The sequence below is a fragment of the Mesorhizobium sp. AA22 genome, from assembly GCF_001672375.2.
Taxonomy (GTDB): domain Bacteria; phylum Pseudomonadota; class Alphaproteobacteria; order Rhizobiales; family Rhizobiaceae; genus Mesorhizobium; species Mesorhizobium wenxiniae.
On sequence record NZ_CP048406.1, the window covers coordinates 4611939 to 5073311 of the forward strand.

Below are 461373 nucleotides of genomic sequence, written 5' to 3' on the forward strand. Positions count from 1 at the left end.
GCGCTGGCGATACGCTTTCCCGACATCCTACTCGATGCCGACAAGCTGGTCATCGACGATGGCGACATCATCACCGCCGGCGGCTATATGGCCTGGACCGATCTCGGCCTGAAACTCGTCGACCGGGTGCTTGGGCCGACCGTCATGATAGAGACGGCGCGTTTCATGCTGGTGGACCCGCCGGGACGCGAGCAGCGCTTCTACAGCCCGTTTGCTCCCAGGCTGAACCATGGCGACGAGGCCATCCTCAAGGTGCAGCATTGGCTCCAGGCGAGAGGCGCGCGCGATGTGACGCTTGCCACCATGGCGGAGCATGCGGCCTTGGAGGAGCGGACTTTTTTGCGCCGCTTTCGCAACGCCACCGGCCTCAAGCCGACCGAGTATTGCCAGCACCTGCGCGTCGGCAAGGCGCGTGAGATGCTGGAAACGACGACCCGATCCATCGACCAGATCGCCTGGGATGTCGGCTATGACGATCCCGGCTCCTTCCGCAAAGTGTTCGCCAGGATAACCGGCCTGGTGCCGGGCGATTACCGCAGGCGTTTTGGCGTGTAACGAGCGGCCCTGCCCGGCGAAAGCTGAGCGGTGGCGGTTGCGGTGTAGAGCGCTTTCGATATCGGTCCTTGAAAAATCGTCGCCAACATAAAGCAGGCGGCAGGCATGTTCCTTGGCCACCTCATAGGCGAAGCAGTCACGTTGCCAGTGCCGTATACGCGCGACTGGCGACCCCTCTTTGAAGGCAAGCTCGCCGGGAAGAGAACCCCAACCGCCTCATCTCCCGGCGAGCCTACAACCTGATTTGATACGCATCAGGACCGGGGTTAGCCGGCAAGGCTGACCTTGCAAAATGGATGCCAGCACTGATTTCCCGAAATGGGACACCGCCTGAGCCTGTCGTATCAGATCTCGAACTCGCCCTGCCCCTCATCCATGGCGCTGACGGTTTCGGCGGCCAGCGCCCTAGTGATCGGCGTCTTGCGCTCCAGTGCCGTGCGATCCAGCCGCTCGACCACCCGCATCGCGGTTGCCAGCGAGCGTTCGATTCGGCGCACCAGATATTGCACGACATGCGGCTCGACCTCGACCTGGCGGTCGGCGAACAGTTTGGTGATGACGCCGGCCAGCAAGTGATCGTCGGGCTCGTGGATCTCGACCGTCGCCGCCGCCTTCAGCCGCGAAGCGAGGTCCGGAAGTCTGACGCCCCAGGCGGACGGAAAGCGCCGCGCGGTCAAGAGCAAGGTAGAGCCGGCCCCGCGCACCGCGTTGATCAGATGGAACAGCCCCTCTTCATCGACCGGACCGGCATCGACATCGTCGATCAGGGCCGGCCGCGCGCCGAGGCTCGCTATGCAGTCGCCGATCCGTCCGGCGTCGATCTTCACTGCGCCGGCGCGGGCGCGCCAGATCGAGGCCAAGTGGGTTTTTCCAGAGCCCGCCGGACCGGCGAGCACGACCACCGGCGACGGCCAGTCCGGCCAGCGATCGACCAGCGCCACCGCCTGGCTGTTGGTGCCGGAGACGAAGAGCTCATCGCGCGAGTAGCCGGTGCCGTGGCCGAGATCGAGTGGCAACTGGCGCGGCGGGTCGATCTTGTTGTGGTCCGGCATCTGGCTCAACTGCGCGGCCCACCGCTCCCGCGGCGACGCGCCGGCAGCGGCGGGACAGGTTCGGTATTGTGGCCCTTGTAGAGCGGCGAATCGAGATAGCGGGAAATGGCAAAGCGCACCAGAACGGCAACGGCGGCCGAGGCCGGCACGGCGATCAGCAAGCCGACGAAGCCGAACAGCGCGCCGAAGGCAAACAGCGAAAACATCAGCCACACCGGATGCAGGCCGACGCTTTTGCCGACCAGCCTCGGCTGCAGGATGTTGCCCTCGATAAACTGGCCGACGAAGAACACGCCGGCCACCGCCGCGACCATGGGCCAGTCCGGCCAGAACTGGACGAAGGCGACGCCGACGGCCAGCACCAGCCCGGTCAGCGAGCCGACATAGGGAATAAAAGAGATCAGCCCGGCGAACAGGCCGATGAGGATGCCGAAATTCAGGCCGGTCAAGGTCAGCCCGGTGGCGTACATGGCGCCCAGTACCAGGCACAGCGTGCCCTGGCCGCGCACAAAGCCGGCGGTGGCGGTATTGATGTCGTTGGCGATTGCCCTGACGGTCTGGACATAGTCGCGCGGCACCCAGCTGTCGACAATCGCCACCATGCGGTCCCAGTCGAGCAGCATGTAGAAGGCGACGACGGGCGTGACGACGAACAGGCTGACCACCGATACCAGCGCCACGCCGGAGCTCCAGATCGAGGTGAACACCGTGGTCAGGAGGCCGAAGCCGGAGGTCAGCAGCGAATTCAACCCTTCGCGCAGGCCATTGGCGTCGACGCCGAATTTCTCTTCCAGCCATCTCGGATCGAAGCTGGTGATCAGGGTCTGCAGGCGGGTCAGGTATTCCGGCAGCTTGCTGGCGAAATCGGCCATCTGCGAAGCCAGCACCGGAATCAGGATGACGAAGGCCAGAACCAGAACGACGATGAAGGCAAACAGGATGACAATCGTCGCCATCAGCCTGGACAGGCCGAGCCGCTGCAGCCGGTCTGCGACCGGGTCGAGGAAGTAGGCGAGCACCATGCCGGCGACGAACGGCAGCAGGATGCCGCTGAAGACATAGAGGAAGATCGCGAGGATGACGGCGCTGATCAGCCAGAAGCGGATTTGGCGGCGAAACACGCCAGACGCGGCAGCATCGGCAGCGGCAGCCTCGGCTGCCGCGTCGATGTCCTGGTCAGGTGCCCGGTTTGGAGCCTTCGCCATAGCCGCTCATATGTCTCAGCCAAGCCACGAGATAGGCCGCGGCCGAAGCCACGGTCAAGACCCCGGACAGCAATATGAGCACCGGCCTGAGCGGGTCGAGGTCGATGGCGAGGGCCAGCTCGCCCAGCACCACCGCCGCCAGCCCGATCTGGATGGCGGTGTTGGCTTTCGACACGAACAGCGGCTTCATCTCGACCGGGTGGGCCATGACGGTGGACAAAACGACGGCGCAGACGATCAGCGCATCGCGCGACACCATGGTGATGACCAGCCACAGCGGCAATTCACCGATGAAGCCCAGCACCACGAACACCGAGACCAGCAGCAATTTGTCGGCCATCGGATCGAGATAGGCGCCAAGCTGCGAAAACTGGTTGAAGTGGCGGGCGATGAAGCCGTCGACGCCGTCGGAAATGCCGGCGATCAGGAAGCCGGCGAAAGCCCAGTCCCATCGCGCCTGCAGCATGGCCAGCACCACGCCCGGCACCAGCACGAAACGCATGATCGTGATCATGTTGGGGATGGTCAAACGCATATCCCGTCGCTTCTGTTTTGATGATACATGATGGAGATGAGAGGCTACGGCAAGTGGCGACGCTCTCTCCTCGCTCACCTGCTCCACCCCAAACCGAAAAAACGAAGCTAGCGAATGACGATGGCACAGAGAATTACAATCGCCCTGCGTGTCACACTTTGCTATTTGGCCGGAGTGACAGAAAGCGTCTTAGCCTTCTCATCTTTCACAACTCCACACCGCGACTCGGCGATGCATGACCTTTTGACCACTTTCGTTCTTGCCTTGGTCGTCGGCCTTCTGGCGTCTTGGCCTCTCTGGTTAGTGGCTGCCGCCGTGGCGTTCGTTTTCGGGCGGTCAGTCGCCGTAAACTCAGGTGTCTGGAGTGTGGCGGCAAGTTTGATCGCCGCCGGTTTCTCCTACGGAGTCCTCCCGAGCGACGAGGTCAGGTCTTTAGCGACCGTCGGCGCCCTCGCCGCTGCGCTGGCGGGCATTTCTTTCTACTGCTGGAGCGTATGGAGCCCGGTTCGGCCGGTCTAATTGAACACCGCCATCGCCCGCTTGCCTTGCGGGGCAAAACCGTTCATGCGAAGAGCCCTCAAGCAAACGAAACAGCGATGAGCAGGCGCCGGAAAATGAGCAAGCGCAAGAACGGGCTCACCTATGCCGAGGCGGGTGTCGACATCGATGCCGGCAATCTCATGGTCGAGAAGATCAAGCCGCTGGTGCGCGCGACGCGCCGGCCGGGCGCCGATGGCGAGATCGGCGGCTTTGGCGGCCTGTTCGACCTCAAGGCCGCCGGCTTCACCGACCCGGTGCTGGTCGCCGCCAATGACGGCGTCGGCACCAAGCTGAAGATCGCCATCGATGCGGGCAAGCACGACACGATCGGCATCGACCTCGTCGCCATGTGCGTCAACGATATCGTCGTGCAGGGCGCCGAGCCATTGTTCTTCCTCGACTATTTCGCCACCGGCAAGCTCGATCCAGACCAGGGTGCTTCGATCGTCGGCGGCATCGCCGAGGGCTGCCGGCAGGCCGGGTGCGCGCTGATCGGCGGCGAGACGGCGGAAATGCCCGGCATGTATCACGGCAACGACTACGACCTCGCCGGCTTTGCCGTGGGCGCGGCCGAACGCGGCCAATTGCTGCCGACCGACGACCTCGTCGAGGGTGATGTGCTGTTGGGGCTGGCCTCGTCGGGCATGCATTCAAATGGCTTTTCGCTGGTCCGCCGCATCGTCGCCACCAGCGGCCTTGCGTGGACCGATCCAGCGCCCTTCAACGATGAAGCCTCGCTGGCCGAGGCGCTGCTCGAGCCGACCCGCATCTACGTCAAGTCGATCCTCAAGGCGATCCGTAACACGCATGGCATCAAGGCGCTGGCCCACATCACCGGGGGCGGCTTTCCCGAAAACATCCCGCGCGTCCTGCCGAAAGATTTTTCCGCTGAGCTCGATCTCGATGCCATCGAGGTGCCGGCGGTATTCTCGTGGCTGGCGAAGACCGGCGGCGTGGCGCCCGCAGAGATGATGCGCACTTTCAACTGCGGTGTCGGCATGATCCTCGCCGTCGCCTCCGGCCAGGCGGCACAGGTCGCGGCCGTCCTGCAGGAGGCCGGTGAGAGCGTGACGCCGATCGGCCGCATCGTGCCGCGCCGCGACGCCGGCGTGATCTATCGGGGCTCGATCGGCCTATGAGCGCGCGCAAACGCACCGTGGTTCTGATTTCGGGACGCGGCTCCAACATGACGGCGCTGATCGCCGCGGCCAGCAACCTGGACTATCCGGCCGAGATCGTCGGCGTCATTTCCGACCGGGCCAATGCCGCCGGTCTCGGTATCGCCGCGGCGCGCGGCATCGCCACCAAGGTGATTTCGCGAGCCGACTATACCAGCAAGGAAGCGCATGACGGGGCGATCGACGCCGCACTTGTCTCGTTCGGCGCCGAGATCGTGGCGCTGGCCGGTTACATGCGCATCCTCGGCGCGCGCTTCGTCGAGAAGTGGCTGGGACGGATGATCAACATCCACCCTGCCCTGTTGCCGGCCTTCAAGGGGCTGGATACGCATGCGCGAGCCATCCGCGCGGGCATCCGCATCCATGGGTGCACGGTGCATTTCGTCACCCTGGACATGGATGACGGCCCGATCATCGCCCAGGCCGCCGTGCCGGTGATGGTCGGCGACAATGAGGACATGCTCGCCGCGCGCGTGCTGAAGGCCGAGCACCGGCTTTATCCGCTGGCGCTCGGGCTGGTCGCCGAAGGCAAGGCGCGGATGGAGGGCGGCCGTACCGTGCTTGCCCACTTCGCCGACGATGCCGACAACAGCTCCTCCGTGGTCATGGCGCCCGATCCGCTGCGCGAGGAGACCGACCTCGAGCATCTGGCGCGCATCACGCCCTGAGCAGGAGAAGGCTGGCATGGCGACAACGAAGCAACTCCTTCTTCTGCGTCATGCCAAATCGAGCTGGGACGATCCTGACCTTATCGACTTCGACCGGCCGCTTTCCGGGCGCGGGGTGAAGGCCGCCCCGCTGGCCGGGCGCGAACTGGCCAGGCATGGCTGGCTGCCGGACCTGGCGCTGGTGTCGCCGGCGCTGCGCAGCCGCGACACATGGCGGCTGGTCTCGGCGGAACTGCCGGCGAAAACGCCGGCCAAATTTGTTCAGGCGCTCTACGAGGCCAGCGCGGCAGACGTTCTCGCCAAGGTGCGGCAGGCAAATGCGGCAACGAGCAGCCTCTTGGTGCTCGGTCATAATCCCGGCCTGGAGGAATTCGCGCGCCGGCTGGCCGGCGCCGGATCGGATGCCGCGGCACTCAAAAAGCTTGAAGAAAAATTCCCGACCGCAGCCATGGCCCGCTTCGTTTTCGACGGTGACTGGGCACGGCTGGCCCTCGGCGATGCCCGGCTGACGCACTGCGTTTGGCCGAAGGATCTGCGCTAGCATGGGATCATGCGCAAAATTAAGTGCTCCAGCGTCCTACGCGGGCGGCTCTTAGGCTGAGACTTCTTGATAGGCAAAAACAAGGAGCGGCGGGCCAAGCCCGCCGCTCCTTTGAGCCCGGAGATTGAGGACTTAGCGGCCCCAGTTGCCCCGGCCGGACTGGGGCACGACCGGTTCGGTCGTGCCGGGCTGGGTCGTCACGTCGGTATTGTGCTCAGCCGTAAACGGGTTACGGATCGAACCCGTGAACGTGTTGTCGACATTTCCAACAGGCGCATCTCCAACAGACGCGGCCGGCTGGTTGACGCCGTCCGAACCATAGTGGTCACTGCCGGCAAAGGCGCTGCCTGTGGCAATGAGGATGGCGGCAGCGGTGAGAGCAATCTTGGTCATTTCAGGTACTCCAGTATTTTCATTTTTCAGTGTTGTTGTCCGTCGTATGGCGTGCCTTGGGAGGATTTCGCGTTGCTCGGACTACCCCGAGGTGGGCTCGCATTGGGGCGGTTTCCAATCACAAAGATGTTCCGGCCATGCCGTGAATCGGGTGCTTGAAATCCGCCAAAAGGCTTCCTTCGCCACAATCTTTGACATCCTTTTCAATGTGTTATGCGAATTTTCCTGCCGCAGGTGCACGGCTTTTGCTGAGCCGGCGTTCACACCGTCCTGCACGACGCGTCAACAGAAGCGAACCGATCGGTTCGATTTCTGCTGATGCACAAATGTAATTCGCAGATCTACCGGCTTTGCGTTGCTGCTCTAGACGTGCACGTCACCAAAGGAGAGTTCGCCATCGTCGCGAGCAGCCAGGAATGCGATGACCAGCAGGCAGGCATAGAGTGCGGCGACCAGCACGGCGATGACCACGCCAGGAATAGGCCCCAGGGCGGCGCTGGTGACGGCCTCGCGCACCGAACCGACGAAGCCGATGCGGACACCTTCGGTTAGAAGACCGGGAGTCGACAGTTTCAGGATCCAGGCCATCAGCAGGATCAGGAGCATGTGGATGTAGTTTCGACGAAGACGGCGCGCCAACGCCGCTCGTTGCGAAATGAGGAATTTTGGAGCGCGCAGGCTTTCGCCGACGACCAACAGCCAATCGGACGCGAAGTCCGGCTGCGGCGAGAAAATCTGCGCGAAATAGTGCCGTTCGAACTGGCGCACGCGGGCCCGGTAAACGTCGAAGAAGCGATACCGCCGCGCTTCTATCCACAGCAGCAACAAGACAAGCAGCATGGCAAAAAGCAGCACGCCGTGATGCGCGGTGGCCGTCGAAAGGGAGACGGACAACATCGCCGCGACAACCGTTATCGCCCAATTGCTCGTCCGGTCCAGGCGGTCGCGCCACCCCGTCATGCGCAGAATCTCGGCGCGATGAAAGTGCGACATCGTGGTTACGAGTTCACCGGACGAAAGTGTCCTTCCGATGGGGTCCGGCGCCGCCAACGCTTCTGCCATCACCATACCTCCACCCGCCCACGCAAAAACGGCCGGATGGATATATCGTTCCGACGCTTCACTTCGCCGCGCGCAGCCAGACCTTATTGTCGTGGAACGCAGCACCGCCATAGGGCGCCGGCGCGTCGGCGCCGGTCAGGACGTTGATGCCCTCGCCGCGCTCGTGGGCGCTGTTCGGCCAGATACCTTCGGCGATTACGACGCCGCGCCTGATGCCCTCGAACAATCTTGCGTGCAGCACGACTTCGCCCCGCGCATTGCCGATCTCGACGCGGTCGCCATTGGCCAGCCGATAGGCTGCCGCATCGTCCGGATGCAAAAGCAGTTCCGGTCGGCCCTCCTTGGCCTTCGACACCGGCGTCTCCGAAAAAGTCGAGTTGAGGAAATTGCGCGCCGGCGAGGTGGTCAGCCGGAACGGATGCGCCGCATCCGCCACCTCGATCAGGTCGACGTGGTCAGGGAATTCCGGCAGGCTTGCCACCGGCCCGAAAAGGCCCATGCTTTTCGGCGGCCGGTTGGGCGCCGCCTGCCCGGTCCAGTCGGCGCGGAAGCGGAATTTTCCGTCCGCGTGGCCGAAGCCGTCAATAAAATGCGCCGCCTCGAAATCCGGCTGCAAATCGAGCCACTTTTCTTCCTTGAGGCTCGAAAAACTGCCGAGCCCGCGCTTGCCCAAAATGATGTCGATATGCTGCTGCTCGGTCATGCCAAAGCCAGGCCTGTCGCCAACACCGAGCCGCTTGCCGAGTTCCTCGATGACGAAATGGTTGGTGCGCGGCCCTTCCGGCGGGTCGATCAGCTTCGGACCGAGCGTGATGTGCTGGTTGCCGCCGCCCTTGTAGACATCGTCATGCTCGAGGAACATCGTCGCCGGCAGCACGACATCGGCGAGTTTTGCGGTGTCGGTCATGAACTGCTCGTGCACGCAGGAAAACAGGTCGTCGCGTAAAAAGCCCTGCTTCACCAGCCGCTGCTCCGGAGCGACATTGACCGGATTGGTGTTCTGGATCAGCAGCGCCGTCACCGGCGGGCCGCCATAAAGAGCATCCTCCGCCCCGGTCAGCACCGGGCCGATGCGCGAATGGTCGAGATGGCGGATCGCGGGGTCGCGCATCCGCGTGCCTTCCAGCAGTTCCTGGTTCAGCTTGAAGATACCCGAATTGGAATGGAAGGCGCCGCCGCCCTCATATTGCCAGCAGCCGGTGACCGCGGCGATCGAGGCTGCGGCATGCATGTTGACCGAGCCGTTGCGCTGGCGGGAGAAGCCGTAGCCGAGGCGGAAATAAGTCTTCTTCGTCGTGCCGACGAGACGGGCGAAGGCCTCGATCTCGTCGAGGGAAAGCCCGGTAATATCAGCCGCCCATTGCGGCGTCCTCGTCCGAAGATGCGCTTCCAGACCGTGCGGGTCGTCGGTGTATTTTTCCAAATAGGCGCGGTCGGCCATGCCGTCACGGAACAGCACATGCATCACCGCGCAGGCCAGCGCGCCGTCGGTGCCGGGCTTCAGCACCAGGCCGAGATCGGCCTGGTTCATCGTCGCATTCTCGTAGACGTCGATGACGACGATTTTGGCGCCGCGTTCCTTGCGCGCCTTGATCGCGTGGGTCATGACGTTGACCTGGGTGACCACGGCATTGGTGCCCCAGATCACCACGCAGTCGGACTTGGCCATCTCGCGCGGGTCGGGACCGCGCAACGCGCCGGCGCCCATCATCCAGCCGGTCCAAGCCAGATTGGTGCAGATAGAACCGAAGAAGCCGGAGTACTTTTTCGCGTGGCGCAGCCGCTCGATGCCGTCGCGCTGCACCAGCCCCATCGTGCCGGCATAGTAATATGGCCAGACCGTCTCCGAGCCGTATTTTGCCTCGGCCGCAATGAATTTTTCGGCGACGAGGTCGAGCGCGGCCTCCCAGCTCGCTTCCTTCCAGACGCCCTCGCCTTTGGCGCCGGCGCGGATCAGTGGCTTCAACAAGCGGTCGGGGTGATGGACACGGTCGGCATAGCGGGCGACCTTGGCGCAGATGACGCCTGATGTATACGTGTTGGCCTTGGCGCCATGGACGCGGCCGATGCGCTTGCTGTCGAGCAGCTCGACCTCGAGCGCGCAGGTCGAAGGGCAATCATGCGGACAGGCCGAATGGCCGATCCTGAGCTTGGCGTTCTGATTCATAGGGCCAAACTAGCCGCTTATTGCGGCGGCGTGTAGGGCCAGATGGCGCTACTCCGCCGTCCCTTCCTCGTATTCCGCCGACATCGACAGCCATTTTTCCTCATGGGCGGCCAGCGTGTGGGCCAGTTGCGAGCGCTCCTTGGCCAGCCGTGTCGCCGTCGACGGGTCCTTTTCATAGACCGCCGGGTTGGCGAGTTCGTCCTCGATCAAGTCGATGCGCTTACGGATGCGGTCCATCAGCGCTTCGGTGGCGCGGATTTCCTTGGCCAGTGGCTCGAAGGTGGCACGGCGTGCGGCCGCGTCGCGGCGGCGGTCGGCCTTCGATGCTTTTTCGGCTTCGCGCTTGCCGCGGCGGTCGCCGGAGACACCGGTGACCAGCGTCTTGTAGTCATCGAGGTCGCCGTCAAAAGGATTGACCGTCCCATCCTTGACCAGCCATAGCCGGTCGGCCGTTGCCTCGAGCAGATGGCGGTCGTGCGAGATCAGGATGACGGCGCCGGGAAACTCGTTCAGCGCATGGATCAGCGATTCACGGCTGTCGATGTCGAGATGGTTGGTCGGTTCGTCGAGGATGAACAGGTTTGGGCCCTCGAAAGCCGACAGGCCCATCAGCAGTCGCGCCTTCTCGCCGCCCGACAGGTCCTTGGCGGCGGTGTTCATCTTTTCGGTGGTCAGGCCGAACTGGGCGACGCGGCCGCGCACTTTCGATTCCGGCGCTTCCGGCATCAGCCGGCGGACATGCTCATAGGCGTTTTCGTTCGGCCGGAGATCGTCGAGCTGATGCTGGGCAAAGATCGCCACCTTCAGCCCGGGCGCCACCGTCATGGTGCCGGTCTCCTGCTTCAGCCGGCCCGACAGAAGCTTGGCGAACGTCGACTTGCCGTTGCCATTGGCGCCAAGCAGCGCGATGCGGTCATCGGCGTCGATGCGCAGCGTCATCTTCTTAAGGATCGGCTGACCCTCGGTGTAGCCGACATTGGCATTGTTCAGCGCGATAATCGGCGAGGCGACCGTCTTCACCGGCTCGGGAAAGGAGAACGGTCGCACGTTGTCGTTCACAATTGCGGCGATCGGCTTCATCTTCTCCAGCGCCTTGATGCGCGACTGCGCCTGTCTCGCCTTGGAAGCCTTGGCCCGAAAGCGCTCGACGAAGGATTCCATGTGCCTGCGCGCGGCTTCCTGCTTGACCCTGCCCTTCTCCTGCAATTCGCGCTGCTCGGTGTATTGGCGTTCGAACTGGTCGTAGCCGCCGCGCCAGAAAGTCAGCTTCTTCTGGTCGAGGTGGACGATCGAGTTGACGGCGCGGTTGAGCAGGTCGCGGTCGTGCGAGATCAGAAGTACGGTGTGCGGATATTTCGACACGTAGTTTTCCAGCCACAGCGTGCCTTCGAGGTCGAGGTAGTTGGTCGGCTCGTCGAGCAGCAGCAGATCGGGCTCGGCAAACAGCACTGCGGCGAGTGCGACGCGCATGCGCCAGCCGCCGGAGAACGACGAGGCTGGCCGCCGCTGGGCGTCGTCGTCGAAGCCGAGGCCGGCGAGGATGGTGGCCGCACGCGACTCGGCCGAATGGGCGTCGATATCGGCCAGCCGCATGTGGATGTCGGCGATGCGGTGCGGATCGGTCGCTGACTTTTCCTCCTCGATCAATGCGGAGCGTTCAAGGTCGGCCTTGAGCACGATCTCGATCAGCGGCTCCTGGGTGCCGGGCGCTTCCTGCGCCACCTGGCCTATGCGCGTGTTCTTCGGCAGGCTGATCGAGCCGGTCTCGGAGGCGAGGTCGCCGGTAATCGCCTTGAACAAAGTGGTCTTGCCGGTGCCGTTGCGACCGACGAGGCCTGCCTTGCTGCCGGCCGGCAAGGTCAGCGAGGCATGGTCGAGAAGCAGACGTCCGGCCATGCGGAGCGAAAGGTCGTTAATGATCAGCATGGCCGCGCTTTTGCACGGGACGTCAGCGCTTCGCAAGACCTTGAGCGCCGCTTGGCCGGATAAGGCATGAAAATGGCCGGCAGCGGCAGATTGCCTGATGCTGCGGGAGGAAAGTTCCGATCGCCGTCCTCACCGGATCAGAGGCCAGCCCCGGGTTGGGCCGGAACCTGCTGCGACGACGCGGCGCCTGGCGAGCATCGGCTTCTCGCATCGGAAATTGCAGTTTTGTCACATTTGTCAGTAGATTGACTGTCCAACGCGGTCGTCTTCCGCGATCACCCCATGACGCAACGGCAAGACTCAGCTATCTCTATGTACGCGGCGGACCTGATACCCGCCTGGCCGGCGTCATCGCTCCCCTCCCAAGCGGCGCCGGCCACTTTTTCTGCGTTCCATCACTGCGCCGGCGGCGTGCCGGGTTGCTCATCGCCTGACGTCGACTTGGGTGCAGGGTCGACCTGCGGGTTTTGATCGGCGCCGGGGGCCTTTGTCGGTGGGATGTTGTTATCGCAAGCCGCGACAGCCAGCGCTGCCGCCAAAACGAGCCAGGTTGGGGCCAGCAAAATTGAAAGCTTGTTCATCGCAACCTCCTGTCATCGGGCAAACGAGACGGTGCTGATTTGGTTGCACGCTCAGGCAGAGCTCGGGGCATTCGGAAAGCGGGGAACAAAACGAGAGAGCGAGGAACAAAACGCGGGCTCTTCGGTTGGTCCACACCAATGGAGAAGATCATGATCCGTCTGCTCATAGCCGGTGCCGCAGTCTACGTGGCCTACCGTATAGTCAGGGAAATCATTGACGAGGTGCCCGACGACTTCGATCCGCCGTTGCTGCCGCCTCCCGATGACGACGAGTCGTTGCGGCGGCAGTCGGCGGCAATGGGCGTAGAGCCCGAGCGCTAGGTCCAGTTCATCGGCGGGTGCGCCAGTAGAAACGGACGCATCGATCGCAACTTTCACGCCGAAAGCGTTGCGAACAAAGCGGAAACGATGCTTGATGGGCAATGAACCTCGCTGCCCGTGATTCGACCTTCCGGCCTGCCTATCTCGCGAAGCTGAATGCCGAGCAGTGCCTTGCCGTCGAGCATGGCGACGGCAAGGTCGCCGGGCCGCTACTGGTGATCGCCGGAGCCGGCTCCGGCAAGACCAGCACGCTGGCGCATCGCGTCGCGCATCTGATCGTCAGGGGCGCCGACCCCAGGCGCATCCTTTTGATGACGTTTTCGCGTCGTGCCGCATCGGAAATGGCCAAGCGGGTCGAACGCATCACCGGCGAGGTGCTCGGCCGAGACGCTTCCATCATCACCGATGCGCTGAGCTGGGCCGGCACGTTTCACGGCATCGGCGCCAGGCTGCTGCGCGATTATGCGCCGGAGATCGGCCTCGATCCGGCCTTCACCATCCATGACCGCGAGGATTCGGCCGACTTGATGAACCTCGCCCGGCACGAACTCGGCTTCTCCAAAACCGAAGGCCGTTTTCCGACCAAGGGCACGTGCCTGGCGATCTATTCGCGTGCCGTCAACGCGCAGGCGCCGCTCGGCGAGATTCTCGGTTCGGTGTTTCCCTGGTGCGCGGGTTGGGCAGAACAGCTTAAGACGCTGTTCGCCCGATATGTCGAGACCAAGCAGGCGCAGAACGTGCTCGATTACGACGACCTGCTGCTCTACTGGGCGCAGATGGCCGGCGAGCCGGAGATATCAGCGCATCTGGGCGGGCGCTTCGACCATGTGCTGGTCGACGAATACCAGGACACCAACCGGCTGCAGGCCTCGATCCTCACGGCGCTCAAGCCGGACGGCTCCGGGCTGACGGTGGTCGGTGACGATGCGCAGTCGATCTATTCGTTTCGAGCGGCGGAAGTGCGCAACATCCTCGACTTCCCCAAACAGTTCGCGCAGCCGGCCGAGATCGTCATGCTTGAGCGCAACTACCGCTCGACCGAGACCATCCTGGCCGCCGCCAATGCGGTGATCGGCGAGGCCTCGGAGCGCTTTACCAAGAACCTCTGGTCGGAGCGCAAATCGGCGGAAAAGCCGAGGCTGGTCAGTGTTCGCGACGAAGCCGAGCAGGCGAGTTACGTCTGCCAGGCTATTCTGACCGAGCGTGAGGCCGGCACGGCGCTGAAAGCGCAGGCCGTGCTGTTTCGCGCCTCGCACCACAGCGGGCCGCTGGAGATCGAGCTGACGCGCCGCAACATCCCGTTCGTCAAGTTCGGCGGGCTGAAATTCCTCGACGCCGCCCATGTCAAGGACGTGCTGGCGGTGCTGCGCTTCGCCGAAAACCCGCGTGACCGCGTCGCCGGTTTTCGCGTGCTGCAGCTTTTGCCCGGTATCGGCCCTTCGGCGGCTTCGCAGATCGTCGACACCATGGCGACTTCGCTCGACCAAACGATGGGGCTGGCGCGCTACCGGCCGCCGCAACGCGCCGCCGACGACTGGCCGGGTTTCGTCGCGCTGTTCTCGCAGCTTCGCACCGGGTCGGGAAAATGGCCTGTTGATCTCGAACAGGTCAGGCTCTGGTATGAGCCGCATCTCGACCGCATCCACGAGGACGCAACGACGCGCCGGGCCGATATTCTGCAGCTCGAACAAATCGCCTCGGGCTATGCCTCGCGCGAGCGTTTCCTGACCGAACTGACGCTCGATCCGCCGGATGCAACCAGCGACGAGGCCGGGCCGCCGCATCGCGACGAGGACTATCTGATCCTGTCGACCATCCATTCGGCCAAGGGCCAGGAATGGAAGAACGTCTTCGTGCTCAACACCGTCGACGGCTGCATCCCGATCGATCTCGCCGTCGGCTCGAAGGAGGATATCGACGAGGAGCGCCGCCTGCTCTACGTGGCGATGACGCGGGCCAAGGACGGCCTGCACCTGGTCATGCCGCAGCGCTTTTTCGTCCACGGCCAGGCGGCGCGCGGCGATCGCCACGTTTACGCCTCGCGCACCCGCTTCATCCCGGCCTCGATCCTCGGCGCCTTCGAACAGACATCATGGGCGAGCGTCCAGGCCAAGGACGATCCGCGCCGCCAGCCGCAAGTGCGCGTCGACCTTGGCGCCCGCATGCGCGACATGTGGAAATAGGCTGCCTTTCGACACGGCGCTGATGCCACGGAGCTTGGTGGCGAAAATCTAATCTCGGCAACATGGAACCTGATGCCGCAATCCGCGTTTCTGGGCGTCCGATTCAGATCGGAGAGCGGCGTCCGCCGTCACCTCCGCCCAATTCGAGAGGCAAGAATGCACGACACGATGCTCTTCACCCCCGTCGCCGTTACCGTCGGCGCCGGCCACAAGCGCATAATCGCTTCGCTCTTCGACATGCATGAGTTCCTGACCGAGTTCCCACCATCGCGGCGACGCCTGAGTTATGGCGCGGCGGTGAAGGCATGCGAGGCGGCACGTGCCGGCGAGATCTCGCCCGAAGCGGCGCGCGATGCCATGATCACCTTCGCGGCGGCGGCAGGCATTCTCTGGCCTTCGGCCCAACCGGCAGTCTCGGTCAAGCCGGTCGCGCGGGGCCAGGGCGGATACGCCGCATGACTGGCTAGGCCTCTTTTGCGACTATGGCCCGCCGAAGATGCTGTTCGTCTTCGACGGGTTTCCGACATGGATATCAGGCGCGGCCCTCAATGGACCGTCATCAGGTCGCCGTTCGGAAAACCGCTCAATGTCGCCGCTTCAAAGCTGACTTGGTCGCGGCCGTTTGATTTAGCCCTGTATAGGTGTTTATCCGCCACAACGAACATCTCGGCATAGGTGGTCGGTCCGCTGAAGGCGACGCCGCCGATGCTTACGGAGAGGGGACAGGGTTGCCCGCCCGGGGAAAAATCCGCCTCGCGGATACGGCGCCGTATCCCCTCCGCGACCAGCCAGGAATGCGACGGGTCGGCGCCGGGAAGGAAGACTGCGAATTCCTCACCGCCAATTCGCCCGACGATGTCGGCGCCGCGCAGCTGGTCTTGAATGGTCTTGGCGATCAGCTTGAGGGCCTGATCGCCACAGTCGTGGCCGAGGCGATCGTTGACGGACTTGAAATGGTCGGCGTCGACAATCAGCAAGGCGCCGGAGCTGGCGACAGAATGGCTGCGAGCTTGCTCGAGATAGGCTTCGACAAGCATTGAAAACGCGCCGCGGTTGAACACCGCTGTCAGGCTGTCGGTCGCCGCGACAATTGTCAGTTCCTTTTGCGCGATTGCCAGCTGACGCATTTTCCACATCAGGAAAGAAAGAAACGAACCGGCCAGCACCAGCGGCAGCAGCAGATCGGTCAGTTTCGCCCGCCACAGCGCTTCAGGCGACAGATACGGGAAATTGAAGGAATCGACGAAGAAGGCGGCGGCGATGCAGACCGCGGTGCCGACAACGGTGACGGCCACCACCCTGCCCCAACTCGTGGGGGAAAATCGATCCGCATGCCATTGCTCCCGCTATGGCAGGCTATTTTGAAGCGGGAACACGAATGAAGTCCTAAGACTTTGCTTCAATTCGATCGTGATCGATCCGGATAATCCAAATCAGGCGAAGGCGCGGCCCTCTTCGCTGCGCTGGAACAGCGTCAGGTCAAGTGGCACCGAAGGCCGGCCGAGAACGGTCAGGATCGCGTGCGCCTGGCCGCGGTGATGGGTCTGGTGGTTGAAAAAATGATCAAGCGCCGGCGCCAATCGCTGCGAGACGGTGCGCATGTCGGAGACGGTCATGTAGGAGAAGCGGCCGGACAAAGCCTTGTCGCTTAACGCCCCGACCCAGTCGATGATCCTTTTGTCTTCGGCCTCGCGCGCCAGCTGCAAGCCCGGCAAGGCGCGGTGCAGGATCGTATCGAGCCTGGCCGGCGCGTCGCCCTCGCCGGTAAAGCGCCTCATCCAGATGCGGTCGGCAGTCAGAACATGGTTGAGCGTGCCCATCATCGAGCCGAAGAAAACCCCGACATTGCGGTGAAATTCTTCCTCGTCGAGATCGGCGGCGGCATCGTAGATGCGGCTATTGGCCCATTGATTGTAGGCCGCAAACATCATGAAGTGCTGTTTCATCTTTTTCTCCCGACCCGCGAGACCCCGTTTCGGGTGCCTACCGCATCGGCCCGAAACGTCGCTCTAGTAGACCGCAAGGAAGCTGCCGCCAATGACCATTCTGCTCTATGACCTCGTCGGACGCGACGCCGCCCGTCCGTTCAGCCCACATTGTTGGAAGGCGACGATGGCGCTTGCCCACAAGGGGGTCGACATCTCAACCGTGCCGACGCGTTTTCTCGAAGTGCCCACTGTCGAAGGCGGCGCTTCGAAACTCGTTCCGGTGATCCGCGACGGCGAGAAGGTGGTCGCCGATTCCTTCGCCATCGCGCTTTATCTCGATGAGGCCTATCCTGAGCGGCCGACATTGTTTTCCGGCGACGGCGGCAAGGCGATGGCGCGCTTCATCGAACGCTGGTCGCAACTGACCATCCACCCCTATGTCACCACCGCGGCGATCATGGACCTCCACGCCATGCAGGATGAGCCGAACGCCGCCTATTTCCGCCAGAGCCGCGAGCAGCGCTTCGGCAAGAGACTGGAAGAGGTGATGGCGGCGCGAGACCTCGGCCTTGGCGCCTTCCGCGCCTCGCTGGAGCCGTTGCGCTCGATGCTCACCTATCAGCCGTTCATCGGCGGCCAATCACCGCTGTTTGCCGACTACATCGTCTTCGGCGCGCTGCAATGGGCGCGCATCGCCTCACCCTACCGGTTGCTCGACGACAGCGATGTGGTGGCGCAGTGGTTCGAGCGCTGCCTCGATTTGCATGGCGGCCTCGGCCGCAAGGTGGCGGCGGCTGCCGCATAGGGCAGTAAGGCAGTAGGTATGCGCACCGCCATGACTTACTGCCCTACTCCCCTACTCCCCTAACAAAGGCAGCACGACCCCATGACGTCAGGCCCGGAATTCCCGGACGATTTTCGCGCCGAGTTGAGCAACCTCTTCCTGTGGCGGCGGGACGTCAGGCGATTCAAGCCGACGCCGCTTCCGGAAGGCGCTCTGGAGCGGCTGCTTGACCTCGCCAGCATTGCGCCCTCGGTCGGGCTGAGCCAGCCCTGGCGTTTCGTCATGGTCGAGAGTGCGGAATGCCGCGCCGCGGTCAGGACATGCTTCGAGCGCTGCAATGCAGAGGCGCTCGCATCGTTCGACGGCGAACGCGCCGCGCTCTATGCACGCCTGAAGCTCGCCGGCTTGAACGAGGCGCCCTGTCAATTCGCGGTTTTCGCCGACCGCGCGACAGAACAGGGACATGGGCTGGGCCGCCTGACCATGCCCGCGACCATCGAATATTCGGCGGTGATGGCGATCCACACCTTTTGGCTGGCGGCGCGCGCGGAAGGAATAGGCATGGGCTGGGTCTCGATTCTCGATCCGGCCGAAATGGCAACGATCCTGGACGCGCCGCCGGAGTGGACGCTGATCGGTTACTTCTGCGTCGGCTACCCGAGCGAGAACCACAGCGTGCCGGAACTGGAACGGGAAGGCTGGGAAATTCGGCGCGCTTCGACCGTGATAAGGCGGTAGTGCAACGGCAACGCTGTCAATCTCCTCTTGACGGCCTCGACCTGAGGAAGAGCCAAAATGTTTCGCTACGACGTGCAGGCTGAGATCTGGGTCTATCCAGGCAAGGGCGGCTGGCATTTCGTGACGCTGCCGCCGGAGCTTGGGGCACGGACAAGACGGCGACGGCGGGGATGGCGCGGCCCTGGGGCTCGCTTGGCGTGGAAGCCATCATCGGCCAGACCAGATGGCGGACATCGCTGTTTCCTGACAAGAAGTCCGGCAGCCTGCTCTTGCCGATCAAGACCGCGGTCCGGGTCCGCGAAGGCCTTCGGGCTGGCGACACGGCCAACCTGACGATCGAGATGCAGTTATGACAACATGGGTTCTGGCTGACGGCGACACGCTATGCGGCGGCTAGGGCCAGCCTCCCCTTGGCAAGCCGGCGGGCGGCTTGTATAGAGCCCGCCACCCTGAATTCCACTCTCCATCACAAGGACGATCCCATGGCGCTCGAACGCACGTTTTCCATGATCAAGCCGGACGCGACCCGACGCAATCTCACCGGCGCCATTACCCGGATGCTCGAAGAAGCCGGCCTGCGCGTCATCGCTTCGCGCCGGGTGTGGATGAGCCGCCGCGAGGCGGAAGGCTTTTATGCCGTCCACAAGGATCGTCCGTTCTTCGGCGAGCTGGTGGAGTCCATGTCGTCGGGCCCAACCGTCGTGCAGGTGCTGGAAGGCGAGAACGCAATTACCAAAAACCGCGACGTGATGGGCGCCACCAACCCGGCTAACGCCGCCGAAGGCACCATCCGCAAGGTGCACGCGCTGTCGATCGGCGAGAATTCCGTGCACGGCTCCGACGCGCCGGAGACCGCCGCGCAGGAGATCAAATACTGGTTCTCGGACACAGAGATCGTCGGCTGAGCCGATAAGTCCATCACCACGTCACATGCAAAAAAAGGCCGGCGCAATGCTGGCCTTTTTTCTTGCGGCGATCCTGCACCGGACGCCGACGCCCTCCGACCGCGCATGATGCTCAAAACCGAAACCGGTTTGAACGATCAGCTCGCGGCGTTGAAGCGCAGAATGACGCGGCCGTCCTTGTCGGCGATAACAAGCTTGCCGGCGTCGACATGATACGACGCCGCCTTGGCCAGCGCCTCGAACAGCGCCTTTTCCTCGGCCATGATCTCGGGCGCGCAGGCTTTGAAGGTCGAACCGATGTCATTGATGGCGATCGTCGAACCCTCGACTTTGGCGATGGCGAAGTAGACGTTGCAAGGACCGCTGCCGCCGGCCTTGCCGGCCTCGCTGATCCTGAACGTCGCCTGCGGCTCGGCGATCACACCAATGCCGTCGATATACTCGATCAGCCAGCTCTGCCCGAACACCGACGCCAACGCCAGCTGCTCGCTCGGCGTCACCATCTTCAGCATGATGGTCTGCGGCGCGTCGCTCAGCGGATCGACGTGGTGGCGCATATCGGAGATGAACAACAGCCTGTCGTCGACGGTGATGCGCGCCTGCAGCACATAGGTCATATCAGGCCGGATCACCTGGGGATCGAAACTGATCTCGAACTTGATCGGCACCTGGCCGGCCGGCGCCATCTTGCGCTCGCCGATGACAGCGGCCGGCGCACTGGCCTGCGAGACATTGGCAAGCTGCACGAAAAGCACGGCGTTGGGCGGCAGCGCGATGCGCTCGCGATACGTCACCTCGCCCTTCAGGGTCTTCTCGGCAGCGACGGACAACTCAGCCACCAGTATACCAACGACCAGCGGCATGACACCGAAGAGGAAGAACTTGGCGATTTTGCCCAGCATGATCCTGCTCCCCCAGCGCACCAAACTGGTCGCAACGTCTCGCAGGATTGCGGTGGTTCCGTGGCGCCCCACACACGCACTGTTCGCACGGCGGTGCCATCCGGCTTGTGGTCCTTGTTCGTCGGCCTCCTTGGCATGACCGGCAAAGTTATGCTCAAGCCAGGTCCCAGGCGATCACGAAGTCGTGTTCCCCAAAAGATGTAACACAGCGGCCTCCGGACCGAACTTACCAATGCGCGCTTGAGGAACGGGCGCGCAACAACCCAATCGGAGGTGAAATCATGACAACGAGATCAACCGTGAGCGCAGCCTTTCTGGCCGGCGCCGTTGCCACGGCTCTTGCTTCTTTTGCGACGGCCGCGCCGCTATCCGAGGCAGAGGCCAAGGCGGCGATGGATGCCGGCAAGGAGAAGTGCTTTGGCGTCGCCCTGAAGGGGCAGAACGACTGCGCGGCAGGACCTGGCACTACCTGCCAAGGCACCTCGACTGTCGATTACCAAGGCAACGCCTGGAAGTTTGTCGACGGCGGCACCTGCACGACGATGGACCTACCCGGCGACCGCAAGGGCTCGCCCACGGAACTGGCCCGCGACATCCCGTCGTAAGCAATGCAACTGCCCGGAAAGCGGAGGCGAAGATGAACGGACTTGCCCCAGCATCCCGCATGTCGAAAACCTCGCGCTTTCCGGCACACCCGGTCGCCGGCCTTGCCGGCACCAGTTTCAAGCATGAACATTCGCACGCGATCATTGCCGGCGGCAGCAAGGACGGTTTCTTCGAGGTCCACGCCGAAAACTATATGGCAGCCGGCGGCCCGCCTCACGATGCGTTGACTAAGATCCGCCGCGACTATCCCGTTTCGCTGCACGGGGTGTGCATGTCGATCGGCGGACCGCGGCCGCTCGACAAAGCGCATCTCGGCCGTTTCAAGGCGCTCGTCGACCGCTATGAGCCGGCGCTCGTTTCCGAGCATCTCGCCTGGTCGACCCACGACACCATCTATTACAACGACCTGCTTCCGCTGCCCTACACGCCGGCAACGGTTTCGCGGGTCGCGGATCACATCGACGAAATGCAGCGGGCGATCGGCCGCCCGATCCTGCTCGAGAACCCCTCGACCTACGTCCTTTTCCCGGAATCGACGATGAGCGAGACAGATTTCATTCGCGAGTTGGTGCGGCGTACCGGTTGCGGCCTGCTGCTCGACGTCAACAACGTGTTCGTTTCGGCCACCAATCACGGCTATTCAGCGCTTTCCTACCTCGCGGATTTCCCGCTCGAACATATCGGCGAAATCCATCTGGCCGGGCACGCCGAGCAGGAGGATGACGAGGGCGATGTGCTGCTCATCGACAGCCATGACGGCCCGGTCGCCGACGCGGTCTGGAAGCTCTTCGATGTCGTCATCGGCCGATGCGGGCCGCGTCCGACGCTGATCGAATGGGACAGCGACATTCCCGACTGGCCGGTCCTCAAGGCGGAGGCGGCCGCCGCCCAAGCGATCCTCGACCGTCACGCCGACAGCGATTACATATTCGGAAAAGCCCATGCCGCAGGATGAGCTCCAGTCAGGCGATCTCGGCCACCGGTTTGACTATGCCGCGGCATTCACCGCCGGTTTGCTCGATCCTGACCGCGCCCCGCCTGACGCTGTCTCGGGGCCGAACGGGAAGGCTGCGGTCAAGCGATATGCCGTCTACCGCAACAACGTCACGGTCAGCCTGATCGATGCGCTAGCCGCAAGCTTTCCAGCGACGCTGCGCATCACCGGCCCGGACTTCTTTCGCGCAATGGCGCGCTTTCACGTCCGCGAAACACCGCCCACCTCGCCGCTTCTATTCGAATACGGGCGCGACTTTCCCGATTTCATCGAGCGCTACGAATACGCGCAGTCGATGCCGTGGCTGGCCGACGTGGCGCGCATGGAGCGGGCTTGGCTCGACGCCTATCATGCCGCCGACGCGGAACCGTTGGCTTCCGGAGCACTGGCGTCGATCCCGCCCGAACGACTGGCCGATACCGTGTTCGTGCCGCACCCGGCAACGCGCGCCATACGTTCGCGCTATCCGGTCGTGACGATCTTCGCAGCAAACCGGAGTGACGGTCCTGTCGGGCGGATCGACGCAAACGGCCGTGAAGATGCGCTGATCACGCGGCCCGGCCTCGAAGTCTATGTCCTCCATATGCCGCCCGGCAGCGCGGTTTTTCTGGATCGCCTCATGGCGGGTGAGCCGCTCGGCGCGGCGGCCGCGGCAGCGTTTGCGGAGCGTGCCGAATTCGACCTTTCCGCCAACATTGCCGACCTGCTGCAAGCAGGCGCCTTCACAGCGGCACACCAGGGAGAATGAGCATAACGAACCATAGGCAGAACGCCAGCATCGAGCCGCGAGGGATCGCTGCCCTCGTCGAGAGGGTGAATGCCGCCCTTCGCACGAGTGCAACACCGTCGCTGACGCAGCTCGTCCTGCGATGCGCACTCGCCGTCCCGTTCTGGCGTTCCGGCGTCAACAAATGGGACGGTTTTTTACAGTTGAACGATGTCGCATTGCTGCTTTTCAGCTCGGAGCTCAAGCTGCATCTGCCCGGCGGCCCTTACAACTTCCCCGCACCTGGGCTGGTTGCGTTCGCCTCAGGGTCGGCGGAAATCCTGCTGCCAATTCTCCTTGTTCTTGGGCTGGCGACACGACTGGCGGCATTCGGGCTGCTGCTGATGACGTTGATCATACAGCTCACCGTGCCGGAAGGCTGGCCGCTGCACATCACCTGGGCGGCGATGGCGCTCGGCATCATGGCGTGGGGACCCGGCCGGATTGCGCTCGATCACTGGATCGGCACCGACAAGGGCTGATCGAGGGCTGATGGGTTTCCACGCGTCAATTTCGCTTCCAGCGGCTTGCGGCCTCGTCGTCGGCCTCCTTGGCATCGACCCAGCCGCCATGCGAGCCGTCGGTGTGGTGTTCCTTCTTCCAGAACGGCGCGCGCGATTTCAGGTAATCCATCAGGAAGTTCGCCGCATCGAATGCCGCCTGCCGGTGCGTGGAGGCAGCGACCACCAGCACGATGTTCCCACCGGGCGCGATCCTGCCATGGCGATGGATGGCGGTGAGGCCCTGCAGCGGCCAGCGGTGAACCGCCTCGGCGGCGATGCGGCCGATCTCGGCCTCGGCCATGCCGGGATAATGTTCGAGTTCGAGTGCCGCGAGCCTGCCCGCTTCATCGCGGCAGAGACCCGAGAAAGTCACCACGGCGCCGATGTCGGCGCGGCCTTGCGTCATCTTGGCGATCTCTGCGGCGACATCGAAATCCTCCGCCTGGATGCGCACCGTCGGCACCACCGCGCCGGGCATTTCAGCCACCCGTCATCGGCGGGAACAGCGCGATCTCGCGCGCGCCGGCGATCTTCTCGCGGTGCTCGACATGTTCCTGGTTGATGGCGACGCGGATCACATCAGGATATTGCAGCGCGTGCTCGTACTCCTCGCCGCGCGATTTCAGCCAGCGCAGCAGGTCGGCCACCGTCTCAATGCCGGCGGGCAATTCGACATCCTCTTGCGGCTTGCCGATCCGCTCGCGCACCCAGGCAAAATAAATGAGCCTCGTCGACATCCTACTCGTCCATGATGTGCTTGAGGCCGGCGCGGAAATAGTCGTAGCCGGTGTAGAGCGTGACCAAGGCGGCGATCCACAACAGCACGAGCCCGGTCTGGGTGGTCAGCGGGAAGATCTTGTCGCCGGCAGGTCCGGCGAGCAGGAAGGCGATGGCGACCATCTGGATGGTTGTCTTCCACTTTGCCAGCTGCGTCACCGGTACCGAGACCTTCAGCGCCGCCAGATATTCGCGCAGGCCCGAGACCAGGATCTCGCGGCACAGGATGATGATCGCCGCCCACAGCGACCAGCCTGCGATGCCGGCATGGCGATCGGTGTCGGCCGCCAGCAGCAGCAGACAAGTGGCGACCAGCAACTTGTCGGCGATCGGATCGAGCATCTTGCCGATATTCGAGGTCTGCTGCCAGGCGCGCGCCAAATAGCCGTCGAAATAATCGGTGATCGAGGCCAGCAGAAAAATGATCAACGCCGACCAGCGGGCGAAGTCGCTCGACTTCAGATGCCCTTCGAGAAAAAAACACAGCACAACCAGCGGCACCGCGAGAATGCGGACGTAGGTGAGCATGTTGGGCAGGTTGAATGCGCGCTGGGCCATTTTTTTGGGAACTCTTTCTGCCTGCCTACTCAAATCAGAAGCGAATGTGGGGGGTCAACAGGCGATAGTCGATGGACCAACCGAAAATAGCCGAATCCATCAGCTCTCGTGAAAATGGTTGTAGACGAGCTTCGCCACCTGCTCGGAAATGCCGTCGACCTTGACCAAATCCTCGATCGCGGCGCGGCTGACCGCCTTGGCGGTGCCGAAATGCATGAGCAGCGCGCGCTTGCGGCCCGGGCCGATGCCGCTGATCTCGTCGAGCGGGCTCTTGACCATCTCCTTCTTGCGGCGGGCGCGGTGCGAGCCGATGGCGAAGCGGTGGACCTCGTCGCGCAGCCGCTGGACGAAGTAGAGCACCGGATCGCGCACGGGGAGCGAAAACGGTGGCTTGCCCATGACGAAAAAGCGTTCGCGGCCGGCGTCCCGGTCCTGGCCCTTGGCGATGCCGATGGCCTGGACACGGTCCTCGATGCCGAGATCGGCGAGGATCTTGCGCACCGCTGTCATCTGGCCCTGACCGCCGTCGATGAGGATGACGTCTGGCCATGCCGGGAAGCCGCCCGCATCCTCGATATCGTCGCCCTGTTCGGACAGGATGTCATCCGCCGGCTGTTCGCTCGGCGGCACGTCGCCATGTTCCTTGAGCAGTCGGGAAAAACGCCGCTCCATCACCTCGCGCATCATGCCGAAATCGTCTCCCGGCGTGATCTCGGTCGAGCGGATGTTGAATTTCCGGTACTGGTTCTTCACGAAGCCTTCAGGGCCGGCGACAACCATGGCACCGACGGCGTTGGTGCCCATGATGTGGGAGTTGTCGTAGACCTCGATGCGGACCGGTGTTTTCTTCAGGCCGAAGGTCTCGGCGAAGCCGGTGAGCAGCCGCCCTTGCGTCGAGGTCTCGGCCAGCCGGCGGCCGAGCGCCTCACGGGCATTCTGCAGTGCGTTGTCGGTTAAATCCTTCTTCTCGCCGCGCTGCGGCACCGAAATAGCCACCTTGCGGCCCGCGCGGGTGGAGAGCGCCTCGGCCAGCAACTCCTGGTCCTCGACGCCATGCGACAACAGGATGGTACGCGGCGTCGGCTTGTCGTCATAGAATTGCGCCAGGAACGAGCCCAGGACCTCGGCCGCGTCCAGCGCCGGATCGGCCTTGGGGAAATAGGCGCGGTTGCCCCAGTTCTGCCCGGTGCGGAAGAAGAACACCTGGATGCAAACCTGGCCGCCTTCCTGGTGGATGGCGAAGACATCGGCCTCGTCGACGGTCTGCGGGTTGATGCCCTGATGGCTCTGCACATGCGACAGCGCCGCCAGCCGGTCGCGATAGATGGCGGCGCGCTCGAAATCGAGATTTTCCGAAGCCTGCTGCATGGCAGCGGAGATATCGGTCTTCACCTTCTGACTGCGGCCGGACAAGAAGTCCTTCGCCTCGGCGACCAGCTTGGCATAGTCGCCATGCGAGATTTCACCGGTGCACGGGCCGGCGCAGCGCTTGATCTGGAACAGCAGGCACGGCCGGGTGCGGTTCTCGTAGAAGGAGTTGGTGCAGCTCCTGAGCAGGAAGGCGCGCTGCAGCGAATTGATGGTACGGCCGACGGCGCCGGCCGATGCGAAGGGGCCGAAATAGTCGCCCTTGCGCGAACGCGCGCCGCGATGCTTGTAGATGCCGGGCGAGACGTGATCGCCGGTCAGCAGGATGTAGGGGAACGACTTGTCGTCCCGCATCAGCACATTGAATCGCGGCCGCAAGCGCTTGATGAGGTTGGCTTCCAGCAGCAGCGCTTCGATCTCGGTGCGGGTGACGACGAATTCCATCGTCGCGGTCTCGCGCACCATGCGGCCGATGCGGCTGGTGTGGAAACGGCCTTGCGCGTAATTGGTCACCCGCTTCTTCAGGCTGCGCGCCTTGCCGACATAGAGCACGTCGCCTGCGGCATTCATCATGCGGTAGACGCCGGGCGCGTTGGGCAGCCGTTTGACCAGCGTCTGGATGACTTCGGCGCCGACCATGCCGTCGGCATCGCCGGCATGCGGCGTCCAATCGATGACCGTGAAGGCAACGTCAGGACCGCCGGAACCGGGAGCTGACGTTTCGACGATCTCCTCCGCCGCCTCGTCCTCGAGGTCGACATCGGGGGGCAGGTCGTCGGCGGCGCCGCCCCGTTTAGGTTTCTGGTCCATGGGACTCATTCGATAATGCCTGTCACATCCGGCGTCTGCCATGCAAGGTGCTGGCCGCCGTCGAGCGCGATCATCTGGCCGGTGACCGAGCGCGCGCCCCAGAGATAGCGTATGGTGGCGCCGAATTCAGGCAATTCCGGGCCGCGCTTCAGGATCAGGCCGTCGACCTGCGCGGCAAAATCGCTGTCTTCCTGGCGCGCGCTCTTCAGCGTCGGGCCGGGGCCGATGGCGTTGACGCGAATGCGAGGCGCCAGCGCCTGCGCCATCATTTGCGTCTCTGTCCACAAGGTCGATTTCGACAGCGCATAGGAGAAATAGCGTGGCGTCGGGCGCCAGACGCGCTGGTCGATCATATTGACGATCAGCGCTTCCTGGCCTTCTGGCAGCGCGCGGGCGAATTCTTGCGCCAAAAGTGCCGGCGCTTTCACATGGACGGCGAAGTGACGGTCCCAGGCAAGCCAGTCGAAGTCCTGAACTGTGTCCTCCACGAACAGTGAGGCATTGTTGACCAGCAGTGTAACAGGCCCGAGCGCGGCTTCGGCGCGGCCGATCAGGTCGCCGACCGCGGCCATGTCGGTCAGGTCGGCGGCGACCACAGCGGCACGGCCATCCTGGCCAAAATGGCCGCCGTTGATCCGCGCGGCCAATGCTTCCGCCTCGGCCCGCGAGCGGTTGCAATGGATGGCGACGGCAAAACCGTTCGCGGCAAGATCCTCGACGATCGCCCTGCCGATCCGCTTGCCCCCGCCCGTTACCAGCGCCGTTCCAGCGGCCTTGCTCATCCTGTCAATCCTCAATGGGCTTCGATTTCAGCCAGCCGGCGAACTATGGCCGGCGAAGCGTTAAATGCCGTTCGGACCTTGGGCAGCATTGTGGCAAAGCGGCCGGCTCGGTCTTTCGACTGTGGCCGGGACTCGGCCGTCAGACCGCAATATAGGGCTCCGGACCCCTTGCTCCAAGCGGTGTTCAGCGCGGCACGGCAAAGCCTCCTGACACCATCTGTTGCGCTGATGCAACGTCAAAATTCAGCCTCATTCGTGCCGGGTAATGACCCAAGTTCAGGTTCGCTTCAGCCGCATTTCGACACGACATTCGGACCCGTTGAGCGCCAGACCCGTTTTTCCCCCCGGCGGGTTGAGGGCGCTTGTGAAAAGCAAGCCAGTGCCTGTGGCTTAAGGAGTAAAGAACAATGCAAGCCAATCTTAAATTTGCGCGACCGCTGGCGGTGGCGTTCGGGCTCTTCGCCTTCGGCGGAACCGCCTATGCTGCTGACGTCATCGCGGAAGAGCCGCCGGCCCCCGCTCCGATCGCCGAACTTCCGGTCGCTTCCTGGGCCGGTCCCTATGCCGGTGTGAGCGTCGGCTACGGCTTCAGCGGTCACGCCGATGCAGAGGGTATCGGCACTGACGTCGACACCGATGGTTTTGTCGGCGGCGTCTTCGGCGGCTATCAGTGGCAGGCGGAAAACTTCGTCTACGGTGCTGAAGCCGATATCGGCTATAGCGGCATCGAGGGCGACGATGGCGGCGTCGAGGCCAAGGGCGGCTTCGAAGGCTCGCTGCGTGCCCGCCTCGGCTACGCCGTTACCCCGGAAATCCTGCTCTACGGCACCGCCGGTGGCGCGCTCAAGAACCAGGAGATCGAAGCGGCCGGCGTCAGCGACGAACAAACCATGCTCGGCTGGACGGCCGGCGTCGGTACCGACATCAAGATCACCGACAATGTGTTCGGCCGTGTCGAGTATCGCTACACCGACTTCGGCGACAAGGACTTTGACGGTATCGGCAAGGTCAAGTCGACCGACAACCGCGTCACCTTCGGCGTCGGTATGAAGTTCTAAAATCGTCCAAGCCACGACACGAAAAAGCCGGGCCTCGTGCCCGGCTTTTTTTATAACCCCTTCTCTGGCTGCGCTCACGCCGGGACGCAGGGTTTCAGCTCCGAAAACTTCTCGTCAAATCGCGCCGCCCAGCGGATCAGCCGATTGCGACCCTTTTCCCATTTTCCGGCAAAGCGCAGTGAGAGATAGCCAAGGCAGGCGCGCAGCGCCAGCTGGCCGGCGGTGATCTTCTTTGGCAGCTTTGGCGGATTGGCGTTGAGCAGATCGAGCGCGCTGGTGATCTTCGCCCACTGGCGGTCGAGCCACGGTTGGTAGACCATGTCTTCGGGGCGCGTGCGCCGCTCATAGACCATCGACAGCGCGCAGTCGCAGATGCCGTCGGCCAGTGCCTCAAGCACTTCCGCCTCGAGGCGCTTGTCGGGATTGCGCGGAAACAGCGCGTTCTTCGACATGCGGTTGAGATGCTGGGTAATGGCGCGGCTGTCGTGGATCGAGCGGCCGTCGTCGAGCACCAGCACCGGGATCTTGCCGAGCGGATTGGCGTCGATCAGCTCGGCCGGCTTGTCTTCGGTTTTTATCGGCACGAGATCGACTGCGATGCCGGCATAACGCGCGGCCATGCGCACCTTGGAACTGTAGGGTGATGTGGAGGCGTAGAGCAGTCTGGGCATGATCGGGTTCCTGGTTGCCGGCTACAGCGCCGCGTATCCTATTGGACGCGCAAAGGACGCCGTAGCGCTTTGATTTTTGTGCACTGTTGACTGGACATGCCGGCATGATCAACAGCCACAGGCGGAAAAACCGGGCGCCACGGAGAACGACGTCCTCCTCCGCGATCTTAGGCAATGAGCGGTACGGCAGTTGCAGCCCAAGAGGATCTGAACAGGCCAAACAGATCCGAACCTAGCCAACCCGGTCTTGCACCGAGAATTTCTCTCCGGGCACAGAGAAATGCCCCACCGGACTTCGCCGTACAGCGAAGTCCTGGGAGTTGCGAAAAGCTGTCTTCCCTCCGCCTCTATTCTTGCCCGAGCACTGACCCTGCGAGCGAGGCGCCTGTCCGGCACCCGCCCTCAACGGTCTTCAGCACTGTCCTCCGCGAGCTAAGAAACGCGATTACTTCTTGGCTTTCGCCTTCGCGGGCGCTGCCTTCGCCTTCGGCTTGGCCGCCGGCGCTGCTTTCTTCACTGCCACCGAAGACTTCGCTGCAGCCGCTTTCTTTGCCGGCGCAGCCTTCTTGGCCGGCGCAGCCTTGGCAGGTGCTGCTTTCTTCGCTGCCGGCTTCGCCGCGGCCTTTGCAGCCGGCTTCTTGGCTGGTGCTGCTTTGGCCTTGGCTGGTGCTGCTTTCTTCACTGCCGGCTTTGCCGCGGCTTTCGCGGCCGGCTTCTTGGCCGGCGCTGCTTTTGCCTTGGCCTCGGCGGCCTTCGGCTTGGCAGCAGGTGCTGCTTTCTTCACAGCTGCTGCGGCCTTTTCCGCCACAGCTTTTACTGGTGCTTTCTTTGCCGGTGCCTTCTTTGCCGGAGACTTGGATGCCGGCGCTTTGGATGACTGTTTAGCCATATCATGCCCCTTCGTTGTGCCGACGGCCGTTAATGACCCGGCGCGTAATGCATATCTGACTCGCGCTTGTCTAGCCAGCGAAGCATTAGCATGATTTTTTCAGTTTAAATTTTGATTACCGGCGACACACGCTCGTCCTGATTTCGCAAAATGTCGCTGCTGCTCTTCGAGCTTGCCGAGGGTTTGCGACAGACATTCTGCGCGCTTAACCGGAACCAATCGCACTACAAAGTGCTGAAGGTTAGCAAGCGTTTTGCTCGTCGATCATCGACCGGCAACATCATGATGGGCTGCTTCATCGATCTCATCGTCTTGTCCAACGAGACGATCTACACAAGCTACAAAAGCAGAGCCCGGCTCGTTCTGCGCCATGACCTTGTCTGGGGCTTGAGAAGGCAACCTTTTTGCCAGTTGACAGATTACTCGATCCGACAGAGTATTCTGGTCTGCGGGGGAAGCGTAATGTCATTCGCGAAAGATCTAGCGGCGCTGTCCCAGATCAGTGAGACTGAACGCTGACCACCATAGCAGGCCCAATGATGGCTGCCGACGAAATCATCCACCAGAGCGTGCGGCTCATGATCATGGCGGCGCTGAATTCTCTGGAAAGGCGCGAAGCGCTGGAATTCACCCGATTGAAGGCCATCGTCAATGCCACCGACGGCAATCTCGGCGCGCATATCGATACGCTTGCCAAGGCGGGATATGTCGATGTCGAAAAGCTGTTTGTCGGACGCCGGCCGCAAACGCGGGTCAAGGCGACATCAATCGGACGGCGCGCCTTTCGCGGTCACGCCGCCTTCCTTCGCGCCATCCTCGATGAGGCGGAGCAGCCAGGTAAACGCGTTCAGCGCAGGACGCGGCAGCGGCCGTTGTAGACCATCCAGCGGTCGAAGCCCGCGACGCAGAATTCGACATTATCGCCGATCGAGGCAAAGCCCTGCCCTTCCTCGATCAGATACCAGATGGTGCGGGCGTGGCCGTCGGACAGGCTGACGGTGGCGCCGCAATAGCGACGGCCGATCGGCCAGGTTTCATTGGCTGGCAGATAGCGGTGCTGGTGGATCCCCTGGAAATCGGTGATCTCGACATCGGGCAGATTCGGCACGTGGCGCACCTGGTAGGAGAAGCGGCTGATGATCTTGTTCAGCACCCAGGCCTCACCGCAAACGCCGCTGTCTTCTTCGGTATAGACGGCAAGGTCGGCCGCCATTGCTGCCTGGGTGACGGCGAGGGACGCGCCGAGCGGCGTGCAAAGGGCGATCAGTGCGGCAAGTGCGGATTGGGCGAAGCGAGTCATGGCAGCCTCTTATGGTCGACTGCGCGCACTGTGCGGATTCGCTTGCGCGCGGTCAAGCGGTTGTAGAGACGATGGTTTCTTAGTTTGAAATCGCCTTCAGCCAATGCAGGCGCGCGGATACCTCTGCCGCCTTACGCCGCCAGCCATTCCAGCGTCCAGTGCGCCGGTTTTCCGACGACAAGCAATTTGTGCAAGGCCGGCAGCAGCGTGCGCAGCTCGCGCTCCAGCGTGAACGGCGGGTTGACCACCACCATGCCGCTGCCGTCGAGGCTGGGCTCGGCCGATGGCGGCCTGATCTCGAAGCCGATGTCGAGCAGCTTCGGGACGCCTGACTGCACCAGCGCATTCCGGAAGGCGATGACCGCCTTGCGGTCCTTGACCGGATACCACAGCGCATAGATGCCGCCCGGCCAGCGCTTGTGGGCTTTCCGCAGCCCATCGACGAGGCGGTCGAACTCGCACTCCTCCTCAAACGGCGGATCGACCAGCACGAGACCGCGCTTTTCCTTCGGCGGCAGATGCGCGCCGAGCGCCAGCCAGCCATCGAGCTCGATCACCCGGGTCTGGAAATCGCCGGCGAATAGCGCTCTCAGCTTCGCGGCATCCTGGCGATGCAACTCGATCGCTGACAGCCGGTCCTGCTTGCGCATAAGATGACGCGCGATCAGCGGCGAGCCCGGATATTTTTTCAGGCCGCCTTCAGAATTGAGCGAACGGACGGCTTCCAGATAAGGCGCCAGAAGTGCTGCCGCCGGCGCGTCGAGCGCGGCATCGAAAAGCCGGCTGATGCCGCCTTGCCATTCGCCGGTCTTTTGCGCTTCAGTCGATGACAGGTCGTAGCGGCCGATGCCGGCATGGGTGTCGATGACGCGAAACGCCTTGTCCTTCTGCTTCAGATATTCGACGAGTCGGCTCAGCACGACATGCTTGACGACATCGGCGAAGTTTCCGGCGTGATAGGCGTGGCGGTAGTTCATACGATACTCAATTCGACGACCCGCCCCTGCCCCAGCGCGGCGGTGGCGGCTGCGAATTGGGATTTTGCGGCCGGCCGCCGCCACCGAAACGAAACGCCAGCACCAGCCCGATCAGGCCGACTGCCATCAACGAGAAGCCGACCGGCTGCGCCCGTTGATCGACCTCGCCAACGCCGGAGCGCAGCACTAGGTCCACCGCCCGCATCTCGATGCCCTCGGCGTCGCCTCGGCCGACGGTGAAGATGTAGAGGCCGGGGCTGACCGTCGGGATCAGGCCTGCCTCGTCGCGAAAGATCTTGTCCGGCAGTTGCGGGCTGGCCTGGCGCGGATTTTCCGAATGGTTGAATTGCAGCGTCGAGGCGAGCACCGTCCTGCCGCCGGTGGCGGCGGTCAGCGTCAGCACGGTGCGCTGTTGCGAGACGACGATGCGTTCGGCCCTCGCGGTGAGGTCGACCAGCACCCGCACCGGGGCGTCGCGAGCGGCGAGCGGTACCGTCACCGGCTTGAACCGGCCCTGCTCGTAGACCCGCCAGGTGCCGATCTCATGGCCGGAGAAATTGCTCATCGCCCAGGGATAGACGACGCCGATGCCGATGCCGGCGAGCAGGATCAGAAAAAACAGAAAGCGCATGCGCTCGACTACCTTGCCCGGATATTAGTTGGCGCCGCCGCGGGCGCGTTCCATTTCGTCCAGGAGCATGTCGAGGCCGAGCTCGGACGTTGTATCGAATTCGGCGGTGCCAAGATAGACAATAACATGGGACCGAAAAGTGGAAACCGGTTTTGGGAGAATCCGAATGATCTGAGCGATCGTAAGGAGGATCAGCCCTTCCCCTTCTGGAGGCTCGATTCCAATGCGCGCTTTCCCGTCTCATCGAACAAATGCAGATGCTGCGGCGGGAACGCCACCGTCACCGTCGGGCCGGCCGTCAGCGCCGCCCGGTCGAGCGTGAAGACGTTGAATGGCAGGCCGTGTAGGCCGAGATGCAGGATGATGCCGAAGCCGGTCGGCTCGATCAGGTCGACCGTCGCCCTCAGGCTGCTCTCCGAGGCCGGCGACATCTCGACGTGCTCCGGCCGGATGCCGAGCGTCACCGCCGCGCCTTCCTCCAGTTGATAACCAGACGAAAGCCCAATCAGCGTTCCGTCAGGCAATCGTGCGCCGGCCGTGCCTGCGCCGACCTCATAGCGTGCCGACAGAAAATTCATGGCCGGCGATCCGATGAAGCCGGCCACGAACAGGTTGGCAGGGCGGTCGTAAAGCTCCAGCGGGCTGCCGACCTGCTGCACCACGCCCTCATGCATGGCGACGATCCGGTCGGCCAGTGTCATCGCCTCGATCTGGTCGTGGGTGACATAGATCGAGGTCGCGCCGAGATCGCGGTGCAGCTTCTTGATCTCTGCCCGCATCTGCTCACGCAGGCGCGCGTCGAGATTGGACAGCGGCTCGTCGAACAGGAATGCTTTGGGTTGGCGCACGATCGCGCGGCCCATCGCGACGCGCTGGCGCTGACCGCCCGACAGTGCCTTCGGCCGCCGCGCAAGCAGCGGCTGCAGCTCAAGCTTCCGGGCGGCATTGCTGACAGCGGCTGTGATCTTCTCGTGGGCGGCCTTCCGGATCCGCAAGCCATAGCTCATGTTCTCGGCGACGTTCATGTGTGGGTAGAGCGCGTAGGATTGGAACACCATGGCAATGTCGCGGTCCTTGGGCGCCCGCTCATTGACGCGCATGCCGTCGATCCGGATCTCACCTTCGGTCACCTCCTCGAGCCCGGCGATCATCCGCAGCAGCGTGCTCTTGCCGCAGCCCGACGGGCCCACCAGCACCACGAACTCGCCGTTCTTTATCGCCAGATCGACGCCGTGCAGCACGGAGACGATGCCGAAATTCTTGCGGACGTTGCGGATGTCGATCGATGCCATGAAACCTCACTCAGCCCTTGACCGCGCCGGCCGTCAGGCCCTGTACCAGATAGCGCTGGATGAACAGGAAGAAGAGGCAGGCCGGGATCAGTGCCAGCACGCCGGCCGCCATCATCTGCCCGAAATCGACCGAAAACTTCGACACGAAGGTGAGCAGACCGACCGGAAACGTGGCGGCGCTGTTGCCCGAAATCAGCATCAGCGCGAACAGCAGTTCGCTCCATGCGGCGGTGAACACAAAACCCAGCGTCGCCGCAATGCCCGGCAGCGTCAGCGGCAGGACGATCTGGCGAAATGCCATGAACTGCGTAGCGCCATCGATCTTGGCCGCCTCCTCCAGCTCCTTGGGAATGCCGTCGAAAAACGACTGCATCAGGAACGTCGCGAAAGGGATGTTGAAGGCGGTGTAGACGACGACCAGCCCGGTCAGGCTGTTGGTCTGCCCGAGCGGCGAGAGCATCTTGAAGATCGGCGCGACCAGCATCACCAATGGAAACATCTGGGTGAGCAGCATCAGCGCGACCAGCCAGTATTTGCCGCGGAAGGTGAAGCGCGACAACGCATAGCCAGAGAGAGACGCGAGCAGCGTCACGATCACGGCCGTTGCGCCGGCAACGATCATGCTGTTCCTGAAGAAGACCGGGAATGCGCTGTGGGCGAGCACGAAGCGGAAATGTTCAAAGCTCATCCGCGACGGCCACATCCGCACGCCCTCCGAATAGAGCAGGTCGTTCGGCGTCACCGATACTTTCAACAGCCAGAACAGCGGGAACAGCGCAAAGACCACGTAGCAGAGGATCGCCAGGCGATGCAGCGCGGTGCCGAAAATCGAATACCTGTTCATCTGGTCATCGCCCGATCCATCAAGCCCGATCCATCAGGACTTGCCGAAGCATGACGATCAGCATCGAATAGGCGAGCAGCAGAATGAGCAGCACCAGCGCAATGGCCGAGGCATAGCCGAAATCAAGGGCCCTGAAGGCCTGCGTGAAGATGTAGCTCGCGACAATTTGCGTGCGGTCGGCTGGGCCGCCGCTGGTCATGACGATGATCAGGTCGGCGAAGTTCGCGATCCAGACGGTGCGCAACAGCACGGTGATCGCAATGGTCGGCGCAAGGAATGGCAACGTTATCGACGTGAACCGCCTGACCGCACCGGCGCCGTCGATCGCCGCCGCCTCGTAGAGGTCGCGCGGGATGGCCTGGAGCGCCGCCAGCAGCGTGATGGCGAAGAAGGGAATGCCCCACCAGACGTTGGCGATGATCGGTCCCCACATGGCGAGCTGCGGATTGGAAAGGATGTTGGCCGGCTCACTCATCAGGCCGAGCGCATAAAGCCAATGCGGCAGCGGTCCGATGACGGGGTTGAACAGCCACGCCCAGTTGAGCCCGGTGAGGAAGGTCGGCACCGCCCAGGGCAGGAACACCAGCGCCTGCGCGATGGCGCGGCCGGCAAACGGCCGGTCGAGCAACAGCGCCAGGACCAGGCCGAACACGAATTGCAGGAAGACGGATGCGCCGGTCCACCACAGCGTGTTGCGCAGCGCCCGATAGAAATTTTCGTCGTCATAGAGGGTGCGAAAATGATCGAGCCCGACATAGCCGCCAGAGAACGGGTTGAGCAAGTGCACGTCGCGGAAGGCGTAGGACAGGCCTAGCACCAGCGGCGCCAGCATGATGGTGACGATCAGAATCAGCGCCGGGGCGGTGTAAAGATACGGCTCGGCATGGCGCGTGATTCGGTCGACCAGCGACCGGCGGCGCGATTCCGTGAACCCGGCGGTGGCGTCAAAAACCATCAGCTAACGCTTTCGTTCCAATTGGCCATCCTTCCAATCGACCATGGACGAGATGTATCGGAGCCGCCCACGATGGGCGGCTCCGATGCTCTCGGTCCGCCGTTTATTTCTTGGCCAGGTGTTTCTGCTGCGCCTTGGTCAGATAGTCGGCCCACTGGTTGGCCATTTCCTCGGGTGTGATATCGCCGAGCAGGGCCTGTTGACTGGTCTTGATGACCATCGAGTCCTTGAAGAAGGCGAACTCCTCGAGATAGGTCGGCATGACCGTCGGCACTGCATCCTTGTCCTCGAGTTCGGCGAACCAGCCCTTGAACTGCTCGCTTGAGTAAAAGGGATCCTTTTCGGCCGACTTGTGGACCGGCAGCGCTCCAGTGCGCTTGTTCCACTCGACGTTGCCCTCGGGCCCTTCGAGCGTTTCGATCAGCTTCCAGGACAGGTCCTTGTTCTGGCTGGCCGCCATCATCGACCAACCGGCATAGCCGATGGTCGGGAACGTCTTGCCGCCAGGCCCCTTCGGCATGGTCGTGACACCGTAGTCTTCCGGCTTCATCCGCTCGGCTATCGCGATCAGTGCGTCCGGATCCTGATCAAGCATTGCGCAAGTGCCGGTGTAGAATCCGGCGACGATTTCGTTAAAACCCCAGTTGACGCTGTCCTTCGGTGCCAATCCCTTCTTGTAGAGATCGACGACCCAGGTCAGTCCCTTGATCCAGCCCTCGCTGTTCATCGTCGAGGTGCCGTCGTCGTTGAAGAATTTGTTGGACCCGGCCATCGTTGCGCCGAACATAATCCAGCCGTTGAGGCCGCCCGGCCCGCCGCGCAGGCAGTAGCCATATTTGCCCGGAAGCTTGGAAACTTTCTCCGACGCCGCCACGAACTCGTCCATCGTCTTGGGCGGCTCGGCGACACCAGCCTCCTGGAACAGCTTCTTGTTGTAGAACATCGCCCGGAGATAGAAGCCGTAGGGCAGCATGTAGGCAGTGTTGTTCACGTCGCGGCCGAGTTCAAGCGCGCGATCGGTGAGGCCCGAGGTGTGCTCCCATTTGGCAAGATAGGGTTCGAGGCTTTCGAGAAGGCCGTTGTTGGCATAGAGCGAGAGCCAGGTGTCCGGCATCTCCATGACGTCGGGGATTTCGCCGGCGGACACCATGGTCGCGAATTTCTGGAACGCCTCGCCCCAGGGCAGTGAGATGATTTCGACCTTCGTGCCCGGGTTGGCAGCCTCGAATTTGGAGACGATCGATTTCAGGGTTTCGGTGCGCTCGGGGCTGGTGATCACCTCCACGAGCTTCAGCGTCGTGTCGGCGAGTGCAGCACCCGACATCAGTACGGTGGCGAATGCGGCGATAAGAAGCTTCTTCATTTCCGTTCCCTTCTTGTCTGGTTGCTTCAGGTCTTTTCTTCGGACGCGGCGTCGATCGCCGTTTCCAGGTCACTCCACAGCGCCTCGGTTCCCTCAAGGCCGACATGGAGACGCACGGACCGCGGATGGACGCCGAACGCCATCGCGGAATTAGGTTGGGCCTTCTGCTGCAGCACGACCTCGCCGGGCACAATGAGGCTTTCGTGGCCGCCCCAGGAAACGCCCAGCTTGAACAGCTTGAGGCGGTCGGCAAACGTGCGGATATCGATGCCGTCGCGGAAGACAAATGAGAACAGGCCCGACGTGCCGGTGAGCCCCGCAGGAAGCTGGTTGGCCAACCCCGGATGACAGACCTTCTCCACGATCGGATGATCCTGCAGGCGCCGTGCGATTTCGAGGCCGGAGGCCTGATGCGCGCGCATCCGGATCGGCAGCGTGCGCAAGCCGCGGATCAAGAGCCAGGCGTCGAATGGCGACAGCTTGCCGCCGAGATATGGATAGGCTTCGCCGCGGATGCGGCCGATCAAGTCCTTCGAGCCCGCCACCACCCCGGCCACGACATCGCTGTGGCCACCCAGATACTTGGATGCGGAGTGGACCACAACGTCCACACCGAGCGACAGCGGGCGCTGGAAGACCGGGCTGGCCCAGCTGTTGTCGATGATGGTCGGGATGTCGCGGGACTTTGCCAGCGCAGCGAGCGCACCGATGTCATGCGTTTCCATGACCCAGCTGGTGGGGCTTTCCATATAGAACAGCTTGGCGCCAGGCAGGGCGCTCGCGACAGCCGCCTCGTCGCGCCCGTCGACATAGGTCACCTCGACGCGCATGCGCGCGAGCAGCGTCCCGAACAGCCGGAACGCGTCCGGGTAGATATGCCTGACCGCGACAATGCGGTCGCCCGGTTCGACGAAGCTCAGCACTGCCGATGAGATGGCGGACATGCCGCTCGCAAAACCGATGGCGTCCTCAGCGCGCTCCAGTTTTGCCAACATTTCCTCGAACATGCGCACGGTCGGGTTCAGCCCGCGCGTGTAGGTCGGCCGCACTTTTTCGCCGCGGTATGTCTCGAGCATCTCGTCATAGTTCGGGAAGGTGAAGAGCGAGGTCTGCACGATCGGCGGAACGACGGCATCGAAGGCGTTGCCCTCGTCATGGGCGGCGATCAGCGACGCCTGGTCGAAAAAATCGGCACCGTTCATTTCGACATTTCCTCGATATCCTCTTCCACGATCTCGAGGATCTTCAGCGTTTTTCCGCGCGCCAGCTCCGCGTTCCTGGCGATGATGGCATCGAACAGCTCGCGGTGATACGGGAACGATCGCCGCGCGAAATCCTGCCGGTCGAAAGGATGGTCCCAGAAGCGCTCGAACGCTTCGCGCATCTGCCCCAGGAGTTGGCGGAAAAGCGGGTTGTGCGTGGCGTCGTAGACGGCCAGGTGAAAGGCCAAGTCTTCCGGACCCGACGTGCCGGTGGCGAGATGGACGCGCTCCATCTCGATGAGTTTTTCCTCGATCGTCCGCAGATCGTCGACTGTCCGCCGCCGCGCCGCGACCATGCTTGCCTCGGCCTCGATGCCGCGGCGTACCTCGAGGGTGTGCAAGAGGCCATCGCGCAGTTCTGCCGTATCGAGCGACAGCGGCAAATGGATCGTGCCGGCGGATATCGGCTTCAGCAGATACGTGCCGCTGCCTTTGCGGGTCTCGGTGACGCCGAGCGCCTCGAAACGCCCCATCGCCTCGCGTATCGTCGAGCGCCCGACGGAAAGCGCGGCCATCAATTCGCGTTCGGTCGGAAGCCGGTCACCGCTCTTCAGCGCAGCGCGCTCGACATAGTCGGCTAGCGCTTCCATAACCTGCTTGCCGCGGTCCAACGGCGGGAGCGTGGCGATTGCCACACGCGTGGCGGGTGCCCCGGGCAGTTCGCCGCGCGCTCGCATGGTGCCTACGCCCAAAATTGGTCTGACATCTTAGCAGAATTGCGCGCGGCCGACCTTTCGTCAAGTGCCCGGGCAGTGTCTCAGCTTGCATTTCGGCTCACGACCCACCGTGGAACCATAAACCTTGACGCAAAGGCTTCTTCTGCGACGTCGCAAAAAAATCAGGTGCAAAACTGTCGCTCTAATCGGGATTTTGCGACAGTCGCTTTGAGTCCAAAGCTACCGTTCAGCCTCATCTTGGAGAGAGGCCATCGAGCAGAAAGCCGAGGCCTTTCCGGAAAGCGCCGTCCCAATCGTTGTCCAACAGCAGACGAGAGCGTTCGACTGTCGGGTAGCGTTCGCTGAGACTTGTAAGGCGCTGCTGCGCGGCGACCCTGTCGTCGTCCGAGAGGTCGAAGCTCGCCCGGGTGAGGGTGGCGCCCATCACATAGTTCCAGAGTGACCATATCGCGACGTTCAGATCTGCGTCCGCTACACCGGCTCCGGACAAGGTCTTGCTTAGCAGTTCTAGGCGGCTGAGCATGTTCGGCCCGAGCGCCCGGCGCGGCAACAGCGACGCCGACCAAGGATGGCGCAGCATGCTGGCGCGCCAGTCTTCAAGCATATAAACGACTTCTCCGCGCCAGTCTTGAGACTCACCCATTTGTGGCGGTCCGCGATATTCGAGCACCGAGTCGAGCGCCAGATCAAAGACATCCTCTTTGTTGTCGACGTGCCAATATAGGCTCATCACGCCCGAGCTGAGGCGATCGGCCAGCCGACGCATGGTCAATCCGTCGACTCCCTGGGCGTCCAGCAGTTCTACCGCGGTCGCCACGATGCGTTCCCGAGAAAGCGGCGGTTCACTGCGCGCCTGCATTGGCTGGAGCCACTCACTTGTCGGTTGAGACCGTTTGCTCCGGGCGCCGGTACGTTTGGCTGCCATCCGCTCTTCCTCGCTGTTGAGAACGTCGATTTTGACCGGCAACGCAAAGAATGTCGATCTTGGACGATTGACTCGTACGTTGTACCATACGATGACTCGTACGTCGCACGAGTCATCGTATGAGCGATACGGTTAAGTTCAATCATATCGGCCGCAAGGGTGCGTTGCTCGCAGTCCGAAGCCAAAGAAAATCATGTCACACGAAATCAAGCATCTGCTTACCGGAGGGCTAATCATCATGACCATGGGAGTTCCCACTGCGACGACAGCGAATGAGAACGATCTCAAGCTGACCATCGTCAATCCACAAAACCTCTACGACCCGTCGCCGAACGGCTACAGCACGGCGGTGATCACGCCCCGCGAAGCCCGGGTGGCCTATATCTCCGGACAGGGCGGCGAAGACAGTACGGGAGCCTTGTCGCCCGACTTCGCTGTCCAGGTCGAGCAGGCCTACGCAAACTTGCGTACCGCCCTGGATGCGCTCGGTGCCAGACCGGATCAGGTCGCAAAGCTCACGGTCTTCGTGGTCGATCACGATATGTCCAAGCTTGAGGTGTTGACCAAAAACATCAAGAAAATGTTCGGCGAAGCGCTGCCGGCGCAGACCCTGATTCCCGTGCCCAAGCTTGCAATTGACCCCATGCTCTTCGAGGTGGAAGCCGTCGTCATTCTGGAGTAGTGGTCCGATCGCCTTTCGCAAGCTTCGCGACAGTTCACCCTGTCCATCCAGTCAATGGTTTGCCTGTCGCAAATGTCCTCGCGAAAGTGGTGTTTCGCGACCGATTTTTGTGACAGCCGCAAGGGGTGCTCGCCACCCGAATGCGACGGTCATGCAGTTGTGCGGATCGAGGAGCCGAATGTGATGGTCTTGGATGGTGTACGTGCCTTGGTGTTCGACGTATTCGGCACTGTCGTCGATTGGCGCAGCGGCGTGGGGCGCGAAGCTGAACCGTTCCTGAAGCGGTATGGAGCCGGAACGGCCGTTCCTACCGCTTTCGCGGATGCGTGGCGCCGCCGTTACTCGCCAGCGATGGAGGAGGTGCGCAGCGGCCGGCGGCCCTTTACACGTCTCGACGTGCTGCATCGGGAGAATCTGGAAGCTGTTTTGCCGGAATTTGGGATCGACCCGGCTTCGGTGCCAGCCTCCGAACTGGACGAACTGAACCTGGCATGGCACCGATTGGAGCCATGGCCGGACGCGGTGGCCGGCCTCACGCGGCTGAAGGCCCGCTATATCATCGCGCCGCTCTCGAACGGTAACATCGTCCTCATGCTCAACATGGCGAAGCGTAGTCGTATCCCCTGGGATGCGATCCTCGGCGCCGAACTCGTGCAAGCGTACAAGCCGATGCCGGAAGCTTATCTTCGCACCGCTGACGTGCTGGCAATGAAGCCGGATGAGATCTGTCTTGTGGCCGCCCACAATGGCGACCTTGCAGCGGCTCGGGCATGCGGACTACGAACAGCCTTTGTCCCGCGTCCGACCGAGCACGGGTTAGCGCAGACCACGGACTTGCACCCAGATCAGGCCTGGGACCTGGTGGCCAGCGACTTCATTGACTTGGCTGAACGGCTTCAGTTGTAGCGCCTCTCAACGATCAGCAAACCACCCCCTTCAGGGTTCTTCCACATTTCGGTCCGATGCTCTCTCGGAGTCATGACCCAATTGCGCAGCGATCTGATCTCCAGGTCGAGGATAGCCAAGACGGCAGCTTTACGCCTTGCGTTCCCAGCGCCGGTCTGAAGTCTGCTGCCAGTAGGTGACCACGTGGCCGGCTTCCTTCATCGTTTTCCAGTGCGTGCGCGCCGCCTCGACCTGGGCCGCATCGTGGCCGTCGAACAGGAACACGGCGCGCTCATAACCGGTAAGCTCCGGCGGCACGGCGCCGTCGACCAGGAAGCGGATCTGCGCTTCGTTCGGATTGTCCTGGCCGGTTGTCAAAAGGATCGGCTGCTCGGCCAGGTGGGATTCGCGGTCGGTCGCATGCGCCAGGAACGAATCGTCCCGGAAAATCCAAAGATGCTGGTCCAGCGCGTCGCGCCGCTCCTCGGTGCCGGTCTGCACCACGGCGCGCCAACCGCGATCGACGCTGCGCTCGAGCAGGCCGGGCAGCGCATCCTCCAGCGTCGATTCGGTCAGGTGATAGAACAGGACGTCGGCCATGATCGCGCCTTGAAAGGCCTCACCCCTCGTAGTTGTCGCGCACCAGCCGGTCGAGCAGCCTAACGCCGAAGCCGGAGGCCCATGACTGGTTGATCTCGCTGGACGGCGCGCCGATTGCGGTGCCGGCGATGTCGAGATGCGCCCAGGGCGTATCCTTCACGAAGCGCTGCAGGAACTGCGCCGCGATGATGGCGCCGCCATAGCGGCCGCCGATATTCTTCATGTCCGCATTTTTCGAGTCGATCAGCTTGTCATATTCGGTGCCGAGCGGCATCCGCCACACTCGTTCCTGCGTCGACTGCCCGGCGCTCGTCAGCCTGTTCGCCAGTTCATCATTGTTGGAGAACAGGCCGGCATAGTGCTGGCCCAGCGCGACCATGATGGCGCCGGTCAGCGTCGCCAGGTTGACCATGAATTTCGGCTGGAAGCGATCGTTGCAGTACCACAGCGCATCGGCCAGAACGAGGCGGCCTTCGGCGTCGGTATTGAGCACCTCGATGGTCAGGCCCGACATCGAGGTGACGATATCGCCGGGGCGCTGCGCATGGCCGTCTACGGCATTTTCCACCAGCCCGACGATGCCGACGACATTGGCCTTCGCCTTGCGGGCGGCCAGCGCGTGCATCAGCCCGGTGACCGCGGCAGCGCCGCCCATATCGCCCTTCATGTCCTCCATTCCGGAGGCCGTCTTTATCGAATTGCCGCCGGTGTCGAAGGTGACGCCTTTGCCGACGAAAGCAATCGGGCTGTCCTTGGCCTTGCCGCCGTTCCATCGCATGATGGCCAGGCGGGCTCCACGCGGCGAGCCTTGCGCGACGCCGAGCAGCGCGCCCATGCCGAGCTTCTTCATCTCCTTCTCGACCAGGATCTCGACCGTGACGCCGAGCGCTTCCAGTTCGTTGACGCGGGCGGCGAATTCCACCGGCCCGAGTACATTGGCCGGTTCGTTGACCAGATCGCGCGCCAGGAGCACCCCGTCGATCACCGCCACCTCGTCGGCGAAGGCCTTTTTCGCCGCCGCCGGATCGGTGGTGTGGATGGTCACCTTGACCGGCTTTTTAGGCTCGGTCGTCTTGCCGTCGCGCTGGCCGTCGCCATTTTCCTTTTTCGTCTTGTACTTGTCGAAAGCATAGCTGCGCAGAAGAATGCCCGCGGCAAGCTGTGCCGCTTGCCTGCCGCCGACGTCAGCACCGGGCAGGTCGAGCACGACGGCCACCTCCGTCGCCTTGCGAAAGGATGTAGTGATCGTACCGCCAAGCTTGAGCCAGGCATGATCGTCGAGCCCCGAGACCTTGCCGGCGCCGACCGCCACCAGCCGGTCGAGCGATGTGCCCTCGGGTGCCAGCACTTCGACCAGGCCGGCGAATTTGCCGGAAAAGTCGGCCACCGGGAACGCGCGCTCCAGCGTCTTTGCCGGATCGCAAGCCTTTGCCGCGTCGCCGAGACCGGCATCGTTGGCCGCCAGCACGAAGACACTGCCCTTTTTAGGCGCTGCGAATTTGGCGAAGGCAATCGAAGGTCTCGAAGTCATCATGTCCTGCTTTCGGGAACGGCGTTGGGTTTTTGGGAGAGTGCCTTGATGAAACTAGCTATTTGGCTGTTTCCGACCGGAAGCACCACCCCAAATTTGAATCATCGCCCCTGCCTGACGATCTGCTGCGTGATTGCGTTGGGCTGAATTCGGGCATTGGCGAAGCAACCGCGAATGCTTGGCCGCATGCCGGTAAACCACAGGCCGGGCAATTTTGGATCGGCCTCGCCCGGCACTGGTCTCAACAGTCCAGTAATCGCCGTTGAACGCGATCTCCTCGACGGCGACGCCAAGCCAGACCGGCAGACCATGCGCCGGCTGAACTCGTTCAGATGGCGGACGACCGCGTTTTTGTGGGGAAAAGCGGGTGTGCCAGCGGGATAGTCGACGCCAGGCAGTGTCGAGAGATCGCGATGCGAGTTGAGATGCAACCGTTCGTGCCGCCGATACCAGAGTTCGGCAAGCCGGCTTTCCTTTTCCAGGACAAGTGTCGGTACGCCAGCCTTTAATCAGCGCACGGGCGGCGGCCAGCCCCGCTGCGCCGGCGCCGATCACGACGCACCGTGAAAAATCTGGCCGGTTTGGCTGCGCAATTCTGTTACTTCTGCTTCCATGCCTCTACCTGTCGGAGCCACGGCGGCCATAACCGGTGATCGGCGCGACATTTGGTCGTTTTCCGGCATTTGGCAAGACTTTGCCAGAATCCGATCCCATATGGCGGATGGAATCGATGACGATTCGTCGCGGCACGGCCCCGCTTTCCTGCCGCAACGTGTTGTTAACCATCGATGTTTGCCCTTTCTTATCCATTGCCGCCGACACTCCGGCCCACCGGAAATATCGATGTGGGACGGAAACCAGATCGAATCGCCAACGGACCGGTTGTACAGGCGTCGCCGGGCGACTACCTTGTCCGGAGGCATGATGCCGTTCGGCAAATCGAGAAAAGCCTTCATGAAGGTCGTTGAACGCTACATCATGCGTCGTGCGTTGGCGGTCTTCCTGGCAGCGCTCATCTGGACGCTGGCGATCGTGTGGACGACGCAGGTGCTCGCCCGCATCGACCTCGTCACCGACAGCGGGCAGTCGGTGCTGACCTTCTTCGAGGTCGCTGCGCTGATCATTCCGTCGATCGTCCCGATCGTCGTGCCTTTCGCCCTGGCGGTCGCGGTCGCTCAGACACTGAGCGCGATGAATTCCGATTCTGAGCTTGCCGTCTTGAACGCAGCGGGCGCTTCGCGCTGGACCATCGTCAGGCCGATCATGTTCCTGGCGCTGGCGGCCAGCGTCTTTTCGTTCGCCGTCGACAACGGCGTCGATCCCTATGCACGACAGAAAAACCGCGAGCTGGTGGCGTCGTCGCGCGCCGATCTGTTGTCGCTGATCATCCAGGAAGGCACCTTCCGCAAGATCGACGACGGCCTGTTCCTGCAGGTTGGCGAGCGGCTTCCGGACAACCGCCTCGGCGGCATCTTCGTCGCCGATTCGCGCGAAGAAGGCGCCAACCTCATCTACTATGCCAAGACCGGCGCCATCATCGAAAACGGCGACGAGAAAGTGCTGATGATGAATGACGGCGTTATCCATCGCGAAACGCTGGCCGGCGATCTTTCGGTCATCCGGTTCACCTCCTATGCCTTCGACCTGTCCGCCTTCATGTCGGCCTCATCGGACGTATTGCTTTTGCCGAAGGACCGGACGACCCAGTACCTGCTCAATCCCAGTCCGAACGACAAGGTGTTCCAGAAAAAGCCGAACAAGTACCTGGCCGAACTCAACCAGCGTTTTTCCGAATGGTCCTATTCACTCGTCTTCGCGCTGATCGCGCTTGCGGTCGCGGGCGACGCGCGCTCCCATCGCGAGGCGCGCATTCATCCGCTGATCACGTCGATCGCGATTGCGCTTTTCGTGCGTTGGCTCGGTTTCTTTGCCGCCGGCAAGGCCGACAACGTTCCGCAATACGCCTATATGGTCTACGGCGTTCCTATCGTGGCGTCCGCGGTCGCGACATGGTTCATCGTCTCCAACCGGACCATGGAACTGCCGGTCGCCTGGGCCGACTGGATGACGAATTTCGCCGGCCGCTTCAGTGACGGCTGGAGCGCCCTGAAGCTCCGCTTCGCCAGGCGCGGCGCTTCTGGCCAAGGGGCCGGCTAATGGGCTGGATACGCTAATGGGCTGGACTCTGGGTAGATACTTCTTCTTCCGCTACGTGACGATCACCATCTGGTTCTTCATCGGCCTGCTGGCGCTTGTGTTCCTGATCGACTTCACCGAACTTTCCGGCCGCACGACCGGCTTGCCGGGTTTCACCTACGGCACGGCGTTCGCCATTTCAGGGTTGCGGATGCCGATGATCATGCTGCAGACGGTGCCGTTCGTCGGCCTGTTCTCGGCGATGGCGACACTGGTCTCGCTCAATCGCAGGTATGAACTGGTCATCGCGCGTTCCGCCGGCGTGTCCGCCTGGCAGTTCCTGCTGCCGTGCTGCATCGGGGCGCTGCTGTTCGGGGTGTTGTCGGTCGGCGTCATCAATCCGATCGCCGCGCATGCGTTTTCCTGGTCCGAAAAAATCGAAACCCAGCTCCGCTCCGGCAAGTCGAACACCGTCTCGGCCGACGCCGAGCCCTGGATCCGGCAGAAGACCAGTTCCGGCGATACCATCATCGGCGCGCGCGCCATTCTCAATCAGGGCCTGGAGATGGCCGATGCCGTCTTCTTCGTCCTCAACCCGCAAGGCGACATCGTCGAACGCAAGGACGCGGCGCACGCCTTTTTGCGGGATGGCTACTGGGAACTGCAGGACGTCAAGGTTTTCCGGGACGGCAATATCCAATCGGCGGCAAGCGACCGGGTGCCGACCAATCTCAAGCCCGAATTCGTGCAAGAGCGGCTGGCGCGCCCCGAAACCATCCCTTTTTACGATCTGCCCGGCAAGATCGAGGTTGCCCGCTCCTTCGGCCTCAAGGCAAATGCCTTTGCCATGCAGTTCGATTCGCTGGTGGCGCTGCCGTTCCTTCTCGTCGCCATGACGCTGATCGCCGCAACGGTGTCGATGCGATTTGCGAGGATGGGACAATCCGGGACGATGATTCTGGGTGGCGTCCTGGCCGGGTTTCTGCTTTATGTCGTGACGGTGCTGGTCAAGGCATTCGGCGTGGCGGGATTCGTACCCACAGTCGTGGCTGCATGGGTTCCGGTTGTCGTGGCTATGTTCTTCGGGGTGACTTTCTTGCTGTACAAGGAAGACGGCTAGTGAGGGGGGCGGCTTTGCGCATCCATAGGCAGGCCGGTTCGGCGCGCCTCTATGGGGCGAGCGCCTTGGCATGCCTGCTCGCTTGTGTCGTCCCGAGCATCCCGGCTTTTGCCCAGGATATCAGCGACATGGCAGCCGACGTGCCCGCCGGCTCGCAAATGCTGCTGGCGGCAGATACGCTGGTCTATGACAACGACAACCAGACAGTGACGGCCGTCGGCGGCGTGCAGATCGACTATGGCGGCAACCGCCTCGTCGCCCAGCGGGTCGAATACAATCGCAACACCAAGCGGCTCGTCGCCAGCGGCAATGTCGAGGTCGTCAACAGCGACGGCACCAAGATCTATTCGCAGCACGTCGACATCACCGACGATTTCGCCGACGGCTTCGTCAACGCGCTGCGTGTCGAAACCGTCGACAAGGCCTATTTCGCCGCCGAAAGCGCGGAACGCATGGGCGGCGTGCTGACGACGTTCCACAACGGCGTCTACACGGCCTGTGAGCCGTGCGAGGACAAACCCGACAAAGCGCCGACCTGGCGCATCAAGGCCAGAAAAATCATCTGGAACGGCGAGAAGAAGACGGTTCGCTTCGAGAATTCGAATTTCGAGTTCTTCGGCTTTCCGCTCGCCTATCTGCCGGCTTTCGAGATTGCCGATCCGACCGTCAAGCGCAAGAGCGGCTTCCTGATCCCTGGCATCTCCTACAAGAGCGATCTCGGCGTCGGCGTCAAAGTCCCCTATTATTTCGCTCTCTCACCAACCTACGATCTCACCGTCACCGGCAGCGGCTACACCAAGCAGGGCTTTCTCGGCGAAGCCGAGTGGCGTCAGCGCTTCAACAACGGCCAGTACAGCCTGAAGATCGCCGGCATCCGGCAAGTGGATCCCGACGAGTTCATCGACAGCGACGGGCACAATGTCGATTCGGGAGCGGCCGGCGACCCGAACAAATTCCGCGGCATGATGGGCACCAAGGGCCAGTTCGCCATCAATCCGCGCTGGGACTTCGGCTGGGATGTCCTGCTGCAGACCGACAAGAACTTCTCGCGCACCTACGCCATCGAAGACTTCAACGACAGCGTGCATCGCTCCTCGATCTACCTGACCGGCCTCAACGGTCGCAACTATTTCGACGTGCGCGCCATGCGCTTCGAGGTCCAGGAAGAGACGCTCTCTGACGATCCGACCGCGCGCGCCGGCAAGCAGCCCTGGGTGCTGCCCTCGCTCGACTACGCCTACATCCCAGACATGGCGGTGGGCGGCGGGCAGTTGTCGTTCAATGTCAACGCGCAGGCCATCAGCCGCGACAGGCTGGACAGGGTCCTTGCCGATCCGAACAACGCTGCGTCCGTGACCAGTGTACGCGGCATCGAGGGCCAGTCGGGCCGTCTCACCGCCGAAGCGGAATGGAAACGCACCTTCACCACCGATGGCGGGCTGCTGCTGACGCCGCTGCTGGCGCTGCGCGGCGACGCCGGCTATGTCAAAGCCTCTTCGGGATCGCTCAATGCCCTCAATCAGATGGCGTCTAATCTCGGCGTCGACGACGATATGCGATCGTCGCTCGCCCGCTTCATGGCGACCGCCGGGCTGGAAATGCGTTGGCCGGTGCTGTTCTCGTCGACCAGTTCCAGCCACATCTTCGAGCCGATGGCGCAGGTGTTCGTGCGTCCGAACGAGCAATATGTCGGCGGCCTCGCTGTTCCCAACGAGGACGCGCAGAGCTTCGTCTTTGACGCCACAACATTGTTCGAGCGCGACAAGTTCTCCGGTTACGACCGCTTGGAAGGCGGCACGCGCGCCAATGTCGGGCTGCGCTATTCCGGCGCCTATGACAATGGCTGGAGCACCAACGCGCTGTTCGGCCAATCCTACCAGCTTGACGGCCAGAACTCCTTCGCCGCGCCGGACCTGGTCAACGTCGGCGCCGATTCGGGCCTTGAGACCGCGACCTCCGATTATGTCGGTCTCGTCGGCTTCAACAGCCCCAGCGGGCTTTCCGGCTCGATCAGCGGCCGTTTCGACGAGCAGAGCTTCGAGGTTCGCCGCGCCGAGGTCAAGGCAGCCTATTCCGGCCTGCCGATTTCGTTCAGCGCCAAATACGCCTTCATCCAGGCGCAGCCGCTCTATGGCTTCACGACCGATCGTCACGAGGTCACGCTTGGCGCCTCGACGCAACTTGCAGAGAACTGGCGTGTCTTCGGTACCGGCACCTACGATCTGGAGCAAAGTGTCCTGGTCAAGGACGGGGTCGGCTTTGCCTATAGCGATTCGTGTTTCACCTACTTGATGACATTCTCGGAATCCCGCGATCTGAGCACCAAGGAAGTGTCGCAGAACATCGGTTTCAACCTGTCGTTCCGCACGCTCGGCGATTTCGGCTCGACACAAAGCTCCTTCAACGCTGTCCAGTAGCAGGCGACCGGCCAACAACGGACGGGCGGAACGGCGGCCGGCGAACGCATCGGCCCGAAAATCGGAATTGCTTTTCGGAAAGCACGATGCGTGATTCAAAGTGTTAGAGGGTATCTTGTGTGTCCAAGTGAACCCACATCGCGTCTAACGACATCGTTTCGCCGCATAGGGCAGGCACGGATTCCAGCTCCCTCAAAATGGGATAGAATTGGGCCGGAACCGAGATAAAATTGGGATGCTTTCGATGAGGAAATACCTCTTTTCGGCAGGGTTCGCGCTGCTGGTGGCGGCAACCTCGGCCTCGATCACAGTGATTACGCCGCCGGCCTTCGCCAGCCAGATCAAATACGTCGTCAACAACGTACCGATCACGACCGGCGACATCCAGCATCGGGCTGCCTTCCTGCGCCTGCAGCGCAAGAAAGGCGACGCTGCCGAGGAAATGATCGAGCAGACGCTGCGCGTCGCCGAAGCCAGGCGTCTCGGCATCCGCATCAGCGACGCCCAGGTCGACGCTGCCTATCAGCGCTTTGCCACGACCAACAAGATGCAGCTCAAACAACTCGATGGCGTCATGGCGCAGTCCGGCGTCGGCAAGGAACATTTCAAGGAGTTCATCCGCTCCCAGATGGCCTGGAACCAGGCGCTGACCGCGCGCCATCGCTCCAAGAGCGGCGGCGCGTTGAGCGAGCAGGACGTGGTCAGGCGCATGCTCGACAATGGCGGCACCAAGCCGACCGCCATGGAGTACATGCTGCAACAGGTCATTTTCGTCGTGCCGGCGGCCGAGCGCAGCGCTACGCTGTCCAAGCGCAAGCGCGAAGCCGATGCCATGCGCGCCCGCTTCAACAGCTGCAACACCTCGCGCGAATTTGCCAAGGGCCTGATCGACGTCACCGTTCGCGATCTCGGCCGGATACTGGCGCCGCAATTGCCGCCGGACTGGGCCGACCAGATCAAGGCCACCAAGGTCGGCGGCGCCACCCCCACGCGCGAGACCGACCGCGGCGTCGAGTTCATCGGCATCTGCTCGTCGCGCGAAGTGTCCGACGACAAGGCCGCCCAGATGGTGTTCCAGAGCGAAGGCTCGAGCGGCAAGGACGCCGACGAGCTCTCCAACAAGTATGTCGAGGAGTTGCGGAAGAAAGCCCGCATCGTCGAGCGCTGAAGTCGCCAGAGGCAGAGCTTCCGCTGGCGCTGAGCGTCGGCGATCCATCCGGCGTCGGGCCGGAAATCGCCATTGCCGCCTGGCGAGCGCGCGACAGCGCCGGTGTGCCGCCCTTCTATCTTATCGCCGATCCGGCGTTGATTGCCGCACGGGCGCGCTTGCTCGGCGCCGATGTGCCAATCACGGAGACGATACCAGCCAAAGCGGCGCGCGTCTTTGCACGCGCCCTGCCCGTCGTGCCCCTAGTCGCCCGCTTCGTCGACAGCACTGGCCGGCCGGACCCAGCCAACGCCGCCGGCATCATCGAGGCCATTGACCGCGCTGTTGACGACTGCCTTGGCGGCCGCGCGGCGGCAGTCGTCACCTGCCCGATCGCCAAGAAGCCGCTCTACGATGCCGGCTTCCGTTTCCCCGGCCATACCGAATATCTGGCGCATCTGGCGACACTCCACACCGGCGCAGAAGCGATGCCGGTGATGATGCTTGCCGGCCCCGAGTTGCGCACGGTTCCGGTCACCATCCACATTGCGCTGCGCGAGGTGCCGAAAGCGCTGACCACGGAGTTGGTCGTCGCGGCCGCCCGCATCACCGCCGCCGACCTCGAACATCGCTTCGGCATTGCCAAGCCGCGGCTTGCCGTTGCCGGCCTCAATCCGCATGCCGGCGAAGGCGGCGCGATGGGCGCCGAGGACGAGCGCATCATCCGCCCGGCGATCGACAGGCTGAGGGCGGAGGGCATCGACGCTTTCGGGCCGCTGCCGGCCGACACGCTGTTCCATGCCCGCGCCCGAGCCGGCTACGATGTGGCGCTGTGCATGTATCATGACCAGGCGCTGATCCCGGCCAAGGCGCTGGCGTTCGACGAGGCGGTCAACGTTACGCTCGGCCTACCCTTCATCCGCACCTCACCGGATCACGGCACCGCCTTCGATATCGCCGGCAAGGGCATAGCCCGTGCCGACAGTCTGATCGCGGCGCTCAGGCTCGCCGGCAGGCTTGCCGACATCGGGACGAAGGCTGCCGCCGCATGAGGCTTTGCATGAGAGCGGCCGCATGAGCATCGACGGGCTGCCGCCGTTGCGCGCGGTGATCGAACGCCATGGGTTGCAGGCGAAAAAGGCGCTCGGTCAGAATTTTCTGCTCGACCTCAATCTGACCGGCAAGATCGCGCGCGCCGCCGGCGACCTGACGGGCGCCACGGTGATCGAGGTCGGTCCGGGTCCCGGTGGGCTGACCCGGGCGCTGCTGTCCCACGGCGCTGCTCGGGTCATCGCCATCGAGCGCGACGAGCGTTGCCTGGCAGCGCTTGCGGAGGTGTCGGACCACTATCCGGGCGGGCTCGAGGTCATTGCCGGCGATGCGCTGAAGACGGATTTTGCGGCGCTTGCCAAAGGGCCACATGGGGGCAACGGATCTGTGAGGATCGTCGCCAACCTGCCCTACAATATCGGCACCGAGCTCTTGATACGCTGGCTGACCGTCGCCGAGTGGCCGCCCTTCTACGCATCGATGACGCTGATGTTCCAGCGCGAGGTGGCTGAGCGCATCGTCGCCCGCCCCGGCAGCGACGCCTATGGCCGGCTGGGCGTGCTGGCAGGCTGGCGGACGGAGGCAAAAATCGCTTTCGACGTGCCGCCGCAAGCGTTCACGCCGCCGCCCAAGGTGGTGTCGTCGGTGGTGCATCTGGTGCCGCGGGCAAGTCCCCTGCCCACCGAGGTCAAGAAGCTCGGCCGCGTCACCGAAGCGGCCTTCGGCCAGCGCCGCAAAATGCTGCGGCAGAGCGTCAAGAGCCTCGGCGGCGAAGCCCTGCTCACTCGCGCCGGCATCGATCCGACCCGGCGCGCCGAAACGCTTGACGTCGAGGAGTTCGTACGACTGGCCAACGCAGTGTAACTGCGCGGGCGCGCCCCTAATCCGTCTTCTCGTCGAGCAGCCCCGAGACGAAATCGAATAGACCGGGCCGGCGGTCGCGTCTGAGCCGTTCGGCGATGACGATGCCGCGCACTTCGGCGAAGGCGCGGTCGAGATCGTCATTGATGATGACGAAATCATATTCCTTCCAGTGCTCGATCTCGTTGCGGGCGTTTTTCAGACGCGTCTCGATCACCGATTCCTGGTCCTCGGCGCGGCGCTTCAGCCGCGCCTTCAATTCTTTCATCGAGGGCGGCAGGATGAAGATCGAGACGATGTCGGCGCGCATCTTCTCCTTGAGCTGCTGGGCGCCCTGCCAGTCGATGTCGAACAGCATGTCGCGGCCCTGTGCCAGCGCCAGTTCGGCCGGTTCACGCGGCGTCGCATAGCAATTGCCATGCACTTCGGCCCATTCGAGCAGTTCGTCTGAATCGCGCAGCCGCTCGAACTCGCGCATGGTCCGGAAATGATAGTGGACGCCTTCGATCTCGCTGCCGCGGCGCGGCCGCGTGGTGACGGAGACCGACAGTTCGAGACTGGAATCGCTTTCCAGAAGATTGCGCGCGATCGTCGACTTGCCGGCGCCGGACGGCGACGACAGCACGAGCATAAGACCCCGGCGGCGAATGCGGGAACCCAAATCCCTGGCAACCATAGGCTCCTTGGCGACCATCAGGGTTACTCCAGATTCTGGACCTGTTCGCGAAACTGGTCGACGACCGCCTTCAGCTCCAGCCCTATGGCAGTGACCGCAGCGGCGTTCGACTTCGAACACAGCGTATTCGATTCGCGGTTGAATTCCTGCGCCAGAAAATCGAGCTTGCGGCCGATGGCGCCGCCGCCTGCCAGCAGCACCCGACCGGACGCCACATGCGTCTTCAGCCGGTCGATCTCCTCGCGGATGTCGGCCTTGGTGGCTAGGAACGCCGCCTCCATATGCAACCGGCTGGCGTCGAGATTGGCGGAGGCATCCATCAGCAGCCGAACCTGCTCGGCAATCCGGTCCCGAATCACCGTCGGATCGCGCGACGGATCGGCCTCGGCGCGCACCGTCAGCGCCTCGATAGCGTCGATATGGCCGGACAGCAGCGAGCGTAGGGCGGCGCCCTCGCCCTGGCGTGCCTGCTCCAGCCCGCCCATCGCCACTTCGAGCGCCGAGAGAATCGCGCTGTCGAGCGCCGCCCGCGCCTCTTCGGTTTCGGTGGTTTCGGGGATGTCGAGCACGCCGCGTAGCGAAAGCAGCCCATCGGCTGTCGCAGGCGCTGCGCCGAACTGCTCCTGCAGCCGCTTCGCCAACCCGGCCAGATCCCTTAGGAAGGCCTCGTTGACCACGGGCTGCGCCTGCTGGCCGGCGGCACGGCTGACGGTCAGCGTTGCCTGGAAATTGCCGCGCGCAAAGCGCTTTTGCACTGTCTGCCTGACGGCCGGCTCGAGCCGCTCGAGGCCCTGCGGCAGCCGCAGCCTGACCTCGACACTTTTGCCGTTGACCGACTTGACCTCCCAGGCGATCGACGTGCCGTCATGTTCGGCGACGGCCCGTGCAAAACCGGTCATGCTCTGCAAATTCATGATGCCCTTGCTTCCCCCTGGCGCATGATCCCGGAAGCGGTTCCGGCCAGACATGCGCGGCTTCACAATGCCGGAGCGCCTTCGCGCCGAATCGGACGCAAGGCGCTCATGATCACAAAATCAAGCACGTCCCTGCCGTCAAACGAATCGGAGGGACGACCCCAGAACCGTCCGGCGCTACTGCGCCGCTCCCGCGTCGCCATCGTCGCCGCCGTCCACCGGCGCCTCGGTCTGACCTTCCACCTTGGCGGCGTCGGCCTCGGCAGTTCCGGCCTTGGCAGCATCATCGGCCAGCTTCTTCTGCAGCGCCCGGTAGCGGGCGACGTTCTCGTTGTGCTCGGCGAGCGTCGCGGCAAAGACATGACCGCCGGTGCCGTCGGCAACGAAATACAGGTCGTCGGTCTTCGACGGATTGGCCACGGCTTCCAGTGCCGCACGGCCGGGATTGGCGATCGGCGTCGGCGGCAAGCCGTTGATCAGATAAGTGTTGTAGGGCGTCGGCTTCTTGATGTCCGACTGATAGATTGGGCGGTCGGCGGGTTTGCCTTTGCCGCCGAACAGGCCGTAGATAATGGTCGGATCGGACTGCAGCCGCATGCCCTTGGCCAACCGGTTGAGGAAGACGGCGGCGACGCGTGAGCGTTCGTCGCCCTTGCCCGTCTCCTTCTCGACGATCGAAGCCAGGGTGACGAAGTCATCCACACTGGCCAGAGGCAGATCGGGGGCGCGCCGCTGCCAGACTTCCTCGACCAGCTTCTTCTGATCCGCCAAAAGCTTGTCGACCATCTGCTGGCGTGTCGCGCCGCGGGTGAAACGCAGCGTGTCGGTAGCAAGACTGCCCTCGGGTGGAATGGTCGCCGGCATATCGCCGTCGAGCGCTGCCTGCTCTGCGATGCGCTGCAGCGCCTGCTCGACCGTCAGTCCCTCGGGGACGGTCAGCGAATACATCACCGACTTGCCGCTCTTCAGCAACTCCATGATGTCGCGCATGGAGGCCTGCGGCTTGATCTCGTATTCGCCGGCCTTCAGGGCAGAATCATTGCCAAAGGCACGCACGCCAAGGCGGAAGATGCGCGCGTCGCTGATCAGTCCGCGCCGCTCGAGCTGCTCTGCAATTTCCTGGACGCCGGTGTTCGGCTTGACCAGGAAGGTGTCGGCATTGGCAGACGGGCCGGGCTCGTTGAATTCCTGCTTGCCGAAATACAATGCGAAACCGGCCGCCAGAATCAACAGCATCACCAAGGAGATGACGAAGTTCATGAACACAACGAACTGGCTGCGCGAGGCGCGGGAGCGCTTGGGCGGCGGCGTGCCGGCTTCGGGCCGCAATGCCTCGCTGGCCGTCTTCGGCACAATCGGACTCGACGGTGTGGACCGTTGCCCGAATTCCCCGTTGTCCGCCGCATTCGTGTTCATGGCGCCCTACCGTTTGGTCTTGCAACGAATCCCCTTGGGCAGAGTAGGGGCGAATATGGCAAAATTGACGGCACGCATACGCCGTGCCGGCCAGCGGACCGGTCAGCCATTGTAGCGCTGGAAGACCAGCGAGGCGTTGGTGCCGCCGAAGCCGAAGGAATTGGACAGCGCCACGTCGATCTGGCGGGAGCGCGGCTTGTGCGGCACCAGGTCGATCGCCGTCTCTCGATCCGGGTTGTCGAGATTGATGGTGGCCGGCGCGATGTTGTCGCGAATGGCGAGGATCGAAAAGATCGCCTCGGCGGCGCCCGCTGCACCCAGAAGATGGCCTATCGACGACTTGGTCGACGACATCGATATTTTCGACGCAGCGTTGCCGACCAGCCGCTCGACCGCGCCGAGCTCGATCGTGTCGGCCATGGTCGAGGTGCCGTGCGCATTGATGTAGTCGACGTCTGCGGGCGTCAGCTTGGCCCGGTTCAGCGCCGCAACCATGCAGCGGAAGGCGCCGTCGCCATCTTCGGCCGGCGCGGTGATGTGATAGGCATCGCCGGTCAAGCCGTAACCGGTGACCTCGGCATAGATCTTGGCGCCGCGCGCCTTGGCGTGTTCCAGCTCCTCCAGAATGACGACGCCGGCGCCCTCGCCCATGACGAAGCCGTCGCGGTCACGGTCATAGGGACGCGAGGCCGTTTCCGGAGCTTCGTTGCGGTCGGTCGACAGCGCCCGGCAAGCGGCGAAACCGGCGATCGACAGCCGGGTCACCGGCGCTTCCGCGCCGCCTGCGACCATCACGTCAGCATCGCCCCACATGATCAGCCGAGCTGCATCGCCGATGGCATGCGCGCCGGTGGAGCAAGCGGTGACGACGGCGTGGTTGGGGCCTTTCAGCCCATGCCGGATCGAAACCTGACCGGAGACGAGATTGATGATCTGGCCGGGGATAAAGAACGGGCTGATGCGGCGCGGACCGCGCTCCTTCAGGATCATCGCGTTCTCGGCGATGCCTTCGATGCCGCCGATGCCGGAGCCGATCAGCACGCCGGTGGCGCACTGCTCCTCATGGGACTTCGGCGCCCACCCCGAATCCTTCAGCGCCTCGTCGGCGGCCGCGATCCCGTAGAGGATGAAGTCACCGATCTTGCGCAGTTCCTTCGGCTCGAGAACGGCCTCGGGATTGAAGGTGGCGTTCTCACCATTGCCGCGGGGAACGACGTGGGCGACCTTGCAGGCAAGATCCTCCACCTCGAACTCGGTGATGCGCTTGGCTGCGCTGCGGCCGGTCAGGAGCTCCTTCCAGCCATGCTCGAAACCCACGCCGAACGGCGAAAGCAGCCCAAGGCCCGTGACGACGACACGCCTCATCGCAGGTCCTCCTCGCTGGTGACTGCAAATAGCGTCAGGCCGAAGCCTTATCGATGTACTTCACCGCATCGCCAACAGTCAGGATGGTTTCGGCCGCATCGTCCGGGATCTCGACGCCGAATTCTTCTTCGAACGCCATGACGAGTTCGACCGTGTCGAGACTGTCCGCGCCCAGATCATCGATGAAGCTCGCCTGCTCCGTCACCTTGTCGGCATCGACGCCAAGGTGCTCGATAACGATCTTCTTGACGCGCTCTGCGGTGTCACTCATTTGGGCATCCTCGTCTTTTGTTTGTCTGTCTTCGTTAGCGGGCGGAATGCCGCTAATCAAGCTGAAAGATGGTCCTGTCGGAAACGCAACGGCACCGGACCGGTTTTTGCCCGAACCGCCGGGTTGCGGGCCGCATTACACGAAAATCGGCCTGGGTCCAAGGCGAAAAGGGGTGTTTTCCCGCAACTGTCAAATCATCGCCATGCCGCCATTCACGTGAATGGTCTGGCCGGTGACATAGGCAGCTTCGTTGGAAGCGAGATAGGCGACGGCCGAAGCGACTTCGGCGCTGGTGCCCATGCGCCGTGTCGGGATCGCCGCCATGATCGCATCTTTCTGCTTGTCGTTGAGCTTGTCGGTCATCGCCGATTCGATGAAGCCGGGGGCGACGCAGTTGACCGTGATTTTGCGGGTGGCGATCTCCTGCGCCAGCGACTTGGAAAAGCCGATCATGCCGGCCTTGGAGGCGCAGTAATTGGTCTGGCCGGGATTGCCGGTGACGCCAACCACGGAGGTGATGTTGATGATGCGGCCATGCCGGCGCCGCATCATCGGATGGGTGAGTTCGCGGGTCAGGCGGAACACGGCGGTCAGATTGACCTCGAGCACCGTATCCCAGTCGGCGTCCGCCATGCGTACGAACAGACCGTCCTTGGTGATGCCGGCATTGTTGACGAGAATGTCGACGCCTTCGAGATCGGCCTCGACCTTCTGGCCGAGCGCCTTGACCTCGTCGCGATTGGAAAGGTTCGCCGGGAACAGCTTGACCCGGTCGCCGAGTTCGGTCGCCAGCGTCTCCAGCTTTTCGACGCGGGTGCCGTGCAGGCCGACGACGGCGCCCTGCGCATGCAGCACCCTGGCGATCGCCTCGCCGATGCCTCCCGATGCGCCTGTGACGAGGGCCTTGCGGCCGGTCAATTCGAACATGTCTTGTCTCCTGATCTAAGAGAGAACACCCTCCACGGGCGGGGTCGAATCTCGGTTGGCTATGCGAGCGCCGCCAGCGCCGCGTCGACATCCGCCGGCGTGCCGACGGCGCCGGTAGCCATATCGCGGTTGATGCGCCGCGCCAGTCCCGACAGCACCTTGCCGGCGCCCACCTCGTAAAGCGTCGCAATGCCATTCGCGCCGAACCATTCCACCGTTTCGCGCCAGCGCACGCGGCCGGTCACCTGTTCGACCAGACGGCGGGCGATTGCGTCCGGATCGCTGGACGGAGTGACCGACACGTTGGAGACCACGGGCACGAACGGCGCGTTCTTCGTGACATCGGCCAATGCCTCGCGCATGACCTCGGCCGCCGGTGCCATCAGCGCCGAATGGAAGGGCGCCGAGACCTGCAGCATCAGCGCCCGCTTGGCGCCCTTTTCCATGCACAGTCTCGCCGCCAGTTCGACCGCCGCGCTGGCACCGGAGATCACCAGTTGGCCACCGCCATTGTCGTTGGCGATCTGGCAAACTGAACCTTTGGCCGCTTCAGCGCAGGCGTCTTCGACATCGGCCTGTTCCAGCCCGATGATCGCCGCCATGGCGCCTTCACCGGCCGGCACAGCCGCCTGCATGGCATTGCCGCGGATACGCAAAAGCCGGGCCGCATCGGCCACCGAAACGAAACCGGCGGCGGCAAGTGCCGAATATTCGCCGAGCGAGTGGCCGGCGACATAGGCGACCTTGTCCCTCAGCGAGAGGCCGCGCGATTCCAGCGCCCGGATCGCGGCGAGCGACACAGCCATCAGCGCCGGCTGGGCATTGGCGGTCAGCGTCAGCCTCTCTTCCGGCCCTTCCCAGATCAGCTTCGACAGGTTTTCGCCAAGCGCCTCGTCGACCTCTTCGAAGATATTCCGCGATTCCGGAAAGGCGTCCGCGAGGTCCTTGCCCATGCCGACAGCCTGGCTGCCCTGTCCCGGAAAGGTGAATGCGACGGCCATGTGTGGCTCCCAAGCGGCTGATTTTTCCTGCCTGTGACGCAAGGCGGGCGGGCAAGTCAAGTCCGCTGGCAGCCCGACGCGGGTCGCTCCGGCTCGGTATCGCTGGCCGAGTACCTGTTCCAAAAGGCTTTTTTTCGATCACTCATGATGAAAATCGCTCACGATTCGTTTGCTGGCTCTTCTTATTTCAGCCACAGGCGTTAGCTTTTCGTGACATATCGATGACAGCTCAATGACACTTTTGTGTATGGTCGGGGGAATTGTAAGGTGGCAAGGACTAGGAAAGGCGTTGGCAAAGCCGCGCCACAGTTTCTGGAAGGCGATCCGGCCACCGGCTATCTGCCGGGCCGGAAATGGCCTGTTATCCGCTATGGCCTCGTCAGCCTTCTCGCCGCCACCATCCTGGTTTTTGCGATCGAACTGATCGTGCGCGGCGACTTTGCCGGCACCGTCGCCTTCTTCCTGCAGCCCTTCAAGCCGGGCTGGACCACCATCATCATCTTCGCGCTTATCCTGATCGGCCTCGACGCCGTGCTCGGCCGCAGCCACCAGAGCCTGATGATCGTCGCGCCGCTGACGCTTGCGCTGGCCTTTGTCGGCCATCAGAAATCGCTCTATCTCGGCGATCCGCTCTATCCGACCGATTTCCTCTATTCACGCCAGATCGTGGCGCTGATGCCGCTGCTGGTGCGCGAACGTCCGGGAACCGCCATCGCTCTGGCGATCGGAATCGTTGGCAGCCTGTCGCTGCTCGTTTATGGCTGGCGGCTCTGGCGCCGCCGGGTACCGGCGCTCAGCCGCAAGGGTCGCCTGGCCCGGCTGACATTGACCGTGCCGTTGCTCGCCTTCTTCGTCTCGATCATGGATTACGCGACCTTCTCGTGGACGCGGGACCGGCTGCAGATCATCCCGATCATGTGGGACCAGAAGGAAAACTACGCCTCCAATGGCTTCGCGCTCGCCTTCGCGCTCAACGTACCGATGGCGCATGTCTCTTCGCCTGCCGGCTACTCCGACAAGTCGATCGCAGCGATCGACAGGCCTGACGTGACGGCCTCGGTGCCGGCCGAGAAGCCCGACATCATCATCGTCATGAGCGAATCATTCTGGGATCCGACCGAACTGCCCGGCGTCAACATCACGCCCGATCCGATTCCCACTGTGCGGGCCCTGCGCTCGGGCTACATGTTCTCACCCGAATTCGGCGGCATGACCGCCAATGTCGAATTCGAGGCGCTGACCGGCTTTTCCAACGCCTTCCTGCCGGCCGGCAGCATCCCCTACCAGCAATATGTCCGCGCGCCGGTGCCGTCGATGGCGACGTTCTTGAAGAGCCAGGGCTATGAGACGCGCGCCATCCATCCGGGCACGAGCTGGTTCTGGAACCGCACGCCGGTCTATGCGGATTTCGGCTTCGACGACTTCAAGTCGGAAGAAAATATGCCATATCTCGAAAAGCGCGGTCCGCTGGCCTCGGACGCGGCGATGACCGACGAGATCATCCGCGAGGCCGATGCCACCGACGATCCGCTCTTCTTCTTCGCCGTCAGCCTGCAGAATCACGGACCCTACGAGCCGAATCGCTACTACAATCCGACCCACAAGGTGCATGCGCCGACCAGCCAGTGGGCAAAGGATTCACTGCTGAGCTTCACCGAGGGTGCATCCGACGCCGATAAGGGCCTCGAGCGCCTTGTCGAATGGGCGAAGAACCGCCAACGGCCGACAGTCATCGCCTTCTTCGGCGACCATCTGCCGCCGCTCGGCCCGGTCTATGTCGAGACCGGCTTCCTCAAAGATAATGTCGCGCCGCGCAAAGAGCCGCCTGACCAGATGCTGCTGCATCACCAGACGCCGCTGGTCGTATGGTCGAACCGCACCGGGCCGGCCGCGGACATGGGCGCGGTAAGTCCGGCTTTCCTGCCCTACCATATCCTGACCACGGCCGGGATCAGCCATCCCTATTACACCGGCTTCCTCGGCCAGATGCGCGAGCGCTACAGCGTTGTCGATCGTAATTTGTTGATGAAGCCGACGGGCGAGGACACGCCCGACTGGGCGCGACAGAAGAAGATCGATCCGGCCATTCGCGATTTCCGTCTGCTGCAATACGACATGATGTTCGGCAAGCGCCATGCGGCGCCCGATTTCTTCCCGGAAACGGTGAACAAGCGCGTCCCGCATACAAGCTGAAGATGCCGCGACGTATCGTCCTTGGAGCGGCGGGTTTTCGGCTCGCCCTTGCCTTGCGGTCAAATTCCTGTATAGACGCCCGCAATCTGCCGGTCCTTGCTGGGGGCTGAACGGAGGGCCGGAGGTTTTTTGAAAACCTTCGTGTGGAGCCAGAAGCGCTTCCGCCTCCCGTGTCTCCGCTCTCGACCGTCTCGTCATGCTCCTTTCTTCCCCGCCCCCTTCTAGGGATCGGCGGGTCAGAGAAGTTGCAGAGGCTTTTGCCGCGGGAACCGGGAGAGAAACGAAGAAAGGCGAAGAACAATATGGCTCTTTACGAACATGTGTTTCTTGCCCGGCAGGACCTCTCGCAGCAGCAGGTCGATGCGCTTGTCGAACAGTACAAGGGCGTCATCTCCGCGAATGGCGGGTCCGTCGGCCGGGTCGAGAACTGGGGACTGAAGTCCCTCACCTACCGGGTCAACAAGAACCGGAAGGCATACTATACGCTGATGGACATCACCTGCCCGCCGGCCGCGCTCAACGAGATGGAGCGCCAAATGGGCCTGTCCGAGGATGTGCTGCGTTTCCTCACCATCAAGGTCGATGCACATGAGGAAGGCCCGTCGGCGATGATGCAGAAGCGCGAAGAGCGCTCGGAACGCGGCGGCTTCGGCGACCGTGACCGCGGCCCACGCTCGTTCGGCGACCGCGATCGCGGCGACCGTGGCGATCGCCCGCCGCGCAGCTTCGGTGGCGATGCCGGTGCAGATCGTGGTCCGCGCCGTCCGCGCGAAGGTGTTGAAGGGGGTGCAGAATAATGGTCGACATCAACCAGATCCCGACCCGGCGCCCGTTCCATCGCCGCCGCAAGACCTGCCCGTTCTCCGGAGCCAACGCGCCCAAGATCGACTACAAGGACGTACGTCTTCTGCAGCGCTACATTTCCGAGCGCGGCAAGATCGTGCCGTCGCGCATCACCGCCGTCAGCCAGAAGAAGCAGCGCGAACTCGCCAAGGCGATCAAGCGCGCCCGCTTCCTCGGACTGCTGCCCTACGTGGTTCGCTAACACTCTTTCAGCGGGCGGTTCGCCGCCCGCTCTTCCCAACGGCGACGGGCGCCGCAGGGTTGAACTTGATTGATGCATGTCGTTGTCCCAAAACCGGGCCACTTTTGGGCGACATGCATTGAAAATCCCGGGTTGAGGTGAAGACCTCTAACTGCCGCGACAGGCAGGACAGCGACATAGGCGGCAACGCCCTCAGCTTCCTGACCTGTTCCAGACAATTCGGCGTCGATGCCAGTGATTGGCGCCCAAACGAAGGAACAAAACTATGGACGTCATTCTTCTCGAGCGCGTTTCCCGCCTCGGTCAGATGGGCGATACCGTCAAGGTCAAGGATGGATTCGCCCGCAACTTCCTGCTGCCGCAGGGCAAGGCGCTGCGCGCCAACGAAGCCAACAAGAAGAAATTCGAAGGCCAGCGCGCCCAGCTCGAAGCCCGCAACCTCGAGCGCAAGTCCGAGGCCATGCAGATTTCGGAAAAGCTCGACGGCAAGAGCTTCATCGCCGTACGTTCGGCCGGCGAAACCGGCCAACTCTACGGCTCGGTGTCGACCCGCGACATCGCAGAGCTTTTGACGGCGGAAGGCTTTTCGGTCAACCGCAACCAGATCCTGCTCAACCAGCCGATCAAGACCATCGGCCTTACCAATGTGGCGATCGCGCTGCATCCGGAAGTCGAGGTCACCATTACGCTCAACATCGCCCGCACCGCCGACGAAGCCGAGCGCCAGGCCAAGGGCGAGACGCTGACCACGGCCGAAGCTATCTATGGCGACGACATCAACGACAATGCGCGCCCGGACAACTTCTTCGATCCCAATGCCGAGTTGGAAGGCGGCGAAGATAACGGCTGATTGCACGTCACAAGGCGTCAGAGCGGCGCTTTAAAACGTTTCGTCGGCTTCCAGTCATTTCTGGACCAATGCCCGGGCCTCTCGCCTGGGCATTTTTGTGCCAAAAGGAACTTTTCGAACCCCTATATGTTGAGGCAGACTACAGCGCCGCGCGTCCTTTGGACGCGCAAATGAAGCTGTAGAACTTCGGTTTGGCGCATGATCCTTTCCGAAAATCGAATCCGATTTTCGGGGTCGTGCGCCGAGACAGCGTGTCTGGCCGAGAGGGGATATTGGTCATGAATATTCTGCTGAAACGCATTCTCGACCGCCTGGTGCGCACCGGCAACCTCAAAGTCACCGGACCGAAAGGCCTCTCGGTGATTTTCGGCGATGGCACTGGCGATCCGGTACACATGCACATCAAGACCGCGCATGCCGAGCGCGCCATCACCTTCGATCCGATGCTGGCGGTGCCGGAGGCCTACATAGACGGCGAACTCGACATACTCGAGGGTGGCGTGCTGGGGGTGATGCGTATCGCTTTCCAGAACATGGGTAGCGGCGGCATCGATGCCACCTGGTCGAAGGCAATCGAGGGCCTGCGCCACGCCTTCCGCCGCCTGCAGCAGATCAACACGGCGGCGCGCGCGCGCCGCAACGTGCAGCGCCACTATGATCTATCGGGCGAGCTCTACCGGCTCTTCCTCGACGAGGACATGCAGTATTCCTGCGCCTATTTCGAGCAGCCGGACATGACGCTCGATGAGGCGCAGGCCGCCAAGAAGCGCCACATCGCCGCCAAGCTCAGGCTGAAGGCCGGTCAGACGGTGCTCGACATCGGCTCCGGCTGGGGCGGGCTCGGCCTCTATCTCGCCAAGTCCTTCGACGTAGACGTGCAAGGTGTGACGTTGTCGACCGAGCAGCATGGCGTCGCCACCGACCGCGCCCATGCGCAAGGCCTGGAAAACCGCGTGCATTTCGAATTGAGGGACTACCGCGAGCTCAACGAGCGCTTCGACCGCATCGTCTCGGTCGGCATGTTCGAGCATGTCGGCGTCAATCACTACCGGACCTTCTTCGACAAATCGGCGACGCTCTTGAAGCCGGACGGCGTCATGCTGCTGCACACGATCGGCCGCTCCGGCGTGCCGTGGGCAACCAGCGCCTTCATCCGCAAATACATCTTCCCGGGCGGCTATATCCCCTCGCTCTCGGAAGTGATGCCGGCGATCGAAAAGTCGGGCCTCATCGTCACCGACATCGAAATCCTGCGGCTGCATTATGCCGACACGCTGAAGCACTGGGGCGAGCGCTTCGCCGCCAACCGCGACAAGGCAAAGGCGATTTACGACGAGCGTTTCTGCCGCATGTGGGAGTTCTACCTAGCAGCCTCGGAAGCCGCCTTCCGCTGGCAGGATCTGGTGATCTTCCAAATCCAGATCGCCAAGAAGAACGACACGCTGCCGATGTCTCGCGACTATATGGCCAAATGCGAAAAGGCGCTGGAGATGCGCGACATGGGACATCGCCCAAAAGCCGTTACCGCCAAGCCCGCGCGGCGGCGCAAGGTAGCGGATATGGAATAGACCGCCGGCGATCGCCCCATTGCGGCTTGCCTTTGCCGGCCCGCACGCTGAAAAAGGTCTCGTCGTCGCCGCGAGACCTTTTTTCATGACCTATCTCATCTACATCGTTGCTGCCCTTGCCGAGATCGCCGGCTGCTTTTCGATCTGGGCGTGGTGGCGGCTGGAAAAGTCGCTGCTGTGGCTGGCGCCAGGCCTGGCCTCGCTCGCATTTTTCGGCTTCCTGCTGGCGCTGGTAGACGTCAGCGCGGCGGGCCGTGCCTATGCTGCCTATGGCGGCATTTACATCGCCGCCTCGCTCGGATGGCTGTGGCTGGTGGAAGGCGTGCGCCCAGACCGTTGGGATCTTGCCGGGTCCGCGCTCTGCATCGTCGGCGCCTCGGTCATCCTGCTCGCACCTCGGGGTGCCTGAGCTATGGAACTGCCTATCCCGCTTCGACAGGCCGTCGAGCGCCTCCTCGAAAAAGTACCGCTGCCGACGCTGAAGCAAGCGGCAAAAACGCTGTCGGACCGCTACCGCGCCGAACTGCGCGACGGCCGTCTGCACATGGCCGAGGAGATGGCGGTCAAGGCCTATCTGGCGACGCGGCTGCCGGCGACCTATGCCGCCGTCCGTGCCAGCCTCGATGGGCTCAGCGAGGCAAGACCCGATTATGCTCCGAAAACCCTGCTCGATGTCGGCGCCGGCCCTGGTACGGTGCTTTGGGCCGCGCTCGATCTCTGGCCCGACCTCCAGCAGGCGGTGCTCATCGAGGCGAGCGCCGCGGTGCGCCGGGTCGGCGAGGCGCTTGCCACTGAGGCGATGACGGCCAGGATGGCCTGGCAGGCCGGCGATGTCACCCTCGATCTCGCCGATCTCAAGCCGGCCGAGTTGGTCACCTGCGCCTATGTGCTGGACGAGATCGGACCGGCGTCGCTGCCAAAACTCATCGACCGGCTCTGGCACCTGACCGACAACACGCTGCTGGTCGTCGAGCCGGGCACGCCGGCCGGATGGCAGCGCATCCTTGCCGTGCGCCGGCAGCTGATCGAGGCGGGCGCGCATGTGCTTGCGCCTTGCCCGCATGAGGCTCCCTGCCCGCTCGTGCCGCCCGACTGGTGCCATTTTTCGCGCCGTGTCGCGCGTTCGCGCCTGCACCGGCTGGCTAAAGACGCCGACGTGCCATGGGAGGACGAGAAATTCATCTACATCGCCGCCTCCCGCCAAGCTGTTGCCCCACCGCAGGCACGTGTGATCGCACCGCCGAAATCGGGCTCCGGCAAGGTCCTGCTGAAACTTTGCCAAAAGGACGGCAGTGCCGACGAGAAACTGTTCACCAAGCGCCACGGTGAACTGTTCAAGGCGGCGCGGCGGCTGGACTGGGGTGATTCCGTCTAGCGACTTCGGCCCGCGTCCACCACACACTTGATTTTGTTCTTCATTTGTTCTAGCTATCGCGCAGAATTCACGACCTTACCGAGTCAACCGGAATCGGAGCACGGGAATTCCGTCCTGTGGACGGTTTATCGTTCCTGTGAACAGTGGGCATCAAAGCCGGTTGGACAGGTACTGTTGCAGATAAGTCAGCACTGATTTTTCCCATTCTGATATCGAGGAGCCGGGATCGAAATCGGGGACATCATGGCAGAGGCAGCACGAAAATTCGGCGTGGCGGAAACACCGCTCTATCGCGAGGCACCGAACAACATCGAAGCTGAGCAGGCGCTGCTCGGCGCCATCCTCGTCAATAACGATGCTTTCTACCGCGTCTCGGATTTCCTGAAATCCGGCCATTTTTACGAGCCGCTGCATAGAAAAATCTTCGAAGTCGCCGCCGAACTCATCCGTATGGGCAAGATTGCGACACCGATCACGCTGAAGACCTTCCTGCCTGCCGACGAGAAGGTCGGCGACATGACGGTTGCGCAATATGTGGTGCGGCTGGCCGTCGAGGCGGTTACCGTGGTTAACGCCGCCGACTACGGCCGCGCCATCTACGATCTCGCCACGCGACGCGCACTGATCACCGTCGGCGAGGACATGGTGAACATCGCCTACGATGCGCCGGTCGACATGTCGCCGTCCGAGCAGATCGAGGATGCCGAACGGCGCCTGTTCGAACTGGCCGAGACCGGCCGCTACGATGGCGGCTTCGAGAGCTTCACCGATGCGGTCAAAACCGCCGTCGACATGGCCAATGCCGCCTATATGCGCGACGGGCATTTGTCGGGCGTCGCCACGGGCCTGCGCGATCTCGACCGCCGCATGGGCGGCCTGCAGCCCTCCGATCTGATCATCATCGCCGGCCGCCCCGGCATGGGCAAGACCTCGCTTGCCACCAACATGGCCTTCAACATCGCCGAAGCCTATGTGCCGGCGCAACAGGCCGACGGCTCGTTCAAGGCGGCAAATGGCGGCGTCGTCGGCTTTTTCTCGCTCGAAATGTCATCGGAACAGCTCGCTACCCGCATCATTTCCGAGCAGACCGAAATCCCGTCGTCAAAAATTCGCCGCGGCGAGATCAGCGAGATGGACTTCGAAAAGCTGGTCGCATGCTCGCAGACCATGCAGAAGATCCCGCTGTTCATCGACCAGACCGGCGGCATCTCGATCGCCCAGCTATCAGCGCGGGCGCGGCGGCTGAAACGCCAGCGCGGCCTCGACGTCATCGTCATCGACTATATCCAGCTGATGCAGGGATCGAGCGCGAAATCCTCACAGAACCGTGTGCAGGAGATCACCGAAATCACCACCGGCCTGAAGGCGCTGGCCAAAGAGCTTGCCGTGCCGATCATCGCGCTGTCGCAGCTGTCGCGCCAAGTCGAAAGCCGTGACGACAAGCGCCCTCAGCTTTCGGATCTGCGCGAATCCGGTTCGATCGAGCAGGACGCCGACGTGGTGATGTTCGTCTACCGCGAGGAATACTATCTGAAGAACCGCGAGCCGAAGCCCGGCACCGACGAATACATCAAATGGGAAAACGAGATGAACGAGATGCGCGGCAAGGCCGAGGTCATCGTCGCCAAGCAGCGTCATGGGCCGACCGGATCAGTCAGCCTCGCTTTCCAGGGCGAGTTCACCCGCTTCTCCGACCTCGCCGAGGAGCATCATATTGCGGAGAGGTTTGAGTAGTTTTTGACTTACCGCCGCGCTCCGTCACACCCCCCTCTGGCCTGCCGGCCATCTCCCCCGCAAGGGGGGAGATCGGCAGCTTTGCCGGCATTGCTCTTCCTGCAACGTCAGCGATTGGCCAAAGCGATGGCGACATCCAATCTCCCCCCTTGCGGGCGAGATGTCCGGCAGGACAGAGGGGGGTGGGCAGGATCACCAGCCTCCGGCCGCTTTGGAGCGTCATCCGCCTGATGGCCAAATCGCGCATCCAGTTCATCTGCCAGAATTGCGGTTCGGTGCATCAGCGCTGGGCCGGTAAATGCGATGCCTGCGGCGAGTGGAATACGCTGGTCGAGGAAGGCACGTCCGGCGGCATCGGCTCGGGTCCGGCCAACACCCGCAATGCGCGCAAGGGCCGTGCCGTGGTGCTGACAACTTTGTCCGGCGATATCGAGGATGCGCCGCGCATCGTCTCCGGCATCGGCGAACTTGACCGCGCCACCGGCGGCGGTTTCGTGCGCGGCTCGGCCCTGCTGGTCGGCGGCGATCCCGGCATCGGCAAGTCGACGCTGCTCACTCAGGCTGCCGCAGCGCTGGCGTCCAAGGGCCACCGCATCGTCTATGTCTCGGGCGAAGAGGCGGTTGCCCAGATCAGGCTGCGTGCGCAGCGGCTCGGCGTCGCCGATACTCCGGTGGAGCTTGCCGCCGAAACCAATGTCGAGGACATCCTCGCCACCATCGCCGACGGCAAGCGGCCGGATTTGGTGATTCTGGATTCGATCCAGACCTTGTGGACCGACATGGCCGAGTCGGCTCCCGGCACCGTCACCCAGGTGCGTGCCGCCGCCCAGGCGATGATCCGCTATGCGAAATCCACGGGTGCGGCGATCGTGCTCGTCGGTCACGTCACCAAGGAAGGCCAGATCGCCGGGCCGCGCGTCGTCGAGCATATGGTCGACGCAGTGCTCTATTTCGAGGGCGAAGGCGGCCACCACTACCGCATCCTGCGCACGGTCAAGAACCGCTTCGGACCGACCGACGAGATCGGCGTCTTCGAAATGTCTGATATGGGCCTGCGCGAGGTCGCCAACCCGTCCGAACTTTTTCTCGGCGAACGCCACGCGAAAGCGCCGGGCGCCGCGGTTTTCGCCGGCATGGAAGGCACAAGGCCGGTGTTGGTCGAGATCCAGGCGCTGGTGGCGCCGTCGTCGCTGGGCACGCCGCGCCGCGCCGTCGTCGGTTGGGACGGCGCCCGGCTGTCGATGACCCTCGCCGTTCTCGAAGCTCATTGCGGCGTCCGCTTTGGCACCCATGACGTCTATCTCAACGTCGCCGGCGGCTACCGTATCTCGGAGCCGGCTGCCGATCTGGCGGTAGCGGCCGCACTGGTTTCCTCGCTCACCGGCCTTGCCCTTCCCGCCGATTGCGTCTATTTCGGCGAAATCAGCCTTTCGGGCGCCGTGAGGCCGGTTGCACATGCGCAGCAGCGCCTGAAGGAAGCCGAAAAGCTGGGTTTTGGAAGCGCGGTTCTGCCCTTGGGCAGCGAGGAACTTGCCGGCGGGATAGGGGCCGGCGCTTTCCAGCCCACCGAGCTTGCCGATCTCGTGGCGCGCATAGCCGGCTCACGGCGCAGCCGCGCCGACGAGCAAGAGTGACGCGGCTCATGAAGTGGGGCAAAAGACATGCCGATTACGCTGCTTGACGGAATTCTCGTCGGCTTCACCTTGGTCTCGGCGATGCTCGCCATGGTTCGCGGCTTTTCGCGCGAGATCCTCTCCGTCGTCTCCTGGATAGCGGCGGCGGCTGCGGCGTTCTTCTTCTACCAGCCGGTCCTGCCTTACATTCAGCCCTATGTCGACAATGAGAAGATTGCCATGGTGGTGGCCGCCGGCATCGTCTTCATCGTCGCGCTGATTGTCGTCTCCGTCATCACCATGAAACTCGCCGACTGGATCATCGATTCCAGGGTCGGCGCGCTCGACCGCACGCTCGGTTTCCTCTATGGCGCGGCGCGCGGCATCCTGGTCGTCGCGGTGGCCCTGCTGTTCTTCAACTGGCTGGCCGGCCCCAAGGCTCCGGGCTGGGTCGCCAACGCCAAGTCGCGGCCACTGCTCGAATCGATCGGCGCCAAGCTCGAAAGCCTGCTGCCCGAGGATCCGGAGAACGCGATCCTCAACAGGCTCAACCCGAATCAGCCGGCACCCGAGACCGGAGCCGAGACGCCTCCGGCGGCCGACGCGCCGGCGGCGGACGCACCGGCAGCCGGCGACGATGCTCCGGCGCTGGACGGGAGCGCGACCGACGCGCCACCGGCCGACAATGCACCGGCCAATCCGGCGCCGGCAAACTGACGATCATGTGAAAGCCGCAAACTCTACGTTGCTCTCGGGCAGTCATCACACTATATAGCGACTTTAGCGGAGCTGAAGATGGCAGACGCAGACGACGTGCTTTCCGCCGAAGCTGACGATCATTTCCATGACGAATGCGGTGTGTTCGGTATTTTTGGCCGGCAGGACGCCGCGGCTATCGTCACGCTCGGCCTGCATGCGTTGCAGCATCGCGGCCAGGAAGCGGCCGGTATCGTTTCCTATGACGGCACCCAGTTCCATGTCGAACATCATGTCGGCCTGATCGGCGACACCTTCACCAAGCAGCGCGTCATCGACAGCCTGCAAGGCAACCGCGCGATCGGCCACACGCGCTACGCCACCACAGGCGGCGCCGGCCAGCGCAACATCCAGCCGTTTTTCGCCGAGCTGGCCGACGGCGGCTTCGCCGTCGCCCACAACGGCAATCTCACCAACGCCATGACGGTGCAGCGCGCGCTGCAGAAACAAGGCGCGATCTTCTCGTCGACCTCCGACACCGAGACGCTGCTGCATCTGGTCGCCACCAGCAGGGAACACGATCTCAACTCGCGCTTCATCGATGCGGTGCGCCAGGTCGAAGGCGCCTTCTCGCTGGTGGCGATGACTTCCAAGAAGATGATCGGTTGCCGTGATCCGCTCGGCATTCGCCCGCTGGTGCTCGGCGATCTCGACGGCGCCTGGATCCTGGCTTCCGAAACCTGCGCGCTCGACATCATCGGCGCCCGTTTCGTGCGCGACCTGAAGCCCGGCGAGATGGTCGTCGTCACCACAAAGGGCATCGAGAGCCTGTTTCCGTTCGAGCCGCAGAAGACCCGCTTCTGCATCTTCGAATATGTTTATTTCGCACGCCCGGATTCATCGGTCGAAGGCCGCAACGTCTACGAGGTGCGCAAGCGCATCGGCGCGGAGCTGGCGCTGGAAAGCCCAGTCGATGCCGACATCGTCGTGCCGGTGCCGGACAGCGGCACCCCGGCGGCGATCGGCTTTTCGCAGGCCGCGGGCATCCCGTTCGAGCTCGGCATTATCCGCAATCACTATGTTGGCCGCACCTTCATCCAGCCTGGCGATTCGATCCGCCACATGGGTGTCAAGCTCAAGCACAACGCCAACCGCCGCATGATCGAAGGCAAGCGCGTGGTTCTGGTCGACGATTCGATCGTGCGCGGCACCACCAGCCAGAAAATCGTGCAGATGGTGCGCGATGCCGGCGCCAAGGAAGTGCACATGCGCATCGCCTCGCCGCCGACGCGCGCCTCCTGCTTCTACGGCGTCGACACGCCGGAAAAGTCGAAGCTGCTGGCGTCGCGCATGTCGGTGGAAGAGATGGCCGAGTTTATCCGCGTCGATTCGCTTGGATTCCTGTCGATCGACGGGCTTTACCGCGCCGTCGGCGAGGCCGGTCGCGCCAATGAGCAGCCGCAGTTCTGCGACGCCTGCTTCACCGGGCAATATCCGACCCGGCTCGCCGACTTCGAAGGTTCGGACAATGTGCGCACGCTGTCGCTGCTGGCGGCGGGCGGGGCGTAGGTCTAGCTGGAACCCGCGAATTTCGCCGGTTGGCAAATTTCGTCGCGATTGCTGTGTCGCGCCCCTCTGTCCTGCCGGACATCATAGAGCGCTAACCTTCGGAGCTGCCCGGTGACCCCTGCCCTCGACCTTTCCGGCCGCGTCGCGGTCGTCACCGGTGCCTCGCGCGGCATCGGCTACTTCATCGCCCTGGAACTTGCCGCCGCTGGAGCGCATGTCATCGCGGTTGCCCGCACCGTCGGCGGACTGGAGGAACTCGACGACCAGATCAAGGCAACGGGCGGACAAGCCACCCTTGTGCCGCTCGACCTCGCCGACATGGCCGGCATCGACCGGCTGGGCGGCGCCATCCACGAGCGCTGGGGCAAGCTCGACGTCCTGGTCGCCAATGCGGCGGTGCTCGGCGTCATCTCGCCGATCGGTCATGTCGAGGCCAAGACCTTCGAAAGGGTGATGACCATCAACGTCACCTCGACATGGCGACTGATCCGCTCGGTCGATCCGTTGCTCAGGCTCTCCGATGCCGGCCGCGCCATCGTGCTTTCCTCCAACGCCGCCCATTCGGCGCGAGCCTTCTGGGCGCCCTATGCGGCGTCGAAGGCGGCGGTCGAGACCATGATGCGTTCCTGGGCGCATGAGACCGAAAACTTGGCCCTCAGGGTCAATGCCGCCGACCCCGGCGCCACCCGCACCGCCATGCGGGCGCAGGCAGTGCACGGCGAGGACCCGGAAACGCTGCCGCACCCCCAGGAGATCGCCAAACGCATCCTGCCGCTGGCCAGCCCTGCGCTTAGGGAAACCGGGCTGATCTTCCAGGCCAAGCACAACCGCTTTGTTGCCTACCGGCAGCCGGAGTAGACGCATCGCGCAATTTGGCGGAAGAATTGCACCGCCACCGACGTTGTTGGAATGCCAAACGTTCGCAAACGGAGGACCACCATGCGCAAACTGCTTCTCGTCACCGCCGCTGCATCGCTAGCAGCCATCGGCGGCGCATCCTCGCAGGATGCGACAATGAGCTTCTTCGTCACCAGCGTCGGCTCCGGCAAGGGCGCAGATCTCGGCGGCCTTGCGGGTGCCGATGCCCATTGCGGGTCGCTGGCCGAAGCGGCCGGCATTACCGGTAAAACATGGCGCGCCTATCTCTCGACCAGCGACACCGACGCACGCGATCGCATCGGCAAGGGACCGTGGTTCAACGCCAAGGGCGTCAAGATCGCCGACGATGTCGCTTCGCTGCATAGCGATGCCAACGCCATCACCAAGCAGACGGCGCTCGACGAAAAGGGTGAAGTGGTCAACGGCCGCGGCGATAAGCCCAACCGGCACGACGTGCTGACCGGCTCCAAGCCGGACGGCACGAAAATCGCCGACCAAACCTGCGGCGACTGGACGCTCAGCGGCGCAGAAGGTGCGGCAATGACGGGCCATCACGACCGCATGGGTCTCGACGATTCGGCCGCCGCCAAATCGAAGAATTCCTCGCACGCTTCACGCGGCGGGTGCAGTCAGGAGGCGCTGAGGAGCACCGGCGGCGACGGCCTGTTCTACTGCTTTGCCGTGAACTGAGCTGTTCCATATCGCACGGCTGTGATGCCGTGGCGAACCACCGCGCCCGGCCGCGCTTTCGTCGATCGCCCGGAGTTGATAGGATCGCCCGACTGCCACAACAAGCGAGGAAATCCCATGGCGGCTTCGAGCGTAGCGTTGGTCTGGTATCTGGTTATCGCCGGTCCGCAAGGCGGCATGGTGGTGCTGCCCAGCACGTTCGACACCCGCGAACAGTGCACCTCCGCCATCACCGAATATCAGAAGCAGCCGACGCCGGCCGGCTGGTCGGTGCAGTGTGTGCCGAGCGCCTCGCCGTTCGCCGACGAGGGCGAAAGTGAGTAGCCGGCGGCGCGCGTTTCAGCACTTCGCACTGACCGTCAGTTCCGGCCTGGTATTGATTGTCTGAAACACCACGCAGTAGCGTTCGGTTAGCTTGAGCAGCGCGTCGATGCGCTCCTGTGGCTCGTCAGTGTCGAGGCCGAATGTGAGCCGGATGGCGCGGAAGCCGACCGGCGCATCTCTTGCTACACCCAAGGTGCCGCGAAAGTCGAGATCGCCTTCGGCCTCCACGGTGGCGGCGCCGAGCTTGAACTCCAGCGCCGTCGCCACCGCCTTCAGCGTTACGCCGGCGCAAGCGACCAGGGCCTCCAGCAGCATGTCGCCCGAACACAGTTCGAGCCCCGAACCGCCGGTAGCCGGATGCAGACCGGCAACGGCGAGCGCCCTGCCCGTCTCCACTTTGCAGGCGATCGACCGGTCGTCGATCGAGCCTTTGGCCCGAAGCGTGATCAGAGCGCGCGATGCGTCGTCGCGATAGGCCTCCTTGAGCGGCGCCTGCATGGCCTTAAGTCCGGTGGCGTCCATGTCCAACCCATCCTCGACAGTCATTTTCATTCGCCCGTCGCAAAACTCGGCGAAAGGTGTCTTCAAGCTAGGAAACGGTCGTAATTCATGCCGGGGATCGAACAGGCTTGACCAGAGCCTTGTCAATCGGCAGTGCGATCCTTTCAGGCCCTCAGATGGGGGACCTCGAACGAATGCCCTATTTCCCATCTGTCAGCGAGCGTCGGAGCTGCTCGTCGAGCCGCTCAAACTCCGCAGCCAACCTGTCGCAGGTAAGGCGGCCCGCTTCACAGCGAAGTTTCCGTTTTGTGATCCAGTGGCCCTGCCAACCTTGCTAAGCCGCCTCCACGTCACAGCGGGATAAGCCTCCTCGGAGGGCTGCGTGAACACCCACTGGGTAAGCCCATCGTCCGAAACGAACAATTCGAAGCGGGTTGAAGGTTCCGATCGATGAAGGGCAGTGGATGTCTTCACCTGCCTGAAAAAATCCAGCGCGTCAGAACCGTGCAGATCGCACATCGTTGACGGCCCTCGCCCGTCACGGTGAACGGCTTCCGCCCCGTCATTAGCGTGCGAGCTGACCGCGCTTGTAAGCAGCATAGCACCCGCCACCAGGAATCCTCTCACTTCGCGCTCCTTCCAGAGGGATTTCTTGCGCGCTAGCATCCGGCGGTTTCATTGCCAGCCCCTGCCCCAACGCAAGCTCGCCGCTGGCGCAGCGCCGCGCAGGGTTTCGCCCGTGTAGCGTACGCCGTGGCCCTGATCGTCGCGGCCGCCGTGCTGATCATCGGCAACGATGCGGCAACAACTGCTGACGGTACGGTGTCAGGACAAGGCAGCATAGTCTGGCGAAATGACGGGATCCCTAAGCATGCCAGGCACCACCGACACCGCCGCCGAGCGCACCCTTGGCATCATCCTGGTTTCGGCGTCGGCGGCAGTGTTCGGCCTCACCGGCGTGTTGACCAAGTCGATCCATGCCGACCCGCTGACCATCACCTGCTGGCGCGGCTTTGTCGGCTCGATCCTGATCACCCTCTATGTGCTTTGGCGGCGCCGCCGCTTCGGCAGGCAGCGTGAAAGCCTGCGCCTCGGCTGGCGCGGCTGGCTGTTGGCGGTCGAGGGCGCGCTCGCCAGCATCGCCTTCATCTCGGCGTTCAAGTTCACCTTCGTCGCCAATGTCGCGATCATCTACGCCACCGCACCCTTTGTCACCGCGCTGCTTGCCTTCGTGCTGGTTCGTGAGCGCTTCCGGCTGCAGACGCTTGCCGCCGCCGCCGTGTCGCTCTGCGGTGTGGCGATCATGGTCTGGTCGGGCTTCGGCACCGGCCATCTATTCGGCGACGGGCTGGCGCTGCTGATGACAATCGGCAGCGCGCTCTACATGATCATGGTGCGCGCTTTCCGCGACACGCCTGTGGTGTGGGCCGGGGCAGTGTCGGCATTCCTTTTGTTCGTGCTCGGCTGGTTCGTCACCGATCCATTGGCGGTCTCAGCCAGAGACGCAGCGCTGCTCGTCGCCTTCGGCATGTCGTTCGCGCTGGCCTCTATTCTGTGGACGGAGGGCGCGAGGCTCATCCCGGCCGCCGAATCCGGCCTGCTGGGCTCGGCTGAGGTACCGTTCGCGATCCTGTTCGCCTTCGCGTTCCTGGCCGAGGTCCCGCCTGCCGCCAGCATGATCGGCGGTGCCATCGTGCTCTGCGCGGTCTTCGCCCATGCCGGGCGCGACTGGCAAGCGGCGAGGCAGCGTTCTGCGGGTGAAAAATCTGCCCCTGAAATAAATTTATAAAGTCATGGAACCATCATCGGGTTCAGGCATTGTTGAGGCCGACGGGTCATCCCAAGTCCCCCAAACCCCTCGGCCCGTCTAACCTATAGCCGACCGCAAGGTCGGCTTTTTCTTTTCCGAAATCAGCCTGCGCCAAGGCAAGGTTGTCGCTGAACAGCGCAGCCAGCTCCTGTGCCGGCGGCTCGGCATCCTGGCGCAGCCGGATGGCGAACTCGGCGATGGGAACCTGCGGCAGCCCAAAGTCGCGCGGTGCTTCGACGATGCCGGAATGGGCAAAGCGCGCCGTCCGCAGCGTCAGAGCAATGCCGGCATTCACCGCCGTGCGCAGCCCGGCCAGGCTGGCACTGCCGGCGGCGACGCGGTAGCGGCGGCCGGCCGTGTCGAGTGCTGCGATCGCCGAGTCGCGAAAGCTGCAATGCGGATCGAGCAGTGCCAGCGGTACCTCGTCCTGGCGGGCGGCCAATCCCTTTTGCGAACAGAGCCAGAGCATCGGCTCCCTGAACAAGCCGACCTCGTCCGGCGCCGGTGCCTGTCGCATGGCGATCATCAGATCGAGGATGCCGGTTTGCAGTGCCTCGGCCAATTCGGCGGAGCGGCCGACGCGCAGTTCGATCCTGACGCGCGGATAGCTCGCGGCAAAGGCCCTGAGCAGCTCCGGGAGGCCGCTGTCGGCGAAATCTTGTGTCGTGCCTATGGCCACGCGCCCATCGGCTCGCACGCCCTTGAGGGCCAGCCACGCTTCGCGATGCACAGCAAGGATGCGCCGGGCATGGCCGACCAGATTCTCCCCGGCCGGCGTCAGGCCGCGGCCCCGCCCCTGCGGCACCAGAAGCGGTTCGCCGACAATATCCTCAAGCCGCTGCATCTGCGTGGTCACCGCCGACGCTGAGCGGCCGACAATTGACGCCGCCTGCGCCAGCGAGCCGCCATCGACGAAGGCGAGAAAGGTTTTGAGGAGGTCAGGGTCGAGTGTCGGCATAATTCGATATTATCAAAGTGCCCTCCTTAAACAATTCGATTTTCATAATGGAAGAGCGATGGCAAAGATTTCTCACGGCGAAGAGATGCCGCACAACCCGAGGAAAGAAATTTATGCCGATCATCAATGTCAGCGTCTCAGGCAAGCCCGATGCCGCTTTGTCCGCCGCTATCGCCAAGCAGGTGACCGAACTGACCGCTACGCATCTGCGCAAGGATGCGACCATCACCGCGGTCGCCATATCCTATCATGACCCCGAGCACTGGTTCGCCGGCGGCAAGTCGCTGGCCGAGCATGGCGCCAACAGTTTCTGGCTCGACATCAAGGTGGTCGACGGCACCAACACGAAGCTTGAGCTGGAAGCCTATCTCAAGGCGATCTTCGCCGCATTTGGCCGCTTGCTGGGTGAGATGCACGAAGAAAGCTACGCCTTCGTGCACGAAGTGCCGGCCGCCGCCTATGGCTACGGCGGCAAGACACAGGAATTCCGTTTCATCAGCGGGAGGTTGAAAGCGGCGTGAGCAGCGCCGTTCAGTTCCACGCTCATCCGCAAGTAATTTTGTCGACGGTGAAGCGTGACAAGCCGGCAGCTTGCAGCCGGCCTATCAGAGCAGCATTGACGTTGACCCCACTTCGTCTAGGTTCTCATCGAAGCGGTCAGGAAGAGCCGCGAAGTGAAAATCTGTTGGGAGAGACGCGGCATGATCCTGACACTGGCGCTGCTTGCGGGGCTCGTCGCGGCCTGGCTGCTGATCGGCGTGGTGGAAAAATTCCGCCTCGGCCTGCGCTTCACGCAGGCGCTGCTTTATGTACCGTTCAAGCTCGCCTATCGGATTGCCGACGGCCGCATCAACATCGCCCGCAACGCAGCCGCCCCGGTCATCTACGTCATTTCGCACCAGTCGCGCCTCGAACCGGCGCTGATGCTGTCACTGCTGCCGGAAGATACGCTGCACATTCTCGACCAGGCCTCCGCCAAGTCACCCTGGCTCGAACCATGGCGCGAGCTTGGCCGCACCATCGCCTTCAACGCAGAGCATATCTTCGTCAGCCGCCGGCTGGTGCGGGTGCTGAAGGGCAAGGGCCGCCTTGCCGTCTATTTGCCGGACGCGGTCGAGCCCGATATCAAGACATTTCGCCTGTTTCGCGCCGTTACCCGCATTGCCATGCAGGCCGATGCCCGCATCGTGCCGATCTTTGTCGCCGGCGCGCGCACTCTGCCGGTGTCGCTGACGCCGGCGGACAAGGCGCCGCGGCGCTGGTTTCCGCGCCTGTCGATCAGCGTGCTGGAGCCGATGACCATCGCCGAGCTGGTGGCGCGAAACCCTGATCAGTCCTCGAACACCAATGCGCTGTTCGACTGTTTCGCGGAAGCCCGGCTTTTCGGCAGCGATCTTAATCGCGGCCTGTTCCTCGCCATGCGCGACGCCGCCGACCGAGTCGGCGCCTCGCATCCTATCGTCGAAGACGTGGTCAGCGGCACGTTGAACTACAGAAAGCTGTTCATCGGCGCGCGGGTGCTGGGCCGCCGCTTCGAGGCGGTGACGGCGCCGGGCGAAGCGGTTGGAGTGCTGCTGCCCAACGCCAACGGCGTCGTGCTGTCGCTCATTGGCCTGTTGTCGGCGAGCCGGGTGGCGGCGATGATCAACTACACCGCAGGCCGGGCCAGCGTCACCGCCGCCGTGCGCACGGCGGAAGTCCGCACCGTGGTCTCGTCGCGAGCCTTTATCGACAAGGCCAACCTCGCTGACATCGTCGCGGGGGTGGAAGGAGGCGGCGCCAAACTGTTATGGCTGGAGGACGTGCGGGCCAGCGTAACCGTGCTGGACAAGCTCGCTGCCGCCTTGCTGTGGCGCTGGCCGCTGCAGCCGCAGAATGCGGCCAAGCCAGCAGTGATCCTATTCACCTCAGGCTCGGAAGGCACGCCGAAGGCGGTGGTGCTGTCGCACAGAAATCTTCTCGCCAACGCCATGCAGGCCGAGGCCCGCATCACCATTTCGCCGGCCGACATCCTGCTCAACGTGCTCCCGGTGTTCCACTCGTTCGGGCTCACCGGCGGCACCATCCTGCCGCTGGTCACCGGCGTAAAACTGTTCCTCTACCCCTCCCCGCTGCACTACAAGCTGATCCCCGAGGTCGCACGCAAAGCAAGGCCGACGGTCATGTTCGGAACCGACACGTTCCTCGCCAATTATGCGCGCACCGCCAAGGACGGCGATTTCTCCAGCCTGCGCTTCATCGTCGCCGGCGCCGAGGCGGTGAAACCGGAGACGCGCCGCATCTACCGGGAGCGCTTCCAGGCCGAGATCATCGAGGGTTTCGGGCTGACCGAAGCAGCGCCCGTCGTTGCCGTCAACACCGCCATCCACGGCCGCGACGGCACGGTCGGGCGGCTGTTGCCGGCCATGCGCATGAAGCTCGAGCCGGTCGAGGGCATTAGCGGCGCCGGACGGTTGTGGCTCGACGGGCCGAATTTGATGATGGGCTACATGACATCAGATCGGCCCGGCGAATTGCAGCCGCTCGACGGCTGGCACGATACCGGCGACATCGTTTCGATCGACCGCGAAGGCTTCATCACCATTAGCGGCCGGGCCAAGCGCTTCGCCAAGATCGCCGGCGAGATGGTGTCGCTGGGCGCAGTCGAGATGCTGGTACAGTCGCTATGGCCGGAAGAGCACCACGCCGTGGTGGCGGTGCCGGACAGGCGACGCGGCGAGCGCATCGTGCTGGTCACCACCGCTGATGAGGCCGACCCCGATGAATTGCGCAAATTCGGCAGACAAGCCGGTGCCGCCGATCTGATGGTGCCGAACGACATCATCAAGGTCGAGGAAATCCCGGTTCTGGGTTCAGGCAAAACCGACTATGTCGCGACCCGTAAACTGGCGATTGACCGACTGGGGCTCAGCGCGGCAGCTTGACGCTTAGAGCGCTTTTTGGTGGAGCCAAAACCGCGCTCTAACTCTTTGTTTTAACGCATTTTGCTGGGACGCCAAGCGAAGACGTTTGGCAGCAAATGCTCTAGACGACCACCACCGACAACAGCAGCATGAACCCGACCGCTATCATCAGCAGGCCCGGCCAGTTCTGCGACAGGCCCAGGAAACCAAGCCCGCGTCGTGGCGGCTCAAGTGTCGGGCCTGGCGTTGCGAGATTTGGCGTCGAGCGATCCGGCGCCGCGCGAACAGGCGCCGGATCGCTGAGCCGCCCGCGCCTTAGGGCTGCGCCAGCCATGTACACAACGCCAGCGACAATGAGCAACGCACCGATGAGGACAACAGCCATTTCTCCTCACTCTTCTTCTGCTCCTGCGCCTGGCACAGCAGCTTGAGAGACCGGTGGCGAGGCGTTTTGCGAGGTCGCACGCCTCGCCCGCTGAGACAGAACGGTCAAGATGCCCGGCAGGTTCCCGCGCCAGGTGATCGTCGGAGCGAGTTGGCGACAGGTCTGTCAGCCGATATCTGAAGGCGGCACCTTCTCGCCTTCGCGCTTGGCGCGCCTGGAATAGGCGCGCACGCTGAATGGCAGGAAGACGAGATAGCCGGCAACAGACGCCGTCAGCGTGTACCAGGGGTAGGTCATCAACAGCAGGATGTAGAGAACGACGCCGAGGATGATCGGCAGCACCTTGTCGCCCGGGACTTTCAGGCTTTTTCCGGAATAGACCGGCAGCCGGCTGACCAGCAGGAAGGCTACCAGAACGGTGAAACCGGCGGCGATGAAGGCGGCAGGGCGGGACGGCTCCACGCCAAGCCGCAGGAAGAAGAGATAAAGCGGCAGCATCACCAGCACGGCACCCGCCGGCGCCGGCACGCCGACGAAATACTCGGTCTGCCACTGCGGGCGATCTGTTTCTTCGTCGAGCACGTTGAAGCGAGCGAGCCTCAGTCCGCAGGCGATGGTGAACAGGAGCGCGGCAATCCAGCCCGGCGAGCCGGCCTGGTCGAGCAGGAAGGCATAGAGCACCAGCGCGGGTGCGACGCCGAAATTGACGATGTCGGCCAGCGAATCCATCTGCGCTCCGAACTTGGACGTCGCCTTCAGCATCCGCGCCAGGCGGCCATCGATGCCGTCGAGGAAGGCGGCGAGCAGCACCATCACCACTGCCGGCTCAAAACGGCCTTCGAAGCCGAAGCGGATGCCGGAGAGGCCGGCGCAGATGGCGAGCACGGTGACGAGATTGGGCAACACCATGCGCATCGGGATTTCACGGATGCGCGGGCCGCCGCCGCCATGCGCCTCGAATTTCTTGAACGGCGCGCCCACGGCTCAGGACACCCGCACGAGCGGCGTTGCGGCAATGCCGCCGAATTCGGCCAGTATGGTTTCACCACCAACTGCGGTCTGGCCGACGGCGACACGCGGCGTTGCGGTCGAGGGCAGGAATACGTCGACACGCGAGCCGAAGCGGATCAGCCCGAAGCGCTCGCCGATGCCGATCGTGCCGCCGGTTTCGGCCCAGCAGACGATGCGCCGCGCCACCAGGCCGGCGATCTGCACCGCGGCCACGGTGCCGTTGGGGCTTTCGATGACCAGGCCGTTGCGCTCATTGTCGGCGCTCGCCTTGTCAAGTGCGGCGTTGAGGAACTGGCCCGGCCGATGCTCTATCCTTGTGATTCGGCCGCGCACCGGAGCCCGGTTCACGTGGCAGGAAAAGACGTCCATGAACACCGAGATGCGGGTCATCTCGCCGCCGCCGAGGCCAAGTTCGCGCGGCGGCACTGCCGGACCGACCGCCGTGATGATGCCGTCGGCCGGGCTCACCACCAGCCGGTCGTCGACAGGCGTGACGCGCTCGGGATCGCGGAAGAAATAGACGCACCAGGCCGTCAGGATGAGGCAGACCCAGAACAGGATCGAAGAGAAATAGCCGAGGAAAAGCGTCACCGCTGCGAAGGCGGCGATAAACGGATAGCCTTCTCGATGGATCGGAACGAACGTTTTCTTGATCGTGTCGACGAGGTCCATGGGATGGGAACAGCCTAGTTTCAGGTCCGGCCTCAATAGCGGAAACACCCTGTGGCCGCAACGCAACAATAGGAAAGGCCGGCTCGGCTATTGATCCCGTTCACCGTCGATGGGATGCACAACAGCCGAGGACGACGCCGCCGTTACGCGGACGATGAGAGAGGTGGATCGACGCGTACGGCGCATTGAGCCGGTTCACGCGGCCAATCCTAATCTGGTGACGCAAAAAACCGCCGTCGCCGGCCCTCACCTGTCGGGACGGAGCACTCTCGCCCGTCCTTGGCAGGACAGCGCTTTCTCGTCGGCCCGTTAGCCGTGACGATTCGCGCAACCTGGAGGTTCTCGGTCCATGCAGAAATCAGCAGCCAAAAAAGTAAATGTCGTGATGAACGGTCTGGCGTTCGGCGAGTCGCCGCGCTGGCATGACGACAGGCTTTGGTTCTGCAACTGGGGGACCGGCCAGATCGTCGCCGTCGATGCCGAGGGCAACAGTCAAGTCATGCTCACCGTGCCGGCCACCCTGCCCTATTCGATCGACTGGCTGCCGGACGGCCGCCTGGTCGTCGTCAGCGGGCGTGATGGGCTGGTGCTGCGGCAAGAACCAGACGGTACGCTGGCCACCCACGCCGATCTGCGAGGTCTTTCAACGAGCCCTTGGAACGAGATCGTCGTCGACGGGCGCGGCAACATCTACGTCAATGGCGGAGGACCGGCGCCGGCTCCTGGCCAGCATTTCGGCCCCGGCACCATCGTGCTCATTGCGCCGGACGGGTCGGTGCGGCAGGTGGCGGACAAGATCGCCTTCGCCAATGGGATGGCGGTAACGCCTGACAACAAAACATTGATCGTCGCTGAATCGCACGCCAACAGGTTAACCGCCTTCGACATCGCCGCCGATGGCAGCCTCGCCAACCGGCGGCGATGGGCCGACCTCGGCAACGGCTTTCCCGACGGCATCTGCCTCGATGCCGAGGGCGCGGTCTGGTATGCCGACGTCCCCAACCGGCACTGCGTGCGCGTGCGCGAAGGCGGCGCAATGCTCGACAGCGTCGATGCCGATCGCGGCTGCTTTGCCTGCATGCTCGGCGGTGCCGACGGTAAGACACTGTTCATCGTCGCCGCCGAATGGCGCGGCTTCGAACACATGATCAGCGATGCCCGCACCGGCCAGGTGCTCAGCATCGAGGCTTCCGCGCCGGGCGCCGGCTGGCCATAAGGGCTACGACACCTCGGATGGGCGGCGGCGGACAACGACGCCGAACTCGTCGCGCTCGCGAGCAATGCGCAGCCGCTCCTCGGCCTCGGTTGCCTCACGCTGGCGGTCCCACATCGACGCGTACAGACCAGCCTTGCGCATCAAGGCGGCCTGCGTGCCGCGCTCGGCGATCTGGCCGTCCTGCAGCACGATGATCTCGTCGGCCGAAATCACCGTCGACAGTCGATGGGCGATGACGATGGTCGTGCGGCCCTTACTGACGAGGTCGAGCGCCGCCTGGATCTCCTGTTCGGTATGGCTGTCGAGAGCCGAGGTCGCCTCGTCGAGCATCAGGATCGGCGGCGCCTTCAAAATGGTGCGGGCGATCGCCACACGCTGCTTCTCGCCACCGGACAGTTTCAGCCCACGCTCGCCGACCATCGACCGGTAGCCGTCGGGCAGACGTTCGATGAACGGCCCGATCTGAGCGAGTTCTGCCGCCTTGCGCACATCCTCCTCGCTGGCATCGACGCGGCCGTAGCGGATGTTGTAGGCGATGGTGTCGTTGAACAGCACGGTATCCTGCGGCACCATGCCGATCGCCGCGCGCAGGCTCTCCTGCGTCACGTCGCGAATGTCCTGGCCATCGATCAGAATCTTGCCGCCCTGGATGTCGTAAAAGCGGAACAGGAGCCGCGAAATGGTCGACTTGCCGGCGCCCGATGGCCCGACAATGGCAACCGTCTTGCCGGCCGGCACTTCAAAGCTGATGCCTTTCAGGATCTTGCGGTTCGGATCGTAGGAAAAGTGCACGTCGCGGAACTCGACCTTGCCGGCGCCGACGACCAGCGGCTTGGCACCCGGCTTGTCGACGATCTCCTGCGGCACATCGAGCAGATCGAACATCTGCTCGATGTCGGTCAGGCCCTGGCGGATTTCGCGATAGATGAAGCCGATAAAGTTGAGTGGGACCGAAAGCTGGATTAGCATGGCGTTGATGAAGACGAAGTCGCCAACCGTCTGCGTACCAGCCTGCACCTCCAGCGCCGAAAGGCACATGACGATAACCGTGCCGAGACCGAAGATGACGCCCTGGCCGAAGTTCAGCCAGCCGAGCGAGGTCCATATCCTGGTGGCGGCAGCCTCGTAGCGCGCCATTGAACGGTCGAAGCGCTCGGCTTCCATGCTCTCGTTGTTGAAATATTTAACCGTCTCGAAATTGAGCAGCGAGTCGATCGCCTTGGTGCTGGCGTCGGTGTCGCTGTCGTTCATGTCGCGGCGAATGACGATGCGCCAGTCGCTCGCCCTGATGGTGAACCAGATGTAGAGCCAGACCGTCACCGCCACCACAGCCACGTATTTCCATCCATAGGTGACGGCGAAGATGCCCGCTGTCAGCGCGAATTCGAGGATGGTCGGCAAGGTGTTGAGCACGGTGAAGCGGACGATCGTCTCGATGCCCTTGGTTCCGCGCTCGATGATGCGCGACAGGCCGCCAGTGCGGCGCTCGAGATGGAAGCGCAGCGACAGTTGATGCATGTGGATGAACGTGCGGAAGGCGAGCTGGCGCACCGCATACTGTCCGACGCGGGCAAACAGCGCGTCGCGCAACTGGTTGAAACCGAGTTGCACCAGCCGCACGACATTGTAGGCGATGACCAGCATGACCGGCGCCAGCAGGAAAGCCGGCAGCGGCGGCACCGACTTGGCGTCACCAGCCAGCGCATCGGTTGCCCATTTGAAGAAATAGGGGCCGGCAACCAGTGTCAGCTTGGCGACGACCAAAAGCACGGTCGCCCACACCACCCGTGCCCTGAGGTCACCACGGTCGGCCGGCCACATGTATGGCCAAAGATTGCGCAATGTCTTGAAGGTCGAACCGGATTCAGCGGAAACGGTTTTTTCGGCCATTCTTATCGCCTTTTTCTTATATCTTACTGCTTGACCGCCATCTTTTCCGAAAACCGGCCACTTTTCGCTGACGCGGTCCTTCGATTCGGGACCATGATCTAGCGGCCGGAGCAGCACGAATTGACGAGCGCGGCCAGCGATGCGGAAACATTGGCGAGCGCATCGCTGTCGACTTCATAGCGCGAGCGTTGCCGGTCCGGCTTGTAGCGGACGAGCCCTGCGTCGACCAATACCCTCAGGTGCTGTGAAACCGTGGACTGCGCCAGGTCGAGATGGTCGACGACCTCCCGGCAGCAGCAGGAGCGGCTGGCCGAAAGGTGCCTGAGGATCTCGATCCGGGCCGGATGCGAAAGCGCGGCGAGCTTCGCGGCCACGGACTGGCTGTCGGCGAAGCCGCAAGTCTTCTCGGTCAAGGGCGCATTCATCGTTTATCGGCGATAGACGATGGACGAGCTTTCCGCAAGAGGGCGGAAAGAAGAAAAAGATTTCTAATCAGCCTTCGTCGGGGCAGTCGTCATCTGGTCGCCCATCGCCTTGAGGTTGGCGGCTTCGCCTTCCTGCGATTTTTCCGGGACCTTGAACACCTGCCCCGGCCAGATGCGGTCGGGATTCCTGATCTGATCCTGATTGGCGAGGTAGATGGTCGAATAGCGCACGCCTTGGCCATAGACGCGCCGCGAGATCTGCCACAGCGTATCGTGGCGGCGGATAATAACGGCGCTGTCGGCGTGTTCGAGCTTCGGCGCCGCGGTCTCGGGAATTCCAGCCGATGTGGCGGCAACTGCGGGCCCTTCGGCTCCGATTGCAGCAGGCGGGCCAGCGGCGGAGGATGGCGTGGCAGGCTTCTGCTCGGCGGGCGCCACGGCGGCGACCGACTCGCCCGGCTCGCGCTCGAAAGGCACGGCGGCGCGGGCCAGCACCTTTGCCCCGTCGGCATCGAGTGCGTCGACATGGATGGTGTAGGTGCCAACGGGAATGCTGCGCGTCGCCTCGACCAGGAAGTGGCCGTCAGGCGAAGTTTTCGCGTCGCCGAGCAAGATATCGTTGGCATAGGCGCGCACCTTGCGGCCGGGATCGGCGAGCCCGGCGACGAAGATCTTGTTACCGTCGATCTCGATGGCTTCGACGACGATCTTTGGCCCTGCAGCTGGTGTCGCCGGTGCGACAGGCATGTTCGGAGCCGGCGCGGGGGCGACTTCGGCAGTGGCCGGCGCCGTGGCAGCCGGTGCGCCTAGGGCCGGTGCTGCGGCAGCGGGGTCCCCGGCAGCGGAGTCCTCGGCAGCCGGGGCGGCCGCCTTGTCGCCAACAGGCGCTTCAGGCTTCTTCTCGGGTGTAGGAACGGTGAGCAATTCGGAGGCCTTGCCCGGCTCTTCGATCATCGCCAGCACCTGACCAGCAGGACTCTGGGGAATCGAGACGACGGCTGTCTGCGCCGAGGGGGTCACGACATTGCCGGTCATTGAGCGCAGCGCGATCGTGTAATCGCCGGGTTTCAGCGGATCGTCGAGAACGATGGCAAAAGCACCATCGGCGCCGGCGACCGTCGAGCCGAGAACCGTCGAACCGTTGAGAATCTCGACCTTGGCGTTGGGTGCGGCATTGCCGGCGACGACGATAGAGCCCTTGATCTCGACCCGAACAATATCGAAGGTCGGCGCGATCGCATCAGCCGTGGCCGGCGCTGCCGGTGCCATCGCATCTGTGGCCGGCGCGGGCGAAACCGATCCATCGGTCACCGGCTTGGCCGGCTTCTCCGCCGGCGGCGTCAGCGATGCCACTTCCGCCGGTGGCGCGCGATTGACATACGGGTCGAGCGCGCCCGATACATAGGCGGTTCCCGCCGCGGCGACGGAGCCGCCGACGGCGAACAAAAGCGCCTTTACTGGATTAATTGTCATATTTCCCTGCCCTTAGCCACCTAATGCCGGTCTACCCTGTTTTGCCCAAACCGACAAGAAAAAGGGGGCCGACAAGAAAAAGGAGGCCAGCGAGAAAAAGCCCGCCCGGGCTTGACCGCGAATAAAGACCCAATCACCAATCATCTCATGAACACGATTCGATCCATCTGCGTCTATTGCGGCTCGTCTCCAGGCCGCGATGAAACCTATGCCAAGGCCGGACACCTGCTCGGGCGTTCGATCGCCAAGTCCGGCCTGCGTCTGATCTATGGCGGCGGCACCAGGGGCATCATGGGAGCCGTTGCCGAAGGGGCGTTGCGGGCCGGCGGAAAGGTGACGGGCATCATTCCGCGCTTCCTGATCAACAGGGAGGCCACCGAAACCGCGCTTAACCGGCTCGACGAGCTCGTGATCACCGACAACATGCACGAGCGTAAACATACGATGTTCGAGAAATCCGACGCCTTTGTGGCGCTGCCGGGCGGCATCGGCACGGTCGAGGAAATCATCGAGATCATGACCTGGGGCCAGCTCGGCCATCATCGCAAACCGATCGTCTTCGGCAACGTCGGGGGATTCTGGGACCCGATGCTGGCGCTGCTCGACCATATGATGGCCGAAGGCTTCATCCACACCGCGCAGCGGGTCAAGCCGCTGGTGGTCGACGATCCGGAAGCGATCGTCGCCGCCATCATAGTCGCCGGATCATCGGTCGACGCACCGACCGATGGTGTGCAGTCGGTAATCGACAAGCTTTAGGGGAGTAAAGGCAGTAGGGCAGTAGGTAGTGAATGCCGCGCTTATGAAGCGCGATCCTGCTCCCCTACTCCCCCCGCAAGTCGGCGACTTGCCCGGCGGACCCGCCAGATGACATTGCCGACATCGTCGGCGACGAGCAGTGCGCCGGTCCGATCGATAGCAACGCCGACCGGACGGCCCATCGCCTTGCTATCACGCCCGATAAAGCCAGCGAGCACATCTTTTGGAGGACCGCTCGGTTTACCATCGCGGAACGGCACGAAGATCACCTTGTAACCGCTGAACAGGCTTCTGTTCCACGAGCCATGCTGGCCGACGAAGGCGCCGTTGCCGTAGGCCGGGCCGAGCGAGGTGCCTTTGGAGAAGGTCAGTCCCAGCGAGGCGGTATGGGAACCCAGCGCATAATCGGGCTTGACCGCCCTCGCCACGAGATCGGGGCGCTGGGGCTTGACGCGTTCGTCGATGTTCTGCCCGAAATAGCTGTAGGGCCAGCCGTAAAAAGCGCCGTCACGAACCGAGGTCATGTAATCCGGGACGAGATCGTCGCCGATCTCGTCCCGCTCATTCACCGCGACCCAAAGCTCGCCAGTTTCAGGGTTCCAGGACAGCCCGTTCGGGTTGCGCAGCCCTGACGCGAAGACCCGGGTGCGGCGGGTCGACCGGTCCACTTCAAGGACGGCGGCGCGATTCTTCTCGGCGGCCATGCCATTTTCTCCAACATTGCTGTTGGAGCCGACGGTGACATAGAGGTTGCGTCCATCCGGACTTGCGATCACGTCCTTGGTCCAATGATGGTTGATATCTCCCGCCGGTAAGTCGACGATCTTTTCCGGCGGCGTTGTGACTCGGGTCTGGCCATTGGAGTAGGGGAAAGCGATGAGGGCGTCGGTATTCGCGACATAGAGCTTGCCTTTGGAAAGCGTCATACCAAAGGGTGAATTGAGGCCTTCCGCGAACGTCATGCGCACGTCCGCAATGCCGTCGCCATTGGTGTCGCGCAGGAGCGTGATGCGGTTGGCGCTTTTGGTCGCGGCGCCGGCGCGCTTCATAGCCAGGTCCATGAAGACCTTTCTAAGGCTGAAGCCTTGGTCATCCTTGGCAGGAGCATTGGTTTCGGCGACCAGCACGTCGCCGTTCGGAAGCACGTGCAGCCAGCGCGGATGGTCGAGGCCGGTGGCGAAGGCGTTCACCATCAGCCCCCGAGCCGGGGTTGGCATGCCACCTTTCTGCCAGCCCTTCGCCTCGGCGATGTTGACGGTCGGGATCAGCGTCGGTCTTGGTTTCGGTAAAGTGGGGTTGGGGCCATAGCCGGTCATTGCCCCCGTTTTCTGCGCCGAAAAGCCAGCGCAGCTCGCCATGACGGCTCCTAATACAGCTATGAGTACGCTTCGAGGGAAGCCGGCATGCATCGGACGTCCTCCGCACGGATTTGCGTCGTGCTCTTTACGCAAACGCGAGTCAACGACGCATTATTCCAAACTGGCTCCAATAACGACGTTCGTAGGTGCGCCTCGGATGACCGTCAAAACCGTCACACGAAACCGGTTCGCCCGTGCTAGTGATCACAGTCTGGTCGCCGCCGCGCGGCGGCGTATTGGAGACACTGGCGACGCGACCATGAACATCACTCTCAACCCGGAAGGCAGCGACCTGTCGCCTTATCTGCCAGACGAGCACGGGCTGTTCTTCGTCTATCACTTCACCGCCGAAGGCGCGAGAACCAAAGACCCGGCCGCCACACACTGGACCTGGCGCAGCTACCAGCTTTCCGACATGCGCGCCCGCCATGAGATTGCCACCGAGCCGGCTTTGCCGCCACCGGTGCGCGATGCCTTCCTGACGGCCGGCCATGGCTGCCACATCGACCTCGATGGCGACTGGCTCTACGGCGACCTGCCGGACCTGCGCCACGACTATTCGGCGGAGGCGCGCGGGCTCGGCCATTTCCGCTTCGCCCTTAACGACACCATGCTGATCGGCGGGCGCAAGCAACCGCTGCAATCGGTCGACAATATCCGCAAGGCGATCGACAACGGTTCGCGCAAGTTCCGCTCTCCGGCAGAGCTGATCGAGGCTGTCATGGGCCAGTCGCTCGACGGCATGGCGACGGAACTCGGGAGCCTGGGCGATACGCTCGACGGCATCGAGGACCGCATCGTCTGCGACGCATGGCACAATGAGCGGCAGGCGCTGGTCGATGCGCGCCGGCAACTGGTAGTGATCCACCGGCAGATGGCGACGCTAACCAGCCTGTTCCGCCATCTCGACCATTCTCACCGCGCCGATTTGCCTGATACAATCAACGACATGGCGGCACGACTTTCGCACCGCGCCCATACATTGCATCATGACGGCGAGCAATTGCAGGCACGCGCCCGGCTCCTGCAGGACGAGCTGATGGCCAAGCTGACGACGCAGTCGAACCAGTTACTCTACATGCTGTCGGTGATGACCGCGGTGCTGTTGCCGATGACGATCATCTCCGGCCTGTTCCGCATGAATGTCGGCGGGCTGCCGCTGGTCGACACGCCGATCGGCTTCTGGGTGGCGTCGGCGATATCGCTGGTCGTCGCGGCGGTCGTCTATCTGTTCGTCAGGCGGCTGGGGCGCGGGGTGTAGCGCCGGCCTTGCGCGCCGAAGAAAACATCGACCAGGAGTAGATCGCCAGCGCCGTCCAGATCAGGCCGAAGGCGATGGCCTGGGTGCTGCCGAAGGGTTCGCCGAAAATCAGCACGGCGATCAGAAATACAATGGTCGGCGCGATATACTGCATGATGCCGATTGTGGAGAGACGCAACAGCTTGGCCCCGAAGGCAAACAGCAGCAGCGGTATGGCGGTGACCGGGCCGCAGCCGATCAGCAATGCGGTATCGTTCAGGGAACTGGAGACGAAATGGTCCTGCCCTGTGACGATGAGCAAGATGATGTAGCCGAGCGCCGGCACCGACAGCAACAGCACCTCGAGCAAAAAGCCCTGGCTGGGACCGATTGGCAGCGTCTTGCGGAAAAAGGCATAAGCGGCAAAGGAAAACGCCAGCACCAGCGACACCCAGGGCAGCTTGCCGGCGTCGATCGTCAGCACCGCGACCGCGATGGCCGCCAGCAGCACCGCCGCGATTTGCAGCCTGTCGAGCCGCTCGCCAAGCAGCAGCGCACCGACAACGACGCTGACAAGCGGGTTGATGTAATAGCCAAGCGCGGTCTCGATGGTGCGGTCGACCGCGATCGCCCAGACATAGATGCCCCAGTTAACCGAAATCAGCGCCGCCGTCAGCGCCGCCATCGAAATGATGCGCGGCGAACGGATTGCGGCCTTGAAGTCCGCGGTGCGGCCGGCCCAGACCAAAACGGCGGCGGCAATCGGCACCGACCAGACGATGCGGTGCGCGATGACTTCGGCCAGCGGCAGATGCGCGACAGCTTTCATGTAAAAGGGCAGCAACCCCCACACGAGATAGGCGCCCAGGGCCAACAGAAAGCCACGCCGGGCCTTTGAGTCTGCTTCGAGCTGGATTGCTTGCGTGGGCATGGCCCAACGCTATGCGCCAGCCGCCTGGCCAAGACCATCGCAAAGTTCTGATGGATCAATGGACTTTCGCTGATGGTTCAATCCTACTCCGCCGCGACCAGCCCGGCCATCTCGCGGTTCTTCATCAGCTTGTAGACGATCGAATCCATCAGCGCCTGGAACGAAGCGTCGATGATGTTTTCTGAGACGCCGACCGTCCACCAGCGGGCGCCGGTTGCGTCATGCGATTCGATCAGCACGCGGGTGATCGCCTCGGTGCCACCATTGAGGATACGCACCTTGAAGTCGGCAAGTTCGAGGTCGGCGATCTCGTTCTGGAATTTTCCGAGATCCTTGCGCAGCGCGATGTCGAGCGCATTGACCGGGCCGTGTCCTTCGGCCACCGACATCTTCTCCTCGCCGTCGACCATCACCTTGACGATCGCCTCCGAGACCGTCTTCAGCTGGCCGTTGGCGTCGAAGCGGCGCTCGACCATGCAGCGAAACGATGTGACGCTGAAGAATTCCGGCAGGCCGTGCAGCATCTTGCGCGCCAGAAGCTCGAAGCTGGCATCGGCGCCCTCATACGCATAGCCTTCGGCCTCGCGCTCCTTGACCACAGCGATCAGTGCGTCGAGCCGGTGGTCGTCTTTCGGCATGTCGATGCCGCGCCGCTTCAACTCGGCGAGGAAATTGGCCTTGCCGCCCTGGTCCGAGACCATGACGCGGCGGCGATTGCCAACCGCTTCCGGCGGCACATGCTCGTAGGTGGCCGGCTCCTTGGCCAGCGCCGAGGCATGGATGCCGGCCTTGGTGGCGAAGGCGGAAGCGCCGACATAGGGCGCCTGCGCTTCCGGCGCGCGGTTCAGCAATTCGTCAAAGGCCCGGGAAAGGCGCGATATTCCGGCCAACGCTTCGGCCGAAATGCCTGTCTCGAAGCGGTTGGAAAAGGCCGGCTTCAGCGCCAGCGTCGGCACGATCGAGATCAGATTGGCGTTGCCGCAGCGCTCGCCGATGCCGTTCAGCGTGCCCTGGATCTGGCGCACGCCGGCCTCGACGGCGGCCAGCGAATTCGCCACCGCCTGGCCGGTGTCGTCATGGGCATGGATGCCGAGATGGTCTCCGGGAATGCCTGAGGCGATGACCTTCTCGACGATGGCGCGCACTTCCGACGGCTGCGTGCCGCCATTGGTGTCGCATAGCACCACCCAGCGCGCGCCGGCGTCGTAAGCGGTCCTAGCGCAGGCCAGCGCATAGGAGGTATTGGCATTGAAGCCGTCGAAGAAATGCTCGCAATCAACCAGTGCTTCCTTGGCCGAGGCAATCGCCGCTTCGACCGAGGCCTTGATCGCTTCGAGGTTTTCCTCGTTCGTGCAGCCCAGCGCGATGCGGACATGGTAGTCCCAGCTCTTGGCGACAAAGCAAATGGCGTCCGACTTCGACTGGACCAATGCGGCAAGGCCTGGATCGTTCGAAGCCGACACCCCAGCCCGCTTGGTCATGCCGAAGGCGACGAATTTGGCACTGGCCGTGCGGGGCTCGGCGAAGAAGGCGGTGTCGGTCGGGTTGGCGCCGGGATAGCCGCCCTCGACATAGTCCATGCCGAACTCGTCGAGCAGCCCGGCGATGGCGATCTTGTCCTCGACTGAAAAGTCGATACCCGGTGTTTGCTGGCCATCACGCAGTGTCGTGTCGAAGAGATAGAGGCGCTCGCGGCCCATGATCATTTCCCCGCAAACCGATCCGTCGCCCGGATCAACCGGTCGAGGATGCCCGGCTCCGAATAGGCATGGCCGGCGCCCTCGATCAGGTGGAAATCCGCTTTCGGCCACGCCTTGTGCAGCGCCCAGGCATAGCGCGCCGGGCACGGCATGTCGTAGCGGCCATGAACGATGGTGCCGGGGATGTCCTTCAACTTGAACGCATCACGCAGCAGTTGCCCTTCCTCCAGCCAGCCGGCATGGACGAAATAGTGGTTCTCGATGCGGGCGAAGGCCACGGCATAGTCGTCTTCGCCAAACCGGCTGCTGGTTTCCGGATCGGGCAATAGCGTGATCGTCTCGCCCTCCCACAGGCTCCAGGCGCGGGCGGCCTCGACCTGCGCCTTGCGGTCGCTGCCGACCAGCCGCTTGCGATAGGCGGCCATCATGTCGCCGCGCTCGGCCTCGGGGATCGGCGCCAGGAAGCGCTCCCATTTGTCGGGGAACATTTCCGAGACGCCAAACTGGTAATACCATTCGAGTTCCGCACGCGTCAGCGTATAGATGCCGCGCACGACCAGCTCGCTCACATGTTCGGGGTGTGTCTCGGCATAGGCTAGCGCCAGTGTCGATCCCCACGAGCCGCCGAACACCAGCCATTTGTCGAAGCCGCACATGTCGCGCAGGCGCTCCATGTCGGCGACCAGATGCCAGGTGGTGTTGGCCTCGAGCGAGGCGTTGGGCGTCGACTTTCCGCAGCCGCGCTGATCGAACAGTATGACATCGTAAAGCTTCGGATCGAACAGTCGCCGGTGCTTTGGCGAGATGGTACCGCCCGGTCCGCCATGCAGGAACACAGCCGGCTTGGCACCCCTGGTGCCGGACCGCTCCCAATAGACCTGATGGCCGTCGCCTACATTGAGCATGCCTGACTCGAAAGCCTCGATCTCTGGGTAGAGGGTGCGGAGTTCACTGCTCATAATTTCAGGCCCTGCTGCGGCCAGTTGGCCGTCTCGTGATCCGGATGCTGGAAGGAGATGATCTGCTCCTGCCGGGTGTAGTAATCAGGATCGTCATGGACCGGCGCCTCGAAGATCTTCTCCACCCAGGGCAGCCGCGCGGCGTAGTTGACCTGGATCTGCGGCGCGAGGTCGGAGCGATCGTCAAAAGCGCCGATGGCGATCTCAAGCCCGCCGGGCTGCCGATAGGTCAGCGGCGTGCCGCAGCGGGCGCAGAACCCGCGATCGATATTGACCGACGACTGAAAATAGCTCGGCTCCTCACGGACCCATTCGACGCCGTCCTTGGGCACCGTCACCAGTGCGCCGAAGAAGGAACCAAACTGCTTCTGGCACATACGGCAATGGCAGATGGACGGGCGCCCAAGCGCCCCACGGATGCGGAAACGCACGGCGCCGCACTGGCAGCCGCCGGTTCGAACGGTTTCGGTCATGATCTTTCCTCCGGCGGCCATTGTTCGGTGTCGTGGTCGGGATGCTGGTAGGAGACGAGATCGGCGAGATAGGAGGCTGACGAGATATCGGCCATCGTGTCCTCGCCGGGCAATTCGTGGATGCGGTCGACGTAGGGGAGCTTTGCTTCGGTACCCCACTGGATGGTCGGCGCGATCTCCTGCGGAGCGTCGAAGGCGGCGATGGCGAGCGCGATACCCTCGGGCGCCTCGAAGGTCAGCGGGGTGCCGCAATCGGCGCAGAAGCCGCGCAATGCGGCGTTGGACGAGCGGAAGCGTTTGGGCTCGCCGCGCATCCAGTCGAGTTTTGCGCCACGCACCGACACCAGCGGCAGGTAGAAATTGCCGCTTGCCTTCTGGCACATGCGGCAATGGCAGACGGAGGCATCACCCAGCGCGCCTTCGACACGGAAGCGCACGGCGCCGCACTGGCAACCGCCTGTGTAGACCGGTCTGTTGTCTAGACTCATTGCTTCACTCCGCGGCATGGCAGACGGCTTCGATATTGTTGCCGTCGGGGTCGAAGACAAAGGCGCCATAGTAGTTCGCGTGATAGTGCGGACGCAGGCCAGGCCCGCCATTGTCCTTGCCGCCGGCGGCGATTGCGGCTGCGTAGAAGGCGTCGACCTCGGCGCGGCTTCGCGCAGTGAAGGCGACGTGCTGACGGTCCTTCGGCTTGTCCTTGCTTTGATGCAGCCAGAACACCGGCCGGTCCCGGCCATAGCCGCCGACCTTGGCGCCGCCGGTATATTCCTGCGGCACCATATAGAGGAGCGCGGCACCGAGCGGCGCCATCGCCTTGTCATAGAACACCTTGGAAGCGTCGAAATCAGAAACGGTGATGCCAAGATGATCGATCATCTTTTTACCTCCCAAGTGGTGATGCGGGCGCCGGTGACGGGGTCTTTGCCGTCCTTCAACTGAATACCTTGCGCCAGCAAGTCGGCACGGATGCGGTCGGCCTCGGCCCAATTTCCGGCGGCGATCAGTGCGAGCCGTTTGGCGATCGCCCTGGCGATGGCGTCTTCATCGACCTTGGTCGGCGTGACGTCGAAGCCGAGGAACAGCAACGCCGCCTTCAGCGAAGCGGCAGCATCGTTGCCCGCTGCGGCAGGCTTGCCGCCACCGGCAGCACTGAAATCTACAGCCTCACCGGCCAACTGCGTCAGCACCTGGAACGCAGAATAGGTTGCGAGATCGTCCGACAGGGCTTCCACCACTTCCACCGGCAATTGCTTTGCCGCCGCCGGTGCCAGATCCGCCGCCCGCTTCCATTTGCGCAGCGTGTTTTCCGCCTCTTCCAGCTTGCGCACGGAAAAGTCGATCGGCTCGCGATAATGCGTCATCAGCATCGCCAGCCTGAGCACCTCGCCTGGCCATTTGCGGCCGCCAAAGGTATCCGTCTCCAGCAACTCGTTGATCGAGTAGAAGTTGCCCAGGCTCTTGGACATCTTCTGCCCCTCGACCTGCAGGAAGCCGTTGTGCATCCATACCTTGGCCATTACGTCAGTGCCGTGGGCGCAGCGCGACTGGGCGATCTCGTTTTCGTGGTGCGGGAAGATCAGGTCGAGCCCGCCGCCATGGATGTCGAAGACCTCGCCGAGATAGGCGGCCGACATCGCCGAGCACTCAATGTGCCAGCCCGGCCGGCCTCTGCCCCACGGGCTGTCCCAGCCCGGCTCTTCCGGCGAGGACAGCTTCCACAGCACGAAATCGCCAGGGTTCTTCTTGTGGGGATCGACGGCGACGCGAGCGCCGGCCTGCTGTTCGTCGAGATTGCGATTCGACAATTGGCCGTAGTCCGGCATCGAGGCCGTGTCGAACAGAACTTCGCCTGCCGCAACATAAGCATGGCGGCGTTCGATCAACCGTTGAATCAAGGAGATCATGTCGACTTTGCCATCGGCGCGCGGCTCGACGAATTCGGTGGCGCGCGGCTCGACTGTCGGTTCCAGGCAGCCGAGCGTCGCCACATCCTTGTGGAACTGGTCGGCGGTTTTTTCGGTGACGCGCCGGATCGCCTCGTTCAGCGACAGCTTTCCCGAGGCAATTTCGCCGCCGAAATCGCGCAGTGCGCGGTCGTTGATCTTGTCGTCGACATCCGTGATGTTGCGCACATAGGTGACGTGCGCTTGCCCGTAGAGATGGCGCAGCAGACGGAACAGCACGTCGAAGACGATCACTGGCCGCGCGTTGCCGATATGGGCAAAGTCGTAGACCGTCGGGCCGCAGACATACATGCGCACATTGCGCGGATCGATCGGGAAGAAATCCTCCTTCGTCCGCGTCAGAGTGTTGTAGAGGCGCAGGCCCTTCGATGCGTCAGACATTCGTGCCTTCCCGGTGCGTTACCTTTTGGTTGGGGCCACTTGCGCTGAGACGCAAATCAGGCACCAGCCTGCTGGCCGGGGCGTTTGTCCACTCTAGAGGAAGATAGGCGAAAACGTCCGGACCAGCGCGAAGCTAGCCAATAATGCAAATGCCACAAATGGCGAAAGACGTTCTCATGAGCGGCTTTATCGCCTCACCCAGTGTTGCCGTCAAGTCGCAACTTTCGGCAAAAGAGTCGCCGGATCACAGGTAATGACGCAGTGAAACATTTTATTAAACATCTCGGCACAGTCATGAAACATTCGCCGGCTAGATCACCAGATGTCACGATTTGGTCGGATTCGGCCAGCAAACGCGGACACGAAGACGTTACCAGGGAAGAGAAAAATGCCCCGAACCAAGCAGGACTCCAGCAGCGCGAAGCAACCTGCGCTCGCCAGCCAATACCGGGCGATCGGGCCGGCCGCCATCGTCGCCGCCCTTCTCCATACCGCGAAGAAGAAAAAGCCGGCGCAAAAGATCACATCGCCGCGCGCTGCCTGATGCGACGTCAGCCGACGCCATGCGCCGGCAATGAGGCGCCGAATGTGCCAGGAAAATAGCTGCTAGAACAAGGTCATCTAACCTGTCGTCCGCGCCGGATTCTGGCGCCTGGTCTTTTTGGGGCTCCGGCCCCACGACGCCCCTTTTCTGAATCTCCGATCCGGTGTTGGCGACCTCGTTGACGAGGTCGGAAACCGGGAAAGCCTCGAAGAAGTCGAGCTGTGCCGGTCTGAGCAGGTCCGCCACGTCGCGCGGCTCCAGGGGCGGCAATCCAGCCAGCGGGCGAAATCCTGCGGATCTATCACTACCGGCATCCGGTCATGGCTATGGGCGATGTCGGTATTGGCGTTGACGGTCAGGATGGCGCCGGTGTCCATTTCGGAACCGCCCGGCTCGGCATAGGTCTCGATCAGCCCGGCGAAGGCGACAAGTCCGCCATGCCTCGGCCGCACCCAATAGGGCTGCCCCCTCTTGCCGCCTGATTGACGCCATTCGTAGAAGCCGGAAGCCGGCACCAAAGCGCGGCGATGGCGCATGGCGGTGCGAAACGAGGCCTTTTCCGTTGCTCCCTCCGAGCGCGCGTTGAACAGCAGCGGAAAGTCACGCGTGTCCTTCACCCAGGCCGGGATCAGCCCCCAACGCACCAACATCGACTGCCGGTCGGGCTGGTTCGAGCCTGGCGCATGCGGCAAGCCTGCAATCGCCATCAGGACCGGCTGCGTCGGCGATGTTGTAGCGGGCCGGAAAATCCTCCAGCTCCGCCAGACCGAGAAAAGCGGCAGTCTGGTCCGGCGTGGCGGTCAAGGCAAAGCGTCCGCACATAGCTAAACTCGTTGAAACGGTCGGATGCGAAGGTGGCGATGGAACTGGCGTTGCGCAACCGCTAATGCTTCTTCACGCTGGACGGTCCACAACCGGCTGCAGCGAATGACGATCGGAGATCCATGGACGAAATGCGCAAGATTCTCCCGGCTGTCTCGGTCGCCATTGTCCGCGGCGACACGGTGCTGCTGGTCAAGCGGGCGCGGCAGCCTTCGCAAGGATTTTACGCGTTTCCAGGCGGCAAGGTCGAGGTCGGCGAAACGCTGGAACAAGCCGCGCAACGCGAATTGCTGGAGGAAACCGGGTTGCATGCGCAAAACTACCGCGCACTTCGGGAAATCCACATCGACGGCGGCAGCGACGGGCACCCGGTCGACTATCTGCTGACGGTGTTCGGCGCTACCTATGCCGGCGGCGAGCCCGTGGCCAGCGACGACGCCGAGAACGCCGCCTTCTATACGCTCAGCGAAATGACGGCGCTGCCGCTTGCCGCTTCGGTGTTTGCCGTTGCCGAAGAATTGCTCAGGAATGCAGGGGCGTAACCTCCAAAATTGCCTTGCAGGCGACAGATTGTTTGGCCACATAGACTCATGATCCGCGCATCGCTTTTCCTTGCAGCTTGCCTCGCCGCCAGTACGGCATTCGGGGCGCGGCCGGCTCTGGCCGCCGAGTCGCCGTTCGAGCCGGGGCTGATGCGGCTGGCGGAGGTGCTTGGATCGCTGCATTTCCTGCGTAATCTGTGCGGCGAGAAGGGCGACCAGTGGCGGGTCGAGATGGAGAAGCTGATTGCTTCGGAAAATCCGGACTCGGAGCGGCGCGCCCGCTTCATCGCCAGCTTCAACCGCGGCTACCGCTCCTTCGGCGGCACCTACACGCAGTGTACCGCCTCGGCGACCGAAGCCATCAGCCGCTATATGAAGGAGGGCGAGACGCTCTCGCGCGACATCGCCTCGCGCTACGGCAACTGACCTTGACACCTCGCTGCTTGTCCGGTGGCGCCTTAATCCTTGTGTTGCACTTTTGCAACGGTATTAACGAAACGTTACGGCGCGGATGCGGAATTAACTCAAACTGAAGGTTTTCATCCCGCTCGCCGGCCTAATCGGCTAAGTTTGAATCGGATCGAACGCAGGTTTGAAAAACGTGACGAGCCCTTGTCGAAACGACCCCCCAGAAATGTCGTATTTACAAGTACTTACTTAACCTGCGTGTAAAAAGGGACAGCCCAAGCCTGATCCGCATCTGCCGGATCGCCGCTTGAAAAGGGTGGACATCGCAATGGAACATGCCGTCAACGACATCGACGCGCTGGTCAGGGAAGAAAAGCGCCTGACCGCCGTGGAAAGCCACAGCGAGGCCTGGGCGGAAGGGCTTTCGGCTGGAATCGAGCCGGAAATCATCGCCGAGGCGGCCCTTGAAACGGCGTTCGGTGAAATGCTGCGCGCCAACGGCGAGACCTCGGCCCTTGCCCTGCTCGACCGCATGCGTGAAAAGGTGATAGCCGGGGCCTTCGAACCAGGACGGCTGCGGCACTGAACCGGCATCAGGCTCTTTGACAACGGCGTGCCGCTTGGGCGGTCATGCCCCGGGCACCTGGGCGGGCCTGGGCATCTGGACGGAATCATGGAGAGGCAGGCGGTGAATTTTTCGACGTCAGGCCAGCCGCGCGGCTTGGCCCTCAGCATCCGGCTCGTCGCTTTTTGCGCCGCGGTCCCTCTGGCTTTTTGCCTCGCAAGCAGCCCTGCTTATGCGCTGAGTGAAATCAAGCGCGAGGACCTGCCCTCGCCAGTCACGCCGCCCGCCGATGACGACATGTCGCCGCCCGGAACCGCGGTGCCGATGCCCGATCCGCTCGGCACGACACCGCCTGCGACCAACCTGCCGAGGCCCCCCGACGAGCGGGAACAGGTCGAACCGGAAGGGCCAAAAGACGATGGTGGCATGGCCAATCCGCAAGCCGATCCGGATGAACCCTTGCCCGAGGTCGTCTACGATCTCGGCAAGCTGCCGGAGCCGGTCAGGCGCATGCACGATTTGATCCTCGAGGCCTGCAAGAGCGGCGACATCGAAAAGCTCCGGCCGTTGATCGGCCAGGGCGATACGATGACCCAATTGTCGCTGAGCGAGATCGAAGGCGACCCGATCACCTTCCTGAAAGGTCTTTCGGGCGACACGGAAGGCCAGGAGATCCTCGCCATCCTGGAAGAGGTGCTCAGTGCCGGCTATGTCCATGTCGATGCCGGCACGCCGCAGGAGCTCTATGTCTGGCCATATTTCTTCGCGCTGCCGCTGGACACGCTCGACGCCAGGCAGCGGGTCGAGCTGTTCAAGATCGTCACCGCCGGCGACTACGACAGCATGAAGCAGTTCGGCGCCTACATCTTCTACCGCGTCGGCATCACGCCGGACGGACAGTGGACATTCTTCGTCGCCGGGGATTGAGCGGCATTGCCCTTTCCTACCCTCAAGCCCGCTTAGAGCATCGGAGTGGGTCCCCGCTTCGGGAAAGCCGATGCTCAAAGAAAGAGATAGACCGGCGGTCCGATCGATTTGAAAGTCCGCCGCTCTAGACCGGCAGCGCCTCGGAAAACTCCACAGCCTTGCCCTGCCCTGGCGTGACGATCTCGCCTTCCCACATCACGCGGCGGCCGCGGACCACTGTTCCGACCGGCCACCCGGTTACTTCTCTGCCCTCATAGGGCGTCCAGCCGGCCTTGGAGCCGGCCTGCGCATTGGTGATGGTTTCGCGGCGCTTCAGATCGACGATGGTGAAATCGGCGTCGTAGCCGGCGGCGATGCGGCCTTTCCTGGCCATGCCGAAGATACGCTGCGGGCCGTGGCTGGACAGGTCGACGAAACGTTGCAACGTCAGCCGGCCGGCATTGACGTGATCCAGCATGATCGGCACCAGTGTCTGCACGCCGGTCATGCCGGACGGCGAGGCAGGATAGAGTTTTGCCTTCTCCGCCAGCGTGTGGGGGGCGTGGTCGGAACCCAGCACATCGACAATGCCTTGTGCAATGCCGTGCCAGATGCCGTCGTGGTGGCGCGATCCGCGCACCGGTGGGTTCATCTGGATCAGCGTGCCAAGCCGCGCATAATCGTCCAGGCTCAGCGTCAAGTGATGCGGCGTCGCCTCGCAGGTCGCGACGTCCTTGTGCTGTTCGAGGAAGGCGATCTCCTCTGCGGTCGAGATGTGCAGCACGTGAATCCGGGCGCGAACCTGGCGCGCGATGCGCACCAGGCGCTCGGTGCAGCGCAATGCGGCGATCTCGTCGCGCCACAGCGGATGCGAGGACGGATCGCCCTCGATGCGCTCACTCAGCCGCTCGCGCAACCGGAACTCGTCCTCGGAATGGAACGCGGCCCGACGGCGCGTATTCCTCAGAATCGAGGCGACGCCCTCATCGTCGTCGACCAAAAGGTCGCCGGTGGACGAGCCCATGAATACTTTTATGCCGGCAGCACCGGGTAGCCGCTCCAGTTCGCCGGCATCCCCGGCATTGTCGCGGGTGCCGCCGACCCAGAAGGCAAAGTCGCAATGCATGCGGCCGGTGGCGCGCCGAACCTTGTCGGCAAGGGCTGCTTCGCTGGTGGTCAGCGGGTTGGTGTTGGGCATCTCGAAGACGGCGGTGACGCCGCCCAGCACCGCTGCCCGCGAGCCTGTCTCCAAATCTTCCTTGTGCTCCAGCCCTGGCTCGCGGAAATGCACCTGGCTGTCGACGACGCCGGGCAGGATGTGCAGGCCACGACAGTCGACCGTCTCGCCGGCTGATGCCTGGCCGAGATCGCCGATGGCGGCGATGCGCCCGCCGTTGATGCCGATGTCTCGCCGGCCCTCGCCATCGTGGTTGACCACCGTGCCGCCTGTCAGGATGAGGTTGTAGGTCGTGGCCATGCTGATCCGGTCTCTTGCGGGGGGAGTGTCAGCGGCTTACGTAATGGCCGACTGTTTTGCAAGATCAGGCTCTTTTTCCGCCCATGCCCTTTGCCCAGTTGAAAGACCGCGCCCTCATTTCCGTGTCAGGCCCGGATGCCGAGATTTTTTTGCAGAACATTCTGACCACCGACCTCGACGCACTGGCTGCGGGCGAAGCAAAACCTGGCGCCTTGCTGACGCCGCAAGGCAAGATCCTGTTCGACTTCCTGATCTCCCGCGCTGGCGAGAATTCCTTCCGCCTAGAATGCCGAGCCGATATATCAGACGATTTCATGCGCCGGCTGATGCTCTACAAATTGCGCGCCAAAGTCGAGATCGCCAAGTTAGATCAGGGGCTTGTCACCGTCGCGTGGGGAAGTGATTCAACCACTTCGCAATCTGATTCAACGCCGGTTGCCGATGCACGGTTCCGCGACGCGTCCGTGACGCGCTGTTATGGCGGCACGGGTGACGGCGGCGACCCGGCCGCATGGCAGGCTCTGCGCATCGCCCATGGGATTGCCGAAAGCGGCTGCGACTATCCGCTCGGCGACGCCTTCCCCCATGATGTGCTGCTCGACGAGACCGGCGGCGTCGGCTTCAGGAAGGGCTGCTATGTCGGCCAGGAGGTGGTCTCGCGCATGCAGCATCGCGGCACCGCCAGACGGCGGGTGCTGATCGTTTCGGCCGAACGGCCCCTGCCCGCTTCTGGCGCCGAACTGACAGTTTCCGGGCGACCGGTCGGCACGCTTGGCACTGCCGCCGGCACGGCAGGCCTCGCCATAGCCCGAATCGACCGCGTCAAGGCAGCGCTCGAAGCCGGCCAGCCGATCATGGCGGAAGACGTCCCTGTGTCGCTCGCCATCCCTGCCTGGGCGAAGTTCACCTTCCCGCAGCAACCTGTCGGCGCGGAGGAGACCTGATGGCGGCCGACCGTGCCGGCGCGCCGCCGCGCGCTTGGCAGCGCATGCTGTCGGGCCGGCGGCTCGATCTGCTCGACCCCTCGCCGCTCGACATCGAGATTTCGGACATCGCCCATGGGCTTGCCCGCGTCGCCCGCTGGAACGGCCAGACCAGCGGCGACCACGCCTTTTCCGTCGCCCAGCATTCGCTGCTGGTCGAGGCGCTTTTCGGCGAGCTGGTGCCAGATGCCCCGGCCGACGCGCGGCTGGCGGCTTTGCTGCACGACGCGCCGGAATATGTCATCGGCGACATGATCTCACCGTTCAAATCGGTGATGGGCGGCAGCTACAAGGAGTGCGAGCTGAGGCTGCAGCGCGCCATCCATCTGCGCTTTTCGCTGCCGGTCGAACCTAGCGCGGGCCTGCGCAAGGAGATCAAGCGCGCCGACCAGGTCGCCGCCTATTTCGAGGCGACGCTGCTTGCCGGCTTTTCCACCGCCGAGGCGACCGAATTCTTCGGCCGGCCGCGCGGCTTCAATGCCAACCGCTTCGATTTCACACCGCGTTCGGTGACCTGGGCGCAAAACGCGTTCCTCGAACGGTATGCGGCGATCGAGAAATGGCGGCGCCAAACGGTGCAGCCGGCCGACTGAAAAAACGGTAAATTAACCGGAAAGGACAACAGTACCGTGTTCGATCACGGTCTGCAGGCGCGCCTCATGTCCGTCACTCATGCCAAGGCTGGTTCGCCCGTCCGCGGACGGAGGGCCGAAGGCATAGGCCTGCCGCGACGGATAGAAAACGAACTGCGCAAACAGAATGATCGTTTTTCGGCCGCCGTCGAGAACATGTCGCATGGCTTGGCCATGTTCGATGCCGACGAGCACATGATCATCTGCAACGGCAATTATATCAGCATCTTCTGCCTCGACGCCGAGATCGTGCGGCCCGGCATCCGGTTTTTCGACATTCTCCAGCACAGCGTCGACATCGGCGTCGCCTCGCACAGCGCCGAAGAACTTTATGCCATCCGCAAGCCCTATATCGACCAGGCGAAACCTTCGACCTATGAGGAAACGCTGTCGGATGGGCGCATAGTTAACATCTCGCACCGGCCGCTTGCTTCAGGGGGCTGGGTGTCGATCTATGAGGACATCACCGAGCAACGGCGTGCCGAACAGGAACTGAAGGAGCAGCACCGCCGTTTCGACGCAGCACTCGCCAACATGTCGCAAGGCCTTTTGATGTATGACTCGGACGGCAGGCTGATCGTGCGCAACGAACGTTTCCTGGAACTCTACCACGTGACGCCGGCCGACATTCCGCTTGGCATGGGCCACCGCGACGCGCTCGAGCAACTCGTCCGCCTGGGTCTCTATGCAGAGATCGACATCGACAGCGAAATCTCGAAAACCGCGGCCTGCCTTCAAGCGGGAGAAATGCGGTCGACCTACCGCCATCTTGCCGATGGCAGAACCCTTTTGGTCGTGCGACGGCCGATGAGTGGCGGCGGATGGGTCGCAACCTTCGACGACGTTACCGAGCGCCGCCGCGTCGAAGAGCGCATGACCCACCTTGCGCATCACGACACGCTGACCAACCTGCCCAATCGCTCAATGTTCCGCGAACGGCTCGACCAGGCCTTGGATGAGGCCACGGACCTGGCGATATTCTCGCTCGACCTCGATCGCTTCAAGGCCGTCAACGACACCTGGGGGCATCCGGCCGGCGACTGGCTGCTGAAATGCGTGGCCGAGCGGCTGCAACGTTGCCTACGCAACGAAACGGACGTAGTCGCTCGTTTCGGCGGCGATGAGTTCGTCATCATTCAGTCCAATACCAAAGGTGCCGGCGACGCGGAAAAACTGGCAAGACGCATTGTCGACATCATCGGAAGGCCGTTTCGCGACAAAAGCCGCGACATGCATATCGGCATCAGCCTTGGCATCGCCCTTTTCCCCAATGACGGCAGGGATGCCGACACGCTGCTGAAAAACGCCGACATGGCCCTCTACAGGGCGAAAAGCGAAGGACGCAACGTCTATCGCTTCTTCGAGCCAGGCATGGATGCGATGGTGCGGGCACGACGCGCACTCGAAACCGATCTGGAGGCAGCGCTGCGGCGGCAGGAATTCGAGCTCGACTTCCAACCCATCATGAACATCGCTTCCAGCGAAATCGTCGGCGCCGAAGCCCTGATGCGGTGGCACTCGCCGGCACGCGGCTTGGTGCCGCCAGACGACTTCATCCCGGTCGCCGAAGAGATTGGGCTGATCGTGCCGCTGGGAGAATGGGCGCTGAGGAACGCCTGCACAGTTGCGGCGGGCTGGCCGCATGGGCTGCGTATCGCGGTCAATGTCTCGGCTGTGCAGATCAAAAGCGGCACCTTTGCCCGCAGCGTGATCTCCGCGCTGGCATTTTCCGGCGTGCCGGCCGATCGGCTTGAACTGGAAATCACCGAAACGGTGCTGATGGATGAGAGCGATACCGTGCTCAAGACGCTCAGCCAGTTGCGCGACCTCGGCATCCGTATCGCGCTGGACGATTTCGGCATCGGTTATTCGTCGCTCAGCTATCTCCGCCGCTTCCCGGTCGACAAGATCAAGATCGACCGCTCCTTTATTCGCGACATCGACAAGCGCGACACGGCCGCGATCGTGCGGACGGTCATCGGCCTCGGTGCCCAACTTGGGATCACCGTCACCGCCGAGGGCGTCGAAACCGAAGCTCAGCTGGAGTTCCTGAGCAGGGAAGGCTGCGTCGAGGCCCAGGGCTATTTGATCGGCGCACCGTCGAAAGCGGCGGACATCAATCCCCTGCCGAAATCGCGCGCCGCGATCAGGCAATCCGGCTAAGTGCGACAGGCCAGACGAGCCATTCAAAGGTGTCCGCTCAATGCCTCCACCATGTCCTTGTTCGTCGCCACAGGAACGATCTCGAATTCGACCAGATCCGCCCATTCGACGACCCACTGTTGCAGGAGCGTGACGTCATCGGCCTCCACCAGCAGGAAGCAGCGGCTCATATCCGCCGCGATCCAGCTGTGGTGCACAAGAAGCGCGTCCGGCTTCAGGCGGCCCTGGTCGCGGAAGCGACGGTAGATCTCCTTGCGATCACAGCCGCGAAAATCCTCGGTCACAAAAAACAGCATCTCTGCCCCCCTCTCGGATGATTATCGCCCCGGCCGGTCGAGCCGCTCCAGGAACCACTGGGTCAGCCGCACCCAGACCTCATCTTTTTCGCCGGAATCCTCCCAGCCATGGTCGAGGTTGGGATTGTCGTTGACCTCGATGACGAAGACACCGTCCTTGGTCTCCTTGAGGTCCACCCCGTAGAGGCCATCGCCGATACAGCGCGCGGCCCTCACCGCCGTCTCGATGACATGGGCCGGCGCCTCTTTCAAGGTAAAGGTCTTGATGCCGCCCTGGTCGGGCTTGCCGTTGGCCTTGTGGTTGACGATCTGCCAGTGCTTTTTGGCCATCAGATAGTGCACGGCAAACAGAGGCTGGCCGCCGAGCACGCCGACGCGCCAGTCATATTCGGTCGGAATGAATTTCTGCGCGATCAAGAGATCGGAATCCTCCAGCCATTCGGTGGCTAGCGTTTTCAGCTCCTCGAAGGTGCCGCATTTCTTGACGCCGCGTGAAAACGACGAGTCCGGGATCTTCAGCACCAGCGGAAAGCCCAGCGTCTGCGCCGCGACTTCGAGATCCGAGGTGCCGGCGATCATCACCGTCGGTGGCACCGGAACCTTGTTGTAGGTCATCAGCTCGTTAAGATAGACCTTGTTGGTACAGCGGATCATCGACAGCGGATCATCGATGACAGGCATGCCTTCCTGCTGGGCGCGGCGCGCAAAGCGATAAGTGTGGTCGGAGATCGAAGTGGTCTCGCGGATGAACAGCGCGTCGTAGTTGGCGAGTTTGGCCAAATCCTTTTTGGTGATCGGCTCGATTTCGACGCCCATCTTTTCGGCGATCTTGGCCCAGTAGCGCAGCGACGAGATCTCCGATGGCGGCAACTCCTCGTGCGGATCGACCAGCGTGGCGAAGGTGTAGCGCGCCGGCGTGCGGCCTTTGGTGTCACGCCACTCGCGGTTGGTGTAGGTCTCGAGGCACTGAAGGAAGCGCTTTTCTTCCTCCTCGGTCATCCTGGCCAGCGGATGGAAGCTGATCTTGCGGATCGACGCCCATTCGGAGCTGTCCGTGATGTGGACTTCCAGTGCCGGCGCGCGAAACCAATCGAACAAAAGCTTGGCAAAGCGATCCCATATCCTCGACGGGCCGATGCCGAAGAAGATGCAGACTTTTTGCGGAAAGGCGCCGCCCAGATCCTTGCGGCACTTGTTGAGCGCGAGTTCCAGCTCCGGCAGCGCGTGATCGTAGAGCTTGCGCTCGGACAGGTCGATCATCGTCTCGACCGTCGGGATGACCTTGTGTCCGCGCGAGCCGGCGAGCAGCGAGGCGTAGTAGCCGCGGCTTTGATAGCCGTAATTGTTCGACAGGTTGATGACCTTCGGCCGCTGGCCGCGAAACAGCGCCGGATGGGCAAGGTAGTCGCGATTGGTGATGATCTTGTGCGGTGTCGCCACCTGATCGAGATCGTTCTGCCGGCCGGTAAGGATGACCCAGGTCATTGTCTGTCGCGCTTTCCGAGGGTAATGGCGGCACGCAATCCGTCGCGGCCGAACTGCGCCATGTTCATAAAGATGCCGTAAGGCACGGGAATATTGGCGGCATCAAGAATGGTCTCCTGTCTCTCGTCTTCGACCCAGGGATCGTGGATCAGGATATGGTCGCCGTCGTCGCCGATGGCCAGCACCCAGTGCGGAACTTTCTTGCCGAACATCAGGAAGCCGCTGATCAGGACCAACACCAGTTTCCCCTCGGCGATCGCGGTGCGGATATCGTCTATGGCGAATGGACGGTAATTCACCGGGATGCCGTAAAGTTCCGCGCGCCGGCGAAAGTCGACCTGCGCCAGTTCCATCACCCGGCGCTTGTCCTGGCTGCGCACCGACTGCAGGAACAGCGCGCCATGGAAGGAGACATATATCTCGGCAGAGAGCCCGCTTTCGTGGCCGGCAACGGCGAGGCCGAACGGCTCACAGCCGCCAGGCCCCGACATCATGAAAACGGTGGTCGCCTCGCGCCACAAACGGATTTCCATGACCGGGTCGGGCACGAAGCCGGGCTCGAAATTGGCCATTGCCATCATCAGGCAGCACGGGCCGCAGGTGAATTCGCAGGTCTGCTGGTAGAACGGCACCTTGGTGGCGACCGGAATGTCGCCACGCAAAGTCTTTTCGTAGCGCAGCGCCGTGGCGCCGTCCTCGTAATAGCCCGGTTCGCGGCCGATCTTGCGGTAGCCGCTCTGCTCGTAGATGCGAATGGCCCGGCTGTTGTCCTCGCGCACCTCGAGGCGCAGCATCATGCGGTTGTGTTCGAAGGCGGTCTCCTCCGCCGATGCCAGCAGCATGCGGCCAAGGCCGAGCCCGCCGAAAAAGGGACCGATGGCGATGGAATAGAGCCGCGCGACGCCGCTGCCTTTGCGAAACAGCACGACCGCATAGCCGGCGACGCGGCCGTCGCTTTCGGCAACCAGCAGCTCGGCACTTTCGCGTTCGATCAGCTGGCGAAAGGAGCGGCGGGATATGCGGTCGCTCGAGAAAACAGCCTTCTCGATGACGGCGAGGTCATCGACGTCGGACGCGCGGGCCTTGCGAATCTCGGCAGGCATGCGGGCTCGGAAAACCTCGATTGGGTTGTGGAAAAGACCCTGGTCAGAAGTGTCGACAACACAGCCGAAGCGCCAGCATCCGTCAAGCGCTATCGCACCTCGATTCGGGCTCAATTGTGACAGTTTCGGCTGGTGCATGACCCCGAAAATCGAAATCGATTTTCGGAAAGGGTCATGCACAAAAAACAGGCGCAGCTCAGCTGGCCATCCCGGCCAGAAGCTGGCTGTAGGCGATTTTGGCCACCGCAGTCAGCTGCGCGCGCGGCAGCGAGCCGACGACGGCGCAGCCATAGCCCTTGTCCAGCCAGTAGACGGCTTCGGGGCCGTTCTCTTCCGACCCATAGGTGCCCTTGGCCTTCTCGGCCGATTCAGCCGTGACGAACAGCGAGATGCGCTCGCCCTTGTCGTCCTCATAAAGCAGCATCGCAGCCTTGCTCTCGCCAGCAGGCAGCAGCCGGCCGCCGACGAGTTGGAACCCTTCCGCCACCAGATCCGGTGCGACCAGCTTCAGGCCGACCCTATTGGACAGCCAGGTCTGCAGATGATCCTTGTCGCTGGCGGGCACTTCCACCGCATGCCGCTGCTCGGCGGCATAGATGACATGGGCTGCGATCGCCTGCTCGGCGAGCTGGTCCTCGGCCGGCTCTTCCAGACCGAGATGGTCGATGCCGGCGACATAACCACCAACACCGCCGATGGCCACCGCCGCCGCAGCCGCAGCCGCCAACCACCAGCGCGAGCGCGATGCCGCCGTCTTGACCTGCGCCTCGCCGAACACGATCTTTTGCAACCGCGCCGGCACCGGCTCGTCGAGCACGCCGGCGAAAGCGGCACGAAGGGCTGCGCGGTCGGCGACGTAGCGGGCGCTTCTCGCCTTCAATTCAGGATTGGCATCGAGCCAGGCGTCATACGCCACGCGCTCGTCGCCCGGCAACTCGCTGTCGAGCGCCATGTGGATGTCGCGTTCGGAAAAATCGCGCCGGGTCATTTCTCGACGATCCTTATCGCCCGGCGGCGCGCGGCGTCATCCAGCAGGCCGCGCAACTCATCACGCCCGCGCGCGATGCGCGACATCAGCGTGCCGGCCGGCACGCCGAGGATGGTCGCGGCCTCGGCATAGGAAAAGCCTTCGATGGCGACCATGACCAGTGCCGCGCGCCGGTCGGGGCTGATCGCCTGCAATGCGTCGATAATCTCGCGCGAGGCGATGCTCTCCACTTGCTCGGCGGGTGCTGCCTGCGCTTCGCCCGCTTCCAGCGGCAGCATCGCGGCTTCGCCACGCCGGTTCACCTTGCGCATCTGGTCGATGAATAAATGATGCATGATCGTAAACAACCACCTCCTGGGGCTTTCTCCAGTCTGCCAGTTGTCGAGCCGCACAAGCGCCCGCTCGAGACAGTCCTGAACGAGATCGTCGGCGGAATCGCGGTCACGCAGCAGCGAGCGCGCATATCGGCGCAGGCGCGGTATTTCGCCCAGGATTGCTGCCTTCTTTTCGTCCATGACCGCTGGTTCTGAGGTGCCTTGTTCATCCGATTGAACGCGCCTTCGCGGCGCTGCGCAAGCGGCCAGCGCGAAGCGGTCCGCCGCCCTGGTCACCCAAGCAACAAGATAACGCGGCCGGCGGGCGATTTATTCCCGGTTTAATTGAAAACTGTTAGCTATTGCTCGTCTGAAGCTTTTCCCTCGCCGCTCTTGTCAACAGCCGCTGATAGAACAGGCCGATGCCGATCAGCACCGCGCCGAGGCCGATGAAGGACAGCGCCCTCAGCACGCCTTCCAGTTCCGACATGTCGAAGAGGAAGACCTTCAACACGGCGACCGAGATCAGCGCGGCCGACGCGATGCGCAGCACCTGCGACTTGAGCCAGACGCCGGCGGTAAGCAGCGCCACACCAATGATCAGCCACAGCGCGGAATAGGTGTAGGTTTCAAGCTGGCCAAGGCCGCTCCACAGGCCGATGAACTCGCCCTTGAACAGCCGCCTCACCGACAGCGTCGCATAGACGAAAGCGAGCAGTGCCGCCACCAGCGCCAGCATCGCGGCATACCATTTCGGCCGCTTGTCTCTGGCATAGAGCGCGAGCCCCCCAGCAGCCACGGCCGGCAAGAGATAGGCGAGAAACAAAAGGTTGAACACCGGGATCTCGCCGGTCGATTCGTCCGTAAACAGCGGGTTCAGCGCCAGGAAATGCTGGATGACGATGAAGGCGACCGAGACAACACCCGCGGCAAGCGAACCATAGCGCAGCACCGAGCTTGGCGAGCGCATGTCGATGGCGACCAGGATCGCGCCGGCGCCGATGGCGATCAGCGTGTAGATCGCCTGTTCGGCGAGTGTCGCAGCACCCGTGTCGATGACGCCGCCATGCATGGCGTGGCGCACCAATATGGCAATCGTGAGCAGCGCAAATAGCGCAGCGCCCGCTTCCATGGCGAGGCGCGGCCGGCCATTGGTGGTGCGGGCGAGCTGCCACGCTGCAAAGCCAAAGGCGAGCGCCGGAACGCCGTATCCCGGCATCAGCCAGTTGAATACCGGCGTCGTCGACAGGAATTCGGCGCCGACGATTGTCGGATCGAAGGCGACGCGGCCGAGTACGGCAATGACCGCACCGACCGAAATCCAGCCGAGCACCGGATAGGCGCGCCAGCGGGTGGCCAGCGCCGGCACGACGGCCGCGGCACCCAGCAGGATGGTGGTCCAGCCGGACCCGAAAGCCATGTAGATCATTAGCAAGGTGGCGACTGCTGCCCCACCAAGCGCGAACGAGACGGCAGCACCGCCCCTTAGCGGCGGCTCCTCACCGCGCGCGATCCACTCGCCGCCGGCGGCGAAGACCACGACCAGAAGGGCTGCAAAGGCCGCGTAGACAAGATCGCGGTCGAGATTGCCGAAAGTGAACCAGAGCGCCAACAGAATGACCAGCGGCGCGATAACGCCCCATGCCGCCCATGAGGCGGCGCGGATGTGAGCCGATGCGGCAAATTTGCGCGCTGTCCAGAAGCCGGCTCCGATGAACACAAGTCCGAGAAAAATGCCGATCCTGAGCATCAGCGTGTCGGACACAGTCGCCGGCAGACCATCGACGCCGAGAGCGCCACCTGAAAAATCTGAAGCGACGGAGGTTGGCGGAATGATGCCGAGATAGACCAGCACCGTCGCCAGCCCTGCGGCGTGCAGGAGCGCCAGCGCCAGCGGCCGGTAGAGCGCTATCGCGACCAGGGCTGCGATAAGGGCTGCTCCCGGCAGAGCATCGCCGGCAGCGAATGCCGGGTCGACGAACAGCGCCATCGCCGAAAGGCCGACGAAGAAGCCAGGTGCGATGGACGGCCAGTCGAAGCCCCTGGCGGGCTCTGCTTCGCCACCGCGACGGCCGAGCCAGACGAAGGCGAGCACGGCCAGGGTCACCGCATTGATGAAGAGGATGACAGGCAGGTTCGTGCCCGGCGCATCAGTCATGTAAAGAATGGTCCAGAGGCCGGTGCCGACGAACGCTGCCGCCATCAGCAATTTCCAGTCGCGCAGGCGGGCGATGACGCCGGTGGCGGCGAGCACGATCGCCAAATAGCCGAACAGCGCCCAAGGATTCGGCGCCTGCGAGGCGACCAGCATCGGCGTCACCACCGCGCCGAGCAGGCCGATGCCGGCCAGCGCCTGGCCGTGGACGAGGGCGGCCGCGATGGTCGCCACACCGATGGCGCCGAGCAGCGTGAAGGCGAGCGCCGGCCCGATGAAGCCGTAAACGCCATGCGCGGCATAAACCGTGCCGAACAGGATGAAAGCACCGGCCGCCGTCAGGATCGCCGGAATATAGGCGCCGGCGACGCCCTGCACCGGCACCCTGAAGCCGGTGCGGCGGATGAACTCGCCAACGGCGACCAGCACCAGCCCGAGCATTGCTGCCATGCTCAGCCGCACGCCGGGACCGAAAATGCCGGCCTCGATGGTGTAGCGGATCAGGAACAGGCCGCCCAGCGCCAGCGCGATGCCGCCGACCCAGACCGCCCATCGGGTGCCGAGCGCCGTTTCGATGTCGGGTTTTTGCGTCGCTTTCGCCGTCACGGCGGCCGGTTGCGCTGGTGCAGATCCAGCCGTCGCCACTCCGCCCGCAGCCCACGGTCCGGATGCAATCTCCGCGGCCTCAACCTCTGTGGACGGCTTTTCCTCAGCCTCGCCCGCCGATGACGGGACAATATCGGTCACGGCCCCAACTGCCGCGTCTGCTGGCTTGCTGTCGTTTGCGGCCGGTTCTACCGGCTTGGCCTGCGGCGGGGCCACATGCGCGCCCGAAAGCACGAGGCTGCGCAGCGCACCAAGTTCGCGCTCGATCAGGCCGATGCGGCTCTGCTGGCGCGAGATAATGACAAATAGCGCGATGATCGCGACTAGGCCGATCAGGCTTTCGAACATGGCGGTTCCCCCAAACCAAGCCAGTAGTTACTGACAAATACGGCGGCCAGACGGCCACACTACAGCGCCGCGCGTCCTTTCGGACGCGCAAAGGACACTGTAGCGCCTTAATTTTCCGCATGATCCTTTCCGAAAATCTATTCGATTTTCGGGGTCATGCGGCAGTCAGCGCGCCGCCAGATTGGCGGCTGGAAAGATCGAGCACGTTTCGGTGCCGAAAGCCAGCAGCTTGCCGTTGGCATCCTTCAGCGTTGCTTCCGAAACCGCCAATGTGCGGCCCTTGTGCACCACCCTGCCCTCGCACACCACCTCGCCGGTCTTCGCGTGATCGGCCGTGTCAGGTTCACCTGAACTCCGCCGTCGTATAGGCCTCGCCCTTGTCGAGCAGCGTTTGCACCGCGCAGGCAGGAGCCGAATCCAGCAGCGTCGCGGCCCAGCCGCCATGCACCCACCCAGCGGATTGAGATAGCGCTCGTTCGGCAGGCCGCGGAACACCGCGCGTCCTTCCGACACTTCGGTCAGGTCGAAACTGAGCTGGAACGAAATCGGCGGCGCCGGGTATTTGTTGTCGATGATGCGCTGGAGCAACTCCAGGCCGGTATATCTGAGAGATGTCGCCGTGCGGAATGGTGCCGAGGCCGAGCCGCGAGACCCGGCCGGGATAGAGTTCCACTTCGCTCATGTAATGTTTTCTCCGGCGGCGGTCTCGGCGCCAAACTCCTTGCCCGCCGCGTGGTGCTTGCGCACGGCGGCGAGGAAGCCGGCGCGGGCACCGGGCGCCTCGATCCCGCGCGGCTCGTAGACATGGCGGGTAAAAAAGAAGCCGGTCAGCCGGAAGGCATCCTCGATCGCCGCCGGATCGGCGCGCAGCCCGGAGCCGCGCTGCAGGAATGCGGGGAGCACCAGCATCTTGTCGCGCCATGGCGCGCCTGCGGCGCGTGACACGGCGCGCCCGGATTTCGGCGAGACATAGGCAAGGTCCTGCCTGGCGCCGGTCGCAGCACACTGGCTGAGATCGAGGCCGAAGCCGAGTTCGTCGAGAATCAGCAACTCGAAGCGCGCCACCAGCTCGCCGGCGGCGTCCGTATCGTCGAGGTGGGCGATCATCACGGCCAACGTCTCGTAGAGGCCGCCATGAGCGTCGCGCTCGGGCAGCAGGCGCAGATGCGCAGCCATGGTTTGCAGCCCATAGATGGCGACGGCGCTGTCCATGAGCCGGGCGGCGTTCATCTCGATCGCTTCGGCCTGAAAGGTGCCAAGATGTTCGTCGAGCCGCGCCCGCCACAACAGGTCGACACGGTTGCCGGGCTGCAGAACGGGCTGCTGCTTGCGCGAGCGGCCGCCGCGCACAAGGCCGAGGTGGCGGCCATGCGCACGAGTCATGACCTCAAGAATGGCGCTGGTTTCGCCATGCTTGCGGGTGCCGAGAATGATTCCCTCGTCGCGCCATTCCATCAACGAAGCTTGTCACCGCTTCGATGGCGAAATCAAGATTGGGTTTTTGGGCCGCGCGCTGGTGATCGGCAAGCACTCGGCAGGGAAATTGCGTGGCGTCCAACCGGCTCAGGAGAGCTGTGTCGATAGTGACGTTAATATGGAAACTCCAGCCCCATCTCGCGATAGCGTTCGGGGTCGTCGCCCCAGTTCTGGCGCACCTTGACGAACAGGAAAAGATGCACCTTCTGTTCGAGGATACCGGATATCTCCATGCGTGCCGCCTGGCCGATGGCACGGATCGTCTCGCCCTTGTGGCCGAGCACGATCTTCTTCTGGCTGTCACGCTCGACATAGATGGTCTGGTCGATGCGCACCGAGCCGTCCTTCTTCTCCTCCCATTTCTCGGTCTCGATATGGGAGGAATAGGGCAGTTCCTGATGCAGCCTGAGATAGAGCTTTTCGCGAGTGATCTCGGCCGCCAGCTGACGCATCGGCAGGTCGGAGATCTGGTCTTCCGGGTAATACCAGGGGCCGGCAGGCAGGGTTTCCGAGAGATAGTCGAGCAGGTCCTTGCAGCCCGACCCGGTTAGCGCCGAGACCATGAAAGTGCGCTTGAAGGGCACTTTTTCGTTGGCTGCCGCCGACAGAGCCAGCAGCGCCTCGGGCTTGACCCGGTCGACCTTGTTGAGGATCAGCACCATCGGCTGGCGGACATCCTTCAGCCGTTCGAGGATCGCGTCGGCGTCGCCCCTGATGCCGCGCTCGGCGTCGATCAGCAACAGCACGATGTCGGCGTCCTTGGCGCCGCCCCAGGCGGTCGTCACCATCGCCGTGTCCAACCGCCGCTTCGGCTTGAAGATGCCCGGCGTGTCGACGAAGACGATCTGTGCGTTATTGTGGATGGCAATGCCGCGCACGATGGCGCGCGTCGTCTGCACCTTGTGGGTGACGATCGACACCTTGGCGCCGACCAGTTGGTTGACCAGCGTCGATTTTCCCGCATTGGGCGCGCCGATCAACGCGACGAAGCCAGAGTGTGTGGTGGTGGCTTCTGCTGCCGGCGGAACGTCTTCGGTGGCGGTCATGCCGCGCTCCCCTTGCTTAGCCAGACGCCTTCGCGCAACAGCAGTGCAGTAGCGGCGGCTTGCTCGGCCTCGCGCTTGGAGCGCCCGCTGCCGGTCGCCGGCGGAAAGGCGCCGACTTTGACGCTGACGGTGAACAGCGGATCGTGGTCCGGTCCCTCGCGGCTGTCAATTATGTAGACCGGCACGGCGCCTGCGGCCTGATGCGCCCATTCCTGCAGTTCGGTCTTGGCATCGCGGCGGGCGGCACCGATGGCCTGCGAGCGCGGCCGCCAGTATTTGTGGATGAATGCGCGGGCCGCCTCCAGCCCGCCGTCGAGATAGAGCACGGCGATCAGCGATTCCAGCGCATCAGCCCGCAGATTGACGCGCTTGCGCCCGTCCAGGCCGCGTACGTCCGAACCGGCACGGATCAGCTCCGGCAGGCCGATCTCCTCGGCGATCTCCGCCAGCACCTCGGCATTGACCAGCGCGTTGAGCCGGAGCGACAGCTCACCTTCGGCAGCGTCCGGATACGCCGCCAGAAGCATGTCGGCGACGACCAGGCCGAGGACGCGGTCGCCCAGGAATTCGAAACGCTCATAGTCGATGCCGGCATGGCTGCTGCGGGCGCTGGCATGGGTCAGCGCGCGCTGCAGGCGCTGGCGGTCGGCAAAGGCGTGGCCGGTGCGCTGCATGAGCGCTTCGGCGAGCGCGTCGATGGTCAGCCGTTTTGTCGCCGCCATGATCCTAATTGACGAAATGGAGCAGGCGCGACGCGCGCATCAGCGACGGCCATTTCCAGATTTCGAGCGGACTGGCGCTGCCACCGATCGAGAAGAAGATGAGGTTGGCGCGGCCAACGAGATTGTCGTCGGGCACGAAACCGACGGTGAAGCGGCTGTCCGAGGAATTGTCTCTGTTATCGCCCATCATGAAATAGTGGCCGGGCGGCACGTCGAATTCCTGGGTGTTGTCACCGATCGAGTTGGGTATCAGGTCGAGCGTGTCATAGCTGACACCGTTCGGCAATGTCTCGCGATAGACGTCGACCGGCCCGCTCTTCTCGGTGATGTCGCGATTGTCGATCTGCCCGACCTTCTGGCGCGGCACGCCGACGCCGTTGATGAAGAGCTGGCCATCCTTGACCTGGATCTTGTCACCCGGCAGGCCGACGACGCGCTTGATGTAGTCGACGGAGGGGTCCGGCGGGAACTTGAACACCGCCACGTCGCCGCGCTTCGGCTCGGCGCCCCAGATGCGGCCCGAAAAGAGGTCCGGCCCGAACGGCAGCGAATAGCGCGAGAAGCCATAGGACCACTTGGTGACGAAGAGGTAGTCGCCTTCGAGCAAGGTTGGCCGCATCGACCCTGACGGGATAGAGAATGGCTGAAAAAGGAGCGTGCGGATGACCAGAGCGAGCAAAAGCGCCTGGACGATGACGCTGACGGTTTCGCCAAGCCCGCCGGATTTCTTCTGAGATTTTTCAGCCACGCTCATGTCGTCCTCGATTATGCGTTGGTTGGTATAGAGTCTCGGCGCGCGCTGGGCAACGTCATGCCGGTGGTCAGATGCAATCAATATGGCGCTTCTTCGACGGGCAACGCCTCGATGATCACAAAGGCTTGAGCAAGCGGAAAATCGTCGGTGATGGTGAGGTGGATCGCCGCTCTGTGGCCTTCAGGCAGGATTTTGTCCAGCTGCGCCGCCGCCCCGCCGGTCAACGCTATGGTCGGCTTGCCGCTGGCCAGGTTGACGACGCCCATGTCGCGCCAGAACACCCCTTGCGCCATACCGGTGCCCAGCGCCTTGGCGCAGGCTTCCTTGGCGGCGAAGCGCTTGGCATAGGAGGCGGCGCGGGCGCCGCGGTTTTCGGAGCGGGCCTGTTCGACCTCGGTGTAGATGCGCTGGATGAAGCGCTGGCCATGGCGCTCCAGCGATTTTTCGATGCGTCTGATATCGATCAGGTCGCTGCCGATGCCAATGATCATTCGGCGGGAACTTCCCGTCCGGCGGTTCCAGCTCTGTCCGCCAGACGCAGCGAGCGCGAGAAAGAGCGGCGTGGCCACAGATAGATACGCATCCGCTCGAGAAAACCGTCAGGCTTGCGGCGTCGAAAAAGCACTCTGTTCCTGTCCTGATATCCAAAGCTGCCGCTCCGACCATCCCGGGCCGGGCGCGACAGCTACATATTGCGCTTTGCGGCCGTCGAAAGGCAACAACGACCTTGATATAGCGATACGCTGGCCGCAGAACAACCGCAGCTGCATGCCGTCCGCTGCTGTCGCCTGCGGGACCGGCGTTTCGCCACTCCGGCCACAGTGTAATCGCGACGGATTTGATGAGGAGAGTTCGCCGCAGAATCGGCAGCAACCAGCTATCTACGGCCCATACTCGCTGACCTCGACGAGATTGCCGTCCGGGTCGCGGAAATAGACCGACATCATCGGGCCACGGGCGCCGATCCGCTCGACCGGCCCGACTTCAACGCCAACGCCGTTGGCCGCCAGGCTGGCGCATATCTCCGAGAGCGGACGAGCGGCGACCAGGCAGAAATCCGCGGAGCCCGGAGTCGGCGCCTTGGCCTTGGGCTCGAAGGTGCGCCCGACGTCATGCACATTGATCTTTTGCGTTCCAAACAGCAGCGCCGTCGGCCGGTCCGGCTCGTCGAGGCGCCTGAAGCCGAGCACGCGCTGATAGAAGGCGCAGGTGTCTTCGACGGAGCGAACCGTCAGCACGAAATGATCGATGCCTGCAATCACGGCTGCGCCTCAGTAAACGTTGTTTTATGCATGTCGTTGTCCCAATACCGCTGCGCACTTTTGGGCGATCCATCAGATATTGCGGCTGCCAGGTTTGATGGCCGGTATGGCGGCGAGCTCGGGCGGCAGCCTGTCGGCTGGGTAGGCCGGAACCTCGTATTCGGCGAGCGCGATCAGCGGCACGCCGACATCCGTCTTGCCGGCCGAGCGGTCGATGATGCAGGCAGCGGCAACGACCTCGGCGCCAAGCCCGCGCAGGCAGTCAACGGTCTCGCGGATCGACAGGCCGGTGGTGACGATGTCCTCGACGATGACGACGCGCGAACCCTTGGCGATCTCGAAGCGGCGGAGCCTGAACTCGCCCCCTTCCCGCTCGACCCAGATCGCCGGCGCGCCAAGATGGCGCGAGGTCTCGTAGGCCGGGATCAGCCCGCCGATCGCCGGACCGACGACATAATCGATCCTGCCGGACACAGCAGCGCGGATCTTCTCGGCCAGTGCCTTGCACAGGCGCTCGGTCTTGTCGGCATGCATGAAGACCCGCGCCTTCTGCAGGAAGACCGGGCTTCGCAAGCCCGACGTCAGGATGAAATGCCCTTCGAGAACGGCACCGGCTTCACGGAAAATGCCCAGCACTTCGTCGGTGTTCATCTCTGCCTTGTTCTCCAGCACGCTGATGATTTCTAGCCGTTCACGCGTCGCGCATCGCTGACGCTCGAATTGTCCTTGAGCTGCGACAGCAGCCGGTTCAGGTGCTTCAGGTCCCAGACTTCGAGATCGATCAGCATTTCGGTGAAATCGGGCGCGGTGCGCACCATCGACAATGTATGGATATTGGCGTCGTTGGATGCAACGACCTGCGCGATGTCGGCCAGTGAACCCGGCGCGTTGATGGCGGTGACCGAGACTCGCGCCGGAAACCGCTCCTTGGTGCGCTCGTCTATGTCCCAGCGCACGTCGATCCAGCGTTCGGGCTGGTCGTCGAAAGCCTGCAGCGCCGGCGACTGGATCGGATAGATGGTGATGCCGGTTCCCGGCTGCACGATGCCGACGATGCGGTCGCCGGGGACAGCACCTTCCGGCGCGAAGCGCACCGGCAGGTCGCCGCGGACGCCGCGGATCGGCACGGCGCCGTCCTTTGGCTGGTCCTTGTCCTTGCGTGCCGCGCGGCCCGGAATCTGGAACAGCATGCCGGCGGCGTTGCGGATCTTCGACCAGCCCTCCTCGCGCTGCTTGGGCGCGGCCAGCGTGACGCGCTCGTCCTTGTAGTCGGGAAACACCGCCTTCATGACATCGGTGGAGGCAAGTTCGCCGCGGCCGACAGAGGCCAGCACATCCTCGATGTCCTTGCGCGCCAGCCGATGCAGCACCGACTTCAGGCTCTCCTTGGTAAAGATCTTTCCGGATCGTTCGAAGGCGCGTTCCAGTATGCGGATACCGAGACCCGAATACTGCTTGCGGATGGCATTCTTGGTGGCGCGGCGGATCGCCGAGCGCGCCTTGCCGGTGACGACGACCGACTCCCACGCCGCCGGGGGCACCTGCGCTTTGGAGCGGATGATCTCGACTTCATCGCCATTCTTCAGCTCGGTCATCAGCGGCATGATGCGACCGTTGACCTTGGCGCCGACGCAGGTGTCGCCGACATCGGTGTGCACGGCGTAGGCGAAGTCGATCGGCGTGGCGCCGCGCGGCAGCGCGATCAGCATGCCTTTGGGCGTGAAGCAGAACACCTGGTCCTGGAACAGCTCCAGCTTGGTGTTTTCGAGGAAGTCCTCGGGATTGTCGCCTTCGGCAAGCTGCTCGATGGTGCGCCGCAGCCAGGCATAGGCGTTGGTCTCCTTCGAGATCGCGTGGGCAGTGCCGTTCATCTTGCCGCCGCTGTCCTTGTAGATCGAATGCGCGGCAACGCCATATTCGGCAATCTTGTTCATCTGATAGGTGCGGATCTGCAACTCGACGCGCTGGCGCGACGGTCCGACGATGGTGGTGTGGATCGAACGGTAGTCGTTCTGCTTCGGAGTCGAGATGTAGTCCTTGAAGCGGCCTGGCACCATCGACCATGTCGAGTGGATGGCGCCGAGCGCCCGGTAGCAGTCCTCGACGGTATCGACGACGACGCGAAAGCCGAAAATGTCGGATAGCTGCTCGAAGGACAGCGCCTTGGCCTCCATCTTGCGGAACACAGACCACGGCTTCTTCTGGCGGCTCTTGACCTCGGCCTTGATCGCATATTTCTCGAACAGCGTGGACAGCGCCCTTTCGATCTCGGACAGCACATCCTTGTTGCGTTCGAAGATTTCGGCGAGCCGCGCGGTGACGGCGCGGTAGGCTTCCGGATTGATGAAGCGGAAGGCGATCTCCTCGAGCTCCTCGCGCATGCCTTGCATGCCCATGCGCCCGGCAAGCGGCGCATAGATATCCATCGTTTCCTCGGCGATGCGCAGGCGCTTGGCTTCGGGCACATGGTCGAGAGTGCGCATGTTGTGCAAGCGGTCGGCGAGCTTGACCAGCAGCACGCGAACGTCTTCCGAGATCGCCAGCAAGAGCTTGCGCAGGTTTTCCGCCTGCTCGGCCTTCTTGGAGACGAGGTCGAGTTTCTTCAGCTTGGTCAAGCCTTCGACCAACTTGCCCATTTCCGGACCGAACAGCTCGTCGATCTCGGCCCTGGTCGCCGTGGTGTCCTCGATCGTGTCGTGCAGCAGGGCAACCGCGATGGTCGCCTCATCCATGTGCATTTCGGTGAGGATGGCGGCGACTTCGAGCGGATGCGAGAAATAGGGATCGCCGGAGGCGCGCTTCTGGTGACCATGCTTCTGCATGGCGTAGACATAGGCCTTGTTGAGCAGCGCCTCGTTGACGTCAGGCTTGTAGCGCTGGACGCGCTCGACAAGCTCATACTGACGCATCATGGGCGGGATCTCGCAGTGCTGAAACGAATCATGCGCCGCACTGGCGTACGGCGCATGTCATAGATAACCACGAAACCGCCGACGCGAAAGTGTCGGCAGCCGTTGCGAAGATCAATAGTCGTCGCTTTTTTCCGGCGGCACCAGACCTTCGATGCCGGCCAGGAGATCTTCCTCGGTCATGCGGTCGAAGGTGATGTTGTCCTCGGTGTCGTCGGCATCGGTTGCCGCAGCGGCGGTACCGGTCTGGTCGGCGATCGCCTCGCCATCGGCTTCCGGCTCGTCGACCTCGACATGCTTCTGCAGCGAGTGGATCAGATCTTCCTTGAGGTCGTCGGGCGACAATGTCTCCTCGGCGATCTCGCGCAGCGCGATGACCGGATTCTTGTCGTTGTCACGAGGGACGGTGATCTGCGCGCCCTGGCTGATCTGACGGGCGCGATGGCCGGCCAGAAGCACGAGCTCGAAGCGGTTGTCGACCTTGTCGATGCAATCTTCAACGGTTACGCGGGCCATGAGCTGCCCCTTTCATGCCTGGATTTGATGGAAAACAGGCGCGGTCCATAACCCGGACGCCGCCAAAATACAAGCTTTTTGGCAATCTCAGGTCTGGGGCCAAGTCCGGGGCCAGGTCAGGGGCGGACTAAGGCCGGGCCAAGGCGACTCTGGTGGCGCCGCCTGCGACGATACGGCACCGATCACAATTGCTTGCTATACAGCATCATACCCTTGGATTGCCGTAAAACCGGCGTTATCTCGAATGACGAAGGTCAGCCGGTTATTTCAAGCCGACCGATAGTCACGCGCATTAAGACGACCGCTTATTTTCGAAAAGGAATATTTCCATGTTCGACCCTCGTGAAAAAATCGCTCTTTTCATCGACGGTGCCAATCTTTACGCCACGTCGCGCGCGCTCGGCTTCGATATCGACTACCGCAGGCTTTTGTCGAGCTTCCAGAAACGCGGCTACCTGCTGCGTGCATACTACTACACCGCGCTGGTCGAGGATCAGGAATACTCCTCGATCCGGCCGCTGATCGACTGGCTGGATTACAACGGTTTCAAGGTAGTAACAAAGCCGGCCAAGGAATTCACCGACTCGACCGGCCGCCGCAAGATTAAGGGCAATATGGACATCGAATTGACCGTCGATGCGTTGGAACTTGCCGATGTCGTCGATCACTATGTCATCTTTTCCGGCGACGGCGATTTCCGCACACTGGTCGAGGCGCTGCAGCGGCGCGGGCGCAAGGTGTCGATCGTCTCGACCATGGCATCGCAGCCGCCGATGATCTCCGACGACCTGCGCCGCCAGGCCGACCATTTCATCGATCTGATGACGCTGAAGAACGAAGTCGGCCGTGATCCCTCCGAGCGGCCGGTGCGCCGGCCCGAGCCTGCTGAAGTCGACGAGGACGATTTTTGACGGCGGGGATCTTGACCGCCCCCTTGGTCGCCTCCCCCGAGCCCGATCGCAACTGCCCGCTCTGCCCCCGGCTGCACGATTTTATCGCGCAATGGCGGCAGCGCGAGCCGTCCTGGTTCAATGCGCCGGTGCCGACGTTCCTTCCGCCCGAGGGCGAGGATGCGGTGCGGCTGCTGATCGTGGGACTGGCGCCGGGCCTGCGCGGTGCAAACCGCACCGGACGTCCCTTTACCGGCGACTATGCCGGCGACCTCCTCTACAACACGCTGATCGCGCACGGCTTTGCGCGCGGCCAATTCAAGGCGCGGCCCGATGACGGGCTGGAGCTTGTCGGCACGGCGATCACCAATGCGGTGCGCTGCGTGCCGCCGGACAACAAGCCGGTCGGCGCCGAGATTGCCACCTGCCGGACGTTCCTGGTGCCGACGATCGCGCGGTTCAAGAACCTGCGCGCCGTGCTGGCGCTGGGCTCGATCGCGCACCAGTCGACGGTGCGGGCGCTCGGCCAACGTGTTGCTGCTTATCCGTTCAAGCATGGCGGGCAGCAGCAAACCAATGGCGTGACGCTATTTTCCAGCTATCACTGCTCGCGCTACAACACCAACACCGGCGTGCTCACGGAAGCGATGTTTGTCAACGTCTTCAGGGATATAGCGGCGTTTCTCGAAAGCTGGATTCGGGCGGAGGCGCAAACAGCTCGGCCAACTTCTCCTGCCCGCCCTGAAGGACATTCAGATCGACATCGCCGCTGACGCCGTCGACGCGACCGCTGTCGTGGTACTGCCAATAGATCCAGCCGTCATGACCTGGCCACAGCGCCAGTGAACGAACCCAGTGCGGGCGACCGACGATCTGGCCGGCGTAGGCCCGTGCGGCCTCGTCGGTCACATAGAGGATCGCCGTTTTGCCGAAAGCTGCCTCGACAGGGCCGAGGAAAGCCGAGAGTTCGACATTCAATTCTTCGGGCGATGGCCGCCGCGGACAATTGCCGACGAATTCGATATCCACCACCGGCGGCAGCAGCGGTTGATCGCGCGGCACGACGGAGATGAAATTCTTCGCCTGATCGGCGCCAGGCCTGCAGAAGGTGAAGAAATGATAGGCACCGACTGCCAAACCAGCCGCGCGGGCCTCGCGCAGATTGGCGTCGAAGGCATCATCGACGTGGTCGCCGCCCTCGGTTGCCTTGATGACGGCGAAGGCAACATCGTCGGCGGCAACACGCTGCCAGTCGATCTGCCGCTGGTGATGGGAAACGTCGATGCCCCTGACCGGATACTTTCCGCGATCCGGAGAAAACGGACGGAGGTAGAAATAGCCGCCGGCCGCGACGAGGCACGCCAGGATCAGGCTGGCCGCACCCCAAAGGACGATCCGGTTCTTCATCCGGTCCTTCAAAAGAGTGGCTCCCAGCCTACCCACGCTCCTTCAGCAGCCGGCCCTTCTCGCGCGACCAGTCGCGCTGCTTTTCGGTTTCGCGCTTGTCGTGCAGTTTCTTGCCGCGACCAACGGCAAGCAGCAGCTTGGCCCGGCCCTGGTCGTTGAAATAGATTTTTAGCGGCACCAGCGTCATGCCTTCGCGATCGACACTCTGCGACAGCTTGGCCATCTCGCGCTTGTTGAGCAGGAGTTTGCGGCGCCGGCGCGGCTCGTGGTTGAAGCGGTTGGCTTGCAGATATTCCGGCAGATAGGAGTTGATCAGCCAGATCTCACCGCCCTCGACCGAGGCGTAAGAGTCCTGGATGTTGGCCTGGCCCTGGCGCAGCGATTTCACCTCGGTGCCGGTCAGCACCAGGCCGGCCTCGATCGTGTCGAGCACCTCATAGGAAAACCGCGCCTTGCGGTTTTCCGCAACGGTCTTGTTGTTGGGATCGGCTTTTCTGACTTGATTCATGATGCGGAGAGGTGGCGCCTCATCCCTAATTAATCAAGCCGGCGTGCTTCATGGCCGCATCGATCTTCTCGGCGGTCGACTGCTCGACGGTGACCAGCGGTGAACGCAGCACGTTCTCGACCTTGCCGAGCTTCGACAGCGCATATTTCGCGCCGGACACGCCGGGCTCCAGGAAAATCGCCTTGTGCAGCGGCAGCAACCGGTCCTGCAAGTCCAGCGCCTTGGCGTTCTCACCGGAAAGCGTCGCCTCCTGGAATTCGGCGCACAGCCGCGGCGCGACATTCGCCGTCACCGAGATGCAGCCGACGCCGCCATGGGCGTTGAAGCCGAGCGCCGAGGCATCCTCGCCGGAAAGCTGGATGAAATCCTTGCCGCAGGTCGCGCGCTGCTCGGAAACCCGCTCGACCTTGCCGGTGGCATCCTTGACGCCGATGATGTTCCTGAAGTCACGCACCAGCTCGCCCATCGTCTCGGGCGTCATGTCGATCACCGAGCGCGGCGGAATATTGTAGATGATGATCGGCAGGCTGGTCGCCTTGGCGACCGCGGCGAAATGGGCGTAGAGACCGCGCTGCGTCGGCTTGTTGTAGTAAGGCGTGACGACGAGTGCAGCGTCGGCGCCCGCCTTCTCGGCATATTGCACCAGGCCAACCGCCTCCTCGGTGTTGTTGGAGCCGGCGCCGGCGACGACCGGAGCGCGGCCCTTGGCGACCTCGATGCACACTTTGACTACGTGGCGGTGCTCGTCATGCGACAGCGTCGGCGACTCGCCGGTGGTGCCGACCGGAACCAGACCGCTCGTGCCTTCGGCGATCTGCCAGGCAACGAGAGCGCGAAAGGCTTTCTCGTCGAAACGGCCGCTCTTTTCGAACGGTGTCACGAGCGCGGTAAGCGAGCCTCTCAGCATGTCGTCCAACTCCCTGGGACTAGCGCATGACCCCGAAAATCGGAGTCGATTTTCGCGGGGGATCATGCGCCAAATTTAAAGTGCTACAGCGTCCTTTGCGCGTCTGAGACGACGCACGGCGCTGTAGGTGTTTTGTCGTGCGCGCCTTCTAGCCGAAAGCGAAGCGGCGCACCATAGTCTCGACACTGTTGCGCGGCAAGCATGGTGGTAATGCCAGCAAGCGCAATTTGAAAGGCCTCGATAGCGTTGTTTACGGGCTCTTCATCACAGCCAACTAGGCTTCGGTTGATCTGTGCCTGTTGGTAATGTGTAGACAGGAAATGATGAAGACCATGCCGACCAGGCAGCCTCATTTTTTTGCGCTGCTTGGCGCAATTCTCCTGCTGACGCCGAGCCTTGTGGCCGCGGGCAAGATCGATGTGCAGGTCACGTCGGCCATACCGATACCAAACCTGCAGGATACGGGCCTGCACGATACGGGATCTCCATCCGTCAGTGTCGCCAGGCTGAAAAGCGGCCTCGATGCGCTGGCGGCAAACGACATTGCCGGTGCGCTTCAAGCGCGCGAAACCCTGCCGGTCAATTCGCTCGACCGGCACATCCTTGCCTGGGCGATCGCACTCTACGGCGGCGACAAGGTGCCAAGCGGCGACATCGCCGATGCTGCGAAAATGCTGCCGAACTGGCCGGGCTTGATCGCCTTGCGCAAGAACAGCGAGCGTGCGCTCTATCGCGAAAATCCCGCGCCTGAGACCGTGGTGAAGGCTTTCGGCGGCAGCCAGCCACAAACAGTCGAGGGCGTGGTGATCCTCGCCCGCTCCTATGTGTCGCAGGGCAACGTCGAAGCAGCGCGCTCGGTGCTGTCGCCTTTCTGGCGCACTGAGAAACTGGAAGCCAAGGACGAAGCGGCGATCATCTGGGAATTCGGCAAGCTCATCGCCGCTGCCGACCACAGCTTTCGCATGGAGCGCATGTTCTATGCCGACCGGGTCAATTCCGCGCTGCGCGTCGCCGGCCTTGCCGGCGCCCAACAGCTGGCCGATGCCTGGGCAGCGGCGGACAGGGGTGACAAGAAAGCGGCCAAACTGCTGAAGGCGGTGCCCGCTGCGCAGCGTTCGGCCGGCTATTTCTTCGCGCAAGCCCAATATCTACGCAAGCAGCAGAAGTTTTCCGACGCCGCCGCAGTGATGATGAAGGCGCCGAGCGACCGCAGCGCACTGATCGATCCGGATGCCTGGTGGGCCGAGCGCCGGGTGCTGTCGCGCGAACTGGTCGACCAGGGCGACATGAAGACCGCCTACAAAATAGTCGCAGCACACGCCGCCGAAAGTGCTGCGAACGCGGCGGATGCGGAGTTTCATGCCGGCTGGTACGCGCTGCGCGGCCTCAACGAGCCCAACACCGCTGCCAGGCATTTCGCGCGGATCGCCGATCTCGCCCAGGGGCCGATCTCGCTGTCGCGCGCCTATTACTGGCTCGGCCGTGCGGCCGAAGCCGGCGGTCCCGGCAGTGCGAAGGATAATTTCACCCGTGCCGCTGGTTACGGCACGACCTTCTACGGCCAGCTCGCCGGCGAGCGCGTCGGCCGGCAGGTCCTCAACATCGCCCATCCGCAGCCGAGCGCCGCCGATCAGCGGAATTTCGCCAATCGCGAGGCGGTCAGCGCCATCAAGCGGCTGCAGGAGGCGGGCTATGAGCGCTACGCCGACACGCTTTACCGCGACCTCGCCGGGCAGTTGACCAGTCCCGGAGAGCTGGCGTTGCTCGCCGCTATGGCGGAAAAGCAGGGCAACCATTTCCTGGCGCTGAAAATCGGCAAGATCGCCGGCGCGCGCGGCATCGATGTCGGCGCGCTGTCGCACCCGCTCGGCGTCATTCCCGCCACCGCCAACATTTCCGGCTCCGGCAAGGCGCTGGCCTATGCGATCGCTCGCCAGGAAAGTGAATTCAATATCGGCGCCGTCTCCAGCGCCGGCGCGCGCGGGCTGCTGCAGCTGATGCCGGGGACCGCCAGGCAATTGGCGAAGAAGGCCGGGATGACGTTCTCGCAGGCGCGGCTGACCACCGACGCCGGCTACAATGCGACGCTGGGCGCCGCCTTCCTCGGCGAGCAGCTCGGCCGCTTCGACGGTTCCTATGTACTGACCTTCGCCGGCTACAATGCCGGCCCCAACCGCGCCGCCCAGTGGGTGGCTAGATTTGGCGATCCGCGCGGCAAGGACATCGACTCAGTAGTCGACTGGATCGAGCGGATTCCTTATACGGAAACAAGAAGTTACGTCCAGCGCGTGATGGAGAATTACGAAGTCTACAAGATGCGCATTTCCGGCAAGTACGATATCGTTGGAGATTTGGTGAACGGGCTGAGTTGAGGAGCGTCGACGGCGTTCGAGATTGGCGAATGCGTCGATGACGGCCAATCTCCCTCACGAGGGGGAGATCGGCAGTTCCGCCGGTCCGCCTTCCCGATTTGACCGCACCTTCCCTCGCCTGTAGCAGTCGGAGACTATCCGGCAGCAGCGAGGAACCACGTTTAGATGCCCAGCGACCAGGGTTTTTCCGATTTCTTCTACGCCTCGCCGGACGGGCTGCAACTTCACGCCCGTGTCTACGGCGAAGCGAATTCCGAACACTGGCCGGTCGTCTGCCTGCCTGGCCTGACCCGCAATTGCCGCGATTTTCATGAGCTGGCGCTGCACCTGTCGCGACGGGCGGAAGGTTCGCGAAAAATTGTCGCTTTCGACTACCGCGGGCGCGGGCAATCCGCCTACGACCCCGATATCGGCCATTACAATATCGGCGTTGAAGCCGGTGATATCCTCGCCGGGTTGGCGGCGCTGAGCATCGAGGCGGCGGCGTTCATCGGAACGTCGCGTGGGGGGCTGATCATCCATGTGCTCGGCACGATGCGGCCGGCCGTCCTTAAAGCCGTCGTCCTCAACGACATCGGCCCAGTGGTCGAGGCTAGCGGTTTCGCCTATATCCGCTCCTATCTCGAGCAGACACCAAAGCCGAAAACCCATGCCGAGGCGATCGGCGCCCAGTGCGGCGCGCATAGCAGCGACTTTCCAGCTCTGACCGAGGCGGATTGGGAGCGGATGGTATGGGCCCTCTACCGAGAGACGGATGAGGGGTTGGTGCCGGATTTCGACCCGAAGCTGGTCGATACGCTGGCGGGTCTCGACCTTACTCAGCCACTGGCAGATCTGTGGCCGCAGTTCGAGGCGCTGGCGGCCATACCCTTGCTCGCCATCCGCGGCGCCAATTCGAAGCTGCTTTCCGCCGAGACGCTCGAACAGATGCGAAAGCGTCACCCTTGTGTCGAGACGATTACGGTCGAGGGCCAGGGCCATGCGCCTTTCCTCGAGACCGGCGGCCTGCCCGGCGCCATCGCCAATTTTCTTGATAGGGCCGAGCAACGCATCGGTTCGAGCTAATGCTCGAGAACTGAGGAATTTATTTGAGGCAGTGCCGCAGCGCATCCTGCTTTCGCGGAAAGGGGACTTATCCTGCGAAGCGCCCAGCGCGAAGCAGGATGGCGGAGAGGATGGGATTCGAACCCACGAGAAGCTTTTGACCTCTACTCCCTTAGCAGGGGAGCGCCTTCGACCACTCGGCCACCTCTCCGTTGCGCCGGTGGATAAAGAAAAGCGCCGGCACAATCAACAAGCCGGCGCGATTATCATTGAAAAAACCGGCTTCCGCCTAATGGCGCTTTCGCCATGCGGCGATTCTGCGGCAATCCCTCGGCCGGCGACTCAACGACATCGTCGCAATTCCGGCGGGCAATTGTCGGAATCGGCCGGATTGCAAAGGTCTCGCCCAAGGGTTTCCGATAGCTCAATGGTTAACGGGAGCTTTCCGAGTGAGGCCAAATCGTGTCATTTGTGCAACAAGGCAGGGGGATAGCGCCTGCACAGACCTTTCGCCGATACGATGGTGGTTGAACGCCGCCGCCTCATGGGTAATGTCGAATTCGAAGGAGCGGCGCGGTGCGCATCTTTTTCGGTAGTGGGGATGGGGCAGGGAACGCTGTCCTTCAGCAAAGAATACCCAGACCCGTTTTTTAACTTTTGACTGGAGGTCAGAAAATGAACATCAAGAGCCTTCTTCTTGGCTCCGCTGCGGCTCTGGTCGCAGTTTCCGGTGCGCGCGCCGCCGACGCCGTCGTCGTTGCCGAGCCGGAACCCGCTGAATACGTCCGCATCTGCGACGTCTATGGCGCTGGCTACTTCTACATCCCCGGCACCGAGACCTGCCTGCGCATCGGCGGCTATGTCCGCTACGACATCGGCGTCGGCGACATCGGCACATTCACCGGTGCGGGGACCGTCGACGTCGAGGACGGCGACGATCAGGATACCTACTGGAAGCGTGCTCGTTTCGCGCTGAAAACCTGGACCGGCCAGGAAACCGAGCTCGGCACCTTGAAGACGTACACCGAGACCCGCTTCAATTTCCGCAACACCCAGGGCGATACATCTCCGGTCCTCAACGAAGCCTACAACCCCGGCGTTTCGCTGAACTTCGCCTGGATCCAGCTCGGTGGACTGCGCGTTGGTAAGGACGAATCGGCCTTCGATACGTTCATTGGCTACGCCGGCAACGTCATGAACGATACGCTGGTTCCCTACGGCGGCTTCGACACCAACGTCGTCCAGTACTATTTCGACGCCGGCAACGGCTTCTCGGCCGTCGTCTCGCTCGAACAAGGTTACGGCGACTTCACGATCGACAGCTACGTCCCGCACGTCGTCGGCGGTGTGAAGTGGACGCAGGGCTGGGGCGCGATCACCGGCGTCATTGCTTACGACAGCAACTATGAAGAAGTGGCCGGCAAGGTTCGCCTCGACGTCACCCCGATGGAGAACCTGTCGCTGTTCATCATGGCCGGCTACGGCACGGACGACAACTACACGGATGGTGGCTTCGCAATCCCCGCCAACGGCCGCGGCATGTACAAGCTGTGGAGCGGCAATTGGGCACTCTGGGGCGGTGGCACCTACACCATCAACGAGAAGACCTCGTTCAACACCCAGATCTCGTATGACGAGGGCGAGAATCTCGGTGTCGTGGCCAACATCGCCTACGATATCGTCCCCGGCCTGACGATCACGGCCGAAGCCAGCTACCTCCATCTTGGTGATGAGACCGTCAGCAACTGGACCGGTGCCGATGACGACGACAACTTCGGCGGCCAGCTCCGCTTCCAGCGCTCGTTCTAATCAGCAGCGTTTGACTGAAATCGAACCCGGCGGGCAACCGCCGGGTTTTTTCGTATCGGCGTGGCTGTCAAGGGCGGAATGTATGGCGCGGCCGATACCGGCCATGGTCGTTCTGTGATCGGCCTGCAGCCGCCGGTCTCCAACGCTGGCGTGCGGCAACAGGCCACCAAACCTTCGTCATTCCCGGGCGAAGCAGGAACGCAGACCTGAGATCGACTCCGTTATCGCAGCCGAAGAATTTAGCTGCGCAGAATGAAAGCAGCAGCGATTCTTCGCGCCCCCTCTGTCCTGCCGGACATCTCCCCCACAAGGAGGGAGATCGGCAGCTTCACTGACAGCGCCTGTTCATCAACGTTGGAGATCAGCGAAAGCCGCAATGACGGCCATCTCCCCCCTCGTAGGGGAGATGTCCGGCAGGACAGAGGGGAGCGCTGTCCATCTCGAAAGATTCTGCACCGCAGCAGCGCTTGCCAAGGAACAGAATAGGAAGTTCGTTCCCGCCCTTTTGGGGGAAGACGGCTAGTGGCATTTAGCTGTTCGTTGGGATTGGCGGCTGAAGGTCGGTTGGGAGCAAGCCTATGCGCTTGCGACCCTCGCGGTCCACGCAATGTGGATTGCCGACCTCAAGTCAAATCTCTGCAAGATCGCCCAACGACTGTATAAGCGGCTGAATTTCGTTTTCATAATTCTTCCAGCGCTTGACCGACGATTTGTAAATCGGCTGACGAACCTGCCAGCGACTGGGCGTGTTGACCGAACCATCCCTATCGAAAAAGCGTAGGCAGGCGTCATCCCAAGGCAGCCCGAGATAATCTATGAGGCGGCGTGACTGCGCTTCCTGGTCCTCGACCAGCGTTTCGTAGCGGTTTTCGAAGATAAGGCCTGGAAAAACCTTGTTCCAATGCTGCATCAGGCGGTCATACTCGCGATAGTACAGGCCTAGTGTTTTCAGGTCGGTGTTGTAGCTGTGCCCCTCGCTGAAGTTGAGGACAAAGCAGGAGACGCAATTGTCGATGGCGTCACGACGGCAATGAATGATGCGTGCGTTGGGGAAGAGAAGCCCGACAAGGCCGATCAGTTCGAAATTGTGCGGCATTTTATCCACGACGCGAAGTGCGGCAGGCGCCCGCTCCCGCAAATAGGACAGATGCTCTTCGGCCAGCGTTCTGGACAGGTCTTCCGTGATCGACATGACTGGCTGGTGCAAATCTCCAGCCGATGATGTCCTCAGACCGATCGCATTCGCGACCCGCCTTAGTTTGCTAAGCTCCCCTGCACCATGGACATCGGGATGGCTGGCGCAGATCTGCTCCGTGAGCGTCGTTCCCGAGCGGGGCATGCCAACCACGAACACAGGCACTTCGGAAGGATTTCCATAGCAGGCCCGGGCAGCCAAAAAGTCCGGCGTGAAGGTGTCAATCATCGAATCGATCCACCGACGATACAAGTCGATGTCGAACTTGTAGCCGGCGGCCTGTTTCGCCCTGTTGAAATGGTCGAATGCCTCATTATAGCGCTTAAGGTCGTTCAGCACCTTGCCGGCGGCGAGATGGAGTTGCTGCGCGGCTTCCGAACCAAGTTTCGGATTACCGAGTTCGCGAAGGATGGATTGGAGCTCCTCTGGCTCCTCGGTGAACTTTCGTGTCTGTACAAGGTCGTTGTAGGCAGCCGGCACCCCAATACGGCGATCAATCGCTTCTTTCAGATAGTCGGCGGCTTCATTCATACGCCCTAAGCCGCTGAGCGCGCCGGCCAGCCCGGCTCGCACCTTGGGATGATCGCGGTTGATTTTCAGCGCCTTCTCGTAAAGCGGCAAAGCCATGTCGGGCTTGTCAAACGCCGTGTAGGTGCGGCCCAATGCGCAAAGTGCTTCGATAAGGCCGGGCTGCAGTTCCAAGGCGTACTGCATATGCCTGATTGCGGGCGAATACTCGCTGACCTTCACATAGGCCTCGCCCAGGCTGAGGTGGTAGTAGGGGTTTTTAGGTTCCTCGCCGACCGCCCGTGCGAAATATCGCAAGGCCCTCTCATCATCGTAACCCAAGTATACGGTCCCCAAGATGTACAAGGCGAGCGGATGGTTTGGCGTGCGCGCCAGAACCCGAAGGCATAGGTCCTGAGCCTCGTCGAGCCGCTTGGCCTGCTGAAAGGCATATGCCTGTTTCAGCAGCGCGTCGTCGGCCTGCGTACGCGACTGGGCGTTTCCTTTCTGCGGGCTCGCTAAAGGCTTCACTATCGGCACCTTCGCTTTCGGCGCGGGTCCGGGCTTGATGTGCTTTGACCAAGCAGGTGGGAGTCGATTGTTCATAATATCTCGCTAGCAAAAAGATCCGAAGGAATCCAGCATGCTGGTTTCAGCCAAGGCGGGAGCTTGCGCGGCCAACTGTGCCGCGCTAGCAAGAAGGCCCTTTTCGAACGAGCCTTTGCCATGCGCCAGCGCCCTCCCCTCACTCCGATCGTCAGTGCGCTTCCCTCGACGGTGCCGTTTGTCGGCCCGGAGGCACAGGAACGTGATCGGGGTCGTGCGTTTCGCGCCCGCATCGGCGCCAATGAGAGCAGCTTTGGCCCTTCGCCGCGTGTCGTCGCCCGCATGGCCGGCCTCGCCCGCGACATGTGGATGTATTGCGACCCCGACAATCACGATTTGAAGGTGGCTGTCGCTGCGCATCTTGGCGTCAGTGCCGAAAACGTGGTAGTCGGCGAAGGCATAGACGGGTTGCTCAGCCTGGTGGCGCGCATGTATGTGGCGCCGGGCGACGCGGTGGTCACCTCGCTCGGCGCCTATCCGACCTTCAATTTCCATATTGCCGGCGTCGGCGGCCGGCTGGTCGCGGTTCCCTATGAGAACGACCGGGAAAGCCTCGACGGCCTATTGGCTGCGGTCGCCAGGGAACATGCGGCGCTGGTCTACCTGTCCAACCCGGACAATCCGATGGGCAGTTGGTGGGAAGCGGCCGAACTCATCCGCTTTATCGAAGCCCTGCCGGAGACCACAATGCTGGTGCTCGACGAGGCCTATGGCGAGTTGGGCCCGGCCTCGGCGCTGCCGCCGATCGATGTCGCGCAGCCGAACGTCATCCGCATGCGCACCTTTTCGAAGGCCTACGGGCTGGCCGGCATACGCTGCGGCTATGCGGTGGCCGAGGCCCAGGTGATCCGCGATTTCGAGAAGATCCGCAACCATTACGGCGTCAGCCGCATGGCGCAGATCGCCGGCGTGGAGGCGCTTGCCGATCAGAACTATCTCCAAAACGTGGTGGCGCGGGTCGCTGCCGGCCGCCGGCGAATCGCCGAGGTCGCCGAGGCCAACGGGCTGAAGCCGCTGCCCTCGGCGACCAATTTCGTCACCATAGACTGCGGCGGCGACGGCGCCTTCGCGCTGAACGTGCTGCAGGCGCTGCTGTCGCGCGACGTGTTCATCCGCAAGCCGATGGTACCGGTGCTCGACCGCTGCATCCGGGTCAGCGTCGGCCTCGACCATGAGCTCGACATTTTTGCTGAGGAACTTCCGGGCGCGTTGGCGGTGGCACGGGGGAACTGAAAGGCACTCTTCCTTCTTCCCTTGTAGGAGAAGGTGGATCGGCGCGTAGCGCTGAGACCGGTGTTGGACGGAGTGCCGGCGGTGCCAAGCTGGAACACCCCTCATCCGACCTCGCGGAGCCTGTCCTCGGGCTTGCCGGAGGTAAGACCCGTGGGCGAGGCCACCTTCCTCCCACAAGGGAGAAGAAAGAGCCGCGCGGCTTGCGCCGTCTCGCCTGCCGGAATGTTCGATCCACACCTTGAATTAATTGAACGTTCATTTTATAATCACGCTTCTGGATGAGGTGAACATGGCGCGCACGACCGGTTCGGTCGGGGAAAAGACCGAAGCTGCGGTCCGCGAGGCGGCGATCAGCCTGATCGCGCGTCTTGGCTACGAGGCGATGTCGATGCGCCAGCTGGCCGCCGAGGTCGGCGTGCAGGCGGCGGCGCTCTACCGCTATTTCCCGACCAAGGAAGACCTCTTGTTCACGCTGATGCGCGAGCACATGGTAGGGCTGATCGAGGCGTGGGAGACGACGCGCCCGGCCGCGGCCGATCCGGCGACGCGGCTCGCCGCCTATGTCAAAAACCACATCGCCTTCCACATCGAACGCCGCCATTCCACCCATGTCTCGAACATGGAATTGCGCAGCCTTTCGCATGATCGCCTGACGCAGATCCTGCGCCTGCGCACGACCTATGAAAAGGAGCTGCGCGCCATTCTGCGCGACGGCGCAGAGGCGGGCGACTTCAGCGTCGAAGACACAGGTCTGACTGCCATGGCGCTGATCCAGATGATGACCGGCGTCATCGTCTGGTTCCGGCCGGGCGAGCGGCTATCGATCTCGGAGGTAACCGCCACATATCTTTCAATGACGATGCGCCTGGTTGGAGCAAAGGCCCACGGCGCGACAAAGACCTACAGCGTCGCAGCCCCTTCCGGCGAGCAAAGGACGTTGTAGCATTTTGGTTTTGCGCATGATCTACCGCGAAAATCGAATTCGATTTCGGGGTCATGCGCCGGGAGGAACGGCATGTACACGCACACACTTAACTTCGGGCTTGACGAAGACATCGAGGCGTTGCGCGACCTGGTGCGGCGCTTCGCCCAGGACAAGATCGCGCCGATCGCCGCCGAGATCGACCGTTCGAACGAATTTCCGGCGCATCTGTGGGCCGAGCTCGGCGGGCTCGGGCTGCTCGGCATCACCGCCGATCCGGATTTCGGCGGCACCGGCATGGGCTATCTCGCTCATGTTGTCGCTATGGAAGAGATTTCCCGCGCCTCGGCCTCGGTCGGCCTCTCCTACGGCGCCCATTCCAACCTCTGCGTCAACCAGATCAATCGCTGGGCGACGCCGGCGCAGAAGGAGAAACATCTGCCCGCTCTATGCACCGGCGAAAAGGTCGGCGCGCTGGCAATGTCGGAATCCGGCGCCGGCTCCGACGTCGTATCGCTCAAACTGCGCGCCGAAAAGCGCAACGACCGCTACGTTCTCAACGGCACCAAGATGTGGATCACCAACGGCCCGGATGCCGAAACACTGGTAGTCTACGCCAAGACCGATCCGGAGCTCCATTCGCGCGGCATCACCGCGTTTATCGTCGAAAAATCGATGGCCGGGTTTTCCGTCGCGCAAAAGCTCGACAAGCTCGGCATGCGCGGCTCGAACACCGGCGAACTTGTGTTTGAGAATGTCGAAGTGCCGTTCGGCAACGTGCTTCACGAGGAAGGGCGCGGTGTCGAGGTGCTGATGTCGGGCCTCGATTACGAGCGCACGGTGCTCGCCGGCGGCCCGCTCGGGTTGATGACGGCGTGCCTCGATGTGGCGATCCCCTATGTGCATGAGCGCAAGCAGTTCGGTCAGCCGATCGGCGAGTTCCAGCTGGTGCAGGGCAAACTCGCCGACATGTATACCACGATGACTGCCGCGCGCGCCTATGTCTATGCCGTCGCCGCCGCCTGCGACCGCGGCCAGACGAGCCGCAAGGACGCCGCCGCTTGCGTGCTGTTCGCTGCCGAGAAGGCGACGCAGATGGCGCTCGACGCCATTCAGCTGCTGGGCGGCAACGGCTACATCAATGACTATCCGACCGGCCGGCTTCTGCGCGACGCCAAGCTCTATGAGATCGGCGCCGGCACCAGCGAAATCCGCCGCTGGCTGATCGGGCGCGAAATCATGGCGGAGGGGGTATAAGATGGCTACGCTCCAGTCCCAGATCTCGCCAGCATCCGACACGTTCCGCGCCAATACCGAGCGCATGCGGGCGTTGGTCGCCGACATTGCGGAAAAGGCGGCAACCGTCGAGCGTGGCGGCTCGGAGGAAGCGCGGGAACGGCACCAGAGCCGCGGCAAGCTTTTGCCGCGCGAACGCCTGGCCCAACTGCTCGACACCGGCTCGCCCTTCCTCGAAATCGGCCAGTTCGCGGCGTGGTCGATGTATGGCGAAGACATCTCATCGGCCGGCATCATTGCCGGCATCGGCCGCGTCGAAGGCACCGAAGTCATGGTCGTCGTGAACGACGCCACGGTGAAGGGCGGCACCTATTATCCGCTGACCGTAAAGAAGCATCTGCGCGCACAGGAAATCGCGCTGCAGAACAAATTGCCTTGCGTCTATCTGGTCGACAGCGGCGGCGCCAATCTGCCAAACCAGGACGAGGTGTTTCCCGACCGCGACCATTTCGGCCGCATCTTCTACAACCAGGCCAACATGTCGGCTTCAGGCATACCGCAGATCGCCTGCGTCATGGGCTCGTGCACGGCGGGCGGCGCCTATGTGCCAGCGATGTCGGACGAGACAATCATGGTGCGCAACCAGGCGACCATCTTCCTCGGCGGTCCGCCGCTGGTGAAGGCCGCTACCGGCGAGGATGTCAGCGCGGAGGAACTGGGCGGCGCCGATGTGCACACGCGGCTTTCCGGCGTTGCCGACCATTATGCGCTGGACGACGAGCACGCGCTGGCGATCGCCCGCCGCATCGTCAAGAACCTGAATCGAACGAAGGAGATCGGGCTGGCACTTCGCGATCCGATTCCGCCGCTTCATGCAGCCGATGAGCTCTACGGCATTGTGCCGACCGATCTGCGCCAGCCCTATGATGTGCGTGAAGTGATCGCGCGCATCGTCGACGGCTCCGAGTTCGACGAGTTCAAGCAGAATTACGGCACCACGCTGGTCACCGGCTTTGCCCATCTCAACGGCATGCCGGTCGGCATCATCGCCAACAACGGCGTGCTGTTCTCCGAAAGCGCCCTCAAGGGCGCGCATTTCATCGAGCTGTGCTGCCAGCGCAAGATCCCGCTGATCTTCCTGCAAAACATCACCGGTTTCATGGTGGGGCGAAAGTACGAGGCCGGCGGCATCGCCAAGGACGGCGCCAAGCTGGTGATGGCCGTCGCCACGGCGCGCGTGCCGAAGGTGACCATCATCATCGGCGGCTCGTTCGGCGCCGGCAATTACGGCATGTGCGGACGCGCCTATTCGCCCCGCTTCCTGTGGATGTGGCCGAATGCCCGCATTTCGGTAATGGGCGGCGAGCAGGCTGCCACGGTGCTGGCCGTCGTCAAGCGCGAGGGGATCGAGCGCAAAGGCGGAGAATGGAGCCCAGAGGAAGAGGCAAAATTCAAGAAGCCGATCCTGATGAAATACGAGCACGAAGGCCACCCGCTCTACTCCTCCGCCCGGCTCTGGGACGACGGCATCATCGACCCGGCCAAGACGCGCGAGGTGCTGGCGCTCAGCCTATCGGCGGCGCTGAACGCCGGGATCGAGGAGACAAAGTTCGGCGTGTTCAGGATGTGAGATGAGCGAAATCGACCACAGAATTCGCGTTCATACCGGCGACATCACCAAGCTGGCTGTCGATGCCATCGTCAATGCCGCCAACACCTCGCTCTTAGGCGGCGGAGGCGTCGACGGCGCCATTCACCGGACGGCCGGGCCTGAACTTCTGACTGAATGCCGGATGCTAAATGGCTGCAAGGTCGGCGACGCAAAACTCACCAAGGGCTACAGGCTGCCGGCACGCTACATCATCCACACGGTCGGCCCGGTCTGGCAAGGTGGCGACAAGGGCGAAGCTGAGCTGCTCGCCTCCTGCTACCGCCGGTCGCTCGAAATCGCCGCCGCCAAGGATTGCCGGACGGTGGCATTTCCGGCGATCTCGACCGGTGTATACCGATATCCAAAGGACCAGGCGACGCAGATCGCCGTTGGCGCGGTGAGCGCCTTCATCGGCCACAACGCGCTTCCGGAAACCGTCACCTTCTGCTGCTTCGACCAGCAGACGGCAGAACTGTACCGGCAAACCGTTGCTGCCCTGGCGAAGGGTGATCTGCACCGATGAAAAGTACGATCCACATTATTCAGACTCATTTTCAACCAGGGTACTGGTCACGCGGAAAAATTGCGGCTATTGCTCTTTGCAAATACCAATGGGGATTGGGCGAAGATGAGACTGCGACTTTTTCAGAAAACAACTGTATCTATACTTGCGGGGTTGCTTATATTAGCGGCGCCAGGCGTTGGCACAGCGGAATCGCTGGCGGGAAGCAAAGGCGACCGCCGTTTCGCAGTCCATTTTCCGCCAGGTTCGACGGGAGACTGCCCGAAGGCCTACAAAGCCTATGTTGCAGCCAGCGGGCATTCCGCTTATGCCACGAGCTTTTATTCGCGCGTGGTCGACCTCTATATCATCTGTGGCTCGAGACTCAATGCGCCGTCCCAGAAGGCTGCGGAAGAGATGGCGCTGCGCAACTGTCAGTCCGGCTTGACGAGGTGGAAGGTCAAGACCGCCAGCGGCGGCTGCGCGATCGCGGCGTCGAAGTAGGCGCTGCTTCCGCAAGGACAGGCTGGCGGGCAGGACAGAGGGGGGTGTTCAAGCGCCCTGCCCCCCGCGGGGTTGGAACCTTACTCGCGGAGGTCCCATGTTCGCCAAAATCCTGATCGCCAATCGCGGTGAGATCGCCTGCCGGGTCATCCGCACGGCGCGCAAGATGGGCGTGCGCACGGTCGCGGTCTATTCGGATGCCGATGCGAAATCTTTGCATGTCGCGATGGCCGACGAAGCTGTGCATATCGGCGCCTCGCCTGTCGGCGAAAGCTATCTGCGCGGCGACAAGATCGTCGCGGCGGCTTTGGCCGCCGGCGCGGAAGCCATCCATCCGGGCTACGGTTTTCTGTCGGAAAACCCTGATTTCGTCGACCAGGTGACGGCGGCGGGGCTCGTCTTCATCGGCCCGTCAGCGGCCTCGATCCGCGCCATGGGGCTGAAGGACGCGGCCAAGCGGCTGATGGAGAAGGCCGGCGTGCCTGTTGTGCCGGGCTATCAAGGCGAGGCGCAGGAGATTGTGCTGCTCGCCTCCAAGGCACGCGAGATCGGCTATCCCGTGCTGATCAAGGCGCGCGCCGGTGGCGGTGGCAAGGGCATGCGGCGCGTCGAACATCCCGACGACTTTTCCGAGGCGCTGTCGGGTGCGCGGCGCGAGGCCAAGGCCGCTTTCGGCGACGACCGCGTGCTGGTCGAGAAATATATCGACAAGCCGCGCCACATCGAGGTTCAGGTATTCGGCGATAGCTTCGGCAATGTCGTGTATCTCTACGAGCGCGACTGCTCGGCGCAGCGACGCCACCAGAAGGTGATCGAGGAAGCCCCTGCCCCCGGCATGACGCCGGCATTGCGCAAGGCGATGACGGAGGCAGCGGTGAAGGCCGCCAAGGCGATCAACTATTTCGGCGCCGGCACGATTGAGTTTATCGTCGATGCCTCGCAAGGGCTGAAGGCCGACCGCTTCTGGTTCATGGAAATGAACACCCGCCTGCAGGTCGAGCACCCCGTCACCGAAATGGTCACAGGCATCGACCTGGTCGAATGGCAGTTGCGGGTAGCGTCCGGCGAGAAGCTGCCGAAGACGCAGAGCGAGATCACGTTCTCCGGCCATGCCTTCGAAGCGCGAATCTATGCCGAGGACGCGGCAAAGGGTTTTTTGCCGGCGACGGGCACGCTGCATCACCTGAAATTTCCGGATTCCGCGCCCGAGGGCGCCAGCATGCGGATCGAGACCGGCGTGCGGGCCGGCGATGCCATCTCGCCCTTCTACGATCCAATGATCGCCAAGCTGATCGTGCACGGCAAGAGCAGGCAGGCGGCACTCGAAGCGCTGGGCATAGCCCTTTCGCAGACCGAGATCGCCGGCTCGACTGTCAACACCGCCTTTCTCGCTGCTCTTGCCGCTGATGCGGACTTTTCGGCAGGCGATGTCGATACCGGCCTGATCGGCAGGCATCAGCAAGCGCTGACTGCAGTCCCGCCGCCGAGCAGCGAGATCGTCGCCGCAGCCGCATTTGCGGCGTCCGGCGCCGGGACTCAGGCGCCGTCCAACGATCCGTGGTCGTCGCTTGCCGGTTATTCGCATTTCCACACTGTTCCGCGGCGCACGCGGCTACGATACGGCGATGATGAGATAGTCGCGCTTGTGTCGGTGCGGCCGGACAAGCGCTTCCAAGTGGCACTGGACGCACCTTATGACAGCGCCAGTCCGCTCGATCTTCGCGCCGCCCCTCGCCTCGCCCGCTGGCCAGGCCATGTCACTGTCTTTTCGGGCGCCATCGGCTACAGCTTCGCGGTGCCGGACCCGCTGGCGAGGGCCGACGAAATCGCTGCCGGCTCTGACAGCCTGCGCGCGCCGATGCCTGGCCTGGTCAAGCTGGTGCGCGCGGCAAGAGGCGAGGCCGTCATCAAGGGTCAGCCGCTGTTGATCCTGGAAGCGATGAAGATGGAGCACACGATTTCCGCCACTCATGACGGGACCATCGCCGAGATCGCAACGGAAGGCGCACAAGTCACCGACGGGACCGTGCTGGTGCGTTTTGCCGAGGAAGCCCACGTCTGACCGCTGTTCCTTCATCCAAGAGGCGACGTCGAAGACACGCGCCACAAACGCGTGCCCAAAATGAAAATGGCCGGGTCTGCCCCGGCCATCTCCGATTGTCGCCAGGCGCTAAAGCGCGTCTCATGCGAGGCGCTTTAGTTCTTGTTTTATGGATGTCGTTATCGCAAAACCGCTGCGCACTTTTGCGCGACATGCATTACCCACCCATTACGGCTGGATCGGCGCGTATTTGCCGTCGTGCCACTGGTTGATGTCGTAGCTGACGTTCTTGAGGTCGCCCTTTTCATCGAAAGTGACAGGGCCGACGACGGTGCTGATCGGCTCGCCATTCTTCAGCGCTTCGGCAACCTTGGCCGGGTCGTCGCTGCCGGCGCGCTTGATACCCTCGGCAAAGGCCTGGATCACGGCATAGGAGAACAGCGTGAAGCCCTCGGGCACGAAGCCGCCCGCCTTGATCTTTTCGATGGCTTCCTTCGCTTCGGGCTTCGCCTGCGGATCCGACGGGAAGACAAACATGGTGCCTTCGCCGGCCGGACCGGCGACCTGCCAGAATTCCGGCGTGGCGATCGAGTCCGGCATGATCAGCTGATACTTCAGGTTCTGTTCCGCCGACTGGCGCAGGATGAGGCCGGCTTCGGGGTGGTAGCCGCCGAAATAGACTATATCCGCCTTCAGGTCCTTGAGCTTGGTGACAAGCGCCGCGTAGTCTTTTTCACCGGCGTTGATGCCCTCGTAAAGGATCTCTTTGAGACCGTTCTGGTTCATCGTTGCCTTGACGGCGTCGGCGACGCCCTGCCCATAGGCGCTCTTGTCGTGCATGATGACGACGTTCTTGCCGGCATGATTCTTGGCGATCCATGGACCGATGAAAGCGCCCTGCGCATCATCGCGCGTATAAAGGCGCATGATCGTCGGCCAGCCGGCTTTCGCGGCCGCGTCGGTCAGCTCTGGATTCGACGAAGCCGGGCTCATCATCAGCGTCCCGGCTTCGGCGTAGACGGCCGAGGCCGGAATGCTCGAGCCCGAGCAGGCATGCCCATCGACGAACTTGACACCGTTGGCAACGATGCGGTTGGCGACCGAAACCGCCTGTTTCGGATCGCACTGGTCATCCTGTATGTCGAGCTTGATCTGGCGGCCTTCGACACCTCCAGCCGCGTTGATCGCGTCGGCGGCGGCTTGCGCGCCCTGCTTGAACTGGTCGCCGATGGTGGCAAGCTGTCCGGTCATTGGTCCGACCACCGAAAAGGTGATGTCTTCGGCGAACGCAACCGGCGCGCTCATCATCAGGCCGATTATGGCCGCGCTCAAAATACCCAACTTTTTCATGGTGACACAACTCCTCCACTCCCGCGCGGGCCGCTCCGGCCGCGCCTCTTCCAGAGTGGCCGGGAGAATCTCACCCTTCGCCAAGCCTGTCTAGGCGCATCGGCGGCACTCAATTGGGCCTGCAGCCTTTCTGTTTGACCATGATCTTTTCCAAAAACCGGTTTCCACTTTTTGGGATCATGGTCAGAAAACGCAAAAGCCGCGCCTGCCTTGTTCCGGCCGGTCGCGGCTTTGTCGATCGAACAATCCCGAACGCTCACGCGCCCGAAAACCGCTCGCCATCCCTGTCCGTGGCGCAGCCTGGCCGAATCCGGCCTGCCGCGTTCTTGTCATTGTTGGCACGACCGTCTTGCGCGGCCTTGTTCCTGCCGGCCCGGCCGTCTTGCGCGGCCTCGACCTGAAGCGTCCCTGTCGGTATCTCAGTGCCTGATGAACTCAGGGCCAACTTAGTGCATTGTCATCCATTCGCGGGCTTCGCGCAGAGCCCTGGCGATCTCGACCTTCGACATGGCGGCCGACAATTCCGAGCGCAGTTCCGCAGCGCGGACCGAACCCTTGATCGCAGCAATATTGAACCATTTGTGGGCGGCGACGACATCGGTCTCGCAATCGCGGCCAGTCGCATACATCATGCCCAGTTCGAAAAGAATGTCGGCCTGGGCAGTTGCCCCCATGGCGCCGAAGCCGGCTTCAGGCATTTCAAAACGTGCCATTTCAATCCCCTGTTCTAGCCCCTGTCAGGCTCCCGAGAGCTGCCTCGTTCTGTCCCTTGGTATCTGTTGATAAACCTTGGGGGTGGCCGCTCTTTCGATGTTTTCGAGAATGAACCGGAGGCTTGAATCCGTCGTTAAATGGCGTGCTTAATTTGAGGAAAACAAAGCTAAAACAAGAGGTAAACGCGAGAATTCGTTAAGGATGCAAAGCCAGCAATTTCGCCGGTTTGCACTAAATTTGACGAAAATTTGCGAGGTGAAGATCAAGACTCCGCTAACCACGGGAGACAAAGACGGAGTTGCGAACGTTTCATTTCTCACCGATGAGACCGTTTCGGGCGACCAGAAAATCCTGAAGTCTTCCGCAGCGGCACCGCTTTTGTTTTGCCGGGACGTGAATTAGCTTACTTTTGCGTAAAAGGCAGACCGGCGGGCGGAACATCCGGCCGGATTTCTACAGGGAGGACAAACATGTTTCGCAAAATCAGCATGGTCTTGGCGGCCACATTGATCATGGCCGGCACGGCTTGGGCCGATCCGATCGAGGGCAACTGGAAAACGCAGGCCGGCGCGACCGCCGCCATAGCCGGCGGCGGCGGAGCATTCTCCATCACGCTCAAATCAGGCAAATTTTCCGGCAAGCGCATTGGTTCGTTCAAGGTGTCCGGCGCCAACAAATATACCGGGACCATAACCGACCCGGAGACCGACAAGACCTATTCCGGCAAGGCCTCGGTCTCAGGCGCTTCGCTCAAAATGAGCGGCTGCGTGCTCGGCGGGCTGATTTGCAGGAGCCAGACCTGGCACAAGCTCTGATCGTTTTGACTGCCACAAATTGAAAACGGGGCCTTCGCGGCCCCGTTTTTGTTTGCGCCGTCTGTTTGAGTGCATCCTTCGTCCCTGTCACCAAGATTTGGGGGGCAGCAAGACTGCGGGCCGGCGCACGACTGCGGCGACGCTCGTGGCCGGCGACCGCGCGGTAGCGGCGGGCACTCAACACTCCGTCGATAAGTTTGAACCGCAGATGAACGCCGGCATCAGAACCGGTTCAGTTGCATGAGGGCATTCTCATGCGTGTTGAAGGAGACACCACGCAATGTTCGCCCGCCGCTTCACCATCGTCTGCCTGCTGATGAGCCTGTTCGGCATGTTGTTCGCCATCCTGGTTGCCGAGGCCGGCCGCCCGGCCCGCTCCTGGGACCAGGCCAATTCCTGCCGGTTCGGTTGCCCGAGCCACCTTCGCCATTGAAGCCGGCAAAAACCTTAGAGAGAAGCAACATACCATGAACCGCATCGTCGCCAACGCCCTCAAGGCCCTTCGGCTTGTGCCGCGGGCGACGCTCATCCTGACGGTTCTTGCAGCGCCGGTTCTGGCCGTGCCCACGATGCGCGCCGATGCCGGCTCGACGATCGAAGCGCCGGCGTTGAAGAAGAACGGCGTCGGCTTTGTGCTGTTGGTCAGTCTGCGACGCGGCTAGGTCGATCGGCCAACCCATTCAATAATGAAAAACGACCCTTTGGCCCCTCCCAACCGTATGGCCAAGCCTCTATATTGGGTCATGGAAAAGCGAATCTATCCTCAAGCCATAGACTCAGTCGTGATGCCGGAGCCGTTTGGCCGGCAGATCTTCAATGATGCCGGAAAGGCCGTCGCGGCCCTGCAGGCCCTCTACGACCGCAACACCAAATTCCTGCGCGATTCGTTTACGGCGCTCGCCGCAGGCGGCGACAACAACAAGCGCTACCGGGCCTTTTACCCCGAGGTCGGCGTCACCACGACTTCGTTCACCCAGATCGACTCGCGGCAGGCTTACGGCCATATGCCGACGCCTGGGCATTTCTCGACCACCATAACCCAGCCCGCCCTTTTCGAACGCTATCTCATCGAACAGCTCCGCCTGATCATGCGCAATCACGGCGTTCCGGTCACGGTTTCGGAATCTACGACGCCCATCCCGCTGCATTTCGCGTTCCTGGAAGGCTCCCATGTCGACGGCGCGGCAGCCGAGCGCATCAGGCGGCCGATCCGTGACCTGTTCGACGTGCCGGATCTCGACGGCACCGACGACCAGATCGCCAATGGCACGTTCGAAGTGGCTTTAGGCGAAGCCAGGCCGTTGGCGGCGTTCACGGCGCAACGCATCGACTACTCGCTGCACCGGATGTCGCACTATACGGCGACCAGTCCCCAGCATTTCCAGAATTTCGTGCTGTTCACCAACTACCAGTTCTACATCGACGAATTCGTCGCCCGTGCGCACGAGCTGATGGCGAAAGGCGGCGGCGGATACGTCGAATTCGTTGAGCCGGGAAATGTCGTCACCAAGGCTGGACAAAGCGCGCCTTGCCATGGCGTGGCGCCGCCGCGCCTGCCGCAGATGCCGGCCTATCATCTGAAGAAGCCGAACCATGGCGGCATCACGATGGTCAATATCGGCGTCGGTCCCTCCAACGCCAAGACGATCACCGACCACATTGCGGTGCTCAGGCCGCATGCCTGGGTGATGCTCGGCCATTGCGCCGGGCTGCGCAACACCCAGGCACTGGGCGACTATGTGCTGGCGCATGCCTATGTGCGGGAAGACCATGTTCTGGACGATGATCTTCCGGTCTGGGTGCCGATCCCGCCGCTGGCCGAAATCCAGGTGGCGCTGCAGGAGGCGGTCGCCGAAGTCACCGGTCTTTCCGGCTACGACCTCAAGCGTATCATGCGCACCGGCACCGTCGCCACCATCGACAACCGCAACTGGGAGCTGCGCGACCAGCGCGGGCCGGTGCAGCGGCTGTCGCAGTCACGGGCGATTGCGCTCGACATGGAATCGGCGACGATCGCGGCCAATGGCTTCCGTTTCCGCGTGCCCTATGGCACGCTGCTTTGCGTGTCCGACAAGCCCCTGCATGGCGAACTGAAGCTGCCCGGCATGGCGACCGAGTTCTACAAGCGCCAGGTGGCACAGCATTTGACCATCGGCATCAGGGCGATGGAAAAGCTGGCCGAGATGCCGATGGAACGGTTGCATTCGCGCAAGCTCAGAAGCTTTTCGGAAACGGCATTCCAGTAGCACCGAATCGATCGACCGGAGCATGGCCGGAGCTTGGTAAGAGCGCAGCAGGGCATTTCGCTATCTTGATTGGGCCGCATTTCTACCGATAAGCAAAGTAGATGGCACGCGTTCGAAACATGATGACCTCGGCGGCATTCGTCGCAATGCTCGGCTGCTCGGTCGCGCTGGTGGCTGGGTTTTTCGGAACGATGCATCCGGCCCTCGATTCCTTCGCTCATTTCCGCGTTCATCTTGCCGTGCTGATGGCGCTTTGCGCGCTGCCCTTGCTCGTGACCTCGTTTCGCCTGCAGGCCGCCGCAGCGCTGCTCTTTGCGGGGGCTGCCTTTGCCACCACGTCGAACATCCTACCAGTGCCCCGCCTGTGGCCAGTCCAGGCAGCCTTCGAAGCCAACCCCGGCGACCAGCCCGTTTACCCCGGCGACCAGTCGGTCTATCCCGGTCACAAGGCGGTCTATCGCCTGCTGCAGATGAACCTGCGGTTCAACAACTCAACGCCTGAAAAGGTACTGTCGCTGATCGGCCGGACCCAGCCTGATGTGATTACCCTCGACGAGGTATCCGACATGTGGAAGGCAAAGCTTGGACTGCTGTCCAGCGCCTACCCCTACCGGATCCTCTGCCCTTACCCAAATGGCGTGTTCGGCGTTGCGCTGCTGTCCAGACGGCCGTTTGCCGCCGGCACACAACCACGCTGCGACAGGCGCGGCGCGATTGCCATCGCGACAGTCGATTTCGGCGGAACCGACGTCGACGTCGCAGCCGTGCACCTCACCTGGCCATGGCCGTACAACCAATCACGGCAGATCGGCGGATTGTCGGAAGAGTTCGCATCGCTTGGCGAGACATCGATCATGGCAGGCGACTGCAATGCAGTGCCGTGGAGCGCCGCCGTCCGGCGCGTCGCAGATCTTGGCAAGCTGACCGTGGCGCCTTCGCCGGGGCCGACTTGGCTCTACATCAATCTGCCGGATTTCCTGCGCTTCGCCGGATTGCCGATCGACCAGGTTTTCAGCAAGGGCGCGGTTCTTATCCATTCGGTGTCGAGACTGGAAGGCACCGGCTCCGACCATCTTCCGCTGATGGTGGAATTCTCGCTCAGGCCGGAACAGAAAAAGCCGGTCGATGGAGATGAAACTGCGACCGCATCCGTGACACAGCACGGCAGGACTCGAGGCTGACGCCTACTGCTTGCGCAACAGGGCACCGATGAGGCGTTCGACATGGCCGCCGTGGCGATGCTCGCGCGCGTCGAAGGCGTTCTGTTTCGCCTCGTATTCGGCATAGACGGCCTTGATCCGGCGCCTCGCCTCGCGGTGCGTCATGCTGCATACCCAGTTGTCGGCGAACTCCAGTCCCGTGATCGATCTTTCGGTCGCCCGCATCATTGTTTTGGCGATGCGGCCATGGTTATGCTCGTGAGCACGAACGCCGGCGAAGAACCGCTTCCAGCGCTTCTGAAGCGCCGGTGTCGCGGCTGAGACCATGCGGGGTAAGGTGTAGGTGAGATCGAGTGTCCCGTTGGCCTGCCGCAGCCGACAGACACCACCCTCCCTGCTGATCTCAAGGTCCCAACTTACGGTATAGGCGGTCAGCGCGATGGCGTGCGTCATAAAGCCGTGCCGCTTCGGGCCGTTGCGGTCCATGGCCTCGATCAGGGCGGCGCCCGTGGTTCCTGATATGTCGTACGTCCGGGTCTTGACCAGCACCTTCGTGTCAGCCGATGCCGACGGTGCGAAGCCGCACAAGCCACCAATCGCCACAAGGCACGTCAAAACCGCCAGGCGCATGGTCATCTCTCCGGTCAGAAGGGAAAGGAACCACAAGCGCCGCGCCGCTTCAACTTTTTTTAGACACCGCAAATATAATAGGCCTTTACCGGCTTTCATTTGGTCGACGTCGAGATGGCCGGCGGGGCCGTTCTGGCAGGCTACATGTTCTGGTAGACTGGTCCCTCACCACCTTGTGGCGGCACCCAAGTTATGTTTCGGTTCGGATCCTTGATGTCGCAGGTCTTGCAGTGGACGCAGTTCTGCGCGTTGATGACGAATCGCACGTCCTTCGCCTCGGGATCGGCGGCGGCGTTGCCATCCTTGTCGACCCATTCGTAGACGCCGGCCGGGCAGTAGCGTGTCGAGGGCCCGGCATAGATATCGTGTTCGGAACGCTGCTGCAGGTCCATATCCGCGACCAGCAGGTGGACAGGCTCGTTTTCCTCGTGGTTGGTGTTTGAGAGAAACACCGAGGACAGGCGGTCGAAGGTGAGCACGCCGTCCGGCTTCGGATAGGCGATCTTCTTATGCTTAGCGGCCGGTTCCAGCGTCGCATAGTCGGCCTTGCCGTGCTTCAGCGTGCCGAAAGGCGAGAAGCCGAACAGCGAATTCAGCCACATGTCGAGGCCGCCAATACCGACGCCGACGACGGTGCCGAAGCGCGACCACAATGGCTTGACGTTGCGCACCTTCTTCAGATCTTTGCCGATATCGGTCGCCCGCCATGCCGCCTCGTAAGTAGCCAGTTCGTCATTGGCACGGCCGGCGCCGATCGCCTCGGCGATATGCTCGGCCGCCAGCATTCCGGAGAGCACGGCATTGTGCGAGCCCTTGATGCGCGGCACGTTGACGAAGCCGGCAGCACACCCAATCAGCGCGCCACCGGGGAAGGACAGTTTCGGCACCGACTGCCAGCCGCCCTCGGTGATGGCACGGGCGCCATAACCCAGCCGCTTGCCGCCCTCGAATGTGCCTTTGATCGCCGGGTGGGTCTTGAAGCGCTGGAATTCATCGAAAGGCGACAGATAGGGGTTCTTGTAATTGAGGTGGACGACGAAGCCGACCGCCACCTGGTTGTCTTCCAAATGGTAGAGGAAAGAGCCGCCGCCGGTCTTCATGTCGAGTGGCCAGCCGAAGGAATGCTGGACAAGGCCTGGCCGGTGGAGCTCCGGCTTGATCTGCCAGAGCTCCTTGAGGCCGATGCCGTATTTGCCGGGCTCGCGGCCGTCGGAAAGATGGTATTTGGCGATCAGTTGCTTGGCCAGCGAGCCGCGCGCGCCCTCGCCGATCAGCACATATTTGCCCATCAGCGCCATGCCCGGCGCGAAGCCCGGGCCATGCGTGCCGTCTTTCTCGACGCCCATATCGCCGGTGACAACGCCGGTGACCGCGCCCTCGTCGCTGTAAATGAGGCCCACCGCGGCAAAGCCCGGGTAGATCTCGACGCCCAGCGCCTCGGCCTTGGTCGCCAGCCAGCGGCAGACATTGCCGAGCGAAACGATGTAGTTGCCGTGGTTGTTCATCAGCGGCGGCATCAGGATGTTGGGCAGACGGAACGAACCGGCAGGGCCGAGGACCAGGAAATGGTCTGCCGTAATCGGCGTCTTGAACGGATGTCCCTCTTCGTCACGCCAGCCCGGCAGCAGCCGGTCGATGCCGATCGGGTCGACTACGGCGCCAGACAGGATGTGGGCGCCGACTTCGCCGCCCTTTTCCAGGACGACGACGGAAAGCTCGGGATTGACCTGCTTGAGACGGATCGCCGCGGCGAGGCCGGCCGGACCAGCGCCGACGATGACCACGTCGAATTCCATGCTTTCGCGTTCGATCTCGCTCATCAACCCCTCACTGGCTGCCGCATTTGCGCATCTTGCTGGCTTATCCGCTGCATAGCGCATCAATTCGCGACGCGAAACCGGCGCTGACGTGACAATGCCGATTTCGTCAAAAAGTCGCGCATCGTACTACAAAATCACGGTTTGCAGTCCACCGGAACATCGATCCCGGCCGGGCCCCATTTTAAGGAGAGCCGGCGCCCTGACGTTTTTAATTGTTCGACGGCTTGCTTATCGGCCATACTTCGCACCATGCGCATATACGGGCCAATTGGCTTTTCATCGACGCGCTTTTTTTCCGCGCCCGGACGGATTTGCCGGGCGCTCGTTTTGGCCCTTTTGCCGCTGACGCCCGTTGGCGGCCATGCCGAGCCGCAGAGGGTCTGGGCGGCCGGAGCCTACTCTTTTTCCGACGAGTTGGGCGGCTTTCGCATCACCAGCGCCTCGGGCATCGGGACAAAGGAGGACCCGCTTGTCATCACCGAAGAGCTGAACTCGGCAACACCGGTGACACTGACTATCCGCACGACGAAACCGATCCATCCCTTCGGCACCGCGGGCCAATTTGCGAACGGCCTCATGTATATGCGGATCGACGTGCTCAACAACAGCGGCCAGGCCTGGGTCGAGTTCCAGTTCGAGCTCCAGGAGGTGCTCCACCGGCCGAGCGTGTTCGGCGACGGCCTGTCATTCGACCAGCGCAACAAGACGCCTGACAACATCTGGTCGAGCAGCTTTGCCGATTTCGATCGCGACTTCGAACCCTATGATCGGCTGCTGTTCAAGAGTGGCAAGATCGACCCGCTGACGACAGCAAAATTCGATTACCTGATCACCGACTACACACCGCGCTGGACGTTCTATCTGGTGCAGGATCCGCGTATACCGTCGAGCTAAGGGTCCTGTTTATGTCGTTCCCAAAACCGCTATGCACCCTCGGGTCAGGCCCCGGTCAGGCCCGAGGGCATGCTTTCGGGCGACATGCATTACTTGCAAATTCTTGCTGCGCGGCCGAATGTGAAAGCATGACTGCCGTTTCCCGAGACAACCGACCTGCTATCGCCGACCTGCTGGCCTTTTACGCCAGCGCCGGCGTCGATGAAGCGCTCGAAGAGGAGCCGCTGAATAGGTTTGCCGAGGCTGCGTCAAAGTCGCCTGAGCCGGCGCCAACGACAGTTACGCCGACAACTGGTGAAAACGCCGCACTGCCACGCTCGACAGGCCTGTCACGCGCCGAAATGGGCGAAAGGCAAGCTGCGGCACCGGCGGTGCGCCCCCCGTCCGGTACGGCGACGGTGCCCGATGAGCAACAAGCGGCATTGGCGCGGCAATTGGCAACGACGGCGACGAGCCTGGACGAGCTTCGCAAGCACATGGCGGCATTCGACGGCTGCAATCTCAAATTCACCGCCAAGAACCTGGTGTTCGCCGACGGCAATCCGAATGCCGCGGTGATGCTGGTCGGCGAGGCGCCCGGCCGCGACGAGGACCTCGAGGGATTGCCGTTCGTCGGCCGCTCGGGCCGGCTGCTCGACCAAATGCTGGCCGCGATCGGACTCGACCGGACCTCGGCCTACATCGCCAATGTCATTCCCTGGCGACCGCCGGGCAACCGCACGCCGACACCGCACGAGACCGAGATTTGCCGGCCATTCATCGAACGGCAGATCGAGCTGGTCAAGCCGAAGGTGCTGGTCAACCTGGGCGGCCCCTCGGCAAAGACCTTGCTCAACACCACCGAGGGCATCCTGCGGCTGCGGGGCAATTGGCGCGTCCACACGACCGCCTCCGGTATTGCCATTCCCGCCATGCCGACCCTTCACCCGGCCTATCTCTTGAGAACCCCCGCTCACAAGAAGCTGGCGTGGCGGGATTTCCTCGAGGTGAAAGCGAAGCTGCGGGCGCTCGGTTGACGACCAGCGTTTCTTCGCCGCTATAACCTGCCCGGTAATTGAAATACATCCGCTGCCGGCCTAGTCATGCGCTCATGACAGCAACCCAGACTTCCGCCGGCAGCCTTATTCGCGAATGGCGCACGCGCCGGCGCATGAGCCAACTCGATCTCGCCATGGAAGCCGAAATCTCGCAGCGACATCTGAGCTTCGTGGAAAGCGGCCGCGCGGCGCCCTCGCGCGACATGGTGCTGCATCTGGCCGAGCAGCTGTCGATCCCGCTGAGGCAGCGCAACCAGCTCCTGCTGGCCGCGGGCTTTGCCCCTAGCTTCAGCGAGCGTTCGCTTACCGATGCCTCGCTGGCGCCGGCGATGGCAGCCGTCGAGATCGTGCTCAAGGGGCACGAACCCTTCCCAGCGCTCGCTGTCGACCGGCACTGGAACCTAGTATCGGCAAACGCCGCCATCGGCCCGTTCCTCGCCGACATCGCCGAGGCGTCCTTGCTGACGCCCCCGGTCAATGTGCTGCGGCTCAGTCTGCACCCCGGTGGCGTCGCGCCGCGCATCGTCAACCTCGCCGAATGGCGCGCGCATCTTCTCGATCGGCTGAAACGCCAGAACGACGCTACTGGCGATCCGGTTCTGGTCGAACTGGAGCGCGAGCTTCGGACCTATCGGTCCGGCCTGAACGGCGCACGGCCGGTGCCGGTTGAGCGGAACGCGATCGTGCACCCGCTGCGGCTCGCGCATGGCGATGCCGTGCTGTCGTTCATCAGCACCATCACCGTGTTCGGCACGCCGCTTGACGTGACGCTGTCGGAACTGGCGATCGAATCCTTTTTCCCCGCCGACGAACAAACGCGGACGGTGCTGGTGCGATTGGCGAAAGACCGGGCCGAGCTGCCCTGATCATCCTTGCGGCGGGGTCGCCTGGCGGGTGCGGGCACGTTCGAGGCCAAGCTGTCGCTCGCGCCAGATGATGAAGATGCCAGCGGCAACGACGATCAGGCCGCCGATGAGCATATGAACCGTCGGGACGTCGCCGAAAGCGAGATAGCCGACGACTATGCCAAGCAGCATCGACGTGTATTCGAAGGGCGCCACGACCGAGGCCTCGGCATGGCGATAGGCTGCCGTCATCAGAATCTGAGCGACCCCGCCGCAAAAGCCTGCAGCAATGAGCAGGCCCGCCTGGGCCGGGGTCAGCGCCTGCCAGCCGAACGGCAGCGACAGCAACGCCAGGACGCTCGCCGTCACCGAAAACCACAGCACGATGGTTGCCGTAGGCTCGCTCTGGACGAGATTGCGCACCAGCAGCATGGCGACAGCCGAGATCGCTGCCGCGACCAGGGCGGCGATGACGCCGAGCACCTCCTGATCGCCGAGTGCTGCGCCCGAACCCAGCAGCGTCAGTTCCGGCCATGAGATGACCAGCACCCCGACCAGTCCAACCGCAACCGCGCTCCAGCGATAGACGCGGATCGCTTCGCCGAGGAAGATCGAACTGAACACCACCACCAGCAGCGGCTGTGCGTAGTTCAGCGTGATCGCTTCTGGCAGCGGCAGCCGTATCAGCGCGAAGAAGCCAAGCCCCATGGCGCAGACGCCTACAACGCCGCGCGCAATGTGGTTCAGCGGGCGCTTGGTCGAAAACGCGGTGCCAAGCTTTCCCTGGAAGGCCAGGAAGACGACGATCGGAAAGATGGCGAAAAAGGAGCGGAAGAAGACGATCTGGCCGGCCGGCACCGTGCCCGCCGCCTTGATGCAGGACGACATGGCGACAAAGACCGCCACCGACACGATTTTGAGCATGATCCCGGTCAGCGTGTTGTGCCCGCCGGGATGGTCCGTCGGGTTCACTTAGCAGCTGCTTCCTGGATCGCTGCCCAGATGCGCGCCGGTGTTGCCGGCATGTCGATATGCCTGATGCCGTAGGCGCGATAGAGCGCATCCGTCACCGCGTTGAGCGCGGCCGGCGTTGCTCCGATCGTGCCCGCCTCGCCTGCTCCCTTGATGCCAAGTGCATTGGTGGTCGAGGGCACGTTGCGGGTCTCGAAATGGAAGAACGGGAAATCGTCGGCGCGCGGCATGGCGTAATCCATGAAGCTCGCCGTCAACAGCTGCCCGTCGTCGTCATAGACGGTGTTCTCCGTCAGCGCCTGGCCGATGCCCTGGACGACGCCGCCATGCACCTGGCCGGCCAGCAGAATCGGGTTCACGGTGACGCCGAAATCGTCGACGATCGTATAGCGGACAATCTCCGTCATGCCGGTGTCGGGATCGATCTCGACTTCGCAGATGTGGGTGCCGTTCGGATAGGTGCATTCGTCCTGCGCGAATTCGCCAAAGCCCTTGAGATCGTCCGGGTTCTTGGCGGCCTTGGCGATGGCCGAAAAATCGATCATGCGGTCGGTGCCGACGATGCGGGCAACGCCGTTGGACAATTCGATGTCGCCGGCCGAGGCTTCCAGCTCATCCGCTGCGATGCGCTTGATCTTGTTGGCCAGATCCTCGCCCGCGCGAGAAGCTGATACACCGCCAAGGGGTATGGAGCGCGAGCCGCCGGTGCCGCCGCCGGCTTTCAGTTCGTCGGTGTCGCCCTGGCGGACATGGATCTTGTCGATGTCGAGATGAAGCTTTTCGGAGAGGAACTGCGCATAGGCGGTCGCGTGCCCCTGCCCGTTGGTCTGGGTGCCGATCTTCAGCGTCACCGTGCCGTCGCCGTTCAATTCGACAAAGGCCGGTTCAGAGCCCGGAAAGGCACAGGCCTCGATATAGGTCGCCATGCCGATGCCGCGGATTTTGCCGGCCACCTTCGACTGCGCCAGCCGCTCCGGAAACGCCCGCCACTCCGCCTCTTCGATGGCGCGGTCCATATGGCCTGCGAATTCGCCGGTATCATAGAGGCGGTCCGTCTGCGTGCGATAGGGAAACTGCGCAGGCCGAATGAAATTGCGCCGGCGGATCTCTTCGACTGGCAAGCCCAGATCGTGGGCGCAGGCGTCGACGAGCTTTTCCAGGAGGAATGCTGCTTCCGGGCGGCCGGCGCCGCGATAGGCATCGACCGGGCAGGTATTGGTGTAGAGGCCGGTCACCGAAACATCGAGCGCCTGGATGTCGTAGACGCCGGTCGACATAGTGACGCCGATATAGGGGATGAATGGGCCGTATTGCGAGACATAGGCGCCGATATTGGCGAGAAGATCGACCTTCATGCCGAGGAAGCGGCCGTCCTTGTCCATTGCCATCTCAGCGGTCACGACATTGTCGCGGCCTTGCGCATCGGTGAGGAAATGCTCGGTGCGGTCGCCGGCCCATTTCACCGGGCGGCCAAGGCGGCTGGCGGCCTCGAGCACCAGCGGATGTTCGCGATAGACGAAGCTTTTCGGTCCGAAGCCGCCGCCGACATCAGGCGTGATGACGCGCAGCTGGTTCTTCCTGATCTTGAACACATCGGCCAGGATGTACTGCATGGAATGCACGCCCTGCGAGCCCGTGGTCAGCACGAAGCGATTCTCTTGCGTGTTCCACTCGCCGATCGCCGAGCGCGGCTCGATGTAGTTGCAGACCAGCCGATTGTTGATGAACTCTATGCGGGTGACATGCGGCGCCCTGGCGAATGCCGCCGCGGTCTTCGCCTGGTCGCCGATGTGGTAGCTGAAGGCACGGTTGGAGCCGAGTTCCGGCCAGACCAGCGGCGTGCCTTCGTCAAGCGCCGTGGCGGTGCCGGACGCGGCATCCTCGGCCTCGTAATCGACCTCGATCAATTCGGCCGCGTCCTGCGCCAGGGTGCGGCTGTCGGCGACGACGAAGGCAACGGCGTCGCCGACATAATTGACTCGGTCGCAGCAAAGGACCGGAATGTCGCGGGTCGGCGCCTTGGTGCCGTCCGGCTGCCTCTGCATGACGCCGGATTTCAGCTTGCCGAGATGAGCAAGGTCCGCACCAGTCAGCACCAGATGGACGCCAGGTGCCGCCTTGGCCGCCTCGGTCGAACCGATGGTGAAGCTTGCCTTGGCCACCGGCGATCGCAGGACGTAGCCGTGCAGGAGGCCAGCCGGCTGGATGTCGTCCGTGTAGCGACCGAGACCCTTGATGAAGGCTTGGTCCTCGCGACGCAGCACAGGGGCGCCCATGCCGAATTTCGGTGTGACGACAGTCATGAATGCCTCGCGATGATGATGGGAGAACGAGTGCCTGAAATAGGCACTGCGCCAGTTTTGTCGAGTGACGGTTTCGTGTAAAGAGCGCGTGCTTCAAATTTCTTAGACCAGCGGACCCACCTGCCGCTGCGGGAGTCGACAGGAAACCCCACGGAATGCGCACGGACACCGGCCAGGTCTTCAAGCTCGAAGACTATCGCCCCACCGATTATCTCATTCCGAAAACCGGCCTGACTTTCCGCCTGTCACCAGAAGCCACGCGCGTCATCGCCGTGCTGACGGTCGAACGCCGCGACGGTGTCGCGGCGTCAGTGCCACTGGTGCTGGACGGCGATGGATTGACGCTCAGCCGCCTCGCAATCGACGGCCGGACACTCACGCCGGCAGATTTTCTTGCCACGCCCGATCAGCTGAAGATCACCACACTGCCCGCAGCATCCCGCTTCCAACTCCTGATCGAAACCGAGTTGGCGCCGGCGCACAACGAAGCCCTGATGGGCCTTTATCGCTCCAGCAACGTCTATTGCACGCAATGCGAGGCCGAGGGCTTTCGGCGCATCACCTATTTTCTCGACCGTCCCGATATCCTGTCCGTCTATACGGTGCGCATCGAGGCGCGGCACCACGAGGCGCCACTGCTTCTTTCCAACGGCAACCCGGCTGGCAGTGGCGAACTTGCCGACGGCTGGCATTACGCAGTCTGGCACGACCCCTTCCCCAAGCCGTCCTATCTGTTCGCCCTGGTGGCGGGCGCTCTCGGCAAGGTCGCGGACAGCTTCGTCACGTTGTCTGGTCGGAAGGTCGAGCTCGGCATCTATGTCGAGCCGGGCAAGGAGGGGCTCGCCGGCTATGCCATGGACGCCCTGAAACGGTCGATGAAATGGGACGAGGAGGCGTTCGGCCGCGAATACGACCTCGACGTCTTCAACATCGTCGCCGTGTCCGACTTCAACATGGGCGCGATGGAGAACAAGGGCCTCAACATCTTCAACGACAAATATGTGCTGGCCGACCAGGAGACCGCCACGGACGCCGATTTCGCCAATATCGAAGCGATCATCGCGCATGAGTATTTCCACAATTGGACTGGCAACAGAATCACTTGCCGCGACTGGTTCCAGCTTTGCCTGAAGGAAGGGCTGACGGTCTTCCGCGATCACGAATTCTCCGCCGACCAGCGCTCGCGAGCGGTGAAACGCATTGCCGAAGTGCGCACATTGCGGGCACATCAGTTTCCCGAAGACCAGGGACCGCTGGCGCATCCTGTGCGGCCGCGCCGCTACCGCGAGATCAACAATTTCTACACGGCGACAGTCTATGAAAAGGGCTCGGAAGTGGTGCGCATGATCCGTACCATTCTCGGCAGCGAGACGTTCCGGGCCGGCATGGATCTCTATTTCGAGCGTCATGACGGCGAGGCTGCGACGATCGAGGACTTCATCAAGGTGTTCGAAGACGTGTCCGGCCGCGACCTCTCGCAATTTTCGCTCTGGTACCATCAGGCGGGCACGCCCAATCTGACGATCAGTTCGACGCACAATGCGGCAGCGCAGGAGTTCACGCTCGAGATCGAGCAGTCGGTGCCGCCGACGCCGTCCGAAAGCCGCAAGCGGCTGATGCATATTCCGCTTGCCTTCAGCCTAGTCGGCACCGACGGCAAAGCGATAGCCTATAGCGGCGTCGAGGGCGCCAGCGTCGAGGACGGCGTCATCCATATCCGCAGGCGCCGGCACATGGTGCGCTTCTCGGGCGTTGGCGAGCGCCCGGCGATGTCGCTCAATCGCGGCTTTTCGGCGCCGGTGACGCTTTCGGTCGAGCAGAAGGCCGACGATCAGTTCTTCCTTGCCGGCCATGACAACGATACCTTCTCGCGCTGGCAGGCGTTCAACACGCTTTTGACCGAGGCGCTGATATCAGCCTTCCGCCAGGTCCTTGACGGCCAGCAGCCCGGTTTCGCATCACGGTTGACCGGGCTTGCCGGCAAAATAGCCGGCGACGAGACACTCGAACCGGCCTATCGGGCGCTGGCTGTGGCGCTTCCGAGCGAAGCCGATATCGCCCGCGACATCGGCAAAAACATCGATCCCGATGCCATCTTCTCCGCCCGCGAGGCGCTGACGGCCGCGATCGCCGAGGCCAACCGCGAGATATTCTCCGACCTCTACCATCGAATGGCCGACAAGGACGCTTTCAGTCCGGATGCGGCGAGCGCCGGGCGCCGGGCGCTGCGCAACATCCTGCTCGACTATCTCTCGCTGCTGCCGGGAGGTGCGGCGCTTGCGGCCCGGCATTTCCAGTCCGCGACCAACATGACGGACCGCGCCGCCGCACTGACCGTGCTTGCGCTCCGCCACAGCGGTTCGCCCGAGACGGTCAAGGCGCTGGCCGACTTCGAAGCGAAATATACGACCGATCCGCTGGTGATGGACAAATGGTTCCAGATCCAGGCCAGCGTGCCCGGCCCGCAAACCATTTACGCGGTGCGCGCCCTGACCAGCCATCCGGCCTTCTCGATGGCCAACCCGAACCGGGTGCGCTCGCTCGTCGGCACGTTTTCCAGCGCCAACCAGACTGGCTTCCATCGCGCCGACGGCGAAGGCTACAGGTTTTTCGTCGAAACGGTCCTGCAGGTCGAAAAGCGCAATCCGCAGTTGGCCGCCCGGCTGGCGACAGCACTCAGATCATGGCGCTCGCTCGAACCTGCCCGGCAGGCCAAGGCAAGGGAAGCGCTGCTTTCGATCTCCAATGCCGAGAACCTATCGGCCGATTTGCGGGACATCGTCGAGCGCACGCTGGCGTGAGGGTCCCTCCCCTTGAGGGGAGGGTGGACAGCCGCCGAAGGCGGATGGAAGGGTGGGGTCACTGCGGCAGTACGCGGCCTCGACCGACGCCACCCGCCCCGACCTTTGATTTAAAAGGTGGAGCGCTTCGCCGGGGACCCCTCCCGGCCCTACGGGCCACCCTCCCCTCAAGGGGGAGGGAAAGTCGGCGCCGAACTATTTTAGTCGATTTTTAATCTTTTTTCGCCGCGCCTATGGACAAGCCGAATCACCTTTGATTCTTTAGCTGAAGATTCGGAAGTGCGGCGTCGCCGGATCATCAAGCAGGTTTAAAATCGGGGAGAGCCATTTATGGCGAAGGCGGACGCGTGGGGCGCGCCCGGAGGGACAGCTTTTGAGCGGCGTGAGGCGAGAAGCGATGGTCTCGCCGGCAACGCGCGGCTCATCGCCGAACCCGCCTACCGACGGCTTCTGGCAGCCGAGCCATTGTTGCGCCGATCGATACCGGCCCTCATCATCATTTTCCTGGTCGTCATCGCGGCGCTGCGGTTCCTGTCGCTGATGAACGAGCGTGACGACGTGGAACGCGACGCCAAGGCGATCCTCTCGCTCGCGGCAGGCCAACTGGCCAGTTCGATTAGCGTGGATGCGAACTTGGGCTCAACGCCTGGCGCGACGCAGGACCTGTTGGAGGGCATCAGCCGTCAGGGCGCGATGGGCCGAAGCCACGTGCTTGCGGTCACCGACAGCGCGTTCAAGATCGTTGCCGTGACACCGCAATCGACCGGCTGGGAAGGGCGGTCGCTCGACGCCATCGCCCAGGGCGGTCAGCCGCTGTTCATGTTCGGCGACCGCGCCGGGGTGATGGAGGTCAGAATCGGCGGCCAGGACTGGTATGCGGCGGTGAGCCTGACAAACGGCAGGAACAGTGCTGCCGCAGCGCTCGTTCCGCAGGATGCGGTCTTCTACACCTGGCGCAAGACTGTTTCGCTCAACGTCACGCTGTTCGTGCTGACAGCCGGCGTACTGATCGTCATCCTCTACGCCTATTTCGGCCAGGCGGCGCGCGCCCAGGCGGCCGACCGCATTTATCTCGAAGCGCACCAGCGCATCGACATGGCGCTGGTGCGCGGCCGCTGCGGCCTGTGGGACTGGGACATGGTGCGCGGCAAGATGTACTGGTCGCGCTCGATGTACGACATGCTGGGCTATGAGCCCTGCGACGCAATGCTGTCGTTCGGCGAGGTCGACGAGATCATCCATCCCGAGGACGGCGACCTGTTCCAGCTCGCCAACAGAATCGTCGCCCGCGAGATCGATCACATCGACCAGGTGTTCCGGATGCGCCATGCCGACGGACAATGGGTGTGGATGCGCGCAAGGGCGCAGGTGATCGACCCGGAAGCGCCGGAGATCCAGCTGATCGGCATCGCCGTTGACGTCACCGAGCAGCGGCACCTGGCGCTGCGCTCCGAGGCCGCGGATCTTCGCCTGCGAACGGCCATCGAAAACATCAACGAGTCCTTCGTGCTCTGGGATTCCGCCCAGCACCTGATCATGTGCAATTCCAAGTACCAGCAGGACAACGGTCTGTCGGATCGCGACGTGATGCCAGGCGCCTCGCGCGCCGTTCTCGAAGATCGCATGCTTGCCTTCGCTTCGGAGCGCCGGCTTGCCAACACCAATGGGCAGCAAGGCGGCGTGACCTTCGAGCGGCAGCTTGCCGATGGCCGCTGGCTGCAGGTGAACGAGCTGCGGACCAGGGACGGCGGCACCGTCTCGGTCGGCTCCGACATCACCCAGATCAAGCTGCACCAGGAGAAGCTGGTCGACAGCGAGCGCCGGCTGATGGCGACGATCCACGATCTCAGCCTTGCTCGCCGGGCGGAGGAAGAGCGGTCGCGCGAACTGGTCGAGCTCAATCGCAAATACATGAAGGAAACCGAGCGCGCCGAGGCGGCGAACCGGGCCAAATCCGAGTTCCTGGCCAACATGTCGCATGAATTGCGCACGCCGCTCAACGCGATCATCGGCTTCTCGGAGCTGATGGAACAGGCGCTGTTCGGGCCCTTGGGTTCGCCGCGCTACGAGGAATATGCCACCGACATCAACGGCAGCGGCAAATATCTTCTGGGCGTCATCAACGACATCCTCGATATGTCGAAGATCGAGGCCGGCCAGTTCTCGATGGATCAGGAGGAAATCGACCTCTGTCCGCTGATGAGGGAAACGGTGCGCGTCATCTCGCTGCAGGCAGCGGAAAAGTCGATCACCGTCGAAACGCGCATCCCCGATTCACTGACGCTGTTCGCCGACCGCCGGGCGATCAAGCAGATCATTATTAACCTGCTGTCGAATGCGGTGAAATTCACCGGCCAGGGCGGCCGCATTGCGGTAAGGGCCCGCAACACGTCCAGTGCTCTGGTCCTGACGATCGAAGACAATGGCTGCGGCATCCCCAAGGAGGCGCTGAGCAAGCTCGGGCGGCCGTTCGAACAGGTGCAGAACCAGTTTTCCAAGAGCCATGCCGGTTCCGGCCTTGGCCTTGCCATCTCACGCTCGTTGGCCGAGCTTCAGGGCGGCGCCTTGAAAATCCGCTCCACCGAAGGCACCGGCACGATCGTGTCGGTGCGCATTCCGATCAAGAAGTCGACGCAGCCGGTCAGGGCCGCCGCCTGACTTTCTGTTGTTGTGAAGCGGTTGGAACTTTCGGAAACGCCGAATGGACAGCGCCCCCGATGCTTTTCGAAACAGCCGTTTGGCGTTGTGACGTCATGATCGTTTCGCACGAAGCAAAAGGTCGAAATCCTTTCTGACCTTTTGCGATGTCTCCTTGAGGTGCGCTTCCAGCACACCGAAATCCGGCAGGTCGGTAACCGCCAGAAGCAGATCCGAAAGCCCAGGCGGAACGTCGTCCCGTTCGAATACGCCGGTGATGCAGAGCCGCGTCATCTGGGTCAGCGCCAGATAAAGCGCATAAGCATCGCAAAGCTCTTGCCTAACCTGGACCTCAGCGAAATCCGGCGCCAGCCTCGACAGAACTTCCGCCGTCCCGGTGATTCGGCGGCCGGCTTCGACCTTTCCCGTGATCACCGCCACCTGCGCGATGAATTCGAGATCGATGAGACCGCCCGGAATCAGCTTGATGTCCCAGAGATCGCGTGGCGGCTTCTCCTTCTCGATCATCGTGCGCATCTCGGACGCCTCGGCCATCACCTTGGCGCTGTCGCGCGGCAGGGCAAGCACCGCCGCCACCTCGGCCTCGGCCTCGGTGCACAGCGTTTGATCGCCACCGATCGCGCGAGCCCTGGACAGCGCCATGTGTTCCCATGTCCAGGCGTCCTTGCGCTGGTACTTCTTAAAGGCATCGACATGGGTCGCCACCGGCCCCTTGTTGCCGGACGGCCGCAAGCGAAGGTCGAGCTCGTAGAGAACGCCCTCGGCGGTCGGCGCGGACACGGCTGATATCAGCCGCTGCGTCATCCTGCTGTAATAGTGGGATGGGGCGAGCGGCTTGTCGCCATCGGATTCTTCGGCATCGGTGTCGTGATCATAGAGCAGGATAAGGTCGACGTCGGAGCCGGCCGTCAATTCGCGACTGCCGAGCTTGCCCATGCCGAGCAGCGCAACGGTGCCGCCGACGATGCGACCGTGGCGCAGCGCGAACTCGGCGATGACCGCCTGCAGCGCCGCTTCGATGGTGAGATCGGCCAGATCGGAAAAGGCGCGGCCGGCGCGGGCCGGATCGATCGAGCCGGCAAGCAGCCTGACGCCGATCAGGAATTTTTGCTCGGACGCAAAGATGCGCAAGCGGTCGAGCACGTCCTCATAGTCTCTGTCGCCTTCGAGGAAGGCGGCGAGACGGCCGGACAGATAGGCGCGGTCCGGCAGTTCGGTCAAAAGGGCCGGATCAAGCAGGCCGTCAAACACGTGCGGCCGGCGCGTGATGATGGCGGCCAGCCGGGGGGCCGCGCCCATGATCGTCGCCAGCAGCTTCAGCAGAGCCGGATTGGACTGGAGCAGCGAGAAGAGCTGGATGCCGGCGGGCAGGCCGGCGAGGAATTCGTCGAAGCGCATCAACGCCTCGTCCGCCCGGCGCGTCTGACCGAAGGATTGCAGCAGCGCCGGCGTCAGTTCGGTCAGCCGCTCGCGCGCCTCGGCCGACTGGGTGACGCGATAGCGGCCGAAATGCCAGCCGCGGATAACCCGGCAGATGTCGCTCGCCCGCTGAAATCCCAGTCTCTGCAGGGTCTGCAACGTATCGGGGTCATCGACATCGCCGGTAAAGACCAGATTGCCGATGCCGGCCGAAAGCTCGGGCGCGGTTTCGAAAAGCGCTGCGTAGTGACGTTCGACCTGATGGAGTGCGGCGCGGAAGGCCTCGGCAAAGACGGCCGCATCGGCAAAACCGAGCATTCGGGCAATGCGTTCGAGCCCTTCGTCATCTTCCGGCAGTATATGGATCTGCTCGTCGGCGACCATCTGGACGGCATGCTCGACACGGCGCAGGAACCAGTATTGCCGAGCGAGCGCGTCGCGCGCATCGGCCGTAATCCAGCCGCGTGCCGCAAGCTGGCCAAGCATCGGCACGGTCTCGCGGCCGCGCAGCTCGGGGAAGCGGCCGCCGGCGATGAGCTGCTGGGTCTGGACGAAGAATTCGATCTCGCGAATGCCGCCGCGGCCGAGCTTGACGTTGTGGCCCTTCACCGCGATCTCGCCGTGGCCCTTGTGGGCGTGGATCTGGCGCTTGATCGAATGGACGTCGGCGATCGCCGCGTAGTCCATGTATTTGCGCCAGATGTAGGGCTGGAGGTCCTTCAGGAACGCAGCACCGGCGGCGAGATCGCCGGCCACCGGACGCGCCTTGATCATGGCCGCGCGCTCCCAGTTCTGGCCGCGCGCCTCGTAGTAGCGCAGTGCCGCCTCGACCGGGATCGCCAGCGGCGTCGAACCGGGATCGGGACGAAGCCTGAGGTCGGTGCGGAAAACATAGCCGTGTTCGGTGCGGTCCTGGAGAATGCGGACCAGCCGGCGGGTCAGGCGCGAAAACAGCTCCGTCGCATCGAGCGGATCGACGACGGCTGGCGCCTGCGGGTCGAAGAAAACGACGAGGTCGATGTCGGAGGAGAAGTTCAGCTCATGCGCGCCAAGCTTGCCCATGCCGAGCAGGATCCAGCCCGACCGGCGCGCCGGATCCTCGGCGTCCGGAAGTTTGAGCTTGCCCTGTCCGTGCGCGTCGCGAAGCAGGAAGTCGACGGCAGCGCGGGTGCACGCGTCGGCAAGATCGCTCAGCCGCCGTACTGTGATTGCAGTTTCAGCCTCGCCTGAAAGGTCGGCCAGCGCGATCAGGATATGCGCTTCCGCTTTCCATTGCCGCAGCTCCATCATCAGGCTGTTTTCAGAAATGCCTTCCACCCGCGCCGCCTTGTCGATTGCGGCGCCGATCATCGCCAACCGGGTCTCGACGGTCTCATCGAAAAGGGCATCAAGGATCTGCGGGCGGCGGCGCACGGTGCCCCGCAGGAATGGCGACAGATCGAACACTGCCGCGAGGAACTCCTGACTGGCGCCCTTGCCGGCGAGAAATTTCGCGAGCCGGGTAAGCCCGTCTTCCTGCGCGGCGGAAGTGATTTCCGACAATTCCCGCCTGGCGCGGTTTTGATCCAGGGGAGCGAGCTTTGCCGCCGGCTTCAAAAGCCAGTTGGTCTGTTCCCCAGCCGCCCTCACCGCCATCAGCGATCCTCCCGTTCGGGAAAACTCATGACGACGGACAATCCGGGATCGGCGGGCAGAAGATCAAGCCGTCCATTGTGGAATGTCATGATTGCCTTGGCGAGGCTGAGGCCCAGGCCGGAACCCGGCTGCGATCGGCTTTTCTCCAGCCGCACGAAACGCTCGGTTGCCCTGGCGCGATCGGCATCGTCGGGAATCCCCTGGCCGTTGTCTGTGACGGAAAGCCTGATTTCCCTGCCGACGCGATCGAGCGCCACGCGGACGGTCGGCTTGGAGTTCGAATCGATCGAATATTTTATCGCGTTGTCGACGATGTTCGATAGCGCCTGGCCGATCAGCTCGCGATTGCCCTCGACGGCAAAGCCATCCTGACCCGAGGTCTCGAGTGTCACCCCCGCCTCCTCCGCCACCGGCTCGTAGAGCTCGACGACATCGTGCACGGACGCAGCCAGATCGACCCGGCTGGTGCTTTCGGAGGAATAGCCCGCCTCCAACCTGGAGATCATCAGGATGGCGTTGAAGGTCTTTATCAGCTGGTCGGACTCGGCGATCGTCCCTTCCAGCGCCTGGCGGTAGTCGGTAGTGCTGTGCTTGCCGGAAAGCGTCGCTTCGGCACGGTTGCGCAACCTGGTCAGCGGTGTCTTCAGATCGTGGGCGATGTTGTCGGAGACCTGCTTCAGCCCTTCATTCAGCGTGGCGATCCTGGCCAGCATGGAATTGAGGTTTTCCGACAGCCGGTCGAACTCGTCGCCGGCCCCGGTGACCGGCAGCCGGCCGGAGAGGTCACCGCCCATGATACGGCGGCTGGCTTCCGATACGATGTCGATGCGCTTCAGCGCTGCGCGGCCGACAAAGAACCAGATCAGGAGCCCGCCGAGCGCCATCATGCCGAGCGCCAGCATCAAGGCGCGACGGATGACGGCGCGGAACCGCTCAGGCTCGCCCAGATCGCGGCCGACGAGCATGATCATCTGGTTTGGCAGGCGCAGCACCAGCGCGATGGCGTTGTGGCCCTTCTCGCCTTCGACTTGGACTTCGCCCTGACTGGGTTCGTTTGGGTCGGCCACCGGGTTGCGTTGCCGCTCGAGCTCGCCCTCGCCGAAGCGCCGGTAGGAAAACGGCTCCGTCGTCCAGCCCTCGGCTTCGAGAACGCCAGGCTCCAGGCTCTGAACGTTTCCGGTCAGGATCTGCCCGTTGGTGTCGGCGATCAAATAGAGATTGGCGCCGGGCTGGCGGGAGCGCTGCTCGACCACGCGGACCAGCAGCGGCAAGCCGCCGCGCTGGTAGGCCCGGGCGAGGCCGAGCACTTCGTCGTTGATGGTCTCTTGCGTTTGGCCGGTCAGCATGCGTGCAGACAGCGAGGTCATGTAGAAGACGAGCAGCACCGCGCATATGGCGAACAGCAGGAGATAGAGCGCCGAAAGCCGCGCTGCCGTCGTCTTCATGATGGCCGGCATGGAAAGAGCCATGCTACCCGCTCTTGAGCATATAGCCGGCGCCACGAACCGTGTGCAGGATCGGCTTGTCGAAGCCCTTCTCGATCTTGCCGCGCAGCCGCGAGACGTGAACGTCGATGACGTTGGTCTGCGGATCAAAATGATAGTCCCAGACATTTTCCAGCAGCATGGTGCGCGTCACCACCTGGCCGGCATGGCGCATCAGATATTCCAGCAGGCGGAACTCGCGCGGCTGCAGCGTGATTTCGCGCGCCGCGCGTCGCACCGAATGAGAGAGCCTGTCGAGCTCGAGATCGCCGACCCGGTAGAGGGTTTCGGCTTCCCTGGCGCTGGCGCGCCGGTTCAGCACCTCGACCCGGGCCAGAAGCTCGGAAAAGGCATAGGGCTTGGTCAGATAGTCGTCGCCACCGGCGCGCAATCCGGTGACCCGGTCGTCGACTTCGCCGAGCGCCGACAGGATCAGCACCGGCGTCGTGTTGCCCCTGGATCTCAGACCGGCGATGACCGACAGGCCGTCGCGGCGCGGCAGCATGCGGTCGACGACCATCACGTCATAGTCGCCGGAGTCAGCGAGCGCGAAGCCGGTTTCGCCGTCGCCGGCGACATGCGCGGTGTGTCCGGCCTCGGTAAAGGCTTTCTGGAGGTAATCGGCCGCTTCGCGATCGTCTTCTATAACGAGAATCTTCATGGGACCGTTATACGCGATTTCGCTGGAAGATTGAGTGGCCGGCATATGTATCGTGGCCTTCATCAGGGCGTTTCGCGAACAAAGTGATTCAAGGATACGCAGTAAGTCCTTGTTTTGGAATGTCGCTGACGCCGAGCCGCCGGCACCCTCGGATCAAGCCCGAGGCGGGCTTTAGGGCAACCTGCTTTGTTGTTTGACATGCCGTCATGCTTTGTTCGAGCGGCAGCGGGCTTCCATCGCCCGCTGCCGCTGGGGCGGAACACGATGACTGACTAACTAATGTATTCAAGCCCCGTGCTTTCCCGTGCGGCGGCTCGGGGTGTTTGAAACCGCCGCACCGGAAAAGTTTGGACGTCAGCCCTTGGCGACAGGCAGCGCGACGAAGCGGTTGCTATCGTCGCGGGTGATCTGCATCAGCACCGCCTTGCGGCCCGACTTCACCGCATCGGCCATGGCCTTGGCGACGTCGTCGGTGCCATTGACCTCCGTCGAATTGACCGAGGTGATGACGTCGCCGGGCTGGATGCCGCGATCGGCGGCATCGCTGTCGGGATCGACATCGGTTACCACAAGCCCTTTGCCATCGTCGGACCTGGTGACGGTGAGACCGAGATCGGCCAGCGTATCGGCCTTTGCCGGGGCGGAAGGCTGCTGGTCGGCCGAAGCCTGCTTGTCGCTCGAAGGCAACGTGCCGAGATCGACCTTGACGGTCTCACTCCTGCCGTCACGCCACAGCGTGACGTCGACGGGCTTGCCGGGCTGGTACGCGCCGATCAGACGGGCGAGTTCCTTCGGCGAAGCGACGTCCTTGCCGTCCACCTGAGTGATGACGTCACCGGCGGTGATGCCGGCCTTCTTGCCGGGACCATCCTCTTGCGCGCTGGAAACGAGCGCACCCTTATCGGACTTCAGCCCGAGCGATTCGGCGATTTCTGAGGTGACCGGCTGGATCTCAACGCCAAGCCAGCCGCGCTGGACGGTGCCGTCCTTCATCAGATCCTGCACGACCTGTTTGGCCGTCGAGGCGGGAATGTCGAAGGCAATGCCCACGCTGCCGCCGGACGGCGAGAAGATCGCGGTGTTGATGCCGACAACCTGACCGTTGAGGTTGAAGGTCGGGCCGCCCGAATTGCCGCGGTTCACCGAGGCGTCGATCTGGATGAAGTCGTCATAGGGGCCGGCGCCGATATCGCGGCCACGGGCCGAGACGATGCCGGCGGTGACCGTGCCGCCGAGGCCGAACGGATTGCCGACGGCCACGACCCAGTCGCCGACGCGAACCTTGGAATCGTCGGCGAAGTCGACATAGGTGAACTTGCCGTCGCCTTCGACCTTGAGCACAGCGAGGTCGGTGCGCGGATCTGTGCCGACCAGCTTGGCGTCGAGTTCCTTGCCGTCATGCATTACCACCGTGAAGGACGAGCCGTCTCCGACGACATGGTTGTTGGTGACGAGGTAGCCATCCTCGGAGATGAAGAAACCGGAACCCTGGGCGACCGGCCGCGGCTGGCGGTCACGGCGTTCGAAACGCCGCATTCCATCCCGGCCATCCTGATCGCCAAAGCCACGGAACTCCCTGAAGAAGCGGCGCAATTGCGGATCGTCGGGAAGATTGCCGAAGGCGTCGGGCAGGTCGGAGCCGTCGTCGGCGGTCGTTTCTATCTTGGCTTTGACGCGGACACTGACGACCGCCGGCGAAACGCGCTCGACCACGTCGGCGAAGCTCGGGACCTGCGGTGCCTCGACACGCACCGCCTCGGCCAGGACCGGGGCTGTCCCGGTGGCAACCGCGCCGAAGCCGATCGCGCCGGCAATGGCCACTGAAGCGGCGGCAGCCAACAGGCGTTTGCGGGTGCGGGGATTTGAATTGGGGGCAATATTCATGGGTCTCGTATCCTCTTTCAAGGGATGCGCTTCGGTCGGCATCCTCGGGCAAGAGAAATAGGGGCGCGCACATTACGGCGCCATTTCCGGTGCATGAAACTTTTGTAATGTTGCGGGCGGCCGCCGCCTTCAGTCCCGGTGCAAAATAGTGTCCAGCTCCGCCTGCTCCTCGGCGGTCAACGCATTGGTTGCCGTCGAACGGCGCGACCGGGCGGTCAATACTATGAAAATCCCGCCGGCAAAGAGCAGAAACACCGGCGTGCCCCACAACAGCGCATTGCGCAGGCTGAAGCGCGGCTTCAACAGCACGAACTCGCCGTAGCGGGAAACGATGTAGTCTATCACCTGCCGGTCGGTGTCGCCGGCGACGAGGCGCTGGCGCACCAGCACGCGCAGGTCGCGGGCAAGGTCGGCATCGGATTCGTCGATCGACTGGTTCTGGCAAACCATGCAGCGCAGCTGCTCCGAAAGCGTCCGCGCTCGCGCCTCGAGCGCCGGGTCGGCCAGAACCTCGTCGGGCTTCACCGCAAGCGCGGTGCCGGCAAACAACAGCGTCAGCAGCAAGACTAGGGAGGCCAGTGAAAATCTTGCGGTCATAGCAGGCTCGCGGAAGGTACGGCGCCCGCCGACTTGCGACGGCGGGACGGTGCCCCGACGCGCAGGCGCCGGTCCATGAGCGACATCGCGGCACCCGCCATCATGACAAGGCCGCCACCCCAGATCAGCGTCACCAGCGGCTTCCACCACAGCCGCACCACGACGGAACCGTCGGTCCCCTCGTCGCCAAGCGAGAGATAGAGCTGGCTGAAACCGATCGTCTTGATACCGGACTCGGTCGTCGTCATCTGTCGGACCGGATAGGAGCGCTTGGCGGAGGTGATTACAGCGGTAGTGCTTCCATCGGCGCCGAGCAGAGCGAAGCGGCCGCGATCCTCGCTATAGTTAGGTCCCTGGGCCGGATAGAGCCCTTCGAAACGCAGCATGTGGCCGGACAGTTGCACGGTCTCGCCAGCATGCATCGACAAGATCTTCTCGGTGCCGAAGCAAAGCGTGCCGACGATGCCCAGCGTCGTCAGCCCGAGGCCAAGATGGGCGAGTGCGGTGCCGAAGACCGAACGCGGCAGGCCGGCGAAGCGCCTGAGCATGACGCCGGGCGCGACAGTGCCGAAGCCGGACTTGACGGCAATATCGGTGAGCGCGCCGCAGATCAGCCAGAAGGCCAGGCCGACGCCAAGTGCCGCGAACACTGAGGCGCCATCGATGAACAAGGCCGTTACCAGCACGGCCAGAAGCGCTGCGGCGAAGGCCGCCATCAGGCGCTGGGCGACGGCGAAGATGTCGCCGCGCTTCCAGGCCAGCAATGGTCCGAATGGGACCACGACCAATAGCGGCACCATCAGCGGTCCGAATGTCAAGTTGAAGAACGGCGCGCCGACCGAAATTTTTTCGGCTGAAACGGCCTCGACCGCCAACGGATACAATGTGCCGATCAGCACGGTGGCAGTGGCCGTGGTCAGGAACAGGTTGTTGAGGACCAGCGCTCCTTCGCGCGAGATCGGATGAAACAGGCCGCCGGCCGTCAACCTCGAGGCGCGCAGGGCGAACAACGCCAACGATCCGCCGATGAACAGTGTCAGGATGCAGAGAATGAACACGCCTCGCGTCGGATCGGTGGCGAAGGCGTGGACGGAAGTGAGCACGCCTGAGCGCACCAGGAAGGTGCCGAGCAGCGACAGCGAGAAGGTCAGAATCGCCAGCAACAGTGTCCATATCTTCAGGGCCGAGCGCTTTTCCATGACGATCGCCGAATGGAGCAGCGCCGTGCCCCCCAGCCAAGGCATGAAGGAGGCGTTCTCGACCGGATCCCAGAACCAGAAACCACCCCAGCCAAGTTCGTAATAGGCCCAGTAGGAACCCATGGCGATGCCGCCGGTCAGGAACATCCAGGCGACCAGCGTCCATGGCCGCACCCAGCGGGCCCACGACGCGTCGATGCGGCCTTCGATGAGGGCGGCGACCGAGAAGGAAAAGCAAATCGAGAAGCCGACATAGCCCAGATAGAGCAGCGGCGGATGGATGGCGAGGCCGAGATCCTGCAGGATCGGATTGAGATCGCGGCCCTCGATCGGCGCCGGATTGAGCCTGGCGAACGGGTTTGATGTCGCCAGGATGAACAGGAAAAAGGTGGCGCCGATCGCCCCTTGCACGGCCAGCACATTGGCTCGAAGGGCCGCGGGAAGATTGCGGCCGAAAGCCGCGACGAGGGCGCCGAAAAAGGTCAGGATCAACACCCAGAGCAGCATCGAGCCCTCGTGATTGCCCCAAGTGCCGGTGATCTTGTAGATCAGCGGCTGCAGCGAATGCGAGTTGTCCCAGACGTTGGCCACCGAAAAATCGGACGTCGCATAGGCTATGGCCAGCGCCGCGAAGGACAGAGCGGTCAAGGTAAAGCCGGTCACCGCGACCGGACCGCCGACGGCCATCATTTTCTGGTTGTTCATGTGCGCGCCGAACATCGGCACCAGCGTCTGCACCAAAGACAGCGCGAACGCCAGGACCAGCGCGAAATGTCCGGTTTCAACCATTGTGGCGCCCGCCAGGTTTTTGTTTTGCCACAGGTTCTTGCCGCAAAACCGTGAGACACTTTTGCGGAACCTGCTTAGTCACTCTTGCTCTCCTGCCACACGCCCTTGGACTTGAGGCCGTCGGCCACCTCCTTGGGCATGTAGTTCTCGTCGTGCTTGGCCAGCACGCTGTCGGCGACGAAGACGCCGTCCGGGCGAAACGTGCCTTCTGTGATGACGCCCTGCTCCTCACGAAAAAGGTCGGGAAGAATGCCGGTGTAGGTGACCTTGACCTGCTTCTGGTTGTCGGTCACCGAAAAAGCGACGGTAGCCCCCTGACCGCGCTCGATCGTGCCTTTTTCGACGAGGCCGCCGAGCCTGATACGCTGCCCAGGCTGCAGGCTGGCGGTGGTCAGATCGGCGGGCATGTAGAAGTAGGAGGCCTTCTGGCCGAGCGCGTAGAAGGTCAGGCCGGTGGCGGCACCGAGGAAGGCCAACCCTCCGGCGATCACCGACAGTCTTTTCTGCTTGCGCGTCATGTTTTACTCCGTCGCCGTCAGGCCGAGCGAGATGGCAAAGGCGGTGAATTTCTTCGCTTCCTCACTATCTGAGCCAAAAACGGCGATACCGCGATTAAGCGCGTCGCGTGCTTGATCGGCCTTGCCCAGCACGACATAGGAACGAATAAGCTGCATCCATCCTTCCGCATCGCGCGGGTTTTGCCGAAGTCTTTCATCAAGTCCCGCAACCATGGTGTTGATCATCGCTTCCCTGTCCTGCGGCGACATCGACGAGGCTGCATCGACATTCGCGGCGTCCGGGCCTTTTGCAGGCACTCCCGAAGCGACGTTCTGCTTGGCGGATTCGGCCAGTGCCTGCTCGACGGCGCCGCGCCAGGCTGAGTCCTGCGGCAAGGCCGCTAGCATTTTCTGCCAGACAGCTGTGGCCTGCTCAGTGCGGCCTTCCTGCGCCATGCCCATCGCCAGATAAAAGCTGGCCTTCGGATTTGCCGGATCGAGCTTCAGCGCCGCCTCGAAGGCGGCCTGAGCGTCGGCCGAGACTATGCCGCCCGCTGCGCTGGCGATCGCCTCTCCGAGGCCGGCCTGGCGGGCAGCACTGTCGCCGTCGAGGCGAATGGCGTTCCGGTACGCCGTCACCGCGTCGGAAAACCGCTGCATGCGCAGATAGACCGGCGCCAGAACGCCCCAACCCCTGCCATCGGACGGATTCGCGGCAAGGTGGGCCTCGGCGCGTGCCACCAGTTCCTCCACCGAACTGTCGGCGGGATTCTTGGCCAGTCGCTCGCTGAGCGGCTGCGACGGCAGATCGGGCGAGCCGAGCTGGCTGTACAAGCCCCAACTGACCAGCGGAACCGCCAGGACCGCGGCCGTCGCAACCAGCCTGGTCGCCATTGACGGCTGCCGCGCCGCTGACTTGTCGGCGGCATTGTCAAGTCGAAGGATGCGGCGGGCGATCTCCGCACGCGCCTCTTCGGCCTCCGCCGGCTGGATCAGGCCACGCGCCACGTCCAGGTCAAGCTCGGACAACTGGTCGCGATAGACTTCAAGGTCATGATCGCTGCTCGCCGCACCACCCTTCGAGCCGCTGGCCAGCGGTATCAGAACCGCCAGGCTTGCACCCAGCGTGAGAATGGCAGCTATGACCCAGAACAGCATGCTTATTCCAATAACGGCAGAGCCCTGCCCTGCCAACACAGGGGTCCTGCGACGCTTTGACGGCAGGAGCGTCGCATGTCCTTGATTGATGTCAACCGGAGCATTCGGCCGGTTTGTTATGTCAGTGGCGTCCAGCTGCCATCGGCGTTGCGGCAAGCGGTTCCGCGCGCGGTGGTGCCGGCGGCACCGGTAAAGACTGTATGGGTGTATTGCCGGCAGTCCTGCGAGCCGACACGATAGGGCTGGGCGGGCACGACTTCACCGTAATGCGCCGACCGATCGCTCTTCCACCTCACCTTCTGGCCACTCGCGGTGTACTCCAGCGCCCTGTATTCCGCTTCCAGCGCCTTGCGCTTTTCGGGATCGCTCAAACCGGCACCGATCGATCCGCTGACGAGGCCGCCTCCCATGGCGGAAATGATCGTCGTCGCGATCTTGCCGTCACTTTGCGGCGTGGCGGCCGGCTGCGGCGCCACCGTGGAGCCAGCGCTCCTGCCCAGCGTCGTGCAGCCGGAAACGGCCAGCAGTGCGGAAACGAGCGCGACGCGAATCTTCATGCCAACAACCAGTTTTCTTGAGTTAGAGCTGGGCCGCGCCATCGGGGGAAGTCAGCGTGGCCATAGTGACGATGTTTGTCGGAAATTTGGCCGCGGCCGACGGCTCCGGGACCAGTCGACATGCCGCAATATCACGCACGGCCGATCAATGTCGACTAGCCCAGCAAAAGCATAAGTCTAGTGAAGGCTCCGCAATCGAACCACCGCCTTCAACCCGCCCATGCTCGACCGTTCCAGAGCCAGAACGCCTCCATACTCGTTGACCAGGTCGGCGACAATGGCAAGTCCAAGCCCGGTCCCCGGCTTTGTCTCGTCGAGCCGCCGTCCGCGCTTCAGCGCCTCGCGCGCCTTGTCTTCGGGAATGCCCGGGCCGTCATCTTCGATGCTGATCTCGAACAGATCGACAGCACCCTCCTTGCCGACGCCACTCTTCTTGCCGGAGATCGGCGCCACCGACACGGCGACCGCGCTCTTTGCCCATTTCATGGCGTTGTCGAGCAGATTGCCAAGCAATTCTTCCAAATCCTCGCGTTCGCCGGCAAAGACGATATCGACTGCGGGCAGCGACAGCGAGAGAGCGGTCTGCGGGTTGAGTTTTTGCAGCACGCGTACCATGCGCTGGACCAGCGGCGCCACCGGCGTGCGGTAGACGACGCTGTCGCGTTGTGCCGCAACGCGGGCGCGCTGCAGATAATGGTCAACCTGCTTCTGCATCGACGCGGCCTGCTCGGCTATGAGCTGGCCCTTGGCGCCGCCGAGCGCCCGCCCCTCATTGATCAGCACCGCCAGCGGCGTCTTCAGCGAATGGGCGAGGTTGCCGACCTGCGTCCGTGAGCGCTCGACAATACGCTTGTTGTTTTCGATCAGCGCGTTGGTCTCGTTGGCGAGCGGCTCGATCTCGGCCGGGAAGCGACCGTCGAGCCTTTGCGCGGTTCCTTCGCGCACCATAGCGAGAGCGTTCCTGACCCGGCGCAATGGCTGCAGGCCCAACAGGATCGCGATGGCGTTGATGGCGATCATGCCGACGCCGAACAGGGAAAGATAGGTCAGCAGGCGACGCTGGAAGGCGCCTATTTCCTGCTCGAGCTCGGTCTTGTTGCCCATGACACGGAAGCGCGCTGCGCGATTTTTCGCGTCGAGAACGAATTCGCTCTCGAAAACTTCCAGTTCCTCGCCATCGATGCCTTCTGTCGCATAGCTGCGCTGGAAGCTGGCATTGAAAGGAACCTCGGCGACGCTTGGCGACAGGATCGCCTCGGTCATCGAGGAGGAGTGCAGCTCACCGCGTACGCCTTCCGACGCAGGCTCCACCGACCAGTACCAGCCGGAATTCGGCTCCGAGAACCGGAGGTCGCCAAGGTCGGGAGCGCCGGTCAGCGACCCGCCTTCGGACACGCCGACCGAGCCGATCAGATTGAACAGATGCGCCGACAGCAGGCTGTCGAAACCGCGCTCGCTCGCCTGGCGATAGAGGGTCGTGATCAGCGTGAAGATGACAATCAGGGTGAGTATCGCCCAGACCGTGGAAAAGGCAATCACCCGGAACGCCAGCGAACGCGGCCAGAACCGCAGTGAAAGCGGCGTTCTTGCAGTCTGTTTGAGCGGTTCCGCCTTACGCCTCCGGCTCACGCATTCGATAGCCCATGCCGCGAACGGTTTCTATCATGTCGATGCCCATCTTCTTGCGAAGCCGCCCGACAAAGACCTCGATTGTATTGGAATCGCGGTCGAAATCCTGATCGTAAAGATGCTCGACCAGTTCGGTCCGGGACACGACCTCGCCCATATGGTGCATCAAATAGGCAAGCAGGCGGAATTCGAGCGACGTCAGCTTCAGCGGCACGCCGTCGACATCGGCCTTGGAGGCCTTGGTGTCGAGCCGCAACGGCCCGCAGGTCAACTCGGACGACGCATGGCCGGCCGCGCGCCGGATCAGCGCTCGGACCCTGGCCAGCACCTCTTCGATGTGGAACGGCTTGGTGACATAATCGTCGGCGCCGGCGTCGATGCCGGATACCTTGTCGCTCCAGCGATCGCGCGCCGTCAGAATCAGGACCGGCATCTTGCGGCCGCCGCGCCGCCAGCGCTCGACCACACTGATGCCGTCCATCTGCGGCAAGCCAATGTCGAGCACGACGGCATCATAGGGTTCGGTGTCGCCGAGGAAATGCCCTTCCTCACCGTCGAAAGCCCGGTCGACGACATAGCCGGCATCGACCAGCGCGTCCGATATCTGCCGGTTGAGATCCTTGTCATCTTCGACAACGAGTACGCGCATGCGGGGATCATACCTGTTGAAGAACTGGCCTGTTGAAGAGCTGCCCTATTTGAGAGGCTGCCCTGTCGAGAAACTGGGCGTCATCTATAGGCCGATTCCAGCGCCTGGGAAACGGCAGGGATCAGTTCAGCGGAACGACGATCTCGGTGCGGCGCGGACGCTGCCCGTCCTTGCCCGGGACCAGCACGACGATGACGCAGACCGGCTGGCCACCGCGCGTCGACTGCGACGCCTTGGCCAGCGTGCCGCCATTCTGCTCGGCAACCTGCTGACCGATCGCGTAGCAGTCGGAGGCAGCCAGGACGATCGGCCGGTTCTGCTCGGGCACGACGACCGGCAGCGCCGTCGCCTGCGACGCAAGCAGACCGGCAGCGCAGAGCGCCAGTGTCGCGGTTCGGAAATGGGAGCGAAGCGTTTTCATGATCAGCGTCCTAACGCATCGGTGCTGAACGTGAAATGAACAGTGAACGCCTGCAACACATGCCTATCTCACCCCCCTGAAACGCGAGACAACCGACCCTATGATTCGCCGCCCTAACCCGGCAAACTCATCCAAGTGCCAGTCTAGACTGTGTTGCAGCCATATTGAAAGCGCGTCAGGCGTTTTCTTCCGTCACGGCGCGAAAGCGCAGCAGCCCGTGACAGGCTGAAAGATCCTCGTCGTAACGGGCCTCGGTGAATTCGAGCCTGAGATTGGCGCGGTGATGTTCGTCGAGCGCGAGCGCCGCATCCTGGAGGCGGGTGCTGACTAGGTCCATCGCATCGAGCATCTCTTTCCTGGCCTCGGACTTCGACCAGAAATGCAGCGTGAAAAGCTGCTCGGCATCGTTCTCCGCGCCTGTTGCCCAGTCGTAGACGCTGGTCCGACCGAACGTCACATAGGGAAACGGGACATTTTCCGGGGAATGGTCGAATAGTTTTGCGCCGCGCAATGCCGCTGACAGGGAACCGTCACCGTTCAGCGCTTCGAACAAGGCCTTCTGCAGCGCGGCGGCCGGCGCGGTCATAGTCTTCTCCCTCGCCCGTCACGGCTGAACAGGCCTTCACCCCGTCAGCGATTTCTGCTTGCAGCGTAGCCGCGTTGAAGTTCTGGCGCCAGATCACGGGATTTCCAAGGCCCCGATCGCGCGGACCGTCGGAATTATCGAAAATCGGCTGCGGTCAGCACATAAATGCTCTTGCCGGTACGAGCATAAGCACTCCTTGCGACGTCATGTATGGGACCGACGGCCGAATCGAAAGCGGCGAGATATGCGGCTTCGGCTGTCGCCGTCCCTGGCGGTGCCGCCGAGATGGCGGCTGCATCGATAAAGAAAGAAATCTGGGACATGCCGTCATAGCCGACGAAGCGGATCCGTCGGCTCGCCTCGTCGTAGCTTCGGCTTAGGTTTGGAAATGTCAGGGTCATGGCTTGACGGCCGTCAAGCGGCCCCCGCCTTCTTGACTGCGGCCCGCTTTTTCTTGGGAGCGACGGGATTGAGGGCTTCCGCCGCGCGGTCGGCCTCTTCCTTGGCCAGCCGCAGCGCCCGCAACTTTTGGGTCTTAATGGTCCTGGCCTTGGCCTCGGAGACATATTCGGCCGTAGCCTGGTTTCGCTCCGCAGTTTTCTTCTGCTTCTCCATGAAGCGCGCTTCAGCCTTTTCCGTGATACTTTGATTGAATTCCGCCATCGATAAAATATCCCTTTTGACCGAGGTGATGAAATTGCAATTCCCTCCTAAAATAGGAGTCTGAGCAGAAAATTCAATTTCCGAGCTATCTTTGATCGATTCGTAAAAATAAAGTGCGGAATAATACTATTCGACAGTTTCAACCAGCCCATGAACATTTTTGAGCCATCGGCTCTAAAGAGGTGAGCGGTGGCACCTCACGTGCGCTGGCAGCAACCGCGTCCCGACGCAGTTACTGAATTAGATCACGACACCGGTGCTGCGCCACCCTCTTCCGTGCGCCGCGCGATGAATTCGTCGAGAACACCTGATGTAGCAGCGGCGGAAGCCGGCGGCCGAAAATCGGCGAGCAGCCGTTTCCAGATGCCGGTCGCGCGCTCCGTGGCGGTTCTTGACCCGGCCTGCGTCCAGTTGCCGAAATTCGACCAGTCGGCGACCAGCGGCTCGTAGAATGCGGTGCGGTAGCGCGCCATTGTGTGCCCGGCCGAGAAGAAATGCCCACCCGGCTGCACTTCAGCGATAGCCTCAAAGCCGATCGCGTCCTCGTCGCCGGGCGTCGCCGCGCAGAGTTCGGCGACCGTCTGCAGCGCCTCGACGTCGGTGATCAGCTTCTCGAAAGAGACGCTCAAGCCGCCTTCGAGCCAGCCAGCGGCATGGATGCAGACCGTTGCACCCGCAAGAACCGAGCCCCACAGGGCGAACTGCGTTTCGTGGGCCGCCTGCGCGTCCGATATGTTGGCGGCGCTGCCGCCGCCGGACCGCCAAGGAAGACCGGTGAAGCGAGCAAGCTGACCGGCGCCGAGCGTCGCCTTGACGTGCTCCGGCGTGCCGAACGCCGGCGCCCCCGACTTCATGTCGACATTGGAGGAGAAGGAACCATAGACGACCGGCGTACCCGGCCGCACGATCTGGGCCAGCGTCAGCCCGGCCAGCGCTTCGGCGTGCTGCAGCGTCAGCGCGCCGGCCACAGTGATCGGCGCCATCGCGCCGGCCAGGCAGAAGGGCGTGATGATCAACACCTGCCCCGCCCTGGCAAAGTCGATGATGCCTTGCGCCATCGGAATGTCGAGCTGGCGAGGCGAATTGGTGTTGATGACGGTGTAGCAATGAGCGCCCGAACGGAATTCGTCCTCGGAAAGGCCGCGCGCCAGCCGTAGCATCTCGAAGCCGTCCTCCACCTGCGGCGTGCCGCGCGCGAAGACGAACGGCAACTTGTCCGACAGCGTCAGCTGCGCGCGGTTGACTGCATAGTGGCGGAAGCGGTTGTCGATGTCCTGCGGCTCGATGCAGGGTCCCAGCATGTGCAGCACGTCGAAATGCTGCACCAGGCGGATGAAATCCTCGAAAGCGGCAAGCGTTCCCGGCCGCCGGCCGCGCTCTAGATCGGTGACGTTCGGCGCCCCGGATCCCGCCAGAAACGTCATCGAGCCGAGCTCGAGCGTCAGGTCGCGGGCACGGTCGCCGGCATGGACGCGGATCGATTTCGGCGCCGAAGCCAGTGCCGCCGCGACGATGTCGCGACCGATGCGCACCATCTGGCTGTCCTCGTCAACCAGCGCGCCGGCACGGGCAAGAATGGTGCGCGCCTCCGGCAGCAGCACCTTGACGCCGAGTTCCTCGAGCACGCGCAGCGCCGTGTCGTGGATCGCGGCGACCTGGTCGACCGAAAAGATCGGCTGCGGCAGGAACGGGTTCTTCAGCGAGCGATAGTCCGGCCGGCGGCTGGTCTCGCTGCCGGCGTCGCCGGTTCGTCCGCGCCTGCGCTCGCGCCTGAGATCACGTGCGGCGTCGTCGATCATGGCGGATACTCCTCATTGCCGTATGCTTGCCGTATTGCATGCCCTGGGGATCGTAGGGAGAAGCCGCGATGACGCGCGCCGGCCGCTCGGCCCAGTTCGTTGAGTTGGGCAGGATACTTGCACTGTACATATGTGTCTAGTATGGTTGTATGCAGCTCCCCCTCCTGCCTATTGTGCGGCCATGATCATGAATGCTCCGCAGGACGAGCCGGCGCCCGGCAACATCAAGGTGACGCGCTGGGACTGGATCAGTCTTGCGCTCCACACGTTGATTTCAGATGGCATCGAAAGCGTGCGCGTGCTGCCGCTCGGCCAGAAGCTCGGCGTCTCGCGCTCAAGCTTCTACTGGTACTTCCAGAGCCGTCAGGATCTGCTGGACCAGTTGCTTGCCCATTGGCGGGACACCAACACCAGGGCGATCGTCGAACGCGCGCAGCGGCCGGCCGAAAGTATCATCATGGGGGTCATGAACGTGTTCGAATGCTGGGGGGACGAACGCCTGTTCGATCCCAGGCTCGACTTCGCCATCCGGGAATGGGCGCGGCGCTCCGACGACGTGCGCCGGGCCATCGACCAGGCCGACAATGACCGACTGGGCGCGATCCGTGACATGTATCGCCGGCATGGCTACGGCGAAGAGGATGCCTTCATCCGCGCCCGTGTGCTCTACTACATGCAGATCGGCTATTATGTGCTAGACCTCAAGGAACCGGTCGAGGCGAGGGTCAGTTATCTCGCCGCCTATCTGCGCAGTTTCACCGGCCAGGAGCCAAGCGATGCCGACGTGGCGCATTTCATGCGCTTTATCGCGGCGCGGTAGGCGGATGCGAGGTGGCATGCGCGACCCTGGTATCAACAAACTGTACCGCGAAAGCTCCCCTCACCCTTGTGAGCGAGGCCAAAATGGACAAATAGTCTGGTACGAGTGCCGCTTCTCAGTGGAGGCGTAGCCGCAGCCGGATCCTGGAATGGCCAGTCCTTTGAAATCACGCAAGAGAAGGGGTCCGATTGCCGCAAGACTGCTGGCGGCGGATGCGTGGTTCGATTCCTCGCTCTACGAGACCGGCTTCAAGGCGCGCCGGTTCTGGGAATCGGCCACCATTTTCTTCCGGCGCTTCCGCGTCTCCGGCTGGCGCCGCGGCATCATCGAACTGTTGAGCGAGGGCTTCACGCTCGGCGCCGGGGGCATCGTCGTCATGCTGGCACTCGCTTTGCCGGCCTTCCAGGAAACCGCCGGCGACTGGCGCGCCCAGGGCGATTTCGCCATCACCTTCCTCGACCGCTACGGCAACGAGATCGGCCAGCGCGGCATCATCCAGCGCGATTCGGTTCCGGTCGACGAGATGCCCGACCAGGTCATCAAGGCGGTGCTGGCCACCGAGGATCGGCGTTTCTTCGATCACTACGGCATCGACGCGCTCGGCCTTTCGCGCGCGATCTTCGCGAATGTGCGGGCGAATTCCGTGGTGCAGGGCGGCTCGAGCATCACCCAGCAGCTGGCCAAGAACCTGTTCCTGACCAATGAACGGACGTTGGAGCGGAAGGTCAAGGAAGCCTTCCTGGCGCTGTGGCTCGAGGCCAATCTGTCGAAGAAGGAGATCCTGCAGCTCTATCTCGACCGCGTCTATATGGGCGGCGGCACGTTCGGCATCGAAGCGGCCGCCGATTTCTATTTCGGCAAAAGCGTCAAGGATGTGAACCTCGCCGAAGCGGCGATGCTGGCCGGCCTGTTCAAGGCACCGACCAAATACGCGCCGCACATCAACCTGCCTGCTGCCAGGGCGCGGGCCAATGTGGTGCTGTCGAATCTCGTCGAAGGCGGCTTCATGAGCGAGGGTCAGGTGCTGCAGGCGCGGCTGCATCCGGCTGAAATCGTCGACCGCGGCGAGCAGAAGAGCCCGGATTACTACCTCGACTGGGCATTCGAAGAGGTCAAGAAGATCGCCGCGAAGTCCGGCCAGCATTCTCTGGTCGCCCACACCACTTTCGACGCCAACATCCAGAAGGCTGCGGAAGAATCGATGGAGTTCCATCTCCGCCAGTTCGGCAAGGAATACAACGTCACCGAAGGCGCCATGGTCGTCATCGAAACCAATGGCGCAGTTAGGGCGATCGTCGGCGGCCGCGACTACGGTGCCAGCCAGTTCAACCGCGCCACCAAGGCGCTGCGCCAGAGCGGCTCATCGTTTAAACCCTACGTATACGCAACGGCGATGGAGCACGGCTTCACGCCGGATTCCGTCGTTTCCGGCGCGCCGATCTCCTGGGGTGCCTGGTCGCCTCACAATTACAATGGCGGATCGGCCGGCAAGGTCACGCTGATCACGGCGATGGCCAAATCGGTCAACACCGTGCCGGTGCGGCTGGCCAAGAATCATCTCGGCATCGGGCCGATCAAGGCGATGGCGGAAGCCATGGGCGTCGAATCGCCGCTCGAATCGCACAAGACGATGGTGCTCGGCACATCGGGCATGACCGTGATGGACCAGGCGACAGGCTATAGCGTGTTCGCCCAGAATGGCTTTGTCGGCTCCCGGCATGGCATCACCCAGCTCGTCACCCGTACCGGCGAGGTGGTTTACGATTTCGCCAAGGATGCGCCGCCGCCGCGCCGTGTGCTCTCGGAACAGGCGCTGAAATCTATGAACACCATGCTGGCGGCGGTGCCGGTGATGGGCACGGCGCGGCGCGCTGCCCTTCCCGATATCGTTTCGGCCGGCAAGACCGGCACTACGCAGTCTTACCGCGACGCCTGGTATGTCGGATTCACAGGCAACTACACGGCTGCCGTGTGGCTCGGCAATGACGACTTCACCCCGACCAACAACATGACCGGCGGCTCGCTGCCGGCGATGGTTTGGCAGCGGCTGATGGTCTATGCGCACCAGAATATCGATCTCAAGCCGATCCCCGGCCTCGATCATCCTTTCGTTGACGAGGAGATCGCTGCCAAGGCCGAGGAAGCGGAAAAGAAGAATACCGAGCAGGCAGCGGCCGACGCCGCCGCCGAACGCCCGCCGGTGCTGTCCAGCCAAACCACGCGGGCCCTCAGGGACATCACAAGATTGTTTCAGTCGGCGCCCGTCCTCCAGGCGCCTGCGACGCCGGAGACCCTGTCGGCGCTTTGAAGCCGGCACGACGGGCAAGGCCCATCCTCGCGCCGGCAATTCCACAGAGGTCCGCTTGCCATCGCCCCCTGCCCCGCGATATCCCCGAGCGGCACTCCCTCTTTCCCGCGGCTCTTCATGCTCAAGAACGCATTCCTGACGCTCCTCGCGCTTGCCATAGCCATCGGCGGCGGCGGCGGCAGCGTCTGGTACGCGCTCAAGACGCAGGATGGCATTGGCGCGATCAGGATCGGCCAATGGACGGCGTTTCCCGATATCGGCACGCAGGCGGCGGATCCCTATTCGAAAGCCCGCGTGGCGCGCGAGGGTGTCCTTGCACTCGGGCAGGCAGAAGGCCTGTCGTTTATCGCCGAACGCGATTCCGATGGCGAACAATTGAAACGCCAATGCGCCTATGAAATCGAAGGCGGATTTCCCACAGCCCGATTCTGGACCCTCTATGCCGCCGATCGGTCGCTCGGCGTGGTCGAGACCGGCAAGCCAAGGCTTGCAGCACTTCAGTCCTACCAGGTGCTGCGCCAGCCCGACAATTCCGTGCTTATTTCCGTCAGCAACCGCCCCGCGCCCGGCAACTGGCTGCTTTCCGACGGCTTCGGCCGGATGTATCTCGTGCTGACATTCTACGACACGCCGATCGCCAGCAGCACGGGCCTTTCGGATGTCACGCTGCCGCGGATCGTGAAGGTCGGCTGCAATGCGTAGGCTGCTGCACGCGATCTTGCTCGGCCTGCTTGGCGCCGGCATCGTACACATCATCGTGCTGCTGCTCGTCTCGGAGTTTTCCGAACGCAATGCCTGGTCGCGGCTGGCCATGGCCTCCGACCTTTATCGGATGACCAGGCTGGACGCTGAGGCCGGCGGTACGCCAGTGGTGAAATCCGTCGATCCGCTGTTTTATGCCGCGGCCTGCCGCTTCGATCTGTCCGACGGGATGGTTCGGGTGAAGGCACCGGGAAACGTCCCATTCTGGTCCGTATCGGTCTATGACCGCAGCGGGCATAACATCTATTCCTTCAACGACCATAGTGCGACCGGAAGGGTGCTGGACAGTATCGTACTGACGCCGGCCCAGATGATCGAGATCCGCAAGGATCTCCCGGAGGAATTGCAAGGAGCAATCTTCGTCGAGGCGCCCATCGACGAAGGCATGTTCGTCATCCGCTCGTTCGTGCCCGACGACAGCTGGAAGCCGATCGTGTCGCGGTTTCTCGAGCAGAGTTCCTGCGAGCTGCAGGGCTACTGACGTCAACCGAAGTACGCGGCGGCCGGTTTTCCAGCCTGCAGCGATTCAAAGTTAGAGCCTCCTGTACGCGCCGAACAGCGCGCGCGGCGCCTAATGATGCGGAACAGGCATCGTCCCCGACGATCCCGGCATCGTCCCCGACGAGCCCGGCATCGTCCTTGACGAGCCCGGCTTGTCCGGACCGGCGCCTGGCCGCTTTTCGACCGTCCGTGGCTCGTAGCGGACGCCGGGGAAAATGATCACCGCTGCCGGCGTTCCGGTGTTTCGTTCTGCTCGATTGGTTGCCGCCGTTCGCGGCACGAAAGACAGTACCATGCCCATGGTTCGTGCATTCCTCTCGGTTGCCCCGGAGCACAACGCAACGCCTCCAATCTGATTAAGGAGCCAGTAGGTTAACGGAACGCTAACGGATCGCCGCTAATTTGATGTTTGTTCTGAGGTTAGGAATTCCTGACCCGAGGCAAATGCGAAACCGACAAAGTCCCGGTCGAGCATGGTCCAGATTGTGTCGAGTATCGGGCGTATCCTTCGTGTCAGCTTCGGATTTCAGGCAAATCGCTATACGGGCTGAATCGGGAAAGGCCGAAAGGCTGTTCCGCGCAGCGGTGTCGGCGTTCTGTTCGCTCACCCGCCCTTCGCGCCGGGAGATCGCGCAACTTGAAGATTTGACACTTCCGCTTTTCGCCAACGTGTCGGTCGAATCGCGCCGCTACGTCGCCGCCGCCCTTTCCGAATGCGAATATGCGCCCGCTGCGCTGGTCCGGCGGCTTTGCGAGGAGCCGGTCGACGTTGCCGCGCCATTGCTCATCCGCTCGTGCGCGCTCAGCGATATCGACCTGATCGCGCTGATCGGACGGCACGGCCTGCCGCATGCGCGCGCCATCGCGCGCCGCAAGGATCTGAACCCGACCATCGCCCAGCTGATCAGGGCGCTTGAAAAGCCGACGCTGGTGAGCGTGCGGCAGCCGGAGGCAATCGCCGGGACGGCGCCTGAACGCGCCGAGATCGTCGCGCCCAGCCCCGACAGCCAGCAGGTGCCCGGCGCCGCCGCCGAGAATGCACGGCGCCGGCTGCGGTCGTTGATGCGCGCCGATGCTGAGAGCGGCGGCGCGACCGTCAATCCGTTCGCCGGCGCTGAAACCTATGTCAAACTGCGCGAGACGGCGCTGACCGGAAACGCCGCATTCTTCCAGACAGCACTGGCCGACGCGCTCGAAATCGATTTTTCAACGGCGCGGGCGCTCACCGCAAACCAGAACTACACGTCGCTGCTGGCCGTCCTGCGCGCGCTTGATTTCGGCGAAGAGAGAGCGTTCCTGATCACCGCCGCCGTCTATCCTACAGAGTTTCCGCATCCGCAGGCCATCCGCATCTTTCTCGACCGCTACCGACTGCTGCATCGCGACGCGGCGCTGGACAGGCTACGCGGCTGGAAGGCCGAGACACTGTCGAAGGCCATTCGCAATGCCGGACCCATCGCGGCGAACGCCGACATCCGCAAAGCGGACAGCGATAATGCTGCCGCCAGGCCTAAGGCGCGTCACGTCTGAAGAGATTCAAGCGAACGCTTTAAGCCTTTGTTTTGATCCATAATCGTTTAGAGCGACTTGACGGAAATAAGTTCCTCGACGGGAACAGCGCCGGCCTCGATCTCGACCACCCAGATGTCGGGATCGAATTTCTTCTCCCTTTCCAGTCGCGCGTCAAAGACGGCGGCATCGTCGCCGGCGCCGAGCAGACTGAAGAAACGGTCGTCGGGTTTGCCTGAATCGTAGCTCGTCTGCGGCGCCGGGCCAAACAAAGCAATCTCGCCCAGGCGGCCACGCGCCAGCACGAAGACGGCGCCGGCCTCAGTTGCGCCGCGCTTGACCACGGCGGCAAAGCCGCCAGCACCGAAAACCCGGCGCAACAGGGCCGATACCCACAGATCGGTGGTTACGCGCATGGCAAACTCCGGATGTTATTCGAGCGGTATTAACGAGTTTTTTTGTCAGAGCGCGAGCGTTTCCCCAACAAGGCCCACTGACACAAAAGGCGCTTGTGAGGTTGCTTACTCCCTCATAAACCAATCAATATCCAATGTGCCTTTTCGCCATTCTGCGGCGGTCACCTCGGCACTTGACTGTACAGGCCACGCTTTGGCGCTCGTTGCGAGCCTCTTCAACTCCGCGAGTGCTATTTTTTCCTCAAGTGGCAAGAGGTGGGCCGCGCTCCAGAGCCTGACATTTTCGTCACTGTGCGTTTGGAGCCCTAATAAAAACGATCGACCGCGATCGGCCCTATTTCTAATCTTCTTTATCGCTCGGATTAGATGGTCAAAGGCCGCGTTTGATCCCCGCACATTCCCATCTTCGAGAAGCTGGCGATGAAGTATGGCAGCCTCGACGTATTCTCCTTCAGGGCTTCTTGCTGACACTTTTGCTCTCCGCTATGATCCGTCTTTGCGTTCTCCTTCATCGCCTTTTCGAGCTTTTTTCCAAGATCATATTGTTCTTTAAACAATTTTTTGCTCATCCAGTCTCTCACAGTCGTTCCTTGAGAATATGACGAACGGCGGCCACGGCTCACGCTGGTTCAGCGAACCGAGGCGCTGGAGCGCAACGGCGCCTGGCGAGCCAACACCGAGATCGCCTGCTCCTATAACGTCGCCCACATGATGGTTCAGAAGCCCGAACGCATTGATACCCGATCGGAACTTGGCCGGTCAGTTGGTGAGGCCGATCTCGCGCATCTTGACGTAGACGACCTCGTCGGGCTCTCCGGTCTCCGGCAGCCCGAACAGCGACTGGAACTCCTTGATCGCTGCCTTGGTGCGGGCCCCGACCACGCCATCGAGCTGCATGTCGTCATTGCCGAATGCCTTCAGCCCGGCCTGGATTTTGATGATGCGGGCATCGGGTGCCTGCACCGACGCATCTGCCGGCGCCGAAGCGGAGACGGGAATTGCGGCCATGTCGTCCGGACGAGGTGCCGGATGCGGCACGACCGTCGAGGCGGTTGGCGTGGCGCCCAGCTGATCGAGCAGAACGCTGTCGATCTCGCCGGAAGCGCTAAGCCCGACTTTCTGCTGATAGGCTTGTATGGCCTTACGCGTGTTGGGGCCGGAAATGCCGTCGACGGTGCCGGAATAGAAGTCCAGATCCTTCAATATGCCCTGGATCTGCTCGACGACCGGATCGCTCTTGATCGGAGCCGAGCCCGGCCGCACGATGTTGATGGTGGTTTCGGGTTCGTCGGCGCCGGCTCGAGGAAAGCCCTCGTTGCTCCTGGTCGCGAAAAACGCGCCGGCATGAGGAAAAGGCTGATACCACAGGGCATTCGCCGAGACGTAGAACAGCGTCACCAGGAAGGCGGTCGAACCGCCGACCAGAACCGGATTGCGCGAGATCAGGCTGCCGACGGCGGCCGCGCTACCTTGGAAGGCATTGCCACGGCGCCTGACCGCCTTAGGCTGTTTTGCGGAGCGAGCCATGCCTGTCCCCCTTCGTCTCCGCCTTGGCTGCAGGCATCGGCAGCACGCCGGGCTTGTCGGTCGTACGTCCCTTCGGTCCGTTCACCGGCAAGCTGATCGTGACCGTGGTGCCCTCGCCCGGCATGCTTTCGATCGACATCGTGCCCTCGTGCAGCGCCACAAGGCCCTTCACCAGCGACAGGCCGAGCCCGGTTCCCTCGAAGCGGCGCGTATAGTCGTTCTGGATCTGCATGAACGGCTTGCCGAGATTGGCAAAGTCTTCCTCGGCGATGCCGATACCGGTGTCCCTGACCCAGAAATGCAGTCGCGAGCCGATCCGCTTGGCGCCGACGACGACATCGCCGCCATCGGGCGTGAACTTGATGGCATTGGAGACTAGGTTGATGAGTATCTGCTGCACGGCACGACGATCAGCGTTTATCTCGCCTGCATCCGGTGCGATCTGAGCCTGCAGATCGATGTTCTTTGCCTCGGCCTGCAGCCGCATCATCGACTGGCACATTTCGACGGCTTCCACGAAACGGAACGGTTCCGGCTCGGTTGCGTAGGCGCCGGCTTCGATCCTCGACACGTCGAGTATCGAGGTGACGACGGCAAGCAAATGCTGGCCGGACTCCTTGACCAGACCGACATATTCCTTCTGGCGCGGATCCTTGAAGGTGCCGAACATCTCATGCAGCAGCATGTCGGAAAAACCGATGATGGCGTTCAACGGCGTGCGAAGCTCGTGGCTGACGACCGCCAGAAACCGTCCCTTCGCCACTTCGGCAGACGCGGCCGCCTCTTTCGCAGCGGCAAGCTCTTCGCGCAAGCCGGCGAGTTCGTCGTTTTCGCGCAGGACGAGCGTGAAGACATCCTCATGCTCCGCCCGCATCAGCTCAAGGGAAAACGGCCGGTAGTTGTCCGCCGTCGGGCCATGGCCGTTTTGCGGCAGCCGGACGCGAAGATCGAGCCGGCGGGCCGACGCGCCGTCGCGCATGTCGGCCAGCGCGCTGAGGTATGCGACGCGATCGGACAGATGGATACGGTCGAACAGGCCGGTACCGAACAGCAGTTCCGGCGGCAGCTTCAGGATCGTGCGTGCCTTTGCCGACGCATCCAGTACCTCGCCATGCCTGCCGGCCCGCAGGACAACGGCGTCGATGATGTTCTCGAGCCGGTCATCGGTCGCCGGATCTAACTGCGCGCCGGCCGGGCTGCCAAGTGCTGCGACGCGGGGAACGAGGGAGAGCGCCCAAGCCAGCGGCAGCAGCCAGTGCCAAGCAGCGATTTCCGCCGGGCCGAACGGGAAAACAGAACCGGCAAAAGCCTGCAGCAGGATAGCGACAAATGCGGATGCGGCACCCCAGAGTGCAGCGCGACGAGACGCGCCGATCCACCAGGCTTCGAACGGCAGCGCCACGACAAGCATGGCGGCCGGCGAGGCCATCCCGCCGGCCGCGGCAATGACACCGGCAAGAGCAAAACTGCCCATCACCAGGGCGACCTGGCCGGCGAACGCCATCTTGCCCGATGCTGCCACCAGCAAGGCAGCAAACCAGCAGAGGCCGAATGTCGCAAAGATCGCAGCCATGGTCACGGCCACGCCCATGCCCGAGGTAACCAGCGTGACTGCTGCACCTGCGGCAAAGAACGGAGCGGCCAGCATGACACCGATAAACCGCCCCTGGCACCGGCGGTCGTTCTTTCCGAGGATCGACGGATGAACCATACGTTCGCAACCGGCTGCCATCGCGCCGGGCAACTCAACGTATCTGGCCCTTATCGAACTCAACTCAACGCACTCGCACCTGGTCGTGAACAGCCCTGCTTCGCAGGTTGCTTTTATTGATCTGAAACTCGCATCCAGCGTTTAAGGAATGGATAAGGCGGGACCGATCAATGCCCAGCCTGAGGGAAATATTGGGAGGCCGGCGCGGCAAAACCTTGGCAATTGCGGCCATAGTAAATGGAGCGTTATCCGGGCGGACCGCCCTTTCGCCTCTGACAGTCGCCACCGGAACGCCGCGCTTCAGGGAAATAACTAAGGAAAAACAGGCAGATGGATAGTTAACCTTAAGTGAAGAAAATCGGCTGGATTTGACACAAATCCATCGCGAAATACTTCGTTTCGAGTTTGCCTAAAATTCGAGGAAAATTTTCGCTGACCGGGCAAGCCGTCCTTTGAGCGTCTATGCCACTATCGTACCCCATAAAAAGGTCATGTCGCCGAATGCATGATCCGGTCAAGAATGAGGGCATACAGATGGGCTTTCTGATCAGAATGGCTTTCTGGTTTTCGCTGGTGCTTTTGGCGCTGCCGCTGAATGTCGGCTCCGACGAGACAGGCCACCAAAGCGTCGGGCCGATCCAGGCGTTGTTTGCGGCACGCGAAGCCGTTGGCGATATTGCCGGCATATGCGAGCGCAAGCCCGACGTGTGCGAGACCGGCAAGTCCGCAATGCACACGATCACCGCCCGGGCCAAGGAGACCGCCAAGATCGCGGCCGCCATGCTGGACGACAAGACCGCCGAACCCGACACGGCGACAATGACCGGCAGCGTGCCGGAAGACATCGTCTTACCGGCGAAAGTCCACTTGCCCGCGAAAGTCGAGTTGCCGGCGAAAAACTGAGATATTTTCCAGCGCATCTGTCACTGCACCGCAGGCCGTCCGCACCTCGACGCCTATGGTGTTTTTCCTCTTTTTCCGTGACGCGGCGTCGCCGGACGACTATATCCGAGGTGATGACCACGACGATCCAAACGATCCGCGACGACTTCTCCCTGCTTGACGAGTGGGAAGACCGCTACCGCTATGTGATCGAACTGGGCGAGGCCCTGCCGCCATTTCCCGATGAGGAACGCAACGCCGCCAACAAGGTGCCCGGCTGCGTCAGCCAGGTCTGGCTGACAACCGAATATGGACCGGGTCCCGATCCAGTCGTCACCTTCGCCGGTGATTCGGACGCCCATATCGTGCGCGGCCTCGTCGCTATCATGCTGGCGCTGTTTTCCAGACGACCGGCCAGCGAGATCCAGAAGACCGACGCGGAAGCGACACTGAAGGCACTTGGCCTCGACGAACACCTGTCGCCGCAACGCGCCAATGGTCTTCGTTCCATGGTCAAGCGCATTAAGCGCGACGCCGAGGCGGCGTTGAGGCAGACCGCCTGATTAGACAACAGCGCGCGATTTCCCCCCGCACGGCAGTGAGCCCCGCACCTCGGGCAAGGCGTATCGATTGCTCCAGCAATGCCTCCAAAGCAAAACGGCGCCCGGAGGCGCCGTTGATCGTTCAACCCACGTTGGGAAGAGCCGATATCAGCGTCCCTTGCGCTTGCGGCCGAGACCCATCTTCTTGGCGAGTTGGGAGCGAGCGGCAGCATAGTTGGGAGCAACCATCGGATAGCTTGCGTCCAGGCCCCATTTTTCACGATACTCGTCGGGCGTCAGACCGTAGTGGGTCATCAAATGGCGCTTCAGCGACTTGAACTTCTTGCCGTCTTCAAGACAGACGATGTAGTCGTCATGGACGGAGCGTTTCGGGTTTACTGCCGGCTTCTGCTTGTCGGCAGGAGGTTGTTCACTGGTCCCGCCCACGCGCCCGAGGGCGGCATGGACATCGGCGATGAGGCTCGGCAGCTCGCCGACCGGCACCGGATTGTTGCTGACATAGGCGGCCACGACGTCGGCCGTCAACTCGATCAGCGCATCACTATTTCTGGAAGGTGTTTCGATAATATCCATGGCTTCATGACCCCAACGAGAGTTGTTTCTATCCGCGCCCTATTTTTGACAGGTCGGGCATCGCGCGAAATTTTTGCAGGAAAGAGCCTCTGCGATTCGCGTCACAACATCCTAATGAGCCAGTGAATCAAGTAAGTCAATTCGCTTCTTGCGCTGTATTCATCGATGTTAATAAAATATTCCACGATCAGCTTCAACCTTTCGTGCACTCTGTAATTTTGCGATATTTTCTGGTCCGACCAGCAACGGCTGACGCCCGTCGGGCTGCCGTTACATCCTCGATGGCCAGTAAAAAGCTCTCAATGCTTGGCTATGCTTGGTTGTGGCGCAGGCTATCTGGTTGTTTTCAGAATCTGCAAAACCATAGGTTGCGATTTGCTGTTTGCAAACAAACCAGAAATCAGCGCGCCGCGGATCGCCGCCGATCCATCAATGTGGGGTAATGTATTTTCCGTAGACCCAGCCGATGACAAAATTGCCGTTGTGTGCCGGATCATGCCAGACTTCGCACCAGCGATAGCGGATCTTCTGTTCCTGCTTCCAAACCGGCTGCTTGGCGATGTCGAGCAGGTTTATGCCCCCGGTGCATTTCCCGGTCATCTGCAAAACGGCACCGTTGGGATAGGCGGCCTGCTTCTGGGAAGACCCCGCCGGGTACTTGCGCACGTTGAGCGTGTCGCCAAACGGAACGTTGGTCACTTGCCAAGCTGCGAACACGGTTGCATGAGATTGGCCGGTAAAGGCCAAAACTGTCGAAGCGACGACGAAAGCCGCGACAGCGCGAAAACGGAATTTCATTTTTCTCTCTCCTCCGGCTCATCTTCTGGAGCCCAGCGCAAAACATATACTCCGGCTCTTGAACCTGCGCTGATCGGCGTGTTCATTCTCCATTCAAATAACTTCCCAGCGAGACGCAATGACCCGAACCCCAGCATTTCCGACTGTCAGCCCGCCACAACCCGAGAAGCGGCCGGTCTTCGATCTGCATCATGGAGTAACCCGGACGGACGACTATGCCTGGCTGAGAGCCGACAATTGGCAAGAGATGTTCAGGGATCCGTCCCTGCTCGACGCCCAAATCCGCGCCCATCTCGAAGCCGAAAACGCCTATCAGGCGGCGTGGATGGCCGACACCGCCCAGTTGCGGAAGCAGCTTTTCAAGGAGATGAAGGGCCGCATCAAGGAAGACGACTCTTCCGTGCCGATGAAGGATGGGCCGTACGCCTATGGCTCATCTTTCAAGCTTGGCGGCGAGCAGCCGCGTTATTTCCGCACGCCGCGCGATGGCGGTGACCAGCAGATCCTCCTCGACGGCGATCTCGAGGCCGAAGGCAAGGCCTATTTCCGCCTCGGCGGTGTCGACCATTCGACCGACCACCGCAAGCTTCTCTGGGCCTTCGACGACAAGGGTTCCGAATTCTACACGCTTCGCGTCCGCGATCTCGCCGACCGCAAGGAGTTGCCGGATAGGATCCCGGCTACCGGTGGCGGCGGCGTATGGAATGCTGACAATGACGGATTTTTCTACACCCGCCTCGATCCCAACCACCGTCCTTCCAAGGTGCTGTTCCATGCCCTTGGCGACAGTCCTGAGAACGACCGGCTGATCTACGAAGAAACCGATCCGGGCTTCTTCATGAATGTCGGCGGCACGCGCTCCAACGAGTGGATCATGGTCGGCATCAACGACCACGAGACCTCTGAATATCGCATCATGAGCGCCAGCGAGCCGTTCGCCGAACCGAAGCTGGTTTCGGCGCGCGAGACCGGCCTGCAATACGACCTCGAAGAAGGCGGCGATATCTTCTTCATTCTCACCAACGCCGACGGCGCCAAGGATTTCAAGATCATGACGGCGCCGGCGAACGACCCGGTGCGCGCCAACTGGCAGGAACTGGTGCCGCACGAAGCGGGCCGGCTGATCCTTTCGGTGATCGGCTTCAAGGACCATATGGTCAGGCTTGAGCGCAAGGAAGGCCTGCCGCGCATCGTCGTGCATGACCGCAAGAGCGGCGAGGAACACCTCATCTCCTTCGACGAGGAAGCCTTCTCGCTCGGCCTGTCGGGATCTTATGAATACGACACCGAGATCATGCGCTTTTCCTACTCGTCCATGACAACGCCGGCGCAGATCTTCGACTACAACATGCGGACCCGCGAGCGCGTGCTGCTGAAGACGCAGGAAGTTCCGTCCGGTCACGACCCGGACCATTATGTGACACGGCGGCTGATGGCTCCCGCCGCCGACGGCGAACTGGTGCCGATCTCGCTCATCCACCATCGCGACACGCCGCTCGACGGATCAGCGCCTTGCCTGCTTTACGGCTACGGCTCCTACGGCATCACAGTCCCGGCCGCCTTTAACACCAATTTGTTTTCGCTGGTCGACCGCGGCTTCGTCTACGCGATTGCCCATGTCCGCGGCGGCAAGGACAAGGGCTATGGCTGGCATGATGACGGCAAGCGGACGCACAAGATGAACACGTTCACCGATTTTGTCGCGGTCGCCCAACACCTCGTCGCCGAACGCTATACGCAACATGACCGCATCGTCGCTCAGGGCGGCTCGGCCGGCGGCCTGCTGATGGGCGCGATTGCCAACATGGCGCCGGAATGCTTCGGCGGCATTGTCGCCGAGGTTCCGTTCGTCGACGTGCTCACCACCATGCTCGATGCGACCTTGCCGCTGACGCCGCCGGAATGGCCCGAATGGGGCAATCCGATCGCTTCGGAGGAGGACTACCGAACGATCGCCGCCTACTCCCCCTATGACAATGTCGCCGCGCTCGACTATCCGCCGATTCTGGCGCTTGCCGGTCTCACCGACCCGCGTGTCACCTATTGGGAGCCGGCCAAGTGGGTGGCGCGGCTGCGCGACCGCAAGACCGGCGACAATCCGGTGCTGTTCAAGATCAACATGGACTCCGGCCATGCCGGCGCATCCGGCCGGTTTTCCAGGCTTGAGGAAATCGCCTTCACCTACGCGTTTGCGCTGAAGGTGGCGGGCAAGGCCGACCTTGCCACCACCAGCGGCACCCACCCTTTGGACGCGCAAAGGGCGCTGTAGGAGCTTGATCTTGCGCACGATCCCCTGCGGAAAATCGATTCCAATTTCCGGTCACGGCCTGGCTGATTTTCCGCTCGCAATTGCGATGGCCGCGCGCTACCCAATGCGCGGCTTTTCGCAGCCGCGCCACCAAAATCATCCAGTCACGCCAAAGGTCTGCCATGTTGCTCGTCGACGTCTATCTCGACAAATCGCGTATCCAGGGCATCGGAGTCTTTGCCAAGAACCACATTCCCCGTGGCACTCTGGTTTGGAAGCTCGATCCCAATTACGACCGACGCATTCCCGTCGAGACCTATGAGCGCGAAACCGGGCCGATCAAAGCCTATCTCGATCGCTATTCTTATCCCGACCGGCGCGACCCGAACTACATCGTCTTCGAAGCCGACGACGCACGCTACATGAACCATGCCGATGACCCGAATTGCGACGTCTCCTCGCCCGAGGAGACGTATGCGTCGCGCGACATCGCGCCCGGCGAGGAAATGACCTGCAACTACAATCATTTCTTCGAAGCCGGCTTCGATTTCCTCGGCGACCGCTGACGCACCGCCATCCCGTTCGGTTTTCGTGTCAGCTCGAAGGCTGCTTGCGCGCCGGATAGCCATTGGGATGCGGCGGTATGGCCTTCAGATAGGCTGATATCGCCGCCCGGTCCTCGGGCGTGAGTTGGGCCATGTTTCTCTGCACGTCGACCATGGCGCCACCGACGGAATCGAAATCCGGCGTGAAGCCGGTCTCGAGAAAGTTGGCGATGTCAGCCTCCAACCAGTCACTAAGCCCGCCCTCACCCGAAGTAATGTTCGGCACGATGCCGCTGCCTTCGGCAGCAGTGGCTCCGGCCAGCCACTCGCTCTTCCTGGTGCCGCCAGCAAAATCACGCGGCGTGTGGCATTCGCCGCAATGGCCCGGCCCTTCGACCAGGTAGCGGCCGGCCATCACCGGATCCGGCGTGCCCTCGGGGAAGGAAACCACCGGCTGGTCACTCAAATAGAGACGTTTCCACAGCCCGATACCGCGACGGATGTTGAACGGGAATCCCAGCGAATTGGCCGGCGCCTTGCCGGCGACCGCCGGAAGCGTTCTCATGAAGGCATGGAGATCGGCAATGTCGGCCGGCTTCATGCGCGCGTAGGATGCATAAGGAAACGCCGGATAGAAATGCTCGCCGCTCGGCGACACTCCCTTCATCATGGCGTTGGCGAGGTCTTCGACCGACCAGGCGCCGATACCGTCCTTGGCATCCTGCGAAATGTTCGGTGGCACGAAGGTGCCGAACGGCGTCTTGAGTTCGAGACCGCCTGCAAGTTGAAGGCGGGCATCGCCTTGTGAACCTGGCTTCGCATGGCACGATGTGCAGCCTCCGGCATAAAAAATGCGCTTGCCCCTGGCGGCATCGCCGGGGCCGAGCTGCGCCAGGGTCTCAGTGTCTAGCCTGACCGGCGCCGACAGGACCCAGCCGGCGACAGCGCCGGCGGCGCCCAGAACGGGGGCGGCGCCGACGAGCTTTTTCAGCAGGCGCATCGCCCGCGATCAGCCCTTCTTTATCCTGTATGTCTGGTGGCAGGTGCCACAATCGCCGCCTATGGTGTTGAACCCCGCCTTCAAGGCATCGACATCGGCCGGGGCGGCGGCCGCCGCAGCCTTGACGTCGGCGAGATATTTTTCCTCAATCGCCTTGAAGCCGGCCATATCCTCCCAGATCTTGGGGGCAGCGGTGGTGTCGCCGGTTTCACTGCCAGCCGGGAAAAGGGTCTCGACGTTTGCATGGAATTTCTCGGCGTTGGCCTGCAGCGCCTTCAACGCCACCAGCACGGCCGCGGCGTCATAGGCGGCCTCGCCCTTGACCACTTTCGACAATTGGCCGGCGATCTTTCCGCGTTCCTTCATCAGGGCCTGGCGCTCCTGGATCGGATCGGCGAATGCCGCCGAACCGGCGAAGGCGAGCGTCGAGATGGCGAGGATAAGCTTTCTCATTCAATTGGCTCCATGGTGAAGACGTTTCGGATGGTCGGCACTGATCGATAACGGCAAAATTGGCTTAAAAATTCCGGAAATTCGCCTCACGCTTGTGTGAATTTTTTGCGACAGTCGTTCTGTGCTGAAAAAGGGCGGCCGATCTTGAGCCAAAAGAAAAGCCCCGGTTTTACCGGGGCTTTTCTGCAACTCAGTTAGGCCTACGCCTTTTCGTAGAGCTCGAGGACATGGTCCCAGTTGATGAGACTGTCGACGAAGGCTTCGAGATATTTCGGCCGGGCGTTGCGATAGTCGATGTAATAGGAGTGCTCCCAGACATCGACGCCCAGGATCGGCGTCGCGCCATGGACCAGCGGATTCTCGCCGTTCGGCGTCTTCGAGATCGCCAGCTTGCCGTCCTTGACCGAAACCCAGGCCCAGCCTGAACCGAACTGGGTGGTTCCGGCGGCGATGAAGTCGGCCTTGAACTTGTCGTAGCCGCCGAGGTCACTGTCGAACGCCTTTTGCAGCGCGCCCGGCAATTTGTTGCCGCCGCCGCCCTTCTTCATCCACTTCCAGAAATGAATGTGGTTGTAATGCTGGCCGGCATTGTTGAAGAGCCCGGGGTTCTTGCCAAAGGACTGTTTCACAACCTCTTCGACCGACAAATCGCCGAGCCCAGCTTCGGCAGCCAGCTTGTTGCCGTTGTCGACATAGGCCTTGTGGTGCTTGTCGTGGTGATACTCCAGCGTCTCCTTCGACATGTAAGGCTGCAAGGCCTCGTAGTCATAGGGCAAGGCAGGCAGTTCAAAAGCCATCGGTCGTACTCCTCGTGGAAAAATCCGGTGCGATACCGGACTAACATAGGTCTGGATTGATATGGAGCAACTCCGGAATGAAGCGCCGGTTCGCTTTTTCGCCAGTCAGCCGGTCGAAGTCGAATGGGCCCAATCCCAGTAGAGTTCGCGCGCCTTCTTGGCTACAGGCCCAGGCTGGAGATTGCGATCCTCGATGCGGGTGACCGGCACGACTTTCGAATGGTTTCCCGTCGAGAATATCTCGTCTGCTTCGAGGAAGTCGCGCACCGACAGCGTCTTCTCGGTGGTCTTGAACCCATACTCGCCAAGCAGCGTCATCGTCCTCGAGCGGGTGATGCCGGACAAGAACGTGCCGTTTGGCGCCGGCGTCAGGACATGGCCGTCCTTGACCAGGAAAATGTTCGAGGTTCCGGTCTCGGCGACATTGCCCAGCATGTCGAGCACCAGGGCATTGTCGAAGCCGCGCATCTTGGCTTCGAGGATGGCACGACCATTGTTGGGATAGAGGCAGCCGGCCTTGGCGTTGGTCGGCATGGTTTCGATGGTTGGACGCCGGAACGGCGAGACGGTGACCGAAAAGCCCGCCGGCGAGATCATTGGCGATTCGTAGAGGCAAAGGCAGAAACGGGTCGAGGCCGGATCTGCCGGCACGCCCATATAGCCGCCATGCTCGGCCCAGTACATCGGCCTTATATACACCGCCGTCTTGCCGTCGAACTTCTTCAGCCCGTCCCAGGTCAGCCCGACGATCTTTTCGGCACTCATGGATGGTTTGAGACCAAGCGCGATCGCCGAGGCGTTCACCCTCGCGGCGTGGCGGTCGAGGTCGGGGGCGACGCCCTCGAACCAGCGGGCGCCGTCGAACACGCTGGTGCCGAGCCACATGGCATGGCTGCGCGGCCCCAGAATGGCGACATTGCCTTCATACCAGTCGCCATCCACGAAGGTCCATGTCGCGGATTGCGCCGCAGCCGCCAGTGTCATCGCTTGGTTCCGCGTTTTAAAAGCTGTCCTGTCCCCCCATTGGAAGATGCTTTGGCGTCTGCCGTCAACTGAAATGGCTGAGATTTGTTAAGGCCAGCGGCATGCGAACTGCAATCTGGGCTTGCGCCTCGCCTTGCCTCGCCGCAAAACTGTCACCATGCACCATGCGGCTTACGTTTTCGACGCCTACGGCACGCTGTTCGATGTCCATGCCGCCGTGCGCCGTCATGCCGACCAGATCGGGCCGGACGGCCAGCTCCTGTCGGAGATCTGGCGGGCCAAGCAACTGGAATATTCCTGGGTGAGGACGCTGATGGGCGCCCATGCCGATTTCTGGCAACTCACCGAACAGGCGCTGGATTTCGCCTTGCGCAAGGTTCCCTCCGCGGACAAGGGGCTGAGGGCCAAGCTGCTCGACGCCTATTGGCGGCTGGACTGCTATCCGGAGGTGCCGGCCGTGCTCAAGGCGCTCAAGGCGTCGGGCGCCAAGCTGGCGATCCTCTCCAACGGCTCGCCTGAAATGCTGGAAGCGGCGGTCAAATCGGCCGCGCTCGACCAGGTTCTGGACGACATCTATTCCGTCGAGGCCGTCAAGCGCTTCAAGGCCGATCCGTCGGTCTACGACATGGTCACGACAGGCTGGCGTCTCTATCCGGGTGCGGTGTCGTTTCAGTCATCCAACCGCTGGGACGTCGCCGGCGCCACCAAATTCGGCTTCCGGACAGTCTGGATCAACCGTTCCAACCAGCCCGAGGAATACCGGGACTTTCCCCCGGCCCTGATCCTGCCCTCGCTCGAAGGCCTGCTGGCCGGAGGCTGACGGATGACCTCAAATCGGAATCGATCCTTGGAAAGGATCACGCGCAAAACAAACGTGCTACAGCGTCCTTTGCTGACGCCCGGCGCTGTGGGCGTGTTGCCTCGGCGCAACAGGGGCTGAACCGTCACAGCTTTGCCTTTGTTTGTTCACCCTCAGGCCAGAATCGGAACCGCCTATCGCGCCACGCATTGGTAGGGCTGGCGCGCCGTACTGATTGGCGTATTCATGTTCTGTTTCGATATGAGACTTAAAAAAGGCAACGATGTCCACAACCGAAATCGACCCCTATCGCCTGAGCCGTCGCGGCTTTCTCAACGCCGCTGCGCTAGGCGTCGCCTCGATTGCGGTTTCCGCCTGCACCACGACGGCAGGCCGGCCGGTCGAGCCGCCGCCGCCAGCCAATGTCGAGCCGCCGCTCATGGACTATGCAACAATGTACGGTCCGGTCAGCGACGGTGGGTTCGAGCTGCCGGGCATACCCTACGAGAAAATCGACGAGCAATTTCTGCGTCAGATCGTTCCCGATCCGACCGGCCAAGCGCCAGGCACCATCGTCGTCGATACGGCCGGCCACCACCTCTATCTCGTGCGTCCGGGCGGACAAGCCATTCGTTATGGGGTCGGGCTGGGTCGCGCCGGTTTCGAATGGTCTGGCGATGCCGTCGTCCAGTGGAAGCAGAAGTGGCCGAAATGGACGCCGCCGGCCGAAATGATCGCCCGCCAGCCAGAGCACGCAAAATACAGCGCCGAGAATGGCGGCATGCCCGGCGGGCTCACCAATCCGCTCGGAGCGCGGGCGCTGTATCTCTTCGAGGGCAACGAGGACACGCTTTACCGCCTACACGGGTCGCCGGAGTGGTTTTCCATAGGCAAATCGGTGTCATCTGGGTGCGTTCGCTTGATAAATCAGGACATTATCGACCTTTATGACCGTGTGCCCAACAAGACGCCGGTGATCGTTACCGCCGGTGTCGGTCAGGAACTGGTTGCCACGGCAGACCGCAAAGCCATTCCAATCGATGCGGGCGTCCCGGAAGGATCGATCCTGCTCGGCCCGGCAAGGTCGATCTCGGACTCGATCTTCTGAGCTGGTCGAAAGCGCTGGAGCGGCCGGCGTACCTCTGAACCCGATGCTCTTGCTTGAGCATCGGATATTCTCAAACCGAGGTCCAATACTGTCAGCGCCCTCTTGCCAGACTGCCGAGGATACCCCTCACAATCGCCCGGCCCACGGACGAGCCGACCGAGCGAACCACCGATTTGATCGCCGCCTCCGCCACCGTCTGGCGATTGGACGATCGCGGCGCCGGTGCCCGCCTGCCGCCGGTGGGTTGGGGGACGGAATCGTCATCGCCGAAGCCTGGGATAGTCCAGCGTGAGCGGCCGCTCTCCTGCTGCTGCGCCTCTGCGTCGAGAGCGTCCTTGGCTTTTTTCTGCAGCATCTCGAAAGCCGATTCACGATCGATGGTTTGGTCGTATTGCCCGCTAACCGGGCTCTCAGTGATCAGCTTGCGGCGCTCGTCAGGCGTAATCGGGCCAAGGCGTGAAGACGGCGGGCGAACCAGCGTACGCTGGACCATGGACGGAACACCTTTGGCTTCCAGAGTCGAGACCAGCGCCTCTCCGGTGCCGAGCTGCGTGATCACGGTTGCACAGTCGAAGTCGGGATTTGGCCTGAAGGTCCCGGCGGCGGTTCTCACGGCCTTCTGCTCCCGCGGCGTGTAGGCGCGCAAGGCGTGCTGCACCCGGTTGCCGAGCTGGGCCAGAACCGTTTCGGGGATATCCAGCGGATTCTGGGTGACGAAGTAAACGCCGACGCCCTTCGAACGGATCAGGCGGACCACCTGTTCGACGCGGTCGATCAGCACCTTCGGCGCATCATCGAACAGAAGGTGCGCCTCGTCGAAGAAGAAGACCAGCTTCGGCTTGTCGGGATCGCCGACTTCGGGCAGTTCCTCGAACAGTTCCGACATCAGCCACAAAAGGAATGTCGCATAGAGCCGGGGATTCATCATCAGCTTGTCGGCAGCCAGCACGCTGATGGCGCCGCGGCCGTCGCGCGTGGTGCGCATGATGTCGGCGATCCGTAGTGCCGGCTCGCCGAAGAAATTCGTCGCTCCCTGCTGTTCCAGAACCAGCAGCGTGCGCTGGATCGCGCCGACCGAGGGCTTGGTCACGTTGCCGTAGCGAGCGCCGATTTCTTCGGCGCGTTCTGCGATGTTGGCAAGAAGCGCTTGCAGGTCCTTCAGGTCCAGCAGCAACAGGCCTTCCTCGTCGGCGATGCGGAAGGCGATGTTCATGATGCCTTCCTGCGCCTCGGAGAGGTTCATCAGGCGCGACAGAAGCAGAGGCCCCATTTCCGAGACGGTGGCGCGGATCGGATGGCCCTGCTCGCCGAACAAGTCCCAGAAGATGACCGGAAATTCCTGGAAATCATAGGGATCGAGCTTGACCTGCTCCGCACGCCTGACCAGAAAATCCTGTGGCGTGCCCATCATGGCGATACCGGACAGGTCGCCTTTGATGTCGGCGCAGAAGACCGGCACGCCGGCATTGGAGAAACCTTCCGCCAAAATCTGCAAGCTCACGGTCTTGCCAGTACCGGTCGCACCGGTGACCAGGCCGTGACGATTGCCATACTGAAGCAGCAGATTTTCGGCGCGCTGGTAGCTGTCGTCGGGCTTTCGGCTGGCTCCTATGAAAATACTGGTGTTGTCAGCCATGTGTCCGGTCTCCGCAAACCTGAAGTGTTGAAGCCTTGGTCTATTGAAAGTAGCGGGGCTCGCCGCAGGTATAATGACGCCATTGCGCAGCGACAATGGCCATGGTCGAAATTGAGTTTTTGGAGCTTGCGGATTTTGCGCATGTTTGGCAATCGGTTGACGGTTCATTGTCGCAGGACGCGTGTTGCATTGTGATATGGGACGGGGAACCGTAGACTGACGTTCCAGGCCTATCGGCCGAGAAGACGAGGAGAGCGGATGGGCGCCGGTGCCTTGAACCACGATGCCGAACTTCCGAACCCTGACCGGCAGCGGTGGCTGGGCCTTGCGGAAAAAGCCTTGGCCGGCGGATCCTTCGAGGAAAAGCTCGTATCCCATACGGACGATGGCATCCGCATCGAACCGCTCTACGACCGTTCGGTCACCGCAGAGCCTCTGGCGCGGGCAAATCCCAGTTCGCCGTGGATCGTCAGCCAGCGTATCGATGATCCGGATATCGGCCGCGCCAAAGCCCAGGCCCTGGAAGACGTCGCACAGGGCGCCACCGGATTGTCGCTTGTTTTCGAAGGCGCGCCGAATGCGTTCGGCTACGGCCTGCCGAGGACTGCCGAGGCGCTGGAGACCGTGCTCGACGGCGTGCCGCTCAACCGCATCCAGGTTCGCATCGACGCGCATCCCTGGAGCCGCGCCGTGGCCGACTGGCTGGTTGCGTTCTTGAGCAAGCGCCGGTCAGACCCGGCAAAGCTCAACCTGTCCTTCGGTATCGATCCGGCGGCGATCTTTGCCGGAACCGGCCGGTTGCGCATGTCGATCGAGGCCCTGCAGGCGTCGATGCCGCAGTCCCTGGCGCATTTTTTCTCGATGGGCGTGCCCGGGGTCCTGCTGGAGGCAGACGGACGCGTCTTCCACAATGCCGGCGCCACCGAAGCGCAGGAGCTGGGCACCATGATGGCTTCGGCGGTCTCCTATCTTAGGATGTTCGAGGAGGCGCGCCAGCCGCTTGTCTATGCGGCGCCCCATATCGGCTTCGCGCTCAGCGTCGACCAGGACCAGTTCGTGTCGATGGCCAAAGTCAGGGCCCTGCGCAGGCTGTGGGCGCGGGTCCAGGAGGCATGTTCGATCGCCGCGTCCACCGCCAACATCCATGCCGAGACCTCCTTCCGCATGATGACTTCGGCGGACCCGGAGACAAACATCCTGCGCACCACGATCGCCGCTTTTGCCGCGGCAGCCGGCGGGGCGGATTCGATCTCCATCCTGCCGCATACGATCGCGCATGGCCTGCCGACGGGCTTTGCCCGCCGTGTCGCCCGCAATACGCAACTGATCATGTCCAACGAAAGCCATATCGATCATGTCGCCGACCCTGCTTGCGGTTCGGGCGCCGTTGAAGCGCTGACCGCCGAACTCGGCGAAGCGGCGTGGGAAGAATTCCAGCGGATCGAGGCGGAAGGCGGCGTGCTGTCCAGCCTGGAGCAAGGACACATCCAGAAACGAGTTCAGGCGGCCTCCGCCCGCCGCAATGCTGCCTATCAAGCGGGCGAGCGGGCCATCATCGGCACGACGCTTCACCCTTCGAAGACCGAACGTCCGGTCGCAACGCTGGCGGCGGAGCGGCGGCCTGCCGTCACCGAGGGCGTGGCGGTGTGCGAGCCGCTGTTTCCGATCCGCCTCGATCAATCGATCGGAGCAGCGCCATGATCCCGGACTTTAGCCAAATCGGCTGGTCGGCGCCGCGCCGGGCGCCGATCGAGGTCAAGGGCCAGCGGATGACCCCGGAAGGACTGGCCATCAAGCATCTGTACAACCAGGGCGACCTCAAGGGGTTGCCGCATCTCGACACTTATCCGGGCCTGCCGCCATTCGTGCGCGGCCCCTACCCGACCATGTATGTCCAGCAGCCCTGGACGATCAGGCAATATGCCGGCTTCTCGACGGCGGAAGAGTCGAACGCCTTTTACCGGCGCAACCTTGCAGCCGGCCAGAAGGGACTGTCGGTCGCTTTCGACCTCGCCACGCATCGCGGCTACGACAGCGATCATCCGCGTGTTGCCGGTGATGTCGGCATGGCGGGCGTCGCCATAGATTCCATCCTCGACATGCGCCAGCTCTTCGACGGCATCCCGCTTGACGAGATGACGGTGTCGATGACGATGAACGGCGCGGTGCTGCCGATCATGGCGCTCTACATCGTGGCGGCGGAAGAACAGGGCGTTGCGCAGAAGGACCTCGCCGGAACCATTCAGAACGACATTCTGAAAGAGTTCATGGTGCGCAACACCTACATCTATCCGCCAAAGCCTTCGATGCGGATCGTGTCCGACATCTTCTCCTACACGTCGCAGCACATGCCGAAGTTCAATTCGATTTCGATCTCCGGCTATCACATGCAGGAAGCAGGGGCGACCGCCGACCTCGAGCTCGCCTACACGATCGCCGACGGCATCGAATATGCCCGCGCCGGTGTCGCGGCGGGTCTCGATATCGACCGTTTCGCGCCGCGCCTTTCCTTCTTCTGGGCGATCGGCATGAACTTCTTCATGGAGGTCGCCAAGCTGAGGGCAGCCCGCCGTTTGTGGTCGACCCTGATGCTGAAGAACTTCTTGCCGAAGGACGAGCGCTCGCTGTCGCTGCGAGCCCATTGCCAGACTTCGGGCTGGTCGCTGACGGCGCAGGATCCTTACAACAACATCATCCGCACCATGATCGAGGCGATGGCGGCGACGCAGGGTCATACGCAATCGCTGCACACCAACTCCTTCGACGAGGCGATGGCGCTGCCGACCGACTATTCGGCCCGCATCGCCCGCAACACACAGCTCATCCTGCAAAAGGAATCCGGCACCACCCGCATCATCGACCCGTGGGGAGGCTCTGCCTATCTCGAACGGCTGACGCATGATCTGGCGGCGCGCGCGCTTGCCCATATCCAAGAGGTCGAGAGCCTGGGCGGCATGGCCGTCGCAACCGAGAAAAACATACCGAAGCTGCGCATCGAAGAGGCTGCCGCGCGCACGCAGGCGCGGATCGATTCCGGCGAGCAGATACTGGTCGGCGTCAACGCCCATCGTCCCGAGACGGATATCAAAGTCGACGTGCTGAAGATCGACAATGCCGAAGTCAGAGCCCGGCAATTGTCGAAACTGCAACGGCTGAAAGGCACGCGCGATGTCGGCGCCGTCGAGAGCGCACTGGGTGCGCTGAGCCGGGCCGCGGAGAGCGGCGAAAATCTGCTGGAGTTCGCCATTCGCGCCGCGCGCGCCAACGCCACGGTCGGCGAGATTTCGCTGGCTCTGGAAAAGGTTTTCGGCCGTCATGTCGCCTCGGTCCAGACGATCTCCGGCGTCTATCGCAAGGCGCTCGGCGACAATCCCGTGGTCGACCGCCTGCAGGACAAGATCGTGGCATTCGAGGAGAAGTCCGGCGGCAAGCCGCGCATTCTCGTCGCCAAGATGGGACAGGACGGCCACGATCGCGGCCAGAAGGTCATCGCCACGGCCTTTGCCGATCTCGGCTTCGACGTCACCGTTGGGCCGATGTTCCAGACGCCGGAGGAGATCGCCAGGCTCGCGGTCGAGCACGACGTGCATATCATCGGCGCCTCGTCGCTAGCGGCAGGACATTTGACGCTCATTCCCGAACTCAAGGACGCGCTGAAGAAGCTCGGCCGCGACGATATGCTGATCGTCGCCGGCGGTGTCATCCCGCCGCAGGATTACGATGCGGTCCGTCAGGCAGGTGCCACCGAAATCTACCCGCCTGGCACGGTCATTCCGGAAGCGGCGGATCGGCTGATGGACCGGCTGCTGCAGGTCGGCTGACCCCGGAGAGGGAGATCTATGGCGAACCCGACCTCTGCGAGCTGGCATCCGCTTATCTTTTCGGCATCGCCAAGAATCCATTCGTCGACGGCAACAAGCGCACCGCTTTTGCCGCAGCCGATCTTTTTCTTTATTTCAATGGGCTAAGCATCGAAGCCGAGCAGGCGGACATCATTCAACTGGTCATGATGGTCGCGGCCGGCGAGATCGACGAGGCTGGCGCGGCAGCGTTCTTCCGCGACTATGTCGTCAAGGTCGAGGCCTAACTGGCAGTCAGCTTCACAATCTCCCATTCCTTGCCGTTCACCACGGCAATTTCGCCCACCTTCTTGCCGAACAAGGCCAGGGCCATCGGTGAAACATGGGAAATTGTGCCCTTGCCCGGATCGGCCTCATCCTCGCCGACAATCTTCCAGTGTACCTTCCTGCCGTCATCGCCTTCCAGCGTGACGCCCATGCCGAAGCGAACCAAATTGCTGCCCGATTCCGGCACGGACAGCTCGGCGCTTTCACGCCGCGCGGTCCAGTAGCGCAGGTCGCGCGAAATGAGCGCGATACGCTCGCGGTCGGCCCTCTTTTCCGCTCTGGCCAGATCATCACGCAGGGCCGCCAGTTCGGCGTCGATCAGCGCCAGGCCGCGTTGCGTCACCAGATTGCGGTGCTGACTGATCGGCCGCTCGCCGATGCCGGCGATGGCGTTTTCGCTATCCTCTTCGCGCGTGAACGCTCTGCTCATCAGTCGAGCTTATGCCTCGCGCGGCGACTTCACAAGCTATTGCCGGCAAACCGGATCGGCCGATCCGGTCTGGCACGATTCCTGCGGCGCGACGGCCGAACGCTGGGGATCTGTGCCGATGTTGAACAGACGAAAATTTCTCGCACGAACCGCCGGCTTTGCCGTCCTGGGCCTCTCGCTCGGCAAGGCAGCTGCGGGCAGCCTGCCCGGAATCGACATTGCCTCGATGCGCGGCTCGATCAACGCTGCCGACCTCGGCGTGCGGCCTGGCGCGCTTGACGACCAGAGCAAGGCCTTCGCCAGGCTGCTGCGCGACGCAAACGAACGCGACATGCCGGTGTTCCTGCCGCCGGGAACCTATGTCGTATCCAACCTGTCGCTGCCCAGCCGCGTCAGGCTTTCCGGCGTGCCGGGCGCATCGCGGATCGTCTATGGCGGCAACGGCCATCTGCTCATGGCCGAACAGGCCGGGCACATCGAATTCACCGGGCTAGTGTTCGACGGCACCAACCGCTGGATGGGCGATTACGCGCAAGGCCTGCTCGACCTCCGCCGCGTCGCTCACCTTGTCATCGACAATTGCCAGATATCAGGCAGCGGCAAGAGCGGCCTGGCGCTCGAGCACGCTGCGGGCCGCATCGAGCGCTCGGAAATATCGGGCGCGGCCGACGCGGGAATCTATTCGGTCGAAGCCGCCGGCCTGGAGATATCAGGCAACACCGTGTCCGACTGCGCCAATGGCGGTATCCTGGTGCACCGCTGGCAAGCGGCCGAGGACGGCACCATCGTCAGCGGCAACCGCGTAGAACGCATTCAGGCGCGTAGCGGGGGAACCGGCCAGAACGGCAACGGCATCAATGCGTTCCGCGCCGGCAACGTCGTCATCTCGGGCAATATCGTCTCGGACTGCGCGTTTTCGGCGATCCGCGCCAACAGCGCCAGCAATCTGCACATCACCGGCAACACCTGTTCGCGGTCCAGCGAAACCGCGCTCTATTCCGAATTCTCCTTCGAGGGAGCGATCGTCAGCAACAACATCGTCGATGGCGCCGCCAACGGCATCTCCATCGTCAATTTCAACGAGGGCGGCCGCATGGGCGTGTGTTCCGGAAACATCGTCCGCAATCTCTCGACCAGCGGCCCCTACCCTGCAGATGCGCCAGGTTTCGGCGTCGGCATCAGCGTTGAGGCCGATACCACGGTCTCCGGCAACGTCGTCGAGAATGCGCCGCTCTACGGCATGCACATCGGCTGGGGGCCGTTCATGCGCAATGTGGTCGCTACCGCCAACATCATTCGCAAGGCCGGAACCGGCATCGCCGTCACCGTGGTCGAGGGCGCCGGGACGGCGGTCATCTCCGACAATGTCATCGACGGCGCCCAAAACGGCGCGATCGTCGGCCACCGCTGGGCCGAGCCGGTGACCGGCGATCTCGCCTCATCAGGCAATGCCGGCTATGCGCATCTGACTGTCGAGCGCAATCATGTGAGCTAAAGCCGTTCTCAGCTCAATGCGGCGGTGGGGCGGAGTGCGCCGACTTTGGCGCCGATCCGGCTTTCGATGGGCGGATGTGCCTGTTCGATCAGTTTCGCCGCCAGCGCCTTGTCGGCGTGCAAAAGCCTGGCAATGCATGCCGCGACCATGACTTCAGCGGCGCGGCCAGCGCCATCATCGCATTTGAGAGCAATGCCAAGGCCAAGCTCCGGAAGTGCCGCGCAATAGACGCCTTCAGCCCCTCCCTTCACAAAAATCCTGTCGGGTGCGGCCTCCATCAGTGCAACATCAGCCCTGCCTGTGCCGGCGACCAGAAAGGGCTCGGCCATGCAGGCGGAAAGCAGCCGCTTTGCGGCCTTGGCGCGCACGGGTTCAAAGCCGACACCGGTCGCCATGCGGGCAAAGCCGAGCGCGAAGCTGCGTAGCGGCACGGCATAGGTCGGGATCGAGCAGCCGTCAGTGCCGCAATGATCGAAATCATGGGCAGCACCTGTCACCGCTCGCATTGCGTCGCGTACCATCTCCTGCGAGGCATGGCCTGATTTGACATAGCCGCGATGGGCGATGCCGGCGTGGACGCAGGTGCAGAGAAAGCCCGCATGCTTGCCAGAACAATTGTTGTGCAGTGCGTTTGGCGCCTTGCCGGCACGGGCGAGCGCAACTGTCGCCGCATGGCTGGACGGCCAATGGGCGCCGCATTCCAGCGCGGTCTCGTCCAGCCCGGCCTTCGCCAGCATCGCCCACGCAAGTTCGACATGCGCCGGCTCGCCGGAATGCGAAGCGCAGGCAAGCGCCAATTCGCGGTTGCCGAAACCGTACGCATCGGCCGCGCCGCTTTCGACCAGCGGCAGCGCCTGGATCGCCTTGACCGCCGAGCGCGGAAACACCGGGCGAGCCGTATCGCCGATTTCCCAGACCGGCTTTCCGTCGGCCTCGAAGACCGCAATAGCGCCACGATGCGCGCTCTCGACCACGGCGCCGCGCAAAACTTCGACCAGAACCGGATTTGTCATGAATTCCCCGCTAGAGCGGGATGCGTTCGATGGAACTTTGGCATCCCGCTCTATCTCTTTGTTTAGCCGCATTTCTGCGACGCCAAGCGATTCCACTTTTTGGCTGCAAAATGCTCTAGCGCATGACCTCGAAAATCGGAATCGATTTTCGAAAGGATCATGCGTAAATCAAAGTGTTACAGCGTCCTTTGCGCGCCGGAAGGGCGCGCGGCGCTGTAAGGCGGGCCGCTTTTATCTGATCCGATCGAGAATGGAAACGTAGTTGGCGACCGCGGCACCGCCCATATTGAAGATGCCGCCGAGCTTGGCCCCCGGCACCTGGATGCCGCCGGCTTCGCCGACGAGCTGCATGGCGCTCAGCACGTGCATCGAGACGCCGGTGGCACCGATCGGATGCCCCTTGGCCTTCAGCCCGCCGGACGGATTGACCGGCAGGCGGCCGTCCTTCGCCGTCTCGCCGTCCAGCGCCAATTTTGCGCCCTCGCCCGGTTTCGCCAGGCCCATCGCCTCATACTCGATCAGCTCTGCGATGGTGAAACAGTCATGCGTCTCGACGAAAGATAGATCATCGAGCGTCACACCGGCCTTCTTCAGCGCCTGGTTCCATGCATGCTCGCAGCCTTCGAACGCCAGGATGTCGCGCTTCGACATCGGCAGGAAATCCTGCACATGCTCGTTGGCGCGGAAGGCAACGGCGCGGCGCATCTTCAACGCCGTCGCCGTGTCGGCAAGGACCAGAGCTGCGGCGCCGTCCGAAACCAGCGAGCAATCGGTGCGTTTCAGAGGGCCAGCGACGAAGGGGTTCTTCTCACTCTCGTGCCGGCAGAACTCATAGCCGAAATCCTTGCGCAGCTGCGCATAGGGATTGTCGACGCCGTTCTTGTGGTTCTTGGCGGCGATCATCGCCAGCGCGTCCGACTGGTCGCCATAGCGTTGGAAATAGGCTTGGGCGATCTTGCCGAAAACGCCGGCGAAGCCTGCCGGCGTGTCGCCCTCCTCGGGCAGATATGAAGCCTTGAGAAGGTTCTTGCCGATTTCTGCGCCTGATGTCGTCGTCATCTGCTCGGCGCCGACCACCAGCACGATACGAGCGGCATTGGCGTCGATGGCGCGGATGCCTTGCCTGACCGCCGCCGAGCCGGTGGCGCAGGCGTTCTCGACGCGCGTCGCCGGCTTGAAACGCAGCCGGTCGTCGGCCTGCAGGATCAGGCTTGCGGTGAAATCCTGTGCGGAAAAGCCGGCGTTGAAGTGGCCAAGCACGATCTCGTCGACCTCGTCCGGACCGATGCCGGCATGATCGAGCGCCTCGCTAGCCACCTTGGTGATCAGGCCCTCCAGCGTCTCGCCTTCGAGCTTGCCGAAGCGCGAATGCGCCCAGCCGACGATGCATGCTGTCATAGCTATCTCCATCTTGCGGGCCGGGCTACGCGACGTCGCGGCGCGCCAAAGCATTGTTCAAGCATGAACCATTCCTGCGACTTCGTGAAGGGGCCAGAACCACACAATCGCTTGATCTTGATATCTGGTCACGGCACCTGACTTTTGCCACCAATTCAGCCCGGGATTTTTGTTGATTGATCCGTCAATAAAAAATAACCTTGTCGCCACAGGCCGGAGCAAGAATGCCGAAAATTGGAATGGAGCCGTTGCGCCGCAAGGCGCTCATCGACGCGACGATCTCGGCGATCGGCGAGCGCGGCTCGCTTGATGTGACCATGTCGGAAATCGCCGGACGCGCCGGCGTGTCCTCGGCGCTTGCGCATCATTATTTCGGCGCCAAGGACGAACTTTTGCTGGCGACGATGCGGCACATCCTGGCGGAGCTGACCGCCGATATGCGGCGCGCGCTTCGATCGGCCAGCACGGCGCGCGAGCGCGTTTCGGCGGTGGTCGCCGTCAATTTCTCTGACGTCCAGTTCCGCCCGGAAACGATCGCCGCCTGGCTCGCCTTCTATGTGGAAGCGCAGAAATCGTCAGCGCTGCGCCGGCTGCTCAAGGTCTATGCGCGGCGCCTGCATTCCAATCTGTTGAGCGGGCTGACCGGCATCCTGCCGAGAAGCGAAGCCGACCGGGTCGCCGAGGCGACAGCGGCGCTGATCGACGGGCTCTATATCAGGCGCGCGCTGAAGGACGGCGTGCCCAATGCCGTGACCGCGATCGCACTGATCGAGGACTATCTCGAAACGAAACTCAGCCGGCGGAGCGCACAGTGACGTCCAAGCGACCCAATTTCCTGATCGTCATGGTCGATCAGCTCAACGGCACATTGTTCCCGGATGGGCCGGCGGACTTCCTGCACGTGCCGCATTTGAAGGCATTGGCCGCCCGCTCGGCACGCTTTGCCAACAACTACACCGCCTCGCCGCTCTGCGCGCCGGGCCGCGCCTCGTTCATGAGCGGGCAGTTACCATCGCGCACCGGAGTCTACGACAATGCCGCCGAATTCGTCTCGTCGATCCCGACCTTCGCCCATCACCTGCGGGCAGCCGGTTACTACACCTGCCTGTCGGGCAAGATGCATTTCGTCGGGCCGGACCAGTTGCATGGCTTTGAGGAACGGCTGACCACCGACATCTATCCGGCCGATTTCGGTTGGACGCCGGATTATCGCAAGCCCGGCGAGCGGATCGACTGGTGGTATCATAATCTCGGCTCGGTGGCCGGCGCCGGCGTCGCCGAGATCACCAACCAGATGGAGTATGACGACGAGGTTGCCTTCCATGGGGTGCAGAAGCTTTATGATTTCGCCCGCGTCTCCGACGACGCTTCGCGCCGGCCATGGTGCCTGACCGTTTCCTTCACCCATCCGCACGACCCCTATGTCGCCCGGCGGCGCTATTGGGATCTCTACGAGGACTGCCCGGCGCTTGAGCCCAAGGTGGGCTTCATTCACTACGACAAGCAGGATCCGCATTCGCAGCGGCTCTACCGGGCCAGCGACTATGACAGCTTCAAGATCACGCCGGAGCAGATCCGCCGCGCGCGGCGCGGCTATTTCGCCAACATCTCCTATGTCGACGACAAGCTCGGCGAGCTTCTGGATGTTCTCAAGCGAACACGCATGCTCGACGATACCATCATCCTGTTCTGCTCGGATCACGGCGACATGGTCGGCGAGCGCGGCCTGTGGTTCAAGATGTGCTTTTTCGAGGGCTCGGCGCGGGTGCCGCTGATGATCGCCGGCAAGGGCGTACCAGCAGGACTGATCAAGGCCCCAGTCTCCAATCTCGACGTCACCCCGACGCTTTGCGACCTCGCCGGCATCGACATGAGCGCGATTGCGCCATGGACCGACGGCCAGTCGCTGCTGCCGCTGCTCGACAGCAAGACGCGCACCGCACCCGTGCTGATGGAATATGCGGCCGAAGGCTCCAACGCGCCGATGGTGGCGATCCGCGACGACCGATACAAATTCATCCATTGCGAGATCGATCCGCCGCAACTGTTTGATCTTGACTCGGATCCGCGGGAATTGACCAATCTCGCCGCCGACCCGGCTCATGCCCCCTTACTGGCTGCTTTCACCGAAAAGGTCCAGGCGCGCTGGGACATGGCCGCTTTCGACGCCGCCGTCCGGACCAGCCAGGCGCGCCGCTGGGTGGTCTATCCGGCGCTGCGCAACGGCACCCATTACCCCTGGGATTTCCAGCCGCTGCAGAAGGCATCTGAGCGCTACATGCGCAATCATATGAACCTCGACAATCTCGAAGAGAGCAAAAGGTATCCGCGAGGCGAATGATGACACCCCTTGTGCCCTCCCTAGATCATCTCAGGCAGGCCTATGCCGTCACCGCCAAGGCGACGCAGGTCACGCCATTGCTGGAATCGGCGGCGCTCGCCAGGGAGACCGGAGCTGCCCATGTTTTCGTCAAGCCGGAATCGCTCCAATGGGCGGGATCGTTCAAGGTGCGCGGCGCCTATTGGCGGCTGAAGCGGCTGTCGCCCGATGAAGCCAGGAAGGGCGTCGTCGCCTATTCCTCCGGCAATTTCGCACAAGGACTGGCCGCCGCCGGCCAGGCGCTGGGCATTCCGGTTACCATCGTCATGCCGATCGACGCGCCGGCCGCCAAGCGCGACGCAACGGCCGGCTATGGCGCGCGCGTGGTGCTGACCGACCATGGCGAACGCGCGCGTGAGGAGGTTGCCGCCGCCAAGGCGCGCGAGATCGCCGAGACCGAGGGGCTGGCGCTGCTGCATCCGTTCGACGACCCCGAGATCGTCGCCGGCCAGGCTGGTGCGGGGCTGGAGGCGCTCGAGCAACTCGATGCCAGGAATGCCAGCGCCGATCTGCTGTTCTGCGCGGTCGGCGGCGGCGGGCTGATCGGCGGCGTTTCGCTGGCTTTCCACTATCTGTCCCCGGCGACTGAGATCATCGGCGTCGAGCCGGAAGGTTTCAACGGCATGGGCGCGTCGCTGGCGAATGGCGCCATCGAGGCCATGCCGATCGGGCCGAAATCGATCTGCGACGGGCTGATGGCGCGAAAGCCCGGCGACGCGCCGTTCGCAGCGGTCAGGACCGCGGGCGTTCGCGGCATCACCGTCGACGACCAATCGGTGCGCTGTGCGATGCGGATCGCCTTCGAGCGGATGAAGCTGGTGCTGGAACCTTCGGGCGCTGCATCGCTGGCGGCGCTGCTCGGCGGCAAGGTGGATGTGAGCGGCAAGACGGTGCTCGTGGTGGCAACCGGCGGCAATGTCTCGCTCACCGATTTCATGGCGCATATGAACCATGCTTGAGGCGGATTTCGTCATCATCGGCGCCGGCTCGGCCGGCTCGGCCATGGCCTACCGGCTGTCGGAAGACGGCAAATATTCGGTGATCGTCATCGAATTTGGCGGCAGCGACATCGGGCCGCTGATCCAAATGCCGTCGGCGCTGTCGATCCCGCTCAACATGAGCCTCTACGACTGGGGTTTTGCCAGCGAGCCGGAGCCGCATCTCGGCGGCCGCGTCCTGGCGACGCCGCGCGGCAAGGTCATCGGCGGCTCGTCCTCGATCAACGGCATGGTCTATGTGCGCGGCCACGCCCGCGACTTCGACCACTGGGCCGAACAGGGCGCGGCCGGCTGGGGGTTTGCCGACGTGCTCCCCTACTTCAAGCGCATGGAGGACGCCAACGGCGGTGAGAATGGCTGGCGCGGCCACGGCGGCCCGCTGACCGTGCAGCGCGGCTCAAGGACGAATCCACTCTACGGCGCCTTCGTCGAGGCAGGCCGTCAGGCCGGCTTCGAGCTGACCGACGATTACAACGGCGCGAAGCAGGAAGGCTTTGGGCCGATGGAACAGACCATCCGCGGCGGCCGCCGCTGGTCGGCGGCGAGCGCCTATCTCAGGCCGGCGCTCAGGCGGAAAAACGTTAGCCTGGTCAAGGGTTTCGCACGGCGGGTGATCGTCGAGAATCAACGCGCCACCGGAGTCGAGATCGAAACGCGCAAACGGATTCAGGTGGTCAAGGCGCGACGTGAAGTGATCGTTGCCGCCTCCTCGATCAATTCGCCCAAGATCCTGATGCTGTCCGGCATCGGCCCGGCCGAACATCTCAGGGAATACGGCATTCAGGTAATCGCCGACCGGCCCGGCGTCGGTCGCAACCTGCAGGACCATATGGAGCTCTACATCCAGCAGGAATCGACGCAGCCGATCACGCTGAATTCGGTGCTGAATCCCTTCTCCAAGGCAATGATCGGCGCGCAATGGCTGTTCTTCAAGTCGGGTCTCGGCGCAACCAACCATTTCGAGGCGGCCGCCTTCGTGCGCTCGCGCGCCGGCGTCGACTATCCCGATATCCAGTATCATTTCATCCCGGCGGCGGTCCGCTACGACGGCAGGGCGGCGGCGAAGGCGCACGGTTTCCAGGCGCATGTCGGGCCAATGCGATCGAAGTCGCGCGGTTCTGTCACGCTGCGCTCGCCAGATCCCAAGTCGAAGCCGGTGATCCGCTTCAACTACATGTCGCATCCGGACGACTGGACCGAGTTCCGCCACTGCATCCGGCTGACGCGCGAGATCTTCGGCCAGTCGGCATTCGACCCTTATCGCGGCAAAGAGATCTCGCCGGGCTCGCACGTTCAGTCAGACGACGATCTCGACGCCTTTATCCGCGATCACGCCGAAAGCGCCTATCACCCTTGCGGCACCTGCAAGATGGGCCGCAAGGATGATCCGATGAGCGTCGTCGATCCGGAATGCCGTGTCATCGGCGTCGAGGCGCTGCGGGTCGCCGATTCCTCGATCTTCCCGCGCGTCACCAACGGCAATCTCAACGCACCGTCAATCATGACCGGCGAGAAGGCCGCCGACCACATTCTTGGCCGCACGCCGCAGGCGCCGTCCAACCAGGAACCATGGATCAATCCGCGCTGGCAGGTGTCGGATAGATAGGCGATGATCCGGCGGACTGTCTGCCCGCCGGCCCCCGGCGAAAGACAATTTGGAGAAACTCTCATGCGCGCCCAGCCAAAGGCATCGCACTATGTCAACGGACGCTACATCGACGACGAGCAAGGTGTGCCGCTGCCGGTGATCTATCCGGCAACCGGCGAGACCATCGCGATGCTGCGTTCGGCGACGCCGAACGTGCTGGAACTCGCGATCGAAGCAGCGCGTGCAGCACAACCGGCCTGGGCGCGGCTGAAGCCGGTCGAGCGCGGGCGCATCCTGCGCCGCGCTGCCGACATATTGCGTGCGCGCAACGCCGACCTGGCGCGCATCGAGACGCTGGATACCGGTAAGGCAATCCAGGAGACTCTGGTGGCGGATGCGCCATCGGCAGCCGACTGCCTCGAATATTTCGGCGGCGCGGTCGCTGCCTATAATGGCGAGTCCTTCGATCTCGGCGGACCCTTTGCCTATACAAGGCGCGAGGCCCTCGGCGTCTGCGTCGGTATCGGCGCCTGGAACTACCCGATCCAGATCGCCGGCTGGAAATCGGCACCCGCGCTCGCCATGGGCAACGCCATGGTGTTCAAGCCGTCGGAGAACACGCCGCTGTCGGCGCTGGCGCTCGCCGAAATCTATACCGAAGCTGGGCTGCCCGACGGGCTGTTCAATGTCGTGCAAGGCTACGGCGATGTCGGCGCCGGCCTCGTCGGGCACGATGTCGTCGCCAAGGTCTCGGTGACCGGTTCGGTGCCGACCGGCCGCAAGGTGCTGTCGCTCGCCGGTTCGAAGATGAAGCATGCCACCATGGAGCTCGGCGGCAAGTCGCCGCTGATAGTCTTCGACGACGCCGATCTCGAAAACGCCATTGGCGGCGCCATGCTCGGCAATTTCTATTCGACCGGCCAGATCTGCTCCAACGGCACGCGGGTCTTCGTGCAGAAGGGTATCCACGACCGTTTCGTCGAACGGCTAGTCGAGCGGACCAAGAAGATCCGTATCGGTGATCCGCTCGACCAGGAGACGCAGATGGGGCCGCTTGTCTCCAAGGACCAGCATGAAAAGGTCATCGGCTATATCGAAGCCGGCAAGCAGGATGGCGCCGTGCTCGCCTGCGGCGGCAACGTGCCCTCGCTGCAGGGTTTCCAAGGCGGCTTCTTCGTCGAGCCGACGGTCTTCACCGGCGTCACCGACACGATGCGCATCGCCCGCGAGGAGATTTTCGGGCCTGTGATGAGCGTGCTGAAATTCGACGATGAGGACGAGGTGATCGATCGCGCCAACGACACCGAATTCGGCCTTGCCGCCGGCGTGTTCACGCGCGACTTGCGACGCGCCCACCGCGTCATCGCCGAGCTGCAGGCTGGCACCTGCTGGATCAACGCCTACAATCTGACCCCCGTCGAGATCCCGTTCGGCGGCTTCAAGCAGTCCGGTATCGGCCGCGAAAATTCGCTGGCGGCGCTGGCGCTCTATTCGCAGTTGAAGTCGGTCTATGTCGAGATCGGCGATGTGGCGAGCCCGTATTGAGGCTCGCGGCTACTGCTGGTCAGCCGCTGTATTTGCCCGACTGGAAATCCGGTCGGATGCAAGCACGATGAATGCCTTGACGAGGGGCGAAAGATGCCGGCTGCTCGGATATAGAACATGCAGCCCGCCGACCGGCGTCGTGTAGTCCCGGAGAACGCGGCTCAGCCGCCCTCCATTGATGAGGGGCTCGGCGATGCTGTGCGGCAATTGGGCGATGCCGAAGCCTGCGAGCGTGGCCGCAACGACCGCCTGCATTTCATTAGCGGCGAAGCGCCCGGCCACCGTGACCGTTTCCTGACCGTGTGGCCCGTCCAGCACCCAATGGGTGCCCGAGGTCGAAGGGCCTGCGATGACGCACTGGTGGTGTGCGAGATCCGCCAGGCATTCCGGCATCCCGCGCCTTGCGAGATAGTCCGGGCTGGCGCAGAGCAGCCTGTGCGTGGAGCCGAGCTTGCGGGCGATCAGCGTCGAATCCTGAAGAACCCCGGTGCGGAAAGCGAGGTCTATGCCGTCCTCGACCAGGTTGAGCTTGTCGTCAGTCAGGCGAAGTTCGACTTTGGTCTTCGGATACATTGCCAGAAAGTCGACCACAGCAGCTGTGAGGAAATGACCCCCGAAGCCAACGGGCGCCGAGATGCGAATTGTGCCCGATGGCTCCGCCCTCGCTTCCGCGAGGCGCAGATTTGCTTCCTCGATCGTCCGCAGGGCCTGGCTGCTCTGCTCGTAATAGAGACGCCCGGCATCCGTCACGTTGAGGCTGCGCGTCGTGCGCTGCAGCAGGCGAACCCCAACCTCACGCTCAAGCGCGGCAACGCGTCGACTGACCGTCGTCTTGGGCATGGCAAGCAGCCGCGCAGCTGCGGTGAAGCTGCCAGCTTCGACGACGCGAGCGAACACCACGATATCATTAAGATCGAGCATTGTATCCTTGCATGGCACAAAGTTTTCCAATTGTAGGCAATTATGCATCAATGTGACAAGCCCTAATTTTGCTCCATCGGAAAAGAAGGAGCAAACACATGACCACCAAACGAAGCGTTCTGGTGACCGGTGCCACAGGCCAGCAAGGCGGCGCAGTTGCGCGTGCCTTGCTGTCGAGTGGGCACCGCGTCAAGGCACTAACGCGCAGGCCGGACAGCGATGCTGCGCGGCAATTGGCGTCGGCAGGCGTCGAGATCGTGGCCAGCGATCTTGGCGATACGGCCTCCGTTGTGAAGGCAGCAAAAGACGTCGATACCATGTTCCTGATGGGCAACAGCTACGAGGCTGGCATAGCACAGGAAACCCGCCAGGGGATCCTTGCCGCCGACGCGGCGAAGGCTGCCGGCGTCGGGCATTTGATCTATTCATCCGTTGCCGACGCCGACAAGAACACCGGCATTCCGCATTTCGAGAGCAAATATCTTGTCGAGCAACATGTCGCCGGGCTCGGCATCCCCTATACGATCAGCGCGCCGGTTGCCTTCATGGAGAATATCGTCGCGCCGTGGTCGATCGGCGCGCTCATCCGAGGCACGCATGCCTTTGCGATGCCTGCCAAACGTGTCCTCCAGCTGGTCGCACTTGCCGATATCGGAGCCTTCGTTGCCGCCCTGGTCGAGCGGCGCGAGCGCGTGTTCGGCAAGCGCTTCGATTTCGCCGGGAGCGAATTGTCCGGCGAAGACCAGGCCAAGATCCTTTCGCAGTCCATCGGCCGCCCCATCAACTATCAGGCAATTCCAATCGCGGTGGCCCGCCAACAAAGCGAAGATACGGCGCTGATGTTCGAGTGGTTCGACCGCGTCGGCTATGACGTCGATATCGCGGCTTTACACCGAGATTTCCCGGAGGTCCGCTGGCACAGTTTTGCCGACTGGGCGCGGGAGTTCGACTGGCGTGCCCTTGAGCGGGCTTATACCGCTGCCTGAGTTCCTGTAGAGATCATCGGCCGATGAAAACCTGGGGGAGCGGACCAGCTGCAACCGGAAACCCGTGATCCGCTTCCCCATCGTGGCCTTTCTCGCGCCGCGATGAAATGAGAGAACCTAGAACGTCTGGTTGTAGGCGCCGACCTCAGGGCTGCGGCGCAGCACCGCATCGACGCCTTCGAACATCTGCCGGCGCCGCTCGGACGACACCGGGCTCTCTACCACCACGACCAGCTCTGGCTTGTTCGACGACGCCCGCACCAGGCCCCAGGTGCCGTCCTCGGCAACGACGCGAACGCCATTGACGGTGATCAGATCGGCGATCTTCTGGCCGGCGAAGACAGTGCCATCCTGCTTCATTGCCTGAAAGTCGGAAACGACTCGCTCGACCACGCCGTATTTCAGCTCGTCGGCGCAGTGCGGCGACATGGTCGGTGTGCCGAAGGTCAGCGGCAGGGCGCGATAGAGATCGGCCATGCTGCTGGTCGGGCTGCGATCCAGCATCTGGCAGATGGCGATAGCCGTGATGAGACCATCGTCATAGCCGCGCCCGATCGGCGGATTGAAGAAGAAATGACCGGATTTCTCGAACCCGGCGATGGCGCCGAGCTCGGCCACTCGCCGTTTTATGTAGGAGTGGCCGGTCTTCCAATAGTCGGTGTCGGCGCCATCGGCACGCAGGGCGGCGTCGGTGTTGAACAATCCGGTCGACTTGACGTCGACGACGAAGGTCGAGCCGGGATGCAGTCGCGCGATGTCGCGGGCGAGCATGACGCCGACCTTGTCGGCGAAGATCTCGTTGCCTTCATTGTCGACCACGCCGCAGCGGTCGCCATCGCCGTCGAAGCCAAGCCCGACGTCGGCTCCCGTTTCCAGCACCTTGTCGCGGATGGCGTGCAGCATCTTCATGTCTTCGGGATTTGGATTATAGTTCGGAAACGTATGATCGAGCTCGACATCGAGCGCAATCACCTCGCAGCCGATCCGTTCCAGCGCTTCCGGTGCAAAGGCGCCGGCGGTGCCGTTCCCGCAGGCGGCGACCACCTTGAGCTTTCTCGCTATGCGCTTGTCCCGGGTCAGGTCGTCCAGATAGGTTTTGCGGAAATCCGCAACGAAGTCATAGCAGCCGCCGCCGACAAGGTCGAAGTCGCCGGCAAGGACGATCGTCTTCAATTCGCTCATTTCCTCCGGACCGAAGGTCAAGGGGCGCGCCGCCCCCATCTTGACGCCGCTCCAGCCGTTTTCGTTGTGAGAAGCGGTGACCATGGCCACGGACGGCGTATCGAGCGCGAACTGGGCGAAATAGGCCATCGGCGACAGCGCCAGCCCGATATCCTTAACTCGCGCGCCGGCGGCCATCAGCCCGGAAACCAGCGCCAGCTTGATCGCAAGCGAATAGGAGCGGAAATCATGACCGGTCACGATGTCCGGGCCGGCGCCCAGGCGCCGGATCAGCGTGCCAAGCCCCATGCCCAGCGCCTGGACACCGATCAGGTTAAGCTCAGGCGGCTCCGCAGAGCCAGGATGGCCGAACCACCAGCGCGCATCATACTCACGAAAGCCGGACGCCTTGATCAGCGCCGAGGTTTCAAACTCGAAGGTGTTGGGACGGGCTTCGCTAACGATCTTCAGGGGCAAGACAGCAACTCCAAGCGGCTGGAATCAGGGTGTTTCGAGGCGGGTGGCCGATACCTATTACACGAGCCTTTATGCAGTGTTTATCGCGCAGGAAACTGAAACCTGTATGACCTTAAGGCGAATGCGGAAGAAATGCGACAGAAGCGCCGCCATTGGCGCTTGCAGGAACGAAGTGCCACGGCTATAAGCCCGCGGTCTGGTCACGGAGTGTAGCGCAGCCTGGTAGCGCACATCGTTCGGGACGATGGGGTCGCAGGTTCAAATCCTGCCACTCCGACCAGAAGCTCCTCTCCTCTCCCATCAAGTTGGCCTGCCCGGGGTGATCATGTATCCCGGCGAACAGCGGTTTTGCCGAAGAACTCGCGTTTCGCGGCCTCACCGACCAGCCGCAGCCGTGAGGCATTGCGAAGCAGTCGCCTGGGTCGTTTGAGCGCGCCCCAGTTCAGGAAATACTTGGCCATGATACCGGGCGTCCTGCTGTGCGAGCCGGCATGGGCAACGCGATAGACGGCGCCGCGAAACGGCAGCGTCGCCAGAGGCGTACCGCGCTCGGCCAGAATGTCTGCAATCCGGATATGACTGCCGAGCATCGACTTCATCCAGTCGGGAGAGGCATCCCCGTAACGGTCGGGCAGACCATAGAGGTCCGACCGGATTATCAATGACGTCCCGCAAAGATGGTTAAAGTCGTCATAGCCGAGCAGGAGCTTGCCGCCGTCGTCCCAGACATAGCCGCGGTCGATGGTCCATCCGTTTGCGTTTCGGTTCTCCGACACGTGCTGGACAAGGCGGGCGCTCACGAAATCGTCGTCGTCGACGATCATGAAGAAGCGGCTGTCGCGTGCCCGCAGCATGCCCTTCAGCACACGGCGGCCCTTGTCGACGCGGAAGGCGTCGTAGAAGTCCTCCTTGCTCGCCCCACCGCGCTCATGCGCATCGTTTGGCGGAAAGGTCACGCGTTCGACACTGAAGCGCTCGGGGAGATTTGGCAGATCGGCGCCCTCGTTTGCGACGATGATGCCCCGCCAGTCGTCGTTGGTCTGGCTCGATATCGAGCGAACCGTCTGGGCGAGATTCGCCTTGAGCCTGCTCCAGTCGCGCGCATTGTCCTGGTGGCGCACGGGAATGATGAAGGTGACGAGTGTCATCTCAACCTCAGCAAATGTCTTCTGCGTGCCAAAGATCAGGCGGCGACAGCGGCTGCCTGCCGCGCCCAGCCGATCCCGTCGTCGAGCGAGGTCGCCTTGTAGGAAAGGTCGGATCCGCCCGAGAATGCCGCCATGAACCGCCGTATCTTGCCGTAGCTGTTGTCGAGGACCGCATGCGGCCGACCGATCAGCAGCGAGCAGATATGGACGTGCAGGCGATCGGTGACGATCGCACGCCCGCGCGAAATCTGCCGGATGCCTCGCCGGAAGCGATTGTGCGCGGCCGCGTCCAGCTTGCGCAGCCGCACCTCTGCCGGTTTGAGCGCCAGTAGCGCGGAGGCAGCACCAATCGCCTTGGCGACGCGCACCTGCCGCGCAGATTCGGTGATCCAGTCCTCCATCGGAATGTCGGGGTAGGCCGAGCGATCCGCGTCACCTGCCTTCTCGAGGTCCGCCCTCAACATCGCCAGCACCGGAAACTCGGATGCTTCCGGTTCGAGCGCGCCGATGCAGAATGCCATATCTGGGCAAAGCCGCACCTCGCAATCGAAGTGCTTCTCCGCGAACGCCTTCGATTCCTCGTCGCGCACCAGGAGAACAAAGTTCTTGTGCCCGCCGATGATGCGCGCGCTCCTTTCCCGGCGCTCCTGCGACTTGTAGTGAATCGATTGCGGAAACTGGATGATCCGGCGGTTGGGGAATTGCTCGAGCACGCGCTCGCGGAAATCCTGATGCGTGATCCAGAGGTCGCCGAAATTGCCGCCGCCATGGATGAAGATCGGTCCAGTCGGGACGGCCCGTTCGAGATCCTCCGCCGAGAAGTCGCGCATGCGCGAGACATAGGCCGGCCGCTTGTCGTAGCGGTCTTTCAGGTAGGCCATCTCGCCGAGCCAGATGGCTGAGTCGCCGCAATTGCGGATATCCGGAAAGTCGAGGATCGCCAGCGGCTCGTCCGCCCGGACATAGTCCTTCAGGCAGTCATGGATCATGTCCTGCAACCTGTCGATCAGAACCGGAGGCGTTTCCACTGGCATTCCACTTCCTCCATCTGGCCGACCGTTCGGCTCGTGTTGCAGCAAATCCGACGTGCTAGCTTCAGCCATGGCGAACCTTCGACAGTATCTTGCCCAAGATGTTCAGGATTTCCCGCTCGGGCCCGTCGGGCCGCTTCATCGACAGCCATAACCCGAAGCTCGACCCGCAATAGAGGACCGCGCCCAACGGAACGAGGATCGCCAGCTGCCAGGCAAGCCCCACGCTGTCGTTCGCCGCGGGCAGCCAGGTCGAGGCGAACAAGACGCCCGCGGCCATGATTGCGATGCTTGCGAGCGCACGCCCGTTGGCCGCCAGCTGCTCCAGCACCGTTACGCCGATGAAGTGCTTGACCAGCACCATGTTGACGAGCGCTCCGAGCAGTCCGGTGAACACTCGGCTGTAGATGACACCTTCGAGCCCGTAGAGCATGAGGGCGCCGAAGATGATCGGTACGCGGACGAACAGCATCTGCGTGTCCCGGACGAATAGAAGCCTCGTCTTGCCCTTCGCCATGCCGAGCGGCTGCGCCAGCGAGCCCAGCGTCTGCAGGGCGTACACCGAGGCGAGCGACTGGATGATGAAGATTGCCGGCGCCCATTTTTCACCCAGCGTCAGCCTGACCAGGGGATCGGCGATCACCGCAACGCCGATGCCGGCAGGAAGCGCGATCGCGGCGACAAGTGCCTGGACGCGCTGATAGGCGGCGGCGAGGCGGCCTGGGTCGTCGCGAATTGTGGCGAAGCTCGGGTAGATCGTCTGGGTGAGCGGCGCCGTCGCCTCGCGTGTCGGCAGGCGGGCGAGATTGCTGCCGACGGTGTAGTAGCCAAGCTGCGCATTGCCGAGCACCTTGCCGATCAGCAGGTGGTCGAAGCGCCAGTTGAGCGTGTTGACGATCTGGCCGGCCGTCAACCAGGCCGAGAAAGAGAAGAACTCCCGCATGTGCTTGAAGACGATCCTCGGGCGGAACGGCACCACCAGATAGGAGGTGACGAGATAGGTCGCCTGGCTCACGAGGGTACCCACCACCAGGGCCCAGTAGCTGTGGAAGATCATCGCGATGGCCACCGCCACGACGACCCCAACGAACTTCTGCGAAACGCTCAGCACGAATTCCTGCCAGAAGATCAGCTTGCGCTGCAGCATGATCAGCCGCGGATTCGTCATGCTGCCGAGCAGCACGCTGAAGCCCAGCGCAACCATGACGCCGAACAGGCGCGGGTCTTCATAGACCACCGATGCCGGCCAGGCACAGGCCGCGAAGAAAAGGCACAGTATCAGTCCGCGCGTGGCATTGAGGGTCCAGGCAGCGCTGAAATGCGATTCGGTGGGCGCCTCATGTCGGATGAGCGCCTGGGTGAGCGAGAGTTCGGTGACTGTGGTGACGATCAGGAGCATCGTCGTCGCCAATGCAACGAGGCCGAAATCGGCAGGCGAGAGGTACCACGCCAGCACGAAGGTGCTGAGCGTTGCCAGCCCGTTCACGATCGCTCGCGACAGGCTGAGCCACATGCTTCCCTTGATGAGCCGCCCGGTGATACTGCTCATGCTGCAGGCGATTCCCGATACTCTCAGCGCCATTTGGCGCTCTTGTTGCACCCCGAGCCGCAGCGCTTATACCGCGAACGAAGACGGGTAACGAGAACAAAGATCAGCGCCCATTTGCCGCACCGCACAATTACCGTGGAGAGCCGGCGCGGAGCGGATTTTTCACATTTGCGGTGGCGCCGATTTGCCGCACTGCACAACGGCTCGCGTTGGTCGACAATGAGGCAACACCCGCGGTCGAATGTGCTACACCGCTTTCGGTGGCGGGTCTGGCAGAGAGCAAGCCCGAGGGAAGAGGTGTTCGTTTTGCTGGAAGAGGCCGCCATGGCTCAAGGTGTGAGGAAAATTGTCCGCAAGGTGCGCGGTCTTGCTCGACGGGACAGAGGCTACGTGCCCCCTCCCCCGTTCCAGCCGAACACGATCGAGCTGTTCTACTGGAAGTCGCCCCTCGGCGTGAACTTCGGCGACTATCTCTCCTCGGTGATTGTCAACAAGATGGCGGCCGACGCCGGCTGCTTCCTGGACGAGGAACGTCCGAGGCCGGTGAGGCTCCTGGGCATAGGCTCGATCCTGCATTTCGCGCGCAACGGCGACGTCGTCTGGGGTTCCGGCATCAACGGCAAGATCCGAGACGAACGGCACGTGTTCAGCTCGCTCGACGTGCGCGCCGTCCGTGGTCCCCTCACCCGCGATTTTCTCGTGCGGCGTGGCATCGACGTGCCCGAGGTGTTCGGCGACCCCGGGATCCTCGTTGCCGATCTTCTGGGTTCCCGTTTTCCGAAACCTGCCGAGCGCAAGACGCCGGTCGCGTTCGTCCCCAACTTGCACGACCTGCCGAAGATGGAGGGATGGGAAAACGTCGTCTCTCCACTCGACCATTGGGCGAGCGTGGTACGGCGCATTTCGGAAGCGAGCCATGTCATCTCGAGCTCGCTCCACGGGCTGGTTATTGCCGACGCGTTCGGCATTCCCTGTACGTATCTGCGCCTGTCGGAAGAAGAAAACACACTGAAATATGAGGACTATGTCCTCGGCGTCGGCCGCGCGCGACTGGACATCACGCGATCGCGCGAGGAGGCCGTCCGCGCGAGCCCGATGGGCACGGCCCGGCCAGATCTCGCGAGGCTGAAGGCGAGCTTCCCCTACGATCTCTGGGATTGCTGAGAGGCCGTCGGGGTCGGCTCGACAGCAGCGCGCCGCGCGGTCAGCGATTTCAGGAAGCGCGTGACATCCGATCCGACCCTCGTCCACTCAAATGGCGACAGGTCCGGGCGCGGCGACGTGGACTTGCGGAGTGCGGCGAGGAAGCTCTCGAGAGTGGCGGCCGATATTTCGCCGTCGAACAGATGCACCCACTCGGCTCCGACCACCTCCTGAAGCTCCGGCAGGCTGCCGATCCGCGGGGCCAGGAGCGGCTTGTTGCGCCCGAGCGAATGCAACGCGACGCCGCTGTTCAGGATGTTGCGGTATGGCAGCACGACGGCGTCGTGTGAATCGATGACGCGCTCTAACTCGTCGTCCGGCACGAACTCCCTTCGGATGTCCAGCTTAATCCGCTTGTCGTCGCCCGCGGCTGCGCGGATCCTGCGTTCGAGATCCTCTTCCGGGCAAACGCCGATCACCGTGAGCGAAAACGCAGCCGTCGCCTTGCGGGCCTCGGTAACCAGCTTTTCGACGTTCTTGTACTCCCTGATCAGTCCGAAGAAGAGAAGCCTGTTGTGTCGCTCGGATGGTCTGGCGTCCCGCGGTGGTTCGGCGACCGATTCATAACGACCATGGACCGTGACCAGCGTGGCGAGCGAACGGGCCGCGGGATGCAGGCGATGCAACTCGCGGCGGGAATGTTCGGAGAGGAGGATCACGCCGTCGAGCAGCTTCAGAAACAGGTAGGTGGTCAGCCCCGATTTCAAGCTGCCGCCGTCATGGGGCTCCAGGTTGTGTACCACCCACAGAAACCTGGTTCCGTGAAAGACCCTGTCCCAGAGCATGCGGCCGAGAAGCTTGAGCGTCGCCTTGCGGCTGCTCGGCCGAAAGAATTCGGTCGGCCAGTGGAAGAGGACGATGTCGTAGCGGCCGCGGCCCAGGTGCTCCCAGTCGAACTGAACCCGCTCGAAGCTTGTGCCGTCGATGTGGCCGGAGAAGAGACCCGTAAAGCTGTTGCCCGGAGCATTGAGGGGTTTCAGCGCCAGAACAGGTTTCTGCGCGAAATGTGTCTTGTCGGTCATCGGCAATGTTTCCGTGGCAACGCTTGATCCCGAAGGGGACCCTAGGCCTGTCCCGTGCCAGCGCAAGCGCGGGTGTCGGGTCAATTGGTCGCGGCTTCTGACCCGACGCGTTCAGGAACGAAGTGCGGCGGCTATAAGCCCGCGGTCTGGTCACGGAGTGTAGCGCAGCCTGGTAGCGCACATCGTTCGGGATGATGGGATCGCAGGTTCAAATCCTGCCACTCCGACCAGAAAAAACAAGCACTTACCTTTTCCCGAAGCCGCCTCCCACCTGAAACCCTACCTGAGACTCACTCGCAAGCCCAACCCTTCTGCGCGTTTTCGGGCTCGACCATGCCGTATTGGCCGGCGATTAACGCGCCATAAGGATCGGCATCGACGGGTCTTCAAGCATCGAGATGGTGACGCCGCCGAAGATGCGCTCGCGCAACCGGGAATGACCATAGGCGCCCATCACCATCAGATCGGCGGCGATGTCGACCGCGTGCCTGCGAAGCACGTCGGCGACTGAATGATCCAAGCTGGGCAGCCGGTCGACCGTGACATTCACGCCATGCCGCGCGAGATAGGCAGCGGCGTCGGCTCCGGGTTCGGCCCCGTGGCGGTATTGGTCCTCCACCGGATCGACCATGACAAGGCGCACCTCTTCGGCACCTGGCAGCATGTTGAGAGATTCGCGGACGGCACGCGATGACTCCAGACGAGCGTCCCATGCAATCAGCACGCGTTTCGGCTTCAGTGTCGGCCGCGACCCCTCGGGGATGAGCAGCAAGGGCTTTCCTGAAGAAAACAACGCGCCTTCGATCGCCTTGCTTTTCAGCGTTTCATTGGCAAGCAACTCCGGTCCAATAACCGTAATGTCGGCGTAGCGGGCACGGCGGCCAATGGTGTCGTCGGCCCAGCCGGCTTCCGGACATTCGTTGGAGACATCGGCCGAAAGCACCCTGCCGGCGAGAAAAGCCGACACGGCGGCGGTTCGCTTCTTCAACAGGTTCTCGTCGGCCTGACGCTCCTCGAGCCAGGCTTCCGAAACGACTGCGGCATACTCCCCGACCGGTGGCGGCGCAGCTACGGCAACGACCAGAACCGCAAGATGGGCGCCGATTTCGTTGCACAGGTCGGCGGCCAGCCTGAGATCGTCGTCGCCCTTGTCCGGCCCCGTAACGGTAAGTATCGTCCTGAAAGCCATGGCGGCTGCTCCCGATCTTGCCTCAAAGTCCAATCGTCGTTGCAACAACAGCGAGACGGCTCGGCGCGTTCCTAGCGCTGAGACAAGAAAGTCGCCGCGCATCATTTTGATCCGTATCAACATGCCCACGTGCCGGACGCTAACAGGCTTCAGGCCGCTACGTCGTGCCTGAACATGGCGATCGCGATATGCCGTTGTGGGGCCGCCAATGTCTTCCGAAGGACGCCAACAAATACGGCCGAACGCCGGAGAAGTCGCACTAGGGAACGCATCCGTGACTTGGCTGGTTATATCCAGACGCTGCAGCAGGAAGGGCCCGATGGCGCGGAATTTCAGCGACCACGTGGATACAGACAAAGAGGCATCCGATGATCGTCGAAGATCAGGAATCCGTGGTCGCGATGTTGATGGACCCTGCCGCATATGGCGAGACTGGGCCGGTCGAGGCGATCGAAACCCATATCTCACGTATCTTCCTGGTTGGCCAGCGCGCCTACAAGATCAAGCAAGCTGTAAAGCTGCCCTATGTCGACTTCTCGACCCCGGTGCTGCGGCTCGCCGCTTGCGAGAAGGAGGTGGAGCTTAACTCCAAGACCGCGCCCGGCCTCTATCTGGGTGTGCGGCGCGTCACGCGAGAGGCCGACGGCAAGCTCGCCTTCGACGGGAGCGGCGAACTGGTCGATGCGACGATCGAAATGGTCCGCTTCGACCAGTCGAAGCTGCTCGATCGAATGGCAGTCGGTGGCGAACTGACGCCTGCGCTGATGACGGCGGTCGCGCGCATGATCGTGCGCTATCATCGCGGCGCGCCGGAGGTCCACAAGGGCAGCGGATCCTCGAACCTGGCAGGCGTGCTCGCCATCAACGAAGCCGGCTTTGCCACCAGCCATGTTTTCGACGAAGCCGAGATCAACGCATTCACCGGGATTTTCAGCACCGCCCTTGCCCGTCATCGCGAACTGCTCGACCGGCGGGAAGCGGCAGGCAAGATCCGGCGATGCCACGGCGATCTGCATCTGCGCAACATCTGTCTCTTCGACGGAGAGCCCCGCCTCTTCGATTGCATCGAATTCAACGACCAGATCGCCAGCATCGATGTGCTTTACGATCTGGCCTTCCTGCTGATGGACCTCTGGCATCGCGGCTTTCCGGAACTCGCCAACCTGGTGATGAACCGCTACCTCGAAGAGGCAGACGACGAGGACGGCTTCATTCTCCTGCCGTTTTTCATGGCAGTGCGGGCCGCAGTGCGCGCGCACGTCACCGCAACCCAGATCGAGGAAGGCAGTGCCGATTCCGGCGGGCTGATTGCCGAGGCGAGATCCTATTTCGAGCTTGCCCGAACACTTCTCCAGGCAAGGCCTCCTCGGCTGATCGCTATCGGCGGCTTGAGTGGTTCCGGCAAGACGGCCGTTGCCGAGGCACTCGCCGCGCATGTCGGCGCGCCGCCCGGCGCCCGCATTGTCGAGAGCGATCGCATCCGCAAAGCGATGCATGGGGTACCGGCCGAGACGAAGCTGCCGGACAGGGCTTATCAACCGGAGGTGTCCGACCGCGTCTACCGCGAAATGGCATGGCGCGCCGGCTTGATCCTTGCCGAAGGCGGTTCGGTGGTCGCCGATGCCGTCTTCGACAGGCCGGCCGATCGCGACCGCATCGAGAAGGTGGCAAACGGCAGAGACGTTGCTTTCGCCGGATTCTGGCTGGAGGCGGATCCGCTCGTTCTTTGGCAGCGGGTGAGCGAGCGCAGCGGCGGTCCTTCCGACGCCACTGTCGATATCTTGTCGCGGCAATTGCAACGAAAGGCTACCCCGTCCACCTGGCGCAAGGTCGACGCCGATCGAAAGCTCGCCGACATCGCCGCCGAGTTGGCGAGCGTTTCGGACGCGGCCGCTCCTGCGCAGGGTACTGCACTCAAGACAGCATCGTGACGGCGACGCGCATAAAGATGGGTGAATGGGCATGACGCAGGAAAAACTGATGGTTTGCGGCAAATGCGGCGGGGTCAATCGCATGCCGCCGGGACGGGATGCCGGGGACGCGAAATGCGGAAAGTGCGGCTCTAAACTGTTCTCGGGTCGCCCGGCAGACGTCGACGCACAGAGCTTCGATCGCCAGGTCAAACGAAGCAGTCTCCCCGTTGTCGTCGACATCTGGGCACCGTGGTGCGGCCCCTGCAAGATGATGGCGCCGGCCTATGAAGCAGCAGCAAACGAACTGGAGCCGCACGTTCGCCTGATCAAGCTCAATTCCGACAATGAGCAGGCCGTTGCAGCCAGGCTCGGCATTCGCAGCATCCCGACCATGATCCTCTTCCATGGCGGCCAGGAGGTTGCGCGCACATCCGGCGCCATGACGGCGGGGCAGATCGTCAGGTGGATCCGCGATCACCTGCCGACGGCCGCGGCCTGAAAGTCGGCACACTGTCGATGATCGCCGTGGAGCGCAGAAAGCGAGCGCAGAAAGGCATATGACTTGAGTCGCCGGATTGTCCGGCACTATGATCAAACGGCACTGCCGGAGGATCTGCCGATGCCACAACGCCCCTATGATGAGCGCCTGCTCCGTCAGGCGTTCGAAGTTGCGCGCAAGGCCCGCGATGCTGGCGAACATCCCTTTGGTTCGCTCCTCGCTGACAAAGACGGCAATGTGTTGCGCGAGCAACTCAACGGTTACAAATCCGGAGGGGGCGACCGCACCGCTCATGCCGAAAGGCTGCTGGCCTCGTGGGCGGGGATGAATTTCAGTCTCGAAAAGCTGGCCTCCTGCACACTCTACACTTCGGCCGAACCTTGCGCGATGTGCTCCGGGACAATCTATTGGGCGGGTATCGGACGCGTCGTGTACGGGCTGGCTGAGCATGACATGAAGGCACTGACGGGTGCACACGTCGAGAATCCCACACTCGACCTGCCCTGCACGGTCGTTTTCGAAGCTGGGCAGCGTCAGACTGAAGTCGTCGGCCCGCTGCTTGCCGATGAAGCGGCGCAACTCCAGGCCGATTTCTGGAAAGACAAGTAGCTCAATTGCCGCGCGCGGCAAACGAATGAGTGCTAGCCGATGTCGTCGCGAATGCAGGCCTTCAGATGGCCATCGGACGCTGTTGCCCGCAATGGCGGGACGATGCCGGCACAAGCGTCCAGGGCAACCGGGCAACGGGTTCGGAAAACACACCCGGTTGGCGGATTTGCGGGGCTTGGAATGTCGCCCTTCAGCACCTGCCGGCCCTGCTTGGCCAGTGGGTCGAACGACGGAATGGCCGAAAGCAGCGCGCGCGTATAGGGGTGCTTCGGCCGCGCATAGAGCGCGGCCGCCGGCGCAACTTCCATGATGCGGCCGAGATAGAGAACGATCACCGTGTCGCAGATATATTCGACGACGGCCAGGTCATGCGAAATGAACAGCATGGTCAGACCGAGCCGGACCTGCAGGTCGCGCAGAAGATTTATGATTTGCGCCTGAATGGAGACATCGAGGGCAGAGACCGGCTCGTCGGCGACGATGAATTCGGGTTCGAGCGTAATCGCCCGTGCGATGCCGATGCGCTGACGCTGCCCGCCCGAAAATTCGTGGGCGTAGCGATCATAGGCATCGACTGGCAACTCGACCGCAGCAAGTGCCTTCTCCGCCCTCGCCCGCCGCTCGCGCCTGTTGCCGATGCTCTGAATATCCAGGCCTTCGGTCAGGATCTGCCCGATGGTCATGCGCGGCGACAGGCTGGCGAACGGATCCTGGAAAATATACTGCATCTTTCGGCGCTGGCGAGCCAGCGGCCCGGCGCTCAGCTTGGTGATATCGATGCCGTCAAAGCTTATTTCGCCGGATGTCGGCTCGATGAGACGCAGCAGCGAGCGGCCGATCGTGGTCTTGCCCGATCCGGATTCACCGACGAGGCCGACCACCTGGCCGCGCGCAATATCGAAGGAAATATCTTGCAGCGCCCTGACGACGGGACCGCGCGAGAACGCCGTCGGCGCAAAATGCTTGGTCAGTTTCCTGACCGAAAGGAAGGGGGCATTCATCGTCAGAGATCCTTCCAACGCAAACAACGGCTGTGCTGGGTCGACGTCGCCGCGAACAATGGCGGCACCGCGGCGCGGCAGGCATCGACAGCCATGGCGCAACGCGGCGCGAAGGAGCAGCCCTTAGGCAGCAAGGCCAGCGACGGAACATTGCCGGCGATGGTCGGAAGCGGCGTTCCTGCTGCCTTCAGCGAGGTGGCCTGGCCAAGCCGTGGCACCGAACGCATCAGCCCCGCGGTGTAGGGATGACGCGGACGGGTGAACACCTCGCTCACCGGACCCGATTCCACGATGCGCCCGGCATACATCACCGCGACCCGGTCGGCGATCTCGGCAACGACGCCCAGATTGTGCGTGACGAACAGAATGCCCATGCCGCGCTCCGCCTGCAGCTCGGCCAGCAGGTCGAGAATCTGGGCCTGGATGGTGACGTCGAGCGCGGTAGTCGGCTCGTCGGCGATCAGCAAGGTCGGATTGCAGGATAAGGCCATGGCGATGGTGGCGCGCTGGCGCATCCCTCCCGACAGCTCATGCGGGTATTGCCGCGCCCGCCGATCGGGATCGGGAATGCCGACCTGAGCCAGCAGCCGCACGGCGTCGGCGGCCGCATTGCGATGCGACTTGCCAAGATGGATGCGGATCGGCTCGGCGATCTGTTCGCCGATCGTGTAGACCGGATTGAGGCTGGTCATCGGCTCTTGGAACACCATGCCGATGTCGTTGCCGCGCACCTTGCGCAGCGACTCAGGATCGAGGCCGGTCAGCTCGGTGACCGTGCCATCCCTGCGCCGCAGCGCGATAGATCCCTCGGCGATGTGTCCGATCTTCTTCGGCAGCAGGCCGATGATCGACAGGCTGGTGACGGACTTGCCCGATCCGGACTCGCCGACGAGCGCGACCGTTTCACCCGATCCGATCGTCAGATCGAGGTCCTGCACGGCGGCAATGTCGCGTCCCGCGATACGGAACACCGCCCGCAGACCGGAAATCGAGAGAATCGGAGCGTCCACGGTCAGCGCAGCAACCCGACGTCGCGAAGGATGATTTCGACCCTTGCGGTTTCCTCGTCGTTCAAGCTGCGTTGCGGCCGCGCCATGGTGTTGGAGGCGATGATGCCGAGGCTCTTCATCGCGGTCTTGAAAGCGCCAACGCCGGCCGAGCCGGCGCTTGTCCTGCCGAGCGAGATCCAGACGATCTCGAACAGCTTCAACAGCCGCTCCTGTTCCACTCGGGCTTCGGCGTGCTGACCCGTCTGCATCAAGGTCCACAGCTTGACGTAGCCGTGCGGGTCGACATTGGCGAGGCCCGGCACGACACCATGCGCGCCCATGGCTAGCACGCTGTCGACCAGGATCTCGGATCCGGTCATGCCGAAGAAATTCGGATCGTCGGCCATATCCTTGAGCACATAACGCAGGCTGCCGTCATCGCCGCTGGAATCCTTGATGCCGGCGATAGCGCCCTCGCTAGCAAGGGTAACGGTGGTCTTACGCTCCAGCTTGACATGGACACAGACCGGAATGTCGTAGGCGATGATGGGAATGTCGACCGCGTCCTTGATATAGCGGAAGTGATCGCCGATCTCGGGCTGGCTGGTGCGGGCATAAAACGGCGCGGTGACGACGACCGCGTCGGCACCGGCCGATCTGGCTATCTTGGCATGGTTGATGACCCGATCGGTTGTCGGGTCGATGACCCCGGCGAAGATCGGAACGCGGCCGTTGTTGACCTTGACCGCGTGCTCAAGGATGGCCCGGCGGCCGGCCTCGTCATGGAAGACCACCTCGCTGGTCGAGCCGAGCACGAAGAGGCCGTGAACGCCGCCGTCGAGCAGGTTTTCGATGGTCCGGGTAAACGACGCGAAATCGACAGTGAAATCGGCATTGAGCGGAGTGACGACAGGTGGCACGACGCCGGTAAACAGGGGCATGTTGAAAAACCTTTGGGTCAGTTGAGATCGGAACGAGGGTCGAATGCATCGCGCAGACCGTCGCCGATGAAGTTGATGGCCAGGACGGTGAGCACGAGCACGGCGCCGGGAAACATCCATTGCCAGGGATATTGTTCGAGCACCACGGTGGAGCGGGCGAGATTGAGCATGTTGCCCCAGCTGGCCTCGGGCGGCGCGATGCCGAGACCGAGGAAGGAGAGGCCGGCTTCGAGCAGAATGGCGTTGGCGATCTGCAGCGTGGCGTAGACGACAAGAATATCGATGCAGTTGGGCAGGCCGTGGCGGAACAGGAGATGCGGCAGCCCCGCCCCCATGCCGCGGGCGGCGACGACGAAATCACGCTCGCGCAGCTCGAGCAGCCGGGCGCGCACCATGCGCGACAGCACCGGCCATGAGAGCAGCGAGATCACCAGGATGGTCGGCGCGATGCCGGTGCCGGCGATCGAAGCGAGCACGAGCAGGAAGATCACCGGCGGCAGCGTCATTGCGAGATCGACGAAGCGCATCACCGTGCCGTCGACAAGGCGCCCGCCGAAGCTGGCGACGGCGCCGAGCAGGAAGCCGATGACGATCGAGATGGCGACCGAGCAGACGGCGACCAGCAGCGATATCCGCCCGCCTTGCATCAGCCGGGCCATGACGTCGCGGCCGACGCCGTCGCTGCCTAGCCAATGAATAGCGGACGGTCCCTTGTTGATCGCCCTGAGATCGATGGCATTAGGGCTGAACGGCCACCACAAAGGATAGGTCGAAACCGCCAGCAGGATGGGGACGACGATAAGCAGACCGGCGCGCGCCGCACGATTTTCGAAGAAGCGGTCGAGAGCGCGGCGGAGCGGTCCTTTGGTTTGCGGCACGGCTGTCGGCTCGACGGTCGGATCTGGTGCGGTGATTATCATCACGACACCTGGATGCGCGGGTCGACGACGGCATAGACGATATCGGTCAGGAGATTGACCAGAATGACGCAGATGCCGATCACCAGAGTAGCGCCCATGATCACCGGGTAATCCCTTGTGCCAACGGCGTTGACCAGCAGCAGGCCCATGCCTGGCCAGTTGAACACGCTTTCGAGGAAGATGGCGCCGCCGATCGCGATGCCGACCGTCGAGCCGATCAGGGTGATGACCGGCAAAAGCGCATTGCGGGTCGCGTGCTTGATGATGACCCAGAATTCGCGCACTCCCTTGGCACGCGCGGTCCGCACATAATCCTGGTTGAGCACTTCCAGCAGCGACGCGCGCATGTAGCGCATGATCAGCGCGGCGTGTCCGATGGACAGCAGGCAGGCGGGCAGGACCAGGTGCGCGAGCACGTCCGATACGGAAAAAGGTGCGCCGGCGGTCTGCATGCCGCCTGATGGCGCCCAGCGCAGCAGCACCGAGAAAAAGTACAGTCCGAGAAGTGCCGTCAGAAACGCCGGGCTGGAGATGCCGACGAAAGCAACCATCGACAGCGCGATGTCGGGCAGCGCGTTGCGGCGGACGGCGCTAAAGATGCCGGCGGAGATGCCGAGCACGATGGCGATGGCTAGGCCGGTGCCCATCAAGAGGGCGGTTGGGCCGATGCGCTCCATGACCAGCGGCAGCACGGCAACGCCGCCGCGTTGGATCGAATAGCCGAAGTCGCCGCCGAGCGCAGCGCGAAGCCAGGCGAGGTATTGCACGGGAAGCGGTTGGTCGAGCCCAAGCCGGTCACGCAGGACTTCGAGGTCGGAAGCAGACATCGGGCTGGACGGATTGATATAGGCGTCGATCGGATCGCCGGGCGCCAGCCGCAGCAGGATGAAGATGAGGACGCTCAAGGCGACCAGCATCAACAGTCCTGTAGCGCTGCGGCGGGCAATGAAACTCAGCATTGGCTGTCCGTGGCGATGGTGAGCGGAGCCGGCATCGTGCCGGCCCGTTTCGTTGGCGGGCCGGAATGGCTCGCCAGCCGTTACTGGATGTCCCAGCGTTCCGGGTGAGCCGCATAAGGACCGCCGGCCGGCGCCGGCGTCCAGACGAAGTCACGCAGCTTGTTGGAGGCGACGCCATAGCGGTTGGCCACCCATAAGGTCGCCCAGGGCAGATCCTTGTTCATCACCTTGCAGACCTGCTGCCAGGATTGATCGATCCTGGCCGGATCGGTCTGGGCGAGCGCAGCGTCCAATGCGGCGCTGAGATCATCGAACTCGATGCGCATGGTGTTGAAGCCTGCCGGCGGAATCTGGGACTTGTTGAGACCAGGGCTGATGCCAGCCGGATTGGGACCGTTCTGCAGCCCGGCATAGACCATCGCAAACGCGTTCCAGTCCGGCGTGCCTTCCTTGTAGACGATGCCGTTGTAAGTCGGAGTATCGACGACACGCGGCACCACATTGATCCCGACCTCGGCCAGCATCGACTGGATGGCGGCCATCACATTGGCCGCTTGCGGCGAGCCGTAATAGGTCAGCAAGGTGATGGGTTTGTCGCCGTTGATCTTTTCCCAGCCCGCCTCGGCAAGCAGAGCCTTGGCCTTTGCCGGATCGTACGCATAGGGTTCGAGGCCTTCCGGGAGCAGATGCGGTGCGACGTAGCCGCAATTCGCCGGTTTGGCCGCGCCGCCATAGAGGCTCTCGATGATGGCATTGCGATCGATCGCATACATGATCGCCTGGCGGACGCGAACATCCTTAAAGAGCTCGACCTTCTGGTTGAGGCCGATGTAGTTGACCACATAAGAAGCACCCTCGATCACCTTGAAATTGCTGTCGCTCTTGAACGATACCGCGTCGTCTGGCTCGACATAGGTGAACTGGATTTCACCGGCGCGCAGCGCGGCAACGGCCGCCGCCGGGCTCTCGAAATACCGGTTGATGAGCACGTCGACCTTCGGCTTGCCGTCGCGATAGTCGTCATCCGCGGCCAGTTCGACATATTGATCGCTGACATAGCGCTTGAACTTGAACGGGCCGGTGCCGACCGGCGTGGTGGACCACCAGGTGCTTGTGGCCAGCGTTTCCGGCGGCATCGCGGCCAGAGCATGCTCCGGCAGGATCATCACCTGCGAGAGAATGGACAGGAAGGAGCCGTTGGGCTTCGACAATTTGACGACCACGGTGCGATCGTCCGGCGCGTCGACCGACGCGATATCGCCGAGACGCGCGGCAAACAGACTGCCGGAGGCCTTGTTCCTGGCGAGCTCAAGCGTGAACTTGACGTCCTTGGATGTGAACGGCTTGCCGTCGTGCCAGGTCTCCTGGGCAAGGTTGAACGTGTAAGTCAGCTGGTCGTCGCCGACCTTGTAGTCCTTGGCCAGATCGCCTTCGAGCTCGGTCAGTTCGGCGTTGTAGATGACCAGCGGTTCAAAATATGTGCTGAGCCAGGTAAAGCCGCCGGTCGCAGCCAGCGGATTGAAGTTCTTGGCAAAGCCGCCGGGGCCGACGTCGAAGCCCCCGGTTATGGTCTTGGCGCCCTGCGCCTGGACGCTGGGGGCCAGGCCGCCGAGCAGCAGCCCGGCAACAGTCAGATGACGAGCTATGGTCTTGATGCGCATGGTTTTTCCTCCCTTGGCATTTGTCAGGTAGTCCGGCGTTGGGTCAGGTAATCCGGTTTTTGGCGATGACTTGCTGAATCCCCCTGTAGTGGTCGTCGAGGCGCTGACGCGCCCGGTCGACATCCTTGGCGGCGACGGCCTCGACGATCTCGTGATGGTCGCGCCAGGTCGCCAGCGGCGTCGGATTGTCGAGGCTGGTGAAATTCGAGGCCTTGTTGAACGCCACCCAAAAAATGTCGATCAGCGCGCTCAACATGTGATTGTTCTGGCAGCGGAACAGCAACTGGTGGAATTGCTGGTCCTCTTCGGCAAAGCTCTCCTGGCGCTCGGCGCGCCGCCGCATGCTTTCGGTCAGCTGGCGCAGCGCAGCGATGTCTTCGGCGCTGATCATCTCGATGGTCTTGGCGATGAGGCCGGTTTCAAGGACGCGGCGGATCTCGCGCAGCTCCTCCACGTCGCGCAACGAATCCTGCAGGCCATATGCCAAATTATCCAGCAAAGGCTTGAACGAGAATTCCTTGACGAACACGCCGATGCCGCGACGCGTCTCCAAAATACCGATCGACTCCAGCGCTTTGATCGCTTCCCGCACCGAGTTGCGGCCGACGCCGAGCCGCTGCGCCAGGAAGGTCTCCGGAGGCAAGGGATCGCCTGCCTTGAGCTTGTTGCTCTGGATATAGTTCCTGAGGCTCTCCTGCACGCTGACGTGAAGCAGCGGCGGTCGGGTCAGCGGTTCGATCGACTTGGGTTCCGACATGGATTTGGGTTCCGAGATCGATTTGGGTTCCGACATTTTGCTCCAAGCGCCGCCGCAACTGCGCCGATGGCGCGCCGCAAAGCGGTCGATGCTTGTAGCATAGCGACTTGTAGGATATCCTGCAAGCAGGAGGATACACCACTGAAATGAAGATCGTCCTGGCCGGCTCAAGCCATTGGCACGCCGAAATGCATCTCGACGCTGCCCACTCATGTGACGCCGAAATAGCCGGCATTTGGGATGAGGACGCGGAGCATGCGCGCGCCTTCGCGACGCGTCATCGTCTGCCGTTCATTGCGGATTTTGCGAAAATCCTCTCCAGCCCGCCGGACGTGATCCTGCTGATGGGACATCCTTCGACCGTACCGGCGCGGGCGCGGGCTGTCGTCGAAGCTGGCATACCGCTGATCCTGGAGAAGCCGGCGGCGAGCAGCACCGGAGCGTTGGCCGCGCTGCGGGACCTGGCGGGGCAGCACCAGGCCTTCGTCAGCGTTCCCCTGCCCAACCGCTTTGGACCGGCCGTCACTGCCTTTGAACGGCTGCGCCGGCAAGGCCGTGCCGGTGCGGTTGCGCATTGCCAGTTCCGGCTGGTCAATGGCCCGCCGCAGCGCTATGCGGCCGAAGGTGTCGCCTGGGTCGTGGATCCGGCGATCGGTGGCGGTGGCGCGCTCAGGAACCTCGGCATACACGGCCTCGACGCCGCGCTCAGCCTGGCAACCGGCGGACTTCAGCTGAAAGCCGTTTCGATCGAGAACCGCATTCACCGCGCCGCGGTCGAGGACCATGCGCTGCTTATGCTGGAAGATGCTGCCGGAGCCTTGTTCGTCGTCGAGGCAGGATACACGTTCGCGTCGATGCGCCCCGGCGGCGATTTCGAATGGCGCATCGTCAGTGAGAATGCCACCCTCATTGACTATGGCGACCGCGCCATCTGTGCGACGCTCGACGATGGCGCTATCGTTGACTTGCCGGTCGAATTGCCGGCGACGCGCTACCGCCTGTGCATGGGCGACACGCTCGACCGGCTGGCCCGAAAGGCGCCGCCGGCGACTTCGATCGATGACTATGTTGCGGCGATGTCGCTTATCGACGCCGCGTATGAAAAGGCAGGACGATGACTGGAATAGGCATTATCGGAGCGGGCGATTTCGGTGCGGCCCATGCAAGGGCAATCAAAGAAGTGCACGGCCTGCAGCTCGTCGCATCGTGCCGCGGGAATAACGATGCCCTGGCCGGCTTCACCGGCGAACATGGTGGTCGCGGCTACACCGATTGGCGCAAGCTGCTGGATGACAAGGATGTCGACGCTGTCCTCATCGCCAGCCCTCACCACCTCCATGCCGAGATGGCGATCGGCGCAGCAGAGGCCGGCAAGCACATCATGCTCGAAAAGCCGATGGCGCCGACGGCAGCGGCCTGCGATGCGATCAATGCCGCCGTGGCCGCCGGTGGCGTCAAGCTGATGGTCGCCCATCTCATGCATTTCGCCCTGCCCTGCATGGCAGCCAGGCAGATGCTGGAGGAAGGAGCGCTCGGCCGGCCTCTCATCGGATCGAGCTGGATCATCAAGCTCTGGATGGAGCACAATCGCCGCGACTGGCATCTGCGCAAAGCAACCGGCGGCGGCATGCTGTTGACGGCCGGTATTCATGCGCTCGACCGCCTGGTCTGGCTGATGGATGACGATGTGGTTTCGGTGAGCGCCATGCTTGGCGCCAAGTTCCATGAACAGGAAGCCGATGACACCGCCCTGCTCGGACTGCGCTTCGCCGGCGGCGGGCTCGGCCAGGTGCAGAGCGTGGGCTATCGCAATGGCGCGACCACCTACGCCATGGACCTGGTCTGCGAGCAGGGAACGCTGCGCATCGACATGGACCGCGGCACGATGCTGGGGCGCGATACGGTCTGGACCGACCTGCCCGGCTCGTTCGAGCCGAACTGGATGCACAACGCGCTGGTGCGCGAATGGACGGCGATGCGCGATGCCATTGCGGACGACAGTTCGGTGCCAATCTCCGGCGCCTATGGGCGCAAGATCATCGGCATCATCGAAGCCGCCTTTGCCTCGAACGAGACTCGGCGCGAGCACGAGATCGCCGGTGCTTGCTGAACCGGACGACCACCTGACCCACTTGCCCGCACATGCGCCGCGCGGTGTCTGGGGTGCAGTGATGCTGGCCATCGACGATCGCAGAGCGATCGATTGGGAGGCGACGGCAGAGACGATCGCGCGGCTCTGCGCGACCGGAGTCGACGGCATCTATTCCAACGGCACCGCCTGCGAATTCCACTGCCAGACCGAGCCCGAGTTCGACCGGCTTTGCGACCTGGTGGCCACGATAGCCGGCCGCGCGCGCCTGCCTTTCCAGATCGGCATCAGCCAGTCCAATCCGCGCGTCGCGCGCGAGCGGCTGATGCGGATGTCGGCGCTTCGCCCGGCGGCAGTGCAATTCACCTTGCCCGACTGGTGGCCGCCGAGCGACGGCGAGGTCATGCGTTTCGTCGGCGGTCTTGGCGAGACTGCGCCTGACATGCCACTGGTGCTTTACAATCCGCCGCACGCCAAGCGGCGCCTGACACTCGAACGTATCGCCAGGCTGCGCGCAGCCGTGCCGTCGCTGGTCGGCGCCAAGCTGCCGGGCGGCGAGACCAGTTGGTACGCCGACATGCACCGCGAACTGCCGGGATTTTCGGTCTTCGTGCCCGGCCATATGCTGGCGACGGGATTTGCCCATGGCGCCCACGGCAGCTATTCGAACATCGCCTGCCTCAGCCCGAAGGCGCGGTGATGTGGTGGCGTATGATCCGCACCGACGCGGCAGCCGCTGCCGAGGTCGAGAAGCGCATCCAGGCCTTTCTCGCCACGCACGTTCTGCCTTTTCGCGCTCGCTACAATGTCAGCGATGCGGCACTCGACAAGGCGATGGCGGCGGCCGGCGGCTGGGCGCCGCTTGGCCCGCGACTGCTCTGGCCCTACAGCTCGGTTCCCGACGGGGAGATCGCGACGCTGGCCGAAGCTGCCCGCACGGCCTTCCCCGAATGGTGGCAGTGACCGTCGGTCAATCGAATGCGCCTGCCCGCCCTGATCCAAAAGGAACAACCATGGCCTTGTTCCGGATTTGACGCATGGCGGACTCGTGGTCATGCTGGACCGATGACAAGGGGTGTACTGCTGGACCTCGCAGGCGTCATCTATGATAGCGAGACCGCAATACGAGGCGGGATCGACGCCCTCGCGCGTTTGCGCCAGGCCGGGTTGGCCATACGCTTCGTAAGCAATACCACGCGCTCGTCGAAACAGGAGGTTCTCGAACGTCTGGAGGCAATGGGACTCACCGTTACCAAGGCAGATGTTTTCACGCCGGCGCACGCTGCTCGCGAATGGCTGCTTCGCAATGGCTGTGCGCCACACTTGTTGGTTCACCCTGGCCTTGCGCCGGAGTTTGACGAACTGCCGGATCGCGACAAGCGCGCCGTCATCGTCGGCGATGCCGGAGACGCCTTCACATATGCGGCGTTGAATGACGCGTTCCGCCAGCTGAGCGCGGGGGCCGAATTGCTGGCCCTTGCCACCAACCGGACGTTTCGAGATGCTGACGGCGGGCTCAGCCTCGATGCAGGGCCATTCGTCGCGGCATTGGAATTTGCCTCCCTGAAACGCGCAATCGTTCTCGGCAAGCCCTCGCCGGCATTCTTTCTGTCGGCGCTGGCAAGCATGGACTGTCCGCCGGATCAGGCGATCATGGTTGGCGACGACGCCGAGGCCGATATAGCTGGCGCCCTGCGCGCCGGACTTTCGGCTGCATTGCTGGTGCGGACAGGCAAATACCGGCAGGGCGATGAGAAACGGTTTGATCCGCGCCCGACCGCAACCGTGGCCGATCTCGCGGCGGCAACCGATTGGATCATTGCGCGCCGAGACTGATTGCGCGGGCTGAACCGGCCGTACAGCGCCCGCCTTGCTAGGTCATCCGGCGCTCCATTTGCACCTCGGCCCCTAGACTTTCGATGTCGCGGAAGATCGAAGCGACAGCCAGCGCGCGCCCTTCGCGCTTGAAGCGGAGCAGGCAATCCTTGGCAATGATGTCTCCATCGACCTCGATCTCGTCCCATTGCGCGGCATGGCCGACGTAGTTGATGGGAACGTCGTAATGCTGGCTCCAGAAGAACGGCACGGCGACGAATTTCTCGCGATGGCCGAGCATGTTAAGGGCCGCGGTTCGCCCCTGCCTCTCTGCGACCACCCAATGCTCGACCCGAATGTTCTCGCCACTGTGCGGATCTGGCCACCGCGCAATGTCGCCGGCCGCGAAGATCCCTGGTGCGCTCGTCTCCAAAAAGGCGTTCACGACGACACCGCGGTCAAGGATGAGCCCCGCCATTTCGGCAAGCCCTGTCCGCGGTCGCACGCCGATGCCGGCGACGACGAAATCCGCCGCCAACGTATCGCCACTGCTGAGTTTCACCTTGTTGCCGTCGATGCTACTTGCGGTGTCCTCGAGATGGAATACGACACCATTCTCCTCATGGAGGGCGCGGATGAAATCGCCCATTTGCGGACCCAGGACGCGTTCCATAGGCCGTTTTTCCGGCGCCACGACATGCACTTCGATATCGCGCGAGCGCAGGGCCGCGGAAACTTCTAGGCCAATGAAACTGGCGCCAAGCACGACGGCGCGGCGCGCGGTCGTGGCTCGCTCGATGATCGCCCTGCAATCTGCGAACGAGCGCAACGTGTGAACGTGTGGCAGGTTGGCGCCGGGTATGGTCAGGCGAACCGGTTCGGCTCCGGTCGCAAGGAGTAGCCTATCGTAAGGAGTCCGGGCCCCGTCCGCGAGTACAACTTCGCCAGAACGTGCATCGATGCTGGCGACGTTCGCATTGAGGCGCAGGTCAATATCGTTCCTTGAGTAGAAGCTTTCTCCGCGGAGCGGAATCCAATCCTCCGGTGCTTTGCCGGCGAGGTAGTCCTTGGAAAGATTGGGCCGATCAACGGGCGGCGCTTCGTCGTTGCTGAGCATGACAATGCTGCCCTGATAGTGTTCGCGCCGCAGTTTCTCTGCCGCCGCGAAACCGGCCGCGCCGCCACCGACAATGACGATTCTATGCGGAACCTGGCCGGAGCTTCCATTGCGCTGCTTCGGTGCCGTCCGTTTGCGTCTTTCTCCGACGAATATCCGATCATCGCGTTGTTCCACCGACCAGCAAGCGAGTGGATTAAAAGCAGGGGGGCGCAAGGCCTCGCCTGTACGCAAATCGAAGCACGCGTGATGCCAGGGACACCGGACGGTGTCTTCCACCACAAGACCGTCAGCGAGCGGCCCGCCATAATGCGTGCATGTCGCCCCTATGGCGAAGACCTCCGCCCCGCGGCGCACCAGCAGCACCTGCTCATCGCGGCAATGGCCGAGGATCTTTCCACCATCGGGAAGGTCGGTTAGCGCGATGCCCTCGACCAGATCCGGCCCGTTTGGTTTGACATGACCTTCAGCCATTTTCCTCTCCCCTGGCGCGATCCGGTGACAAAATAGCCTGTACTGCCGAGCGGCGGGAAATCTTCAGGTCACCAGCTCGGAATACCATCTGCCTGGCTAGCGCGCCTTCAGTTTCTCGGACACCGCTTGTGCCCAACGTCCGGCCGCCTCATTCGTTGCCAGTTGGGCAGTACGCGCCATCGATTTCCTGGCGTTTGGATTCGCTGCTGAAGGAATGACACCGTCGCGTAAACTTTTTCGCCGGACATGCGTTGTCCCTTTTCCAAGCTAAGGAGACAGCCATGCAGATGAAATCGGAAATCGCCGGCGAGGCCGCCAAGCAACGCCACATCCAGCGCGGCATCGATGCCAAGGACAAATCGAAGGACGGCAAGCAGCAAGGCGCCATGCAGGCCGGAGCACGCAAATATCCCGAGCCGCCCTTTCCTGAACAGCACCAGCCGAAGCCGGGGCACGAATGGGCCATTGAGCCGGCGCCGCTCTATGATGCGCCATTCTATATCGGATCAAAAAAACTAGATGGCAAAGTAGCCGTCATCACAGGCGGCGATTCAGGCATCGGCCGAGCCGTGGCCGTGCTCTATGCGCGCGAAGGCGCCGATGTGGCGATCGTCTATCTGTCCGAGGATAGGGACGCCGAAGAGACGAAGAGGGCCGTCGAAGCCGAAGGCCGGCGCTGCATGCTGGTCAAGGCCGACGTCAGCGAACGCGACCACTGCCACAACGCGGTGGCTGAGGTGGTAAAGGAATTTGGCCGGATCGACGTGCTGGTCAACAACGCCGCTTTCCAGATCCATTCCAGCGACTTCAGCGAGCTGACCGAAGAGCATTTCGACACGACGCTGAAGACCAACCTCTACGGTTATTTCCATATGGCGCAGGAGGCCGTGCCGCATATGAAGCCCGGTTCGGCGATCATCAACAGCGGCTCCGTAACCGGCATAGAGGGCTCGAAGCAACTGGTCGACTATTCAATGACCAAGGGCGGCATTCATGCCTTCACGCGCGCGCTCTCGGGCAACCTTATCGAAAAGGGAATTCGGGTGAACTGTGTGGCGCCGGGCCCCGTGTGGACGCCGCTCAACCCGTCTGACAAACAAGCCGGTGACGTTTCGAAGTTCGGCGCAGACACGCCGATGAAACGGCCCGCACAACCGGAGGAGATCGCGCCGGCCTATGTATTCCTCGCCTCACCGCATTGCTCGAGCTACATCACTGGCGAGATACTGCCGATCATCGGCGGCTACTAAGTGCCTGTCGCCCGCTCAGCTCGATCCTTGTGCGACCTCTCGCCTGTGACGATGGTAGCGGCGATCTCAGATATGAAATGGTCGACAGATGTATTTCATTGCCTTGGCGACAGACTATGACGGCACGCTGGCGCACGATGGGATCGTAGCTGAAAAGACGCTTGCTGCTCTCGAACGGGTCAAGAAAAGTGGCCGCAAACTCATCCTCGTCACGGGCCGCGAGCTGCCCGATCTCAAGCGCGTTTTTCCCGAGCTCGGCATGTTCGACAAGGTCGTCGCCGAAAATGGGGCGTTGATCTACACGCCTGCCAGCGAGGAAGAACGTGCGATCTCACCGGCACCGGCGCCCAAGTTCGTCGACAAGCTGAAGAAACACGGCGTCAAGCCGCTTTCGGTCGGACGGTCGATCGTTGCGACCTGGGAACCACACCAGGCAACAGTTCTTGAGGTCATCAAGGAACTCGGGCTGGAGCTGGAAATCATCTTCAACAAGGGCGCGGTGATGATCCTGCCCAGCGGCATTAACAAAGCAACCGGGCTGGCCGCCGCACTTGAGGATCTCAGGCTGTCGCCACACAATGTGGTCGGTATTGGCGATGCTGAAAACGATCATGCCTTCCTGCAGGCCTGCGGCTGCAGCGTCGCTGTCGACAATGCACTTGCGGCGGTCAAGGATACCGCGGACCTTGTAACGCGCGGCGCGCGTGGAAAAGGCGTCGAGGAGCTGATCGAAAAACTGGTAAAGCGCGATCGGGAATTTGTCCGAAAACGCCGTGACGGCATGCTTCTCGGCTCGGCCGGCGGCGACGAAGTCTATCTGACGCCGACCGACACGGTTCTGATCGCCGGAAGCTCCGGCATCGGCAAATCCACCTTGGCCACCGCGCTGACGGAACGCTTCGTCGAGAACGGCTTTCAGTTCTGCATTTTCGATCCGGAAGGCGACTATGATGGCCTCGAAGGCGCCGTCCGGATAGGCGATGGCTCGAGCGAACCGACAAAGGCACAAGTGCTCGACCTGATCGAGAAGCCGGACACCAGTGTGGTCGTCAATGGGCTGGCGTTGCGGGTCAATGAGCGACCGGACTTCTTTGCCGATCTGCTTCCCGGGCTTGGCAGTTTCCGCTTCCGTACAGCGAGGCCACACTGGCTAGTCGTCGACGAGGCGCATCATCTTCTCCCCAAGAAGCGCGACGACACGCGCGCCGTCCTGTCGTTGGAATTACCTGGCACTGTCCTGATCACCGTTCATCCGGAAGCGATTTCGACCGATGCCCTGCGTCTGGTCACTGCCGTCATTGCGCTCGGTCCCAAGGCCAAGAATGTCATCAAGGCCTTTTGTCATGAGACGGATATCAAGCCCCCAAAGGATATTCCCTCGCCAAAAGGCGAGCGCGTGCTGTTCTGGCGGCCGCACGCCCGCAAGAAAATTGCCATGGTCAAAGCGATCGAGCCGCGCCAGTCGCTCAAGCGTCACAGCCGCAAATATGCGGAAGGTCAACTCGACGAGGCCGGCAGCTTCTATTTCAGAGGTCCCGACAACGCCATGAATCTTCGGGCCCACAACCTGATGATCTTCGCTCAGATTGCAGAAGGCATCGACGACGCGACCTGGGAGCATCACCTGCGTGCCGGCGACTATTCCGAATGGTTTCGCCATCAGATCAGGGACAAGGAGCTGGCGCGCGAAACCGCCGAGGCAGAAAAAGACGAAATGCTCTCGGCGCAGGAAAGCCGCAAGCACGTTCTGGATGCAGTACGTCGCCGTTACACGGCTCCTGCCACCGCCCCGGAGGAATAGAGAGCGAAGGGATCGGCCATGCACATCATTCTGGGAGGACAGGTCGGAACGAAACAGTGTTATCTCTGGATTTTCAATCCGTTACCGGAGAAAATTATACTAATAAATCCTCTATTCTGATCGGCAGATCGCGGATACGCCTGCCAGTCGCATGATAAACCGCGCTTGCGACTGTTCGCCAAAGACCTTGACGCCGGCCCGGTTGACCTCGTGATCGGGGCTGAGTTCCACAGCCATTTAATCCATGGCGTTGTCGACTGGTCAGGGTTCACTGTATCCACTAGCAAAGAGGCGCAGGTCATAGGCCTCGGGATCTCGACGAAAGATCAACGCGCCCTTCCGTTGGGATTCCTGTGGAACATAGTCGAGCGTAGCGCTGCTCTCCTCGACGATCTCATCGCCATTGCGGAGTTCACCTTTGATCTCGACAGCAGCAACTGATTTCCCCGCCCTGTTTGCGGCGGCGAACTCGACCACATAGCCGCCCTCGGTGACCCCGACCGCGAGCGGCAGCACAACGATCCGGGCGGTCTCATCGCGCGTGCTCAAGCCATCGACGACAAGATAGCTGAGCACGGCAAGCAGGGCTACCGAGCTTATCCCCGCCACAACCCACTCCGTGACCGAAGTCCCGGGTTTGCGTGTCATTCCTTTGTTGTCGGACTGCTGTTTCTGTTGCTTGTCGCCTTTTGCGGGATTCTTTGTCACAGAATGAGCCTCGCAACCGCCGCCCCGAGCGCGCCAGGAAACGACAGAACCACGACTGCACTGAGTGTCTCCGAAAAGCCGGCGCCATCGGTCCTGCCGAAGGTCCACAGGATATAAAGGTTCACAAGCATCACCAGGACATAGCCGACGATTGCATAGCGAAAGAAGATGCTGACGAATCCAGCGCCTGGCTCGGGACTGTGCGAGCCGCGGAATTCGAACTCATAGACGAAGGCGTGCATGAGAGCGAGGGTGACCACCACCAGAGCGATTTCCTGCCAGGGGTGCATCTTGTAAGCGATGAGGACGACCTCCTCCGTTGGTGCGATGTTCACCGATAGAAACAGAGCTCCGACCACCATCAGGAACAGCTCTCCGGTGTAGCCGGGCTCGGGAATGTCCACCTCCTCCAACAAACTCGGGCCAAGCTGGGCGCGTGCCAAAGATGCTCCTAGACTGCCTGGGACAACCTGCACCGCTATTTTGCCAATCACCTCCCGTAGCGGCATTTCGACGGTCACGATGCCGAAAATAAAAAACACCGCAGCAGCCGCCACAGCGGCCACAAGTATCGCCACAAAAGCATCGGCGATGCGGTCGCGAAGCGCCACCGTCTGGCGAAAGCCTCCGTACTTGTGCAGCAGCACCAGCATTGGCAAAGTGACAGCCAGGAACAGGGCGAGCCGCAGTGGGTGAAGGTGAAATCCCAGCGCCCAAGCTTCCATGGTCATCAGCACCGGGACGGCGAAGATCAACGCTCCGGCAAAGGCGCGCCCAAGACCAATCCAGAACTCACGCGGCGTTGGCACACGCCTGACGATGATTTCAGTTGGCGCCACGTCCGCTCCCTCAGAGATAGCCTGCGGGGAACAATGTTTCCTGCGCGATCTTGTTCCGGACCACTGCATCTTCGATAGTCAGACGGCGCAGCGATGTTCAAACCCAGACCAAACCTGTTGGGAACTCGCGCGCCAGCTTTCCGTTCGAACTCTCGATCGAAATACAACGCTAAGCCGACACAGCGTCTGGAGTGAAATCATGAAATCGCAGCTCGTTGCCGAAAGCGCCGGACAAAGGACGTTCGTGGTGGTGCTTGATCCTGGCGAGGAAGCGTTCGCGGCGCTTACGTCTTTCGCGGGCGGGCAGAACATTGGCGGCGCCTCGCTGACCGCGCTCGGCGCCTTCGAAACGGCGACAGTCGGCTGGTTCGACGTTGGAGAAAAGACCTATCGGAAAATCCCGGTTCGGGAACAGTGCGAGGTGCTCAGCGCGATCGGCCATATTGCGATCGGCGACGACGGCAAGCCCAGCCTTCACGTCCACGCGGTGCTCGGGTTGCGCGATGGCAGCACGCGGGGCGGGCATCTGCTCGAAGGCATCGTTCGGCCGACTCTTGAAGTCACAGTGGTGGAAGCGCCTGGGCATCTGCGCCGCAGGAAGCGCCCGGAACTCGGCATCGCCTTGATCGATCTGGATACTTGAAACCGAACTCGGTTCAGGCGATCCGGCCGCGCTTATCCTTTTTGTTTGATTACGTCTGCGGACGTCTCGGGTGCCGCCTCCCAGCCGAACACACTGCGACCGCCGAGCAGATGCGACTGATCGAACTCTCCGGCAACGATTTCCTTCAGGCTGGGGCCTGTGGCATAGCGTTCGACCTGCCGTGACTGGTCGTCGAGCCGCTTCAAGGCACCGATTTCTTCGTCGCGGCCGAGCCTGGCCTTGTGGACCGCGGACTTCAGCACGCCGATCGTCTCGTCATAGACTTTCAGCGGCACGGGGAATGGATGTCTGTCCTTGCCGCCATGCGCCAGCGAGAAGTGCCCCGGATCGGAAAACCGGCATGGCGCGCCATGCAGAACCTCGGCAACCAGCGCCAGAGCCCGCACCGTGCGCGCACCGACGCCGGGGACCAGAAGAAGATCGGAAAAATCGGCGGGGCCACGCTCGGCAGCCGCCGCCATGTTCCCATGAAGGCGGCGCATGACGACATCGCTTTCGCGAACGTCGTGGTGCGCCGGCATGACCAGGTGTGGCAGCATCGGCTGCTGTTCAGGCGCCTGCTCTGGAGCCGGGGCCGTCCCACGTTCCAGCGCGGCGAATTCCCTCAGAATGCGATCCGGTCCGAGGTCCTGCAGGAGCTCCAGCTGTCCCTTGCGCGAAGCGTCGGCGCGGCGGTCGGTCAGGTTGACGATTTCGCCCTGGTTGGCGCCTTCGATGGCGGCATGCGGCTGGTCGACGAAGCTCTTCAGGCCTTCGGACAGCCAGTGATAGCGGCGCGCCACCTTGCTGTCGCCGTTCATGCCCTGCTGCACCACGACCCAGTCGCCATCATTGGTAACGATAAAGCCATGCAGGTAGAGGTCGAAGCCGTCCTGAACGGCGGCGCTGTCAACCTTGGCGACGAGCCGGCTGGCAGTTGCCAGGCCTGTTCCGTCGAAGCCGACGCGCTCGCCGATGACGGCAAGCTCGTGCGGGGTCTTGCGTGAATGCGCGCCGCGGCCGCCGCACACGTGAATACCAAGTTCACCGGAGAGCGGAGCCAACCCGCGTTTCAAGGCGCCGATGACGCTGGTCGTGATGCCGGATGAATGCCAGTCCATTCCCATAACCGCGCCAAACGACTGGAACCAGAAGGGATGCGCCAACCGGCGCAGCAGCTCCTCGCGACCGTAGTGGTGAATGATCGCCTCGCACATGACCGCGCCAAGGCGCGTCATCCGGTCGCCGAGCCATTTCGGCACGCGTCCGCCATGAAGTGGCAGGTCTGCGCTTCCCGATCGTTGTGCCAAATCTTGCTGCCTGTTGCCGAACTATGCCTTGCGCTCAACAGAAAGGTATCGAAAGCGGCGTGAAGAAGCGATGATACCCGCTTCAAGCTGCCGATGCCCGTTCCGAATTCCATCGCCGGCCTTGGTGCCCGGCCGCTTGGCGATCACTGTAGCGGTTATCGCTTCGCTGTGGAGATCAAACTTCTCGATGTCACAATGCTCACCCGGCAATAGATCCGTCGGCCGCGGTGACTCGTCAGGTCGCCGCCCATTGATCTCGAACGACATCACGGGTCCGGGATCTGGGCGCCGCTCCGTTCCAACCAGGCGTGCTCAATAACCGGAGGCCCGATGATCGTCTCAAGGTCTTCATGGTCCGCCGCCTTCCAGGTGAGCGCCAACACAGCGTGGTGGTCGCGGGGTATCACCAGACCGACCATTGGCGGCGCTTGCCGGGTTACCGATCGGCGGGATTTCCGACCGCCGGATCGCGCCGCCTTGAATATCTTCCCACACGTGGCAGATCGTCACGAAATTCCACCCACGGCAGCTTCATGTCCCAATAGGCATGAGCCTGCGGCGCAAAACGTTCGGGGTGGTCGAAGAAGCCGATCGTCACATAGAGTTCTTCGGGAAGCCCCTGGTCGAGATAGGCTATGGATGTCCCGCAATCGGCGCAGAAGGTGCGGAGCACGCCTCGGGTCCTCGAGAACGTCTTCGGCGTGCCGGTCAGCAATCTGAACTGGGCCGGTCGATAGCCGACCCAGACGGTCAGCGGGCTCCCTATGGCCTTGCGGCAATCGTCGTCGTGATCGGAGCAAATCCAGAACGGGTCGCCATGCAGCTCAGCCGTTATCGAACCGCAAAAACAGGAGCCGGTCTCGGTCCTGGTCATCGAACTATCGCTTCTGATCGAGGCGACCGTTGCGGGTGCAGAGTCCGCAGGGTGATGGAGTAGCGGTGCTCGGAACGCGGCGGGATACTGTGCTGCCATTCGGTGCGCGCCGGTCCCGTCATCAGGTAAGCCGACCTTGGCTCGAGGATGATGGTCTGGCGATCCCATCCAGCGCCGTTCTTCCGGCGGAGCCGAAAGCTGCATGGCGCAAGAAGAGAAACGCCGGCTACGGCATCGAAATGCGGCTTGTCGCGATGCCAGCCGATACCCGCCCCGGGCCGGTACTCGTTGATCAAGACCTGCACGAAAGCATCGGCGGGCAGCCGCGCAAATGCCGCCACCTTGTCCCTGAGCGGCATCAGAAAAGCAGGGATAGGAGGCGCCTCGACGACTTTGCGTTGGTCAAAATCGTAGCGCAGGCCAAAACCGGCCACGCGCCGGTTTGCGAGATGGCCATGAAAGTCGAAAGGCTGGAAGGCGAGACTTTCGAGCTGCCGCGCCAGCTCGGCCTCTTCCTGCGCGGTGATCAGCTCCGGCTGGTAGTGAAATCCTTCCGGCAGATCGTTGGGCGCACGAAACAGGTCGCCTTGGCCAGCGAATTCCGGCTGCTTGGTTTTGAGCGATGGCATCAACCCTAATTGGTGAAGCCGGCCGGCGGCGGCAAGACCTTGGAGGCGTCGAGCCGGCCGGATCACCGCCTCCATATCTTGGGCGAGACGGAACCTGGCTTGCCGGGCTGGGTTATTGCCCAGACGCGTCGAGTGTTTGGAAATGCCTTCACTGCTATTCAAAGCATCAATTACGATCCGGCGACGAGGACCCTCTCCGTATGGTTCGTCCCAAGCGGAAATCGCTACGATTACGACGACGTGCCGCCGCAGACCTACGCTGCATTCCGCAAGGCCTCGTCAAAAGGTCGGTTCTTCAACGCGTTCATTCGAGACCGGTATAGCTACCATTTGGTCGCGCAGAGCCAGTCGGGGTGAGATCTTCTGCCCTTGTCGCGCGCAATGCATCCGGGAGGAATCCGGTCGGCCGGCCGATCCCTCATTGAGCCGGCGGCGTACCGGGTTGATCGCCGCCCGTCGTCGTCTTCGGCGTCGGGTCCTTGTCGACTTCGGGATTTTGATCGACGGTGTTGGTGTTGCTTTGTGTCGGTTCAGTGCTGCTGGTGCTGCCCTGTGTCGGTTCGGTCTCGTCGCTGCAACCCGCTAGAGCCAGCGCCGCCAAAAATGATAGGCTCGTCAACGACAGTCTCGTCATGGCCAACCGCTCCCTTCCTGCTCGACAACGGTGAGTACTGAATTTGGTTGCAGCGGAATTGCTTGTCTGCTGGCCTAGAACCCTTCTGATCGACGCCGCGTAGGCGCCAAAGGAACAAATCTCCGCGCCGCCACGTTGCATTTCCAGTGCAATGCTTGTGACAGAGAGGCTAACGTCTTGGCGCCGAGAGCAAATTGGAAGGGTTTTCTGAAAATTGGAGAACTCAGCTGCCCGGTGGCGCTCTATACGGCTGCCTCAACCTCTGAGCGGATCGCTTTCCACACAATAAACCGCGCCACGGGCCATAGGGTGCATCGCGCCTTCGTCGACAGCGATAGCGGGAAGCCGGTCGAGAAGGACGACCAGGTCAAAGGCTTTGAGATCGGCTCGGGTGAGTACGTCGTGCTCGAACCCGATGAGGTCGCAGCCGCTGTCCCCGAGAGCGACAAGACGCTGTCGGTCTCGGCCTTCATCGGCTGTTCCGATGTCGACGACGTGTATTTCGACAAGCCGTATTACCTCGCCCCGCCGGATAAACACGCGGAGGAAGCTTTTGGGCTGATCCGCGAGGGCATGCGCAGGAAGAAAGTCGCTGCCATCGCCCAGACCGTCCTGTTCCGGCGCATCCGGACCCTGCTCATCCGGGCCTATGACGAAGGCCTGGTCGCAACGACGCTGAACTTCGACTACGAGGTGCGCTCGGCGGAGGAGGCCTTCGATAACATTCCCGATATGAAGATCGAGGGCGAGATGCTCGAACTGGCCGAACACATCATCAAGACCAAGAAGGGCAAATTCGATCCGACCAAATTCGACGATCGATATGAGGCGGCGCTTGCCGAGCTGGTGAAAGCAAAGCTCGAAGGCAAAAAGATCGCCGTTCCGAAGCCGGCCAAGCGGGAGAAGGTCGTCGATCTTATGGATGCGCTGCGCCAGAGTGCCGGCGTTGGCGGCAAGCAGCCCTCGACAAGAAAGCCCGCGGCAAAGTCAAAGCCGGCGCGCCACGCAAAGGCGAAGCAGACAGCACCGCGTCGGAAGGCCGGCTGACCGATGGCGCTCGAGACCTACCGCAAGAAGCGCAATTTTTCCGTTACCCCGGAGCCGCAGGGGCGCAGGGTGCCCGGGACCGGCAACAGCTTCGTCATACAGAAGCATGATGCCACCCGGCTCCATTACGATTTTCGTCTCGAAATGGACGGCGTGCTCAAGAGCTGGGCCGTCACAAAAGGGCCGAGCCTGATCCCCGGCGAGAAGCGCCTTGCCGTCCATGTCGAGGATCATCCTTTGGAATATGGCGGTTTCGAAGGCACCATCCCTAAAGGCGAATATGGCGGCGGCACCGTTATTTTGTGGGACAGAGGCACTTGGTCGCCGATCGGCGACGCGCCTCGCGGCTATGCGAAAGGCCATCTCGATTTCGAACTTCACGGCGAGAAGCTCGGCGGCCGCTGGCACCTTGTGCGGATGGCCGGAAAGCCGCGGGAGAAGCGCGAGAACTGGCTGCTGATCAAAGGCGACGATGACGCCGCGCGCACGGAAGGTGATCCCGACATTCTGGACGAGCGGCCGGAATCCGTCGCGACCGGCCGCAAGATCGAGGACGTCGCCGGCGAAGAGCCCGGCTGGTCGTCCAAGACGGGGCGCATTCGGAAGCGCCGCGGCGGCCGCACGGGGGCGACTCAACCAGAAGAGCGGCCTGCAACCGTAAGCGTTCCCCAACCGTCAAAGATCAAGGGTGCCAAGAAGGCAGCGCTTCCCGATTTCGTCGAGCCGACGCTGGCGACCCTGGTCTCGTCCGCGCCGTCCGGCGAACGCTGGCTGCACGAGATCAAATTCGACGGCTACCGGCTGCAGGCCAGGATCGAAGCCGGTCGCGTTAAACTGTTGACGCGGAGCGGTCTCGACTGGACAAAGAAATTCGGAAAGGCGGTCGTTTCGGCGCTGGCCGATATCCCTGTCGGGACGGCGCTGATCGATGGTGAACTCGTGGTCGAGACCTCCGCCGGCGCATCGGATTTTTCCGCGCTGCAAGCCGATCTCAGCGAGGGCCGCAGTGATCGCTTTCGCTTCTACGTCTTCGACCTGCTTCATCTTGACGGGTACGATCTGCGTGACGTTGCGTTGATCACCCGCAAGGAATTGCTGGAAAAGATCATCGGCGGTGATAACGCCATCATCAGCTACAGCGGACATTTTGAGGAGAATGGCGCTCTGGTCCTGCAACACGCCTGCCGGCTTAGCCTGGAAGGCGTTGTCTCGAAGCTTCGCGACGCGCCCTACCGCTCTGGCCGCAACAAGAACTGGGTGAAGTCGAAATGCTCTGCGCGGCAGGAATTTGTCGTGGCCGGCTATGTCCCCTCGACAACCTCGCGCAATGCGATCGGTTCGCTCATCCTGGGTGTCTATGATGACGGCAAGCTCCATCATGTCGGACGGGTCGGCACCGGCTACACGGCGGCGGTTGCCGAGAGCCTCTTCAAGAAGCTCGAGCGAATACGCATTCCGTCAACCCCGTTCGACGAACGGCTGACCGCCGAGGAGGCTCGGCAAGTCCGCTATGTCAGGCCGGAACTCGTCGCCGAAATCGAGTTCCGGGCGTGGACCGCCGACGGCAATCTGCGCCACGCCTCATTCCGCGGATTACGCGAAGACAAGCCGGCGAAGGAGATCGTCCGCGAAACGCCGAAGACGAGCAAGGCAGCACCCAAACCTCAGCGTCGGAGCGTCAAGCTCACCCATCCCGATCGCCTCTACTGGCCGGACCAGGGCGTGACCAAGGAAGGCCTCGCCGATTATTATGCCGAGGTGTGGCGCTATGCGTCGCCCTACATCGTCGGCCGCGCGTTAGCGCTGGTGCGATGTCCCAACGGGATTTCGGGTGAGCAGTTCTTCCAGAAGCATGCCTGGAAGGGGCTCAACCCCAACATTGTCCTGGTTCACGACCCCAAGGATCCGCCCGACGAGCGGCTGATCAGCATCAATGATCTCGATGGGCTGATCGGTCTCGTCCAATCGGCGGCGCTGGAGATCCACCCCTGGGGTTCGATGGTAAGCGATTGGGAGCGTCCGGACACGATCATCATGGATCTCGACCCCGGCGAGGACGTGAGCTGGGAGGCGGTGATCGAAGCCGCCGTCGAGACCCGCGACCGGCTGAAGAATGCAGGGCTTGTCCCCTTCATCAAGACCTCCGGCGGCAAGGGTCTGCACGTTGTGGCGCCGTTGAAACCGAAAGCGGAATGGCCAGCTGTGAAAGCCTTCACCAAGGCGATTGCCGACTCCATGGCCGCCGACAGTCCCAACCGCTACGTCTCGACCATCACAAAATCCAAACGGCGCGGAAAAATCCTCGTCGACTATCTGCGAAACCAGCGCGGTGCGACCGCAGTCGCACCCTATTCGACAAGAGCACGACCGGGTGCGGCGGTGTCTATGCCGCTTGCATGGGACGAGCTCGGACCCGGCATCGGACCGGCCTATTTTACCGTCGAGAACACACCGACCCGGCTTGCCTCACTATCGTCGGATCCCTGGCAGGATTTCCGAGCTGCCGCAGCGCCGATCGAAGATCGTGCAAACCGACGCAAGAAAGCCGCTTGAGGAGGGCATTGCGAAGATGCATGCATCCGAACAAATCAGGCGATCTGCTCAAACGTGCATTGTTCCGGAGCCTTGTCCGGCCGCCAGCGCAGGAACTTGGTGCCATGCCGGAAACGGTCGCCGGTGACGTGATCGAAGCGTACTTCGACCACCAGTTCGGGCCGGACCGGCTCCCATTTACCGCTGCGCTCGGTGCTCCAGCGGCTCGGCCCGCCCGGCGCCTTTCCGGTGAAGCCGGGGGGCTCGCGCATCGCTTCGAGTTTGCGGGTAAGCTCTGCCCTGTCGTCCTTGGCAATGGTCGAGGTGAAACCGACGTGATCGAGCTTGCCGGCCTGGTTGTACAGACCCAGCAACAGAGAGCCGACCTGCGGGCTGTTGCTGAGATAGCGAAAGCCGCCGACCACGCAATCGGCCGACCGCAACCGCTTTACCTTCACCATCGCGCGCACCCCCGGTTGGTACGGACCGTCCAGCCGCTTGGCGACCACGCCGTCTGTCGCCCCATGTCCGGCAGCCCCTAACCAGGAGCGGGCTTCCTTCACATCGCGCGTACAGTGCGAAAGCACGATGTTCCTGCGGTTTGCCGAAGCGACGAAAGCCTCAAGGATCGCTCGCCGTTTTTTCAGGGTCCGCGCCAACCAGACAGTTCCGTGCTCATCGCAGAGCATGTCGAAGAGGACGATGTGCGCCGGGGTTTCGGCGGACAGCTTGCGGATCCTGCTCTCGGCGGGATGAAGCCGCATCTGGAGGGCGTCGAACGACGGTTTGCCGTCGACCGAGATGACGATTTCACCGTCGACGACAAAACGGCGCGACGGCAGTTCCTTCAATGTCGCGACGAGTTCGGGAAAATAGCGTCCGAGCGGCTTGCCTGACTTTGCGCGCAACTCCACCGCATCGTCCTGCCGAAATGCCAGGCAGCGAAAACCATCCCATTTGCGCTCGTATTGCCATCCGTCTCCTTCGGGAATCGCATCGGCCGCCTTGGCCTCCATCGGAGGCGTATCGAGCGGCAGGGCGAAGCCGCCGTCGCGGGGGATGACCTTCATTGTGCTGCCTTTGTTCTCCCGAGCAACTCCGTGCGCCTATTTTCGCTTTCCGGCCTCCGAGCCGATGCTTTTGCGCAGCGCATCCATGATGTTGATCACGTTGCTGGGCGGTTGCTCGGCCTTGTCCTTCGCCTTGGTTGGACGCTTCTTGCCCTTCTTCTTCGAGGCAATGATCTCCAGCAGCCGCGCCTGGACGGGATCTCCGGTCATGGCGGGATCCCACTGCCTGGTTCGCTCATCGATCAAGGTCGAGACCATATCCATCAGTTTCGGGTCGGGTTTGGCGTTTTCGATCTTGCCGAAATAATCCTCGGGATCGCGAACCTCGTCGCCATAGCGCAGTGTCCACAGCACGATACCCTTGCCTCGTGGTTCAAGCATGACGGCGCGCTCGCGGCGGTACATGACCAGTCGCGATATTCCGACTTTCCCTGTCGACTGCATCGCGTCGCGAATGACCGAGAATGCTTCCTCCCCGACCGGATCGTCAGGGGTGAGATAGTGGGGCTTGTCGTACCAGATCCAGCCGATGCTGTCGGCATCGACAAACATGTCGATGTCGATGGTGCGCGTGCTCTCCAGCGCGACTGCGTCGATCTCATCGTCCTCGAGCAGGACGTATTCGTCCTCGCCGCGCTGATAGCCCTTGACCTCGTCGTCTTCAGCAACTGGTTTGCCGTTGACGGCGTCGACATATTGGCTGACGACGCGATGCCCGCTCTTGCGATTGAGCGTATGGAACCGGACCTTTTCGCTCTCGGTGGTAGCGGGCGTCATCGCGACCGGACAGGTCACGAGCGAAAGCTTCAGATAGCCTTTCCAGAAAGGACGCGGCGCCATCGAGGATCCTCGGCAGGTGTAAAACAGTCGAACGCATCAAGGTGATCGATTGTTCCAGCATCGTTTCGTCGCGCTCCAAGGCTCGCCAGCAAGAATCCATCATTTTTCCGGTTCGAGAAGGAACTGATGCGCGCAAGCGCAGTTCGGGGCAGACAAACGGCTCGGCAGCAAGGACCATTTCAATGTCGGAAGCGATCCGGATCGCAATCGGCGCTCCATTGTCGGGAAATGCGGCGGCGCTTGGCGCCGAGATGAAGCAAGCGATCGAACTCGCGGTCGAGGAGCAGAACGCGGACGGTGGCATTGCGGGCTTTCCCATCATGGTTGAGGGTGCGGACGATCAGGGAAAGGTCGAGACCGGACGGCAAGTCGCGGACGACTTTTGCAACCGGCCGGATCTGCTTGGCGTCGTTGGCCACTACAACAGCAATGTCACCATCGCTGCGGCGGAAATCTATGCCGCCCACGACCTCCCGATGATCACGCCGATCGCTTCCGACACAGCGCTCACCGAGCGCTCTCTGCCGAATGTCTTTCGCTTCACCAACCGGGATGATCAGACCGGAGCAGCCATTTCCCGTCATCTCTACGACACCATGGGCAAGCGCCGCGCCGTCCTCGTCGAAACCGAAACGATGTACGGCCACAGCATAGGCATCGCGTTCTCGCGGGCCTTTCTGTCGCTCGGAGGACGCATCGCGGAGCGGCGAACGGTTCGCGAAGGGAGCCGCGATTTTGACCCGCTGGTCGCATCTCTGCGGGCCGATTTCGATCTGCTGTTCTACGGCGGCAGTTTCGAGGGTGCTTTCATCCTGCGGGCGATGCGCCGTGCAGGTCTCCACCAGCTCTTTGCCAGCGGTGACGGCTGTTGGGACGCGGTGAATTTCCTTGAGCCTGCGGGAGAAACCGCAACATTGGGCGAAGGCGTTCTCGTGCTGTCCGCCACGCCCGAAGTGGGTAGAGTCGCTGGTTCAAGCGATTTCGCTGCACGCTATGCGACGCTGTTCGGACCAATCGGCAACTATGCGGTGAATTCCTACGATTCAGTCCGCGTGCTGATCGCCGCAATCAGGGACGCGATCACTGAAACCAAGGGAAATCCGAGCCGGCGCGACGTTCTGACTGCGATGCGGAAGCTCCGCTTCAAAGGCATTGCTTATAGCGATCCCGTGCAGTGGGACGAAAAAGGCGACAACCTGGCCGTCGTCACGGCGCTCAATGTCGTGGAAAATGGCCGATTCCGACAGGTTGCGGAAATCCCGCGAACGCAAGGGGGCCTGATAGATGCGGCCTCGCGACGACCGCGGCAATTTTTATCAAGGTGAAACGAAACAATTGCCTCCGATCGCCGTTTCGCCAGCAAGGTGAATTTGGGCGAGGAAGCGACGATGAGTGCAACCGGTCCGGAGGTTTTCGGCAAGACGCTGCAGACCGCGAACATCTTGGCACGAGTAGCGACCCAGCGATGCCAGGTCTCGCCCTTGCAAAGGTGAAGCCAATGATTTTTGACGCGCCGAAATTCAGGGATCGAACGGAGGCGGGGCGCCAGCTTGCCGCCGCTTTGACCGGGTTCGCGGCAACCGATCCACTGGTACTGGCGCTGCCACGCGGCGGAGTGCCGGTTGGCTTCGAAGTGGCGAAGGCACTCCGTGCCCGGCTCGACGTGCTGCTTGTACGCAAGATCGGCGCGCCGGGCCATTCCGAATATGGCATCGGCGCGGTCGTCGACGGGGAGAATCCGCAGCTCGTCCTCAACGAGGAGGCGATGGCTTTGGTCCAACCGTCAGACGATTACGTCGAGGCAGAGAAACGGCGGCAACTGCTCGAAATCGAACGCCGCAGAAACCTGTATCTCGGCAGCAGGCCTGCAGCTTCAGTCCTTGGCCGGACCGTTATCGTCGTCGACGACGGCATAGCGACCGGAGGCACGGTCAGAGTGGCGCTCAAGGCGTTAAGGAAGGATCGGGCCGCGCATGTTGTCTTGGCCGTTCCGGTAGCACCCAGGGATACGCTCGCCCTGATAAAAGCCGATGTGGACGAAGTGGTCTGTCTCGCCACGCCCGAGCCGTTTGTTGCGGTGGGCCGGTATTATGGGGACTTCGCGCAGACCACGGACGCGGAGGTGATCCGGCTGCTGCGTGAGGCAGAACAGTTCGAGAGCAAATCGTCGATGCGATCTGCCGGTTAACTCATCGCCGACAGCCGAAGGAGCAAGCTATCGCTAAGGACCGACGGAAGCAGATCGTCGAGCGGGCGAAATCTTTCTCTACCAGCAAGACCGCGCCCCAACGGCGGGCGAGCCGTCAGTCCCGCAAACGATTGGCAGCGTGATCCTGGCGCTGCTCGGTCGCGACCTGCTTGGAATCCAGACCGCGTTCCTTCGTATGCTGAGCCTTGTCGCGGTTGGACAGGATTTGGTTTTCTTCGAGCTTATCCTTTGGGGTCGTGGTCATGGCACCTGTACCAGAACCCTTTCCCCGTGCACCCGCTCCGACATGCTTCTTGCTACCTTTTGCCATCGGCTTGCTCCAATTCTTAGTCGTCGGGACGATTCTTGTGGTGAACGCTCTCCTGATTTTCTCCGCGAAGGATGTTGCGATCGTCAGGATCAACAAGGTCGGGTGTCTTGGACCTGATTTCCGATCCCTTGCGCAGCGCTTCACGTTCCGCTGCGGATCGCTTCAGGTCCGCCTCTGCGTCGAAATCCTTGCCGGCGCCCTTCGTGTTCTCCCGCTTTTCAATGATGCGCAATTGCTGCTCATGGGTCCTGCGTCCAGCCATTGGTTCCTCCTTGCGTTGGATTTGAGGCCCAGATTGCTGACGGCATCGTCGACGTCCCGGTGATTGCAGGGGCCACGGTCCTTGCCGAAGCGGGAATCGTGGGCACCACGATCTGAGCCTGTCCTTATGGCGATAATGGCAGGGCGGCGTGATCGTTCCGAAATGGCGGTCGAATAAACCGTCCATCGCTCATCGACTCCGGACTGCCCATCCGCATCTGCCACGATTCGTCAGTCTTTCTCCTCGCGATACAAGCGCTCGGTCGCCCGCGCGCTCACCCTGCGTTCTGCGGGACCGCGACGGCGTCGCGTAAGGAGTGCGTAGGCGATCAGGATTGCCAGTATCAGGGGACCGCCTGCAACGACGAGCAACCACATGCTGTTCTCAAACATGGACCATCTCCTTTCCCTCACAACCGAGAAGGCGCCGTAACCGTTCCTGGGCTCTGCGTAATGGAACCCTGTTCGCTGCGGACGGCGCCCGACCCGAAGCGATTGCCTGTCTGCGAGCTCGCGATCCGTTGCTTTGACGGCAATTATGCTACTGATTTGGCTGTGGTGCTGATTTGCGCCGACGACCCGCCGCCGAGGAGGGTTTTTGTTTGAGTTTCGGCCATCCCTCAGAGCTGCATGTCACGCTTAAGGCGCGACTTGAGCTCGCCGAACCATTTCCGAGAAACCGAGACCTGGTTGAAGTCCAAACGCGGTCTCCTGCGGTTTTGCCAGGCAAAGACTGAGGCCCGCCCCTCAGGCGGCGCTGCCCGCCTGCCGTTCCGATGGAACATCCCGGCATCTCCGTCGTTCGGCGACTGATCGCCGATGTCCACGTCTGACCCCTATCGCCGCAGCGGGAGCGTAAGGCTGCAGATACCAGATACAGAGGAGGCAACCATGCCCAACACTGCCGAGATCCTTGTCGACACATTGATCGCCTGGGACGTTCGCGTGATCTTCGGCCTGCCGGGAGACGGCATAAACGGCATCATGGAGGCGCTACGAACAAGGCAGGACAAGATCCGCTTCGTACAAGTGCGGCATGAGGAATCCGCGGCTTTCATGGCGACGGCCTATGCCAAATGGACGGGCAAACTCGGCGTCTGCCTCGCCACCTCAGGGCCAGGAGGCACTCACTTGCTCACCGGCCTCTACGACGCAAAGCTCGACCAGGCGCCGGTCCTTGCCATAACCGGCATGCAATTTCACGACCTGATCGAGACGTTCACGCAGCAGGATGTCGATCTCACCCGTGTTTTCAACGACGTCGCCATCTTCAACACGCAAGTGACCGACGCAGCGCATATGGAGAACGTTGCCGGCCTGGCCTGTCGTTCCGCTCTTGCGGGACGCGGCGTCTCCCATCTCTCGATAGCCAGCGACGTGCAGGAACAGACGTCGGCAAAGCGCTCGCCCCGCAACCTTCCAAGACACACGCCCGAACGGTGGTTCGAAGGAGACAAGCGACCCGACGAAGCCCAGCTTGCTCTTGCGGCCGATATCCTCAACACAGCCTCAAAGGTGGCGATACTCGCCGGGCGCGGTGCGCTGCATGCCCAGGCCGAACTCGAGAGGACGGCGGAACTCCTCGCCGCACCCGTTGCCAAGGCTTTGCTCGGCAAAGCCGTCTTGCCGGACGATCACCCGCACGTCATGGGCGGAATCGGAATATTGGGCTCGCTGACCTCGCAGGAGATCATGGAGGAATGCGAGGCGCTGCTGATCGTCGGCTCGACCTTCCCCTACATCGAATACTATCCCAAGCCCGGCAAGGCGCGCGGCGTGCAGATCGACCGCAACGCGCAGCGGATCGGCCTTCGCCATCCTGTCGAGGCCGGTCTCGTCGGCGATGCGGCCATCACGCTGCAATTGCTGAATGAAAGGCTGAAGCCTAAGCAGGACAGATCGTTTCTCGAGAACGCGCAGCAGAGCTTACAGCGTTGGCGCAAGATGATGGCCGAGGCGGAAAGCAGGGACGACGTGCCGCTCAAGCCGCAACGCGTCGTCAAGGCATTCGGCGACCGAATGCCGGTCAACGCGATCCTGGCTAGCGATTCCGGTCAGAACACCGAACTTGCCGCCCGTCATATCGATATCAAGGCAGGCCAGGATTTCGCCGTCTCCGGCTCGCTGGCATCGATGGCCTGCGGGCTGCCCTATGCGATTGCCGGCGGGATCGCCTTTCCGGGCCGGCCGGTTTTTGCGGTGGTGGGCGATGGCGGGCTGGCGATGCAGCTTGGCGAATTCTCGACGGCCGTGCGTTACAAGATTCCGCTCAAGCTTCTGGTGATCAAGAACAACATGCTCAACCAGATCGCCTGGGAGCAGATGATGTTCCTCGGCAACCCGCAATTTGCCTGCGAACTCCAGCCGATCGATTTCGCTTTGGCTGCTGAGGCCATGGGGGGCATCGGCTACAGCGTCACCCGGCCTGAGGACGTCAATGGGGTCCTTGATGCCGCGTTTGCCGCGGAAGGCCCGGTGATCATAGAGGCGGTCGTCGACGCGTATGAACCTATGCTGCCGCCGCGCATGCCGGACGAATATCGCAAGAACATGCGCACAGCGCTGCGGGAAACGCCAGGCCGTAAGGAGATCGAAGCAAACCTCGCTCGGGAGCCGCTGAAGACAATGATGGGCTGACTGCAGGTCCCCTGGCCGGTCACTCCTTGACGTAGGCGCCTGGCTGGCGCCCGCTCTTCGGAGCCTTGGCGTCCTTGGAACGCTCGGCGATCGACGGTCCGGCGCCGGATGTGGGCGGGTTTTGCCCTTCGGACTGATGGGTTTTGTCCTCCACCTCGTCCTTCGACCGTGTCAGGCCCATCCCGCCGGCAGGCTTCTTGTTGCCAGCCGCCTCTTGGGAGAATTGATCCGACGCGTCTGCATCTTTCTTGGCCGGGTACTTGGTAGCACCATGTTCGTAGCGGGTCTCGTTTTCAGTCATGGCGTGTCTCCGATTGCCTCATGCATAGCGGTTAAACAGCCCTGTGACGGCCGGGTTCCAACTGCCGCCCGTGCTCCCCACTGCCGGCATATGCGACGTCTGCAAACGGACGCGGCGCCCGCTGGCGCGGCTGCCGATTCGGCAACGCTCAGGCATCCTGCGGCAGTCAGGCCTCTTGCCATGGCGTGTGCAGGATATCGGCGCCCGGCTGCTCGTCGAACAGGACCGCGCAGCCGCGCTCCCACGCCACCGGCGACAGGGCGTTGGCCACGATTTCGTCCGGCGAGATGAAATCCCCGGTCAGCACCCGCAACTCTTCCACGGCTTTGGCCATTGACACCAATCGCCCGGCGGCGCGGCCGGTCGTGCAAGCGTTGATGACGGAAACGAGATCGATCATTTCGAAGTGGCCCATCCTAGGCCTCCGCAAACAGCGTCCCTTTCCGGCTATGAACGTCGCAGCGATCGACAATGTTCCCGGCCTGGTCGAACGAAGTCAGCTTTCCGAAGCTGCCGTCAACCATTCGGCTTCAAGCGCGGTGCAGTCACATCGCCTTTCCGGTATTGCCTATCCCTTCCTTAAGCTTGCTCAGGAATGCCACCAGAGCATCCTCCGGCCGATCGGCCTCCTCGGTCAGCATGTCGATACCCCAGCGTCCGAGGACCGCTTCCTGGACGACGCTCGGTTGCGGCATGAAGACGAACGATTTCGGACGGTTCTTTTCGTAGCCGGACCGGCGCCAGGTTTCCCAAAGCCGATACAGCAACAGACGGATGTTCATGTCGGACATGCTGTAGCCGATGAACAGGATGGTGCGCCCCAGTGCGTCGGCACGAAACTTCACATCCAGCGGCGACTCGAACGATAGCCGCTCGAAATAATCGGACTCCGCCAGGACCAGAGATGCATCGTCGTCGAAATCGCCGTGGTATTTGATGATCTGGGTAACTTCGCCGTTCACCTTGGCGATATCCTTGGCATTGGCCACTTTTACGAACGGGCGGTCGTGGACTTCGAATGCAACCTCAAGGTTCCGATCATAGTTGGTGGTGTAGATGATCGGGAAATCCAATGACACGATCAGCTTGTGGATCGCCGATCCCTTGACTTTTTCCCGCGAGACGCTCCATTCGCGATCCATCCAGCTGCGCAAGGGACCGAGACCCCCATTCTTCAGCCGGTAATATTCGGCAAGAGCCTGGTAGCTGGGTTCAGGTATGTCGACCATGTCGCGGTCGAGGCCGAGTTCATCCTCCATATGCTCGATGAGCTTCTGCCAGGATGGCAGGCCGACGCTCATCGACACCCCCGCCCCAACGAACAAGATCGCTCGTCGCTCTTTCACGGACTGAGCCAGTTGCTCGAGTGCAGACGGCATGGCCAACTCACCAGGCAATGATCCAACACAACTGCGAAAGGCGTCCTCTGTTCCGGAGAAGCCCGGACCACTGCCAAATGTGTCCAGCAAATGGGGTGTGTTCAGAAAATCGAGTGTGTTCAGCAAATCGGGCGCAGACTGGAACCGGTTGAGGCAGATTGAAGTTTGGTTGTCAGGGAGACGATGATGGCCGCACGACGAGATCAGACGACTGCCAAAGCGAGAGGCGATATTCAGGCCGGGGCGACGCAGGACAAGACCCCGGGGTTCGACCCTGCCGCCGCACCTGAAGCGACCGACGCCGAAGCGGCAGATGTGCCGAGCCCTGCCGCCGAGGCTCGCCCACGCCGACAGCCAGAGTTCACGAATGAAGCAAGCTTCGGCGATGCGATGCGGCGGCCGGTAGGAAGCGAGCCTGATCTTCAGCCTCGCAGCAACTGGCCGGTGCTGGTGATTGCCGCAGTCGTTCTCGTAGCGGCCGCGGTCTTCGTGATAGCAGCCATGCTGCGCTAGCGAGGTACGTTTCGAGAGCTATTCGTACCCGAGGGCAAGGTCATTGTGAGCATCTGTCGCGGCTATCGCAGCCTGGCCAAAAGCGACTGCGATCTGGTTCAGCGCTTTGACCAGGTCGCCGATGGCATACACTCCATCGACCGAAGTCCGCTGATGCTTGTCGACGACAACATAGCCCTCGTCGCAGCATTCGATGCCCATCGCCAGGGCGAGTTCGGAACGCACCCGGCATCCCATCGCCGGATAGATGACGTCGAAATGTCGCACCTCGCCGTCCTTAAGGATGGCCTCGTAACCATTTTCGGACGGAACAAACTTTTTGAACGTGTCGCAAATGGCAATGTTCTCTTCCATGGCCACGCGCCGTGTGCTGGCGGAAAAATCGGGAAGATAGCGTGCGAGCAGTGTGACGTGCTGCGTGTACTGCTTGAGGAACAAGGCCTCTCGCAGTGCCTTCGCCTCGTGTCCGATAACCGCAACCCGACGATCTATGACTTCATAGCCGTCGCAAACCGGGCAAAGGCGTACGCTGCCTCTGGCGATGGCCTCGCCCAGACGCGGAATTGCAGGCACGACGTCGACGATACCTGTCGCCAGGAATATCTTGCGGGCGACGATCCGCCCCGCGTTTGTCTCGGCACCAAATCCGCCTAAGGTCGGCTCGATCGATGACGCCTGATCCTGCACCAGTGTCGCTCCGTATTCGGCGGCCTGCGCGCGAAGGCGTTGCAGAAGATCGGGGCCGCTGATCCCTTCCGGAAATCCAGGGCAATTACGGCTTTGCGCAATCAGCATCGCGCGCGGTTCACCCGCGTCGACCACGACGACCCGATGACGAAACCTGCCGAGATAGATAGCGGCGGCCAGCCCCGCAGGTCCGCCGCCAACAATGAGAACATCCGCTTCAGTCGCGGATGAGGCTGAATGTCGGCGTTTGCGCACGGATTGATCCATCCGCGCCGAACGCACTCATGGGAAAGATGTTCCAGCGCCGAAATCGAAAGGCGCGACATCTGCCCCGGCACGGCGTTACCACTCGATCGCCGGCCGCGCGATCATCAGCCAGAAAATCCCGAGGACGGCAGCAAAGGCGGGAAAGCCAAAGGCGAACCACAGCCAGAAAAGCCTGATATACCGGGCCGGCAGCGGGGCTCCCGCCTTGGCGGCTTCGGACGCCAGATTGCGCATCTCCATCTGCATCCATACCACCGGCAGCCAGAACACACCGGTGACGATATAAAGCGCGATGGAAAGCACGATCCAGCCTTCGGAGAGCGAGTAACCCGCCAGCCAGGCGAGCGCGACGCCGGTTATCGGCTGCGCCACGACGGCAGTTGCCGTGAAGAGAAAGTCGGCGACCACTACGATGCGCGCCACTGCCGCAATTGTTGCTGCATTGCCGGTCCTGTGGGCGAGAAGCATGAAGAAGGCAATGCCGGCGCCCGTGCCAAGCAGCACGCTGGCACCGATGACATGCAGGTACTTCAGCACGAAATAGAGCATCAGCGCTCCTCCAGGATTGCCAATGCAACGAAGTGAAGGACGATGATCGGCAAGACCTTCAGGAACGGCCCAAGCGGTTCGTTCCACAGGTCCGGGCGCAGGAAAGTGCCCACGATTAGATAGAAGAGCGAGAGCGCGATGCCGGCGTAGACGCCTTTTCGCGCCGTTGGCCGCCAGGCTATGAGTGCGCCGACGACGACGTCGGCAAGAGCGCCGGCGATCACGGCAGGCGCCGACAACATGCCAGCCCCCGTGCTTTGCATGAGGCCGATGCCGTTGCCGTAGCCAGTGGTCAGCGAAACAATCCCCGTCATGATCCAGAAGAACGGCAGGACGACGAAGATTGCAGGCTTGGCGAAATAAAGCCCGGCGAACCATTTCTCCTGCACCGTTGCCGGATTGAGCGCGAGGAACTGCGCCAAGCTTTGTGGGTGTATGCCGGTCAGGGAAGTCCAGTTCGATGGATCTCCGACCGCCCCTCGCGTGATCTCCCTGGCGGCATTAGTGCGCATCGGAGGTCGCCAGCCGAGCACCGCGGCGAGATCGCCGAGGCGGTAGAGAAATCGGGCAACCCATCCCGGCAAGACAAGCCTGGCTGCGGAACCCCAGCCGAGCCAGCGGCGAAAAGTGCCGACAATCTCATCCATGGTCAGCTGTTCGGGACCTGCAAGTTCCAGCGCCATACGAGACGGACTGCCGGGATTGAGAAAGAAGAGCACCGTCGAGACCACATCCTCGAGCTGCACGACCTGTAGCCGGCCGGTATCTGGCATTGACGGCAGCACCGGCAGCGAGGCCAGACCGCGAAACAACGCACTGGCCCCAAACACAGGCCGGCCGAGCACCACGGAAGGGCGAAGGATTATCCAGTCCAGATCAAGTGCCATGAGGGCCTGATCGCCAGCATATTTCGTCGCCGAGAACGACGAAGGCTGTGCCCGATCGACACCCATTGCCGAGAAGTGGATCACCTTGGCAACGCCGGCCCGCGCGCAGGCGAGAAAAAGAGCCGCCGCAGCATCGCGATGAACTTGCCCGGTCTTTTCGCGAGGGCTGTCCTGCAGAACGCCGGCACAGTTCACGACGGCATCGATGCCGGCCAGATGCGGCAGCCAATCTTCAGGGCGTAGCGCGGTCGCCATGTCCAGCACCAGCAATTGGTAGTCGCCGGCTGCATTTGCCCGAGGGCTACGGACGATCCCGACCACCTCATTTCCTTCGGAAACGAGGCGGGAACAGACCGAAGCGCCGATCAGGCCGGTGGCGCCAACAACGAGAATTCTCATCGGGCCCCGGTCTCCGTTAGCGGTAACCACGAGACCATCGCCGTCCTATTCGGCGCGTGTCTCCTCGATGGCGTCGATGTTGTTCCGGCGCTGCGAAAACACACGTCTCCCAGGCAGTTGTTCAAGGGTGATGGTGACCACAGGCAGTCAAGTCGAAGACCGCGACGTTTACTGGTGTTTACAGTGCGCGCTTGTAGCGTTGCTTCCACACATTGTCCTCCCAGCGACCGAACGGACCGCAAGACTGCTGTGCAACTTGAAATAGAGCACATCATGGTTGCGTCAACTGAACCGCTGACGGACCTGCGCGATCATTTGGGCAGTCCAGTGGGGCATTAGCTGTATGAATGCGCGAGAGACGATCGCGGCCACTGTCCAGCAACGCGGAAAAAACCATCGAGGACGGGATTAGGAAAGCACCAGGAGACCTATTATGGACAGGGAAGCGCGTATCAGGCGGCGAGCCCATGAAATCTGGAAGTTGAGGCGATCCTCGCCTAACTCGATGGGGCGGACTCCTCATTCGTGTACTCGTGAATGAGGCCGAGGATTTGCGATCGGACCAGTTCGCGAGCCTCGGCCTGAACGAACGGCATCAACAGTTCGACCCGTTCCTCGACGCTCTCGGGCAGATCCGCAGCAGGATCGATGAGGTCGTTACCGTGCGCGTAGAGATTTTCCGTCAGTTTTTTGTCGAGGTCGGAAAAAATGCCCATTGATCTGCTCCAAGCCAGCTTCTCTGCTTAAATTGAATGCTGACGAAAATGTTCCCCGGATGATCGATCACAACAGCTGCTTCTCCGGCCGAACGCGGGCTAGTCCAGCTCTGGTGGTAGCTTTTGACGTGATGCGGATTACCTGTTCCGACCCCAACTAGGACGCTCATTGTTTGGCGCTGAGCGTCGGCAGTTTAGTGAAAAGCGATCCGTCAAAAACCTTACCTGACTCGCCCGTTTGCTCACAGTCAGGATCAAATCCGGACGAGAAAGGACCAAGTCGGCTTGGGCGGGAAAACAGCGCGAGCGTTATCGCTTTGGTCGAGCCACGGGGAAACTGGCCTATGGCTTTCTAAAGAAGCCGGACAGAATATTCGGACCCACTTCGCCGGGCCGCATTCTAATTCCGTCCTCGAAGCAGTTCAGCGTCACGCACTGGAAGCCGCTGTGTGCGAGGAGTGCCACCAGCGAGTCACGGTCGAAATGGTGCAGGTGCTCGTTGGGGAGACGCATACGCCACGTTCGGAACCACGCGTCGCCGGCGGTGCCGAGCTCGCGCCAGCGGCAATAAGGGACGGCGACGGCCAGGTAGCGGGCCTGAAGCCGGGCGAGGAAACCCAGGTCCGGGATGTGCTCAAGCACGTCGAACATGGCGACGAGATCCCACGAACTGGCAAGAGCCTCATCCCAATCGACAAAGCGGACGCCCTTGGGCAGCGGAAACCTGGCGATGTCGCAGCCGGCGCAGTCGGCGACCCCGGTTATTTTCGCGGCTTCGACGAACGTGCCCGTGCCATATCCAATCTCCAGGACGGACCGAGGAATTTGGCCCGTGATTCCCAGCACCCAGCCAAGTCGCTGATATCCGAGCTTGATGGTCCGGTCACTCAGGTCCTCGTAATAGGAAATGTATTGCTTGTCGTACTTGATCGGTGTGAAGTCGATCTGGTGGATCACGCCAAACCCGTCGACCTCGTAGTTGTCCAACATTAGCGTGCGGCCTCCAGCTTCAGAATTCCTTACATGGCAGAGCTAAACGCGACGTAACCGGACAACTGAGCGGTTCCGGTATTCGGGCGGTAGCGGATCGGCCCCTTTAGCCATATGGCTCCCAATCACGGACGGTCACGTTCCGGCCCAGACTGCCGGGCGGCAATGCCTCTATCTCTGCCGGAGAGATCACCTTTGCCGCTTCCTGAAAGCAGAGACAGCCAGCGACCACGCTGGCGATTGCCATGACGCTTCGCGTGCAATAGGCCTTTTGCCGGAAAAGCTCAGGGAGGATTGCCGTGACAGGTACAGCCGGGACATGGCGCGTCGGAATCCTCTTTTCGCGCAGCGGCATCACTTCGGTCACCGAAAGCGAGCATTTCTACGGAACCGCCTTGGCCATCGAGGAGATCAATGCCGGCGGCGGCGTGCTGGGGCGGCAGATCGAGCCGATCACCTACGATCCGGGCAGCGACCCCGAGGCGTTTCGTTCGCTGGCCCGCAGGCTTCTGACCGAGGACGACGTCAACGTCATCTTCGGCTGCTCGATGTCTGGCAGCCGCAAGGCCGTGCTGCCGATTGTCGAGCGCTACAACGGCCTGCTCTGGTATCCTTCGATCTACGAGGGCTTCGAATATTCGGAGAATGTCCTCTATACCGGCGCCACGCTCAACCAGAATACCTTCGCGCTGGCCGACTTCATCCTGCAGCGCTACGGACCGCGCGTGTTCATGGCCGGGTCCGACTACATCTATCCGCATGAATCCAACCGGGTCATGCGCGATCTCTTGGAATGCAAGGGCGGCACGACCGTCGAAGAACAGTATGTGCCGCTCGATGCCGACGAACGCCGGATGCGCCGCCTGATGGCCGATATCGAGAAGGCCGCGCCGGACGCCGTCTTCTCGACGGTGATTGGGCGCAGCGCGCAGATCCTCTACAGGCTCTATGCCGAGGCAGGCATCGATCGGACACGGCGGCCGATCGCCAGCCTGACCTTGGCCGAAGGCGAGATCCGCGTAATCGGCGCCGAGCACTGCACCGGCCATGTGCTGGCGGCTCCTTACCTGGCGAGCGTCGACAGCGGCGAGAACCAGCGCTTCGTCGGCGAGCTCGCCCGCCGGTTCGGCGACCGGACGACCGCGACCATGTGGTCGCAGACGGCTTATACGCAGGTCCACCTGTTCGCCCGCGCGCTGGAAAAGGCCGGAACCCTCGACACCTTTCGCCTCGGACAGGCAGCGCTCGAGGTCGACTATGCGTCGCCGGAGGGACGCATGATGTTCGACCAGGAAAACCGCCACGTCTGGTCGACGCCGCGCATCGGTATCGCCAACGCCACCGGGCAGTTCGATATCGCCTGGCAGTCGCAGGCGCCGATCCGGCCCGACCCCTATCTCGCCTCCTCTCGTTTCGAAGAGCCTTGGCTTTAAATGACGGCAACGCTCAAACGCATTCTCAACGACCTGCGGCAGGCGAAGATCCTGGTCATCCATCCGAAGGACGAGGATGGCGCCGCGCTGGTCGATCACCTCCGGCGCCTAGGCTGCGAAGTCAGGGCGGCGTGGCCGCCGCCGGCGTCGATCCCGGGCGACATCGACACGGTGTTCGTGCAGGTCGGCGAAGCGCCGACCGATGCCATGGTGTCGCTCATCGAGGGCGCCAATGCTGCCGTCGTCGCCATCGTCACCTATGAAAGCCCCACCTCGATCAAGGCGATCATCGATCTCAACGCGCACGGCGTCATCACCAAACCGCTCAGGCAGTTGGGCGTGCTGACGCAGTTTGCACTGGCCCGCTACCGGTATGGCTATGAAGGGCGGTTGGCCAACAAGGTGCGCAAGCTGGAGGATACGCTGAAGGGACGCCGGACGATCGAGAAGGCGGTCAAGGTGCTGGTCGAGATGAACGGCGTCGACGAGGAAACCGCCTACAAGCTGATCCGCGACCAGGCGACATCGAAGCGGGTCGCCCTGGTTTCGGTGGCCGAAGGCATCCTCGCCGCGCAGGAAGCGATGCGGACCTTCGGCTTCGGGATTTCCGCGCCAGGCAATCAGAAATAGCCGGACAGCCGACAGCCCGACAAGATTATCGCATCAGAAATTTCTTTCAACTAACTGATTTTATTACTTTAAATAGCAACTTCCGGTGCGGCAGACCGCCGAACTCTTTGGCTCTTGACGCGGCCTCCCGGCTGTGCAACTTCTTAAAGCACGAGCAGGTTTGCTCATCGGCAGGAGTGCCGTTTCACATTGATGGCTATGCAGCCCTTGGTTCGCGGATGACTTCCGCGCCAGGGGTTTTTTGCGTTTGGAGACACGCTTGACGATACATGCGAATGCGACGGCGGACCTGCGTCTGGCCTGCATCCAGTTCCAGCCGGCGATCGGCCGGCTGGACGATAATCTGAAGTCGATGGAGCGATTGATCCGCCAGGCTGCCGGTCTGGGCGCATCGGTGGTGGTGCTGCCCGAGCTTGCCGACAGCGGGTATGTCTTCGACAGCCAGGACGAGCTGGCCGCGCTCGCCGCCCCCATTCCGGATGGCCGCAGTGCCATGCTGCTGTGCAGCCTGGCAAACGAACTTAACCTGCACATCGTCAGCGGCCTTGCCGAGCGCGACAGCGACCAGTTCTTCAACGCGGCCATGCTGTGCGGACCATCCGGTCCTATCGGTACCTACCGCAAGCTGCATCTGTGGAACCGCGAAAAGCTCTATTTCCAGCCGGGCAATCTCGGCCTGCCGGTGTTCGATACCGCGATCGGCCGGATCGGCGTTGCGATCTGCTATGACGGCTGGTTTCCCGAGACCTACAGGCAGCTGGCGCTGAAGGGCGCGGAGCTGGTCTGCGTGCCGACCAACTGGGTACCGATGCCGGCCCAGGGTCAGCATCCCGAGCCGATGGCCAACATCCTGCACAAGGCGGCCGCGCACAGCAATGGCATCTACATCGCCTGCGCCGACCGCGTCGGCACCGAACGTGGCCAGCCTTTTGTCGGCATGAGCCTGATCGTCGGCCCGACCGGCTGGCCGATCGCTGGTCCTGCCAGCGAAGCCGGCGAGGAGATCCTCATCGCCACGATCAACCTTGGCGTCATCGCCCAGGCCCGGGCGCTGAGCGAGCGCAACGACGCCATCGGCGACCGCCGCAGCGACGTCTACGGATAGGCAAGAAGAAGCCGGCACCACCCGGTACGATCAACGCAAAGAAAGGGGAATACCATGAAGAACAAAGCACTGATCGTTGCATTCGCCAGCGCCGCCCTGGCCACTTCCGCCTTCGCGGCGGACGGTCCGATCAAGATCGGCATCCCGGTCGGCCTTTCTGGCGCCAACAGCGTCGTCGCGCCCTCGGTCGTGCAGTCGGCGGAGCTGGCGGTCGCCGAGATCAACGCCGCCGGCGGCGTACTCGGACGCCAGCTTGCGCTGGAGATCGCCGACGACGCCTCCGGTGCCGCAGGCGCGCAGAAGGCCTTCGATTCGCTGGTCTTCCAGAAGGAGGTCAACGCCATCATCACCATGGAGACGAGTGCGGCGCGCAATGCCGGCCTGCCGATCATCACCAAGGGCGACATCCCCTACATCTACACCTCATTTTACGAGGGCAAATCCTGCAATGCCAATTTGTTCGTCAACGCCTGGGTCCCCGAACAGCAGGTGCCGCCGATCGTCGACAATTTCATCAAGACGCAGGGCGCCAAGAAGTTCTTCCTGATCGGCTCCGACTACGCCTTCGGCCGCGGCATGCTGGAGTTCGCCAAGGCCTATATCGAAAAGTCAGGCGCCAGCGTCGTCGGTGAAGAATATTTGCCGATGGAAGGCAGCGACTGGACGGCGATCATCTCCAATCTGAAAAGCTCCGGCGCCGATGCCGTGATCACCTCGACGGCGGGCGGCGCGCCCAATGTCACCTTGACCAAGCAGTTGCGCGGGGCCGGTGTCACCATCCCCTACGGCAATCTGGCCGTCGATGAAGGAACTGCCAAGAGCATGGGCGCAGACGCGGCCGGAATCTTCATTTCCGCTTCCTATGTCACCAGCATCGACAGCGACACCAACAAGAGCTTCCTTGCCGCCATGCAGAAGAAGTTCGGCGCCGAACTGCGCACCCCGAATGACCTCTCGGTGCCGGAATATGAAGGCATCTATCTCTACAAGGCCGCAGTCGAGAAAGCCGGGACGACCGACACCGCCGCTGTGCTTGCAGCACTCGCCGAGGTATCCTTCACCGGCCCGCGCGGCACGGTCTCGATGAGCAAGCAGCACCACGCTCCGCTGACCATGTATCTCGGCCAGGTGAAGGCGGACGGTTCGGTCAGCGTGGTCGACAAATTCGAAGGCGTCGACCCCGGCGAACAGTGCCCGAACCTGTAGTCGCACCTGTCATCGCAACGGGGCGGCGGCCCTGCGCCGCCCCGTTCCACACTATCGGGAACCTGCCATGACGCTTCTCCTGGACATGGTGACGACGGCGGCGATCCTGTTCATCGTCGCCGCCGGCCTGCTGGCGATCTTCGGCGTGCTGAAGATCATCAATTTCGCCCATGGCGCCTGGCTGACGATCGGCGCCTATTGCGCGGTGGCAACCGCCGGCTTTGGGCTCAATCCCTGGGCGGCGCTGCCGATCGCCTTTGCCGTGGGAGCGATCCTCGGCGGCATCACCGAGCTGGTCATCGTACGGCCGCTCTATCGCCGGCCGCTCGACGCCATACTGGCGACCTGGGGTCTCGGCATCGTCATCGGCCAGCTGATCACGCTGTGGTTCGGGCGTGACGTGCAGTTCACCCCCAATTTGCTGTCCGGCACTGTCGATGTGTTCGGCGTCGGCTATTCGCTCTACCGGCTGTTCGCGGTCGCCGCCGCGCTGGTCATCGGGATTGCCTTCACCTTCCTTCTCGAAGGCACGCGGCTAGGCCTGTCGGCGCAGGCGGTGATCATGAACGAGACGCTGGCGCGCGCGCTCGGCATCGACACCGCGCGCGTGCGGCTGGCCACCTTCATGGTCGGAACCGGGCTGGCGGCACTTGCCGGCGTGCTGCTCACGCCGCTGACCAGCGTAGACCCGAATATGGGCGTGGCCTGGCTGATCGGCTCGTTCATGCTGGTCATGGTCGCCGGTTCGTCCTTCTCGACTTTAGCCATAGCCTGCCTCGTCTTCGGCGGCGCACAGGTTCTGGTCAGCACTTTCGTCAGCCCCATTTTCGGTGGCATCACGGTGGCGGTCCTCTGCGCCCTGGTGCTGCGCATCAGCCCGAAGGGATTTGCCCGTGCCTGAGAGCCGTTCCATTCCGCCAAGGGTCTGGCTGCTTGCGGCGCTCGCGCTTGCGGTGGCGGTCGTCGTCATTATCGGGCCAGCGCTGTTCGACCGGTTCACGCTCAATGTGCTGACCCGCTCGATGATTTACGCCATGCTGGCGGTGACTGTCGACATTTTGTGGGGCTATACCGGCATTCTGACCTTCGGCCAGGCGGCCTTCTTCGGGACCGGCGCCTATGCCAGCGCCATGGTGCTCAGCCATCTCGGCGCAACCCCGGCGCTGTTGGCACTGGCACTCGCGCTGGCGATCTTCGTGCCGGTGTTGCTCGGTGCCTTCGTCGGCTGGTTGTCATTCGGCCACGGCTCGACTCCGCTCTATGCGACGGTGATTTCGCTCGTCGTGCCGATCGTGGTCACGCAGCTGGTGTTTTCGGGTGGCGTGTGGACCGGATCGAGCAGCGGGCTGGTCGGCTATTCCGGCCTGCCGCTCGGCTTGCCGGGCTATTTCCGGCTTACCGGCATCTGCCTCATCGTCACCACCGTTGTCGCCCTGGTCTTCACCCGCTCGGATGCAGGCAAGCTGCTCCTCGCCATTCGCGACAATGAAGCGCGCTGCGCCTATCTTGGCCTCGATCCGCAGCGGTTGAAGATCGTGCTGACAACGATCCTCGCCGGCGTCGCCGGCATTGCCGGCTTCCTCTATGCCAACGCGTCGGGTGTGGTGGCACCTGAGAACACCGGCTTCGTCTTCGGCACCGAGATCGTCATCTGGACGGCGCTGGGCGGCCGCGGCACTATCATCGGGCCGGTGATCGGCGCGATCGGCATCGATTACCTCAGCGCCCAGCTTTCCGGCGACCTGCCCTTCCTGTGGAACCTAGTCGTCGGCGCGCTGTTCGTCGTGATGATCATCCTGTTGCCGAACGGGCTGGCGCAACTGGCCAGGATGGTGCTGCCGCGCCGCAATGAAGAGCAGACCAGCCAATCGGGTAGCCCTACCCTCGCCGCCGAACCGGCCGGCAACGGATCGGAGGCCGGCAACCGCGCGCTCGCCGTCAGCGGCCTCGGCAAATCCTTCGGCAGCCTGCAGGTGCTGCAAGGGATCGATCTCGACGTTCACCCCGGCGAGCTGGTCAGCCTCGTCGGTCCGAATGGAGCAGGCAAGACGACGCTGATGCGCTGCCTGAGCGACGGCACCGACGCCACGACCGGAACCGTCATCATCGCCGGCCAAGACATCAGCGGCATGACACCGGATGAGATCGTCGCGCTCGGCGTCGGACGCAAGTTCCAGGTGGCGAGCGTCTTCGACAGCCTGACCGTCGCCGACTGCCTGCGCATGGCACGCGCCTCGCGCAACGCGCCGAGCCTGCTCCGCCGCTCCGCCACGCTTGGACTGCCGGCGGCCGCCGCCGACATTCTGCGCTCCACCGGGCTCGACCGCATGCTCGGCCGACCGGTGTCACTGCTGTCGCATGGGCAGAAGCAGAGCCTCGAGCTCGCGATGGTCGTAGCACTCGAGCCAAAGCTCATCCTGCTCGACGAGCCTACGGCCGGGCTGACCAAGGTCGAGCGCACGACCATTGGCGCGACGCTGCAGAAGCTGACCGGCGAGCTTGGCTTTGCCGCCATACTGGTGGAGCACGACCTCGATTTCGTCCGTGACATCTCGACCAGGATCGTCGTTCTCCACCAAGGCAAGCTTGTCCTCGACGGCAGCGTCGATCAGGTCGTCAATTCCGAAATGGTCAGGACGATCTATTCGGGAGGCGCCCATGCTTGAGGCAAGACAGGCAGAGGCCAAAATCATCGCGCCGAAACTGTCGCTGTCGAATGTGTCGAGCGGCTACGGGCCCATTGCCATCATCGAGGCGCTGTCGCTGGTCATCGCGCCCGGACAGATCTTTGCGCTGATGGGCAAGAACGGCATGGGCAAGACCACCGTGCTGAAAACCATCCTCGGCTTCGTGGCGCTGCGTTCGGGCGACATCCGCCTCGACGGCACTTCGATCGGTGGTGTTTCGCAGGCCTCGCTGATTGCGTCGGGAGTCGGCTATGCGCCGCAGGAGCAGGCGCTGTTCCAGGATCTCAGCGTGCGCGACAATCTGCGCCTCGTCTTGCGCTCGGATCACGGTTTTGCACAAGCCGTGGAACGGGTTTACGGGCATTTTCCGTTCCTCAGGGAGCGCTTGTCGCAACGGGCCGGAACGCTGTCCGGCGGCGAGCAGAAGATGCTCATTCTCGGCCGCGCGCTGATGCTGCGGCCGAAGCTGTTGCTGATCGACGAGATTTCCGAGGGCCTGCAGCCCTCAGTCGTCGAACGCATCGCCGCGGCACTCAGGGAGGAGCGCAGGACGAACGGCACGACAATCCTGATCGTTGAGCAGAACCTGCCCTTCGCCCTCGGCATTGCGGACAGCTGGGCAGTGCTGAAGCTCGGCCGGATCGAGGATGCCGGCGATGTGACTGCGGGCACGGCGGCCCGCGTTCTTCAGCACCTGAAGATCTAAGACACGCGCATTCGGAAGCGAGGTCGCGGCACATTGTCCGCGTTGTGAACGGCAGCAATGCGCCTGATATCGGCCACCGAGGTGACCGTTGCCACTGCCTGAAAGCAGAGATTGTTGGCGACCATTCTGGACGCCGCGGTTGCGCCATCTGCGGAAGTTCGAGGCATCCCCGATGAACGGTAGCAGTCGGACCCGTTCCAGAAGTTCGTGCGCGAGTGCCTACGGAACATTATCTACACCTAATGTATAACCTAGCCGATTTCGAAGAAATGGGACATAGTTGAGGAGCATATGATCTCTTGTTCATGATCCGGGCGAGTCGCCCGGCAGCAATTGGAGATATGTCATGGCAGCCAATTGGGATCCTAGTCAGAATGTTAACCACGTCACGCATCGGGTCGAGTGGCCAACGGGTCCGTTGGGACTCAATTCAGGCGAGATACCCAAATGGGTGGAGGCGTGGGTTATGCAGGGCAGCACGGGCGCCAGTCAAAGGACTGCCCAGTGGACAGGTTGGGCGCCGAATAACACGACCTGGACTGCAGACGGGATCCCGCCGGGGTGGATATACGGACAGTTCCAGGCCGGGCCGGCATTGGGGGTAGCGCTCCTAGCTTACGACTCCAGTGGTACTGATAAATTCTACTGGTGGTTGGAGATAGTCGATCTGTATTAGCAGCTCGGGGTAACTGGGCGAGCGCGGCACGGCTTATGTGTAAAGCAGTTCTACAACGCCGAATGATCCCTCCCGGTTTGCCGATCTCGTCGCACGCCTGTCAGAATGTGGCGTCTCGCAAGGGCCGGACATACTCGTATAGAAAAGTGACGTGGCCGTTTTGCTTTGCTTGATGATTAGATGGAGGATGAAATGGCCGTTGACAACGATTTTATTGAGCGTTTCGAGAAGGAGATCAAACTCCTTAAAGACTTGCAGAAGGCGGCCAGCGACGGGATCGAAAGAGCCGAGAAGCGGCTCGAGAGAATCCGAAATGGGGAGCCTAGGGAGGTCGTCTTTGGTCGTGTCCCGCCAAAGCAATAAGGCCGGCGCCTCAGCGCGGTGGTGGCTAGAATCGCTCGATGGAAGCGACCCAAAGGCAGCCTTTCAGCTCAGTCGGGCCGTCGCGGGTGTTCCGCGCATGGTCACGTGCGTCTTCATGGACGTTGCGTAGAACATCGCGCACCGCCTTTTTGGACAGCAGCGGGGCTTGAGTTGACAAGTTGGCAGTCTCGTTTGCTGGACCGATTGTTTCCGGTTTCCGCCGTTGGCATTGTCGGAAAGTGGGAACGTGAAATTGCGACGATACTTGCATGAGCGGCTTGCCAACGGGACCGGTGAACTGGATCTGGACCAGATCGCAGATGAAGTCAGCGCGGCTGAAGGTCCGTCATCGGCGTTCGCAACACGATCTCTATGGTTGCGTTACCCCGGCGAAGGCCACCAAATCCGCCACCGTGAAGTCTCCAGGCATGGACGAAGGAAGAATAGGTGTGAACCCGCCGGCGACGTTCAGATAGGATGACGCATCTCGCTTCAAAATCCTGACAAACGTCTCCGCCACGATCCTGCCGCCGACCGGACCCAACTGATTTCCGCCGGCGAGGACCGAAGCCTCGCGAAGGACGTAATACCACAGTGGCGTCTTGTTCAGCAGTAAACCGCCGCTGGAATTCAGCACAGCCGTTTCGGCCACCGGCACCCCGGATGTCAACTGCGCCGCGGTCATCGGCGCAATGCCGAATGAGTTGGCCATGCCCTGTCCACTCGGCAGACCGAGAGCAAGAGCACGCCGAAGGTTTCGCGTTGCCAGAATCGCCATCATTCCTGAGAATCCGGGCAACGATTCCAATCCGTTAGCCATGAAACTATCGATTTTCCGGGCCTTGTTGTGAACCGGTACCGGCACTCCGGTGTCAAAGAACGCGTTGAAGTCAACGACCCAGGTGGAAAAGACCGGCAGCCGTGGATCGCGATTGAACTCAAACACCTTTTCAAGTGTGGCTTCCGGGAAGTTGAAATTCACCCAGTACGCATCACGGATCATACTGTGGCCGAACCGGTACGCTGCCACGGCGAACTCGACGGGCATTCGGAACGAGCTACCGATGGGGGCAGATACGCTCGCCATCGCGTTGTTCACGGTAGCCACTCCGCAGATTCTTTTCAAAAAGTCGTGCACCACGGCCCATTGGTAGTGATGGGTCACGATTCGTTTGGCCTCTGCGAAGATGTCGCCCGCAAACGCTACTGCCACCAGCAGATCAACGACGGCGTTATGGAAGCACAGCATAGCGTGCTGGAACTGTACGATGATCAGATTTTCGTCGTTGCGCGGATCGCCGATCGCAGCAGTATTTGTACCCTGCATGCGGGGCACATCCCAACTCGTCTGCTGGACCATGCCCGATTTGCCACCGTTGTTGCTGGGGCCGCCCGGGCCAATAGGAGTGTTCGAGCCCCTATGCAGCTTGATTGCGGTAGCTGGACCACATGTAGGAAAAACGTAGAGAAATGGATCTAAGCCGGGCCCGCGGCCGTAAACGGACTCCAGATCGAGCGCCGGGCTTCGCATGTTACTGATCGTATTCGCATCGGTAGCGGCTCCGAGAGTCGACGAGACGTCGAACGTGATGTCATGGTCGACAAACTGACCAAAATAAGTGAAGCCTGCTGGTATCGAAGACACGCCCGCATCAGCGGGATTGTGAGACGCTGGATTAGGATCACGGCCGGGGTCTCCCATCATGTTACCGAGTTGGCCGAGGAGTTCTTGTGTCGTGAAATTGAATGGCAACTTCGTTGCCGCGCGGGTGGCCGCGGACGACATGTATCCGAAGCGATCTGCACAGGCAGAACTCAGCCAGGGAAACGGGAACCAGTAGAGCGGAATTTTAACGCCGTGAAAACGTCGAATCCCTGGCTTTAGTGCGAGGATAGACTCTTTGACGTCTTCCGGTAACTTCTCCATGGGAAGGTCCGCCGGTTTGATGCGATTCGCGCTGGCCAACAGTTGCTCCAGCGAAACGGTGGGCCTCAGATTCGTTTCGGTCACGCGTTTTCGCAACTCCGACAGCACGATCGGATTTGGGTTAACGAATCCTTTAGGAATCGATGTCTTCTTGAGAAATTCGCGGACTGGCTCGGCAATTTCGGAGGTTGCGGCTGGGTTCCTTGTCTCAGCTTTTCGCTTCGTAGGCTTCGTCGCACCGAGTCGCTTGGGTGTCTGTTTCGCTGGGGCTTTCTTTTTCGTGACCATGCTTGACCTCTGAAAATGATTTCAGGAAGTAGCACCCTCACCCAATGGGAAAGGGGGCCTTCAAGTTGGGATTAAGCAGAAAGGCCCATGCAGGCGCCACCTAGCTCTAGGGGCCAGCGGTGAGGAATATTTATGCTCGTCGATCGTATCGAAGTTCGGTGGCATCACATCACCTCCGATCCAGAGCGGTTCACCAGGAGGTGCGGGCGGTGCCCCTTGCCGCCTCCCGACGGTGTCACATTTTGACGAGTTTGCCTAGGCGGAGCTGGGTCGCGGCCGCGGCGACCACGTTTCCCTTCAGCTCGTAGAGATGCAGCGCTCCGGACACGGCGGCGACCGCCTCGTCGCCTCGGCGGGCGGCCTCGAGCACGTGCGACAGGTCGACCAGTGCATCCGCCCGGTCATTGACGAAGTCGGTCGCTTCGGCGATCGTCACTGCTTCGCGCGCGAGCGCCTCCGCCGCCCGGAGCTCTGCCCGCCGCGCATGCACGCGTGCGCGCACGCGGCGCCAACGTACCTGCGTCACCAGGTCTCCGCTCGCAGCCAGCTGGGCGCTGAGTTTAGCAAAGTCCTCGGCCTCTTCGTCGCGTCCCTGTTCGAGGATCACCACGGCGAGGGACGCGGCCATCGTCGAACGGAACGCGCGCTCGCCCATCTCCTCAAGCGCGCGATACGCCGCGCGCGCGCTCCTCTCGGCCGCAGCGGGGTTCCCGGCGAGCAGCTCGACGACGGCCTCGTGCTCTGAGGACGCCACGTAGAGCGTAAGGCCGAGGTCGGCGTAGGTGGCGTTGCTCGTCGCGATCAGCTCGCGGGCAATCGCGAAGCGGCCGACAATCGCGTTGAGGCACGCGAGTTGGCGGAGGATCGCTGCCTCGGACTCGGGGCTTTCGCCCACCTGCACGCGCATCGCCTCGCAACGGCGGATGCCCTCGGCTGCCGGGGTGGGCCCGAACCACAAGGAGGAAGCGATCCACGTGAGGATTTCGTAGTACTCATGCCAATCCCCCGCACGTCGCGCGTGAGCAGCAGCTTGCTCCCAAGCTGCAATGGCGGCCTCGCCGCGAGCCGCGGTGAAGGATAGCCAAGCCTCGAGCCGCCGTGCGCGGCAGAGGCCGAGGTCGTCCCCGAGGCGCTCGAAGACCGGGATCACCGCAGCTGCCGCGCGTGCCGCCTCCTCCAGCCCGCCCTCTTCGCCGTGGAAGATCCGGAGGAACTGCCGCTGAACGAGCACATGCGCTGCCAAGCGCTGGTCGTCAGCGGCAGCGGCCAAGCGCTCCGCCTCGTCCAGCGCGCGCCCGGCGTTGTCCAGCCGGCCGCTTTCGATCAGCGCGCCGCTCAACTCGGCGAGCAGCGCGATCCGCCGTGTGTCATCGGTGGGAAGCAGCCGGGAAACCCTCTCAAGCAGGCTGATCGCCGCCGGCAGGTCGCTGCGGACAAGCGCCCGCCGACCGGCTGCCTCGAGCCGTTCGCACGCCCGGGCGGCAAGCGAGGCCGCGCGCACGTCGCGCGGACCGAGCGCGACACGGTACTGAAAGGCCTGTTCGAGGTGATAGCCGACAATCTCCTCAAACTCGCGTAGCCGGTCCGCGGCCGCTAGCTCGAGCCAGGCGGCGAAGCGCTCGTGCAGGTCGGCGCGCGCATTCTTCGGCAGGGAGCGATACGCGGCGTCGCGGATCAGGACGTGACGGAAGCGATAGGCCTTCTCGCCGGCGAACAACGGCGCCTCCGGGCGGATAAGGTCCCGGCGGACGAGCGCGAGCAAGCCGTCCTCGAATGTGTCGAGCACCGGGCCGGCGAGCTCGCTGACGGCGCTCCGATGGAATACTGAGCCCTCGACCGCTGCGGCCGTCAGGATGGCGCGCTCGACGGACGGGAGGCCCTCGAGGCGGGCAGCGAGAAGCGCATTGATAGTCGAGGGGACGGGTAGCTCAACGGGGTCCGACGCGGCGACGCTGTCGGGCCTGAGCAACGCGTCGTCGACGAGCATCGCCACGAGTTCCTCAGCGAAGAGCGCATTGCCCTCGGCCGCGCTCGCGATCCTCGACTCGGCAGCGGGCGGCAGCGGCGCGGGGCCAAGCAGGTTGGAGATCAGCTCGCGGCATTCCGCGTCGCTGAGCCGCTCGAGGACGATCGACGTCGCGTTGCGTTTGCCGGCCCCCCAGCCAGGACGCGAGTCGAAGAGCTCCGGCCGCGCGATGCAGATGAGCAGGATCGGGAAATCGCGTGAGAAGTCGGCGACGTGCTCGACTAAGTCGAGGAATGTCGACTCGGCCCAATGGGCGTCGTCCACCACAACGACAAGCGGCCCCGCTCGCGCGAGCGCCTCAAACAGCCTCCGGACGGCCCAGGCGGTCTCCTCGGTCGTCCCTTGTCCCGCGCCGCCAAGCCCGAGCGCCCCGGTCACACGCTCGGCAATCAGCCCGGCCTTCTCGTCGCCTGCGAGCCGAGCCTCGATCACCGCTGCGAGCTGCTTGCCGGAGTCCGGTCCCTCCGCGCGGGTAAGCTCCCGGACGATCTCGGCCAGCGGCCAATAGGTTATGCCCTCGCCATAGGGCAGACAGCGGCCGTGCAAGACTGTGACATCCTCGGCAAGGCCGCTCGTGAACTCCCGTACGAGCCGCGACTTTCCCACACCCGCGTCAGCGAGAATGGTGACCAGGTGGCAGGTTCTATCGCCGACCGCGTTGCGGAAGACGGTCTCAAGCAAGGCTCGTTGGCGTTCGCGCCCGACGAAAGGCGAGTCGAAGCGGCGCGCAACGCCGGGGGCGTGGGCGAGGACTTCTAACACGGCGAGGGCGCGGATCGTCGCGCCGCGCTTGAGTGCGCGCGGCCCGCTCGGCTCGACGACGACCGCATCGCGCACGAGCTTGTGCGTCGGCTCGCCGATCAGGATCTCATTCGCCGTCGCTGCCTCCTCAAGGCGCTTCGCGACAATGACGGCCTCTCCGGCGACGGACAAGTATCCCTGCATTTGGTCGCCGGCGATCACCTCGCCGGTGTCGATGCCGATTCGGTTCATAAGGCGGACGCCCCAACCGGCTTCGAGCTCGTGGTTAAGGATGGCAAGTGTTTCGCGCATCTCCACCGCTGCCCGCACCGCGCGCAGCGCGTCGTCTTCGTGGACGAACGGCATGCCGAACACAGCCATGATCGCGTCCCCGATATAGTTGTTCACGATTCCGCCGTGCCGTTGAACGACGGCGCTCAACTCGCCGAAGTACCGGGAGAGCAGGTTCCGGAGCGCTTCGGGATCGAGGGAGAGGCTAAGCCGCGAGGAATCGACGATGTCGGCGAAGAGGATGGTGACCGTCTTGCGGGCGTCCGGCCCGGGCTCCCGCGCGTCCGGCGCTGCCGGCTTAGCTGGAACCGAGGAAGCCACCTTCGGCCTCCGCTTCGGGTTCGGCCGGAGATGCTTATCCGATGACATGGCACGGCTCCGTGTCTTAGCCCCCCACGCCGCTGACCAGTTGCGGACTGTCATGGGTGCTGATTTCACGATACAGCCGCTTCTCAACAAGAACAAAGCGGTTTCCTCGCCGGTCAAAACTCCCGCACTTCTTCCAAAGATACTTTTTGGGCTATCTGCGGGGCTTTACTTGGCTTCTCCCTCATAGATGGAAGAACCGGCTGCAAACTTGCCGAGCGGTGCGTCCGCAGAAGACATGCGGCATGTGGCTCGAATGCTCGAAAAATACCCATCGAATACCCGAAACGCGTTCCAAATAGGGTCGAACCACCTCGGGTGTAGCCTCGTCGATCTGCGGCGAGCATCATAGGGCGAGCCTGTCAGAGGGGGCAGCTATGAAAAGAGTAGGGTCTTTTCGTCAGTTGTCGAGCAGGCGGAAATGCGCGGCGCGAACGACGGCCTGCGTGCGGTTCCTGGCGCCCAGCTTCCTGGCGGCGGCGGTGAGGTGCATGACGACCGTAGGAATCGAGCGCCCGATGACGCGCGAGATCTCCTTGGCAGAGAGGCCATGTGCCGAATGGCGGAGACACTCGCGCTCGCGCGCAGTCAACGACGGCAGGAGCGGACTGAGAGCCGATCGGTCGTAGAGGGCGTAGGCCGTGTCGTGGAAGACATGCGCCAGCAAGCTAAAGCGCGCGATGGTTCCCGCATCCCGATCTACCATCTCGTCCGCGCCGAGGCGGATGCCGGTAACCGTGGCATAGCCGCCGCGCGGCATGTGGATAGGGATCGTGACGCCGCTAGTGAGGTCGCGCTCGCGCAGATAGCGCGCAACGGGTTCCGTAGTCTCGTCGAGGAGCGCGCCTATCTCGGTGTCGATCTCCTTGTCGTAGCTCCAGGCGAAGGGGGTGGAGCTGCGCGCCGCCACGATCTGCACCGGATCGATGCGGAAGTAACCTCGATCGCACCAATAGTCGCGCATGTCGTCATCGATGTTACGCAGCTTGAGCATCGACGGGATCATGATAGCGCCGTCGAGATCGTACGGGATGGGAGTGTAGTCATAGACCAGCGCGTCGTAGCCTAGGCCGGACAGCGCGGTGAACGCCTCGTCGATGCAGTCGTCCAAGGTGCCATGGCGCGTGAAACGCCGCCTGATCGTTGTGATTTCGTCCAGCATGAGCTCTTCCGCTGACATCCTCCCGGACCCCACCCTATCACTTCTTATAGCTGACGCACTCCCAACGTTTCGCTTAAAATATGAGCATGCCTAAAAGCTGTGCATTCGGAGCGTATCATGTGGCGTGAGATGGCGGCCGACGATCGCATCGAGGTAAATGTCGACGGCTTTAAGGTCGTCGCCTACAGCTTCGGCTCCAGCACCGAGACGGTGTTCTGCCTCAACGGCGGGCCTGGCCTGGCCTGCGACTACCTTCGCGAATCGCACTCCTGCCTGGTAGACCATGGATACAGGGTCGTGGCGTTCGACCAGCTTGGCACCGGCGCCTCCGACCGGCCGACGGACACCTCGTTGTGGACTATCGCGCGCTACGTCGAGGAAACCGAGACGGTGCGCAAGACGCTGGGACTCGGCAATGTACACATGATGGGTCATTCCTGGGGCGGCTGGCTGGCGATCGACTATGCGCTTGCCTACCAGGAGAACCTGCAGACGTTGATCCTCGAGGATACCGTCGCCGACATGCCGCATCTTGTTCTGGAACTGGAACGCCTGCGCGCTTCGCTGGGACCTGAGACTGTATCGATGATGCAGAAGCACGAGGCGCAGGGAACATACGATCATCCGGAATACATGGCGGCGGTGACGATCCTCAACTACCGACATGTCTGCCGCCTGCCCGAATGGCCGGCGCCGGTGCGCCGCTCGCTCGACGACTGGAACATGGGACCCTACGCGACCATGCAAGGTCCGAACGAGTTTCTCTACATCGGCAATCTCAAGGACTGGAACCGGGTGCCCGACCTGCCCAGGATCAAGGTGCCGGTGCTGATCACGCATGGCGAGCACGACGAACTGACACCTGCCTGTGGTCTGCGCATGAAGCTTGGCCTGCCGCAGTCGGAGTTGCACATCATCCCGAATGCGAGTCACATGCCCTTCTACGAGAACCCAGCAGCATACTATCCGATCCTTTTAGGGTTCCTCTCGCGCAACAAGGCAGGCTGATGCAGGCAGAATGCAGGGGAAAGGGAGCGGACGGGGAAACACCTCAGGGCCATGCACCGCTATAAGTTCGTTCTATACCGTCCGCTTCAGTTCCTACCGGTGCTGTTCGGCATCAGCGTGATCACGTTCATCCTTGTCCGGCTGATCCCCGGCGACCCCGCTCGCGTTCTGCTCGGCACCCGCGCCACCCCCGAAGCGATCGCCCGCATCCGCGCGCAGTACGGCCTCGATGAGTCCATGCTCGCCCAGTATTTCTACTTCCTGCGCAACCTCGCGGACGGCGAGATGGGGCGCTCGATCCTCTACAAGATCGATGTGCTGAAGCTGATCGCCACGCGCATCGAGCCCACTCTGACGCTGGTGCTTTGCAGCGTTGTGCTGTCGGTATTGATCGCCGTGCCGGTGGCGGCGATCGCGGCGCGCAATCAGGGCAGGCTGGCGGACCAAGTTATCCGCATCGTTTCCACCTTCGGCATCGGCTTCCCGCCCTTCTGGCTCGGCCTGATGCTGATCATCCTGTTCAGCGTCGAACTCGCCATTCTCCCGGTGTCCGGTTACGGCAACACGCTTTCTGAAAAGCTTGCACATCTCGTGCTGCCGAGCCTCACTGTCTCGCTGTCGCTGTCGACCGTTCTGGCGCGCAGCTTGCGTGCGGCGATGGTCGAAGGCTTGAGGTCCGACGTGGCGACTGCCGCGCGCGCGCGCGGCATGCCGGAGAGCATCGTGTTCTGGCGCCACGTGCTGCCAAATTCGTTGGTGCCGACCGTCAACCTTCTCGCCGTAAACATAGGTTGGCTGATCGGCGGCACCGTCGTGGTGGAGACCGTCTTCGCGCTGCCCGGCATGGGCCAGCTGCTGGTGCGCGCCATCTTCTCGCGCGACTACATGGTCGTGCAGGGCGTGGCGATGGTCTTCGCTTGCGCCACCGTGCTGATCAACTTCCTGGCTGACATCGTCACGGTGGCTCTCGATCCGAGGGTGAAGCTGTGAGCGAGCCCTTGGTCGCGCCAGCGCTCGGCCGGAAGGGCCGCTTTCGCCGCCGCGGTACGCTGGCGGCCGGCGCCTTCCTGCTTGGGGCGTTCGTCGTCCTCGCGCTCGGCGCGCCGCTGATCGCGCCCTACGATCCGATCGCCCAGGACGCGACAGCACGGCTCCAGGGGCCGTCCTGGCTGCACCCGTTCGGGACCGACAATTTCGGCCGCGACATCCTCTCGCGCGTCATCTGGGGCACGCGCATCGACCTCAAGATCGCCGTCATCGGCGTTATCTTTCCCTTTCTCATCGGCACCACGTTGGGCACGGTAGCCGGTTTCTTCGGCGGGATAGTCGACGCCATCTTCATGCGGCTGGTGGACATCATCCTGGCCTTCCCGTTCCTGGTATTGATGCTGTCGATCATTGCGATCCTGGGGCCGGGCCTGGCCAGTTTTTACATCGCCATGGCCCTCGTCGGCTGGGTTTCCTACGCGCGGCTCATCCGCGCCCAGATGCTCGTGCTCAAGAACCACGACTACGCGGTTGCGGCGGTCAGCCTTGGCTTCAGCCGCATGCGCATCATGTTCCGTCACCTCCTGCCCAATGCCGCTGCCGGCTCGGTCGTCTTCGCGATGTCCGACGCGGTCCTCGTCCTGCTGAATGGCTCGGCCATTAGCTATCTCGGGCTGGGCGTGCAGCCGCCAGTCGCGGAGTGGGGCGTGATGGTGGCGGAAGGCCAAGCCTTCGTCACCACCGCGTGGTGGATTACACTGTTCCCGGGGCTCGCGATCGTGACGCTCGCCTTCGCCTTCAGCATGATCGGCGACGGGCTGGCCGATTTGTTCGGGGTTCACGAGTGATCGCGGCGCTGCTCAAGGTCACCGACCTCACGGTCGTCCATGACGGTGACGGCGGGGAGCGTACCCTGCTTGATGCCGTGTCGCTCGATCTCGCCCCGGGAGAAGTCCTCGGGCTGGTCGGCGAGAGCGGGTCGGGCAAGAGCCTGCTCTGCCGCTCACTCGTCAGGCTGCTGCCATCGAGCCGGCTCAGGATCAGCGGTGGCTCGATCACACTTTCCGGGCGTGAGCTGACGACCGCGCCGGAAGCCGAGATGCTCGCGGTGCGCGGCGGTGAAATCGGCATGATCTTTCAGAATCCGAGCAGCCATCTCGACCCGGTCATGAGGATCGGCGACCAGATCACCGAGGGCATCCGCTTTCACCAGCGGCTGGACGCCAAGGCGGCGCGCGCCGCGGCGGTGGATATCCTCGCCCAGGTCGGGTTTCCGGATCCGGCTCGGCAATACGATAGCTACCCGCATGAATTCTCCGGCGGCATGCGCCAGCGCGCCATGATCGGCGCGGCGCTATCGAGCAATCCCAGGATCCTGATCGCCGACGAGCCGACGACGGCACTCGACGTGACGATACAGGCGCAGATCCTGCGGCTTCTGATGGACATCCGCGCCAGGCGTGGACTCTCGGTGATCCTGGTCACCCACGATCTCGGCATCGTCGCCCAAGTCTGCGACCGCATCGCGGTGATGTGGCAAGGTCGACTGGTGGAGATTGGAGAGAAGCGCGGTCTGCTTGCGGCGCCGGCGCATGCCTATACCCGTTCGCTGATCGCCAGTCATCCCTCGCTGCCGGAGGAGGACATGCCGGCAAAGGCTGAGAAGCTCCGGGCACCCGGAGCGGTGCCGGTGGTCGATATCGAGAAGCTGCACGTGCGCTTCGCCACGGGCGGCCTGTTCCGGCGAGGCGCGGTTGATGCAGTCAATGGGGTCACACTCCGTGTCATGCCGGGCGAAACGGTCGGCATTGTCGGAGAATCCGGAAGCGGCAAGAGCACTCTGGCGCGCGCCGTCCTTGGACTTACGCCGGTCTCGTCAGGCACGATACGGTTCGATGGTGCGGACATCGCATCGGGCCGCGCAGTCCTCGGCATGCTGCGACGTCAAACCGCCATGGTTTTCCAGGACCCCTACAACGCCCTCAATCCTCATCTTACCGTTGGCAAGATGCTGGCGGAGGTCCTGCGGGTACAGGGCAAGATCGAGACCGCGCAAATTCCGGCACGCTGCGGCGAACTGCTCGACCTGGTCGGCTTGGGGCGCGCGTTCCTCGACCGCAAGCCGCGCTCGATGAGCGGCGGCCAATGCCAGCGGGCCGGCATAGCTCGCGCGCTCGCCGTCGACCCGAAACTTATCATTGCGGACGAGTGCGTGGCCGCCCTCGACGTCACTATCCAGGCGCAGATCGTGGAGTTGTTCCGCGAACTGGTGGAACGTATGTCGCTCACGCTGCTATTTATCGCCCACGATCTCGCAATCGTTCGCAATCTCTGCCAGCGTGTTGTGGTGATGCACCGCGGCGTGGTCGTCGAGGAAGGTCGGTCGGAGGAAGTGTTCTCCCGGCCGAAGCATGCCTACACCGCCGCGCTGATTGCCGCCGTTCCGCATATCGATCCGGACAAGCCGCTGCTTGCTCCCTCGAAGATGGCGACCCCGCAGGCCGACGGGGTCGCAAACTGAAACCAAAGGCAAACCAGAAGGGGAATACCGATGTTAAGAAGCAAATGGATGCGCATCGGCTTGGTCACCGTTATGACCAGCCTGTCCCTGGGGGCGACGCTGGCAGAAGCAGCCGGCGTACTCACGATTGGCCGGCGCGAAGACTCGACCACCTTCGATCCGATCAAGACCGCCCAGAACATCGACCTGTGGGTGTTCGCCAACGTCTACGACGTGCTGATCCGCGTCGACAAGACGGGCACCAAGCTAGAGCCCGGTCTCGCCGAGAGTTGGGAGGTCAGTCCGGACGGCCTCACCTATACGCTCAAGCTGCGCGACGCGAAGTTCTCGGACGGCTCCGACCTGACGGCCGACGACGTGGTGTTCAGCCTCACCCGCATCAGGGATGACGAGGGCTCGCTGTGGGCGGATCCTTTCAAGGTGATGGATGCGGTCGAGGCAACCGATCCAAAGACCGTCACGATCAAACTCAAGCAGGCGACCGCGCCGTTCCTGGCGACGCTGGCCTTCCCGATCGCCTCGGTTCTTTCCAAGAAGGGCTTCGAGACGCTCGGTCCGGAGAAATATGCCGAAACACCCATCGGCTCTGGCGCCTTTACCATCACGGAATGGAGGCGCGGCGACCGTGTCATCCTGGCGAAAAACCCGCATTTCTGGGAGGCCGATCGTGTCAGCCTCGACGGCGTCGAGTGGATCTCCGTGCCGGACGATAACACCCGCATGCTGAACGTGCAGGCCGGCCAGCTCGACACCGCGATCTTTGTGCCGTTCTCACGCGTCGCCGAACTGCAGAAGGATTCCAACCTCACCGTCCATCTCGACCCGTCGACCCGCGAGGATCACCTGCTGATTAACCACGAGCATGGCGCGCTGGCGAAGAAGGAGGTGCGGCAGGCCCTCGACATGGCCATCGACGAGCAGGCTGTGGTCGACACGGTGACGTTCGGCTACGGCGAGGTCGCAAACTCCTACGTCCCGAAGGGCGCGCTCTATTATTACGCCGACAATCTCAAGCGGCCCTACGATCCGGAAAAGGCCAAGCAGATGCTGGCCGACGCCGGGGCCTCGGACCTGACGCTCAACTACGTCGTGCGGGCCGGCGACGAGATCGTCGAGCAGACCGCCGTGCTGCTGCAGCAGCAGCTCGCCAAAGCCGGAGTCACCGTCCAAATCCAGAAGGTCGACCCGAGCCAGGAATGGGACATGCTGGTGGCCGGCGACTATGACGTCTGTGTCAACTACTGGACCAACGACATCCTCGACCCAGACCAGAAGACCACCTTCGTTCTCGGCCACGACGCGAACATGAATTACATGACCCGCTACAACAACGAGAAGGTCAAGGAGCTGGTCGCGGCGGCGCGCATCGAGATGGATCCGGCCAAGCGCGAGCAAATGTACACCGATCTGCAGAAGATGGCCAAAGAGGACGTCAACTGGATCGATCTGTACTACAGCCCGTTCATCAACGTCTCGCGTAATAACATCGAGAACTTCTACCAGAATCCGCTGGGCCGGTTCTTTCTGGAAGACGTGGTCAAGAACTAGACTTGTCAACGAAGCCACGGGACGCCGCTCTGCGGCGTTCCGCCCAACCCTGACAGCACGTTTGGCGTGCCGCCCGTCTCACCGCGTGTCGTTTGTTGGGACAGGTGAGCGATCTGCTGCTGTCGCTATTTCCGCTTTCTGACAGTTCCGCGCTGATTGCGGACGGTCCGCACTTGATGCGGTGGACGGCTCTCCTCCGCCTTGCGGCTATAGTCGCTGGGCCAGAGCTGGAGGAGAGCTGAGATGGACAAGGGTACGACGATTGGTCTGGATATCGCGAAGTCCGTGTTTCAAGTCCACGGCGTAGATGCCGTGGGCCAGGTTGTCATTCGAAGGAAGCTGACCCGTGGGCGAGTGCTGGGGTTCTTCGAGAAGCTGCCGCGATGTCTGGTCGGGATCGAAGCCTGCAGTTCCTCGCACTATTGGGCGAGAGAGCTGACCGCACGAGGTCATGATGTGCGACTGCTGCCGGCACAGTATGTGAAGCCCTATTTGAAGCGACAGAAGAACGATGCGGCCGATGCCGAGGCCATCTGCGAGGCGGTGACCAGGCCGACCATGCGCTTCGTCCCGGTGAAGTCACCCGAGCAGCAGAGCGTGATGATGCTGCACCGGGTTCGGTTGATGCTCAACCGCCAGCGCACGCAGATATCGAACGCGTTGCGGGCCCATCTGTCCGAGTTCGGAGTCGTGGCGCCGATCGGGCGGATCGGGATCGAGCAACTGCTTGTCGTCATTAACGACGATAACGACACGAGGATACCGGCTGACGCGCGGCTCTGTCTGCGGATGCTCGAGGCGCAGCTCACAGTCGTGAAGGCACAGATCCTCGAGAACGATCGCAGGGTGCGGGCGAGTGCACGAGAGACCGAGCTGGGTCGCAGGTTGATGGAGATACCAGGGGTGGGCCCGCTGTTGGCGAGTGCGTTCGTCGCGACCGTCGCCGATCCGCTCGCATTCAAGTCGGGGCGATGCCTCTCGGCCTGGATCGGGCTCGTTCCCAAGCAGAACTCAAGCGGGGGCAAGGAGAAGCTCGGCAGCATCTCCAAAGCCGGCAATCGATACCTGCGCCAGCTGCTCGTGGTCGGAGCGATGGCGGTCATCCGCTATGCCGAGCGGCACGGGACGAGGCGACCCTGGCTCGTGCAGCTGATGGCCCGACGAACGACGAAGGTGGCGGCGGTCGCGCTCGCCAACAAGACCGCCCGGATGGTCTGGGCACTGATGACGAACGGCGAGCGCTACAAGGAGCCGATCATCGCATAAATCGAGATAGGGCGAGTGATCGCCGACGAGTTGGAAAGGGCGAACAGGAGCTAATGCACAGAGCCGGTTGAAACCGCCGGATCAGGAAAACCCACTGGGGCCGTGCACCTCGAGTGCGAGCTTTCGATCGGGACCTGAGCCGCGCGAATGGCATTATGGCCAGCGGCGCGTGAAAAGCCGCACTTACAGGTCGGATACATGGCCGCACCAACCAGCAACTGCAAAATGCTCAAATAAACCCTTGCCAACGGAGAGCCGTCCATACACGGCCCCTGAGCGGTCCTACGGCTCCGGTACCAAGCTTCATGTGTGGATGCCCCCGTTGATGCAGATTTTGACCACAAACTATGGAATTGCGCCTGAGCTATTCGAAGGAATAGGTGAATCCTCCTTCGGAGGCTCCGACAGTCACTTTCGTCATCTTTTCGCCCTCGAGCGACCGGTTCAGCACGCCACGGCTCAATTCCGGCAGAAGCGTGTTTGTCAAAATGGCGTCGATCATCCGCCCGCCGGATTCGATCTCGGTGCAGCGGGCCTTGACCAGATCCATGACGCCGTCACCGATCACCAGCTCGGCATCGTTGCTTGAACGCAGCCGGCGGGCGATCTTGGCGAACTGATGGCGGGTGATCGCTTCGATCATCGTGTCCGAGAGCGGGTAGTACGGGATGGTTACCACCCGGCCAAGGAAGGCCGCGGGGAAAACCTTCAACAGCGGGCCGCGCAATGCCGTGTCGAGATCGTCGAGCCCCGCCCGTACCGTGCCGCTGCTGGTCCGGTCCATGATGACTTCGGAGCCAACGTTCGAGGTGAGCAGGATCAGCGTGTTTTTGAAATCGATCCGCCGGCCTTCGCTGTCGTCCATCATTCCCTTGTCGAAGACCTGGAAGAAGATTTCATGCACGTCGGGATGCGCTTTCTCGACCTCGTCAAGCAGGATCACCGAATAGGGCTTGCGCCGGACCGCCTCGGTCAGGATGCCGCCCTTGCCGTAGCCGACATATCCGGGTGGCGCGCCCTTCAAGGTAGAAACCGTGTGCGCCTCCTGGAACTCGGACATATTGATCGAAATGAGGTTCTGCTCGCCGCCATAGAGCGTCTCGGCCAGGGCCAGCGCGGTTTCGGTCTTGCCGACGCCCGAGGGACCGCAGAGCAGAAAAACCCCCACTGGCTTTTCGGGCGCGCCGAGCCCGGCCCGGCTGGTCTGCACGCGCTTGGCAATCATTTCCATGGCGTGATCCTGACCGACCACGCGCTCGGACAGGGTGGCGGCGAGCCGAAGCGCCTTTTCGGTCTGGCTCGACAGCATCCGGCCAGTCGGGATGCCGGTCCAGTCCTGCACCACGGCAGCCACGGCATTGCGGTCGACCGACGGCAAGATCAGCGGCGTCTCGCCCTGCGCTTCTGCGAGTTCGGCCATCAGCTCCCGCAGCCGCGCGAGATCGGCAGCCGGATCGGGTGGAGAAGGATCGGCAGTGGCCTTTGCATCCGCATCGGTTTCGGGCGTTTCGATCCCGGGCGTTTCGATCTCGGGCACATCCGCACTTACCGTTTCGGCGACCGCCTGCGGAGTCTCCACTGCATCGAGCGGCACACCCTCGCCGCGCAGCCTGGCGCGCAATTCCAGTATCTCGCCAACCAGCGCCTTTTCCCGATCCCAACGTTCCTGCGCGGCAGTAAGTGTAAGTTCGGTCTCGGCGAGCCCGGTTTCGACCCGACCCTGCCGGTCGGCCACGTCGATGCCGATCGCTGCCTCGCGGCCGATGATGCCGCGCTCGACCTCAAGCGCCTGGCGGCGGCGCATAATGTCCTCCACCTCGGCAGGGGTGGCATGCTGCGAAATGGCGACACGGGCGCAGGCGGTGTCGAGAAGGCTCACGGCCTTGTCGGGCAGTTGCCGCGCCGGGATGTAGCGGTGGGACAGGCTGACCGCCGCCTCGATCGCCTCATCGAGGATCTGCACCTTGTGGTGCTGCTCGAGGACACCGGCGACACCGCGCAGCATGAGAACGGCCACCGCTTCCGACGGCTCATCTATCTTGACGACCTGGAAGCGACGGGTAAGCGCCGGGTCCTTCTCGATGTGCTGCTTGTATTCGGCCCAGGTCGTTGCTGCGATCGTGCGAAGCTCACCCCGCGCCAGCGCCGGCTTCAGCAGATTGGCCGCATCACCGGTTCCTGCCGCGCCGCCGGCGCCGATCAAGGTGTGAGCTTCGTCGATGAAGAGGATGACCGGCGTTTCGGAGGATTGAACCTCGTCAATGACCGCCTTCAGCCGTTTTTCGAATTCGCCCTTTACGCTTGCGCCCGCCTGCATCAGGCCGACATCGAGCATACGCACACTGACGCCCTGCAGCGTCGGCGGCACGTCGCCCTCGGCGATGCGCAAGGCAAAACCCTCGACGACCGCGGTTTTGCCGACCCCGGCCTCGCCGGTCAGGATCGGGTTGTTTTGCCGGCGTCGCATCAGGATATCGACGATCTGCCTGATCTCCGGATCGCGCCCGACGACCGGATCGATCTTGCCGTCGCGGGCGCGCTGGGTCAGGTCGGTCGCATACTTGGCCAGCGCCGAATCCCCGCGCGCAGCCCGCCGCGGTGTTTCGGCGGCGGGAACCTCAGTCCAGGCGCCGGCTTCGAGTGAACCCTCCATGACATCTGCGAACCGCGCGATGACCGCGTCGGCATCGATCCTGCCAAACTCGCCGCTGATCTTCGATAGCAGGCCGTCCAGCACCGGCGTCTTCAGGCAGGCGAGCAGAATGTGCGCACTGCGCACTTCCTCGACGCTGAACTCCAGCCCCGCCAGGCTCCAGGCTTCCTGGATGGCGTGAAAGATATGATCGGAAAACTCCTCGATCGAAGTGGCGCCATAGGGCAGCTTGTCGACGGCGCGGGTCATATCGGCCGTGAGCCGGCTCGCATCCACCCCGGCGTCGGCAATTATCAGCTGCATGTCCGAGCGCTCGGAAAGCACCAGCTGTTCGATCCAGTGAACGAGCTCGACATAAGGATTGCCGCGCAGTTTGGCGGTGTCGGCCGCAGCCTTGAAGGCGCGCAAACAGACGGGGTTGAGCTTACCGACCAGTTCCTTGCGTTTGAAGCTCTGCGACGACCGGCGCTGTTCCATTGAACTTGCTCCTCCAATCTGCCAGGCAATAAACTGCCACATAAGCAGCGACTTGACAAAGAGCGTTATCGACGGGGCGTCTGGCTGTTCGAACCAGTCGACTTCTTCCCTGACAGCAAAGCCGACGCCTTCGGCTACAAACAGCCGTGGAGTGCCCAGCTCTTGCGGATGCCTTCACATACAGGGTTCGACAATTGCGCCAGCGATTTCGAGCTCAGGCCTCCCTCTGCAAGCTTCCATTAAGATTGAGCAGCAACTAAATTGTGGTAAAGTGTCGCGGTGTGGTAACGTTGGGTCATGCACGGCTCAAGAGCCGCTCGCTGGGGGATGGTGTGATTGATCTCGCACTCTGGCTGAATCCGCTGGACGGTGAAAATCCGTCAGGGGAGGATTTGCGCAACGATCCAGCCTTTCATGAGCTGGAGCGTCTGACGGAACAGCAGAAAAAGGTCGAGTATCAAGGGAACGCCAAGTTAGAAGTTGCCGTTCCGATCGACTGGTCCACCGTGCTCACCAAGGCCGAAGAGCTGCGTCCACACGGCCGGGACCTGCGCCTCCTCGTCATCGTTACGCGTGCTCTGGCCAACGAGTATCGGCTGGCCGGGCTGGCTGAGGGCCTGACCCTCATAGCGCAGACCTTCGATCAGCACTGGGCAACCATGCACCCGGCTCTGCGGTCCGGTGCTACGCCGCGCGACGCCGCCCTCCGCCGCATCAATGCGCTGACTGACCTCCAGAACAGTCAGGATGGCCTGCTCAAGGATTTGCGGAAAATGACGTTTTTCGCGCCGCGTGCAATCGGCCCGATCCTCGGCGAAGATCTGGAGAAGGGCGCGCTCGACGAGCGTGTCATGCTTCAGGAAGCGGCCTCGGGAATGAACGCGACCGAGAAGGCGGCTCTGGCGAGCGCGCACAGCCAATTGGTGAACCGGGTGCGCAGCGCATGCGCCGCACAGATCGATCAGGCCGGCGCGGAGATGACGTCGCTCTTTGCCAATGCGCGCGCCGCGATCGCGGCCCTCGAGGCGGTGGAGACCGCACTCAATGCCCGCATCGAGGGCAGCGGCGCCACCGTTCCGGAATTAAAGCGGTTTCTGCAGCGTTTGCTGACGACCCTCGAACGAAACTCGGCCGCCGGCGTCACCGCGAATGGCGCCGCAAAGCCTGTTTCCGCGCCTGCAGAACCAGCAGCGCCTGTTCGAAACGGTAATGGAGCCGATACGATGGCAAGTATGGCAAGTTACGCGGAACCGAGCACGGGGCTCCCGGATCGGATTTCCTCGCGCGACGACGTCGTGAAATGCCTCGACCTTGTCGTGGCCTTCTATGACCGCACCGAACCGTCGAGCCCGATCCCGCACCTCGCCCGCCGCGTGCGCCGGATGGTGCATATGGATTTCGTTGAACTGATGGAAGATCTCGCCCCGTCGGGGCTGAAGGAATTCCGGCTTCTTGCCGGCGTTCCCGATGCCAAGAAGACGGCTCAGAAGGATGAAAGGTAACAAGCCATGCCAGCCGAAAGTAAAGCGAAGGTCATCGAACGAAATCGCGCTCCGCGCGTGCAGATCGCCTACGACGTGGAGACCTACGGCAGCCCGACGACGATCGAACTGCCGTTTGTCATGGGTGTGATGGCCGACCTCTCCGGCGCTTCACAGACCAGGGAGGCGTCGAAATCGGTGCTGGACCGCGCCTTTGTCGAGACCGACGCCAACCGTTTCCCCAAGTTCATGGAGGCACTTGGGCCACGCGTGAAAGCCCGAGTGAAAAATACACTACCCCAGGCTGAAGGCGCCGAACGGGACGAGGAGCTGGCACTCGATCTCACCTTCACCAAAATGGGCGATTTCGCCCCGGACAAGATCGCCGAGCAAGTCCCGCAATTGGCCGAGATCCTCAAGATGCGTCGTCAGCTCGAGGAGCTGCTCGGTTTCATGGATGGCCGTGTCGACGCCGAAAAGCGCATCGCGCAACTTCTGAACAACGAGCCGCTTCTCGGCAAGATCGCCAACCAGGCATTATCCGACGACGATAAGGTTCAGGAGTAAATCATGGCCGAACAACAAAAAACCGCAGCCGTCGCCGCTGAGGCGGAAGCCATCGACCTCGGAGAATTCAGCGGGCTCCTCGAGAAGGATTTCAAGGTCAAGAAGGACGACAGCGAGAAGCTGCAGCAACTCGTGCGCAATCTCGCGCTCGCGGCGCAGTCCCGTTCCGACACCACAACCATCTCGTCCAACGCGATCAAGTCGATCAAGTCGCTGATCGCGGGAATAGACAAGATGCTGTCGGAGCAGGTGAATGAGATCCTGCATGCGCCGGAAGTGCGCGAAATGGAAGGCACATGGCGCGGCCTCTGGTATCTCGTCAACAACACCGAGACGGATCAGAAGCTGAAGATCCGGGTGATGAACATTTCCAAGGTTCAGCTTGCCGACACGCTTGAAGACTACGAAGGCCAGATGTGGGATCAAAGCCCGATCTTCAAGAAGGTCTATACGGACGAGTATTCGATGCTGGGTGGCGAGCCGATCGGCTGCCTGATCGGCGCCTACGAATTCTCGAACCATCCGCGCGACGTCGGCCTGTTGCGTAACATCTCGGGCATCTGTGCCTCCGCGCATACGCCGTTCATCGCAGCCGCCGACCCGCGGCTGTTCCGCATGGACAGCTGGCAGGAACTGCCGAACCCGCAGGACCTGCAGATGATCGTCTCGAACCCGGCCTATGCCTCGTGGCAATCGCTGCGCGAGAGCGAGGACGCGCGCTACATCGGCCTGACCATGCCCCGCGTCCTGGCACGACTGCCGTATGGCGCGGAGACCGTTCCGGTGAAGGGCTTCACCTTCGAGGAAGAGGTCCACGGCGACCACAACAAATATGTCTGGATGAACGCCGCCTTCCCGATGGGCGTCAACATCAACCGCAGCCATAAGCTCTACGGTTGGGGCACGCAGATCCGCGGCGTCGAGAATGGCGGCACGGTGCTCAACCTGCCGGTGCACAGCTTCCCGACCGACGACGGGTCGATCGCGATGAAATGTCCGACGGAAGTCGCCATCGACGACCGGCGCGAGGCGGAACTGGCCAAGCTGGGGCTGATGCCCATCCTGCACAGGAAAAACACGGATCTCGCGGCTTTCATCGGTGCGCATTCGCTGCAGGACGACGAGACACGTGCCGGGCGGCTGGTCGATCCCGACGCACAGTCAAATGAACGACTGAGCGCCAACCTGCCCTATCTTTTCCCGGTTTCGCGCTTTGCGCACTACCTCAAGGCCATTGCGCGCGACAAGATCGGGTCGTTTAAGGAACGCTCCGACATGCAGATCTGGTTGACCGAGTGGATCAACCGATACGTGCTGGCCAACCCGGCCTTTGCCGACGACAAGGCGCGCGCCAAGCGCCCGCTTGCTGCGGCTGAGGTCCAGGTCGACAGCGTGGAAGGACGGCCGGGCTACTACAATGCTCGCTTCTATCTGCGCCCGCATTACCAGCTGGAGGGCATCAACGCTTCGCTCCGACTGGTGTCGGAACTCCCGTCCGTAAAGACTTGATTCGCAGCAACCACACCTTGTTCTGTTTGAAAGCGGTGGAGAAAGACAATGCCAGTGAAAATTGATGGTTTTCTAAAGGTTCCGGATATCAAAGGTCCAAGCGTTCGAGACGGCCACGAGGATGAAATCGAAGTGCATGGGGTCGATTACAAGATAATCGCGCCGTACGATCCGAATTCGCTCTCACGCCGCGGTCGTGTGTCCCTGGGGATGATCAAGTTCACCAAGCACTATGACAAGTCATCGCCGTATCTGAAAAAGGCGCTGTTCGACAACAAGGCGCTGGACGAAGTTGTGTTCTCCGCCCGCCGGACCATCGATGGCGAGACCAGCGACTATCTGGTCGTTACCCTGACCGACGCTTCCATAATGGAATACGACATGCAACAGGCCGAAGATGAAGCGGACCTGATCGAGGAGGAGGTCAGCTTCGCCTACAAGAAGATCAAGTTCGTCTATAACAAGGATGACGAAATCGAAATGGATGTCTATGTCGGCAAGTGAGGTGCGGCGGCCCGGCGCGGACAAGCTACAGGTAACCGGCAGTTCGCGAGCGAAACGCGAAGCGGTCCAGCCCTCTCTTTGGGACCGCCTCGTCAACGACCTGCCGGGCGTGACCTCCGAGATAGACGGGCTGCGCCAGACCTTACAGGACGAGCTTGGCGCAGACCGGCTGGATACCCTGCTGGCGGGCAGCGCGCGGCTTGTCGATACCGACGCGGAGCTGACGCCCGATCAGAAGCGGCGTCTGCAACGCCTGGCCTTTCAGACCCAACACCGCGCGGAGATCGAAAGCCGTGGCGTGGTCGTATCCGCCCGCGTCCTCAAGGAGGCCGTGCGGCGCGACATCGAGGCCTTGTTCAACACCGAGCGTTTCGAAGCTGTTCCGCTTCTCTCTGATTTCGAAAGTGAACAGGCCGCAGACAATCCGCCATCGTTGGCCGATTTTCCGGAGGTGCGCCGAAGTGTGGTCAACTACGGTGTGCCTTCCTTCTCGGGCCGTTCGTCCCGCGACTTTGATCGCGAGACCCTGGCGCGCGAGATCCGCTCGGTCCTTGCCACGTTCGAGCCCCGTCTCAAGGAAAGCGCAACCAAGGTAACGGTGACCCTCGGTGACAAAAGTGTGGGCCTGAAGATCGAGATAGACGCTGTGCTGATCATGACGCCGACGCCGGAACGCATGCGCCTGCGCACCACGATCAATCTCGATAACGGCCTGGCGCGGACCGAATTTAGGGACAGCTGACATGGATCGGGTCTTCGTAGAATATTACGAGGAGGAACTGACCCATATCCGCGGACTCGCGGCGGAATTCGCCGACATGCATCCGGCGGTGGCGCGCAATCTTTCGCTGGATACGGTCCCCTGCCCGGACCCGTATGTCGAGCGGCTGCTTGACGGCGTCGCTTTCCTCGCCGCGCGCACCCGGTTGAAAGTCGATGCCGAGCGTTCGCGGTTTTCACGCAGCGTGCTGGATGTCCTCTATCCCGATCTGGTTACGCCCGCGCCGGCAACGGCAATGGCAGTGCTGAAACCCGGCCAGCAGGTCCAGTCGATGATTGCCGGCCATGTCATCAAGCGGAACACGCGGCTGGTGTCCAGCCTGCAACCCGGCCTGTCGACGCGCTGCACATTCACCACCGCGCAGGAAATGACGCTGTGGCCGATAACCATCATATCGGTCAGCTATTTCCAGGATCGCAGCGGGCTGGCAGCGGCCGGCATAACACCGATCGGCGGCGTTGGCGGCGAGGCGGCGCTGCGCATCACGCTGGGGCGGGCCGGAAAAGGCAGACTTAGCGAATTGGCGCTCGACCGGCTTGATTTCTATTTTGCCGGGCGCGCCAAAGCGCCATTGCTGTTCGACGCGATTTTCGGCGCCTGCTCGGCCGTTGGTGCACGGGCCGAGGGCAAGGCCAATCCGCTATCGCCGTTGCCGGGACCCGAAATGGTCGGCATCAGCGACGACGAGGCGTTGATGCCTCGTACCCGTCCGACATTCGAAGGGTACCGTCTGCTGCGCGAATATTTCATGATGCCCGAGCGCTTTCACTACGTGCGGGTTTCAGGACTGCAGTCGGTCGTGCGCCGATGCGAGGCCGGGGTCGAGATCATCTTCATGTTCCGGCGTCCGGTACCCGAACTCGCCGATGTGACGCCGGCGGATTTTGAACTTTTTGCGACGCCGATCATCAACCTGTTCGAGCGTGACTGCAACGTCATCGAGCTTGATCCGCGCAGAACGCGGCAAGTGCTGCATGCCGACCGCACGCGGGCGCGGGACTTCGAAATCTATCGGGTGACCCACGTCGAGGACGCCGACGCCGAGGGTCCTGATGCCGAAATTCCGGAGCTCTTCAGCCTGGGGCAAAACCGCAGCAATGGCTGGGTCTATTCCACCGAACGGCGCCCTCGCCGGGCCACCGAAGATGAACGGCGCGACGGGTTGACCCGCACCTCATACACTGGAGACGACGTTTTCCTATCGGTTTCACGGCCGGTCGGAAGTCCGGCGAACCGGCCGCTGAAGCATCTCGACATCATGGCGCTTTGCACCAACCGGGATCTGCCGATACTCGACGACAACCCTACTTTGACGCTGGAGACTGGCGATCCGGTCGAAACGATCCGGCTTATCGGTGCTTTGCGCCCGCCGCAGCCGGCGATCCCGGCCGCGCTGCCGGCGGGCGCCCAAGGCGAGTCCCGCGCCGACAATCTCGCCTGGCGGCTGGTGGCGCAGCTGGCGCTCAACTTTCTCAGCCTTGCCAAGGAAGGCCGCGGTGTCGATCCGCTGCATGCGCTGCTCGATCTCTATGCCGACCGGGGAGATCCGAGCCTCGCCCGCAATGTGCACTCGATTGTTCGCATCGACTCGCGGTCCGTCGTCGAACGGCTGCAGATCGATGGGCCGATGTGCTTCGGACGGGGCACGGAAGTGACGCTGCATGTGGACCAGTCGGTTTTGGCAGGGCAAAGCACATTGCTGCTTTCAGCCTTGCTTGCACGGCTGTTTGCCCGTCACGCCGGACTAAACGGCTTTGTGCGGACCCGCACGCGGCTGCTGCAGAAGCAGGAGGATGTGCCATGGCCGATGACGCCCGGCAATCGCTACCTGATCTAGACAAATTCGACTTGGACCAGGTCGAAGAGCTGGATGATACATTCGATTTTTTCGAACTGTTGCGCCGGCTCGAACGCAGGGGCGGGCTATTCGGCTATTCCGGCCCCGCGGATCGCGAGCCGGCAAGGCTCGGGCAGCATGTGCGTCTTAGCTTTTCCGCCAAGGACGTGGTTGCGTTCCGCGAAGCGAAGGACAAGACGCCGGGGAAGGTCGGGACGCCGGCCCGGGTCACGGTTGCAAATCTCGGGCTGATGGGACCGGAAGGCCCGATGCCGCTTCATTTGACACGTTGGGTGCTCGATCGTCTGTCGCAGCGCTGGTTCACCGGCGCCGACGCACGGCAGACCAGCGACACGACGTTCGTGGACTTCGTCAATATTCTCCAGCACCGCATGATCGCCCTGTACTATCGGGCCTGGGCCGACGCGCATCCGGCAGTACAGGTCGAACGGGCGGTCGGCGGCCGGGTAAGGGCCATGCTTGAAGCCATGGCGGGAATCGGACTTCCCGGCACCGACAATCCCGATCTCGACACCGTGAAGCTTCGCCAAGCCGCGTCGCTCGCCAGCCAGGTCGACGGTCCGGAGCGGCTGACGCTGTTCCTGGCGGAAGCGTTCAAGGTCCCGGTCCAGATCAAGGAGTTCGTTGCTACCTGGATGACCATACCGGCGTCGCTCCAGACCCGACTTGCCCAAGCTTACGCGGTGCTGGGTCGCGGGGCCACGATCGGCCCGCGCGTTTTCAGCCGCCAAAGCAGGATCGAACTCCGCGTCGGCCCGCTTGGGTATGAGGAGTTCAAAACGTTCCTGCCGGGCGGTCAACGTCTGCAAATGTTCAAACAGGCCGTTCGTGACATGGTTGGGGAATCGCTCGATGTCGATCTGCGGATCGTGCTCGCGCGTGAAGCAGTGCCGCAGCCCCGTATCGGAGCGGTGCAGCTCGGCCGAACCAGCTGGCTTGCGCGGCCCGCTGAAAGGGGCGATGCTGACGATATGCGGCTGCGGACAATCGTCGGATGGCGGCCGGAAATGGCGGAGGTCGCGGCATGAGTCTGCTGCTGACGCTGGAGCAAGGGCCACGGACCCAGGCGGTACGGCAGACCCGGCTGGACGAAGGTGAACTGGTGATCGGCCGTAGCGCGGACGCGGGCTGGCAGATCGACGATCCCGACATGTTCGTTTCACGCGCCCATTGCAGGATCACCGGCGGGCGGGATGGGTATTTCGTTACCGACACATCAAGCAGCGGCTTGTTCATAAACGACTCCGACAGCCCGCTCGGCGCCGGGACGTCGGTCCGTCTTCAGAACGGCATGCGGCTGAGGCTGGGCGACTACATCGTAGGCGTCGATCTGCAGACGCCGGCCGCTCAAGCACCAGCAGCCAGCCAATCGTTCCCGGAACGGTCGCCGCCGGCATCACGAGCGCCGGTAAGCATCAGCCGCGATGATTTCTTTTCAGCCACGGTCGAAGAAGAGCCGCGCCGACCGCGCCCCGCCGATCTGCCGAACCCGTTCGAGCAGCCAATTCCAGGAGCGTTCGAGCGCGCCAACCAGCGCAGTTCGCCTGCCTTCGACGACCCTTTCAGCCTCGACCCGGTAGCGACGCCCGCGCCAAGAGGCGCTGCCTTTTCCGAACCACGTGATGCGCTGGGCCCCGCAGACCCATTCAGCTTCGATCCGACGCCTTCCGGTGCACGCGAGCCCGTTCCAGGCCAGTCAGTCCCAGGCCAGCCTGTTCCAGGAAGGTCATCCGAATTCGATGACGATTTCGGTTTCGGGCCGGCCGCGTCGCCCGATGTGAGAAACGGCGCCGGCTCGACTGGTCAACGCCAACACATCGCCGGAAGGCCGCAGTCGGCCAATCCCTGGGATTTGCCTGGCCAGGCGACAGATATGCCTTCTCCGCCACGTGCCGGCGTTGCCCCCAAATCCGCCCCCTTCCCGGCAGCGGCGCAACAGGCGAACACGGCGCTTCGAACCGCGTTCTTGCGTGGCATGGGCATCGAGGAAGCCGATTTTCCGGGACGCGACAGCGTCGCGGAAATGGAGAAATTCGGTCGCGAGTATCGGCTCATGATGGAAGGCCTGATGCAGCTGCTGCGCAAGCGAGCCGAGGAAAAGGGGAACGCTCGCGTCGCCCAGACGGTGGTGGGGGCCTCTGAAGTCAATCCGCTCAAGTTTCTGCCGACGGTCGACGACGCCATCGTGACCATAATCGCGGAGCGCAGCCCCGGATTTCTGGCCGGCGAAGCGGCAATCGCCGACGCGGTCCGCGATCTCGCGCAACATCACGTGCGCGCCTGGCGAGGCGTGCAGTCCGCGTTGCGGCGAATGATTGACCGTTTTGACCCGGCAGCGATCGAGGAAGAGCTCAAGTCGAGTTCCGCGATCGGCACCCTGCTTTCGGGCGGGCGCAGCGCCAAGCTGTGGGAGCTATACCAGAAACGCCATCGTGAAATCGCCCAGAGTGCGGAATCGAGCTTCCTCGGCGAAATCGGCGCTGATTTTCGGGATGCATATGAGGAGGAGTGAAAAATGATCGATCGCCGTGAATTTATCGTTGCCCTGGGCGCAACCGGGCTGCTGGCGGCTTGCCAGAGTGGTCCGCCAAAACCATCGGCGGTCACTGTCAATCTGACCGGCGCGGCCGGCATGAACCCGGGACCAGGTGGCGGCGACCGGCCCGTGACGGTTCTCGTGATGCGGCTGCGCAGCACCGGTAAATTCAACTCGGCCGATTATTTCGCGTTGCAGGGGGATGCCGGCTCCGCACTCGGAGGCGATCTCATTGGATCCGACCAGATCTCCATCGGACCTGGAAAAACCGCATCCAAAACCATCACGGTCGAGCCGGACGCAGCTGCGCTGGGCTTCGTTGCCCTCGTCCGCGAGCCTGGCGGCCGGAGCTGGCGTACAACCAAGTCGGTGTCGCCGGGGTCAAAAGTAACCGTCAACGTCACTCTTGGCAGCGGCGGCATTTCCGCCTAGCGGCCAAGGCAAGGGGTGCTCGATGCAGAAAGTTGCGGCATGAGCGATGCAAACAGGGTGCTGTGGTCCGAAGGCCTGTTTCTCCGGACCCAGCATTTTCAGCAGCAGGATCGCTTTTTCGAGGCGACTGTGCGCGGCGCGTTGCAGGCCGGGCAGCTCCATACGTTCGGCTTTCAGCAGCTGACGCTCGACCAGGCAATGCTCGACGCCGGCCAGGTCTCTATACTGTCGGCCCGGGGCATCTTTCCGGATGGGACCCCCTTCTCCATCCCAGATATGATGGATGCGCCACGACCGCTGCCGGTCACCGCCGACACGGGCGCCGGACCGGTGCTGGTCGCCCTGCCGCTCGAGCCTGCCGGCGGTGTCGGCTTCGATCCGGCCCACGCCGCATCGACCGGCGCGCGCTATCATGGGCGCATCGTTACCGTCCGCGACGCCGTCCAGGGCGGTTCAGATCCTGAAGAAATCGAAATCGCCCGTCCGCAGGCGATGCTGCTTGCACCCGGAAAATCGGTTGGTGGCTACACCGCCCTGCCCATAGCCGATATCAAAGGGGTTCGAGCCGATGGCGGTGTCTCCCTGGATGAGACGTTCCTGCCACCGACATTGGTTACCGGAGCGGTGGCCTGGTATCGGCAGTTGCTTTTGGAAGTCGTCACCGGCCTCGACCAAATCGCCGAGGCGCATGGCAAAATGGTCATGGGCGGGCCAGGGCGCAGCGTCGAAGACCTGTTGATGCTCAATCTCGCCAATGCGGCGCGTCCGCGGCTGGCCCACATGCTGGCTCAGGATGTCTTCCATCCGGCCGAGCTTTACCTGGAGCTTGCCGGTCTTGCCGGCTCAATGGCGACCTATGGCTCGAGCGCGCGACGGCTGAGCGAGTTGCCGGCCTACGATCACATGGCGCCCGGCCCCGCCTATTCGGCGCTGGCCGACGCCTTGCGCTCGCTCATCCTGAGCCTGCGTTACATCGAGCCTAAATCACGCGCACTGCCGGTCATGCGGCATTCGACCAATGTCTGGAAAATCCGCATCGACAACCCGAAGCTGCTGGTGGCCAGCCGGATCGTCATCCGGGTCGGCTCCGAGCTGTCGGAGGATGCCTTGCGCAAGATTTTCGTCAACCAGGCGACCGTCGGTTCGGCGGATCAGTTCGAGGGCCTGTGGAAGTCCCGTCTACCCGGCATCCCGCTGAAGCCGCTTCATTCCCAGCCGCGCGAAATCCCCTACGACGGCGATCGGCTGTGCCTTGAGCTGGATCAGAAAAGCGAGCACTGGGCCTCGCTGCTCGATGCCCCCGGCTTCGTCATCGGCGTGTCGGGCGTGCTGCCGAGCGAGCCGCAAGTCGACTGCTATTCGGTAAACAGGTGAGATGATGAGCCGGGATGATCCTTTCGGACTGTCGGAGGATCGCGAACGCACCCGCATACGACTAACCGGCGCGCCGATGCCGCGACCGATGACGCCACTGTTGTCGGGTGTGCCAATCAAACGGTCGCGCACGCATCCGAACACGCTGGTCAACGCATTCGCGCCGCTGCTCGAGTTCGCGCCCGAGCTTGAAAGCGCACTGCCGCCGGAAAACCCGGAAGCGCTGCGCACCCGCCTGCTCGATGAGCTGGTTCGGGCGCGTGACGCGGCAATGGCGGCGGGGTCCTCTCTGGAGCGCGCCGACCAGGCAGCCTGGGTGGTGGCGGCATTGCTCGACGATCTGGCTCTGAACACGCCATGGGGCGGCGCCAGCGCATGGCCGCGCCAGCCGCTTGTGGTTATGCTGCGAGGCGATGTCGATGCCGGCACGCAGTTCTTCACCCGTCTCGACGAACTGGAGCGGCATCCGAACCGGGATCGCGAATTGCTCGAACTGCAATATCATTGCCTGGCGCTGGGCTTCCGCGGCAAATATCGTGTTCCAGGCCGGTCGGGCGACCGCTCGCTCAATGCCGTTCGCGTTGCTGCGGCGCGCTTTCTGCGCGATGCCGATGCCGACGGCGCGCCGCTGTCGCCGAACTGGAAAGGCGTGATCGCATCCGACGAGCCGCAGCGCTTCATCGTGCCGATCTGGGTGATGGGGCTCGGCGCGGCGGTTCTCGCCACTGCAATCTACCTCGGGCTGTCGATGGGACTGAGCAGTCAGGCGGTTGAGCTTTCGACCCTGGTTCGTGCTTTGCCGCCGCCGGCCCGCGGCGAAATCAGCCGGACATCGCCACAGGTCGACGCGCCGCCGCCGGAGGCAGTGGATTTTGCGCTGGTGCCGGAGTTTCAGGCCGGAGCGCCGGCCAATCTCAGGGCCGCGCTCAGCGGCACCGAGAGCGTCTCGCTGGCCAGGCTGATCATTCAGGCCTCCAACCCCGAACTGTTCCAGTCGTCGCGGCCGACATTGACGGAAGGCTTCGAACCGCTGATCGGCTCAATCGCCAAAGTGATCCTCGCCAATCAGGAACTGATCGGCAACATCACCGTGGTCGGCCATACCGACAGTATTCCTTTGCAACGGTCCAATCCGCTTTCCACCAACCAGCGGCTGTCCGAAGCGCGCGCAGCAACCATTACCGAGATGCTGGTCCAGAACGGTGTGCCGCAGGACCGCATTCGCTTCGAAGGACGTGCAGCGACCGATCCAGTGGCCGACGACAGCACCCGCGCGGGACGGGCCTTGAACCGCCGCGTCGAGGTGCTGGTCGAAAAGAGGCTGTGAGATGTTCATCCTGCGCTTCCTGTGGGCGGTCCTGACATCGCGCTGGCTGTGGACGCTGATCGGCATCGCGCTGCTTTCCCTGGTTATCTGGGTGTTCGGCCCGATCGTCAGGGTCGGTGCTTACGAACCCTTCGCCTTGGAAAATGTCCGCATCGTCATCGTTGCGCTGCTGGTCATCTTCTGGCTGATCTGGCTGATCGTCGCGCAACGCCGGGCGATCCGGGCCAACCGCATGTTCGTCGCCGAAATCGCTGCGCCCGTGGTGGAAGAACCGCTGAGTCCCGGCGAAGAGAACGTCGCCGCCGTCGGCGCCAAGTTCGCCGAGGTGATGGTCGAATTGAAGCGCCGCAAGCTGGGCGGACGCAAGTTCCTGCGCGAGATGCCCTGGTACGTGATCGTCGGGCCGCCGGCCACCGGCAAGACCACGGCCTTGCGCCAGTCCGGCCTGAACTTTCCGATCGACCTCACCGACGATCTGCAGGGGGTTGGCGGCACGCGCAACTGCGACTGGTTTTTCTCCGAGAACGCAGTTCTGATCGACACGGCGGGCCGCTACGTGCAGCAGGAGAGCCAGCCGGACGTCGATGCGGCGGAATGGCTGGGCTTCCTCGACCTCTTGAAAAAGCATCGCGGCCGCCGGGCGCTCAACGGCGTGATCGTCGCGCTGTCGATCGACGCGCTTTCAGAGGGCGACGAAGCCATCAGGGCGCATGGCCGCAAGATCCGTCGTCGCCTGGCAGAGCTCAACGACCGGCTCGAAATCCGCCTTCCAGTCTATCTGATGCTGACCAAGGCCGATCTGATCAAGGGTTTCGAGGCTTTCTTCGGCGGCCTGTCGACGGCCTCGCGCGAGCAGGTCTGGGGGACGACCTTTGCGCTGGATGCGCGGGTCGACGCAAAGACCATAGAGCGGGAAATCGCCACCCTTGCGACGGAACTCGAGCGGCGGCTGGTGCCGCGCCTGGAGGACGAGGACAAACTCGCCGCCCGCGCCGAGATTTTCAGGTTTCCCGCCCAGCTGACGAGCCTGTCCGAGCCGATCCAGGTGCTGGTCGAGGCGATGTTCGGCGAAAGCCGCTACGAGGAAGCCGCCTGGCTGCGCGGCCTCTATCTGACGTCGGCGACCCAGGAAGGGGCACCCATCGACCGGCTGACCGCAGCGCTGTCTTCATCCTTCGGTCTTCCGCCGCGACGGGCCATGCCGGCGCCGCGCGTCGAAAAACGCAGCTTCTTCCTGAAGAACCTGCTGACCGAGGTCATTTTCAGGGAAGCCGGCCTGGGGACGTTCGATCCGCTGGCGCAGCGCCGCCGCGCCTGGATCTGGCGTGGCGCCGCGGCAGCCTGTGCCGCCGCCGCCCTGTTGGCCGGTGCGATGTTCACCTGGTCCTACTTCGACAACCGCAATGCGATCGCAGCGCAGGCGGGCCAGTTCGAAGCGCTGCAGGCGCCGCTGACCGCGGCAGCCGCGAGCCCGGCATCGGTGGAGCAGCCCGCCATCGACAGCGCGCTCAATGCGATGGCCGAGGTCGCAAATGCCCGTACCGCACCACCGAGCAGTGCCCAGGACCTGCTGGGGCCGTCGGCGTCGGCAGAGCTGCTGCGGGCGCAGGCCGACACTTACGACCACGCTCTGCGCAACGTGCTGGAGCCGCACATGGTCGCTCTGCTCGAGGCGACCATGTGGCGGCAGATCCGCGATCCGGATTTCATGCTGGGGGCGCTAAAAACCTATCGCATGATGACCGGCCTGTCGCAGATGGACGCCGATTACGTCCAGGGCTGGTGGGTCAACGACTTGCCGGAATTTGCGCCTGCGGCGCCGTTTCCGACCGCCGACGCGGAAGAGCACCAGCTTGCCGCGATCCGTCGCATGGCGGTCGACGACAGCTACATCGCCGCGGATCAGGGGTTGGTTGCCGAGGCGCTGAAAACGGTTTGCACGATTTCGCTGCCGGCGCGCGCCTACAGGCAGTTGCTGGCCGACCCGGCGGTGGCCGGCCTCAAGGAATGGATCCCGGCGAATTTCGCCGGCCCCAACGGCGCCAAGGTTTTTGCACGGCGTTCCGACAAGACGCTGCGCGTCGGCATTTCAGGCGCGTTCACCTATTCCGGCTTCCACGATGCCATTCTCGAACGGGTCGAGGACGTCGCCGCCCAGGCCGCACTCGATCGGGCGGTCTTTGCCGGAGGCTGTTCGGAAAATGCCGAAACCTCGGTCTCGGCGCTGTCGGAGGATATTCTAAAACTCTATTACGAAGACTACATCGCGCAATGGGACAGCATCCTGCGCGATATCAGACTCGCGCCGTTGGCCGACCTGAATATCGCCAGCGAGAACCTAAAGGATCTCTCGAGCGCCGACTCCGCGCTGAAGCGCCTGCTTACAGCGGTGGTTCAGGAGACCGAGCTGACCCGATCCGATGAAGCGCCGGCCGACAACAAGGCGGCGACCAAGGCCGGCTCGAAACTGCTCAGCAAGCTCGGCAAGCTTGGCAAGCTCGCCAAGACAGGGGCAAAGCTGCTGCCGCGCGCAGGCTCCGCCAATGAGGTGGACCTTACCGGCAATCTGGTTGCCGAACATTTCAAGCCGCTCAAGGGGGCGATCGCCGAGGTCGACGGCCAGCCGCCGGCACTCGACGCCGCGGTGGTGGCGCTGACCGCACTTTCGAACGTGCTGCAGACGGTCACGGCCAATCCCGACCCGCAGGACGCCATCAAGAAGCAGGGTGGGCTGGCCGAACTGACCGGAGCGGTCGCCAGGCAAGCGCAGATCCTGCCCGATCCGGTCGACGACTGGCTCGGCGGCATTGCCGGCGACACCAGCGGCCTGACCCAGAAGGCGGTCACCTCGGAGCTCAACGCCATCTGGCGCGCCGACATCCTGCCGTTCTGCCAGGCGGCGCTGAACGACCGCTATCCGTTCAGCCCCGAAAGTGCGGTCGACGTCAATGTCCGCGATTTCGCCCGCCTGTTCGGGCCGGCCGGGATGATCGACACCTTCATCAACGACCATTTGATCAGCTATGTCGACACCGCCAGCCAGCCATGGAAATGGCGCGCCGATTTCGGCCTCGAAGCGGCGGCTCTGGCGGCGTTCGAACAGGCCAGGCGGATCCGCGACGATCTGTTTCCAGGCGGCACCGGGCCGGTGATGAGTTTTACGCTCCAACCGAAGGACCTGTCGCCCAACGTCACGCGCGTGACGCTCAATCTCGATGGCCAGAACCTCGTCTACTACAACAACGCGACGCGGCCGCAGCCGATGACCTGGCCCGGCAAGGACGGCACCGGCGTCATCTCGCTCGCCTTCCAGCCGATCGACGGCTCGCCCGAAGTCATGCTGAACGAAACCGGCAGCTGGGCGTGGCTGAGGCTGCTGCGCAGCGGCCGCTTCACCGGCACCTCGCTGTCCGACGTCTACAGCCTGCGACTGGGCACGCAAGGCATGTACGCCGATTTCGAGCTCAAGGCGGCAAGCGTCGAAAATCCCTACAATTTGCAAATGTTCAAGAAATTCTCATGTCCGCCACAGATATGATCACCGGATTTTTCGGCAAGATCCCGGCGACGGGCGACTTTGTCGCCTGGAACCTGCCGCGAGCCTTCATCGACCGCTGGGATCGCTGGATGTCGATGGAATTGCGTGCGCGGCCGGACGAGGGCGAACTTGACCCGCGTGTCTGGCGTTTCACGGTGCCGGCTGGCATCTTCTGCGATCAGCCTTGCGCCGGCGCGTGGCGGATGAGCGAGGATCGTGTCGGGCGCAGATATCCATTCGTGGTCGCCGCCATTGGACGCCCTCCCCGCATAGACGACGAATGGTTCGATGCTGTGTCCGGGATCGCGGGTGACGCGGTGTCGCGTTACTGGACGAGCGCCATGGTCGCCGAACGGGTCAACGCGGTTCAGCCGCCGCCAGCCAACGAAACGGAGCCCAAGATCGTGTTCTGGTGCGACGGCTGGAACGTCCACGAATGCCATTTTAAAGATATTCATGATCTGGCCGACAACGGCCTGCCCGTCATGCGCACGGTACCTCTGCCTGCGGAGGAAAGTTGATCATGGCCATTACCGTCTTCGCCGAGAACATGGGCTTCTTCCACAAGGGCAGCAATGGCAAGGGCATCGCGCCGGGCGATGTCTGTCTGTCGCCGCCGTCGCCGCCGGCAGGCCCGGTTCCGGTGCCCTATGTCAATATGCTGTCTTCCTCCGACCTGTCGAACGGCACCAAAAGCGTCAAGATCGACGGCGAGCCGACTGCGATCGAGAATTCCTCGGAGATTTCGACCAGCACCGGCAACGAGCCGGCGACCCAGGGCCTCGGTGCAGGCGTCATCACCCACAAGATCAAAGGTAAGGGCGTCTTCAAACTGTGGTCGTTCACGGTCAAGGCGGAGGGAAAGGGGGTCGACCGCCACGGCGACATGATGGCTCAGAACACGGCCAGCGATCTGCCCAACTGTATCGACCAGACGGCGATCAATACCTTCAAGGCGCTGCTGAGACGCAAGGGTATCGCGCCCGGCCCCTGTCCGAGCAAGCCTTACGACGCGAAGGTCCACCGCCCGGACAAGGATCCTTCCCCGGCCCAGAAGAAGGCGGTCCGCAACAAGCCATGCTGGGAATGCGCTCGGGACGACAAACGGGTGACGCGCGCTCACTGGCGCACTGAGCGATTGAGGACGGGGGGACCAATCGTACGATATGAGGATCCTGTCCATGGAAAGGATATGGCGCGCGGCGAAGGCCATATGACCCATGACCATCAGCCGCCGCTGTGCGTGGCCTGGGCGCTTGGCGGATGCAATATGAAACTTGCGGATTTCAAGAAGTATTTCGAACGGGCAAGCAGGGTCAAACCTCACTGTGAAGCGCATTTTCGCAGTCAAGGAAGTCAGGCGGACGCCTATGCGGCGACGCTGTAAGGGAGGTGAGTCATGATCGCGATCGCCAAGAGCTACGACGACATCCAGCAGCGCTACATCGCCGAACTGCGCGCGCTTCTGCCTGAAATCAAAGCCTGGTGGAGCGGCATCGTCGCAGCCGAAACTTACGATTCTATCTCACTAATCTGGCCGACTGGAATTTCCGGGCACCCGCGCTTTCTGCATGTCTTTCGGACGCACTATTTTGAGGTGGAGAATCTGAACCGAAAGAACGAGCACGAATTCGTCGAGGAGGCCGAGAAGTCGCCCGAAGAAAAATGGGGGGTCGACGACCTCGGCGACAGCCCCCGCTATGTCGGGCACATAGATTTGCTGATCGACGACATCCCCAGCAAGGCGCCCGATCTGACCGAGGTGGTCAACGGCTTCGTTTTCGTGCCGATCGGGCTCGATCAGGATGAAGAGATCACCTGATGGCGCTGATCACCTATTTTGAAACCGACCGCGGCATTCGCCGCCTGCTACGCCAGCCCGGCTACATCGAGCCCCGGGATGCGAAAATCGAGGCGCGCAAGCTCGCCCAGAGTTCCGGTCGGCACCAAGATGTTTTCGACGGCTACCTGGAAGATATCCAGATGGCCTACGAAATCGCGGTGCCCTGGTGGGCGGACACGGTCAAAGCGCAACAACAGCGGGGGTTGAATCGCGACGAGGCTATCCGCAAGGCGTTCAACAAGCGCGCCGCCGGCGCAGCCGCGCATGGGAACGTAGTCTGGATCGTACGCAATTACTGGCTCGATTGCTGCGACGCCAACAAGAGCTCTGGAGAGGTCGTCTATCCCGAAATCCTGCTTCTGCAATGGCTGATCGACGCCAAGAAGAAGGAACTGGTGCGCCTGATCGCCTGTATGCCGTACTGGCCGATCGGGATGGATGAGAACAGAGCCTGGTGCTGAGCGATGAGCTTCGCTGTCTGGTTGGAGAATCGTACCCCCTTCGTGGTCGGATCTTACACGCTGCCTGACGCGGACGGTCAGGAGGTTTTCCTGGGCCTTTTCTCGGCGAGCTTCCAAGGCGCGGAGGAAGCGACCGCGCTGGAGCCGGCCGAGCAACAATTGCCGGTGACGCTTAGCGATGTCCTTTTCGGCGATCCTACCCTTTCATCGACGCGCTACGAGGCCGATATCGCGATGCTGAAGCCCGGCGTCGACGTCATCGTCAACGGCACCGCATATGCGCCGAACGGGAAGGCGGTTCGAGAAATGCAAGTGGGACTGAAGTTCGGGCCACTGCAAAAGGTGCTCAGTATCGTCGGCGACCGCATCTACGATGCCGGCAGCTATAGCGCGCCACATCCATTCACACGGATGCCTATCGTCTATGAACGCGCCTACGGCGGCACCACCGCCGATCTGAAGACCGATCCTCGCAATCCGCTGGGAGTGGGTTTCGCCCATGCCCGATCGGCTGATCCAGCAGTCAAGACGCAGGCGCCAAACATAACCTACCCGGCCGAGCCATTCATGAGCCCCTCAGACAAGCTGCGGCCGGCCGGTTTCGGGGCACTCGGGCGCGGGTGGCAGCCGCGCCTGCCGTTGGCAGGGACCTATGATCAGGCTTGGATCGACACCCAGTGGCCCTTGCCGCCAAAGGATTACGATCCGCGCTACAATCTCGCCGCGCCGGCGGACCAGCAACTCCCAGATCTCAACGGCGGCGATCAGGTCACTCTGAAGGGACTCACCCCCGGCGGCCGGTGGAACTTCAAGCTGCCGCGCGTGGTCGCGCCCATCCGCCTGATCTTCGAGGACCGCGTCGAAGACCAAATTTTCAAGGCGGATACGATCATCATCGAGCCCGACATATTTCGGGTGACGCTGAAGGCGCGGGTGGCTGTGACGACGCGGCGCAACCGGCCTGCGCTGCGCGAACTCGTCTTCGGCCATGTCACGCCAGCGCTGATTGCGGCAAAGCGAAAGGGTAAGGATTATTTTGCATTGCGCGGGACTGACGGCACCATTACCGACCGCCCGGCGTGGCTGCCATGAAACGACCATTGTATATCGCTGGCGGCGGCGCAGTGACGCCCGCCGGCCTGAACCGGCGGCAAACGCTCGCCGCGATCCGCGCCGGGCTCTCCGCCTTTGAAGAGTATCTGCTGGCCGAGCCTATGGGTGCGTCGCAGATCGTCTCGCGCATTCCCACGCACTGGTCGCTGAGAACCACGGATTGGGACTGGCTGGTCAACATGGCGTCGCGCGCCATCACGGACGCGCTCGTATCGACGGCGGCGGATCCGCGCACAACCGTGCTGATCCTAGTGTTGCCGGAGCAGTTCAGGAACCATGCGGCCTTCGAAGAAGGCGATCCTTCTGGCTTCCTAAATGCCGTCGTGCGCGCATGCGGCGGGCCATTCCATGGAGAGTCGCGCGCGCTCGACGGCGGTGCCGCAGCAAGCATCGGCGTGCTTGATCAACTGTCCGAGATGCTTGCCCATCCTGGCGTCGAGCGCATCCTGCTCGGCGGCGTCGACAGCCTGGTCAACGACAAGGATATCGCTCGGCTCGCCGAGGCGGGACGGCTGAGGGGATCTGACAATGCTCAAGGGCTTGTTCCCGGAGAGGCAGCAGCCTTCGTTCGCCTGCAATCGAGGCCGGATCCGGAGTCGCCGGGTCTCGCCGCCATCCACGGCGCCGGTTTTGCTCAAGAAGCCGATACTGTTTTGACGGAGCGATACAGCCAGGGCAAGGCGCTGCTTGGTGCGCTTCATGGGGCGTTGAATGGTACCGGCAATGGTCCGCGTGAGCCCGACATCGTCTTTGTTGTCAGCAATGGCAGTGGCGAGCGCTATAGCGGGTGGGAGGCAAACATAGCGCGGTCTCGCTTCTATCGCACAAGGCGCGAGATCTTGCCGATTGCCTATCCGGCAATGACTGTCGGCGAGGTAGGGGCGGCCGGCGGGGCGCTGGCGCTGCTCGTGGCGGCCGACAGTTTCACCGCCGGCTATGCGCCCGGCCCGGTCGCGATGTGCGAGGTCGCCTCCGAAGCCGGATTGCGCGCTACGGCGCTGGTCAGCAAGGTCAAGTCCGGCTGAATTACATCCAGGCGGGGAAGCGCTGCGTGCGCCGCCAGTCGGCCAAGGGGAGGTCGGGGTTTTCGAAAGAGGCGCGGATGGCGGCGAGCCGCTGCCGACGCATCGAGCGGAATGTGGCGTGCTTGCCTGGTCCCCGCCCGTCGTCCCACCATGCACTCGCGCGTTCGGCCATTGGAAGCGGCGAATCCTCGATCTCGGCGAATTGCTTTCCAAGCGACGTGGAATTGACAGTAAAGACGTCGGTGTCATTGAAATCGACCTCGAACAGATCGCGCCAGGCGAGGCCCGCGGCAAAAGCGAATTGGGGCTCGCGCATGCGTTCGATTAGCCAGGGCACGATCGATCTGTCGCCAAGCATTCCGATGGTGGCTAGAGCCGGTAGTCGCAACGACGGTTCGTTCAGACATTTCTGAAGCCAGGCTTTTGCGGAAGGTCCCGCCGAGGCGAGTAGCCGGATGTCGATCACCTCACTTTGGGGAACACTGCCAGAGGCAAGCAATTCATCAAGGACAGGCAGGGCCGCGCGGCCTGCGCCGAGGAGACAAGCGGCGAGTGAGGCCGCCAACCGCTCGGGCGGCTGATCGGCAGCGAGACGCTCAGCTACCGCCGGGAGCAGATCGCGGCGGCGCAACGCGCCAGCCAACCGCAACGCCCGTATCCGGACCTCAGCCTGGCCATTTCCGGCTAATTCGCCGAGGGTCGGGCCGGCATCGGCGCGATGATGCCAGAGCGCCGCGAGCCCGATGCATTTGAGCATCGTTTCCCTGGAATCGACCCACTTGGCGACAAAAGGACGGAGTTTTTCGCGCGGTGTCCGGGCGATGGCGCCTGATATACCCTTGATGCCGGTCTCGCCGAGCTCGGCGGCGGCCTCGATCACTGCGGCAAGCGGCTTTTCCAGTCCCCAATGCAGCGCCAGGCACGCCATGACAAAGAGTTCTGGGGCTTCCGGGTAATCGGAGAAACGCGCGTTCGCCGCCGCCCACGCAGCCTCACCCGACGCGAACAGGCCTTCAAGATTGGCGTCCAGTCGCTGGTCGATGCGGCCGATGTCGATTTCGCCCAGAAGCGGTCCGTCGATCTCGCGGCGCCGCCGCGACCAGAGGAAAGCGGCGTCCTCCGCGTGCTGGTCAACGATGGCGGGGATCGTCGCAAGGCGCTGCATCGGCTCGACCTAATTCAGGTGAACAGCCGCCCCTCGTATACGGTTCGTACCGGTCGCGTGGCTGTTGAGCTGTGTGCCGCGGATGGAGACGCGCCCGTTCTTCTCCAGAATGATGGACGCCAAACCACATCTGAGCTCGATGCGATCGCGCGCGTCCAGTGTCACCGTCTCGCCGTCGCGCAACACTTCAACGGGATGCGAATGGGGGCGCAGATCAACTATCCGTCCGACCACAAGCGGCCGGGCGGGGTCGCCCGCTTCGAACAGCAGTGCCACTTCCGAGCCGACAGAGGAAGCGTCGAGAGCGGCGAGACTGCGGGCCTTGAGCGCCGTGTCGCTGGGATTGCCGACGAAAACGACGAGCGGCGAGCCGTCCTCGAAGCCGATCAGCAACCCAATGATCACGCCGTCAACACGCTCTACAACGTCCATCGCTCGGCCCTCAATTCGCTCAATTGTTGTGAACACTGCTGCCTTTGATCTTGGTCTTACCGTCGGCCTTCACGTCGATGTCGCCGCTGCCGTCGAGCCTTATGTCCTTGCCCTTGACGCTGATCGTGCCGTCCTTTTTGAGGATGATGCTGGCATCGCCGCATTTCAGCGTGATCTCGTCAGCCGCCTCGACGTACAGCTTCTTGCCGAACTTCATCACGCCGTCTTCGCCGACGATGACACTGCTCGCCTTGGCGACTTTTAGCGAATAGGTCCCGCCGACCTCGATCCCCTCGTCCGCTGCAATCTTGGCCAGCCGCGCCTTGCCGACCTGCGAGGAATGGGCGCCGCCAACAGTAAAGCTCTGGTCGGCGGCGACGTCAACCGTCTGCGCGGCGCCGATCTGCCACTTGTCTGCCGCGCCAATCGTGTGGCTCTGCGCCGCGCCTACAGTGACCGATCGTGTCGCACCGATCGTATTCGTTTGCGGTCCGCCGACGCTTCGTGTCTCGGATGCCCCGACCGTATCGACCCGAGCCGCGCCAACTGTCACGGTCTGGACGATAGCGACCGTCTGCGTATGGTTGGCGCCGATCGTTTCAGTGGAGTTTGACCCGATTCCGATCGTCTCATTGGATCCCACCGTCAGCGAGCGATTCACCCCCACCGTCTCGGTGTCGTTGTTGCCGATATCCGTGGTCTGGTCGACGCCGACCTTGACCGTCTTGTTGTTGCCGACGTCCTCGTCGAGGTTGTGGCCGACTGAGTGCTTGGCGTCGTGGTCGATGCGGTCGGACTGGTCGTGTTGCACCAGCTTGGTGCGGTCGTTCTTGATCAGAAGGTTGTGATCCTTCTGCGCTTGGAAATTGACCAGTTCGGAGCCGGCCTTGTCCTCGAACATTAGCTCGTTGTAACCGCCGCCGCCTTTCGACGAGTCGGATTTCCAGCCGGATTGCGTGGCGCTGCCCGGCAGTCCGTAGGGCGGCATCTGCGAGGCATTGTAGACGCGTCCGGTGATGATCGGCAGATCCGGGTCGCCTTCGATGAAGTCGACGATGACCTCCTGGCCGATGCGCGGGATCTGGATGAAACCCCAGCCGCTGCCGGCCCAGGTCTGCGACACGCGCACGAAGCAAGAACTGTTCTGGTCCTTCTTGCCGAGACGGTCCCAGTGGAACTGGACCTTCACCCGTGCATATTTGTCGGTGAATATTTCCTCGCCGGACGGGCCGACCACCGTCGCCGTCTGCGGGCCGCGCATGATCGGCCGGGTCGTGACGCGCGGCGGGCGATAGGCCAAGGCGGTCGGCGCCACGCCGAGGATCACCTTGAAGTTCTCGCTTTCGACGTCGGCAAGGGCTCTGTAGCCGGGATCGAACAGCCTGTATTCGGCGCTGACCACCAGATACTCCTGGTTCTGGTCTTCCCTTGGAAAGCCGTTCAGCTTGAACGTGCAGCCCGAATACAGGCCGCGCACGGTGCCGACTGCAGCGATGCGCTGGTGCACGGCCTGGATTTCCTCGCGCCGTATCGCGGCCAGGCTGTCGCCGCGGCCGACGTCGAGATGCGCGCCGGGCTGGCGGTAATTCTCGCCCGCGGCCAGCTTGTGGCTGAACGGCTGGGCGGATTTGGCCATCAGGTCGGCGCCCGGCTTCTTGAAATCATAGTCGGTATGGACATAGGCGCCCGGCCGCACCGAGCTGCCCGGAATCCATTCGGTGATGTATTCGACATCGCGCCGGGAGCCCTGCCCTTCAAAGTGATAGGGCACCTTCTCATAGCCCGGCGCCGGCTTGAGCTTGTTCATGGCATCGGCGAGCACAAGCGTGTGCTTGCCCTCGTCGTGCTCGAAGAAATACAGGATGCCTTCGTGCTCGAGCAGCCGCTGCACGAAATCGAGATCGGTCTCGTCATACTGGACGCAGTACTCACGCGGCGGATAAGACCCTTGCAGGCGCTTCTCGAATTTTGCCGTGCTGTATTTCGAGAAAACCTCCTCGACGATTTCGATGACGCTCATGTTCTGGAAAATGCGGCAGTCGGTGGTATTGCCGAGAAACCAGAGCCATGGCCTGATGATGGCTTCGTAGTATGCTAGGCGGTCCTCGATCCGGGTCAGCCGAAACTCGGAGACAAGGCCGCTGAACCAGCGTTTGGGATCGGATTCACCTTCGATCGAAACCGCGCCGCCCAGCATCTTCAGCGGATCGATATCGGGGCTGCTGCTTACGAATCCGACCGTATAGGCCAGACAACGACTGATCTCATCGCGCCCGACAAGATGCGTGAAGGTCAACAGCTCAGCGCCAACCGGCGTCTGCACAACCGTGGCACGTTCGTTCGGCATGGGTCGTGCCCCCTCCCGCCGCTCGTTTCTGCCTGAGCCTAGCACATGTCTTGCACCGACCAAAGGGGACGCTTGGCGAGTGCAGCCTAATCGCCTGTGAAATCATCGACTTGAACGCTTCTGTGCCGCCGCGCTCAGAAATTGCTGGTATAATAGGGTGTCCTGGGCGAGTTTGCCGACAGGATCGACGGCGATTTTGAATGTATATCAGTCTGCAGATCAACAATGTCGTCTCGCTGCCCGCCGGTATGTCGACCGGCTACTCCGCTCGCGATCGCAGCTTTGAAATCGGCCGCGAAGCCTGTGACTGGACCTTGCCCGACCCCGACAAGTTCATCTCCGCCAGACACTGCGAAGTGCGTTACCAGGCAGGCGCGTTCTGGCTGCACGACATCTCGCGCAACGGCACATTCATCAACGGATCGACCCAGCGCATGGCCGGCCCTCACCGGCTCGGTCAAGGCGACCGGTTGCTGATCGGCCGCTATGTCGTCCTGGTTTCGATCGATGACGAGCGCGCCGCGACAGGCCAGCCTCGAAGCAGCCACGGTTCGACGCAGCGGCAAATGCCTGTCGCAACCGGGCGGCCGCGGGAATTCGGAGACCAGCCTTTCTTCGAGCCGGTAGAGCAACGGCCCGGGCAGAGAGCACCGGTGTCGACGTCTTCGCCGCCCGCTCATCTCGCTTCGACGAGAGACGAGGTGCTGCGGGACATCGCGATCGCAGCCGGCATCGCGCCGGAATTGCTTCAATCGCGTGATCCGCATGAAGTGGCTGCCGAAATCGGCGCGGTGCTGCGGACGGTTGTCGAGGAACTGGCCCTGCTGCTGAAAGCACGTGCGGCTGCCAAAATACTGGCCAAGAGCACACACCGGACGATGATCAGCGCTGCCGACAACAATCCGCTAAAGTTCGTCCCGGGAACCGACGAAATACTCGAAATCATGTTTGCGCGGCGCAGATCCGGCTACCTTGATGCCAGGCACAGTGTCGAAGACGCGTTCCGCGATCTCAAGACGCACGAATTTGCCACCTATGCAGCCATGCAAGCTGCGCTCTCGCGGCTGCTTGACGATTTGTCGCCCGAGGCGATCAGCAAAAAACTCCCGCCGACGTCATTCACCTCGAAGAAGGGCCTGGCCTGGGACGCCTTCGTCGCCAAATGGCGGACCATGGAGGAAGCGCACGAAAACGGGATGCTGGACATATTCCTCGCCTATTTCAGCGAAGCCTATGCCAAAGCCGACAAGCAAAAGTAGACCGGGAGGACTGGACCTGGCAGATGCTCCGGAAATCGGATCGGTTTGCTGCGCTTAGCTTCGGCTGCGGAACGGATCAAGCACCAACTGGAATGTATCAGGGCGTCCTTGGCGAGCCCAAAGATACGACGCGGTCGTTGGCGAAGAAAAATCCTTTCGCAGCGATGCATCCGGTTCCAATCGGCAGTTTCTAAGCTTACGATCATTTTCGACAGTTCGCCAGCGGGTAGGCTGATTGACCTGGGGGTCTGCGGCACATGTCATGTTACGGCGGGTTAAAAAGATATAGCCGACCTTCCTCCGGACACTGCCGTCGCCAGCAGCGCCTGCAGTCCCTGCTTGCCCACTTGTGGCGCACACGCGGCGCCCACGCGGGGACGGACGTCTGGCGATGAGCTCGAAGGACGATCCTTTCGGCCCAGCGGGCAAGACCGTCATTCGCGCACCGCGCCGCGCTGAAAAATCAGCGCCAGATCCCCAGGGGGCCGTTCCCGACGGCGGGCGCCCCGGTCCCTCGCCGGTCAAGGATTCAACGGTTTTCGATCCGGTCGCTCGGCATGCACCGCCGGGCTGGACATCCGGAACCGTGATTTATCAGGGCGCAGACCCCGGCGCAGCGGCGGCAACCGGCTCCTTTGCGGCGGCGCCGGGCATTCAGCAGGACATCCTGTTGCAGGCCACGGACAGCGTCAGATATTCCGCAGCCAATCCTTTCCTCGCCGCGGCCGCGCCTTTGCTGATGCTGTTTGGCCAGCTCAGGCTTATGGCTGTCGAAAGACAGGCGGAGCAGCTGGCGGAACATGTCGCCGAGGCGATCGAAAAATTCGACCGGACAATGGAGAAAGCCGGCGTTCCCGAAGAAGATGCACGGATCGCAAAATTTGCCCTCTGCGAAACCGCTGACGACCTCATCGGCAACCTGCCTTGGCCCAAGCCAGACGCCTGGGCGCAGCACAGCATGCTGTCACAGTTCTTTCACGTCGTGCCCACCGGCTCGGGTTTCTACGCAGCGCTGAACAAGATACTGGCCGCGCCGGAGGCACACTATGATTTGCTTGAACTGATGCATGCCTGCCTGTCGCTGGGGTTTGAAGGCCAGTATCGAGGCCTTGCGCGCGAGGACAACAATCTCGAACGCGTTCGACGCGACGTCTACGAGACGCTTCGCTACTTCAGGGCGCGCGCCGACGACGACATCTCGCCGCACTGGCAAAGCCTGGCGGTGTCCAACCCACAGTCGTCGGCCTGGTTGCCGCTCTGGGTGATTGCGGCGGCTGCGTCGGCGCTGCTGACGGCGGCGTTCTTCGCATTGCGGGTCTTCATTACCAACGAGGGCGATGCCCTTGCCGGCAGGTTGCTGGCGCTCGATCCGTCGACGCCGATCGCCATCGAACGCGCCAGCGTGGCGCCGTCGGCTGCGCCGGTAAAAGTCGCTCCGCCTGTCGCCCCGACCCGTTCCCAGATCGACCGCATCCATGCGGCACTGGCCAAGACTATCGCGCGCGGCGGGCTGAGCGTCGGCACGCAGGGCAGGTTCATCATCGTGGAGATCAACAATGTCCTGCTGTTCCCGTCCGGCGGGGCCGAGATAAATCCGGAGTTTGGACCGATCGCCGCAGACATCGCCGCCGCACTGGAACCGGAGCCTGGACCGATCATGATCGTCGGCCACACAGACAATGTGAAGCCGCGAAAATCGAGCCCGTTCAAATCCAACTTCGACCTTTCAATCGCCCGGGCGAAGTCTGTCGAAGCGATGATGGCGCCGCGGTTCAGCAAGCCTTCCCGGATCACGGTCGACGGCAAGGGCGAAGACGAACCGATCGCCGACAATGCGACGCCGGAAGGCCGCGCCCAGAATCGCCGTGTCGACTTGATGATCCCCAAGGAGGAAACGCTGTGAGCACGGCCATCTGGAAGCGCCCATGACGCGTTGGCTGCTGCGGATATTCAGCGCGATCGCGTTGGCCGGTTTCGCGGCGGCCGTCTGGTTTGCCGGACCATTGATCCGCTTTGCCGACACGCGTCCGCTGGCACCCGTCTGGCTGCGCGTGACGATCATCGGCCTGATCGTTGCGATCGCGACGCTGTTTTATGGCGTGCGTTTCTGGCAAAAGCGAAAGGCGCAAAAGGCGCTCGAGACGATAGTCGCCCGCAATGACGACAGGGATGACGACTCGCAGGTGCTCGAGGCTCGGATGAATGAAGCCATCGCTGCGCTCAAGCGGTCGAGCGGCAAGCGCAATTTCCTCTACGAAGTTCCCTGGTACGTCGTCATCGGCCCGCCCGGTGCCGGCAAGACAACGGCGTTGGTCAATTCGGGTCTGAACTTTCCGCTTGCCGGTTCGGGACACGCCCAGCCGGCGGCCGGCGTTGGCGGCACACGATCCTGCGACTGGTGGTTCACCGATCAGGCGGTGCTGATCGACACCGCCGGACGCTACACCACGCAGGATTCCAATGCGCAGAGCGACAAGAAGAGCTGGCTCGCCTTCTTGTCGCTGCTCAAGCGATACCGCCCCCGGCAACCGATCAACGGGGTTATACTGGCCATCAGCCTTGCCGATCTCATCAGCCTCGATGATCGGCAGCTTGACGTCCATGTCGTCGAAATACGCAGCCGTCTGCGCGAAATTCACGAAACACTGAAAATCCAGTTCCCGGTGTACCTGCTCTTCACCAAGGCCGACCTTGTCTCCGGTTTCATGGATTATTTTGGCGGCTTCGACGAGCAGCGCCGCCGCAAAGTGTGGGGCGCGACATTCCAGACCGCCGATCGCAGCAAGAACATGGCCGGTGAGGCACCGGCCGAATTCGACGCATTGGCAAAGCGCCTGGCGGAGGAGATCGCCGACCGCCTGCAGGAAGAGGCCGATCCGGTCGCGCGCATAGCCATCTTTGGCTTTCCAGCCCAGTTTGGCGCGCTGAAAGGCCGTATTGCCGATTTCGTCGCCAGCCTGTTCGATCCGGCCCGCAGCCAGGTGAATGTCAGCCTGCGTGGACTGTATTTTTCGTCAGGCACGCAGGAGGGCACGCCGATCGACCAGGTGCTGGGCGCAATCGGCCGCAGTTTCGGCAGCGCTTCTCGCGCCCATCTTTCCGGCACCGGCAAGAGCTTCTTCCTGCATGATCTTCTGACCGGCGTCATTTTCGCGGAATCCGGCTGGGTTTCATACGACAAATCGGCTGAAAGGCGTGCAGCGATCGTCAGATATGGCGGCCTTGGCGCAATAGCATTGATGGCTGCCGCGGCTCTGGGCACCTTGGCCCTGAGCTTTTCAGCCAACAGGTCGCTGATCGCTTCCACCACGCAAGCTGCAGGCCAGTATCGCGAGACGGCAGACCCGCTCCTCAAAAGCACGACGGTCACCGATGTCGACCTTGAAAACGTCATCGGCCCGCTCGACCAGTTGCGCGAACTGCCGGCCGGGTTCGACACCGGTGACCTGCCGACCCCGATCCAGGAGACGTTCGGCCTCAGTCAGCGGGAAAGACTGCTTTCGGCATCAAAAACAGCTTACCGGCAGGCGCTGGAGCGCATGTTCCGCTCGCGCCTGCTGCTTCAGGCCGAACGGACGATCCAGGCCAGGATGGCTGATCCCACCGCGCTCTACGAACCGCTGAAGATCTACATGATGCTTGGCGGCAAGGCGCCCAAGGTCGATGACGAGTTGATCGTGTCCTGGATGAGGCAGGACTGGGAGCAGAACCGGTATCCGGGTGAAAACAACCGCGAGGGACGGGCGCAACTCGAAAAGCATCTGCGGGCCATGCTTGCGCTGGACGACGCCTATGATCCGGTTTTCGAACTCAACCAGCCACTGGTCGAAGCCGCTCAACGCTCGCTCGGACGCATGAGCCTTGCCGATCGTGCCTCTGCCCTGGTGAAGTCGGCGGTATACGCCGCAGCGCTGGACGATTTTTCCGTCTCCGTCAAAGGCGGCCCGGAAGCGCAGCTGTTGTTCGAGCGTGTCGATGGCGGCGATCTGTCCGGTCTTCGCGTTCCCGGTATCTACACCTATAGCGGCTTCAACGACTTCTATCTCGGACAACTCTCGCGCATTGCGCAGATGCTTGTCGATGACCAGTGGGTTCTCGGCGGCGGCGCCGAGCAAGGCGGCATCGACCAGGAGTTGCCAAAACTCGGTCCCGAACTTGTCGAGCGCTATGGCAGGGAGTTCGCCGCGGCGTGGAACGGCGTTCTCGACAGGCTGAAGTTCAAGGCAATGCTGAAGGACGAGCCGGACTATATCGCGCTCTCCGCTGCCGCGTCACCAAGCTCGCCAATCGACCAGCTTTTTACCGCGATCGCCGACGAAACGGCGCTGACGCGAGACGATGGTCCCGGCGAAGAGTCAGGCTCCGGGGCCGAAGCCGGCATGCTTCAAACCGAGCCGCAAAACGCTGCAGATATCGCCAGCGGATTGGCCCGCATCGGCATTCAAATCGCCAGCGGAAAATCGCAAAGCCGGGCCGGCACAGGGTCCGCTCGCGGGCAAAACCAGAACCCCGGGGCGAACATCGAAGCGCAATTCAGATCATTTCAGGCCTTGGTGAACGGTCCCACTGGGCGCCGCCCAATCGATGCACTGACCCAGAATTTCCGCGACATCCATCAAAGCCTGCAATTGGCGGCCGATGTCCCTTCGCAAACGGAACGCGCCAACATGAATCTGCAGCTGCAGATATCCACCCTCCGCGCCAATGTCTCGCGGCTGCCCAAGCAACTCGCCCGAATGGTTACTGCGACCGCCGACGAGCTTGATGGCAATGTCGCAGAAACCTCGCTGACGAATTTGAACCAGATGCTCGACCAGACGGTCACGCGCGCCTGCGAGGAAATGGTCGAAGGCCGCTATCCCTTCGCCAGCGATGGCCCGGAGGATATTGCGATGGCGGATTTCGCGAAACTGTTCGCTCCAGGCGGACTGATGGACCGGTTCTTCGCACAGAATCTCGCATCGCTGATCGACATGACCGGCCAGGACTGGACCTGGAAACAGGATGCGCGTTTCGGGCGCGACCTGTCGAAGTCGACCTTGAAAAACTTCCAGCTGGCGGCGGAGATCCGCAACGCCTTCTTTCCTTCAGGTGGTTCGGTGCCATCGGTCAGTGTCACCTTTACGCCGTTTTCACTGCATGGCGATGCCGATACGGCGGTACTCGACGTCGATGGCCAGATCATCCAAAGCAACCAGGCCGGCAACACGCCAAGCACGGTGACCTGGCCGAGCGGCATGGCTTCCGCGTCGGCGAGCCTGAGCCTCATTCCCCAAATGCCGGGACGTGAATCCGCGATCAAGTTCGACGGTCCGTGGGCACTGAAGCGCCTGCTGGACAAGGCTGATATCACCAGCACCGGCGGCAACACGCAAGCCCGCTTCCTGATCGGCGGACGCGATGTCGCCTATACGGTCCAGGCCAGTTCGGACCAAATCCCTCTCTTCCTTCCTGCGCTTTCCGGGTTCAGCTGTCCAAAGGCGTTTTGAGATGACCTTTGAATTTTCCAACAGGGTGCGGCTGTCCATCGGCAACAGCTGGGCGGACGTTGATTTCGATACTCTAACGTTCGAGCCTGTGGCAAACTGGCGCGAGCGAGCGCCTGACGGTGCGCCGCAGAGGACGCTTGAGAAGCGCTTGGTGGCAAAGTGAACGATGTCGCCCTCCCCTTTGAAAGCTTCGGCGTCAGCCACAGAGGCTGTGTCCGCGAGCTCAACGAAGACAGCTATCTGGTCGAGCCGAGCACCGGCCTGTGGGTGGTGGCCGATGGAATGGGCGGACATGATGCCGGGGAAGTCGCATCGGCCAGCATCGTCGATCATCTGGCAACGATTGGTATTGCAAGCTCCGCACCGGATCTTCGCGCGCGCTTCGAGGACCGGCTGAGCCGGGCCAACGCCGAAATACGCAGGATATCGCAATCTCGCGGCGTGACCATTGGCTCCACTGTCGCCGCCCTGCTGGCGATGGATGGGCGGTTTGCCTGCCTGTGGGCGGGCGACAGTCGCGTATACCTGATCCGCAACGGCTCGATCTCCCAGATTTCGAGAGACCATACCGAAGTCCAGGAACTTCTCGACAAGGGCATGATCAGCGCAGCCGAGGCGCTCACCTGGCCGCGCCGCAACGTTATCACGCATGCGGTCGGCGTCAGCGACGAGATCGTGATCGATTTCCAGCAAGGCGAAATCATGCCGGGTGACATATTTGTGCTGAGCACCGACGGGCTGACAGCGCATGTCACAGACGCCGAGATCGAGGCGGCGGCGGTGTCGGCGACACCTCAGGCGGCATGCGAAAACCTGCTGCAAATGGTGCTGGCGCGCGGGGGAACGGACAATGTCACGATCGTGCTCGTCAAGATCGGAGACGGGGGCAATGGGGCCTATCCCGGTCCTTCCAGGGCGGAAGGTTGAGGCTGATGAGCGCCGACGACAAGACGCGGATATCGCCTGACGTGGCCACCACAGCCGTAGGCACGCAACTCAGCGGCATCTATGAACTGGACGAGCGGATCGGATTCGGTGGCATGGGCGAAGTCTACCGTGGCCACAACATCCAGACCGGCGACCACGTCGCGATCAAGATCGTCCTGCCCGAGTTCGCCCGCGATCAGACGATCCTGTCGCTGTTCCGCAAGGAAGCATCGATCCTCAATCACCTGTCGCACGAAGCGGTCGTGCGATATCACGTCTTCACCATAGACCCAGGCATTGGTCGCCCCTACCTCGCCATGGAATTCGTCGACGGCCAATCGCTGTTCGATATCATGCGACGTGGCCCGATGCCGACGGAAGACGTGCGAAAGCTGTGCCATCGCCTGGCTTCCGGCTTGAGCGCCGTGCATCAGGCGGGAGCAATACACCGCGACCTCTCCCCGGACAACATCATCCTGCCGGGAGGCCGGGTCGATCGCGCAAAGATCATCGATTTTGGTATCGCGCGGTCGGCGACCGTCGGCGGCGAGACGCTGATCGGCGGAAAGTTCGCGGGAAAGTACAACTACGTTTCTCCCGAGCAACTCGGGCTGTACAGCGGCGAAGTCAGCGAGCAATCCGACATCTACAGCCTGGGCCTGGTGCTGGCCGCTGCTCTGCGCGGGAAACCGATCGACATGGGCGGCTCCCAGTACGAGATCGTGGAAAAACGCCGCAGCGTTCCGGACCTATCCGACATCGATGCCGATTTTCGTGGAATTGTTGAGGCCATGCTGCAGCCGGATCCACAGGAACGGCCGATCAGCATGGCGGATATCGCCAGGGCGACACGTGACGACACCGACGAGGAGACAAGGCCGCCAACGTCGACCACACCGCGCGATCGGACGCTGCGAACCGGGGGAACCGCCGCGCCTGGTCCCAAGCTTCCCGGTCCCAAGCTTGCCGGTCCTAATATGGCAAGTCAGCCTCCGGCGGCTGCCGGTGAGCAGCGCTTCGTTCCGCATGTCCGGCCGGCGCTTCTGTCCGAGCCAAGGCCTTCGCCAGTTGCCGCCCCTGCTCGGGCGGTCTTGCCAAAGGTGCCTGCAAAGTCGGCCAAGACCCGATCGATCGCGATCGCTGCCCTGGCGACATTGGCTGTCGCGTCGGCTGCAGGCGTTTATCTCAGCGGCGTGATGACGCCTTCCACGCCGACCGCCGGCGATACAGCGTTTTTGTCGCCAAAAGCATCAAAACCGGCCCTGACGGACAGCGCCTCAAATTCGCCGGGCGACGAGCCGGCAAAGGCAGTTCCACCCGATCAGTCACAAACAGAAGCCAGTGCGCCGCCAGCCGAAAGTCAGGCAGCTGCCGCGGCGGATCAAAAGCTGGAGCCGGCACGGCCCGCCGAAGTCCTCACACCATCCGAGGAAACCCCGGAGCGGGCGGCATCCGAGGAAAGCTCGGAGCCGGCGGCATCCGCGGAAACCTCGGAGCCGGCAGCAGAAGAAGCGCAGTTGCCAGCTGAAAATTGGCCAGATGCCGCGGCGGATCAAAGGCTGGAGCCGACGCGGCCCGCCGAAGTGCTCTCGCCAACCGAGGAGACCCCGGAGCCAGCGGCATCCGAGGACATTTCGGAGCCGGTGGCATCCGAGGAGAGCTCGGAGCCGGCGGTAGCCGAGGCGCCATCGCCAGCTGAAAATCGGGCAGATGCCGCGGCGGATCAACAGTTGGAGCCGACACGGCCCGCCGAAGTCCTTTCGCCAACCGAGGAAACCCCGGAGCCGGTTGCGCCGCGCATCAAGGTCGCGCCGATGCCGCCGGCCGATAAGGCTTCGCCCCCAGCGGTCCAGCCCGAAATAATGGAGAGCCGGAAGCCCGATCAGCCGGCCAGCCAGCAGACACAACCCAAGGCGGCCGCGCGGGTGCCCGGACCCGCCGCAAGCCAGACGGATGATGCGGGCGCAAAACGGCAGCGGTACGAGCCGGCGCCAGGCAGACAGCCGGGCGAGGCCACTGTTGCCTTGAACGTGCCGAAACCGGACCTAAAACTGCCGCCGAAAAATGCCCTCGACCACGCTGCGCAACGGGTCTCCTGGGTGCGCGACTTCAACGGTGGCGACTGTTTCTATGCGACGTTGACCTCGGCAACCGAGGCCGCCGTTGCGATCGAAGGATTGGGCACGGAGGTCCAGCCGTTCGAACGAATGCTGTCCGATTTCCAGGCAAGATTCCGTGTCGAACCGGACATCAGCGTCCGCCTCATCGAGCCGGCTCAATGCGAAGTCACCAACTTTCTGCGCTTTCTGGACCAGATGCCGGCTGACAAGCCGCAGCTTGTTCTCGATCGAACGACGGTGCCGAGCGGCTCGCCGATCGGTGGCACGCTGGTGACGCATGGCGGCCTTATTTCGAGCGTGCTGCTGATCGACCACAGGGGCATGGCATTCAGCCTCGACGATCGTATCCTGGCGCAAGCCGACAAGGCCACTTTCAACATTCCGATCGATCTCGGCGCAGCCGACAAGGCGGCCGGCAAGGTCGTGCCGCAGATCATAATGGTGATCACGGGTCCACAGGATATTCAGGCTGCGGCGTTCTCCGCGCCGACACCAGCCGCGCTGTTGCTGCCCAGGATTCTCGATGAGATCGACGCCAACCGAGCTGAGTTCTCCGCAACGGCAAAGTACTTCCGGCTCGGCGGGTAGCATGAACGCCGATGGACCACCGCCGCTCGCGCATTTCCTTCCTGACAACTGTCCCGCCCAACAGTCAGCGTGACCAGCTTCGCGGCCTGCTTGGCCCGAGAGGCCGTATCAGACTTGCGGTCATGTTGGGCGCGACATTGCTGGCTCTCCTGTCGTCCCACGAAGCGCGCGCCGAATTCACCGTCTGCAATCAGACGCTCGACGTCGTCAATCTCGCTGTCGGCCAGAAGGTCGACAATGCGGACCAGACCGATGGCTGGTGGACCATCGGCGCAAATCAGTGCGTGAACGTCATCCGCGAGGAACTCACCAACCGCTACATCTACATCTATGCGACGGACGTCTTTGGCCATGCGACCCTGACCGGGTCGACCGAAATGTGCATCGACCGGCGGCGTTTCTCGATACGCGGCATCGATGAATGCTGGCAGCGCGGCCATATCGCCGCACGATTTCTCGAAATCGATACGCTTGAACAGGTGCGGTGGACCTTTTTTCTGACCGGAAGCAATCCGTGACGCACAGTATCGACACAAGCTTCAGGTTGAAAAAGCAGGCGCGCGCCGCCCTGCGCAGACGCAGGCTCTGGCGCAGGCTGCTTGCCGGTCTTGCCATGGTTGTCCTGTTGTCGATCGCTGCCGGCTTCTATCTCACCGCCGATTATTGGTCGTTTGGCGACGAGGATGAGGAGCTGCAGGCCGTCGAGGGAACCGACGATGTGCCCGCCGACGCATCCGTCTATGTGCCTGCCATCATCGATCTCGCAGGCGACCCGATGTGGATCACCCTTGCGCCCGACACCGGCGCCGCAACAAAAAGCCAAGTGATCCCGCGCCCGGCAGAACTCGATCAGGCCGGCGTTTCTCCGCAGATCGAAATTCTGTCCGACGTGATGCTTAGCGCCAGCGAAAAGTTCATGACAACGATACCGTCCACACAAGAAGATTTCGCATTCTTCCAGGCGCAGCGACAGACCGCGCCGGCGCCATCCGACGAGCTGCAAAACGACGTTCAGCCACCGCCCGTTCCAAACGAGGCCCCGGTTGCTTCTGACCCGCAGGGGGGTGCGGATGATGCCGAAGCAGGTTGGGGCGAAACAATCGATTCAGGCGAGGCAGCCCTTCCCGCGTTCCGGAAGACCCAGATCGAAAACAACACAAGCGTTGCAAATGTCATCAGTGAACATCAGAGATACCAGGCTACCGAGGACATTTTCGTAAAGATCCTCAACGACCGCAGCCTGGACAGCGTTGCGCTCGATGCGCATTTCTCCGCCGAGGATGCCAAGCTGGCAGGCGAAGCCCTGAAGGCGCTTTTCAATCGGGAAAGCCTTGAGCCAGGTCATGTCGTCGCCATGCGCGGTTTCAGGCCGACGCGCGAGACGACAACCATGTCTCTCATGCAGGTTTCGATATATGCCAAGAACGTATTTGTCGGCACGCTGACGCGCAATGCCGCCGGTGTGTTTGTGTCTGGTGTCGACCCCTGGGTGCGCGAAGACCTGTTCAACTACTCGGGTGCACAGGCACAAGGCACGCACAAAAGGCAATACCGGCTGCTCGACGCGATCTACTCGACAGCAGCACGCAACAAAGTCCCGACCGGCGTGATCGGAGAAGCGATCATGTATCTGTCACGAGGACAGGATCTGGATGCGTTTGCCAGCGAAGAGCAACGTCTGGTCCTGATCTATTCGCAAAGGCCGCGTGGCAAGGAAGAGACGGCCGGCCGGGTGCTGTATGTCGGCGTCCAGGGTAGCGAAAAAGGCCTCGACTGTTTCGTGTTCCAGCAGACCGACGGCCAGTTTGCATGCGTCAGCGGCGACGATCAGGTTCGCTCGCTGACAGTCGCCAACGGCATGGTCACCCCGGTCAACGGAGTCATGACCTCGACTTTCGGCCCACGCAAGCACCCAATCCTCGGAACCGTTCGTATCCACAAGGGCGTGGATTGGGCGGCGCCGCTGGGCACGCCGATAGCCGCCGCCTTCGACGGCGAAATCGTCTTCCAGGGCGATGGAAGTGGTTACGGCAATCTGGTGAAGATTTCGCACGGGGACGGCAGCGAGACGCGCTATGCGCATATGCAGAAATTCGCAGTCGAGGCCGGTGTCGGCGCGAAGGTGAAGGCAGGCGATGTCATTGGCTATATCGGCACCACCGGGCTCTCGACCGGGCCGCACCTGCATTTCGAACTCTATCGCAATGGGCAGGCGATCGATCCGCTAGGCACGGTTACGGCAATCGCGACGGACGCTTCCGCTGTCGAAACGCTGACCGAGCGTATCGTTCAAGTCGAAAGTGGCGGCAAAGCCCGCGCCAAGAACCCACTTTCTTCGGCGACCGGCGCCGGTCAGTTCATAACCAAGACGTGGATCCGGATGATGAATACCTACCGCCCCGAACTGGCGCGGACACTATCGACCGCCGACCTGCTCGCTCTGCGTTACGACGCCACCATCTCGCGCGAGATGGTCAGCAATCTGGCGCGCGAAGGCGAAGCCTATCTTCGGGCGCGCGGCCACCAGATCACAGCCGGCCGGCTTTATCTCTGTCATTTCCTGGGAATGGAAGGCGCCCATCAAGTGTTGTCGTCGCCGGGTTCGGCGCAATTGAGCGCCGTGCTCGGATCGGCCGTCATTCAAGCCAACCCGTTTCTCACCGGCAAGTCCGCCAGCTATGTCGTGAGCTGGGCCGAAAGGAAAATGGGCAGGAAGCTGAGCCCGACGACGACTGAGGTGGCTCAACAGACAACGACAACAACGCAAGTCCGGCAGACATCGCCGGAGTTCGAAAAATACAAGCAGGCGATCACGGCCCTCATAAGCCCGATGCAGAATACCCTTTGAACCAGCCATAACCCGGAATTCGGAATCGGTTTTGCTGCGCTAACCTCCGGTTCGCGCGGGGAAAACGGCGCGCGGCTCTGGTCTCAGCCTAGCGCACCCGCTCCAGCTATTCAGTCCTTATCCGCATTTCCACCCGGCGGTTTACCGGATCGAATGGGTTGGGGTCGCGCGGATTCGTCTCGCCCAGGCCCGTCGCTTTGATGCGGGCAGGATCGATGCCGTTAGAGGTCAGGAAGGTTGTTACCGATCTGGCTCTTCGTTCCGACAGTCCCTCGTTGTAATCAGCGGAGCCGGTCGCATCTGTATGCCCCTCAACAACGAAGTTCAGAGTGCTCAGTCGGCTGTCCTTCAGTGCCTTGGCGAACTCGTCCAGTTCAGCGCGCGCAGTCGCATCGAGTTCCGCAGAATCCAGGCCGAAGTTGATCAGCATGTCGAGGCTGGTTTTTTCGGCCGGCGCTGCTTTGTTCTTGCTGCTGCATTCGTCTTCGGTGCCGACGCAAATTCCACGCGACGGGCCGAACTCGCTCGCTGCGTCAAAAAACTTCACGATGTCTTCTGATTTCTGAAGCGGATCAGCAAAAGCATGGGTCGAAAAAAGCGTGACCGTAAACACGAAGGCTAAACTGCCCAACTGCATGACGGTTACTCCTGTCTTGAGCATCCGATTTCATCGACTGCGGACAATACCAAATTCCGAAGCGAATGTCTGTCAATAAACGTCAGGCATACGAGGAGTGGACGGCAGTTACATCTTGCTGAGGACTGGAGACTTGACCGCACCCTGTCCAGGCTTCAGTGTCGATTGTTCCCCAGTAAATGCGTGGCGGCCATGGCCAATGAGCTTCGATTCAAAACGGCACGGGATCTTTTCATGGCCTGCCCCGCTGTTTCCAGGGACATGGTGGCACTCCCGACCGAACAGCCTTCAATTGAATTTTGCCGCGCCCTCCTTGCCGGGCGGGTGCCCGAGGAGGCGATTACGTTCTGTGCCTATCTGCTTCCCGAGCGGGCTGCGGTGTGGTGGGCCCATGAGTGCCTGAGCCACCTCACCGTTCTGCTCGACCGCAGGGATCAGGAATTGCTCGCGCTTGTTCGTGACTGGGTCAGCGAACCGGATAGCGCTCACCATCGCGCCGAAGTGAGCAAGGCTGCGGCAGGAATGCCGCCAACAACGCCTGCCGTCTGGATTGCCCTGGCTGCAGGATGGCATGGCAATAGTGCAGCTATGGAGACGGCAGCGGTATCGGCCTTGCAACCAGCCGCCCGCGCTGTGAGTGCGGGGGTTCTGGCCGGACTGGCACGCGTTGCGCTGGAGGACCGCTTTTCAGTTCTTTCCGCGTTTGTCGAAATGGGCATTCAGATGGCGGAGATCGAGGCGCTGCGCCAATCAGCGGATGCAAATTAGAGCGCAGTCTGGATCCTGATTGCTTGCCTTACTTGCAGCCGTCTTGGACCCATTTGGCAGCGCCACCCTGAAACGTGTCCCCAGCGGATGTTGCAGCCGCAGCACCGAGACATCGTCGGTGGCGAAACTTCCTGTCCGCACAACCGAGCCCAGTTCCATGGCAGCCATCGTAGTGACTGTCCCATATTGCCTCGTCGAGCCCTTCCACCGGACTGAAGCGTGGCTTGCCTTTGAGGTCTTTCCGTCGATTGCGGGATCGCCGAAGTCTATAGATAGGTCGGGAAAAAATAGGGTCGTCCGAAGCCAGGCAGTGGATCAACGGTATCCGTCATCCCTAGATCTTCGCGGTGCGGTCGAGAACGACATGGTGCGGCATCCTCCGATCCGCCCCGTGATGTTGCGCGAGCTTTCGTGAAAGCGAAACGGAAGTTGGCTTATCCCCAGCCGCCGCCGCCTCCGCCTCCGCCTCCGCCTCGCCAAGGAGCAGGAGCGATCACAGGAGGTGCGGCAACAGGCTCTACCTCAACCGGCTTGATCACTTTTTTCGTCACCACCCGTTTGGGAGCGGCCTTGACGACCTTCTGCTCTACAGGTGTCCTGCGAAGGACCTTCGGCGGTGACGTCTCCACCAGCGGCGTTGGTTCGGGTGGCATCAAGGACGTGCAGCCTGTGAGCCCCACCAGGATGCCGGACAGGGCTGTTCCGACGATTGCGTGCTTCAATGTCCTGCGCACCGTTTACCTCCTGATTGATTAAAACACGTCCCGACGCGGGTTGGCTTCTTCCCAGACCCGCCTGGCCGCGCCGACCAGTTGGTCGTCCAGCGAACCGGACGCAGGAATCTTCGATTTGAGTTCCCGGCGCAGCTGCTTCAACGCCGTCGTTTTCACCTTGGTGCCGAAATTTGCGAGGTTCGTCCGGGCCTCTGGCAGTTGGTTGCGAAAATCCAGTGCGGCCGCAAATGCAAGAAAGCGGACCGCGGTGGCCTGGTCGGCCTTTTCGCCCTTTTCCATTTCGAGAACCGCGCGATCGAATGCACCATACTCATCGCCCCGCATGGTCGCCATCTCGAACAGTCTTTGCGCTTCCGCCGGGTTGCGCTCCACGCCCACGCCGTCGCGGTACATGCGCGCCAGGTTGCTTGGAGCGTAGGGCTGGCCGAGTTCGGTGGCTTTCTGAAACAGGGCCAGCGCCGTTTTGGGATCTTTATCGACGCCCGCGCCGGACAGATAGTTCCGGCCAAGCAGGTTCATCGAATACATGTCCTGCCGCTCGACGCCAGCCTCCAGGAAGGCAACGGCACGGGCCTGATCTGCGGTCACGCCGTTGCGGCCTTCGGTGAAGATCGCGCCGAGATCGTTCATAGCATATGTGTGACCCATCGCCGCCGCCTTGAGCAGCAGGTCCAGCCCCTTGGCTGTATCGCGCTCGACGCCGGAGCCATGGAACAAGGCTCGGCCCCACGACGTCATCCCATAGGGATCGCCCTTGTCGGCCGCAGCCGCGTAGAAGGTGTTGGCCTGCTTGCGGTCGACAGCCACGCCTGTTCCGGTCGCGTAGAGGTAGCCGAGTTCGAACACTGCGCGCACGTGTCCCCTATCGGCAGCCTGCTGGATGGCTTTCCTGGCCTGCTCCACCTTGCCGGCCGCAAGCAGCGCGCGCCCCAGTTCGTAGCGGAAGCGCGCGACATCGGGATATGCCTTCACCGCAGCCTCGCAGAGCTTCACCGCGTCGGCGCCGATTTCATTTGGCAGCAGGCCAGGGACGACGCCTTGAAGGTCGAGAGGTTCGCCGGCAGCCGAGTCGCACGGATCCACGCTTGGCGACAGTTTCATTTTGGCGGGTTTGGATACTGCGCTGTCCGCCCGAATTTCGAAGGCGATCTCGACCGGTGCGCTGGCGCCGATCTGGGGTTCATAGCGCAGCCCCTCGACTTCACCGACCGTCAAGCTCGATTCGGGCGACAGGGCTCGATCCGGCAGGGAGAGCGTTCCCGTTGCCGGATAGCTGGCAACCTTCAGGCTGACCGCCGAATCGTCTGTCGGGAGGTCCAGGTTCAGAGCAACCGCGCCGATGCCGACCGGAACGTCGATCTCCCGATTCTCGATCGCCTCGGCCGCACCGGTCACATGAATGCCGCGCTGCAGCACCTGCTGCTTCTGCTCGGCTTCGAGTGAGGCCATCACCTGTTCGCCCTGGGCTCCTTCGCCGCTCTTAACCCGGAACACCAGCATGCCCTTGGCTTCGCCGCCCCAATTGTCGCGTGCAGCGTAGGCCAGCATATCCATCTCTTCCGGCTCGCCAACTCCCTTGGGGACATCCATCTGCAAATGCGGCAGATCCTTGCCCTGGATCAGATCTCCCGCTTCGACAACCTTGCCATTCAGCATCAGGCGTCCCAAGGCGGGCGGTCTTTCGATGCTGACGGTGATTGATCCGCCGTCGACCTCCACCGGTTCCGGGAGGTTGAGATCGACAGGCCCGACTCCCGACAACACGACTTTCTCCAACACGGGCGGTAGAGAGGGGCGGCTGCTGCGACGCATCAGAACGACTTCGTCGATCAGCGAAGAGTTCTCCCAGGGAACCTGCAGGCCCTTGGTAGCCTCAACTACATCCCGGCGCACGGTCGCCAATACCGTGCGAATCTCCTGGTTCGGAGCCAAGGCCCGACGAGAAAATGCGAATGAAAATGGGCTGAGGTCGCCGGCGCCGTCATAGGCAACCGCGCCGGGTTCGGTGGCGAAAGCGATCAGTGTGTTCAGCGAGCTTCTTACTTGCGCAAGGCCGGTGCCGCTGGCGGTAATAAGCTGGTCCCTGAGCCAATAGTCCTTGCGAGGGAATGGATTGTTGCGGCAGGCATCAAGGATGATCACCTGGATCTTCGATTTCGAACGCATCTGCTGCAGCACGTCGTTCAGCTTGATTGCCTGGACCTCGACGTCCGCCGCATCTTTCAACGAGGCATCGACAGGGATCAGGAAATTTTCGCCGCCGATCTGAAAGCCGTGACCGGAATAGTAGACGACAGCTACATCCGCCCCGTCCACGGCGGCAAGATAGTTGCGGAACTGACCTTCAAACTGCAGCTTTGTAAGATTGCTCGCGACAAAAACATCAAAACCAGCCGATCGAAACGTGTTGGACACGTCCACCACATCTTTGGCCGGATTCTTGAGGGCCGAGATTTCTTGGTAATCGGAGTTGCCGATTACAAAGGCGACCCTTCGTTCGACTGCAGAAGCCTCGAAAGTCGTGACGCTTGCGAGCATGAATGCCGCAACGAATGCGCAACGTCGGAGCATGGCAAATCCCTTAACCGCTGTTACCTGGCGACCACAAGGACACAACTTGCAGTGCCAGGTCCGTTAGAGAGCATGCTATCTGCCGAGACGGAAAAGAGAGAAAAAGCCGTCGCGACAGCGGTATATTCCTCACTTTGATCGAACCCTAAATTACATCAGAGGCCGGGTGTCCGCAATGATCGTCAAACGGTTTCTCAACCTGGCTATTTGGACCCGTGGTCGATTTGGTCCCCTCTCGGGCCCACGCGCGGCGGGCATTCTGATCGTGGCAAGTTGCAGCTGGTTGTGGTCGGCGATGCCCCCGATAAAACACAGCTCGCGCGGCGCACCTCAGTTTCGCCCAGCGACGAACGTCAACTGCCGCCTGCCAGGCCCGACGGCCGCCCTGCACTCTTGCCTTCCGTCCACGCACCACGCGTCGAGAGCGCCCGAGTTTTCCACTACTAATATCGGACTACCCCTGATTTTCTCTAGCCACCGTTTCCGAGACTCAATTAGCGTCTTCTTATGGAACATCGGCACGCCATTCGAAGAATCAACGATGGGCTTTGGGAGGTCTACGACATAGACGACGGTAGGGTTGTCTTCGCAGACGGGGTGGCTCTGACAAATTTGCGGGATGACGAGGCACTCGACGCCCTGGAGTTGCTAAAGGGCGGATTCCTGGTTCCGAGCAGCGCTCCCAAGCCAGCTGACAGTTCCTTGGCGGATACGCTGAGGTCGACTATCCGCAAGATGAAGCACTGACGGCGGATAGCTGACGCACAAAAGCGCGCCGCTTGGCGGGGCTCCCGGCAGGTTTCGGAATTGCGCTTTTAGAAAGCCGGTGAACTACATCAGCCGATGCGTTCGCTCGTCGAGATCTGCCACCCTATTTTCAGCGACGTCGCAGCCGCGATGCAGAATGTATCGATCAATTTGCCCGCTCAAGGCTAAACGCGCCGCGGCGTCTCAAAACGAAAAGCTCTCCTTCGTTTGGTTGATGCCGGAACAATGCTCCGTCAGTAAGTTCGTACTGTATATTAGCAGGTGCTGTTATGAGGTTTTTGGCCGTTCAGGAACCGACCAACACATGGGCCGTGTTCGACACCACCGTGGATGTGCCTGCGGACTTCGCTGGCGCTTGCCTTATCGGCTTGACGCGGGAGCGGGCGGAGTGGCTCGCAGCGAGAGCCAATCAAGATGGATCGGTGAGAAGTAATTGGATCGGCCGGTTATCATCGCTGGAGCCTGAGCGGCGTGGTTCCATACGCAAATGTCAGAAATGGCTTATACCCGCAGGGAAGATTCCAGTGACGGACGAAGAGGCCGCTGCGTTGGCAGCCAGAAACCAGCAGCCTACGTAAGTCCGACATCACCAGCAAAACCGATCCAGCGATCGGTTCTCCCCGGTTTGTATTCCTGCCCGAAGGACCACGGCTATTGCTGATCCGGCATCTCGGTATTCTCTTTGGGGTTCTTCTTGATCCCCGCGGCAGGCGAGGTGTCGGCCGGGGCGTTTCCACCTTGGTTTTGTTCAGCGGCCCTTTCAAATGGCGAGGTGCGCCAGCCCATATCGGCATACAAAAAGCCAATGAGAAAGCCGACGATAATGATCGCGGCTATCACCAGCGAAAGTATAGCGTTACGTCTCTCCATGTGCGGCTCCTTCCTGCGAGCCGAACAGCCAGTAGCGAAAATGGTTCCCATCTACCATGGATGCGCAGGAGACCCCTGAAGCTGCAGGTGATGGGAACTTCGCGCCGTGCCGGTGGTTGAAACGTAGGCGCTGCGAGCGGTGAACGCCATCCGTTCTTTCCGTCGCAGCAGGAAGGAGACACCATGGCCAACAAGAATACCACATCGAAGCCGGCAATTCGGCAGGCGAATGCCGACGGCTTGCGACATCCAAGGCGGGACGCCAACGATACTGATGCGGGAGCGACACCGCCGACGCCAAAGACCGCTGGGACCTCGAAGCCATCGACTGCTCCGCTGGACAATCCGGTGGCGAACCGCAATGCCGGCCGGCCGCGCCAGTCAGGCACCACGCCACGGCCGACGGAAAAGCCGCTGGACTGAAAGGCGATGGCCGGGATCGTACGGGACGGCGGCTGCTTGTGCGGCGCTGTTCGCTTCAAGGTGGGCGGCGCACCGCTACGGGTCGGAATCTGCCATTGTCAGGATATTTCGGCAATATGGGCGCGGTCGTCCTCGGCCCTGCGGCGACAGTCGAACATGCGTCCATGCATACCGAGGCGGCTGAGGCCGCGATCCTCGGCGTCAATCTCAATGGGCGGCGGGTGTTTCCGATCGCAGACGAGCTGATGCGCCGCGGCGTGCCCTTCGTCTTTTTCAGCGGTGACGAGGACATCCTCATTCCCGAACGTCTACGCCACGCCAGCAACCTTCGAAAATCGTCTGACAGCTACGCCGTCTTCGATGCCTTGTTTCCTCTGGAGGATCGGCCTTGGCGGGAAGCCCTCTGCTTCTGGGGGATGGAGGCTTCCGACCGTCTGGTCGAGCGAACGCTGGAGCGCGCCATCGGCGAGATCGACAGGCGGCGGGCCGGCGTGTCGACCGAAGACTGGCTGAACGGCATCATGCGAAATGTCGCTAGAGCGAGCGTGGTGAGCCTGTTGCACTGAGGCTGCGATTCTTTTCCAAGTCTGGAATGTTTGGAAAGACCGGCTGGTTTTCCAATAGTCTGAAAAACACGCAAAAACAGCGAGCTAGACGGAAGTTCTCTGTCAGAATGCGAGGCGCACCTTAAGAGCTACCCGACACCGCTGACATAGCAGCCTCCTCAGCCTTTCTGGTTGCGGTCGACGAACTTGTTGAATCGGCTGGTTTTCCCGCCGCCGGTTTCGTCCTGGTAGAGGAAGGCCAGGTTGTTTTCGTCGAAGATCCGAAAGAACTCATCCCATTCGATGGCTTCGAACTCCTCCTCGGGCTCGCCAAAATCGATCCGCAGGATGCCGCCTTCGCCCTTGGTGCGTATAGCGGCAGGCCGCCCGCCTCGATCTTCGGCCCACTGGCGGATCTCGTCATGATCGGTAGTCGTCTTCGATTCAGACATCGGAATCTCCTTTCGATCCCAGATTTGGCAGGCGCGTGATCCTCACGATCCGGTCTGCTTGCTGTGCGGCGGAACCGGACCGCTAGACGCATACCCGCTTTCCCGACCACGCGCCGGATGTGCGCCCTAACGCCAAAGAAGCAGCAATGTTCCAGCCCATAGCCAGCACTGGTCGCGCGCCGCCACGTCGGTGTGCGAGCTCCCCAAAACCATCTTTGTTGAAGCAGAGGGAACAAACCTTTTGCCAAACAGTTCGGGGCGCCAAGGCCATCTGCGCAAGGAGTTGTCGTGAAACGCATACTGGTTACAGGAGGGTGCGGTTTCATCGGCCGCCACGTCGTCCAGGAACTCGTTGAACATGGTTATGCTGTCTGCATTCTCGATGCGCTGCTGGAACAGGTGCACGGCAGCGAGGCGACCAGCCTGCTGGCAGGGGCCGAACTGATCAAAGGCGACGTTCGCAACCGCGACGCCATCGCCGAGGCGCTCCAGGGCGTCGACGCCATTATCCATCTGGCGGCCGAGGTCGGCGTCGGCCAGTCCATGTATGAGATCGCCCGCTATGTCGGCGCGAACGACCTCGGCACCGCCACTTTGCTTGAAGCATTGATCAAACGTCCAGTCGAGCGGATCGTCGTGGCTTCGTCGATGAGCGTCTACGGCGAGGGTCTCTATGCCACGCCAGGCGGTCGGCGCGTCGACAATGCACGGCGGCAGGCTAACGACATCAAGAGCGGCCAATGGAATCCGCTGTCGGCGGCGGATGAAGGTCTGTCGCCCCTGCCGACAGACGAGGAAAAGCCTGTCGACCTCGCCTCTATCTATGCGCTGACGAAATATGCCCAGGAGCGCGCGGTGCTGATCTTCGGGGATGCCTATGGCGTCGACGCGGTGGCGCTGCGCCTGTTCAACGTCTTCGGCGCCGGACAGGCGCTGTCAAACCCGTACACCGGCGTTTTGGCGAATTTCGCTTCACGCCTCGCCAACGACCAGCGGCCGATGATTTTCGAAGATGGCGAGCAGAAGCGCGACTTCGTCCATGTGCGCGACGTCGCCCGCTCCTTCCGCCTGGCGCTGGAACAACGCCAGGCGCGCGGCCACGTCATCAACATCGGCAGCGGACGGGCCTATGCGATCAGCGAGGTCGCCCGGTTGCTCGCCGACGCTATGGGTGTGCCGGAACATCGGCCGGAAATCCTCGGCAAGGCGCGCGCCGGCGATATCCGCAATTGCTTCGCCGATATCTCGAAGGCGCGCGAACTGCTCGGTTTCGAGCCGCAGCACCGGCTGGAAGATTCACTCGACGAGTTCGTCGCCTGGGTTCGCAACTCGGTCGCCATCGACCGGGGCGCCGACATGAAACGGGAACTCGAAGAGCGGGGACTGGTATCATGAGGCCGGACGGGTTTCGTGAAGCGCCGGTTGCCATCGTCGGCGGCAGTGGCTTCATCGGCTCGAACCTCGCCGACAGCCTGTTGTCGGATGGGGTGCCGGTGCTGGTCATCGACAATCTCAGCCGCCCGGGCGTCGATCAGAACCTGGCTTGGCTGGCGCAGAAGCACGGCAATAAACTTGCCGTGGAGACTGTGGATGTCCGGGACGGAGACGTGCTGGCGCCGCTTTTGGCGCATTCCAAAGCGATATTCCATCTCGCCGCGCAGACCGCCGTCACCACGAGCCTCGTCCAGCCAAGTGAAGATTTCGACATCAATCTTCGCGGAACCTTCAACGTCCTGGAAGCGGCTCGCCGGAGCGGCAGACGCATTCCCGTGATCTTCGCCAGCACGAACAAGGTCTATGGCGGCCTGCCGGATGTCACAGTCCGCGAAGAGGACGATCGGTGCGTACCCTGCGACGCCGGCATCCGCGCCAACGGCATAGACGAGACCTGCGGTCTGGATTTCTGCACCCCCTATGGCTGCTCCAAAGGCGCGGCGGATCAATACGTGCTCGACTATGCCAAGTCGTACGATTTGCCGACCGCGGTCCTGCGCATGAGCTGCATCTACGGCCCGCGCCAGTTCGGCACGGAGGACCAGGGCTGGGTCGCCCATTTTCTGCTTAGCGCGCTTTCCGGCCGGCCGATCACGATCTACGGCAACGGCAAGCAGGTGCGCGATATCCTCCATGTCTCCGATGCTGTTGCGGCCTATCGCGGGGTACTTGCCCGGATCGAGGATATCAAGGGGCAAGCATTCAACCTGGGTGGCGGTCCGGGCAACGCCGTCAGCCTGCGCATGCTGCTCAAGCAGATCGGCGAGCTGACCGGGCGGAACCTCTCGATCCGCTACGACCGGGAACGCACCGGCGACCAGCCATTCTTTGTCGCCGACACCCGCAAGATAGAAGTGACGCTCGGCTGGAAAGCGCATGTGACCTGGCGCGACGGCGTCCGTGATCTGGCCGATTGGCTCCAGCGTCATCGCCTCGAGCCTGAACCAGCGAGGTACGTGGCATGAAAGTCGCCCTGGTCAATCCGTTCTGGACCTACGAGGACAGCATCTATTTCGGCTGCCGCCAGCCACATCTGCCGCTGGAACTGGGCTACTCGAAAGCCTTGCTGGAGGCCGACGGCCATCAGGTGCTGATGCTGGACGGGCAAATCCAGAAGCTGGACAACGCAGCACTTGCCGATCGCGTCGCCGCTTTCGCTCCGGCCATGACCGTTGTCAGCACGGCGCCGACCTATTTGTTCTGGCGCTGCGCGCCGCCCGAGCTGCGCGTGCCTGCCGACTTCCTCAACAGCCTTGCCGGGCGCGGCGGGCGCACCGTGGCTGTCGGACCGCACGGTTCGGCGACGCCGGCGCCAACGCTGCGCAAGCTTGGCGTCGATGTCGTCGTGCGCGGCGAATGCGAGGAGGTCGTCGCCGAACTCGCCCGCCGTGACAATTGGAACGCAGTGCCCCACACCGCTCATCTCCACGAGGGAAAAACTGTCGGCAATGGCGGCGTCCACGCCAGCTCGTTTGTCGGTCATCCGCCCCTCAACTGGCCGTCCGATTGGATTGCTGCCCATTCGCACCATCACCACAGGTTCGACGACAATCAAGTGGGTTTCGGAGCGGAGGTCGAAGCGTCTCGCGGTTGCCCCTATAATTGCAGCTTCTGTGCCAAGATCGATTTCCGCGACGCCTATCGCCGCAGGAACCACGATGCGATCGTGACGGAAATTGATTGGCTGATCGGCCAAGGCGTCGGCTACGTCTATTTTATCGACGAAATCTTCCTGCCGCAGAAGGCGCTGCTGGAGGCACTGGTCGACCGGGACGTCAAGTTCGGGGTGCAGACCCGCATCGACCTTTGGAAGCCGGAGCTCCTCGAATTGCTGGGCGCCGCCGGCTGCGTTTCTATCGAGGCCGGCCTCGAAAGTCTGACCGTGGAAGGCCGGGCCATGCTGGCAAAGCGTTGCCGGCTGGGTACCGAGGAACTGGCCGCGCTGCTGGTCAATGCACGACGTCACGTTCCGTTCGTCCAGGCCAATCTGATCGGCGTGATCGAGGACGATCCCGCTCTGGTCGATCATTGGCGCAAGCACCTCATCGACCGCGGTGTGTGGGCCAATGAACCGGTGCCGCTCTATCCCTACCCCAGTTCGCCCAGCTATCGCGAGCTTTGGGGCGAGCCCGACGATCTCGCCTGGGAGCGCGCCCACGAGCATTACCTGGCCTCGTTCCGGACGTTCAGCGACATTCAGGAGAAGCGTCCGCGCGCGTTGGCCGAGTTGGAGGCGACATGTTGCAGCCACTGATCCGCCGCCCGCGGCGAATCCTGATGACCGTCGATGCCGTGGGCGGCGTCTGGCGCTACGCGCTTGATCTGGCGCGGGAGTTGGCTCACGGCGGCGACAGCATCGTGCTCGCCGGGTTAGGCCCCGAACCGTCCGAGGAGCAGGCGAAGGAGGTGCAGGCTTTCGCGGCCTTGGCGTGGCTCAAGACACCGCCGGACTGGATGACGCGGAATGAGAGCGATCTGGAAAGATTGCCGCAGGAATTGCGCGCGCTTGTTTGCGATTGCGCGATCGATCTCGTCCATCTCAATGCGCCGACGCAGGCCGTGGGACTTGATGTGCCTTGCCCGGTCGTGGCGGTCTCGCATTCATGCGTTGTGACGTGGCTCCACGCCGTCAGGGGACAGGCTGTGGACGGCGAATGGGCCTGGCAGAAGGACCGCAACAGACGCGGTTTCGATTGGGCAAATGCCGTAATCGCGCCCAGCCGCAGCCATGCCGACATGCTCGAGGCCTGCTACGGGCCGATCGCCCGCCTGAGCGTTGTCAGCAACGGCACACGGCCAGGTCCAAAGGCAGAGACGCGCGAACCAATGGTTCTCGCCGCCGCGCGCTGGTGGGACGAAGGAAAGAACGCAGCTACGCTGGACCAGGCAGCATCGCTGACGACATGGCCGGTCTTCGCCGCCGGGCCGCTCGAGGGCGCCGATGGGCAACGCACCAGTTTCAGCAACGTCGCTCCTCTGGGTTCTGTCTGCCACGATGAAGTACGTCGGTTGATGGCGCAGGCCGGCATCTTCGTGTCGCCATCCATCTACGAACCCTTTGGCCTTGCCGTGCTGGAGGCAGCCACATCCGCAACACCTTTGGTGCTTGCCGATATCCCGACCTATCGCGAATTGTGGAACGGCGCGGCTATGTTCTACGACGTCCATGATCCACGCGATCTCGCCAGATGTGTCGATCGTCTCTCTGACGACGCCCGATATAGGCGCCGGCTCGGCGAAGCCGCCGCACGCCGAGCGCGCAAGTTTTCACCGGCAAGGCAAGCGGCGGCCATGCACGAGATCTACGATCGGGCCGCCCTGGCCGTTGCGGAACGCTGACGATGCGGTTCCTGTTCTATACCCATTCGGTCGTTTCCGACTGGAACCACGGCAACGCACATTTCCTGCGCGGCATCATGCGGGAACTCGTTGCACGCGGACATCAGGCGATCGCGCTGGAGCCCGCAGACGGCTGGAGCCGTTCGAACCTCCTGGCAGAGAAAGGGCCCTTCGCGGTCGAGCGCTTCAGAAAGGATTTTCCGGAGCTGATGCCGGTGACCTACGACGCCTCCTTCGTCCATGAAGGCTGGATTGCCGGCGCCGATGTGGTGATCGTCCACGAATGGACTGACCCGGACCTTGTCGCGCGCATCGGCAGGGCAAAAGCGAACGGAGGCGGTTTCACGCTTCTGTTCCATGACACTCATCATCGCGCCGTCTCGGCGACGCAAGCGATCTCGGCTCTGCGGCTGGAGCATTATGACGGCGTGCTCGCCTTCGGCGAAGCGTTGCGGGAAAGCTATCTTCGCGCCGGCTGGGGCAAACGTGCTTTCACCTGGCACGAGGCGGCGGATGAGCGCCTGTTCAAGCCGCACCCGGAGATCGACCCTACATCCGACGTGATCTGGATCGGCAACTGGGGCGACGACGAGCGCAGTGCCGAAATCAAGGAATTCCTGATCAATCCAGTGGAAGAACTTGGCCTGGGTGGCACTGTTCATGGCGTGCGCTATCCACGCGAAGCGCTCGCCGATCTTGCCGCCGCCGGCCTGGGTTACGAAGGCTGGATTGCCAATGCCGACGTGCCCGAGGCATTCGCGGCCCACCGCGTAACCGTCCACATCCCGCGGCGCCCCTATCGGGAGAGCCTGCCCGGAATTCCGACGATCCGCATGTTCGAGGCTCTCGCCTGTGGCATCCCGCTCGTTTCGGCGCCTTGGACCGATGTCGAGCAACTCTTCAGGCCAGGCATCGACTTCCTTTTCGCGCGCGACGGATCCGAGATGTGCCGTCATCTTCGCGACGTGCTGGACGATGCTGACCTGGCCGCCTCACTGGTGAAATCCGGCCTCGAAACCATTGGGAGGCGACACACTTGCCGGCACCGGGCGGACGAGTTGTTCGGCGTGCTCGCCAAATGCGGCAACCGCCAAGCCATCGGTCCCATCGCCATAGAGGAGACAGTCGCATGAAGATTGCATTTTATGGGTCGAGCCTGCTGTCGTCCTATTGGAACGGCGCGGCGACCTATTACCGCGGATTGCTCAAGGCTCTTTCTCAGCTCGGCTACGAGATCACTTTCTATGAACCGGACGTCTACGACAGGCAGAAGAACCGCGATATCGAGCCACCAGACTGGTGCAACGTCGTCGTTTACGAGGCGACCCCGCATGCGCTGATGCAGGTGGCAGCAAGCGCACGCGAAGCCGACGTCGTCGTCAAGGCGAGCGGAGTAGGCTTCGAGGACGAGGCGCTGCTGCGCGCCGTACTCGACCACGCCCGTGCGGATGCGCTGACAGTGTTCTGGGATGTCGACGCACCGGCCACTCTGGGCCAATTGCGCGACGAGCCGGACCACCCCCTTCACCGCGCGTTGCGGGAGATCGACCTTGTCCTCACCTACGGCGGCGGCGATCCGGTCGTCTGGGCCTATCGTGCGCTGGGGGCGGCTGAGTGCGTGCCGATCTACAATGCGCTCGATCCCGAAACGCATCATCCGGTCGCGAAGGATAAGCGTTTCGCTTGCGACCTCGCCTTTCTCGGCAACCGCCTGCCGGATCGTGAAGCACGCGTCGAAGCCTTCTTCCTCGATCCGGCCAGCCGTTCGGGCGATCAGCATTTCCTGCTCGGCGGATCCGGTTGGGGTGACAAGCAGCTTCCGGCAAATGTCGCATGGCTCGGCCACGTCGGGACGCGCGACCACAATGCGTTCAATGTCACATCCAAGGCGGTGCTGAACATCAGCCGCGACAGCATGGCCGCCAACGGCTTTTCACCTGCCACGCGCGTCTTCGAGGCTGCGGGTGCCGGCGCATGCCTCATCACCGACGCCTGGCTCGGCGTGGAATTGTTCCTGGTCCCTGGGGAAGAGATCCTGGTGGCGCGCGACGGCAACGATGTCGCCGAAATCATGCGCACCCTCACACCCCAGCAGGCAAAGGCGATCGGTGCATCTGCGCTTCGGCGTGTTCTCGCCGAGCATACCTATGCGCTAAGGGCAGCCGTGGCCGACGCCGTTTTCAGGCGTCATTTCGAACGCCCCACCGTGGAGGCAGCGGAATGATCAAGCGGCTCGATATCATCTTTCTTGGCCTGTCTTTGTCCTCTTCATGGGGAAACGGCCACGCCACGACCTTTCGAGGGTTGCTGAAGGGCCTGCACGAGCTCGGCCATCGCATCACCTTCCTCGAACGCGACGTGCCATGGTATGCAAGCCATCGCGATTTGCGCGACCCGGATTTCTGCACGTTGCGCTACTACGAAACGACGAACGATCTTCGTCGGACGTATGCTCGCTGCCTGCAGCAGGCAGATGTCGTGGTGGTTGGGTCCTTCGTTCCGGAGGGGCGAGCCGTCATCGACATCGTCGCGTCCTTGTGCACGGGCCAGTTCTGCTTCTACGACATCGACACGCCGGTCACGCTGGCAAAGCTCGCCGCGAATGATTGCGACTACATATGCCGACGGCAGATTCCGTATTTCGACGTCTATTTCTCATTCACCGGCGGGCCAACGCTCGCCCGTTTGGCGGCGGATTTTGGTGCACGGCGCGCCGAGCCGCTCTATTGCTCCGTCGACCCGGAGCGGCATCGCCGAACGTCCGATCCGATCTGCTGGGACCTTGGCTACCTCGGCACCTACAGCTCGGACCGGCAGGCGACACTGGATGCTCTCCTGCTTGAACCGGCAAGACGCATGCCGGACCGTCGCTTCGTCGTGGCCGGCTCGCAATTCCCGTCCGAGACCGTCTGGCCAAGCAACGTCGATCGCATCGAGCACTTGCCGCCGGCAGACCACGCCGCTTTCTACAGCCGCCAGCGCTACACGTTGAACGTCACACGCAGCTCCATGATAGCGGCTGGGTGGTCTCCCAGCGTACGCCTCTTCGAGGCGGCTGCCTGTGGCACGGCGATCATCAGCGATCGCTGGACCGGTCTGGATAGCTTCTTTCCGACAGCCACGATCAATACGGCCGGCCAAGCGGAGGAGGTGACCGATATCCTGTCCAGGCAATCCGACCGCGTCAGGCTGGCTATGGCCAAGCGAGCGCGCGCGACGATCCTGGCATCACATACTGGCGCCGCGAGAGCTCGCGAATTCGTTTCGCTGCTGGCGCGGCCAAGATCGGCACGTCCAGCTCTCGATCTGGACATCGAAAGTGCAGCATGACTGGCAGACAGGAGAAAATAGAGATGCGGCAATCAAGAAGGACGCAACGGACCAAAACGGCGCTTGTCGCCGGCGGCGCGGGTTTCCTCGGTTCGCATCTTTGCGAAACACTGCTTCAGACCGGGTACCGGGTGATCTGTGTCGACAATTTTCTTACCGGCCGGATGGAAAACATCGTCTCGATGATGGACCGTCCTCGTTTCCGGTTGATCGAGCAGGATATTTGCCGACCATTGGACCTTGCTGAGCCGGTCGACCGCATTTTCAACCTGGCGTGCGCCGCATCGCCGCCGCGTTACCAAGCCGATCCGGTTCATACCACGCGAACCTGCGTGATCGGAACGCTCAATCTGCTTGAGCTTGCCGCCCGAAATAATGCGCGCTTCCTTCAGGCATCGACAAGCGAAGTGTATGGCGATCCCGAACAGCACCCGCAAAGGGAAGACTATGTCGGTCATGTGAACTGCACCGGTCCTCGTGCCTGCTATGACGAGGGCAAGCGAACCGCCGAAACCTTGTGCTTCGATTATTTGAGAACCGAGATGGCCGACATCCGGGTCGCGCGCATCTTCAACACCTATGGTCCGAGGATGGATCCTGCCGACGGCCGGATTGTCTCGAACCTGGTGATGCAGGCTCTCGAGAAGAGACCACTGACGATATTCGGCGACGGGCTGCAGACCAGGTCGTTCTGCTATGTCTCCGATCTGGTTGACGGTCTGGTCCGTCTTATGGATGTCGATCCCAATCCGCGCCAACCGGTCAATTTAGGCAATCCCGGGGAATTCACCGTTCTTCAACTGGCTGGATTGGTGAGAGATATGACCCATAGCAACTCGGTCTTCAAATTCCTGGCACTGCCGCAAGACGACCCTCGCCGGCGGCAACCGGACATTTCCCGAGCAAAAACCCTTCTGGATTGGTCGCCAAAGGTGCCGCTCAGGCAAGGCCTGATGCAGACGATCAGCTATTTTATGGAGCTCGAAGCGAGCCGTAACGAGGATCGAATTCCCCCAATTGCGCCAAGCGTGAGGTCCGCTTCAGGCCGACTGCAAAACTTGCCGGCCTGAAGTCAGGGGAGAGCTGTGCGCTTGGACATGGGCCATGTGAGACCGTGGCGCCCGAACGCGCGCTCTCACTTTTTGTCATTAAGGGAACATCCAGCCGAGCTCGCCGTTGGGCGAAGATACCGGCATGGAGAACCGACCCGTGCATCGAAAACGATCCGCCAAGGACATCGAGCAAATGGCCGAAAGGGAAACGGCTGCCTTTCTGAGACGTGCCTCGATCATCTACCTTGAATGCTGTGTGAGCCTGATGATGACGCACCTCGAGCGCGAGGAAGTGGCCACCATCCTCGAAAAGGAAGCGGATATGCTGCGACGGCTCGACTGAGGCTTGCGGCGCTTAGGCCCAGGCAGCCTCAAACAGCGCGCAGCTTTAATCGCCATGGAGTTCGTGATTTTTCCAGGGTCGCAAGGAACATTCCCGGCAACTGGCAGTTCGGCGCGAGGAACTTATCTTCAACAGCGATGGCGGCAGTTTCGTGGGATCGAAAAAGGTACGGATTGGAATAGCCGGCGTCGGCAATTGCGCGTCTTCCCTTGTCCAGGGCCTCTCATATTATCGGGACGCCAGAGGTAATGAGCCGATACCGGGCCTGATGCATGCCGATCTTGGCGGTTATCATGTCGATGACATCGAGGTCGTCTGTGCTTTCGACGTCGCCAAGGGCAAAGTTGGGCGGGATGTGGCGGAAGCCATATACAATGCGCCCAACAACACCTTCCGCTTTGCCGATGTCGAAGCAACCGGCGTTCGCGTCGAGCGCGGACCAACGCTCGATGGAATCGGCAAATATCTACGCGACGAAATCGAGGAGGCAGAAGAGCCGGTCGCGAATGTCAGCGCGCTGCTGCGGGAAAGCGGCGCTGACGTATTGGTCTCATATCTGCCGGTCGGCTCGGAAGAGGCTACGCGTTTTTATGCCGAATGCGCGCTCGAGGCCGGCTGCGCCTTCGTCAACTGCATACCGGTTTTTATCGCGTCGCGACCGGAATGGCGCCAGCTCTTCGAACAGCGTGGCCTGCCGTTGATCGGCGACGATATCAAAAGCCAGGTCGGCGCGACGATCGTGCACCGGCTGCTCGCTAATCTGTTCCGCGAGCGCGGCGTCCGCATCGACCGCACCTATCAGCTGAATTTCGGCGGCAACACCGATTTCCTCAACATGCTGGAACGCGAGCGGCTGGAATCGAAGAAGATTTCCAAGACACAATCCGTAACCAGCCAGCTCGATGTTCCCCTGGAGGCCGGTAACATCCATGTCGGCCCCAGCGACCATGTGCCTTGGCTTACCGATCGAAAATGGGCCTACATCCGCGTCGAAGGCACGACGTTCGGCGGCGTGCCGCTGAATGCAGAGCTCAAACTGGAAGTGTGGGATTCGCCCAACTCCGCCGGGGTCGTTATCGATGCTGTCCGCTGCGCCAAGCTGGCGCTCGACCGCGGCATCGCGGGAGCGCTGACTGGCCCTTGCAGCTATTTCATGAAGTCGCCGCCCGAGCAGTTCACCGATGCCGAGGCACGCCTGCGCACGCTGTCTTTCATCGCCGGTAGGGACGAGCCGATGCTCGATGCCGCGGAATGACGACGACATTCTTTTTGATCCGCCATGCGGCGCACGACAATGTCGGCGCTTATCTTGCCGGACGCATGGCCGGAGTCTGCCTTGGCGACACCGGCAGGGCACAGGCGTTGCGCCTGGCCAGCCACATGGCACCGAAACCGCTAGCAGCCATCTGTTGCAGCCCGCGCGAACGAACATTGGAAACCGCAAAACCGATCGCAATCGCCTGCAGTCCCGATAAGATTACAATCTGCCAAGAGCTCGATGAGATCGACTTCGGCGCGTGGTCGGGAAAGACTTTCGAAGAGTTGAACCAGGACGCCGACTGGCGGGTGTGGAACAGTCGGCGTCAGCAGGCGAGGACGCCGGGCGGCGAGACCATGCTGGACGTGCAGCAACGTGTCACCTCGCTGATGCAGCAGCTTCGCAAACGCTACCAGAACCAGTCCGTGGCACTGGTCAGCCATGCCGACGTGATCAAGGCCGCCGTCTGCAAGGTGCTCGGCTTGCCGCTGGGAGACTGTTTTCGCTTCGATATCGATCCTGCTTCGATCACCACGGTCGTATCCGGTGACTGGGGCTCCAAGCTGATCCGATTGAACGAGGCCGCCTGACGAGGACTGCCGGATGCGAATGGTCATTTTCGGTCTCACCGTCACCTCCTCGTGGGGAAACGGACACGCGACGCTGTGGCGCGGCCTGATCCGGGCGCTGGGCGGGCTGGGCTGGTCCGTCACCTTCTTCGAACGCAACACTCCCTATTATGCCGGGGCGCGCGACCTTGATCATCTCGATGGCGGCAACGTCGTTCTCTATCCGGACTGGGAAGACATTCGCCATGTCGCGGAACAGGCTATCGGGCAATCGGACGTCGTCATCGTCACGTCCTATTGCCCCGACGCCGTGGAGGCATCGCGCCTGGCGCAGCAGACCTGTCGCGGGCTGAAAGTTTTCTACGATCTGGACACCCCGGTCACACTCGCCCGGATCGAACAAGGTCTACGACCGGCGTATTACGGGCCCGAAGGCCTTCGCGATTTCGACCTCGTCCTGAGTTATACGGGGGGAACCGCAATCGATGCGCTGAAAACTCTGCTGGGTGCGCGCCGTGTCTTGCCTCTCTATGGTCATGTCGATCCCGAGCGACACCGGCCAGCAGAGCCCCGGGCTGAATTTGCCGGAGATCTATCCTATCTTGGAACTTATGCGGCTGATCGCCAGGCCGGCGTCGAAAAGCTGCTGGTCCGCACCGCAGCGCGCCTGCCGGACCACCGTTTCGTCATCGGCGGCGCCCAATATCCGCACGAATTTCCGTGGGGGGAAAACATCTTTTTTGTCAGGCATCTTCCGCCTGCGGATCATCCGGCCTTCTTTTGCTCATCGCGTCTGACGCTGAACGTGACCCGCGAGGCGATGGCCAAGAGGGGCTGGTGTCCTTCGGGCAGGCTGTTCGAGGCGGCAGCCTGCGGCGCGGCGATCGTGAGCGACACCTGGCCAGGCCTGAGCAGTTTTTTCCAACCCGGCAGCGAGATCATCCTGGCGGACACCACCGACGACGTGGTCGCGGCAGTCTGCTTGTCCGACAGCGACGTCGACGCTATCCGGCGCCGTGCGCGCGAGCGGGTGTTGGACGAGCACACCTCTGCGCAGCGCGCCAGGGAACTGGACCGCCTCCTGTCCGATGCATTGCAGGGCTTGACGGCGGGCGAGCCGTTGAAGGAAGCAATCTGATGTTGGGCATCGTGCCCGCTGCCGGCCGCGGCAGCCGCATTCAACCGCTCGGCTTCTCGAAGGAGCTCCTGCCGGTCGGTAGCCGCATCGACGGCCAGACCGAGCGCCCGTGCGCGGTGAGCGAATATCTGGTGCGTCGCATGGTGCGCAACGGTGTCGACAAAATCTGCTTCGTCATCGGATCGGGCAAATCGGACATCCTCGAGTACTATGCCGCCGGCTACGGCGAAGCCACCGCACTGTTCGTCGTACAGCCCACTCCCGTCGGTCTTTGCGATGCGATCTTCCGCGCCGCCCCGCTCGTCGCACCGGACGAGACGGTTCTGATCGGCCTGCCCGATACGATCTGGTTTCCGGAAGATGGCTTCTGCCGCCTACCGGACGACCGGCTGTCGTTTCTACTCTTCCCGGTGGATCACCCCGAACTCTTCGATGCCGTCGTTCTCGACCAGGGCGACCGAGTGAGGGAGATCCAGGTCAAGCAACAAGACGCCGCATCGAACTGGATTTGGGGCGCGTTCAAGATGCCGGGCCGCATACTTCACCAGCTTGCCGCGCTTTGGCGCGAGCGGAATCAAAGCGACGAATACGTCGGTACACTCATCAATGCCTATCTGGCGGCCGGCGGCGAGGCTTACGGCGTCAAGGCAGGCACCGCCTATGTCGACGTCGGCACTTTCAACGGCTACCGCACGGCACTTCGGCTGCTTGAGAACAACGACCCTACGTTGGAGGACCCGAAAAACCTCATGTTCGCGCTGCGAGGGCAGTCGCAGATACCAAGCCATCCAGGCGAAGGAGGCTAGCCATGTTGCATTCGAACGCGGAAATCCGTCGCCGCATCGATGCCCTTGGCCCGTGGTTTCACAACATGGAGCTGGCAGGCGTCGAAACCGCCCCCGACCATTTCCTCGGCAACTACCCGCTGATCAAATGGCGCAAGTTCGCCGACGCCATTCCTGCCGATCTGTCCGGCAAGGCCGTGCTCGACATAGGCTGCAACGCCGGCTTCTACTCGATCGAGATGAAACGACGCGGCGCCGGCCGCGTCCTCGGCATCGATTTCGATGAAGCCTATCTGGCGCAGGCGCGCTTCGCCGCCGAGATCGCGGACTGCGACATCGAATTCCAGCAACTGTCGGTCTACGACGTCGGCGCGCTGCGGGAGAAATTCGACATCGTCCTGTTCATGGGTGTGCTGTATCACCTGCGCCACCCCCTGCTCGCTCTCGATCTGATCCGGGAGCATGTCGCCGGCGACCTGATGATCTTCCAGTCCATGCAGCGCGGCAGCACCGAACTGCCTGCACTCGATGAGAATTATCCTTTCTCGACACACGATCTGTTCGACCGGCCCGAGTTTCCCAAGCTGCATTTCGTCGAGCATCGCTATGCCGACGACCCGACCAACTGGTGGATTCCCAATCGCGCCTGCACCGAAGCGATGCTGCGCAGCGCCGGCTTCGAGACCGTGCTGCACCCGGAGCAAGAGGTTTATTTCTGCCGCGCCGCCAACGAACCGGCCGGTGGAGGCGCCGTCTACCCGTCGAAAGGACAACTGCATGATTGAAGCTGCGATGATCTGGAACGAGCCGAACAACAAGTCCCATTGGGATCCCGAACTCGACCCCGACTGGAGCCGCTTCGCCAATATGGCAATGCTGGCCGCCGATGCGATCGCATCGGAAAACCCTACGGTAACCAAGATCCTGGGCGGCATTTCGCCGATCGATGCCGATTTCATGGCGCTCATGAAGCAGTACGGCGCGCTGGATCATGTCGATGCCGTCGCCGTGCACGGCTTTCCGCTCGACTGGAACCTCTGGCAGATTCAGGAGTGGCCCCAGAAGATCGGCGAGATTTCGACCGTCACCGATCTTCCTGTATGGGTCAGCGAAGTTGGTGTGTCGAGCTTCGGTGCCGAGGAGGTGCAGCTATGGGGCTTGCGCCGGACCGCCGAACTGCTGCTCGGCAACGCCTCGCGCATCCAATGGTACAGCCTCTACGATCTTCCGCGCGAATGGGGGGCAACGACACGCCATCGCGAGGCGGAAGGCTCCTCCTACTATCGCCACTTCTACATGGGCCTGCTACGCGAAGACGGTACGCCCAAACCCGCGCTCGAGGAATTCCTGCGTTACACGCCCGAAATGGGACTGGTGCAATGGTTCCACTTTGAAGATCCCCGGCTGGATGACGCCGTCGCCTGGATGAAGCGGCTGGGCGTCACCAATGTGCGCACCGGACTTTCCTGGGCCGATAGTTTTAGGCCGAATGCGCTGGACTGGTACGACCGGCAGATGGAAGCGCTTGCCGACTTCGACGTGACCATCACCTTCTGCTTCACTCCCGAGCACCGCGGAGTGATGCCGCATCACACCAGTCCGCCGCTAGTGCCGGAGGAATTTGCCGAGTTTTGCGCGACGATGACCCGCCGCTACGCTCCCGCCATGGCTGCCTCGCCAGTCAGAGCGGTGCGAGCTTCGGCAGCATGAGTGAGGAATGCAACACGCACCTGACAGATCCGGAACGCTTGCCGAATTCGCGGCCCTGCTGACAGGCGCTGCCCCGCACGGCTCTGACGGTGCTGAAATCATGATCGTTGTCGCGCATCCGGATGACGAGACCATCGGCATCGGCGGACATCTTGCCGGATTGCGCGGATCTCGCATCGTGCATGTCACTGACGGCGCGCCGCGAGACCTTGATGACGCGCGAGCGTACGGCTTCGAGACTTGGCAGGACTACGCCGAGGCCCGCCATAGGGAGTTGGAGACAGCGCTGGCGGCAGCGGAATTGCCGTCGACGGCCATGATCAGCCTCGGTTATCCCGACAAACAAGCCGCCGGGAATCTTGGCGCGCTCGCACGGGAGCTGACCGGCCTTTTGGCCGATCGCGATGTCAGTTTCGTCTGTACGCATCCTTATGAAGGCGGTCACCCCGATCATGACGCGACCGCCTTTGCCGTACATGCGGCTTGCCATTTGCTGCGCCGCGATGGACGCCCGGCGCCGGCCATCGTCGAAATGGCGTTCTATTGCGCCGGCCCTGAGGGCGCAGTCCTCCAGGACTTCAACAGCGTTCCCGGCGGTGAGTGCATCGAACTCCACCTTACGGAAGCGGCCTTCGAACGGAAGCAGTGCATGCTGGCCTGCCACCGGACACAGCAACGGACGCTGGCGCCGTTTACGGCGCGCGTCGAACGTTTCCGGGTGGCACCCACCTATGATTTCCTGGCGCTGCCGAACAACGGCAAGCTTTATTACGAGGCGCTGCCGCTCGGCTTCGAACCGGCGGTTTGGCTCCACGCCGCCGCCGCTGCACATGAGGAGCTTAGGCTCGGCCGGCCATGACCCTCACCGTCCTGAACGTCGCCTACCCTCTCGCGCCAGTCGGCCCCGATGCGGTTGGCGGTGCCGAGCAGGTGCTGTCGATGCTCGACCAGGCACTCGTGCGCGCGGGACACGGCTCCATCGTGATCGGTTGCCAGGGCTCCAAAGCAGCGGGCGTCCTCATCGAGACACCTGCTGAACCAGGCGTGCTCGACGATGCGGCGAAAAAACGGGCACAGCGCTCCCACCGCGCAGCGATAGACGTCGCACGCGCCCGTTGGCCGATCGACGTGGTTCATCTGCACGGCATCGATTTCGATGCCTATCTGCCTGGCCATGGCCCGACGCTTGTAAGCCTGCACCTGCCGCTCGATTGGTATCCGTCCGATGCTTTGCGCCCAATCCGTGACGATCTATGGCTGCACGCCGTCTCGGCGGCCCAACAGAGGACCGCGCCGCCGGGTGCCAAACTGGTTGCGCCCATTCCAAACGGCGTCGATATCGACGCGCTGAGCGGTCGGCAGTCCAAGCGCAACTTCGCGCTGGTGCTCAGCCGCATCTGCCCGGAAAAGGGCATCCATCTTGCACTGGATGCGGCCAAACAGGCTGGTGTGCCGCTGGTCATCGGCGGCAAGGTTTACCCCTATGAAACGCACACTGTGTACTTTCGTGACGAAGTCCAGCCGCGCCTCGACAAGCAGCGCCGCTTCCTCGGTCCGCTCGGCTTCACCGCCAAACGGCGCTTTCTAAATGCCGCCCGGTGCCTGGTCATTCCCAGCCTTGCCGCAGAAACCAGTTCGCTTGTCGCGATGGAGGCGATGGCCTGCGGCACGCCGGTTGTCGCCTTTCCAAACGGCGCGCTGCCGGGCGTGGTCGAACACGGCAGGACGGGCTTTCTGGTCAATGACGTCCATGAGATGGCGGGAGCCATAGTCGCAGCATCCCGCCTGGATGCCGAGATATGCCGGGCCGAGGCCCGGCGGCGCTTTTCGCTCGACCAAATGATTTCGTCTTACATGAACGCGTACCATGCGCTGGCAGAGCTTGGTGCCGGCCGCAGGCGCCTCGCTGCGGTGCAGTGAGCGGTTTTCATGCTCCGCTCCGAGACCATCGACGATCCGGCCGCCCTTGAGGCCCTGGCGCCGCGCTGGCGGGAGCTCTGGGCGCACAGCCGGACGGCGACGCCGTTTCAATGCCCCGCCTGGCTGGTGCCGTGGTGGCGCACATTCGCGCCCGGAGAACTGGCGACGATCGCCGTCTGGCGTGGCGACGATCTGGTGGGATTGGCGCCGCTTTATCTAGAACACACAACTTCCGGTTCGAAACTGCTTCCGGTCGGGATTTCGTTGAGTGACTATCTGGATGTCCTGTGTTTCCCCGGCATCGAAGCGGCTGTCGCCGCCGTCATCGCCGACCGGGCTCTTGCGATCAATTGGTCGCAATGGATTTTGCCGGATCTACCGGCGGGTGCCGCGGGTCTCGCCATAACGCACCCTGCACTGGAGGCGGGTCAACTCGTCGATCACGCTGCTTGTCCCGTGCTCTCGATTGCCGGGGACGAGGCGCTGGCGGTCTGCGTTCCGGCGCGGCGAAGACGCCAGTTGCGCCGCGCACATAAAGCCGCATGCAGGCGCGGCTGCGTTTCCATCATGCCGGCGCAAGCCGATCCCAAAACATTCTTCGATCACCTGGTCCGCCTTCACGGCGCGCGTTGGGCCGGACATGGCGACGGCGTGCTGGCCGACCCGGCTGCGGAAGAATTCCATCGACAGGCGCTTCCACTGCTTGCCGCGCAGGGCCTTGTGCGATGCTGGCTTGTTGCTATCGATGATGCGATCGTCGGGGCCTATTACGGATTTCACCATCGCCATCGCGCCTACGCCTATCTTGGCGGTTTCGATCCGGCCTACGCCGATGGAAGTCCCGGCGCAATCCTCATTGGTCACGCGATTGCCGAGGCGGCTCGTGAAGGGGCGCGGGAGTTCGACTTTCTGCGCGGCCAGGAAAGCTATAAATATGGCTGGGGCGCCGTCGACCAATGGACAATGCGAAAGGTCTGGACGCGGAGCATCGCTCAATGAGCACGACCGGACGAAAATCATCGTCACAGGCCTCGACAGCAAGAATGGTGCTCGATGAGTGCATTGCCGACGGCGCCTGCGTCGAAGCCATCATCGCCAGACTGGCGCTTCGCTTCGCGACGGGGATCGATGCCGCAGAATTGGCTGATTTGGCGCTGGATATGCATTCGGCCGACCTTCGAAAACGAGACAGACTGGAGCGGATCGCCGACCTGCTTCGTCACCGGCCTGACATCTTTGCCATGCTGCGTGAAACAGGTGCGGCCGTTCGCCACGAGCGTAATCAGGAGGAAACGGATGCCGCTGTCGTCAAGCGGCTGGCCGCCGGGTTCGATGCGGCGGCGATGATTTCCCTGCCTGCAAGCGTGCAACTGTCCTCCCTGGGTGACGAGGAGAGGCTTTCAGCCGCTACCGATGAGATCGTCGAATGGCTGGAAAGGCATGGCTTCACCGGCGCCGATCGGGACATACTGGACATTGGTTGTGGCATCGGCCGATTCGAAAGCGCGCTCTCCAGCGCGGCGCACCGGGTCGTCGGCATCGACATATCTTCGAAGATGATTTCGATCGCTCGAGAGCGATGTGCCAAGCTGCGCAATGTGGAACTGCGGCCGACCTCTGGTCTCGATCTTGCCGATTTCGGCAACGCAAGCTTCGATTGCGTGCTGGCTGTCGACAGTTTCCCCTATCTGGTACTGGCTGGCCTGGCGGAGCGGCATTTCAAGGAAATTGCGCGTGTTCTGAGAACGTCAGGCATGGCAGCACTTCTGAATTACTCCTATCGCGGATCGCCGACGCTGGATCGTGCCGATGTTCACTGCCTCGCCGAAGCCCACGGCATGCAGGTCGTGGTTGCCGGCGAGAAGCCGTTCCGGCTGTCGGATGGCAATGCCTTTCTTCTTTCTGCATCCGACGGAACATTACGGCCCAATGATTGTTCGGGCGTCAAATAGAAAAGGCACCTGTGAGTGCCCACAATCCGAAGGAGGACTAGATGGCATCCGGCGGTAGACATCACCTCTGCCGTCAGGGTAAGGCGCCGGCGCGATGACCGATTTGGCCAAGACAAGGTCGAGGAAACGCGGCTTTGTCAGAACAGAGCCTCGCACACCGAGCGACGCCGGCTCGACGGCAATCGGATCAATTCCGATCAGTATCACGCCGCGGATCGGCTCTCTTAAGACTGACTGTTGCAACCGCTAACGCGAATCATAACCAGTGGCAGCAGAGGTCGCGAGAGTCGAATTATCGAGCGCACCCGGCAACATTGCCCGGGGGAGAGGGAGGGGAAAGGACAGGCTTCCCCGACGAGATTAGCGGCTTCGAAACAATGCTGTGCAAGGGACGGCGCTGACGGCGAGGACGGCGCGTGAATCCTTGCAAACGCTGATTGCTGTCACCACACTGGTGAAGGGACCAATTCGTTAAGAGAACACTATGTCTCGCTCAAGCGACGATACCATCAGCCCGCAACTCCGGCTGGCAATAGACCGGAAGATTGCATATCTGCTGACTGCCATCGAGCAGGAAAAGGTCCCCGACCGTCTGACCAACCTTGCGGTCCAACTGCAGAACGCGCTTGTCGAGAAGCGTCGATGCAAAGCAAAGAAAGTGGAATAGCTATCGACGCCTGTCGACTGCCAAGTTTCCCTGTGCTTCGGACAGGTGATTGCGTCTTTCCACCAATGTCTGCAACGAACTTTCGCCGAGGTGTTCCAGCACGCTGGCGCGCGCTCGGTTAAGGCGGCTTTTTACCGTTCCCACCGCGCAACCGCATATTTCGGCAGTTTCTTCATAGCTGACGCCAAGCACCCCGATCAGCATCAGGACCTCGCGCTGATGTTCCGGCAGCTTCTGGACCGCGCTAGAGACTTCCTTGCTCTGAACGGTCCATTCCTGCGTCGCTTCCGAAATTGGGATCGAAGAGGCGCAGTCAAGCAGGCCGGGTTTTTCCCTGTCGGCGGCCTTAATGCGCGTATAATAGGTGTTGCGCATGATGGTGAAGAGCCATGACTTCATACGCGTTCCGGGCTCGAACTTATCGATGTTGGCGAGCCCTTTGGTCAACGTCTCCTGGACCAGGTCATCAGCATCGTCAGGAACACGGCAGAAGGTGCGGGCGAAGGCTCGCAAGGCAGGTATCAGGTCAACGATGGAAACGTCATCCGTTTCCTGGTTGGCCAAGGCGTAGCCCCTCGAGGACAATGGTCCAGCTCCCAGCAAGAATAAGTTGATGCACGCAGACCTAGCTAAATGCATGAAGGTTGGGTTCGTTCCGGACGTCGAAATAAGTCGCTAGAAAATCTTGGATTGGGCGAACGCACACCCGTCTCTGTGCGGCCGAGTTCTGTTGCAGTGAGGCCGCCCGATTAGAACACTGCCAGGGCCCGCCCGCAGTGAGCAGCCAGCGACGTCGATTCGCCATTGTTCCGCAAGCAAAGGCGCCAGTCTTTTGCTGGAACAAAGCTGCGCATCGGCAGTTCGACGCCCTGAGCCGGTGGTCCCGGCCTTCATCCATCGAGGAGCGATAAACCATGGCCCAGTCCCGGCAGCGTTCAGAAACTCAGCCTGCAAGCAGTCGCGACCAAAATGTCGAGCGTGGAAACGGCGGTGAGTTTCACCAAACGGCGGAAGGCGAAACCCCTGTCCTCACCACTGCGCTCGGAACGCCTGTCTCGGACGATCAGAACACTTTGAAGATCGGCGAGCGTGGGCCATCGCTGATCGAGGATTTCCACTTCCGTGACAAGATCTTCCATTTCGATCACGAGCGGATACCCGAGCGGGTCGTGCATGCTCGCGGCTACGGGGCACACGGCTATTTCGAAACCTATGAATCGCTCGCTAAATACACGCGCGCCGACATTTTTCAGCGTGCTGGCGAAAAGACGCCGGTTTTCGTGCGCTTCTCGACAGTCGCCGGCAACAAGGGCTCGTTCGACCTGGCCCGCGACGTGCGCGGTTTCGCGGTCAAGCTTTACACCAAGGAAGGCAATTGGGATCTGGTCGGCAACAACATCCCGGTGTTCTTCATCCAGGACGCGATCAAGTTTCCCGATCTGATCCATGCCGCCAAGCAGGAACCGGACCGCGATTTCCCGCAGGCCCAAACTGCGCATGACAATTTCTGGGACTTCATCAGCCTGATGCCGGAATCGATGCACATGATCATGTGGATCATGTCCGATCGTGCGATCCCGCGCTCATTCCGCTTCATGCAGGGCTTCGGCGTCCACACCTTCCGCTTCGTCAACGCGGACGACGAATCCACCTTTGTCAAATTCATCTGGAAACCAAAGCTTGGCATGCAGTCGGTGGTCTGGAACGAAGCGGTCAAGATCAATGGCGCCGATCCGGATTTCCATCGCCGCGACTTGTGGGAGGCGATCCAGTCCGGCAACTTCCCGGAATGGGAACTTACCGTACAGCTCTTCGATCAGGACTTTGCGGACAGCTTCGATTTCGACGTCCTCGACGCCACCAAGATTATTCCCGAAGAGATCCTCCAGCCGATCCCCGTGGGGCGACTGGTCCTGGATCGCATGCCCGATAATTTCTTCGCCGAGACCGAACAGGTTGCGTTCATGACGCAAAACGTGCCGCCCGGCATCGATTTTTCCAATGACCCGCTGCTGCAGGGACGCAACTTTTCCTATCTCGATACCCAGCTGAAACGGCTCGGCAGCCCGAATTTCACCCACCTTCCGATCAATGCACCGAAATGCCCGTTCGCTCATTTTCAACAGGATGGACACATGGCCATGCGCAATCCGGTAGGCCGTGCCAATTATGAGCCAAATTCGTGGGGCATGGGTCCGCGCGAAGAACCCCAGCGCGGTTTCCGTTCCTTTGCCGATGCCGAGGAGGGCCAGAAAGTGCGGCTGCGGGCGGAAAGCTTCGCCGACCACTACAGCCAGGCGAGGCAGTTCTTCAACAGCCAGACGCCTCCGGAACAACGCCACATCGCGATGGCTTTGACATTCGAGTTGAGCAAGGTCCAAACACCGGCAATCCGCGAACGAATGGTCTCCCATTTGCTGAACGCCGACGAGGCTCTGGCGGCCACTGTCGCCGACAAACTTGGCATTCGAAAGATGCCCAATCCGGCAAACGCTGCCGTGCCGCCGCGAGACGACCTGGAGCCATCGCCGGCGCTCAGCATCATCAAAAACGGACCGGAGAGCTTCAGAGGCCGCAAGGTTGGCGTGCTGGTCAGCGACGGCGTGGATGCCGCGATGTTCGAGCAACTCCGATCCGCGGTCGAAACGGAAGGCGCGGTCATGGAGGTTGTCGCCGCAAAGGTCGGCGGCGTAAGTGCGGCCGACGGTACGCAAATCGAAGCGAAGCACATGATCGACGGCGGACCATCGGTCCTGTTCGACGCGGTCGTGCTTATGTTGTCAGAACCGGGCGCCGAACTGCTGGCCAAGGAAGCCGCGGCGAAGGATTTCGTTTCCGATGCCTTCGCGCATTGCAAATTCATCGGGTTCACGCCGCAAGCCGAGCCACTCCTGGCCAGGGCAGGTGTCGAGGCGGATGCGGATGAAGGACTGATAAGGCTGGAATCAGAAGAGGCGGCTGAGAAATTTGTCCAGGCCTGCCGGAAGTTGCGGCTTTGGGCGCGGGAGGCGGCCGTCAAGCTCTGACGCGGGTGCATGCTGGCCATCTGTTTGCATGGTAGACGGGAACCCCGGCGACCATGCGGGCGGAAGCATCCGCGCCGCTCTTACCGGGCCGTCTATGACCGGGCGTTGTTCTTAGCCGTTTCCTCTCGCTGTTTTTTCAGGACTTCGTCAGTCCCGACCAGCTTTTTCGCCCCGCCGGAGATCGCTGTGGACACCACGGCCGGCGGGTCGCTCGCGGGGAAAGAGTCCTCAAGCCCGGCCTGCAACTGGTCTTCCAAGGTTTTCGGCTCTTCCGACCGACCAAGTGTCCTTCGGGTTTCTGCTTCCTCCAGCGGCTGTTTCATTTTCGGCGAACAACTGACCTCTCGAACGCAGGCGTAAAGCTGTTCGATGGCAAATTCCTTCATTGTCTCGAAATCTGCCATTTCATCCTTCATTGCCTCGATCTGATCGACCATAGTCTTCTCGAACCGGTCAAGGCTATCGCTTCCGCAAGCCTGGCAAAGACGCAATAATGCTTCGTGGAGCACTTTCGGACCAAAATAAGCAGACGCTTCGAGCTTGAGCCGCTGCAAATGCTCTGGGGTTACCGCCTGAATTTTTGACATATGCAGCCCTTTCGCCTGACGAGCATATCAACGGCAATGGTCGGCAGATGTTCCATTCACCCGGCACTGATGCATAGCTCTTGTTCAGCGAGCCGCCGCCAATCGCTGCGACGCAGACTGGTCGACGCGATTTCTGGCCTGTAGATGCGGCAAACTGCGGTAACGTGCGACCGGAATGGTTTAAGCGCTTGGTCGAGAATGCCGCAAGCGGGAATATGCCGGTGTCTGTGGGCTATCGGTCATTTGCAGCGGTGGGTGTCTAACTCCGTGCTCGGCCGTCTTCGAGTTCGAGCGTCGAATCGAAGTAGGTCATCCAGCGCGTATCGTGGGTCACAACGCAAATCGCGACATTGCGACTGTCCGCCAGATGCCTGAAGACCTTCATCACCATCTCCGCCCGCGTGCCATCCAGCGCAGCGGTGGGTTCGTCGGCCAGAATGACGGTTGGATCATTAGCCAGGGCCCTCGCGATCGAAACGCGCTGCTGCTCGCCGCCGGAAAGCTGGGACGGATAGTTGGAGCCGCGATGTCCCATGCCCAACGCATCGAGCAGCCTCGCGGCTCGCAACTGCGCTTGCTGTCGGCCGACATCGTTGACCTGCATGGCGATGGCGACGTTCTCGGCGGCCGTGAGAAAAGGGATCAAATTCGCCTTCTGGAACACAAAGCCAAGATGGGTCCGCCTGAAGGTCCGCAGCTCGTTGAGCTTAGCACCGGGACGCGAAATCACCTTGCCGTCGAACAGAACCTCTCCTGTGGTCGGAGCCTCCAGCAGACCGGCGATCATCAGCAGCGTCGTCTTGCCCGAGCCGCTGGGCCCGACGATGCCGCTGACGACGCCGGGGCTCAAGGTCAGTGAACCTTCAGCCAGAGCGGTGACCGGAGAACCGCCGCTCTCATAGATCTTGCTGGCGCTGCGGACCTCCAGCGTGGCGAGGCGGCGCTGCGACATCAGGCCAGCACTTCCTGGGCACGGACGGCGAGCGCGCGACGGATCGCAAACCAGCTGGCCGCAAGGCTTAGCGCCATGAGCACCAGCGACAACACGCCAAGGTCAGATTCGGTGATCAGCACGGTTCTCGGGAACCTCGGATAGATCGTGAACGAGATGGCGATGGCCAGAACGAGGCCGCAAAAGCCGATCAACCCCGCCTGCTGCGCGATCATGCCGATGATCACCCGGTCACGAGCGCCAATCAGCTTCAATAGCGCTATCTGCGCGACCTTCTCGATCGTCATCGTATAGATGGTCAGCGCTATGACGGCGCAGCAGATGAGCAGCGTCATCGTCGTGAAAGCCAGGATCTGGACGCGGAGCTTGCCGAGGCGGCCGTCCAGCAGAAGCGTTTCCTGGTCCTGTTGAGTCAGGACCTCGACATCACCCCAGCGCTTGATCGCATCGCGCACGACCTCCTTGTTGGCGCCCGGGAGAGTTTCGACGATCACTGCGGCGACACTACCGGTATCGTCGCCCAGACCCATGCGGGTCTTGCCCTTGGCGGCGCGGTTGAGGAGGATCGCTTCGCTGGGCAGGAGCTGATTGATGACCTGCGCGTCCGGGATGGTGACGAATAGCAGGCCGTCGCCACCCATGTCGACCTGCCCCGTCGACACGCCGACAATCGTATAGCTATCCCGTCCAAGCCGGATCTCGTCGCCAACAGCCAGGCCGAGTGTTTTGTCGGCTATCGCCTCGTAACGATTCGATTGGACGTGACGGCCCGCCGTCAATGGTATCCAGCTACCACTGTCGCTTGGATAGTCCACTCCGGTGACCGACATGCGCAGGGGGGCCCCGTCGACATCGAACTGCTGATTGTATTGGATGAACCGCCGCGTTGCCGCAACGCCGGCCACGCCGGCCACGCGGCGATCGAGATTGGCCGGAACGGCGGAGGATTCGGCGAACGGCCCGGACTTTCCCCCTTCGACAACCCAGAGGTCGGCACCAATGCCATCGATCACGATGAGTGCTTCGTAGACGATGCCGCGATACATACCCAGCATGCCGATCGTCGCCGCCATCAGCAGGCCAACGCCGAAGACAGTCAGGATGAACCTCAACAGGTTGTGCCTGATATCTTTGATCGCGAGGTTCACCCGCCTGATACCTGTATGTTGACCGCCTGGTACTGGAAGCGGCCTGTCGGACTGAGCACCACATCCCCGACTTTCAGGCCGCGCGTGATCTCGATATCGGTACCGCTGGAATAGCCCAGTGAAACGGGCGCCCAAAAGGCCCGGCTTTCGCGGGCAACCCATAGACCCACCCGCCCCTGGTTCCTGGCTAGGAAACGCTGTGGCACGGCGATGCCCGGCGATGGCGATTCCGCTTCGATGATGATGCTCGCACGCTGCCCAACCGCCCAGTTCGCAGGCACCTCGTCCAGTTTCAGATCGACTGTGAACTCACGCGTCTCCTGGTCGACCTGACGGCCGATCCGCAGGATCGAAGCGGCATAGGGCCGCTGCGGATTCGATGAGAACGTGACCTTCGCGACCTGCCCAGGCCGAAGCGACCCCATTGCGGATTCATCGAAGCGTGCAAAGACCAGCAATGATTTCGGATCGACGATCTGCATCAGTTCGACGCCCGGCGAAAGCAGGTCGCCGACTGTACGACTGCGGGAAACCACGACACCGTCAACCGGGGAGCGTATGGAGGTTTCGCCGACGCGGCTCCGCAGTTGCTCGACCTCGGCGGTCGCGGCCGCGGCCTGGGCCTTTGCACGCTCGATGGTAACAGTCGCTCGCGACAACGCGGCCTCAGCCTGCTTCTGGGTGCCCTCGACGAGGTCAAACTCAGATTTGGAAATCGACTTGCCGGCCAGCAGGAGCTTCCTGCGCCCCAGATCGGCCTGAGCGGTGCCGGCGGCGATGGCCAGCCGGTCGCGCTCGAGCTCGGCCTCGCGCACACTCTCCGCAGCGGCCCGGTCGTTGGCGACCGCGGCGGCGAGCTGGTATTCGAGTTCGGTCGCGTTGAGGGTGGCGAGTACGTCGCCTGCCTTCACTTCGTCATTCCGGTCGACGCGGACCTCGGCCAGGAACGCCTGGATCCGTGCCGTCACGACAACCTGATTGGTCGCGCCAAGCAGGCCAGGCCCGGCGATCTCACGCGCGATCAGCCTTTGCTGGGCGACATAGGACTCGACCTGAGCGGGCCAGATGTACCATCCGGAAAAGAGCCCGACTGCCGCCAGAACGGCAAACAAGATTAAGATGAAGCGAACCACGTGACTTTACCCGCACCGGCTTCGGCCGGCCCCGTCAACCTAAGAATTGCGCAATGCTACACCGCCGCCTGCTCAACGGCATCGACTGTCGATTGGCCGGCCACCAGCCGTTCGATGACCTCTCGCAGAATGTCATGCGCCTCCGCATCGTCATAGCCAAGCAGATCGTATGTCATGAACAGACCAAGACCGGTCCCGCTCGGATAGGTACGCAAGTCTAGCTCGCTGGTGCGTGGCTTTTCTCGCCGCATGTCAGGCAGGGGCGTTACTTTGAACATGCCGAGGTCGAGCTCGCCGGTTGCATTGGCCCTTTGAAGCGGGGCCGACTGCGTGGCCTGCGTCCATCTTTCGACCGTCTGGGTGCCGACGACTAAGAGGGAGGTGTAGGACCCCTTGGCCACGACATCGTCATGAACGTCCCCGAAATAATTCGAATCCATGAAGGGCGCGAATTGGATGGCCTCGTCGATCCCTTCTCCGAGGGAAACGGCGAGTGCTTCGAGCGTCTCGTACCGGGACAGACGCACGCGTACGGGCACGTCCGAGGCGACGAAGTTGACGTAGTTCTCCAGCCTCCGGTCGTGGCGCAAGGCAGCTGGGATCTGCAGGACCATATCATCCACGCCACCCCGCGCACCAATGGTGTGTGCAAAGGCCGCGATGATCATGGCCGTTTCCGTCGTGCCGGCTGCCCTGGCACGCTTGCGCAGCACATCCTGCTGGTCGCCGGGTATCGAGAGCGTCACGCCCTCGCCGAGGCTGCAATCGACCAGATTGACATTCGTCCGCCGGCCCTTCGCCTTGCGCCCGAGATTGGGAATATCCGGCAAGGGCTCGGCGAATACCTTGCGCAGGAATGCGTCGCGCCGTTCGAACGAGCCGGGTTTTCCGACATGGTCAAAATCCCGGATGAACCGGTCGATGCTCATTTCCACGGGATCAAGCGGCAGGCCGAGATAAGCCTTGACTGTCTCCTCGACGATGAGGCCGAGAGAATAGCCGTCAACGACGAGATGATGTGCCTTGGCGACGATTAGGTCGCTCTCGGAGCCGAACCGGATGACGGTGACACGGAACATCGGTGCCTCAATGTCTATGCGCTCCTGCGCAAGTTCCGTTGCGCGCTCCATTGCTTCGGCCTCATCGGCAACTTGCTCGAGCCTGAAGAACTCCGTCGGCGTCCTTTCCAGATAAGCGCCGTATCCAGCCCCCTTGCGGAAGAACCGGGTACGCATCACCTCGTGGCGCGCCATGATCGTTTCGATCGCTCGCCTGAGACGGTCGGCGTCCATCTGGGGCCGGATTTTGAACTCTTTGCTCACCAGGAACGCGGCACGGGCATGCGAAGTCGCGTCCGGATGTTCCTGGAAACGCAGCAACCCCAGTTGCGTGCTGGTCACCGCAATCTCTCTTTCTACGTTGGGCACGCCCTCGAGCGGCGAGCGCTCGACATCCGCGCTCGCACTCGGCTGGCCAGACCACTCGCGCACCCTCCAGAGCATTGCCTCGGGTACCAGGGGGCCTGACGTTTCAAGCTGGGAGGAAAGCTCGCCGAGAAACTCATCGTACAGCAACCGCGCCGTTGCTTCCTCGACGACGTCGAGATCGACCGTAAGCCGGCAGACAACAGCGGCTTCGCAGACCGCTGCGGACAATTGGATCTCGTGCGCGGATGCGGCGACCGCGTCGAGAGGATGGTCGAGAGCGGCGAGCGCCTTAACTTGGCTCCCGTCGAGGAAAGCGAAGCCGAATTGGCGCAGCGAAATATGGCGAACGCGCAGGTCCTCTTCGAGCGCCAGTTCCAGGGACGACGTATCCATTGACCGGTGCGCGTGACCGTTTGCGTCGGCACGCTCGACCTTCCTGAGCAGATCGTAACCGGGTTCATCCATGGCTCGCAGGACAACCGGATAGGGCCCATCCAGGGGGCCTATCAATTCGTTTGGTGTCCCCTCCCCGCGCTCGCTATACCAGCGGTCGACGACAATCGACCGGCGGGAGAAGCGGTTTGCCAAGGTCTTGGCATAGGCGGTCAGGAAGCGCGCAGCCGGCAGCTCCGATTTCGGCGCGAACGCTGCGGCGGGAAGCGTGATCTCCAGCAACCCGACACGGCCCCGGTTCGATCCCATACCGGCGGGAGACGGGGCGCGACTGCGACCGGGTATCGGTACGATCGCAGGCGCGTAGTGAAGGATCTCCTTCCAGTAGGCGAGATCGCGACGGTACTCGCTCGATCCAGGCACTGGATGGGCCCCGCGTGCATGGTCGGCAAAACTGGGCCTGGCATCGACCGCTTCCTCCTCGTCTTGCGCGAGCAGCGCGAGCAGAAGACGAACCGACAAAGCGTCGGCAGCCGCGCGATGAGCCCGGACTTGCAGCTCGTGACCGCCATCCTGCCGCTGCCACGCACCGATGCGCCACAGCGGACCAGGGAGCGCGACATCGCCCAAACGACCGCCCGGCGAAAGCACTTCAACAACAAGTTGGGCCTCGAAGCCGATCTCCACCGCGCCGGACGCCGATGTCGCACCCGTCATCCGGAGCGCATCGTGGATCTCGACCAGTCGAGCCAGTCTTGACGCAAGCGTGGCCAGCGACACGCCAGGCGCGATGCTCGTCTCGACCAGGATCTGATTGTCGGCCTTTGCTACGGCAGACGACATCGGCCGTCCATCCAGCATCATCGCATGGACCTGGCGGCCAAGAGGCCGGAAGGCTTCCTGCACTGCAGCGCCGTCGGAACTCACTTGTGCGGCCGAGACCAGCAACGCGGACGCCTTGAGCTTCGCCTCAAAGGCGGACGCGACGAGACGGGCGAGCCCCGCGATCGACGGCGCCTGCAGGAACTTGGCGACAGGGATGTCGACTTCGACCTGGGCCTCGACGCGGTTCTTCAGCTCGAACGACGACAGAGAGTCGAGACCGAGTTCGCTGAGCTTGCGGTCATCAGCCAGGGCGCTTGCCTCGACCTTCAGGACTTTCGCCACCTCGCGCCGGATCATGTCCGCAAGCAAGTCGTCCCACGCCTCGCGTGGCGCGGCGGCCAGCTCGGCCTGAATGCGAGACCGCCCTCCGGTTCTGTCTCCAAGCAGCGGCGAAATCCTCGGGTTCGTCGCTGCGCCCGGGTTCGTACGTGCGATCGCGGCCCAGTCGATATGGGCGAAGCCGAGGTTCTCCGATCTGGCGCGCAACAGATAGGACAAGGCTGCCGCCGCTTCGGAATCCTGCACCGGCTTGATGCCGACGCTGTCGAGATAATTGGTCATTGCTTCCGACCTGGCGACGAATCCACTGCCGGCGATCATGCCCCAGGCCGTGGAGGAGCCAGCCAAGTTGCGACCTCTGCGATACGTGGCGATTGCGTTCAGAACGGAGTTGGCCGCCGTATAGTTGGCCTGCCCCGACGAACCGATAACCTGCGCGATCGAGGAGAAATTCACGAAGAAGTCGAGGGGAATATCATGTTCGACGACGGCGACGTGCAGGTTCCATCCGCCGGCTATCTTCGGCCGCAGCACGCGGTCGATCTTGCCTGCATCGAGCTGCGAGACGAAGGCATCCTCGATCACCGCAGCGCCATGCACGATGCCGCGCAGTGGGGCCTCTCCCGCAGCATGTTCCCCGATCAGCCTGTCGACGGCTGCTGCATCGGTCACGTCCAAAGCCGCGCGAACGATCCGCGTGCCGCGTTGCTCCATGATATCGATGGCTGCAGCCGCTTCGGCATCGGGAACACCGCTTCGATTGGCAAGGATGATGGTTCCCGCGCCCTTTTGACTCAGCCAATCGGCGATCGCGACGCCGAAGCCCTTGAGTCCACCGGTGACGAGATAGGAGGCCTGAGCGGAGACGGCGAACTGTGCGGCGAGGTCAAGTTCGATGTCCACGGAAGGTTCGTCGAAAGTGACGATCACTTTGCCGATGTGCAGCGCTCGCGAAAGCATGCGCATGGCTTCCGCAGCACGCGATGCCGGGAAACGGCTCGCCTCCAGCGGCTTGTAAGCCCCGGCGGCAACCTTTGCCTCCACCTCCGCCAGCAATTGCCTGAAGAGTTTCTCCCTCTCCACGGGAAGCGTCGAGAGATCAATGACCGAATAGGCGTTATTGCGATAGAGCGAGCGAAGTCCGATCGGCTTGTCGTCGGCGAGATCGCGCTTGCCGATCTCGACCATGCGGCCGAACGGCGCCAGGCATTCCAGGCTCTTGTCGATGCCATTGCCAGACAGCGCGTTCAACACCACGTCGACGCCGCGGCCGCGCGTCAGGGAACGCACCTCGTCGGCGAAATCGAGGGCGCGCGAGTTCATGACCTCATCCACGCCCCATTTCTTCAGGAAGGCGCGTTTCGTGTCGCTGCCGGCAGTGCCAAAGACTCGAGCGCCGACGTCATGCGCGACCTGGATGGCGGCGAGTCCGACGCCACCCGAAGCCAGATGGATGAGCGCGGTTTCGTCCTCCGCCAATCTGCCGATATGCGTGAGAGCGTAGTGAGCGGTAAGGAAGGCTGTCGGGATTGTCGCGGCCTCGATCAGATCGATGCTGTCGGGCACGCGCATGGCGAGATCCGCCCGGATCTTAGCGAAGCGTCTGAGATAGCCCTTGCCCATGCCCATGATGCGATCGCCGGGCTTGAGATTGGTCACCCGATCACCGACTTTGCGAACGGTCCCGGCGAACTCCAGCCCGAGATTGCGCCAATACGCCTCGTCATTCTCCAGCTCGTCCGGCAGGATGCTGGTAGCCGCCATAATGTCGCGGAAATTCAGGCCGACCGCGGCGACTTCGACCATGACCTCGTTCGGCGCCAATTCGGGATCGGCGATTTCGCGCAATACGATATTGTCTATGGTGCCGGGTCCCGTCATGGTGACGGCGAAGTTGGAAGAATCCCGCGCGGTCTCCAGCGTCCGCCGCGACGGCGCGACTTCGTGCAAAGCCAATTGTTCCAGACGCGGGACATAGCGTTCGGCGCCGCGCAGGACGAATTCCGTTTCTGCGGTTTCCTCCAGCACGGCGTCCGAAGTCGTTACCCCTGACTGCAGCGACTTGGCATCCGCATCGATCAGACGGATGCTCAAACCCTTGAATTCGTTTGCCATTGTGCGAGAAATACCGATCAAGGCGCTCTCGCTCAGGCCGGAAAGGCGCATCGGCTGGTCACCTTGCATGAGCCGGCTGCCGGACGTGAAGACAACCAGTTCGGGCCGCGGTTCGGACGAGCTGTGCAGCCGGTCGACGACCTTTCCAAGTGTGATCAACTGGTGGACGACAGGCGTAATCGTGGCGAGAAGCGCGTCCCCGCCTGCTTTTTCGTCGAGCGTCTCGGCGACGGCGGCGCTGAACAGGATGCCACCCTTCCCCTCCGATTTGGTCATGAATGCCCGGATCGTGGCGAGCGCTTCATCCGCATCGAGTTTCAAAAACGGCGCGGGATTTGCGACTTCGACCGTCACTCCGCGGCTGACCAACTCGGCCAATGTGGCTTCCAGACGCTGCGTTCCGTCACCCACCACCAGCCAGTGAGTACAACGCAATGAGGGTGCTGCGGGTTTGGCTTCCTGCTTCTCGAAATGCTCCTCGAAAGCGCTGGAGACGGAGCCGGCGCCCTGTTTGGTCCTGCCGCCCCTGACCTTGCCCAGCGCCTTTGTCTGCAGGTTGTCGAGAACGATCAACGGCTGCCCTTCCGGCGAGAATACGCTGAACCGCATCGAGTACGGATCGAGGCCCGGCCGGATGTCGACGATCACGTCGGGTGTCATCGGGGCGCTCAGCAGGATCTTGCGCGCCCCGGTCGGCAGGCGCAACCGGTACTGGGCCTTGTCTTCATTCGCCGGCGGCAGCGGTTCACCAGGAACCCACACGCCGTCTTTATGCGAAGCCAGGCCGATGCCGGCCTGGAGCACGGCGTCCAGCAGTCCGGGAAAGGCGAAATACTGCTTCGACAGGTTGGGATCCTTGCTCGACAGCCTGGCAACCAGGCGGTCGCCGATAATATCGAGCGCGCTCACTGACTGGAAATATGGGCCGTATTCAAGGCCGTGCCGTTCGGCCAGACGGTAGAATTCCGACTTTTCGACAAGGCTTGGGCGATCCCGCAGGAGGTCAGCGGGAGCTGGTGCAAGTTCGTATTTGTGGCTAAAGCCATAGGCCTCGGCACGCGTCCTCCAGCCGTCTTCCGAATCCCGATGGAGCGTCGAGATGCGCAGCCTGCTACCGATCGGATCGAACGTCGTCGTGACCAATATGACGTCGTCCTCGGCGATGGAAAGCGCTTCGTACAGTTTGAAATCGCGCAGCTCCACGGACTCGGATCCGAAATGGTCGCGCAGCGCGGCACCCATGATTTCGATGTAGCCGACGGCCGGGAACAGGCAGTCGCCGCTGACGCGGTGGTCAGCCAGGAATTTGAAGCCTCTGAGCGTAATTTCGTTCGTCCAGGACGGTCCCGCCGTGAAGTCGCGGCATCCAAGCAGAGCGTGCCGGGGCGCCTCGAACAGGAAGCTCTTGGTCTCCTCGGATGTGTTCAGCAGGCGCTGGTTGTTCCAGGGCAGTTTGGGAATGGCCAACCGACCGCTCGATGGTTTCGGCCGGTGGAATTCGACACCGGCAACGTGCAGGCTGCCCTCGGCCCGCGCCAGCGTCCAGAAATCATCAGTTTTGCGATCGAGCGAGTTCACCGCGGCGACGTCTGCCCCACGTTCCTGCGAAATGCCTCGGATGAGCGGCGTCAGCGTGCGGTGCGGACCGACTTCCAGGAAAGTATTGATGCCGAAATCGAGGGTGAAGTCCATTGCCTTGGTAAAGCTGACAGGTTGGCGCAAATTGGCCCACCAGTAGTCAGCGTCAAACTTCGTTTCGAATATGCCGGTGACAGTCGAGATGATCGGCAGGCGGCCTTCCTTCCAGGCAACCGGACCAAGTTCGCCGAGGAACCATTCCTTGCAATCTTCCAGATGCGCGCTATGCCACCCGAAATCCATGGTCATGCGGCGGGCCGTCGCGTCGGGATAGGCTTCCGCGACCTTGGCCAGCAGGCCAAGCACCGCGTCCTCCATGCCGGAGATCGTCTGAGCGATCGGGCCGTTATAGGCAGCAATGACGACGCTTTCGTCGTCGGGCAGGAAAGGCTCGAGCTGCTGGACCGGCAGCCCTATCGTGGCCATTGCACCGCGCCGCTCGCTTTTCAGCGGTATGAGGCCGCGTTTGGCGATGATGCGGGCCGCCGTCCCGAGATCGATGACGCCTGAAACATACGTAGCCGCGACCTCGCCGAAACTGTGACCGATCAGAAGCTCAGGCCGCACGCCGATCTTCATCCAGCGCTCGTAGAGCGATATCTGTGTGGCGAAGATGGAGGCCTGCGTGACATCGGCATCGTTGATACGGGTCTTTGTCTCGTCCCGTAGCATCTCCTCGACGGTCGACCAGCCGACCATCGGACGCAGCACCTCGTCGAACATCTCGGCCGTTCGGCGAAACGCGCGGTCTTCCTTCAACAGGCGGCGCGCCATGGCCCACCACTGGCCGCCCTGGCCCGAGAAGGCGATGGCGAGCCGACGGTTGGAGGAGGCCCTGCCGGTGATGATGGTCGGCCCTTCCGCGTTCTGCTCAACGGCTCCTTTCGCCAATGCGCGCAGCTGGGTCTGGAGCGCGGTGCGCTCGGGCTCGACGATAAGCGCGGCCCGTTGGGCGAAGTTATCGCGCGCGCTGCTCAAATGGGCGTTGATGTCTTCGACCGGCGTCTCCGCCAGGGAGCCCCCCTCCTCCAGAGCATCCGCCAGACGGCCTGCCCACAGCTCCAGTCCCGCTGTGCTGCCGGCCGAGATCGGGACGGCTATCGGATGGCCGGCTATTACCGGCCTTGGCGCGCGATTGACGCTCGGCGACAGTCCCCGCCATCCTTCCACGGCGATCGAGGCATTGGTTCCGCCAAACCCGAAGGAGTTGACCACCGCCAGGGCCGGTCGACCGTGATGGTCGATTGGCGTCGGCTTCGTTGCTACAGCGATGTTTAGCGCGTCGAAGGGAATGCTCGGGTTCGGGCGCTCGAAATTCCGGTTCGGCAGCACGATGGCATGGTTCGCCGTCAGCACGGTCTTAATGAAACCAGCGATACCGGAAGCGGATTCGAGGTGGCCGAGATTGGGCTTGAACGATCCGACATAGGCCGGCTTTGGTCGTGAATTCACACCGAACACGCGGCCGATGGCAGCGGCCTCGATCGGGTCGCCGACCGGCGTGCCGGTTCCATGGGCCTCGATATAGTCGACATCCGCCGGATCGATGGAAGCGCCTTCTACGAGAGCCTCCAGCATCGCTTGCTGCGCTTCCCCACTCGGAGACGTCAGGGTGGGCGTATATCCGTCCTGATTGACCATCGAATGACGGATCACCCCATAGATCCGGTCGCCGTCCGCAATTGCGCGGTCGAGAGGCTTCAGCAATACGAAGCCGCAGCCTTCGCCGCGAACGAAGCCGTCCGCCCTTTCGTCGAACGTGTAGATGCCGCCGGTCGGCGAAAGCATATTGGCGCTGGAGAATGCGATGAACGGACCCGGATCGAGCATGCAGTTGACGCCGCCTGCCAGCGCCATGTCGCAGGTGCCCGTGCTCAGGTGACGCACTGCCTGGTCGATGGCGACGAGCGCCGACGAGCATGCCGTGTCGACGGCAATGCTCGGCCCTTTCAGATCGAAGCGGTGGGAGATTCGATTAGCTGCGATCGAGAACGCCGAACCCGTGCCGGCAAAGATATCCCCGCCACCGACACGTCCGCGGCGAAGGTTCTGCGCGAAATCGTTGGTCGAGATGCCAAGGAATACACCGGTGCGTGCGCTACGCAGATCGGCCAATGTGCGGTGGGCGTCCTGGACTGCCTCGAACGCCACTTGCAGCGCCAGGCGCTGCTGCGGGTCCATCGTTGTCACCTCGCGGGGCGACATGTCGAAGAAACTCGGGTCGAAGCCGAAAACATCGCTGGCAAGAAATCCGCCCCAGCGCGTCCGCATCTTTCCCCGCGCATCGGGCTCCGGATCGTAGAAGGCGTCAACGTTCCAGCGGTCCGCCGGGATATCTACGATGCCGCAGTTCTTCTCCAGGAGAAAGTTCCAGTACGATTCCGCGTCCTGAATCCCTCCAGGGAACCGGCAACCGATCCCGATAACCGCGACTGGCTGCGTAGAGTCAATGACGTGCTGGGGCGCATCGCCCCCACGATGAATGTTCATGCCCAGACCCCCGCCTAGTTATGCACCGTAGGTTGCACAACCCACGGTGTATTTAAATGCATGTCCTTGCGGAAGCTCCAAGCGCAAATTCACCAGGCAAGCATCTTTGTCGCAAGATGTGTCTTTTAAGCCAATCTGACTGCTTTTAAGCCAATATGTCTGCTTTTTAAGCCGATCCGGCTGCTTTTTTAAGCCGATTTACTATTTTTAAGAGGAGCACCGTCCGCTCAATCTTCCGGGCTAGGCTTAATAGCAGGCGCTAACCGACGTCCAATTGCTGAAGCGTCAAGGCAAGCCGTATTGTCGAAGTCGAAGACACGTGCGGCCGCCTGCGGACCGCGTGCACTCCATGCAACGGCGGCCACATGGTGTTCGCTTGGACGGAACTCACTAAGCCTAGTCCGCTCAATCAGCCCAAGGGGCGGTGATAGGATAGAGGCCTCGCCGTTCGCCTCCATGCCTATTTCAAGTCCGACTCCGGAGAGGCCGACGCCTGCGGCCTTTAGCAAGGCTTCGCGACAAGTCCAAAACCGGTAGAACATCAGGCGACGGGCGTCTGACGTCAGGGACTCAAGCTGCATGACCTCCCCGGGCGCGAACAGAGAGCGGGCGATGGACATCTCGTCGCTCAGCGGGGCGATGAGTTCGATATCCACGCCCACCTGTCCGGCGGCGGCCACGGCCACAAGGGCAAGTTCCCCCGAATGCGAGAGGTTGAAGGCGAGGCTCCGGTCCACAAGGACAGGCTTTCCTTCAGAGGTCTGGCGCAGATCAAGCTCTTCCGGCGCTTGGCCGATGTAAACTGACAGCACAGTGCGCAAGGCGGCATGAGCTGCCAAGTAGCGTCGTTGATCGCGCTCAAACACGAACCGACTGCCCCTGATCAATTCAGCTGGGCTAAGGGCGGTCAGGTCCATTTGTGAAATTGGAGTATCGAGGGCGATCCGCCATATATGGACATCGAAGCCGAGAACTGGCGTTGCCCGCGCGCCATCGTCTTGCAAGACAACACCGCTCTGCTTCATCTTACACTTTCCTCGCCGACAGAAGAGCGCGGCATGGCGTCGGCTCGATCGACGCCAATTGTAGCTGGTGATTAGCCATTAAGGAACGCTAGCAGGTTTCGCCCCAGTTTAGGATAGGGGTAAGCGCGCTCTTGGCGATGGCCCGGATGGTAGAAAGCACAGGTCAAGTGCCGTGCCAGCAAGTTAGAAAGGAACCTTTTCTGAAACAGGCCGTTTGCCAGCAGGTCGTTGCATTAGCGACCAGTAACAATGGAAGGATCTTGTCATGAGCTACAAGATGATCTGTCTAGGCGCGATGGCGCTTTCTATGGTAAGCGGCGTTTCTCTCGCGGCAGGCCCCGACTCAGGCACGTCTGCCTTGGATGACCCCGCAAAGATGGAGCCGTTCTACACAGACTCTAGCATGACGACCATGCGGTCCGACGACGAGTTCACGGCAGCTTGGAAAGCGCTGACAGACGAGGATCGTACGGCAATGACAAAAGTCTGCGATGACGAGGCGGCAAACGCCAGCGCCGCCAACACCCACCCTGAATTCTGCAGCAATGTCAAAAAGCTCGGCGGCGAGAGTAACTGAACCATGGAAGGCGGGCAACGGCCCGCCGTTTGATTACCGACTGTGAGGCCGGAGCGAATGGATAGCCGCATGGCGTGGGCTATATTGACGGTCGCTCCGCCACTCACGGCCATGCGAATGACCAGACCAATGATAAAACACCCGCGCGATGCGCTGCTGCCAGAGCCGCATCTTTGGTTGCTTCAGGATCCACCCGCCAACCGCACTCGACGCGAGCGCGTTGTGCGCTAGCACCAATGCGCCGGTGATTTTTGCGTGCCACCCAGTAACAGCAATTGCAGGGTTACCGATCCTCAAGCCGGCTCTGAATTGTCGGCTGACTCGGCAGTTTCAGGCAAATCTCCTTCAACTGCCGAATCAGTACTCGGATGGCAATGATACCTGCGTATCTGAGCGGAGCCCCTGGCGATTCCTGCCGGAACCCCGCAAGCCCATGTCATAGGGGATTACGCGGCCGCTTGAAGAGCACGTTCGTTGACGCCACCCTCGCCTAGACCCGTCAGCGCTTCGTCTGTCGCGACCTCTTCCTCGAGCGTCGCTTTGAGAAGAGAGACGACATCGGCCTTTCCCATCTGTTCTGCCCAGGCAATAAGAGTACCGTACCGGGCGATCTCGTAATGCTCGACGGCTTGCGCCGCTGCGACCAGTCCGGCATCGAGCGCAGGAGCACCTTCATATTCTTCGAGGATTTCCGAGCCTTCTTCAATGATGCCGTCGATCGCCGGACAGGTCTTGCCGCGTGCTGCCTTGCCAAATTTCTCGAACACCTCCTCGAGGCGATCGACGTGAGCTTCCGTTTCCATACGATGCTTTTCGAAGGCAGCAGTCACTTTTTCCGACTCCGCACCTTTCGCCATTTTCGGCAGGGCCCTCAGGATTTTCTTTTCGGCGTAGTAAAGATCTTTGAGTCCGTCGAGGAACAGGTCCTCAAGACCCTTGGTTGTCGCTTTCGCGGCTTTCTTCGCAGTTGGCATGGTCTTCTCCCGCTGGGGTTGGAGCTAGCCTCCCTAACTAGGAAGGCGTCCGATAACCCCGCCGGCCGGCAACAAGTTCCCTGATGATTCGAGCCGCTGGAAATTTTCCGAGGCCCCGGGTTCGCACAGTCAGGTGCTGCAAAGGGTTACGCTGGCGAGCGGAGGCGCAGCGCCGCCCTTTGGGGCCTGCCCCGATCGGCCCGCGCCGGGCAAATAGGCTCAATCGATCCGTCTGATACGGCCCTTGTCGAGACGGAACACTCCATCCTGTCCGCCCTGCTTCTCAAAGTCGGTAAGCAGATCATCCCATGTACCCAGGAATTCGCCACAGTCGTCGCAAACGATCCTGTCCTCGGGACCGGCGTCGGCCGGAATCCTCAGCCTTATTGTCAGGCAATAAGGGCACTCCAACTGGTGGTTAAGGTACTGTTTGGTCATTGACGACAGCGAGAATGCACCGGAAATGTGGCCCCTGCAACCTGGCTCGCGCTGATCCGACGGGCTTGGTCCGAAAATGTACAGCGATCGGCATCACGGATTGTCGCGATCCTCCAGGAATACGAGCGCGTCTTGGCTGGGGCCGAATGTTCAAAGCCGATGAACAGCAGGGTTTAGCGCAGATAGTTACCGCTGCTGCCAGTGCGTTCTGAACACCGGATCTTGAAGCTCTGAAACAGTCCGCTCTCGGTTCGAGTCAAGACAGCGTTAGCCCCATCATATCCCGTCTTTGGTCGGAGGCCACCCAGACTGAGCCGTCGGCGGAATGTTGTCGGAGGTCACTTCGCCCCGCTTGAGTTTTCTAATGGCTTCGTCGGCTTCGATTTCATCCAGGCCGGAGAGCGGCAAACCGTCAACTACGACGGCTTCCTCGCTCTCGTCGTCATAGACTTCCCACAAGCCCTCCGAATCCTGTCGTTTGTTGTAGATGGTTGGCATGGCAGCTCCTTTTATGCCGGAACAACCTCAAGCCGCCCACGGATGTTCCGTGGTCCTTAAGCGTTTTGCGATCCTAAATTTGACGCTCATTGGCCGGCGCAAATGGCACAGAGTTGTGCGCGACCATCGATGGCGCAGGGCAAGTCTACGATGCTAATCGGCCGCTTTCCTTGGCGGCTCACGGGTCGCATGGGTGACCACGGTATAGCGCGTAATCGGCCCGTCATCGGGGTCTTCTCCTTGAAAGTGAATATCCGCCTTCACTGGTAGCCGGCTGGTATTGCCGAACGCCTTAACTGCGGACGCACGGACGAGTTGGATGGCCGGGTCTTGCTTCATAATTTTTATTGCCGCAAGCTCGGCAGTACTGCTGCCGCCAATACGCCAGCTGGCTTCGAGCACGCCGGATCGCCAGGTACCCGACGAGTCGACCCCCTGGCCGATATCGTAATTGCGCCGCGAGGCGAAAAATCCAGGATACCCAGCCATCGCCGCGTCATAGGCCTTCGCCTGCGCCGTTGCCAAAGCTAGTGCGCGAGGAAGCTGAAGATCTTGGAGAGCTTCCCATCCGCCGCGCACTACAATGAGATCCGATCCGCCGTAGACGGATTGTCCCGCATTATCGGTCGTCGTCCTTTGAGAGCCGTAGTAGGCGACCCTTATTTCGTCGATCTCCGTTCTGCCAACACTTAGCGTGACGATGTCACGAAGGTCCGCTTCGAGCACCAGACCGGACTCGTCCAGGTCGAGGAAGCGGTATCGCTCGAGCAGTCCCTCGACGTCAGCGACCGTGCGAACGATGTGCTGGTCCTGGCCTCGCGAGGAAAGCGGTGGCTTAAGCCGGGCCTGCCCGAGCCTCAGCAGACGTTCCGCTGCTCGTAGCGCATCGTGCCGCGAAAACACCGTGTAGCCAGGCAATACTGCTGCGCTGACAGTTCTGCCGAAGCCGGTTGACCATTCTTTCGGTCGCTTGGCCAAGCCGTCGACCAGTTCATGGGTTATCGCCTTGGTCATTGCGAAGCGCCAAGGCACCACGCCGCCGAAGAGATCCTGCGGCCCGTTGATACCTAGCCGTGCCGCATCGGGAGCAAGCAAGCTGTCGTCCGGCACGAAATACAAGCCGTTGCCGCCGCTGTTGCCTAGACCCTGCTGGAAGGCAAATCCCTTGAGACTCGCAATCGTGCGGGCAACGGCAGCCATAGCTTCCCGTTCGTGAGCATAGAGGGGCTCGCAGCCCGGCGCGGAGAATGCGATTACGGTGCCTTTTGCCTCGCTCGGCTGAGTGCCTCTGTGCTCGATCATCTCGTTCGTTCCGGTGCTACCTCATTGTGGCCGCGGATTGCCGATGTTTCGGCCCGCGATTCGGTCCGACCCAAGAGAACGCGCAAGATGGCAGAAACGTTCAGCCTGGCTTGGCCGGCTCGCCGTACTTCTGCGTCCTTTCGAACGATATACGTCGGGAACCGCTACCCGGAGCGCGCGATTAGAGGGGTAGACGTTAGGTTCAGATCGTGTCTGAAGGTGAGCGCCTGGTGGCGAAATTCGAAAACAGTATCGGGCGAATTCGGTGACGTTGCTGGCTCAGCCGCGCCTGGTCAACGACCCCTTCTCGGATGCGGGGCTCCTTCTGGATTTCCGATTCGGCAACCGGGCGATGCTCTTCGACATTGGTGATCTGTCGCCACTTTCGCCGCGCGAAATCCTGCGCGTCAGCCATGTGTTCGTATCACATATGCATATGGACCATTTCGCCGGCTTCGATCGGCTCCTGCGGTTATTTCTATACAGGAATAGAACAGTGCATTTCTTCGGCCCGCCTGGGTTGACCGCGGCCGTGCAAGCCAAGCTCAACGCATACACGTGGAATCTCCTCGACGAACAGTCCCACGATCTCATGATAGCGGCCTGCGACTGGACGCCGGGCGGATTTCATCATTGCCGCCTGTTTCGGGCGCGATCGGGCTTCGCTCGAGAGGATACTGCCTCGACCTCAGCCGAAGGAAATGTCCTGCTCGATGATCCCGATTTCCGTGTCGAAGCAGCAATGCTTGACCACGGCGTTCCATGCCTTGCATTCGCGTTTCAGGAAAAGATCCGGGTCAATGTGCAAAAACCGCAACTGGAAGCATTGGGTTTGCGCGTCGGACCTTGGTTGAGCGAAGCCAAGCGTGCGGTCCGGCGCGGGGCTGATCCGAAAACGACGCTGGCGGCAACCGCGGATCGGCATATCTCGGTCGGCGAACTGCTCGGTGCCGGAGCCCTGAGAACCGGTCCCGGGCAGAGGATTGTCTATGCGACCGATCTCGCCTTCAATAAGGCAAATCTTGCGCGTGTCGTTGCGCTTGCGCACGGCGCGAACCAGTTGTTTATCGAGGCGGGCTTCCTGCAGGAAGATCGCGAGCTGGCCGCAGCGAAGCGGCATCTCACGGCAGCCGAAGCCGGCACTATCGCCAGGCTTGCAGGTGTTGAACATGCCGTGCCGATGCACTTTTCGCCCCGTTATCTCGGACACGAGGATGAACTGCGTGCAGAGTTCATGGCAAATCTAGTCGCGTAAGCGCTTCTCAACCGCGCGACGCAGAATACCAGCCATTAGGCAACAGCCGGTATGATCTGCGTTTTGATCACTTGCGTTGAATATACCGGCCGACGGTTCGCCGCCGTCGGCTTGCAAGGATGGCGGAAAGGGTGACCGGGCGAAAATCCCAGCTGTCAACGCCCGCGTCGTACTGGCGTGTAACCGGGCTCAGTCTGCCGTGGGAATGGCCATGCAGATCGATCGATTTCTTGCCGATCTGATTCCAGGTGCGAAAAGGATAGTGGCAAAGGATCAGCAACCGGCCGTCTATCGTCAGCTCCTTATAATGTTGAGTGCTGGCCCAACCTGCGGCGCCGATGGTCGCTGCGCCATCGTTGTTGCCGATAATCAAATGTTTCTGGCCATGAAGAGAAGACAGTAGCGATGAAACGAATTCGGCCGATCCCCTCGCAAAATCGCCGAGATGCCAGATCTCGTCGTCCGGGCTGACGGTTTCGTTCCAGAGCGAAATCAGCGCTCGATCGTGTTCTGCCAGCGAGCCGAACGGGCGACGATCGATGCGCAGAATGCGCGGATCGCTGAAATGTGTGTCGGCCGTGAAATAGATCATGGTCGTTCACAGCCTTTGCGGACAATGTCCGAACCTCGCCATACATTCGTCGAGCCTGTCGAGCGCGATGAGATAGTGCGCCACCGCGCTCTGGCCACCTCTGCTTGTGTTGGCAGAGGCCGGGGGCTTCCATCAAGGACCTTCGTGGCATTACCTTGAGATCGCAAGAACCTAGGCCGTGAGCGCCAGCGTCCAAGACGCGGCTCGCTGCAATCGAAGCCTGCCTTGCTGTTATCCGCGGCGAAAAGCCGCCAAGGGTCGCGCGCCAAGCATTCATCGTCGCGGCCAAGGATGCGAGGATCCTGCTCGGCAAATCTAGCCGGCCGGTCAGGCCGAGCCTCGTTCAGGGAACTCGATCTCTTCCTTGACCTGCCCTTGCAGATCGTCACGCGCGCGCTCGCTATGAGTTACTCAGACAATCGCCCGATCCCAACCGCCATAATGTTGGTTGCTGCGCGTGCCGCGCGGCAGGCTGAGCACGATCAGCGCCAGACCGATCGCAACGTTCGCCACGATCGCGGTGGTCCCACCGCCGGAAAGCACGAAGGGTGACACCGCGATCCATGCACCAAGCACTACATTGAAGAAGCGCACCGGCCGGACAACTTCGGCCATGGCTGTGACTGCGACCATGACAATGAGACAGCCGACTACGTGATCGCTGAAGTAGAGTGGTGGTTCTGTGCCAAAGATCAATGGCGTCGTCATCAACAAGGCGCCAAGTAGCGTGCTGGCGACCAGCGTCCATGGGAAATTAACGCCGCCGGTGACGAATTCCTTCAGCAACTCGGACACAGGGCGGTCGAGGTCGGTGTCAGGTGTCTGGTTCTCCGACAGCGCCGGTCCGCCCATCCAGAAGGTACGCCAGAACGGCTCGCCCGCCCTCGTGGCGCCCCAGAGATATTGGATGGTCGCCAGCACCTCATCGACCGAGTAAGGGATCAGCACCACCGTGACGGCGGCCTGGAGGATGCAGAGTGTGCACAGCGCGCCAATCAGCGGTGGCTGGATGATGATGAAGGACACACTGACCACGCCGAGCGGAACGATCAGCAAACCGAAGAGGAGCACCACCCACGGCATGGTGCGCCAGCGCCGGCGATCGCCGATCGCGCCGGCGAGGATGTCGAGGCCATAGGCAAAAGCGCCGAGCCCGGCATCGGCGATTGGAAAACCCTTCGAGACCCATGACGTCACCACCGCCTCGCTGCCGTTGCGTACCGGCGCGCCGCGGGGGCCGAAGAAGGGATCCCACAGCCCATCTATGTGGCCCATCTGGTAGGCGGCGAGATAGCGTGAAACGAATAGGCCGACAAAGGCCAGCGCCACGATGGGGATCCGCTGCGTGAAGGTGGATGGCGAATAGGTCCAGCCCAGCGGGCGGTCGTCGTCGGCCGCCAGCGCACGGCGACTGACGCCGGGGGTCGGCGGGATCATTACAGCAAAGGCGACGATCAGCATGCCGAGGAGCGTGTCGATGGCATAGGCCGCGGCGCTGGTCGTCCAGAACAGCAACGGCGCAAGCATCACCCAAAGACCGAGCGACGCCGCGACCCACTGCACCCAGCGCCAGCGCCGGAACATCCCCATCAACGCAAAGACCGTCACGAGCAGGCCCGAAACGATCTCGCTGACACCGAGACCGGCGTTGCGGAATTGTGGCTCCGCAATAGCGTGCCCCAGAGCGGGGGGTATTGCGGCTGCGACGGGGTCGAACAGGCCAACTGTCATCGGCGATGTGGCCAGCCACAGTCCGAGCGCAGCGTTGGTTATCGGCACCCAGAGCGTCCTCGACCGATGCCGCTTTATCGCCGCTTCGACGTCTTCCTTGCTTCGTTCGAGCGGTCCCTTAAGTCGCCTTTCGGCCTGCTCGATCTCAGGATCCGAAGCCGCGACAACGGGGGGATCAAGTTTGTTGGCCGCGTACCAGTCTGTGGGGTCCTGGTTCAGCCGGCGGATCATCTCCGGCAATGTGTCCAACAGGCTGTGTCTAGGCGCCCAGCCCAGCAGAGTTTTGGCTCGCGAGATGTCGATCTCGTAATGATCGTCCGAATTCTCGATCATCCACGGTTTGATGTCGGTGTCCTGATCGAGTACCTCCGTCTGCACCCACGCGCCCAGCTTCGTCAGCTGCTTCGGCAACACTAAGGTGCGCCAGTCCTCGCCATGAATGAGCCGGCCGATGCGCTTCTGCATCTCCTCGTATGACGGTGTGTCTTCTTCGCCGATCAGAAGCACGGTCTCGGCCGGAAGTTCGGCGCGCCGGTCGACGGTACGCACCACCGCATCGACGACATCGTCCTTGTGCAGATAGGGCTGACCGGCGGTGATATCGCCGGCGAACAAATAGGCGGTCGGCAAGCGCTCGAAAATGCGAGCGATCTGCTGGGCAATAAAGGCCGCCCGGCAGTCTTCGTCATAGACGCCGGCGAGCCGCAGGATCACCGTCTTGATTTCGCCGCGCTGCCTCGAAATCAGCGCCTCGGTTTCGGCTTTCGATTTTGGGTAGGCCCAGGCCGGGTCGAGCGGCGAGTCCTCGTTGATTTTCGTGCCCCTCCCCGGGCTTGGGGCATGGACGAGAAGCGTGCTGGAAAACACGAACTGCTCGGTCTCGATCGCCGTTAGCGCATTCAGGAGCCGGCGCGTGCCCTGCACGGTGACGGCGTCATATTTCGGATTGTCCTTGCCGGTCGTGTCGTAATAGGCGGCGAGGTGGATGACCGAGGCGATGCGACCGCCGCTGGGCTCGCGTGCCGCCTCCACAGCCCTACTCACGCTCTCATCGGAGGTGAGATCGATCCCGATCGTCTCCATGCCGGCGGGGGGATGCTTCGGTTTTGCAACATCGAGGCCGATAACCCGGTACCGGTCAATCAAACCTCGCGCAATCGCCTGCCCCAGGAAACCGCTGCTGCCGGTGATAAGAACCGTCGGAAGGGTCATGCCGTGATTTGCCATAAGTCAGGCCCGTTCGCGTTGGAAGAGTGGCCCGATGGCGCGATGCGCTTTGGCCTTCCTCGGCTCGCTCGGCACCTTCGAAGTGGGTTGATCCTGACCTCCTCAAGCTCTGTCGTGGCGGTACCGTTACACCCCAAAGGAGGATCGCCTGAACGACAAGGAACTGCGCCTCGCGCCCACTCAGTGCGTTAAACACTGGCATGCCGGAATTGTTTCCGAGTCAGGCCAGAAAAATATGGCTCCCTCCGCGCAACGCTCTCCGCGGCCGAGGCTCAAGGCGTGACTGGCATCAATTGAATTGTCGCCAAGCCTATGCAGCGTTCGATTGGCCACTCCGCAGCGAAGCGAACTTGGTGCAGCGTCGCACTCGCCGGGCTCGCGATTTTCAGCTAGCGCCTCTTATGGGCGGCTAGTCTGTGTCGTTCCATTCCGCCTTGCGTGCCCGCGCTTCCTCGACGATCAGCTTGAACTCCCGCATCATCGCACTCTCAATGGCGAACGCACTGCTTGGCAGGACGCCGGGGTCTTCCTGATTATTCTGAAATTGAAAACGGGCCTCCAGTTCGGCCCATATTCGCTCGGAAGTCGCGTCGAGGGCGGCAAGTAGCGCGACGATCAGCGCCAGAGTCTCTCGCTGGGCGTTCAGCCGCCCTCGATCTCTTCATTCGTCAACTCGGACATGTGGGATCGCTTCCAATTTCCGGCGAAACGGCAAAATCGCGTCCTAGTTCCGGAATTCAGCTCGTGGGGTCGTCGAGAGACGCAGCTATTCTTCCCTGAATGCCCGTTGGATTTGGTCCGCCAAAGGTTTCACGAGATAGGAAAGCATGGTGCGGTTGCCGGTCGAAAAGAATACCTCGACAGGCATGCCTGGCGCCAAGGTCAGGCCCTTGAGCCTGGTAAGCTCTGTGCGCGGCAAAACAACATGCACGGTATAAAAGCCGGCGCCTGTTTTCTCATCGAGATTGAGGTCGGCGGAAATCTTGCTGACGGCACCACTCAGTTCCGGCGTTGTTTGCTGATTGAATGCCGACAGCCGCAGGGTCGCGCTTTGCCCTGGCGTCAATTGATCGATGTCTTGCGGAGCCACGCGCGCCTCGACGGTCAGGTCGTCTGTCACCGGGACAATCAGCATGATGAGCTCTCCCGAAGAAATAACGCCACCGACCGTGTGCACGCCGAGCTGATGAACGACGCCGTTCTGCGGACTGCGTATATCGATTCGCTTGAGCTGATCTTCGGCCGAGACCTTGCGCTCGACGAATTCAGAGATCTTTGCCTGGACGTCGCGCAGCTCGCTCGCCACCTCGCTGCGCAAATCCTGGTCGACCTGAATGATCTGCAACCGGGTTTCCGCGATACGACCCTTCGCCTGCGCAATCGATGCAGTCAGTTGCCCGTGCTCACCTTTAAGCCGCACGGCATCGCGTTCAAGCGCAGTTATGCGATCGATTGAAACCAGCTTGCGTTGCCAAAGTGCGCGCATGCCTTCGAGCTCAAACCCGATCAACTTGATTTCCTGGCTCTTGGCATCTCTTTGCTCGGTCAAGCCGGAAACTTCTTCGGCGAGCTGCGCAATGCGCTCTTCCAACTGAGCCTTCTGACCGGCGCGTGCCTGTCGGCGAAATTCGAACAGAGATTGCTCTCCGGCCATCGCCCGACCAACCACGGGAGCATCCTGCCGTGACACAAGCGAAGCTGGAAAGATGATGCTTCCTTTGCCGTCGCGCTCGGTCTCAAGGCGAGCCAGGCGCGCCTCGAATTCGTCCAAGCTCTTAGTGACGATCGCCAAATTGGCCCGAGTGATCGTCTCATCGAGGCGGATCAAAACCTTGCCTGATTGCACGGCATCGCCTTCCCGGACGAAGATTTGGCCGACCACTCCACCGGTTGGATGCTGTATTTTCTTGACACTGGAATCGACGACCAGCTTTCCCGAAGCGATAACGGCTCCGGAAAGCTCGGTGACGGCGGCCAAACTCCCCGCCCCGCCAACCAGCAGGATGCAGGTTGCGACACCGCCAAGCAGATAGCGTCGAATGGTGCGATCCACCGCGAAGATCGTGCGTTGCGCCATCAGGATGCCGTCTCTTCAAGTCCGGAAACGACCTTCAAGGGCACGCCTGCTGGGCGAGTTATCTTGTTCAAGATCTCATTCTTCGGGCCAAAGGCCTGGATACGGCCGTTCGCCATCACAAGAACCTGATCCAGGCTCGCCAGCGCGCTCGGCCGGTGCGCGACCACGATGGCAACGCCGCCTCGCGCGCGGACCCTTTGAATTGCTTCTGTCAACGCGGCCTCGCCTTCCGCATCGAGGTTGGAGTTAGGCTCGTCGAGAATAACAAGAAACGGGTCGCCGTAGAGAGCCCGTGCAAGCGCCACCCGCTGTCTCTGGCCCGCCGAAAGCGCCGATCCGGCCTCGCCGATCCGCGTCTCGTAGCCTTCCGGCAGGTGGATGACGAGATCATGAACGCCGGCCGCGCGCGCAGCCGCCAGTATCTTGTCCGAGGGCGCTTGCGGTTCGAAGCGCGCGATATTCTCGGCAATGGTGCCATCGAACAGTTGCACATCCTGCGGCAGATAGCCGACATGGTTGCCCAGCTCTTCCGGCGACCACTGGTCGAGCGTTGCGCCATCCAGCCTGACGGTTCCGCGAACTGGGAGCCATATGCCGGCAATAGCGCGCACGAGTGATGACTTGCCAGAAGCGCTCGGCCCGACAATGCCGAGGCCGACGCCCTTTTCCAATGCAAAGGTGGCGTCTTGCACGACCATACGACGCTCCCCCGGCGGCGTCACACTGATGCTTTCGACCGAAAGAGCAGATACCGGCGCAGGCAGCGAGACACTTATCGCAGTTTCGGGAAGCAGGACCAAAAGCTGGGTCAACCGCGCCCAGGCCTGACGGGCGGTGACGAAACCCCTCCAGTGGGCGATAGCCAGTTCGACCGGTGCGAGCGCCCGGCTCATCATGATCGAACTGGCGATCATGATGCCGCCGGTCGCTTCCTGATGGATGACGAGATAAGCGCCGATCGCCAGGATGCCCGATTGCAGCATCATGCGCAGGATCTTCGAGATCGTTCCGAGCGTCCCAGCAAGGTCGCTGGCCGTTGCATTGGTGTCAAGATAGTCAGCATTGATCCCTGACCAGCGCTCGGCGATGCGTGATCCAAACCCCATGGCCTGCAGAACCTCGACATTGCGACGTGTCGCTTCGGCAAGTGTATTGCGCGCCGCCGCTTGACTGTTTGCCTTTCTGGCGGGCTCTCTCGTGCGAATTTCGGCGAGCAATGTCAGGCTGAAGAGAATGACCACGCCGGCCAGTGCCGTCATGCCGATCCAGAAATGGAACAGGAAGCAGATTGCGAGATAGAGCGGCATCCAGGGCAGGTCGAAAAGCGCGGTCGGACCGGCGCTCGACATAAACGAACGCACCTGATCAAGATCGCGCAAGGATTGAAGGCCGTCGCCGGCGAGCTTGGTGCGCAACGGCAAACGCATGAGGGCGGCGTAGACCTGTCGGCTCAAGCGCGCGTCCAGCGCCATCCCGATGCGCACCAGCAAACGCGACCGGATGAGCTCAAGAGCGCCCTGAAAGACGAAAAGCGTGCCGGCAAACACGGCGAGCCCGATGAGCGTCGGCACGCTGCGACCGGGTATGACGCGATCATAGACCTGCAGCATGAAGAACGAGCCGGTCAGCGCCAGAACATTGACGACGCCGCTCATCAACGCAATTCCGGCCATGGCTCGCCGGAAGGAAGCCAGAACCGCTGCGAGGGTCGTTCGCGGCTCGGATGGATCGGGATGCGACATCGCCTTCACATCAGTCACGGTTCAGTCTCAGGCGGCAATGACCACGCCCGAAATCAGGCCTGATGACGAACGTGTCCGTGCCGAGCCCCCCGTCAGGTGTTACGCCTAGATAAGCCAATCGTTCAACGCATAGGCGTGGATGTAGTCGATCTGCATTTCTGCAGGCGTGGCAAGCCCGTCGGCAGGCGTTCCCGCGATGCCGCCAACCGCCAGATCGACCAGCATATACATTGGCTCGTGCATGTCGGCAGGCGTTGCGGCACGAGCAACTTCGACGTCGTCGAAATACCAGACGAGTTCGTCTTCTGTCCACAGCACCCCGTATGTGTGGAACCCTGCGGTATCCGCGACATAGGCGGTAGAGGACACTTTCGTATGAGTCCCCGTTGCGTTCGAGTGGCCTGTCAAAATGAGCTTGTTCGGATCCTGCCCGACCATCTCGACGACGTCCAGTTCCGGCGGCCAGGAACCGTCCGCCGGGAGAAGCCAGAAGGCCGGCCATACCCCTTGTTTTTCGGGCATGTCGGCCCGAATTTCGAAATAGCCGTAGGTCTGCGCGAACGATTCGTAGGTCGTCAGCAAACCTGACGTGTATTGGTAGTTGTTTATGTCCGGCCGGATCGCCTCAGGAGCCCGGGCGGCGGTAATCGTGAGAACACCGTCCTCAACGCTGAACGGATTGACGGAACTCGTCGGGGCGTAGTCGGTGTCGATGTACCATTGAAGCTCTTTGTTGCTCGTGAGCGAGCTGCCGTTTGCGGCCCCCCACCAGAAATTCGAGTCCCAGGTGCCGCTCGAACCATTCCACAGGTCCAGCGTGTCGAACTCGTCCGAAAATGTGAGTTCCAGAGCCGACCTGTCCACGGCCAGCTTGAACTGGCTTGCGGTAAACTCGCCGATGGTCTTGTTGGCGAAGACGAGAAACTCGCTGTCGGACAGATTGAGTCGGACGTTCGCTCCCGACTGCACCATGTTGGCGCGCACCTCCTCGAAGGAGGTGAAGCCGTAGCTCCCGACGCGAACGGTATCCGTCGCGCCAAAGTCCAGGATCAGATCACTGCCGTTGCCGGGGTTTACAACGAAAATATCCGCCCCCGATCCGCCCTTCAAAACGTCATCGCCCCGCAAGCCGTCGAGCGTCTGTTGGCCGGAGCCGCCGGTAATGATGTTGTTCAGCTCGTTTCCGAAAGCATATCGTTTGTCGCCCGTGACTGTCAGGTTCTCGAAATTGGCTGGGAGCTTATAGCTCATCCAAGTCGAGATGGTGTCGACACCCTCGCCGGACAGCTCGACCGCTTTGTTTTTCGAGTCATACAGATAATAGATGTCATCGCCCTTGCCGCCACGCATTGTGACGGTGACGTTGCCGTCGCCATACATCGAGTCGTTGTACGTGCTGCCATAAAGCGTTGGGCCGGAATTCGTCGCCGAATACCACTTTACGGAGGATCCGCTGTAGGGAAGTGGAACGCCCTTGGCGTTCAGTACCGTGGCCATCCCGGTCTTTTCTCCTTTGTCTCACCTCGATGCAGCCCTAACATTTATCGAGGGCAAAAGGAGCCAGTACGTTTTGGCTTTCGACTCAGGAGAGTTACCAAAAGCTTAACACGCCGTGGGACTATTTGCCGGCCCGGAACCCAGATGAACTGCTAATAGACCTTGAAAGCGCCCGCATCGGCTCGCGCATCCACATCGGTGATCAGCATGTGCCCCGGCGATACCGTGATCGAGGTCGCGAGTTCGGCACGAGTAAGTGCAACTTGTGCGGTTATGCTGCTGGCCCAGAATACAGGGACCTCCCCGTCCATGATTTTGACCGCTTCGCCCCAGTCTGGAACCATCAAGTCGGCTATTCCGATGACCGTGGGCTCTCCGACATGGATGGGAGAGCCGTGGGCATGCGGGAAGCGTGCGGTGACGGCTCGAACCCTGTCGACATCGCAATGGCTTATCGGACGCATCGAGACGACCATTTCGCCACCAAACGATCCGACGCGACAAGTCTTGATCCTGGTTCGGAACTTTGGTGAGGCTTTGCCGCAGCCGATGCGGCGGAGTTTCACGCCCTTTTCGGCAAGTGCGGCTTCGACGGTCAGCGAACTGCCGAGCGCAAAAGCGGCAAAATCATCTCGCCAAAGGTCGATGATGTCCGTTCTCTGACGGGTCAGTTCCCCGAAGTGATAGATGTTGTACTGGGGGGCGTCGGTGCGGATGTCAATGTCGCCCAGCGCCGGGATCAATGGACTGCCGGCGCGATTCACGCCGACCAATGGACAGGATTTGGGGTTGCGGATGCAAAACTGGTGGAAATCGCTGGCAAAGCTGCGGGGGACAATCACAACATTGGCCTGGAGCTTGCCGCGCGCCAGCCCCCCTGTATGCCCCTCATAGGCGCCCATTCTGACAAGCCTGCGCAGCCTATCCGCATCGACCAGTCGCAGGTCCTCGAAGATTGGTGAAGTGGTCAGGCGAGCCATGGCTTCCGAGGGGGTATGCGCGTTTCAGAGACAAGTCGGGAGGGCGTAAGATCGTTGGCGGCTCGGCTGCTTGTCAAATTGTCAGAATCTTTCCTCAACGATAAATTGTATTTATTGGCCGGCCAACGATTGCGTCATCTTACGACCAACGCTTGCGCAAACCTTCCCGTTCTCATTGACAGCTGCGGCAGCCGATCGCTTCTATCTGTCGGGCTGCCTCATGCAGGAAGCCAAGGTCCCGGTCCATGTAGAAGAGCAGGAAAGCAGAATAGAGTACAAAGACGAGGCTAAACACCAGCGTCTTCACGATCAGCGAAAGCGCAAAAACATTGAGGTGCGGTGAGGCGCGCGCCAAGAAGGCCAGCACAATGTCGGACAAGAGCATGCTGATGATGAGCGGGAACACGAGGGTCAATGCCATCATCAGAATGCGGTTCAGCAGATCGAGGAAGATTCCGGCCGCATCCTTGCTGAACACGGGCAGAAGTTGGTCGATCGGCCACAGGCCATAGCTGTCGTAGAGGTTGGTCAAAGAAAGTTCGAGGCCGCCGGCAGCCAGGTAGATCGTCACCATGATAACGGCGAGCAAGGTGCCGGGGGCACTCGTCTCATGGGTCATCATCGGATCGATTAGCGTCCCCATCGTGGAGCCGCGCTGTAGGTCCAGGATATCGCCGGCAGCCTCGGCCGCCCAGAACGGTATGCCCATCGCCAGCCCGAGCGTTACCCCGACCACGACCTCCTTGAGCATGTACACGACGATCATCGTCGTCTCGATGTCAGTGTTCGTCAGTTTGTTCACGATCATCGGGAAGACCGGAACCGCCAGCGCCAGAGCAACGCCGTTGCGCAAAAGGCCCGATAGCGGCACGCGCGAAAAGAGCGGCATCAGGAGCATGAACCCGGTCATGCGTGCGAGCGCGAAAGCTCCGGCCAAAAGATAGAACTGAAGCTCTTTGACCGACGCGAAGAATGGTTCAACCGGCATCTGCGTGCCTCAACGCGTGACGACGGGGAATTCGTCCAGCGCCGTTGAGGCCTGCTCCGCGATCTGCTGGCCAAGCAGCGGGCCGAAGACGATGATGACCAGCAGGATCACGACGAGCTTAATCGTCTGCGGCAGGGACTGGTCCTGAATTTGCGTCAGCGCCTGGGCAAGCCCGACAAGGATGCCGACGGCCATCGCCGCGATGATCGCCGGGCTCGACGCGAACAGCACTGTCAAAAGCGCGCTTTGGACCTTCGCCAGGATGAAGTCATTGCTCATGCAAACCTCCTAGCGGCGTCAGACGTAACTCAGGATGAGGCCGTGCATCAGCCGCGACCAGCCATCTATGGCGACGAAAAGGAACAGTTTCAGCGGGATCGAAATGAGGACCGGCGAGACCATGATCATGCCGAGCGTCATCAGGATGTTTGCAACAACGATGTCGATGATAAGGAAGGGAAGATAGAGCAGAAAGCCGATTTCAAACGCGCGCGTAAGCTCGGACGCGACAAAGGCAGGGACTAGTATCGAAAGATCGTCGTCTTTCAGATTTTGACGTGCCTGTTCCGGCCACAGGCGGTTCGTTCCGTCAAGAAAGAACTGCCGCTCTTCCGGCTGCGTGAATTTGATGAGGTGCTGCTGTAATGGTTCCCTGACCAGTTGCGCCGCCCTGGCGAGGTCGTCTGTAGTCTGGAACTGAACCTGCCCTTCCTGAAGCCGGCCCGTCATCTCGCTCAGCAATGGCGTCGTGACATAGACCGTGAGCACGAGCGCTATGCCGTAGAGGACCAAATTGGGCGGCATCTGCTGGACGCCGAGCGCATTGCGGATGAGGAACAGCACGACCGAGATTTTCAGGAATCCGGTCATGGTGACGACTGCCAGCGGCAGCAAACCGACGAAGCCGACGGCAATCAGAATCCCAAGCAGATTGGGCGAATTGTCAAGCATTGTCGAACATACGGGCGATCCGCACGCCCAGGCTCTCCCCAATCCGCACGATCTCGCCACGGCCTACGCGTTTGCCGTTGGCGATGATGTCGACCGTCTCCTTCGTCACATTGGCGAGCGGAACGATGGCGCCGGGCGCAAGCTGCCTTACCTCGCCGAGAGGCATTGCCGTGCGGCCGAGCTCGAAGGCAAGCGCAACCGGCAACTCGTCCAGAGTTGACTCTTCCAATTTCTGGTCGGCGTGCGGCGGTGTGTTCTGATTCATGGTCCACTCCCATTTCGATCCAGCGATTGCAGTCGGGGCGGCAAGCAGTTGCGGCCCACTGGCAGTCAGGATGGCCGGGGCATAAAGCCGCTCGGCAATGACGAATGCCGCCTCTTCCTCTTCGTCATCGAAAAGCACCACATCGTCAGGCTGCAGACTTTGAAGCTCGCCAAGGCTGATTGTAAGCGCATTGCGCCAAAGGCAGACCGGCAACGGGAATTCGGCAGGAATTGATGGGCTCGCTTTCACGATCTCGTCGAGAAAGGCCCCGGCCCGCACGGCCAGACCAACGCCATCGGTGTGCAAGGCGCAATCTATGGTTTCGTCCTTGCTGCTCAGGACGAACGCGAACGCGCTTTTACCCAAAACGGTGTCTCTTGGTTCGATCGAGGTGATAGCGATCCTCTCGCCCAGCCTGCTCTCGATCCATTCGAGATCTTCTTCGAATACGGACTCCATCAGCAGTGCGGCGTGAGCGGGTGCCAGTCGTTTCACGTCGACTAGCTCGTCAGCCTTGGCAAGCCCTTGTTCGACCACAGAAAGCGGCAGGCGCAATTTGCCCGCCGTGTCGCCAACCCTGAACGCAATCGTGCTCAGCGGCTGGTCCCCAGGGTTCGGTGCCGGCCAGGCGGCCGCGATAGCCATGGTTATCCCCGCGATCGTAATCTGTGCGGGAGCACGGCGGCGGTAGAAGGCGTTCAATGCCAGAACCTCCACAGCCGCAACAGATTCCAAAGTCAGCGGCTCGCCAACGCTCGAGCGTGTGCGTCTCACCGGTTCTACGCGAGCTTTCTTTTTTGCCGACGCCAAGGCCTGGGGCATCACACTTCCATATTCACGATCACGGATTGGACTATCGCTGTGTAGGTAAGCGCAGCGAACTGCCCTCGTCTTCCTCGGAAAGCTCGGCAAGTGCGAGGCGGTGACGCGCAGTGCGTTTGGTCAGATGCTCCAGCAGCCCGTCCAGTTTCGTCACGGCCTTCATGCTCGCGCGATGATCATTGCGGGCTGCCGATAACTCCGCTTTGCGTCGTTGCTCGGTGACGCCGGCCATCTTCTCGTTTTCCCGGAGCTGCTCGGTTTGCCTGGCGGCGATCTCGAACTGTCCCTGAAGCCTATAAAGGCTGGTGGCCTTCACCGGTTGTCCGACAAGCGAACCGAACGCTGCATCCTCGGCGTCGGCTGTGCGCTGCAGGTGTTCGCTGACCGTGGCGGCCGCTTTCTGAACCTCACCGGCGGCCCGCTGCGCAGCGGCGTATCTCCTTATGACCGCTTCGTTTGCGCGCTTTTCACCGCGGTGCCTGAGGTCGTGCAATCGTGCGATCATGTCACGATCTTTCATTGACGATCCCCCGCATGCGTTCGCGTGTCCTCTCGATGGTCTCGTGTGTAGCGGACGGCTGTCGCAGGAAGGTGTTGATGGTATCGATCTTCGCCACCGCCTCGTCCGCCACCGCATCACTGCCTTTCTCGTATTCACCGACGCGCAGCAGCAATTCGACGTCGGCGTAGCGGGCGAGCAGCTCCCGCAAGCGGCCGGCATCCGACCGGTGCTCAGACGGCACCACCGTGTCCATGAGGCGGCTGCGGCTGCGCAGCACGTCGATGGCCGGGAAATGATTGCGCTGCGCCAGTTCGTTGGACAGAAAGACGTGACCGTCGAGAAGCGCCTGGATTTCTTCGGCAACCGGATCCAGCGTGCCATCGCCCTCCAGAAGAACGCTGTAGAGGCTTGTAATGGAGCCGACGCGGCCAGGCCCTGAGCGCTCGAGTAATCGGGGCAGAACTGCAAAAAGCGAAGACGGAAAACCGCGACGCGTCGGTGGCTCGCCTGAAGCGAGGCCAATCTCGCGCTGCGCACGGGCAAACCGCGTTATGTTGTCCATTGCCAGCAACACATGCTTGCCCTGGTCGCGAAAATATTCGGCAATGCTGGTTGCCACATAGGCGGCCTTGACGCGCTCGATCGCCGGCCGGTCGGACGTCGCGACGACGATGATTGCCCGCGCCAGCCCTTCCGGCCCGAGCTGATGCTCGATGAATTCGCGCACCTCACGTCCGCGTTCGCCGACAAGAGCAACCACGGAAACATCTGCGTCCGTGCCGCTGACGATATCCGAAAGCAGGATCGACTTGCCGACACCAGGCTCGCCGAAGATGCCGACGCGCTGCCCCCGCGCGCAGGTGAGAAGCCCATCGAGGGCGCGGATCCCGAGCTGGATAGGCTCGGAAATCAAACTGCGCTCCAGCGGAGATGGCGGATAGGCATTGACCGGATAGCTGCCGGTAATGCCACCCGGCGAAAGCGGCTTGCCATCCAATGGCTCGCCGAACGCGTTGATCACCCGACCAAGCAGGCCGGGCCCGACGGAAACCGTTTGGGTCTTTCCGGTCGCAATAACCTCCGTGAGGCTTGAAAGGCCGGTGAGATCGCCAAGCGGAACAAGGATTGCCATGTCGTCCATGAGCCCGACGACTTCCGCCTTGGTCGCCGTGCCGGTCCTGGGATCGACGAGTTCGCATATCTCGGCGATCCGAACCTCCTCCACCGTCGCATGAATGACCGTGCTGGTCGCTCGCCGTACACGCCCTTTCCTGGGTCGGCTGGCATCGTCACGCAGACCGGAACGCAGGTTCGGAACAATCGATGCGAGGCGGCTCTCGATCTCGATGGCGGGACTTGTCATGTCGGCGCCTCGGCCTTTGATGAAATCGCAGCGGCAAAGGCACTGAGCTGTGCGTCGATGCTGGCGTCAATGACGGCAATATCGGTCAAGAGGATGCAGGCGCCCCTCGCGAGCGTATCATCCGCATCGATCTCGACCGTCATGCCCAAGTCACTCTCGCGCAGGACCGCGTTCAGTTCGTCGCGAACTTTGTTAACGGAAGCGGGATGAAGTCGGACCTTCAGATATTTGGCGCGGCGAATTTCAGCGACCGCCTGCCTGGCCGCCTTGGCGACAACCATGCTGACGTCGAATTCTCCCAGCACTCGCGTAACGACATCGAGGGCAAGATTGATGATTTCGGCTTCAACCCCACCAAGATAGCGATCTACCTTAACCGCGGTCTCGCTCACCAAACGCGCGGCATCGGCGCCGCCTTGCGCCTTACCGTCTTCGTAGCCCTGCGCATATTCGGCCGCATAGGCTCGCCGCGCGGCGTCACGCAACTGCTGCGCATCACGCCTGGCTTCGTCGAGAAAGGCGTGCCCATCTCGCCAGGCGCGTGCCTCGGCAGCGCGCAGGATCCGGCCTTTAGGGCGCCTCGGCACACCAGTGGTCGCTTTGCCCGGTTCGCCCATCTCGTCTAACTCATCGCCCGTCGAACAATCGCCGGACCAGCTTCCGAAAATGGTTTGGCCGTCGTCTGGTCAACAAGCTCATGCGGCATCAGCTTGAGGCGAACTCGCATGCTCGTGTCGCCGGGCATCGCCTGACACCAGGCGCCAAGGCAACGCAAGCCGTCGGCATAGACACGACGATGAATATCTTCCATCGGCTCCAACGGCTGCATTGGACCGGTCAGATCGCGGTTGGCGACAGCAAAAGCGCAGATTTCCGGGCCGAGTGCTGCCTGCAATGCGGCGGCTTGGCGTTTATTGATGGCGGCGGCCAGACTGCCGGCCCAGTAGATCGCGCCGGCACGAAGCGCAACTTCCTCCAACTCCTCACCCGACGACAAAGCGATCGCCCGATCCACCGCGTCGGGGGGCTCGTCGGAAATTGCGCAAGTGAGTCCATAATGGTCGAGCAGAAGCTGCGATAGTCGCTCATGCAGGCGTTGCGACCGCAACATGCGCTCGCAGGCAGCCTCGCCGATCGTGCCGTCAAAGCATTCCGCTAGCCGGGCAGCATCAGCATAGCCTGCGGGATTGGACATGAATGCCCGCCATTCCGGGCTGGCAGTCTGCTTCGAGCCGGCCTGGATCATGTCTTCTTCACAGGCATTGCCGAAGCGTCGAGCGCATAGACACCGGGCCATCTATACCATTGGACGTAGGCTAGCCGGGCAGCCAGCGCGAGTATGGCCGCCGTCATGCCGTAAAACAGCCACATCGCGGCGGCGACGCTGTCGGGATGCAGCCAGAGGCCGAGGAATGTTGTGAAACCTGCCTCGCCGATGCCTTGCTCAGGGACCGTCAGGGTCACCGGAATGAGCGTGAGGGATACGTTGTCATAGGTCAGCCCCGCGATACCCTTTGCCACCAACATCTTGACCTGCGGGATCAGCTCATTCATCGCGACGGACGCGCGATGCCGAATGAAGACGGAAGCTGACGATGGCACCAGTCGCTGTCTTAGGGGATCGTTTTCCGGCAATACGAGATGAACGCGAGCGGAAAGTACGCCGTCGATATCCGAGATCGTCTGCGAAAGCTCCTGGCTCAAGCCGTAGATCATCGTTGCCCGCTCTTCGACCGGCGAGGATACAAGCCCGTCTCTCTTGAACACGTCGCCGAGCGTCTGGAATTCCTGTTTGGGCAATCCGCTTTCGTCGAGAATCGCCATCGCTTCGGCGAAACGGTCCTTCTGTACGGAAACCGTCATTTTGCCGTCCTTGCCGGCCTCGCGTTGGGCCGGAATCCCGTGACGCATCAGCGTGGCCACGATCTCGTTGGCCTGCCGCTGGTTGAGGTCGGAATACAGCTCAACCGAGCACGCCTGGAGCACAAGCATGGCCGCCACAACGAGCGCGACGCGGCACCGGACGCCGCATCGATTCAATAGTGTTGACCGCCGCTGCAAGGATAGTGTTTGCACGAACACTCCGTAGCGCTCACTGTTGCTTGATAAGCGTGCTGGCGGACGACGTAACGGCCGTCACGCTGCTCGTGACCACCTCGAGATTGGCGGCTGCCCACATCACCGAAATGGATCGTTCGAGGAGTTGCTCAGCATTTTTTGCGGTGGCGTTTTCGCCTTCCTTGGCTGATGGGGCGGCCTTGCCGGCGCCGTCCTGCATGGCGGCCGTTTCAGCATTCGCTGGGGCATTTGCCTGGCCAAGGGCCTTCTGGACCTGCTGCATGGTTCCTTCCAGCGACTGAACCGCAGAACCGAACAATGCCGACGGATCCTCAAACGCCTCGCTCCCTGACTTTTCCACCTCGGCCAGATAGTCGAACAGCTTGTGTTCGGCGACCGGTTCGGTCCTTTCCAGTTTGGAGGATTGTCCGGCCATTGCAGGACTGGCTCCTGAAGATGCCTGCGCCACCTGCTGGCCTGCCCGTGTGGCGACATCACCGCGTTCAGGCATCGTAACCTTTGCGGCATCGTGCTTTTCCTGATTGGCACCCACCATTCGGTTACCCGGCTGCGCTGCCGGGCCGGCGGTGATCTGCTGCTGCGAAGCTATGCTGGTGGTCGAGTTTGCCAGTGTAGCTTCCAGGGCTCCAATCGGCGCGATTTGCATGAACCTGCCCTCCTGCTTCCTTAGTTCGGTTTGCCGGAGGGAACATTCTGCGCCTCCGCCTGCCTTCCGCGGAAAACGCGGACCGGAACAACTTTGCCATCATCCTGCTTCGTGCTCGGCGCCGCAGGAACTCCCAGCGTTTTCCTGACAAGTTCAACGTAGGACGGCGGCCCCGATACCGAGACAACATCGTCTTGCTTGGACACCTTTATAGGAAACTTCGGGTCGATGACCCCGAGCCGCGAAAGCCGATCTTCCGCACTGGCAGCCATATTGGCATCGAGCGGGATCATTTCCGTCCGGACTTCAGCTTCGGTCGCGACGTTCATGACGATACCGTCGAAATGCCAGACCAACCCATATCGATTGCAGATCTCTTGCAGAAACTCGCGGGCCGTTCCAACCGGCATGCCGGCGCTTAGACGCCCCTTGACGAGTTTGCTGATACGCATGGGCGTCCGCATGTTGCGGCCTAGCTCGACCAGCGCGTCGGCCACCGACTGATCGACGGTGATATAGCTGTACGGACCGGCAGGCCAGCGCGGTTCGGCGGCGTTGGCCTGCGACGAGGCAAGGCCGAACGCCAGGATCGTCGAAAGACCGCAAGCAAAGAAAGCAGCCCTGGCTCCCGAGCACCGATCCGCATGGCAGGTATCGCGTCCCGTCAAAATCGGTCCTATCGCAAAGGGACGCACGAGCGATGGCCCGCGTCGCTTGTTTCATGGTTGATCCGCCGATTCACTCTATCGTGCGCATCGCAGAATTGGAAGTCCAATTGGATTGCGCACGAGCATTTGGTGCCAAATGTTGCGAACCGTCAGCAAAGCGATATGGTGCGCGCTGGAATCAGGTGATCGCCGGCTGAACGCCTGGAGGCAGAAGGGATCGTTCTTGGTGGCGGCAATCATGATCCGGCTTGCGAACTTGCCTGTTCCCGTCAGCGTTGCGGGACGCAAAGTCCTGGTCAGCCCGCGCCTTATCCGGAGATTGTGCGCATCAGTTCTGATAGCTGCCACATCGATTGCCGCCATGGCGCCAGCCCAGGCCCAATCGAATAGCGATTATGACCCACGAAGCTGGACTTACGATCCGGCAAGAAATGTGCTGGTCTCCCCTGCCGCTCCCGACCAGACTTCGGATGGAGAAATCCGGCCCGAGTGGTCGGCAATCCCTAGGGAGATCGTGCATTTCAGCGAGGCTCAACCGAAGGGATCGATCGTGATCAACACCACGGAGCGGCGGCTTTACTACATCCTGGGGAACGGCAGGGCACTGCGATACACGGTGGGCGTTGGAAAAGAGGGATTGGAGTGGTCCGGCCGCGCCACGATTTCGAGCAAAAAGAACTGGCCAGATTGGCGGCCGCCGGCCGAAATGCGATCCAGAGAAGCATCAAAAGGCCGCTTCCTGCCCGCGCATGTCGAGGGGGGACCGAACAATCCATTGGGCGCGCGCGCATTGTATATCGGTAACACCCTTTATCGCGTCCACGGCACCAACCAGCCATGGACCGTCGGACGGGCCAACTCCTCCGGGTGCATTCGCATGACCAACGAGGATGTCATCGATCTTTATGACCGAGTGAAGATCGGTGCCCAGATCATTGTACGGCATTGATGGTTCGTCGCACCCTCCCCGAAAGCCCGCAAATGAGTGACCTGCCGTCGTGATACCTTTCAACATCAAGCAGCTCGAAACCTTTCTCCTGGTGGCCACCTTTGGAAGCTTTCGAAAGGCGGCGGAACGCCTGAACACCACGCAGCCGGCGGTGTCCACCCGAATTGCCGGTTTGGAGGAAGCGCTTGGTGCCAAGCTGTTCGAGCGGCAGAGCAGCACGGTCAGGCTGACCGCCGAGGGACAACGGCTGCTACCACCTGCCCAACGAGTTTTGCGCGTAGCGGAGCGGCTGCAACTGATGGCCAGCTCTCTTTCAGAGACTTCAGATACGACGAGGGTGTTGAGGCTTGGGGTTGCCGAAACGATCGTGCACACTTGGCTGCCGGATTTCCTCAAGGCGCTGAAAGCAAATTATCCGCTTGTCGAGACCGATATCGTCGTCGATGCAACGACGACCCTTCGCAACGAACTCATGTCGCACCGGCTCGATCTTGCGGTGCTGATGGGCCCTGTCTTGGAGTACAGCATCGAGAATATCGATATGCCGTCGTTTCCTCTTGTTTGGGTCTGCTCGCCGCAATTGGAATTGCCCAACCGACGCAAGGTGACGCTCAACGACCTGACCTGATGCAGTTTCCAATCATCAGCTACGCGCGCACCACGCGACCCTATAGCGAACTTTACCGCAAGCTCACCGGCGAATTCGAAGAAACGCCGCGCATCTTTCCGGCCAATTCGCTGGCCGCTTCCATCAAGATGACGCTCAACGGAATTGGAATAGCCTCCCTGCCTGAGGGAGTCGTCCAAGACTATATCGCAAGCGGTAAACTGCGCGTCGTCGAATGCGAATGGCACCCGTCCGACCTGCAGTTTACCGCCTCCTACTCCTCCGAACCATCCAATCCGATTGCGGAGCGGGCGGCAAAGCTGGCCGCCTGTGTTGCGCACGCATATGCTGCGAGAACCGATAAGCTTAGGCCCGCGGTTTCTCAGCCGACGAAAGTGGCCGGCAGGTAGATGCGGTCGCCTGAGAAGATCACATCCGGGCTCAGGATATGATCCATATTGAGCACCACCGTCTCCGCCACATCCGCAGAATGGGTCTTGGCGATCAGGCGAATGCTGTCGCCATTCTGGACTTCGACCCACTGGTAGCCGTCTTTCTCCAACGTTGGATTCGTGCGGCCCTCAGGATTGCTGCTGCCCTCGGGATGAGCCTCGACATGATCGCCGGAAACCCAGCCGCTATGGATGTCGCCGTCCGGCCCAAAACCTTCGACGGGTATCCAGCTCTCTCCTGACTGATCGGTCGAAGGCTTTGCGGTCTGCTCGACGAATGTCCCGGGTTGCAGAACCGTCGCTACAGTCGAATCCTCGTCAGGCTGGGCCCGCAAATTCAGACCGTCATCGGCGACCACGACAAGTTGCGGGAAATCCTCCGGCGGGGTTTGCGGCTCATCCGGGACATCCGAAGGATCATCGGGTTGCTGGGACGATGCATCGCCATCCGGTTTTTTCGGATCGGGTGGAGGAGTCGTCTTCGCGCCCTCCCAAGGCTCTGCGAGCAGGGCGTCCAGTGAGAAAAGAAGCATCCCAACGCCGAAGGTGATGCCCAGAGTCCACCGGTCCCATGCAGCCCATTTTTTGTCGGACTTTTCCGCCGCCGCGATATCAGCATCGGTTCGCGGTACTGAACGGCGATTCATCCGGTCCGTCCTTATAGCCGACGCCCAGAATTCCGCGCAGCCGAAGGTGAACATGGTGCCGGCGACTGTGGCGATCGGCGCCGGCCAGGAGTGCACCGTATAGAAGGCGCAGCCAAGCACATAGCCGGGTCCAGCCAGATATTCGGCCAGGTTTCGGATCACCGGTCTGGCGGTGAACGACTGCAGCATCGACTTCGTGCCATAGACGATGTTGCCGAGCGTGAACGTGCTGTTGACGACAAGATCCTTACCTTGGATCATCCCGGTCGCGGCACCTGGCGCTGCGGCAATGAATGTGGCTCCGCCGAGCGCGTTGAGGAAGCGCCCGAACGGCTTGTGACTTGCGGTTGCGTTGGGGAAGAGCGCCTGCGCACCGAAAACGACGCCTCGCACGCCAAATGCCACCGCTCCGGCGGTGGCGGTCCAGGTTGGCGGCAGCGAACTCCACAACATGATGGAGGTGGTCGACATGCCGCCAAAGGTGGCGAGTGCCTGAGTGTTTTCCCGCGTCCTGGCATGGCTGAGGGCCAGATCAACGCTGGTGGCCTGATCCGGCGTCATCGCCTTTTTATGGGTCGCCCGATAAGTGGTCAGCTGCAGCACGGAGAGGGCGTTCGTCTGATCCCCACTCATCCACTCGAACTGCTCAAGCGTGAACTTGCGGAACTGGCCGGGGCTCATTTCCCCGAACTGTTTTGGTGTCACCGCTTCGATCTGCGGCTGGGTCAGGGCTTCGGTGTGGTGGATCGTGAAGGCACCCCAATGATCGCGGTTCAGCACCGGAATCTGCTTCTCGCTCAGCCACGGCACCTGCTTGGGATCGAGCTTCGCCACGTCCACGGAATCGACCATGGTTTCGGGGATCGCCGGAACCTGTGGCTCGGTGAGGTTCTTCAGCAATCCGGCCTCGCCCAGATCCTTGAATTGCTGTGACGTGAACTTCGCAACCTGGCCGGGCTTGAACCATGGAACCTGGCGCGCTTCCAACTTCGACACATCAACGAGCTCGATCTTGTCTCCTTTTATCACCCGCAACTGTGGTTTCGTCAGGTGAGGCGTCAAACCGGCTTTGCCGACATCCCGGAACTGCTGGTCGGTCACATTCCGGAAATGGCCCTCGGTCAGCCAAGGAATCTGTTTCCCGTCGAGACCCGCGATGTTGACCTGACCTATCTTTGCCTTCGGGATGCCGCGCAGTTGGCTCTTGGTCAGATAGGGCAGCAAGCCGGCCTGATCCATGTCGCGGAACTGCTGTTCCGTCAGCTTGGCCACCTGCTCGCGCTTAAGCCAGGGAATCTGGGTCGGCTGGAAATCGCCCATGACGAGATCTGGCACCTGGTCAAGCGGGGTCGCTCTGACGCCATCTCGGGTGAGCGGTCCGTTGTTCGGAGCGGATTGGCCCTTGTTTGCTGGTGCGGGACGGCGAGTTTCAGCCGGGAGATGGGAACCCGTGGACGCGTAGTGGTCGTATCGCTCATCAGCGTACCGGCCATAAAACTCCCCGTACGTTCCGTCCGCAGCGCTCGGCTGCTTGTCCGTGAATAGCGTCGCCATTTCCTCAACGGCTTGCGATCGACCAATCTCGCCAGCCTTGAACCGGGCGAATATATCGGCCTGGGCCGAATTCCACTCGGCGCCGAGGATAGCAGCAGACTTGCCGCTGTTAACCGCAAGCTCGTCGGCAGCAGCATATTGAACAAATGTAGCTTCGCCCTCGACGTTCAAATAGGCTAGACCACGGCATCCTTATATGCCTGCCGATCTGGAAAATTGTCGGGATGAAGCTCGATTTTAGCGTCCGCAACGTGGGACAACTCGTGGCCGAGCATGTCGACGAATTCGGCAAGTACGATATCGCTGTCCGCATCGGCTGCGCGGAATGTCTCAGCATCGACAAAGACTACTCCCACCTCGCGGACGTATTGGGATCCAGTCGCCGTCAGATCGTCGCCGGAGTTGGCGTCGAAAATCCGGAGGTCGTGCCGCGCCGGGTTGACGATGCGTACGTCTTTCGCGTGAGCGCCGCGCAGGAGTTCCATCAGCGTCGGCGACCGGCTGAGCTGATCTGTAAGATTGGCCTTGGTGACTTCCGGCATGCCGAGGTTCTGATGGAGCATGTCGTCGAGCAGGCTCGCCGCCTCCTGGCGGTTGGCCGCGATTTCGGCCTGCGTCAGCGGCTTGGCGAATGACCGGCCCAATGACCCATCTGCTGCAAAATCCTGCCCATTCCGCACCGGCCTTGGCGCCGGACTGCGGGGAGCGATCGGGCCCTCGCCAGCCGGCGGCAAGCCGTTTGCCGGCGGCGAATTGTGCAGCTCGAGCAGCCGGTTGAGGTAGTGGGCCTGCGTGGGCGTCAGTTCGCCGCGGGCCTGCTGATCCAGCTGTTGCCGCAATGCTTTCCATGCTGGCTTGCCCATCCAGTCGGGCCGTCCGCCGGTGGTGGCGAGTTGGTCCGGATATGGCGCCACGCCCAATTCCGGGAACACATCCAACACGCGCTGACCAGCGAACTTTAAATTGCCGTGCGGCGATGCAGCAACCTCGGCGAGCCAGGCGTCGAGATGCTGCAGGACGTCCGGCGTCAGCCGCCCATCCGAAATCTCCAGCGCGGAGAAAACCTTTTGCGCGCCTTCGGAGGATCCGGGGTGCGCGCGGGCGGTACGGGTATGCGGCACCAGGTCCTTCCTCACCGTGCCGAGTTCTACCGTCGTTACCGGCCATTGCCCAAAGTTCACGGCGAGACCGGCGCCGTGGTCCGTGCGATCCAGGCGGTTGAGCGGCCCGGCGCCCGTCTCGCGCGGAACGCCGTCGAAGGCAGGGCTACCGCGCCAGGGTTCCTTGCCGCCTCCGAAGGGCGGAATGACGTTGTAGTTCCGGTAGAGGAGACGATCCTCGAAACCGGGCACCTTGCCTTCGGAGCTATAGTGGCTGGCACCACCTCTCGCAGCTTCTTCCCAGAAGGAGGCTGCCCTTTGGCTCAGCGGGCCAGGCTCCCTGTGCGTATATCCCGGCCGGCCGCCTTCGCCACCGAGATAGAGCAGCGTGCGTTTGACGTAGGCCCCACTCACAGAGAAGCCAAAGATGGATATGGAAACGCCAGCGGCGTTTTCTTTCTGGAACGTGTTCTTCGACAGCATCGGCGCCGATGCGACCCACTGGGCGGAGGGAGCCGCCGCATCGTCATAAGCGAAATTCGGCCGGAATCCATTGGCGAAGAGTTTATGGCCTTTTGCGTCATTGGGGTGGACGGGAAGAAGAAAGCCAGTGCCGTCCGGACCGTTGTTCTTCAGGCTGAGTTCTCCATAGACCTGCCGGCTGGGCAGCGGCACCTTAATGCCGAGCATCGATCCGCCGAGGCCAACTGTATTGGTGGCCATATCGTTCAGAACGGGTCCACCCAAGACATTGGCTTCGTGTTCCTGCAGGAACCAGGAAACGGTCGCGCGGTCGGACCGCCAGACCCCTTGTGCATCCGTGAAGAATGTCGGGACGCGCCACGAACTCGCCTTGTCGACATCCAGCAACCGCTCCAGCAGGACAGGCACCTCGCTGTTGATTTCGGTCCCGGCCTTGGGCTTGCTTGGGGGCAGCGCGTTCTCCAAGGCGCGGGCGAGCGATTGGACCGCGGGGTCCGCGGACTTCTGCTGGTTGGCGGCGTAACCGCGCATCTCTCGCCAAAGATACGGTGTCCAGGTCTCGTGGCCGGACAGAACCTTCGCATTGTAGCGGCCTTCCGGCGAAAGCTTGCCGGCGGGTTTGAACGAGGACTCCGGCTGAAGCTTCGAACCGTAGACCCAAGTGCTGCCGCTGTCGGCCTCCAGGACTTGCATGAGCGCATCCTGCTGCGCGGCGGTCACGGCCTTCCCGGGCTTAGTGGCGCGCCCCTTGAAAAACGGCGAGGCGGCATTTGCCGCGGCGGCAAGGTTCGGGTCGGTGGAGCCTGACGCAGCCTTGAGGTAATCGCCGACGATGCCACGGCCGGCGTCGGTCCAGCCGGCTTCTCCTGGCAGCGCCCCGGCGGTAAGGAACTGCTCGCCGCGCGGCAGCCTGCCGTCCGACGACAGGCCGAGTTGATCGATCACTTCTCCTGGCGACAGATGCGGCAGCTTGCCCTGAGCGCTGAACACCTGGAGGGTCGTCAAGCCGTTCATCGAAAGCTGGCCGAACGGCTTGGAGCCGGTGAACGGACTGTTCCGGTCGGCGTTGAGCATTTCGCCAAGCGCATGATGCTGAGCCTGCGTCATTGCCGTGCCGGACTGAGGCAAGCCCCTGCCCCCGAGTTGCACTCTGGTCATGGTCACCGCATCGCGAACGACAGGATCGCTGGAACCTTCGAGGGAATGGAGGTAGTCGCCGACGAGTTCCACCTGCTCGGGCATCCAGGTCGGCGCGGGCGTCGCCGCATGGTCGGGAAGCGCCGGCAAGGTCGCGGCCAGGGTCTCGCCGAGCGCCGAGCGATGGCTGACTTCCGGATTGTCGGCAGGATCGAACGTATGGACTTCCCGTGCCGGCGTGTTGACCCTGAGCTGGCCGTTCGGTGTGGTTATGGACCCGCGCTTGGCGCGTTCGACGGTCGGGCCGGAACTGAGGTAGCCGGCATCCGTCGCATGCTCGCCCGGCAGGACGGTGTCGCGGGTTATGCTCGCCTGTGGGCCGGCCACGATGACCTTGGCCGGCAGATATTCGCCGCCGGCCTCGACATAGATGTCCTGTCCGGCGGTGACGCCGTCCTGCGGAACCGGCCGGTGATAGATGCTGTCGACCAACTCGCCGAGCTTCGGATAGTCATAGCGGGGTTCAGTATTCAGGTAACGCGTGCCGATGCGCCGCAGGCCGGCTTTGACGGCATTGAACGTCTGCCCGAAGCTGTACGGGTTTGACGAGAAATTGTTGATGATCGGCGTGCCGTCGGGCCGAGCCGGACTGGGATACCCGGTTTCCGTCACGGCCGGCGGCTGCGTGCGGGCGTTCGGATCGGCTGTCCAGCGGCCGTCGGCGCCGAGATAAAGCACCGGCAAGGAAGGGTCGAGCTCGACAGGAGCCGGCACCGGCTCCGGCGCGGCCGTGATCGCCTTGGGTTCGGGTATGGCGACAACCCTCTGCCCTTCCGGTAGGTTGAAATCGACGAGCATCTCGCCGGTATGGCGGTTGCCGAGAGTGTAGCGCATCAACGGGCGGGTGCCTTCCGCCCCGCGTGTTTCCGTCTCGGACTGGAGCAGGAGCTCGTCCGGGGTGGCCAGCACGGCCGGGTCAGAAGGGCGTGCGCCGTCGATGTAGCCCGTCTGCTGCGGATCCTTGCCGCTGGTGAAGACGTATTCCGCGGGATTGGGGCTTGGCATGCCGGTGAACGTCTTGGTCGCCGGGTCCCAGACGAGCCGCAAGCCGCTCTCGGCCGGGCGCGTCGTTCCGTCGCCACGGATCGGCGGAACCACAATCGGATCGCCGTCGGCGGGGGGGCGCACATTCTGCTCACGCGCTCCCTGGGCATCTCGGTCGCTGGCATTCTCGGGATCGCCGCGCTCGCCCGTGGCGCTCGGCCCTTCATCGTGGACGTTGATAACCGTCCCCTCGACGACGGGGTGGCTGGGATCGTGGAAGACCAGCTTGTCGGTCGGGCGATAGACGCCGTCAGGCCCCTGCTCATGCACGACCATCGACCGCGACGGCTGGCCGCCGCCTGATGGATCATCGTTGCCGCCCGTGGGTGGCGGCGGGTTCGGACCATCGGACTCGCCGGCCGGCAGCGCGCGCTGACCGGGATTTCCGGCCTCCGCCACGTTGCGGAAACCTTCTGGGGCACCGAAGCCAGGTCCCTGCTGGCCGGACGTTTCGCCGACCACGTCGCCATCGATGATGATCTCATCTGGATCCGGCATGACCTGTTCGCCGGTGGGCCTGTAGACACCGTCGGGGCCCATCTCGTAGACGGCCCGCGGTTGCCGCCCCGAATCCGGTCCGCCAGGAAAAGTTCCGCTCCGTGTACCGCCCGTTCCAGGCATGTTGTACAACAGCGAGCGGCCGCCCAGGCCTGTGCCGACAGTGCCGACGCCTATGCCCACGACTGCGTTCGCGAGCTCGAGCAGGGACATCTCGCCGCCATGCGCCGCGAGATCTTCCACCGATTTGCCGAGCAACGGAACACCGGTAACCACGGCGCCGGCATCGAGGCGCCACGCAGCGGTGGTCAGCCTGTTGCCGCCTTGCATAAACTCCGAGACCTTACCGGCATAAGAGGCCTCCTTTACGTTCACCTGGAACCTGCCGATGCCCCAGCTGGCATCCTTCATGCGGGTCATCCCGAAGCCGCCCGCGAAAGCCTGGGATCTGGACAGGCTTGTCTTTGCCAAGCCGAATGTTCGCAGGGCACCCGCGCCCACGGGCAGGAATGCGGTTACGCCGGTCGCGACATTCCAGGCCGACTGGCTGTCGAAGTCGCCGCCCTGCAGGAGGTGATCACCCTCTTTGATCAGAGCCTTGCCGCCAAGGATTGAACCGGAGCCGATCGCGATGGGAATCGCCCATTGGCCGCCCGGCACGAACGAGACGATGGTGGAGACACCCGCGACGATGCCAAGGCCGATGTCGGTAGCCTTGTCCCAGAAATCCACCTTGCGCGCGTCGGCCACTTCCAATTCGTCGAGCGAAAAACCATCTTCGCCGAGCGACATGTCGCCGCCCTTGGCCATGACCAGATTGCCCTTTTCGCTGAAGATGCGGTTCTCGTGCTGGAATTCATCGAAGGTGCTGTAATATTTGCCAGAACTGTCGACATAGCCGATTTCGTCGCCGCCGCTCTTGATCGCGAACAAAGCCGTCGTCGATTCCTTCCCGCCGTCGAGGGAGAACACCGGCACGATCTTGACCTCGGCGTCGTTGCCGGCGCGGTCGGTGATTTCTTCGGTGACCTTTCGGACGTCTTCACTCGGCGCGTCGAGCCCGAGGGTCTGACCAACGGCAGTGCTGAGTTGGTCCGGCGTATATGTCTCGTATTCGCCGGTGTAGCCGGCCTCGTAGAGGTTCTCGAACTGGACCTGATATCCAGCCAGTGCCTGGTCCTTGTGTTCTTCAAAATACTCGTACTTGAGTTTCGCCTCGTGCTCGGCGGAACCGTATTCGAGAAGCTTGGGGTGGCTTGCGGAAAAAGCGTACCAGTCGCGCCCAGCCACCATCGCCGGCCGCACGTTTTCTTCCCAGTCCTCCAATTGGTTCTTTTCGGTCTCCGCCTGGCCTCGATCGATTTCCGCGGCCGCGACTTCGGGGTGCACCCACAGCTTCTGGCCGTCCATCTCGATCTGGACCCACTTGCCGCTGTCGCCGATTGCGCCCGGCCCCTGCTCTTCGTACGCCGCGGCGACTTCCGGCGCGACCCACAGGTCGCGGCCGTTCACCGTGATCTTCACCGCCGTCTCGCCCGGCTTGAGCGTGCCAGCGGGCGCCTCTACGGTTCCCGGCCCGTAGTCGGTGATCGCCTGGTCGCGTGCCGTCGTCGCGTCGACGAGCGCCGTCTTCGCATCTCTCAGCCCGGCATCAAGCTGATCGACCTGCACGCCGACAATCTTCGACTTGGCCGCGTCCAGCGCCGATTGCGATCCCGTGCCGTTGGGTGTGCATACCGGCGCCGACGATATGTCCTGCGTCGAGGCCAGCATCTCCTGCCACTGCTTGTTCAGTGGATCGTTACGGAAATCTTCCCTGATACCCTCGTCGTTGAGGTCGTATGTCAGGGCAGATTTATGTACGTTCGTGTCATCACCGTTCTCGTCGGTGAAGGTGTCGTTCTCATAGACGGTAACAACATAGAGCTGACCGTTCTCCTCCACTATGTCCTGCGATTTTATCTTGCCGGTAAACTCACCACGTCCATTGGTATACCCTTCCCAATCGAAATGGTGCGGGTTCCTTTCCTGCGCCTGCGCAAGCAGTTGCTGCTTGAGAGGCTCCATGGTTACGGCAAGATCCGCCGCCTCAGCCTGTGCAACCCCATACTCCTGATATGCCTCGGCCAGGGTCACCTGATTGGCCGCGGCCCCCTGGAGCGTTTGCAGACCCTCAAGCCGCTCTTCGATGGCCGTGTATTCGGGGCTTCCAGGTTTGGCCTCGGTAAGCTTCAGCTCCAGCTTGGTCGAGCTGATCATTAGGTCGATCGTGGCCTTGTTGCCGTTGGCGGTGTGTAGCGAAAGGTTTGTAAAGAGCTCGGCGACCTCCGCGTGCGCGGCCTTTCCTTGCTGGTTGGTTTCCTCGGCGCTGGGACCATCCGGGCTGCGGACAGCCGTCTGGTTGGGATCGCTGAGCGTCGGCAGGTCTGCCTGTTTGTCGATCGCTTCGAGAAGTGACGTCTGGCCCTGCTCGTATTCGGCCCGGGCAGTGCTGGCGCTTTCGAGCGCGTTATTGGCTAGGGTCAACCGGTCTTGCGCATCCGCCAGCGTGCCCTTCGGCTCAGGCGGCCTCCAATCCAGTCCATATGGCGCCAACGCCTCGTCGAGCGTCGACTCGGCACCCTCCATGGCGTTCTTGAATTCAGGGTCCAGCGCATAAATATCGAGCTGTGCCGCGATCTGCTGGGACTTTGCTTGTGCCTCGCCGAGGTCCGCAACCGCCACGTTCTCGGCTGCGATCGCCTTGGCTACCTCCGGGTCAAACCATTTCCAGCTCCCGTCGACCAGCAACGGCACCCACTTCCCGCCTGAAGGAGCGGTGGGGGACGGTGGATCCCCGTATGGGCCAACCGACGCAGGACCACCGTCGAGAGTCGCGCCCGTTGCGTCCTGTCCCGGACCATATTGTTCCATTGCAGCGACCACGGCCTGCTGCTTTTCAAGCGCCTCCGTGGTCAGCTCTGGCGTCGCCCCGCCGAATATGCCGTCCAGCGTCGTCTTGACGACCAGATCCTCCTTCGCCTGCTCCGGATCACTGCCGTTCGGATTGATGGAAAGCAGCAGTTCGGCCAGCGCCTGCTGTGCGGTGCCGGCCGCGATATCCGTGACGGCGCCGGTCGTATCGTTGGTCAGCGTGATCTTGCCGTCTGGCGACGTGGTCAGCGTGTAGCCATTAAACGTCACATTGACGGTGGTCTTGGTGGCATCCTCGATCACCACCGTCTCTCCCGGATGAATAAGGTCGGGGTCGCGCGGAGAGGTGAACAGCTCCGGATTGCTTTCGGCGAGCTCTTCCAGGGTCACACCATGGGCTTCGGCGATATCGCTCAGATTGTCGCCCGGCTGGACCTCGTAATCGATCGGCTCGCCATCATTCAGCGTCTCGACAATGGTCTCGGTGCGCCGGCCGTCCTTGTCGAAGACGATCGTCGTCTCAGTATTGTTCTTGGGATCGACGATGGTGGTGGTCTGCTCGCCGGTCTCGGTGTTGCGCTCGGTGTGGCTGGTCCTGCCGTTGCCGTCGATCGAGTGGGTCGTCTCGGTATTTCCCTCCACAGTCGTCACCGAGGTCGAACCGTGCTGGTAGTCGTTGTTGTAGGTGACCGTGTTGCCGGTCTCCGGATCGGTGACGACGATCTGCAGGGTTTCGCCTGGGTCGCCGCCCTGCGTGACCTCGAGGCCTGCCGCGTTCAACTCGGCGATCACCTGTTCGGGCGTGAGATTGCTCGCCTCGGCGATTTCTTCGAAGCTCTTGCCTACGGCAAGCTGTTCCTGGATCGACGTCGCGCCCGAGCCGTCGGCGGTCTGCGTCTGCGCCAGGATGGTTTCCTCGCCGCCCGGACCTGTGACCGTGGTTACCGGCAACGCAGGGCCGCCGGCGGGCGTCACCGTCTCCACGGTCGACCCATTCGGCAGGTTCTTGGTAACGGTGACGGCACCGTCACCGTTCGTTTCGGTGGTTGTGGTTATACGGGTTTGGGGATTCGTCGTGCGTTCGGTGACTGAGCCCTCGCCGAGATCGTCGACGAACTTGGTCGTGATCGCGCCTGTCGCCGCGTCGACACTGGTGATTTCCTTGCGGCCGAGATCGTCACGGATCGGCGAGGAGGTCACCTGTCCGTTGGGACCCGTCACTTCGGTGTAATAGCCGCCGTGGTGATAGTCCTGGTTTTCGGTGATCGTCCGGCCGCTGCCGTCTTTGATCATCACCGTACGGGTGTCGCCGTTGGCATGTTCGGTCGCTGTCGCCGTCATCTTGCCGACATTCAGAGCCGCCACCACCTGCTCGGGAGATATGTTCCGCTCGTGGGCGATGTTGTCGATACTTTTGCCGCCCTCGATCGCATTGAGAATGTCATTCGCCGTGGCGACTTCCGGTGAAACACCGCCGGCGTCGGGCTCACCACTGGCCAGCAGGAGGTTTGGCGTACCGCCGAAATTTTGCGTCGTGAAGAGCGCAGGCGCGGCGGTGGTGCCGCCGTTGCCGTTTGCGGCGGTGACTGAGGCAGGCAGCTCCGGTCCTGGCTGCGCCGCCGGGGGCGTCGGCTGTGCCGTCGTCAGTTCCGCATTGACCTGCGTCAGCCGCTGGCGAGCGTTCGCGGCCGCGTCGGCCTCGCCCATCTTGTTGGCGAGCCGGATTTCATTGTGCAATTTCGTGGCTTCGGCCTGCAGCCGCGTAATCTGCTCAGCATTGGCCTTTGGATCGACCCTGGGCGGCGGCGGGGGCTTGAGGGTGGTAATCGGGCGGATCATCAAACAACCTCCGGAGCCGGTCCAGTCGTGGTTCAGGCAATCTGCCTGTCGTCAACGCCCCCGCGTCCGACAGTCGAAGCCCCGGCCGCTTACCGGGGCGGCTTCCAATAAATGCCGAAAGCAGCGAGTTGCTCTTCCGACCGTTTTACTCGTTCTGCAGCATTCACTTCAGACTGCACAGCCGTCAGTGCCGCCAGAATTTCGACGGCAGCGAACGCCGGCGCCATGCTGCGAAAGAACGACTGCGAATTTGACGTAACGATGATTGTTTCCCGCGCGATCCGGGCCAGCGGCGACACGCTGCTATCGGTGATTGCCACCACGCTGATACCCTGCCGAGCCGACTGGCGCGCCACGTCGATCGTCGTGCGTTCATAAGGAGACATGCCCACAGCAAGGAGGACGTCGTCCCGTCCCGCACCCTGCAAGGCATCCAGACCATGTCCGCCCATCTCGCCGACAAGCGTCACCTTGCGGTCACCGCCAGCTAGAAACGACATGATGTGAACGAAGTGGTTCGCGACCGGATAACCGGAGCGCGAGCCGAGACCGAACAGATTGCGTGATCGCGCAAGCAGCTCGGCGGCGGCGATGAATTGTGATGCATTGCCGTATTCACCCAGACTTGCAATCTGGGCCGCGAGCGTGTCCGCAATGACCCCTGCGGTCGAATATCCCGGATCGCCATCCTGTTCGGCACCCCGTCGCCCCGGCTCACCGGCGACTGTCTCACGCAGCGCGCGCGCATAAAGGCTGCGCATATCCTCGTAGCCTTCAAGGCCAAGCCATCGCGCCAACCGCATCATCGTGCTGTGCGAAACGCCGGCCTGATGGGCCTGCTCGCGCATCGACATCAATGCGACGTCCTTAGGATGATCCAGCACGAAACGCGCGGCGACCCGCAACTGCGGCGGCATATTCTCGAAGCGTTCGACCAACAGCTCCGCCAAAGGACCTTGTTCCATTCTAAAATACCCCATTCACCCCGATGGCAGGTTACTCCCCGAATGGCGGCAATGCAACAGTTGGAACTGAAGTGGTTCATATATTCCAAGTGGACTTTCATTTTCGATCACCCTGCCTTAAGCTGCTTTTGCAACCTGCCGGATCGCTTCGACGTGATTCCGGAGTTGTAACTTGAACGGCCCCTCAAGGAGACAATGATGGCTGCTACCCCTCCCATTACGTCCGGCTCTGCCGGGTCGCCGGAACAGAACCTGGACAAGATGATCAAGCATCAGGAGCGCATGTTTAGCCTCGAGATCACAAAAGAGATCGCGAAATCCCAGCATGACATGCTGATGAGCACCGCAAGGACGCTCGGCCAGTCGGCTGAAAAGGCCTAAGGCGGGGATTCTCGAACCCATGCGCCGCCGCAAGCATCGGCGGCGCACGTGCACGGCAAGAATGCTTCGACGCCGTTGTCGGGCTGCGTCTGAATTGTCATCGGCGGGAGATGAAGTGGCATGACCGCTAATTCTATCGGCAAATATTGGGATGCGGAGCCCGGGCGCCGGCTCCGATCGATTATCACCCACGCCCCAAGATCCGGACGTTCCATTGCGCTGAGCGTAACTCACGGATTTCACGCGGGCGCCCAACTCAGTTTGGTCGAGCCTCTGTATACCGTTGGCTCCAGCACGGAGTCCGACATTGTCCTCAGGGATGCCGGCATCGCGCCGGTCCACGCAAGGTTGCGGCGCAAGGGCAGCCAAATTGAAATCGAAGCCGTCGGCGGCGACGTCACACTCGCCACGGGCGAGATCATCCATGAAGGCCAAGGCAGCCGCTGCAAGCTGCCGCTCACGATAAGTATCGGCGATGCCCATATCCGGCTGGTCAACCCAGAACGCCTGCCGAATCGCTGGTCCGTTTCTGATCGCCCCTTCCTGGTTGCAGGCAGCGTGCTCTTTGCCGTGTTCGCTGTTTCCGTCGCTGCGAATGGGTTCTCTTTCGCCAAGCCCGACATTGGCAAAAAGATATCCGCTCAAGACCGTGACCCGATCAGAGTGGCCTTTGCTGGCGAGGCCGGGCAAAGTGTCCTGAACGATTCATCGCCAACGCAAATACCCAGTGCTGCCGAAGCGGAAAGTCAACTCAGGCTGCGCCTCGATCAATCTGGCATCGGCACTTTGGCTGTTCAGCGATCACCTGGACGGCTCGTGGTCTCGGGTATGATCCCCAATGACAAGGATGGTGCCTGGACCGAAACACAATCCTGGTTCGACCAGACGTTCGGCGCCCACATTCCCCTCGTTTCCAATGTTATGATCGGCAACGCCGAGCAGGCTCCGCGCCTGAGGCTGCAGGCGATCTGGTATGGCGAGCGGCCCTACGTCATCGCCGCCGACGGCGCACGCTATCATGAAGGTGCATTCACGAATGACGGCTGGACCATCAAGCACATTGGCGAGACGGAACTTCTCCTGACGAAGGGCGGCGCCACGGTCGCGCTGAAATATCCGTGAACCGCCGGCTTGAAGGGCCGCGATTCGATACGGCAAGGATCGATACAACCGGCCGCGAGGTGCGGCAGGCGGAAGGTGTGCGCGGTCAGGCGATCAAACGGCGGCGGATGAACGGCGTCGACAAAGCCGCAAGCCGTGCTCAGGGGACGACATCGGCCGCTGGTACGGAAAAGCCACAAAACGCGGAATTCCAGCCCTCTCGAGGCATGAATAGCGAATCGCTCGACGAGGCACTCATCAACTTCGTCATGCCGGGTATTCCCGAGCCAGCTATCCTGCGTCGCTCAATACCTATTCTCCAGCATTTCGTAACGCATCTGGTTCCCGGCCTTGAGGGTGGCGAGCAACTCAAGACACTTGCCAGAACGCTGATGGAGGATGAAATCGAGCGTCATCGCGATCTGCTTGGCCGGATACAGGAAGGAATCGAACCTGACCGATCCGCGTGAAACAGTGCATCTGCTGCATGTCTTGGGCTATCTCTACGGGTGTCACGGGCAGGCAAAGCGGGGCGCGGCATACCTGCTTATCGCTGCACAGCTGTCGCCGGGAAATGCCGGCGTCCTGCGGACACTGGCGCATCTGCTCATACTCGATGGCGAAGCGGACAAAGCGCTTGCCACGATTGCCAGGCTGGAGACATTGGAGGGAATGGACCACCCGACGCTAGCGTTGCTGAAGAGCCGCGCGTTGCTTGTAGCCGGCCGCAAGGCCGAGGCGCACAATGCCTTGCGAAACTTCCTATCGCGTCGAGCCGCCGAATGACGGTGTCGGAGCGACTTCTGCACTTCCTTGCCAAGCTGTCACGCCGCAGCGATCTGGTCATTGCCGTCCTGATGCTCGTCGCGGTGGTGATGATGCTCATTCCATTGCCGACTTTCCTCGTCGACATTCTCATCACCGCCAATATCGCCGTCAGCGTGCTTATCCTGCTGGCTTCGTTTTACGTTTCTCATCCGCTCCAGTTCTCGTCGCTGCCATCGGTCATCCTCATCGCTACCTTGTTCCGGCTGGCGATCACGATCACGACCACGCGATTGATCCTGCTTCAGGCCGACGCAGGCGAGATCGTTTCCGCCTTCGGTACATTCGTCGTCGGCGGCAGTATTGCGGTGGGCCTCGTCATTTTCCTGATCATAACCGTTGCGCAGTTCATCGTGGTTGCGCGGGGTGCGGAACGCGTTGCCGAGGTTGCCGCGCGCTTTACCCTCGATGCGCTGCCAGGCAAGCAGATGAGCATCGATGCGGAGTTGCGCAACGGAGACATCGATCAGGCGGAGGCACGCCGGCTGCGCCAGCAGCTTGAGCGTGAGAGCCAGCTGTTCGGCGCGATGGACGGTGCCATGAAATTCGTCAAAGGCGACGTCATCGCCGGCATTGTCATCATTCTGGTCAACCTGATCGGTGGTTTCGCGATCGGAACGCTGCAGCACGATATGTCGCTGGGGGACGCCGCCGTGACCTACTCACTGCTCACGGTGGGTGACGGGCTGGTCGCGCAGATACCGGCACTGCTGGTCGCTGTGGCCGCCGGTACGATGGTGACGCGCGTCGGCAGCTCGGACGGCACGAGCGACCTTGGCCGGCAAATAACCAGGCAGCTACTACGGGATTCCCGTGCGCTCGCACTCGCCGCAGTGATCATGGTCGGCCTTGCCGTAGTGCCGGGCTTTCCGTCCATTGTGTTCCTGATCCTTGGCGCCTGCTTCGGCGCGGGCGCCTATGCAATCAATCGCCGCACCGCCCGGGAATCCGAGCTCAAAGAGATCGGCCAGATCGCCATGGCCGAACAACCGGGAAAACCGGCGTCGCTTTCATCAACGCCCGTCGGAACACTGCCTTCTTCATCCCGCATCGTCGTACGCTTCGGAACCGAACTCGGACGGTCGGTCCCGGAACCCGAATTCGCCACGCTCGCTGATGGCGTGCGCCGCGAGCTTTTCGGCGATCTCGGTGTCGACGTTCCGGCTATCGGCCTGCAGGTCGACGAGAAGCTTTCAGCGAGAAGCATGCGCGTCGATCTGGAGGGCGCACCCATCCTGGATACCGAAGTCCCCGCCGACCGCGTTCTTGTCGAAGCGGACCCAATGAATCTCGATCTGCTCGATGTGACTTACGAAAAAGGTTCTCCGATTGCCGGTCAGCGCAAATTCGTGTGGGTGGATGACCGCCACATTTCTGCATTGAAGGAAGCCGGCTTTGTCTTCTCCACACCGGCGCAAACAGCGGCGAAGTGGACCGGAAATGCACTTCGGCTCTATGCCGGCCATTTCGTCGGGATCCAGGAGACGCGCAGGCTCCTGTCGGACATGGAGCCGGATTATGCGGATCTGGTCAGACAGGCGCAGGAGATCGTGCCGCTGCAGAAGATCGCGGAGGTGCTTCGGCGACTTGTCGGCGAAAACGTGCCGATCAGCAACCTGCGCCTGATCCTCGAAGCGCTGATCGAATGGGGACAACGCGAACAGGACGTCGTTCTGCTTACGGAATATATCCGCACGTCCTTGAAACGCCAGATCAGCTTCCGCTTCGCTGGTCGTAACAACATCATCGCAGCCTATGTTCTGCAGCGCTCGGCCGAGGATATCCTGCGAAACGCGGTGCAAAGCACAACGACCGGCACGTTCCTGAACCTTTCGGATGACGATGCACAGGCTTTGATCGCCGAAGTCGAACGAGCCTTGTCGCAGAACGCCACCGATGTCTCACCGGTCGTCCTCGCGGCGATGGATGTACGCCGTCATATGCGAAGCCTGCTCACGCACAATGCCATCGAACTTCCGGTTCTGTCCTTTCAGGAACTCGCACAAGAATTCAACGTCCAGCCACTGGCGACGATAACCGGCCGCTCGGGCATAGCACGCAATGTCTCTCAGTCGCTGCCAGCGGCTGAGAACAAAGCCGGACAAGAGGCAGCCTCATGACGCCAGCCGGGCGGATTGGGACAGTTGGGGACTCTACATGCTCAAGAGGGGAACGGCATGACAATCCACGATACCGCAGCAGGCGTTCGATCCGCCACTTTCGCCGGGCGGACGGCTATGCGCTGGCTCGCTATCGCGACGGTTGGCGTCTTGCTGGCGTTGTTGTTCACACTTGCCGACACGATGGCACAAAACATATCGCCATTGCCGAGCAAGCCAACGGTCGACCTGCCGGTCGGGCAAGGACGCCTGCTGCGGTTCAATGAACCCGTCGAATCCGTCCTGATCGCGGACACCACGATCGCGGATCTTCAGGTCGTGTCGCCGGGGATGGTCTATGTCTTCGGCCTGAAGCCCGGCCTGACCAACCTCATTGCAATCACAGCCGATGAGCGGGTCGAGGCAACAGCCCAGTTTCGCGTCACCCCCGATGTCACGCCTGCCAATGAAGCGAAATACGCAATGCAACCGAACTCGGCCACAAATCTCTCGATTTTCGGAACCCGCATTGTGGCGACGGGCGAAGCACGAGGCGTCGAGGAGGCAACGGATGTCGACAACATCGCCCGCACGTTCTCGCCGCCGGAACAGCCGCCGCTGAACAACATGACCGTGCAGGGGTCGCAGCAGGTCAACATCCGGGTCCGCTTCGCCGAAGTCTCACGCACTGAGCTGCAGTCGTACGGCGTCGATTGGTCTGTCGGATACAGGAGCGGCGGCTTCGAATTCAACATGTTCCAGGACAATGGTGTGCCCTCCGGCACCGGGAATTTCGGTTTGAACATGGACCAGACGCATGGCATCAACTTCGATATTCTCATCGAAGCGCTGCAACGCAACGGCATCGTCAAGATACTGGCCGAACCGAACCTGACGGCGATGACCGGTCAGACCGCAAGCTTTCTTGCCGGTGGCGAAATTCCGGTTCCGATTCCGCAAGGAACTGACGTCGTGACCGTTCAATACAAGCCCTTCGGCGTTTCCCTCGGGTTCACCCCTACGCTGATCGGCCGCAATCGTATTGCGCTCCATGTCCAGCCGGAAGTCAGTTCCTTGTCGGAAGCAGGCTCAGTAAGCGCCAATGGCTTCGCCATGCCGAGTTTCGTCGTGCGCAGGGCCGACACCACGGTCGAAGTGGCGAGCGGCCAGACCTTTGCGATCGCCGGTCTTTTCCAGCAGCGGACCTCGCGTAATCTGGAAAAGTTTCCGGTTCTCGGTGATGTGCCGGTCCTTGGCCCGCTTTTTCAGTCACAGCGTTTCCAGCGCGAAGAGACGGAACTGGTGATCCTGATCACGCCTTATCTGGTCGAGCCGGTGCGCGACAGCCTTGCCACGCCGCTCGATCGTCCGGCAGCCAAACGCCACAGCCGGAAGCGCGCCAATGACGCGGCGGCGATGGGCCTGATCATCAAGTAGCGGGGAACCGAACATGACATTTCGCATCGCTTTGTGCTCTGTTCCGATGCTGCTTCTGGCCGGCTGCGTGAACAGCCCGCAACAGCCGCGGGAATATTCTCCCGGCTACAGCTATGTTTCGACCGACACCGGCGGCTCCGAGAAGGGCGTCGGCGGTTCCGTCCTTGCTCCCAATGCATGTCTGAACGAACCGGCCGATGACGACCGTTCTGCCGCTGCGACCGATCTGACGATCGTCTCCGGCGTCGGCTCCCACCTGCCGTCCGGCTGCGCCAACGCCTACAATCTTCAACGCATGGCCGAAAGCCAGCGTGACCTCGTCGAGGGTCGGCGCATGGGGGCGGCGGCGGCCGCGCCGACTGCAAATGCCGCCCGGCGCTACCTCAATGGCGAAGAGGCTCCCATGGGTGGAGCCAATAGCGGGCCGCTGACGCCCCAAACAACGCTCCCGGTCGAGTGAACCGATGCGGCTTTGCCCGCGTAGCACTACTTTGTCCGGTTGTTCGCGCGTCGAACTCGACCCAAATCGGCTTCGCGCTTTCCGGTCCTATGCGCTAGCCGAGGATAGAGCCAAGCGCTTTCGCCCTGGCCTGTGTGCTACCCTTCGACCGGATCGTTCTGGCACGAGCAAGCAAGGTATCCACCTCCTTGGTCGCCAGGCCAATCGGCGGCGAGGCCTTGACCTGATCGGCCTGGCCAAGAAGTCCGTAGACCACCACGACGTTGCGCTTGTGATGCAACTGCGCATTGGTTGCGGCGGAGATCTTCTGGACCAGCGGGAGTGCTGTGGTGGAATTGCCTTCGAGCGCTGCGGCCAGCGCCATGTTGCTCTCGACGTCGAGATCCCCCGGCGCGAGTTTCAACGCCTGAGCAAAAGTAGTCTGCGCCTCCGCCGTCTGACCCGCGAATGTCTGCGCCACGCCCAACCGATTGTAGGCGCTGCTAGTATTGACCAGCGGCGCTGCCTGCGCGAGCGCGCGCATGCCGGCATCGAGATCGCCCGTTTCTATCATCGCCGAGCCAAGCCCGAGCATAGCCCCCCCGTCATTGGGAGCTTTTGCGAGCGCGGCCTGATAGGCTCTGGCGGCCTCGGCGGGATAGCCCGCTCGCATATAGGCCTCGCCTGCCTTGACGAAGGCGCTCGGCTTGGCGCCCGGCATCGCTGCCGCGCGCTGATAGAGCGCGATTGCGGTGTCGCTGTCTCCCTGCGCATCTATATCGTCCGCAAGCTTGATCAGACGCTCCGATTGCGACGACGGGCCTTGCGCCTTTGCCTGCTCGGCGTCGGTTTTGGTCGTCTGACAACCGGCCATCGCCAGCATGGCGACGACGGGCAAGAACACGACATGCAGCCGCATATCCACCTCTCCGTATTCAAGCCCGCCGCACCTTACACACGGCCTTGGCCGACTGGAACCACAACAGTGCGATAAGAGTGCAACATGGCCGAAGAAGCTGAGGAAAAAACACTACCGGCGTCCGAAAAGAAACTTCGTGACGCCCGCCGGAAAGGCCAGGTTTCGCAGAGCCGCGACCTAGTCTCCGGCTTCACGCTTTTCGCAGCGCTTGGCTATCTTTATTTTGCTTGGCCGATGCTGATCGAGCACTTTTCGGAACTCGTGCAGACCGTGACGGCCCCCGGCGATTCGTTCGGGGAAGTCAGCCTGCGGGCCATCCGCCATTCGTTGTCATTGCTGATGCTTGCCACATTACCACTCGTCGGAATCGTTGTCGTTCTCGCGGTGGCCTTCGGCATGCTGGGAACGTTCGGGCCGGTCTTCTCGTTTGAGCCGCTCAAGCCGCAATTCGATCACATAAACCCGGCGAAGGGCCTTCAGAAGATCCTGTCGCTACGCAACGTCATCGAGTTCACCAAAGGCCTGGCCAAGGTGGTGTTGCTGGCCAGCCTCTTCACATTCCTTTTGGTCGCGTGGCTGCAGCCGCTCTTCGATGCTCCGGGATGCGCTCCGTCATGCCTAGAGCCAATTGTCAAAGCGGTGCTGACACCACTTGGAATAGCCGCCGCTCTGGCCTTTGTCGTCATCGGCGTGATGGATGTTCCTATTCAGCGCTGGCTGTTCCTGCGCGACATGCGCATGACGACAACCGAATACAAGCGCGAACACAAGGATCTCGAAGGAGACCCCTTGATCCGGCATGAACAGCAGCGACAGCGGCGTGAGGCCGTGATGCAACCTGCGAGGCTGGGCGTAAAAAACGCGGTCATCGTCTTCGTGTCTGGCGACCGCGCAGTGGCGTTGCGTTACGTCAAGGGTGAAACGCCGGTGCCGACGGTCGTCGGCAAGGGCCAGGGCCGAGCGGCCGACGAGATGATGGCTCAAGCACGCAAGGCAGGTATTCCCGTGGTCGAGGATGCGGCCGTCGCCAGCCCACTCTTCGAAAATGCAAACACCGGAGCTTACATCGGTCAAGAGATGTTCTCACCGGTCGTGCGCCATCTCGTCCGGCTCGGGCTCACTTGAGGCATGGTCGAACCGACCTTGCCGCGCAATACCTGAGCAGCGCGGCAAGGTCAGCAGCGACCTATTTAGCTGAACCCAATAGGACATCGAGATCGACCGCGTCTGCCATCGCCTTGTATCCCGCGTCGTTGGGATGAAGGTTATCGCCGCAGTCGTAGTCGTCGCGCAGATATCCCGGTTTGGCCGGGTCTTCCATCACCTTGTCGAAATCGATCACGCCATCGAAGCCACCACCGGCGCGTATCCATTCGTTCACAGCGACGCGTATCTTTTCCTTCTCGGGTGTGTAGTAACCCTCAGTAGGAAGCCCTTTGAAGGTGTCGGCGAAGGGGGTCAACGTCGCGCCTACAATGCGTATGCCATGGGCATGCGCGCGGTCGATGAGCTGTTTGTATCCGGTGATGATGTCTTCGGCGGTCGGTTCCTTGTCGTCCGGCGTGATTGCATTTTCGCCGGGCCAGCCGATATCGTTGATGCCCATCATTACGACGACGGTCGAGACTTTGGGATGGCTCAGTAAATCAGAATCGAAACGCGCCAGAGCATTGACGCCCATACCGTCGGTCAACACGCGATTGCCCGAAAAAGCTTCGTTAACCACCGCGATCTTGCGGGCGGTCTCCTGCAATCGTTTGGCGAGAAGGTCTGGCCAGCGATTGTTGGCGTCGGGGGTCGAGCAATTCCCATCCGTGATGGAATCCCCGAAAAACACGATCGCCTGGGATTCCGGCGCGGCGTCAACCCATATATCGCTCAGAAAAAGGCGTGATTTGAGTGTGCTGTCAGCCTTGAACGTCGCGTCGTTTGTGAAATTTCCCGGGCCGGAGATGTAGGCGGTTTGCACACCATCCCAATGCACCGACGACAGCGCCGTCTTCTTCGGCAGGAAGATGCTGACCGAGATTTCGGAAAGCGCTTCTGCCGGGAGGGCGACGGGGTCGCTGAGGATCGGGGCTCCCGGCGGAACGACCACAGAACTCTTGCCGCCCCAGGTCAGGGGCTTCAGGGTCGCCTGATCGACGTCGCCGTCCTTGCCTGCTATTCCGACGCTGCCGGCACCGATGGTCAGTGGCTTAGCGCCGAAAGCATTGGATAGGACGACCCGGACGGTATTGCCGCCGACGCTGATGCGGGCAACTTGGCGGACGGTCTGATTCTCCAGTACTTCCGGCACTCCGAAAGGCGCAGGGAGATCATCCGACCAGCGCGGAGCAGGTGTGGCAGCCCAAGTGGTGATCCAGCCCCCCTTTTCCGCGCCTTGTGCCCCGAAACCAGCGGTCGCGGAGCCGGCCGCCACAGCTGCACATATCAGGGTAATCTGACGCAGACGCCGTTTCCTCCCTGCTGCGGGAGAAAGCGCCGATGACACCTTACCCGCTAAATTGAAACACCTGGTGAGCCGCATTTTCATCCTCCTCGAGATATGCTGGTACTGCCGCCGCCGCCCCTATTATGATGGGCTGCACAGGGAATGAAATTGAACTTCCGTTGCGATCTTGGACCAGCACCAGGGGCAAGATGTCCGACTGTGCAGAGGGATGCCGCCCGCCTGTTTCGGCGAGCGGCGGACTGGAGCAGGCCGTTCGACCGTGACGCGGTCCTATATCAAAGGTCATCGCTGCGTTCGAGTGAAGGCCCCCAGAACCAGACTTGGCGTGCTGAAGGCGTCAGCTTTGCCCCAAAAGTGCACGCGCTAACTCTTGCCATTCCTCATCAAGCGTCAAGGTCGACGGCGCGGCGTCGCAGCGACGATACCAATATTCCGCATTCGATTGATCGCCTTCCTTGCGATGGAGGTAGGCATGCACGCGCATTCCCGCCGTATCGTCGCGCGCTTGCGCGCGCTCGTGCGCCCTATCCCAATCGCCCTTTGCATCCCACCACAGCGCCTGCAGGGCAGGGCTCAAGCCGGCGGGCGGCCGTGATTTCGCAATCGAATCTCTGAAGGCTTGAAGATCCATTTCCCACCGACGTGATATACATGGGCGGCCGATAATAATCCCGGATTCCCCAACAGCAAAGTCGCATCGCGCACAGCAAAAATGGCGGTGCTCTCTGCGTGTCATTGGCTCACAATCAAGACTCCCAACGATCAACTGATCGTTATCTCTGTACCGACATGGTGATGAGGAGATGATAGCGTGGAACCAGGCTCAGATCTCGGACATGATCTTCACCCAACCTGTGATCCACGAGTTTGGCAATATCTCCGTGCCGACAACGCTGATCATCGGGGGCAAGGACCGTACAACCCCGGGCGGCAATCGTGCCAGCGCCGAGGTCGCGAAGACGCTCGGCCACTATCCAAAACTCGGACGCGCCGCAGCCGCGGCCATTCCGAGCGCGACGCTCGTAGAATTCCCAGAGCTTGGCCATTCACCACAGATGGGAAGCGATAAAGTAGCGGCCTCCGGACTTTAGCTGGATATTTAGGGACCCCGATTGTGTAGGTGAGTGAGGAACCTCCCGAACCGCCCGTCCCACGGCAGTGAGGGCGGTGTCTCGTTACCTACGAAGGCGCACATGTCCGGTGCGGCGACAGACGACGCCGACGTCAGGACTTTACCGAACGATCCGAGCACGACCGGCACCCCTTCCGGTTCATTAACTTCCCGGAGAATGGCGTGGAGATGCCCGAGCACACAGGAAAGGCATCATTGAACGGTCAAACGCGAGTAGCCAAGAGCAACAGACTCTAATGCGGTGCGATCGAGAATTGTCAGCGAGCCGTGGTCGTATTGGGTCAGATACCGCCGTTCCCATTCTCTCAGGCAACGATTCACTTTCGCGCGAGACGCCGGGATCATTGCCGCGAGGTCGGTCTGCGAAATGTGGATGCTCATAGCTCCATTCACGGCAGCCGTGCTGTGCGGGGTCTCAGTCAATCGCAAGAGCGTGCTCGCCAATCGAATGGATAGTGCACTGGACGCACTGTGGATCACTCGCTCTTGCGCGTCGTGCGTTGCTTGGCATAAGTACGGGATCACCTTCAGTGCGAGATCTGGGTGCTTGTCGAAGACACTAGCCATGAAAGCTGCTTCGATTTGGAGCAAGTCGCTGTCCACGACTGACGCAGCGTTCATGTTACTGTGTCGCGCGATGAACAATCTGGTCAAGTCGAAAGTGTCACCGGGACCAAGATCGGAAAAGATGAACTCTCGGCCGTCTGAGAGGGGTACACTAAGACGAACTTTTCCGTGAATTACGTAGTAAATATAACGCGGTATGTCCCCAAGGCGAGTTAAGACTTTATTCTTTGGAACCCTCCTTAGGATGGCTGCTTTCGCCATTTCACTAAGAGTATCTTGCCCAAATTGCCGAAATAAGCGTATTTTGTTCAGCTGTTTGACCCGAACCTCAGCGCCATTTTCTGCCATGGCTCTCTCTCCCTGATAGGGTAAGCGCCCCGGTCCCCTAAAGCGTTGCCTTGACCACCTCTTCAACGAGTCCGATTTCCGGTCCGTTCTCGCGCAGACGCGTTAAGGTAGAAAATATTAACACATTAGGATACGATAAAATAGCGACTCATCTGTGCCCGGGGTAACAGCGGCATGTCTCTGAGACATTTAAATCAAATCTAACCGACTGGATAACCCCCTCCTTATGGGATGGCGTGTGCCATGAGCCAGTAAGGAGAAGGGATGCAACAGGATTCGGGGGGTTCGTCTCTATGCGGCATGCACCAACCGAGGCGTCGCGTGCGCTCTGGAATCGAAGGGTAGAGCCGCTACGGCTTCCTGTGGGAGCAGTTTGCGTGTTTCTCGCAACTGCTGATTTCCTCCTTGGACAGACAATACTTCTTGCGTCAATTGAGCTCTACCATAGGGCCTTCGGCTTGACGTCGCCAGATATCTGGGATTCGATCTGCCTAAGTGTTACCGCCGGTCTGTTGCTGGTCGCATTCATGACCGCCAGGGGCGCCTACACGGTTAGTGGCATCCTGGACGATCACTGCAGGATTAAAACACTTATCAGCGGCTGGCTGTTTGTTTTCTTTTCAATTCTCTGGCTCGCCTTTCTCACGAAGACGACCTCGACGTTCTCGCGCGGCTCCTTGACGCTGGCGTTTGCGCTCGGATTCCCAACCCTGCTGCCTGGCCACGTGGTTCTAGCGCGTGGACTGAAACGGCTTCTGGCGGCTGAGAAACTCGTGTTGCGCACAGTTTATCTGTTTTACTCTGGCGTTCCTGGAAAGGAACAGGGGATAATCAACAAGCTTGGGCAACAGGGCATCGCGGTTTGTGGTGTTTCGAACATCGAGAACGATGATGGCACGATCGCGGCACGGTCGGTGCATGCCGCCGTCGCAGCTGCACAGGCTGCGTTCCGTAATGGCTCGTATGGGGCAGTTTATCTCTTTTGCTCTTGGGACCAGCGGAAGTTGATCGACCGCATCCTGGCGGAAATGTCCCGCCTCCCGCTGCCGATTTATCTTTTCGCCGACGCCTACATAGATAGAATTCTGGCTGGGAGCCCGCTGCACACCGGCTGGCAGCGAGCCTTCGAAGTCCAGCGTATCCCGTTGAGGCCTGCCGAACGCCTGCTCAAGCGGTTGTTCGACATTGCTGTTGCATCCCTGCTCCTGCTGTTCCTATGTCCGTTGATGGCGTTGGTCGCATGTGCCATAGCGCTTGAGAACGGTCGCCCTGTGCTGTTCCGGCAGACGCGACGAGGTTTCGGTGGTAAGCCGTTCAATATTTACAAATTCCGATCGATGACGGTGCAGGAGAACGGTACACAAATTCGCCAGGCGCAGCGTAATGATGCGCGGGTTACCCGACTCGGCCGAATATTGCGCCGGTCAAGCATCGACGAGCTGCCGCAATTATTCAACGTGCTTCGGGGGGAGATGTCCCTGGTGGGGCCACGGCCTCACGCCGTCGCTCACGACGACACCTATACTTTGGCCATTGCGAGTTATGCTTACCGTCATCATGTAAAGCCCGGTTTGACAGGCTGGGCTCAGATCAATGGCTTTCGAGGGGAAACGAAGGAACTCTGGAGGATGGAAAAACGCGTTGAGCACGACCTCTGGTATATAAAATCCTGGAGCATGCTTCTCGACATTAAGATAATTTGGAAAACTGCTCTACTGATCTTTTCGGATCGTAATGTCTATTGATGTATATAGCAGCTCTCAGGAAGCTAGATGGATACATTAAGTCCATCCTCCGACCGATTGAACGGATAATCTTGATTCTGATGCTTCGGGCGATCCCACCGCCAGCGAGTACATCGAGCCTCACAATCGGGTTCGCGCCGGTTCAGTGGCCGGACAGTGGCACATCTCGCAGGCTAAATTTAGCTCAATGCGAAAATCAACGCGACGCGGGGAGATGGTCGGAGCAAGGCATGACGGAACCTCAGCAAAAAGCCGGGGGCAGTCGGATCTTGCCATTCAACGGTTCAGGACAGACCACGGGCTCATTGCGGCGAACGGAAAGCAGGTTTGCTGGCGGCGCAGCTGCCTTCAACAAGAAAAATTGTGCAGTCCTATGAGCTTCCGCTCGACAGCATCCGGCTCTTGATTTCCTCTAGAATGTTGGTTGCGCGTGCGATGCGGCTGTACCTGGCCAGAAAGTCTGCCTTCGCCTGCTGACCAATCTGATCCCGAAGCGCCTTGTTTTCGCGCAGGCGCTTAAGAGCTTTGACCCAGTCGGACGGGTTGTCTGGCGACACCAGAACGCTGTTGACGCTATCCCTCAAAACTTCTCGTATAACTGACAGGTCGGAGGAAACTATGGGTTTGCCATGCGCCATATATTCGAAGAGCTTGAGCGGCGACATTCCCTCAGCGATATTTCGACCGCCGCCCTGGCCCTCTACATCTCTAAGATAAGGCGCGAGTACAACGTCCATTTCGGCCAAGTAGGCACATGTCGCGGCGTGAGGAACGTAGCCGTGAAACACTATGTTCGGGCATTTGGCCAGCTTCGATGTCCAATACTCTATATCGCCTGGTGTTCCCCCGACGATGTGAAATGTCGCCCAGCCGCATCGAGGCGCAATAGCGCTTATTATCTCCATGCCTTTTCCCTTATACAGATGTCCGACATAACCAACCTTGAACGTGCCGCTGAGGCTGCATGGCTCGACATTCGGCGGAACAGGATCCGCGCCATTGGGGGCGATGAGAAATTTTCCCGCATATTCAGGAAAGAGGCGGATGCTGTCGTCCCGCAGACGTTGCGACGTGACGACCAGCATACGGAATGCCTCTAGGCCTATCAGTTTGGCAAGGCGCTGACGCTGACGTCTGCTCAAACTGCCAATCGGGTCGTGAAGCTCAAAAACCGTCGTGAATCCGAAAAGTCCGGCAGAAACAAACGCTACAGTAGCCGAGCGTGTAAAGACTACATGCGGCCGCAGCCAGACCGCAGCAAGCAGCGCCAACACAGCAAAAAAAAGCTCCCGGCCGGGCACAGGCCAAAAGGGTACAGGGAGAACGCGGAATGGGAACTCGGTATCGAATCCATATTCGCGCGCGATCTTCTCATAATGATCCCGTGCATTCATGGAGGCGCGTGGAAGCGCTAGTAGGACCTCCGCTCCGGCAACCCGAAATGCACGGCACATCTTTGCGACTTGTACCGAATTGGCGGCCGGCGCCGGCACGTGCGCAGAATGTATATAGAAAAGCCGCATTCACATAGCCTCTCTTTCACGCGTCGCGGCTGGTCTAGTTCTTCGCCTCTGAGCCGCAAGTTCGGAGATCACGGGCTGGGCAGACGCACCCAAGTCGAACGACAAAAGCGCCCTCACCCCCAGTGGCTCCATGGCTTGCGATAGTACCACTCTCCGGTTGCCTTACCAAAATCGATCGTCGCCCTTTTCGCGAACTGAGGGCAGGCCCAGCGACAGCACACGCCGCCCCTTCACGGACAGATTCTGACCACAGCCGTCATCAAAGCCCCAGCCAGCCAGCAATAATGTTGCGCTGTATCTCAGAAGTTCCGGAATAGAGTTTGCTGCCGATCGCATCACGCACGGCACGTTCGACGTCGAATTCGCTCAAGAAACCATAGCCGCCGAAGACCTGGACGACATCGAGCGTGGTGCGAACTAGCGATTCGCTCACAAAGAGCTTCGAAACGGCGGCGTCGAGGGATACGGACTGGGAGCGCTCAAGGCCCCACGCCGCCTTGTAGACGAGCAGTCGGGCCGCCTCCACCTGCATCTTCATGTCGGCAATCTTATGGGCGACCGCCTGGTGCTTGGAGATGGCCTGGCCGGACTGACGTCGGGTCCGCGTATAGGCCACTGCCTTTTCCAGAAGCCGCTCCATGGTGCCTATATGACTGGCGAATAGGCACGCCCGCTCCCAGTCCATGCTATGAGCAAACAGCCTGGAGCCGCCGCCCACTCCACCGAGAACAGCGTTCTTCGAAACAAATACGTCCTCGAAGACAAGCTCCCCGATCGGAGACGTCCGCAGTCCCATTTTTTCGAACTTTTGCGCGACCAGATAGCCGGGCAGCGCGCGGTCCACGAGGAAGCTCGTGATGCCGCCGAAATACCCCTTGGCGCGGTCAGTGACAGCGAAGACGACGGCAACATCTGCCACCGGCCCATTGCTCACGAAGGTCTTCGTGCCGTTGATTAGAAAGCCATCGCCATGAGGCTCCGCCCGGGTTTGCATCGCAAATGCATCGGAGCCCGACTCCGGTTCGCTCATCGCATTGGCTGCGATCAAAGTGCCATCACAGAGCCCCGGAAGATATCGATTCTTCTGCTCTTCGGTGCCGAACTTCCAAATCGGCACCACGCAGGCCAGAAGGTGGGCGCAGATCGAGAAGACCAAGCCGGAATCCTCGCAGCCGTAGCCAAGCGCATCGATTGCAATGGCCGTGGACAGGGAATCGAGACCGGGTCCCCCGTAGGCCTGGGGGACTGGCAGGCCGGTCAGGCCCATCTGCGCGCAAGCCCCCCACAACTCGCGCTGGAATACTTGGTCTCGGTCGCGCTGCCTGACGTCTTTATTGAGCTTATCCTGCGCGAAGCGAAGGATCTGGCCACGCAGGATACGCTGCTCCTCGTTCAGCGCGAAATCCACTACTCCATCCTCATCAGATGCTGGTAGTCGATTTTATCTGTCGATGTCTTGGGAAGTAACTGCTGATGCGAGAACCAGTCCGGGGCCATGTAGGCCGGCAAGTTGTGGGCGCAGAACCGCTTCAGCTCGATGAGCGACAGCGCATGGCCGTCGCGCGAGGCATAGAACACCTTAATGGAGACGCCCGACTCCTCCGAGCGAGCGATCGCCGCCACCTCGGAGATCGCTGGATGGCGATAGAGCGCCGTCTCGATCTCGCCGAGTTCGATCCGATATCCCCGTCTCTTCACCATCCGGTCGCGTCGACCGCGGAAGGTGTAGACTCCGCCATCGCCTTCGATCACTACATCGCCGGTACGGTACCAGCGACCGCTTGAATCGACATGAAAAGCGGCGCTTGTTCGCTCAGGCATGTTCCAATAGCCCAGCATCACAGGAGCACCGCTGATTGCGAGTTCGCCTTCCTGGCCTCGCGGCACGTCGCGACCATTCGCATCGATCACGCGTGCCTTAACATGCGAGCAGGCGCGCCCGATCGGAAACGGCGCCGAGCGGTCTTCGGCGATCGTCTGCGGGATTTCGTAGTAGGTACAGACGTTGGTCTCGGTTGGGCCATAGAGATTCAGGTAGCGTGCGCGTGGGACCACAGCCTTTAGCCTGCGCAGATGCTTGACCGGAAAAACCTCGCCGGCAAATAGAATGAACCGAAGAGCGTGGTCGTCGCGAGCATCAAGGCTGCCGTGCTCGACCAAAAGCGTGAGTACGGAGGGCGTGGAATACCAGACGGTCAACCGCCGCTCGGCGATCACCGACGCCATCCGGGTCGGATTCTTGCCGAGCTCCTCACCGATGAGAAATACGGTCGCGCCGTGCTTCAGCGGTACGAAGATGTCGAGAATAGACAGGTCGAAGTGGAAAGGCGCATGGGAGGAGAAGCGGTCGTTCTCGTCAGGGGCGAGGATATCGGAACACCAGTCCACGTAGCTCGAGCCATTGCGATGCGTTAGCATCACGCCCTTCGGCTGGCCGGTCGAGCCCGAAGTGTAAAGCACGTAAGCGAGGTTGTCCGGCCCCGACCGCGCCGATTCGTCCACCACCGCCAAGCCGTCGGCCTCCACGCGAGCCAGGTACGTCGCGAGCGGCGAGGGACCGTCGGACCAGTCGAGCGGTAAGAGACAAGGTTCCGCAGCCAAGCGCGCCAACTCACAGCGCAAAGTTTCGGCTCGGGACGCCTCCACGAAAATCGCGCGCACGCCGCAGTCGTTAAATATGAACGCGTTACGCGCAGGCGGCGCCAGAGAGTCGACGGGCACATAGGCTGCGCCCACCTTCAAGATGCCGAACAGAACAGCGAGCGAGGCGATCGATTTTGGAAGGCAAATGCCGACGCGGTCCGCCGGCCGGACGCCGATCCGACGCAGATGGTCGCGGACTTGGTCCGACAGCGCGTCGAGCTCGCCGTAGGTGATGTGCCGCCCAGAGCTCGCCTCGACAGCGGCGCACCTCTGGGGATACCGCCTCGCGCTCTGTTCCAGATACTCGTGTAAGGCAGCGACCGTCATGGCGAACTCTATGTGGACGCCTGCTTCGACTGGACGAAATTGGCAATTTGGGTGATGGAGTTCAGGTTCTCCGGGACGAGTTCGTCAGGGGCGATTTCGATACCGCAGGATTTTTCCAGGTAGGCAACGAGCTTAAGCGTCGCCAACGAGTCGAGAATGCCGTCAGTTATCAGCTCCGTTGAATCCGTCAGATTCTCCGGCCTTTCACCGGGCAGAAATTCCTTCAATATGAAATCCCTGGCCATCGTCCTGATCTGGATCGCGTTCATCGGTCCTCCTTTGGCGGAGCAACCGCCAGGTTCAGGGGAATTAGATCCTGGTGTTGCTGCAGGACCTCGTAAAGCTTTTCCGCGATGAGCCTATGGCCGGTGGCGTTTGGGTGTTTGTCCCAAGGTGCCACAAGAAGGGTCCGCCAATCATACCCGTCATACACACCGGAAAGATCGAGAACGTTGAATCCAGCCTCGGCAGCGAGGCGCCTCTCCAACTCGGGACTGGTCCTCTCGTCCGGCCTGGGAAGATAGATCCAAGAGACCCCAACATCTTCTCGCTTCGCGGTTTCGACGATTCGAGAATAGATCACACGCAGAAGTCTTTCCTCGTGGCGATTGAGCTCTCTTGTAAGCACGTCGGGGTCGGTGCTGGTATCTATTCCGCTTTCGCGTACAATGTCGCGCGCAAAGTCGTAGCGATATGCGGAGCCATTCTGGATTGCTTTCACGAACTTCTCTATCATTCGCGGAACAAGCCCGCTGTGCTCAAAGTAGAAAATGTAATTTGGTTTGAATGAAAGCACCCGATCCTCGATGATGGCCAGTATGTCCAGGCTGGAATAATCCCCGATGGCAAAGTTCAACACGTCGTAGTGTCGATACCCGCTGTCGGCCGCCTGTTCATTCAGCCGCTGCTCCAGCAGGCCCTCGAAAGTCTCCTCATCCGCGACGCCCGCACCGAAGACGTGCGAAGAGCCGACGATTGCTATTCGCAGGGTGCCGGGAGAAGGAAGCTTTTCGTAGTCCTTATCGCGCATGCCCCAGCGGTTGATGTGGACCCGCGTTCCCTTAAAGTCTGCCTGGGAGATCGGACGCAGATAGGTCGTGGGAAGCGCACCCGTGAACTCGATCAGCGGCGACTCGTTTAACCCTTCCCATCCGTCGGGTGGTCGTTGGCCATAGACAACCCAGAGTTCTGGGTTAAATGCGCCGACATTGACGAGGTTCTCGTAGTAGCCGCGCTCCAGGTTCGCGTTGTCGCGGCTATTCAGGTTCGGCGCTCTAATGTCGGCCATTGCGGTGCTGACCGTCTCGCCGAGGCGATCGCGAACGCCGGGGAGCGAGATGCAAACCGCGATCAATCCGCAGACACCGACCGACGCAACCGACCGCCGGAAACTGTACTGCCGGTCGGCGATGCCCCGCGCGAGCGCAAGGGCAGGAATGCCAATGATGGCTGCTACCGTAAGCAGCACGAGGGCGGGCGTTGTTTTGCTAGGGCCTTCCACGCCCACGGTTTCGAAGACCGACAACCATTGCGGGACCGAGCTCGCGCTCCAAAACGACCAAAGGAGGCAGATGACGACGAACACGCCGATGGTCCGGCCAGCAGTTTGCAGCGCACCGTTCCAGCTGAGTGCCCCGCCACGCAGGCGCCGCGCGCGACCGTGCCGCATTTCATAGAGGGCGTTGACCGTCACGAGCACGGCCAGGATCATCCAGAAGAGGAAGTCGTTCCAGGTGAATACCCAGGTGCCACGCAACCAGAACCACTGATAATTGTGCAGCAGCCAGGTCGCGAGGAACGCCAGGAGGGTCGCGCTGACAACCGCTACACTCTCTCCCCAGCGTCGAAAACGAAAATAAAGGGGATAGTACACAATCTTCATTATGAAGTCCTTCCAATATATGTTTATTCGACGCCAGAAATCTGTAAAGCTTGAGGAAAGGAAGTAAAGATTGTGGGTTTCTGGAAGATTGAACCCAAATAAACGCAGCATACCCGTGATTATGTGAAAAGTTCCTGAAACCTTCAAATAAAGTAAAAATGGCCATATGATGAATTGCAAAAGATCAATCTGATTGTGTACGTCCGCAGCATCGATAACAAATCGCTGATATACTACGCGGTAGCATATCAAATGGACAGCGCCGCGAAACATCCACTGAATGCCCGTTTGATAGATGTAGTGCCGGTCAGCATTGTAGTAGCTGCTGCGGAAAGTTCTAAAATCTACGACCGGAAAGAGCGGGAAGCACACGTTCGGCAACATGAAAAAATACGCGAGACGTTCCGAAACCGTCGCCATCCTCTGGTCACGCCGCATTTCGTACGCATAGACAATGAGACGGAACATGAACATGGAAGCGAGCACGGGCCAGGCGGCGCCCGTCCACGGGGTCGCAATCCAGTCCATTCGTGCGGCGGCGAGCCCGCAACCGGCGCCAACCAGCGCCAGCACTCTCCATCCAAAAGCGATCGGTAGGTGGACAATGCCGATCAGTACGAGCCCAATGGCGGCGATCCAGGCGGCATCGATGAGACCCTCAAATCTCCAGTGGTGCCAGTTGGGCCCAAGGTTCGCGAAGACTGCGGCGATAGCCGCGAACGAGAGCAGCACGAAAAACGGCAGCCGGTAACGCTTTGGCAGGAAGTAGTGCACGCACCAGCCGGCGAGGGCAACGAGCAGGACGCGGACAAGCGCATCAGTCTCGAGCCTGAGGAGATAGACCAGCGCGATGAAGAGGGCCAGCTCGCCGGCTATGGCGAACCAAGCCAGGATGCTTCTCGACTCAGTCCCCGTTGGATCCGCCGACCAGGGAAGAGACAATGTCTTGATCCAATGCACGCTCGCGCGCCTCAACCAGCTGCCGGCGGACATCGACAAGAAGTAGCTTTGGGGCATGCGAAAGATCCGCAAGCTGCTGGTTCTCCCCTCCCATGACTCCCATCTCCTGACGGGTAAGCGCCCGGTCCTTGGAGCGTTGCCTTGACTTCTTTGAACGAGTCTGGTTCCGCGCAAACGCAGAAGTTCCAGTACATAATTTATCACGATAAAATCGCTCCGCTGTGCCCGAGGTAACAGCGACCCGTCTCTAAGTCGCTTAAATCCAGCCAGCTAAATCTGACCGATTGAAAGCCGATTCCGAATGGGATCGATCTGCCCCGCAATCCGCGCCGCGAGCCGAACGCCGATGGCAGTCGACGCTCTATCTGCCTTGGCCATCTTAGTCCGGAACGCTCGGGCACATGATCGACGAGTTCGCGGCACCTCCCGCCGAGGCAAAGGCGCAACTCACCATACTGGGCGATGGCAATGCCGCGCCACTCTCGAGGAACAGGCGGCCCGGCTGGGCCTTTCCGGCAGGGTCACTTTCGCTGGCTCGGTCGAAAATGTTATTCCATCCCTGTGGGAGGCTGAATTCTATCTTTCCACCTCGGTGTCGGAAGGTATGTCAAAGTCAAACGCTCCTGAAAACAGCCTCTATTCCTTGAAGATCGTTAAATACAACTCGGCCGAGGAGGCAATTGTTGCCTACGTACTGGTGTGATACTTTACTTGACGGGACAACTTGCCGTTGATAGCAATGGACCTGCTAAATGTTGATTGGCACACTAACTTTGCACACCGGTTACAACGAGGGGGCGCAGCTTCAGAGCCTCGCCCTCCAACGCTGCATTTCGGACCTGCGTCCCGGCTCGCCGGCGGAGATCGTGGACCACCGCTATCCAAGACGACTGGAGACTGGCTATGGGCCGGCGACAAACGCACGCCAGCGAACGCTTGCCGCCTTCGCCGATGGACTGATGCTCAGCCCCAAGAGGTTCTACTCGGAGGATAGGTCACCAACGTTTCGCTACGTAAGCGACCGCTATGATGCGGTTGTGGTGGGTAGCGATGAGGTTTGGAAGATCGACTACGTCTCCCGTCTCGGTGGGCTGATCAAGCTTCAGACCAACCCACTATGTCCCCCATTTCCCAATGTCTACTGGCCAGAAGTGGCGTGCTCGAAGATAGCATATGCGGCGAGCACCGGCAGCAGCACCAAATGGACCGAAATGCCGCGCCGCAATCGATACTTGATGGCCAAATGCCTGAACGAATTTGTCGCGATCGGCGTGCGGGACGAGCGGACACATGAGATGGTCCTTTGGGCAGATCCAAGCCTCGCGGATCGTGTGACATTGACCCCAGACCCGACAGTCACTCACGATCTAACTTCGAATGCCACTCATGAAAGCCTGCGCGTAAAGCTGGCTTCCTGGGGCGTCGATTTCAATCGGCCTCGGGCGTTGGTGATAGCCGGCCAGCACGAGCTCTATGCAGAGGCCACGACCTCTCTGCGGGCGCGCGGCGTCCAGATTGTATCGGTCTCGGATCGCAATCACCTCGCAGACATCGATCTCACCGAAAAGCCTATAAATCCCCTCGAGTGGGCAAATCTGGCATCACAATTCTCCTACTGCTTGTCAGAGCGCATGCATGGGGCACTATTTGCTCTGCGGAACCGGTGCCCGTTAATTTGCCTGGACAGTCGGCGACCCGCCATCGGCTTCCCCACTAAGAATGAAGCTTTGATGACGCTGATGGGCATTCCCTCTCAGTACGTGTGTATTCACCGCAAGGGTGCCAGGGACAATTTGCTGGACATGTGCGAAAACCTCGGAAAACTTGTTCCCGACTACATGAAGCTAGACAACCGGTTCCGCGAACTAGCTGAGATTGGCCGTACGTTTCTGGACAGGGCCCTGCCTGCGGCCAAGTAAAATAACAAATCAATATGTTAGAAAAATGCTTCGAAAGCTGCAAATTCTTCTGTCTACTCAAGCGAAGGTAATCATCTCCTACGTGTATGACGTTGGAAATTACCTACGTTACAACGGGGATTCGCTGCTGGTTCCAAAGAAAGAGCGGCTATATTACCGAATAATCGTGGACGCTCACTCGATTGAGAAGGGCCTTTCTCTAAAGGACAGGAGGCCCGGTTTTGGCCAGGAAAAAATCAAGCGACTTATGAATGAGGTGTCCTCCTACGACACCTCGCTAGGGGCGTTTCCGCTTGAAATGGCTGTCGGCGCACTTCGCGCCTACGTTGACCTTCATCCACCAGGAGAGCCTGAGCAGCCCTTTGTTGAGAAAGTTCGTCAATTCGTCGAGCGTTTCAATGGGCTTGATGGAGTCGCCTTGACCGGCGGGGTTCAAAGCGCCGTTCTGCCAATTGGGGGGCCAGCCCTCACACTCCTGGAAGGACTTCAGTGTCGTCGCTCGGTTAGATACTTTGACGAACAATTAATAGATCGCACCACATTGCTGGAGTTGGTACGCTTGGCGCAAGGTGCGCCATCCCAATGCAACAGGCAGGCGACAAGAGTATACCTCTACCAGGGCCGTCATCAAATCGATCAGATACTCGCCCTGCAGGGCGGGGCGCGAGGCTTTTCACAGTCCATATCAAACCTGGCCATTGTCACGTCAGACACAAGGGCCTGGCGAGGAAGCAATCAACGAAACCAGATTTATGTCGATGGTGCGCTGTTCCTAATGCATTTCCTGTTGGCCGCGGAGGCACTTCGGCTCGTGGCTTGCCCACTCAATCTTGCGGTCGATAGTCGAGTTGAACGGCAAATTCGTGACGTAGGTCGAATTCGAGCAGGCGAGAGATTGATTGCATGTGTCGCCCTTGGCCGTATGGCAGGTACTGCCATCAGATTTGCCAGGTCGCCGCGCAGGCCGATTGATGAGGTGGTCTCGTTTGTAACCGAGGAGTAAGTCTCCGCTGGCACTTGCAGAGCGATCGAACCAAGCTGGCTTCTCGGGGAGGGACAATGTCTTGATCGACTGCCCGCTCGCGCGCCTCAACCAGCTGCCGCCGCACATCGACAATAAGTAACGTGGAGCACGCGAAAAAATCCGCAAGCTGCGGGTCCGGCCCCTCCCATAGGCCCTTAAAGCCTTGCCTCCACTACCTTTTTGAACGAGTCCGGTTCCGATCCGATTTCGCGCAAACGCGGTGAGGCAGAAGTATTGGTACAAGGTATACCACAAAATAATCACTCCGCTGTGCCCGGGGTAACAGCGGCAGTTCTCTGAGACGTTTAAATCCAACAAGTTAGATCTGATCGACTGGAAGCCGTTGGAATAACCCTCCTTACGGACTGTATGTGCCATGGCCCAAGAAGGAAGGGCACACTTAGGATTCGGGGTTCATCTCCATACGGCATGCACCCACCGGGGCGTGGCATGTCACTCCAATGCAGTAGCGCCGATATCGGGACGCATGGACCAAAAGCGCGGCTGGGCGTGGGAACGCACCCAACGAATAAATTCAGCGCGATCGGTGCGGCGATAGCACAGGACGCGGAAGGCAAGATTGACTTGGGGCGTCGACTGCGTATCGCTCATGTCATTACCCGTCTCATCAATGGCGGTGCTGATGAGAACACTGTCCATTCCTGCAATTGGGCCGCGCAAGGGGGGCATGATGTTGTCCTGCTACATGGCGAGACGGTCCAGCCGGAAATCATAGCTAAAGTGGACCCGCGGGTGGAACTCATTGGCGTCCCGGGCCTGACTCGGTCCATTTCGCCTGTCTCCGACATGCGGGCATTGTTGGCGCTCACCCGGAAATTCCGCGCCTTGAATGCCGACATCGTGCATACGCACACCAGCAAGGCAGGCATTCTCGGGCGGCTCGCCGCATGGGCGGCGGGAGTTCCAGCGATCGTTCATGGCGTGCATATCGTGCCTTTTGTCAATGTCGGCGTCGCCGAGCGGTTTGCTTATCTCGCCTTGGAAAGACTGGCAGCGCCAGTCACCAGTGCGTTCATCAGTGTGAGCGAGGGCATCCGCGACTTATGCTTGAGCGCAGGAGTGGGACATCCAGACAAACATTATGTCGTCCATTCCGGATTCGATCTCGATCGTTTTCGCAACGCCGGTCCGCCCGACCGTTGGCGCGATTTGTTGCGCTTGACCCCGGACGCGCCGCGCCCGTCCGTGCTCTTGATGATCGCGGCTTTCGAGCCACGCAAGCGACACACGGAATTTCTGGACGCTTTCAACAAAGTCGCCGTCCGGTTACCCGACGCGGTGCTTGTGCTCGCGGGCGACGGGCCGCTTCGCTCGACCGTGGAATCGCGGGCCAAGCGGCTTGGGCTCGAACGACAAGTGGTCTTTACCGGTTATCGGGACGACCCCGAGCGGCTGATCGCGCTCGCGGATCTCTGCCTGCTCTGTTCCATGCGGGAGGGATTGCCCCGGGTGGTCATGCAATATCTCGCCGGCGGCAAACCCTGCGTCGCTTGCGATCTGCCAGGTCTTCGCGAAGTGCTCCGCCCTGGTATCAACGGTGTGATTACACCCGCGGACGATTTGGCAGCCATGGCCGACGCCATTGCCGCCCTCCTGGAGGATCGTGCAAGACTGGCCTGCCTCGCCCAAGGTGCCGCCGCGGCGACGGATCTTTCGAACTGGGACGTCAAGCTGATGGGCAAGCGGACCGATGCCATTTACCGCGAGGCTCTTGACCAGCATCGGGCAAGCAAGGGAGTATCAACAATACCTCCTGTCCGAAATGTGGCGGTCCCGCGATGAACGGGTGCAGCCTGTGCGTTTGACGGTGATCGGGCAGCTTGCCGGATTGGTTAGCGGTGTATACTTTTCCGGTTTCGGGGATGAGGTGGAGTGCGCCGATCTGGACGACAAGGGGATCGATGCGCCGAAAGGCTTACGTGTTCTGCTCGTGCTCCCAACCTATTTTCCTGAGTCATATGGCGGCGGCGAACAACAGGCGCGGCGATTTGCTCGGGCGCTGGTTGAAAGCGGAGTTTCAGCAACCATTCTGGCACCCAGACTGTCGCACTCGACCCCGAAACTGTCCGCCATCGACGGGGTGCCTATCCATCGCCTTCGTTTGCGCGCGGCTCCGTATTTGGGCGGGCGGCATATGCTGTCGTTCCTGTCGTGGTCTGTCCAGGTTGTGATCTGGATGCTGCGCCGCCGCGACGAATTCGATGTCGTACATATCATCCATGCCCGACTTCACGCTGTTCCGGCGGCATTGGCAGGAGCCCTCCTGCGCAAACCGGTTCTCGCAAAATTGGGGCGGGGCGGACGGTGTTTCGATCTCGACGTTGTGCGCGAAAAGAAAATCATCGGTCGCTGGGCGTCCGCCTTGATTAAACGTCACGTCACGGCCTTTATCGCCAATAGCTGCCAAATCGCTGGTGATCTGAAGAGACGTGGCATCGGCGCGGATCGCATTCATATGATTCCGAATGGGATCGATCTGCCCCGCAAGCCGCACCGCGAGCCGAACGCCGATGGCAGCCGACGCTTTATCTGCCTTGGCCGCCTCGATCCGGAAAAATGCCTCGAGCGCATGATCGATGCGTTCGCGGCACTTCCCGCCGACGCAAAGGCGCAACTCACCATCCTGGGCGATGGCCAGTGCCGCGCCGCGCTCGAGGAACAGGCGGCCCGGTTGGGCCTTTCCGGCAGGGTCACATTCGCTGGGGCGGTCGAAGATGTGTTTCCCTTTCTGTGGGAGGCTGATTTCTATCTTTCCACCTCGGCGTCGGAAGGCATGTCAAACGCACTGCTCGAGGCCATGAGTTGCGGCGTGGTCCCTATCATCACCGATGTCAGCGGTGCGTCCGACGTTGTGGAGCATGAGCGCAGCGGCTTTGTGGCTCGCTCGCAGGTGGAGTATTGCGGACTCCTTCGTCGCGCACTCGGCCTATCGGAGGCCAAGCGCGATGACATGGGAGAGCAAGCAGTGAAAACCATCGCAATGCGCTTCAGCATGGAGAGGGCTGCCCAAGAGCAAATGAAGCTCTACGCGGCTCTTCTCAAGGAAGGGACCTCTTCGCTCCGCGTCCAGAGTGTGAATCGCACATGAAACTCATCCTTTGCGCGTGGCAGCGGCATCCGCAGATTGTTGTTGAAGGCAACAAGACCGGGTTCAGTGAGCGGCTGCCGCCTCTGCGTTTGAATGGGGGCAAGGAGTTGCCGCCGAGGAAACGAACGAGATGAGGCTCATCCTCCAATATTGGTACCCCAAGCGGGAAAAACACCGGACTACCACCGCTATCTATCGGTTTGACGGGATGTTTTCGGGCGTAGCGCTGAAGAGCTGCGAATGCCATCATGAAGTGGCTTAGGCGCAGATGGACCTCCGGCTGGAGCGTGTTTTCAAGCGGATGGCGTCCATAGCGCGTCGGCGATTGCTTTCTGTCGTTGGCGCTTGAAATGGTGCGCGCCACTGGGATGCACAGGATGCTTGTCATTGCATTGAGCCGTTCTCAAGTAGTTGAGTGCATTGTTCTCAGTCACGAGTGGTAGGCGCGTGAACGAAAACCGGAACTTGACAGGCGAGGCTGCCCGGGGACTTTCCTGGTCGGGCACAACTCTGCTGGCCCGAATCTTATTGCATGTCCTGGTCACGGCCGTTCTCGCGCGCCTGCTCTCCCCCCGAGAGTACGGCATTGTCGGCGCTGCGATGATCATAGCAGCCATCGGCAATAACCTTGCCAATCTCGGCATGTCGCAAGTCGTGGTCCAGCGACGGGACATCGAGGAGCGCCATGTCGGAACCGTAGTTTCCTTGTCCATGATGATGGCTGCCATTCTCGGCTTGCTTCAATGGGTGTTTGCACGGCAGATTGCCGATTTTCTTCGTGTGCCGGAATTGGTCCTCGTTTCGCGCGTCCTTGCGGTGATGATGGTCGCGAACGCGTTCAATCTGACCGTCGAGGCCATTTTGTCGCGGCACCTGAAATTCAAAATATCCTCCATCGCGAGGCTGGTCGCATGGATTGCTTCCCACGTCGGCCTAGCCATTCCGCTTGCCTATTTTGGGCTCAGCTATTGGGCCTTGGTGGTCGCGTACATGGCCGAGGCCTTCATCCTGGCCAGCATCTATTTTTTCATTGCCAGGGACTATCTCGTGAGTCCCCGTTTCGACATGCAGTCCTACCGCGATATCCGCAGCCAGAGCCTGGGCTATTCGCTGGCCGGTGTATCGAGCTTCACCGCCAAATATATAGACAATATAATTGTGGCACGGTTGATCGGTACTGCAGAGCTTGGCATTTACTCGCGAGCATATTATCTGATCGCGATGCCGGCAAATCTGTTTGGTAATCTGAACAAGAGCGTCGTTTTCCCACTTCTGTCGAAGGTTCATCACGACAAGGCGCGACTACGCAGCGCTCAGCTCAAGGCGTATGCCTTGACTGCTGCGCTCTCTATACCGACCAGCGCGTTTCTATGCTGTTTTGCAAAAGAGGTTGTGCTGACTGTCCTCGGCGAAAAGTGGATGGATGCCGTCGTTCCTATTTCCGTGTTCTCTGTAGTAATGTATTTCCGCCTAGGTTATAGAGTTTCCGGAGCCGTGATGCTTGCGACAGGCCAAAGTTACCAAACAGCCTTCATGGCGTTCGTTTATATGGCCCTTGTTGCTTCATTCGCATTGCTCTCAGCGCCCTACGGCGTGAATGCGGTGGCCTTTGCAGTGTCCGGCGCCATCGCGACGAGTTTCATCCTTTATGCGGCGGTCGGTTGTCGGATGACAGGATTATCAGCTCTGGATTTCGCGCTCGTCCATGTGCCGCCTGTCGCATTCGCCGCTGCGGTGTTCGCCACCGGCTCGGCGGTCAAAATGCTGCTTGCCGGATCGCCCGACTATCTTGTGCTCGCGACCGGGCTTTTCGTTATAGGTACATTGTCCGTTGTCACTGTCTATCTGAGAGCGTCGCTCCTCTTCGGGAAATATGGCGCGGAAGTTCTGCAAACGCTAACATCCAAGCACACAAACCGACTGCATTAGATTTGCATGGCCCCACAATACCTGCGTTCTCGGCGTGTCTTGCGACAGACCATCAGAGGATATGGAATGCATCATGAAGGTACGAAGGCTTGACGATACAGTCGACGGAGTTCAGTCACGACGCCCCTTACTGTAACCGGCTCATTCGACGCGCTGTTCGGAGGGGCGAGACCGTTTGTGAAAGCCGGTGTCATGTATGCCGGCTATCAGGCAAGGAAATGCCAGATGAAGCTTATCCTCCACATTGGCACGAGCAAGACAGGAACAACTGCGCTACAATACTTCCTTTCCGCGAATGCAAAGAAGCTCCGCGAGAGAAGAATTTACTATGCTGCACCTCCAAACCAGTTCAATTTCAACAGTATTACCAACAGCTATTTGCTATCCGGCACGGACAACTTCCAGGCATTCTTCCTGCATCATCTGAGGGCGGCCGAACGAGACGGAGCGCACACGATCATTGCAAGTTCTGAAAACCTTTATTTGATCAGATACCTTGCGCGTTTCATGGCCAATAAGTCCAGCGCCGACGCCCTATCACAGGAGCGCAATTTGATCGAACGGTTGTGTGCTTCCATTCCGGCGAAGATGGAATGCCGTGTGCTGTGTTATGTGAGAAGACCGGATCATTGGCTTGAGTCAATGTATAATCAGAACGTCAAGCGCGGTGTTCTGTTCACCGGAGATGTCATCGACTTTCTAAACACGATCGAGGATAGTTTGGATTATCGTCACGGCCTGTCCATCTGGCGCGAAGTCTTTGGAAGCAGCGCGTGTTTGGTACGCGTCTACGAGTCGGCGCTGCCGAATCTGATCGATGATTTCATGAAGAATGTCGTCGGGATCGAGTATCTCTCCGCATTCGTACAGCCCTATCGTCGGGCTAATGAACGCCTGAGCCGAGATGTCTTGGAGTATAAGCGCCTCAAAAACGAGCATATCCTGTTTTCTGAGCGGCTGCTGGAACGCAAGATCTATGCATTGGTTGATCGGAGAATGACGAATCCCGACAATAATCACGAATACCTTTCACCCGATGAGAGAGCCGACCTCCTATCAAGGCTGGAACCAAGTATGAAGTTGCTACAGGCGGAGTTTTCTCTGCCCCCCTTTCCGCAACTCGATCTCGATGCGGCCAAGGCCACGTGGCAGCCCTACCCGGGGCTTGCGCTCGAGAAGAGAAAGGAGATCGAATTCCACTACAACGCTGTTCAAGGTCGGATGGGCTTCCGTCTGGAGCGCATTCTGAGGCGATCGGCCTCCTTCACTCGCAGGCGATTGCCTTTTCTCTCATTGATATTCGACTTTGCGCGCGGCAGCGGCATACGCAGATTGCTGTTGGAGGCAACAAACCGATTTCAATGACCGGCTGCTGGGCGCTAAGGACTGGATACCGTGAACTTGTCTACGCCTATCCCGTGCCTATTCCGGGCCAAGCGGCAAACGCCGTTAACTGCACAAACTCAGAAATTGTCAGCTCCATAGTCGAACAATTCCGCAGTTGCGCGGGTGCCTGTCCAAATCCGCTGTCGTGCTGAACGATCGAGGCGGGCAACCGCTCGGGTGTTGACGTCTGGTGCGATGTGATCAGATGCTTCATCCAACCTTATCCGCGGCTTTTCGCCAGTTGCGGCGTTTGTGTTCGTCATCCGCTCCGTCCCAAATGGTTTGACCTTAAACCGGATCCTTCCGTCCTCCGCTGCTGCTATGCCGAGCGCGTCGTAAAAGGCTTTTAACAAAGGTATCCGGTGATTGGATCAAGTCCTCGAATCGAAGCGATAGCGCATCACGCTTCCTCGAGGCTTTGAACATCAGGCTAGTCACATCATTGTACCTTTTGATCGCGCGCGCCTCGCTGAGACCGCTGCGTAGCAGCCCTTCGCACATAGGTAATGGATGCCGCGTAAGCACAAGGTTCCGCGCTTCCATAAAGCCGCGCGCAATCCCGTCGTCGAATGCGATGTAGTAATCCATCACCTTCAAAACGACGTAGCGCTTGGGACTTTTCGTTGCGCTGCCCGTGGCGGAGCGACTCGGCAGTCGCTGCGCATATGCCGCCAGAGGAAGGGAACAGACGCCCTGTTGACGGCCCCGCCAACATGGCACGCAGCCTTGCGCAGCTTGTAGAAACGTCCGAATACCCCCTCATGCCATTCGCGGTATGGCACTCAACACATCCGGCGAGCTGCCGATGATTTTCAAGACAATGTTTGAACCACCTCGGCCAAAGCAATTCAATAGAAGCGCATTGGGCGGAAGAGCTTTGCCCGGCCTGGTGGGAGGCGAAGCACCGATCCTGTCAGCGGTCTGCATCTGCTTTCTCCGTTATCGCATCAGGCGCGACCCACTTCCCGGGCTGTCGTTGAAAGGCTAAACTGAAACCTATGATATGCTGCGGAGCTTGTGAGGAGAAGCGCGATAGTCCCATGCGGAGTCTCATCCCGAATCCAGCAATTATTGGCACACGATAATGACCAGCCGCATTTCTCGCCGAGATCTGGCGCGAGCCGCATGCGCCGCCCTTGTGCTGACGGCATCCGGCCGCCTGGGACAGGATGCTCGCGCCGCCGGTCCGGCGCAGGGCTCGCAGCCGAAAGCTCACTCCTGGCATCCTGGTCTGTTCCCGGAAATGATTGTTAAATCCTGGTTTCAGGAGGATCTGGCCGAAGGCGAAGTTTCCTCGTGGCAATCCGGCGGCGTGAAGCCGGTGGTTGCGGTGCAAGCCGAGCCCTCCCTGCGCCCGACAAAGCTTCCGAATAACGGCGGCATACTCTTTAAGGAGGAGACGAAACAGGCGTTGACCTGGCCCGTCGATAACGATGCCCCATATCTTCACCGCTGGTGGCTCGTGATCGCCCGGTGCAATTCGGCAGTCAACGCCGAGGCGAAGAACGTTTCCGTTCTTTGCGTCAATGGAGCGGAGGGTGGCTCGGTGCATCGCCAGCCGCGGGTCTGTTTCAACCCCTCCGCAGGCACATTCGTTTCGCAGCTCCATGACGGCAAGCTCAAGAGCGAGGAAGGGCAATGCTCGACCGATTTTGGCGACTGGAATGTCATGGTCGGGTACCGCCGCGGATTCGCGATGCAGGCCGTGGTGAATGGGGTCAAGACGGCCGGCCAGACGAATTATGCATTGGCACCCAACCGGGTGAAATCGCAGAGCTTCATGGGCGATGTGAACAATCCGATGGGGGCCGATGTCGCGATCGACTGCGTCATCATCGGACAAAGCGAACTTAATGACCCGCAGATCGACAAGCTGATGGGATGGGGCATGTGGCGCGTCGGGCGGCAATCCGCGCTACCCGACGTTCATCCCTATCGCCAGAGCCCTCCTTCAGCCGTGGATGCGAATGACAAACCGGCACGTTATGCGTTCGATGCAGCCTCGTGGGCGTCCTGGGCAGCCATCGGCAAAGAGCGGCGATATGCTCGTCGTGGCGAGGCGGCGCCGCCGATCGGCGCTTACACAACGGTTTTTTTTGACGACTTCGAATCCAACTCGGTTGTCGATTATTCCAAAGGCGCGCAAAGCAGCATCTGGTATGCGCCGACCCATCTGACGACCGTTGGTGTTGACGCCGCTACCCCGCCGATCTCGGCGTCGCCCTCCTCCTATGTGCACGACGCCACCAGCCACACGCTGGCGCTCCGGCTCTTGCATAAGGGCCGTTGGAGAACAGGTGCGTTCTCTTCCGTGAACAACAATGGCCAGGGGCGGTGTTGGGGAAAGGGGATCTTTGAGATCCGCGCCAGACTGCCGAAGATCGCAGCGCCCCGCCCTGGATTTTTTCCTGCTTTCTGGGCGTATGGCAGGGAGCATCTATTCTGGCGGACACGCAATCGTCTTGAGACGGACTTTTGGGAATATGACGGTCTCAATGGGGCCTATATCAACATCAGCCAGCACGTGCACAAACCCAGACTCGGCTATGCAGATCCACGCATTGCGCCAAGTGACGTGCACCGGAAAATCGCCGGCTATCAAGTCGACCGATCGAATGGCTTTCCCGCGACGATCGACATATACGATGGCGAATTTCATACGTGGTATGCGCAGATCGAGGATGATTATACTTATTTCGTGATCGACGGCCATGAAGTGGCGCGCGTTCCAACGACGCCGGAACTCGCAGCGAAAAAATACATCATGGTGGATTTCGCTTACGATGAAAAAAAAGGTCGCGCTCAACCGGACCCGTCGCAGACGTATGACATGGTGATTGACTATATACGGATCCGGCAGACGGAAACGGATCTGGCTAGGGTCCCGACGGGATTCAGCGCATTGCCGGCCTTCTCGGGCCAGGCTTCACCGGGCCAGGCGCTGACCGTCGTACCGAACGTTATTGCGTCGCAAATTGAGTGTCTATGGTATCGTGACGGCGTTCCGATCGTGGGCGAAACCGGCACAAGCTATGAGCTCACTTCGCGGGATGTCGGGCATAAGATTCGCTGCCATGTTCGCGCGGTTTCTGTGCTCGACCAGCCAGAAGCCTGGACCCCGGAGAGCGAGACCGTCGGCTAGAATGTATCGACTGCGCGACACCAGGATGCGTCATCACTCTCGTCGGACTGCTGACGAGCTCTGCCACCAGTAAGCCTCTCCGCAGCCGAGGAGGGTGAGTTTTCCCAACAGGCGGAAACCTCTTCGATATGCGATTGCCACAGCGGGCGGAACGATGGGGTCGTCGGCTGGAGCAGCGTGAAGTGTTTCTCCGCGGGCTGGCATTGATACATCCAACAAGTTCTGTTTCCAGGAAAGAGAACGTGCTAAAAGAATATCGCGCCGCGAGGGGGCTGTGATGCGTTATCTCCTCACATTCGCGATACTGAGCCTCTTCCTGCCAATCAGGCTCGAGACGGGTCTTGTATTGCTGCGTCCGTTCGAGCTGATCGCATTGCTGATGCTTTTTTTTGGCCTGGCGACGGGGCGTTGGCGAAATTTGGCTTTTTCAGCCGGTTTTCTACTGCTCCTGCCCTTCTTGGGCTGGCACATGGTCTCGGCCTTCAGCGTGGACCCAGAGAACGGCCTGCGCGAGCTGTTGCAGATGTCCACTGTGGGCGCCTTTGCGTTCGCCATCGCACAGGAGGCTAGATGGCTCGAGACGCAGAAGGCCGTCAACATCTTGCTTTTCGGCATGGTGCTGATTCTCGCCTATACGATCACCTGGCATGTGGCTCATGGCTACTCGGTCGGCTGGAAGCACTTGGCCGACCCAAGGCTCGTATTCACCTTCCTTCCAATTGCGCTCGCGGGGCTCCTCCTCTTCGTCAACCGGGGCAAGCGGCGCACCCTTTGGTTTGTATGGGCGGGGATACTTCCCCTGCTCGTGCTATCTGGGGAACGCAAGGCGTTTTTGATCTATCTCTTTCTGACCGCCGCGCTTCTGATGCGCGGACGGCTCGCTGCGATGGTGCCAGCGATCGCCGCTGGCTTCGTGGCACTTTTCGTGCTGTCGACCACGATCAATAACGCCTATGTCGAGAAGCAAATGCAGACCATTCTCGATCCGCTGAGTATGGGGCAATACGAATATCTGGCCGCGACGGGGAAATATGCCCCTGGAGACACCCCGAGCAATGTCCAGCGCGCGTTTGCTTTCTCTCTGTCCAGACAACTCATCTCCGAACATCCACTGATGGGCGTGGGTACGAACCAATTCAAGAATATTATCGATACGGATTTCAGCGGACTTCCTGACGAGTTGCGGCTTGGGATACATGGCGAGTTTCAACGTATCCTCACCGAGAACGGCATGATTGGGCTCAGCCTCTATGTTCTCATATGGATTGCTGCATGGTTTCGGTTAAGCCGTACTCTAAGCTGGGCGCTTTCTCACGGATTGATCGGAGCGGCCCAGGCACGGCTTCTGCCCCTCGTGCTCCTTGTTCCCTGCGCCTTTTACGTTGGAACAGAAGCCTCCGGCACACGAGCTTTCGTTACGCTGAGTCTTGTCTCGCTCCTGCCTGAATTGACGCGGCACGGGCTTTGCCTATCATTGCACATGATGCGGAGGAGCCACCCCAGGGGCATGAGACATCCTCGATTTCTCGCGAGCCCCTTGCCAGGAAACACGAGATGAGTGTTTCGGTTATCATGACATGTCACAATGAAGAACGCTTCATCGTGCAGGCAGTGGAAAGTGTGATTAATCAGACGGCGTCGAGCCACATCAAAGAGATCATCATTGTCAATGATGGCTCGAAGGACGGCTCCTCGGAATTGATTGCATCGCTGGGTCGCAGGGAACCGCGCGCACATGTCCTGACGACGGCGGGGATCGGGCTTCCATCGGCGAGGAATCTTGCCATCAGACATGCTGCTGGCGATCTTATTGCAATTCTCGACGGCGATGACTTCTGGGCCGAGGACAAGCTTGAACGTCAATTAGCCGTCTTGGGCAATGGCTGCAAGGCAGGTCTTGTCTATGGCGATTTTGTCGATTTTTCCGCTCCGGATCTGTCCGATGCTCTACACGTCGCCGTGCGCCGCTATCGCGCGGACCAATGCGATACGCTGCCGAGATATTTTCTGCTTGATGGGCCGATTATTCCTTCCAGTATGGTTATGCGGCGGGAGATGGTCGAAGATATCGGCGTATTCAACGAGGCATTCAGGGCTGGAGAGGATACAGAATTTTGTATGCGCGCAGCCGAGCGTTGGACATTTCAACATGTGGCCGGAGCACTCGTCTATAAACGGCGCCATGGCGCGAACATAACCCGCAGACTCGACGCGCTTCTGCCGATAGGCGAAGGCCTCACGCGAGAATGGGTCATCCGACGGCCGGAACTTGCGCACCTCGCGCGTCGGCGCAACGCGCGTTTGTACGCAAAGGCGGGCAATGATTGCGTGGCTCAAGGCGAAACGAAACGCGGAGCGCGCTTGCTCATTCGCGCGATGTGGCACGATCCATTGTCATGGCGGGTGTACGTTTACTTTTTTCTTTGCGCCCTGCCGAGGGGCATGGATCCGCAGGTGCGCCGTGCAGCCAAGCTATTGTTCTACCGCGCCTTGCGCAAAGACTTTGCTGACAGCTCTTAAAGATGCTGGCGGAATGGCGAGAGTTCGAGCATGTCAGGCGGCAGCCCTGGAATCCTTCCGTAGCGATTATTCTGTACCGCGACGGCAGGACCATAACGGAGGCGAAATCAGAGCTCTCCGATGCGCAAACGACCGACTATCCGGTTTTGCTTCCCGGTTCGCGCGATGAAGGCGGCAGCACTCGCCGGGTTTTGATTCCACCCGCGTTCTGCAAGCCAACGGCGTTGAAGCCACGTTGTCGATGCAGCATCGATCGCTGCGTCCCGTCCCCGGAGCGGGCCAAGAACGCACCATCCATGCCAGTATATTCGATCTGTACGCCCCAGAGCGATACCGCGCAGAACGCGCTCGGCGGCATTGTTAACAAAGGCGTCAGCGAGCTCGAACGTGTATCGGTGCAGCTCGTCAAGCTTGATAAAACTCTCGCCAAACAACCGCTCAAGGATGACGAGCTCTCCGGTTGATGACGCTACCGGGCGGACTTCCGTGATTGCTTCAACAATCCTTCATCGTTTGGCGATATTCATTGGTTCCCGACTCCGGAAAAGCTGAGCAGCTACTTTGGCCTCGGGCTCAGCCCATTCAGCTCCGGAAACGTCGCGCCTGCACAAGTTGCCCAGTCGAAGGTGCGTGCCCGTGATTTGGCAAGAGCACCGTCGCGCTCACGCAGTTCTGCATTGGCCACATAGGTTGCTATCGCGCGGGCCATCGCGTTCACGTCCTCCGGGGGCACCAGCACACCAGTGGAGCCCATGACCTCGGGTATGCCGCCGACGGCCGTCGCTATCGAAGGACATCCTTGCGCACCGGCCTCAACCAACACCAGCCCGAAGCCCTCGATCTTTCCCTGTAGCTCTCGTGCGAACAATGTGTGGCACGCCGCACGGCGGTATAAGCGCTTTAAGTCGTCGTCGGACAGCCTACCGGTAGCGATCACTGGAACACGAGCTCGTGCCGCTTCATCCAATATCTTTGAGGCATAGGCCTGATCTTCGGCCCGTCCAGCCATCACAAAGATCGGATTGTCTAATCCGTATTCATCGCGCGCGCTCGCGATAGCCCGGACAGTTTCCAACTGGCCCTTCCGAGGCTCGATACGTCCGACTGCGCAAATGACGCTTGCAGCTTGTGGTACAGCTGCAAGTTGCGGGTGTTCAAAATTCCCATGGATTGGCTGAAACCACATGGGATCCACGCCGAGATACGTGACGACACCCTTCCGGGGCATTCCAAAACTTTCGGAAAAGATCCGCAGCGTCGCATGTGAGTTGGCGAAAACGACATCTGCTCCTTCGTAGGCGCGGCGTACAAACCGAAAAAGGATGGAATCGGTCCTGAATTTGCTGACTTCGCTGCCATGAATCATCGCTCGATATCCTCTGCGATGGAACGGTCGTAGCACAAATGTCAGAAGTACACTGCGTATGTCGGCGGCCAAAAACAACCTGTCCTTAGGAACGTTGCGCAGAATAGAAAGCGCCCGCAGCGCCCCGAATAGAGAAATTTGATGATGCCGCAGAATGCGATGGGTATCCGGCTCCTCGGGAACGGCAGGAAGATCAGGATAGGCAGGCGCTATGACGGTCGCAGCGTGGCCACCAGCACGAACGATGTCGACCAACCGTCCGGCGTATGTTCCGATGCCACCAGGAAATGGATGATATTCGCACGTCATCAGGATAATGCCGTGCGGAGGCTGAGATATCATGGGTCAAGAACTCCCAATGCCGCCCGCCTCGCCTTTAGCCGATATGAGGGGATACTGTAGGCGGGCCGAGAGAACAGTCCCGCGATGACCAGCGATGCCATGCTCTGCAATTGCATGCGTTCAACTGATCCGCGAATCGCAGAAAACCGGGCCCCTTCGCTACTGTCGCCAAGCAACTTTGGTTTCCCAGTTTGCGCGCCCGATCTAATAGAAGCCACGTAACAGTTGCGAGCCCGCGGCGCCGGGCTGCGTGCGTGGCGCGCTCCAGTCAGCCCCTCGGCGTCGACCCGCAGCAGATCCTCCATCGCCGTGATGCCTGCGGTCAGGCAGAAGCGCTCGAAGCTTGCTTCCAAAGCTTGCCAAGCCTACTCAACTTCCTGCCAGACATCAGCAATCCGTTCTTGCTATGCTTTCTCATGGCGTTGCTCTCCTTCGTGGAATCAGCACCCCGAGCCTACTGGCCCAAGGCGGGTAATGGTGCCCTTTCTTGTTCAAGAGCGACCGGGACCCCCCTGGATACAATCGCGAGACGACCTAACAACTTTTTCGCTGCCGCGCATCGTGACGAGCCAATAGTGTACAATTGCGATCTTCACGAGACCCCTCTGTTCAATATGCCTGCTCCACAACTAGGCCTGGTAATACCGATGATAACGTTCACTGTAAAATTCGGCGCTGCCGAATTTTTGGTACCGCTTGATTCTTTTGATATCGACCTTGTTGAGCAGAACGCCGATGCATTTATCCGCCAGGGTCGGGTTGTTGTCGAGGATTTCGCGCACGAATGTACGAGCGGTCACGCCCCATTCAACAACCAGAACAAGGCCGTCGAGGTGCTGGACAAAGGACCTCACATCGGCGACTGGAGCCAACGGGGGCAAATCAACGACAACGTAATTGAACATAGGGCCCACCTTGAGCAGAAAGTCGCCCATTTTCTCGATAGGCTGCACGGTGTTTGCGAGCTTTTGTTGGCTCTGGTTCACGCCGGGCAGGAACCTCAATGGCAATGACTGATGGGCCAGCACGTCTCTCGGATTGAGTTCTCCAGCCAACAAGTTGGCCAGGCCTCGTTCCCAGCCGTTGGCCAACATAGGTGACAACCCAGGATTGTGGATATCAGCATCGATCAACAATGTCTTACAACGCTGCATAGCAAGAACAATCGCTAAATTAGCAGCGACCAGAGACTTCCCTTCTCCCGGGAGGCAAGAAACGATGCCGAGCACCTTGGTGCTCTTCCTTGGTAACTCGACGTCAACAGCGACTTTCACAGTTCGCATCGCTTCGGCGAATTCCGAGCGCGGATGTTGTTCTACCCAGTTGAAAGCGCTGTTCCCCACCTCGATGAATGACGGCTCTCCGGCCGCACGATCGTGCTGGTTTCGCGGAATTGGCTTCCCGTCCAGCAAAGGGACCATTCCGAGCGTCTGAAGTCCGAGCTCATCGCGCACTTGAGCCGTCGTGCGGAAAAAGCGCTCACGGTACTCCCGAATTCCGCCCACACCGGCGCCAACCATGCCGCCGAGCACGACGCAGAACGCCAACGTAAGACTGCTGTTCGGAGAACTCGGTCTGCTGGGGGTTGCTGCCTCCGAGATAGTCCGCGCCTCCGTCAACGCCATCGAAAGGTTCTGCAGGCTCGCTTGGTACTGCTGCAGGACCTGTTCATATTGCGACTTGAGAGAGGACGCCTCAAGTTCGAGCTGGCGCAAGGTAACCAGCGATTCCTTGGTCAGCGTATTGTCTGTTCGGAACCTGTGGATTGCGAGCTCGGCATCGACCGATCGCTTCCGCACCGTCTCGAGCTCTTCCGCCAGTGCGTCGCGAGCTCGGATAATCGACTCGTCTTTGGCTCCGACTTGGTCAGAAATATAGATATCTGCATACTTACTGGCTATTTTTTGCGCCATTTCGGCGCTAGGCGACCGAAATTGGACTTCCAGAATGTAAGAATCCCCTACACGAGCTACCGTTATATTCTCAGCCAGAATGCCAAATGCCTGCCATCGAGGATCGGATCCTCGCGCGGCACTCGATTTCACCGGCGCTCCACTTGCTTCGGAACTGCCGATGAATGGCCAAAACAACCGAGCGACCGATCCTGAAAGACTGTTGAGCAATGAATATGGCGCTGACAAGAAAGAGCGATCAGTAGCAAGACCGAGGCTGTCAACGACCTTTAGCCCGATGCGGTCGGAAAGCAACAATTCGACCTGACTCAGCATCATCGGGTCAAGCTGTGTGGAGCTTCCGCTCTCTGTTAACTTCGTCACGACGGATGGCTGGTTCTTGTCGATCAGGATTCTGGCCGTCGACTCGTACAAGGGCACCTCGGCCCAAAGATACGCTAGCCCCAGCACAAGTCCTGCGAACGCGCATGTAAGGACGAACCTCAACTGCCGTCGCGCTGCCGCCACGAGTGTTTCGAGATCAATCGTTCCCCACTGAGGATCGCCGAATGTGAAGGCAGAATCCGGGTGCTTTTCAACTTCGCGGAGCATAAGCCTTCAAACCCGTGGGATGAGACTGGCAGCGCATTGGTAATGGCAAACACCATACCACATTATCTGACTAAATGTCTGCAAATTCAGTATCGACGCCCGCGGAGCACAGGCGCATCGCTCGGGGCGGGCATCAGCCCGCTCTTCGCCAAAGGCGCAACTCCTGGCCTCAGCTATAAACGAAACCTCACGCGGCCCATGATCCGACTGCCGCAATTCCGCTGCATGTCGTAAGCTCCAAATTGAAGGAAAGAAATTGAGTCGTATTGCCAAATGGCAAAACATCTGAGCAAGAGATTCCGGGCTCCGGTTGAGCCTGTCCTGCGGGAAACGGGAATGGCTCGTCGAGCACAGACGCGCGATAACGATTACCGCAAGGGTCCTGCGCGCCTCTGGCGCCTCGCGGAAAGCCTCTCCGGTGCCCGAATAAGACAGGCTGCAGTCACATTTTGTTTCGTGGTGTGGGGTGTCATCTTGCTGATCGTCCTGCTCTAGTAGCCAGAGCCTATAAAGGCAGAGCGTGGCCCGCCTCACTTAACTAAGTGGCTCGGCAGTTGCTCCATTTCGGACTCATCGCGCGATGTGTGACTTCGGAGTCACCGATTCTGACTTCGGAGTCACCGATTCTTTGGAGACCGAGCGCCACACTAGCAGCATGACAGCAACAAAGTACCCAAGCTGTATCAAGATCCCACAAATTAACGTCTGGACAAACGTGCCCCAGAGGGAGCCGGTGAGCAAATATATACTAATAGCGAATGCCAACAGTACTATGACAAGGCCTCGCAAAAAAAGCAAAAAGGACATCGCCGTCCCACTCGCAGCCGCTGACGTGACGCGCTCCTTGGCTATCCAGGCCTCAGCGCGTTAACCATCATAACATATCGGAACGGGTCAGGGCGACCAATATATTAGCATGTGCGAATAAAGAATCTGTGCCCGGACGCTTGCTTCCAGGAGTTGTGTGCGTCAAGTTCCTGTGTGGATGCCAGCCGTTTTGCAAGGAAGAACCTGAAGTATGGACATGTGATCGAGTGCGGTCATGTGTCAGGCCTTAATTTGCGGCCGTTCCATATGCCGCGGGCCGGTATGGTGATGCGCGGATCAGGTCCAAATCAGCAAAGCGAGCTTGCGTGGGCTCTCAACTTGACTCTGGTTTTCCTGACCCCGATCTGATCGATCATTTGCCCATGCAGTTCATGCCTTCCTCACATCCCCGACGTCCCGGTCTCAGGTGCGTTGTTGCAAATCACGCAAGCACCGTCGCCGGATCTCGGTAGTCCTCCTGTTTCGTCAGCATGGCCCAGATGCCACGCGCCATCTTGTTGGCCAGCGCGATTGCCACCAGCATGCGCGGTTTCTTCAACATCAAGCGGGCAAGCCAGGAACCGTCGGGTGCGCGCCTCCGAGATGCCCATCGAACCACGGCCATGGCGCCGATGATGAGCAACCGCCGAATATCGCGCTGGCCCATCTTCGATACCTTCCCTAGTCGTTGCTTGCCGCCGCTCGACTTCTGCCGAGGGACCAGCCCGAGCCAGGCGGCGAAATCGCGACCGCACTTAAAGGCTTCCATCGGTGGCGCAAAGGTTTCAATGGCAAGGGCAGCGATAGGGCCGACACCGGGCATGGTTTGCAAGCGCCGAGATGTTGCAGCTTGCTTGGACAGCGTGTCGATCGTCTTCTTCAATGCCGCGAGCCGGCTGCTCAACTGGTCGATCTGGTCAAGGAGAGCGCTGCAGATGTCACGGACTAGATCCGGCAGGTCTGCGCTCTCGTCCTCGACGATCTCTGCCAGACGTGGCAGGTGGCCGATGCCTTGCGGAGCAACATAACCGAACTCATAGAGGTGCGCGCGCAGCGCATTCACCAATTCGGTTCTCTGATTCACGAACTGCTCTCTGGTGCGAAACACGATGGCCCGGGACTGCTGCTCCTTGGTCTTCGGTTCGACAAAGCGCATTGTCGGTCGTTGCGCTGCTTCGACGATCGCCTCCGCATCTGCGACGTCGTTCTTCTGCCGCTTGACGAACGGTTTGACATAGGCCGGGGCAATCAGTCTTGGCTCATGGCCAAGCCGAGCCATCTGACGGGCCCAGTAGTGGGAGCTGCCGCACGCTTCCATCGCCACGACACATGCCGGTTGACTCGCCATGAACTTGCAAAACTGCAGGCGCGACAGCTTCTTGCGGAACACAACCGATCCATCAGCTGCCGCCCCGTGCAGCTGAAAGACGTTCTTTGCCAGATCGACCCCAATGATGGTAACCTTTTCCATGGATGCCTGCCTCTCCTTTGCGTGGCGCTAACACCACAAACTTGGCACATTGCGATGCCGTCGGAGAAGGCTGGCATCCACCCCATCAGCAAAAAATGGCGTGGCATTCAGTGGTGACGTTGGTGTGTCCGCCGCGCAGCTTCCGTGTTTAACGGAGCGGCGGACATGGCGGCCGCGCGTCAGGGCCAACGCCGCTCAGGCCACCAGAACGCGACTGCCATCAGGTAGCGCGCGACCGGCTGTTCGCTGGCCGGCGGTGTCGCTTCCGGCCGACGACACGCCGGTGACGTCAGCCATAGCGTTTGGGCTCCACGACTGCACCAGATCGACGACCAGGAGCGTCGCGGACGATAGCCAAACCATGATCGACGCGATCGCGGTGGCCGCCGGATAGTTGTATTCTTCCAGCCGGATGACGATCAGAGTGGCGCGATCTCGGAATATCGTCTGCCTTGTTGCCGTTGTTCAGAGCGTAAATTCGCCTCAAAGGAATGGCGTTGTGAGAAAGGTCTGCGTCGACGTCATGCTTAAACATTGCGGGGTGATCGCGAATGTTGAATAGATCGGTGCGCTGGATGCGGGCAGGCAGCTGCGCTGCGCTCGCTTGCGTGTTTTTGTTTTTCGCATACGCGAATCCGTCGAATGGCCTTGCCCTAGCGGAGGAGTACAATGTCGGCGAGTACCGTCTGCAGACTGGCGACGTGATCGGCTTCGCTGTCATAGGCTATCCCGAGATGCAAAAGCGAGCTGTCATCGACCAAAGCGGTGTAATCGTGTTGCCGGTCCTGGGCCTCCTAACCGTTCTCGGGAAGACAATAGAGGATGTTCGCAAGGAGGTAATTGAGGGTTTAAAACCAAAATCCCTTCCACAACGATCCGCCGACGGCACTGAGACTTGGACTGGGTTTTACCCGGATCAGATTGTAGTTGATATTGAGGAATACAGACCCGTCTATATTGACGGGGACATTGCCTCTCCTGGGACTCAGGCCTTCAGACCAGGCATGACTGTCCGACAGGCTGTGGCGGCTGGCGGCGGCTACCAGCTCGGTCGCGGTGAGCTTCAAAACCCTGAAATGACAGCAGCGGACCTTGGCGGCCGCCTCCACATTCTGCGCATCAAGTACCAGGAAAGCGAAATCAAGGCTGCTCGCATAGAGGCGCAGCTGAGCGGCGCCAGAGCGATTGAGGTTCCGGACGCAGAACATGATCCGAGCCTCGAACCTCGTCGCGACGAAGCTTTGCAGCAGGAGGGGAAGCATCTTGAAGCTGTCTATGCGGATCAGGAGAAGGAGCGCGCTTCGATTGAGTTGGCCGCAACCAAGGCGGCGGAACGAATGGGCTACCTGAAGGAGCAGCAGAAGGCGGATCAAGCGGGCGCAGCCGCAGATGCGGCGGAACTTGATCGCCTCAAGAAGCTCTTCGAAAAAGGTCTGATCCAGATCACGAGGGTCAACGATGCTCAACGCGCAGTGCTCTTGTCAGCGACCCGCGCTTTGCAAACCAACGCTGAGATCGCTCGACTTGAACGCGACCAAGGGGATTTGCAGCGCAGTCTTGATAAGCTTATCGACCAGAGTCGAATTGACCTGTTGGCTGGCTTGCAGACTGAACGCGCGGCGATGAACCAAATGCGCGCTGAGATGGATTCATTGACCAAACAAATCGCCTACGTGATGCAGATGCGCAGCGACCTTGTAGGCGAAGGGGACCGAATTACGATCGGTGTAACCCGCTCCACTGACGGACAGGCAGCGACGACCGAGGTGACTGAAGATACTCTGCTTGCTCCGGGTGACACCATCACAATTACGCTGGAGGTCCCACCAGGAGCGGTCGCGAACTAGACAATTAAATATTGTATAGAGGCGGCGCGTAGTTGCACGTGTCCTATGGAAATGTGGTCCGGGCCAATATCGTTCTGGTGGCCGCTCAGGGTCCGGGCAGTGACGTGATTGCCGCGTGCGCCGCCAAAGCCTGACATCAAGCATCTAGCTTCAACAGCCCCGCTCGGTACGTCCGAACAGGGGACGCGCTTACCTCTCCAGATAAATCTTGTCATAGAGAGGCCGAGACTCGGCGTTTCGCATCCGTTTCACTCGAACCTTGATCCAGCGAGGGACCAATCCGCGGCAGCAGACGTCGACCGTGTGAGGCAGACGTGAAATGGCCGTGCGCGGCTCCAGTACAAAGAGCTTCTTCGACAGGTACCAGGCTGCGGAAGGCCGCCCTTGAAGCAAAGCTCTCACCGCAAGCGAATTGATCGTGTCAAGCAGATGGGCATTGAGATCGCTCCCAAATTGCGGATATTTCTCGTGAAACTCGGCTAGGACAATTTGATACGAACGAAACATCTGCATGACATCGCTCGACATGTTGCCGCTCGTCCTACGGTAACCCACAAGATATTGGGGCACGACACGAAACTCGTAATTCTCCGCTATTCTGAGGCACATTAGAAGATCTTCGCAGCCTTGTGCGTTCCTCGCCCTCAGGGAAGGATCAAACTGTCCCGCCCGCTCGAATGCGGAGCGACGTACAAGCATCGAACTTCCGTTACCGACAAAGTTGTTTCTGCACATGCGTTGCAGCACGCGACCATCGGCATCGGGCTGTTTGAGTGAAAATATCCGACCGTCCTCGTCGATCTCCGCAAACCAGCAATATGCCAGGCCAGCTGACGAGCCTCCTTCCTGCAGGACGCGCAGTTGCAGTGCGATTTTGGACGGAGCCCAAAGATCATCCGCGTCCACGAACGCTAGAAACTCCGCATCGGTGGCAGCGGCGCCGCTGTTGCGTGCGTGCGCAACACCCGCGTTCGGCTGCCTGAAAAGCCGTATACGCCGATCTTGCTCGGCATAGGCGGCCACGATTGACGCGGACCGGTCCGTCGACCCATCATCCACAACGATAATGTCCAGCGCCTGGTGGCTCTGCTGGCAGATGCTGGTCAGCGTCTGGAGAATGGTTCTCTCGGCATTGAACATGGGCACCACGACGCCTATCACAGTGGCATTGTGCTGGCTCATTTGCCTTCGTCTTCTCTCACGACGTGGTAAAATGGCACATCAGGCCGGTAGTTCCATCAACTTTCTCTACTTTAGCTGATGGGAGGATTCAACCACGACGGCCGAGCGGCAAGGCAGAGCGCCCCGGCGAGTTCCACTCAGCACTCCTGGAAGCGATAAAGTAGCGGCCTCCGGACTTTAGCCGGATCTTTAGGAACTCCGATTGTGTAGGTGAGTGAAGAACCTCCCGAACTGCCCGTCGCGGCATTCCCGCTGCCCGAAGCCATGCAGCAGTCGCAGCCTCGCTCGGTGAAACAGGCGTCCACTATTCAACGACAACGCCCCGGCCGAGATCGCCGGCTGCCCACGCATGCACGCAATGCAGCCGTTCATTGTTCGACACCGCGATCCAGGACATACCCGTTATGGCGACATGGCACGGGATCTCCGGGGCCGCCGCCGATGCCAAGACGCAACGCCAAAATTAATTCCGGTCGCCGCGGGCACCCGCAACCGGAAACGAAGGCGGGCGTTGCTGTGACGAACAGGATATAAGCCTATCTGGCAGCAAGCTGGTTGAGGAAAGCCCCACCGTCATGAAGCCAATGAATGAAGAACACCTCGCAGTTCTACGCAGACACATGGTCGAGATGATTGCAATCCATACCGACCTTGCAAGCGAAGAACTCGGCAAGGCGGCGCTCGATGAACGGGTGATGGCAGCGATGCAGCGGGTGCCGCGCCATCTCTTCGTGCCAAGCTCGGTCGCGCCTTATGCCTACCAGGACATGCCACTGCCGATCGGCTTCGACAAAACCGTCTCGCAGCCGTTCATCGTCGCTCTCATGACCGATCTCCTTGCTCTCCAGCCGGACGAGGCGGTGCTCGAGATCGGCACCGGCCTGGGCTACCAAACCGCAATCCTCGCGGAACTCGCCGGGCACGTTTGGAGCGTCGAAATCATCGAGGAATTCGCAAGCCATGCCGAAACTCTCCTGCAGGGCCTCGGTCTATCTAATATCAGCATTCGTGTCGGTGACGGGTCTCGCGGCTGGCCCGAGCACGCCCCATTCGATAAGATCCTAGTCACCGTCGCGGCTGGGCGGGCGCCACCAGCTTTGCTTGAGCAGCTCAAGCCGGGGGGCCGCCTGGTTCTGCCTGTGGGCCCTGAACAAGGGCAGTTGCTGACGGTCATCGACAAGGATTCGGTAGGGCAACTGAAGACTCGCAAACTCATCCCGGTTCGGTTCAGCCGGCTCGAAACGGTCTAATGAGGGTGCGGACATCTGGCCCACAGGGGTCAGCAACTTCGCTATGGCCAGAGATGACGCAGGCCGGGAGGATTGTTTTTAACCTACTGTGGCCGCGACAGCGCCTCGCGTTTTCCGCCGCCCAAAACCAGTATGGGATTTCGCGTCTCACGGCTGCTTCGCGTCCGCTCGTTTGAGCATGGCAAATGCGCGATTGATCCGTTGCAGAGCTGTGGCGTTTGCCAGCAGTGCGTAAAGCGCGAACCCGCCCGTGAGAAACCAAGGCGAAGCGGCGCCCATGGCGATCGCCAATCCATCGGCGACTAACAGCACGCAAATGAACACCAGACGTTCCATCCGTTCGAAGAAATCCGGCCACGCCTGGTTTTCTATGGGGATTTCGATCGCCGTCCGCGCCTTGGCGTAGCTGGTGAGGATTCCGCCGGCGAATGCGATCATTGCGATCGCCCACAGATCGGCGACCCAGCCTATTGCCGCAAACACGGCAAGTTCCTGATAGCGGTCGGCCATGGCGTCGAAATAGCCACCGGCCTTCGTGCTCATATGTCTCCGACGGGCGACCGCACCGTCCAGCGCGTCGAAGGTGAAGGCCAACGCGAGGCAAAGGCCAAAGGCAAGGCTTGACTGGTGGTACACATAGGCGGCGCACGACAGGGCGACGAGCACCAGACCGCCGGCTGTAACTTGGTTCGGGGTCATGCCGATCCCGATCAGCGGAGAAGCGGCGTGCTCCCATAGCGGGTCGATACGACGTTTCATAAGACCGGCGATCATGATGACTT

At 61.9% G+C, this 461373-nt stretch carries 410 protein-coding genes, 3 tRNA genes and 7 pseudogenes (1 of these 420 cut by a window edge); 213 read left to right on the forward strand and 207 right to left on the reverse strand.

Annotated features, from left to right (window positions below):
• Positions 1–555, forward strand: partial view of a GlxA family transcriptional regulator gene (locus A9K68_RS22270; RefSeq protein WP_065008976.1) — the 3' portion only. The gene continues 417 nt to the left of window position 1, outside the view; the window shows 555 of its 972 coding nt (coding positions 418–972); its start codon lies off the left edge, out of view; it ends in the stop codon at positions 553–555.
• Between the two features lie 45 nt (positions 556–600).
• On the opposite strand, the pseudogene A9K68_RS31850 reads toward A9K68_RS22270, so the two are convergent.
• From A9K68_RS31850 to A9K68_RS22285, 4 genes and pseudogenes are all read right to left on the reverse strand, one after another.
• Positions 601–693, reverse strand: a pseudogene (locus tag A9K68_RS31850) (type II toxin-antitoxin system VapC family toxin); the annotation flags it as partial.
• Between the two features lie 206 nt (positions 694–899).
• A complete protein-coding gene (hdaA, locus tag A9K68_RS22275) occupies positions 900–1607 on the reverse strand; it encodes a DnaA regulatory inactivator HdaA (RefSeq protein WP_065008975.1) in 708 nt (235 codons plus the stop codon).
• A 5-nt stretch (positions 1608–1612) separates the two neighbouring features.
• Entirely contained in the window at positions 1613–2812 is a 1200-nt protein-coding gene (locus A9K68_RS22280) for an AI-2E family transporter (RefSeq protein WP_065008974.1), read from the reverse strand.
• On the reverse strand, positions 2784–3341 hold the full coding sequence (locus A9K68_RS22285; RefSeq protein ID WP_065009012.1) for a CDP-alcohol phosphatidyltransferase family protein: 558 nt from the start codon (positions 3339–3341) through the stop codon (positions 2784–2786). The genes A9K68_RS22280 and A9K68_RS22285 overlap by 29 nt, the downstream gene beginning before the upstream one ends.
• A 620-nt stretch (positions 3342–3961) precedes the next feature.
• On the opposite strand from A9K68_RS22285, the gene purM reads away from it, so the two are divergent.
• From purM to A9K68_RS22300, 3 genes are read left to right on the forward strand one after another with little or no spacing between them, the layout of a single operon-like run.
• Positions 3962–5026: a phosphoribosylformylglycinamidine cyclo-ligase gene (purM, locus tag A9K68_RS22290; RefSeq protein ID WP_246811210.1), complete on the forward strand. Its 1065-nt coding sequence runs from the start codon at positions 3962–3964 to the stop codon at positions 5024–5026.
• On the forward strand, positions 5023–5733 hold the full coding sequence (purN, locus tag A9K68_RS22295) for a phosphoribosylglycinamide formyltransferase (RefSeq protein WP_065008972.1): 711 nt from the start codon (positions 5023–5025) through the stop codon (positions 5731–5733). The genes purM and purN overlap by 4 nt, the downstream gene beginning before the upstream one ends.
• A gap of 16 nt (positions 5734–5749) precedes the next feature.
• Entirely contained in the window at positions 5750–6274 is a 525-nt protein-coding gene (locus A9K68_RS22300) for a histidine phosphatase family protein (RefSeq protein WP_065008971.1), read from the forward strand.
• A gap of 132 nt (positions 6275–6406) precedes the next feature.
• Here the strand turns inward: A9K68_RS22300 and A9K68_RS22305 are convergent, their stop codons facing one another.
• The 5 genes from A9K68_RS22305 to A9K68_RS22325 all read right to left on the reverse strand — a co-directional run bounded on the left by A9K68_RS22305 (position 6407) and on the right by A9K68_RS22325 (position 12403).
• Positions 6407–6667 carry a DUF680 domain-containing protein gene (locus A9K68_RS22305; RefSeq protein ID WP_065008970.1) on the reverse strand — a complete coding sequence of 87 codons (261 nt, stop codon included), beginning with the start codon at positions 6665–6667 and terminating at the stop codon, positions 6407–6409.
• A gap of 363 nt (positions 6668–7030) precedes the next feature.
• The gene (locus tag A9K68_RS22310; protein ID WP_203546855.1) at positions 7031–7735 is read right to left on the reverse strand and encodes a DUF2270 domain-containing protein; all 705 of its coding nucleotides are present in this window, start codon (positions 7733–7735) and stop codon (positions 7031–7033) included.
• Positions 7736–7787: 52 nt separating this feature from the next.
• Complete coding sequence (locus A9K68_RS22315; protein ID WP_065008968.1) at positions 7788–9896, reverse strand: molybdopterin oxidoreductase family protein; 2109 nt, start codon at positions 9894–9896, stop codon at positions 7788–7790.
• 48 nt (positions 9897–9944) lie between these two features.
• The gene (locus tag A9K68_RS22320) at positions 9945–11822 is read right to left on the reverse strand and encodes an ABC-F family ATP-binding cassette domain-containing protein (RefSeq protein ID WP_065008967.1); all 1878 of its coding nucleotides are present in this window, start codon (positions 11820–11822) and stop codon (positions 9945–9947) included.
• A 395-nt stretch (positions 11823–12217) separates the two neighbouring features.
• Positions 12218–12403 carry a hypothetical protein gene (locus A9K68_RS22325; RefSeq protein WP_065008966.1) on the reverse strand — a complete coding sequence of 62 codons (186 nt, stop codon included), beginning with the start codon at positions 12401–12403 and terminating at the stop codon, positions 12218–12220.
• Between the two features lie 150 nt (positions 12404–12553).
• On the opposite strand from A9K68_RS22325, the gene A9K68_RS31405 reads away from it, so the two are divergent.
• From A9K68_RS31405 to A9K68_RS22335, 3 genes are all read left to right on the forward strand, one after another.
• Positions 12554–12724, forward strand: a complete 171-nt coding sequence (locus tag A9K68_RS31405) for a hypothetical protein (protein WP_082982452.1) — start codon at positions 12554–12556, stop codon at positions 12722–12724.
• Positions 12725–12825: 101 nt separating this feature from the next.
• A complete protein-coding gene (locus A9K68_RS22330; RefSeq protein ID WP_065008964.1) occupies positions 12826–14907 on the forward strand; it encodes an ATP-dependent helicase in 2082 nt (693 codons plus the stop codon).
• A 156-nt stretch (positions 14908–15063) separates the two neighbouring features.
• Positions 15064–15366 (forward strand): DUF982 domain-containing protein, encoded by a 303-nt coding sequence (locus A9K68_RS22335; RefSeq protein ID WP_065008963.1) that lies wholly within the window; start codon positions 15064–15066, stop codon positions 15364–15366.
• 86 nt (positions 15367–15452) lie between these two features.
• On the opposite strand, the gene A9K68_RS22340 is transcribed toward A9K68_RS22335, so the two are convergent.
• Positions 15453–16202, reverse strand: coding sequence for a GGDEF domain-containing protein (locus A9K68_RS22340; protein ID WP_246811211.1), 750 nt, complete (start codon positions 16200–16202; stop codon positions 15453–15455).
• A 138-nt stretch (positions 16203–16340) separates the two neighbouring features.
• Entirely contained in the window at positions 16341–16853 is a 513-nt protein-coding gene (locus A9K68_RS22345) for a DinB family protein (RefSeq protein ID WP_065008961.1), read from the reverse strand.
• A 91-nt stretch (positions 16854–16944) separates the two neighbouring features.
• Between A9K68_RS22345 and A9K68_RS22350 the strand changes: the two genes are divergently transcribed.
• From A9K68_RS22350 to ndk, 4 genes are all read left to right on the forward strand, one after another.
• Entirely contained in the window at positions 16945–17640 is a 696-nt protein-coding gene (locus tag A9K68_RS22350) for a glutathione S-transferase family protein (protein ID WP_065008960.1), read from the forward strand.
• Between the two features lie 81 nt (positions 17641–17721).
• Entirely contained in the window at positions 17722–18357 is a 636-nt protein-coding gene (gene bluB / locus A9K68_RS22355) for a 5,6-dimethylbenzimidazole synthase (protein ID WP_065008959.1), read from the forward strand.
• Positions 18358–18527: 170 nt separating this feature from the next.
• Entirely contained in the window at positions 18528–18710 is a 183-nt protein-coding gene (locus A9K68_RS31855; RefSeq protein ID WP_082982443.1) for a DUF1905 domain-containing protein, read from the forward strand.
• A gap of 129 nt (positions 18711–18839) precedes the next feature.
• On the forward strand, positions 18840–19262 hold the full coding sequence (gene ndk, locus A9K68_RS22365) for a nucleoside-diphosphate kinase (protein ID WP_065008958.1): 423 nt from the start codon (positions 18840–18842) through the stop codon (positions 19260–19262).
• A gap of 137 nt (positions 19263–19399) precedes the next feature.
• Here the strand turns inward: ndk and A9K68_RS22370 are convergent, their stop codons facing one another.
• Positions 19400–20164 carry a YbaY family lipoprotein gene (locus A9K68_RS22370; RefSeq protein WP_065008957.1) on the reverse strand — a complete coding sequence of 255 codons (765 nt, stop codon included), beginning with the start codon at positions 20162–20164 and terminating at the stop codon, positions 19400–19402.
• 281 nt (positions 20165–20445) lie between these two features.
• Here A9K68_RS22370 and A9K68_RS22375 point away from each other — a divergent pair, with 281 nt between their 5' ends.
• From A9K68_RS22375 to A9K68_RS22390, 4 genes are read left to right on the forward strand one after another with little or no spacing between them, the layout of a single operon-like run.
• Positions 20446–20769 carry a DUF2282 domain-containing protein gene (locus A9K68_RS22375; RefSeq protein ID WP_065008956.1) on the forward strand — a complete coding sequence of 108 codons (324 nt, stop codon included), beginning with the start codon at positions 20446–20448 and terminating at the stop codon, positions 20767–20769.
• A 32-nt stretch (positions 20770–20801) separates the two neighbouring features.
• The gene (locus tag A9K68_RS22380; RefSeq protein ID WP_065008955.1) at positions 20802–21725 is read left to right on the forward strand and encodes a DUF692 domain-containing protein; all 924 of its coding nucleotides are present in this window, start codon (positions 20802–20804) and stop codon (positions 21723–21725) included.
• A complete protein-coding gene (locus A9K68_RS22385; RefSeq protein ID WP_065008954.1) occupies positions 21712–22512 on the forward strand; it encodes a DNA-binding domain-containing protein in 801 nt (266 codons plus the stop codon). The genes A9K68_RS22380 and A9K68_RS22385 overlap by 14 nt, the downstream gene beginning before the upstream one ends.
• Positions 22509–23012: a DoxX family protein gene (locus A9K68_RS22390; RefSeq protein WP_065008953.1), complete on the forward strand. Its 504-nt coding sequence runs from the start codon at positions 22509–22511 to the stop codon at positions 23010–23012. The genes A9K68_RS22385 and A9K68_RS22390 overlap by 4 nt, the downstream gene beginning before the upstream one ends.
• 25 nt (positions 23013–23037) lie before the next feature.
• Here A9K68_RS22390 and A9K68_RS22395 read toward each other — a convergent pair whose 3' ends face one another.
• The 5 genes from A9K68_RS22395 to A9K68_RS22415 all read right to left on the reverse strand — a co-directional run bounded on the left by A9K68_RS22395 (position 23038) and on the right by A9K68_RS22415 (position 27328).
• Complete coding sequence (locus tag A9K68_RS22395) at positions 23038–23511, reverse strand: molybdenum cofactor biosynthesis protein MoaE (RefSeq protein ID WP_065008952.1); 474 nt, start codon at positions 23509–23511, stop codon at positions 23038–23040.
• A 1-nt stretch (position 23512) separates the two neighbouring features.
• Positions 23513–23770, reverse strand: a complete 258-nt coding sequence (moaD, locus tag A9K68_RS22400) for a molybdopterin converting factor subunit 1 (RefSeq protein WP_065008951.1) — start codon at positions 23768–23770, stop codon at positions 23513–23515.
• Between the two features lies 1 nt (position 23771).
• Positions 23772–24368 (reverse strand): CDP-diacylglycerol--glycerol-3-phosphate 3-phosphatidyltransferase, encoded by a 597-nt coding sequence (gene pgsA, locus A9K68_RS22405; protein ID WP_065008950.1) that lies wholly within the window; start codon positions 24366–24368, stop codon positions 23772–23774.
• A 99-nt stretch (positions 24369–24467) separates the two neighbouring features.
• The gene (gene uvrC / locus A9K68_RS22410) at positions 24468–26555 is read right to left on the reverse strand and encodes an excinuclease ABC subunit UvrC (RefSeq protein WP_065008949.1); all 2088 of its coding nucleotides are present in this window, start codon (positions 26553–26555) and stop codon (positions 24468–24470) included.
• On the reverse strand, positions 26552–27328 hold the full coding sequence (locus A9K68_RS22415; protein WP_065008948.1) for an SDR family oxidoreductase: 777 nt from the start codon (positions 27326–27328) through the stop codon (positions 26552–26554). Before A9K68_RS22415 ends, uvrC begins: the two co-directional genes overlap by 4 nt.
• Positions 27329–27735: 407 nt before the next feature.
• Between A9K68_RS22415 and A9K68_RS22420 the strand changes: the two genes are divergently transcribed.
• A complete protein-coding gene (locus tag A9K68_RS22420; RefSeq protein ID WP_065008947.1) occupies positions 27736–28386 on the forward strand; it encodes an outer membrane protein in 651 nt (216 codons plus the stop codon).
• Positions 28387–28460: 74 nt separating this feature from the next.
• Here the strand turns inward: A9K68_RS22420 and A9K68_RS22425 are convergent, their stop codons facing one another.
• Positions 28461–29057: a glutathione S-transferase gene (locus tag A9K68_RS22425; protein ID WP_065008946.1), complete on the reverse strand. Its 597-nt coding sequence runs from the start codon at positions 29055–29057 to the stop codon at positions 28461–28463.
• A gap of 491 nt (positions 29058–29548) precedes the next feature.
• On the opposite strand from A9K68_RS22425, the gene A9K68_RS31415 reads away from it, so the two are divergent.
• Genes A9K68_RS31415 through A9K68_RS22440 form a run of 3 tightly spaced genes read left to right on the forward strand, consistent with a single transcriptional unit; the run spans position 29549 to position 30824 of the window.
• On the forward strand, positions 29549–30040 hold the full coding sequence (locus A9K68_RS31415; RefSeq protein WP_203546856.1) for a hypothetical protein: 492 nt from the start codon (positions 29549–29551) through the stop codon (positions 30038–30040).
• Between the two features lie 56 nt (positions 30041–30096).
• Complete coding sequence (locus A9K68_RS22435) at positions 30097–30465, forward strand: hypothetical protein (RefSeq protein WP_065008944.1); 369 nt, start codon at positions 30097–30099, stop codon at positions 30463–30465.
• A gap of 17 nt (positions 30466–30482) precedes the next feature.
• A complete protein-coding gene (locus A9K68_RS22440; RefSeq protein WP_029354350.1) occupies positions 30483–30824 on the forward strand; it encodes a transcriptional regulator in 342 nt (113 codons plus the stop codon).
• On the opposite strand, the gene A9K68_RS22445 is transcribed toward A9K68_RS22440, so the two are convergent.
• The 10 genes from A9K68_RS22445 to A9K68_RS22490 all read right to left on the reverse strand — a co-directional run bounded on the left by A9K68_RS22445 (position 30794) and on the right by A9K68_RS22490 (position 40172).
• A complete protein-coding gene (locus tag A9K68_RS22445) occupies positions 30794–31246 on the reverse strand; it encodes a hypothetical protein (RefSeq protein WP_065008943.1) in 453 nt (150 codons plus the stop codon). The genes A9K68_RS22440 and A9K68_RS22445 overlap by 31 nt on opposite strands.
• Positions 31247–31377: 131 nt before the next feature.
• Positions 31378–32223 (reverse strand): 23S rRNA (adenine(2030)-N(6))-methyltransferase RlmJ, encoded by an 846-nt coding sequence (locus A9K68_RS22450; RefSeq protein ID WP_065008942.1) that lies wholly within the window; start codon positions 32221–32223, stop codon positions 31378–31380.
• Between the two features lie 7 nt (positions 32224–32230).
• A complete protein-coding gene (locus A9K68_RS22455; protein WP_065008941.1) occupies positions 32231–32854 on the reverse strand; it encodes a hypothetical protein in 624 nt (207 codons plus the stop codon).
• A gap of 191 nt (positions 32855–33045) precedes the next feature.
• On the reverse strand, positions 33046–34146 hold the full coding sequence (ugpC, locus tag A9K68_RS22460) for a sn-glycerol-3-phosphate ABC transporter ATP-binding protein UgpC (RefSeq protein ID WP_065008940.1): 1101 nt from the start codon (positions 34144–34146) through the stop codon (positions 33046–33048).
• A 10-nt stretch (positions 34147–34156) separates the two neighbouring features.
• A complete protein-coding gene (locus tag A9K68_RS22465) occupies positions 34157–34990 on the reverse strand; it encodes a carbohydrate ABC transporter permease (protein WP_065008939.1) in 834 nt (277 codons plus the stop codon).
• A 19-nt stretch (positions 34991–35009) separates the two neighbouring features.
• Positions 35010–35945, reverse strand: coding sequence for a sugar ABC transporter permease (locus tag A9K68_RS22470; RefSeq protein ID WP_029354362.1), 936 nt, complete (start codon positions 35943–35945; stop codon positions 35010–35012).
• A 103-nt stretch (positions 35946–36048) separates the two neighbouring features.
• The gene (locus A9K68_RS22475; protein WP_029354364.1) at positions 36049–37308 is read right to left on the reverse strand and encodes a sugar ABC transporter substrate-binding protein; all 1260 of its coding nucleotides are present in this window, start codon (positions 37306–37308) and stop codon (positions 36049–36051) included.
• Between the two features lie 26 nt (positions 37309–37334).
• Positions 37335–38510: a PLP-dependent transferase gene (locus A9K68_RS22480; protein WP_065008938.1), complete on the reverse strand. Its 1176-nt coding sequence runs from the start codon at positions 38508–38510 to the stop codon at positions 37335–37337.
• The gene (locus A9K68_RS22485) at positions 38507–39247 is read right to left on the reverse strand and encodes a FadR/GntR family transcriptional regulator (protein ID WP_065008937.1); all 741 of its coding nucleotides are present in this window, start codon (positions 39245–39247) and stop codon (positions 38507–38509) included. Before A9K68_RS22485 ends, A9K68_RS22480 begins: the two co-directional genes overlap by 4 nt.
• Positions 39248–39479: 232 nt before the next feature.
• Positions 39480–40172 (reverse strand): TetR/AcrR family transcriptional regulator C-terminal domain-containing protein, encoded by a 693-nt coding sequence (locus tag A9K68_RS22490; RefSeq protein ID WP_065009009.1) that lies wholly within the window; start codon positions 40170–40172, stop codon positions 39480–39482.
• Positions 40173–40365: 193 nt separating this feature from the next.
• Between A9K68_RS22490 and A9K68_RS22495 the strand changes: the two genes are divergently transcribed.
• Together A9K68_RS22495 and A9K68_RS22500 are read left to right on the forward strand one after the other, a co-directional pair.
• Complete coding sequence (locus A9K68_RS22495; RefSeq protein WP_065008936.1) at positions 40366–40854, forward strand: RidA family protein; 489 nt, start codon at positions 40366–40368, stop codon at positions 40852–40854.
• Between the two features lie 183 nt (positions 40855–41037).
• Positions 41038–41760 carry a haloacid dehalogenase type II gene (locus tag A9K68_RS22500; RefSeq protein WP_065009008.1) on the forward strand — a complete coding sequence of 241 codons (723 nt, stop codon included), beginning with the start codon at positions 41038–41040 and terminating at the stop codon, positions 41758–41760.
• Positions 41761–41889: 129 nt separating this feature from the next.
• Here A9K68_RS22500 and A9K68_RS22505 read toward each other — a convergent pair whose 3' ends face one another.
• The 3 genes from A9K68_RS22505 to A9K68_RS22515 all read right to left on the reverse strand — a co-directional run bounded on the left by A9K68_RS22505 (position 41890) and on the right by A9K68_RS22515 (position 44680).
• Complete coding sequence (locus A9K68_RS22505; RefSeq protein ID WP_065008935.1) at positions 41890–42339, reverse strand: DNA polymerase III subunit chi; 450 nt, start codon at positions 42337–42339, stop codon at positions 41890–41892.
• A 19-nt stretch (positions 42340–42358) separates the two neighbouring features.
• The gene (locus A9K68_RS22510) at positions 42359–43870 is read right to left on the reverse strand and encodes a leucyl aminopeptidase (RefSeq protein WP_065009007.1); all 1512 of its coding nucleotides are present in this window, start codon (positions 43868–43870) and stop codon (positions 42359–42361) included.
• Positions 43871–44488: 618 nt separating this feature from the next.
• Positions 44489–44680, reverse strand: coding sequence for a hypothetical protein (locus tag A9K68_RS22515; RefSeq protein WP_065008934.1), 192 nt, complete (start codon positions 44678–44680; stop codon positions 44489–44491).
• Positions 44681–44824: 144 nt separating this feature from the next.
• On the opposite strand from A9K68_RS22515, the gene lptF reads away from it, so the two are divergent.
• The 6 genes from lptF to rsmA all read left to right on the forward strand — a co-directional run bounded on the left by lptF (position 44825) and on the right by rsmA (position 52604).
• Positions 44825–46027 (forward strand): LPS export ABC transporter permease LptF, encoded by a 1203-nt coding sequence (gene lptF, locus A9K68_RS22520; RefSeq protein ID WP_065009006.1) that lies wholly within the window; start codon positions 44825–44827, stop codon positions 46025–46027.
• 16 nt (positions 46028–46043) lie between these two features.
• Positions 46044–47126: an LPS export ABC transporter permease LptG gene (gene lptG, locus A9K68_RS22525; RefSeq protein ID WP_065008933.1), complete on the forward strand. Its 1083-nt coding sequence runs from the start codon at positions 46044–46046 to the stop codon at positions 47124–47126.
• Between the two features lie 128 nt (positions 47127–47254).
• Complete coding sequence (locus A9K68_RS22530) at positions 47255–49543, forward strand: LPS-assembly protein LptD (protein WP_246811212.1); 2289 nt, start codon at positions 47255–47257, stop codon at positions 49541–49543.
• Positions 49544–49778: 235 nt separating this feature from the next.
• Positions 49779–50711 (forward strand): peptidylprolyl isomerase, encoded by a 933-nt coding sequence (locus A9K68_RS22535; protein WP_065008931.1) that lies wholly within the window; start codon positions 49779–49781, stop codon positions 50709–50711.
• Positions 50708–51742 (forward strand): 4-hydroxythreonine-4-phosphate dehydrogenase PdxA, encoded by a 1035-nt coding sequence (pdxA, locus tag A9K68_RS22540; RefSeq protein ID WP_065008930.1) that lies wholly within the window; start codon positions 50708–50710, stop codon positions 51740–51742. Before A9K68_RS22535 ends, pdxA begins: the two co-directional genes overlap by 4 nt.
• A 22-nt stretch (positions 51743–51764) precedes the next feature.
• Positions 51765–52604, forward strand: a complete 840-nt coding sequence (gene rsmA / locus A9K68_RS22545) for a 16S rRNA (adenine(1518)-N(6)/adenine(1519)-N(6))-dimethyltransferase RsmA (RefSeq protein ID WP_065008929.1) — start codon at positions 51765–51767, stop codon at positions 52602–52604.
• A gap of 16 nt (positions 52605–52620) precedes the next feature.
• Here rsmA and gmk read toward each other — a convergent pair whose 3' ends face one another.
• The 7 genes from gmk to fabD all read right to left on the reverse strand — a co-directional run bounded on the left by gmk (position 52621) and on the right by fabD (position 59171).
• Positions 52621–53295 (reverse strand): guanylate kinase, encoded by a 675-nt coding sequence (gene gmk, locus A9K68_RS22550; RefSeq protein WP_027152668.1) that lies wholly within the window; start codon positions 53293–53295, stop codon positions 52621–52623.
• A 5-nt stretch (positions 53296–53300) separates the two neighbouring features.
• Positions 53301–54191: a YicC/YloC family endoribonuclease gene (locus A9K68_RS22555; protein WP_065009005.1), complete on the reverse strand. Its 891-nt coding sequence runs from the start codon at positions 54189–54191 to the stop codon at positions 53301–53303.
• Positions 54192–54368: 177 nt separating this feature from the next.
• Complete coding sequence (gene mltG / locus A9K68_RS22560) at positions 54369–55607, reverse strand: endolytic transglycosylase MltG (protein WP_065008928.1); 1239 nt, start codon at positions 55605–55607, stop codon at positions 54369–54371.
• 102 nt (positions 55608–55709) lie between these two features.
• Positions 55710–56972 (reverse strand): beta-ketoacyl-ACP synthase II, encoded by a 1263-nt coding sequence (fabF, locus tag A9K68_RS22565; RefSeq protein WP_065008927.1) that lies wholly within the window; start codon positions 56970–56972, stop codon positions 55710–55712.
• Between the two features lie 34 nt (positions 56973–57006).
• The gene (locus A9K68_RS22570; protein WP_006203723.1) at positions 57007–57243 is read right to left on the reverse strand and encodes an acyl carrier protein; all 237 of its coding nucleotides are present in this window, start codon (positions 57241–57243) and stop codon (positions 57007–57009) included.
• Between the two features lie 189 nt (positions 57244–57432).
• A complete protein-coding gene (gene fabG / locus A9K68_RS22575) occupies positions 57433–58170 on the reverse strand; it encodes a 3-oxoacyl-[acyl-carrier-protein] reductase (protein WP_095519611.1) in 738 nt (245 codons plus the stop codon).
• Between the two features lie 59 nt (positions 58171–58229).
• Positions 58230–59171, reverse strand: coding sequence for an ACP S-malonyltransferase (gene fabD, locus A9K68_RS22580; RefSeq protein WP_065009851.1), 942 nt, complete (start codon positions 59169–59171; stop codon positions 58230–58232).
• A 267-nt stretch (positions 59172–59438) separates the two neighbouring features.
• On the opposite strand from fabD, the gene A9K68_RS22585 reads away from it, so the two are divergent.
• The 14 genes from A9K68_RS22585 to A9K68_RS22650 all read left to right on the forward strand — a co-directional run bounded on the left by A9K68_RS22585 (position 59439) and on the right by A9K68_RS22650 (position 73707).
• Complete coding sequence (locus tag A9K68_RS22585; RefSeq protein ID WP_065009850.1) at positions 59439–61364, forward strand: LTA synthase family protein; 1926 nt, start codon at positions 59439–59441, stop codon at positions 61362–61364.
• Positions 61365–61666: 302 nt separating this feature from the next.
• Complete coding sequence (rpsF, locus tag A9K68_RS22590; protein WP_029354402.1) at positions 61667–62161, forward strand: 30S ribosomal protein S6; 495 nt, start codon at positions 61667–61669, stop codon at positions 62159–62161.
• Positions 62161–62409, forward strand: a complete 249-nt coding sequence (rpsR, locus tag A9K68_RS22595) for a 30S ribosomal protein S18 (RefSeq protein ID WP_006203718.1) — start codon at positions 62161–62163, stop codon at positions 62407–62409. The genes rpsF and rpsR overlap by 1 nt, the downstream gene beginning before the upstream one ends.
• A 265-nt stretch (positions 62410–62674) precedes the next feature.
• A complete protein-coding gene (rplI, locus tag A9K68_RS22600; protein ID WP_065009849.1) occupies positions 62675–63259 on the forward strand; it encodes a 50S ribosomal protein L9 in 585 nt (194 codons plus the stop codon).
• A gap of 278 nt (positions 63260–63537) precedes the next feature.
• A complete protein-coding gene (locus A9K68_RS22605; RefSeq protein ID WP_065009848.1) occupies positions 63538–64827 on the forward strand; it encodes a cyclopropane-fatty-acyl-phospholipid synthase family protein in 1290 nt (429 codons plus the stop codon).
• 85 nt (positions 64828–64912) lie between these two features.
• The gene (locus A9K68_RS22610; protein ID WP_065009864.1) at positions 64913–65236 is read left to right on the forward strand and encodes a YnfA family protein; all 324 of its coding nucleotides are present in this window, start codon (positions 64913–64915) and stop codon (positions 65234–65236) included.
• A gap of 3 nt (positions 65237–65239) precedes the next feature.
• Positions 65240–66202: a small ribosomal subunit Rsm22 family protein gene (locus A9K68_RS22615; RefSeq protein ID WP_065009847.1), complete on the forward strand. Its 963-nt coding sequence runs from the start codon at positions 65240–65242 to the stop codon at positions 66200–66202.
• 243 nt (positions 66203–66445) lie between these two features.
• Positions 66446–67936: a replicative DNA helicase gene (locus tag A9K68_RS22620; RefSeq protein ID WP_065009846.1), complete on the forward strand. Its 1491-nt coding sequence runs from the start codon at positions 66446–66448 to the stop codon at positions 67934–67936.
• Positions 67937–68166: 230 nt separating this feature from the next.
• On the forward strand, positions 68167–69570 hold the full coding sequence (radA, locus tag A9K68_RS22625; RefSeq protein ID WP_065009863.1) for a DNA repair protein RadA: 1404 nt from the start codon (positions 68167–68169) through the stop codon (positions 69568–69570).
• Positions 69571–69597: 27 nt separating this feature from the next.
• Positions 69598–70266 (forward strand): CvpA family protein, encoded by a 669-nt coding sequence (locus tag A9K68_RS22630; protein ID WP_065009845.1) that lies wholly within the window; start codon positions 69598–69600, stop codon positions 70264–70266.
• 78 nt (positions 70267–70344) lie between these two features.
• Entirely contained in the window at positions 70345–71814 is a 1470-nt protein-coding gene (gene purF / locus A9K68_RS22635; RefSeq protein ID WP_065009844.1) for an amidophosphoribosyltransferase, read from the forward strand.
• Between the two features lie 111 nt (positions 71815–71925).
• Positions 71926–72672 (forward strand): SDR family NAD(P)-dependent oxidoreductase, encoded by a 747-nt coding sequence (locus A9K68_RS22640; RefSeq protein WP_065009843.1) that lies wholly within the window; start codon positions 71926–71928, stop codon positions 72670–72672.
• Positions 72673–72753: 81 nt separating this feature from the next.
• Positions 72754–73383 (forward strand): hypothetical protein, encoded by a 630-nt coding sequence (locus tag A9K68_RS22645; RefSeq protein ID WP_065009842.1) that lies wholly within the window; start codon positions 72754–72756, stop codon positions 73381–73383.
• 117 nt (positions 73384–73500) lie between these two features.
• Positions 73501–73707, forward strand: a complete 207-nt coding sequence (locus A9K68_RS22650) for a hypothetical protein (protein WP_065009862.1) — start codon at positions 73501–73503, stop codon at positions 73705–73707.
• Between the two features lie 15 nt (positions 73708–73722).
• Here the strand turns inward: A9K68_RS22650 and A9K68_RS22655 are convergent, their stop codons facing one another.
• Positions 73723–74229 (reverse strand): OsmC family protein, encoded by a 507-nt coding sequence (locus A9K68_RS22655; protein ID WP_065009861.1) that lies wholly within the window; start codon positions 74227–74229, stop codon positions 73723–73725.
• 850 nt (positions 74230–75079) lie between these two features.
• Here A9K68_RS22655 and A9K68_RS22660 point away from each other — a divergent pair.
• Positions 75080–75997, forward strand: coding sequence for a DMT family transporter (locus A9K68_RS22660; protein WP_065009840.1), 918 nt, complete (start codon positions 75080–75082; stop codon positions 75995–75997).
• 46 nt (positions 75998–76043) lie between these two features.
• On the opposite strand, the gene A9K68_RS22665 is transcribed toward A9K68_RS22660, so the two are convergent.
• Complete coding sequence (locus tag A9K68_RS22665; protein ID WP_082982529.1) at positions 76044–76976, reverse strand: LysR substrate-binding domain-containing protein; 933 nt, start codon at positions 76974–76976, stop codon at positions 76044–76046.
• 113 nt (positions 76977–77089) lie between these two features.
• Here A9K68_RS22665 and A9K68_RS22670 point away from each other — a divergent pair, with 113 nt between their 5' ends.
• Positions 77090–77497 carry a 4-oxalocrotonate tautomerase family protein gene (locus A9K68_RS22670; RefSeq protein WP_065009860.1) on the forward strand — a complete coding sequence of 136 codons (408 nt, stop codon included), beginning with the start codon at positions 77090–77092 and terminating at the stop codon, positions 77495–77497.
• A 180-nt stretch (positions 77498–77677) separates the two neighbouring features.
• On the forward strand, positions 77678–79900 hold the full coding sequence (locus A9K68_RS22675; protein ID WP_065009839.1) for an AMP-binding protein: 2223 nt from the start codon (positions 77678–77680) through the stop codon (positions 79898–79900).
• A 100-nt stretch (positions 79901–80000) separates the two neighbouring features.
• On the opposite strand, the gene A9K68_RS22680 is transcribed toward A9K68_RS22675, so the two are convergent.
• From A9K68_RS22680 to A9K68_RS22690, 3 genes are all read right to left on the reverse strand, one after another.
• Positions 80001–80264: a hypothetical protein gene (locus tag A9K68_RS22680; protein ID WP_065009838.1), complete on the reverse strand. Its 264-nt coding sequence runs from the start codon at positions 80262–80264 to the stop codon at positions 80001–80003.
• A gap of 165 nt (positions 80265–80429) precedes the next feature.
• On the reverse strand, positions 80430–81245 hold the full coding sequence (gene pssA, locus A9K68_RS22685) for a CDP-diacylglycerol--serine O-phosphatidyltransferase (RefSeq protein ID WP_065009837.1): 816 nt from the start codon (positions 81243–81245) through the stop codon (positions 80430–80432).
• A gap of 3 nt (positions 81246–81248) precedes the next feature.
• Complete coding sequence (locus tag A9K68_RS22690) at positions 81249–81947, reverse strand: phosphatidylserine decarboxylase (RefSeq protein WP_065009836.1); 699 nt, start codon at positions 81945–81947, stop codon at positions 81249–81251.
• Positions 81948–82296: 349 nt separating this feature from the next.
• Between A9K68_RS22690 and A9K68_RS22695 the strand changes: the two genes are divergently transcribed.
• The gene (locus tag A9K68_RS22695; protein WP_065009835.1) at positions 82297–83163 is read left to right on the forward strand and encodes an SMP-30/gluconolactonase/LRE family protein; all 867 of its coding nucleotides are present in this window, start codon (positions 82297–82299) and stop codon (positions 83161–83163) included.
• Positions 83164–83166: 3 nt separating this feature from the next.
• On the opposite strand, the gene A9K68_RS22700 is transcribed toward A9K68_RS22695, so the two are convergent.
• The 3 genes from A9K68_RS22700 to A9K68_RS22710 form a co-directional block, all read right to left on the reverse strand.
• On the reverse strand, positions 83167–85053 hold the full coding sequence (locus A9K68_RS22700) for an ABC transporter ATP-binding protein/permease (protein ID WP_065009859.1): 1887 nt from the start codon (positions 85051–85053) through the stop codon (positions 83167–83169).
• A 98-nt stretch (positions 85054–85151) separates the two neighbouring features.
• Positions 85152–85478 carry a metalloregulator ArsR/SmtB family transcription factor gene (locus tag A9K68_RS22705; protein WP_029354431.1) on the reverse strand — a complete coding sequence of 109 codons (327 nt, stop codon included), beginning with the start codon at positions 85476–85478 and terminating at the stop codon, positions 85152–85154.
• A 63-nt stretch (positions 85479–85541) separates the two neighbouring features.
• Positions 85542–86951: a LysM peptidoglycan-binding domain-containing protein gene (locus A9K68_RS22710; RefSeq protein ID WP_065009834.1), complete on the reverse strand. Its 1410-nt coding sequence runs from the start codon at positions 86949–86951 to the stop codon at positions 85542–85544.
• A 147-nt stretch (positions 86952–87098) separates the two neighbouring features.
• Between A9K68_RS22710 and A9K68_RS22715 the strand changes: the two genes are divergently transcribed.
• Positions 87099–87710 (forward strand): TIGR00730 family Rossman fold protein, encoded by a 612-nt coding sequence (locus A9K68_RS22715; protein ID WP_065009833.1) that lies wholly within the window; start codon positions 87099–87101, stop codon positions 87708–87710.
• A 41-nt stretch (positions 87711–87751) separates the two neighbouring features.
• On the opposite strand, the gene A9K68_RS22720 is transcribed toward A9K68_RS22715, so the two are convergent.
• A complete protein-coding gene (locus A9K68_RS22720) occupies positions 87752–89119 on the reverse strand; it encodes a sorbosone dehydrogenase family protein (protein ID WP_065009832.1) in 1368 nt (455 codons plus the stop codon).
• A gap of 208 nt (positions 89120–89327) precedes the next feature.
• On the opposite strand from A9K68_RS22720, the gene A9K68_RS22725 reads away from it, so the two are divergent.
• Positions 89328–90329 (forward strand): transporter, encoded by a 1002-nt coding sequence (locus A9K68_RS22725; protein WP_065009831.1) that lies wholly within the window; start codon positions 89328–89330, stop codon positions 90327–90329.
• On the opposite strand, the gene rarD is transcribed toward A9K68_RS22725, so the two are convergent.
• From rarD to cysS, 7 genes are all read right to left on the reverse strand, one after another.
• On the reverse strand, positions 90304–91239 hold the full coding sequence (rarD, locus tag A9K68_RS22730; protein WP_065009830.1) for an EamA family transporter RarD: 936 nt from the start codon (positions 91237–91239) through the stop codon (positions 90304–90306). The genes A9K68_RS22725 and rarD overlap by 26 nt on opposite strands.
• An 83-nt stretch (positions 91240–91322) precedes the next feature.
• Positions 91323–92939, reverse strand: a complete 1617-nt coding sequence (cimA, locus tag A9K68_RS22735) for a citramalate synthase (protein WP_065009829.1) — start codon at positions 92937–92939, stop codon at positions 91323–91325.
• 2 nt (positions 92940–92941) lie between these two features.
• Positions 92942–93898, reverse strand: coding sequence for a prolyl aminopeptidase (pip, locus tag A9K68_RS22740; RefSeq protein WP_065009828.1), 957 nt, complete (start codon positions 93896–93898; stop codon positions 92942–92944).
• Positions 93895–94371: a GFA family protein gene (locus A9K68_RS22745; RefSeq protein WP_082982530.1), complete on the reverse strand. Its 477-nt coding sequence runs from the start codon at positions 94369–94371 to the stop codon at positions 93895–93897. The genes pip and A9K68_RS22745 overlap by 4 nt, the downstream gene beginning before the upstream one ends.
• A complete protein-coding gene (locus tag A9K68_RS22750) occupies positions 94368–94859 on the reverse strand; it encodes a GFA family protein (RefSeq protein WP_065009826.1) in 492 nt (163 codons plus the stop codon). Before A9K68_RS22750 ends, A9K68_RS22745 begins: the two co-directional genes overlap by 4 nt.
• A 4-nt stretch (positions 94860–94863) precedes the next feature.
• Positions 94864–95250 carry a VOC family protein gene (locus A9K68_RS22755; RefSeq protein WP_065009825.1) on the reverse strand — a complete coding sequence of 129 codons (387 nt, stop codon included), beginning with the start codon at positions 95248–95250 and terminating at the stop codon, positions 94864–94866.
• A complete protein-coding gene (gene cysS / locus A9K68_RS22760) occupies positions 95247–96719 on the reverse strand; it encodes a cysteine--tRNA ligase (protein WP_065009824.1) in 1473 nt (490 codons plus the stop codon). Before cysS ends, A9K68_RS22755 begins: the two co-directional genes overlap by 4 nt.
• 388 nt (positions 96720–97107) lie before the next feature.
• On the opposite strand from cysS, the gene A9K68_RS31420 reads away from it, so the two are divergent.
• A complete protein-coding gene (locus tag A9K68_RS31420) occupies positions 97108–97263 on the forward strand; it encodes a hypothetical protein (protein ID WP_082982528.1) in 156 nt (51 codons plus the stop codon).
• 84 nt (positions 97264–97347) lie between these two features.
• On the opposite strand, the pseudogene A9K68_RS22765 reads toward A9K68_RS31420, so the two are convergent.
• A pseudogene (locus A9K68_RS22765) lies at positions 97348–98085 on the reverse strand (SOS response-associated peptidase); the annotation flags it as partial.
• Between the two features lie 122 nt (positions 98086–98207).
• On the opposite strand from A9K68_RS22765, the gene A9K68_RS22770 reads away from it, so the two are divergent.
• The 4 genes from A9K68_RS22770 to A9K68_RS22785 all read left to right on the forward strand — a co-directional run bounded on the left by A9K68_RS22770 (position 98208) and on the right by A9K68_RS22785 (position 100527).
• Positions 98208–98627 carry an NUDIX hydrolase gene (locus A9K68_RS22770; protein WP_065009823.1) on the forward strand — a complete coding sequence of 140 codons (420 nt, stop codon included), beginning with the start codon at positions 98208–98210 and terminating at the stop codon, positions 98625–98627.
• Between the two features lie 48 nt (positions 98628–98675).
• A complete protein-coding gene (locus A9K68_RS22775) occupies positions 98676–99053 on the forward strand; it encodes a TIGR02301 family protein (protein WP_029354446.1) in 378 nt (125 codons plus the stop codon).
• A 310-nt stretch (positions 99054–99363) separates the two neighbouring features.
• Positions 99364–99621: a hypothetical protein gene (locus tag A9K68_RS22780; protein WP_029354447.1), complete on the forward strand. Its 258-nt coding sequence runs from the start codon at positions 99364–99366 to the stop codon at positions 99619–99621.
• Positions 99622–99723: 102 nt separating this feature from the next.
• Positions 99724–100527 carry a hypothetical protein gene (locus A9K68_RS22785; protein ID WP_065009858.1) on the forward strand — a complete coding sequence of 268 codons (804 nt, stop codon included), beginning with the start codon at positions 99724–99726 and terminating at the stop codon, positions 100525–100527.
• Positions 100528–100651: 124 nt separating this feature from the next.
• Here A9K68_RS22785 and A9K68_RS22790 read toward each other — a convergent pair whose 3' ends face one another.
• Entirely contained in the window at positions 100652–101983 is a 1332-nt protein-coding gene (locus A9K68_RS22790; protein WP_065009822.1) for a dihydroorotase, read from the reverse strand.
• A gap of 83 nt (positions 101984–102066) precedes the next feature.
• On the opposite strand from A9K68_RS22790, the gene A9K68_RS22795 reads away from it, so the two are divergent.
• The 3 genes from A9K68_RS22795 to A9K68_RS22805 all read left to right on the forward strand — a co-directional run bounded on the left by A9K68_RS22795 (position 102067) and on the right by A9K68_RS22805 (position 105761).
• Positions 102067–102927, forward strand: a complete 861-nt coding sequence (locus A9K68_RS22795; protein ID WP_065009821.1) for a folate-binding protein YgfZ — start codon at positions 102067–102069, stop codon at positions 102925–102927.
• Positions 102927–103559: an HD family hydrolase gene (locus A9K68_RS22800; protein ID WP_065009820.1), complete on the forward strand. Its 633-nt coding sequence runs from the start codon at positions 102927–102929 to the stop codon at positions 103557–103559. The genes A9K68_RS22795 and A9K68_RS22800 overlap by 1 nt, the downstream gene beginning before the upstream one ends.
• 66 nt (positions 103560–103625) lie before the next feature.
• The gene (locus tag A9K68_RS22805) at positions 103626–105761 is read left to right on the forward strand and encodes an EAL domain-containing protein (RefSeq protein ID WP_065009857.1); all 2136 of its coding nucleotides are present in this window, start codon (positions 103626–103628) and stop codon (positions 105759–105761) included.
• A 23-nt stretch (positions 105762–105784) separates the two neighbouring features.
• On the opposite strand, the gene A9K68_RS22810 is transcribed toward A9K68_RS22805, so the two are convergent.
• From A9K68_RS22810 to rpoZ, 17 genes and pseudogenes are all read right to left on the reverse strand, one after another.
• Entirely contained in the window at positions 105785–106057 is a 273-nt protein-coding gene (locus A9K68_RS22810; RefSeq protein WP_029354458.1) for a DUF3303 family protein, read from the reverse strand.
• Positions 106058–106078: 21 nt separating this feature from the next.
• On the reverse strand, positions 106079–107542 hold the full coding sequence (locus A9K68_RS22815; protein WP_065009819.1) for a RimK family protein: 1464 nt from the start codon (positions 107540–107542) through the stop codon (positions 106079–106081).
• Positions 107539–108645 carry a peptidase C39 family protein gene (locus A9K68_RS22820; protein ID WP_065009818.1) on the reverse strand — a complete coding sequence of 369 codons (1107 nt, stop codon included), beginning with the start codon at positions 108643–108645 and terminating at the stop codon, positions 107539–107541. The genes A9K68_RS22815 and A9K68_RS22820 overlap by 4 nt, the downstream gene beginning before the upstream one ends.
• A 196-nt stretch (positions 108646–108841) precedes the next feature.
• Positions 108842–109633 (reverse strand): anti-sigma factor, encoded by a 792-nt coding sequence (locus tag A9K68_RS22825; RefSeq protein ID WP_065009817.1) that lies wholly within the window; start codon positions 109631–109633, stop codon positions 108842–108844.
• The gene (locus tag A9K68_RS22830; protein ID WP_065009856.1) at positions 109630–110148 is read right to left on the reverse strand and encodes an RNA polymerase sigma factor; all 519 of its coding nucleotides are present in this window, start codon (positions 110146–110148) and stop codon (positions 109630–109632) included. Before A9K68_RS22830 ends, A9K68_RS22825 begins: the two co-directional genes overlap by 4 nt.
• A gap of 154 nt (positions 110149–110302) precedes the next feature.
• Complete coding sequence (locus tag A9K68_RS22835) at positions 110303–113056, reverse strand: DUF2339 domain-containing protein (RefSeq protein ID WP_065009816.1); 2754 nt, start codon at positions 113054–113056, stop codon at positions 110303–110305.
• 165 nt (positions 113057–113221) lie between these two features.
• Complete coding sequence (locus A9K68_RS22840) at positions 113222–113644, reverse strand: PaaI family thioesterase (protein ID WP_246811213.1); 423 nt, start codon at positions 113642–113644, stop codon at positions 113222–113224.
• A 90-nt stretch (positions 113645–113734) separates the two neighbouring features.
• Positions 113735–114511, reverse strand: a complete 777-nt coding sequence (gene recO, locus A9K68_RS22845) for a DNA repair protein RecO (protein WP_065009815.1) — start codon at positions 114509–114511, stop codon at positions 113735–113737.
• Positions 114512–114645: 134 nt separating this feature from the next.
• Positions 114646–115578, reverse strand: coding sequence for a GTPase Era (gene era, locus A9K68_RS22850; protein WP_065009814.1), 933 nt, complete (start codon positions 115576–115578; stop codon positions 114646–114648).
• Entirely contained in the window at positions 115575–116300 is a 726-nt protein-coding gene (gene rnc, locus A9K68_RS22855; protein ID WP_029354472.1) for a ribonuclease III, read from the reverse strand. The genes era and rnc overlap by 4 nt, the downstream gene beginning before the upstream one ends.
• A 4-nt stretch (positions 116301–116304) precedes the next feature.
• Positions 116305–117054 (reverse strand): signal peptidase I, encoded by a 750-nt coding sequence (gene lepB, locus A9K68_RS22860; RefSeq protein ID WP_065009855.1) that lies wholly within the window; start codon positions 117052–117054, stop codon positions 116305–116307.
• Between the two features lie 77 nt (positions 117055–117131).
• The gene (gene acpS / locus A9K68_RS22865) at positions 117132–117545 is read right to left on the reverse strand and encodes a holo-ACP synthase (protein WP_029354476.1); all 414 of its coding nucleotides are present in this window, start codon (positions 117543–117545) and stop codon (positions 117132–117134) included.
• Between the two features lie 44 nt (positions 117546–117589).
• Positions 117590–117679: pseudogene (locus A9K68_RS31860) on the reverse strand (DUF2062 domain-containing protein); the annotation flags it as partial.
• A 256-nt stretch (positions 117680–117935) separates the two neighbouring features.
• Positions 117936–118316: a VOC family protein gene (locus tag A9K68_RS22875; protein WP_065009813.1), complete on the reverse strand. Its 381-nt coding sequence runs from the start codon at positions 118314–118316 to the stop codon at positions 117936–117938.
• A 72-nt stretch (positions 118317–118388) separates the two neighbouring features.
• On the reverse strand, positions 118389–118967 hold the full coding sequence (pyrE, locus tag A9K68_RS22880; RefSeq protein WP_065009854.1) for an orotate phosphoribosyltransferase: 579 nt from the start codon (positions 118965–118967) through the stop codon (positions 118389–118391).
• Positions 118968–118999: 32 nt separating this feature from the next.
• Complete coding sequence (locus A9K68_RS22885; protein WP_065009812.1) at positions 119000–121228, reverse strand: bifunctional (p)ppGpp synthetase/guanosine-3',5'-bis(diphosphate) 3'-pyrophosphohydrolase; 2229 nt, start codon at positions 121226–121228, stop codon at positions 119000–119002.
• A gap of 111 nt (positions 121229–121339) precedes the next feature.
• The gene (gene rpoZ / locus A9K68_RS22890) at positions 121340–121741 is read right to left on the reverse strand and encodes a DNA-directed RNA polymerase subunit omega (RefSeq protein WP_029354482.1); all 402 of its coding nucleotides are present in this window, start codon (positions 121739–121741) and stop codon (positions 121340–121342) included.
• 329 nt (positions 121742–122070) lie between these two features.
• Between rpoZ and A9K68_RS22895 the strand changes: the two genes are divergently transcribed.
• Both A9K68_RS22895 and A9K68_RS22900 read left to right on the forward strand, forming a co-directional pair.
• Complete coding sequence (locus A9K68_RS22895; RefSeq protein ID WP_029354483.1) at positions 122071–122652, forward strand: NYN domain-containing protein; 582 nt, start codon at positions 122071–122073, stop codon at positions 122650–122652.
• Positions 122653–122663: 11 nt separating this feature from the next.
• Positions 122664–123404, forward strand: a complete 741-nt coding sequence (locus A9K68_RS22900; protein WP_246811214.1) for a uracil-DNA glycosylase — start codon at positions 122664–122666, stop codon at positions 123402–123404.
• Here the strand turns inward: A9K68_RS22900 and A9K68_RS22905 are convergent.
• Genes A9K68_RS22905 through dapA form a run of 3 tightly spaced genes read right to left on the reverse strand, consistent with a single transcriptional unit; the run spans position 123295 to position 125453 of the window.
• Positions 123295–124038, reverse strand: coding sequence for a GH25 family lysozyme (locus A9K68_RS22905; RefSeq protein WP_065009811.1), 744 nt, complete (start codon positions 124036–124038; stop codon positions 123295–123297). The two genes, A9K68_RS22900 and A9K68_RS22905, sit on opposite strands and share 110 nt — an antisense overlap.
• A 28-nt stretch (positions 124039–124066) precedes the next feature.
• Positions 124067–124546, reverse strand: coding sequence for an SsrA-binding protein SmpB (gene smpB / locus A9K68_RS22910; protein ID WP_006202221.1), 480 nt, complete (start codon positions 124544–124546; stop codon positions 124067–124069).
• A gap of 25 nt (positions 124547–124571) precedes the next feature.
• Entirely contained in the window at positions 124572–125453 is an 882-nt protein-coding gene (dapA, locus tag A9K68_RS22915; RefSeq protein WP_065009853.1) for a 4-hydroxy-tetrahydrodipicolinate synthase, read from the reverse strand.
• Between the two features lie 332 nt (positions 125454–125785).
• Between dapA and A9K68_RS22920 the strand changes: the two genes are divergently transcribed.
• Both A9K68_RS22920 and A9K68_RS22925 read left to right on the forward strand, forming a co-directional pair.
• On the forward strand, positions 125786–127825 hold the full coding sequence (locus tag A9K68_RS22920) for a lytic transglycosylase domain-containing protein (protein ID WP_065009852.1): 2040 nt from the start codon (positions 125786–125788) through the stop codon (positions 127823–127825).
• A 165-nt stretch (positions 127826–127990) separates the two neighbouring features.
• Positions 127991–128890, forward strand: coding sequence for an alpha/beta hydrolase (locus tag A9K68_RS22925; RefSeq protein WP_065009810.1), 900 nt, complete (start codon positions 127991–127993; stop codon positions 128888–128890).
• Positions 128891–128989: 99 nt separating this feature from the next.
• On the opposite strand, the gene A9K68_RS22930 is transcribed toward A9K68_RS22925, so the two are convergent.
• Positions 128990–129080 (reverse strand) — tRNA-Ser (locus A9K68_RS22930).
• Between the two features lie 464 nt (positions 129081–129544).
• Here A9K68_RS22930 and A9K68_RS22935 point away from each other — a divergent pair.
• Positions 129545–130678, forward strand: coding sequence for a porin (locus A9K68_RS22935; protein WP_163603059.1), 1134 nt, complete (start codon positions 129545–129547; stop codon positions 130676–130678).
• Positions 130679–131306: 628 nt separating this feature from the next.
• Here A9K68_RS22935 and A9K68_RS22940 read toward each other — a convergent pair.
• Entirely contained in the window at positions 131307–132986 is a 1680-nt protein-coding gene (locus A9K68_RS22940) for a sulfotransferase (RefSeq protein WP_065010454.1), read from the reverse strand.
• A 120-nt stretch (positions 132987–133106) separates the two neighbouring features.
• On the opposite strand from A9K68_RS22940, the gene A9K68_RS22945 reads away from it, so the two are divergent.
• The 7 genes from A9K68_RS22945 (at position 133107) to A9K68_RS22975 (ending at position 141096) form a co-directional block, all read left to right on the forward strand.
• Positions 133107–134219, forward strand: coding sequence for a pyridoxal phosphate-dependent aminotransferase (locus tag A9K68_RS22945; RefSeq protein ID WP_065010482.1), 1113 nt, complete (start codon positions 133107–133109; stop codon positions 134217–134219).
• Between the two features lie 289 nt (positions 134220–134508).
• Positions 134509–135162, forward strand: a complete 654-nt coding sequence (locus A9K68_RS22950; protein WP_065010453.1) for a TetR/AcrR family transcriptional regulator — start codon at positions 134509–134511, stop codon at positions 135160–135162.
• Positions 135163–135234: 72 nt separating this feature from the next.
• A complete protein-coding gene (locus A9K68_RS22955) occupies positions 135235–136398 on the forward strand; it encodes an isovaleryl-CoA dehydrogenase (protein ID WP_065010452.1) in 1164 nt (387 codons plus the stop codon).
• 1 nt (position 136399) lies between these two features.
• The gene (locus A9K68_RS22960; RefSeq protein WP_065010451.1) at positions 136400–138007 is read left to right on the forward strand and encodes a carboxyl transferase domain-containing protein; all 1608 of its coding nucleotides are present in this window, start codon (positions 136400–136402) and stop codon (positions 138005–138007) included.
• A 1-nt stretch (position 138008) separates the two neighbouring features.
• The gene (locus A9K68_RS22965) at positions 138009–138551 is read left to right on the forward strand and encodes an O-acetyl-ADP-ribose deacetylase (protein WP_065010450.1); all 543 of its coding nucleotides are present in this window, start codon (positions 138009–138011) and stop codon (positions 138549–138551) included.
• Positions 138552–138656: 105 nt separating this feature from the next.
• A complete protein-coding gene (locus A9K68_RS22970) occupies positions 138657–139034 on the forward strand; it encodes a hypothetical protein (protein ID WP_029354541.1) in 378 nt (125 codons plus the stop codon).
• 97 nt (positions 139035–139131) lie between these two features.
• Entirely contained in the window at positions 139132–141096 is a 1965-nt protein-coding gene (locus A9K68_RS22975) for an acetyl/propionyl/methylcrotonyl-CoA carboxylase subunit alpha (RefSeq protein WP_065010449.1), read from the forward strand.
• A 207-nt stretch (positions 141097–141303) separates the two neighbouring features.
• Here the strand turns inward: A9K68_RS22975 and A9K68_RS22980 are convergent, their stop codons facing one another.
• Positions 141304–142425: a branched-chain amino acid ABC transporter substrate-binding protein gene (locus A9K68_RS22980; protein ID WP_065010448.1), complete on the reverse strand. Its 1122-nt coding sequence runs from the start codon at positions 142423–142425 to the stop codon at positions 141304–141306.
• 446 nt (positions 142426–142871) lie between these two features.
• A complete protein-coding gene (locus tag A9K68_RS22985) occupies positions 142872–143138 on the reverse strand; it encodes a sel1 repeat family protein (protein ID WP_027152750.1) in 267 nt (88 codons plus the stop codon).
• 471 nt (positions 143139–143609) lie between these two features.
• On the opposite strand from A9K68_RS22985, the gene A9K68_RS22990 reads away from it, so the two are divergent.
• The 5 genes from A9K68_RS22990 (at position 143610) to A9K68_RS23005 (ending at position 147381) form a co-directional block, all read left to right on the forward strand.
• Entirely contained in the window at positions 143610–143954 is a 345-nt protein-coding gene (locus A9K68_RS22990; RefSeq protein WP_065010446.1) for a DUF2147 domain-containing protein, read from the forward strand.
• A 280-nt stretch (positions 143955–144234) separates the two neighbouring features.
• Entirely contained in the window at positions 144235–144387 is a 153-nt protein-coding gene (locus tag A9K68_RS31425; protein ID WP_164759935.1) for a hypothetical protein, read from the forward strand.
• 34 nt (positions 144388–144421) lie between these two features.
• The gene (locus A9K68_RS22995) at positions 144422–144616 is read left to right on the forward strand and encodes a hypothetical protein (RefSeq protein ID WP_065010445.1); all 195 of its coding nucleotides are present in this window, start codon (positions 144422–144424) and stop codon (positions 144614–144616) included.
• Between the two features lie 123 nt (positions 144617–144739).
• Complete coding sequence (locus A9K68_RS23000) at positions 144740–146200, forward strand: AMP nucleosidase (protein ID WP_240992499.1); 1461 nt, start codon at positions 144740–144742, stop codon at positions 146198–146200.
• Between the two features lie 101 nt (positions 146201–146301).
• Positions 146302–147381 (forward strand): endonuclease/exonuclease/phosphatase family protein, encoded by a 1080-nt coding sequence (locus A9K68_RS23005; protein ID WP_065010444.1) that lies wholly within the window; start codon positions 146302–146304, stop codon positions 147379–147381.
• 3 nt (positions 147382–147384) lie between these two features.
• On the opposite strand, the gene A9K68_RS23010 is transcribed toward A9K68_RS23005, so the two are convergent.
• Together A9K68_RS23010 and A9K68_RS23015 are read right to left on the reverse strand one after the other, a co-directional pair.
• Complete coding sequence (locus tag A9K68_RS23010; protein ID WP_065010481.1) at positions 147385–147990, reverse strand: DUF922 domain-containing protein; 606 nt, start codon at positions 147988–147990, stop codon at positions 147385–147387.
• A gap of 140 nt (positions 147991–148130) precedes the next feature.
• Positions 148131–149810 carry an electron transfer flavoprotein-ubiquinone oxidoreductase gene (locus A9K68_RS23015; protein WP_065010443.1) on the reverse strand — a complete coding sequence of 560 codons (1680 nt, stop codon included), beginning with the start codon at positions 149808–149810 and terminating at the stop codon, positions 148131–148133.
• A 249-nt stretch (positions 149811–150059) separates the two neighbouring features.
• Between A9K68_RS23015 and A9K68_RS23020 the strand changes: the two genes are divergently transcribed.
• The 3 genes from A9K68_RS23020 (at position 150060) to A9K68_RS23030 (ending at position 152607) form a co-directional block, all read left to right on the forward strand.
• Complete coding sequence (locus A9K68_RS23020) at positions 150060–150704, forward strand: hypothetical protein (RefSeq protein WP_082982580.1); 645 nt, start codon at positions 150060–150062, stop codon at positions 150702–150704.
• 128 nt (positions 150705–150832) lie between these two features.
• Positions 150833–151720 carry a uracil-DNA glycosylase gene (locus A9K68_RS23025; protein WP_065010442.1) on the forward strand — a complete coding sequence of 296 codons (888 nt, stop codon included), beginning with the start codon at positions 150833–150835 and terminating at the stop codon, positions 151718–151720.
• A gap of 74 nt (positions 151721–151794) precedes the next feature.
• A complete protein-coding gene (locus A9K68_RS23030; protein ID WP_065010441.1) occupies positions 151795–152607 on the forward strand; it encodes a helix-turn-helix transcriptional regulator in 813 nt (270 codons plus the stop codon).
• Here the strand turns inward: A9K68_RS23030 and A9K68_RS23035 are convergent, their stop codons facing one another.
• Positions 152608–153510: a DMT family transporter gene (locus A9K68_RS23035; RefSeq protein ID WP_082982586.1), complete on the reverse strand. Its 903-nt coding sequence runs from the start codon at positions 153508–153510 to the stop codon at positions 152608–152610.
• 44 nt (positions 153511–153554) lie between these two features.
• A complete protein-coding gene (locus A9K68_RS23040) occupies positions 153555–155861 on the reverse strand; it encodes a xanthine dehydrogenase family protein molybdopterin-binding subunit (RefSeq protein ID WP_065010439.1) in 2307 nt (768 codons plus the stop codon).
• 155 nt (positions 155862–156016) lie between these two features.
• Here A9K68_RS23040 and pepN point away from each other — a divergent pair, with 155 nt between their 5' ends.
• Together pepN and A9K68_RS23050 are read left to right on the forward strand one after the other, a co-directional pair.
• Complete coding sequence (gene pepN, locus A9K68_RS23045; RefSeq protein WP_065010438.1) at positions 156017–158662, forward strand: aminopeptidase N; 2646 nt, start codon at positions 156017–156019, stop codon at positions 158660–158662.
• Positions 158663–158992: 330 nt separating this feature from the next.
• Positions 158993–161320, forward strand: coding sequence for a PAS domain-containing sensor histidine kinase (locus tag A9K68_RS23050; protein ID WP_065010437.1), 2328 nt, complete (start codon positions 158993–158995; stop codon positions 161318–161320).
• Between the two features lie 93 nt (positions 161321–161413).
• Here the strand turns inward: A9K68_RS23050 and A9K68_RS23055 are convergent, their stop codons facing one another.
• The 16 genes from A9K68_RS23055 to A9K68_RS23130 form a co-directional block, all read right to left on the reverse strand.
• The gene (locus tag A9K68_RS23055) at positions 161414–164374 is read right to left on the reverse strand and encodes a bifunctional [glutamine synthetase] adenylyltransferase/[glutamine synthetase]-adenylyl-L-tyrosine phosphorylase (RefSeq protein ID WP_065010436.1); all 2961 of its coding nucleotides are present in this window, start codon (positions 164372–164374) and stop codon (positions 161414–161416) included.
• Positions 164374–165843, reverse strand: a complete 1470-nt coding sequence (locus A9K68_RS23060) for an ATP-binding protein (RefSeq protein WP_065010435.1) — start codon at positions 165841–165843, stop codon at positions 164374–164376. The genes A9K68_RS23055 and A9K68_RS23060 overlap by 1 nt, the downstream gene beginning before the upstream one ends.
• A gap of 1 nt (position 165844) precedes the next feature.
• Positions 165845–166519: a response regulator transcription factor gene (locus A9K68_RS23065; RefSeq protein WP_029354580.1), complete on the reverse strand. Its 675-nt coding sequence runs from the start codon at positions 166517–166519 to the stop codon at positions 165845–165847.
• 354 nt (positions 166520–166873) lie between these two features.
• Entirely contained in the window at positions 166874–168403 is a 1530-nt protein-coding gene (locus A9K68_RS23070; RefSeq protein WP_065010479.1) for a DegQ family serine endoprotease, read from the reverse strand.
• A gap of 129 nt (positions 168404–168532) precedes the next feature.
• Positions 168533–169000 carry a cytochrome c-type biogenesis protein gene (locus A9K68_RS23075; RefSeq protein WP_065010434.1) on the reverse strand — a complete coding sequence of 156 codons (468 nt, stop codon included), beginning with the start codon at positions 168998–169000 and terminating at the stop codon, positions 168533–168535.
• Positions 168997–170988, reverse strand: a complete 1992-nt coding sequence (locus A9K68_RS23080) for a heme lyase CcmF/NrfE family subunit (RefSeq protein ID WP_065010433.1) — start codon at positions 170986–170988, stop codon at positions 168997–168999. Before A9K68_RS23080 ends, A9K68_RS23075 begins: the two co-directional genes overlap by 4 nt.
• 74 nt (positions 170989–171062) lie before the next feature.
• Entirely contained in the window at positions 171063–171506 is a 444-nt protein-coding gene (gene ccmE, locus A9K68_RS23085; protein ID WP_065010432.1) for a cytochrome c maturation protein CcmE, read from the reverse strand.
• 3 nt (positions 171507–171509) lie between these two features.
• Entirely contained in the window at positions 171510–172643 is a 1134-nt protein-coding gene (gene ccmI / locus A9K68_RS23090; RefSeq protein WP_065010431.1) for a c-type cytochrome biogenesis protein CcmI, read from the reverse strand.
• Between the two features lie 116 nt (positions 172644–172759).
• On the reverse strand, positions 172760–173200 hold the full coding sequence (locus tag A9K68_RS23095; protein ID WP_065010430.1) for a hypothetical protein: 441 nt from the start codon (positions 173198–173200) through the stop codon (positions 172760–172762).
• A 177-nt stretch (positions 173201–173377) separates the two neighbouring features.
• The gene (locus tag A9K68_RS23100) at positions 173378–174829 is read right to left on the reverse strand and encodes an ATP-binding protein (protein ID WP_029354592.1); all 1452 of its coding nucleotides are present in this window, start codon (positions 174827–174829) and stop codon (positions 173378–173380) included.
• Positions 174813–175478, reverse strand: a complete 666-nt coding sequence (locus A9K68_RS23105) for a response regulator transcription factor (RefSeq protein ID WP_065010429.1) — start codon at positions 175476–175478, stop codon at positions 174813–174815. The genes A9K68_RS23100 and A9K68_RS23105 overlap by 17 nt, the downstream gene beginning before the upstream one ends.
• Before the next feature lie 121 nt (positions 175479–175599).
• Positions 175600–175899, reverse strand: coding sequence for a hypothetical protein (locus A9K68_RS23110; RefSeq protein ID WP_065010428.1), 300 nt, complete (start codon positions 175897–175899; stop codon positions 175600–175602).
• Positions 175900–176074: 175 nt separating this feature from the next.
• A complete protein-coding gene (locus A9K68_RS23115) occupies positions 176075–176485 on the reverse strand; it encodes a DUF3168 domain-containing protein (RefSeq protein WP_065010427.1) in 411 nt (136 codons plus the stop codon).
• A gap of 134 nt (positions 176486–176619) precedes the next feature.
• The gene (locus A9K68_RS23120; RefSeq protein WP_065010426.1) at positions 176620–176886 is read right to left on the reverse strand and encodes a DUF1488 family protein; all 267 of its coding nucleotides are present in this window, start codon (positions 176884–176886) and stop codon (positions 176620–176622) included.
• Between the two features lie 13 nt (positions 176887–176899).
• Positions 176900–177148, reverse strand: coding sequence for a hypothetical protein (locus A9K68_RS23125; protein ID WP_029354601.1), 249 nt, complete (start codon positions 177146–177148; stop codon positions 176900–176902).
• A gap of 245 nt (positions 177149–177393) precedes the next feature.
• A complete protein-coding gene (locus A9K68_RS23130) occupies positions 177394–178947 on the reverse strand; it encodes a trimethylamine methyltransferase family protein (protein WP_065010425.1) in 1554 nt (517 codons plus the stop codon).
• A 181-nt stretch (positions 178948–179128) separates the two neighbouring features.
• Here A9K68_RS23130 and A9K68_RS23135 point away from each other — a divergent pair, with 181 nt between their 5' ends.
• The 5 genes from A9K68_RS23135 (at position 179129) to A9K68_RS23155 (ending at position 184868) form a co-directional block, all read left to right on the forward strand.
• Entirely contained in the window at positions 179129–179767 is a 639-nt protein-coding gene (locus A9K68_RS23135; protein ID WP_065010424.1) for a TetR/AcrR family transcriptional regulator, read from the forward strand.
• 148 nt (positions 179768–179915) lie between these two features.
• Positions 179916–182075, forward strand: a complete 2160-nt coding sequence (locus A9K68_RS23140; RefSeq protein ID WP_065010423.1) for a PBP1A family penicillin-binding protein — start codon at positions 179916–179918, stop codon at positions 182073–182075.
• A 117-nt stretch (positions 182076–182192) separates the two neighbouring features.
• On the forward strand, positions 182193–182777 hold the full coding sequence (locus A9K68_RS23145; RefSeq protein ID WP_065010422.1) for a DUF1214 domain-containing protein: 585 nt from the start codon (positions 182193–182195) through the stop codon (positions 182775–182777).
• Positions 182770–183318 (forward strand): DUF1254 domain-containing protein, encoded by a 549-nt coding sequence (locus A9K68_RS23150; RefSeq protein ID WP_065010421.1) that lies wholly within the window; start codon positions 182770–182772, stop codon positions 183316–183318. Before A9K68_RS23145 ends, A9K68_RS23150 begins: the two co-directional genes overlap by 8 nt.
• Positions 183319–183848: 530 nt before the next feature.
• Complete coding sequence (locus tag A9K68_RS23155) at positions 183849–184868, forward strand: hypothetical protein (RefSeq protein WP_065010419.1); 1020 nt, start codon at positions 183849–183851, stop codon at positions 184866–184868.
• Positions 184869–184915: 47 nt separating this feature from the next.
• On the opposite strand, the gene A9K68_RS23160 is transcribed toward A9K68_RS23155, so the two are convergent.
• The 4 genes from A9K68_RS23160 to A9K68_RS23175 all read right to left on the reverse strand — a co-directional run bounded on the left by A9K68_RS23160 (position 184916) and on the right by A9K68_RS23175 (position 188501).
• The gene (locus A9K68_RS23160; protein ID WP_065010418.1) at positions 184916–185263 is read right to left on the reverse strand and encodes a DUF1491 family protein; all 348 of its coding nucleotides are present in this window, start codon (positions 185261–185263) and stop codon (positions 184916–184918) included.
• Between the two features lie 362 nt (positions 185264–185625).
• The gene (locus A9K68_RS31865; RefSeq protein WP_065010417.1) at positions 185626–185832 is read right to left on the reverse strand and encodes a hypothetical protein; all 207 of its coding nucleotides are present in this window, start codon (positions 185830–185832) and stop codon (positions 185626–185628) included.
• A gap of 190 nt (positions 185833–186022) precedes the next feature.
• Positions 186023–186790 carry a peptidoglycan-binding protein gene (locus A9K68_RS23170; protein ID WP_065010416.1) on the reverse strand — a complete coding sequence of 256 codons (768 nt, stop codon included), beginning with the start codon at positions 186788–186790 and terminating at the stop codon, positions 186023–186025.
• Entirely contained in the window at positions 186765–188501 is a 1737-nt protein-coding gene (locus A9K68_RS23175; RefSeq protein ID WP_065010415.1) for a PAS domain-containing sensor histidine kinase, read from the reverse strand. The genes A9K68_RS23170 and A9K68_RS23175 overlap by 26 nt, the downstream gene beginning before the upstream one ends.
• 534 nt (positions 188502–189035) lie before the next feature.
• On the opposite strand from A9K68_RS23175, the gene A9K68_RS23180 reads away from it, so the two are divergent.
• Positions 189036–189404 carry a DUF5330 domain-containing protein gene (locus A9K68_RS23180; protein ID WP_065010478.1) on the forward strand — a complete coding sequence of 123 codons (369 nt, stop codon included), beginning with the start codon at positions 189036–189038 and terminating at the stop codon, positions 189402–189404.
• Between the two features lie 113 nt (positions 189405–189517).
• A complete protein-coding gene (locus A9K68_RS23185; RefSeq protein WP_065010477.1) occupies positions 189518–189946 on the forward strand; it encodes a SufE family protein in 429 nt (142 codons plus the stop codon).
• A gap of 147 nt (positions 189947–190093) precedes the next feature.
• Here the strand turns inward: A9K68_RS23185 and A9K68_RS23190 are convergent, their stop codons facing one another.
• Positions 190094–190519: a MucR family transcriptional regulator gene (locus A9K68_RS23190; RefSeq protein ID WP_029354623.1), complete on the reverse strand. Its 426-nt coding sequence runs from the start codon at positions 190517–190519 to the stop codon at positions 190094–190096.
• Between the two features lie 429 nt (positions 190520–190948).
• Positions 190949–191317, reverse strand: coding sequence for a hypothetical protein (locus A9K68_RS23195; RefSeq protein WP_065010414.1), 369 nt, complete (start codon positions 191315–191317; stop codon positions 190949–190951).
• A 118-nt stretch (positions 191318–191435) separates the two neighbouring features.
• Between A9K68_RS23195 and A9K68_RS23200 the strand changes: the two genes are divergently transcribed.
• On the forward strand, positions 191436–193586 hold the full coding sequence (locus A9K68_RS23200; protein ID WP_065010413.1) for a S9 family peptidase: 2151 nt from the start codon (positions 191436–191438) through the stop codon (positions 193584–193586).
• A gap of 161 nt (positions 193587–193747) precedes the next feature.
• Positions 193748–194131: an SET domain-containing protein-lysine N-methyltransferase gene (locus A9K68_RS23205; protein WP_029354629.1), complete on the forward strand. Its 384-nt coding sequence runs from the start codon at positions 193748–193750 to the stop codon at positions 194129–194131.
• A gap of 28 nt (positions 194132–194159) precedes the next feature.
• On the opposite strand, the gene A9K68_RS23210 is transcribed toward A9K68_RS23205, so the two are convergent.
• The 4 genes from A9K68_RS23210 to A9K68_RS23225 all read right to left on the reverse strand — a co-directional run bounded on the left by A9K68_RS23210 (position 194160) and on the right by A9K68_RS23225 (position 197344).
• Positions 194160–195110 (reverse strand): cytochrome c, encoded by a 951-nt coding sequence (locus A9K68_RS23210; protein WP_065010412.1) that lies wholly within the window; start codon positions 195108–195110, stop codon positions 194160–194162.
• 9 nt (positions 195111–195119) lie between these two features.
• Positions 195120–195563, reverse strand: a complete 444-nt coding sequence (locus A9K68_RS23215) for a cytochrome c (RefSeq protein ID WP_065010411.1) — start codon at positions 195561–195563, stop codon at positions 195120–195122.
• 200 nt (positions 195564–195763) lie between these two features.
• Positions 195764–196360, reverse strand: a complete 597-nt coding sequence (locus tag A9K68_RS23220; RefSeq protein ID WP_029354634.1) for a superoxide dismutase — start codon at positions 196358–196360, stop codon at positions 195764–195766.
• Positions 196361–196465: 105 nt separating this feature from the next.
• Complete coding sequence (locus A9K68_RS23225) at positions 196466–197344, reverse strand: branched-chain amino acid aminotransferase (protein WP_065010410.1); 879 nt, start codon at positions 197342–197344, stop codon at positions 196466–196468.
• A gap of 157 nt (positions 197345–197501) precedes the next feature.
• Between A9K68_RS23225 and A9K68_RS23230 the strand changes: the two genes are divergently transcribed.
• Both A9K68_RS23230 and A9K68_RS23235 read left to right on the forward strand, forming a co-directional pair.
• Positions 197502–198164: a haloacid dehalogenase type II gene (locus A9K68_RS23230; protein ID WP_065010409.1), complete on the forward strand. Its 663-nt coding sequence runs from the start codon at positions 197502–197504 to the stop codon at positions 198162–198164.
• Between the two features lie 262 nt (positions 198165–198426).
• Positions 198427–199251, forward strand: a complete 825-nt coding sequence (locus tag A9K68_RS23235; RefSeq protein ID WP_065010408.1) for a L,D-transpeptidase — start codon at positions 198427–198429, stop codon at positions 199249–199251.
• A gap of 91 nt (positions 199252–199342) precedes the next feature.
• Here A9K68_RS23235 and A9K68_RS23240 read toward each other — a convergent pair whose 3' ends face one another.
• Positions 199343–200887, reverse strand: coding sequence for a helicase HerA-like C-terminal domain-containing protein (locus A9K68_RS23240; protein ID WP_065010407.1), 1545 nt, complete (start codon positions 200885–200887; stop codon positions 199343–199345).
• A gap of 258 nt (positions 200888–201145) precedes the next feature.
• On the opposite strand from A9K68_RS23240, the gene A9K68_RS23245 reads away from it, so the two are divergent.
• The 3 genes and pseudogenes from A9K68_RS23245 to A9K68_RS23255 form a co-directional block, all read left to right on the forward strand.
• On the forward strand, positions 201146–202588 hold the full coding sequence (locus A9K68_RS23245) for a methylmalonyl-CoA mutase subunit beta (RefSeq protein WP_065010406.1): 1443 nt from the start codon (positions 201146–201148) through the stop codon (positions 202586–202588).
• A complete protein-coding gene (gene scpA, locus A9K68_RS23250) occupies positions 202585–204708 on the forward strand; it encodes a methylmalonyl-CoA mutase (RefSeq protein ID WP_065010405.1) in 2124 nt (707 codons plus the stop codon). Before A9K68_RS23245 ends, scpA begins: the two co-directional genes overlap by 4 nt.
• Before the next feature lie 8 nt (positions 204709–204716).
• Positions 204717–204974 (forward strand): annotated as a pseudogene (locus A9K68_RS23255) (type II toxin-antitoxin system death-on-curing family toxin); the annotation flags it as partial.
• Here A9K68_RS23255 and A9K68_RS23260 read toward each other — a convergent pair.
• The gene (locus A9K68_RS23260; RefSeq protein WP_029354644.1) at positions 204971–205444 is read right to left on the reverse strand and encodes a GreA/GreB family elongation factor; all 474 of its coding nucleotides are present in this window, start codon (positions 205442–205444) and stop codon (positions 204971–204973) included. The pseudogene A9K68_RS23255 and the gene A9K68_RS23260 overlap by 4 nt on opposite strands.
• Positions 205445–205562: 118 nt before the next feature.
• On the opposite strand from A9K68_RS23260, the gene A9K68_RS23265 reads away from it, so the two are divergent.
• Entirely contained in the window at positions 205563–206939 is a 1377-nt protein-coding gene (locus A9K68_RS23265; protein WP_065010404.1) for a TIGR03808 family TAT-translocated repetitive protein, read from the forward strand.
• A gap of 8 nt (positions 206940–206947) precedes the next feature.
• Here the strand turns inward: A9K68_RS23265 and A9K68_RS23270 are convergent, their stop codons facing one another.
• Together A9K68_RS23270 and A9K68_RS23275 are read right to left on the reverse strand one after the other, a co-directional pair.
• A complete protein-coding gene (locus tag A9K68_RS23270; RefSeq protein WP_065010476.1) occupies positions 206948–207952 on the reverse strand; it encodes an asparaginase in 1005 nt (334 codons plus the stop codon).
• Between the two features lie 231 nt (positions 207953–208183).
• The gene (locus tag A9K68_RS23275) at positions 208184–209350 is read right to left on the reverse strand and encodes an acetyl-CoA acetyltransferase (protein WP_065010475.1); all 1167 of its coding nucleotides are present in this window, start codon (positions 209348–209350) and stop codon (positions 208184–208186) included.
• A gap of 224 nt (positions 209351–209574) precedes the next feature.
• On the opposite strand from A9K68_RS23275, the gene betI reads away from it, so the two are divergent.
• The 5 genes from betI (at position 209575) to betB (ending at position 215861) form a co-directional block, all read left to right on the forward strand.
• Positions 209575–210165 carry a transcriptional regulator BetI gene (gene betI, locus A9K68_RS23280; RefSeq protein ID WP_065010403.1) on the forward strand — a complete coding sequence of 197 codons (591 nt, stop codon included), beginning with the start codon at positions 209575–209577 and terminating at the stop codon, positions 210163–210165.
• A complete protein-coding gene (gene betC / locus A9K68_RS23285) occupies positions 210162–211691 on the forward strand; it encodes a choline-sulfatase (RefSeq protein WP_065010402.1) in 1530 nt (509 codons plus the stop codon). The genes betI and betC overlap by 4 nt, the downstream gene beginning before the upstream one ends.
• Positions 211688–212689: a threonine/serine dehydratase gene (locus A9K68_RS23290; RefSeq protein ID WP_065010401.1), complete on the forward strand. Its 1002-nt coding sequence runs from the start codon at positions 211688–211690 to the stop codon at positions 212687–212689. Before betC ends, A9K68_RS23290 begins: the two co-directional genes overlap by 4 nt.
• Complete coding sequence (gene betA / locus A9K68_RS23295; RefSeq protein WP_065010400.1) at positions 212682–214334, forward strand: choline dehydrogenase; 1653 nt, start codon at positions 212682–212684, stop codon at positions 214332–214334. Before A9K68_RS23290 ends, betA begins: the two co-directional genes overlap by 8 nt.
• A 63-nt stretch (positions 214335–214397) precedes the next feature.
• Positions 214398–215861 carry a betaine-aldehyde dehydrogenase gene (gene betB, locus A9K68_RS23300; protein WP_065010399.1) on the forward strand — a complete coding sequence of 488 codons (1464 nt, stop codon included), beginning with the start codon at positions 214398–214400 and terminating at the stop codon, positions 215859–215861.
• Between the two features lie 9 nt (positions 215862–215870).
• Here betB and A9K68_RS23305 read toward each other — a convergent pair whose 3' ends face one another.
• On the reverse strand, positions 215871–216782 hold the full coding sequence (locus tag A9K68_RS23305) for a LysR family transcriptional regulator (protein WP_065010398.1): 912 nt from the start codon (positions 216780–216782) through the stop codon (positions 215871–215873).
• A 98-nt stretch (positions 216783–216880) separates the two neighbouring features.
• Between A9K68_RS23305 and A9K68_RS23310 the strand changes: the two genes are divergently transcribed.
• Entirely contained in the window at positions 216881–217768 is an 888-nt protein-coding gene (locus tag A9K68_RS23310; protein ID WP_065010397.1) for an NmrA/HSCARG family protein, read from the forward strand.
• A gap of 117 nt (positions 217769–217885) precedes the next feature.
• On the opposite strand, the gene A9K68_RS23315 is transcribed toward A9K68_RS23310, so the two are convergent.
• Positions 217886–219406: a phosphomannomutase/phosphoglucomutase gene (locus A9K68_RS23315; protein WP_065010396.1), complete on the reverse strand. Its 1521-nt coding sequence runs from the start codon at positions 219404–219406 to the stop codon at positions 217886–217888.
• Positions 219407–219609: 203 nt separating this feature from the next.
• Here A9K68_RS23315 and A9K68_RS23320 point away from each other — a divergent pair.
• Positions 219610–219686 (forward strand) — tRNA-Pro (locus tag A9K68_RS23320).
• Between the two features lie 43 nt (positions 219687–219729).
• Here A9K68_RS23320 and A9K68_RS23325 read toward each other — a convergent pair.
• The 3 genes from A9K68_RS23325 to A9K68_RS23335 all read right to left on the reverse strand — a co-directional run bounded on the left by A9K68_RS23325 (position 219730) and on the right by A9K68_RS23335 (position 223134).
• Complete coding sequence (locus A9K68_RS23325; protein WP_065010395.1) at positions 219730–220554, reverse strand: galactosyl transferase; 825 nt, start codon at positions 220552–220554, stop codon at positions 219730–219732.
• Between the two features lie 35 nt (positions 220555–220589).
• Positions 220590–221588, reverse strand: a complete 999-nt coding sequence (locus A9K68_RS23330; protein ID WP_065010394.1) for a polysaccharide pyruvyl transferase family protein — start codon at positions 221586–221588, stop codon at positions 220590–220592.
• A gap of 61 nt (positions 221589–221649) precedes the next feature.
• The gene (locus A9K68_RS23335; RefSeq protein WP_065010393.1) at positions 221650–223134 is read right to left on the reverse strand and encodes a lipopolysaccharide biosynthesis protein; all 1485 of its coding nucleotides are present in this window, start codon (positions 223132–223134) and stop codon (positions 221650–221652) included.
• 306 nt (positions 223135–223440) lie between these two features.
• Here A9K68_RS23335 and A9K68_RS23340 point away from each other — a divergent pair, with 306 nt between their 5' ends.
• The gene (locus A9K68_RS23340) at positions 223441–224298 is read left to right on the forward strand and encodes a polysaccharide pyruvyl transferase family protein (protein WP_203546857.1); all 858 of its coding nucleotides are present in this window, start codon (positions 223441–223443) and stop codon (positions 224296–224298) included.
• Here A9K68_RS23340 and A9K68_RS23345 read toward each other — a convergent pair.
• On the reverse strand, positions 224277–225359 hold the full coding sequence (locus A9K68_RS23345; protein WP_065010392.1) for a hypothetical protein: 1083 nt from the start codon (positions 225357–225359) through the stop codon (positions 224277–224279). The two genes, A9K68_RS23340 and A9K68_RS23345, sit on opposite strands and share 22 nt — an antisense overlap.
• A 153-nt stretch (positions 225360–225512) precedes the next feature.
• Between A9K68_RS23345 and A9K68_RS23350 the strand changes: the two genes are divergently transcribed.
• Positions 225513–225589: transfer RNA gene (locus tag A9K68_RS23350), tRNA-Pro, on the forward strand.
• 122 nt (positions 225590–225711) lie between these two features.
• Here the strand turns inward: A9K68_RS23350 and A9K68_RS23355 are convergent.
• A complete protein-coding gene (locus A9K68_RS23355) occupies positions 225712–226548 on the reverse strand; it encodes a universal stress protein (RefSeq protein ID WP_065010391.1) in 837 nt (278 codons plus the stop codon).
• Positions 226549–226916: 368 nt separating this feature from the next.
• Between A9K68_RS23355 and A9K68_RS23360 the strand changes: the two genes are divergently transcribed.
• The 3 genes from A9K68_RS23360 to A9K68_RS23370 all read left to right on the forward strand — a co-directional run bounded on the left by A9K68_RS23360 (position 226917) and on the right by A9K68_RS23370 (position 229569).
• Entirely contained in the window at positions 226917–228479 is a 1563-nt protein-coding gene (locus A9K68_RS23360; RefSeq protein WP_065010390.1) for a bifunctional aminoglycoside phosphotransferase/ATP-binding protein, read from the forward strand.
• Between the two features lie 31 nt (positions 228480–228510).
• Positions 228511–228960 carry a thioredoxin TrxC gene (gene trxC, locus A9K68_RS23365; protein WP_065010473.1) on the forward strand — a complete coding sequence of 150 codons (450 nt, stop codon included), beginning with the start codon at positions 228511–228513 and terminating at the stop codon, positions 228958–228960.
• A 120-nt stretch (positions 228961–229080) separates the two neighbouring features.
• Positions 229081–229569, forward strand: coding sequence for a nucleoside deaminase (locus A9K68_RS23370; protein WP_065010389.1), 489 nt, complete (start codon positions 229081–229083; stop codon positions 229567–229569).
• 32 nt (positions 229570–229601) lie between these two features.
• On the opposite strand, the gene A9K68_RS23375 is transcribed toward A9K68_RS23370, so the two are convergent.
• From A9K68_RS23375 to A9K68_RS23405, 7 genes are all read right to left on the reverse strand, one after another.
• The gene (locus A9K68_RS23375; protein ID WP_065010388.1) at positions 229602–230570 is read right to left on the reverse strand and encodes an ABC transporter ATP-binding protein; all 969 of its coding nucleotides are present in this window, start codon (positions 230568–230570) and stop codon (positions 229602–229604) included.
• A gap of 2 nt (positions 230571–230572) precedes the next feature.
• Complete coding sequence (locus A9K68_RS23380) at positions 230573–231580, reverse strand: ABC transporter ATP-binding protein (protein WP_065010387.1); 1008 nt, start codon at positions 231578–231580, stop codon at positions 230573–230575.
• Positions 231581–231582: 2 nt separating this feature from the next.
• Positions 231583–232500, reverse strand: a complete 918-nt coding sequence (locus A9K68_RS23385) for a dihydrodipicolinate synthase family protein (protein ID WP_065010386.1) — start codon at positions 232498–232500, stop codon at positions 231583–231585.
• 17 nt (positions 232501–232517) lie between these two features.
• Positions 232518–233420, reverse strand: a complete 903-nt coding sequence (locus A9K68_RS23390; protein WP_065010472.1) for an ABC transporter permease — start codon at positions 233418–233420, stop codon at positions 232518–232520.
• The gene (locus A9K68_RS23395; RefSeq protein ID WP_065010385.1) at positions 233420–234379 is read right to left on the reverse strand and encodes an ABC transporter permease; all 960 of its coding nucleotides are present in this window, start codon (positions 234377–234379) and stop codon (positions 233420–233422) included. The genes A9K68_RS23390 and A9K68_RS23395 overlap by 1 nt, the downstream gene beginning before the upstream one ends.
• An 80-nt stretch (positions 234380–234459) precedes the next feature.
• Positions 234460–236040: an ABC transporter substrate-binding protein gene (locus tag A9K68_RS23400; protein WP_065010384.1), complete on the reverse strand. Its 1581-nt coding sequence runs from the start codon at positions 236038–236040 to the stop codon at positions 234460–234462.
• A gap of 43 nt (positions 236041–236083) precedes the next feature.
• Positions 236084–236797: a FadR/GntR family transcriptional regulator gene (locus A9K68_RS23405; RefSeq protein ID WP_065010471.1), complete on the reverse strand. Its 714-nt coding sequence runs from the start codon at positions 236795–236797 to the stop codon at positions 236084–236086.
• Between the two features lie 146 nt (positions 236798–236943).
• Between A9K68_RS23405 and A9K68_RS23410 the strand changes: the two genes are divergently transcribed.
• The 5 genes from A9K68_RS23410 (at position 236944) to A9K68_RS23425 (ending at position 240722) form a co-directional block, all read left to right on the forward strand.
• The gene (locus tag A9K68_RS23410) at positions 236944–237915 is read left to right on the forward strand and encodes a Gfo/Idh/MocA family oxidoreductase (protein WP_065010383.1); all 972 of its coding nucleotides are present in this window, start codon (positions 236944–236946) and stop codon (positions 237913–237915) included.
• The gene (locus A9K68_RS23415; RefSeq protein ID WP_065010382.1) at positions 237912–238907 is read left to right on the forward strand and encodes a Gfo/Idh/MocA family oxidoreductase; all 996 of its coding nucleotides are present in this window, start codon (positions 237912–237914) and stop codon (positions 238905–238907) included. The genes A9K68_RS23410 and A9K68_RS23415 overlap by 4 nt, the downstream gene beginning before the upstream one ends.
• Entirely contained in the window at positions 238897–239586 is a 690-nt protein-coding gene (locus A9K68_RS23420) for a dihydrodipicolinate synthase family protein (protein WP_246811215.1), read from the forward strand. Before A9K68_RS23415 ends, A9K68_RS23420 begins: the two co-directional genes overlap by 11 nt.
• Complete coding sequence (locus A9K68_RS31870) at positions 239586–239849, forward strand: hypothetical protein (protein ID WP_246811216.1); 264 nt, start codon at positions 239586–239588, stop codon at positions 239847–239849. Before A9K68_RS23420 ends, A9K68_RS31870 begins: the two co-directional genes overlap by 1 nt.
• Before the next feature lie 102 nt (positions 239850–239951).
• Positions 239952–240722, forward strand: a complete 771-nt coding sequence (locus tag A9K68_RS23425; protein ID WP_065010381.1) for a TIGR01458 family HAD-type hydrolase — start codon at positions 239952–239954, stop codon at positions 240720–240722.
• A 37-nt stretch (positions 240723–240759) separates the two neighbouring features.
• On the opposite strand, the gene A9K68_RS23430 is transcribed toward A9K68_RS23425, so the two are convergent.
• Entirely contained in the window at positions 240760–242292 is a 1533-nt protein-coding gene (locus A9K68_RS23430; protein WP_065010380.1) for an FAD-dependent oxidoreductase, read from the reverse strand.
• A 281-nt stretch (positions 242293–242573) separates the two neighbouring features.
• On the opposite strand from A9K68_RS23430, the gene A9K68_RS23435 reads away from it, so the two are divergent.
• Both A9K68_RS23435 and A9K68_RS23440 read left to right on the forward strand, forming a co-directional pair.
• Positions 242574–243542: an SDR family oxidoreductase gene (locus A9K68_RS23435; RefSeq protein ID WP_065010379.1), complete on the forward strand. Its 969-nt coding sequence runs from the start codon at positions 242574–242576 to the stop codon at positions 243540–243542.
• An 88-nt stretch (positions 243543–243630) separates the two neighbouring features.
• Positions 243631–245343, forward strand: coding sequence for an HAD family hydrolase (locus A9K68_RS23440; protein ID WP_065010378.1), 1713 nt, complete (start codon positions 243631–243633; stop codon positions 245341–245343).
• A gap of 261 nt (positions 245344–245604) precedes the next feature.
• Here the strand turns inward: A9K68_RS23440 and A9K68_RS23445 are convergent, their stop codons facing one another.
• Positions 245605–246051, reverse strand: coding sequence for a TIGR02588 family protein (locus tag A9K68_RS23445; protein WP_246811217.1), 447 nt, complete (start codon positions 246049–246051; stop codon positions 245605–245607).
• Positions 246048–246890, reverse strand: a complete 843-nt coding sequence (locus A9K68_RS23450; RefSeq protein WP_065010377.1) for a TIGR02587 family membrane protein — start codon at positions 246888–246890, stop codon at positions 246048–246050. The genes A9K68_RS23445 and A9K68_RS23450 overlap by 4 nt, the downstream gene beginning before the upstream one ends.
• 199 nt (positions 246891–247089) lie before the next feature.
• Between A9K68_RS23450 and A9K68_RS23455 the strand changes: the two genes are divergently transcribed.
• The gene (locus A9K68_RS23455) at positions 247090–247533 is read left to right on the forward strand and encodes a PPC domain-containing DNA-binding protein (protein ID WP_065010376.1); all 444 of its coding nucleotides are present in this window, start codon (positions 247090–247092) and stop codon (positions 247531–247533) included.
• 32 nt (positions 247534–247565) lie between these two features.
• Here A9K68_RS23455 and A9K68_RS23460 read toward each other — a convergent pair whose 3' ends face one another.
• The 4 genes from A9K68_RS23460 to A9K68_RS23475 form a co-directional block, all read right to left on the reverse strand.
• Positions 247566–248843 (reverse strand): DUF763 domain-containing protein, encoded by a 1278-nt coding sequence (locus A9K68_RS23460; RefSeq protein ID WP_065010375.1) that lies wholly within the window; start codon positions 248841–248843, stop codon positions 247566–247568.
• Between the two features lie 21 nt (positions 248844–248864).
• Positions 248865–249110 (reverse strand): hypothetical protein, encoded by a 246-nt coding sequence (locus A9K68_RS23465; RefSeq protein WP_065010374.1) that lies wholly within the window; start codon positions 249108–249110, stop codon positions 248865–248867.
• A gap of 169 nt (positions 249111–249279) precedes the next feature.
• Entirely contained in the window at positions 249280–249717 is a 438-nt protein-coding gene (locus A9K68_RS23470) for a GFA family protein (protein ID WP_065010373.1), read from the reverse strand.
• Positions 249714–250346, reverse strand: a complete 633-nt coding sequence (locus A9K68_RS23475) for an alpha-ketoglutarate-dependent dioxygenase AlkB (RefSeq protein WP_065010372.1) — start codon at positions 250344–250346, stop codon at positions 249714–249716. The genes A9K68_RS23470 and A9K68_RS23475 overlap by 4 nt, the downstream gene beginning before the upstream one ends.
• Positions 250347–250358: 12 nt before the next feature.
• On the opposite strand from A9K68_RS23475, the gene A9K68_RS23480 reads away from it, so the two are divergent.
• Positions 250359–250703 carry a KTSC domain-containing protein gene (locus A9K68_RS23480; protein ID WP_348640728.1) on the forward strand — a complete coding sequence of 115 codons (345 nt, stop codon included), beginning with the start codon at positions 250359–250361 and terminating at the stop codon, positions 250701–250703.
• Positions 250704–250764: 61 nt separating this feature from the next.
• Here A9K68_RS23480 and A9K68_RS23485 read toward each other — a convergent pair whose 3' ends face one another.
• A complete protein-coding gene (locus A9K68_RS23485) occupies positions 250765–250980 on the reverse strand; it encodes a hypothetical protein (RefSeq protein ID WP_065010371.1) in 216 nt (71 codons plus the stop codon).
• Positions 250981–251157: 177 nt separating this feature from the next.
• Here A9K68_RS23485 and A9K68_RS23490 point away from each other — a divergent pair, with 177 nt between their 5' ends.
• Positions 251158–252027: a Ku protein gene (locus A9K68_RS23490; protein WP_029356317.1), complete on the forward strand. Its 870-nt coding sequence runs from the start codon at positions 251158–251160 to the stop codon at positions 252025–252027.
• A 3-nt stretch (positions 252028–252030) separates the two neighbouring features.
• Entirely contained in the window at positions 252031–254580 is a 2550-nt protein-coding gene (gene ligD / locus A9K68_RS23495; RefSeq protein ID WP_065010370.1) for a DNA ligase D, read from the forward strand.
• Positions 254581–254615: 35 nt separating this feature from the next.
• On the opposite strand, the gene A9K68_RS23500 is transcribed toward ligD, so the two are convergent.
• Together A9K68_RS23500 and A9K68_RS23505 are read right to left on the reverse strand one after the other, a co-directional pair.
• Entirely contained in the window at positions 254616–255629 is a 1014-nt protein-coding gene (locus tag A9K68_RS23500; RefSeq protein WP_065010369.1) for an ATP-dependent DNA ligase, read from the reverse strand.
• A gap of 36 nt (positions 255630–255665) precedes the next feature.
• Complete coding sequence (locus tag A9K68_RS23505; RefSeq protein WP_065010368.1) at positions 255666–256469, reverse strand: Ku protein; 804 nt, start codon at positions 256467–256469, stop codon at positions 255666–255668.
• Between the two features lie 182 nt (positions 256470–256651).
• Here A9K68_RS23505 and A9K68_RS23510 point away from each other — a divergent pair, with 182 nt between their 5' ends.
• Positions 256652–257794 (forward strand): branched-chain amino acid ABC transporter substrate-binding protein, encoded by a 1143-nt coding sequence (locus A9K68_RS23510; protein WP_065010367.1) that lies wholly within the window; start codon positions 256652–256654, stop codon positions 257792–257794.
• A gap of 173 nt (positions 257795–257967) precedes the next feature.
• Positions 257968–258657 carry a phosphoribosyltransferase gene (locus A9K68_RS23515; RefSeq protein ID WP_065010468.1) on the forward strand — a complete coding sequence of 230 codons (690 nt, stop codon included), beginning with the start codon at positions 257968–257970 and terminating at the stop codon, positions 258655–258657.
• A 115-nt stretch (positions 258658–258772) separates the two neighbouring features.
• Here A9K68_RS23515 and A9K68_RS23520 read toward each other — a convergent pair whose 3' ends face one another.
• The 3 genes from A9K68_RS23520 to A9K68_RS31430 form a co-directional block, all read right to left on the reverse strand.
• A complete protein-coding gene (locus tag A9K68_RS23520) occupies positions 258773–258988 on the reverse strand; it encodes a hypothetical protein (protein ID WP_065010366.1) in 216 nt (71 codons plus the stop codon).
• Positions 258989–259004: 16 nt separating this feature from the next.
• A complete protein-coding gene (locus A9K68_RS23525) occupies positions 259005–259250 on the reverse strand; it encodes a hypothetical protein (RefSeq protein WP_029356303.1) in 246 nt (81 codons plus the stop codon).
• Positions 259251–259480: 230 nt separating this feature from the next.
• Complete coding sequence (locus A9K68_RS31430) at positions 259481–259642, reverse strand: hypothetical protein (RefSeq protein ID WP_082982578.1); 162 nt, start codon at positions 259640–259642, stop codon at positions 259481–259483.
• Positions 259643–260140: 498 nt separating this feature from the next.
• On the opposite strand from A9K68_RS31430, the gene A9K68_RS23530 reads away from it, so the two are divergent.
• Positions 260141–261886 (forward strand): thiamine pyrophosphate-dependent enzyme, encoded by a 1746-nt coding sequence (locus tag A9K68_RS23530; protein WP_065010467.1) that lies wholly within the window; start codon positions 260141–260143, stop codon positions 261884–261886.
• A gap of 19 nt (positions 261887–261905) precedes the next feature.
• Here A9K68_RS23530 and A9K68_RS23535 read toward each other — a convergent pair whose 3' ends face one another.
• From A9K68_RS23535 to A9K68_RS23545, 3 genes are all read right to left on the reverse strand, one after another.
• The gene (locus A9K68_RS23535) at positions 261906–262187 is read right to left on the reverse strand and encodes a hypothetical protein (protein WP_065010364.1); all 282 of its coding nucleotides are present in this window, start codon (positions 262185–262187) and stop codon (positions 261906–261908) included.
• A 166-nt stretch (positions 262188–262353) separates the two neighbouring features.
• The gene (locus tag A9K68_RS23540; RefSeq protein ID WP_065010363.1) at positions 262354–262602 is read right to left on the reverse strand and encodes a hypothetical protein; all 249 of its coding nucleotides are present in this window, start codon (positions 262600–262602) and stop codon (positions 262354–262356) included.
• Positions 262603–262732: 130 nt separating this feature from the next.
• Positions 262733–263488, reverse strand: a complete 756-nt coding sequence (locus A9K68_RS23545; protein WP_348640693.1) for an SIR2 family protein — start codon at positions 263486–263488, stop codon at positions 262733–262735.
• A 264-nt stretch (positions 263489–263752) separates the two neighbouring features.
• Between A9K68_RS23545 and A9K68_RS23550 the strand changes: the two genes are divergently transcribed.
• Positions 263753–264079 (forward strand): hypothetical protein, encoded by a 327-nt coding sequence (locus A9K68_RS23550; RefSeq protein WP_065010466.1) that lies wholly within the window; start codon positions 263753–263755, stop codon positions 264077–264079.
• A gap of 18 nt (positions 264080–264097) precedes the next feature.
• Here A9K68_RS23550 and A9K68_RS23555 read toward each other — a convergent pair whose 3' ends face one another.
• From A9K68_RS23555 to A9K68_RS23580, 5 genes are all read right to left on the reverse strand, one after another.
• The gene (locus tag A9K68_RS23555; RefSeq protein WP_065010361.1) at positions 264098–265033 is read right to left on the reverse strand and encodes an NAD(P)/FAD-dependent oxidoreductase; all 936 of its coding nucleotides are present in this window, start codon (positions 265031–265033) and stop codon (positions 264098–264100) included.
• 75 nt (positions 265034–265108) lie between these two features.
• Positions 265109–265582, reverse strand: a complete 474-nt coding sequence (locus A9K68_RS23560) for a DUF2269 family protein (protein ID WP_065010360.1) — start codon at positions 265580–265582, stop codon at positions 265109–265111.
• Complete coding sequence (locus A9K68_RS23565) at positions 265582–266868, reverse strand: SDR family oxidoreductase (protein ID WP_065010359.1); 1287 nt, start codon at positions 266866–266868, stop codon at positions 265582–265584. The genes A9K68_RS23560 and A9K68_RS23565 overlap by 1 nt, the downstream gene beginning before the upstream one ends.
• A gap of 497 nt (positions 266869–267365) precedes the next feature.
• Positions 267366–267584, reverse strand: a complete 219-nt coding sequence (locus A9K68_RS23575; protein ID WP_065010358.1) for a hypothetical protein — start codon at positions 267582–267584, stop codon at positions 267366–267368.
• Between the two features lie 342 nt (positions 267585–267926).
• Positions 267927–268574 (reverse strand): class I SAM-dependent methyltransferase, encoded by a 648-nt coding sequence (locus A9K68_RS23580; RefSeq protein WP_065010357.1) that lies wholly within the window; start codon positions 268572–268574, stop codon positions 267927–267929.
• Between the two features lie 299 nt (positions 268575–268873).
• On the opposite strand from A9K68_RS23580, the gene A9K68_RS23585 reads away from it, so the two are divergent.
• The 8 genes from A9K68_RS23585 (at position 268874) to A9K68_RS31435 (ending at position 277380) form a co-directional block, all read left to right on the forward strand.
• The gene (locus A9K68_RS23585; protein WP_065010356.1) at positions 268874–270007 is read left to right on the forward strand and encodes a transporter substrate-binding domain-containing protein; all 1134 of its coding nucleotides are present in this window, start codon (positions 268874–268876) and stop codon (positions 270005–270007) included.
• Positions 270008–270637 carry an ANTAR domain-containing protein gene (locus tag A9K68_RS23590; protein ID WP_065010355.1) on the forward strand — a complete coding sequence of 210 codons (630 nt, stop codon included), beginning with the start codon at positions 270008–270010 and terminating at the stop codon, positions 270635–270637.
• A 259-nt stretch (positions 270638–270896) separates the two neighbouring features.
• Positions 270897–271742 (forward strand): nitrilase family protein, encoded by an 846-nt coding sequence (locus A9K68_RS23595; RefSeq protein ID WP_065010354.1) that lies wholly within the window; start codon positions 270897–270899, stop codon positions 271740–271742.
• Positions 271743–271796: 54 nt separating this feature from the next.
• Positions 271797–272948 carry a substrate-binding protein gene (locus A9K68_RS23600; RefSeq protein ID WP_065010353.1) on the forward strand — a complete coding sequence of 384 codons (1152 nt, stop codon included), beginning with the start codon at positions 271797–271799 and terminating at the stop codon, positions 272946–272948.
• Positions 272949–273015: 67 nt separating this feature from the next.
• Positions 273016–273849 carry a branched-chain amino acid ABC transporter permease gene (locus A9K68_RS23605; RefSeq protein ID WP_065010352.1) on the forward strand — a complete coding sequence of 278 codons (834 nt, stop codon included), beginning with the start codon at positions 273016–273018 and terminating at the stop codon, positions 273847–273849.
• Positions 273836–275614: an ATP-binding cassette domain-containing protein gene (locus A9K68_RS23610; RefSeq protein ID WP_156768458.1), complete on the forward strand. Its 1779-nt coding sequence runs from the start codon at positions 273836–273838 to the stop codon at positions 275612–275614. Before A9K68_RS23605 ends, A9K68_RS23610 begins: the two co-directional genes overlap by 14 nt.
• Positions 275607–276341 (forward strand): ABC transporter ATP-binding protein, encoded by a 735-nt coding sequence (locus tag A9K68_RS23615; protein ID WP_065010350.1) that lies wholly within the window; start codon positions 275607–275609, stop codon positions 276339–276341. The genes A9K68_RS23610 and A9K68_RS23615 overlap by 8 nt, the downstream gene beginning before the upstream one ends.
• Positions 276342–277209: 868 nt before the next feature.
• Positions 277210–277380: a hypothetical protein gene (locus A9K68_RS31435; protein ID WP_203546858.1), complete on the forward strand. Its 171-nt coding sequence runs from the start codon at positions 277210–277212 to the stop codon at positions 277378–277380.
• Between the two features lie 370 nt (positions 277381–277750).
• Here A9K68_RS31435 and A9K68_RS23620 read toward each other — a convergent pair whose 3' ends face one another.
• The 4 genes and pseudogenes from A9K68_RS23620 to A9K68_RS23630 all read right to left on the reverse strand — a co-directional run bounded on the left by A9K68_RS23620 (position 277751) and on the right by A9K68_RS23630 (position 284181).
• The gene (locus A9K68_RS23620; RefSeq protein WP_065010347.1) at positions 277751–279595 is read right to left on the reverse strand and encodes a heme peroxidase family protein; all 1845 of its coding nucleotides are present in this window, start codon (positions 279593–279595) and stop codon (positions 277751–277753) included.
• Between the two features lie 235 nt (positions 279596–279830).
• A complete protein-coding gene (locus A9K68_RS23625) occupies positions 279831–283022 on the reverse strand; it encodes an adenylate/guanylate cyclase domain-containing protein (RefSeq protein ID WP_082982577.1) in 3192 nt (1063 codons plus the stop codon).
• 181 nt (positions 283023–283203) lie between these two features.
• Positions 283204–283362, reverse strand: a pseudogene (locus A9K68_RS31875) (alpha/beta hydrolase); the annotation flags it as partial.
• 57 nt (positions 283363–283419) lie between these two features.
• Positions 283420–284181 carry a LuxR family transcriptional regulator gene (locus A9K68_RS23630; RefSeq protein WP_065010345.1) on the reverse strand — a complete coding sequence of 254 codons (762 nt, stop codon included), beginning with the start codon at positions 284179–284181 and terminating at the stop codon, positions 283420–283422.
• A 117-nt stretch (positions 284182–284298) separates the two neighbouring features.
• On the opposite strand from A9K68_RS23630, the gene A9K68_RS23635 reads away from it, so the two are divergent.
• The 6 genes from A9K68_RS23635 (at position 284299) to A9K68_RS23660 (ending at position 291511) form a co-directional block, all read left to right on the forward strand.
• The gene (locus A9K68_RS23635; RefSeq protein ID WP_065010344.1) at positions 284299–285189 is read left to right on the forward strand and encodes a proline iminopeptidase-family hydrolase; all 891 of its coding nucleotides are present in this window, start codon (positions 284299–284301) and stop codon (positions 285187–285189) included.
• A 51-nt stretch (positions 285190–285240) separates the two neighbouring features.
• On the forward strand, positions 285241–286179 hold the full coding sequence (locus A9K68_RS23640; protein ID WP_065010343.1) for an ABC transporter permease: 939 nt from the start codon (positions 285241–285243) through the stop codon (positions 286177–286179).
• 8 nt (positions 286180–286187) lie between these two features.
• Positions 286188–287024, forward strand: a complete 837-nt coding sequence (locus tag A9K68_RS23645; RefSeq protein ID WP_246811425.1) for an ABC transporter permease — start codon at positions 286188–286190, stop codon at positions 287022–287024.
• Positions 287021–288697 carry an ABC transporter ATP-binding protein gene (locus tag A9K68_RS23650; RefSeq protein ID WP_065010341.1) on the forward strand — a complete coding sequence of 559 codons (1677 nt, stop codon included), beginning with the start codon at positions 287021–287023 and terminating at the stop codon, positions 288695–288697. Before A9K68_RS23645 ends, A9K68_RS23650 begins: the two co-directional genes overlap by 4 nt.
• 48 nt (positions 288698–288745) lie before the next feature.
• Positions 288746–290245, forward strand: coding sequence for an ABC transporter substrate-binding protein (locus A9K68_RS23655; RefSeq protein WP_095519754.1), 1500 nt, complete (start codon positions 288746–288748; stop codon positions 290243–290245).
• A 243-nt stretch (positions 290246–290488) separates the two neighbouring features.
• Complete coding sequence (locus tag A9K68_RS23660; protein WP_065010339.1) at positions 290489–291511, forward strand: IS110 family transposase; 1023 nt, start codon at positions 290489–290491, stop codon at positions 291509–291511.
• Between the two features lie 364 nt (positions 291512–291875).
• Here A9K68_RS23660 and tssH read toward each other — a convergent pair whose 3' ends face one another.
• Complete coding sequence (gene tssH, locus A9K68_RS23665) at positions 291876–294641, reverse strand: type VI secretion system ATPase TssH (protein ID WP_065006835.1); 2766 nt, start codon at positions 294639–294641, stop codon at positions 291876–291878.
• Between the two features lie 332 nt (positions 294642–294973).
• Between tssH and tssA the strand changes: the two genes are divergently transcribed.
• Genes tssA through A9K68_RS23755 form a run of 18 tightly spaced genes read left to right on the forward strand, consistent with a single transcriptional unit; the run spans position 294974 to position 314990 of the window.
• Entirely contained in the window at positions 294974–296143 is a 1170-nt protein-coding gene (gene tssA / locus A9K68_RS23670) for a type VI secretion system protein TssA (protein WP_065006950.1), read from the forward strand.
• Positions 296144–296149: 6 nt separating this feature from the next.
• A complete protein-coding gene (gene tssB / locus A9K68_RS23675; protein WP_065006836.1) occupies positions 296150–296689 on the forward strand; it encodes a type VI secretion system contractile sheath small subunit in 540 nt (179 codons plus the stop codon).
• Positions 296690–296692: 3 nt separating this feature from the next.
• On the forward strand, positions 296693–298198 hold the full coding sequence (tssC, locus tag A9K68_RS23680) for a type VI secretion system contractile sheath large subunit (protein ID WP_065006837.1): 1506 nt from the start codon (positions 296693–296695) through the stop codon (positions 298196–298198).
• 48 nt (positions 298199–298246) lie between these two features.
• Complete coding sequence (locus tag A9K68_RS23685) at positions 298247–298702, forward strand: Hcp family type VI secretion system effector (protein WP_065006838.1); 456 nt, start codon at positions 298247–298249, stop codon at positions 298700–298702.
• Positions 298689–299444, forward strand: a complete 756-nt coding sequence (gene tssE, locus A9K68_RS23690) for a type VI secretion system baseplate subunit TssE (protein ID WP_065006839.1) — start codon at positions 298689–298691, stop codon at positions 299442–299444. Before A9K68_RS23685 ends, tssE begins: the two co-directional genes overlap by 14 nt.
• 1 nt (position 299445) lies before the next feature.
• A complete protein-coding gene (tssF, locus tag A9K68_RS23695; protein WP_065006840.1) occupies positions 299446–301320 on the forward strand; it encodes a type VI secretion system baseplate subunit TssF in 1875 nt (624 codons plus the stop codon).
• The gene (tssG, locus tag A9K68_RS23700) at positions 301284–302369 is read left to right on the forward strand and encodes a type VI secretion system baseplate subunit TssG (RefSeq protein WP_065006841.1); all 1086 of its coding nucleotides are present in this window, start codon (positions 301284–301286) and stop codon (positions 302367–302369) included. Before tssF ends, tssG begins: the two co-directional genes overlap by 37 nt.
• The gene (tagH, locus tag A9K68_RS23705) at positions 302366–303853 is read left to right on the forward strand and encodes a type VI secretion system-associated FHA domain protein TagH (protein WP_065006951.1); all 1488 of its coding nucleotides are present in this window, start codon (positions 302366–302368) and stop codon (positions 303851–303853) included. Before tssG ends, tagH (A9K68_RS23705) begins: the two co-directional genes overlap by 4 nt.
• A gap of 3 nt (positions 303854–303856) precedes the next feature.
• Positions 303857–304309 (forward strand): type VI secretion system lipoprotein TssJ, encoded by a 453-nt coding sequence (gene tssJ / locus A9K68_RS23710; protein WP_065006842.1) that lies wholly within the window; start codon positions 303857–303859, stop codon positions 304307–304309.
• Between the two features lie 39 nt (positions 304310–304348).
• The gene (tssK, locus tag A9K68_RS23715) at positions 304349–305683 is read left to right on the forward strand and encodes a type VI secretion system baseplate subunit TssK (RefSeq protein ID WP_065006952.1); all 1335 of its coding nucleotides are present in this window, start codon (positions 304349–304351) and stop codon (positions 305681–305683) included.
• Positions 305684–305687: 4 nt separating this feature from the next.
• Positions 305688–307010 (forward strand): type IVB secretion system protein IcmH/DotU, encoded by a 1323-nt coding sequence (gene icmH, locus A9K68_RS23720; protein WP_065006953.1) that lies wholly within the window; start codon positions 305688–305690, stop codon positions 307008–307010.
• 1 nt (position 307011) lies between these two features.
• Positions 307012–310548 carry a type VI secretion system membrane subunit TssM gene (gene tssM, locus A9K68_RS23725; RefSeq protein ID WP_065006843.1) on the forward strand — a complete coding sequence of 1179 codons (3537 nt, stop codon included), beginning with the start codon at positions 307012–307014 and terminating at the stop codon, positions 310546–310548.
• Positions 310530–311069, forward strand: coding sequence for a type VI secretion system-associated protein TagF (tagF, locus tag A9K68_RS23730; protein WP_082982200.1), 540 nt, complete (start codon positions 310530–310532; stop codon positions 311067–311069). The genes tssM (A9K68_RS23725) and tagF overlap by 19 nt, the downstream gene beginning before the upstream one ends.
• Positions 311070–311071: 2 nt before the next feature.
• Entirely contained in the window at positions 311072–311935 is an 864-nt protein-coding gene (locus A9K68_RS23735) for a DUF4150 domain-containing protein (RefSeq protein ID WP_065006845.1), read from the forward strand.
• A gap of 12 nt (positions 311936–311947) precedes the next feature.
• A complete protein-coding gene (locus A9K68_RS23740) occupies positions 311948–312370 on the forward strand; it encodes a hypothetical protein (protein ID WP_065006846.1) in 423 nt (140 codons plus the stop codon).
• On the forward strand, positions 312370–312852 hold the full coding sequence (locus A9K68_RS23745) for a hypothetical protein (protein WP_065006847.1): 483 nt from the start codon (positions 312370–312372) through the stop codon (positions 312850–312852). The genes A9K68_RS23740 and A9K68_RS23745 overlap by 1 nt, the downstream gene beginning before the upstream one ends.
• A 3-nt stretch (positions 312853–312855) precedes the next feature.
• Complete coding sequence (locus tag A9K68_RS23750) at positions 312856–313944, forward strand: DUF2169 domain-containing protein (RefSeq protein ID WP_065006848.1); 1089 nt, start codon at positions 312856–312858, stop codon at positions 313942–313944.
• Positions 313941–314990 (forward strand): hypothetical protein, encoded by a 1050-nt coding sequence (locus A9K68_RS23755; protein ID WP_156768212.1) that lies wholly within the window; start codon positions 313941–313943, stop codon positions 314988–314990. Before A9K68_RS23750 ends, A9K68_RS23755 begins: the two co-directional genes overlap by 4 nt.
• Position 314991: 1 nt before the next feature.
• Here the strand turns inward: A9K68_RS23755 and A9K68_RS23760 are convergent, their stop codons facing one another.
• The 3 genes from A9K68_RS23760 to tssI are packed head-to-tail and all read right to left on the reverse strand — an operon-like array spanning position 314992 to position 318934.
• Positions 314992–316155, reverse strand: a complete 1164-nt coding sequence (locus A9K68_RS23760; RefSeq protein WP_065006850.1) for a hypothetical protein — start codon at positions 316153–316155, stop codon at positions 314992–314994.
• A 9-nt stretch (positions 316156–316164) separates the two neighbouring features.
• Positions 316165–316587, reverse strand: coding sequence for a DUF6484 domain-containing protein (locus tag A9K68_RS23765; protein WP_065006851.1), 423 nt, complete (start codon positions 316585–316587; stop codon positions 316165–316167).
• Positions 316588–316606: 19 nt separating this feature from the next.
• A complete protein-coding gene (tssI, locus tag A9K68_RS23770; RefSeq protein WP_065006852.1) occupies positions 316607–318934 on the reverse strand; it encodes a type VI secretion system tip protein TssI/VgrG in 2328 nt (775 codons plus the stop codon).
• A 200-nt stretch (positions 318935–319134) separates the two neighbouring features.
• On the opposite strand from tssI, the gene tagH (A9K68_RS23775) reads away from it, so the two are divergent.
• The 8 genes from tagH (A9K68_RS23775) (at position 319135) to A9K68_RS23810 (ending at position 332165) form a co-directional block, all read left to right on the forward strand.
• Positions 319135–320193, forward strand: a complete 1059-nt coding sequence (tagH, locus tag A9K68_RS23775) for a type VI secretion system-associated FHA domain protein TagH (RefSeq protein WP_065006853.1) — start codon at positions 319135–319137, stop codon at positions 320191–320193.
• A 391-nt stretch (positions 320194–320584) separates the two neighbouring features.
• A complete protein-coding gene (tssL, locus tag A9K68_RS23780; RefSeq protein ID WP_065006854.1) occupies positions 320585–322096 on the forward strand; it encodes a type VI secretion system protein TssL, long form in 1512 nt (503 codons plus the stop codon).
• A 22-nt stretch (positions 322097–322118) separates the two neighbouring features.
• Positions 322119–325682: a type VI secretion system membrane subunit TssM gene (gene tssM / locus A9K68_RS23785; protein ID WP_065006855.1), complete on the forward strand. Its 3564-nt coding sequence runs from the start codon at positions 322119–322121 to the stop codon at positions 325680–325682.
• A gap of 1 nt (position 325683) precedes the next feature.
• A complete protein-coding gene (locus A9K68_RS23790; RefSeq protein WP_163603061.1) occupies positions 325684–325845 on the forward strand; it encodes a hypothetical protein in 162 nt (53 codons plus the stop codon).
• Positions 325842–326609 carry a protein phosphatase 2C domain-containing protein gene (locus tag A9K68_RS23795; RefSeq protein ID WP_065006856.1) on the forward strand — a complete coding sequence of 256 codons (768 nt, stop codon included), beginning with the start codon at positions 325842–325844 and terminating at the stop codon, positions 326607–326609. Before A9K68_RS23790 ends, A9K68_RS23795 begins: the two co-directional genes overlap by 4 nt.
• A gap of 5 nt (positions 326610–326614) precedes the next feature.
• Entirely contained in the window at positions 326615–329317 is a 2703-nt protein-coding gene (locus tag A9K68_RS23800) for a serine/threonine-protein kinase (protein WP_065006857.1), read from the forward strand.
• Between the two features lie 11 nt (positions 329318–329328).
• Complete coding sequence (locus A9K68_RS23805; RefSeq protein WP_246811219.1) at positions 329329–329835, forward strand: DUF1036 domain-containing protein; 507 nt, start codon at positions 329329–329331, stop codon at positions 329833–329835.
• Positions 329832–332165, forward strand: coding sequence for a M23 family metallopeptidase (locus tag A9K68_RS23810; protein WP_065006858.1), 2334 nt, complete (start codon positions 329832–329834; stop codon positions 332163–332165). The genes A9K68_RS23805 and A9K68_RS23810 overlap by 4 nt, the downstream gene beginning before the upstream one ends.
• Positions 332166–332271: 106 nt before the next feature.
• Here A9K68_RS23810 and A9K68_RS23815 read toward each other — a convergent pair whose 3' ends face one another.
• Positions 332272–332802: an OmpA family protein gene (locus A9K68_RS23815; RefSeq protein WP_065006955.1), complete on the reverse strand. Its 531-nt coding sequence runs from the start codon at positions 332800–332802 to the stop codon at positions 332272–332274.
• Positions 332803–332994: 192 nt separating this feature from the next.
• Here A9K68_RS23815 and A9K68_RS23820 point away from each other — a divergent pair, with 192 nt between their 5' ends.
• On the forward strand, positions 332995–333570 hold the full coding sequence (locus tag A9K68_RS23820; RefSeq protein ID WP_082982201.1) for a hypothetical protein: 576 nt from the start codon (positions 332995–332997) through the stop codon (positions 333568–333570).
• A gap of 752 nt (positions 333571–334322) precedes the next feature.
• Here the strand turns inward: A9K68_RS23820 and A9K68_RS23825 are convergent.
• Positions 334323–336842 carry a caspase family protein gene (locus tag A9K68_RS23825; RefSeq protein ID WP_246811220.1) on the reverse strand — a complete coding sequence of 840 codons (2520 nt, stop codon included), beginning with the start codon at positions 336840–336842 and terminating at the stop codon, positions 334323–334325.
• Between the two features lie 1452 nt (positions 336843–338294).
• Entirely contained in the window at positions 338295–338513 is a 219-nt protein-coding gene (locus tag A9K68_RS23830; protein WP_029356209.1) for a hypothetical protein, read from the reverse strand.
• Positions 338514–338696: 183 nt separating this feature from the next.
• Between A9K68_RS23830 and A9K68_RS23835 the strand changes: the two genes are divergently transcribed.
• From A9K68_RS23835 to A9K68_RS23840, 3 genes and pseudogenes are all read left to right on the forward strand, one after another.
• Positions 338697–338936 (forward strand): hypothetical protein, encoded by a 240-nt coding sequence (locus tag A9K68_RS23835; RefSeq protein WP_065006863.1) that lies wholly within the window; start codon positions 338697–338699, stop codon positions 338934–338936.
• A 6-nt stretch (positions 338937–338942) separates the two neighbouring features.
• A pseudogene (locus tag A9K68_RS31880) lies at positions 338943–339041 on the forward strand (GFA family protein); the annotation flags it as partial.
• Positions 339032–339502, forward strand: a complete 471-nt coding sequence (locus tag A9K68_RS23840; RefSeq protein WP_156768213.1) for a response regulator — start codon at positions 339032–339034, stop codon at positions 339500–339502. The pseudogene A9K68_RS31880 and the gene A9K68_RS23840, both read left to right, overlap by 10 nt.
• Before the next feature lie 158 nt (positions 339503–339660).
• Here the strand turns inward: A9K68_RS23840 and A9K68_RS23845 are convergent, their stop codons facing one another.
• Positions 339661–339933, reverse strand: a complete 273-nt coding sequence (locus A9K68_RS23845) for a hypothetical protein (RefSeq protein ID WP_029356200.1) — start codon at positions 339931–339933, stop codon at positions 339661–339663.
• Between the two features lie 288 nt (positions 339934–340221).
• Between A9K68_RS23845 and A9K68_RS23850 the strand changes: the two genes are divergently transcribed.
• The 20 genes from A9K68_RS23850 (at position 340222) to A9K68_RS23945 (ending at position 359490) form a co-directional block, all read left to right on the forward strand.
• Positions 340222–341328, forward strand: a complete 1107-nt coding sequence (locus A9K68_RS23850) for an SDR family NAD(P)-dependent oxidoreductase (protein ID WP_065006865.1) — start codon at positions 340222–340224, stop codon at positions 341326–341328.
• Positions 341325–342392 carry an NAD-dependent epimerase/dehydratase family protein gene (locus A9K68_RS23855; protein WP_065006866.1) on the forward strand — a complete coding sequence of 356 codons (1068 nt, stop codon included), beginning with the start codon at positions 341325–341327 and terminating at the stop codon, positions 342390–342392. Before A9K68_RS23850 ends, A9K68_RS23855 begins: the two co-directional genes overlap by 4 nt.
• The gene (locus A9K68_RS23860; protein WP_065006867.1) at positions 342389–343681 is read left to right on the forward strand and encodes a TIGR04295 family B12-binding domain-containing radical SAM protein; all 1293 of its coding nucleotides are present in this window, start codon (positions 342389–342391) and stop codon (positions 343679–343681) included. The genes A9K68_RS23855 and A9K68_RS23860 overlap by 4 nt, the downstream gene beginning before the upstream one ends.
• A complete protein-coding gene (locus A9K68_RS23865; protein ID WP_082982205.1) occupies positions 343666–344766 on the forward strand; it encodes a glycosyltransferase family 4 protein in 1101 nt (366 codons plus the stop codon). Before A9K68_RS23860 ends, A9K68_RS23865 begins: the two co-directional genes overlap by 16 nt.
• Before the next feature lie 2 nt (positions 344767–344768).
• Entirely contained in the window at positions 344769–345899 is a 1131-nt protein-coding gene (locus tag A9K68_RS23870) for a glycosyltransferase (RefSeq protein ID WP_065006868.1), read from the forward strand.
• Positions 345896–346990, forward strand: coding sequence for a glycosyltransferase (locus A9K68_RS23875; protein ID WP_065006869.1), 1095 nt, complete (start codon positions 345896–345898; stop codon positions 346988–346990). The genes A9K68_RS23870 and A9K68_RS23875 overlap by 4 nt, the downstream gene beginning before the upstream one ends.
• Entirely contained in the window at positions 346987–348096 is a 1110-nt protein-coding gene (locus tag A9K68_RS23880; protein WP_065006870.1) for a glycosyltransferase, read from the forward strand. Before A9K68_RS23875 ends, A9K68_RS23880 begins: the two co-directional genes overlap by 4 nt.
• Positions 348097–348119: 23 nt before the next feature.
• On the forward strand, positions 348120–349166 hold the full coding sequence (locus A9K68_RS23885) for a UDP-glucuronic acid decarboxylase family protein (protein WP_029356186.1): 1047 nt from the start codon (positions 348120–348122) through the stop codon (positions 349164–349166).
• Between the two features lie 139 nt (positions 349167–349305).
• Positions 349306–349491 (forward strand): hypothetical protein, encoded by a 186-nt coding sequence (locus tag A9K68_RS23890; protein ID WP_095519944.1) that lies wholly within the window; start codon positions 349306–349308, stop codon positions 349489–349491.
• Positions 349492–349642: 151 nt separating this feature from the next.
• Positions 349643–350746 (forward strand): inositol-3-phosphate synthase, encoded by a 1104-nt coding sequence (locus tag A9K68_RS23895; protein ID WP_065006871.1) that lies wholly within the window; start codon positions 349643–349645, stop codon positions 350744–350746.
• The gene (locus A9K68_RS23900) at positions 350743–351339 is read left to right on the forward strand and encodes a histidine phosphatase family protein (protein ID WP_065006872.1); all 597 of its coding nucleotides are present in this window, start codon (positions 350743–350745) and stop codon (positions 351337–351339) included. Before A9K68_RS23895 ends, A9K68_RS23900 begins: the two co-directional genes overlap by 4 nt.
• A 13-nt stretch (positions 351340–351352) precedes the next feature.
• Complete coding sequence (locus A9K68_RS23905) at positions 351353–352456, forward strand: glycosyltransferase (protein ID WP_029356178.1); 1104 nt, start codon at positions 351353–351355, stop codon at positions 352454–352456.
• A complete protein-coding gene (locus A9K68_RS23910) occupies positions 352456–353262 on the forward strand; it encodes a nucleotidyltransferase family protein (protein ID WP_065006873.1) in 807 nt (268 codons plus the stop codon). Before A9K68_RS23905 ends, A9K68_RS23910 begins: the two co-directional genes overlap by 1 nt.
• Positions 353263–353264: 2 nt before the next feature.
• Complete coding sequence (locus A9K68_RS23915; protein ID WP_065006874.1) at positions 353265–354026, forward strand: TIGR04290 family methyltransferase; 762 nt, start codon at positions 353265–353267, stop codon at positions 354024–354026.
• Positions 354019–354951, forward strand: a complete 933-nt coding sequence (locus A9K68_RS23920; protein WP_065006875.1) for a beta-xylosidase — start codon at positions 354019–354021, stop codon at positions 354949–354951. Before A9K68_RS23915 ends, A9K68_RS23920 begins: the two co-directional genes overlap by 8 nt.
• Positions 354952–354958: 7 nt before the next feature.
• Positions 354959–355810 carry a PIG-L family deacetylase gene (locus A9K68_RS23925; RefSeq protein WP_082982206.1) on the forward strand — a complete coding sequence of 284 codons (852 nt, stop codon included), beginning with the start codon at positions 354959–354961 and terminating at the stop codon, positions 355808–355810.
• Positions 355807–356871 carry a glycosyltransferase gene (locus tag A9K68_RS23930; protein WP_065006876.1) on the forward strand — a complete coding sequence of 355 codons (1065 nt, stop codon included), beginning with the start codon at positions 355807–355809 and terminating at the stop codon, positions 356869–356871. The genes A9K68_RS23925 and A9K68_RS23930 overlap by 4 nt, the downstream gene beginning before the upstream one ends.
• Before the next feature lie 9 nt (positions 356872–356880).
• On the forward strand, positions 356881–357870 hold the full coding sequence (locus A9K68_RS23935; protein WP_065006877.1) for a GNAT family N-acetyltransferase: 990 nt from the start codon (positions 356881–356883) through the stop codon (positions 357868–357870).
• Complete coding sequence (locus A9K68_RS23940) at positions 357867–358823, forward strand: class I SAM-dependent methyltransferase (RefSeq protein ID WP_065006878.1); 957 nt, start codon at positions 357867–357869, stop codon at positions 358821–358823. Before A9K68_RS23935 ends, A9K68_RS23940 begins: the two co-directional genes overlap by 4 nt.
• Before the next feature lie 484 nt (positions 358824–359307).
• The gene (locus A9K68_RS23945; RefSeq protein ID WP_065006879.1) at positions 359308–359490 is read left to right on the forward strand and encodes a hypothetical protein; all 183 of its coding nucleotides are present in this window, start codon (positions 359308–359310) and stop codon (positions 359488–359490) included.
• Here A9K68_RS23945 and A9K68_RS23950 read toward each other — a convergent pair whose 3' ends face one another.
• On the reverse strand, positions 359491–360054 hold the full coding sequence (locus tag A9K68_RS23950) for a sigma-70 family RNA polymerase sigma factor (RefSeq protein ID WP_029356161.1): 564 nt from the start codon (positions 360052–360054) through the stop codon (positions 359491–359493).
• A 350-nt stretch (positions 360055–360404) separates the two neighbouring features.
• On the opposite strand from A9K68_RS23950, the gene A9K68_RS23955 reads away from it, so the two are divergent.
• Complete coding sequence (locus A9K68_RS23955; RefSeq protein WP_065006880.1) at positions 360405–362516, forward strand: catalase; 2112 nt, start codon at positions 360405–360407, stop codon at positions 362514–362516.
• A 92-nt stretch (positions 362517–362608) separates the two neighbouring features.
• Here the strand turns inward: A9K68_RS23955 and A9K68_RS23960 are convergent, their stop codons facing one another.
• The 6 genes from A9K68_RS23960 to A9K68_RS23985 form a co-directional block, all read right to left on the reverse strand.
• Entirely contained in the window at positions 362609–363103 is a 495-nt protein-coding gene (locus tag A9K68_RS23960) for a hypothetical protein (RefSeq protein WP_065006881.1), read from the reverse strand.
• A 259-nt stretch (positions 363104–363362) separates the two neighbouring features.
• A complete protein-coding gene (locus A9K68_RS23965) occupies positions 363363–364055 on the reverse strand; it encodes an ABC transporter ATP-binding protein (protein WP_065006882.1) in 693 nt (230 codons plus the stop codon).
• A complete protein-coding gene (locus A9K68_RS23970) occupies positions 364055–365203 on the reverse strand; it encodes an ABC transporter permease (protein WP_065006883.1) in 1149 nt (382 codons plus the stop codon). The genes A9K68_RS23965 and A9K68_RS23970 overlap by 1 nt, the downstream gene beginning before the upstream one ends.
• Positions 365200–366336 (reverse strand): efflux RND transporter periplasmic adaptor subunit, encoded by a 1137-nt coding sequence (locus A9K68_RS23975; protein WP_082982207.1) that lies wholly within the window; start codon positions 366334–366336, stop codon positions 365200–365202. The genes A9K68_RS23970 and A9K68_RS23975 overlap by 4 nt, the downstream gene beginning before the upstream one ends.
• 56 nt (positions 366337–366392) lie before the next feature.
• Positions 366393–375563 (reverse strand): type I polyketide synthase, encoded by a 9171-nt coding sequence (locus A9K68_RS23980; protein WP_065006885.1) that lies wholly within the window; start codon positions 375561–375563, stop codon positions 366393–366395.
• A 227-nt stretch (positions 375564–375790) separates the two neighbouring features.
• Complete coding sequence (locus tag A9K68_RS23985) at positions 375791–376588, reverse strand: 4'-phosphopantetheinyl transferase superfamily protein (protein ID WP_065006886.1); 798 nt, start codon at positions 376586–376588, stop codon at positions 375791–375793.
• Positions 376589–376853: 265 nt separating this feature from the next.
• Between A9K68_RS23985 and A9K68_RS23990 the strand changes: the two genes are divergently transcribed.
• The gene (locus A9K68_RS23990) at positions 376854–377165 is read left to right on the forward strand and encodes a hypothetical protein (protein WP_065006887.1); all 312 of its coding nucleotides are present in this window, start codon (positions 376854–376856) and stop codon (positions 377163–377165) included.
• Between the two features lie 446 nt (positions 377166–377611).
• Here A9K68_RS23990 and A9K68_RS23995 read toward each other — a convergent pair whose 3' ends face one another.
• The 3 genes from A9K68_RS23995 to A9K68_RS24005 all read right to left on the reverse strand — a co-directional run bounded on the left by A9K68_RS23995 (position 377612) and on the right by A9K68_RS24005 (position 380275).
• Positions 377612–378139: a ferritin-like domain-containing protein gene (locus A9K68_RS23995; RefSeq protein WP_065006888.1), complete on the reverse strand. Its 528-nt coding sequence runs from the start codon at positions 378137–378139 to the stop codon at positions 377612–377614.
• A gap of 714 nt (positions 378140–378853) precedes the next feature.
• The gene (locus A9K68_RS24000; protein ID WP_065006890.1) at positions 378854–379075 is read right to left on the reverse strand and encodes a hypothetical protein; all 222 of its coding nucleotides are present in this window, start codon (positions 379073–379075) and stop codon (positions 378854–378856) included.
• Between the two features lie 153 nt (positions 379076–379228).
• Positions 379229–380275, reverse strand: coding sequence for a DUF3182 family protein (locus A9K68_RS24005; RefSeq protein ID WP_163603062.1), 1047 nt, complete (start codon positions 380273–380275; stop codon positions 379229–379231).
• A 367-nt stretch (positions 380276–380642) separates the two neighbouring features.
• Between A9K68_RS24005 and A9K68_RS24010 the strand changes: the two genes are divergently transcribed.
• Positions 380643–381632, forward strand: coding sequence for an MBL fold metallo-hydrolase (locus A9K68_RS24010; RefSeq protein ID WP_065006892.1), 990 nt, complete (start codon positions 380643–380645; stop codon positions 381630–381632).
• Between the two features lie 67 nt (positions 381633–381699).
• On the opposite strand, the gene A9K68_RS24015 is transcribed toward A9K68_RS24010, so the two are convergent.
• Positions 381700–382224, reverse strand: a complete 525-nt coding sequence (locus A9K68_RS24015; protein WP_065006893.1) for a metallophosphoesterase — start codon at positions 382222–382224, stop codon at positions 381700–381702.
• Positions 382225–382457: 233 nt separating this feature from the next.
• Between A9K68_RS24015 and A9K68_RS24020 the strand changes: the two genes are divergently transcribed.
• Positions 382458–382592 (forward strand): DUF982 domain-containing protein, encoded by a 135-nt coding sequence (locus tag A9K68_RS24020; protein WP_246811426.1) that lies wholly within the window; start codon positions 382458–382460, stop codon positions 382590–382592.
• Positions 382593–382635: 43 nt separating this feature from the next.
• Here A9K68_RS24020 and A9K68_RS24025 read toward each other — a convergent pair whose 3' ends face one another.
• The 16 genes from A9K68_RS24025 to A9K68_RS24100 all read right to left on the reverse strand — a co-directional run bounded on the left by A9K68_RS24025 (position 382636) and on the right by A9K68_RS24100 (position 399591).
• Positions 382636–385167 (reverse strand): NAD-dependent epimerase/dehydratase family protein, encoded by a 2532-nt coding sequence (locus A9K68_RS24025; protein ID WP_156768214.1) that lies wholly within the window; start codon positions 385165–385167, stop codon positions 382636–382638.
• A gap of 781 nt (positions 385168–385948) precedes the next feature.
• On the reverse strand, positions 385949–387259 hold the full coding sequence (locus A9K68_RS24030) for an HlyD family type I secretion periplasmic adaptor subunit (RefSeq protein ID WP_065006895.1): 1311 nt from the start codon (positions 387257–387259) through the stop codon (positions 385949–385951).
• Positions 387259–389001 carry a type I secretion system permease/ATPase gene (locus A9K68_RS24035; protein ID WP_065006896.1) on the reverse strand — a complete coding sequence of 581 codons (1743 nt, stop codon included), beginning with the start codon at positions 388999–389001 and terminating at the stop codon, positions 387259–387261. Before A9K68_RS24035 ends, A9K68_RS24030 begins: the two co-directional genes overlap by 1 nt.
• A gap of 105 nt (positions 389002–389106) precedes the next feature.
• Positions 389107–390498 carry a family 16 glycosylhydrolase gene (locus A9K68_RS24040; protein WP_065006897.1) on the reverse strand — a complete coding sequence of 464 codons (1392 nt, stop codon included), beginning with the start codon at positions 390496–390498 and terminating at the stop codon, positions 389107–389109.
• A 152-nt stretch (positions 390499–390650) separates the two neighbouring features.
• Positions 390651–391478, reverse strand: coding sequence for a DUF1445 domain-containing protein (locus A9K68_RS24045; RefSeq protein ID WP_065006903.1), 828 nt, complete (start codon positions 391476–391478; stop codon positions 390651–390653).
• 172 nt (positions 391479–391650) lie between these two features.
• Positions 391651–392376, reverse strand: a complete 726-nt coding sequence (gene sctT, locus A9K68_RS24050) for a type III secretion system export apparatus subunit SctT (protein WP_246811221.1) — start codon at positions 392374–392376, stop codon at positions 391651–391653.
• 99 nt (positions 392377–392475) lie between these two features.
• Complete coding sequence (locus tag A9K68_RS24055; protein ID WP_065006905.1) at positions 392476–392745, reverse strand: flagellar biosynthetic protein FliQ; 270 nt, start codon at positions 392743–392745, stop codon at positions 392476–392478.
• Positions 392746–392763: 18 nt separating this feature from the next.
• Positions 392764–393417 carry a type III secretion system export apparatus subunit SctR gene (gene sctR, locus A9K68_RS24060; RefSeq protein WP_065006906.1) on the reverse strand — a complete coding sequence of 218 codons (654 nt, stop codon included), beginning with the start codon at positions 393415–393417 and terminating at the stop codon, positions 392764–392766.
• The gene (gene sctQ / locus A9K68_RS24065) at positions 393410–394504 is read right to left on the reverse strand and encodes a type III secretion system cytoplasmic ring protein SctQ (RefSeq protein ID WP_082982210.1); all 1095 of its coding nucleotides are present in this window, start codon (positions 394502–394504) and stop codon (positions 393410–393412) included. The genes sctR and sctQ overlap by 8 nt, the downstream gene beginning before the upstream one ends.
• 31 nt (positions 394505–394535) lie before the next feature.
• Complete coding sequence (locus A9K68_RS24070) at positions 394536–395024, reverse strand: YscO family type III secretion system apparatus protein (RefSeq protein ID WP_156768215.1); 489 nt, start codon at positions 395022–395024, stop codon at positions 394536–394538.
• Positions 395011–396369, reverse strand: coding sequence for a FliI/YscN family ATPase (locus tag A9K68_RS24075; protein WP_065006909.1), 1359 nt, complete (start codon positions 396367–396369; stop codon positions 395011–395013). Before A9K68_RS24075 ends, A9K68_RS24070 begins: the two co-directional genes overlap by 14 nt.
• Entirely contained in the window at positions 396366–396986 is a 621-nt protein-coding gene (gene sctL, locus A9K68_RS24080; protein WP_065006910.1) for a type III secretion system stator protein SctL, read from the reverse strand. The genes A9K68_RS24075 and sctL overlap by 4 nt, the downstream gene beginning before the upstream one ends.
• Positions 396987–396991: 5 nt before the next feature.
• Positions 396992–397666, reverse strand: coding sequence for a SctK family type III secretion system sorting platform protein (locus tag A9K68_RS24085; RefSeq protein WP_082982211.1), 675 nt, complete (start codon positions 397664–397666; stop codon positions 396992–396994).
• Entirely contained in the window at positions 397612–398451 is an 840-nt protein-coding gene (sctJ, locus tag A9K68_RS24090; RefSeq protein ID WP_246811222.1) for a type III secretion inner membrane ring lipoprotein SctJ, read from the reverse strand. The genes A9K68_RS24085 and sctJ overlap by 55 nt, the downstream gene beginning before the upstream one ends.
• A 10-nt stretch (positions 398452–398461) precedes the next feature.
• The gene (locus A9K68_RS24095) at positions 398462–399094 is read right to left on the reverse strand and encodes a hypothetical protein (protein WP_065006912.1); all 633 of its coding nucleotides are present in this window, start codon (positions 399092–399094) and stop codon (positions 398462–398464) included.
• A gap of 20 nt (positions 399095–399114) precedes the next feature.
• The gene (locus tag A9K68_RS24100) at positions 399115–399591 is read right to left on the reverse strand and encodes a type III secretion protein (RefSeq protein WP_246811223.1); all 477 of its coding nucleotides are present in this window, start codon (positions 399589–399591) and stop codon (positions 399115–399117) included.
• 397 nt (positions 399592–399988) lie between these two features.
• Here A9K68_RS24100 and A9K68_RS24105 point away from each other — a divergent pair, with 397 nt between their 5' ends.
• The 3 genes from A9K68_RS24105 to A9K68_RS32335 all read left to right on the forward strand — a co-directional run bounded on the left by A9K68_RS24105 (position 399989) and on the right by A9K68_RS32335 (position 401728).
• Positions 399989–400711 carry a L,D-transpeptidase gene (locus A9K68_RS24105; RefSeq protein WP_246811224.1) on the forward strand — a complete coding sequence of 241 codons (723 nt, stop codon included), beginning with the start codon at positions 399989–399991 and terminating at the stop codon, positions 400709–400711.
• A 91-nt stretch (positions 400712–400802) separates the two neighbouring features.
• Entirely contained in the window at positions 400803–401339 is a 537-nt protein-coding gene (locus A9K68_RS32330) for a LysR family transcriptional regulator (RefSeq protein WP_281409484.1), read from the forward strand.
• Positions 401339–401728, forward strand: coding sequence for a LysR substrate-binding domain-containing protein (locus A9K68_RS32335; RefSeq protein WP_281409485.1), 390 nt, complete (start codon positions 401339–401341; stop codon positions 401726–401728). The genes A9K68_RS32330 and A9K68_RS32335 overlap by 1 nt, the downstream gene beginning before the upstream one ends.
• Here A9K68_RS32335 and A9K68_RS24115 read toward each other — a convergent pair.
• The 3 genes from A9K68_RS24115 to A9K68_RS24125 all read right to left on the reverse strand — a co-directional run bounded on the left by A9K68_RS24115 (position 401701) and on the right by A9K68_RS24125 (position 414010).
• On the reverse strand, positions 401701–404142 hold the full coding sequence (locus A9K68_RS24115) for an SH3 domain-containing protein (protein WP_065006913.1): 2442 nt from the start codon (positions 404140–404142) through the stop codon (positions 401701–401703). The two genes, A9K68_RS32335 and A9K68_RS24115, sit on opposite strands and share 28 nt — an antisense overlap.
• Positions 404143–404147: 5 nt before the next feature.
• The gene (locus A9K68_RS24120) at positions 404148–413045 is read right to left on the reverse strand and encodes a LysM domain-containing protein (RefSeq protein ID WP_156768216.1); all 8898 of its coding nucleotides are present in this window, start codon (positions 413043–413045) and stop codon (positions 404148–404150) included.
• Between the two features lie 89 nt (positions 413046–413134).
• Complete coding sequence (locus A9K68_RS24125) at positions 413135–414010, reverse strand: MurR/RpiR family transcriptional regulator (RefSeq protein ID WP_065006915.1); 876 nt, start codon at positions 414008–414010, stop codon at positions 413135–413137.
• Between the two features lie 195 nt (positions 414011–414205).
• Between A9K68_RS24125 and A9K68_RS24130 the strand changes: the two genes are divergently transcribed.
• The 7 genes from A9K68_RS24130 (at position 414206) to A9K68_RS24160 (ending at position 420313) form a co-directional block, all read left to right on the forward strand.
• A complete protein-coding gene (locus A9K68_RS24130) occupies positions 414206–414391 on the forward strand; it encodes a hypothetical protein (RefSeq protein WP_065006916.1) in 186 nt (61 codons plus the stop codon).
• 120 nt (positions 414392–414511) lie between these two features.
• A complete protein-coding gene (locus A9K68_RS24135; protein ID WP_082982213.1) occupies positions 414512–415513 on the forward strand; it encodes an FHA domain-containing protein in 1002 nt (333 codons plus the stop codon).
• Positions 415510–415962, forward strand: coding sequence for a hypothetical protein (locus A9K68_RS24140; protein WP_246811225.1), 453 nt, complete (start codon positions 415510–415512; stop codon positions 415960–415962). The genes A9K68_RS24135 and A9K68_RS24140 overlap by 4 nt, the downstream gene beginning before the upstream one ends.
• Positions 415919–416278: a hypothetical protein gene (locus A9K68_RS24145; protein ID WP_245497082.1), complete on the forward strand. Its 360-nt coding sequence runs from the start codon at positions 415919–415921 to the stop codon at positions 416276–416278. Before A9K68_RS24140 ends, A9K68_RS24145 begins: the two co-directional genes overlap by 44 nt.
• Positions 416275–418437 (forward strand): type III secretion system export apparatus subunit SctV, encoded by a 2163-nt coding sequence (gene sctV / locus A9K68_RS24150; protein WP_065006919.1) that lies wholly within the window; start codon positions 416275–416277, stop codon positions 418435–418437. Before A9K68_RS24145 ends, sctV begins: the two co-directional genes overlap by 4 nt.
• A 57-nt stretch (positions 418438–418494) precedes the next feature.
• The gene (locus A9K68_RS24155) at positions 418495–419853 is read left to right on the forward strand and encodes a type II and III secretion system protein family protein (protein WP_065006920.1); all 1359 of its coding nucleotides are present in this window, start codon (positions 418495–418497) and stop codon (positions 419851–419853) included.
• A 13-nt stretch (positions 419854–419866) separates the two neighbouring features.
• Positions 419867–420313 carry a hypothetical protein gene (locus tag A9K68_RS24160; RefSeq protein WP_065006921.1) on the forward strand — a complete coding sequence of 149 codons (447 nt, stop codon included), beginning with the start codon at positions 419867–419869 and terminating at the stop codon, positions 420311–420313.
• A 94-nt stretch (positions 420314–420407) separates the two neighbouring features.
• On the opposite strand, the gene A9K68_RS24165 is transcribed toward A9K68_RS24160, so the two are convergent.
• Positions 420408–421211, reverse strand: a complete 804-nt coding sequence (locus tag A9K68_RS24165; RefSeq protein WP_065006922.1) for a tetratricopeptide repeat protein — start codon at positions 421209–421211, stop codon at positions 420408–420410.
• An 84-nt stretch (positions 421212–421295) separates the two neighbouring features.
• On the opposite strand from A9K68_RS24165, the gene A9K68_RS24170 reads away from it, so the two are divergent.
• Positions 421296–422336 (forward strand): EscU/YscU/HrcU family type III secretion system export apparatus switch protein, encoded by a 1041-nt coding sequence (locus A9K68_RS24170; protein WP_065006923.1) that lies wholly within the window; start codon positions 421296–421298, stop codon positions 422334–422336.
• Positions 422337–422397: 61 nt separating this feature from the next.
• Here the strand turns inward: A9K68_RS24170 and A9K68_RS24175 are convergent, their stop codons facing one another.
• Together A9K68_RS24175 and A9K68_RS24180 are read right to left on the reverse strand one after the other, a co-directional pair.
• Positions 422398–423741, reverse strand: coding sequence for an SGNH/GDSL hydrolase family protein (locus A9K68_RS24175; protein ID WP_082982225.1), 1344 nt, complete (start codon positions 423739–423741; stop codon positions 422398–422400).
• A gap of 262 nt (positions 423742–424003) precedes the next feature.
• Positions 424004–424297, reverse strand: a complete 294-nt coding sequence (locus tag A9K68_RS24180) for a hypothetical protein (RefSeq protein WP_065006925.1) — start codon at positions 424295–424297, stop codon at positions 424004–424006.
• Positions 424298–424502: 205 nt separating this feature from the next.
• Between A9K68_RS24180 and A9K68_RS24185 the strand changes: the two genes are divergently transcribed.
• Positions 424503–424757, forward strand: a complete 255-nt coding sequence (locus A9K68_RS24185) for a hypothetical protein (RefSeq protein ID WP_203546860.1) — start codon at positions 424503–424505, stop codon at positions 424755–424757.
• A 233-nt stretch (positions 424758–424990) separates the two neighbouring features.
• Here the strand turns inward: A9K68_RS24185 and A9K68_RS24190 are convergent, their stop codons facing one another.
• Positions 424991–425713, reverse strand: coding sequence for a Crp/Fnr family transcriptional regulator (locus A9K68_RS24190; RefSeq protein ID WP_082982214.1), 723 nt, complete (start codon positions 425711–425713; stop codon positions 424991–424993).
• A 377-nt stretch (positions 425714–426090) separates the two neighbouring features.
• Between A9K68_RS24190 and A9K68_RS24195 the strand changes: the two genes are divergently transcribed.
• On the forward strand, positions 426091–427458 hold the full coding sequence (locus A9K68_RS24195; protein ID WP_163603064.1) for an exopolysaccharide biosynthesis polyprenyl glycosylphosphotransferase: 1368 nt from the start codon (positions 426091–426093) through the stop codon (positions 427456–427458).
• A gap of 371 nt (positions 427459–427829) precedes the next feature.
• On the opposite strand, the gene A9K68_RS24200 is transcribed toward A9K68_RS24195, so the two are convergent.
• The 5 genes from A9K68_RS24200 to A9K68_RS24220 all read right to left on the reverse strand — a co-directional run bounded on the left by A9K68_RS24200 (position 427830) and on the right by A9K68_RS24220 (position 434850).
• Positions 427830–428981 (reverse strand): glycosyltransferase, encoded by a 1152-nt coding sequence (locus A9K68_RS24200; RefSeq protein WP_082982216.1) that lies wholly within the window; start codon positions 428979–428981, stop codon positions 427830–427832.
• A gap of 259 nt (positions 428982–429240) precedes the next feature.
• Positions 429241–430389, reverse strand: a complete 1149-nt coding sequence (locus tag A9K68_RS24205; protein ID WP_065006928.1) for an acyl-CoA dehydrogenase family protein — start codon at positions 430387–430389, stop codon at positions 429241–429243.
• Entirely contained in the window at positions 430389–431951 is a 1563-nt protein-coding gene (locus A9K68_RS24210) for an amino acid adenylation domain-containing protein (protein WP_065006929.1), read from the reverse strand. Before A9K68_RS24210 ends, A9K68_RS24205 begins: the two co-directional genes overlap by 1 nt.
• Positions 431952–431959: 8 nt before the next feature.
• A complete protein-coding gene (locus A9K68_RS24215) occupies positions 431960–432220 on the reverse strand; it encodes an acyl carrier protein (protein ID WP_065006930.1) in 261 nt (86 codons plus the stop codon).
• Positions 432217–434850, reverse strand: a complete 2634-nt coding sequence (locus A9K68_RS24220; RefSeq protein ID WP_065006931.1) for an SGNH/GDSL hydrolase family protein — start codon at positions 434848–434850, stop codon at positions 432217–432219. Before A9K68_RS24220 ends, A9K68_RS24215 begins: the two co-directional genes overlap by 4 nt.
• Before the next feature lie 289 nt (positions 434851–435139).
• On the opposite strand from A9K68_RS24220, the gene A9K68_RS24225 reads away from it, so the two are divergent.
• The 11 genes from A9K68_RS24225 (at position 435140) to A9K68_RS24275 (ending at position 450286) form a co-directional block, all read left to right on the forward strand.
• Positions 435140–435496 (forward strand): hypothetical protein, encoded by a 357-nt coding sequence (locus A9K68_RS24225; protein ID WP_156768217.1) that lies wholly within the window; start codon positions 435140–435142, stop codon positions 435494–435496.
• A gap of 49 nt (positions 435497–435545) precedes the next feature.
• Positions 435546–436712: a polysaccharide pyruvyl transferase family protein gene (locus A9K68_RS24230; RefSeq protein ID WP_065006932.1), complete on the forward strand. Its 1167-nt coding sequence runs from the start codon at positions 435546–435548 to the stop codon at positions 436710–436712.
• 25 nt (positions 436713–436737) lie between these two features.
• Positions 436738–437715 (forward strand): nitroreductase family protein, encoded by a 978-nt coding sequence (locus tag A9K68_RS24235; RefSeq protein WP_065006933.1) that lies wholly within the window; start codon positions 436738–436740, stop codon positions 437713–437715.
• Between the two features lie 471 nt (positions 437716–438186).
• Positions 438187–439539, forward strand: coding sequence for a glycosyltransferase (locus A9K68_RS24240; protein WP_163603066.1), 1353 nt, complete (start codon positions 438187–438189; stop codon positions 439537–439539).
• Positions 439469–440845: a glycosyltransferase gene (locus A9K68_RS24245; protein ID WP_163603067.1), complete on the forward strand. Its 1377-nt coding sequence runs from the start codon at positions 439469–439471 to the stop codon at positions 440843–440845. Before A9K68_RS24240 ends, A9K68_RS24245 begins: the two co-directional genes overlap by 71 nt.
• 447 nt (positions 440846–441292) lie before the next feature.
• Positions 441293–442774, forward strand: a complete 1482-nt coding sequence (locus A9K68_RS24250) for a lipopolysaccharide biosynthesis protein (RefSeq protein WP_163603068.1) — start codon at positions 441293–441295, stop codon at positions 442772–442774.
• A 225-nt stretch (positions 442775–442999) separates the two neighbouring features.
• Positions 443000–444139 (forward strand): hypothetical protein, encoded by a 1140-nt coding sequence (locus tag A9K68_RS24255; protein ID WP_156768219.1) that lies wholly within the window; start codon positions 443000–443002, stop codon positions 444137–444139.
• Between the two features lie 1105 nt (positions 444140–445244).
• Positions 445245–447302 (forward strand): hypothetical protein, encoded by a 2058-nt coding sequence (locus A9K68_RS24260; RefSeq protein WP_065006941.1) that lies wholly within the window; start codon positions 445245–445247, stop codon positions 447300–447302.
• A gap of 277 nt (positions 447303–447579) precedes the next feature.
• Positions 447580–448860, forward strand: coding sequence for an O-antigen ligase family protein (locus tag A9K68_RS24265; RefSeq protein WP_065006942.1), 1281 nt, complete (start codon positions 447580–447582; stop codon positions 448858–448860).
• A complete protein-coding gene (locus A9K68_RS24270) occupies positions 448857–449822 on the forward strand; it encodes a glycosyltransferase family 2 protein (RefSeq protein ID WP_065006943.1) in 966 nt (321 codons plus the stop codon). The genes A9K68_RS24265 and A9K68_RS24270 overlap by 4 nt, the downstream gene beginning before the upstream one ends.
• A gap of 2 nt (positions 449823–449824) precedes the next feature.
• The gene (locus A9K68_RS24275) at positions 449825–450286 is read left to right on the forward strand and encodes a hypothetical protein (protein WP_065006944.1); all 462 of its coding nucleotides are present in this window, start codon (positions 449825–449827) and stop codon (positions 450284–450286) included.
• A gap of 92 nt (positions 450287–450378) precedes the next feature.
• On the opposite strand, the gene A9K68_RS24280 is transcribed toward A9K68_RS24275, so the two are convergent.
• The 5 genes and pseudogenes from A9K68_RS24280 to A9K68_RS31885 all read right to left on the reverse strand — a co-directional run.
• Positions 450379–451530, reverse strand: a complete 1152-nt coding sequence (locus A9K68_RS24280; RefSeq protein WP_082982219.1) for a glycosyltransferase family 4 protein — start codon at positions 451528–451530, stop codon at positions 450379–450381.
• 629 nt (positions 451531–452159) lie between these two features.
• On the reverse strand, positions 452160–454034 hold the full coding sequence (locus A9K68_RS24285) for a Wzz/FepE/Etk N-terminal domain-containing protein (RefSeq protein WP_065006947.1): 1875 nt from the start codon (positions 454032–454034) through the stop codon (positions 452160–452162).
• A 570-nt stretch (positions 454035–454604) separates the two neighbouring features.
• A complete protein-coding gene (locus A9K68_RS24290; RefSeq protein WP_082982220.1) occupies positions 454605–454841 on the reverse strand; it encodes an exopolysaccharide production repressor protein in 237 nt (78 codons plus the stop codon).
• Positions 454842–455283: 442 nt separating this feature from the next.
• Positions 455284–456312, reverse strand: a complete 1029-nt coding sequence (locus tag A9K68_RS24295) for an IS110 family transposase (protein ID WP_065007842.1) — start codon at positions 456310–456312, stop codon at positions 455284–455286.
• A 306-nt stretch (positions 456313–456618) separates the two neighbouring features.
• Positions 456619–456735, reverse strand: a pseudogene (locus A9K68_RS31885) (molybdate ABC transporter permease subunit); the annotation flags it as partial.
• A 128-nt stretch (positions 456736–456863) separates the two neighbouring features.
• On the opposite strand from A9K68_RS31885, the gene A9K68_RS24305 reads away from it, so the two are divergent.
• On the forward strand, positions 456864–458159 hold the full coding sequence (locus tag A9K68_RS24305) for a polysaccharide biosynthesis/export family protein (protein WP_065007843.1): 1296 nt from the start codon (positions 456864–456866) through the stop codon (positions 458157–458159).
• 189 nt (positions 458160–458348) lie between these two features.
• Here the strand turns inward: A9K68_RS24305 and A9K68_RS24310 are convergent, their stop codons facing one another.
• On the reverse strand, positions 458349–459341 hold the full coding sequence (locus A9K68_RS24310) for a glycosyltransferase family A protein (RefSeq protein ID WP_065007844.1): 993 nt from the start codon (positions 459339–459341) through the stop codon (positions 458349–458351).
• A 575-nt stretch (positions 459342–459916) separates the two neighbouring features.
• Between A9K68_RS24310 and A9K68_RS24315 the strand changes: the two genes are divergently transcribed.
• Positions 459917–460591, forward strand: coding sequence for a protein-L-isoaspartate(D-aspartate) O-methyltransferase (locus tag A9K68_RS24315; protein WP_065007845.1), 675 nt, complete (start codon positions 459917–459919; stop codon positions 460589–460591).
• Positions 460592–460738: 147 nt separating this feature from the next.
• On the opposite strand, the gene A9K68_RS24320 is transcribed toward A9K68_RS24315, so the two are convergent.
• Positions 460739–461365, reverse strand: a complete 627-nt coding sequence (locus tag A9K68_RS24320; protein WP_065007846.1) for a CDP-alcohol phosphatidyltransferase family protein — start codon at positions 461363–461365, stop codon at positions 460739–460741.
• Positions 461366–461373 lie beyond the last annotated feature (8 nt).

Excerpts from the sequence above, each read along its gene's own strand:
- hdaA (WP_065008975.1), bottom strand. The coding sequence starts at position 1,607 with ATGCCGGACCACAACAAGATCGACCCGCCGCGCCAGTTGCCACTCGAT.
- A9K68_RS22280 (WP_065008974.1), bottom strand. The coding sequence starts at position 2,812 with ATGGCGAAGGCTCCAAACCGGGCACCTGACCAGGACATCGACGCGGCA.
- purM (WP_246811210.1), top strand. The coding sequence starts at position 3,962 with ATGAGCAAGCGCAAGAACGGGCTCACCTATGCCGAGGCGGGTGTCGAC.
- purN (WP_065008972.1), top strand. The coding sequence starts at position 5,023 with ATGAGCGCGCGCAAACGCACCGTGGTTCTGATTTCGGGACGCGGCTCC.
- A9K68_RS22300 (WP_065008971.1), top strand. The coding sequence starts at position 5,750 with ATGGCGACAACGAAGCAACTCCTTCTTCTGCGTCATGCCAAATCGAGC.
- A9K68_RS22305 (WP_065008970.1), bottom strand. The coding sequence starts at position 6,667 with ATGACCAAGATTGCTCTCACCGCTGCCGCCATCCTCATTGCCACAGGC.
- A9K68_RS22310 (WP_203546855.1), bottom strand. The coding sequence starts at position 7,735 with ATGGTGATGGCAGAAGCGTTGGCGGCGCCGGACCCCATCGGAAGGACA.
- A9K68_RS22315 (WP_065008968.1), bottom strand. The coding sequence starts at position 9,896 with ATGAATCAGAACGCCAAGCTCAGGATCGGCCATTCGGCCTGTCCGCAT.
- A9K68_RS22320 (WP_065008967.1), bottom strand. The coding sequence starts at position 11,822 with ATGCTGATCATTAACGACCTTTCGCTCCGCATGGCCGGACGTCTGCTT.
- A9K68_RS22325 (WP_065008966.1), bottom strand. The coding sequence starts at position 12,403 with ATGAACAAGCTTTCAATTTTGCTGGCCCCAACCTGGCTCGTTTTGGCG.
- A9K68_RS31405 (WP_082982452.1), top strand. The coding sequence starts at position 12,554 with ATGATCCGTCTGCTCATAGCCGGTGCCGCAGTCTACGTGGCCTACCGT.
- A9K68_RS22330 (WP_065008964.1), top strand. The coding sequence starts at position 12,826 with ATGAACCTCGCTGCCCGTGATTCGACCTTCCGGCCTGCCTATCTCGCG.
- A9K68_RS22335 (WP_065008963.1), top strand. The coding sequence starts at position 15,064 with ATGCACGACACGATGCTCTTCACCCCCGTCGCCGTTACCGTCGGCGCC.
- A9K68_RS22345 (WP_065008961.1), bottom strand. The coding sequence starts at position 16,853 with ATGAAACAGCACTTCATGATGTTTGCGGCCTACAATCAATGGGCCAAT.
- A9K68_RS22350 (WP_065008960.1), top strand. The coding sequence starts at position 16,945 with ATGACCATTCTGCTCTATGACCTCGTCGGACGCGACGCCGCCCGTCCG.
- bluB (WP_065008959.1), top strand. The coding sequence starts at position 17,722 with ATGACGTCAGGCCCGGAATTCCCGGACGATTTTCGCGCCGAGTTGAGC.
- A9K68_RS31855 (WP_082982443.1), top strand. The coding sequence starts at position 18,528 with ATGGCGCGGCCCTGGGGCTCGCTTGGCGTGGAAGCCATCATCGGCCAG.
- ndk (WP_065008958.1), top strand. The coding sequence starts at position 18,840 with ATGGCGCTCGAACGCACGTTTTCCATGATCAAGCCGGACGCGACCCGA.
- A9K68_RS22370 (WP_065008957.1), bottom strand. The coding sequence starts at position 20,164 with ATGCTGGGCAAAATCGCCAAGTTCTTCCTCTTCGGTGTCATGCCGCTG.
- A9K68_RS22375 (WP_065008956.1), top strand. The coding sequence starts at position 20,446 with ATGACAACGAGATCAACCGTGAGCGCAGCCTTTCTGGCCGGCGCCGTT.
- A9K68_RS22380 (WP_065008955.1), top strand. The coding sequence starts at position 20,802 with ATGAACGGACTTGCCCCAGCATCCCGCATGTCGAAAACCTCGCGCTTT.
- A9K68_RS22385 (WP_065008954.1), top strand. The coding sequence starts at position 21,712 with ATGCCGCAGGATGAGCTCCAGTCAGGCGATCTCGGCCACCGGTTTGAC.
- A9K68_RS22390 (WP_065008953.1), top strand. The coding sequence starts at position 22,509 with ATGAGCATAACGAACCATAGGCAGAACGCCAGCATCGAGCCGCGAGGG.
- A9K68_RS22395 (WP_065008952.1), bottom strand. The coding sequence starts at position 23,511 with ATGCCCGGCGCGGTGGTGCCGACGGTGCGCATCCAGGCGGAGGATTTC.
- moaD (WP_065008951.1), bottom strand. The coding sequence starts at position 23,770 with ATGTCGACGAGGCTCATTTATTTTGCCTGGGTGCGCGAGCGGATCGGC.
- pgsA (WP_065008950.1), bottom strand. The coding sequence starts at position 24,368 with ATGGCCCAGCGCGCATTCAACCTGCCCAACATGCTCACCTACGTCCGC.
- uvrC (WP_065008949.1), bottom strand. The coding sequence starts at position 26,555 with ATGAGTCCCATGGACCAGAAACCTAAACGGGGCGGCGCCGCCGACGAC.
- A9K68_RS22415 (WP_065008948.1), bottom strand. The coding sequence starts at position 27,328 with ATGAGCAAGGCCGCTGGAACGGCGCTGGTAACGGGCGGGGGCAAGCGG.
- A9K68_RS22420 (WP_065008947.1), top strand. The coding sequence starts at position 27,736 with ATGCAAGCCAATCTTAAATTTGCGCGACCGCTGGCGGTGGCGTTCGGG.
- A9K68_RS22425 (WP_065008946.1), bottom strand. The coding sequence starts at position 29,057 with ATGCCCAGACTGCTCTACGCCTCCACATCACCCTACAGTTCCAAGGTG.
- A9K68_RS22435 (WP_065008944.1), top strand. The coding sequence starts at position 30,097 with ATGTCGCTGCTGCTCTTCGAGCTTGCCGAGGGTTTGCGACAGACATTC.
- A9K68_RS22440 (WP_029354350.1), top strand. The coding sequence starts at position 30,483 with ATGATGGCTGCCGACGAAATCATCCACCAGAGCGTGCGGCTCATGATC.
- A9K68_RS22445 (WP_065008943.1), bottom strand. The coding sequence starts at position 31,246 with ATGACTCGCTTCGCCCAATCCGCACTTGCCGCACTGATCGCCCTTTGC.
- A9K68_RS22450 (WP_065008942.1), bottom strand. The coding sequence starts at position 32,223 with ATGAACTACCGCCACGCCTATCACGCCGGAAACTTCGCCGATGTCGTC.
- A9K68_RS22455 (WP_065008941.1), bottom strand. The coding sequence starts at position 32,854 with ATGCGCTTTCTGTTTTTTCTGATCCTGCTCGCCGGCATCGGCATCGGC.
- ugpC (WP_065008940.1), bottom strand. The coding sequence starts at position 34,146 with ATGGCATCGATCGACATCCGCAACGTCCGCAAGAATTTCGGCATCGTC.
- A9K68_RS22465 (WP_065008939.1), bottom strand. The coding sequence starts at position 34,990 with ATGAACAGGTATTCGATTTTCGGCACCGCGCTGCATCGCCTGGCGATC.
- A9K68_RS22470 (WP_029354362.1), bottom strand. The coding sequence starts at position 35,945 with ATGGTTTTTGACGCCACCGCCGGGTTCACGGAATCGCGCCGCCGGTCG.
- A9K68_RS22475 (WP_029354364.1), bottom strand. The coding sequence starts at position 37,308 with ATGAAGAAGCTTCTTATCGCCGCATTCGCCACCGTACTGATGTCGGGT.
- A9K68_RS22480 (WP_065008938.1), bottom strand. The coding sequence starts at position 38,510 with ATGAACGGTGCCGATTTTTTCGACCAGGCGTCGCTGATCGCCGCCCAT.
- A9K68_RS22485 (WP_065008937.1), bottom strand. The coding sequence starts at position 39,247 with ATGCGAGCGCGCGGCGAACTGCCCGGGGCACCCGCCACGCGTGTGGCA.
- A9K68_RS22490 (WP_065009009.1), bottom strand. The coding sequence starts at position 40,172 with ATGGCAGCCAAACGTACCGGCGCCCGGAGCAAACGGTCTCAACCGACA.
- A9K68_RS22495 (WP_065008936.1), top strand. The coding sequence starts at position 40,366 with ATGTCACACGAAATCAAGCATCTGCTTACCGGAGGGCTAATCATCATG.
- A9K68_RS22500 (WP_065009008.1), top strand. The coding sequence starts at position 41,038 with ATGGTCTTGGATGGTGTACGTGCCTTGGTGTTCGACGTATTCGGCACT.
- A9K68_RS22505 (WP_065008935.1), bottom strand. The coding sequence starts at position 42,339 with ATGGCCGACGTCCTGTTCTATCACCTGACCGAATCGACGCTGGAGGAT.
- A9K68_RS22510 (WP_065009007.1), bottom strand. The coding sequence starts at position 43,870 with ATGACTTCGAGACCTTCGATTGCCTTCGCCAAATTCGCAGCGCCTAAA.
- A9K68_RS22515 (WP_065008934.1), bottom strand. The coding sequence starts at position 44,680 with ATGGATAAGAAAGGGCAAACATCGATGGTTAACAACACGTTGCGGCAG.
- lptF (WP_065009006.1), top strand. The coding sequence starts at position 44,825 with ATGAAGGTCGTTGAACGCTACATCATGCGTCGTGCGTTGGCGGTCTTC.
- lptG (WP_065008933.1), top strand. The coding sequence starts at position 46,044 with ATGGGCTGGACTCTGGGTAGATACTTCTTCTTCCGCTACGTGACGATC.
- A9K68_RS22530 (WP_246811212.1), top strand. The coding sequence starts at position 47,255 with ATGGCAGCCGACGTGCCCGCCGGCTCGCAAATGCTGCTGGCGGCAGAT.
- A9K68_RS22535 (WP_065008931.1), top strand. The coding sequence starts at position 49,779 with ATGCTTTCGATGAGGAAATACCTCTTTTCGGCAGGGTTCGCGCTGCTG.
- rsmA (WP_065008929.1), top strand. The coding sequence starts at position 51,765 with ATGAGCATCGACGGGCTGCCGCCGTTGCGCGCGGTGATCGAACGCCAT.
- gmk (WP_027152668.1), bottom strand. The coding sequence starts at position 53,295 with ATGGTCGCCAAGGAGCCTATGGTTGCCAGGGATTTGGGTTCCCGCATT.
- A9K68_RS22555 (WP_065009005.1), bottom strand. The coding sequence starts at position 54,191 with ATGAATTTGCAGAGCATGACCGGTTTTGCACGGGCCGTCGCCGAACAT.
- mltG (WP_065008928.1), bottom strand. The coding sequence starts at position 55,607 with ATGAACACGAATGCGGCGGACAACGGGGAATTCGGGCAACGGTCCACA.
- fabF (WP_065008927.1), bottom strand. The coding sequence starts at position 56,972 with ATGAGGCGTGTCGTCGTCACGGGCCTTGGGCTGCTTTCGCCGTTCGGC.
- A9K68_RS22570 (WP_006203723.1), bottom strand. The coding sequence starts at position 57,243 with ATGAGTGACACCGCAGAGCGCGTCAAGAAGATCGTTATCGAGCACCTT.
- fabG (WP_095519611.1), bottom strand. The coding sequence starts at position 58,170 with ATGTTCGAATTGACCGGCCGCAAGGCCCTCGTCACAGGCGCATCGGGA.
- fabD (WP_065009851.1), bottom strand. The coding sequence starts at position 59,171 with ATGGCCGTCGCATTCACCTTTCCGGGACAGGGCAGCCAGGCTGTCGGC.
- rpsF (WP_029354402.1), top strand. The coding sequence starts at position 61,667 with ATGGCTCTTTACGAACATGTGTTTCTTGCCCGGCAGGACCTCTCGCAG.
- rpsR (WP_006203718.1), top strand. The coding sequence starts at position 62,161 with ATGGTCGACATCAACCAGATCCCGACCCGGCGCCCGTTCCATCGCCGC.
- rplI (WP_065009849.1), top strand. The coding sequence starts at position 62,675 with ATGGACGTCATTCTTCTCGAGCGCGTTTCCCGCCTCGGTCAGATGGGC.
- A9K68_RS22605 (WP_065009848.1), top strand. The coding sequence starts at position 63,538 with ATGAATATTCTGCTGAAACGCATTCTCGACCGCCTGGTGCGCACCGGC.
- A9K68_RS22610 (WP_065009864.1), top strand. The coding sequence starts at position 64,913 with ATGACCTATCTCATCTACATCGTTGCTGCCCTTGCCGAGATCGCCGGC.
- A9K68_RS22615 (WP_065009847.1), top strand. The coding sequence starts at position 65,240 with ATGGAACTGCCTATCCCGCTTCGACAGGCCGTCGAGCGCCTCCTCGAA.
- A9K68_RS22620 (WP_065009846.1), top strand. The coding sequence starts at position 66,446 with ATGGCAGAGGCAGCACGAAAATTCGGCGTGGCGGAAACACCGCTCTAT.
- radA (WP_065009863.1), top strand. The coding sequence starts at position 68,167 with ATGGCCAAATCGCGCATCCAGTTCATCTGCCAGAATTGCGGTTCGGTG.
- A9K68_RS22630 (WP_065009845.1), top strand. The coding sequence starts at position 69,598 with ATGCCGATTACGCTGCTTGACGGAATTCTCGTCGGCTTCACCTTGGTC.
- purF (WP_065009844.1), top strand. The coding sequence starts at position 70,345 with ATGGCAGACGCAGACGACGTGCTTTCCGCCGAAGCTGACGATCATTTC.
- A9K68_RS22645 (WP_065009842.1), top strand. The coding sequence starts at position 72,754 with ATGCGCAAACTGCTTCTCGTCACCGCCGCTGCATCGCTAGCAGCCATC.
- A9K68_RS22650 (WP_065009862.1), top strand. The coding sequence starts at position 73,501 with ATGGCGGCTTCGAGCGTAGCGTTGGTCTGGTATCTGGTTATCGCCGGT.
- A9K68_RS22655 (WP_065009861.1), bottom strand. The coding sequence starts at position 74,229 with ATGGACGCCACCGGACTTAAGGCCATGCAGGCGCCGCTCAAGGAGGCC.
- A9K68_RS22660 (WP_065009840.1), top strand. The coding sequence starts at position 75,080 with ATGCCAGGCACCACCGACACCGCCGCCGAGCGCACCCTTGGCATCATC.
- A9K68_RS22665 (WP_082982529.1), bottom strand. The coding sequence starts at position 76,976 with ATGCCGACACTCGACCCTGACCTCCTCAAAACCTTTCTCGCCTTCGTC.
- A9K68_RS22670 (WP_065009860.1), top strand. The coding sequence starts at position 77,090 with ATGCCGATCATCAATGTCAGCGTCTCAGGCAAGCCCGATGCCGCTTTG.
- A9K68_RS22675 (WP_065009839.1), top strand. The coding sequence starts at position 77,678 with ATGATCCTGACACTGGCGCTGCTTGCGGGGCTCGTCGCGGCCTGGCTG.
- A9K68_RS22680 (WP_065009838.1), bottom strand. The coding sequence starts at position 80,264 with ATGGCTGTTGTCCTCATCGGTGCGTTGCTCATTGTCGCTGGCGTTGTG.
- A9K68_RS22690 (WP_065009836.1), bottom strand. The coding sequence starts at position 81,947 with ATGGACCTCGTCGACACGATCAAGAAAACGTTCGTTCCGATCCATCGA.
- A9K68_RS22695 (WP_065009835.1), top strand. The coding sequence starts at position 82,297 with ATGCAGAAATCAGCAGCCAAAAAAGTAAATGTCGTGATGAACGGTCTG.
- A9K68_RS22700 (WP_065009859.1), bottom strand. The coding sequence starts at position 85,053 with ATGGCCGAAAAAACCGTTTCCGCTGAATCCGGTTCGACCTTCAAGACA.
- A9K68_RS22705 (WP_029354431.1), bottom strand. The coding sequence starts at position 85,478 with ATGAATGCGCCCTTGACCGAGAAGACTTGCGGCTTCGCCGACAGCCAG.
- A9K68_RS22710 (WP_065009834.1), bottom strand. The coding sequence starts at position 86,951 with ATGACAATTAATCCAGTAAAGGCGCTTTTGTTCGCCGTCGGCGGCTCC.
- A9K68_RS22715 (WP_065009833.1), top strand. The coding sequence starts at position 87,099 with ATGAACACGATTCGATCCATCTGCGTCTATTGCGGCTCGTCTCCAGGC.
- A9K68_RS22720 (WP_065009832.1), bottom strand. The coding sequence starts at position 89,119 with ATGCATGCCGGCTTCCCTCGAAGCGTACTCATAGCTGTATTAGGAGCC.
- A9K68_RS22725 (WP_065009831.1), top strand. The coding sequence starts at position 89,328 with ATGAACATCACTCTCAACCCGGAAGGCAGCGACCTGTCGCCTTATCTG.
- rarD (WP_065009830.1), bottom strand. The coding sequence starts at position 91,239 with ATGCCCACGCAAGCAATCCAGCTCGAAGCAGACTCAAAGGCCCGGCGT.
- cimA (WP_065009829.1), bottom strand. The coding sequence starts at position 92,939 with ATGGGCCGCGAGCGCCTCTATCTCTTCGACACGACACTGCGTGATGGC.
- pip (WP_065009828.1), bottom strand. The coding sequence starts at position 93,898 with ATGAGCAGTGAACTCCGCACCCTCTACCCAGAGATCGAGGCTTTCGAG.
- A9K68_RS22745 (WP_082982530.1), bottom strand. The coding sequence starts at position 94,371 with ATGACCGAAACCGTTCGAACCGGCGGCTGCCAGTGCGGCGCCGTGCGT.
- A9K68_RS22750 (WP_065009826.1), bottom strand. The coding sequence starts at position 94,859 with ATGAGTCTAGACAACAGACCGGTCTACACAGGCGGTTGCCAGTGCGGC.
- A9K68_RS22755 (WP_065009825.1), bottom strand. The coding sequence starts at position 95,250 with ATGATCGATCATCTTGGCATCACCGTTTCTGATTTCGACGCTTCCAAG.
- cysS (WP_065009824.1), bottom strand. The coding sequence starts at position 96,719 with ATGTCTGACGCATCGAAGGGCCTGCGCCTCTACAACACTCTGACGCGG.
- A9K68_RS31420 (WP_082982528.1), top strand. The coding sequence starts at position 97,108 with ATGCCCCGAACCAAGCAGGACTCCAGCAGCGCGAAGCAACCTGCGCTC.
- A9K68_RS22770 (WP_065009823.1), top strand. The coding sequence starts at position 98,208 with ATGGACGAAATGCGCAAGATTCTCCCGGCTGTCTCGGTCGCCATTGTC.
- A9K68_RS22775 (WP_029354446.1), top strand. The coding sequence starts at position 98,676 with ATGATCCGCGCATCGCTTTTCCTTGCAGCTTGCCTCGCCGCCAGTACG.
- A9K68_RS22780 (WP_029354447.1), top strand. The coding sequence starts at position 99,364 with ATGGAACATGCCGTCAACGACATCGACGCGCTGGTCAGGGAAGAAAAG.
- A9K68_RS22790 (WP_065009822.1), bottom strand. The coding sequence starts at position 101,983 with ATGGCCACGACCTACAACCTCATCCTGACAGGCGGCACGGTGGTCAAC.
- A9K68_RS22795 (WP_065009821.1), top strand. The coding sequence starts at position 102,067 with ATGCCCTTTGCCCAGTTGAAAGACCGCGCCCTCATTTCCGTGTCAGGC.
- A9K68_RS22800 (WP_065009820.1), top strand. The coding sequence starts at position 102,927 with ATGGCGGCCGACCGTGCCGGCGCGCCGCCGCGCGCTTGGCAGCGCATG.
- A9K68_RS22805 (WP_065009857.1), top strand. The coding sequence starts at position 103,626 with ATGTCCGTCACTCATGCCAAGGCTGGTTCGCCCGTCCGCGGACGGAGG.
- A9K68_RS22810 (WP_029354458.1), bottom strand. The coding sequence starts at position 106,057 with ATGCTGTTTTTTGTGACCGAGGATTTTCGCGGCTGTGATCGCAAGGAG.
- A9K68_RS22815 (WP_065009819.1), bottom strand. The coding sequence starts at position 107,542 with ATGACCTGGGTCATCCTTACCGGCCGGCAGAACGATCTCGATCAGGTG.
- A9K68_RS22820 (WP_065009818.1), bottom strand. The coding sequence starts at position 108,645 with ATGCCTGCCGAGATTCGCAAGGCCCGCGCGTCCGACGTCGATGACCTC.
- A9K68_RS22825 (WP_065009817.1), bottom strand. The coding sequence starts at position 109,633 with ATGACCCGGCGCGATTTTTCCGAACGCGACATCCACATGGCGCTCGAC.
- A9K68_RS22830 (WP_065009856.1), bottom strand. The coding sequence starts at position 110,148 with ATGGACGAAAAGAAGGCAGCAATCCTGGGCGAAATACCGCGCCTGCGC.
- A9K68_RS22835 (WP_065009816.1), bottom strand. The coding sequence starts at position 113,056 with ATGTTCGAAAGCCTGATCGGCCTAGTCGCGATCATCGCGCTATTTGTC.
- recO (WP_065009815.1), bottom strand. The coding sequence starts at position 114,511 with ATGGAATGGCGCGACGAGGGAATCATTCTCGGCACCCGCAAGCATGGC.
- era (WP_065009814.1), bottom strand. The coding sequence starts at position 115,578 with ATGACCGCCACCGAAGACGTTCCGCCGGCAGCAGAAGCCACCACCACA.
- rnc (WP_029354472.1), bottom strand. The coding sequence starts at position 116,300 with ATGGCGGCGACAAAACGGCTGACCATCGACGCGCTCGCCGAAGCGCTC.
- lepB (WP_065009855.1), bottom strand. The coding sequence starts at position 117,054 with ATGAGCGTGGCTGAAAAATCTCAGAAGAAATCCGGCGGGCTTGGCGAA.
- acpS (WP_029354476.1), bottom strand. The coding sequence starts at position 117,545 with ATGATCATTGGCATCGGCAGCGACCTGATCGATATCAGACGCATCGAA.
- pyrE (WP_065009854.1), bottom strand. The coding sequence starts at position 118,967 with ATGAACACCGACGAAGTGCTGGGCATTTTCCGTGAAGCCGGTGCCGTT.
- A9K68_RS22885 (WP_065009812.1), bottom strand. The coding sequence starts at position 121,228 with ATGATGCGTCAGTATGAGCTTGTCGAGCGCGTCCAGCGCTACAAGCCT.
- rpoZ (WP_029354482.1), bottom strand. The coding sequence starts at position 121,741 with ATGGCCCGCGTAACCGTTGAAGATTGCATCGACAAGGTCGACAACCGC.
- A9K68_RS22895 (WP_029354483.1), top strand. The coding sequence starts at position 122,071 with ATGTTCGACCCTCGTGAAAAAATCGCTCTTTTCATCGACGGTGCCAAT.
- A9K68_RS22905 (WP_065009811.1), bottom strand. The coding sequence starts at position 124,038 with ATGAAGAACCGGATCGTCCTTTGGGGTGCGGCCAGCCTGATCCTGGCG.
- smpB (WP_006202221.1), bottom strand. The coding sequence starts at position 124,546 with ATGAATCAAGTCAGAAAAGCCGATCCCAACAACAAGACCGTTGCGGAA.
- dapA (WP_065009853.1), bottom strand. The coding sequence starts at position 125,453 with ATGCTGAGAGGCTCGCTTACCGCGCTCGTGACACCGTTCGAAAAGAGC.
- A9K68_RS22920 (WP_065009852.1), top strand. The coding sequence starts at position 125,786 with ATGCCGACCAGGCAGCCTCATTTTTTTGCGCTGCTTGGCGCAATTCTC.
- A9K68_RS22925 (WP_065009810.1), top strand. The coding sequence starts at position 127,991 with ATGCCCAGCGACCAGGGTTTTTCCGATTTCTTCTACGCCTCGCCGGAC.
- A9K68_RS22935 (WP_163603059.1), top strand. The coding sequence starts at position 129,545 with ATGAACATCAAGAGCCTTCTTCTTGGCTCCGCTGCGGCTCTGGTCGCA.
- A9K68_RS22940 (WP_065010454.1), bottom strand. The coding sequence starts at position 132,986 with ATGAACAATCGACTCCCACCTGCTTGGTCAAAGCACATCAAGCCCGGA.
- A9K68_RS22945 (WP_065010482.1), top strand. The coding sequence starts at position 133,107 with ATGCGCCAGCGCCCTCCCCTCACTCCGATCGTCAGTGCGCTTCCCTCG.
- A9K68_RS22950 (WP_065010453.1), top strand. The coding sequence starts at position 134,509 with ATGGCGCGCACGACCGGTTCGGTCGGGGAAAAGACCGAAGCTGCGGTC.
- A9K68_RS22955 (WP_065010452.1), top strand. The coding sequence starts at position 135,235 with ATGTACACGCACACACTTAACTTCGGGCTTGACGAAGACATCGAGGCG.
- A9K68_RS22960 (WP_065010451.1), top strand. The coding sequence starts at position 136,400 with ATGGCTACGCTCCAGTCCCAGATCTCGCCAGCATCCGACACGTTCCGC.
- A9K68_RS22965 (WP_065010450.1), top strand. The coding sequence starts at position 138,009 with ATGAGCGAAATCGACCACAGAATTCGCGTTCATACCGGCGACATCACC.
- A9K68_RS22970 (WP_029354541.1), top strand. The coding sequence starts at position 138,657 with ATGAGACTGCGACTTTTTCAGAAAACAACTGTATCTATACTTGCGGGG.
- A9K68_RS22975 (WP_065010449.1), top strand. The coding sequence starts at position 139,132 with ATGTTCGCCAAAATCCTGATCGCCAATCGCGGTGAGATCGCCTGCCGG.
- A9K68_RS22980 (WP_065010448.1), bottom strand. The coding sequence starts at position 142,425 with ATGAAAAAGTTGGGTATTTTGAGCGCGGCCATAATCGGCCTGATGATG.
- A9K68_RS22985 (WP_027152750.1), bottom strand. The coding sequence starts at position 143,138 with ATGGCACGTTTTGAAATGCCTGAAGCCGGCTTCGGCGCCATGGGGGCA.
- A9K68_RS22990 (WP_065010446.1), top strand. The coding sequence starts at position 143,610 with ATGTTTCGCAAAATCAGCATGGTCTTGGCGGCCACATTGATCATGGCC.
- A9K68_RS31425 (WP_164759935.1), top strand. The coding sequence starts at position 144,235 with ATGTTCGCCCGCCGCTTCACCATCGTCTGCCTGCTGATGAGCCTGTTC.
- A9K68_RS22995 (WP_065010445.1), top strand. The coding sequence starts at position 144,422 with ATGAACCGCATCGTCGCCAACGCCCTCAAGGCCCTTCGGCTTGTGCCG.
- A9K68_RS23000 (WP_240992499.1), top strand. The coding sequence starts at position 144,740 with ATGCCGGAGCCGTTTGGCCGGCAGATCTTCAATGATGCCGGAAAGGCC.
- A9K68_RS23005 (WP_065010444.1), top strand. The coding sequence starts at position 146,302 with ATGGCACGCGTTCGAAACATGATGACCTCGGCGGCATTCGTCGCAATG.
- A9K68_RS23010 (WP_065010481.1), bottom strand. The coding sequence starts at position 147,990 with ATGCGCCTGGCGGTTTTGACGTGCCTTGTGGCGATTGGTGGCTTGTGC.
- A9K68_RS23015 (WP_065010443.1), bottom strand. The coding sequence starts at position 149,810 with ATGAGCGAGATCGAACGCGAAAGCATGGAATTCGACGTGGTCATCGTC.
- A9K68_RS23020 (WP_082982580.1), top strand. The coding sequence starts at position 150,060 with ATGCGCATATACGGGCCAATTGGCTTTTCATCGACGCGCTTTTTTTCC.
- A9K68_RS23025 (WP_065010442.1), top strand. The coding sequence starts at position 150,833 with ATGACTGCCGTTTCCCGAGACAACCGACCTGCTATCGCCGACCTGCTG.
- A9K68_RS23030 (WP_065010441.1), top strand. The coding sequence starts at position 151,795 with ATGACAGCAACCCAGACTTCCGCCGGCAGCCTTATTCGCGAATGGCGC.
- A9K68_RS23035 (WP_082982586.1), bottom strand. The coding sequence starts at position 153,510 with ATGCTCAAAATCGTGTCGGTGGCGGTCTTTGTCGCCATGTCGTCCTGC.
- A9K68_RS23040 (WP_065010439.1), bottom strand. The coding sequence starts at position 155,861 with ATGACTGTCGTCACACCGAAATTCGGCATGGGCGCCCCTGTGCTGCGT.
- pepN (WP_065010438.1), top strand. The coding sequence starts at position 156,017 with ATGCGCACGGACACCGGCCAGGTCTTCAAGCTCGAAGACTATCGCCCC.
- A9K68_RS23050 (WP_065010437.1), top strand. The coding sequence starts at position 158,993 with ATGGCGAAGGCGGACGCGTGGGGCGCGCCCGGAGGGACAGCTTTTGAG.
- A9K68_RS23055 (WP_065010436.1), bottom strand. The coding sequence starts at position 164,374 with ATGGCGGTGAGGGCGGCTGGGGAACAGACCAACTGGCTTTTGAAGCCG.
- A9K68_RS23060 (WP_065010435.1), bottom strand. The coding sequence starts at position 165,843 with ATGGCTCTTTCCATGCCGGCCATCATGAAGACGACGGCAGCGCGGCTT.
- A9K68_RS23065 (WP_029354580.1), bottom strand. The coding sequence starts at position 166,519 with ATGAAGATTCTCGTTATAGAAGACGATCGCGAAGCGGCCGATTACCTC.
- A9K68_RS23070 (WP_065010479.1), bottom strand. The coding sequence starts at position 168,403 with ATGAATATTGCCCCCAATTCAAATCCCCGCACCCGCAAACGCCTGTTG.
- A9K68_RS23075 (WP_065010434.1), bottom strand. The coding sequence starts at position 169,000 with ATGACCGCAAGATTTTCACTGGCCTCCCTAGTCTTGCTGCTGACGCTG.
- A9K68_RS23080 (WP_065010433.1), bottom strand. The coding sequence starts at position 170,988 with ATGGTTGAAACCGGACATTTCGCGCTGGTCCTGGCGTTCGCGCTGTCT.
- ccmE (WP_065010432.1), bottom strand. The coding sequence starts at position 171,506 with ATGACGCGCAAGCAGAAAAGACTGTCGGTGATCGCCGGAGGGTTGGCC.
- ccmI (WP_065010431.1), bottom strand. The coding sequence starts at position 172,643 with ATGCTGTTCTGGGTCATAGCTGCCATTCTCACGCTGGGTGCAAGCCTG.
- A9K68_RS23095 (WP_065010430.1), bottom strand. The coding sequence starts at position 173,200 with ATGAAGATTCGCGTCGCGCTCGTTTCCGCACTGCTGGCCGTTTCCGGC.
- A9K68_RS23105 (WP_065010429.1), bottom strand. The coding sequence starts at position 175,478 with ATGCGCGTACTCGTTGTCGAAGATGACAAGGATCTCAACCGGCAGATA.
- A9K68_RS23110 (WP_065010428.1), bottom strand. The coding sequence starts at position 175,899 with ATGAAAACGCTTCGCTCCCATTTCCGAACCGCGACACTGGCGCTCTGC.
- A9K68_RS23115 (WP_065010427.1), bottom strand. The coding sequence starts at position 176,485 with ATGACCGCGCCGGCCGCCGCGCTGCAGAAGGCCTTGTTCGAAGCGCTG.
- A9K68_RS23120 (WP_065010426.1), bottom strand. The coding sequence starts at position 176,886 with ATGACCCTGACATTTCCAAACCTAAGCCGAAGCTACGACGAGGCGAGC.
- A9K68_RS23125 (WP_029354601.1), bottom strand. The coding sequence starts at position 177,148 with ATGGCGGAATTCAATCAAAGTATCACGGAAAAGGCTGAAGCGCGCTTC.
- A9K68_RS23130 (WP_065010425.1), bottom strand. The coding sequence starts at position 178,947 with ATGATCGACGACGCCGCACGTGATCTCAGGCGCGAGCGCAGGCGCGGA.
- A9K68_RS23135 (WP_065010424.1), top strand. The coding sequence starts at position 179,129 with ATGATCATGAATGCTCCGCAGGACGAGCCGGCGCCCGGCAACATCAAG.
- A9K68_RS23140 (WP_065010423.1), top strand. The coding sequence starts at position 179,916 with ATGGCCAGTCCTTTGAAATCACGCAAGAGAAGGGGTCCGATTGCCGCA.
- A9K68_RS23145 (WP_065010422.1), top strand. The coding sequence starts at position 182,193 with ATGCTCAAGAACGCATTCCTGACGCTCCTCGCGCTTGCCATAGCCATC.
- A9K68_RS23150 (WP_065010421.1), top strand. The coding sequence starts at position 182,770 with ATGCGTAGGCTGCTGCACGCGATCTTGCTCGGCCTGCTTGGCGCCGGC.
- A9K68_RS23160 (WP_065010418.1), bottom strand. The coding sequence starts at position 185,263 with ATGCGCGTAACCACCGATCTGTGGGTATCGGCCCTGTTGCGCCGGGTT.
- A9K68_RS31865 (WP_065010417.1), bottom strand. The coding sequence starts at position 185,832 with ATGAGCAAAAAATTGTTTAAAGAACAATATGATCTTGGAAAAAAGCTC.
- A9K68_RS23170 (WP_065010416.1), bottom strand. The coding sequence starts at position 186,790 with ATGGCTCGCTCCGCAAAACAGCCTAAGGCGGTCAGGCGCCGTGGCAAT.
- A9K68_RS23175 (WP_065010415.1), bottom strand. The coding sequence starts at position 188,501 with ATGGTTCATCCGTCGATCCTCGGAAAGAACGACCGCCGGTGCCAGGGG.
- A9K68_RS23180 (WP_065010478.1), top strand. The coding sequence starts at position 189,036 with ATGGGCTTTCTGATCAGAATGGCTTTCTGGTTTTCGCTGGTGCTTTTG.
- A9K68_RS23185 (WP_065010477.1), top strand. The coding sequence starts at position 189,518 with ATGACCACGACGATCCAAACGATCCGCGACGACTTCTCCCTGCTTGAC.
- A9K68_RS23190 (WP_029354623.1), bottom strand. The coding sequence starts at position 190,519 with ATGGATATTATCGAAACACCTTCCAGAAATAGTGATGCGCTGATCGAG.
- A9K68_RS23195 (WP_065010414.1), bottom strand. The coding sequence starts at position 191,317 with ATGAAATTCCGTTTTCGCGCTGTCGCGGCTTTCGTCGTCGCTTCGACA.
- A9K68_RS23200 (WP_065010413.1), top strand. The coding sequence starts at position 191,436 with ATGACCCGAACCCCAGCATTTCCGACTGTCAGCCCGCCACAACCCGAG.
- A9K68_RS23205 (WP_029354629.1), top strand. The coding sequence starts at position 193,748 with ATGTTGCTCGTCGACGTCTATCTCGACAAATCGCGTATCCAGGGCATC.
- A9K68_RS23210 (WP_065010412.1), bottom strand. The coding sequence starts at position 195,110 with ATGCGCCTGCTGAAAAAGCTCGTCGGCGCCGCCCCCGTTCTGGGCGCC.
- A9K68_RS23215 (WP_065010411.1), bottom strand. The coding sequence starts at position 195,563 with ATGAGAAAGCTTATCCTCGCCATCTCGACGCTCGCCTTCGCCGGTTCG.
- A9K68_RS23220 (WP_029354634.1), bottom strand. The coding sequence starts at position 196,360 with ATGGCTTTTGAACTGCCTGCCTTGCCCTATGACTACGAGGCCTTGCAG.
- A9K68_RS23225 (WP_065010410.1), bottom strand. The coding sequence starts at position 197,344 with ATGACACTGGCGGCTGCGGCGCAATCCGCGACATGGACCTTCGTGGAT.
- A9K68_RS23230 (WP_065010409.1), top strand. The coding sequence starts at position 197,502 with ATGCACCATGCGGCTTACGTTTTCGACGCCTACGGCACGCTGTTCGAT.
- A9K68_RS23235 (WP_065010408.1), top strand. The coding sequence starts at position 198,427 with ATGTCCACAACCGAAATCGACCCCTATCGCCTGAGCCGTCGCGGCTTT.
- A9K68_RS23240 (WP_065010407.1), bottom strand. The coding sequence starts at position 200,887 with ATGGCTGACAACACCAGTATTTTCATAGGAGCCAGCCGAAAGCCCGAC.
- A9K68_RS23245 (WP_065010406.1), top strand. The coding sequence starts at position 201,146 with ATGGGCGCCGGTGCCTTGAACCACGATGCCGAACTTCCGAACCCTGAC.
- scpA (WP_065010405.1), top strand. The coding sequence starts at position 202,585 with ATGATCCCGGACTTTAGCCAAATCGGCTGGTCGGCGCCGCGCCGGGCG.
- A9K68_RS23260 (WP_029354644.1), bottom strand. The coding sequence starts at position 205,444 with ATGAGCAGAGCGTTCACGCGCGAAGAGGATAGCGAAAACGCCATCGCC.
- A9K68_RS23265 (WP_065010404.1), top strand. The coding sequence starts at position 205,563 with ATGTTGAACAGACGAAAATTTCTCGCACGAACCGCCGGCTTTGCCGTC.
- A9K68_RS23270 (WP_065010476.1), bottom strand. The coding sequence starts at position 207,952 with ATGACAAATCCGGTTCTGGTCGAAGTTTTGCGCGGCGCCGTGGTCGAG.
- A9K68_RS23275 (WP_065010475.1), bottom strand. The coding sequence starts at position 209,350 with ATGACAGCATGCATCGTCGGCTGGGCGCATTCGCGCTTCGGCAAGCTC.
- betI (WP_065010403.1), top strand. The coding sequence starts at position 209,575 with ATGCCGAAAATTGGAATGGAGCCGTTGCGCCGCAAGGCGCTCATCGAC.
- A9K68_RS23290 (WP_065010401.1), top strand. The coding sequence starts at position 211,688 with ATGATGACACCCCTTGTGCCCTCCCTAGATCATCTCAGGCAGGCCTAT.
- betA (WP_065010400.1), top strand. The coding sequence starts at position 212,682 with ATGCTTGAGGCGGATTTCGTCATCATCGGCGCCGGCTCGGCCGGCTCG.
- betB (WP_065010399.1), top strand. The coding sequence starts at position 214,398 with ATGCGCGCCCAGCCAAAGGCATCGCACTATGTCAACGGACGCTACATC.
- A9K68_RS23305 (WP_065010398.1), bottom strand. The coding sequence starts at position 216,782 with ATGCTCGATCTTAATGATATCGTGGTGTTCGCTCGCGTCGTCGAAGCT.
- A9K68_RS23310 (WP_065010397.1), top strand. The coding sequence starts at position 216,881 with ATGACCACCAAACGAAGCGTTCTGGTGACCGGTGCCACAGGCCAGCAA.
- A9K68_RS23325 (WP_065010395.1), bottom strand. The coding sequence starts at position 220,554 with ATGACACTCGTCACCTTCATCATTCCCGTGCGCCACCAGGACAATGCG.
- A9K68_RS23330 (WP_065010394.1), bottom strand. The coding sequence starts at position 221,588 with ATGCCAGTGGAAACGCCTCCGGTTCTGATCGACAGGTTGCAGGACATG.
- A9K68_RS23335 (WP_065010393.1), bottom strand. The coding sequence starts at position 223,134 with ATGAGCAGTATCACCGGGCGGCTCATCAAGGGAAGCATGTGGCTCAGC.
- A9K68_RS23345 (WP_065010392.1), bottom strand. The coding sequence starts at position 225,359 with ATGACCGACAAGACACATTTCGCGCAGAAACCTGTTCTGGCGCTGAAA.
- A9K68_RS23355 (WP_065010391.1), bottom strand. The coding sequence starts at position 226,548 with ATGGCTTTCAGGACGATACTTACCGTTACGGGGCCGGACAAGGGCGAC.
- A9K68_RS23360 (WP_065010390.1), top strand. The coding sequence starts at position 226,917 with ATGATCGTCGAAGATCAGGAATCCGTGGTCGCGATGTTGATGGACCCT.
- trxC (WP_065010473.1), top strand. The coding sequence starts at position 228,511 with ATGACGCAGGAAAAACTGATGGTTTGCGGCAAATGCGGCGGGGTCAAT.
- A9K68_RS23370 (WP_065010389.1), top strand. The coding sequence starts at position 229,081 with ATGCCACAACGCCCCTATGATGAGCGCCTGCTCCGTCAGGCGTTCGAA.
- A9K68_RS23375 (WP_065010388.1), bottom strand. The coding sequence starts at position 230,570 with ATGAATGCCCCCTTCCTTTCGGTCAGGAAACTGACCAAGCATTTTGCG.
- A9K68_RS23385 (WP_065010386.1), bottom strand. The coding sequence starts at position 232,500 with ATGCCCCTGTTTACCGGCGTCGTGCCACCTGTCGTCACTCCGCTCAAT.
- A9K68_RS23390 (WP_065010472.1), bottom strand. The coding sequence starts at position 233,420 with ATGATAATCACCGCACCAGATCCGACCGTCGAGCCGACAGCCGTGCCG.
- A9K68_RS23395 (WP_065010385.1), bottom strand. The coding sequence starts at position 234,379 with ATGCTGAGTTTCATTGCCCGCCGCAGCGCTACAGGACTGTTGATGCTG.
- A9K68_RS23400 (WP_065010384.1), bottom strand. The coding sequence starts at position 236,040 with ATGCGCATCAAGACCATAGCTCGTCATCTGACTGTTGCCGGGCTGCTG.
- A9K68_RS23405 (WP_065010471.1), bottom strand. The coding sequence starts at position 236,797 with ATGTCGGAACCCAAGTCGATCGAACCGCTGACCCGACCGCCGCTGCTT.
- A9K68_RS23410 (WP_065010383.1), top strand. The coding sequence starts at position 236,944 with ATGAAGATCGTCCTGGCCGGCTCAAGCCATTGGCACGCCGAAATGCAT.
- A9K68_RS23415 (WP_065010382.1), top strand. The coding sequence starts at position 237,912 with ATGACTGGAATAGGCATTATCGGAGCGGGCGATTTCGGTGCGGCCCAT.
- A9K68_RS31870 (WP_246811216.1), top strand. The coding sequence starts at position 239,586 with ATGTGGTGGCGTATGATCCGCACCGACGCGGCAGCCGCTGCCGAGGTC.
- A9K68_RS23425 (WP_065010381.1), top strand. The coding sequence starts at position 239,952 with ATGACAAGGGGTGTACTGCTGGACCTCGCAGGCGTCATCTATGATAGC.
- A9K68_RS23430 (WP_065010380.1), bottom strand. The coding sequence starts at position 242,292 with ATGGCTGAAGGTCATGTCAAACCAAACGGGCCGGATCTGGTCGAGGGC.
- A9K68_RS23435 (WP_065010379.1), top strand. The coding sequence starts at position 242,574 with ATGCAGATGAAATCGGAAATCGCCGGCGAGGCCGCCAAGCAACGCCAC.
- A9K68_RS23440 (WP_065010378.1), top strand. The coding sequence starts at position 243,631 with ATGTATTTCATTGCCTTGGCGACAGACTATGACGGCACGCTGGCGCAC.
- A9K68_RS23455 (WP_065010376.1), top strand. The coding sequence starts at position 247,090 with ATGAAATCGCAGCTCGTTGCCGAAAGCGCCGGACAAAGGACGTTCGTG.
- A9K68_RS23465 (WP_065010374.1), bottom strand. The coding sequence starts at position 249,110 with ATGTCGTTCGAGATCAATGGGCGGCGACCTGACGAGTCACCGCGGCCG.
- A9K68_RS23470 (WP_065010373.1), bottom strand. The coding sequence starts at position 249,717 with ATGACCAGGACCGAGACCGGCTCCTGTTTTTGCGGTTCGATAACGGCT.
- A9K68_RS23475 (WP_065010372.1), bottom strand. The coding sequence starts at position 250,346 with ATGCCATCGCTCAAAACCAAGCAGCCGGAATTCGCTGGCCAAGGCGAC.
- A9K68_RS23485 (WP_065010371.1), bottom strand. The coding sequence starts at position 250,980 with ATGACGAGACTGTCGTTGACGAGCCTATCATTTTTGGCGGCGCTGGCT.
- ligD (WP_065010370.1), top strand. The coding sequence starts at position 252,031 with ATGGCGCTCGAGACCTACCGCAAGAAGCGCAATTTTTCCGTTACCCCG.
- A9K68_RS23500 (WP_065010369.1), bottom strand. The coding sequence starts at position 255,629 with ATGAAGGTCATCCCCCGCGACGGCGGCTTCGCCCTGCCGCTCGATACG.
- A9K68_RS23505 (WP_065010368.1), bottom strand. The coding sequence starts at position 256,469 with ATGGCGCCGCGTCCTTTCTGGAAAGGCTATCTGAAGCTTTCGCTCGTG.
- A9K68_RS23510 (WP_065010367.1), top strand. The coding sequence starts at position 256,652 with ATGTCGGAAGCGATCCGGATCGCAATCGGCGCTCCATTGTCGGGAAAT.
- A9K68_RS23515 (WP_065010468.1), top strand. The coding sequence starts at position 257,968 with ATGATTTTTGACGCGCCGAAATTCAGGGATCGAACGGAGGCGGGGCGC.
- A9K68_RS23520 (WP_065010366.1), bottom strand. The coding sequence starts at position 258,988 with ATGGCAAAAGGTAGCAAGAAGCATGTCGGAGCGGGTGCACGGGGAAAG.
- A9K68_RS23525 (WP_029356303.1), bottom strand. The coding sequence starts at position 259,250 with ATGGCTGGACGCAGGACCCATGAGCAGCAATTGCGCATCATTGAAAAG.
- A9K68_RS31430 (WP_082982578.1), bottom strand. The coding sequence starts at position 259,642 with ATGTTTGAGAACAGCATGTGGTTGCTCGTCGTTGCAGGCGGTCCCCTG.
- A9K68_RS23530 (WP_065010467.1), top strand. The coding sequence starts at position 260,141 with ATGCCCAACACTGCCGAGATCCTTGTCGACACATTGATCGCCTGGGAC.
- A9K68_RS23535 (WP_065010364.1), bottom strand. The coding sequence starts at position 262,187 with ATGACTGAAAACGAGACCCGCTACGAACATGGTGCTACCAAGTACCCG.
- A9K68_RS23540 (WP_065010363.1), bottom strand. The coding sequence starts at position 262,602 with ATGGGCCACTTCGAAATGATCGATCTCGTTTCCGTCATCAACGCTTGC.
- A9K68_RS23545 (WP_348640693.1), bottom strand. The coding sequence starts at position 263,488 with ATGAGCGTCGGCCTGCCATCCTGGCAGAAGCTCATCGAGCATATGGAG.
- A9K68_RS23550 (WP_065010466.1), top strand. The coding sequence starts at position 263,753 with ATGGCCGCACGACGAGATCAGACGACTGCCAAAGCGAGAGGCGATATT.
- A9K68_RS23555 (WP_065010361.1), bottom strand. The coding sequence starts at position 265,033 with ATGGATCAATCCGTGCGCAAACGCCGACATTCAGCCTCATCCGCGACT.
- A9K68_RS23560 (WP_065010360.1), bottom strand. The coding sequence starts at position 265,582 with ATGCTCTATTTCGTGCTGAAGTACCTGCATGTCATCGGTGCCAGCGTG.
- A9K68_RS23565 (WP_065010359.1), bottom strand. The coding sequence starts at position 266,868 with ATGAGAATTCTCGTTGTTGGCGCCACCGGCCTGATCGGCGCTTCGGTC.
- A9K68_RS23575 (WP_065010358.1), bottom strand. The coding sequence starts at position 267,584 with ATGGGCATTTTTTCCGACCTCGACAAAAAACTGACGGAAAATCTCTAC.
- A9K68_RS23580 (WP_065010357.1), bottom strand. The coding sequence starts at position 268,574 with ATGTTGGACAACTACGAGGTCGACGGGTTTGGCGTGATCCACCAGATC.
- A9K68_RS23590 (WP_065010355.1), top strand. The coding sequence starts at position 270,008 with ATGACGGCAACGCTCAAACGCATTCTCAACGACCTGCGGCAGGCGAAG.
- A9K68_RS23600 (WP_065010353.1), top strand. The coding sequence starts at position 271,797 with ATGAAGAACAAAGCACTGATCGTTGCATTCGCCAGCGCCGCCCTGGCC.
- A9K68_RS23605 (WP_065010352.1), top strand. The coding sequence starts at position 273,016 with ATGACGCTTCTCCTGGACATGGTGACGACGGCGGCGATCCTGTTCATC.
- A9K68_RS23615 (WP_065010350.1), top strand. The coding sequence starts at position 275,607 with ATGCTTGAGGCAAGACAGGCAGAGGCCAAAATCATCGCGCCGAAACTG.
- A9K68_RS31435 (WP_203546858.1), top strand. The coding sequence starts at position 277,210 with ATGGCCGTTGACAACGATTTTATTGAGCGTTTCGAGAAGGAGATCAAA.
- A9K68_RS23620 (WP_065010347.1), bottom strand. The coding sequence starts at position 279,595 with ATGGTCACGAAAAAGAAAGCCCCAGCGAAACAGACACCCAAGCGACTC.
- A9K68_RS23625 (WP_082982577.1), bottom strand. The coding sequence starts at position 283,022 with ATGTCATCGGATAAGCATCTCCGGCCGAACCCGAAGCGGAGGCCGAAG.
- A9K68_RS23630 (WP_065010345.1), bottom strand. The coding sequence starts at position 284,181 with ATGCTGGACGAAATCACAACGATCAGGCGGCGTTTCACGCGCCATGGC.
- A9K68_RS23635 (WP_065010344.1), top strand. The coding sequence starts at position 284,299 with ATGTGGCGTGAGATGGCGGCCGACGATCGCATCGAGGTAAATGTCGAC.
- A9K68_RS23640 (WP_065010343.1), top strand. The coding sequence starts at position 285,241 with ATGCACCGCTATAAGTTCGTTCTATACCGTCCGCTTCAGTTCCTACCG.
- A9K68_RS23655 (WP_095519754.1), top strand. The coding sequence starts at position 288,746 with ATGCGCATCGGCTTGGTCACCGTTATGACCAGCCTGTCCCTGGGGGCG.
- A9K68_RS23660 (WP_065010339.1), top strand. The coding sequence starts at position 290,489 with ATGGACAAGGGTACGACGATTGGTCTGGATATCGCGAAGTCCGTGTTT.
- tssH (WP_065006835.1), bottom strand. The coding sequence starts at position 294,641 with ATGGAACAGCGCCGGTCGTCGCAGAGCTTCAAACGCAAGGAACTGGTC.
- tssB (WP_065006836.1), top strand. The coding sequence starts at position 296,150 with ATGCCAGCCGAAAGTAAAGCGAAGGTCATCGAACGAAATCGCGCTCCG.
- tssC (WP_065006837.1), top strand. The coding sequence starts at position 296,693 with ATGGCCGAACAACAAAAAACCGCAGCCGTCGCCGCTGAGGCGGAAGCC.
- A9K68_RS23685 (WP_065006838.1), top strand. The coding sequence starts at position 298,247 with ATGCCAGTGAAAATTGATGGTTTTCTAAAGGTTCCGGATATCAAAGGT.
- tssE (WP_065006839.1), top strand. The coding sequence starts at position 298,689 with ATGTCGGCAAGTGAGGTGCGGCGGCCCGGCGCGGACAAGCTACAGGTA.
- tssF (WP_065006840.1), top strand. The coding sequence starts at position 299,446 with ATGGATCGGGTCTTCGTAGAATATTACGAGGAGGAACTGACCCATATC.
- tssG (WP_065006841.1), top strand. The coding sequence starts at position 301,284 with ATGGCCGATGACGCCCGGCAATCGCTACCTGATCTAGACAAATTCGAC.
- tagH (WP_065006951.1), top strand. The coding sequence starts at position 302,366 with ATGAGTCTGCTGCTGACGCTGGAGCAAGGGCCACGGACCCAGGCGGTA.
- tssJ (WP_065006842.1), top strand. The coding sequence starts at position 303,857 with ATGATCGATCGCCGTGAATTTATCGTTGCCCTGGGCGCAACCGGGCTG.
- tssK (WP_065006952.1), top strand. The coding sequence starts at position 304,349 with ATGAGCGATGCAAACAGGGTGCTGTGGTCCGAAGGCCTGTTTCTCCGG.
- icmH (WP_065006953.1), top strand. The coding sequence starts at position 305,688 with ATGAGCCGGGATGATCCTTTCGGACTGTCGGAGGATCGCGAACGCACC.
- tssM (WP_065006843.1), top strand. The coding sequence starts at position 307,012 with ATGTTCATCCTGCGCTTCCTGTGGGCGGTCCTGACATCGCGCTGGCTG.
- tagF (WP_082982200.1), top strand. The coding sequence starts at position 310,530 with ATGTCCGCCACAGATATGATCACCGGATTTTTCGGCAAGATCCCGGCG.
- A9K68_RS23735 (WP_065006845.1), top strand. The coding sequence starts at position 311,072 with ATGGCCATTACCGTCTTCGCCGAGAACATGGGCTTCTTCCACAAGGGC.
- A9K68_RS23740 (WP_065006846.1), top strand. The coding sequence starts at position 311,948 with ATGATCGCGATCGCCAAGAGCTACGACGACATCCAGCAGCGCTACATC.
- A9K68_RS23745 (WP_065006847.1), top strand. The coding sequence starts at position 312,370 with ATGGCGCTGATCACCTATTTTGAAACCGACCGCGGCATTCGCCGCCTG.
- A9K68_RS23750 (WP_065006848.1), top strand. The coding sequence starts at position 312,856 with ATGAGCTTCGCTGTCTGGTTGGAGAATCGTACCCCCTTCGTGGTCGGA.
- A9K68_RS23755 (WP_156768212.1), top strand. The coding sequence starts at position 313,941 with ATGAAACGACCATTGTATATCGCTGGCGGCGGCGCAGTGACGCCCGCC.
- A9K68_RS23760 (WP_065006850.1), bottom strand. The coding sequence starts at position 316,155 with ATGCAGCGCCTTGCGACGATCCCCGCCATCGTTGACCAGCACGCGGAG.
- A9K68_RS23765 (WP_065006851.1), bottom strand. The coding sequence starts at position 316,587 with ATGGACGTTGTAGAGCGTGTTGACGGCGTGATCATTGGGTTGCTGATC.
- tssI (WP_065006852.1), bottom strand. The coding sequence starts at position 318,934 with ATGCCGAACGAACGTGCCACGGTTGTGCAGACGCCGGTTGGCGCTGAG.
- tagH (WP_065006853.1), top strand. The coding sequence starts at position 319,135 with ATGTATATCAGTCTGCAGATCAACAATGTCGTCTCGCTGCCCGCCGGT.
- tssL (WP_065006854.1), top strand. The coding sequence starts at position 320,585 with ATGAGCTCGAAGGACGATCCTTTCGGCCCAGCGGGCAAGACCGTCATT.
- tssM (WP_065006855.1), top strand. The coding sequence starts at position 322,119 with ATGACGCGTTGGCTGCTGCGGATATTCAGCGCGATCGCGTTGGCCGGT.
- A9K68_RS23790 (WP_163603061.1), top strand. The coding sequence starts at position 325,684 with ATGACCTTTGAATTTTCCAACAGGGTGCGGCTGTCCATCGGCAACAGC.
- A9K68_RS23800 (WP_065006857.1), top strand. The coding sequence starts at position 326,615 with ATGAGCGCCGACGACAAGACGCGGATATCGCCTGACGTGGCCACCACA.
- A9K68_RS23805 (WP_246811219.1), top strand. The coding sequence starts at position 329,329 with ATGGACCACCGCCGCTCGCGCATTTCCTTCCTGACAACTGTCCCGCCC.
- A9K68_RS23815 (WP_065006955.1), bottom strand. The coding sequence starts at position 332,802 with ATGCAGTTGGGCAGTTTAGCCTTCGTGTTTACGGTCACGCTTTTTTCG.
- A9K68_RS23820 (WP_082982201.1), top strand. The coding sequence starts at position 332,995 with ATGGCCAATGAGCTTCGATTCAAAACGGCACGGGATCTTTTCATGGCC.
- A9K68_RS23825 (WP_246811220.1), bottom strand. The coding sequence starts at position 336,842 with ATGCTCGCAAGCGTCACGACTTTCGAGGCTTCTGCAGTCGAACGAAGG.
- A9K68_RS23830 (WP_029356209.1), bottom strand. The coding sequence starts at position 338,513 with ATGGAGAGACGTAACGCTATACTTTCGCTGGTGATAGCCGCGATCATT.
- A9K68_RS23835 (WP_065006863.1), top strand. The coding sequence starts at position 338,697 with ATGGCCAACAAGAATACCACATCGAAGCCGGCAATTCGGCAGGCGAAT.
- A9K68_RS23845 (WP_029356200.1), bottom strand. The coding sequence starts at position 339,933 with ATGTCTGAATCGAAGACGACTACCGATCATGACGAGATCCGCCAGTGG.
- A9K68_RS23855 (WP_065006866.1), top strand. The coding sequence starts at position 341,325 with ATGAGGCCGGACGGGTTTCGTGAAGCGCCGGTTGCCATCGTCGGCGGC.
- A9K68_RS23860 (WP_065006867.1), top strand. The coding sequence starts at position 342,389 with ATGAAAGTCGCCCTGGTCAATCCGTTCTGGACCTACGAGGACAGCATC.
- A9K68_RS23865 (WP_082982205.1), top strand. The coding sequence starts at position 343,666 with ATGTTGCAGCCACTGATCCGCCGCCCGCGGCGAATCCTGATGACCGTC.
- A9K68_RS23870 (WP_065006868.1), top strand. The coding sequence starts at position 344,769 with ATGCGGTTCCTGTTCTATACCCATTCGGTCGTTTCCGACTGGAACCAC.
- A9K68_RS23875 (WP_065006869.1), top strand. The coding sequence starts at position 345,896 with ATGAAGATTGCATTTTATGGGTCGAGCCTGCTGTCGTCCTATTGGAAC.
- A9K68_RS23880 (WP_065006870.1), top strand. The coding sequence starts at position 346,987 with ATGATCAAGCGGCTCGATATCATCTTTCTTGGCCTGTCTTTGTCCTCT.
- A9K68_RS23885 (WP_029356186.1), top strand. The coding sequence starts at position 348,120 with ATGCGGCAATCAAGAAGGACGCAACGGACCAAAACGGCGCTTGTCGCC.
- A9K68_RS23900 (WP_065006872.1), top strand. The coding sequence starts at position 350,743 with ATGACGACGACATTCTTTTTGATCCGCCATGCGGCGCACGACAATGTC.
- A9K68_RS23905 (WP_029356178.1), top strand. The coding sequence starts at position 351,353 with ATGCGAATGGTCATTTTCGGTCTCACCGTCACCTCCTCGTGGGGAAAC.
- A9K68_RS23910 (WP_065006873.1), top strand. The coding sequence starts at position 352,456 with ATGTTGGGCATCGTGCCCGCTGCCGGCCGCGGCAGCCGCATTCAACCG.
- A9K68_RS23915 (WP_065006874.1), top strand. The coding sequence starts at position 353,265 with ATGTTGCATTCGAACGCGGAAATCCGTCGCCGCATCGATGCCCTTGGC.
- A9K68_RS23920 (WP_065006875.1), top strand. The coding sequence starts at position 354,019 with ATGATTGAAGCTGCGATGATCTGGAACGAGCCGAACAACAAGTCCCAT.
- A9K68_RS23925 (WP_082982206.1), top strand. The coding sequence starts at position 354,959 with ATGCAACACGCACCTGACAGATCCGGAACGCTTGCCGAATTCGCGGCC.
- A9K68_RS23930 (WP_065006876.1), top strand. The coding sequence starts at position 355,807 with ATGACCCTCACCGTCCTGAACGTCGCCTACCCTCTCGCGCCAGTCGGC.
- A9K68_RS23935 (WP_065006877.1), top strand. The coding sequence starts at position 356,881 with ATGCTCCGCTCCGAGACCATCGACGATCCGGCCGCCCTTGAGGCCCTG.
- A9K68_RS23940 (WP_065006878.1), top strand. The coding sequence starts at position 357,867 with ATGAGCACGACCGGACGAAAATCATCGTCACAGGCCTCGACAGCAAGA.
- A9K68_RS23945 (WP_065006879.1), top strand. The coding sequence starts at position 359,308 with ATGTCTCGCTCAAGCGACGATACCATCAGCCCGCAACTCCGGCTGGCA.
- A9K68_RS23955 (WP_065006880.1), top strand. The coding sequence starts at position 360,405 with ATGGCCCAGTCCCGGCAGCGTTCAGAAACTCAGCCTGCAAGCAGTCGC.
- A9K68_RS23960 (WP_065006881.1), bottom strand. The coding sequence starts at position 363,103 with ATGTCAAAAATTCAGGCGGTAACCCCAGAGCATTTGCAGCGGCTCAAG.
- A9K68_RS23965 (WP_065006882.1), bottom strand. The coding sequence starts at position 364,055 with ATGTCGCAGCGCCGCCTCGCCACGCTGGAGGTCCGCAGCGCCAGCAAG.
- A9K68_RS23980 (WP_065006885.1), bottom strand. The coding sequence starts at position 375,563 with ATGAACATTCATCGTGGGGGCGATGCGCCCCAGCACGTCATTGACTCT.
- A9K68_RS23985 (WP_065006886.1), bottom strand. The coding sequence starts at position 376,588 with ATGAAGCAGAGCGGTGTTGTCTTGCAAGACGATGGCGCGCGGGCAACG.
- A9K68_RS23990 (WP_065006887.1), top strand. The coding sequence starts at position 376,854 with ATGAGCTACAAGATGATCTGTCTAGGCGCGATGGCGCTTTCTATGGTA.
- A9K68_RS23995 (WP_065006888.1), bottom strand. The coding sequence starts at position 378,139 with ATGCCAACTGCGAAGAAAGCCGCGAAAGCGACAACCAAGGGTCTTGAG.
- A9K68_RS24000 (WP_065006890.1), bottom strand. The coding sequence starts at position 379,075 with ATGCCAACCATCTACAACAAACGACAGGATTCGGAGGGCTTGTGGGAA.
- A9K68_RS24005 (WP_163603062.1), bottom strand. The coding sequence starts at position 380,275 with ATGGCTGCCGTTGCCCGCACGATTGCGAGTCTCAAGGGATTTGCCTTC.
- A9K68_RS24015 (WP_065006893.1), bottom strand. The coding sequence starts at position 382,224 with ATGATCTATTTCACGGCCGACACACATTTCAGCGATCCGCGCATTCTG.
- A9K68_RS24025 (WP_156768214.1), bottom strand. The coding sequence starts at position 385,167 with ATGACCCTTCCGACGGTTCTTATCACCGGCAGCAGCGGTTTCCTGGGG.
- A9K68_RS24030 (WP_065006895.1), bottom strand. The coding sequence starts at position 387,259 with ATGGCGCAACGCACGATCTTCGCGGTGGATCGCACCATTCGACGCTAT.
- A9K68_RS24035 (WP_065006896.1), bottom strand. The coding sequence starts at position 389,001 with ATGTCGCATCCCGATCCATCCGAGCCGCGAACGACCCTCGCAGCGGTT.
- A9K68_RS24040 (WP_065006897.1), bottom strand. The coding sequence starts at position 390,498 with ATGGCCACGGTACTGAACGCCAAGGGCGTTCCACTTCCCTACAGCGGA.
- A9K68_RS24045 (WP_065006903.1), bottom strand. The coding sequence starts at position 391,478 with ATGGCTCGCCTGACCACTTCACCAATCTTCGAGGACCTGCGACTGGTC.
- sctT (WP_246811221.1), bottom strand. The coding sequence starts at position 392,376 with ATGCTCCTGATGCCGCTCTTTTCGCGCGTGCCGCTATCGGGCCTTTTG.
- A9K68_RS24055 (WP_065006905.1), bottom strand. The coding sequence starts at position 392,745 with ATGAGCAATGACTTCATCCTGGCGAAGGTCCAAAGCGCGCTTTTGACA.
- sctR (WP_065006906.1), bottom strand. The coding sequence starts at position 393,417 with ATGCTTGACAATTCGCCCAATCTGCTTGGGATTCTGATTGCCGTCGGC.
- sctQ (WP_082982210.1), bottom strand. The coding sequence starts at position 394,504 with ATGCCCCAGGCCTTGGCGTCGGCAAAAAAGAAAGCTCGCGTAGAACCG.
- A9K68_RS24070 (WP_156768215.1), bottom strand. The coding sequence starts at position 395,024 with ATGAAAGATCGTGACATGATCGCACGATTGCACGACCTCAGGCACCGC.
- A9K68_RS24075 (WP_065006909.1), bottom strand. The coding sequence starts at position 396,369 with ATGACAAGTCCCGCCATCGAGATCGAGAGCCGCCTCGCATCGATTGTT.
- sctL (WP_065006910.1), bottom strand. The coding sequence starts at position 396,986 with ATGGGCGAACCGGGCAAAGCGACCACTGGTGTGCCGAGGCGCCCTAAA.
- A9K68_RS24085 (WP_082982211.1), bottom strand. The coding sequence starts at position 397,666 with ATGGCCCGGTGTCTATGCGCTCGACGCTTCGGCAATGCCTGTGAAGAA.
- A9K68_RS24095 (WP_065006912.1), bottom strand. The coding sequence starts at position 399,094 with ATGCAAATCGCGCCGATTGGAGCCCTGGAAGCTACACTGGCAAACTCG.
- A9K68_RS32335 (WP_281409485.1), top strand. The coding sequence starts at position 401,339 with ATGCAGTTTCCAATCATCAGCTACGCGCGCACCACGCGACCCTATAGC.
- A9K68_RS24120 (WP_156768216.1), bottom strand. The coding sequence starts at position 413,045 with ATGATCCGCCCGATTACCACCCTCAAGCCCCCGCCGCCGCCCAGGGTC.
- A9K68_RS24125 (WP_065006915.1), bottom strand. The coding sequence starts at position 414,010 with ATGGAACAAGGTCCTTTGGCGGAGCTGTTGGTCGAACGCTTCGAGAAT.
- A9K68_RS24130 (WP_065006916.1), top strand. The coding sequence starts at position 414,206 with ATGATGGCTGCTACCCCTCCCATTACGTCCGGCTCTGCCGGGTCGCCG.
- A9K68_RS24135 (WP_082982213.1), top strand. The coding sequence starts at position 414,512 with ATGACCGCTAATTCTATCGGCAAATATTGGGATGCGGAGCCCGGGCGC.
- sctV (WP_065006919.1), top strand. The coding sequence starts at position 416,275 with ATGACGGTGTCGGAGCGACTTCTGCACTTCCTTGCCAAGCTGTCACGC.
- A9K68_RS24155 (WP_065006920.1), top strand. The coding sequence starts at position 418,495 with ATGACAATCCACGATACCGCAGCAGGCGTTCGATCCGCCACTTTCGCC.
- A9K68_RS24160 (WP_065006921.1), top strand. The coding sequence starts at position 419,867 with ATGACATTTCGCATCGCTTTGTGCTCTGTTCCGATGCTGCTTCTGGCC.
- A9K68_RS24165 (WP_065006922.1), bottom strand. The coding sequence starts at position 421,211 with ATGCGGCTGCATGTCGTGTTCTTGCCCGTCGTCGCCATGCTGGCGATG.
- A9K68_RS24170 (WP_065006923.1), top strand. The coding sequence starts at position 421,296 with ATGGCCGAAGAAGCTGAGGAAAAAACACTACCGGCGTCCGAAAAGAAA.
- A9K68_RS24175 (WP_082982225.1), bottom strand. The coding sequence starts at position 423,741 with ATGCGGCTCACCAGGTGTTTCAATTTAGCGGGTAAGGTGTCATCGGCG.
- A9K68_RS24180 (WP_065006925.1), bottom strand. The coding sequence starts at position 424,297 with ATGGATCTTCAAGCCTTCAGAGATTCGATTGCGAAATCACGGCCGCCC.
- A9K68_RS24185 (WP_203546860.1), top strand. The coding sequence starts at position 424,503 with ATGATCTTCACCCAACCTGTGATCCACGAGTTTGGCAATATCTCCGTG.
- A9K68_RS24190 (WP_082982214.1), bottom strand. The coding sequence starts at position 425,713 with ATGGCAGAAAATGGCGCTGAGGTTCGGGTCAAACAGCTGAACAAAATA.
- A9K68_RS24200 (WP_082982216.1), bottom strand. The coding sequence starts at position 428,981 with ATGCGGCTTTTCTATATACATTCTGCGCACGTGCCGGCGCCGGCCGCC.
- A9K68_RS24210 (WP_065006929.1), bottom strand. The coding sequence starts at position 431,951 with ATGACGGTCGCTGCCTTACACGAGTATCTGGAACAGAGCGCGAGGCGG.
- A9K68_RS24215 (WP_065006930.1), bottom strand. The coding sequence starts at position 432,220 with ATGAACGCGATCCAGATCAGGACGATGGCCAGGGATTTCATATTGAAG.
- A9K68_RS24220 (WP_065006931.1), bottom strand. The coding sequence starts at position 434,850 with ATGCCCCAAAGCTACTTCTTGTCGATGTCCGCCGGCAGCTGGTTGAGG.
- A9K68_RS24225 (WP_156768217.1), top strand. The coding sequence starts at position 435,140 with ATGGCAGTCGACGCTCTATCTGCCTTGGCCATCTTAGTCCGGAACGCT.
- A9K68_RS24230 (WP_065006932.1), top strand. The coding sequence starts at position 435,546 with ATGTTGATTGGCACACTAACTTTGCACACCGGTTACAACGAGGGGGCG.
- A9K68_RS24235 (WP_065006933.1), top strand. The coding sequence starts at position 436,738 with ATGCTTCGAAAGCTGCAAATTCTTCTGTCTACTCAAGCGAAGGTAATC.
- A9K68_RS24240 (WP_163603066.1), top strand. The coding sequence starts at position 438,187 with ATGTCACTCCAATGCAGTAGCGCCGATATCGGGACGCATGGACCAAAA.
- A9K68_RS24255 (WP_156768219.1), top strand. The coding sequence starts at position 443,000 with ATGAAGCTTATCCTCCACATTGGCACGAGCAAGACAGGAACAACTGCG.
- A9K68_RS24260 (WP_065006941.1), top strand. The coding sequence starts at position 445,245 with ATGACCAGCCGCATTTCTCGCCGAGATCTGGCGCGAGCCGCATGCGCC.
- A9K68_RS24265 (WP_065006942.1), top strand. The coding sequence starts at position 447,580 with ATGCGTTATCTCCTCACATTCGCGATACTGAGCCTCTTCCTGCCAATC.
- A9K68_RS24270 (WP_065006943.1), top strand. The coding sequence starts at position 448,857 with ATGAGTGTTTCGGTTATCATGACATGTCACAATGAAGAACGCTTCATC.
- A9K68_RS24275 (WP_065006944.1), top strand. The coding sequence starts at position 449,825 with ATGCTGGCGGAATGGCGAGAGTTCGAGCATGTCAGGCGGCAGCCCTGG.
- A9K68_RS24280 (WP_082982219.1), bottom strand. The coding sequence starts at position 451,530 with ATGATATCTCAGCCTCCGCACGGCATTATCCTGATGACGTGCGAATAT.
- A9K68_RS24285 (WP_065006947.1), bottom strand. The coding sequence starts at position 454,034 with ATGCTCCGCGAAGTTGAAAAGCACCCGGATTCTGCCTTCACATTCGGC.
- A9K68_RS24290 (WP_082982220.1), bottom strand. The coding sequence starts at position 454,841 with ATGTCCTTTTTGCTTTTTTTGCGAGGCCTTGTCATAGTACTGTTGGCA.
- A9K68_RS24295 (WP_065007842.1), bottom strand. The coding sequence starts at position 456,312 with ATGGAAAAGGTTACCATCATTGGGGTCGATCTGGCAAAGAACGTCTTT.
- A9K68_RS24305 (WP_065007843.1), top strand. The coding sequence starts at position 456,864 with ATGTTGAATAGATCGGTGCGCTGGATGCGGGCAGGCAGCTGCGCTGCG.
- A9K68_RS24310 (WP_065007844.1), bottom strand. The coding sequence starts at position 459,341 with ATGAGCCAGCACAATGCCACTGTGATAGGCGTCGTGGTGCCCATGTTC.
- A9K68_RS24315 (WP_065007845.1), top strand. The coding sequence starts at position 459,917 with ATGAAGCCAATGAATGAAGAACACCTCGCAGTTCTACGCAGACACATG.
- A9K68_RS24320 (WP_065007846.1), bottom strand. The coding sequence starts at position 461,365 with ATGATCGCCGGTCTTATGAAACGTCGTATCGACCCGCTATGGGAGCAC.